Origin of the sequence: Rossellomorea marisflavi, from assembly GCF_001274775.1 — a bacterium.
GTDB classification, from domain to species: Bacteria; Bacillota; Bacilli; order Bacillales; family Bacillaceae_B; genus Rossellomorea; species Rossellomorea marisflavi.
This window is the reverse complement of sequence record NZ_LGUE01000001.1, coordinates 56587-517959: the sequence shown is the minus strand read 5'-3', so window position 1 is coordinate 517959 and position 461373 is coordinate 56587. Positions and strand designations below refer to the sequence as shown.

Annotated in this window: 458 protein-coding genes, 3 tRNA genes, 1 other RNA gene, 3 pseudogenes, 3 riboswitches and 8 other annotated features (2 of these 476 cut by a window edge); of the genes and pseudogenes, 75 read left to right on the top strand and 390 right to left on the bottom strand. The window is 49.5% G+C overall.

Going from position 1 to position 461373, the window contains the following annotated elements:
- A protein-coding gene (gene ahrC / locus AF331_RS02595) for a transcriptional regulator AhrC/ArgR (protein WP_222115393.1) crosses the window boundary here: on the bottom strand, positions 1–159 show its 5' end (the start). The gene continues 294 nt to the left of window position 1, outside the view; 159 of the gene's 453 nt are visible here — the first part of the coding sequence; it begins with the start codon at positions 157–159; the stop codon falls past the left edge of the window.
- 491 nt (positions 160–650) lie between these two features.
- Here ahrC and AF331_RS02590 point away from each other — a divergent pair, with 491 nt between their 5' ends.
- Entirely contained in the window at positions 651–2258 is a 1608-nt protein-coding gene (locus AF331_RS02590; protein ID WP_053426627.1) for an APC family permease, read from the top strand.
- A gap of 69 nt (positions 2259–2327) precedes the next feature.
- Here the strand turns inward: AF331_RS02590 and AF331_RS02585 are convergent, their stop codons facing one another.
- The 23 genes and pseudogenes from AF331_RS02585 to AF331_RS02475 all read right to left on the bottom strand — a co-directional run bounded on the left by AF331_RS02585 (position 2328) and on the right by AF331_RS02475 (position 20813).
- On the bottom strand, positions 2328–3167 hold the full coding sequence (locus tag AF331_RS02585; protein WP_053426626.1) for a TlyA family RNA methyltransferase: 840 nt from the start codon (positions 3165–3167) through the stop codon (positions 2328–2330).
- 2 nt (positions 3168–3169) lie between these two features.
- Entirely contained in the window at positions 3170–5062 is a 1893-nt protein-coding gene (dxs, locus tag AF331_RS02580) for a 1-deoxy-D-xylulose-5-phosphate synthase (RefSeq protein WP_053426625.1), read from the bottom strand.
- A 349-nt stretch (positions 5063–5411) separates the two neighbouring features.
- A complete protein-coding gene (locus AF331_RS02575) occupies positions 5412–6296 on the bottom strand; it encodes a polyprenyl synthetase family protein (protein WP_053426624.1) in 885 nt (294 codons plus the stop codon).
- Positions 6293–6529, bottom strand: a complete 237-nt coding sequence (locus tag AF331_RS02570; protein WP_053426623.1) for an exodeoxyribonuclease VII small subunit — start codon at positions 6527–6529, stop codon at positions 6293–6295. The genes AF331_RS02575 and AF331_RS02570 overlap by 4 nt, the downstream gene beginning before the upstream one ends.
- Positions 6507–7877, bottom strand: coding sequence for an exodeoxyribonuclease VII large subunit (gene xseA / locus AF331_RS02565; protein ID WP_053427750.1), 1371 nt, complete (start codon positions 7875–7877; stop codon positions 6507–6509). Before xseA ends, AF331_RS02570 begins: the two co-directional genes overlap by 23 nt.
- Before the next feature lie 135 nt (positions 7878–8012).
- A complete protein-coding gene (locus tag AF331_RS02560) occupies positions 8013–8858 on the bottom strand; it encodes a bifunctional 5,10-methylenetetrahydrofolate dehydrogenase/5,10-methenyltetrahydrofolate cyclohydrolase (RefSeq protein WP_053426622.1) in 846 nt (281 codons plus the stop codon).
- Positions 8859–8878: 20 nt separating this feature from the next.
- Entirely contained in the window at positions 8879–9262 is a 384-nt protein-coding gene (nusB, locus tag AF331_RS02555; protein ID WP_053426621.1) for a transcription antitermination factor NusB, read from the bottom strand.
- A 204-nt stretch (positions 9263–9466) separates the two neighbouring features.
- Positions 9467–10011: pseudogene (locus tag AF331_RS02550) on the bottom strand (GrpB family protein).
- Positions 10012–10230: 219 nt separating this feature from the next.
- On the bottom strand, positions 10231–10641 hold the full coding sequence (locus AF331_RS02545; RefSeq protein WP_053426620.1) for an Asp23/Gls24 family envelope stress response protein: 411 nt from the start codon (positions 10639–10641) through the stop codon (positions 10231–10233).
- Positions 10642–10664: 23 nt separating this feature from the next.
- Positions 10665–12017, bottom strand: coding sequence for an acetyl-CoA carboxylase biotin carboxylase subunit (gene accC, locus AF331_RS02540; RefSeq protein WP_048014023.1), 1353 nt, complete (start codon positions 12015–12017; stop codon positions 10665–10667).
- A gap of 15 nt (positions 12018–12032) precedes the next feature.
- Positions 12033–12515: an acetyl-CoA carboxylase biotin carboxyl carrier protein gene (accB, locus tag AF331_RS02535; RefSeq protein ID WP_048014022.1), complete on the bottom strand. Its 483-nt coding sequence runs from the start codon at positions 12513–12515 to the stop codon at positions 12033–12035.
- Between the two features lie 224 nt (positions 12516–12739).
- Positions 12740–13276: a SpoIIIAH-like family protein gene (locus tag AF331_RS02530; RefSeq protein WP_048006036.1), complete on the bottom strand. Its 537-nt coding sequence runs from the start codon at positions 13274–13276 to the stop codon at positions 12740–12742.
- A gap of 14 nt (positions 13277–13290) precedes the next feature.
- Positions 13291–13929 (bottom strand): stage III sporulation protein AG, encoded by a 639-nt coding sequence (spoIIIAG, locus tag AF331_RS02525; RefSeq protein ID WP_053426619.1) that lies wholly within the window; start codon positions 13927–13929, stop codon positions 13291–13293.
- A complete protein-coding gene (gene spoIIIAF / locus AF331_RS02520) occupies positions 13919–14533 on the bottom strand; it encodes a stage III sporulation protein AF (RefSeq protein WP_053426618.1) in 615 nt (204 codons plus the stop codon). Before spoIIIAF ends, spoIIIAG begins: the two co-directional genes overlap by 11 nt.
- A 24-nt stretch (positions 14534–14557) precedes the next feature.
- Positions 14558–15748 (bottom strand): stage III sporulation protein AE, encoded by a 1191-nt coding sequence (gene spoIIIAE / locus AF331_RS02515; protein WP_053426617.1) that lies wholly within the window; start codon positions 15746–15748, stop codon positions 14558–14560.
- Between the two features lie 22 nt (positions 15749–15770).
- Entirely contained in the window at positions 15771–16154 is a 384-nt protein-coding gene (gene spoIIIAD / locus AF331_RS02510; RefSeq protein WP_142128645.1) for a stage III sporulation protein AD, read from the bottom strand.
- A 26-nt stretch (positions 16155–16180) separates the two neighbouring features.
- Positions 16181–16387: a stage III sporulation protein AC gene (gene spoIIIAC, locus AF331_RS02505; protein WP_048006041.1), complete on the bottom strand. Its 207-nt coding sequence runs from the start codon at positions 16385–16387 to the stop codon at positions 16181–16183.
- A 19-nt stretch (positions 16388–16406) separates the two neighbouring features.
- Complete coding sequence (gene spoIIIAB / locus AF331_RS02500; protein ID WP_053426616.1) at positions 16407–16922, bottom strand: stage III sporulation protein SpoIIIAB; 516 nt, start codon at positions 16920–16922, stop codon at positions 16407–16409.
- Positions 16919–17845, bottom strand: coding sequence for a stage III sporulation protein AA (gene spoIIIAA, locus AF331_RS02495; RefSeq protein WP_053426615.1), 927 nt, complete (start codon positions 17843–17845; stop codon positions 16919–16921). Before spoIIIAA ends, spoIIIAB begins: the two co-directional genes overlap by 4 nt.
- Before the next feature lie 196 nt (positions 17846–18041).
- Positions 18042–18599 (bottom strand): elongation factor P, encoded by a 558-nt coding sequence (efp, locus tag AF331_RS02490; protein ID WP_048006044.1) that lies wholly within the window; start codon positions 18597–18599, stop codon positions 18042–18044.
- Between the two features lie 37 nt (positions 18600–18636).
- The gene (locus tag AF331_RS02485; protein WP_053426614.1) at positions 18637–19704 is read right to left on the bottom strand and encodes a M24 family metallopeptidase; all 1068 of its coding nucleotides are present in this window, start codon (positions 19702–19704) and stop codon (positions 18637–18639) included.
- A gap of 2 nt (positions 19705–19706) precedes the next feature.
- Positions 19707–20159, bottom strand: coding sequence for a type II 3-dehydroquinate dehydratase (gene aroQ / locus AF331_RS02480; protein WP_053426613.1), 453 nt, complete (start codon positions 20157–20159; stop codon positions 19707–19709).
- 90 nt (positions 20160–20249) lie between these two features.
- Entirely contained in the window at positions 20250–20813 is a 564-nt protein-coding gene (locus AF331_RS02475; protein ID WP_053426612.1) for a YqhR family membrane protein, read from the bottom strand.
- 226 nt (positions 20814–21039) lie between these two features.
- Here AF331_RS02475 and AF331_RS02470 point away from each other — a divergent pair, with 226 nt between their 5' ends.
- On the top strand, positions 21040–21402 hold the full coding sequence (locus AF331_RS02470) for an SA1362 family protein (RefSeq protein ID WP_053426611.1): 363 nt from the start codon (positions 21040–21042) through the stop codon (positions 21400–21402).
- Between the two features lie 22 nt (positions 21403–21424).
- Here the strand turns inward: AF331_RS02470 and AF331_RS02465 are convergent, their stop codons facing one another.
- The 3 genes from AF331_RS02465 to AF331_RS02455 form a co-directional block, all read right to left on the bottom strand.
- Positions 21425–22300: a patatin-like phospholipase family protein gene (locus tag AF331_RS02465; protein WP_053426610.1), complete on the bottom strand. Its 876-nt coding sequence runs from the start codon at positions 22298–22300 to the stop codon at positions 21425–21427.
- Between the two features lie 170 nt (positions 22301–22470).
- Entirely contained in the window at positions 22471–23499 is a 1029-nt protein-coding gene (locus AF331_RS02460; protein ID WP_053426609.1) for a ketopantoate reductase family protein, read from the bottom strand.
- A gap of 13 nt (positions 23500–23512) precedes the next feature.
- A complete protein-coding gene (locus AF331_RS02455; RefSeq protein ID WP_053427749.1) occupies positions 23513–24259 on the bottom strand; it encodes an acetoacetate decarboxylase in 747 nt (248 codons plus the stop codon).
- 144 nt (positions 24260–24403) lie between these two features.
- Between AF331_RS02455 and AF331_RS02450 the strand changes: the two genes are divergently transcribed.
- Positions 24404–25288, top strand: coding sequence for a LysR family transcriptional regulator (locus AF331_RS02450; RefSeq protein WP_053426608.1), 885 nt, complete (start codon positions 24404–24406; stop codon positions 25286–25288).
- 84 nt (positions 25289–25372) lie between these two features.
- Here the strand turns inward: AF331_RS02450 and AF331_RS02445 are convergent, their stop codons facing one another.
- Positions 25373–27934 carry a vitamin B12-dependent ribonucleotide reductase gene (locus AF331_RS02445; protein WP_053426607.1) on the bottom strand — a complete coding sequence of 854 codons (2562 nt, stop codon included), beginning with the start codon at positions 27932–27934 and terminating at the stop codon, positions 25373–25375.
- Between the two features lie 334 nt (positions 27935–28268).
- Positions 28269–29105 carry a lipoate--protein ligase family protein gene (locus AF331_RS02440; protein WP_053426606.1) on the bottom strand — a complete coding sequence of 279 codons (837 nt, stop codon included), beginning with the start codon at positions 29103–29105 and terminating at the stop codon, positions 28269–28271.
- 211 nt (positions 29106–29316) lie between these two features.
- Between AF331_RS02440 and AF331_RS02435 the strand changes: the two genes are divergently transcribed.
- A complete protein-coding gene (locus AF331_RS02435; RefSeq protein WP_053426605.1) occupies positions 29317–29700 on the top strand; it encodes a rhodanese-like domain-containing protein in 384 nt (127 codons plus the stop codon).
- A gap of 357 nt (positions 29701–30057) precedes the next feature.
- Here the strand turns inward: AF331_RS02435 and gcvPB are convergent, their stop codons facing one another.
- The 3 genes from gcvPB to gcvT are packed head-to-tail and all read right to left on the bottom strand — an operon-like array spanning position 30058 to position 33979.
- On the bottom strand, positions 30058–31521 hold the full coding sequence (gene gcvPB, locus AF331_RS02430) for an aminomethyl-transferring glycine dehydrogenase subunit GcvPB (protein WP_053426604.1): 1464 nt from the start codon (positions 31519–31521) through the stop codon (positions 30058–30060).
- Positions 31514–32860 (bottom strand): aminomethyl-transferring glycine dehydrogenase subunit GcvPA, encoded by a 1347-nt coding sequence (gene gcvPA, locus AF331_RS02425; protein ID WP_053426603.1) that lies wholly within the window; start codon positions 32858–32860, stop codon positions 31514–31516. The genes gcvPB and gcvPA overlap by 8 nt, the downstream gene beginning before the upstream one ends.
- Before the next feature lie 15 nt (positions 32861–32875).
- Positions 32876–33979, bottom strand: a complete 1104-nt coding sequence (gene gcvT / locus AF331_RS02420) for a glycine cleavage system aminomethyltransferase GcvT (RefSeq protein ID WP_053426602.1) — start codon at positions 33977–33979, stop codon at positions 32876–32878.
- An 81-nt stretch (positions 33980–34060) separates the two neighbouring features.
- Positions 34061–34139: riboswitch (glycine riboswitch) on the bottom strand.
- A gap of 3 nt (positions 34140–34142) precedes the next feature.
- Positions 34143–34233: riboswitch (glycine riboswitch) on the bottom strand.
- A 172-nt stretch (positions 34234–34405) separates the two neighbouring features.
- Here gcvT and AF331_RS02415 point away from each other — a divergent pair.
- Both AF331_RS02415 and AF331_RS02410 read left to right on the top strand, forming a co-directional pair.
- On the top strand, positions 34406–36106 hold the full coding sequence (locus AF331_RS02415) for a DEAD/DEAH box helicase (protein WP_053426601.1): 1701 nt from the start codon (positions 34406–34408) through the stop codon (positions 36104–36106).
- Entirely contained in the window at positions 36075–36860 is a 786-nt protein-coding gene (locus AF331_RS02410; protein ID WP_053426600.1) for a YqhG family protein, read from the top strand. The genes AF331_RS02415 and AF331_RS02410 overlap by 32 nt, the downstream gene beginning before the upstream one ends.
- Before the next feature lie 307 nt (positions 36861–37167).
- Here AF331_RS02410 and AF331_RS02405 read toward each other — a convergent pair whose 3' ends face one another.
- The 20 genes from AF331_RS02405 to AF331_RS23080 form a co-directional block, all read right to left on the bottom strand.
- Positions 37168–37395 carry a YqzE family protein gene (locus AF331_RS02405; protein WP_317950150.1) on the bottom strand — a complete coding sequence of 76 codons (228 nt, stop codon included), beginning with the start codon at positions 37393–37395 and terminating at the stop codon, positions 37168–37170.
- Positions 37396–37398: 3 nt separating this feature from the next.
- Complete coding sequence (locus AF331_RS02400; RefSeq protein WP_053426599.1) at positions 37399–37899, bottom strand: shikimate kinase; 501 nt, start codon at positions 37897–37899, stop codon at positions 37399–37401.
- Positions 37900–37902: 3 nt separating this feature from the next.
- A complete protein-coding gene (locus AF331_RS02395) occupies positions 37903–38259 on the bottom strand; it encodes a hypothetical protein (RefSeq protein ID WP_053426598.1) in 357 nt (118 codons plus the stop codon).
- A complete protein-coding gene (gene comGF, locus AF331_RS02390) occupies positions 38249–38692 on the bottom strand; it encodes a competence type IV pilus minor pilin ComGF (protein ID WP_160316477.1) in 444 nt (147 codons plus the stop codon). The genes AF331_RS02395 and comGF overlap by 11 nt, the downstream gene beginning before the upstream one ends.
- Positions 38658–38975 carry a hypothetical protein gene (locus tag AF331_RS22290; protein ID WP_053426596.1) on the bottom strand — a complete coding sequence of 106 codons (318 nt, stop codon included), beginning with the start codon at positions 38973–38975 and terminating at the stop codon, positions 38658–38660. Before AF331_RS22290 ends, comGF begins: the two co-directional genes overlap by 35 nt.
- Positions 38959–39390, bottom strand: a complete 432-nt coding sequence (comGD, locus tag AF331_RS02380; RefSeq protein WP_053426595.1) for a competence type IV pilus minor pilin ComGD — start codon at positions 39388–39390, stop codon at positions 38959–38961. Before comGD ends, AF331_RS22290 begins: the two co-directional genes overlap by 17 nt.
- A 1-nt stretch (position 39391) precedes the next feature.
- Positions 39392–39736 (bottom strand): competence type IV pilus major pilin ComGC, encoded by a 345-nt coding sequence (gene comGC / locus AF331_RS02375; RefSeq protein WP_053426594.1) that lies wholly within the window; start codon positions 39734–39736, stop codon positions 39392–39394.
- Positions 39733–40788: a competence type IV pilus assembly protein ComGB gene (gene comGB / locus AF331_RS02370; RefSeq protein WP_053426593.1), complete on the bottom strand. Its 1056-nt coding sequence runs from the start codon at positions 40786–40788 to the stop codon at positions 39733–39735. The genes comGC and comGB overlap by 4 nt, the downstream gene beginning before the upstream one ends.
- Positions 40739–41812, bottom strand: a complete 1074-nt coding sequence (comGA, locus tag AF331_RS02365; protein WP_162838959.1) for a competence type IV pilus ATPase ComGA — start codon at positions 41810–41812, stop codon at positions 40739–40741. Before comGA ends, comGB begins: the two co-directional genes overlap by 50 nt.
- Positions 41813–41950: 138 nt before the next feature.
- On the bottom strand, positions 41951–42946 hold the full coding sequence (locus tag AF331_RS02360) for a branched-chain amino acid ABC transporter permease (RefSeq protein ID WP_053426591.1): 996 nt from the start codon (positions 42944–42946) through the stop codon (positions 41951–41953).
- Complete coding sequence (locus tag AF331_RS02355; protein WP_053426590.1) at positions 42943–43815, bottom strand: branched-chain amino acid ABC transporter permease; 873 nt, start codon at positions 43813–43815, stop codon at positions 42943–42945. Before AF331_RS02355 ends, AF331_RS02360 begins: the two co-directional genes overlap by 4 nt.
- 22 nt (positions 43816–43837) lie before the next feature.
- Positions 43838–44542 carry an ABC transporter ATP-binding protein gene (locus tag AF331_RS02350; protein WP_053426589.1) on the bottom strand — a complete coding sequence of 235 codons (705 nt, stop codon included), beginning with the start codon at positions 44540–44542 and terminating at the stop codon, positions 43838–43840.
- Positions 44520–45293: an ABC transporter ATP-binding protein gene (locus tag AF331_RS02345; RefSeq protein WP_053426588.1), complete on the bottom strand. Its 774-nt coding sequence runs from the start codon at positions 45291–45293 to the stop codon at positions 44520–44522. The genes AF331_RS02350 and AF331_RS02345 overlap by 23 nt, the downstream gene beginning before the upstream one ends.
- A gap of 61 nt (positions 45294–45354) precedes the next feature.
- A complete protein-coding gene (locus AF331_RS02340) occupies positions 45355–46557 on the bottom strand; it encodes a substrate-binding domain-containing protein (RefSeq protein ID WP_053426587.1) in 1203 nt (400 codons plus the stop codon).
- A gap of 19 nt (positions 46558–46576) precedes the next feature.
- Complete coding sequence (locus tag AF331_RS02335; RefSeq protein WP_082346677.1) at positions 46577–48409, bottom strand: 6-bladed beta-propeller; 1833 nt, start codon at positions 48407–48409, stop codon at positions 46577–46579.
- Entirely contained in the window at positions 48402–49415 is a 1014-nt protein-coding gene (locus AF331_RS02330) for a 3-oxoacyl-ACP synthase (protein ID WP_053426585.1), read from the bottom strand. Before AF331_RS02330 ends, AF331_RS02335 begins: the two co-directional genes overlap by 8 nt.
- Positions 49415–49831: a MaoC family dehydratase gene (locus AF331_RS02325; protein ID WP_048012604.1), complete on the bottom strand. Its 417-nt coding sequence runs from the start codon at positions 49829–49831 to the stop codon at positions 49415–49417. The genes AF331_RS02330 and AF331_RS02325 overlap by 1 nt, the downstream gene beginning before the upstream one ends.
- Positions 49832–51310 carry an o-succinylbenzoate--CoA ligase gene (locus AF331_RS02320; RefSeq protein WP_053426584.1) on the bottom strand — a complete coding sequence of 493 codons (1479 nt, stop codon included), beginning with the start codon at positions 51308–51310 and terminating at the stop codon, positions 49832–49834.
- A 13-nt stretch (positions 51311–51323) separates the two neighbouring features.
- Positions 51324–51926 (bottom strand): TetR/AcrR family transcriptional regulator, encoded by a 603-nt coding sequence (locus tag AF331_RS02315; protein WP_053426583.1) that lies wholly within the window; start codon positions 51924–51926, stop codon positions 51324–51326.
- A 382-nt stretch (positions 51927–52308) separates the two neighbouring features.
- Positions 52309–53130: a methyl-accepting chemotaxis protein gene (locus tag AF331_RS23080; RefSeq protein WP_053427747.1), complete on the bottom strand. Its 822-nt coding sequence runs from the start codon at positions 53128–53130 to the stop codon at positions 52309–52311.
- A gap of 123 nt (positions 53131–53253) precedes the next feature.
- Between AF331_RS23080 and AF331_RS02305 the strand changes: the two genes are divergently transcribed.
- The 3 genes from AF331_RS02305 (at position 53254) to AF331_RS02295 (ending at position 54682) form a co-directional block, all read left to right on the top strand.
- Positions 53254–54012 (top strand): SDR family NAD(P)-dependent oxidoreductase, encoded by a 759-nt coding sequence (locus AF331_RS02305; RefSeq protein WP_053426582.1) that lies wholly within the window; start codon positions 53254–53256, stop codon positions 54010–54012.
- 212 nt (positions 54013–54224) lie between these two features.
- Positions 54225–54521 carry a LysM peptidoglycan-binding domain-containing protein gene (locus AF331_RS02300; RefSeq protein ID WP_053426581.1) on the top strand — a complete coding sequence of 99 codons (297 nt, stop codon included), beginning with the start codon at positions 54225–54227 and terminating at the stop codon, positions 54519–54521.
- Positions 54522–54610: 89 nt separating this feature from the next.
- A tRNA-Gln gene (locus tag AF331_RS02295) sits at positions 54611–54682 on the top strand.
- A 340-nt stretch (positions 54683–55022) separates the two neighbouring features.
- On the opposite strand, the gene AF331_RS02290 is transcribed toward AF331_RS02295, so the two are convergent.
- Positions 55023–55403, bottom strand: coding sequence for a Spx/MgsR family RNA polymerase-binding regulatory protein (locus AF331_RS02290; protein WP_053426580.1), 381 nt, complete (start codon positions 55401–55403; stop codon positions 55023–55025).
- 335 nt (positions 55404–55738) lie between these two features.
- Between AF331_RS02290 and AF331_RS02285 the strand changes: the two genes are divergently transcribed.
- Positions 55739–55984, top strand: coding sequence for a DUF2626 domain-containing protein (locus AF331_RS02285; protein ID WP_048006080.1), 246 nt, complete (start codon positions 55739–55741; stop codon positions 55982–55984).
- A 36-nt stretch (positions 55985–56020) separates the two neighbouring features.
- Here the strand turns inward: AF331_RS02285 and AF331_RS02280 are convergent, their stop codons facing one another.
- On the bottom strand, positions 56021–56656 hold the full coding sequence (locus AF331_RS02280) for an MBL fold metallo-hydrolase (protein WP_053426579.1): 636 nt from the start codon (positions 56654–56656) through the stop codon (positions 56021–56023).
- Positions 56657–56856: 200 nt separating this feature from the next.
- On the opposite strand from AF331_RS02280, the gene AF331_RS21690 reads away from it, so the two are divergent.
- Positions 56857–57030 (top strand): DUF2759 domain-containing protein, encoded by a 174-nt coding sequence (locus AF331_RS21690; RefSeq protein WP_048006082.1) that lies wholly within the window; start codon positions 56857–56859, stop codon positions 57028–57030.
- Positions 57031–57073: 43 nt separating this feature from the next.
- Here AF331_RS21690 and AF331_RS02275 read toward each other — a convergent pair whose 3' ends face one another.
- The 6 genes from AF331_RS02275 to AF331_RS02250 all read right to left on the bottom strand — a co-directional run bounded on the left by AF331_RS02275 (position 57074) and on the right by AF331_RS02250 (position 63013).
- The gene (locus AF331_RS02275) at positions 57074–57388 is read right to left on the bottom strand and encodes an MTH1187 family thiamine-binding protein (RefSeq protein ID WP_053426578.1); all 315 of its coding nucleotides are present in this window, start codon (positions 57386–57388) and stop codon (positions 57074–57076) included.
- Positions 57388–58482: a YqgU-like beta propeller domain-containing protein gene (locus tag AF331_RS02270; protein ID WP_053426577.1), complete on the bottom strand. Its 1095-nt coding sequence runs from the start codon at positions 58480–58482 to the stop codon at positions 57388–57390. Before AF331_RS02270 ends, AF331_RS02275 begins: the two co-directional genes overlap by 1 nt.
- A gap of 158 nt (positions 58483–58640) precedes the next feature.
- Complete coding sequence (locus AF331_RS02265; protein WP_053426576.1) at positions 58641–59834, bottom strand: M14 family metallopeptidase; 1194 nt, start codon at positions 59832–59834, stop codon at positions 58641–58643.
- Between the two features lie 200 nt (positions 59835–60034).
- Positions 60035–60991 (bottom strand): ROK family glucokinase, encoded by a 957-nt coding sequence (locus AF331_RS02260; RefSeq protein ID WP_053426575.1) that lies wholly within the window; start codon positions 60989–60991, stop codon positions 60035–60037.
- Between the two features lie 4 nt (positions 60992–60995).
- Complete coding sequence (locus AF331_RS02255) at positions 60996–61202, bottom strand: YqgQ family protein (protein ID WP_053427746.1); 207 nt, start codon at positions 61200–61202, stop codon at positions 60996–60998.
- A gap of 356 nt (positions 61203–61558) precedes the next feature.
- The gene (locus AF331_RS02250) at positions 61559–63013 is read right to left on the bottom strand and encodes a spore germination protein (protein WP_412177703.1); all 1455 of its coding nucleotides are present in this window, start codon (positions 63011–63013) and stop codon (positions 61559–61561) included.
- Positions 63014–63149: 136 nt separating this feature from the next.
- Between AF331_RS02250 and AF331_RS02245 the strand changes: the two genes are divergently transcribed.
- Entirely contained in the window at positions 63150–64019 is an 870-nt protein-coding gene (locus AF331_RS02245; protein ID WP_152915524.1) for a hypothetical protein, read from the top strand.
- Here the strand turns inward: AF331_RS02245 and AF331_RS02240 are convergent.
- The 9 genes from AF331_RS02240 to AF331_RS02210 form a co-directional block, all read right to left on the bottom strand.
- A complete protein-coding gene (locus AF331_RS02240; protein WP_082346674.1) occupies positions 64013–65524 on the bottom strand; it encodes a rhomboid family intramembrane serine protease in 1512 nt (503 codons plus the stop codon). The two genes, AF331_RS02245 and AF331_RS02240, sit on opposite strands and share 7 nt — an antisense overlap.
- A 110-nt stretch (positions 65525–65634) precedes the next feature.
- Positions 65635–65811, bottom strand: a complete 177-nt coding sequence (locus AF331_RS22695) for a hypothetical protein (protein ID WP_162838943.1) — start codon at positions 65809–65811, stop codon at positions 65635–65637.
- A gap of 63 nt (positions 65812–65874) precedes the next feature.
- Entirely contained in the window at positions 65875–66660 is a 786-nt protein-coding gene (locus tag AF331_RS02235) for a DUF92 domain-containing protein (RefSeq protein WP_053426571.1), read from the bottom strand.
- The gene (locus AF331_RS02230; RefSeq protein ID WP_048006092.1) at positions 66650–67213 is read right to left on the bottom strand and encodes a 5-formyltetrahydrofolate cyclo-ligase; all 564 of its coding nucleotides are present in this window, start codon (positions 67211–67213) and stop codon (positions 66650–66652) included. Before AF331_RS02230 ends, AF331_RS02235 begins: the two co-directional genes overlap by 11 nt.
- A gap of 138 nt (positions 67214–67351) precedes the next feature.
- Positions 67352–67501 carry a 50S ribosomal protein L33 gene (rpmG, locus tag AF331_RS21685; RefSeq protein ID WP_064091498.1) on the bottom strand — a complete coding sequence of 50 codons (150 nt, stop codon included), beginning with the start codon at positions 67499–67501 and terminating at the stop codon, positions 67352–67354.
- A 57-nt stretch (positions 67502–67558) separates the two neighbouring features.
- Positions 67559–68134, bottom strand: a complete 576-nt coding sequence (locus AF331_RS02225) for a hypothetical protein (RefSeq protein ID WP_053426570.1) — start codon at positions 68132–68134, stop codon at positions 67559–67561.
- Positions 68127–69137, bottom strand: coding sequence for a nucleotidyltransferase family protein (locus AF331_RS02220; protein ID WP_053426569.1), 1011 nt, complete (start codon positions 69135–69137; stop codon positions 68127–68129). Before AF331_RS02220 ends, AF331_RS02225 begins: the two co-directional genes overlap by 8 nt.
- The gene (locus AF331_RS02215) at positions 69134–71335 is read right to left on the bottom strand and encodes a glycosyltransferase family 4 protein (protein ID WP_053426568.1); all 2202 of its coding nucleotides are present in this window, start codon (positions 71333–71335) and stop codon (positions 69134–69136) included. The genes AF331_RS02220 and AF331_RS02215 overlap by 4 nt, the downstream gene beginning before the upstream one ends.
- The gene (locus AF331_RS02210; protein WP_053426567.1) at positions 71332–72015 is read right to left on the bottom strand and encodes a DUF4912 domain-containing protein; all 684 of its coding nucleotides are present in this window, start codon (positions 72013–72015) and stop codon (positions 71332–71334) included. The genes AF331_RS02215 and AF331_RS02210 overlap by 4 nt, the downstream gene beginning before the upstream one ends.
- A gap of 330 nt (positions 72016–72345) precedes the next feature.
- On the opposite strand from AF331_RS02210, the gene AF331_RS02205 reads away from it, so the two are divergent.
- Entirely contained in the window at positions 72346–72681 is a 336-nt protein-coding gene (locus AF331_RS02205; protein WP_053426566.1) for a hypothetical protein, read from the top strand.
- A gap of 44 nt (positions 72682–72725) precedes the next feature.
- On the opposite strand, the gene AF331_RS02200 is transcribed toward AF331_RS02205, so the two are convergent.
- The 12 genes from AF331_RS02200 to AF331_RS02145 all read right to left on the bottom strand — a co-directional run bounded on the left by AF331_RS02200 (position 72726) and on the right by AF331_RS02145 (position 86581).
- Positions 72726–74420, bottom strand: a complete 1695-nt coding sequence (locus AF331_RS02200; RefSeq protein WP_160316476.1) for a methyl-accepting chemotaxis protein — start codon at positions 74418–74420, stop codon at positions 72726–72728.
- 149 nt (positions 74421–74569) lie between these two features.
- Entirely contained in the window at positions 74570–75229 is a 660-nt protein-coding gene (phoU, locus tag AF331_RS02195) for a phosphate signaling complex protein PhoU (RefSeq protein WP_053426564.1), read from the bottom strand.
- Between the two features lie 36 nt (positions 75230–75265).
- Positions 75266–76039 (bottom strand): phosphate ABC transporter ATP-binding protein PstB, encoded by a 774-nt coding sequence (gene pstB, locus AF331_RS02190; RefSeq protein WP_053426563.1) that lies wholly within the window; start codon positions 76037–76039, stop codon positions 75266–75268.
- Between the two features lie 45 nt (positions 76040–76084).
- Positions 76085–76891, bottom strand: a complete 807-nt coding sequence (gene pstB, locus AF331_RS02185) for a phosphate ABC transporter ATP-binding protein PstB (RefSeq protein WP_053426562.1) — start codon at positions 76889–76891, stop codon at positions 76085–76087.
- A gap of 17 nt (positions 76892–76908) precedes the next feature.
- A complete protein-coding gene (gene pstA / locus AF331_RS02180; protein ID WP_053426561.1) occupies positions 76909–77796 on the bottom strand; it encodes a phosphate ABC transporter permease PstA in 888 nt (295 codons plus the stop codon).
- Positions 77796–78659, bottom strand: a complete 864-nt coding sequence (pstC, locus tag AF331_RS02175; RefSeq protein WP_412177708.1) for a phosphate ABC transporter permease subunit PstC — start codon at positions 78657–78659, stop codon at positions 77796–77798. The genes pstA and pstC overlap by 1 nt, the downstream gene beginning before the upstream one ends.
- A gap of 128 nt (positions 78660–78787) precedes the next feature.
- Positions 78788–79684 (bottom strand): phosphate ABC transporter substrate-binding protein, encoded by an 897-nt coding sequence (locus tag AF331_RS02170; protein WP_053426559.1) that lies wholly within the window; start codon positions 79682–79684, stop codon positions 78788–78790.
- Between the two features lie 334 nt (positions 79685–80018).
- Positions 80019–82148 (bottom strand): peptidoglycan D,D-transpeptidase FtsI family protein, encoded by a 2130-nt coding sequence (locus AF331_RS02165; protein ID WP_053427745.1) that lies wholly within the window; start codon positions 82146–82148, stop codon positions 80019–80021.
- Between the two features lie 163 nt (positions 82149–82311).
- Positions 82312–83526, bottom strand: a complete 1215-nt coding sequence (locus AF331_RS02160; protein WP_053426558.1) for an MFS transporter — start codon at positions 83524–83526, stop codon at positions 82312–82314.
- A 107-nt stretch (positions 83527–83633) separates the two neighbouring features.
- Entirely contained in the window at positions 83634–84242 is a 609-nt protein-coding gene (sodA, locus tag AF331_RS02155; RefSeq protein WP_053426557.1) for a superoxide dismutase SodA, read from the bottom strand.
- 172 nt (positions 84243–84414) lie between these two features.
- Positions 84415–84894 carry a DUF456 domain-containing protein gene (locus tag AF331_RS02150; protein WP_053426556.1) on the bottom strand — a complete coding sequence of 160 codons (480 nt, stop codon included), beginning with the start codon at positions 84892–84894 and terminating at the stop codon, positions 84415–84417.
- 58 nt (positions 84895–84952) lie between these two features.
- Positions 84953–86581 (bottom strand): Na/Pi cotransporter family protein, encoded by a 1629-nt coding sequence (locus tag AF331_RS02145; protein ID WP_053426555.1) that lies wholly within the window; start codon positions 86579–86581, stop codon positions 84953–84955.
- 267 nt (positions 86582–86848) lie between these two features.
- Between AF331_RS02145 and AF331_RS02140 the strand changes: the two genes are divergently transcribed.
- Positions 86849–87610 carry a DUF1189 domain-containing protein gene (locus AF331_RS02140; RefSeq protein ID WP_053426554.1) on the top strand — a complete coding sequence of 254 codons (762 nt, stop codon included), beginning with the start codon at positions 86849–86851 and terminating at the stop codon, positions 87608–87610.
- A 16-nt stretch (positions 87611–87626) separates the two neighbouring features.
- Here the strand turns inward: AF331_RS02140 and AF331_RS02135 are convergent, their stop codons facing one another.
- Positions 87627–88808 carry an MFS transporter gene (locus tag AF331_RS02135; RefSeq protein ID WP_053426553.1) on the bottom strand — a complete coding sequence of 394 codons (1182 nt, stop codon included), beginning with the start codon at positions 88806–88808 and terminating at the stop codon, positions 87627–87629.
- 49 nt (positions 88809–88857) lie between these two features.
- On the opposite strand from AF331_RS02135, the gene AF331_RS02130 reads away from it, so the two are divergent.
- Together AF331_RS02130 and ispG are read left to right on the top strand one after the other, a co-directional pair.
- Positions 88858–89193, top strand: coding sequence for a hypothetical protein (locus AF331_RS02130; RefSeq protein WP_053426552.1), 336 nt, complete (start codon positions 88858–88860; stop codon positions 89191–89193).
- Positions 89194–89297: 104 nt separating this feature from the next.
- On the top strand, positions 89298–90410 hold the full coding sequence (gene ispG, locus AF331_RS02125; protein WP_048006111.1) for a flavodoxin-dependent (E)-4-hydroxy-3-methylbut-2-enyl-diphosphate synthase: 1113 nt from the start codon (positions 89298–89300) through the stop codon (positions 90408–90410).
- A gap of 71 nt (positions 90411–90481) precedes the next feature.
- Here the strand turns inward: ispG and AF331_RS02120 are convergent, their stop codons facing one another.
- Positions 90482–90841 carry a hypothetical protein gene (locus tag AF331_RS02120; RefSeq protein ID WP_053427744.1) on the bottom strand — a complete coding sequence of 120 codons (360 nt, stop codon included), beginning with the start codon at positions 90839–90841 and terminating at the stop codon, positions 90482–90484.
- Positions 90842–91050: 209 nt separating this feature from the next.
- Here AF331_RS02120 and AF331_RS02115 point away from each other — a divergent pair, with 209 nt between their 5' ends.
- A complete protein-coding gene (locus AF331_RS02115) occupies positions 91051–91611 on the top strand; it encodes a nucleotidase (protein WP_053426551.1) in 561 nt (186 codons plus the stop codon).
- A gap of 38 nt (positions 91612–91649) precedes the next feature.
- Here AF331_RS02115 and AF331_RS02110 read toward each other — a convergent pair whose 3' ends face one another.
- The 4 genes from AF331_RS02110 to AF331_RS02095 form a co-directional block, all read right to left on the bottom strand.
- A complete protein-coding gene (locus AF331_RS02110) occupies positions 91650–92012 on the bottom strand; it encodes a DUF1499 domain-containing protein (protein ID WP_082346669.1) in 363 nt (120 codons plus the stop codon).
- A 365-nt stretch (positions 92013–92377) separates the two neighbouring features.
- Positions 92378–92794, bottom strand: coding sequence for a Fur family transcriptional regulator (locus AF331_RS02105; protein ID WP_053426549.1), 417 nt, complete (start codon positions 92792–92794; stop codon positions 92378–92380).
- A 2-nt stretch (positions 92795–92796) separates the two neighbouring features.
- Complete coding sequence (locus AF331_RS02100) at positions 92797–93654, bottom strand: metal ABC transporter permease (RefSeq protein WP_053426548.1); 858 nt, start codon at positions 93652–93654, stop codon at positions 92797–92799.
- Between the two features lie 14 nt (positions 93655–93668).
- Positions 93669–94439 (bottom strand): metal ABC transporter ATP-binding protein, encoded by a 771-nt coding sequence (locus AF331_RS02095; RefSeq protein WP_053426547.1) that lies wholly within the window; start codon positions 94437–94439, stop codon positions 93669–93671.
- Between the two features lie 153 nt (positions 94440–94592).
- On the opposite strand from AF331_RS02095, the gene AF331_RS02090 reads away from it, so the two are divergent.
- The gene (locus AF331_RS02090; protein ID WP_048006116.1) at positions 94593–94847 is read left to right on the top strand and encodes a DUF2624 domain-containing protein; all 255 of its coding nucleotides are present in this window, start codon (positions 94593–94595) and stop codon (positions 94845–94847) included.
- 37 nt (positions 94848–94884) lie between these two features.
- Here AF331_RS02090 and AF331_RS02085 read toward each other — a convergent pair whose 3' ends face one another.
- Positions 94885–95778 carry a deoxyribonuclease IV gene (locus tag AF331_RS02085; protein ID WP_053426546.1) on the bottom strand — a complete coding sequence of 298 codons (894 nt, stop codon included), beginning with the start codon at positions 95776–95778 and terminating at the stop codon, positions 94885–94887.
- A gap of 30 nt (positions 95779–95808) precedes the next feature.
- The gene (locus AF331_RS02080; RefSeq protein WP_053426545.1) at positions 95809–97116 is read right to left on the bottom strand and encodes a DEAD/DEAH box helicase; all 1308 of its coding nucleotides are present in this window, start codon (positions 97114–97116) and stop codon (positions 95809–95811) included.
- A gap of 278 nt (positions 97117–97394) precedes the next feature.
- Here AF331_RS02080 and vrrA point away from each other — a divergent pair, with 278 nt between their 5' ends.
- The 3 genes from vrrA to AF331_RS02065 all read left to right on the top strand — a co-directional run bounded on the left by vrrA (position 97395) and on the right by AF331_RS02065 (position 99773).
- Positions 97395–98081, top strand: coding sequence for a VrrA/YqfQ family protein (vrrA, locus tag AF331_RS02075; RefSeq protein ID WP_053426544.1), 687 nt, complete (start codon positions 97395–97397; stop codon positions 98079–98081).
- 138 nt (positions 98082–98219) lie between these two features.
- Positions 98220–99179, top strand: coding sequence for a 4-hydroxy-3-methylbut-2-enyl diphosphate reductase (locus tag AF331_RS02070; RefSeq protein ID WP_053426543.1), 960 nt, complete (start codon positions 98220–98222; stop codon positions 99177–99179).
- Between the two features lie 123 nt (positions 99180–99302).
- Complete coding sequence (locus tag AF331_RS02065) at positions 99303–99773, top strand: NUDIX hydrolase (protein WP_053426542.1); 471 nt, start codon at positions 99303–99305, stop codon at positions 99771–99773.
- 27 nt (positions 99774–99800) lie between these two features.
- Here AF331_RS02065 and AF331_RS02060 read toward each other — a convergent pair whose 3' ends face one another.
- The 10 genes from AF331_RS02060 to AF331_RS02015 all read right to left on the bottom strand — a co-directional run bounded on the left by AF331_RS02060 (position 99801) and on the right by AF331_RS02015 (position 109565).
- Positions 99801–100919, bottom strand: coding sequence for a Nif3-like dinuclear metal center hexameric protein (locus AF331_RS02060; RefSeq protein ID WP_053426541.1), 1119 nt, complete (start codon positions 100917–100919; stop codon positions 99801–99803).
- Positions 100916–101626, bottom strand: a complete 711-nt coding sequence (locus AF331_RS02055) for a tRNA (adenine(22)-N(1))-methyltransferase (protein ID WP_053426540.1) — start codon at positions 101624–101626, stop codon at positions 100916–100918. Before AF331_RS02055 ends, AF331_RS02060 begins: the two co-directional genes overlap by 4 nt.
- Before the next feature lie 134 nt (positions 101627–101760).
- Positions 101761–102126, bottom strand: a complete 366-nt coding sequence (cccA, locus tag AF331_RS02050; protein WP_053426539.1) for a cytochrome c550 — start codon at positions 102124–102126, stop codon at positions 101761–101763.
- A gap of 300 nt (positions 102127–102426) precedes the next feature.
- Positions 102427–103569 (bottom strand): acyl-CoA dehydrogenase family protein, encoded by a 1143-nt coding sequence (locus tag AF331_RS02045; protein WP_053426538.1) that lies wholly within the window; start codon positions 103567–103569, stop codon positions 102427–102429.
- Positions 103570–103689: 120 nt separating this feature from the next.
- Positions 103690–104214: a hypothetical protein gene (locus AF331_RS02040; protein ID WP_053426537.1), complete on the bottom strand. Its 525-nt coding sequence runs from the start codon at positions 104212–104214 to the stop codon at positions 103690–103692.
- A gap of 103 nt (positions 104215–104317) precedes the next feature.
- Positions 104318–105448, bottom strand: coding sequence for an RNA polymerase sigma factor RpoD (gene rpoD, locus AF331_RS02035; protein WP_048006123.1), 1131 nt, complete (start codon positions 105446–105448; stop codon positions 104318–104320).
- Positions 105449–105479: 31 nt separating this feature from the next.
- Positions 105480–107282 (bottom strand): DNA primase, encoded by a 1803-nt coding sequence (gene dnaG, locus AF331_RS02030; RefSeq protein WP_053426536.1) that lies wholly within the window; start codon positions 107280–107282, stop codon positions 105480–105482.
- A 53-nt stretch (positions 107283–107335) separates the two neighbouring features.
- Positions 107336–107770 carry a YaiI/YqxD family protein gene (locus AF331_RS02025; RefSeq protein WP_082346666.1) on the bottom strand — a complete coding sequence of 145 codons (435 nt, stop codon included), beginning with the start codon at positions 107768–107770 and terminating at the stop codon, positions 107336–107338.
- Positions 107771–108115: 345 nt separating this feature from the next.
- Complete coding sequence (locus AF331_RS02020) at positions 108116–108928, bottom strand: pyruvate, water dikinase regulatory protein (RefSeq protein WP_179125838.1); 813 nt, start codon at positions 108926–108928, stop codon at positions 108116–108118.
- Positions 108929–108938: 10 nt separating this feature from the next.
- Positions 108939–109565 (bottom strand): helix-turn-helix transcriptional regulator, encoded by a 627-nt coding sequence (locus AF331_RS02015; protein WP_048006125.1) that lies wholly within the window; start codon positions 109563–109565, stop codon positions 108939–108941.
- A gap of 468 nt (positions 109566–110033) precedes the next feature.
- Here AF331_RS02015 and AF331_RS02010 point away from each other — a divergent pair, with 468 nt between their 5' ends.
- Positions 110034–111410 (top strand): glycine--tRNA ligase, encoded by a 1377-nt coding sequence (locus AF331_RS02010; protein ID WP_152915522.1) that lies wholly within the window; start codon positions 110034–110036, stop codon positions 111408–111410.
- Between the two features lie 105 nt (positions 111411–111515).
- On the opposite strand, the gene recO is transcribed toward AF331_RS02010, so the two are convergent.
- From recO to yqfC, 10 genes are all read right to left on the bottom strand, one after another.
- Complete coding sequence (gene recO, locus AF331_RS02005) at positions 111516–112268, bottom strand: DNA repair protein RecO (protein ID WP_053426533.1); 753 nt, start codon at positions 112266–112268, stop codon at positions 111516–111518.
- A gap of 46 nt (positions 112269–112314) precedes the next feature.
- On the bottom strand, positions 112315–112458 hold the full coding sequence (locus AF331_RS21680) for a YqzL family protein (protein WP_079516415.1): 144 nt from the start codon (positions 112456–112458) through the stop codon (positions 112315–112317).
- A 103-nt stretch (positions 112459–112561) separates the two neighbouring features.
- The gene (gene era, locus AF331_RS02000; RefSeq protein ID WP_053426532.1) at positions 112562–113467 is read right to left on the bottom strand and encodes a GTPase Era; all 906 of its coding nucleotides are present in this window, start codon (positions 113465–113467) and stop codon (positions 112562–112564) included.
- Complete coding sequence (locus tag AF331_RS01995) at positions 113460–113858, bottom strand: cytidine deaminase (RefSeq protein ID WP_053426531.1); 399 nt, start codon at positions 113856–113858, stop codon at positions 113460–113462. Before AF331_RS01995 ends, era begins: the two co-directional genes overlap by 8 nt.
- Before the next feature lie 194 nt (positions 113859–114052).
- Positions 114053–114436, bottom strand: a complete 384-nt coding sequence (locus AF331_RS01990) for a diacylglycerol kinase family protein (RefSeq protein ID WP_053426530.1) — start codon at positions 114434–114436, stop codon at positions 114053–114055.
- Complete coding sequence (gene ybeY / locus AF331_RS01985) at positions 114417–114890, bottom strand: rRNA maturation RNase YbeY (RefSeq protein ID WP_053426529.1); 474 nt, start codon at positions 114888–114890, stop codon at positions 114417–114419. Before ybeY ends, AF331_RS01990 begins: the two co-directional genes overlap by 20 nt.
- A gap of 2 nt (positions 114891–114892) precedes the next feature.
- Positions 114893–117040 (bottom strand): HD family phosphohydrolase, encoded by a 2148-nt coding sequence (locus AF331_RS01980; RefSeq protein WP_053426528.1) that lies wholly within the window; start codon positions 117038–117040, stop codon positions 114893–114895.
- A 165-nt stretch (positions 117041–117205) separates the two neighbouring features.
- On the bottom strand, positions 117206–118171 hold the full coding sequence (locus AF331_RS01975; RefSeq protein ID WP_053426527.1) for a PhoH family protein: 966 nt from the start codon (positions 118169–118171) through the stop codon (positions 117206–117208).
- Between the two features lie 3 nt (positions 118172–118174).
- A complete protein-coding gene (yqfD, locus tag AF331_RS01970) occupies positions 118175–119362 on the bottom strand; it encodes a sporulation protein YqfD (RefSeq protein WP_053426526.1) in 1188 nt (395 codons plus the stop codon).
- Positions 119363–119374: 12 nt separating this feature from the next.
- Positions 119375–119659, bottom strand: coding sequence for a sporulation protein YqfC (gene yqfC, locus AF331_RS01965; RefSeq protein ID WP_053426525.1), 285 nt, complete (start codon positions 119657–119659; stop codon positions 119375–119377).
- Between the two features lie 452 nt (positions 119660–120111).
- Here yqfC and AF331_RS01960 point away from each other — a divergent pair.
- Positions 120112–120333: pseudogene (locus tag AF331_RS01960) on the top strand (cupin domain-containing protein); the annotation flags it as partial.
- Between the two features lie 467 nt (positions 120334–120800).
- On the opposite strand, the gene AF331_RS01955 reads toward AF331_RS01960, so the two are convergent.
- The 5 genes from AF331_RS01955 to rpsU form a co-directional block, all read right to left on the bottom strand.
- Positions 120801–121226, bottom strand: coding sequence for a hypothetical protein (locus AF331_RS01955; RefSeq protein ID WP_053426524.1), 426 nt, complete (start codon positions 121224–121226; stop codon positions 120801–120803).
- Between the two features lie 26 nt (positions 121227–121252).
- Positions 121253–122248, bottom strand: a complete 996-nt coding sequence (floA, locus tag AF331_RS01950) for a flotillin-like protein FloA (RefSeq protein WP_285813756.1) — start codon at positions 122246–122248, stop codon at positions 121253–121255.
- A 19-nt stretch (positions 122249–122267) separates the two neighbouring features.
- Complete coding sequence (locus tag AF331_RS01945) at positions 122268–123572, bottom strand: NfeD family protein (RefSeq protein WP_412177702.1); 1305 nt, start codon at positions 123570–123572, stop codon at positions 122268–122270.
- Between the two features lie 227 nt (positions 123573–123799).
- Complete coding sequence (locus AF331_RS01940; protein ID WP_053426523.1) at positions 123800–124246, bottom strand: GatB/YqeY domain-containing protein; 447 nt, start codon at positions 124244–124246, stop codon at positions 123800–123802.
- Between the two features lie 14 nt (positions 124247–124260).
- Positions 124261–124434, bottom strand: coding sequence for a 30S ribosomal protein S21 (gene rpsU / locus AF331_RS01935; RefSeq protein ID WP_032087602.1), 174 nt, complete (start codon positions 124432–124434; stop codon positions 124261–124263).
- Positions 124435–124756: 322 nt separating this feature from the next.
- Here rpsU and AF331_RS01930 point away from each other — a divergent pair, with 322 nt between their 5' ends.
- Positions 124757–125683, top strand: coding sequence for a Na/Pi symporter (locus tag AF331_RS01930; RefSeq protein ID WP_053427740.1), 927 nt, complete (start codon positions 124757–124759; stop codon positions 125681–125683).
- Between the two features lie 318 nt (positions 125684–126001).
- Here AF331_RS01930 and deoC read toward each other — a convergent pair whose 3' ends face one another.
- From deoC to gpr, 14 genes are all read right to left on the bottom strand, one after another.
- The gene (deoC, locus tag AF331_RS01925; RefSeq protein ID WP_053426522.1) at positions 126002–126673 is read right to left on the bottom strand and encodes a deoxyribose-phosphate aldolase; all 672 of its coding nucleotides are present in this window, start codon (positions 126671–126673) and stop codon (positions 126002–126004) included.
- Positions 126674–126813: 140 nt separating this feature from the next.
- Positions 126814–128475 carry a glycoside hydrolase family 13 protein gene (locus tag AF331_RS01920; RefSeq protein ID WP_053426521.1) on the bottom strand — a complete coding sequence of 554 codons (1662 nt, stop codon included), beginning with the start codon at positions 128473–128475 and terminating at the stop codon, positions 126814–126816.
- A gap of 224 nt (positions 128476–128699) precedes the next feature.
- Positions 128700–130028, bottom strand: coding sequence for a tRNA (N(6)-L-threonylcarbamoyladenosine(37)-C(2))-methylthiotransferase MtaB (gene mtaB / locus AF331_RS01915; RefSeq protein ID WP_053426520.1), 1329 nt, complete (start codon positions 130026–130028; stop codon positions 128700–128702).
- A gap of 5 nt (positions 130029–130033) precedes the next feature.
- A complete protein-coding gene (locus AF331_RS01910; protein WP_053426519.1) occupies positions 130034–130786 on the bottom strand; it encodes a 16S rRNA (uracil(1498)-N(3))-methyltransferase in 753 nt (250 codons plus the stop codon).
- A 1-nt stretch (position 130787) separates the two neighbouring features.
- A complete protein-coding gene (prmA, locus tag AF331_RS01905; RefSeq protein ID WP_053426518.1) occupies positions 130788–131732 on the bottom strand; it encodes a 50S ribosomal protein L11 methyltransferase in 945 nt (314 codons plus the stop codon).
- 25 nt (positions 131733–131757) lie between these two features.
- On the bottom strand, positions 131758–132891 hold the full coding sequence (gene dnaJ, locus AF331_RS01900; RefSeq protein ID WP_053426517.1) for a molecular chaperone DnaJ: 1134 nt from the start codon (positions 132889–132891) through the stop codon (positions 131758–131760).
- Between the two features lie 144 nt (positions 132892–133035).
- Positions 133036–134865, bottom strand: coding sequence for a molecular chaperone DnaK (dnaK, locus tag AF331_RS01895; protein WP_053426516.1), 1830 nt, complete (start codon positions 134863–134865; stop codon positions 133036–133038).
- A 35-nt stretch (positions 134866–134900) separates the two neighbouring features.
- A complete protein-coding gene (gene grpE / locus AF331_RS01890) occupies positions 134901–135461 on the bottom strand; it encodes a nucleotide exchange factor GrpE (protein ID WP_053426515.1) in 561 nt (186 codons plus the stop codon).
- A gap of 45 nt (positions 135462–135506) precedes the next feature.
- On the bottom strand, positions 135507–136541 hold the full coding sequence (gene hrcA, locus AF331_RS01885; RefSeq protein WP_053427739.1) for a heat-inducible transcriptional repressor HrcA: 1035 nt from the start codon (positions 136539–136541) through the stop codon (positions 135507–135509).
- Between the two features lie 85 nt (positions 136542–136626).
- Entirely contained in the window at positions 136627–137754 is a 1128-nt protein-coding gene (gene hemW, locus AF331_RS01880; protein ID WP_053426514.1) for a radical SAM family heme chaperone HemW, read from the bottom strand.
- A 110-nt stretch (positions 137755–137864) separates the two neighbouring features.
- Complete coding sequence (lepA, locus tag AF331_RS01875) at positions 137865–139697, bottom strand: translation elongation factor 4 (RefSeq protein ID WP_053426513.1); 1833 nt, start codon at positions 139695–139697, stop codon at positions 137865–137867.
- Positions 139698–139791: 94 nt separating this feature from the next.
- Positions 139792–140130, bottom strand: a complete 339-nt coding sequence (locus AF331_RS01870; RefSeq protein WP_053426512.1) for a DUF3679 domain-containing protein — start codon at positions 140128–140130, stop codon at positions 139792–139794.
- Between the two features lie 16 nt (positions 140131–140146).
- On the bottom strand, positions 140147–140854 hold the full coding sequence (gene spoIIP / locus AF331_RS01865) for a stage II sporulation protein P (RefSeq protein WP_053426511.1): 708 nt from the start codon (positions 140852–140854) through the stop codon (positions 140147–140149).
- Between the two features lie 138 nt (positions 140855–140992).
- Positions 140993–142105 carry a GPR endopeptidase gene (gene gpr, locus AF331_RS01860; protein WP_053426510.1) on the bottom strand — a complete coding sequence of 371 codons (1113 nt, stop codon included), beginning with the start codon at positions 142103–142105 and terminating at the stop codon, positions 140993–140995.
- A gap of 190 nt (positions 142106–142295) precedes the next feature.
- Between gpr and rpsT the strand changes: the two genes are divergently transcribed.
- Positions 142296–142547 carry a 30S ribosomal protein S20 gene (rpsT, locus tag AF331_RS01855; RefSeq protein WP_048006153.1) on the top strand — a complete coding sequence of 84 codons (252 nt, stop codon included), beginning with the start codon at positions 142296–142298 and terminating at the stop codon, positions 142545–142547.
- Positions 142548–142837: 290 nt separating this feature from the next.
- On the opposite strand, the gene holA is transcribed toward rpsT, so the two are convergent.
- Positions 142838–143857: a DNA polymerase III subunit delta gene (gene holA, locus AF331_RS01850; RefSeq protein ID WP_048006154.1), complete on the bottom strand. Its 1020-nt coding sequence runs from the start codon at positions 143855–143857 to the stop codon at positions 142838–142840.
- A gap of 295 nt (positions 143858–144152) precedes the next feature.
- On the opposite strand from holA, the gene AF331_RS21675 reads away from it, so the two are divergent.
- Complete coding sequence (locus AF331_RS21675; RefSeq protein WP_048006155.1) at positions 144153–144287, top strand: YqzM family protein; 135 nt, start codon at positions 144153–144155, stop codon at positions 144285–144287.
- A 135-nt stretch (positions 144288–144422) separates the two neighbouring features.
- On the opposite strand, the gene AF331_RS01845 is transcribed toward AF331_RS21675, so the two are convergent.
- From AF331_RS01845 to AF331_RS01795, 11 genes are all read right to left on the bottom strand, one after another.
- The gene (locus AF331_RS01845) at positions 144423–146696 is read right to left on the bottom strand and encodes a DNA internalization-related competence protein ComEC/Rec2 (RefSeq protein ID WP_082346659.1); all 2274 of its coding nucleotides are present in this window, start codon (positions 146694–146696) and stop codon (positions 144423–144425) included.
- On the bottom strand, positions 146689–147252 hold the full coding sequence (locus AF331_RS01840) for a ComE operon protein 2 (RefSeq protein WP_053426508.1): 564 nt from the start codon (positions 147250–147252) through the stop codon (positions 146689–146691). Before AF331_RS01840 ends, AF331_RS01845 begins: the two co-directional genes overlap by 8 nt.
- Before the next feature lie 87 nt (positions 147253–147339).
- Positions 147340–147954 carry a helix-hairpin-helix domain-containing protein gene (locus AF331_RS01835; RefSeq protein ID WP_053426507.1) on the bottom strand — a complete coding sequence of 205 codons (615 nt, stop codon included), beginning with the start codon at positions 147952–147954 and terminating at the stop codon, positions 147340–147342.
- A 141-nt stretch (positions 147955–148095) separates the two neighbouring features.
- The gene (locus AF331_RS01830; protein ID WP_053426506.1) at positions 148096–148851 is read right to left on the bottom strand and encodes a class I SAM-dependent DNA methyltransferase; all 756 of its coding nucleotides are present in this window, start codon (positions 148849–148851) and stop codon (positions 148096–148098) included.
- Positions 148852–148854: 3 nt separating this feature from the next.
- Positions 148855–149199, bottom strand: coding sequence for a ribosome silencing factor (rsfS, locus tag AF331_RS01825; protein ID WP_048006159.1), 345 nt, complete (start codon positions 149197–149199; stop codon positions 148855–148857).
- 1 nt (position 149200) lies between these two features.
- Positions 149201–149767: a bis(5'-nucleosyl)-tetraphosphatase (symmetrical) YqeK gene (gene yqeK, locus AF331_RS01820; RefSeq protein ID WP_053426505.1), complete on the bottom strand. Its 567-nt coding sequence runs from the start codon at positions 149765–149767 to the stop codon at positions 149201–149203.
- Positions 149760–150329: a nicotinate-nucleotide adenylyltransferase gene (locus AF331_RS01815; protein WP_082346657.1), complete on the bottom strand. Its 570-nt coding sequence runs from the start codon at positions 150327–150329 to the stop codon at positions 149760–149762. Before AF331_RS01815 ends, yqeK begins: the two co-directional genes overlap by 8 nt.
- Positions 150330–150336: 7 nt before the next feature.
- The gene (yhbY, locus tag AF331_RS01810) at positions 150337–150630 is read right to left on the bottom strand and encodes a ribosome assembly RNA-binding protein YhbY (RefSeq protein ID WP_053426504.1); all 294 of its coding nucleotides are present in this window, start codon (positions 150628–150630) and stop codon (positions 150337–150339) included.
- Positions 150617–151465 carry a shikimate dehydrogenase gene (aroE, locus tag AF331_RS01805; protein WP_053426503.1) on the bottom strand — a complete coding sequence of 283 codons (849 nt, stop codon included), beginning with the start codon at positions 151463–151465 and terminating at the stop codon, positions 150617–150619. Before aroE ends, yhbY begins: the two co-directional genes overlap by 14 nt.
- 10 nt (positions 151466–151475) lie before the next feature.
- Positions 151476–152576, bottom strand: coding sequence for a ribosome biogenesis GTPase YqeH (gene yqeH / locus AF331_RS01800; protein ID WP_053426502.1), 1101 nt, complete (start codon positions 152574–152576; stop codon positions 151476–151478).
- Positions 152573–153127, bottom strand: a complete 555-nt coding sequence (locus tag AF331_RS01795; protein ID WP_053426501.1) for a YqeG family HAD IIIA-type phosphatase — start codon at positions 153125–153127, stop codon at positions 152573–152575. The genes yqeH and AF331_RS01795 overlap by 4 nt, the downstream gene beginning before the upstream one ends.
- A gap of 332 nt (positions 153128–153459) precedes the next feature.
- Here AF331_RS01795 and sda point away from each other — a divergent pair, with 332 nt between their 5' ends.
- Positions 153460–153600: a sporulation histidine kinase inhibitor Sda gene (sda, locus tag AF331_RS01790; protein ID WP_048006165.1), complete on the top strand. Its 141-nt coding sequence runs from the start codon at positions 153460–153462 to the stop codon at positions 153598–153600.
- A 35-nt stretch (positions 153601–153635) separates the two neighbouring features.
- On the opposite strand, the gene AF331_RS01785 is transcribed toward sda, so the two are convergent.
- Positions 153636–154418, bottom strand: a complete 783-nt coding sequence (locus AF331_RS01785; RefSeq protein WP_053427737.1) for a phosphatidylserine decarboxylase — start codon at positions 154416–154418, stop codon at positions 153636–153638.
- A 179-nt stretch (positions 154419–154597) separates the two neighbouring features.
- Here AF331_RS01785 and pssA point away from each other — a divergent pair, with 179 nt between their 5' ends.
- Positions 154598–155137: a CDP-diacylglycerol--serine O-phosphatidyltransferase gene (pssA, locus tag AF331_RS01780; protein ID WP_053426500.1), complete on the top strand. Its 540-nt coding sequence runs from the start codon at positions 154598–154600 to the stop codon at positions 155135–155137.
- Between the two features lie 116 nt (positions 155138–155253).
- Here the strand turns inward: pssA and AF331_RS22690 are convergent, their stop codons facing one another.
- Both AF331_RS22690 and AF331_RS22835 read right to left on the bottom strand, forming a co-directional pair.
- Entirely contained in the window at positions 155254–155394 is a 141-nt protein-coding gene (locus AF331_RS22690) for a hypothetical protein (RefSeq protein ID WP_162838944.1), read from the bottom strand.
- Between the two features lie 247 nt (positions 155395–155641).
- Positions 155642–156844, bottom strand: a complete 1203-nt coding sequence (locus AF331_RS22835) for a right-handed parallel beta-helix repeat-containing protein (protein WP_268786026.1) — start codon at positions 156842–156844, stop codon at positions 155642–155644.
- Between the two features lie 1051 nt (positions 156845–157895).
- Between AF331_RS22835 and sigK the strand changes: the two genes are divergently transcribed.
- Positions 157896–158609 carry an RNA polymerase sporulation sigma factor SigK gene (sigK, locus tag AF331_RS01760; protein ID WP_048016280.1) on the top strand — a complete coding sequence of 238 codons (714 nt, stop codon included), beginning with the start codon at positions 157896–157898 and terminating at the stop codon, positions 158607–158609.
- Between the two features lie 71 nt (positions 158610–158680).
- On the opposite strand, the gene AF331_RS01755 is transcribed toward sigK, so the two are convergent.
- From AF331_RS01755 to AF331_RS22285, 4 genes are all read right to left on the bottom strand, one after another.
- Positions 158681–159820 (bottom strand): toxic anion resistance protein, encoded by a 1140-nt coding sequence (locus AF331_RS01755; RefSeq protein WP_053426498.1) that lies wholly within the window; start codon positions 159818–159820, stop codon positions 158681–158683.
- 10 nt (positions 159821–159830) lie between these two features.
- Entirely contained in the window at positions 159831–161504 is a 1674-nt protein-coding gene (locus tag AF331_RS01750) for a vWA domain-containing protein (RefSeq protein WP_053426497.1), read from the bottom strand.
- A gap of 16 nt (positions 161505–161520) precedes the next feature.
- Positions 161521–162249, bottom strand: a complete 729-nt coding sequence (locus tag AF331_RS01745) for a hypothetical protein (protein ID WP_053426496.1) — start codon at positions 162247–162249, stop codon at positions 161521–161523.
- Between the two features lie 173 nt (positions 162250–162422).
- Positions 162423–162860: a DUF2269 family protein gene (locus AF331_RS22285; RefSeq protein ID WP_053426495.1), complete on the bottom strand. Its 438-nt coding sequence runs from the start codon at positions 162858–162860 to the stop codon at positions 162423–162425.
- Positions 162861–163283: 423 nt separating this feature from the next.
- On the opposite strand from AF331_RS22285, the gene yunB reads away from it, so the two are divergent.
- Positions 163284–164042 carry a sporulation protein YunB gene (gene yunB, locus AF331_RS01735; protein WP_048006174.1) on the top strand — a complete coding sequence of 253 codons (759 nt, stop codon included), beginning with the start codon at positions 163284–163286 and terminating at the stop codon, positions 164040–164042.
- Between the two features lie 227 nt (positions 164043–164269).
- Here the strand turns inward: yunB and AF331_RS22280 are convergent, their stop codons facing one another.
- The 6 genes from AF331_RS22280 to AF331_RS01710 all read right to left on the bottom strand — a co-directional run bounded on the left by AF331_RS22280 (position 164270) and on the right by AF331_RS01710 (position 168727).
- On the bottom strand, positions 164270–164413 hold the full coding sequence (locus tag AF331_RS22280) for a YrzI family small protein (RefSeq protein WP_159640481.1): 144 nt from the start codon (positions 164411–164413) through the stop codon (positions 164270–164272).
- Between the two features lie 536 nt (positions 164414–164949).
- Positions 164950–165177, bottom strand: coding sequence for a YrhC family protein (locus tag AF331_RS01730; RefSeq protein ID WP_053426494.1), 228 nt, complete (start codon positions 165175–165177; stop codon positions 164950–164952).
- A 94-nt stretch (positions 165178–165271) separates the two neighbouring features.
- Positions 165272–166408: a bifunctional cystathionine gamma-lyase/homocysteine desulfhydrase gene (locus AF331_RS01725; RefSeq protein WP_053426493.1), complete on the bottom strand. Its 1137-nt coding sequence runs from the start codon at positions 166406–166408 to the stop codon at positions 165272–165274.
- Positions 166405–167334, bottom strand: a complete 930-nt coding sequence (locus AF331_RS01720; protein WP_053426492.1) for a PLP-dependent cysteine synthase family protein — start codon at positions 167332–167334, stop codon at positions 166405–166407. The genes AF331_RS01725 and AF331_RS01720 overlap by 4 nt, the downstream gene beginning before the upstream one ends.
- Positions 167335–167379: 45 nt before the next feature.
- Positions 167380–168072 (bottom strand): 5'-methylthioadenosine/S-adenosylhomocysteine nucleosidase, encoded by a 693-nt coding sequence (gene mtnN / locus AF331_RS01715; protein ID WP_053426491.1) that lies wholly within the window; start codon positions 168070–168072, stop codon positions 167380–167382.
- 16 nt (positions 168073–168088) lie between these two features.
- Positions 168089–168727, bottom strand: coding sequence for a class I SAM-dependent methyltransferase (locus AF331_RS01710; protein ID WP_053426490.1), 639 nt, complete (start codon positions 168725–168727; stop codon positions 168089–168091).
- Between the two features lie 169 nt (positions 168728–168896).
- Between AF331_RS01710 and AF331_RS01705 the strand changes: the two genes are divergently transcribed.
- Positions 168897–169103 (top strand): DUF2536 family protein, encoded by a 207-nt coding sequence (locus tag AF331_RS01705; RefSeq protein WP_053426489.1) that lies wholly within the window; start codon positions 168897–168899, stop codon positions 169101–169103.
- Positions 169104–169156: 53 nt separating this feature from the next.
- On the opposite strand, the gene AF331_RS01700 is transcribed toward AF331_RS01705, so the two are convergent.
- The 18 genes from AF331_RS01700 to cymR form a co-directional block, all read right to left on the bottom strand.
- Positions 169157–169849 carry a YrrS family protein gene (locus AF331_RS01700; RefSeq protein WP_053426488.1) on the bottom strand — a complete coding sequence of 231 codons (693 nt, stop codon included), beginning with the start codon at positions 169847–169849 and terminating at the stop codon, positions 169157–169159.
- A gap of 81 nt (positions 169850–169930) precedes the next feature.
- Entirely contained in the window at positions 169931–171742 is a 1812-nt protein-coding gene (locus AF331_RS01695; RefSeq protein ID WP_327205372.1) for a peptidoglycan D,D-transpeptidase FtsI family protein, read from the bottom strand.
- A gap of 35 nt (positions 171743–171777) precedes the next feature.
- Positions 171778–172254 (bottom strand): transcription elongation factor GreA, encoded by a 477-nt coding sequence (gene greA / locus AF331_RS01690; protein ID WP_048006184.1) that lies wholly within the window; start codon positions 172252–172254, stop codon positions 171778–171780.
- A 170-nt stretch (positions 172255–172424) separates the two neighbouring features.
- The gene (gene udk, locus AF331_RS01685; protein WP_053426487.1) at positions 172425–173060 is read right to left on the bottom strand and encodes a uridine kinase; all 636 of its coding nucleotides are present in this window, start codon (positions 173058–173060) and stop codon (positions 172425–172427) included.
- Positions 173061–173288: 228 nt separating this feature from the next.
- Positions 173289–173942, bottom strand: coding sequence for an O-methyltransferase (locus tag AF331_RS01680; RefSeq protein ID WP_053426486.1), 654 nt, complete (start codon positions 173940–173942; stop codon positions 173289–173291).
- Between the two features lie 174 nt (positions 173943–174116).
- Positions 174117–175256 carry an endolytic transglycosylase MltG gene (gene mltG, locus AF331_RS01675; protein WP_053427734.1) on the bottom strand — a complete coding sequence of 380 codons (1140 nt, stop codon included), beginning with the start codon at positions 175254–175256 and terminating at the stop codon, positions 174117–174119.
- 146 nt (positions 175257–175402) lie between these two features.
- Positions 175403–175690, bottom strand: coding sequence for a DUF1292 domain-containing protein (locus AF331_RS01670; RefSeq protein ID WP_048006187.1), 288 nt, complete (start codon positions 175688–175690; stop codon positions 175403–175405).
- Between the two features lie 15 nt (positions 175691–175705).
- Positions 175706–176122, bottom strand: coding sequence for a Holliday junction resolvase RuvX (gene ruvX, locus AF331_RS01665; RefSeq protein ID WP_179125841.1), 417 nt, complete (start codon positions 176120–176122; stop codon positions 175706–175708).
- A 3-nt stretch (positions 176123–176125) separates the two neighbouring features.
- Positions 176126–176392 carry an IreB family regulatory phosphoprotein gene (locus AF331_RS01660; RefSeq protein WP_048006427.1) on the bottom strand — a complete coding sequence of 89 codons (267 nt, stop codon included), beginning with the start codon at positions 176390–176392 and terminating at the stop codon, positions 176126–176128.
- An 83-nt stretch (positions 176393–176475) separates the two neighbouring features.
- The gene (gene alaS / locus AF331_RS01655) at positions 176476–179100 is read right to left on the bottom strand and encodes an alanine--tRNA ligase (protein ID WP_053426485.1); all 2625 of its coding nucleotides are present in this window, start codon (positions 179098–179100) and stop codon (positions 176476–176478) included.
- A 308-nt stretch (positions 179101–179408) separates the two neighbouring features.
- On the bottom strand, positions 179409–180494 hold the full coding sequence (locus AF331_RS01650) for an AI-2E family transporter (protein ID WP_053426484.1): 1086 nt from the start codon (positions 180492–180494) through the stop codon (positions 179409–179411).
- 92 nt (positions 180495–180586) lie between these two features.
- Positions 180587–180718 carry a YrzQ family protein gene (locus tag AF331_RS21665; protein ID WP_079516445.1) on the bottom strand — a complete coding sequence of 44 codons (132 nt, stop codon included), beginning with the start codon at positions 180716–180718 and terminating at the stop codon, positions 180587–180589.
- A 15-nt stretch (positions 180719–180733) separates the two neighbouring features.
- Entirely contained in the window at positions 180734–180919 is a 186-nt protein-coding gene (locus tag AF331_RS01645) for a hypothetical protein (protein ID WP_048006190.1), read from the bottom strand.
- A 147-nt stretch (positions 180920–181066) separates the two neighbouring features.
- Positions 181067–183436 (bottom strand): SF1B family DNA helicase RecD2, encoded by a 2370-nt coding sequence (gene recD2 / locus AF331_RS01640; protein ID WP_053426483.1) that lies wholly within the window; start codon positions 183434–183436, stop codon positions 181067–181069.
- 17 nt (positions 183437–183453) lie between these two features.
- Positions 183454–184125 (bottom strand): tetratricopeptide repeat protein, encoded by a 672-nt coding sequence (locus AF331_RS01635; protein WP_053426482.1) that lies wholly within the window; start codon positions 184123–184125, stop codon positions 183454–183456.
- A gap of 402 nt (positions 184126–184527) precedes the next feature.
- Complete coding sequence (gene mnmA / locus AF331_RS01630; RefSeq protein WP_053426481.1) at positions 184528–185643, bottom strand: tRNA 2-thiouridine(34) synthase MnmA; 1116 nt, start codon at positions 185641–185643, stop codon at positions 184528–184530.
- Positions 185644–185671: 28 nt separating this feature from the next.
- Positions 185672–186814, bottom strand: coding sequence for a cysteine desulfurase family protein (locus AF331_RS01625; RefSeq protein WP_053426480.1), 1143 nt, complete (start codon positions 186812–186814; stop codon positions 185672–185674).
- Positions 186815–186825: 11 nt separating this feature from the next.
- Positions 186826–187245, bottom strand: coding sequence for a cysteine metabolism transcriptional regulator CymR (gene cymR / locus AF331_RS01620; RefSeq protein ID WP_048006195.1), 420 nt, complete (start codon positions 187243–187245; stop codon positions 186826–186828).
- Positions 187246–187423: 178 nt separating this feature from the next.
- Here cymR and AF331_RS01615 point away from each other — a divergent pair, with 178 nt between their 5' ends.
- The gene (locus AF331_RS01615; RefSeq protein WP_053426479.1) at positions 187424–188695 is read left to right on the top strand and encodes a replication-associated recombination protein A; all 1272 of its coding nucleotides are present in this window, start codon (positions 187424–187426) and stop codon (positions 188693–188695) included.
- A gap of 118 nt (positions 188696–188813) precedes the next feature.
- On the top strand, positions 188814–189533 hold the full coding sequence (locus AF331_RS01610) for a protein-glutamine gamma-glutamyltransferase (RefSeq protein WP_235576301.1): 720 nt from the start codon (positions 188814–188816) through the stop codon (positions 189531–189533).
- 387 nt (positions 189534–189920) lie between these two features.
- Here the strand turns inward: AF331_RS01610 and AF331_RS01605 are convergent, their stop codons facing one another.
- The 11 genes from AF331_RS01605 to AF331_RS01560 form a co-directional block, all read right to left on the bottom strand.
- A complete protein-coding gene (locus AF331_RS01605) occupies positions 189921–190868 on the bottom strand; it encodes an ABC transporter permease (RefSeq protein ID WP_053426478.1) in 948 nt (315 codons plus the stop codon).
- The gene (locus AF331_RS01600) at positions 190861–191787 is read right to left on the bottom strand and encodes an ABC transporter ATP-binding protein (protein WP_053426477.1); all 927 of its coding nucleotides are present in this window, start codon (positions 191785–191787) and stop codon (positions 190861–190863) included. Before AF331_RS01600 ends, AF331_RS01605 begins: the two co-directional genes overlap by 8 nt.
- Positions 191784–192500 (bottom strand): ABC transporter ATP-binding protein, encoded by a 717-nt coding sequence (locus AF331_RS01595; RefSeq protein ID WP_152915518.1) that lies wholly within the window; start codon positions 192498–192500, stop codon positions 191784–191786. Before AF331_RS01595 ends, AF331_RS01600 begins: the two co-directional genes overlap by 4 nt.
- A complete protein-coding gene (locus AF331_RS01590) occupies positions 192481–192861 on the bottom strand; it encodes a GntR family transcriptional regulator (RefSeq protein WP_053426476.1) in 381 nt (126 codons plus the stop codon). The genes AF331_RS01595 and AF331_RS01590 overlap by 20 nt, the downstream gene beginning before the upstream one ends.
- A gap of 3 nt (positions 192862–192864) precedes the next feature.
- Positions 192865–193635, bottom strand: coding sequence for a hypothetical protein (locus tag AF331_RS01585; protein WP_053426475.1), 771 nt, complete (start codon positions 193633–193635; stop codon positions 192865–192867).
- A 169-nt stretch (positions 193636–193804) separates the two neighbouring features.
- On the bottom strand, positions 193805–194569 hold the full coding sequence (locus tag AF331_RS01580) for a tRNA threonylcarbamoyladenosine dehydratase (RefSeq protein ID WP_053426474.1): 765 nt from the start codon (positions 194567–194569) through the stop codon (positions 193805–193807).
- A gap of 110 nt (positions 194570–194679) precedes the next feature.
- Entirely contained in the window at positions 194680–196200 is a 1521-nt protein-coding gene (locus AF331_RS01575; RefSeq protein WP_053426473.1) for a Na+/H+ antiporter NhaC family protein, read from the bottom strand.
- A gap of 208 nt (positions 196201–196408) precedes the next feature.
- Positions 196409–196598: non-coding RNA, 6S RNA (ssrS, locus tag AF331_RS21660), on the bottom strand.
- Positions 196599–196670: 72 nt separating this feature from the next.
- The gene (aspS, locus tag AF331_RS01570; protein WP_053426472.1) at positions 196671–198437 is read right to left on the bottom strand and encodes an aspartate--tRNA ligase; all 1767 of its coding nucleotides are present in this window, start codon (positions 198435–198437) and stop codon (positions 196671–196673) included.
- A gap of 24 nt (positions 198438–198461) precedes the next feature.
- Positions 198462–199733: a histidine--tRNA ligase gene (hisS, locus tag AF331_RS01565; RefSeq protein WP_053426471.1), complete on the bottom strand. Its 1272-nt coding sequence runs from the start codon at positions 199731–199733 to the stop codon at positions 198462–198464.
- Between the two features lie 87 nt (positions 199734–199820).
- Positions 199821–200044: a binding site (T-box leader), on the bottom strand.
- Positions 200045–200102: 58 nt separating this feature from the next.
- A complete protein-coding gene (locus AF331_RS01560) occupies positions 200103–200279 on the bottom strand; it encodes a hypothetical protein (protein WP_053426470.1) in 177 nt (58 codons plus the stop codon).
- Between the two features lie 179 nt (positions 200280–200458).
- Between AF331_RS01560 and AF331_RS01555 the strand changes: the two genes are divergently transcribed.
- Positions 200459–202012: an SH3 domain-containing protein gene (locus tag AF331_RS01555; protein WP_160316475.1), complete on the top strand. Its 1554-nt coding sequence runs from the start codon at positions 200459–200461 to the stop codon at positions 202010–202012.
- Between the two features lie 44 nt (positions 202013–202056).
- On the opposite strand, the gene dtd is transcribed toward AF331_RS01555, so the two are convergent.
- The 7 genes from dtd to AF331_RS01520 all read right to left on the bottom strand — a co-directional run bounded on the left by dtd (position 202057) and on the right by AF331_RS01520 (position 211266).
- A complete protein-coding gene (dtd, locus tag AF331_RS01550) occupies positions 202057–202494 on the bottom strand; it encodes a D-aminoacyl-tRNA deacylase (protein WP_053426468.1) in 438 nt (145 codons plus the stop codon).
- 14 nt (positions 202495–202508) lie between these two features.
- Positions 202509–204701 (bottom strand): RelA/SpoT family protein, encoded by a 2193-nt coding sequence (locus AF331_RS01545; RefSeq protein WP_053426467.1) that lies wholly within the window; start codon positions 204699–204701, stop codon positions 202509–202511.
- A 309-nt stretch (positions 204702–205010) separates the two neighbouring features.
- Complete coding sequence (locus AF331_RS01540) at positions 205011–205523, bottom strand: adenine phosphoribosyltransferase (RefSeq protein WP_048006207.1); 513 nt, start codon at positions 205521–205523, stop codon at positions 205011–205013.
- Positions 205514–207874, bottom strand: coding sequence for a single-stranded-DNA-specific exonuclease RecJ (recJ, locus tag AF331_RS01535; protein WP_053426466.1), 2361 nt, complete (start codon positions 207872–207874; stop codon positions 205514–205516). The genes AF331_RS01540 and recJ overlap by 10 nt, the downstream gene beginning before the upstream one ends.
- Positions 207875–207983: 109 nt before the next feature.
- The gene (locus AF331_RS01530) at positions 207984–208328 is read right to left on the bottom strand and encodes a LapA family protein (protein WP_053426465.1); all 345 of its coding nucleotides are present in this window, start codon (positions 208326–208328) and stop codon (positions 207984–207986) included.
- A 184-nt stretch (positions 208329–208512) separates the two neighbouring features.
- A complete protein-coding gene (secDF, locus tag AF331_RS01525; protein ID WP_053426464.1) occupies positions 208513–210774 on the bottom strand; it encodes a protein translocase subunit SecDF in 2262 nt (753 codons plus the stop codon).
- Between the two features lie 171 nt (positions 210775–210945).
- The gene (locus AF331_RS01520) at positions 210946–211266 is read right to left on the bottom strand and encodes a post-transcriptional regulator (RefSeq protein WP_053426463.1); all 321 of its coding nucleotides are present in this window, start codon (positions 211264–211266) and stop codon (positions 210946–210948) included.
- Positions 211267–211400: 134 nt separating this feature from the next.
- Here AF331_RS01520 and spoVB point away from each other — a divergent pair, with 134 nt between their 5' ends.
- Positions 211401–212945, top strand: coding sequence for a stage V sporulation protein B (spoVB, locus tag AF331_RS01515; protein ID WP_053426462.1), 1545 nt, complete (start codon positions 211401–211403; stop codon positions 212943–212945).
- Positions 212946–212977: 32 nt separating this feature from the next.
- Here spoVB and AF331_RS01510 read toward each other — a convergent pair whose 3' ends face one another.
- Positions 212978–213613 carry a DUF421 domain-containing protein gene (locus AF331_RS01510; protein WP_053426461.1) on the bottom strand — a complete coding sequence of 212 codons (636 nt, stop codon included), beginning with the start codon at positions 213611–213613 and terminating at the stop codon, positions 212978–212980.
- A 159-nt stretch (positions 213614–213772) separates the two neighbouring features.
- On the opposite strand from AF331_RS01510, the gene AF331_RS01505 reads away from it, so the two are divergent.
- Positions 213773–214162 carry a TIGR04086 family membrane protein gene (locus AF331_RS01505; RefSeq protein WP_162838958.1) on the top strand — a complete coding sequence of 130 codons (390 nt, stop codon included), beginning with the start codon at positions 213773–213775 and terminating at the stop codon, positions 214160–214162.
- 66 nt (positions 214163–214228) lie between these two features.
- Here the strand turns inward: AF331_RS01505 and yajC are convergent, their stop codons facing one another.
- From yajC to nadB, 13 genes are all read right to left on the bottom strand, one after another.
- Complete coding sequence (gene yajC / locus AF331_RS01500) at positions 214229–214498, bottom strand: preprotein translocase subunit YajC (protein ID WP_053426459.1); 270 nt, start codon at positions 214496–214498, stop codon at positions 214229–214231.
- 20 nt (positions 214499–214518) lie between these two features.
- On the bottom strand, positions 214519–215658 hold the full coding sequence (gene tgt, locus AF331_RS01495; protein WP_053426458.1) for a tRNA guanosine(34) transglycosylase Tgt: 1140 nt from the start codon (positions 215656–215658) through the stop codon (positions 214519–214521).
- A 33-nt stretch (positions 215659–215691) separates the two neighbouring features.
- Positions 215692–216717, bottom strand: a complete 1026-nt coding sequence (gene queA / locus AF331_RS01490) for a tRNA preQ1(34) S-adenosylmethionine ribosyltransferase-isomerase QueA (RefSeq protein ID WP_053426457.1) — start codon at positions 216715–216717, stop codon at positions 215692–215694.
- 21 nt (positions 216718–216738) lie between these two features.
- The gene (locus tag AF331_RS01485) at positions 216739–216945 is read right to left on the bottom strand and encodes a DUF2905 domain-containing protein (protein ID WP_053426456.1); all 207 of its coding nucleotides are present in this window, start codon (positions 216943–216945) and stop codon (positions 216739–216741) included.
- On the bottom strand, positions 216942–217943 hold the full coding sequence (gene ruvB / locus AF331_RS01480; RefSeq protein WP_053426455.1) for a Holliday junction branch migration DNA helicase RuvB: 1002 nt from the start codon (positions 217941–217943) through the stop codon (positions 216942–216944). The genes AF331_RS01485 and ruvB overlap by 4 nt, the downstream gene beginning before the upstream one ends.
- A gap of 18 nt (positions 217944–217961) precedes the next feature.
- Positions 217962–218570, bottom strand: a complete 609-nt coding sequence (gene ruvA / locus AF331_RS01475) for a Holliday junction branch migration protein RuvA (protein ID WP_053426454.1) — start codon at positions 218568–218570, stop codon at positions 217962–217964.
- 199 nt (positions 218571–218769) lie between these two features.
- A complete protein-coding gene (locus AF331_RS01470; protein ID WP_152915517.1) occupies positions 218770–219306 on the bottom strand; it encodes an intercompartmental signaling factor BofC in 537 nt (178 codons plus the stop codon).
- Between the two features lie 121 nt (positions 219307–219427).
- A complete protein-coding gene (locus tag AF331_RS01465; protein WP_152915516.1) occupies positions 219428–220165 on the bottom strand; it encodes a YhcN/YlaJ family sporulation lipoprotein in 738 nt (245 codons plus the stop codon).
- Positions 220166–220253: 88 nt separating this feature from the next.
- Positions 220254–221183 carry a phosphotransferase gene (locus AF331_RS01460; protein ID WP_053426452.1) on the bottom strand — a complete coding sequence of 310 codons (930 nt, stop codon included), beginning with the start codon at positions 221181–221183 and terminating at the stop codon, positions 220254–220256.
- Between the two features lie 46 nt (positions 221184–221229).
- Entirely contained in the window at positions 221230–222798 is a 1569-nt protein-coding gene (safA, locus tag AF331_RS23140) for a SafA/ExsA family spore coat assembly protein (protein WP_053426451.1), read from the bottom strand.
- 164 nt (positions 222799–222962) lie between these two features.
- Positions 222963–224060 (bottom strand): quinolinate synthase NadA, encoded by a 1098-nt coding sequence (nadA, locus tag AF331_RS01450; RefSeq protein ID WP_053426450.1) that lies wholly within the window; start codon positions 224058–224060, stop codon positions 222963–222965.
- Positions 224047–224907 (bottom strand): carboxylating nicotinate-nucleotide diphosphorylase, encoded by an 861-nt coding sequence (gene nadC / locus AF331_RS01445; protein WP_053426449.1) that lies wholly within the window; start codon positions 224905–224907, stop codon positions 224047–224049. The genes nadA and nadC overlap by 14 nt, the downstream gene beginning before the upstream one ends.
- Positions 224876–226429, bottom strand: a complete 1554-nt coding sequence (gene nadB / locus AF331_RS01440) for an L-aspartate oxidase (protein ID WP_053426448.1) — start codon at positions 226427–226429, stop codon at positions 224876–224878. Before nadB ends, nadC begins: the two co-directional genes overlap by 32 nt.
- A 124-nt stretch (positions 226430–226553) precedes the next feature.
- Here nadB and AF331_RS01435 point away from each other — a divergent pair, with 124 nt between their 5' ends.
- Together AF331_RS01435 and AF331_RS01430 are read left to right on the top strand one after the other, a co-directional pair.
- Positions 226554–227669, top strand: a complete 1116-nt coding sequence (locus tag AF331_RS01435) for an IscS subfamily cysteine desulfurase (protein ID WP_053426447.1) — start codon at positions 226554–226556, stop codon at positions 227667–227669.
- Between the two features lie 31 nt (positions 227670–227700).
- Positions 227701–228237: a transcription repressor NadR gene (locus AF331_RS01430; protein WP_053426446.1), complete on the top strand. Its 537-nt coding sequence runs from the start codon at positions 227701–227703 to the stop codon at positions 228235–228237.
- Between the two features lie 58 nt (positions 228238–228295).
- On the opposite strand, the gene pheA is transcribed toward AF331_RS01430, so the two are convergent.
- From pheA to AF331_RS01270, 33 genes and pseudogenes are all read right to left on the bottom strand, one after another.
- A complete protein-coding gene (gene pheA / locus AF331_RS01425) occupies positions 228296–229144 on the bottom strand; it encodes a prephenate dehydratase (protein WP_053426445.1) in 849 nt (282 codons plus the stop codon).
- Positions 229145–229383: 239 nt separating this feature from the next.
- Positions 229384–229839, bottom strand: a complete 456-nt coding sequence (locus AF331_RS01420; RefSeq protein WP_053426444.1) for an ACT domain-containing protein — start codon at positions 229837–229839, stop codon at positions 229384–229386.
- 73 nt (positions 229840–229912) lie between these two features.
- Positions 229913–231202, bottom strand: a complete 1290-nt coding sequence (gene obgE, locus AF331_RS01415; RefSeq protein ID WP_053426443.1) for a GTPase ObgE — start codon at positions 231200–231202, stop codon at positions 229913–229915.
- A gap of 30 nt (positions 231203–231232) precedes the next feature.
- Positions 231233–231763 (bottom strand): Spo0B C-terminal domain-containing protein, encoded by a 531-nt coding sequence (locus AF331_RS01410; protein WP_053426442.1) that lies wholly within the window; start codon positions 231761–231763, stop codon positions 231233–231235.
- 143 nt (positions 231764–231906) lie between these two features.
- Positions 231907–232197, bottom strand: a complete 291-nt coding sequence (gene rpmA, locus AF331_RS01405) for a 50S ribosomal protein L27 (protein ID WP_034757227.1) — start codon at positions 232195–232197, stop codon at positions 231907–231909.
- Between the two features lie 12 nt (positions 232198–232209).
- Entirely contained in the window at positions 232210–232539 is a 330-nt protein-coding gene (locus tag AF331_RS01400) for a ribosomal-processing cysteine protease Prp (protein WP_048014806.1), read from the bottom strand.
- An 11-nt stretch (positions 232540–232550) separates the two neighbouring features.
- Positions 232551–232859 (bottom strand): 50S ribosomal protein L21, encoded by a 309-nt coding sequence (rplU, locus tag AF331_RS01395; RefSeq protein ID WP_048006231.1) that lies wholly within the window; start codon positions 232857–232859, stop codon positions 232551–232553.
- 13 nt (positions 232860–232872) lie between these two features.
- Positions 232873–232949: a sequence feature (ribosomal protein L21 leader region), on the bottom strand.
- A gap of 67 nt (positions 232950–233016) precedes the next feature.
- A complete protein-coding gene (locus AF331_RS01390) occupies positions 233017–234447 on the bottom strand; it encodes an Rne/Rng family ribonuclease (protein WP_053426441.1) in 1431 nt (476 codons plus the stop codon).
- Positions 234448–234535: 88 nt separating this feature from the next.
- Positions 234536–235402: a M50 family metallopeptidase gene (locus AF331_RS01385; RefSeq protein WP_235576300.1), complete on the bottom strand. Its 867-nt coding sequence runs from the start codon at positions 235400–235402 to the stop codon at positions 234536–234538.
- Positions 235395–236156: a M23 family metallopeptidase gene (locus AF331_RS01380; protein ID WP_327205370.1), complete on the bottom strand. Its 762-nt coding sequence runs from the start codon at positions 236154–236156 to the stop codon at positions 235395–235397. The genes AF331_RS01385 and AF331_RS01380 overlap by 8 nt, the downstream gene beginning before the upstream one ends.
- A 138-nt stretch (positions 236157–236294) precedes the next feature.
- The gene (gene minD / locus AF331_RS01375) at positions 236295–237098 is read right to left on the bottom strand and encodes a septum site-determining protein MinD (protein WP_053426439.1); all 804 of its coding nucleotides are present in this window, start codon (positions 237096–237098) and stop codon (positions 236295–236297) included.
- A gap of 1 nt (position 237099) precedes the next feature.
- Positions 237100–237777, bottom strand: coding sequence for a septum site-determining protein MinC (gene minC, locus AF331_RS01370; protein WP_053427729.1), 678 nt, complete (start codon positions 237775–237777; stop codon positions 237100–237102).
- A 159-nt stretch (positions 237778–237936) separates the two neighbouring features.
- Complete coding sequence (gene mreD / locus AF331_RS01365) at positions 237937–238458, bottom strand: rod shape-determining protein MreD (RefSeq protein WP_053426438.1); 522 nt, start codon at positions 238456–238458, stop codon at positions 237937–237939.
- Positions 238455–239333 (bottom strand): rod shape-determining protein MreC, encoded by an 879-nt coding sequence (gene mreC / locus AF331_RS01360; RefSeq protein WP_053426437.1) that lies wholly within the window; start codon positions 239331–239333, stop codon positions 238455–238457. Before mreC ends, mreD begins: the two co-directional genes overlap by 4 nt.
- Before the next feature lie 157 nt (positions 239334–239490).
- The gene (locus AF331_RS01355) at positions 239491–240498 is read right to left on the bottom strand and encodes a rod shape-determining protein (RefSeq protein ID WP_053426436.1); all 1008 of its coding nucleotides are present in this window, start codon (positions 240496–240498) and stop codon (positions 239491–239493) included.
- Between the two features lie 242 nt (positions 240499–240740).
- Positions 240741–241442, bottom strand: coding sequence for a RadC family protein (radC, locus tag AF331_RS01350; protein WP_053426435.1), 702 nt, complete (start codon positions 241440–241442; stop codon positions 240741–240743).
- 29 nt (positions 241443–241471) lie between these two features.
- The gene (locus AF331_RS01345; protein ID WP_053426434.1) at positions 241472–242038 is read right to left on the bottom strand and encodes a Maf family protein; all 567 of its coding nucleotides are present in this window, start codon (positions 242036–242038) and stop codon (positions 241472–241474) included.
- 145 nt (positions 242039–242183) lie between these two features.
- Positions 242184–243146 carry a hypothetical protein gene (locus AF331_RS01340; RefSeq protein WP_152915515.1) on the bottom strand — a complete coding sequence of 321 codons (963 nt, stop codon included), beginning with the start codon at positions 243144–243146 and terminating at the stop codon, positions 242184–242186.
- Positions 243147–243275: 129 nt separating this feature from the next.
- Positions 243276–243953 (bottom strand): LapA family protein, encoded by a 678-nt coding sequence (locus AF331_RS01335; protein WP_053426432.1) that lies wholly within the window; start codon positions 243951–243953, stop codon positions 243276–243278.
- Entirely contained in the window at positions 243950–244546 is a 597-nt protein-coding gene (locus AF331_RS01330; protein ID WP_053426431.1) for a hypothetical protein, read from the bottom strand. Before AF331_RS01330 ends, AF331_RS01335 begins: the two co-directional genes overlap by 4 nt.
- The gene (gene pilM, locus AF331_RS01325; protein ID WP_053426430.1) at positions 244546–245481 is read right to left on the bottom strand and encodes a type IV pilus biogenesis protein PilM; all 936 of its coding nucleotides are present in this window, start codon (positions 245479–245481) and stop codon (positions 244546–244548) included. Before pilM ends, AF331_RS01330 begins: the two co-directional genes overlap by 1 nt.
- A gap of 14 nt (positions 245482–245495) precedes the next feature.
- Positions 245496–246017: a prepilin peptidase gene (locus AF331_RS01320; RefSeq protein WP_327205391.1), complete on the bottom strand. Its 522-nt coding sequence runs from the start codon at positions 246015–246017 to the stop codon at positions 245496–245498.
- An 18-nt stretch (positions 246018–246035) separates the two neighbouring features.
- A pseudogene (locus AF331_RS23075) lies at positions 246036–246239 on the bottom strand (prepilin peptidase); the annotation flags it as partial.
- Between the two features lie 6 nt (positions 246240–246245).
- Complete coding sequence (locus tag AF331_RS01315) at positions 246246–246719, bottom strand: type II secretion system protein (RefSeq protein WP_053426428.1); 474 nt, start codon at positions 246717–246719, stop codon at positions 246246–246248.
- 107 nt (positions 246720–246826) lie between these two features.
- Entirely contained in the window at positions 246827–248038 is a 1212-nt protein-coding gene (locus AF331_RS01310) for a type II secretion system F family protein (RefSeq protein ID WP_053426427.1), read from the bottom strand.
- The gene (locus AF331_RS01305) at positions 248039–249076 is read right to left on the bottom strand and encodes a type IV pilus twitching motility protein PilT (protein WP_053426426.1); all 1038 of its coding nucleotides are present in this window, start codon (positions 249074–249076) and stop codon (positions 248039–248041) included.
- 8 nt (positions 249077–249084) lie between these two features.
- Positions 249085–250740 (bottom strand): GspE/PulE family protein, encoded by a 1656-nt coding sequence (locus AF331_RS01300; protein ID WP_053426425.1) that lies wholly within the window; start codon positions 250738–250740, stop codon positions 249085–249087.
- 13 nt (positions 250741–250753) lie between these two features.
- Positions 250754–252151 (bottom strand): VanW family protein, encoded by a 1398-nt coding sequence (locus AF331_RS01295; RefSeq protein ID WP_053426424.1) that lies wholly within the window; start codon positions 252149–252151, stop codon positions 250754–250756.
- A 13-nt stretch (positions 252152–252164) separates the two neighbouring features.
- Complete coding sequence (locus AF331_RS01290) at positions 252165–252932, bottom strand: PRC-barrel domain-containing protein (protein WP_053426423.1); 768 nt, start codon at positions 252930–252932, stop codon at positions 252165–252167.
- 15 nt (positions 252933–252947) lie between these two features.
- A complete protein-coding gene (locus AF331_RS01285; protein ID WP_053426422.1) occupies positions 252948–254132 on the bottom strand; it encodes a hypothetical protein in 1185 nt (394 codons plus the stop codon).
- 173 nt (positions 254133–254305) lie between these two features.
- Positions 254306–256006 (bottom strand): sensor domain-containing diguanylate cyclase, encoded by a 1701-nt coding sequence (locus tag AF331_RS01280; protein ID WP_327205369.1) that lies wholly within the window; start codon positions 256004–256006, stop codon positions 254306–254308.
- Between the two features lie 100 nt (positions 256007–256106).
- Positions 256107–257414 carry a bifunctional folylpolyglutamate synthase/dihydrofolate synthase gene (locus AF331_RS01275; protein ID WP_053426421.1) on the bottom strand — a complete coding sequence of 436 codons (1308 nt, stop codon included), beginning with the start codon at positions 257412–257414 and terminating at the stop codon, positions 256107–256109.
- 75 nt (positions 257415–257489) lie between these two features.
- Positions 257490–260135 (bottom strand): valine--tRNA ligase, encoded by a 2646-nt coding sequence (locus AF331_RS01270; RefSeq protein ID WP_053426420.1) that lies wholly within the window; start codon positions 260133–260135, stop codon positions 257490–257492.
- Positions 260136–260202: 67 nt separating this feature from the next.
- Positions 260203–260422: a binding site (T-box leader), on the bottom strand.
- A gap of 163 nt (positions 260423–260585) precedes the next feature.
- On the opposite strand from AF331_RS01270, the gene AF331_RS01265 reads away from it, so the two are divergent.
- Positions 260586–260774 (top strand): hypothetical protein, encoded by a 189-nt coding sequence (locus AF331_RS01265; protein WP_048006254.1) that lies wholly within the window; start codon positions 260586–260588, stop codon positions 260772–260774.
- A 34-nt stretch (positions 260775–260808) separates the two neighbouring features.
- On the opposite strand, the gene ysxE is transcribed toward AF331_RS01265, so the two are convergent.
- A complete protein-coding gene (gene ysxE / locus AF331_RS01260; protein WP_053426419.1) occupies positions 260809–261840 on the bottom strand; it encodes a spore coat protein YsxE in 1032 nt (343 codons plus the stop codon).
- Positions 261841–261916: 76 nt separating this feature from the next.
- Positions 261917–263098, bottom strand: a complete 1182-nt coding sequence (spoVID, locus tag AF331_RS01255; protein ID WP_053426418.1) for a stage VI sporulation protein D — start codon at positions 263096–263098, stop codon at positions 261917–261919.
- 65 nt (positions 263099–263163) lie between these two features.
- Between spoVID and AF331_RS22275 the strand changes: the two genes are divergently transcribed.
- A complete protein-coding gene (locus tag AF331_RS22275; protein WP_160316474.1) occupies positions 263164–263439 on the top strand; it encodes a hypothetical protein in 276 nt (91 codons plus the stop codon).
- Complete coding sequence (locus AF331_RS01250) at positions 263418–263741, top strand: DUF4306 domain-containing protein (RefSeq protein ID WP_082346650.1); 324 nt, start codon at positions 263418–263420, stop codon at positions 263739–263741. The genes AF331_RS22275 and AF331_RS01250 overlap by 22 nt, the downstream gene beginning before the upstream one ends.
- Positions 263742–263905: 164 nt before the next feature.
- On the opposite strand, the gene AF331_RS01245 is transcribed toward AF331_RS01250, so the two are convergent.
- The 7 genes from AF331_RS01245 to hemA form a co-directional block, all read right to left on the bottom strand.
- Positions 263906–264565, bottom strand: coding sequence for a peroxiredoxin (locus AF331_RS01245; RefSeq protein WP_053427727.1), 660 nt, complete (start codon positions 264563–264565; stop codon positions 263906–263908).
- Between the two features lie 420 nt (positions 264566–264985).
- Positions 264986–266278 carry a glutamate-1-semialdehyde 2,1-aminomutase gene (gene hemL, locus AF331_RS01240; RefSeq protein ID WP_053426416.1) on the bottom strand — a complete coding sequence of 431 codons (1293 nt, stop codon included), beginning with the start codon at positions 266276–266278 and terminating at the stop codon, positions 264986–264988.
- Between the two features lie 22 nt (positions 266279–266300).
- Positions 266301–267281: a porphobilinogen synthase gene (gene hemB, locus AF331_RS01235; protein ID WP_053426415.1), complete on the bottom strand. Its 981-nt coding sequence runs from the start codon at positions 267279–267281 to the stop codon at positions 266301–266303.
- A 22-nt stretch (positions 267282–267303) separates the two neighbouring features.
- Positions 267304–268089, bottom strand: coding sequence for a uroporphyrinogen-III synthase (locus tag AF331_RS01230; RefSeq protein WP_053426414.1), 786 nt, complete (start codon positions 268087–268089; stop codon positions 267304–267306).
- Positions 268089–269021, bottom strand: coding sequence for a hydroxymethylbilane synthase (gene hemC, locus AF331_RS01225; RefSeq protein ID WP_053426413.1), 933 nt, complete (start codon positions 269019–269021; stop codon positions 268089–268091). The genes AF331_RS01230 and hemC overlap by 1 nt, the downstream gene beginning before the upstream one ends.
- Positions 269022–269039: 18 nt before the next feature.
- The gene (gene ccsA, locus AF331_RS01220; protein ID WP_048006263.1) at positions 269040–269873 is read right to left on the bottom strand and encodes a cytochrome c biogenesis protein CcsA; all 834 of its coding nucleotides are present in this window, start codon (positions 269871–269873) and stop codon (positions 269040–269042) included.
- 15 nt (positions 269874–269888) lie between these two features.
- A complete protein-coding gene (hemA, locus tag AF331_RS01215) occupies positions 269889–271241 on the bottom strand; it encodes a glutamyl-tRNA reductase (RefSeq protein ID WP_048012654.1) in 1353 nt (450 codons plus the stop codon).
- A 303-nt stretch (positions 271242–271544) separates the two neighbouring features.
- Here hemA and AF331_RS01210 point away from each other — a divergent pair, with 303 nt between their 5' ends.
- Complete coding sequence (locus AF331_RS01210) at positions 271545–272030, top strand: LiaI-LiaF-like domain-containing protein (protein WP_053426412.1); 486 nt, start codon at positions 271545–271547, stop codon at positions 272028–272030.
- A 305-nt stretch (positions 272031–272335) separates the two neighbouring features.
- On the opposite strand, the gene AF331_RS01205 is transcribed toward AF331_RS01210, so the two are convergent.
- The 13 genes from AF331_RS01205 to AF331_RS22990 form a co-directional block, all read right to left on the bottom strand.
- Entirely contained in the window at positions 272336–273070 is a 735-nt protein-coding gene (locus AF331_RS01205) for an amino acid ABC transporter ATP-binding protein (RefSeq protein WP_053426411.1), read from the bottom strand.
- A 12-nt stretch (positions 273071–273082) separates the two neighbouring features.
- Positions 273083–273730 carry an amino acid ABC transporter permease gene (locus tag AF331_RS01200; RefSeq protein WP_048006267.1) on the bottom strand — a complete coding sequence of 216 codons (648 nt, stop codon included), beginning with the start codon at positions 273728–273730 and terminating at the stop codon, positions 273083–273085.
- Between the two features lie 72 nt (positions 273731–273802).
- The gene (locus AF331_RS01195) at positions 273803–274537 is read right to left on the bottom strand and encodes a transporter substrate-binding domain-containing protein (protein ID WP_235576342.1); all 735 of its coding nucleotides are present in this window, start codon (positions 274535–274537) and stop codon (positions 273803–273805) included.
- A gap of 463 nt (positions 274538–275000) precedes the next feature.
- Entirely contained in the window at positions 275001–275585 is a 585-nt protein-coding gene (gene yihA / locus AF331_RS01190; RefSeq protein ID WP_053426409.1) for a ribosome biogenesis GTP-binding protein YihA/YsxC, read from the bottom strand.
- Positions 275582–277906 carry an endopeptidase La gene (lon, locus tag AF331_RS01185; RefSeq protein ID WP_053426408.1) on the bottom strand — a complete coding sequence of 775 codons (2325 nt, stop codon included), beginning with the start codon at positions 277904–277906 and terminating at the stop codon, positions 275582–275584. Before lon ends, yihA begins: the two co-directional genes overlap by 4 nt.
- 132 nt (positions 277907–278038) lie before the next feature.
- Positions 278039–279682, bottom strand: coding sequence for an ATP-dependent protease LonB (gene lonB, locus AF331_RS01180; RefSeq protein ID WP_048006272.1), 1644 nt, complete (start codon positions 279680–279682; stop codon positions 278039–278041).
- Between the two features lie 147 nt (positions 279683–279829).
- Positions 279830–281101 (bottom strand): ATP-dependent protease ATP-binding subunit ClpX, encoded by a 1272-nt coding sequence (gene clpX, locus AF331_RS01175; protein ID WP_053426407.1) that lies wholly within the window; start codon positions 281099–281101, stop codon positions 279830–279832.
- Positions 281102–281474: 373 nt separating this feature from the next.
- Entirely contained in the window at positions 281475–282761 is a 1287-nt protein-coding gene (gene tig / locus AF331_RS01170) for a trigger factor (protein WP_053426406.1), read from the bottom strand.
- A gap of 157 nt (positions 282762–282918) precedes the next feature.
- Positions 282919–283908, bottom strand: a complete 990-nt coding sequence (locus AF331_RS01165) for a tetratricopeptide repeat protein (RefSeq protein WP_053426405.1) — start codon at positions 283906–283908, stop codon at positions 282919–282921.
- Positions 283909–284067: 159 nt separating this feature from the next.
- Positions 284068–284144: transfer RNA gene (locus AF331_RS01160), tRNA-Arg, on the bottom strand.
- Between the two features lie 132 nt (positions 284145–284276).
- On the bottom strand, positions 284277–284771 hold the full coding sequence (locus AF331_RS01155) for a hypothetical protein (RefSeq protein ID WP_053426404.1): 495 nt from the start codon (positions 284769–284771) through the stop codon (positions 284277–284279).
- Positions 284759–284896 carry a hypothetical protein gene (locus AF331_RS22270; protein ID WP_160316472.1) on the bottom strand — a complete coding sequence of 46 codons (138 nt, stop codon included), beginning with the start codon at positions 284894–284896 and terminating at the stop codon, positions 284759–284761. Before AF331_RS22270 ends, AF331_RS01155 begins: the two co-directional genes overlap by 13 nt.
- Positions 284897–285003: 107 nt before the next feature.
- Positions 285004–285126 (bottom strand): hypothetical protein, encoded by a 123-nt coding sequence (locus tag AF331_RS22990; protein WP_268785984.1) that lies wholly within the window; start codon positions 285124–285126, stop codon positions 285004–285006.
- Positions 285127–285434: 308 nt separating this feature from the next.
- Between AF331_RS22990 and AF331_RS01150 the strand changes: the two genes are divergently transcribed.
- Positions 285435–285695, top strand: a complete 261-nt coding sequence (locus AF331_RS01150; protein ID WP_053426403.1) for a hypothetical protein — start codon at positions 285435–285437, stop codon at positions 285693–285695.
- A 534-nt stretch (positions 285696–286229) separates the two neighbouring features.
- Here the strand turns inward: AF331_RS01150 and AF331_RS01145 are convergent.
- From AF331_RS01145 to AF331_RS01090, 12 genes are all read right to left on the bottom strand, one after another.
- A tRNA-Arg gene (locus AF331_RS01145) sits at positions 286230–286303 on the bottom strand.
- A gap of 139 nt (positions 286304–286442) precedes the next feature.
- Positions 286443–286946 carry a metallophosphoesterase gene (locus AF331_RS01140; RefSeq protein ID WP_053426402.1) on the bottom strand — a complete coding sequence of 168 codons (504 nt, stop codon included), beginning with the start codon at positions 286944–286946 and terminating at the stop codon, positions 286443–286445.
- Between the two features lie 11 nt (positions 286947–286957).
- Positions 286958–287554, bottom strand: a complete 597-nt coding sequence (locus AF331_RS01135) for an XTP/dITP diphosphatase (RefSeq protein WP_053426401.1) — start codon at positions 287552–287554, stop codon at positions 286958–286960.
- Between the two features lie 15 nt (positions 287555–287569).
- Positions 287570–288307 (bottom strand): ribonuclease PH, encoded by a 738-nt coding sequence (gene rph, locus AF331_RS01130; RefSeq protein WP_048006279.1) that lies wholly within the window; start codon positions 288305–288307, stop codon positions 287570–287572.
- A gap of 135 nt (positions 288308–288442) precedes the next feature.
- Positions 288443–289522, bottom strand: coding sequence for a GerMN domain-containing protein (locus AF331_RS01125; protein ID WP_053426400.1), 1080 nt, complete (start codon positions 289520–289522; stop codon positions 288443–288445).
- 119 nt (positions 289523–289641) lie between these two features.
- A complete protein-coding gene (gene racE / locus AF331_RS01120) occupies positions 289642–290436 on the bottom strand; it encodes a glutamate racemase (RefSeq protein WP_053426399.1) in 795 nt (264 codons plus the stop codon).
- A gap of 9 nt (positions 290437–290445) precedes the next feature.
- Complete coding sequence (locus AF331_RS01115) at positions 290446–290898, bottom strand: MarR family winged helix-turn-helix transcriptional regulator (RefSeq protein ID WP_048006282.1); 453 nt, start codon at positions 290896–290898, stop codon at positions 290446–290448.
- A 206-nt stretch (positions 290899–291104) separates the two neighbouring features.
- Positions 291105–291329, bottom strand: coding sequence for a helix-turn-helix domain-containing protein (locus AF331_RS01110; RefSeq protein ID WP_048006283.1), 225 nt, complete (start codon positions 291327–291329; stop codon positions 291105–291107).
- Positions 291330–291461: 132 nt separating this feature from the next.
- Complete coding sequence (locus tag AF331_RS01105) at positions 291462–291929, bottom strand: acyl-CoA thioesterase (protein WP_053426398.1); 468 nt, start codon at positions 291927–291929, stop codon at positions 291462–291464.
- 115 nt (positions 291930–292044) lie between these two features.
- On the bottom strand, positions 292045–292812 hold the full coding sequence (gene sdhB / locus AF331_RS01100) for a succinate dehydrogenase iron-sulfur subunit (RefSeq protein ID WP_053426397.1): 768 nt from the start codon (positions 292810–292812) through the stop codon (positions 292045–292047).
- The gene (gene sdhA / locus AF331_RS01095; protein WP_048014823.1) at positions 292812–294575 is read right to left on the bottom strand and encodes a succinate dehydrogenase flavoprotein subunit; all 1764 of its coding nucleotides are present in this window, start codon (positions 294573–294575) and stop codon (positions 292812–292814) included. Before sdhA ends, sdhB begins: the two co-directional genes overlap by 1 nt.
- Positions 294576–294637: 62 nt before the next feature.
- Positions 294638–295249, bottom strand: coding sequence for a succinate dehydrogenase cytochrome b558 subunit (locus tag AF331_RS01090; RefSeq protein ID WP_048014824.1), 612 nt, complete (start codon positions 295247–295249; stop codon positions 294638–294640).
- Positions 295250–295579: 330 nt separating this feature from the next.
- On the opposite strand from AF331_RS01090, the gene AF331_RS01085 reads away from it, so the two are divergent.
- Positions 295580–296020 (top strand): YslB family protein, encoded by a 441-nt coding sequence (locus AF331_RS01085; protein ID WP_053426396.1) that lies wholly within the window; start codon positions 295580–295582, stop codon positions 296018–296020.
- Between the two features lie 51 nt (positions 296021–296071).
- Here AF331_RS01085 and AF331_RS01080 read toward each other — a convergent pair whose 3' ends face one another.
- The 14 genes from AF331_RS01080 to zapA form a co-directional block, all read right to left on the bottom strand.
- A complete protein-coding gene (locus AF331_RS01080; RefSeq protein ID WP_053427726.1) occupies positions 296072–297310 on the bottom strand; it encodes an aspartate kinase in 1239 nt (412 codons plus the stop codon).
- A 187-nt stretch (positions 297311–297497) separates the two neighbouring features.
- A riboswitch (Lysine riboswitch) is annotated at positions 297498–297676 on the bottom strand.
- Between the two features lie 43 nt (positions 297677–297719).
- The gene (gene uvrC, locus AF331_RS01075) at positions 297720–299522 is read right to left on the bottom strand and encodes an excinuclease ABC subunit UvrC (protein ID WP_053426395.1); all 1803 of its coding nucleotides are present in this window, start codon (positions 299520–299522) and stop codon (positions 297720–297722) included.
- Between the two features lie 698 nt (positions 299523–300220).
- Positions 300221–300373: a hypothetical protein gene (locus AF331_RS22265; protein ID WP_160316471.1), complete on the bottom strand. Its 153-nt coding sequence runs from the start codon at positions 300371–300373 to the stop codon at positions 300221–300223.
- 294 nt (positions 300374–300667) lie between these two features.
- Positions 300668–300982 (bottom strand): thioredoxin, encoded by a 315-nt coding sequence (trxA, locus tag AF331_RS01070; protein WP_053426394.1) that lies wholly within the window; start codon positions 300980–300982, stop codon positions 300668–300670.
- A 226-nt stretch (positions 300983–301208) separates the two neighbouring features.
- Entirely contained in the window at positions 301209–302189 is a 981-nt protein-coding gene (locus AF331_RS01065; protein ID WP_053426393.1) for an electron transfer flavoprotein subunit alpha/FixB family protein, read from the bottom strand.
- A gap of 37 nt (positions 302190–302226) precedes the next feature.
- The gene (locus AF331_RS01060) at positions 302227–303000 is read right to left on the bottom strand and encodes an electron transfer flavoprotein subunit beta/FixA family protein (protein ID WP_053426392.1); all 774 of its coding nucleotides are present in this window, start codon (positions 302998–303000) and stop codon (positions 302227–302229) included.
- 128 nt (positions 303001–303128) lie between these two features.
- On the bottom strand, positions 303129–303899 hold the full coding sequence (locus AF331_RS01055) for an enoyl-CoA hydratase (protein WP_053426391.1): 771 nt from the start codon (positions 303897–303899) through the stop codon (positions 303129–303131).
- Between the two features lie 2 nt (positions 303900–303901).
- Positions 303902–304507 carry a TetR/AcrR family transcriptional regulator gene (locus AF331_RS01050; protein WP_053427725.1) on the bottom strand — a complete coding sequence of 202 codons (606 nt, stop codon included), beginning with the start codon at positions 304505–304507 and terminating at the stop codon, positions 303902–303904.
- A 133-nt stretch (positions 304508–304640) separates the two neighbouring features.
- A complete protein-coding gene (locus AF331_RS01045) occupies positions 304641–306338 on the bottom strand; it encodes an AMP-binding protein (RefSeq protein ID WP_053426390.1) in 1698 nt (565 codons plus the stop codon).
- A gap of 290 nt (positions 306339–306628) precedes the next feature.
- A complete protein-coding gene (locus AF331_RS01040) occupies positions 306629–307036 on the bottom strand; it encodes a DUF350 domain-containing protein (protein ID WP_053426389.1) in 408 nt (135 codons plus the stop codon).
- A 24-nt stretch (positions 307037–307060) separates the two neighbouring features.
- The gene (locus tag AF331_RS01035; RefSeq protein ID WP_053426388.1) at positions 307061–309415 is read right to left on the bottom strand and encodes an endonuclease MutS2; all 2355 of its coding nucleotides are present in this window, start codon (positions 309413–309415) and stop codon (positions 307061–307063) included.
- A gap of 15 nt (positions 309416–309430) precedes the next feature.
- Positions 309431–311164 (bottom strand): DNA polymerase/3'-5' exonuclease PolX, encoded by a 1734-nt coding sequence (gene polX, locus AF331_RS01030; RefSeq protein WP_412177701.1) that lies wholly within the window; start codon positions 311162–311164, stop codon positions 309431–309433.
- Positions 311165–311269: 105 nt separating this feature from the next.
- Complete coding sequence (locus tag AF331_RS01025) at positions 311270–311809, bottom strand: CvpA family protein (protein WP_053426387.1); 540 nt, start codon at positions 311807–311809, stop codon at positions 311270–311272.
- A 7-nt stretch (positions 311810–311816) separates the two neighbouring features.
- Positions 311817–312077, bottom strand: coding sequence for a cell division protein ZapA (gene zapA, locus AF331_RS01020; RefSeq protein ID WP_053426386.1), 261 nt, complete (start codon positions 312075–312077; stop codon positions 311817–311819).
- A gap of 128 nt (positions 312078–312205) precedes the next feature.
- Between zapA and rnhC the strand changes: the two genes are divergently transcribed.
- Positions 312206–313129: a ribonuclease HIII gene (gene rnhC / locus AF331_RS01015; RefSeq protein WP_053426385.1), complete on the top strand. Its 924-nt coding sequence runs from the start codon at positions 312206–312208 to the stop codon at positions 313127–313129.
- Positions 313130–313333: 204 nt separating this feature from the next.
- Here rnhC and AF331_RS01010 read toward each other — a convergent pair whose 3' ends face one another.
- The 4 genes from AF331_RS01010 to AF331_RS00995 all read right to left on the bottom strand — a co-directional run bounded on the left by AF331_RS01010 (position 313334) and on the right by AF331_RS00995 (position 319421).
- A complete protein-coding gene (locus AF331_RS01010) occupies positions 313334–314209 on the bottom strand; it encodes an alpha/beta fold hydrolase (RefSeq protein WP_053426384.1) in 876 nt (291 codons plus the stop codon).
- Positions 314210–314814: 605 nt separating this feature from the next.
- Complete coding sequence (pheT, locus tag AF331_RS01005; RefSeq protein ID WP_053426383.1) at positions 314815–317226, bottom strand: phenylalanine--tRNA ligase subunit beta; 2412 nt, start codon at positions 317224–317226, stop codon at positions 314815–314817.
- A gap of 45 nt (positions 317227–317271) precedes the next feature.
- Positions 317272–318309, bottom strand: coding sequence for a phenylalanine--tRNA ligase subunit alpha (gene pheS / locus AF331_RS01000; protein ID WP_053426382.1), 1038 nt, complete (start codon positions 318307–318309; stop codon positions 317272–317274).
- A 74-nt stretch (positions 318310–318383) separates the two neighbouring features.
- Positions 318384–318616, bottom strand: a binding site (T-box leader).
- A 37-nt stretch (positions 318617–318653) separates the two neighbouring features.
- Complete coding sequence (locus AF331_RS00995; protein ID WP_053426381.1) at positions 318654–319421, bottom strand: TrmH family RNA methyltransferase; 768 nt, start codon at positions 319419–319421, stop codon at positions 318654–318656.
- 123 nt (positions 319422–319544) lie between these two features.
- On the opposite strand from AF331_RS00995, the gene sspI reads away from it, so the two are divergent.
- Both sspI and AF331_RS00985 read left to right on the top strand, forming a co-directional pair.
- On the top strand, positions 319545–319760 hold the full coding sequence (sspI, locus tag AF331_RS00990) for a small acid-soluble spore protein SspI (protein WP_053426380.1): 216 nt from the start codon (positions 319545–319547) through the stop codon (positions 319758–319760).
- Between the two features lie 129 nt (positions 319761–319889).
- Positions 319890–320438, top strand: a complete 549-nt coding sequence (locus AF331_RS00985; protein ID WP_053426379.1) for a cysteine hydrolase family protein — start codon at positions 319890–319892, stop codon at positions 320436–320438.
- A 44-nt stretch (positions 320439–320482) separates the two neighbouring features.
- On the opposite strand, the gene AF331_RS00980 is transcribed toward AF331_RS00985, so the two are convergent.
- Complete coding sequence (locus AF331_RS00980) at positions 320483–321568, bottom strand: M42 family metallopeptidase (RefSeq protein ID WP_053426378.1); 1086 nt, start codon at positions 321566–321568, stop codon at positions 320483–320485.
- A 68-nt stretch (positions 321569–321636) separates the two neighbouring features.
- Positions 321637–322122 carry a dUTP diphosphatase gene (locus AF331_RS00975; protein ID WP_053426377.1) on the bottom strand — a complete coding sequence of 162 codons (486 nt, stop codon included), beginning with the start codon at positions 322120–322122 and terminating at the stop codon, positions 321637–321639.
- Positions 322123–322251: 129 nt separating this feature from the next.
- Here AF331_RS00975 and AF331_RS00970 point away from each other — a divergent pair, with 129 nt between their 5' ends.
- Positions 322252–322641: a hypothetical protein gene (locus AF331_RS00970; protein ID WP_053426376.1), complete on the top strand. Its 390-nt coding sequence runs from the start codon at positions 322252–322254 to the stop codon at positions 322639–322641.
- Positions 322642–322679: 38 nt separating this feature from the next.
- Here the strand turns inward: AF331_RS00970 and AF331_RS00965 are convergent, their stop codons facing one another.
- The 26 genes from AF331_RS00965 to AF331_RS00840 all read right to left on the bottom strand — a co-directional run bounded on the left by AF331_RS00965 (position 322680) and on the right by AF331_RS00840 (position 349622).
- On the bottom strand, positions 322680–323249 hold the full coding sequence (locus AF331_RS00965) for a TVP38/TMEM64 family protein (protein WP_053426375.1): 570 nt from the start codon (positions 323247–323249) through the stop codon (positions 322680–322682).
- 78 nt (positions 323250–323327) lie between these two features.
- Positions 323328–323600, bottom strand: a complete 273-nt coding sequence (locus AF331_RS00960; RefSeq protein ID WP_053426374.1) for a DUF1294 domain-containing protein — start codon at positions 323598–323600, stop codon at positions 323328–323330.
- Positions 323601–323662: 62 nt separating this feature from the next.
- On the bottom strand, positions 323663–324022 hold the full coding sequence (gene rplT, locus AF331_RS00955; RefSeq protein WP_048006313.1) for a 50S ribosomal protein L20: 360 nt from the start codon (positions 324020–324022) through the stop codon (positions 323663–323665).
- Between the two features lie 30 nt (positions 324023–324052).
- On the bottom strand, positions 324053–324253 hold the full coding sequence (gene rpmI, locus AF331_RS00950) for a 50S ribosomal protein L35 (protein WP_032087387.1): 201 nt from the start codon (positions 324251–324253) through the stop codon (positions 324053–324055).
- Positions 324254–324275: 22 nt separating this feature from the next.
- Entirely contained in the window at positions 324276–324779 is a 504-nt protein-coding gene (gene infC / locus AF331_RS00945; protein WP_053426373.1) for a translation initiation factor IF-3, read from the bottom strand.
- A gap of 81 nt (positions 324780–324860) precedes the next feature.
- Positions 324861–324993: a sequence feature (ribosomal protein L20 leader region), on the bottom strand.
- Between the two features lie 170 nt (positions 324994–325163).
- Positions 325164–327098, bottom strand: coding sequence for a threonine--tRNA ligase (gene thrS, locus AF331_RS00940; RefSeq protein WP_053426372.1), 1935 nt, complete (start codon positions 327096–327098; stop codon positions 325164–325166).
- Positions 327099–327181: 83 nt separating this feature from the next.
- Positions 327182–327414 (bottom strand) — a binding site (T-box leader).
- A 67-nt stretch (positions 327415–327481) separates the two neighbouring features.
- Positions 327482–328330 (bottom strand): sporulation protein YtxC, encoded by an 849-nt coding sequence (ytxC, locus tag AF331_RS00935; RefSeq protein WP_053426371.1) that lies wholly within the window; start codon positions 328328–328330, stop codon positions 327482–327484.
- A gap of 571 nt (positions 328331–328901) precedes the next feature.
- Positions 328902–329828 (bottom strand): primosomal protein DnaI, encoded by a 927-nt coding sequence (dnaI, locus tag AF331_RS00930; RefSeq protein ID WP_048006316.1) that lies wholly within the window; start codon positions 329826–329828, stop codon positions 328902–328904.
- A gap of 9 nt (positions 329829–329837) precedes the next feature.
- Complete coding sequence (locus tag AF331_RS00925) at positions 329838–331220, bottom strand: replication initiation and membrane attachment family protein (RefSeq protein WP_053427723.1); 1383 nt, start codon at positions 331218–331220, stop codon at positions 329838–329840.
- 66 nt (positions 331221–331286) lie between these two features.
- Positions 331287–331742 carry a transcriptional regulator NrdR gene (nrdR, locus tag AF331_RS00920; protein ID WP_048006317.1) on the bottom strand — a complete coding sequence of 152 codons (456 nt, stop codon included), beginning with the start codon at positions 331740–331742 and terminating at the stop codon, positions 331287–331289.
- Between the two features lie 73 nt (positions 331743–331815).
- A complete protein-coding gene (locus AF331_RS00915) occupies positions 331816–332196 on the bottom strand; it encodes a hypothetical protein (RefSeq protein ID WP_048006318.1) in 381 nt (126 codons plus the stop codon).
- Between the two features lie 133 nt (positions 332197–332329).
- Positions 332330–332710, bottom strand: a complete 381-nt coding sequence (speD, locus tag AF331_RS00910) for an adenosylmethionine decarboxylase (protein WP_048006319.1) — start codon at positions 332708–332710, stop codon at positions 332330–332332.
- Between the two features lie 442 nt (positions 332711–333152).
- A complete protein-coding gene (locus AF331_RS00905; RefSeq protein ID WP_053426370.1) occupies positions 333153–334181 on the bottom strand; it encodes a glyceraldehyde-3-phosphate dehydrogenase in 1029 nt (342 codons plus the stop codon).
- A 223-nt stretch (positions 334182–334404) separates the two neighbouring features.
- On the bottom strand, positions 334405–335007 hold the full coding sequence (gene coaE / locus AF331_RS00900; protein ID WP_053427722.1) for a dephospho-CoA kinase: 603 nt from the start codon (positions 335005–335007) through the stop codon (positions 334405–334407).
- Positions 335008–335038: 31 nt separating this feature from the next.
- The gene (gene ytaF / locus AF331_RS00895) at positions 335039–335674 is read right to left on the bottom strand and encodes a sporulation membrane protein YtaF (RefSeq protein WP_053426369.1); all 636 of its coding nucleotides are present in this window, start codon (positions 335672–335674) and stop codon (positions 335039–335041) included.
- 63 nt (positions 335675–335737) lie between these two features.
- Positions 335738–336565, bottom strand: a complete 828-nt coding sequence (gene mutM / locus AF331_RS00890; RefSeq protein ID WP_053426368.1) for a DNA-formamidopyrimidine glycosylase — start codon at positions 336563–336565, stop codon at positions 335738–335740.
- A gap of 15 nt (positions 336566–336580) precedes the next feature.
- Entirely contained in the window at positions 336581–339211 is a 2631-nt protein-coding gene (gene polA, locus AF331_RS00885) for a DNA polymerase I (protein ID WP_053426367.1), read from the bottom strand.
- A gap of 215 nt (positions 339212–339426) precedes the next feature.
- Positions 339427–340362, bottom strand: coding sequence for a protease modulator HflC (hflC, locus tag AF331_RS00880; protein WP_053426366.1), 936 nt, complete (start codon positions 340360–340362; stop codon positions 339427–339429).
- Positions 340355–341326 carry an FtsH protease activity modulator HflK gene (gene hflK / locus AF331_RS00875; RefSeq protein ID WP_053427721.1) on the bottom strand — a complete coding sequence of 324 codons (972 nt, stop codon included), beginning with the start codon at positions 341324–341326 and terminating at the stop codon, positions 340355–340357. Before hflK ends, hflC begins: the two co-directional genes overlap by 8 nt.
- 226 nt (positions 341327–341552) lie before the next feature.
- Positions 341553–343340 (bottom strand): two-component system histidine kinase PnpS, encoded by a 1788-nt coding sequence (gene pnpS, locus AF331_RS00870; RefSeq protein ID WP_053426365.1) that lies wholly within the window; start codon positions 343338–343340, stop codon positions 341553–341555.
- Positions 343337–344056: a response regulator transcription factor gene (locus AF331_RS00865; RefSeq protein ID WP_053426364.1), complete on the bottom strand. Its 720-nt coding sequence runs from the start codon at positions 344054–344056 to the stop codon at positions 343337–343339. Before AF331_RS00865 ends, pnpS begins: the two co-directional genes overlap by 4 nt.
- A gap of 286 nt (positions 344057–344342) precedes the next feature.
- Positions 344343–344819, bottom strand: coding sequence for a MaoC family dehydratase (locus tag AF331_RS00860; protein WP_048006329.1), 477 nt, complete (start codon positions 344817–344819; stop codon positions 344343–344345).
- 445 nt (positions 344820–345264) lie between these two features.
- Positions 345265–346203, bottom strand: a complete 939-nt coding sequence (mdh, locus tag AF331_RS00855) for a malate dehydrogenase (protein ID WP_048006330.1) — start codon at positions 346201–346203, stop codon at positions 345265–345267.
- A 61-nt stretch (positions 346204–346264) separates the two neighbouring features.
- Positions 346265–347533 carry an NADP-dependent isocitrate dehydrogenase gene (icd, locus tag AF331_RS00850; protein ID WP_053426363.1) on the bottom strand — a complete coding sequence of 423 codons (1269 nt, stop codon included), beginning with the start codon at positions 347531–347533 and terminating at the stop codon, positions 346265–346267.
- Positions 347534–347650: 117 nt separating this feature from the next.
- Positions 347651–348769 carry a citrate synthase gene (gene citZ / locus AF331_RS00845; protein ID WP_048006332.1) on the bottom strand — a complete coding sequence of 373 codons (1119 nt, stop codon included), beginning with the start codon at positions 348767–348769 and terminating at the stop codon, positions 347651–347653.
- Between the two features lie 367 nt (positions 348770–349136).
- Positions 349137–349622 carry a DUF441 domain-containing protein gene (locus AF331_RS00840; protein WP_053426362.1) on the bottom strand — a complete coding sequence of 162 codons (486 nt, stop codon included), beginning with the start codon at positions 349620–349622 and terminating at the stop codon, positions 349137–349139.
- Between the two features lie 109 nt (positions 349623–349731).
- On the opposite strand from AF331_RS00840, the gene ytvI reads away from it, so the two are divergent.
- Positions 349732–350844 carry a sporulation integral membrane protein YtvI gene (gene ytvI, locus AF331_RS00835; protein WP_053426361.1) on the top strand — a complete coding sequence of 371 codons (1113 nt, stop codon included), beginning with the start codon at positions 349732–349734 and terminating at the stop codon, positions 350842–350844.
- Between the two features lie 285 nt (positions 350845–351129).
- Here ytvI and AF331_RS00830 read toward each other — a convergent pair whose 3' ends face one another.
- From AF331_RS00830 to dnaE, 8 genes are all read right to left on the bottom strand, one after another.
- On the bottom strand, positions 351130–351516 hold the full coding sequence (locus AF331_RS00830; RefSeq protein WP_053426360.1) for an FxsA family protein: 387 nt from the start codon (positions 351514–351516) through the stop codon (positions 351130–351132).
- Between the two features lie 108 nt (positions 351517–351624).
- The gene (gene pyk / locus AF331_RS00825; RefSeq protein ID WP_053426359.1) at positions 351625–353385 is read right to left on the bottom strand and encodes a pyruvate kinase; all 1761 of its coding nucleotides are present in this window, start codon (positions 353383–353385) and stop codon (positions 351625–351627) included.
- A gap of 30 nt (positions 353386–353415) precedes the next feature.
- Positions 353416–354375, bottom strand: coding sequence for a 6-phosphofructokinase (gene pfkA, locus AF331_RS00820; protein WP_053426358.1), 960 nt, complete (start codon positions 354373–354375; stop codon positions 353416–353418).
- Between the two features lie 306 nt (positions 354376–354681).
- Positions 354682–355662, bottom strand: a complete 981-nt coding sequence (gene accA, locus AF331_RS00815) for an acetyl-CoA carboxylase carboxyl transferase subunit alpha (protein ID WP_053426357.1) — start codon at positions 355660–355662, stop codon at positions 354682–354684.
- Positions 355656–356525 carry an acetyl-CoA carboxylase, carboxyltransferase subunit beta gene (gene accD / locus AF331_RS00810; RefSeq protein ID WP_053426356.1) on the bottom strand — a complete coding sequence of 290 codons (870 nt, stop codon included), beginning with the start codon at positions 356523–356525 and terminating at the stop codon, positions 355656–355658. Before accD ends, accA begins: the two co-directional genes overlap by 7 nt.
- A 129-nt stretch (positions 356526–356654) precedes the next feature.
- The gene (locus tag AF331_RS22985) at positions 356655–357320 is read right to left on the bottom strand and encodes a FadR/GntR family transcriptional regulator (protein WP_152915512.1); all 666 of its coding nucleotides are present in this window, start codon (positions 357318–357320) and stop codon (positions 356655–356657) included.
- Positions 357317–358555, bottom strand: a complete 1239-nt coding sequence (ystJ, locus tag AF331_RS00800) for an NAD(P)-dependent malic enzyme (RefSeq protein WP_053426354.1) — start codon at positions 358553–358555, stop codon at positions 357317–357319. Before ystJ ends, AF331_RS22985 begins: the two co-directional genes overlap by 4 nt.
- A 139-nt stretch (positions 358556–358694) precedes the next feature.
- On the bottom strand, positions 358695–362033 hold the full coding sequence (dnaE, locus tag AF331_RS00795) for a DNA polymerase III subunit alpha (protein WP_053426353.1): 3339 nt from the start codon (positions 362031–362033) through the stop codon (positions 358695–358697).
- A gap of 132 nt (positions 362034–362165) precedes the next feature.
- On the opposite strand from dnaE, the gene ytrH reads away from it, so the two are divergent.
- From ytrH to AF331_RS22260, 3 genes are all read left to right on the top strand, one after another.
- Complete coding sequence (ytrH, locus tag AF331_RS00790; RefSeq protein WP_048006342.1) at positions 362166–362501, top strand: YtrH family sporulation protein; 336 nt, start codon at positions 362166–362168, stop codon at positions 362499–362501.
- Complete coding sequence (gene ytrI, locus AF331_RS00785) at positions 362498–363001, top strand: sporulation membrane protein YtrI (RefSeq protein WP_053426352.1); 504 nt, start codon at positions 362498–362500, stop codon at positions 362999–363001. The genes ytrH and ytrI overlap by 4 nt, the downstream gene beginning before the upstream one ends.
- Before the next feature lie 72 nt (positions 363002–363073).
- A complete protein-coding gene (locus AF331_RS22260; protein ID WP_160316470.1) occupies positions 363074–363241 on the top strand; it encodes a hypothetical protein in 168 nt (55 codons plus the stop codon).
- A 45-nt stretch (positions 363242–363286) separates the two neighbouring features.
- Here AF331_RS22260 and AF331_RS00780 read toward each other — a convergent pair whose 3' ends face one another.
- Positions 363287–364225 (bottom strand): DHH family phosphoesterase, encoded by a 939-nt coding sequence (locus AF331_RS00780; RefSeq protein ID WP_053426351.1) that lies wholly within the window; start codon positions 364223–364225, stop codon positions 363287–363289.
- A gap of 85 nt (positions 364226–364310) precedes the next feature.
- On the opposite strand from AF331_RS00780, the gene AF331_RS00775 reads away from it, so the two are divergent.
- Positions 364311–364613: a YtpI family protein gene (locus AF331_RS00775; RefSeq protein ID WP_048006345.1), complete on the top strand. Its 303-nt coding sequence runs from the start codon at positions 364311–364313 to the stop codon at positions 364611–364613.
- A gap of 44 nt (positions 364614–364657) precedes the next feature.
- On the opposite strand, the gene AF331_RS00770 is transcribed toward AF331_RS00775, so the two are convergent.
- From AF331_RS00770 to ald, 4 genes are all read right to left on the bottom strand, one after another.
- Positions 364658–365977 (bottom strand): DRTGG domain-containing protein, encoded by a 1320-nt coding sequence (locus AF331_RS00770; protein ID WP_053426350.1) that lies wholly within the window; start codon positions 365975–365977, stop codon positions 364658–364660.
- Between the two features lie 98 nt (positions 365978–366075).
- Positions 366076–366306: a hypothetical protein gene (locus AF331_RS00765; protein WP_053426349.1), complete on the bottom strand. Its 231-nt coding sequence runs from the start codon at positions 366304–366306 to the stop codon at positions 366076–366078.
- 119 nt (positions 366307–366425) lie between these two features.
- The gene (locus AF331_RS00760) at positions 366426–367106 is read right to left on the bottom strand and encodes a metal-dependent hydrolase (protein ID WP_053426348.1); all 681 of its coding nucleotides are present in this window, start codon (positions 367104–367106) and stop codon (positions 366426–366428) included.
- 70 nt (positions 367107–367176) lie between these two features.
- On the bottom strand, positions 367177–368295 hold the full coding sequence (gene ald, locus AF331_RS00755; protein ID WP_053426347.1) for an alanine dehydrogenase: 1119 nt from the start codon (positions 368293–368295) through the stop codon (positions 367177–367179).
- Positions 368296–368439: 144 nt separating this feature from the next.
- Here ald and AF331_RS00750 point away from each other — a divergent pair, with 144 nt between their 5' ends.
- Positions 368440–369753 (top strand): purine-cytosine permease family protein, encoded by a 1314-nt coding sequence (locus tag AF331_RS00750; RefSeq protein WP_235576299.1) that lies wholly within the window; start codon positions 368440–368442, stop codon positions 369751–369753.
- Positions 369754–369765: 12 nt separating this feature from the next.
- Here the strand turns inward: AF331_RS00750 and AF331_RS22255 are convergent, their stop codons facing one another.
- A complete protein-coding gene (locus tag AF331_RS22255) occupies positions 369766–369909 on the bottom strand; it encodes a hypothetical protein (RefSeq protein WP_160316469.1) in 144 nt (47 codons plus the stop codon).
- A gap of 105 nt (positions 369910–370014) precedes the next feature.
- On the opposite strand from AF331_RS22255, the gene AF331_RS00745 reads away from it, so the two are divergent.
- Entirely contained in the window at positions 370015–370470 is a 456-nt protein-coding gene (locus AF331_RS00745) for a universal stress protein (RefSeq protein WP_053426345.1), read from the top strand.
- Between the two features lie 40 nt (positions 370471–370510).
- Here the strand turns inward: AF331_RS00745 and argH are convergent, their stop codons facing one another.
- Positions 370511–371890, bottom strand: coding sequence for an argininosuccinate lyase (gene argH, locus AF331_RS00740; RefSeq protein ID WP_053426344.1), 1380 nt, complete (start codon positions 371888–371890; stop codon positions 370511–370513).
- Positions 371887–373101 carry an argininosuccinate synthase gene (locus AF331_RS00735; RefSeq protein WP_053426343.1) on the bottom strand — a complete coding sequence of 405 codons (1215 nt, stop codon included), beginning with the start codon at positions 373099–373101 and terminating at the stop codon, positions 371887–371889. Before AF331_RS00735 ends, argH begins: the two co-directional genes overlap by 4 nt.
- Before the next feature lie 172 nt (positions 373102–373273).
- Here AF331_RS00735 and AF331_RS00730 point away from each other — a divergent pair, with 172 nt between their 5' ends.
- The gene (locus AF331_RS00730; RefSeq protein WP_053426342.1) at positions 373274–373573 is read left to right on the top strand and encodes a hypothetical protein; all 300 of its coding nucleotides are present in this window, start codon (positions 373274–373276) and stop codon (positions 373571–373573) included.
- A gap of 37 nt (positions 373574–373610) precedes the next feature.
- Here the strand turns inward: AF331_RS00730 and AF331_RS00725 are convergent, their stop codons facing one another.
- The 8 genes from AF331_RS00725 to sppA form a co-directional block, all read right to left on the bottom strand.
- Positions 373611–374444, bottom strand: coding sequence for an EcsC family protein (locus AF331_RS00725; protein ID WP_053426341.1), 834 nt, complete (start codon positions 374442–374444; stop codon positions 373611–373613).
- Positions 374445–374662: 218 nt separating this feature from the next.
- Complete coding sequence (locus tag AF331_RS00720) at positions 374663–375856, bottom strand: acetate kinase (protein ID WP_079516619.1); 1194 nt, start codon at positions 375854–375856, stop codon at positions 374663–374665.
- Positions 375857–378400: 2544 nt separating this feature from the next.
- Positions 378401–379387 carry a class I SAM-dependent methyltransferase gene (locus AF331_RS00715; RefSeq protein WP_200908241.1) on the bottom strand — a complete coding sequence of 329 codons (987 nt, stop codon included), beginning with the start codon at positions 379385–379387 and terminating at the stop codon, positions 378401–378403.
- A gap of 123 nt (positions 379388–379510) precedes the next feature.
- On the bottom strand, positions 379511–380011 hold the full coding sequence (gene tpx / locus AF331_RS00710) for a thiol peroxidase (protein ID WP_053426339.1): 501 nt from the start codon (positions 380009–380011) through the stop codon (positions 379511–379513).
- Positions 380012–380140: 129 nt separating this feature from the next.
- Entirely contained in the window at positions 380141–380596 is a 456-nt protein-coding gene (gene ytfJ, locus AF331_RS00705) for a GerW family sporulation protein (RefSeq protein ID WP_048007462.1), read from the bottom strand.
- A gap of 15 nt (positions 380597–380611) precedes the next feature.
- Positions 380612–381322 (bottom strand): DUF2953 domain-containing protein, encoded by a 711-nt coding sequence (locus AF331_RS00700; protein ID WP_053426338.1) that lies wholly within the window; start codon positions 381320–381322, stop codon positions 380612–380614.
- A gap of 430 nt (positions 381323–381752) precedes the next feature.
- Positions 381753–382283, bottom strand: a complete 531-nt coding sequence (locus AF331_RS00695) for an RDD family protein (RefSeq protein ID WP_053426337.1) — start codon at positions 382281–382283, stop codon at positions 381753–381755.
- 14 nt (positions 382284–382297) lie between these two features.
- Entirely contained in the window at positions 382298–383305 is a 1008-nt protein-coding gene (gene sppA, locus AF331_RS00690) for a signal peptide peptidase SppA (protein ID WP_053426336.1), read from the bottom strand.
- Between the two features lie 152 nt (positions 383306–383457).
- Here sppA and AF331_RS00685 point away from each other — a divergent pair, with 152 nt between their 5' ends.
- On the top strand, positions 383458–384255 hold the full coding sequence (locus AF331_RS00685) for an NAD kinase (RefSeq protein WP_053426335.1): 798 nt from the start codon (positions 383458–383460) through the stop codon (positions 384253–384255).
- 66 nt (positions 384256–384321) lie between these two features.
- On the opposite strand, the gene rarD is transcribed toward AF331_RS00685, so the two are convergent.
- The 6 genes from rarD to AF331_RS00655 form a co-directional block, all read right to left on the bottom strand.
- A complete protein-coding gene (rarD, locus tag AF331_RS00680) occupies positions 384322–385236 on the bottom strand; it encodes an EamA family transporter RarD (protein ID WP_053426334.1) in 915 nt (304 codons plus the stop codon).
- A 72-nt stretch (positions 385237–385308) separates the two neighbouring features.
- A complete protein-coding gene (locus AF331_RS00675; RefSeq protein WP_053426333.1) occupies positions 385309–386910 on the bottom strand; it encodes an amidohydrolase in 1602 nt (533 codons plus the stop codon).
- A gap of 125 nt (positions 386911–387035) precedes the next feature.
- On the bottom strand, positions 387036–388619 hold the full coding sequence (gene mbcS, locus AF331_RS00670) for an acyl-CoA synthetase MbcS (protein ID WP_053426332.1): 1584 nt from the start codon (positions 388617–388619) through the stop codon (positions 387036–387038).
- A 133-nt stretch (positions 388620–388752) separates the two neighbouring features.
- Positions 388753–388956, bottom strand: a complete 204-nt coding sequence (locus tag AF331_RS00665) for an alpha/beta-type small acid-soluble spore protein (protein WP_048007455.1) — start codon at positions 388954–388956, stop codon at positions 388753–388755.
- A gap of 90 nt (positions 388957–389046) precedes the next feature.
- Positions 389047–390252: a tRNA uracil 4-sulfurtransferase ThiI gene (gene thiI, locus AF331_RS00660; protein WP_053426331.1), complete on the bottom strand. Its 1206-nt coding sequence runs from the start codon at positions 390250–390252 to the stop codon at positions 389047–389049.
- On the bottom strand, positions 390249–391400 hold the full coding sequence (locus AF331_RS00655) for a cysteine desulfurase family protein (protein WP_053426330.1): 1152 nt from the start codon (positions 391398–391400) through the stop codon (positions 390249–390251). Before AF331_RS00655 ends, thiI begins: the two co-directional genes overlap by 4 nt.
- A gap of 284 nt (positions 391401–391684) precedes the next feature.
- On the opposite strand from AF331_RS00655, the gene brnQ reads away from it, so the two are divergent.
- Positions 391685–393022, top strand: coding sequence for a branched-chain amino acid transport system II carrier protein (brnQ, locus tag AF331_RS00650; RefSeq protein ID WP_053426329.1), 1338 nt, complete (start codon positions 391685–391687; stop codon positions 393020–393022).
- Between the two features lie 192 nt (positions 393023–393214).
- On the opposite strand, the gene ezrA is transcribed toward brnQ, so the two are convergent.
- Complete coding sequence (gene ezrA, locus AF331_RS00645; RefSeq protein ID WP_053426328.1) at positions 393215–394903, bottom strand: septation ring formation regulator EzrA; 1689 nt, start codon at positions 394901–394903, stop codon at positions 393215–393217.
- Positions 394904–395125: 222 nt separating this feature from the next.
- On the opposite strand from ezrA, the gene hisJ reads away from it, so the two are divergent.
- The gene (gene hisJ / locus AF331_RS00640; protein WP_053426327.1) at positions 395126–395923 is read left to right on the top strand and encodes a histidinol-phosphatase HisJ; all 798 of its coding nucleotides are present in this window, start codon (positions 395126–395128) and stop codon (positions 395921–395923) included.
- Positions 395924–395926: 3 nt separating this feature from the next.
- On the opposite strand, the gene refZ is transcribed toward hisJ, so the two are convergent.
- The gene (refZ, locus tag AF331_RS00635; protein ID WP_053426326.1) at positions 395927–396571 is read right to left on the bottom strand and encodes a forespore capture DNA-binding protein RefZ; all 645 of its coding nucleotides are present in this window, start codon (positions 396569–396571) and stop codon (positions 395927–395929) included.
- Positions 396572–396811: 240 nt separating this feature from the next.
- Here refZ and AF331_RS00630 point away from each other — a divergent pair, with 240 nt between their 5' ends.
- Entirely contained in the window at positions 396812–397297 is a 486-nt protein-coding gene (locus tag AF331_RS00630) for a GAF domain-containing protein (protein ID WP_053426325.1), read from the top strand.
- Positions 397298–397343: 46 nt separating this feature from the next.
- Here the strand turns inward: AF331_RS00630 and megL are convergent, their stop codons facing one another.
- Together megL and AF331_RS00620 are read right to left on the bottom strand one after the other, a co-directional pair.
- A complete protein-coding gene (gene megL, locus AF331_RS00625) occupies positions 397344–398528 on the bottom strand; it encodes a methionine gamma-lyase (protein ID WP_053426324.1) in 1185 nt (394 codons plus the stop codon).
- Positions 398529–398724: 196 nt separating this feature from the next.
- The gene (locus tag AF331_RS00620; RefSeq protein WP_053426323.1) at positions 398725–400527 is read right to left on the bottom strand and encodes a sensor domain-containing diguanylate cyclase; all 1803 of its coding nucleotides are present in this window, start codon (positions 400525–400527) and stop codon (positions 398725–398727) included.
- A gap of 529 nt (positions 400528–401056) precedes the next feature.
- Here AF331_RS00620 and rpsD point away from each other — a divergent pair.
- Positions 401057–401659 (top strand): 30S ribosomal protein S4, encoded by a 603-nt coding sequence (rpsD, locus tag AF331_RS00615; protein ID WP_048007445.1) that lies wholly within the window; start codon positions 401057–401059, stop codon positions 401657–401659.
- A 144-nt stretch (positions 401660–401803) separates the two neighbouring features.
- On the opposite strand, the gene AF331_RS00610 is transcribed toward rpsD, so the two are convergent.
- Entirely contained in the window at positions 401804–402019 is a 216-nt protein-coding gene (locus tag AF331_RS00610) for a hypothetical protein (protein WP_053426322.1), read from the bottom strand.
- 411 nt (positions 402020–402430) lie between these two features.
- Here AF331_RS00610 and AF331_RS00605 point away from each other — a divergent pair, with 411 nt between their 5' ends.
- Positions 402431–402619, top strand: a complete 189-nt coding sequence (locus tag AF331_RS00605; protein WP_053426321.1) for a hypothetical protein — start codon at positions 402431–402433, stop codon at positions 402617–402619.
- A 66-nt stretch (positions 402620–402685) separates the two neighbouring features.
- Here the strand turns inward: AF331_RS00605 and tyrS are convergent, their stop codons facing one another.
- Positions 402686–403948, bottom strand: a complete 1263-nt coding sequence (tyrS, locus tag AF331_RS00600; RefSeq protein WP_053426320.1) for a tyrosine--tRNA ligase — start codon at positions 403946–403948, stop codon at positions 402686–402688.
- 52 nt (positions 403949–404000) lie between these two features.
- Positions 404001–404214 (bottom strand) — a binding site (T-box leader).
- Between the two features lie 145 nt (positions 404215–404359).
- On the opposite strand from tyrS, the gene AF331_RS00595 reads away from it, so the two are divergent.
- Positions 404360–407296, top strand: coding sequence for a transglycosylase domain-containing protein (locus tag AF331_RS00595; protein ID WP_053426319.1), 2937 nt, complete (start codon positions 404360–404362; stop codon positions 407294–407296).
- Between the two features lie 42 nt (positions 407297–407338).
- Here the strand turns inward: AF331_RS00595 and acsA are convergent, their stop codons facing one another.
- Complete coding sequence (gene acsA / locus AF331_RS00590) at positions 407339–409057, bottom strand: acetate--CoA ligase (protein ID WP_053426318.1); 1719 nt, start codon at positions 409055–409057, stop codon at positions 407339–407341.
- Between the two features lie 240 nt (positions 409058–409297).
- Here acsA and AF331_RS00585 point away from each other — a divergent pair, with 240 nt between their 5' ends.
- Genes AF331_RS00585 through AF331_RS00575 form a run of 3 tightly spaced genes read left to right on the top strand, consistent with a single transcriptional unit; the run spans position 409298 to position 411771 of the window.
- Positions 409298–409930, top strand: coding sequence for a GNAT family N-acetyltransferase (locus AF331_RS00585; RefSeq protein ID WP_053426317.1), 633 nt, complete (start codon positions 409298–409300; stop codon positions 409928–409930).
- A gap of 18 nt (positions 409931–409948) precedes the next feature.
- Complete coding sequence (locus tag AF331_RS00580; RefSeq protein ID WP_053426316.1) at positions 409949–410596, top strand: acetoin utilization AcuB family protein; 648 nt, start codon at positions 409949–409951, stop codon at positions 410594–410596.
- Entirely contained in the window at positions 410590–411771 is a 1182-nt protein-coding gene (locus AF331_RS00575; protein WP_152915562.1) for an acetoin utilization protein AcuC, read from the top strand. The genes AF331_RS00580 and AF331_RS00575 overlap by 7 nt, the downstream gene beginning before the upstream one ends.
- Positions 411772–411871: 100 nt before the next feature.
- Here the strand turns inward: AF331_RS00575 and helD are convergent, their stop codons facing one another.
- The 5 genes from helD to AF331_RS00550 form a co-directional block, all read right to left on the bottom strand.
- Positions 411872–414193, bottom strand: a complete 2322-nt coding sequence (gene helD, locus AF331_RS00570; protein ID WP_053426315.1) for an RNA polymerase recycling motor HelD — start codon at positions 414191–414193, stop codon at positions 411872–411874.
- Positions 414194–414380: 187 nt separating this feature from the next.
- Positions 414381–414986, bottom strand: coding sequence for an OmpA family protein (locus AF331_RS00565; protein ID WP_053426314.1), 606 nt, complete (start codon positions 414984–414986; stop codon positions 414381–414383).
- Positions 414987–415023: 37 nt separating this feature from the next.
- The gene (gene motP, locus AF331_RS00560; RefSeq protein WP_053426313.1) at positions 415024–415833 is read right to left on the bottom strand and encodes a flagellar motor protein MotP; all 810 of its coding nucleotides are present in this window, start codon (positions 415831–415833) and stop codon (positions 415024–415026) included.
- A 99-nt stretch (positions 415834–415932) separates the two neighbouring features.
- Positions 415933–416931, bottom strand: coding sequence for a catabolite control protein A (gene ccpA / locus AF331_RS00555; RefSeq protein WP_053426312.1), 999 nt, complete (start codon positions 416929–416931; stop codon positions 415933–415935).
- 271 nt (positions 416932–417202) lie between these two features.
- Positions 417203–418279 carry a bifunctional 3-deoxy-7-phosphoheptulonate synthase/chorismate mutase gene (locus tag AF331_RS00550; RefSeq protein ID WP_048012699.1) on the bottom strand — a complete coding sequence of 359 codons (1077 nt, stop codon included), beginning with the start codon at positions 418277–418279 and terminating at the stop codon, positions 417203–417205.
- A 203-nt stretch (positions 418280–418482) separates the two neighbouring features.
- Between AF331_RS00550 and AF331_RS00545 the strand changes: the two genes are divergently transcribed.
- A complete protein-coding gene (locus AF331_RS00545) occupies positions 418483–420633 on the top strand; it encodes a cell division protein FtsA (protein ID WP_053427719.1) in 2151 nt (716 codons plus the stop codon).
- A 76-nt stretch (positions 420634–420709) separates the two neighbouring features.
- On the opposite strand, the gene AF331_RS00540 is transcribed toward AF331_RS00545, so the two are convergent.
- The 4 genes from AF331_RS00540 to AF331_RS00525 all read right to left on the bottom strand — a co-directional run bounded on the left by AF331_RS00540 (position 420710) and on the right by AF331_RS00525 (position 422682).
- Positions 420710–421201, bottom strand: a complete 492-nt coding sequence (locus AF331_RS00540) for a YtxH domain-containing protein (RefSeq protein WP_053426311.1) — start codon at positions 421199–421201, stop codon at positions 420710–420712.
- Positions 421202–421333: 132 nt separating this feature from the next.
- Positions 421334–421648 carry a bacillithiol system redox-active protein YtxJ gene (gene ytxJ, locus AF331_RS00535; protein ID WP_053426310.1) on the bottom strand — a complete coding sequence of 105 codons (315 nt, stop codon included), beginning with the start codon at positions 421646–421648 and terminating at the stop codon, positions 421334–421336.
- An 88-nt stretch (positions 421649–421736) separates the two neighbouring features.
- Entirely contained in the window at positions 421737–422174 is a 438-nt protein-coding gene (locus tag AF331_RS00530) for a YtxH domain-containing protein (protein WP_053426309.1), read from the bottom strand.
- Positions 422175–422190: 16 nt separating this feature from the next.
- Entirely contained in the window at positions 422191–422682 is a 492-nt protein-coding gene (locus AF331_RS00525) for a DUF948 domain-containing protein (RefSeq protein WP_053426308.1), read from the bottom strand.
- Between the two features lie 197 nt (positions 422683–422879).
- On the opposite strand from AF331_RS00525, the gene AF331_RS00520 reads away from it, so the two are divergent.
- Positions 422880–423995, top strand: coding sequence for an aminopeptidase (locus tag AF331_RS00520; protein ID WP_053426307.1), 1116 nt, complete (start codon positions 422880–422882; stop codon positions 423993–423995).
- A 55-nt stretch (positions 423996–424050) separates the two neighbouring features.
- On the opposite strand, the gene murC is transcribed toward AF331_RS00520, so the two are convergent.
- The 8 genes from murC to AF331_RS00480 form a co-directional block, all read right to left on the bottom strand.
- A complete protein-coding gene (gene murC / locus AF331_RS00515) occupies positions 424051–425364 on the bottom strand; it encodes a UDP-N-acetylmuramate--L-alanine ligase (RefSeq protein WP_053426306.1) in 1314 nt (437 codons plus the stop codon).
- Between the two features lie 141 nt (positions 425365–425505).
- On the bottom strand, positions 425506–426135 hold the full coding sequence (locus tag AF331_RS00510; protein WP_053426305.1) for a hypothetical protein: 630 nt from the start codon (positions 426133–426135) through the stop codon (positions 425506–425508).
- 165 nt (positions 426136–426300) lie between these two features.
- On the bottom strand, positions 426301–428955 hold the full coding sequence (locus AF331_RS00505; RefSeq protein ID WP_053427718.1) for a DNA translocase FtsK: 2655 nt from the start codon (positions 428953–428955) through the stop codon (positions 426301–426303).
- Positions 428956–429407: 452 nt separating this feature from the next.
- Complete coding sequence (gene ytpR / locus AF331_RS00500; protein WP_053426304.1) at positions 429408–430013, bottom strand: YtpR family tRNA-binding protein; 606 nt, start codon at positions 430011–430013, stop codon at positions 429408–429410.
- A gap of 5 nt (positions 430014–430018) precedes the next feature.
- Entirely contained in the window at positions 430019–430819 is an 801-nt protein-coding gene (locus AF331_RS00495) for a DUF1444 domain-containing protein (RefSeq protein ID WP_053426303.1), read from the bottom strand.
- 460 nt (positions 430820–431279) lie between these two features.
- On the bottom strand, positions 431280–431594 hold the full coding sequence (locus AF331_RS00490) for a thioredoxin family protein (protein WP_053426302.1): 315 nt from the start codon (positions 431592–431594) through the stop codon (positions 431280–431282).
- 1 nt (position 431595) lies between these two features.
- The gene (locus AF331_RS00485; protein ID WP_053426301.1) at positions 431596–432630 is read right to left on the bottom strand and encodes a PTS transporter subunit IIC; all 1035 of its coding nucleotides are present in this window, start codon (positions 432628–432630) and stop codon (positions 431596–431598) included.
- Between the two features lie 107 nt (positions 432631–432737).
- Positions 432738–433238: a hypothetical protein gene (locus AF331_RS00480; RefSeq protein ID WP_053426300.1), complete on the bottom strand. Its 501-nt coding sequence runs from the start codon at positions 433236–433238 to the stop codon at positions 432738–432740.
- Between the two features lie 171 nt (positions 433239–433409).
- Here AF331_RS00480 and AF331_RS00475 point away from each other — a divergent pair, with 171 nt between their 5' ends.
- Together AF331_RS00475 and AF331_RS00470 are read left to right on the top strand one after the other, a co-directional pair.
- A complete protein-coding gene (locus tag AF331_RS00475; RefSeq protein ID WP_053426299.1) occupies positions 433410–433853 on the top strand; it encodes a YtoQ family protein in 444 nt (147 codons plus the stop codon).
- 206 nt (positions 433854–434059) lie between these two features.
- Positions 434060–435553 (top strand): peptide MFS transporter, encoded by a 1494-nt coding sequence (locus AF331_RS00470; protein ID WP_053426298.1) that lies wholly within the window; start codon positions 434060–434062, stop codon positions 435551–435553.
- Between the two features lie 41 nt (positions 435554–435594).
- Here the strand turns inward: AF331_RS00470 and AF331_RS00465 are convergent, their stop codons facing one another.
- From AF331_RS00465 to AF331_RS00455, 3 genes are all read right to left on the bottom strand, one after another.
- Positions 435595–435855 (bottom strand): hypothetical protein, encoded by a 261-nt coding sequence (locus AF331_RS00465; protein WP_160316468.1) that lies wholly within the window; start codon positions 435853–435855, stop codon positions 435595–435597.
- Between the two features lie 73 nt (positions 435856–435928).
- Complete coding sequence (locus AF331_RS00460; RefSeq protein WP_053426296.1) at positions 435929–436456, bottom strand: DUF84 family protein; 528 nt, start codon at positions 436454–436456, stop codon at positions 435929–435931.
- Positions 436457–436513: 57 nt separating this feature from the next.
- A complete protein-coding gene (locus AF331_RS00455) occupies positions 436514–437587 on the bottom strand; it encodes a M42 family metallopeptidase (protein WP_053426295.1) in 1074 nt (357 codons plus the stop codon).
- Positions 437588–437778: 191 nt separating this feature from the next.
- On the opposite strand from AF331_RS00455, the gene AF331_RS00450 reads away from it, so the two are divergent.
- Entirely contained in the window at positions 437779–438090 is a 312-nt protein-coding gene (locus tag AF331_RS00450; RefSeq protein ID WP_053426294.1) for a peptidase M4, read from the top strand.
- A 48-nt stretch (positions 438091–438138) separates the two neighbouring features.
- On the opposite strand, the gene AF331_RS00445 is transcribed toward AF331_RS00450, so the two are convergent.
- Entirely contained in the window at positions 438139–438981 is an 843-nt protein-coding gene (locus tag AF331_RS00445) for a YtnP family quorum-quenching lactonase (protein WP_053426293.1), read from the bottom strand.
- 115 nt (positions 438982–439096) lie between these two features.
- The gene (gene trmB, locus AF331_RS00440) at positions 439097–439741 is read right to left on the bottom strand and encodes a tRNA (guanosine(46)-N7)-methyltransferase TrmB (RefSeq protein ID WP_053426292.1); all 645 of its coding nucleotides are present in this window, start codon (positions 439739–439741) and stop codon (positions 439097–439099) included.
- 213 nt (positions 439742–439954) lie between these two features.
- On the opposite strand from trmB, the gene AF331_RS00435 reads away from it, so the two are divergent.
- On the top strand, positions 439955–440233 hold the full coding sequence (locus AF331_RS00435) for a YtzH-like family protein (protein ID WP_053427717.1): 279 nt from the start codon (positions 439955–439957) through the stop codon (positions 440231–440233).
- On the opposite strand, the gene AF331_RS00430 is transcribed toward AF331_RS00435, so the two are convergent.
- From AF331_RS00430 to thpR, 5 genes are all read right to left on the bottom strand, one after another.
- On the bottom strand, positions 440234–441007 hold the full coding sequence (locus AF331_RS00430; RefSeq protein ID WP_053426291.1) for a phosphotransferase family protein: 774 nt from the start codon (positions 441005–441007) through the stop codon (positions 440234–440236). It lies immediately after the preceding gene.
- 132 nt (positions 441008–441139) lie between these two features.
- Positions 441140–443296, bottom strand: coding sequence for a type I pullulanase (gene pulA, locus AF331_RS00425; protein WP_160316467.1), 2157 nt, complete (start codon positions 443294–443296; stop codon positions 441140–441142).
- Positions 443297–443300: 4 nt separating this feature from the next.
- Positions 443301–444236 carry a diacylglycerol/lipid kinase family protein gene (locus AF331_RS00420; RefSeq protein ID WP_053426289.1) on the bottom strand — a complete coding sequence of 312 codons (936 nt, stop codon included), beginning with the start codon at positions 444234–444236 and terminating at the stop codon, positions 443301–443303.
- Positions 444233–445186 carry an NERD domain-containing protein gene (locus AF331_RS00415; protein ID WP_053426288.1) on the bottom strand — a complete coding sequence of 318 codons (954 nt, stop codon included), beginning with the start codon at positions 445184–445186 and terminating at the stop codon, positions 444233–444235. Before AF331_RS00415 ends, AF331_RS00420 begins: the two co-directional genes overlap by 4 nt.
- Positions 445170–445754, bottom strand: coding sequence for an RNA 2',3'-cyclic phosphodiesterase (gene thpR, locus AF331_RS00410; RefSeq protein WP_053426287.1), 585 nt, complete (start codon positions 445752–445754; stop codon positions 445170–445172). The genes AF331_RS00415 and thpR overlap by 17 nt, the downstream gene beginning before the upstream one ends.
- A 173-nt stretch (positions 445755–445927) precedes the next feature.
- On the opposite strand from thpR, the gene cysK reads away from it, so the two are divergent.
- On the top strand, positions 445928–446857 hold the full coding sequence (gene cysK, locus AF331_RS00405) for a cysteine synthase A (RefSeq protein ID WP_053426286.1): 930 nt from the start codon (positions 445928–445930) through the stop codon (positions 446855–446857).
- 107 nt (positions 446858–446964) lie between these two features.
- Here cysK and AF331_RS00400 read toward each other — a convergent pair whose 3' ends face one another.
- The 3 genes from AF331_RS00400 to pepV are packed head-to-tail and all read right to left on the bottom strand — an operon-like array spanning position 446965 to position 449572.
- Positions 446965–447243 (bottom strand): hypothetical protein, encoded by a 279-nt coding sequence (locus tag AF331_RS00400; RefSeq protein ID WP_053426285.1) that lies wholly within the window; start codon positions 447241–447243, stop codon positions 446965–446967.
- Positions 447244–447256: 13 nt separating this feature from the next.
- Complete coding sequence (dat, locus tag AF331_RS00395; protein WP_053426284.1) at positions 447257–448114, bottom strand: D-amino-acid transaminase; 858 nt, start codon at positions 448112–448114, stop codon at positions 447257–447259.
- 45 nt (positions 448115–448159) lie between these two features.
- A complete protein-coding gene (pepV, locus tag AF331_RS00390; RefSeq protein ID WP_053426283.1) occupies positions 448160–449572 on the bottom strand; it encodes a dipeptidase PepV in 1413 nt (470 codons plus the stop codon).
- 353 nt (positions 449573–449925) lie between these two features.
- On the opposite strand from pepV, the gene AF331_RS21655 reads away from it, so the two are divergent.
- On the top strand, positions 449926–450147 hold the full coding sequence (locus tag AF331_RS21655) for a DeoR family transcriptional regulator (protein ID WP_056534809.1): 222 nt from the start codon (positions 449926–449928) through the stop codon (positions 450145–450147).
- A 1427-nt stretch (positions 450148–451574) separates the two neighbouring features.
- Here the strand turns inward: AF331_RS21655 and AF331_RS00375 are convergent.
- On the bottom strand, positions 451575–452291 hold the full coding sequence (locus AF331_RS00375) for a pseudouridine synthase (protein ID WP_053426280.1): 717 nt from the start codon (positions 452289–452291) through the stop codon (positions 451575–451577).
- Positions 452292–452347: 56 nt separating this feature from the next.
- On the bottom strand, positions 452348–453967 hold the full coding sequence (locus AF331_RS00370; RefSeq protein WP_053426279.1) for a putative polysaccharide biosynthesis protein: 1620 nt from the start codon (positions 453965–453967) through the stop codon (positions 452348–452350).
- 226 nt (positions 453968–454193) lie between these two features.
- Here AF331_RS00370 and AF331_RS00365 point away from each other — a divergent pair, with 226 nt between their 5' ends.
- Positions 454194–455462 (top strand): BaiN/RdsA family NAD(P)/FAD-dependent oxidoreductase, encoded by a 1269-nt coding sequence (locus AF331_RS00365; protein ID WP_053426278.1) that lies wholly within the window; start codon positions 454194–454196, stop codon positions 455460–455462.
- 318 nt (positions 455463–455780) lie between these two features.
- Here AF331_RS00365 and AF331_RS00360 read toward each other — a convergent pair whose 3' ends face one another.
- From AF331_RS00360 to AF331_RS00340, 5 genes are all read right to left on the bottom strand, one after another.
- On the bottom strand, positions 455781–455963 hold the full coding sequence (locus AF331_RS00360; protein ID WP_048007400.1) for a sporulation protein Cse60: 183 nt from the start codon (positions 455961–455963) through the stop codon (positions 455781–455783).
- Between the two features lie 102 nt (positions 455964–456065).
- Positions 456066–456380, bottom strand: a complete 315-nt coding sequence (locus tag AF331_RS00355; RefSeq protein WP_053426277.1) for a rhodanese-like domain-containing protein — start codon at positions 456378–456380, stop codon at positions 456066–456068.
- A gap of 59 nt (positions 456381–456439) precedes the next feature.
- Complete coding sequence (gene leuS, locus AF331_RS00350) at positions 456440–458854, bottom strand: leucine--tRNA ligase (RefSeq protein ID WP_053426276.1); 2415 nt, start codon at positions 458852–458854, stop codon at positions 456440–456442.
- Between the two features lie 92 nt (positions 458855–458946).
- Positions 458947–459164, bottom strand: a binding site (T-box leader).
- A gap of 132 nt (positions 459165–459296) precedes the next feature.
- Positions 459297–460073, bottom strand: a complete 777-nt coding sequence (locus tag AF331_RS00345) for a 3-hydroxybutyrate dehydrogenase (protein ID WP_053426275.1) — start codon at positions 460071–460073, stop codon at positions 459297–459299.
- Between the two features lie 15 nt (positions 460074–460088).
- Positions 460089–461373: the 3' portion of a GntP family permease gene (locus tag AF331_RS00340; protein ID WP_053426274.1), read on the bottom strand. 38 nt of this gene lie beyond the right edge of the window; only the last 1285 of its 1323 coding nucleotides appear in the window; the start codon falls outside the window, past its right edge — the gene reads right to left on this strand; the stop codon is at positions 460089–460091.

The window sequence follows — 461373 nt, the reverse complement described above, 5'->3', positions numbered from 1 at the left end:
CTTGACCAGATGAAGCTCCTTGATATCCCTCGAAACGGTTGCCTGGGTGACATTGAAGCCTGCATTCTTTAGGCTGTCCACCAGCTCATCCTGGGTTTCCACATCCCGATTTGTGATGATTTCCCTGATCTTTATATGTCTTTGACCCTTATTTAACATCACCATACACCTCTTACTCCATAATGAACCTGTATATTTATACCTCTACGCTTATGTTAGCCTATTTTGTTGTACAAATCCACCAGAAACCGTGCAGATCCATCACTTCTTTATCCACTTCATCAGAAAAGTCAGGACGGTTTTACATTTTTATGTAATATTAATATTTTTTATCATTATTGTAATAATATACAAATATAGTTTTGTTTATGGAAAAAAGAAAGAAATTTAAGACTTTTAAATGCAATCGTTTACCTATTTGAATCCTTCCACTATACAGTTTAGTGTATATAAGCACGGGGTATAAGACTATAGGAATTGCACATATTACTTATTATTCAAGAATACCCATTTTTAAAAATTTCTATTGTGCATCATTTGAAAGCCTGACATGAATCGTTGCTTAGAACGCAAAATATAAAAAAGACAGGGGGATGGAGTAGAAAAAAGAAGTTAGGTTCGGGTTAAACAGAAGGAGGAACATTACACTTATGAGTCAAGGAAAATTTAAAAAGACGATATCACTATTGGACCTCACCTTAATCGGTCTCGGGGCGATCTTCGGATCTGCATGGCTCTTCGCCGTCAGTAACGTCGCATCCCAGGCGGGTCCAGCCGGGAGTTTCTCCTGGATCATCGGAGGCGTCATCATCCTATTAATCGGTCTTGTGTATGCAGAACTGGGTGCGGCACTCCCTCGTACGGGGGGAATCATCAGGTATCCGGTATATTCACACGGACCACTTGTCGGATACATGATCTCATTCATCACGATCGTTGCTTACACCAGTTTGATTTCAATTGAAGTGACAGCTGTACGGCAGTATCTAGCATATTGGATTCCTGGATTGACGAAAGCGGGGTCTGAATCACCAACAATCGGAGGATGGCTGCTCCAACTCGGGTTGCTCATCGCCTTTTTCCTACTCAATTTTTGGAGCGTAAAAGCTTTTGCCAAATCCAATATCATCATTTCCATTTTCAAATACGTTGTACCAATCACAATCATCGTCGTATTGTCGTTCCATTTTAAATCAGCGAACTTCTCTGTTGAAGCTTTCGCACCATTCGGCTTTGATGGGATCCAAGGAGCCATCGCAACGGGCGGGGTCATGTTCGCCTATCTTGGGCTTCATCCCATCGTATCGGTTGCCAGTGAGGTCAAAAACCCTCAACGGAATATTCCGATCGCCCTTGTCCTCTGCATCATCCTTGCAGCCTTGATCTATACGGCACTGCAAGTATTGTTCATCGGAGCTATTCCGACTGATACCATCAGCAATGTAGGTTGGGCCGGAATCCAAGAAGAATTCTCCCTTCCATTCGGAGATATCGCGATTGTCTTGGGTCTTGGTTGGTTATCCGCCCTTGTGGTATTCGATGCCATCCTGTCCCCTGGAGGAAACGGAAACATTTTCATGAATACGACGGCACGCCTAGTGTACGCCTGGTCACGAAACGGTACGCTATTCAAGACATTCTCCAAAGTGGATAAAGTAACGGGAATTCCCCGTTCCTCCCTGTGGCTATCATTGGGACTTTCAATCTTCTGGACACTGCCATTCCCTTCTTGGAATGCACTGGTTAATGTCTGCTCGGTGGCACTGATCCTTTCTTATGCCATTGCACCTATTTCATCGGCCACCTTCTCGGTCAATGCAAAGGACCTGGAGAAGCCATTCAAACTTAAAGGAATGAACATCATCGCACCTATTTCCTTTATCTTTGCTTCGTACATTGTCTATTGGTCTGGTTGGAAGACCATTTCATGGTTGCTGGGCTCTCAGTTGCTTATGTTCGTCGTCTACTTCATATTCAAGAAATATGTACCGACAGACAAAGTGAAGCTTCCGCAGCAGCTCAAATCAGCCTGGTGGCTCGTTGGATATTATATTAGCATGCTCATCATCTCATACTTCGGTTCATTTGGCGGCGGAAAAGGGTACCTGGACAATCCAGCCGATCTGATCCTGATTGCCATCGTCTCACTCGCCATATTCTTCTGGGCCAAGTATACAGGTCTACCGAAAGCCATGATTGACTCTGATGATGAAACGCCTGAAGAAACAACGAAAGAAAAAATAGAAACTTCACATTAACACGTGGATTCTTATAGTCTTTTACCACAAAGAAAGCGTGGGACCAAACGGTCCCACGCTTTCTTATGGTTACTCCTCATTCTTCTGAGCAGATTTGAATTGAGTGTGTGCTTCTTTGATTACATCTTCCGGTGGTACCGTTAAATGAGACACACCTTCTTCCCTTCCCTGCCACTTAAGGTGGATCAGGAATTCGATATTCCCGTCGCCACCTGTGATCGGCGAGTATGAGAGGCCCTCGATATCATAACCCTCATTCAGTGAGAGGTCTATGATTTTTTGGATCACTGCCTTATGGACGGAAGGATCCCGTACGATACCTTTTTTCCCGACCTGATCCCTGCCCGCTTCGAACTGTGGTTTGATGAGGGCGATGCAGTCGCCCCCTTGTACCAAGAGCGTCTTTAAGACAGGGAGGATCAAGGAGAGCGAGATGAAGGAGACGTCGATGGAGGCAAGATCCGGCATTTCACCTTCCAGGTCTTCCGGCTTCACATAGCGGAAATTCGTGCGCTCCATGACGACCACCCGCTCATCCTTCCTTAGCTTCCAGGCAAGCTGATTGTAGCCTACGTCAAGGGCATAGCTCATTTTCGCGCCGTTCTGAAGGGCACAGTCGGTAAATCCACCCGTCGAAGCTCCGATATCGAGAAGAACTTTATTTTCTGTGGTGATATCGAATTCTTTGAGGGCCTTTTCGAGCTTCAAGCCCCCCCTGCTGACGTAAGGCATCACTTTTCCTTTGACCGTCAGGGGTGAATCTTCGCTTATCTTCTCTCCCGGTTTTTCCAGTCTCATTTCGTTTGAGTACACAAGACCGGCCATGACGGCCCTTTTTGCCTTTTCACGTGTTTCGAAAAGACCTTGTTCTACAAGAAGTATATCTAATCGTTGTTTTTTCACTTTCATGTTCAAGCCCTTTTTTGTTTTTTTGGTGTAATCGTCAAGATCCGGTCGATGACGTTTTCCTTTGTCATGCCGATTTCATTGAGCAGTTCTTTGACACTTCCATGCTCCACGAAGTAATCAGGGATTCCGATTCGATCGATAACGGCGTCATGATAGCCTTTTTCCTGAGCAAACTCAAGGACCCCGCTTCCGAAGCCACCCTGAAGGACTGCTTCTTCAATGGTCAATACTGGTATTTCCTCGGAAAGAATGGAAGAAAGCATCGCCTCATCCATCGGCTTGATGAACCGTGCATTCACGACCCGGACTGATACCCCTTGCTTCTCGAGGTCCGCTGCCGCATCCATTGCCATGGGAATCGTTGTACCGAACGTCAGGATGACTGCGTCGGTGCCGTCCTTGAGGATTTCCCACGTGCCGATCGGAATGGTCTTCAATTCTTCGTCCATCTTCACGCCGTAGCCATTTCCACGGGGGAAACGGAGGGCGATGGGACCGTCGTTGTAGGAAAGAGCCGTATTGACCATATGCTGGCCTTCATTTTCGTCTTTTGGCATCATAAGGACCATATTCGGCAGGTGGCGCAGGAAGGCAATATCGAACACCCCTTGATGGGTTTCGCCATCAGCACCGACAAGTCCAGCCCGGTCGATTCCGATGAACACGTTGAGGTTCTGCCTGCAAATATCGTGAACCACCTGGTCATATGCTCGCTGTAGGAATGTCGAATAAATCGCAAGGAACGGTTTCATATCCTGGGTGGCAAGACCTGCCGCAACCGTAGCCGCATGTTGTTCGGCAATCCCGACGTCGAACATCCTGTCTGGGAATTCCTCCGCAAATCCGAGAAGGCTTGAGCCGACAGGCATGGCAGGAGTGATGGCCACGATACGCTCATCTTCACGTGCCAGCCTCCTGACCGTTTCACTGACAAGGCTGCTCCATGATGGAGGAGCGCCCACCGGTTTGATCAGGTCACCTGTATCAATTTTATACGGGCCGGTTCCATGCCATGTACCGAGTGTGTCTTTTTCGGCAGGCTGGAATCCTTTCCCTTTCTTCGTGAGAACGTGGAGAAGGACCGGACCCTTTGTTTTTTTCGCATACTGGATGTTTTCCTGTAAGTTTTCATAATCGTGTCCATCGATGGGACCAAGATAGGTGAAGCCCAGCTCTTCAAAGAACATCCCGGAGACGAACAGATATTTCAAGCTGTCCTTCACCCGTTCAGCCGTGCTGGCAAGCTTCCCTCCGACTGCAGGTATGCGCTTCAGGATATACTCCAACTCATCTTTCACCCAGTTATACTTATTCGCCGTACGAAGACGGCCAAGGATATTATGCAGGGCACCGACATTGGGTGCGATGGACATTTCATTATCATTCAATACGACGATCATGTCTTTCTTTTCATGGCCGATATGGTTGAGTGCTTCAAGGGCCATCCCTCCGGTCAGCGCACCGTCCCCGATGACGGGAATGATATAGGAATCTTCCTTTTTCACATCCCTTGCGATGGCCATCCCCATGGCAGCGGAGAGGGATGTGGAGCTGTGTCCTGTCTCCCATACGTCATGCTCGCTTTCATTCCGTTTAGGGAATCCGCATAGTCCCTTATATTGTCTAAGGGTATCAAACTGACCTGCGCGCCCCGTCAGGATCTTGTGTACATAAGACTGATGGCCCACATCCCATAATATCTTGTCCTTGGGACTGTCAAAATGCTTATGAAGGGCTACAGTCAATTCGACCACCCCGAGATTCGGTCCGATATGACCGCCGCTTTTGGAGAGGTTCCCGATCAGGAAATCACGGATATCCTGGCTCAGTCCCTCCAGTTGTTCATTGGACATATTCTTTAAGAAAGAGGGATCTTTAATCGATAATAAATCCATATGGTCCACTCACTTTCATCACTAGTTAGTTTATTTCATTGACGTTTTTGCTTTTTGTATGGTTTTCATTGAGATATGACCCTCGCCGGTTTCGACAAAATGATTGTATATTCCCTAGAATACGCAATCACAGGCCATTTTCCAAGTGCTTTGACTTTTCTAAGGGAAAGTACTTGTCCCCGCGTGTAAAAATAGCCGCTAACACGAATGTGATAACGGCCATGCTGATCATTCAATGGATTGTATTGTTCACTATGAACCGGACTTTACGCTGCTTCTCAACGTCCGATGTAATGGCTTTCCTGAGTGGATTATACCATAAAAGGGTAATGTCCTCAAACAGCAGCTGTCAGTGGTTGCGCACAGCGATGAGGTTGGCGATTTCTTCAAGAAGGTCTGTATCCCTGTTCACCCTTTTCAAGGAGTCGAGTGCCCCGTTCAAATGATAGGCCAGTTTTTCCTTGGCCCCCGACATGGTCAATAACTTCGGATACGTACTCTTATGTTTGGATTCATCGCTTCCCACAGGCTTTCCGATCAATTCTTCCGAACCCTCGATATCCAGGATATCGTCCTGGATCTGGAAGGCAAGGCCGACATGATAGGCAAACTCCTCTAAGGAAGCGAGCTCCCCTGGGGAGGCATCAGACATGATGGCCCCTGCCATGACGGAAAACATCAATAGTTTCCCCGTTTTACGCACATGGATCGACTGCAGTTCTTCAACGGTCAACTCCCCATTTTCCCCTTCTATATCAGCCACTTGACCTCCGACCATTCCCTCTGGCCCTGCACAGCGGGCAAGCAAGGCGATGAGTTCAACCTTTTTCTCGTCCGGGAGATGCTCATCTTCTGCAAGCAGTTGGAAGCTGAATGTGAGGAGTCCGTCCCCTGCAAGGATGGCCATTGCTTCGCCGAACACTTTATGATTGGTTGGGTTGCCTCTCCTTAAATCATCATCATCCATGGCGGGTAGATCATCATGGATGAGGGAATATGTATGGATCATTTCAAGGGCGGAAGCCGCTGCCATCCCTTCTTTCGGATCCCGTCCGAAGGATTGCATGGTGGCCAGCACCATGAGGGGGCGAAGTCTCTTCCCACCCGCCTGCAAGGAATAGATCATCGATTCCTTGAGGTGATCGGGCAGGTCCAAAGCTTTCACCTTCCCGATCATATGGTTGGTTACTTCGGAAAGATAGGTGGTTTGAAAATCATTGAACGACATGATCATTCCTCCTCCGGGAGGTCGATGGTTTGCTCCCCTTCATCCGTCATCATCTTCGTCAGCTTATTCTCCGCTTGCTGAAGTGTATCATGGCAATACTTAGAGAGGTTCATCCCCTTCTGGTAGTATTCGATGGCCTGCTCCAAAGGGACCTCCCCTTCTTCAAGCTTTTCTACGATTTCTTCAAGCTGTGCAATCGCCTCTTCAAACGTCGGTTCATTCTTCTTTGCTTTCGGCATGTGTCTCACGCTCCTCAATAGAATCTGCCTTACAATGGATCTGACCATCCTTTACCCGGACGGTTAGGGACTGCCCTTTTTGCACCTGTGCAACCGAGGTGATCAAACTGTCATCTTCATTGTAGGACAAGCTGTATCCACGCTCCATGACCTTCAACGGACTAAGTGCCTCCATCGTCGAAAGGATCGATAAGAATTGCTGGCGCTTTTCCTTGAGTCCAGAGGCATATTGCTTTTCTAGCCGGTTCTGCATCGATTGAAGTCGTTCCCCCTGAAGTTTGATCATGCGATCAGGGTGCAGACGCCGCATCCTTTTAGTTAATTGAGCAGTATGATCCTGCTGCTCTTTCAGACGGGAGGTTGCTGCCCTGTCCATTTTTTCATTCAGCCGATCGAGTTGCTCCATCTTCTGTTGGTAAACAAGATGCGGATTACGTAACGAATAGGACCTTCTTAGGGTTTCCAACCGTTGACGATCGTGGTTGAGCCTGTTTTTGAATGCTTTGATTAGCCGGAGTTTACGATTCATGACCCGTTCTAGAAGGTCATCAATGTGGGGGACGGCAAGCTCTCCGGCAGCAGTCGGGGTCGGTGCCCTGAGATCGGCAACGAAGTCTGCAATGGTAAAGTCTGTTTCATGCCCGACTGCTGAAATGATGGGGATCACCGAGCCTGCTATGGCATCTGCAACGATCTCTTCATTGAACGCCCATAGCTCTTCAATGGATCCGCCACCCCTGCCGATGATCAACACATCAATCGTTGGGTCTTCATTGACTTTATGAATGGCCTCCGCAACGGAAGCCGGCGCTTTTTCCCCCTGCACCAGTGCAGGGTAGACAAGGACTTCCCCGATGGGGTACCTCCTTTTGATGGTGGTGATGATATCCCTGATGGCCGCTCCTGTCGGTGAAGTGACGACAGCGATCTTAGTAGGGAAGGAAGGGATTTTCTTTTTCCTGGACTCGTCGAAATATCCGGCCCCCTTCAGCTTTTCCTTGAGCTGTTCATACGCAAGATACAGGGCACCGATACCGTCGGGCTGCATATCCTTCACATAAATTTGATACTGTCCGCCTGCTTCGTAGACGGAAAGATCTCCGCGGATCAGGACATTCATCCCGTTTTCCGGCCTGAACTTCAGTGATTGATTCTGGCTTGAAAACATCACGGCCAGGATACGGGCTTTCTCATCTTTCAATGTAAAGTACATATGACCACTGGAATGCCTTTTGAAGTTCGAGATTTCCCCTTTGACGTACACACCGTTCAAGTGGGGATCACGGTCGAATTTACGTTTTATGTATTTTGTCAGAGCTTGTACGGTTAAGTAGGTAGCTTGTTCCATCTCCATGTGAGTCCTGACTCCTTTTTTGCATGTACTGGGCGTCTGAATGAGCAGGTGCTCAATCAAAAGAAAGGGACGCATCCGCTGTCCCTTCCATTGGTATCCATTGTACTATGTTTCACTCATTTTTACGATTCAAAACATGCGCATGGCAGACTTCACTGTATTGTGAAGCATCATGGTAATGGTCATGGGGCCGATTCCACCGGGTACCGGTGTAATCAGGCCAGCCCGGCCCATCACGTCATCGGCAATGACGTCGCCGCATACCCCGCCATCTTCTCCCCTGTTCATACCGGCATCGATGACCAAAGCTCCAGATTTGATGGCTTCTCTACCGATAAACCCGGCCTTTCCTGCGGCAGAAATGAGGATATCGGCCTGCCTGGTGAGGGAAAAGAGATCCTCGGTGTCCGAATGGCATTGTGTTACGGTTGCATTACGGTTCAAAAGCATCGTTCCCAACGGTTTCCCGATCAAGTTGCTCTTACCGATGATCACCACATGACGACCTGCGATGGGGATGTTCTCATGCTGAAGCATATTGGCGATGGCGAGGGGGGCACAAGGGTGGAAGGTTTCCTGGGCAGTTGCCAATCTTCCGATGGAGAGGGGATGAAGTCCATCAATATCCTTCGTCGGGGATACCGCTCCCAAGACATTGGCGGGATCGATATGGCCTGGAAGGGGTAGCTGAACAAGGATACCGTGAATATGGGCGGAATCATTCAGCTGATCGATGAGTGTCACTAGTTGTTCTTCATCGGCCGACTGATAGTGATGGAGTTCGGAATGGATACCCACATCGGCACATGCCTTCTCCTTCAGCCTGACATAAGATCTGGATGCAGGGTTGTCACCGACGAGGATGATGGCAAGTCCTGGTATGATCCCGGATTGTTTCAGGTTCCCGACCCGGGTCTTCAATTCCGAACGCCACTCATTGGAGATCTTCGTACCATCTATGATCCTGGTCGACATCCGCCCAACCCCCTTTTAAATCAATCTTGCTTTACTTTTGATAGCACTCCATTGACGAATTTACTGGACTGCTCGTCCCCAAAAATCTTGGCAATCTCGACGGCCTCGTTGATGGCGACTTTTCCAGGTACGTCTTCTACATGAAGAAGTTCGTAGGTACCGATACGCAAGATATTACGATCAACCTTTGCCAATCGATCGAACGACCATTTTTCAAGATTCCCTTTTATGATTGCGTCGATGGAATCCTGGTGTTCAATGAACCCAAGCACAAGCTGCTGTAGGTAAGCATCCATCTTCTCTTCTTCCAGCACATTCGAAAGAGCCTCCTCCGGCTCGATACCGCTCATATCTATTTGAAATAACGCCTGCAATGCCTTTTCACGGGCAACTCTTCTTTTCATGATAATGACTCCTTTTAATCCAAACTCAATTTACATACCTTTGATAATAGCACAAACCAGCACCAATACGCACGCGTAACTAAAAAAATCAATATTCTAAAAACAAGACTGAGCTAAACCATATTGCTGATTTTTCTATGAAAATGAATGGAACCCCTGCATTAGTGCATTCCTTTTATGTTTCCCTTTAAAACACTGTTTCGGTTATTGACGCAGTACCTTATTGATGAATGCGGTTTTTGCTTCTGTATATTTTTCGCGGTCATGATTAAACTTCTGTGCAATTCTTCTTTTAAGTGCAGCATATTGATCCGCAAGATGTCCATCCGCCCGCGTTCGAAATTCAAGTTGTTCCCCCCACCGTTCTTCTCCTTCTTGCATGAGATGTAAATGAGCTACCCGTTTATCATTCTCCACTTTCACAAAAAATCTTCTCCAATGGTGTTTGTCTAATTCCGGTGGCACATAATGCCAATCGTATAAAGACAAGTTACCCACTACGCCGTCAATCTCTTCGAATGATGAAATGGATGCATGAAATCAATAATGGGCTTAGCAGGCAGATCAGGAATTGCGGTGCTTCCAATATGTTCTACTTCCCTGACTCCCCATGCAGAGAGTATTTGGAGTAGTTCCTTTCTCTCTCGAATGCCTTGATCCATCCAATCGGGGTCTGGATCCTCAATTTCTATTGTTTCATATGCCCACACCGGGATATTTCGCTCATCATCATTGCTCAAATCGTCCATTCTCCTGCAAGAAAACGTGTATTAAGCTCGGAATTTTCCGTCAATTTTAGTTGCACAGAATTCGATCCTTGCCGAAACCTTGCTCTCATTCTTTTCTACATTACGAGTATTCGTTTCATGGGCCAGCGTTCTTTACCATAAAAGCAGGGCGGGTCTCCTAAACTCGAATTTGCCATACGAAAAGAAAAAGGGCAGCCCAAGACAGGCTGCCCTTCCCTATTACATTTCTTCTTCAATCTCAGGTTCGATCCTTTGGTTTTCAAACTGTACGCCGACGATATGAACGTTGACTTCTTCCGCCTCGAGGGCGGTCATGTTCAAGAGTGCCTGACGGATGTTGTCCTGAATCTTTTGAGCGACAGTCGGGATGGATACACCGAACTGCATGATGCAGTATACATCGATCAGGATACCATCTTCAGCAAGTTCCACTTTGACACCTTTACCATGATTTTTCTTACCTAGGCGTTCAACGACACCTGATGCAAAGTTTCCGCGCATCTGTGAGACGCCTTCCACTTCAGAGGCTGCGATGCCTGCAATGACCTCGATCACTTCCGGAGCGATTTCGATCTTCCCAAGTCCGTCTTTACCGTGAGACATCTGTAAAAGATTTTGATTTTCCGCCATTCGTGGTCCCTCCTTGGATTTCTCTAGGATTTCATAATTTCATATTTCTCTAGGAATTTCGTATTGAAATCTCCACCTACAAAGGTTTCATGTTCCAACAGTTTCAAGTGGAATCCGATGGTTGTGTGAACTCCTTCGACAACGAACTCATTCAGTGCACGCTTCATCCTTGAAATGGCTTCTTCTCTCGTAGCCCCGAATGAAATGACCTTCGCGATCATGCTGTCGTAGTAAGGCGGGATCATATAACCAGGATATGCAGCAGAATCGACCCTTACACCTACACCGCCTGGAGGCAGATACATTTCGATCCTTCCCGCAGATGGCATGAAGTTCTTTTCAGGATTCTCCGCATTGATGCGGCACTCGATCGCCCACCCGTTAAAGGTCACATCTTCTTGTGTAAGGGAAAGTTTCTCCCCTGAAGCCACACGGATCTGTTCCTTGATGAGGTCGACACCAGTGACTTGCTCCGTCACAGGATGTTCGACTTGGATACGGGTATTCATCTCCATGAAATAGAAGGATTGCTGATTGTAATCATAGATAAATTCTACCGTGCCGGCACCTGTATAATCAACCGCTTCTGCTGCTTTTACAGCAGCATCCCCCATTCTTTCCCGAACTTCTTCGTTCAAGGCAGGTGACGGGCTTTCTTCAAGGAGCTTTTGCAGACGACGTTGGATCGTGCAGTCACGCTCCCCGAGGTGGATGACGTTCCCGAAATTGTCTGCCATGACCTGGATCTCGACGTGACGGAAATCCTCGATGAATTTCTCGATATAGACACCCGGGTTCCCGAATGCCGTCATTGCTTCCTGCTGGGTGATGTTGACACCCTTCACAAGCTCTTCTTCGGTCTTCGCAACACGGATCCCTTTACCCCCACCACCGGCAGTCGCCTTGATGATGACAGGATACCCCATGGATTCAGCAAGTGCTACTGCTTCTTCTGCATCCTTGACGATCCCTTTGGAGCCGGGAACGACAGGTACACCTGCTTCGCGCATCGTTTCACGCGCCACATCCTTCGTACCCATTTTCGAAATGGCTTCAGGTGATGGGCCGATGAATGTGATGTGGCATTCGCGGCATAGTTCCGCGAAATCAGAGTTTTCCGCAAGGAAGCCATAGCCTGGATGGATCGCATCACAGCCTGTGAGCTTTGCAACAGAGATGATGTTCGTGAAATTCAGGTAGCTGTCTTTCGACGTCTTCGGACCGATACAATATGCTTCATCGGCCAGCTGTACGTGTAGTGCTTCTTTATCTGCTTCGGAGTAGACGGCTACGCTTTCGATGTCCATATCCCGGCAAGCCCGGATGATACGGACGGCGATCTCTCCCCGATTGGCAACTAATACTTTCTTAATCATGAGTCCATTCGCTCCTTATTCAGGTTTCACCAAGAACAATGGCTGACCGTATTCGACCAGTTGACCATCCTTCACTAGGATCTCGGCGATTTCCCCTTTTACTTCGGCTTCGATTTCGTTGAATAGCTTCATGGCTTCAACGATGCAGACAACGGAATTCTCATCCACTTTGGAGCCCAATTTCACATAGGCACCTGATTCTGGTGAAGAGGATTGATAGAATGTCCCCACCATCGGTGATGTGATGGTATGAAGATTCGATTGATCTGCCGGTGCTTCCGCTGCCGGTGCTTCCTGCTTTGGTGCAGGTGCTGCTGCAGCCGGAGCCTGCTGGATTGCCTGAACGGCCGGTTCGCGTACCTCTTGTACGGCTTGTACTTGTTGCACAGCGTTCTTTTTCAACTTGATTTTGGAACCTTCGTGCTCGTATGTAAATTCATCCACACTTGATTGGTCTACCAATTTGATTATTTCCCGGATTTCTTGGATTTTTAACACTACTTTACACCCCTCTTAATGGTTAACTAATTATGACTAGCTACTAATATCATACGATAATATCTAGTCTAAATTCAACATATGATTCTTGACGTGGTGGGACTTACCTATCCCTTACCCTTATTCTAGACCTTTTCAACAAAAAAATAAAATGGTTACCCGAAAAAATGGAGAACAAAAAAAGCCTGACCCCCTTTTCCGGGAAATCAGGCTGTGGACCGGTCTCAATTATTCGGCTGGAACTCTACTGCAACCGGCTTCAATTGACCAACTTCACTTTTGACGAGGCGGATGATTTCATTGGCCTCAGTGGCGCTGTGCTCTTTATCAGACTTGACTGTGATACGGATATTCTCTGCTGATGCCCTCACGAGTGCATCCTTATAGCCCATCGTTTTGATCAGCGTTTCAAGGACTTCTTCTGTCATGGCCGAGTCCTTCAGGTTTTCCATCTCTTCATAGGCAGCACTCTTATCTTCTGCTGAAACTTCCGGATCTCCCACCTTCGCTTCAAGTTCCTCCCTCATCTGATCCCGCTTCTCATTCACTTCGATGCGGAGTGCTTCGAACATTTCATTGCCGGCAGCATCTGTCACCACTTCCACATCACCCGATGTTTCTTTGTCCTTTGCCCCTTTTTTCGCATCTTCTGCAGCGAAATCCGTAGCCTGCTGCGTAGGTGAAGTGATGTAGTATACAGATAGGACAATCACAAGGCTCAGCATTGTCAACAACCATACCGTTTGCTTTTTCAATAACATGTATCGTTTCCCCCTTATTTTTTCGGTAGGACCGAAACCCGATGGCTTGGTACATCCAGCGTGCGGGTCACTGCCTCGATGATCCATTTTTTCAGCTGTATATTATCGGCTCCCTTAGCTACCACCAGGACTCCGCTTACTTTTGGTTTTTTGGTTTCTTTGATGATGGGAACTTCTTTCTCTCCATCACGGATGATCACGATCTGCTCTTCCTTGTTGCTTTCCTGGATGGACCGTTCCCCGCCTTGCTTGTCTACCTCATCGGTCTTCTGGTTGGATTGGGTCGCGTTTTTCTCGAACACCTTGCTCTCGGTTGCTTCGACGTTGACGATGACATGGGCTTCGCTCACCCCGACAATCTGATCGAGCGCTTCCTTGAGCTGATTCTTATAATGTTCTTCATATTCTTTCATCAGCTGCTCCGTATCGGATTCTTTTGACCCAAATGCCGGTACCTCCTCAGGACTACTGGAAACTTCGACGGCATCGTTCTTTGGTACCCATAGATCACTCATCAGCATAAAGGCAACCCCGAGGAGCAAAACGATCAGGACGTATTGATATTTCTTCCCTTTCTTACCTGGCGGAGGGTTTGGCCTTTCTTTTGAAAACCATTCCTTCAATGCTTGAATCGGTCCTTTATCAAGATTCACGGGATGAATTCCCCCCTTCGACTGAAATGATTAGTTGATCTTGGGCTAGATTCCATTTTTCTGCTAAAAATGAGGCGATCCCTGAGTTGTCCTCTGTTCCTTTCCGGCTTACCTTCTGATCTTGTGAATCGATTTCCACCATCTGTACCGCTTCTACCGAATCATTTTTTTCCTCCGTCAGATGAACCGTGACGCTCGTGATGCTCTCGGGCAACCGGTCCAGATCTTCGGCCTGTATGTCCACACTGTCAATGACTTTGTTATGCCGGTCCATCATCTCCTTTTCAGCATCGTTTTTCATTTGGACAGCCATTTGTTCTAAAATATATGCACGCTGTGAAGCTTGTATTTCTTTTTTCTTCGATTCAATCGAATTTTCTACAGATTGACTGGTTGATTGCTTCCAATCCATGGACGCAAGGGCTGCGTCAAAATCGGTTGTGAACAATTTAAGGAGTGGCGTCAAGATGATTGTGATCAGGATGAGGCCAGTGACGATTTTGGCATACTTCTTCATGTTCGAGCTTGGCAGGAGCATGTCGATGACCGTCGCCAAGAGGATGAACACGATGATGTTCGTGATCCATTCGGTTAAAAATGACATCGGGGATCCTCCTTTTGAAAGCTGTTACCGGACCATCATGGTAATGTTCCCTGCAGCCACGATGATGGTGATGCTAAGGAAAAACATGAACGATACGATGGCCAGGGCAGCAAAGACGTAAATAATGCTTTTCGAGATGGTATCGAGGCACTCGATCACCGGTCCTCCCCCAAGAGGCTGGAGAAGGGCGGCAGCCAGTTTGTAGATGAACGCAATCATCAGGATCTTGATGGCCGGGAAGGCAGCGATCAGCAAGATGATGGCCACCCCTGCGATCCCCACGGTGTTCTTAAGGAGGACCGAAGCGCTGATGACCGTGTCGGTTGCATCGGTGAACATCCGACCGATCACGGGTACGAAATTCCCTGTGACGAATTTGGCCGTCCTGATCGACACACCATCCGAGACGGCGGCAGTGGTCCCCTGGACTGAGATCACGCCCAGAAAGATGGTCATGAAAGCGCCCAATAGCCCGATGCTCCACGTTCTGAGGAGCTGTGCGAGCTGCGTGACCTTATAGTGGGTCGATAAGGTGCTCACGATGCTCAGAAGCGTGGACAGGAATAAGAGGGGCAGGACGACATTCTTGATCAATAGACCGCTTGTATTCATGAGGAAGATGATGACCGGATGAAAGAAGGCGGCAGATATGAGGCCGCCTGATGCAGCGATCAATGCGAGCAGGAGCGGGATGAGGGCAATGATGAAATTGACCATGGTGGTGATGGCCTCATACGTATAATCGATGGCCACATGGAAGCTGTTCAGGGCGATGATGATCAGGACCATGAAGACGATTCCATAGGCGACCTTGCTGACATTCCCACCCTCAAACGCATTCTGTAGCGACTGAAGGAACATGCTGAAGATCGTGAGGAGGATCAACGTCCCTAGAAGCTTGCCGTTCATCATCAATTCCTGGAATGCAAAGTGCAGGAGCCCAGTGAACCAGGCTTTGAACGAAAACTCCTTCTCTCCTTTGATGAAGTCGATGAGGCTGCCCTTCTGACTTTCAGGCAGGAATCCCCCGTAATCATCCACAATGCTTGTCCAATATCCTTTCAACTCGTCGATACCGAGATGATCGATCTGCTCATTGATCATTTCATCCTGGAGGCTTGCATCCTCCTCCGCGTTTCCTTCGGCCTGTCCGGTTATAGGGAATAAGAAGATGAGTAATAGGATGAGCACTAGCGTGCGTTGGATGGTTTTCATGATTTCCCCCCTCGGGAACGGTTCAAGTGGACGGGATCATATTGATGATTGTCTCGATGATGACCGTCAATATCGGGATGGCCATGGCAAGGATGAGGATCTTCCCGGCAAGCTCCACCTTGGCAGCGATGGCACCCTCCCCTGCATCCCTCGTGATATGTGCTGCAAATTCAGCTATATAGGCGATTCCGATGATCTTCAGGATCGTCTGGACATACACAAGGTTCACATTTGCATTCGCTGCCAGTTTCTCAAGCATGTGAATGATGGCATAGATCTGATCAATGAGGAACAGAAAGATCGAGCAGCCGACAAAAACGATGAGGAGGAAGGCAAAGTTCGGCTTCTGTTCCTTGATGAGCAAGGCCAGGAAGGTCGAGACAAGTGCGATTCCGACTATCTGGATGATCTCAATCGTCGTTCCCCCCTTTCCTATCCCTGATACAAGAAGACCGATTTGATCTTTTGGAATAATTCATCCACGATGGAGGCCACCATGAACAGAATATAGATGAAGCCGAATAACGTCACCCACTGGGCATATTCCTTCTTTCCCATCTGATCAAGGATCGTGTGCAGGAAAGCCACGACGATCCCCACCCCTGCAATTTTAAAAATGATATCCACGTCTATTCCCATCTTGCGTTCCTCCTTCGCGTCACAGCAGAAGGATGATGAGAAGCAGCCCCGTCAAGAAACCGAGGCTCTTAGTCATCCGTTCATACTTCTTCTGCTTCTCGGCCGCTTCTACTTCTTCTCGTTCCAAGTGCAGCATGGCAAGCCTGATATGCTTTTGTTCCGTGACAATGTCATGACGGCCGAGCGTCTGTCCAAACTGTTTGAGGATTTCGTAATCCTCCTTCTTGAGGGCGGTCATTTTCCATATTACATCCAGGCTTTCCTCCCAAGCCCTCCGCACGGATATTTCCTCCTTGGTCAACTTCCTTGAGAAAGAATCAAAGATCAGGGATACGGGGGATGTAAGCTGCGATGATATCTTCCTGGCCGCTTCATGAAGCGGGGTATGACTATAGGTGATCTCAGCCTCAAGATACTGGAGTGCCGACTTCAATGAGCGTAATTGTTTCGGACGCTCCGTCAGGACTTTTGATAGCTCAAATCCTGCCCACGAAGTGGAGAGGAGAATGAAGATCGCACCGATGATTTTGATCATGTAGCTCTGAGCCTTGATGGTGAAAGCAGCTTGCCATCTGCATCGAGCACACGATGAATCACACCAGGCTCTCCCCCCTTTTTCAGCTCCACGAATCGATCAAATGTACGGAGGGCCATGACATCCCTGATGACCGGGCGCTTTTTCACCTCTTCAAGGGAATCACCGTGGACCGTAGTGATCAAGGTGATCCCTGCATTGACGGCCTCCTGAATGGCGATACCGTCTTCTTGACGGCCGAGTTCATCCACGATAAGCACATCGGGGCTCATGGAACGGATGAGCATCATCATGCCTTCTGCTTTCGGACAGGCATCCAGTACATCGATACGCTGGCCGAATGACAACTGAGGTACACCTTCCACGCACCCTGCAATTTCCGATCGTTCATCCACGATGCCCACTTTCGCCGGTGGGATCCGTTCACCGGGCACCCCGCTTGAAATCATGCGTGCTATATCCCTCAGCAGCGTGGTTTTCCCAGTCTGAGGAGGACCGATGATCATTGTATGTTTCCACCCTCTTCCAGAAAGGTAGGGGATGAGGGGCTCGGCGATCCCGATCTTTTGACGGGCGACCCGGATGTTGAAGGAGGACAGATTCCGTATGCCTTTCACGACTCCTCCTTCGAGGATGACTTTACCGGCAAGACCGACCCGGTGTCCTCCTTCAATGGTGATATATCCTCGCCTCAGCTCCTCTTCCAATGCATAAAACGAGTGCTTCGACAGTTTGTTGATCAGGTTTTCGCTATCTTCTGCGGTGACTGTGTACGGGAGGAAATGGGGCTTCCCTCTCGACGTCACTTCCAGTTCTCTATGGGTTCTTACCCTTATCTCTTCAATGGATTCTAGCAATGGTTGCGGAAGGAGCTGAATATGGCTGGATATAGTGGTGGGAAGCATGGCCAGGATCTCTTGCATGAACGTTACCTCCTAACGAAATTCCATCACGGGATATGTACAAGCTCCCTGATAATACAATGTATTTCGCCAAGGGTCGGTTTATGACAGATTGTTCGGTGAGGTTCGGGAATGGGATTATCAGGGCGGAGAAAGGGAGAGATTCGGGCAAATAAAAAAAAGCCAAGCGGAATTTCCGCTTGGCTTTCTGTTTGGATTATGCGCGTGATACGTATGAACCATCCGTTGTGTTTACAACCAATTTATCCCCTTCATTGACGAAGAAAGGAACGTTCACCACAAGTCCGGTTTCCGTTTTGGCAGGTTTTGATCCGCCGGAAGCCGTATCGCCTTTGATTCCAGGCTCTGTTTCGGTTACTTCGAGTTCAACCGTGTTCGGAAGCTCTACGCCCAACGTTTCACCTTGATACATCATGATGGAAACTTCCATGTTTTCTTTAAGATATTTCAATTCATATTCAATGGAAGGAGCCGGAAGTTCGATTTGCTCGTAGCTCTCGTTGTCCATGAATACGTGCATATCTCCATTCGCATAAAGATATTGCATGCGGCGGTTATCAATTTGGGCTTTGCCCACTTTTTCACCTGCACGGAATGTTTTCTCTTGGATCGCACCTGTACGCAGGTTACGAAGCTTGGATCGTACGAAAGCCGCTCCCTTACCAGGCTTAACGTGTTGGAAATCCATCACGCGCCAGATCCCGTTGTCTACTTCGATTGTTAGTCCTGTACGAAAATCATTAACTGAAATCATGTATGTTCCTCCTACTATATAATAATCCTGTCTGCCATCAGAATGGCAAGATGATCAATTCTTTCGACGAATGCATGAGGTTGTCATTACCATCCTCAGTGATCACCAGATCATCCTCGATCCGCACGCCCCCGACTCCCGGTACGTAAATACCAGGTTCTACTGTGACGATCATACCCGGCTCAAGGGTCGTTTCCGATCTGAATGAAAGCCCAGGACCCTCATGGACCTCAAGTCCGATCCCGTGTCCTAGTGAATGGCCGAAACAGTCCCCATACCCTTTTTCGGTTATGTAGTCTCGACTGATGGCGTCAGCTTCCTTACCGGTCATGCCGGGTTTGATCTGTTCGACAGCCATCAATTGGGATTGCAGGACGATGCCGTAGATTTCCTTCAGCTTCTCGCTGGGCTCACCGACAGAAATGGTCCTTGTCATATCTGAAGCATATCCATTATAGTATGCACCAAAGTCAAGGGTTACAAAATCCCCTTTTTCAATGACTTTCTCGCTTGCCACCCCGTGAGGCATGGCAGAACGGAGTCCCGATGCGACGATGGTATCGAATGAAGAACTGGTCGCGCCTTGCTTCCGCATGAAGAACTCCATTTCATTGGAAACGTCCAGCTCGGTCAAACCAGGTCTGATGTAATCCAGGATATGCTTGAATGTAGCTTCGGCGATGTCCGCAGCATACTTAATTATCTTAATCTCTTCAGGAGTCTTAATCAAGCGTAATTTTTCCACTACACCCGACACCGGGACGAATTCGGCACTCAGGGCAGCCTGATAGGTGGTGAATGCATCATAGGTCATATAGTCCTTTTCGAAGCCGACCGTCTTCAGTCCAAGTTCCTGGACCTGTTTGGCCACCTCGTCGTGAATCGGACCTTTATGCTGGATGATATCATATCCGATGGCCTGCTCCGCAGCCTGCTCGGTATAGCGGAAGTCCGTGATGAATAGCGCCTTATCCGCTGAAATGAGCACCACACCTGCGGACCCCGTGAAGTTGGTCATATAGCGGCGATGGAATTCACTTGTAATCAAGAGTGCATCAATGTTTCGTTCATTCAAAGATTCGCGTAAACGGTCAATTTTTGTCATGTTTATTTCCCTCTCCCCATTCGATAATTGTCCAGTGCATCCATGGCCATTTCGTACCCCAGGAAACCAAAACCTGCAATCTGACCCAACGCTTCAGGAGCGATGACGGACGTATGCCGGAAGGATTCCCGTGCATGGATGTTAGAAATATGCACTTCAATGAAAGGTATGTCCACCGCTGCCACGGCATCACGGATGGCGTAGCTGTAATGGGTGAATGCACCCGGGTTCATGATGATTCCGGCTGCCCCTTCGTCTTCAGCGCGATGGATCCAGTCGATCAGTTCCCCTTCATGATTGGACTGGTATGCTTGAATTGCATATCCCATGGCGCTTGCCTTCCGGCTCAATCGTTCCTCCAGGTCGGCAAGGGTCTCGCTACCATAGATACCGGGCTCCCTTTTTCCGAGCCTGTTTAAATTCGGTCCGTTCAATATCAGGATCGTTTTCTGCATATGTATTCCCCTAAAAAAATAGAATGTTCATCATGAACATTCTATCATAAAGCTATGCTGATACCTACAAAATTGTCTGATAACGGTCCCTCACTGGGAAACCTGGTCTGTACTCCCGTGTTTCGCCCTCAGCTCGTTTTCCTCATACGATATGGAATAACCAATGAAGACGCCGTACAGGATATAGAGACACAAACTGGTCACGAATGTATCCACACCGATCTTCATCAATGAGCCGATGCTCGGGAACAAGGGGTACAGGACGAGGAAGAATAACAGGAACAGAGCCACCCCGTATGCCGCACCTACCCACATGGATTTGAACCTCCTCAGTATGGCATAGTAAACGAAAGCCACTCCGATGGAAATGATTCCGTATGCGAGGATGGCCAAGACCATCCCGATCCACTTGTCGACCCAGTCCCCCGCCGCCCACGGTTCAAAGATGACGGTCGGTTCGATTTTCGTAAAAGAGAAATAATAGCACAGATATGCGATGGCGCTCCAGAATATGCCCCCCATGAATCCCGTGATGACGACAAGTGCCGCAAAAGACAGGGGTTTTTCGCTCTGATTTTGCTCGAGTCCAGGATCCTTTTTGCTCTCTGCACTTCCCTCTTGAACCTTTTCATGCTGTCCTTTTTCTTCTGCCATTAGTATCACCTCCGTCGTAGTATGTCCGAAACGAAAAGGCTCATGCGAGAAAATCGGTGCTCTTTCTAGTGCTTTCTTTCATTTTTTAGTAAAATGGGTATACGCCCGAATAATCGGGAACATCGTGCCTTTGATTTTTTAAAAATAGTAGGTTAAAAAATGTGAAATCGGTCTAAACTATACGTATAGAATGAAAGTCTGCATATATGGTAAGGAGGTGGCTTTGTTGAACGCTCGTAACCTATTCGTCTTTTCCCTTATGATACTCGCCGCAGTGGGACTTGGTTCCCTTCTCATCGGCAATCCCCTGGGTCTTTTGCGACAGATCTTAGTAACCGCCGCCGTGATCGGTATCATCTACTTCATTTACCGCAAGTGGTTCAGCGGTCGCCGTACAGGCAGTAACAACGAGCAAAGAGCGTTTGTTAAAGCGGCCAAAATGTCCAAAAAGAGGCATAAGCGTAAGCCTGCCAGTAAGCCCCAAGTCTCAAACGTGTCAAAGAAACGTCCGGTGCGGAAGAAATCCAGCGCCAATCTGACGGTTATAGAAGGCAAAAAAAGCAAAAAGAACAACCGCGCCTCTTTTTAAAGGAGGAATGGTTGTTCTTTTTTTAATGCCAGTGCTTCAGGAATTCAGCCGTCCTCATCCTCCCATACTCAATGAGCTCCGACTTCCTTGCTCCATCCAGTTCGAAATCGGTGGTCATGACCCCTTCTGTCGGAATGAACACAATATTCCGCTCGTGTTTACGGGAAATGTACCGGGCATCATGGGCATCCCTCATGGTTGTGAATAGCGCCTCATACAACTCAATGGCATTTTTGATCACTTTCTTAGGCTGATCAGTCAGATCGTGACTCAGTTTCACACCAAGAACAGGTCTCTCTGATTTGTTTGTTTCTTTGTCGAACAGCCACATGGGAAAGTTGCTCAGGACTCCACCATCCACGGTTATGCTTGTTCCCTCGAGGGATTTCAACTTCACCGGCTCAAAGAAAAAGGGGAGGTTTGCGCTCATCCGGATCGCCCTTGCAACAGGGAATGTCTCCTTCGGGATTCCGTAGCCATCCAGATCATCAGGAAGGACGATCATCCTTCCGTTGGAAAGATCCGATGCAATGACTCGTAGGGAATGTGGCGGCAGATCCGCAAACGTCTCTACCCCCTTCGCCTTAAGCTTCTCCCCGATCCACGCCTCTAAGGCCTTGCCTTTATACAACCCCAGACGAAAATAGACCATGAACCACTTGATGATCGGCAAGGAAAACGGTGATGCATCCATGAACGTCTTTACGTCGACTTCATCCATCAGCTGCGCGATTTCTTTACTCGTATAACCGGCTGCGATGAAGGCCGATATGATCGCACCTGCACTTGTACCTGCCAACCGCTTGAACGTATATCCCTTTTCCTCCACCGCCTGATAGGCTCCTATGAGGGCAAACCCCTTTATGCCTCCTCCTGAAAATACGCCGTCAATTTCCATCCTTCTCCCCCTTCCATAGGGTGTTATTACATACCTAATGAAGAAAGATGGATTTTAGACGTCATTCATCGAAAGAATTCATTGAGACCGAAAAGGGGAGCGGCACCCGTGTGCTTCTCCCCTTTTGCATGATTTTATTTCACGTAGATCGTTAATGAAAAAAGCACGGATCAGTGTACCAACAACTCTTTAAATGCCTGAACATTCACATCAAATTCCGGAACCGTTTGGCTCTCTTCGGCAAACTTCACCTGTTTCACGACCATTTCATTGAAAGGAGTCGAAATGCCCTTGCTCTCCCCCAGTTTCGGTACAACCCCATTGATGTAGTCAATTTCGGTTTTTCTATTTTTCTCCAGATCCTGCAGCATGCTTGCGCGCAGCAATCTTGATGGCTCCATCACGGCCCTCAGTGTTTGAATGCGGGCTTCGATCTCATGTTCACTTTGCAACTCAAGGGATTCCACGTCAAATCCGCCCATTTTGGCAAAGTGGACACCATTGGCATGTCCAACCTTGATGGTTTCATCTGCGATATGGACGGCACTGGTGATACCCGTTTCATCGTCAAGGATGTCTCCGTATTCACCGTTCAACGCAGCAGATAAACCACTGAAAGCATTATTAATCAATAGCTTCGACCATTTGGTCCCCACCAGATTATCGGAAATATGTGTGCCTCCTACAAGGTCCAGGATGGATTTGATCTCCTGGATCCTGTCAGTTGATTCCCCGTTCAACTCGCCGATCTGAAACGCATACTGTTTGAATTGGCTAAATTCAGTTGTAAGATTCGATACACCCGGTTCTATGAATGTGGCGCCGAATTCAACAGAACCAGCAATCACACGCTCTTTTCCGATAATGGAACCGACCACTTCTTCCGGTATTCCATTTTGAAGGGAACATACGACACTCACCTCATGTAAGAAAGGAAGAAGCTCTTGCAAAACCGCTTTGTTATACAATTGTTTGGTGAGAAGCAGAACCAAATCATAGGTCCCTGCTTTCTCTTCAGGGGTGATGGCTTTGACCCTGGCGTGAAAATCCGTCGTACCGATGACTTTCGCCCCTTCCTGATTCAAGCGTTCGACATGTTCTTTATATGAATCAATCAATTCTACATCCATCCCCCCGTCGGCAAGATATGCTCCGACGATGGTTCCGAGTGAACCTGCTCCCAATACTGCGATTCTCATGAAAATGTCCTCCTTATTTTTCCTCCAGATAGTTATAAACCGGCTGTGCTGCATTCAATGTCAGGTCTGTCAGGATATGGGATGCCGATACTACTTCCAATACGGGAAGGTCGGCAAGCGGCGCCAGTGCGTGTTCGAATAATTGCAGTCTTGCAGGGCCGCTCCATGCCCCCTTCACGTTGATATCGGTTATCTGAGTGCGCACGAGATCGCAGATTCTGAGATTCCCTTCATAATCTGTTGCCATCTTGACCATGAAATTCGGCCGGCAAATCTCTTCAAGCGCTTCTTCCTTCGCCATTTCAGCATGCTTATATCCCATGGTGGCCGTTGCGACACGGAGTGAACCATAATCAAGGGTTCCAACCAGGGTGTCGGAATCGACATAAAGCTTTGGAGCACCCAATTTTTTCGGATAGGCCGTCAGCTCCCTGCCGCTTGCAATAGCAGGGAAATTATCCACGTACATCGAGTGCACATAATCACCCTCTTCGCCGTTGAAGCGGACAGGGATGACCTGGCCTGATTCTGTATATGCACCCAGACCAGTTACATCCGGCATCCACATGACCTCGAATTTCACGAGGGGTTCATGGATTTCCAGTGGTTCCGGGACGGCTTCACGCAATGCCTGTTCATCCGTCCGATAGAGGATCGTCAGGTATTCCCGGTTGATGAATTTGTATGCCGGATATGGATAAGCCGGTGCTGTTAATGGAGTTGTTAAATTTTTCGAAATGGTATTCACATCAATTTTCATCGTGATCGCACCTTCCATCATAGTGAGTGAGGTTCACTGAACTGAACCTCTACCATGAGCTTACTCCTTCATTTACATTTAATCTAATACATAATAATATATAGATATATTTATCCCAGTAAATGTTTTGAAGGAGCATGATGGATGGAACTTCTACAACTCAAATATTTTCAGACTGTGGCCTATACCGAGCATATTTCGAATGCCGCCAAACAGCTTAAGATTGCCCAGCCTTCCCTGAGTCTGACCATAAAACGACTGGAAGATGAACTGGGGACGTCGCTATTCGATCGAAAAGGGAGGAATATCCAACTGAGTTCTTCCGGTAAGATCCTCTTAAAACATGTGAACCGTATCTTTATTGAACTGGAGAATGCACAGGCTGAAATTGAACGTGAAGAGCATCACCTTGCCCACATGATCAAGATCGCCATATCCAACCCCCGGTTCCTCTCCGGCCTGATCAGTGAGTTCATCAATCGCGCTCCTGAGACAACGATCATTCAATCCATCAGGGGGAAAACCGATATCCTATCAAGTTTGAAACGAGGGGATATCGAACTGGGCATAGCAGGTGATACGGTACAGGATGAAGAGTTGGAAAGCTGTTTGCTTGTGAATGAAGATATTGTTCTGGCACTTCCCTCCAATCACAGATTGACTGGGGAAGCCGAACTCTCGCTTCATCACGTGGCCGATGACCCCTTCATCACCCTGGCAAATAACGAAGAATACCGCACATTTACGTCCATGCTATGTGAACGTGCTGGTTTCATCCCCAAATCAGCATTCGAAGTAGATTCGAATCTGTTGGTTGAAATCATCAAACTGGATCAAGGAGTGGCACTCCTTCCTGTTTCTAGTTGCAGGACGCTTGGATTGAATTATCGTCCATTGGCGGATCATTCAGCTACTTACCCGGTCAGATTATATTGGAGAAAGAACAAGGTAATGACCTCTTCGACGGATGATCTTCGTAATTTTATCGTTTCATATTATAAAGAGCACCATGACTTATTCAGGATCTGATCCGTCCCTACGGATGGCACTTCTAAAACAAAAAAACACCTCTCTGGATGAAATACATCCAAAGAGGTGTTTCTCTCTATCAGTTTATAGTCCGCATTTGAGCTGTGCGCCACAGTTTGTGCATGTGTTGCATCCACCCATGTCTTTGACTGTCCCTTTACGGCAGACCGGGCATGTGTTGCCGACTTCCGATCCGATGGTCACATCAGTCGAGCGCACATCCTGGATCGTGTCTACAAGGACAACGGGTTTTTTCGCTGTTTCTACAATGGTTTCCTCTTCATCGTCAAAGCTGTTTTCTTCCGCTTTGAGGGTGAGGACCTGTGAATCACGGCTTCCGTCTACATAAACGGTACCGCCTTTAGCGCCACCTTTATAGAGGCGTTCGTACACTTTTTGCACCTGCTCCACTGTGTAACCGCGCGGGGCGTTGACCGTTTTGGAGATGGAGCTGTCAATCCAGTTCTGGATCACACATTGAACGTCCGCATGTGCTTCCGGTGCCAGGCTCATGGATGAAACGAACCACTCAGGCAGTTCATCTGCACTGGCTCCTGGATTTCTTGATAGATAATCTTCCACAATATCCGCTTTGACTTCGATGAATTTACCGAGTCTTCCGCTTCTATAATACGTGAAGGAGAAGTATGGCTCAAGACCTGTGGATACTCCTACCATCGTTCCGGTTGATCCTGTCGGTGCAACCGTCAACAGATGGGAGTTACGGATTCCGTGCTCCAGGATCCCTTCCTTCACATCTTCAGGCATTTTCTCCATGAAGCCCGTCTGTGTGAAGCGTTCACGGATGGCTTGTGTTTCAGCATCTGTGCTTCCGATCAGGAACGGGAAGCTTCCTTTTTCTTTGGATAGCTCGATGGATGCACGATAGGCTGTCGTCGCGATGACCTCGAATACTTCATCAACGAGCTTATTTCCTTCTTCTGAGCCGTATTCTTTCTCACAGTAGATCAGAAGATCGGCAAGTCCCATGACACCGAGACCGACACGGCGTTCACCGAGTGCCTGTGTTTTATTCTCATCAAGGAAGTATGGAGTCGCATCAATGACATTGTCCTGCATGCGCACCCCGACTTCGACTGTTTGCTTAAGCTTCTCAAAATCAACGGTTTTCGCATCCTTATCTGCGAATTCAGCGAGATTGACAGCTGCAAGATTACATACGGAATACGGAGCCAAAGGCTGTTCTCCACAAGGGTTGGTTGCCACGACTTTTTGACCGTATGCTTTTGCATTCGTCATATCATTGGCATTGTCGATGAAGAAGATTCCAGGTTCTGCAGAGTATGTGGCACATACGTTGATCAGATTCCAGAGTTCCTTCGCCTTGATCTTGCGGTAGGTTCTGACTTTATAGCCCATCTGTTCCCATTCGCGAACGTCCCCGACATTATGCCACTCTTCATTATAGTATGCCATCGTGTCGGCGTCATAGCTTTCCACATCCGGGAAGCGAAGCTCATACTCTTCGTCATTCTCGACTGCATCCATGAAGTCGCTTGTGAGGCAGACTGAGATGTTGGCGCCGGTGAGGAACTCCGGATTGTGAACGCTGTAGGTTCCACCGGTGTTCAGCTTCTCTTCTGCACCCCTCAGGATCTTCTCATCAAAGCCTCCATAGCCTGGGATGTGTCTGTAGTTCAGGATCCCTTGATACATCGCTTCTTCCTGCTCGGTGAGCGGTGTGAATTTCAACTTATCCTGGGCCGCTTTCTTGATGGTCTCATCTTCCGTATTCTCAAGCAAATAGCGGAGGATGCGTGGATTTTGCATCTTGGAGATGATAAATTCCACGATATCCGGGTGCCAGTCTGATAGCATGATCATCTGGGCACCACGACGTGAGCCGCCCTGCTCGACAAGGTGAGTAAGCTTGGCAATATCATCAAGCCACGATACAGATCCTGAAGATTTACCGTTCACGCCTTTCGCCAGCGTATTGCGTGGGCGCAGTGTAGAACCATTGGTACCCACCCCGCCTCCACGGCTCATGATTTCCATTACCTGTTTCCGGTGTTCGGATATACCTTCACGTGAATCCTGCACAAACGGCATGACGTAGCAGTTGAAGTATGTAACATCCGTTCCTGCCCCTGCCCCATAAAGGACGCGTCCTGCCGGTACAAAGTGCAGGTTCACCAATTCATGATAGAATTTCTCGAACCAGACTTGCTTCAGTTCAGGAGTTTCTTCCACTTCCGCCAGACCTGTTGCGTTACGCTTGGCAATCTGCTCGTAGAATACTTCAAGGGGCTTTTCAATGACGTCCAGATTACGCAGGACGATGCCCGTTTCCATTTCCTCCGGCTTTTCGATTGCACTCCGGTATTCTTCTTCGATCCAGACGTGGGCCTTTTTGTTCTCAAAATCGATCTCTTTGATATATCCAAGGCCGCGTGCCGGGAACTTCGGATCTTCCTTGATGGTCAGAACAACGAAGTCACCTGCTGAGAGGGTGATTTTTTCGGTATCCTTGAATGAGTATCGGTCGATCATCACCAGGCGGGATACACCTTTATGGGTAGTCTTCATGTCCGGGGTGATCTCGTGCACCTGTGGGAACAAACGGATATCTTCATTCAATCTCTCAATGTTTAAACTCATATTTTCTTTCGACGCAACAGTCATATCGACAACTCCTTCTAGCTCTATGTTTCTCTGCGATACATGATGGTTTGATTTCCTTAACTAACGTTATCACAGCGACTTTAGAAAAGCAACAATAAAACACAACATATAGTGGTCAGAATTTTAAGTCCCACACCATATGTTGTGCCGAGGTTCATTTCGCCCTTCATTTGTCAAGTGGACAATCCTTCAAGAACATTAGAAAAAAGGAGATTAACCGGAATAAACCATCGGAAATCGACCCATTTCTATGATTTTCAATGTTGATATTATCCAATACCCGACAAACTTTGAAATAGCGGGCATTTATTCTATTTCCTGCAAAAAATAAAAATTATCTTTTGTAATTCCACTCGTCGGACTCGTAGCGTTCCTTCGCGAGCTTTTCTACATATTGTGTCTCTTCGGGTGAAAGCTCATATGGTTCCAATCCGATTCCGAGACCGTCTTCGAACCCTTTCTTGAAGGCGTCCTTGGCCATCTCCATGGTGATCGGTTCCGCACTGATCTCATTCATGGCGACGGCCTTGCTCTTGAATGCGCGCTGCATGCGTTCTTTCACACGATCATTCGGATAGTTGAAGAGGCTGAAGAGCTTGTCTTCGTCCAGGTCAAGGAGGATGGATCCGTGTTGAAGGATGACCCCCTTCTGTCGTGTCTGGGCACTGCCGGCCACTTTCCGGCCTTCCACCACGAGCTCATACCAGCTTGGCGCATCGAAGCAGACGGCTGAGCGTGGATTCTTCAATCCTTCACGCTCCTCAGCCGTTTTCGGCACGGCAAAATATGCTTCCAGACCGAGCGCCCGGAACCCTTGTAAAATCCCCTCGGAAATGACGCGGTACGCTTCCGTTACCGTCTTTGGCATATCTGGGTGATCTTCAGAGACGATGACGCTGTAGGTAAGTTCGTGCTCATGAAGGACGCCCCTGCCTCCTGTCGGTCTTCTCACAAAGCCCAGATTATGCTTTTTCACATTTTCCATGTTGATCTCTTTCTCTACCTTTTGGAAGTATCCGATTGAGAGGGTCGCCGGGTCCCAGCCATAGAATCGGATCGTGGGAGGGATCTTCCCTTCGCTGTGCCAGTCAAGGAGCGCTTCATCCAATGCCATATTGAAAGAAGGGGAGCAGTGACCGGAATCGATGAATCTCCATATTTCCTTTTCCATTATGCATACCTCATTCTTAAATTTGCAGTATTATGTATCGGTCACAAATGCAGACCGTTCTAATCCGTTACTTAGTCTATCAAATACCCGGTAAAAAACAAAGAGAAACCGATTGGAAAGTGTTTGAACTTTATTTCAAAAATCTTTTGATTATGTTTGCCATCATGAATATAATAGTAGATAGCGCATTTGTAGAAAGGAGCATGAATGGATGGAAGCTTTATATATCCTATTGATTGTAATCGGTGCAATCGCAGCGTATTCACTCATTACATATTTCAATCAAAAAAGAATCGTCAACACACTCTCAGAGGAAGAGTTTCGCGCAGGCTACCGTAAAGCCCAGCTGATCGATGTCCGCGAAACCAATGAATATAACAACGGTCATATTCTTGGCGCCAGAAACATTCCACTTTCTCAACTGAAAATGAGACAAAAAGAAATCCGTAAAGACCAGCCCGTCTATCTCTACTGCCAGAGCGGCATGAGAAGCGGCAGGGCGGCTCAAATGCTCCGTCGTCTCGGATACCGTGATCTCCATCAATTAAAAGGTGGATTCAAAAAATGGACCGGGAAAATCAAGCACAAAAAATAAAGCCTTCCGGGTGCCCATCAGGGTACCGGAGGCTTTTTTCGTTTGTAATAAGAGGTTGAGACAAAACGTAAGAGCGTCATGTAGTGACCAACACAATCCGCATAGGCTCTTGACACCGCTCATGATTTCCGTGCAAGACTTCGCCGCGGGTAGCGCGTGAGCCTCCTCGGCAGGCCTTCTCACATCAGCTACTATTCCCGCTCGAGTCTCCGTCTTGCACTCCAATCAACCGCTGGATCCGTCATGCTCATGAAATAAATGAAAAGCCCGGATTCATTTGCCTTACCTCCAGCAAATGAATCCGGGCTTATTATGACTGGAGCATGGTTGTCCCAGCCTCTTCCTTCTTTTTACATATTAAACTTCTTTCTGATATCGAAGTACAGGCTTTCGTGCCGCCAAGGTTTCATCCATGCGTTTCACAACAGTCGTGTGAGGAGCTTCCTGGACGATTTCGGGATTTTCTTCCGCTTCCTTCGCAATCTGGATCATGGCATCGATGAAGGAATCCAAGGTTTCCTTCGACTCGGTTTCCGTCGGTTCGATCATCATGCACTCTTCTACATTCAATGGGAAGTAGATGGTAGGCGGATGATAGCCGAAGTCGAGGAGGCGCTTCGCGATATCAAGGGTACGCACCCCGAGTTTCTTCTGACGTTTTCCGGAAATCACAAACTCATGCTTGCAATGGCGGTCATATGGAAGGTCGAAGTGAGGAGCAAGCCTTCTCATCATATAGTTGGCGTTCAGTACGGCATTCTCCGTCACGGCGCGCAGACCATCCGGCCCCATCGTCCTGATATACGTGTAGGCACGGACATTGATCCCGAAGTTCCCGTAATATGGTTTCACTCTTCCGATACTTTCAGGACGGTCATAATCGAATACAAAGTCTTCTCCCTGTTTGACAAGGATCGGCTTTGGAAGATAAGGAATCAAATCTTCCTTCACTCCGACCGGACCACTCCCAGGTCCGCCTCCCCCGTGGGGACCTGTGAACGTTTTATGGAGGTTAAGATGGACAACGTCAAAGCCCATATCCCCCGGTCTTGCTTTAGAGAGGACCGCATTGAGGTTCGCACCATCGTAATAGAGCTTGCCGCCGGCACCGTGGATGATGGAAGCCATCTCCAGGATATTCTCTTCAAAGAGCCCGAGGGTGTTCGGGTTCGTAAGCATCAACGCAGCCGTATCGTCACCCACCACCCGCTTCAGATCTTCGAGGTCAACGAGGCCGTCTTCATTGGACTTGACCGTAACGGTCTCGAAACCTGCAACCGTCGCGCTCGCCGGGTTGGTGCCGTGGGCAGAGTCGGGAACGATGACCTTTGTACGCTGGGTATCGCCATTCGCTTCGTGGAAGGCGCGGATCATCATAAGCCCGGTCCATTCCCCATGAGCTCCCGCAGCCGGCTGGAGGGTCACTTCATCCATCCCGGTGATTTCTTTCAGATGTTCCTGGAGGTCATACATGAGACCAAGTGCCCCTTGCACGCTTTCAGGCTCCTGAAGTGGATTGATATGGGCAAATCCATTGAGGCGAGCCACATATTCATTCACCTTCGGATTGTATTTCATCGTACATGACCCAAGCGGGTAGAAGCCGGAATCGACTCCGTGGTTGCGCTTTGAAAGAGCCGTATAGTGACGCATGATATCAAGCTCGGACACTTCAGGAAGATCGGCTTCCTCTGTGCGGATGAATTCTGCCGGAATCAGATCTGATAGATCTGCCGCCGGAACATCCAATTCAGGAAGGCTGTATCCTACGCGTCCTTCTTTAGTGAGTTCGAAAATAAGAGGCTGATCCTTCTTATGCATGATAATCCCCCAATTCTTTAGCAAATGCATCGATTTCTTCTTTGCTGCGAAGTTCCGTGACGGCAACGAGCATATGGTTGGCGAGCGTTTCGTCCGTAAGACCGAGATCATATCCCCCGATCATCCCTTTTTGGATAAGATGAAGATTGAGATCCCTGACCGGCGCCTTCAATTTGACGACGAATTCATTGAAGGAAGGTCCTTCGAATGCCAATTCGAGTCCGACTGACTTCATGGCATTTTTGGCATAGTGGGCTTTTTGGATGTTCTGGATCGCCATCTCTTTAACCCCCTGCTTCCCGAGTGCCGTCATGGCAACGGAAGCCGCCAGGGCGTTCAGCGCCTGATTCGAACAAATATTGGACGTCGCTTTATCGCGACGGATATGCTGTTCCCTTGCCTGAAGGGTCAGAACGAACCCACGGACACCATCTTCATCCACCGTTTGACCGACAAGGCGACCCGGTACCTTCCGCATAAGCTTCTTGCTGACGGCAAAATAGCCGCAGTGCGGTCCGCCGAATGCGCTAGGAATCCCGAACGGCTGCGCATCCCCGATGACGATATCGGCACCGAATTTGCCCGGTGGTGTGAGTGCGCCGAGTGCAAGAGGGTTGGAAGAGACGACAAACATCGCTTTCGAACCATGAGTGATGGCTTCAATCGCCTGAAGATCCTCGATACTTCCGAAGAAGTTCGGATATTGAACAATCACAGCTGCCACGTCGTCACCGATGAGGTTCTCGAGCCCTTCAAGATCTGTCACTCCATCTTTATGGGGAATTTCTACTACATCGATATACTGACCTTTCGCATAAGAGCGCAGGACATCTTTGGATTCAGGATGAACCGCCGCTGATACAAGCACCTTCTTGCGACGGGTCTGACCGGCTGAAAGCATGGCGGCTTCAGCAAGGGATGTACCTCCGTCATACATGGAAGAGTTGGCTACGTCCATTCCTGTCAGCTCACAGATCATGGTCTGAAACTCGAAAATCGCCTGGAGTTCCCCCTGTGAAATCTCCGGTTGATACGGCGTATAGGCCGTATAGAATTCAGAACGTGACAAAACATGATCCACGATGATCGGCATGTAATGGTCATACACACCCGCCCCAAGGAAGCTTGCATGACTCCTGAGATCGGCATTTTTAGCTGCCAGGGCTGTCAGCTCCTTGACGAGTTCCGTCTCGGATTTCGCTTTTTTAATATTATAATCGCCTTTGAAGCGGACTTCTTCTGGAATATCTTCGAAAAGGGCATCGACGGTGTCGACTCCAATGCTGTCCAACATTTCTTTTTGATCCTGATCTGTCATCGGTAAATAACGATGCTTCATGAACGTCAGTCCTCCCTATTTGCCAGTTCTCTTATAGAATGGTGTCTTCACTACAACGGCTTTCAATTGTTTATTCCGGATCTCCACGATCACTTCAGTGCCGGGCTCGGCAAATTCCTTACTGATAAGTGCAAGACCGATATTCTTCTTCAGTGTCGGCGACTGGGTACCGGTTGTGACCTCCCCGATCAGCTCTTCCCCTGAAAATACACTGTATCCATGACGAGGGATACCGCGGTCGATCATTTCGATCCCGACCAGTTTACGAGGTGCCCCTTCTTCCTTTTGTTTGCGAAGGACTTCCTGGCCGATGAACGGGATGTCTTTATTCACCTTCACCGCAAAACCGATTCCCGCTTCGATGGGCGTGATTGTCTTCGACAACTCCTGTCCATAGAGTGCGAGATTCGCTTCGAATCGCAAAGTGTCTCGGGCACCAAGGCCGCAAGGTACGATTCTTTCCTCTTCACCCGCCTGAAGGATTTCCTTCCACAGAGCCGGGGCGGAATCCGATGCACAATAAATTTCAAACCCGTCTTCCCCTGTGTAACCTGTTCTTGATACGAGCGCTTCGTGACCGTTGATCATGACCTCATCCTGGAACTTGAAGAACCCGATGCTGCCGAGATCTGTATCGGTTAGCTTCTGGAGGATCTTCTCCGCCAGCGGACCCTGAATGGCAAGCTGGGCGATTTCGCCTGAACGATTCGTCAGCTCGACCCCTTCGGTTGCATGATGGATGAGCCATTCGTAATCTTTCTCGATATTGGATGCGTTGACCACAAGGAGATAATCGTGATCTTTCCGTTTATAGACGAGAAGGTCATCGACCGTCCCTCCGTCTTCGTAGCACATGGCGGTGTACTGAGCGCCTCCGTCCTTCAATTTGGACAGATCATTGGTCATCATCCGTTGAAGGTACTCAAGGGCACCCTCTCCTTTCACCGTGATCTCGCCCATATGGGAGACATCGAAAAGACCTGCACGGCTCCTTACGGCTTCATGCTCGTCTTTGATCCCGGAGAATTGTACGGGCAAGGCCCATCCTCCAAAATCGATCGTCTTTCCTCCATACTCGCGGTAAAGATCGTGTAAAGGCGTTTGCTTCAGTTCTGACATGGCGATTCCCCCTTTAGTGGTTACACTGCATTCTTTTGCATGAAAAAAGGACAGAGAAGCCCCTTTTCAATAAGTGGGCTTCTCTGTCCTGGCACCTGAAAGTTTACCGATTCATACGGCTTTCCCCTTTGGTGGTCCCCATCCGGGACGCTCTCCAGAGTTGCGTCCGACAAGAGTCTTTTTGCCTGAGAGATTCACATCTTGATGCTTGCTCCTTCGGCGCTGCAGACTGCAGTCTCTCCCCTTGTCATCATTCGCCAATATTCCTTGCAATAATTGGTCATACTAAAGATATAAAAGAAATGCAGCAGATGCTAATGTTCGGATTTAGATCATTTTTGTAAGATTGTAAATCTATTTTCATCCTACCATTAATCAATTGTTCCGGGCAATCAATTTTTGCAGAAAAAAAGGAGTTGTTTTTATATGAATGTAGATATCATATTCGATGAGGGATGGGGAGAAAATCTTGAAAGCCTTATCACAAATGACGGGCCATGGGGAAGTTTCGACCTCTACAAACTCGCCGTCGAATTCGAGCACCATCTCGCAATTCCGAACTTTGAGGGGCTGCAGGCACCGAAACATTTGGCAAATGTCACTCCCCTCCCCCATCAGCTCGAAGCTGCGAGGCAGGTGGTGGAGACCATGAACGGAAAAGCGATCCTTGCAGATGAGGTCGGACTAGGGAAAACGATTGAAGCAGGACTTGTCCTCAAGGAATACATGATCCGTGGACTGGTGAAGAAGGTGCTCATCCTCGTGCCGGCGTCCCTGGTATCCCAGTGGTGCTATGAGTTGAACACAAAATTCTTCATCCCTGCCGTCCCCCAGCGGAAAAGTTACGTCTGGGACCAGTGTGATATTGTCGTATCTTCCATGGATACGGCCAAGAGAAGCCCTCACCGTGAAAAGGTCTACGAACAGGATTATGATCTCGTCATCATCGATGAAGCTCATAAACTGAAGAATCACAAAACGAAAAACTATGAATTTGTTCAGAACCTGAAGAAAAAATTCTGCCTTCTTCTGACAGCAACTCCCATCCAGAATCGGATCGAGGAAATCTTTCATCTTGTTTCCCTCCTGAAGCCTGGACACCTCGGAAGCGAATCAGGTTTTACAGACCGGTACAAAAATGGAGACCGTTCCCTTGAGGATGACGACCATCTGAAGAACTTGATCAACAAGGTGATGATAAGGAACCGAAGGAATGATACGGGTATCGAATGGACGAAGCGCCATGTAAAAACAGTCCTGATCGACTTTTCACATGGCGAGAGGGACCTGTACGACAGCTTTGATCTTCTGCGTGGCCGCTACGATGACTGGGCGGCGTCGAGCTCATTCTCCCTCCTCACCCTGCAGCGGGAAGCATGCTCCAGCCGGGAAGCCGTATACTTCACGTTAAAGAATATGCTCGCCAAAAAGGACGATCCTTCAGAGGGATTCAAGCAAGTCATCGGAACGCTCATGCAAAAGGTCGAGAACGTCTCCGTCAACTCCAAGGCAAAGAAAGCCCTGGAGCTGATCCAATCCATCGACGATAAAGTGATCATCTTCACTGAATACCGGGCAACCCAGATGTATCTTCAATGGTTCCTGAAGCAGCATGGTATCACATCGGTTCCTTTCCGGGGCGGGTTCAAGCGCGGGAAAAAGGACTGGATGAGACAATTGTTCCAAAATCACGCCCAGGTTCTCATCGCCACGGAAGCCGGCGGGGAAGGAATCAACCTTCAATTCTGTCATCACGTCATCAATTTCGACCTGCCGTGGAATCCCATGAGACTTGAGCAGCGGATCGGACGGGTCCACCGTCTCGGACAGACCGAGGATGTTCATATCTATAATTTCGCCACAAAAGGAACCGTCGAAGAGCATATCCTCACCCTGCTTTATGAAAAAATCAACCTGTTCGAGCGGGTGATCGGCGAACTTGATGACATCCTGACCCGACTCGATTTCAAAGAGTTTGAAGATCATATGACGGATATCTTCGCCTCCTCAAGAACCGAGGGTGAAATGAAGATCAAAATGGAAAATTTGACGAGCATGATTCAATTTGCAGAACAGATGAAGGAGGAGAAGGCCGATGCAGCAGCACGAAATACATCGATTTCTTGAACGGTATTTTCATGCGAACGGATGTGAACTGAAGGCAAGCGGTGATGGCTATATGACCGTCCAGCTCACGATCGAGATGGATAAAGAGCTCATGAATCGCCCATTCTACTGGCATTATCTCGAAAAGACCGGCGGGGAACCGAATCCCATGGCACTAAATCTGATCACCGATCAGGAAAAGGCGCCGGAAGGACTACAGGGGGAAGTCATCCATTTCGGTTCACCCCGACTGCACCAGATTTTCCGCTCCACCCGGAGTCTCGCAGGGTATACCCGGCTCTATGAGGACAGGGCGGGGTTCGGCCAGCAACAAATCCCGCTTCATCCGTGGCTCGGTATGAACGTCAAGATCTCCTATCAATCGAATCGTAAGAAGGATACGTTCCGGAGCATCGGCCTCAATCTGATCAATGGCATGATGAAGGAAGGATTTCACGATGAACTCCTCACCCTCAAGCTGACGCCGAAGATACCGGATCTCTGCTTCACCCTGACCCCGATCATCCGCCCCAAAAGTGGGATCGGACGCATCCAACAGCAACTGCGGGATGAAATCAGCTGGGAGTCGACGGAATGGGCAGAATCAGCCCTTGCCTCATGGAAGGAAGACCGGGAGCTGTTGGACCACTTTTATAAAGAGGTCGAAGAAAAGCCCGAATCCTACTTCCTTGAACAAGCTGCCCTAAAGGATCAATACGAACCGAAGATCGAAATCGAAATCATCAATGGGGGGATCTTTTACCTTCAGCAGTGACACATAAAGAGATTAGGTCAAAACGAAAAAAGGACCATGTAATGACAAACAATAGTAGGACTGATTCCTAGTAACCCTTATGATTTCCGTGCAAGACTTTGCTTTCCGCGGCTAGCTCGTGAGCCTCGCAAGCCTGCCCGGCGCCACTTTTCCCGCCGGATCCATCGTCTTGCACTCCAATCAACCGCTGGAAACAGTATAAGCGTAATGGCCATGAAACAAAGTAAAAACCCGAATTATTTTGCCTGATCATCAGCAAATGAATTCGGGTTTTACTATGACTAGAACATGTTGTCTCAGCCACTTTTTATTGATTCCTATTTTTTTTGAAAAACAGCCCGACCGCATAAGGAATGATGCCGAACCACCGATACAGGAATGGTTCCTTCCGGGTCTTGCGCTGCTTCCTGATTGTTTTCCGCTCCTGGGGTGATTTGTTATAATGCTGAACCACGGTCTGGGTCAAGAATTTGACGTAGTCATTTACAGACATCCTGCCACCACCTTCACCCATCCAGTATGCCCAGGTTTCCATGCTTTAATTCCTGCCGAGGAGGGAGAGGATCTCGCGTGTGACCGCCTCTTCATCTTTTCCGCCGGTGTCCACCTCATGGGTCCTCGCTTCCTCATATAGGGGAATGCGACGACTGAACAGACTCTCCACTTCATGACGGGGATTCTGTGCAAGGGGTCTGTCGGGATCTCCTTCAAGCCGCTCCCACAGGCTTTCGAACGGAGCGGACAGATGGATCACACACCCGCTTTCTCCAAGCAGTTTGCGGTTCTCCTTCCTCTCGACGATCCCTCCTCCCGTCGTGATGATGCACGCTTCTTTCAGGAGCTTTGACAGGACACCCGTTTCGAGATCACGGAAATGCCCTTCGCCGAAACGCTCAAAAATCTCGCGGACAGGCATCCCCTCCTGCTCGACAATGTATTCGTCCATGTCCACAACATGAAGGCCGACCTTTTCGGAGAGTATATGCCCGATTGTCGTTTTTCCTACTCCCATAAATCCGATAAGCACAATTGATTCCATAATCTACTTCCAATCCACTATCTTTTTTGTGTCCTTATTATACACGACTACGACCGGAAGAAAAACCTCACCGGGCTGATTCAATCTCACTTCCATTTGCTTGAGGTCACCAGAATCCTCCAGATAGTCCACGCTCATCGTGCCGAAGCTTCCCTTCCGCAGTCCATCGACACCACCTCCTGCTTCCATTTCATAAAGGACGGTCTGGTACAAGCTGATTTTTCGTTCGTACACGTTCTGCATATTGGTCAAGTACCGGTATTTACTCACATAAAGATCTTTCGAAGCGACGGCCACGGTCAAGATGACAGACAAGAACAACAGCGTGAACGGCAAGATGAATCCTTTCTCATTCCCCATAATAAAAGAACTCTCCTTCAAGCTTCTTCCCATCAAGGAATACTCCTTCTATCCTGACACCGCCGTCTATCGCATTGAAACTGAGTCCGGAAAGCTTCTGAAGGACCACTTCATGGCCTTTATCATTCACCCGTCTCCTGATGGAATCCTGATATTTTTCATACGTGACCTTCTCTCCATTCAGAATGAAAGAAAACCCTGAATTCGTTACAGTCATCCCTCGGGATTTCCACGTCTCTTGCCTTACACTCTCGTTGAATAATGTCCATTGGTAATACGGAGGCGGGAGCATTTCCTCCCGGACGAGGGAGAAGCCCTTGATCACCAACGGGATGGAAAACGAAATCAGACATACGATAAAGAAGGAAAACAAGGCTTCAAGCAGGGTGAATCCACGCTCATTCCACAGAGCTGCATACTTTCTTGACGTCACCACCCCTCTGCATTTCCACGCAGATCGATGATGCTCCTCCTTCCCAATACCTCGTATAGTCGACACCTCCATAGGATTTCGAGCTCCTTTCATACTTTTTCGTGACCATGGCACGTTCAACCCCCTCCTCCATCCACTTCAGCGCTTCCACCTCGGACTGCTTCTCCCTGAGCAGGACGGCCTGGTTCATCAATAGGGGAAGGAAGATGCCGGTGATCAGCAGCAGACAGCTGAATGCCACGAGCATTTCGGGGAAGGAGAATCCATCATTTCTTCTGAACATAATAACGCCCCTGTCCGATTTGAAAGGTCAATTGATACTTGGTCCCGCCACGCGCAAAATTGACGCTGCCGAATCGATTGGTATTTCCGTTCGGATAGAACGTGATGTCGTACAACGTGCTGGATTTGATTTCGAAACCTTCCTGGAGTTTTCGATTGAATAACGTTTCATTCAGAACATTTTTCGCGATATAGGACCCATTCTCGGAATAAAAGGTAAGACGGACGGGAATCTGGTAGCGGAACGCATAGCTTTGAACGTAGGCGAGGTCGGATTGAAGCTGGGAGACGAAGACCTCTTCATCCGTTGAAGCCTTCGTCGGACTCACGGAAAACACAACCCATGTCAGCAGGACGCCCGTCATGAATAGGACGAGGAGCATCTCCACAAGGGTGTACCCCTTTTCCTCCCGCATCCTACGAATCGCTTACCTCTACATCACCATTCTGACTGATCGTGATGGCCCTCCCATCGGGACATGCCTTGTACTCATCCTTCAAGTACCCTTCTGTCACAAGATTCTGGATCGTGACTTGCCCCGTATTTCCGTCCATTTTATACGCTTCTACCTGTCCTTCCACCATATTCACAAAGGCCTCACAGCCTTTCGCATTGATGGAACCGCTCTGTTTCGTCACATTCGGGATTGCGATGAACAACAGGACCGAGATGACCAGGAGTACGATCATCATCTCAATGAGGGTGAACCCTCTTTCATCTTCTAATAGGTGTTTCACGTTTATTCCCCTTTCTGAACTCATACTCCCTGCATCATTTGGAACAGGGGCATCATGATTGAAAAGTAAATGGCCATGATGAATAAGCCGACAAAACTGAAGATGACTGGCTGGATATATTTAAGGAGGGCACCGCTCCTTTCTTCGAGTTCCACAAAGCACATATCCCCGTAGAGCTGCAATTCTTCCGGCAGCCGTCCGTTCGATTGACCGTGGTGGATGATATAGGCGACCTCCGACTGAAAAAAAGGGATGGCACCTGCACACTCATGGAGGGACATACCCGACTTCAAGCCCTGTATGAGCTCGCCGGATACATATTGAAGGGTCGGTCGGAAGGTTTGTTGTTCAATGATCCTGAGGGATTCGGTGATGGACACACCATTGCTCAGTAGAAACCCGAGTTCCCTTGCAAAGAAGTGGGTGTGGGCAAGTTTGAAGAAGCGGGATAGGAAAGGAATCCTGCTCGTGTGGATGGAAATGGTGACCGGGGAGATCCGGTGACGGAAAAAGAAAAGAATGACCCCCGCTGATAGAAGGACAGCAAGGATTCCCGCGAGCAGGAGGGGGACGGCTTTTACGAACGAGAGTAAAAGCTGCACGCCAGTGGAAGGTTCATAACCCATGGAGCTGTAGAGGGTTTCAAATTTCGGAAAAAGCACATTCCGGAGGAGGACCATCATCATTCCGGCGATGATGATGAGCATCAAGGGATACTGGATGACCCGCTTGAGCCTCTCTTGATTTTTCTGCTTCTGCAGGAGGTAATCCCCTGCACCCATGAGGGTTGCTCCCATCTGCCCGTGGAACTCAGCAAAATAGATCTGGGCGCTCACATGGGTGGGGAGTGAGAGTTCTTTCGTGATGACCTTGGAAACCTGCACGCCTTCCTGCAGGGCATGGAGGATTCGGGTCTTCAAGACGGTGGCAGCAGGATGATCGGGTATGAGAAGGAAGTCCACGGCCTCACTGAATGTATATCCCTTCTCTAGGAGGGAACCCATACGCTTCAGGAACTTTCCCTGCTCATCCCTTTTCTTCATGTATCCATTTCCGATACTCAGATTCCGGAACATATCCGAGGGCCACCCCCTTCCGGATGAGCTGCTTCAGCGTCAGGTATCGATGGTCGACCTTTTCACCCTTTGCTTCCATCAGTACATTCTTCAGTTCTTTGCCCGTCAGGATCTCGAAAACCGTAGCCCGGTTGGTCCTCTTCCCTTCAGCCAGGCATTCCCCGAAGCAATCATTTCCGCATACCGGGCATTTCAATCGAAGCAGCCTTTGGGCAGAAACCGCCAAAAGGGTCTGTTCGATGTCATGCCATTTGATTCCGAGCTCCATGAGCCGGTAGATGGCACCCTTCGCATCCCGCGTATGGACAGATGAGAGGACGAGATGTCCGGTGAGGGCTGCCCTGACGGCAATTTCTGCGGTTTCTTTATCCCGTATCTCCCCGACCATGATGATATCGGGATCATGGCGGAGAATCGCTTTAAGACCGGTTGAATACGTGATACCCGCCTTTTCATTCACTTGAATCTGGACCATCTCATCGTGCGCCTTCTCAACAGGATCTTCTAAGGTGATGACGTTGCGGTTGAGGGAAACGGCACAATGGTGGACAAGGGAGTAAAGGGTGGTCGTCTTCCCGCTTCCCGTCGGTCCGGTAAATAGAATAAGACCGTGGGAGTGCATGAGCAGGGCGACGAGTTTTTTGGCTGATGACGGATAGAGGGACATATGCTCGATGGGGATTTGATAGCGTTCAGGGAGGATACGGATGACGAGGCTTTCTTTGAGATGGGTGGTCGGAAGGGTGGATACCCGCAGTGCCAGGGGGACCCGTGAGATGAAATGGGTGTAGGAGCCGCTTTGGGGCTTTCGCTTCTCTGCGATATCCATGGAGGACATGAACTTCAGATGGGCGATGAGGCGCTCGGCCTGGTCTTCGTCGATCGTCTTGAAGGGGACGAGTGTTCCGAGCTTTCTGAATTGAATGAGGTAATCATTCTTTCGGGGAACAAGATGGACATCTGTTGCATGACTGCGAAATGCTTCCGAAATCATCCGTTCGGAGAAGGTTTCGACAGAGTGGATGATGAATCACACCACCTTTCAGTAGTCTTGAAGATATATATACGACAAAAAATCCGAAAATCCTGCAACGCTCTCCCATTTTTTTCGTTTGCTCTGATCAATTCGAAAGGCCCCGTCCAATTGGACGGGGCCCATGGGTCAGGCTGCTTTCTTCACTTCGTCGTTCTTTCTGTCTTTCTTCTTTTTCCCCTTCAGGGACTTCACCACACCTGCCAATCCTTTCGGGAAGCCCAAGAGGACGACGATATAGAGGAAGCCGAGGAAGATCGTCCAGCGCTCGAAAATCGGGTAGACCGATGCCAGCTCCGAGAGATAGTGGCGCATGAACTCTATGATGCCGGCCCCGATGATGGGACCGATCAGCGTCCCGAGACCGCCGATCATGGTCATGAGCAGGGCATCGAGGGTCACTTCGATGGAGAAGACGCTCACATTGATGAATCGTAGCGAGACCGCATACAGGGCCCCGCTCAATGCGGCCACCATGCCGGACGTGACACTCGCCATAAGCTTGTAATGAAGCGTCTTGAACCCAAGCGCTTCCGTCCTGTACTCATTCTGGGAAATGGCCTTCAGGACCTTCCCCGTCGACGAGGAGGTGAATAACTTCAACAGAATGAAGATGGACGCCATGACCATCAAGGTTACATAATAGAAGCTCATGCGATCTTTGAACACATCCGGCACAGAGAATGTAAAGCCGTCCCCTCCCATGGTCAGCCCCCTCCACTTCTCGGCAAGAACCAAGAACAGCTGAGAAACGGCCAGGGTGAGCATGGCGTAGAAATGGCTCTTTAGACGAAGGGACAGGAGACCGATCACATAGCTCACCGCGGCTGAAAGGACGATTCCGATCAGGAGTCCAATGATGAAGTTCCCCAGTGTGGCCTCATGATTATTGAACATGAGGGCCACGCTGTAGGCACCCAGGCCGAAGAACATGCAGTGACCGAAGGAAACGATCCCTGTATACCCAAGAAGGATATCGAAACTCATGGCGAATATGGCGAAAATGAAAATCTGCGTGAACATGATGAGCATGCTCCTCGAATCATTGACAAAAGGAAACAGCATCAAGGCCACCAAGCCTGCCATCCCCCCGTAAAGAGGGATGCGATTCGTCTTGCTTTTCATACGGCTCCCCCCTTTTCCCCCATGAGTCCGGTCGGCTTCACCAGTAAGACGAAGGCAAGGAGCAGCATGTTAAGGGCAAGGGAAAGGTCTGGAATGTAATAGGCCATAAACGCGCCCAGGACCCCGACGATCAAGGAGGCGAGGGCAGACCCCTGGAGGCTTCCCATTCCGCCGATGATCACCACGATGAAAGCAAGGACCGCATACTGCATCCCCATCTCGGCAAATACGACACCTGAATACGGGGCTAGGAGGGCACCGCCCATTGCCGCCATGGCAGATCCGAGAAGGAACACAAATGTAAAGATGGCTTTGACGTTGATCCCCATGGCCTGCACCATTTCCTTATCGATGACCCCGGCCCGGATCATGAGGCCGATCCGTGTCTTACTTAATAAAAGCCAAAGTGCGGCGTACATGATGACTCCCACTACGATCACAAACAACCTGTATTTGATGAGGATCACTCCCCCGTCAAATTGAAAACTTCCCTGCAGCCACTCCGGAAGATTCACTCTTATGGGATTCGGTCCCCATAAGATCTTGATGCTCTCTGTCAGGACAAGCATCCCTCCAAGGGTGATGAGGAGCTGCCTGACATGGTTTCCATAGACCGGCCGGATCAAAAATCGTTCCAATACGAGGCCGAGAACCATTCCGATCAAAATCGCCGCCGCTACCGACAAGAAAAAATTCCCTGTTTCATTGAAAACCCAAGCCCCCATGAATGCTCCCCATACGAAGAGCCCCCCATGGGCAAAATTCAAAACGTCCATCAAGCCGAAGATCAGCGTCAGACCCGCTGCGAGGAGGAAAATCAGCAGTCCCGTCGAGATGCCGTTCACCAATAGATTAATGATTACGTCCATACTTGATCCACTCCCTAAACACCTATGCTATCCCAAGATACTTCCGGCACATCTCACGGTCTTCCACCAGTTCGTTCATCCGGCCGTCATGGACGATCTTCCCGTCATCCATGATATAAAAATAATCCCCGATCCTGCTTGCCATCATGAAGTTCTGTTCCACAAGGAGAATCGTCGTCCTTTCTTTCATCTTCAGGATCGATTCCATCAGCTTTTCCACCATGATCGGGGAAAGCCCCTTACTCGGTTCATCGATCAGGAGGAGACCGTCCCCATTGATGTATGCCCTGGAGATGGCGAGCATCTGCTTCTGCCCTCCTGATAGTAGACCGCTCTTTTTGTGCCAGTATGTCTTCAGGTCCGGAAACAGGTCCAGCATCCATTCTGCCTTTTCCTCAGCCCCTTGGTCCCCTTTCACTTTTGCAAGACTCAAGGTCTCTTCCACCGTCAAGCTGCCGAATATCCCCTGATTCTCAGGAACATAACCGATCCCTTTCTTCGAAATCTGATGGGTCGGGGCGCCTCTCAAGGATTCGTCTTTATAGTGGATCGACCCCGTGCTCTTCGGATTGAATCCCATGATCGAGCGGAGCGTGGTTGTTTTCCCTGCCCCGTTCCGTCCGAACAGGACCGTGATGCTCCCTTCCTTGACTCCGAGGGACACACCCTGCAGGATATGGTACTGACCGAGATAGGTTTGAAGATCATCCACTTTTAATAGATTCATTATGCATCCCTCCAAGATACGCCGTCTGTACGCGCTCATCCTTGATGATCGTCCGTGGGTCCCCGCTTGCGAGCAGCTCTCCGTTGAAAAGGACGACCAGCCGATCAGACAGGTGCATCACCATGTCCATCTTGTGTTCGATGAGGACGATGGTATGGTGACCTCCTGCCTTGATCCTGTTGATCACTTCGAGGATTGCCGGGATGTCTTCGATGGAGATCCCGGCAGTCGGCTCATCAAGGAGAAGCAGCTCCGTTTTGAGAGCTAGAAGCATGGCAAGCTCAAGCTTCCGTTTCTCACCGTGTGCCAGGTCGATGGCAAAGGCATCACCCTTTTCCTTCAGCATGCAAGTCTCCATCAGCTCTCTTGCTTCCTCTTCCTGCCGTCTTTTCAACCCCGGTTTCGGGAAGATGGAATAGTAATCCTTCCCTGCCGATTGAACACTGAGGCGGATATTTTCAAGTACGGTCAATTCAGGGAAGATGTTGGTGAGCTGAAAGGACCTGCCGATGCCGGCACGCGCTCTCATGGGGATTGATAATCCCGTGACATTCCGGTCTTTGAAGAAGATTTCCCCTCTCGTCGGGCTGATCTGCCCGCTGATCAGATTGAACAGGGTCGTCTTGCCGGCACCATTTGGGCCGATGATCGATACAAGCTTCCCCCTTTCAATCTCCAAGTCTACTTCTTTGATCACATCATGTTCCCCGAATGAAACGGATAGACGGGCCGTGCGTAATATCGTGTCCATTCCGGTACCTCCTTTATGGATAGCATCCAGGGAGCGTAACTCCCTGAATATTCTGATTTCGTTACTTATTACGTACCGGTGGCTCCGTTTCGTTCATATCCAATTCCCTGATGAGGACCGGTACCGGGTGGTCGACCCCTTCTTCCTCTTCAAGCGTGATGGCATAGAGGGATTGAAGTGCCTGATGGTCGTCCGGACGGAACTTCATCGTCCCCTTAGGCGTTTCGAACTCCATTCCTTCCATGGCTTCGATCAATGTCTCTGCTTCGGTATCACCATCGGTTTTTTTGATGGCTTCCACAATGGAAATGGCCGCGCTCATGCCGCCTGCAGTGAACAGATCCGGCACCTCGCCATCATATTTTTCCTTGTGCTTCTCAACGAGCCAGTCATTGACTTCATTATCAGGCAGCGTGTAATAATAGATGGAATATCCGCTCATCCCCATGAGGGAGTCCATCGTTTTCAGGGAATTGATATCCTGAGCGGCCGTGGAGATCTTGATGCCCTGCTCTTCGACTTTCATATCCTTGAGCTGTTTCCACGGTGCATTGGATCCTGCCCAGACAATGAAGAGGTAGTCGGGCTTATCCTTGATGATGTTTTGGATATTAGCGGTGAAGTCAGTGGAATTCGGATCTGCATATTGTTCGTTGATAATGTCTGCACCAAGCTTCTCTGCACCTTCCTTAAAGGCTTCAATCCCTTCCCGCCCATAGGCATTATCCTGTGCGAGCGTAGCGATCTTCACGTCCTTTTCGGCGATGGATGCAGCACCTGCGACCGCATCCTGGGAGGAATTCCGCCCGGTCCGGAAGATGTATTTATTCCAGTTTTCGCCTGTGATGCTATCTGCCACGGCAGGTTCCACCACCATGATTTTCTCGTATTCTTCAGCTAGTGGAAGGACAGCGAGGGTATCTCCCGAACTCGAAGACCCCACCAGGAAATCGACCTCATCTTCTTCAAGGAGCTTCGTCGCTTTTTTCACCGCAACGTCAGGCTTTGTTTCTGTATCTTCCACGATGAATTCAATTTTCTTCCCATCCACTTCATTCGTACCGTCCGTTGCATATTCAAGGCCGAGTTCAAAGCCTTGGATCGTTTGTTTTCCGTACGTTTCAAGCGCTCCGGTCTGGGAGGCGAGTACACCCACTTTGATTGTATCGTCACTGGAACCTGAACTTTTCCCGGAACAACCCGCCATCAACATGACCGAACACGCCGCCAGGAAGCTTGCTTTGACCCACTTAGATTTCTTCATCTTCTTATTCCCCCATTATTCATCTTTTTTTAAAGAACTGAAGCTTGTGAAGAAGACCGTCTGCAATGGTGATTTTTCCTGTTGAATCGATATCGAGTCCTTGAGGCGAGAAAAAGTTCCCATCTTCTCCCCCGAATGAGCCGAACTGCTCGAGGAACGCACCCTTATCACTGTACACATTCATTCGATTGTTGGAGGTATCCGTCACATAGACCTTATCATTCTGGTCGATGGCGATACCCGTCGGCAGGAAAAGGTCACCGGGTTCCTCTCCCCAGTTTTCAAGAGGATCCAGATTCCCCGATCCTCCTGCCGTCCCCCATTTGGCCAGGAAGGTTCCATTATTATCGAACTTCTGGACGCGGTTATTGATGCGATCGACCACATACACGTTATCCTTTGAGTCTATGGCAAGCTGCATGGGCTGTGAAAATTCTCCGTTCCCCGTCCCTTTTCTCCCCCATTCCTTTTGGTATACAAAGAAGGAGTTGAACTTCTGGATCCGGTTATTCTCTGAATCTGAGACGAAGATATTCCCTTTGCTGTCAACGGCAATGCCACTCGGAAGTCTGAAGAATCCGCTCAGTGTGCCCAATGACCCGTATGCCGCCAGGAAGGTTCCATTGTTGGAGAACTTCTGGATGCGATTGTTGACGGAATCGGCGACGTATACGTTATCGTATTTGTCGACGGCCATCTGCCTCGGCACGAAGAATTGGCCAGCCAGGCTTCCGTATGCAATCGGACCGCCCGTTCCCAGTAGACTCCCCCACTTACCTGTTACCTTACCGGTGGAGTCATACTTTAAGATTCGGTGATTGAAAGAATCGGAGACGAAGGTGTTGCCTTTTGAATCACTTTCGACATCGAACGGCCCTGCATACGTCTTATCCCCATAGCGGCCGTCACCGATCGCCATCTTGAATGAGACCGTCAGCCCGACTTCCTTGAAGACCATCAACCGGTTGTTTCCCGTATCGGTGACGTATAGATCCCCTGTCCCATCTGAAATGATCTGGTTCGGGAAGGCAAGCGTTGGAAACGCACCCGTCGTATAGAGGAAACGGTCACTGGAATCGAACTTCATGATGCGGTTATTGTACGTATCAGCCACATAGAGGGCACCGGACCTCGCATCGAAATTCAACCCCCTCGGGTGATAAAATTGGTAGGGTCCCACACCCTGTGTTCCACCGATCTTACGCTTGAAGGCCCCATCTTTAGAAAATACCTGGATTCGATTGTTATAGGTGTCGGCTACGTAAACTTCGTTTTGGTCATTGATGGCAATTCCCTGTGGAAGGGCGAGCTTGCCGTCCGTTCGCCCGTAGGAGCCGATCGTCTTTTCATACGTTCCTTCACTGCTGAATCTTTGGATGCGGTGGTTGAATTCATCGGTGACATAGTAACGATTATCCTTGTCGACGGCGATTTCCCTCGGGAAACCGAATTCTTCAGGACCGTCTCCTTTTGTTCCCCAGCTCTTCAGGAAGTTGAAGTTCCGGTCGAATTTTTGGATCCGGTAGTTCCCGGTGTCAGCTACAAGGAAATTTCCTTCACGGTCGACTGCAATTCCGAAGGGCATATTGAATTTCCCAGGGGAGCTGCCAAGGGAGCCGATCGTCTTCACGACCTTCCCTCCTGCATCCATCTTGACGATGCGGCTGTTACCCATATCCACCATATAAATGAATCCGTTTTCATCTTTTGCCATGGCAACCGGGGTCCGGAATAGGTTACCGGGGTCCACCCCGCTGCCGAACGCTCCCTTGAAGGAATAGGCAGCCCCCGCTTGTGTTGGTGCCAGAAGGGTCAAGAGCAGCACAACCACCACGGCGGCTCTTTTAAGCATGAGATGGACCGTTCCAGCGAATGACGGTTGCCGCCCATGTATATCCGGTTCCTGCACTGACCGCAACAGCGATATCACCCTGCTCAAGGAGACCTCTTTCCTGGGCGAAATGGAGTCCGATGCAAGGATCAAGGGACGACATGTGACCATGATGATCTAGGTATACCGCATTTTCTTCCTTGATCTCCAGCGTATCGAGGAGCTCCCGAAACATGGAGCGCTTCGTATGAAGGGGAAGCAGGGCCTTGACGTTTTCCGTTTTATAGCCGCTTTTTGCAAGGGCATCCTTCACCACTTTGGCAAAGTTCGGAATCGAAACCGGATCCAATCGTTCTTTCATCGACATGGGATCCTTGACGTCGATATAGTGTTGATTGGCATCGACCGATTCATGGCTTGCATACTGCTTGGAGCCTCCCGCTGGGATCCTTACGTCATCATGGAAGGATCCGTCGGTGATGATGGCACTTTCGAGGATCTCACTCTGGGTGGCCTCACGGGAAACCAGGGCGGCCGCCCCACCGTCAGCGAAGTTGAACATGAAGCGTGCCCTCGGGTTGCCATGATCAAGGATCTGTGATTCCTTACATCCTCCGACAAGCAGGATATGGTTGATCGATTCATCCGATCTGATCATATCCCTCGCCACTTTGAGGGCGATGGGAAAACATGAGCTCACATTCATGATTTCGAATGCATACGCATTTTTTGCCCCGAGCTCATGCTGGATCTTCGGTGCACTGGACCAGACATGATAATCCTTATGGGGACTGCCGAAGTAGATGACCACGTCGAGGTCGGCAGGATCCATCGCTCCCAGCGCCTCTTTCCCGGCGGCAATCGCCAGGTCCGATGCATGCATGGTGTCATCCGACACATGCTTCTCATACAATCCGAATTTTTCGATGATGATGTTTTCCGGAATACCTGTCTTGATCGCCAGGTCTGCAGCAGTCTCTACCGCAGGGGAAAAGAAGGTTCCCGTCGATTGAATGCCGATTGCCATCACACCGTTCCTCCTTCACTTGGGACCATCATCTTGGCGGTCCCGGTCAACACCACTTTTTCATTTTGATTGAAGCACTCGGTCAGGAGGGTCAGGACATGTTTCTCTTCATTGAACTCCTGTACCGTTGCCTTTGCTGTGATGGTATCCCCGATATAGACCGGTGACTTGAACCGGATTGATTGCTCCATATAGATGGACCCTTTCCCAGGGAGATGGACACCGAGAAGCTGTGATAAGAGACTGCTCGTCAGCATGCCATGGGCGATCCTCTCCTTGAACCTTGTTGTCTGGGCATACTCCTTATCAATATGGACGGGGTTGAAATCACCGCTCAATCCGGCAAACATGACTATATCCGATTCTGTGATGGTTTTACTGCATGCGGCTTGCTGTCCGACTGTATACGTACTCATTTACGATCCGCTCCTTACCAGCTGAGTTTTTTGAATTTTTCCCGTTGCATTTTTCGGCAGTTCCTCGAGGAATGTGATCACCTTCGGCAGCTTGTATCGTGCAAGCTGACTGGTGCAGTGACCTAGGACCCCTTCTTCACCGAGGGAGCTTCCCTTCTTCTTCACGATGAAGGCAACAGGCACTTCCCCCCACCGTGGGTCGGCTGCACCGACGACGGCCACTTCCTCTACATCCTCGATCTGATTGATCACCTGCTCCACCTCGAGAGGATAAATGTTCTCCCCCCCGGAAATGATCATTTCCTTCTTGCGCCCGACGATATACACAAAGCCTTCTTCGTCCACACGGGCAAGGTCACCTGTATGAAGCCACCCATCCACGATCGTTTCCTTCGTGGCGTCCGGCCGGTTCCAATACTCTTTCATGACGTTTGCCCCGCGCACGGTGAGCTCACCCACTTCACCCGGACGGCACGTCTGCCCATCCGCTCCCATCAATTTAAAATCATTGAACATGACGGGTTTTCCGATCGAACCGATTTTCCTTCGTGCATCTTCCTTCATGAGCATGAAGACGGTCGGCGAGGTTTCCGTCATACCGAATCCCTGACCGAACAGGAATCCCCGCTCAAGAAATGCTGTGATCAGCTCATGTGGACACGGAGCTCCTCCGTTGTAAAACCAACGCACGGATGATAGGTCCGTCCCATCAAAGGATGGTGAATGGAGGAGCGCCTGGTGGATTGTCGGTACCCCCATGACGATGGTGACCCTGTGTTCCTCGATCATCTCAAGCGTCTTTTCCGGATCGAATTTCCCCGGAATCACAATCGTTCCACCCGCAAAGAGAGTCGGGAGGGCAAACAACCCGATGCCCCCTATATGGAACAGGGGCAGTAGCACAATCGAACGGTCATCAGACGTGAGCTCTACGGCAAGTGTATTATTCACTGCATTCCAAAACATATTTTCCTGGGTGAGGACCGCTCCTTTCGGCTTCCCAGTCGTACCCGATGTATAGCAGATAATAAAGGGAGCGCTTACATTTTTCTCTTCATGTAAAGATAATAGGGGGCCATCCAGCAACTCATCCAAAGCTAGGACCGTTTCTGCTTTCGTATCCCTCAGTAGTCCTTTGGCAAGCGGGACATGCTCTTCATCCGCTGCAATGACCTTCGTGCCACTATCCATGAGCTGAAACACCAGCTCACTTGCACTCAACCGGATATTAAGTGGAACAGCAACCGCCCCTATTTTCGCTGTGGCGAATAACAGGATGATATATTCCATCCGGTTCTGAGACAGGATGGCGACCCGTTCCCCTGTGCTGACCTTCAACTCCTGTTGCAGCTTACCGGCGGCGCGATTGATCCTCTCATTCAATTCTTTGTAGGTGATGGACTCCTGATCGGTTATGATGGCGGTCTTCTCTCCACGCAGATACGCCCATTTCCCGATCCAATATGATATTCCTTCCATGATTCCTCCCCCTTTAATTTTTCAACCCGTCGAATATCAGGCTCATGGCTGATTCGAATGCTTCATCCGGTACGTCCGATCGTTCCCAGTACACCCACCTCATTCCGAGGAACTGACCGATGGACATCAGGCAATAAGCGACCGTTTCCTGGTCCAGCACCTTGAACTCACCGGACTCCATCCCTTCGGACAAACTTTTCAAGAACCCATTGGCAAGCTTCCCGTAATACCATTTGTATAAGTCGCGGTCCACCACGACCGCCTGCTGGACGATGCTGTACAAATTCGGATGATTCTTGACCCAGGTGAAAAAGGAATAGAATCCCTTCCGCTGCGCTTCTTCATATGTTGAAGCATCGGTCATGCCCTCCTTGATGGCCAGCCTCAGATCACGGCTATAATTCCGGATCAGCTCGTCATAGATATCCTTTTTAGAAGGGAAGTAGTTATAGAAGGTCCCCTGTGCCACTTTGGCTTCCTGAGAAATATTCACGATGGATGTTTCATAAAAGCCTTTCGTCCCGAATATTTCTTCTGCTGCCTTCAGCAGTTTTTCCCTTGTTTCAATTCCTTTCGGTGTCAGTTGTTTCTCTTCGATCATGATTTTTTCTGACATATGAATCACCTCTCAGTTTTTATTATATTTAATATTCTAAAAATTACAATACAAAATTAGGATTTTTTTACTTTCCTGGGAAACAGTAAAAAGAGAGTGGGATAAAACAATAAAGGTCATGACGAACAATATCAATATGGCTTCTTTATACCGCTCATGATTTCCGTGCAAGACTGCGCGCGGGTAGCCCGTGAGCCTCCTCGGCAAGCCTGCGGGGAGCCACTCTTCCCGCTGGAGTCTTCGTCTTGCACTCCAATCAACCGCTAGGAACAAGTAAATCGTAATGGTCATGAAACAAATCAAAAAACCGAACGATCTCAGGCAAGATCGTTCGGGTTTTACTATGACTAAAACACTCTTGTCCCAGCCTCCTGTTGAATCCTCATCTTGAAAAGGAGTCCATCAATTCTTTCAGTTTATTCGACGTGGCGGTGAGACTCTCGATTTCTGTCATGAACTCCGTTACAAGTTTGGCTTCTTCACTGGTGGACTGCGCAATTTCCTTAAAGTCTTCCTGCATCCTGCTCATGGACATTTTGATGGAAGACAAGGTCTCTTCGATGGACAGAGTGGCATTCTTGGCATCCAGCGCGAGTTTCCTTACTTCTGTCGCCACGACTCCGAACCCTGCCCCTGCACTTCCCACCCTGGCTGCTTCGATGGCGGCATTCAGTCCGAGTAAGTTTGTTTGATCACTGATTCCTTTTATCGTAGTGGCCACATCGGTTATTTTCGTTGACTGCTCCACTGTACTTTTCGTATTCTCTGAAATCTGTTCCGTAGTGGCAGACAGTTCTTCTGAATGGGCAGCGATATGTTGCACCTTCCCAAGAATCGATTCAGAGATCATGTCAATATTCTCGACAATCTGGTGGAACATTTCTTGTCTCTTCCTTGAAACAGCTGCATTGACTGCTCCCACCACTTGGCCCGATCCGTCCTTGATTGGAAATGAGATACTGTCAAACGGGATCCCGAATTCTTCCTGGGGAACCTTCACGACTGTCGTTCCGGTCTGATTGACCATTTTATAGTTCAGATAGGCTTCAGGTAAAGGATCACCCGGTTCATGTCCGAAATTCAACTCTGAACTCGGGGAATAATAGAGGTATTTTTCATGATCGAAGACGGTGATCATCGTTTCTTCCCTCAGTATTTCTTTTATGTATGGTACGGAATGTATGAATGCTTGAACTGAATCCATGGCCATGACTCCTTTATATTCTTTTTCAAGAAAATATATCGACATAATTTCACCAATTTGAAGCATTATAATTTCTTTTACCTAGGATAAAGATCATAATAGAACGGAAAGGAGAGATTTACCATGACAAATATTGAAAATAAAGTAGCAATCGTAACCGGTGCCGGAAGCGGCATTGGCCGGGAGACAAGCATTCAGCTTGCAGAAAAAGGTGTTCGTGTGGCAGTGGTGGACCTTTCCGTGGAAGGCGGGAACGAAACCGTGAGCCTGATCAAAGAAGCAGGCTTTGAAGCATTCTTCATCCAGGCGGATGTAGGGTCAAGAGAAGACGTGAAACATTATGTTGAAAAAACAGTAGATACATACGGAACAATTGATATGTTCTTCAACAATGCAGGGATCGAAGGGGCCGTTTCCCCATTGGCTGAATATCCAGAGGATATCTTCGAGAAAGTGATCGATATCAATCTGAAGGGGGCTTTCTACGGGATGAAATATGTCCTGCAGGTGATGCTCGAGAATGGTGGCGGCTCCATCGTGAATACAGCATCCAACGCGGGGCTCGTCGGTTCTCCGGGAGTCAGCCCTTATGCAGCTACAAAGCATGGTGTCATCGGTTTGACCAAAACAGCAACCGGTGAGTATGCGTCCCAAGGCATCCGTGTGAATGCCATTGCCCCAGGTCCTACAGCGACCGGAATGATGGATCGCTTCACTCAAGGATCAGAAGAAGCGAAAAAAGCCGTAGAATCTGGCATCCCTGCCGGAAGATACGGTACCGCCAAGGAAGTGGCAAGCCTGGTCGTCTTCCTATTAGGCGACGAAGCAAACATCATTAACGGTGCCGTGTATCCGATCGATGGTGGCCTTACTTCGTTATAAGTGTTGCAGTACCGACCCGTTTCAACACACGAAGCGGGTTTTTTGTCATTTATGCCCATAAGAATGAAACTTGTCAAAAAACTATTAAACCCCCATATATTTACACCTCCCGCTTCATTCACCCTTGATTACCCATTTATTCTAAACTTTTACATAATTTGATTTTCATTTACACTAAACAAGCAAATATCACGAATTGAGGAGAGATGTATATGAAAAAAATAGGTAAAGTCGTCGTTGCTTCCGCTCTTTCTCTCGGTCTGTTAACAGGTGTAGGAGGATTCCATGCTCCATCAGCAGAAGCTGCAAGCAATGGGACGTCCAAATGTGAGTATGCCAAAATCTATCACTATGTAAAATCAGGTGACACCCTCTCCGGCATCGCAGCCAAGCACGGCGTGTCCGTGAACACCATCATGAAGAACAACAATATTTCGAACCCTGACAAAATTTATGTAGGTCAAAAGCTTTTCATTAAGTACAGCAACGTCCAAATATGTGACTCTTAATCAAAAGGAGCAGATCTTTTCAGATTTGCTCCTTTTTCATGTATAAATTCTCTCATACCTCCCATACTAACCTTTGTACAAGCAAACCTTGGGCTATAGCCAAGCGGTAAGGCATCGCACTTTGACTGCGACATGCGTTGGTTCGAATCCAGCTAGCCCAGTTAGAAAAGCGGAGGCGGGTCGCTCTGAGGCGACAAGCATAAGACAAAGACCCCGGAAAGGCGTTCTGTGCCTTTTTGGGGTCTTTGGCTTATAACCTCGAGCCTCACCCCGCCGGAGCTGGACATCAAGAAAAGCGGAGGGGGCTCGCCCTGAAGCGACAATACCCTTGAGCTTCAAGCCCCCGGAGCTTAACCTCAAGAAAAGCTTCGGCGGGGCCCATGCCCTCCTCCCTCTTCATTCTCATCTATTTTTCATAGCCAAACACAACATAAAAAAGCAGGCACTCCCTCGGGTGTCTGCTTGGCTATTCATATTGAATTCTCTTCATGCCATTTACCTCTAGCTGCTCTTTTTCAGTGCTCTCTTCTTTGACGCAAGTCCCTGGAGCCCCTCTGGATTGTAGCCGACAACCAATTTCTTACCATCTGTGAGAAGGGGTCTTCTAAGAAGTTTTGGCTCTTTGACAATCAGTTGGATGACTTCTGAAAGTGGAAGGTCGTTGACGTCCTTGCCGAGATCCTTGAAAGTCTGGCTTCTGGTTGCAAGGATTTCATCCAGTCCTTCTGTCGTGAGGGCAAGAAGATGCATGAGTTCTTCCGGGCTTGGGGTTTCCCTGAATAGATGTCTTTCATTGAAATCAACAGCATTGGCCGTTAACCATTTCTTCGCTTTCCTGCATGATGTACAGCTTGGATACGTATAAAATGTTAAATGATTCATTGGTTCATCCTCCTTGAGATCGTTTGTTCAATCTTTGTTAAACATATTGTATATCACTTGTACAACATATGTACAGTATTATCCCTCGAAAGTTGTGAACATTTTTTTAACAGTCTCCCGACCTTTCTTAAAAAGAAAATGAAAGGGCTTGCGCATTTCCAAATCCAATACGTTTGAAATCCCTTTCAAAGTGGAACGATATGTACTATACTTCTTGTTGAGAGGCATGAATATCACTTTTCCGTCACAAAGTCCCAATAAACTGATATTTACTTTTATGGTAGATTTCATTTATAATTACTTACGACGGACAGAGGGTAAAGGAGGGTTTACATATGGATCGAATGTTCAGAGTTTTAGGATTTTGGACGGGTATCTTTGCGGTATTTTTCTACCTTGGCGACATGCCAAAGACATCATTGCTATTCTTAGGGCAGACAGGTTTTTTCATTATGCTTAGTTATTTAAAGCTATCCGAACGTATGTATATCTATGTTTTCGGTGCCTACCTTACCGTGTTTTTCGCCGGCTTCACATATTGGACCACCTTTATGATGACTCCAGGCGCAGGAGGCCACTAAAAAAAAGCCTTTAGCTCAAATGCTAAAGGCTTTTTTTTAATATCCATTGAGAAAGGGATTCCCGTCCATTTCGTGACCGATACTCGTTTCCGGTCCATGGCCCGGCAGGACGATTGTCTCTTCGGGCAATGTCAGTAGATGGTCGTGAATGCTCGCTAGGAGCTGCTGAGAGTTTCCTCCAGGCAGATCTGACCTTCCGATGCTCCCCATGAAGAGCGTATCGCCAGCCACCACGACGTGTTCATCCCCCAGGTAGTAGGAGATGCTTCCCGGAGAATGGCCCGGGGTGTGGAACAGGGTCAAATGAAAGGAGCCGATCACCAACTTCTGCTCATCCGTCAATATGTAGTCGGCTGCTCTCGCGCTTATCTTCTCTTCCATCATGAATAGGACTGAACCATTCAATGAAGGGTCGATCAACCACTGCGCTTCCTTTTCATGTACATAGACCGGTATGCCGAAGCGATCCCGTACATCATCCACTGCCCCGATATGATCAAAGTGGGCATGAGTCAATAAGATGGCCACCGGATTGAGGTCTTCTTTTTCCAACCAGCGGATCAGGGCATCGCCGCTCCCTCCCGGATCGAAAATCAGGCAGTCTTTATTATCGTTCCAAAAAACATAGCAATTCGTTTGAAGCGGGCCGAGCGGAATTTGTTTCCATTCCATATGATATCACCTCCTTCGACTTCGTATGCTTCATTGTATCAGATGCACTTCCGTCATAGAAAGATTCTGTCGAATCAAAAAAGTCAATTTTTTGACCTCGACAAACGAAGCAAAAAAATATAAAATGTAAATGCGTGCATATTTGTACATATTTTGTGGTATTATGAAAGCGTTAAACCGAACGGAAAGGGGTAGGATTAATGGGTCTTGTCATCATCACAGCATTGGTTACACTTTTGGCATTATTCGCCGTCGTCAGTACGTTTAAGAATAAAAATGCCCTTGGGATCTTCTTTTCCCTCGCCACATTAGGGGTATTTGGGTGGTTCACGGTCATGACCGTCCTTCACTCCGGTTATCCCGGAGGACATTAATTCAAGGAAAAAGCCTCGTTCAGCTGAACGAGGCTTTTTTTGATCATGAGTCCATCTTTTTCTGGACGGCAGAGAGCTTGCCTTCCATGGTCGAGACCTTATCGCGCCGGTCGTCGATTCGAATATTTGTAGCAACACGTTGAATCCCCTGTTGAAACGGTGATTCATGGATATCCTGGATCACTTGGAACAGGACGGGAAGCTCTCCTTCAATGATGGTATTCATCGGAGTGAGCTGATAACGGATTTTCCCCTCCGCTTCATACTGCTTCAAGATCTTTTGGAGATCAGCCACATAGGAACTTACGCTTGGGGATTCCGTTCCGATGGGAATGACCGTGACGTCTACGATAGCCATTATAGTTGTGCTCCTTTCACACTGAGTAAGTGGATGATGTTGCGATTGACCAGGGAGATGACCTTCTCCAGCTGGTTCCCGTACAAACAGGCATTCCCCTTTGGAGCACATGTCAATGGCTCTAGAGGGAGATCGGTGAACAACACCTTCTCCTTGCCGCTGAAAATATCCCACTCCTTCAATGAGAAGCCGTCTGTATCTGTATCTGCGGCCCCCTTCCCGTTCGCAGCGAACGTAAGAAAGCGACCTTTCCCTTCTATCATATCATAGTATGGGACCAGCCAGTCGGAATAGCGGCTCAGCAGCGATTGGGTAAAGGTCGATTGCTCGTCCCCTTCTGGAGATAGGAAGCGGTATTCAAAGATTCCTTTTTCATCTGTTCCCTTGATCGTCATGAGGGAATCGGAAAATTGATTGAAGTGGATCAGGTTCTCTGCAATCATCGTCCGCTTTCCATCGAGCAAGGATTCCTCCATCAGGGGAGCGTTGAGGGCGATATCTTCTTTTGGCCAATCCTGGAAGATGACGGCATCATCCGATTTCCACTGCACGAATGGTTGATCAATATCAAGGTTGCTCACATTCTTATTGTTGATATCCACCAGTGAGACCTCGAAGCTCCAGTCCTCGGCAAAGCTTGTGAGGAGCATTTCCCCGGGAGAGAATTCATTCCAAGCAAAAGAGATATCATAGGATGGGATATCCTGCTCGAATATAGAGCGTCCATCAGGATCGATATAGGTGACCGTTGCTAGATAAGAACCAGGGGAGGTCTGGACATAAATGCTTTTTTTATCAGGAGAGATACTGGAAGTGACATACGATGAGCCGGTCTCGAAAATCGTCTTTTGAGAACCGGTATAGATGTTATATTTATATAAGCGGGTGGTTTCATCCTTCGTGGCAACCGTCAGGATTTCCGAATCCGTGAGCCATCCGACGTTTTCCACAAATCCTTCTTCTTCAAGGCTTTCTGCTATGATGCTTTTTTCAGGCTCCTTATGAGGGGCTTTCACCCCATCCGAAGAAGTGCATGCCGACAAAATCGCCATCATCCCGATGATACCACCTGCAATTGCGGCTTTATTCCACACTGACCCCTCTCCCTTCGACTGCATTCTCTATTAGTACGTCCCACATCGGGAAACGTTTCAAAAAGATAAAAAAAAGACGGCTCAGGAGGCCATCTATAAAACGCCGATAAACGTTCCTATTCTTATCATACTCCATTTTTCTCCTGTAGCGAAGGGGGTCACCACCATTTATATAACATAATGAGATAGATCCCAAGTGTATCCCTGTATATGGTATCGAATTGAGAGAGAGGGAGTGGATTGATTCCCTTGCCAAGCTCCAATGTGATGCCCGTTTGCTGGAATTCTTGGATGAACCAATCTTTGAAACCTGCGTAGCTGTCTACGTAGCGGATCGAGGCATATCCACTTGCCCTCTTTATTTCTCCAGCGAGCCGCTCTGATTCTTTTGATTCGAGCCCTTCGTAGCCCCAGTAGAACTCCTTCCCTTGGGTATGGACCGCGACCAGCCGGTGGAAGCGTTCCTTTCTTGCGAGCTGTTCCATGGCCTTCGATTCCGGCTCGGATATGGGCAGATTTCCGGTAAAATCACGGGGGCCAGGTGTGCTCACCTCCATGCGCCTCTTCTCGAATTCCCAGCGAGCAGGAAACTGTTTATTCAAGTCGATCCCACGGATGTTCGCCTTCCAGCCGGTAAATTCCACCCGGCCACCATTCAGACGGACCAATTCCTCAGCCATCCCGTCAGGCGGACCATTCAAGACAAGATCAACACCATCCGGATTGACCATGGGAACAAGGGAAAGGGACACCGTCCGATACAAGGGCAGGATCGGAATGCCCCTCAAATCCTTGGAATTCGTCAAGGAAAGGAGATAGTCATTCAGGAAGGTCATCAAGACCGCACTCGTGATCCATTCGTTTCCGTGGAATGCACCGTTCATGTGGACCTTCTTGGCACCCCGCCCGATCTTGCATTCCATCAGGTCTTTACCAAGTACACTTTTACCGATTGCATTCACCCTGATAAATGGATAAAGCTCCTGCAAAAGGATCAAATCTTTCTGAAATCTCACAGAATCGTAAGGCTGCTTCCCATTCACAACGGGCGTGACCACACGCCTGGGGAGGAACAACTCAACACCTGTCTCTACTTCATTTGGATCACTGTTCTCATTGATCAGCAACAAGGCATCTACACCGATATTACGCTCACCCGAAAGCCCCCAAAGGGTGTCTCCCTCCCGGACCACACAGGTCTCTTTGATGAAACCCGGCACCTCCACCATCTCGTCCGCTTCAAGATGATCGGGGTCGAGCTGGGGGTTTGAATCAACGAGCAGTTCTACAGGAATGTGAAACAGGCTTGCATAGTACGACAGGGAATCACCTTTCCTCGCCTTCACCTTCATGAGACTCCTCCCACTTCATGCCTTTCTATACTCATATGATGTAGAGGGAAGTTCTATTCGCCGGGTTCAAGGTCCAACGGCATATAATGTAGAGGAATTAAGATGGATTAATCGTCAGTCATGCACTTTGAAACAGAATGATACCAAGCTTTAGCCACAAAAAAACACCCGACCGAGAAGGCCGGATGTTCCAGTACATACTAAAGGGCGTTTTTGACCAGCCAGGCAGCCCCGATCACCCCTGCATCATTTTCAAGTGTTGCAATATCGATGGTAGTAGACGTTCGCACCTTCGGGAAAGCAAACCGTTTGAAATAGTTCATTACGGGCTCCAGAAGGGTTTTTCCGGCTTTTGAAACGCCACCACCGATGACAATCTTCTCCGGATTGACGACGTTTCCGAGATTCGCCAAGCTCAAACCTAAATAATAGGCAAGCTGATCTACGATTGTAAGAGCAAGGCTGTCTCCTGCCCTTGCCGCATCGAATACCTGCTTTGCTCCGATGGCCTTAAGGTCGCGTAGTACTGAGTCCTCTGTGGATGACTTGAGTTTCTCATGGGCGACCCTGACGACTCCTGTGGCAGATGCGACGGTTTCAAGGCAACCGGTCTTGCCGCAGTTACATGAATAACCGCCTTCCGGAACCACGGTGATATGGCCGAGTTCACCGCCGGCACCCCTGATACCATGAACAATCTCCCCTTTGGTGATGACACCTCCACCAACACCGGTACCGAGAGTGACACACACAAGATCCTTGGCCCCGTTTCCGGCACCTTTCCACATTTCACCGAGTGCCGCGCAGTTGGCATCATTATCGATGACAGCAGGCAGACCGGTTTCCTTTTCAATAAGATCCTTGAGAGGCGTATTTTCACTCCACCCGAGATTGATGGCTTCATAGATGATTCCCCGTCTCATCTCGACGGGTCCCGGTGCACCCATGCCGATCCCAATGAGCTGTTCCTTTTCAACATCGAGTTGTTCCAGCTTGGCATCGATGCTTTTTGCAATATGGACGATAATATGTTTACCGCTATCCGATTTATCCGTTGGTATTTCCCATTTATGTAGGATTTCACCGTATGTACTTAGAAATGCGATCTTCGTCGTGGTTCCCCCCAGGTCCACTCCCACGAGCCATTTATCTGTCATAACATCACCTGTCCTGTTTATGTTTTTCCCGTTCCATCTCACTGCGCAGCAGCAGCAGGGCCGAATGGAATTCCTTCTGTTCGATTAGTTTGGAAACATAGAGCTCCCTTAGCTCGCCCTCCATCAACTCGAGGTCCGAAAGACGATCCCCCACATAGATGATGGTACCGAACCGTTTCAATAATTGCTGAATGTCATAGATTGTTTTCATATCCACACCCCGATTCAAACGTTCACTTTTAGAAGTATAAATGAAAATCTGCCTCTTCTCAATAAAATAGAAGGGGCTGGGACAAAACTGTCTTACCCACAGTAAAACCCGAATGAATATGCCTACATTCAGACAATTCCATTCGGGTTTTAATTTGTTCCATGACCAACTGGTTTTCAGCAGTTGATTGGAGTGCAGGACGGCGACTCTGTGGGTTGCAGCTGAAGGCCAACCGAGGAGAGGCTTGCGGGCTACCCGCGGAAAGCGTAGTCTTGCACGGAAATCATTAGCGGTCTAGAGAACCTACACTGATCGTGTTCGTCATGAAATGGTCCTTTTTTCATTTTGTCCCAACCTCATCGATCCGGATCCTTAGGGTGAAGGAAACGCGGCCTCCGATTCTTAAGGGGCATGGGAGAGCGGAGGAACACATCCCTGAAGGCCCTGAAGTTAAAGGGGATGAACGGCCACATGTATGGAATGTCGAAGGACTTCATCCTCGACAGCATCATGAGCCATAGGAAGACCCCGATAACAAAGCCGTAAACTCCCCACAGGGAGGTCATGATCAGCAGGAAGATCCTCACCAGGCGATTGGCAAGACTCATCTCATAACTCGGCGTCGAGAACGTGCCGATGGCTGCAATGGCAAGATATAGGATGACTTCATTCACCAACAGGCCGACTTCCACGGCTACTTGACCGATCATCAGTGCAGCAACGAGACCAAGTGCCGTCGCAAGGGAAGAAGGCGTATGGATCGCTGCCATCCTGAGGATGTCGATTCCCACCTCGATCATGAGGAACTGCAGGAATAGAGGGACTTCCCCGGACTCATTCACCCCTATATACGAGAGAGAATCAGGCAGGAGAGCAGGATGGATCGTGAACAGATAATAAAGCGGCAATAAAAATATGGAACACCAGACCGCAATGAACCGGACAAATCGTAAATACGCCCCCACGGACGGTTTGTTGCGATATTCCTCCGCATGCTGGAGATGATGCCAAAACGTCGTGGGAGTGATCATGACACTCGGCGATCCATCCACCATGATGATGATATGGCCTTCATATAAATGAGCGGCCGCCGTATCGGGACGCTCTGTATAGCGCACCATGGGATACGGATTCCAGTGACGACCGGAGATGAATTCTTCCAGGGTCTTCTCACCCATGGGAAGCCCGTCAGTATCGATCTTGGACAGGGCATCCTTGATGCGGTGGACAAGATCAGGATCCGCTATGTCTTCGATATAACTTACCACGATGTCGGTTTTGCTCCTTCTTCCTACTTGCATATACTCCATCCTCAGGGAAGGATCCCTTACCCTTCTCCTTGTCAATGCCGTATTGAATACGATCGTTTCGACATATCCGTCACGTGAACCACGAACTACCCGCTCGATATCAGGCTCCTGTGGTCCCCTGACAGGGTACGTCCTGGCATCGATCATGATGACTTTATCGACCCCGTCCACCACGAGTGCCGTCGGTCCGGCCAGGACAAGGTCCACCACTTGATTCAAATCATCAACCTGCTCGATTTCAATATAAGGGATATACGTTTTCAAAAGCTTTTGGAGGGTATCTTCCTGAAGCTGTTCCGGATCAAGGCCCGAAAGGATTTTCATCAGATAGTGCATGATGTCATCTTTTACAAAGCCGTCCACCATGAACAGACCCATCTTCCTTTCGGCGTATTCCACATCGAGCTGAATGACATCAAAACTCTTATCGACAGCAAGGACTTCCCTTAAATATCTCGTATTTTCTTCAATCACAGTTGAAACAGGTTTCTTTTCCTGCATGGCCATAGCGTTCACTTCCCATTTTTCACAGTATCCTCACCATCTTTGACACATTCCCCTTTAGTCATACCTCTCATAATCCACTCTACAGCTTCATAGATTGGATGAAAGGGACAAACTTATGGAGTGGATGATCATGAAAAACCGGATAAAAGACGTTTGGCCGTTCCTCATCATCTTGGCATCTGCCATTCTATTGATTCAACTGCTATACAAGCCCGAAACAAGGGAAAGCATCATTTTCTTCCCTATTGATCAGAATGCCTCTTTCCTCTCAGCTTCGACCGCCCTGAGCCTCTCTCAGCAAAAGGAACAAGTGGTGGATTGGACCGTAGCCTCGGAACTCGACTCCCCGTCTTATCTCAGACAGGATGTAGGGCTTCTGTTCAGCAATGGGAAGTTGAAAGGCGTATTGAACAAATGGAAGCCGAACACCTCCAGCCTGTATCAGAAAATGAAGGTAGAGGGCGATGAGAGCAATCTCCTTCAGGCAGTGGCCTATCACTATGCCGAAATCCATGAAGGGGAAGATACGTTCAAGAGTGCACAAACCATGTCCAGTGACCGGCTTTATATCATCGATTCCGCCTTCAGTCCATTGGGCTCATTCAAAACGCCGACGACGGATGTGCAGGCCGAATGGAAGAAAAGCCTCGACGGATTGGTCACAAAGACCGTTGAAACTTCATGGGCCAAGGGAATGAGAGAGCTGCAGATCAACGGGGGGGATTACAACGCCCTTCCCCTGACAGAACTCCCGGCTTATTCAAGCCGCCCCTATCCCGGATTCACCCCTGCCCAGTGGGCAAAAGTAACGGGGAATCTATGGGAAGGACTTTATAAGAATTATGCGATCGGCATAAAAAAAGAGGATGGAGCCATCCAGAATCCAGTGGACAGCACCATCCCCCTCATCCTCCTGAAAAAAGACCGGAAGGAAGTCCTCGTGTTGATCATCGACAAGAAAGGTGAGGCCACCCTCCTTCGTCAATCGATTTCCTATTGATCTTCACTTTTCAGGTAATCGTATAGATCTTTGTATTTCTCATTGGAATCCGATAGTTCGTAAGCCCTCTCGGCATGCTTGAGGGCTTCTTCCCTTTTCCCGTCTTCACCTTGTAAGAGGTAGGCTAGATTATAATGGGCTTCCGGAAGGGATTCGTCCTCCTGAATGGCCTTTTTGAGGTGTTCCTCTGCCTGATCCAGCTTATTCAGTTGGATTTCGGCATAGGAAAGTTGAAAATAAATAATGGCATCGGGATCACCTTTTTCTGCCACCTTCTTCAAAAGCGTTTCCGCCTCTTCCCATTTTTCCATTGCGAGCTTATCTTCAGCAAGGGCATTCACATGGTCCACACTCATCTTCAATGGATCGTCACTCCACTCCCTATTGATGGCCAGGGAAAGGATGATGATCATGATGACCAGAAACAGCAGCTGCCTGATCCTCTTACCAGACTTCGGCACACCTGCAATACCCGCCATGATGAAGCCCCCCACCACACCACCAAGATGCCCGGCGTTATCGATTCCGGGGAGAATGAATCCGATGACAAGATTGAGCGCGAATACGACGATGATGTTATTCCCCATCGTACGGAAAAAGATCTTTGGATGAATGGTGCCGAAGTACAACAAGGCGCCGAAACATCCGAAGATCGCCCCGCTGGCACCCGCCGAAACCGTATCGGTGAACAGGAAGCTCCCTAGTGACCCCATGACCCCTGCAACGAGGTAAATCAGGATAAACCTGAACCTCCCGTAAATGCGCTCAACTGCTCCCCCCAGATAGAACAGGGCGACGCTGTTCAAAAGCAGATGAATCATGCCGATATGCAAAAAGACCGGGGTGATCAGACGCCACCACTCCCCATCAAGCATGAGCGGTTTGTACTTGGCACCGAAACGGATGAGGGTTTCAGTATTGTGACTTCCCCCATTCAGTTCCAAAATCGCAAACATGATCACCTGGATAGCGATGAAAAGATATGTAAAAAAGGGTTTTCCCTTTTGGAAAAGACTTTGTTCAGCCTGAATCCGCCTCTGTGCAGAGGTGAGGGCAAGGCCTCTCATCCACTCTACATCGCGATCCTCGATCTCCTCGGGCAGCTCCCAGTCCCCTTCGCAGAGCACAGGATCGTTACTCAGCGTTTCCTTGTAGCGGGCGGACTCGACAACCAAGGGTGTGACCGTCACATTCCCCCTGCTAACAGTGTCCATTCCATCATCCACAGGAGGATAGGTGGATACATAAATCGTTTTGATGTTGAGCTTGCTCTTACGGAGTGATTTACGCAGATTCTCTCCGTTCTGAAGGACAAGCTCCATATCCCGCTCCATCCAACGGAAGAAATCCAGATCCTTCAACCGGACACGGACGATGCCGGCTTCCTTCACCGCCGTATTTTCAAGCCACACTTCCCCGTGTTCGTCGGATTGATGGATGAGTCTGTACTGTTTACCTTCCACCAGATGATGGACGATTTTCCAAAACAGATAGTGATTCGTCAACTCCACTCGCCTTCACTACTTTCATTAAGTATAGATGTTACCCATACTATACCGGACAGAGGAATATAAAGAAATAGAAAAGCCCGTATCCACTGGATACGGGCCATGCATTACCGGAATGTACTCTGTATGAACTTTGAGCGAATTGCCGGTATCCCCATCGTCCACCTGACCGCCCATTTCCTCAGGAAGCTGCTTCCGAGGATGAGGTTAAGCAATCTGTAACGATTGGGAACAAGCATGAATAAGACAAGTCCTGCTATCAACCATTTCATCCATCCGTTCATCTTGATCCCTCCTGATGATAGTTTGGATGAATACGGTTGAACTTATGCCAGAACTTTTCATTTTCACCAGAAAAATAACACCGGTAGCATGCCGGCAAGGAGACAGGAAAGGAAATTCACCATTTCATTGGTCATCCAGGGTATTCCCCCTGTATGTACCGTAGCGCTGCCGCAATGTGCCCGAGCTTCCGTTTCCAGGCCGCATTCAGGGCACACCGAGCGGGATTGGATCGTCCCTCCGATCACCGTGTCAAAAACACTACCCAAAAAGCCTGCGGCTACAATCACTGCCGCTTCCCCAATGGAGATGCCAGGAAAGAGGAGGAGAGAAGCTCCACCGATCAACAAGGCACCCCCGGCTGATGCACCGGTACCGATGATGGAAACACCGCCTGAGGTTCCCCTCTCCACCTTCGATAAGGTGAGGAAGTGACGGGGCGTCTCTTTCGACAGGGGTCCGATTTCAGAAGCCCACGTATCGGAATTGGCAGCGGCGATGGATGCAGCAAATCCCAAGATCCACATAGCATCACCCGTCCAGAGGGCCAGGATGGCAAATAGTGCCGGGACCCCACCGTTTGCCGCAACCTGCTCCCAATCCCGGGTTGACGACTTGGCCAGTTTTTCTTCTACACCCGCCTTTTCTTCTTTTCTAAAAGCAGAAAACAAAGAAGAAGTGATGAAGAAGAGGAATAAGAGCATCAGGCCTTGAATGTTGCTACCGAGTACAATCAAGGAACCAACCAAGAAGGCCATCCCGGCACCTGAGGCGGTCAGGAATTTCAACTTCCAGCCTGCCGCTGCTCCAGCCACGATCCCTATGAATGATAGGATGAATTCAATCCCCACAGTGGATGATCCCGGATTCTGTGACGATCTTTTGGACAGGGAGATCAAATGACTCAACCGGGACTTCCGCAACCAGCTGTTCGTCTGCTGCCAGTGAGATGGTCGTCCCTTTGTATCCCGTCAGGATCCGGTCGTAATAGCCCCCGCCAAAACCGAGGCGATATCCATCGGTAGTGAAGGCAAGTCCCGGAACGATCATCAGGTCGATCTCATCCAAAGCAATCGGTTCAGCCTCTTTCGTCCTCGGTTCGTAGAGTCCGTAATAGACTTGTTCAAGTTCTCCGAAGTCGTTCAGGGCATAGAAATCCATCCCCCTCGTCTTAGGCAGGCACCTTGGCACGACCATGATCTTTCCTTCTTCCCATCCCCGTTTCACGATCCCCCATGTATCGATCTCCGGTGGTTTGGATACGGTGACGGCAATCACCCTGCTGCCGGTCCAATCGCCGGAAGTAAACAGGTTCTGTTCGATCCTATACCCTTTTTGTTTCCCCGTGGCGAATGGGATGTTCGCAAGCTTCTCAAGCTGCCTTTCCCTCATGATTTGCTTCATGGTCCCACTCCTTCCTGTATGTTGTACCTTCATTATATAGAATCTTGTTGTGAAGAACACCCGTCTCATGCAAGGTACCCATTGGTTCAGGTAAAAAAAGAGACCGCATCCTTTTGGGATCCGGTCTCTTTCCTTACATTATTTTGTTTCACGGTGCAATGTAACACGCTTCAATTTCGGGCAGTATTTTTTTAGCTCAAGACGGTCTGGATTGTTACGCTTGTTCTTCGTTGTAATATAGTTACGCTCACCAGTTTCTGTGCAAGCTAAAGTAATGTTTACACGCATTATAATTTCCCTCCAAACATTAACATGTTCTTCTCATCATACGACTTTTCTATAATATCACTTTTCTGAGGGAAATGCTAGTCTGTTTTTCATTCTCTCATCCAAATTTATTACCTCTTCCTTCAAGGCTCCTTCGATTCCATAAACACTCCCATTCTTCCGTTCGAATGGGTCCATGGAAAAGTCCAGCATGTAGACCATCATATTCTGGCCGTTGGTGATGGGGTAGTAGTACAAACTGCCTTCCTTCAGGGATTTCCTCCATAATTGCAGACCCTTCAAATTCAAGGGATAGATGGTCTTTTTCACGGAATCCGCTGATGATACGATATTCGTCGCAGCGAGATTCCTCCCGCCATAATTCCAAAAGATGTCCTTTCCGAAGGATACGATACCAATAGTATCTTCTTTGCAGGAGAGCCATTCCACCAAGAAAAACACCTTCAGCTTCCTGGACTTATCCGTTGTATTCTGGAGGCGGAACGAAAGGGATTCTCCCCATTCCTCGCCATTCCCTTCCACCGACACACCGATCCCATTCACGACACATTCCTTTCCCCTGTCAAGGGTACGGTTCTTTCCGGAGTCCCATGCGATCCCCTGTATATGAAATGTCCGATTATACTCATTCATATGCTTCGACACCTTTAGCCATATTTTTTATTTTCTCTCCATAGTATTCGGCCAGTTTCTTCGATTGTTGTTTTCGCTGGGCTTTTGAGTAAATGATGAATCCTCGTTCCGGGTCATTAATGATTTTGGTCCTGCCCCCGCCCTGATCCCTGAATACCACTTCCCCACTGCTCCAAAAAGAAGGGACCGTTTCCATCAATTTTGCGAACACGATCGGTTTTTTCTTTTTGGGACAGGAAACGCGTATTTTGGTCATGAACGGCTCTCCTTTCATGGACAGGTCACTGAGAAAAGGGGCGGCGATCGTCCCTGCCATAACATCTTCCCTGGCATGCTTATATTGATCGGGACTTCCGATATCCCGCCAGTATGCGTTCGTTCTGTAAGCAAACACCCTCTCATCGGAAGCAAGGAGCTCCGGAATCAAATCCTTGCTGAAGTCCACCTGTCCTTCCCGGTGATACTCATCCAGGAGGATCGGATCCAAGACATAGATGCCGGTATTGACTTCATCACCGATCCAGTTTTCAGGTTTTTCCCTGAATTCAATCAGTCTTCCCATGCTGTCCGTGTGGCACACCCCGTAACCGGCTGGATTGCTGACCTCCTTGGTGACCAGGGTCATGCGGGCCTTTTTCCGGAAATGATACGAGATGACATCCTGAAGCTTGAGGTCAGTGAAAGCATCACCGCTCATGACCAGGATGGGTTCCTTGAACCGCACCCGGGCACGGAAGAGACCTCCCGCAGTCCCAAGGGGGAACGGTTCCTCCAGGTACGATATGCTTACACCGTGTCTGCGCCCATCTTTGAAGTGGGAGCGGATCGTATCCGCTTTGTAGCAGGTGGTGATCACGATATCCCTTATTCCTTGAGACTTCAAGAGATCGATTGTGTACTCCAGTAGCGGCTTATTCAGGATCGGCACCATCGGTTTTGGTACCGTAAGGGTATATGGGCGCAGTCTTCGCCCTTCCCCACCTGCAAGAATGACCGCCTTCATTGCGCACCACCTGCCACTTTCGCTTCCAATCTCACATCCTCATAAATCTGCCAGGTCAATTCAGCAATTCGTTCCCAGCTGAACATGCTTTCTGCCAGCTTATGACCGTTTCGCCCCCACTCCTCGGCCTGTTGACGGTTTTCCATGACCCGCAGGACCTGACCATACAGATCATCAGCATCCTCCGGCTGGAATAAAAGCCCGGTCTGTTCATGCTTCACAATTGTTTTCAATCCTCCTGTGTTCGAGGCAATGACCATTTTCTTATGCGCCATGGCCTCAAGGGCTACGATCCCAAAAGGCTCATAGAGACTAGGGAAAAGCACGGCCCGGCACCCTCTCAAGTAGCGGTTTCGTTCTTCATCCGATATGAAACCGACGAAGTTGATCATTCCCGACAGTCCGGCTTCCCCTACGCGAATCCTGTAATCATCGAGAAGTGGGCCCTTGCCTGCAATCACCACGGAGAAATCTCGCTCTTCCTCCTTCATCCTGGCAGCTGTATGGATGATCGTTTCAAACCCCTTCTCGCTGACCATCCTGCCAATTGCAAAGAAGTAGCCATCGTCGTTGGATGTTTCCGGTTCAGACCCATGATCGAGATCGACTCCATTCGGTATGACCGCGCACGCCTCCGCCGCCGGAAAGAGATTTTTCACTTCCTCCTTCATGTGATCACTGCATACGATCACATGATCGGAATCCCTGGTCAGCCTCTCTTCTTCTTCATGGATTTTCCGCTGAAGATCAGTATGGATTCCGTGATTTCTCCCGTGTTCCGTCGCATGGATGGTTGTGATCAGCGGGAGGTCCCTGGTCGATTTGAGATGGCGTGCAGCCGTTCCGACGATCCAATCGTGAGCGTGGAGGAGGGTGATATGTTCGTGCGTCATCAATTCCCCGGCATAGCGGATGAAAGCATGATTCAAATCGATGACCCACTTGAAGAAATCATCTTCATAAGGATGGAGAGGATGGACCCGGTGGATCTCCACTCCGTCGACTTTTTCATATGGAAGCATTCCCGGAGTGCGGGCTGTCAATACGTGGACGCCCCTCCCCTTTTTGGCAAAAGTGGTGGCAAGATCATGCACATGTCTTGAAAGCCCGCCTACCACATTGGGCGGGTACTCCCAGGAAAGGATCAGGACAGAGCCCTGTTTCTCCTCCTTGCCTCCTTCCACAAGCAGTGTACCTGAAATATCTTCTACGCGTGGATACGGGATGAGGATCTCTCGTTGCTTGAAGAATGAGTGCTTTTCCACTTGGGTTTCAATGAAACGTCGGCACATCTCAAACTGATCAGGTTCGGCATCCCTCCCCTGCATCACTCTGTCGATGGCAGCCATCCACTCTCTCACAAGATGGATAAGATTAAGATCTTCACCATACCCACGCAAGTGAGCTTCGATGGTGGCTTCCATTCGATGCAGGAGCGGCAGCTGCCTGATGGCCTCGTCGGATAGAATCTGCTCATTCCGCTCCGACCCATTGTAACCGAACTCCACCCTCGCAAGGACAGATTCCGATGATTCATAATAGGACGGTATCTGTCTCATTTCCAGGGAACCATCCCCTTCATCCACAGGAATGAGATGCAATCCACGCGGGGTCCGGAGCATATCCCCCGATCCTTCTTTTTCACTATGATCAAATGAACGGCCTGAGATGAGGGAGGTGTGGATATGGTTTTTGATCAGGTACGTATCTATACCGGGAATATATGCAGCCTGAGGCATCCAGAACCAGGTGGCTTGATGGTCGAGGTATCGCTTCATCAAGCTGACACTCAATCGAATCTGGAGATCGATTGCCATGGATGTCCTGTAATGTGTAAGGGGCAGGGGATTGACCGTAGTCGGGACCACAGTCAGTCCGTCCTCCATTACAAGTTCCCGCCATACGTTGATAAGATTTCCATCATACATGCTCCACATCGTGAAGATCTGCTGCCATTTCCCGCTTTCTCCTTGTTCAAGAAGCTTTTTTTGGATCAGGCTGTCGGCTTCTGCCTGGAAGTCATCACTTGAACAGATCGGGAAGACCAAGGGGTTCACGACGACGAGATTGCGATGTTTTGATGACAGAAGAGCTCCCGTTTCCATCAGGATCGAGGTGATGCATCCCTCCCTCCCTTGAGGGGTGTTCCAGCCCGATAGGATGGACTCATTGAATGCTGGATAGGTGATCTGGTTCATGACTTGACCTCCTTCACGTAGTATGAATAGGTGCTCACGTGTTCAACCCAGTTCGGCGTGCGGATCCTGCCGGCTTCAAAATCGTGCAGGTCCTGCAGGCGATGATGTTCCTGGGTTTCTTCTGTCCTTGGCGTATGGATCACATTGGATCGTGTGAATGCAAGGAATGTTCCGTCTTCAAGCTTCCAGCCGATATCCATACAGTAGCTCCTGTTCTCCCTGAGGCCCGACACAAACCACCCATTTTCTTTGGCCGGTACATATGTATCCATGTGAGAGTGCTGGTTATGACCGTCAAATGCAATGGACGTCACATCATATAACCTTAGTACGAAAGGATGATCCTCCCCTGACACTGATAATTGTTCACTTGTATGCCTGAGCCAGTTTTCCGGTATCATCCAGTAACAATAAATCCGGGTAAAGCTTGAGAACGTCATGATCAATTCTGTGGAAGGATGGGATTTCAATACAGGGCGCTGTTTCTTCGCCCTCACCCTGCCTACCCTTTTGGGAGTGGCGCTGCTCTTGTCCAAACCTGCTTCTGGCTGTCCAACCGTGACGGTCTTTTGATATTTCACCCATTGATACTGTACTTTTCCTACGGTCATATCAAGTTCCTTGGCTATTTTCCTGAATGAAACTCCCTGCTCCCTCAATCTGATGATTTCTTCCAGCATATATTTCCCTCCTCAAGAAAGACGATTCACTTCTGTATGAACGTATCGAAATATTATGACAATTGTATAGAAATATCGTACCACTCAACTCAAATTCCTACAATAAACGCATTTTGTCGTATCCTAGCCGTTTCAGTCACAGTAGCATCTCCCCCACGAAAATTTATTGAAAAATCATTAAATCGGTTGGTTTCTGTACTGGTTCTCTTTCCCTCGAATCGTTTTCTTGACATAATATTGGGGATTTCTACAAATAGAACCAAATGATGATAGAGTTAGGAAGAAAACTATGCTATAAATAGAGAGAGTTACGCATAAGAGGTGATGAAAATGTTGTATGTTCTGCTGGGAATATGGGGTGTATCCATTCTTCTCTTCCTCTCTTCCTTCCTTCAAAAAGATCCTTTGATCGCTGTCGAAAAGAGTGTCGAAGAACTTTCCATCAATATGTATCAAGAGCAATTAAAATTGAAAAAAAGAATCAAAGTGCTGGAAGAAGAGCTCATGATGGGAAGCCCATTACCGAGTCCTAAAAAAGCCATTAATGAAATCATTCGGAACCAGGTCATATCCCTTCATAAGCAGGGCGTGCCTCCCGAGAAAATCGGGTCTCTATCCGATCTGTCCAAAGAAGATGTCCGTTCCATCATTCAAGGGATTTCCTGATTATTAAGGGGAGGCCGGACCAACGTCCGGTCTCCCCTTTCGGATTACATCTGAAATCGATCCACTAACCGCTGGAGGATCAGCACCTCTTCGTTCACCCGATCCGATTGATCATACATGGTGTCAATCAGATTATGCTGCACCTGTATGGACGAATGAGTGTCTCTTGCCCCTTCATCGAATGTATGGCAGAGTTCTGAAAGCATGGAAACGGAAAGGGACATTTCATCCTTGTATTCATTCAACCGTGTCATTCCCGCAGAAATTCCCCCTATCCCCTCTCCCATACCCGTCACAAGGGCCGTTACCTTCTCAGCATCTCGGCCAACCTGCTCTGTCAGTGTCTTTGCGATGCTCACTTCTTCAAACCCTGCATCAAGACTTGCCGACACATGTTGTGTGATGTGTCGGACGCCTTTAATATCTCTATCCATTTCTGCCAATGATTCATGTATGTGATGGGAGAGCTGACGTATTTCCCCGGCAACGACCTGGAACCCCCGTCCTGACTCTCCCACCCTCGCCGCTTCTATGGATGCATTTAAGGAGAGAATGTCCGTACGGGCGGCTACTTCCTTTATAAATTGGGTGAGACGGCTGATTGAATCCATCCGTACCTGTAGTTCCTCCATCAGGTTTGTTGTCTCTCCTATTTTTACATATACTTTCTCCATCTGTTCCGCATTTTTTATCATGGAGAGACCCGACTGACCGGTTATCGTTTGAATCGATCGAGATAGAGTCTTCAGTGCATTGAATTCTTCTGCCACCAGTCCCATTCTGTTGCTGAATGTTCGGTAATGACCGGAAAGGTCGGTTGTGGAAGCCGCTTGTTGGGTTGATCCAGCCGTTAGCCCTTGCATGGAGGTCGATACCCCCATGCTTGATTCCTTGATGCTATCGGCCAGATCTACCATCTTTTTGCTATTCCCCTGGACATTCCCCGCTCCCCGCTCGATTCCCTGTACAAGTCCTTTCAGTTCCTGTACCATCTTGCTGATTGATTCACCGAGAAGATGAATTTCATCTTTGCCATTAGTAGAAGGGACATTTTTCGTAAGATTGCCTGCTGCCACCGATTGGGTGATATCCAATAATTCGTCTATGTCACGTTTCATTCTCGTACCAGTCCTATGTATAATCCAATAGCTCAATATGGTTGTGAAGATGATCATCCCCACTGTCAGTGTCTGACTAAGTGTAATGAAGCGCTCAGCCTTTTTTACGATCACTGCTTGTTCACTGGAGGTTTGCTTTCTCAATGTTTCAAGAATCCGATTGTTTTCTTGCCTCAGCCCTGATATCTTTTCTCTAGCGGCAGTATAAATGTCCTCATCCAGCCTGACGACGGCCGGGGCGATTTCTTTTGAAAACATCTCATCGATCGCCTTATTATTCTTGATGAACGTTTCCATGGTTTTTTTGGTCTCTTCGTTAGATGATAACAGTGTCCACTCCGCAGTTTGCGTTTGGAGTTGATTCCGTAACCTGCGATATTCCTTGAGGTCTTCTTCCTTCATAAAGGTAATATAATCCGCAATCCGTATATCTTTCTCGTTCACCATCCTGGAAAGATCCGTCACTCCGACAGAACGTTGCCCTTTCTCTTTTACAACAAGAAGGTCTGAATGGATTTTATAAATGGTCACAAGGCAGACCCCCACACACAGCAGAAATAACAGTGAGTTGGTCAACATGGTGAAGAGAAGTTTGTGCATGATTGAGTGTTTGGCTTTCATTACGGTCATTTGTCCTCCTTCTTTTCTGGTTCCTCCTTCCACTATGGGTCAAATATCCCACAAACGCTATAGACTTGAAGCAAACTTAACGGCATCTTAACGCTTGCTTTACAAATAAAAAATCCAGACCTTTCAGTCCGGATGTCCAATCAATTATTGAGATCAAAACGCTCCCCGGTCACGAGGAAAATGACATTTTCACAAATATTCGTTACGTGGTCTCCCACCCTTTCGATATACCGGCAGGTGAAGGCAAGCTGCGTGATCTGGCTGATTTCATTTGGGTAGTTCGGAATATAGGTCATGAGCTCGGTTACAAGCTTGCCATACATCTCATCTACCTCATCATCGCGATCAGCTACTTTCTTTGCCAATGCTGCATCTTCTTCCCTGAACGCTTCAAGCGCCCCTTCCAGCATTTCTTCGGCGATTCCGAGCATCTTCGGAATTTCCTCTATCGGTTTGATCAATTTTTGATCACCGATATGGAGCGTCGATTTGGCAATATTCGTGGCCAAATCACCGATACGTTCAATCTCAGAAGAAATCCTCAGTGCAGAGATGATCTTCCTCAAATCAGTTGCCACCGGAGATTCTTTTGCAATCAACAGGATGGCTTGCTGATTGATGTTGTTATCCATGCGGTTGATTTCTTTATCGTGCGCGATGATTTCCTTGGCCTTCTCGATATCCTGCGTTTTCAATGCCTCGATTGACGCATGGAGGGACTGGCTTGCCTCAGCAGCCATGGCGAATAATTTATCCTTCAATTCCTTGAGGTTCAAATCAAAATTACTTCTGCTTACCATCTATGGAACACCCCTTTAGTCAGATTGATGTCACGCTTACCCAAATCGTCCTGAAACATAATCCTCTGTTCGCTTGTCTTCAGGATTGGAGAATATCTTATCCGTCTCATCTAGTTCAATAAGATCTCCAAGAAGGAAGAAAGCCGTTTTATCAGACACCCTGGCAGCCTGCTGCATGTTGTGGGTGACAATGACAATGGTGTATTTCTTCTTGAGTTCGGATATGAGCTCCTCGATCTTGACCGTTGAAATCGGATCAAGGGCCGACGTCGGTTCATCCATGAGCAGGATTTCTGGTTTTGTCGCAAGCGCCCTTGCGATGCAGAGCCTTTGCTGTTGCCCCCCCGATAGCCCCATGGCCGGAGCATCCAACCGGTCCTTTACTTCATCCCAGAGTGCAACATTTTTCAACGTCGTTTCCACAATTTCATCAAGCTCCGCCTTCTTTTTCACACCGTGGACCTTAGGGCCGAAAGTGATGTTATTATAAATGCTTTGAGGAAATGGATTCCCTTTCTGGAAGACCATCCCCACCTTTTTGCGAAGGTCGACAAGGTCGACTTTGTCTGACAGGATGTTCACACCGTCATAATTGATCTCCCCTGACATCTTGATGCCCGGGACCGACTGATTCATCAGATTCAACGTTTTGATGAACGTCGATTTTCCGCACCCCGACGGTCCGATGATCGCTGTTACATCTTGATCATAAATAGGGAAGGTGATATTTTTCAGTGCGTGATTCTTCCCGTACCACAGGTTGAGATCGTTGATGTCAAATGCCGTCTTGGCAGCTGTTGCTAAAGCCATATGAAACCCCTCCATCCAGTTTAATTCTTTTGAATCTCTCGTCCCTTAACTGAAACGACCGGAAATGTATTCTTCCGTCCTTTTCTCTGAAGGATTGGTGAAAATCTTCTCGGTTTGATCGAATTCGATCAGGTCTCCATTGTAGAAGAAAGCTGTTTTGTCCGACACACGTGACGCCTGCCCCATGTTATGGGTGACGATTACGATGGAATAATCCTTCTTCAAGTCGGCAATCAATTCTTCGATCTTGGCGTTTGAGATTGGATCAAGGGCAGAGCATGGTTCATCTAAAAGCATGACCGTCGGCTTCATGGCGATGGTCCTCGCGATACAGAGACGTTGCTGCTGTCCTCCCGAAAGAGCGTGTGCCGATGTATGAAGTCGGTCCTTTACTTCATCCCAGAGAGCGGCCTTTGTCAGGCTTTCCTCTACAATTTCCTCCAGTACAGCCTTCTTCTTGATGCCAGAGAAAGTCAGGCCGTGGGTAATGTTTTCATAGATTGATTTGTTGAATGGGTTCGGCTTCTGGAATACCATACCGATTTCTTTGCGAAGGGCTACGACGTCAATATTCTTATCAAGCAGGTTGACATCTTCATACATGATTTTACCTTCCGCCCTTGCAATCGGGACAAGATCGTTCATTCTGTTGATGGTGCGCAGAAAAGTCGATTTCCCGCATCCAGAAGGTCCAATCAGTGCCGTGACAGCATTCTTCTCGATTTTCATGTTGATGTCCTTGACGGCATGGTTGTCACCGTAGAAAAAGTCAAGATTTTGAACGTCCAAAATCGTATCATTTCCAGGATTGAAGGTTTTTTCAACGGGTCTAGCTTGCATTTCAATCGTCATATCATTCCCACCTTCACTTATTTAGTCGCCGTAATTTTTTTATGAATATAGCTTCCAAGGATCCTTGCGCCGAGATTGAAGATCAGAACGACAATGATCAGGACTGCCGATGCGCCTGCTGCTTTCTCTGCTACGTCAGGAATGATTCCCTGTGTATTGATGGACCAGATATGGACGGCGAGTGTTTCAGCCGGCCTGAAAACATTCAGGGGCGAAGTCGGCGACAGTGGATTCAAGTCTCCATAATTCAGTCGCGGAGTCGACAATCCGGCTGTAAATAACAGGGCTGCCGCTTCACCGAATACGCGTCCCGATGCCAGGATGGCACCCGTCAGGATCGATGGGAACGCACCCGGTATCATGACGGTCTTGATCGTATGCCAGTTCGTGATACCGAGTGCCAGGCTTGCTTCTTTCAGTTCACGCGGAACGCCACGGATGGCATCTTCACTCACCCTAACCATTACAGGCAGGTTGAAAACGGTGAGGGCCAGGGCACCTCCGATGATGGTGTACCCCCATCCGGTGATGTTTACGAATACCAATAGACCGAACATCCCGATGACGATGGATGGGAGCGATGCAAGTACTTCTATACATGAACGGATGGTATTGGTGATTTTACCCGGTTTTGCATATTCAGCCATGTAGATCCCGCCGCCTACTCCGAGGGGGACGGTGATCAACATCGTGATGAACAGGATGTAAACGGAATTGAATAGCTGGTCGCGGATCCCGCTCCCTTCACGTACTGTGCTTGATGGCGTCGTGAGGAAGTCCCATGTGATATACGGGACACCCTTGGCAAGGATATAGGCGAATAGGGCAACCAGCAGGGCAATGATGAGTGCTGCAATTCCGACGAATACGCCGGTTGCCAGTTTATCTGCTTGTTTGCTGTTCATTAGATTTTCCTCCTTGAAGAGAGATAACGGATCAATAGGATAAATAGGAAGGACATGATCAGTAGGATTAATCCCATGGACCATAGCGTATTGTTCTCTACGCTTCCGTAAGTGGTATGTCCCATATTCAGCGTAATGATCGTCGTCAATGTCGCAGAGGCATCCAGAAGGCTGGATGGCAGATCACGTGTATTACCGATGACCATCTGCACGGCAAGAGCTTCACCGAACGCCCTGGCCATACCGAGTACCACCGCCGTTAAAAGCGTCGGCAGCGCAGCAGGGATCAAGACCTTCCTAATCGTCTGCCAGCGCGTCGCACCGAGGGCATATGAACCTTCACGAAGGTTTTTAGGCAGTGAACTCATGGCATCTGTTGCGATGGTCGTAATGGTCGGCAGGATCATGACGGCAAGAACGATGGTCCCTGCCAATAATGAGAATCCCATGCCGGAGAAGGTCCCCCTGATGAATGGGACCAATACTGTAAGCCCTATAAATCCATAAACGACGGAAGGAATCCCGACGAGAAGTTCCACGATCGGCTGCATGATCTTGCGCCCCCATGATGGGGCAATATCCGTCATGAAGATGGCGGCACCTATTCCGAGTGGAGCAGCCACAATGGCGGCCAAGATCGTGACAGCGAATGATCCAAATATGAACGGAAAAGCACCGTATAAGGGGTTTTCCCCTGTGGGATTCCATTTTGTACTGGTTAAGAACTCAATGGGGCTTACACCATTTTTTATGAATGATTGCAACCCTTTTGTGGTTAAGAAAATCGTGATGGAGATGGTCGCCACAATCATGATGACGGCACTGAGTGTGACAAGAAATTTTCCTTTGAATTCCCCGTTCATCCAAGATCGGTTATTCTTCAGTAGCCTTTTGGAGGCCGGCAGTTGCTTTTCTGACATCATCGTTAAACACCCCTAGTTACGAGATAATAGGGTAAATGCCTATGCATTTACCCTATCAGTTTCATGCATTACTTCTTGGTGACTTTCCCTTCTGCATCGCGCTCAATCTTCATGTCGGCAGAGGAGATGTACCCTTGATCTTTGACGAGACCGCCTTGGACATCATCGCTCATCATATAATCAAGGAAAGTCTTTGCCAGACCATCAGGCTCTCCCTTTGTATACGAATGCTCGTAAGCCCAGATCGGGAAGTCGCCTTTTTGTACGTTTTCATCAGTCGGTTCTACACCATCTACTGAAAGTGCTTGTACCTTGTCATCCGTGAAGTAAGAGAATGCCATGTAACCGATGGCTCCGTCCGTCTCACTGATGATTTTCTTGACAGTATTTGTGGAGTCCTCTGTGATTCCTTCAGCAGGGTTTTCTCCATCAAGTGCATATTTTACAAAAGTGGCACGGGTACCTGAAGAATCAGGACGGTTGACGAGGGTGATCTTCTGATCTTTACCGCCAAGCTCTTTCCAGTTCTTGATTTCTCCCGTGAATACTTTCTTCAAGTCTTCTTTGGAAATGTCTTTGACTCCAACGTTCGGATTCACCGCAGCCGTCATTCCAACTACAGCGACTTTATGATCAACTAGCTCGTCGGCTGGAATTCCTTCTTTTTCTTCGGCGAACACATCGGAGTTACCGATTTGGACTGAACCTTCTGCTACCTGGGATAGTCCTGTTCCAGATCCACCGGCATTCACTTGGATATCGGCTTCTGGATTTTCAGCCATGAATTCTTCAGCTGCTGCTGCAACTAGTGGTTGCATGGCAGAAGAACCTGAAATGACGATGGAACCTGATGCTTTTTCATCACTTTTTCCTTCGTCGGTGCTGCTTCCATTTCCGCACGCCGCCGAGAATGTGACAGCTGCTGCCAGTACTGTAAGCAGTCCTACTTTCTTGAAGTTCTTCATTCGTTGATTCCCCCTAGAATATTGGTTGTTTTGTCCTACATGAATTAGATTAAGGGATAAGTGTTAATGGGGTTTTAATCGATTGTAAAGCTTTTGTAAATCGTGTATGTTCCTGATGTTATAAGCATCCGAGCTTGACTTGCTCGGAGAGAGAGTGCTCTCCTACATTCCCGCTGGAGGATATTTTTTCCTAGGAATATCACCTCATTCCTCCCCATAGCATAGTCCCTATTACCTTGTAGGGTCTCCCATCCTTCTGCTTGCATTCGCTTCTTTTCTGTCCGACCAGAAGCATAGAAAAAAGGGGGTGGATTTCTCCACCCCCCTTTTGGGATCAGTTGCTCTCTTCCCTTATTTTTTCCTGCTGCTTTTCCGCATCTTTTGCGTTTTCAACTTTTTTATCCACGGTGTTTGTATCACCCGAAGTCTTCGCTCGTTCCTTCTTCAACTCGAAATATTTATCCATGACCCGTTTGGCGATCTTTTTATTTGTATAGGGATCGCTCACCCCACTAGCTTGGATGTGGGAGGATGGGACGACGGTTGCATAGGCCACTTCAGGGTTGTCAAACGGCGCGTAGCCGATGATCGTCGTATTGTAATTCAACTTGCCGTCCACGTACGTCTCGGCGGTCCCTGATTTACCTGCCGCATTGTACGGGGCGTCCTTGAATTCATTATAGGCCGTACCATCAGGGTTATGATAAACGCGGTAGAACCCTTTTTGTACGTGTTCGATCTGATCTTGTGTGGCGTCGATTCTGTTCAATACCTTCGTCTCGTCTTCAAACAGGACGGAACCGAGACTCTTCTTATCATTGGTCGGCTCCCGGATTTCCTTCATCATATGGGGCTGAATCCTGTACCCGTCATTGGCGATCGTCGATACATACTGAGCGAGCTGCATGGTCGTGTATGTATCGAACTGCCCGATGGCGTAGTCAAGCAGGAACCCGGGATCGGTAGCCGTTCCTTTCAGACCTGGAGACTCACCGGGAAGGTCGATCCCAGTCGGCACACCTAGACCGAATTGGGCGAAATGCGTGCGGAAGGTATCGAATGCTTCAGGATTATTCACGATCGGCTGATTCGGTACGTAACGTCCCCCTGCAATCCGCAGGGCCACTTTCCACATATAGGAGTTTGATGACTTTTCCAATGCGAACAAATCGGTGATCGGCATCTGCCCATATTTGTTGAACCATGATGATTTCGGAGGCGTACCTTTAATCTTAAGCGGTTCGTCGATCAAGGTTTCACCCGGTGTCAGGTTCCCAGTCATATAACCCGTCAGGACCGTGGCCCCTTTCACAACGGAACCGACCTCGTAGGAGGAGGTGAAGGTACCGAGTGCCGCATCCCTCATCTCATACTTGCCCGTCTCTTCATTCTTCATATATTGCTTTCCTGCCATGGAGAGGATCTCACCTGTATTCGGATTGATCATCACCACATAGGCACGGTCGAGGTTCGGGGATGCACCCCGATCCTGTATTTGTTTCGAAAGCTCATCTTCAATGATTTTTTCCACTTCTCGCTGAAGCTCCATGTCGATGGTAAGGACGACATCCTTTCCACGCTGTCCTTCCTGGACGAGTAGGGATTCAATGATGCTTCCGTTTTTCGTAATGTTCTTCATCTGCTCTTTTTGACCTTGGAGCAGGTCCTCATATTGAAGTTCCAGATAGCTTTTCCCTACCCGGTCGTTCCGATTGTATCCTTCTGCAAGGTACGCATCGACGAGATTTTTCGGAAGACCTTCCCTCGCAGAGGATACGTTCCCAAGGATGGTCCTTAGAGTATCATCGAATACATAGGACCGTTTCCAATCCGTGGTCGTATTCACTCCGGGCAGTTCGTTCAGGTGCTCACTCACCTTGGCAAACTCATCCGGTGTCACGTCTTCATTTTTCACGATCTGTGGATTCAAGGCGTAGCCACCGGCAAACTCTCGGTAGATGGCAATGACCTCAAGATCCTTTTTGGATAGGGATTCAAGTTTGTCTTCGGTGATGCGGTCCAGCCTCATCTTGTATACCTTGGCATTCACATCATCTTCAGAGAGTTCTTCATCCGCCTGAAGCTTCTTGATTTCAGAAGCGGATACCAATTTCTCTGCTTCGTCGCTATTCTTGATGATCCAATAATCCTTTTTATCCCGGACCGTCACACTTTCCGGGTCTTTGTCAATAAACTTTGAAAGCTTGGTGGCGACGTCGATCATCTCTTCCGTCGTTGTTGTATTCGTCCTGGTATATGTGATGGCATTCAACGGGACATTATCCACGATGACGTTGCCATATCGATCATAAATCTTCCCACGAGGAACACCGGTATTCACTACCACATCCTCGGTCCGTTCCACTTCACTCTTGTAGCTTTCCCCATTCACGATCTGGACTACGCCCAACCGGAGCACCAGCATGGAGAACAACAGAAAAACAGCAAAAAACAGCATATTCATCCGAATGGGGACGTGCGTTTTCTTTTTCCTTTTACTCCTTTTCAATCCTTCCAACCCTTCCTCTATGTAGAAATTCTATCTATGTATAGTGTATAAAAAAAGTGGCTGAGTTTCTAGCTGTAACTATAGGGAGGGATATTTTCCCTCCCTTTGAGGAAATTGGCTAGGACTGCTGGAATTGAATCTTCCGGATGAAAAAGTAAATCACACTGTGCCCGGCACCAAGCAGCAATAGGAGTATCGGGATACTCACGTCGTGGTCGAATAGGGTCACAGCTGCGATGAAAGCAAGGACTGAAACGATCCTTCCTCCATTCAAGAACAGCTCACGGACGACGATGTACTCAATTCGCATTTCAGCCGCCTTCCAGCCGGTACCGATGACGTCATAAGTCATGGAGATATAGGGGACGAGCAGGATCGGGTAAGCAATAGCGATCAACCCAGCATAAATCAGGAGGCGTGTGTACGTCACGTCAAAGACGATCAAGAAAACAGCGAGATAGAGAAGGATACCGCCGAGCAATATCGCTTTTTTCCTGAATTCCTTTTTAATGACCCTCGAGGCGATATAATAGCTGATGAAGGCGATGCCGGAGTTGACCAAGCCGAATGTCCCCAGTGCGAATTCACTTCCTGTACTGATGTAAACAAAGACGGAAATGGCAAATATGAACGTCCCTTCCCGGATCCCCTGAAAGAAATGGGCATTCGTGATCCGCCGCCAGTTCGGATTATTGCCCCTTTCCTGAAAAATCCTCCAGAACAGATACTGTCCGTCTGCCGGTCTCCTTTTTAAGAAAAAGCTCAGCACGACGGCCACGGCGAATAGGAACAGGGAAATCCCGAAGACGATGGTATAACCCTGGAACGATTCGAAACGGGAAATGATAAATCCTGCCAACATCGGTCCAATGATCCCGCCTGCAGAAGTCAGGATTCCGAGGAATCCATTGAAAAAGTCCCTGGTCTCAGGTTCCGTGATCTCGAATGTGAGCACGTTGAAGGCCAGCCAGTAAAAACCATATCCGATTCCGAGCAGTGCCCCCAGGACAACAAGGTAATGTTCTGCCAAAGACCCGAACGATAGGACCGAGATGTAGAAAAGCGCAAGAAAAATGACACCAATCCGGAGAACGATTACCCGATCGACCTTTTTGGCCCATCTTCCTGCCAGGATGAATGTCAAAGGCTGCAGGATGACGACGGTCAGATTGTAGATCCCGAGGTCGACGAATCGACCGGATTGCTTCCACAGATAAATATTGACGAACGTGTTCGACAAGGCGATGCTCAATGAGTACATGCCGCCGATCAATAAGAGCAGCGCCAATTCTTTCGTTAAATCAATATCACCTAAAAATCGTTTATAGCTCATAGCAAAACTCCCCTTTGATGTACACCTATTCTTTGAATAAGGAAGGGAAGTTATGCAGGAAAAAAGGGGGTTCCCGGTAATGGGAACCCCCTTTTAGACATCTAAAATTATTTAGCAGCGCTGTAAAGCTTAGCCACTTCATCCCAATTGACTACGTTCCAGAAAGCTGAGATGTAGTCAGGACGACGGTTTTGGTAGTTGAGGTAGTAAGCATGCTCCCAAACATCAAGACCAAGGATTGGCGTTTTACCTTCCATTAGAGGAGAGTCCTGATTCGGTGTGCTGGTTACTTCCAATTCACCGTTGTTCACAACAAGCCAAGCCCATCCTGAACCGAAGCGACCTGCACCTGCAGCTGCGAATTCTTCTTTGAATTTGTCGAAGCTACCGAATTTAGACGTGATGGCATCAGCCAATTCGCCTGATGGAGTGCCTCCGCCATTCGGTGAAAGAAGCGTCCAGAATAGAGAGTGGTTGGCATGACCGCCACCGTTGTTGCGCACAGCAGTACGTGCACCTTCAGGAACGGCATCAAGATTCGCTACAAGCTCCTCGACAGATTTGCTGAGAAGGTCGTCGTGACCTTGAAGGGCATCATTCAATTTTGTTACATATGTGTTATGGTGCTTCGTATGGTGGATGTTCATTGTTTCCTTGTCGATATGAGGTTCCAATGCGTCATACGCGTAAGGCAGTTGTGGTAATTCGTAAGCCATGATTAAATTCCTCCCTATGTAAGTTTGTCCGGACTTCTAGTTCCGGCCTGTTTCAGTTTAAGATTACCAAATCTCCACAGCAGGTTCAACTGATTTGCTTGGACCTCCGTGACCGATACTTCTATAAAATACCCGTTCTTCCTTATCTTAATCCCCCGCTTCCGTGGAAAGTTCAGATCACCCAGAAGAAATAGACAAGCATGGCGGCCTGGATCAGACCTTTTGTGATCACGCTTGAGATGAAACCGATCACAGAACCGACCCCCACCTTCACGGCCTGTGTGAATGACGTCCGCTTGAAGAGCCACTCACCGAGGATCGCCCCGATGAACGGGCCGATGATGATCCCTAGGACCGGGATGACGAATGGTCCGGCAAGGAGCCCGATCGTACTCCCCCATACACCTGCCTTCGAACCACCAAACTTCTTGACGCCGATGAGATTCGTGACATAGTCGGCACCGAACAGAAGGATTACGAACAGGATCTGGATGGTCCAGAACAACCAGTTCATTGGTTCAAATGAGAAGAAGACCCCATAAAGAATGTAACCGATGAGCAAAATCAACACTCCGGGTATGATCGGATAAATCAATCCGGCAAACGCGACAACAAAGGCCACAATGATCAAGCTCCAATACAACACGTCCATATATCCATCTCCATTCGTTAGAAAGGGGACCTTCAAACGAGGTCCCCTTAGTTCTTCATTATTTTAATTCTAGCACAGCTTCAGCGATATTGACGGCATGATCACCAATCCGCTCAAGATTGCTGATGATATCAACGAAGACGATACCGGACTGACCCGTACATTTGCCTTCGTTCATGCGAAGGATATGTTGCTTCCTGAGTTTGCGCTCCATCTTGTCGATGCGGTCCTCTTTCTCGATGACCTCACGTGCCATGTCCAACGAATTTACATCCAACGCTTCCATGGACTGGCTCACAGTGGAAATCGTAAGGGCAAACATTTCCTCAAGGTCATTCATCGCTTCCTCTGAGATCTTCACTTTATTGGCTTGCTGATATTCCACAAGTTCCACGATGTTTTCGAAATGGTCCCCGATCCTCTCGATATCCCTGACGGTATCCATGAGAATCGAATGACGCTCTGATTCCACTTCTGATAAAGATGCGGAAGAAAGGTCGACGAGATAATCCGTGATTTTCTTATCCAGATTATTGATGGCTCCCTCGATCTGATACGCAGTCTCAGCATTTTTGGAGTTCGTCGTTTTCAGAAATTCGTTCGTTTCTTCAAGACCCTTCACGGCAAATTGGCCCATCCGCAAAACTTCCTCTTTGGCCTGCCCGATGGCGATGGCCGGTGACTGCTGAATGAAGACAGGGTCGAGATGCTGTGCGTTATAATCAATGATTGCATCTTTACCAGGGATCAGCTTCGTCACGATATAGGCAAGAGCCGCAATGAACGGGAACTGAATGATGGTATTGGTAATATTGAAAGTACCATGGGCGAATGCAATTGTCATCGGTTCGTTCAGATTCAATGTGGATTGCATGAACAAGATCACCTTGTTGAATAACGGTAGAATGATCAAAAAGATTGTCGTCCCTATCAGGTTGAAAAGCACATGCACGGCTGCTGTCCTTCTCGCCGCGACGCTGGCTCCAAGGGCTGCAAGGACCGCCGTGATGGTCGTACCGATATTGTCCCCGAACAGGACAGGAAGGGCAGCCTTGAGATCCAGTAGATCAGAGCTGTATAGTTCCTGAAGAATCCCGATCGTTGCAGAAGAACTTTGAACAACCAAGGTGAATACCGTTCCGACGACTACACCGAGGATCGGGTTATCACTCAGGCTGACCGTGAGATCATGGAATGATTGAAGTTCACGAAGCGGCTTCATTCCTCCACTCATCAATTCGAGACCGTAGAATAGGCCTCCGAATCCGAATACCATCTGACCGATGTTCTGGATTTTCTTGTTTTTAAAGAAGAACAGAAGGATGGCTCCCAGGGCAATGATCGGTAAAGCATACTCACCGATGTCAATTCCGATGATGAAGGCTGTGACCGTGGTTCCGATATTGGCCCCCATGACAACACCAATGGCCTGTCTGAGGGTCATGAAGCCTGCGCTTACCAGCCCGACGACAATGACGGTCGTCCCACTGCTCGATTGAATCAGGACGGTGACAAAGATCCCTGCCAATACGCCCATGAATGGGTTCGTCGTGAACTTATCAAGGATTTCCCTCAATCGGTCCCCAGCGGACTTTTGAAGTCCGTCCCCCATGTATTTTATTCCGAATAGGAAGATCCCAAGTCCTCCTATAAACTGAAACAACATTTCTTGCCAATTCAATTCCATTCCTTCAACCCCTAAGCGTTAATTTCGACACTGATTTACAAAAACCCCATCACCTTTATAAATTATTTTAAAGAACAGGTAAATAGTTTACGGTCCGAATTTACAATAGATTAATAATATGACCCTTTTGTTACATTTTGATTACAAAAAGACCTTTTGTTCTTCTCCCATCAAGGGAATGTTCATAAAGTTGTCCGATTCCAACTTGTAACGCAGTGATGGATACGATTAAAATAGAAGAGATATGCCGAGAAAGGAGTTGAGGTTTTGAATATTTTCAAACAGCTGATAAAAAGTATTCATTCCCCAAAACATATAGCCGCATTCCGCTTTCAGGGAATCGGGAAAACCATTTTATACATATTCCTACTGACTTTCTTGTCGGTCATTCCTCAGGTGATCGAGCTGACTTCATTTTCTACGGATGCCATCCATGACGTGGAGGATGCCCTGGAGCATAACATTCCATCATTCACCATCAAGGATGGAGAACTCATATCCGATTCCAAGGAGCCCATCATCGTAGAAAAATCAGACATGACCATCGTATTCGATAGTACCGGCGATACGGAGGCTGCCGATGTGGATGAAGATAAATCCATCGCGTTTCTGAAAGATTCCATCGTGGTCAATATGTCGGGTAGCGTTGAATGGAGCTACTCCACAATCGGTGCAGAAGACACCACCAAGGAGAAGGCGCTATCCACTGTAAGGATGATGGATAACCTGAAATGGATCTTCCTCCCAGTGGCCATGGTCAGCGTCTACCTGTTCAGTTCTGCTGTGATGTTCCTGAAGATCTTGATTTTTTCTCTCATCGCAACGGCATTTGCAACAGCCATGCAAAAACGGGTCAATTATCGCCAAGGCTTCCGCGTCACAGCGTATGCCGCTACGCTCTCGACCTTGTTCTTCGCAATCATGGAGCTCTTGAAGACCCCGGTTCCGGCTGCGCCGTTCGTCGATTGGTTCGTCATCACCGTCATCATCTACCTTTCGGTAAAAGAAATCCCTCAGCGGAAGGCTTGACCATCTGGAGCGCCCATCAATGGGCGTTCCTTTTTTTATAGTGGATCACATACATATGCGTCAGTGTCAAAAGGGCGATGAAGGCGAACGTCCACCCGTACATACTCAGAACGTCCTCCTTCCACCTCCCATATGCAATCGGCCCAAGGGCGACGCCTGCAAATCGGCTCGTTCCGTACAAACTGACCACGAGTCCCCTCTCTTCCTCCCCCACTGCCCCGGTCACTTCGGAGTTGATGACAGGCAGTATGAGCCCTAGACCACCAAAACAGACTGTCAGAAGAAACATGAGGCCGCTCAAGGAATGCCATAAGAACAATCCGCCGGAGGCCGCCAGCATGAGCACCGTCCCCGTACCCATGAACAGGATTCCATTTCCTTCCTTCAGTCGCTTCCCGCACCAATAGGACGTCACTACCATGGCACCCAAGGGAAAAAGAAAGGCAAACCCTTTGAAGAAGCCATCGATATGAAAGATATTTTCAATATGGTAGGAAAGGAAGTAAAGGATGCCGAATAATACAAAAAGGCCCGTTCCGCCCATCGCATAAAGAGGAATCAACAGCCTCCAGTTCCGCTTCAATGTTGACTGAACATCCTGCATGTAACAGCGGAAACCTCGGAAGGAACCGGAGCTTCTCTTCTCTACTGAAAGCTCTTTTCGCATACCTGCAAGGATGATGAAGCTTACCAGGATATAGACCCAGAAGATATGGTTCCAAGGGAGTAGAAATGCCAATGAGGCACCGAGTATGGGGGCAAGCACCTTGCCGGCCCCGTTGGATACCTCAAGAGAAGCCAGAACACCCGTCCGCTTCTCCCCGCTGAACAGGTCCCCTGTGAGGGCCATGGCAAGAGGAGTGGTCCCCGCGGCACCCAGCCCCTGGATCATACGCCCAGTCATGAATAGAAGTCCTGAGCCCCCACCACTCATCACACAAATCAGACTCCCCAGCATCATCAGATAAAGGGACCACTTCACCATGAAGCTTCTGCCGAAACGGTCGGAAAGGACTCCGACCGCCGGAATGACAAGGGCTGCAGGAATCGTGAAGGCGCTTAAGATGAATCCACTCCACGCTCCCTCCAAGCCCAGTGATTGTTCAATATCAGGCAATAGGGGAATGAGCATGGAGTTTCCAAGCACCATCAATAGTGGAAGTAGTAGGATGACAAACTCCAGACGTGTCATTTTCATCATAAGAAACTCCTTTTCCAAACGAACAAAACCAGGAGGAATGTTGATCATGAAGAGGCTCGCGGTTTTTGTAGGTGTGATCATTCTGTTATACAGTGTGTATTATGACTTGAATAAAGGAACATTAACCTTACTACATGAAGAATCAGTAGAGACTGCCGCCCCAATGAAGGAGCCCATCACCCCGGACGTCAGGGAGGTGCCTTATGTCGAGACAAAGGTTTCCACAGGGGATACCGTGCTGAGTTTAGTGAAGGATGAGGTTGGCGGTCCCCTGCCCGTGTCTGTCGATCAAGTGATCCGAGACTTTGAAGAACTGAACGGGATCGGGGCTTCCGAGATTCAAGCGGGAAAAACCTACAAGTTTCCGAAATACCCCTCATGAATATGCTTTTTGACACCTATTTCTTGTCAATACCGTGCAAACACTGTTACAATAATTGCGTATTATGAATAGCTGAATAAGCTTTTTAAAGGAGCGAATCACACGTGAGTGAAATCATACATCGCACAAAAACACGCCCCGTCAAAGTCGGGAATCTGACAATCGGCGGAAATAATGAAGTGGTCATCCAAAGTATGACGACCACCAAAACCCATGATGTAGAAGCAACAGTAGCAGAAATCCACCGCCTGGAAGAAGCAGGATGCCAGATCGTCCGCGTCGCATGTCCTGACGAACGCGCAGCAGAAGCCATTGCGGATATCAAAAAACAAATCAACATCCCTCTTGTCGTCGATATCCACTTTGATTACAAGCTTGCACTTAAAGCAATCGAAGGTGGAGCTGATAAAATCAGGATCAATCCAGGGAACATCGGTCGCCGTGAAAAAGTGGAAGCTGTCGTCAAGGCGGCCAAAGCAAAAGGCATTCCAATCCGTATCGGTGTCAATGCCGGAAGCCTTGAGCGGAAAATCCTTGATAAATACGGCTATCCTACAGCGGACGGTATGGTGGAAAGCGCCCTGCATCACATCAAGATCCTTGAAGACCTTGACTTCCACGATATCATCGTCTCCATGAAGGCATCAGATGTGAACCTGGCCATCGAGGCCTATACGAAAGCGGCCAAAGCGTTCGATTATCCGCTTCACCTCGGGATCACCGAGTCCGGCACGCTATTCGCCGGAACTGTAAAAAGTGCCGCAGGTCTGGGTGCCATCCTCAGCCTCGGTATCGGAAATACCGTAAGGATCTCCCTGAGTGCGGATCCGGTAGAAGAAGTAAAAGTCGCACGCGAATTGTTGAAATCATTCGGTCTCGCAGCCAACGCCGCGACTTTGATCTCATGCCCTACATGCGGTCGTATCGAAATCGACCTGATTTCGATTGCCAACGAAGTGGAAGAGTATATCTCGACCATCAAGGCCCCGATCAAGGTTGCGGTACTCGGTTGTGCCGTGAACGGTCCCGGAGAAGCAAGGGAAGCCGATATCGGTATCGCCGGAGCCCGTGGTGAAGGACTCCTATTCCGTAAAGGAAAAACGGTCCGTAAAGTACCTGAGGAAACCATGGTCGAAGAGTTGAAAAAGGAAATCGACAAAATTGCCGAGGAGTACTTTGCCAAACAGGAAGAAGAGAAGAAACAGCTGGAAGTATAAATGCGAAAGAGGACTGATTTTCATCAGTCCTCTTTTTTGTATCTTGAAATGCTCCCACTTCCAAGATCATGTTAAAAGAACGGCAGTACGAATATCCCAATGATCAGGGAAACGGCTCCGACTCCGATCGCCCACGCTCCCAGCGTTTCTGCGCCTCGTCGCCTTGCCACGAATCCCAATACGATGCCCACCGCTCCAAGGATGACCGGGAGGATGAACAACGACAAGATGGAAAGGGCAAGTGCCGAATACCCCATTACACTTCCAGAAGTGGATCGCTCCTCTACTTCATCCCGTTCATAAGCATCTACATCACGGATGGAAAGCGGAGCAGCGATTTCAGTCGCTGTTTCTTCACGATAGTCTTCTGTCACAAGATTTGTCGCCTGAGTGTCGTGAAAGCCGATTTCTTCTTCACGATCAATCTTCATTAGCTCATGCTTCTCTTCTTCATTCATACTGCAATCCCTCACTTTCTGAGTATGGGAGCCTTCTTAGTGTTCGTTACGACCGTTTTTTTACTATGCTAATGTTTGCTATTTATGTGCGAGTGGTGGAAGGAAAATGAAAATCCGCTTACGGGCAAGCGCGGAGTATGATAAACTTGAAGGAGTTTTGATACAGAGGAGCTTGATAAAAAATGAAACGCTTTGGAATTGATATAGACGGTACGGTTACGTCCCCTGCCTCCCTTCTGCCTCATATAAATGATCATTTTGATTTGTCATTGACGCTTGATGATATCACCCAATATGAACTAACGGAGGTCCTCAATATTTCCCCTGCTGAATTCGGGGCGTGGTTCACGGACGCGGAGCCGATCATTTACAAGGATTCTCCCCTTGCAGATGGGGCCAAACACGTACTGGATCAATGGAAGGAATCACATGAATTATTCTTCATCAGCGCAAGGAGATCAGATCTTTTACAGGTCACCAAGGACTGGTTCTCGGAAAGCGACCTGACCTACCATCACATCGAACTGATCGGGTCCCACGATAAAGTGTCGACGGCCAAAAAATACGATGTCGATCTCTTCTTCGAAGATAAACATGACAATGCCGTCGCAATCCATGAAGCACTGAAGATTCCTGTCCTTCTCTTCAATACCCCATACAATCAGGATCCGATACCTGACGGTGTCATCCGTGTAAACGATTGGGAAGAAGCTGAAGCATGGGTGAAGAATTGGTTGTCATGATATAAAAAAAGCGGCCCGGGGGCCGCTTTTTTATATTTTTATAACGAGTGAAATAAATGCTTGAAGCGATCGATTCTCTTCCTGTTCGCCTTGAAATCATAGTAGCCCAGCCGGGAAGCCGATCTGATGTGAAGAAGATGATTGTATTCATCTATATAGAACTCCACATCATCCTTGAATTTTAAAAACTTTGTACTGAATACGGCATGGATGTATTTCGGGGTCTCCTCCTTCACCTCCGTTTGATCAAAGTGGGCAAGGGCCACATGGATTTTTTCCTTCACCCTTTCAGAACTCTCTTCAATGGGAATGGGTGAAATCCGATGGTAGGAAGTAAGGTCTATGGTGCTTACACAATTCTTCTTGTTAGATGGGCAATGTTTGAACGGTACTTTATCCACAGCAGATCGCTCCCTGTTTTTTGAATTCGCTCATTATTTTCCCCATTCTCCCTTTTTTAAACGAAGCCTCCTATGTTTAACTTGCCGCAGCCACCCGTAAGAGGATAAAGAAGAAGCAGGACAACTGTTTTTCAGTCATAATAAAACCCGCATTCATTTACCTGGGACAAGGCAAATGAATGCGGGTTTCTCATTTGTTTACTGTTGTTGTTTGGGGTGCAAGACGCAGGCTCATGTGATAAGGATAGCGATGATGAGAGCCCGCAGGCTACTCGCTTGAAAGAAAAGGCTTGCACGGAAGTCATGAACGGTATGAAGAACCTACACGTGACCGTTATGACTTGATCCCTTTTATTGTCCCGTCCTCATTGACACTGAGGACATTTTCCGTAAATCTCAAACTTATGTCCTGAAATATCATAACCGGTTTCCGATAGATCTTCCTTCAGAGCTTCCATCGGGCAGCTGTGGATTTCTTTCGTCTTCCCGCAGTCCATACAGATAAAATGATGATGGTGGTGGTTGGCCGCACAGGTGAAACGGAAATGACGTTCACCGGACAGGTCCGTCTCTTCAAGGATACCGAGGTCTACGAACAAACTGAGATTCCGGTAGATCGTATCAAAACTCAACCCAGGATAATCGCCTTTCATATGTTCCAACACATCACGTGCCGTCAAGTATTTATTGGAAGACGAGAAAAGTTCCAAAAGCTGTTCCCTTTTCCCCGTATGTTTATATCCTTCTTCCTTCAATAACTCCAATGCTTGTGATACATTCATGCTCAATGCACCTCTACTTTCGAAGGTTTATTCGAACGTACCTTCTTGATGAGGATCGTCATCATCAGGATGATGATGGCGGTCACCACGATGGTCCCACCTGGCGCAAGATTTAAATAGAAGGCACTTACTAATCCTACAATAACAGATATCTCACCGAACAGCACTGCAAAACCAATGGTTTGCTTGAATCCCTTCGCGACCCGGATACTTGCGGCGACGGGCAGGGTCATCAAGGAAGACACGAGGAGGATCCCCACGATCCTCATGGAGGCGGCAATCACTAGCGCGACCATGATCATGAAGATGAAATGGATCGCCTTGGCAGGGATGCCTGACGCCTTCGCATGCTCTTCATCAAACGACAGGAGGAAAAGCTCCTTATATAGGAGGAAGATGACCGAGATCACCACTACGCTGATGATGCCGATCAGATACAGGTCCCCCCTGCTCACTGCACTGACGCTTCCGAATAGATAGCTGAATAGATCCGTATTAAAGCCATCGGCAAGGGAAATGAAGATTGCACCGATCCCCACACCACCCGAGAGGATGATGGGGATGGCCAATTCCTGATAGTGCTTGTAAAGCGTCCTTAGCCTCTCGATGAATACGGAGCCCAATACCGAGAACACCATTCCGAAGTACAACGGATTAAGGGTCGCAAGAGAAGGGACCGTCTGACTCACATACAGGCTCGCTGCGATCCCCGAAAGGGTAACGTGACTAAGGGCATCCGCAATGAGGGAAAGCCTCCTCACGACGATGAAGGCCCCTAGGAGCGGTGCGATGATTCCGATCAGAATCCCCGTCAAAAATGCATTTTGTAAAAATTCATAATGAAATATTGCTTCTATCATCGTTCCCTCTCCCCTTATGCATGCTGATGATCATGGTTCAAAACGTGGACGTCATGACCGTAAAAAGAGGAAAGCTCATCGTCTTTTTGCTTTTCAAACTCTTCTGTATCACCATGAAAGTGCAGTTGTTTATTTAGACAGGCGACGTGGGTCACCTTGCTTGTGATCGTCCCGATATCGTGGGTGACCAGAACCAGGGTGATGCCAAGATCTTTATTGAGGCGCTCCAACATTTCATAAAATGTCTGGACATTTTGTGAATCGACCCCGACGGTCGGCTCATCCAGTATCATGATGTCAGGCTTTGATACAAGTGCCCTGGCAATGAAAACCCTTTGTTGCTGACCACCTGAAAGCTCCCCGATGTTCCGGCGGGCAAAAGCTTCCATTCCAACTGATTCTATGGCTTCAAGTACATCTTGTTTATGCTGATGGGATATCCGCCGGAATAAGCCGGCTTTCTTTGTAAGCCCGCTCGCAACAACCTCGAAAACCGTTGCCGGGAACCCTGTATTGAAGCTGTTTGCCTTCTGGGAAACAAACCCGATCCTGCTCCAATCCTTGAATTTCTGAAGTGGTGTCCCGAAAAGCTCGATTTTCCCCTGCCGTAGCCTGAGTAGCCCAAGCATCAGTTTCAACAAGGTTGATTTACCGGACCCATTCGGTCCCACGATACCCAGGAATGCCCCTTGTGGAACGCTCAGATTGATTTCCTCAAGGACACGCTCCCTTTCATATCGAAAGCTTACATCTTCTATTTTAATGACTGGTGTCTCTCCATTCATGGCTATCAACTCTCTTTTTAAGAATCGTTACGATTTATGTCCATAGGGTAGTATACAACATGGGAATTTGATTGTAAACCATGGGGTATCGGGAAAAATCGTTGTCACTTTCTCTGCAATCACATCATATGTATCTTGTGAGGAGTGATTAGGATGAAACTGCTGCAAAATGTGATCAACCATAAGATCAACACGATCTCACAGGGGGAGCTCATGAAGTATGCCGGTCAGTACCAGGTCTCCCTCACCCCTGCACAGGCCGACAGCATCGTGAAGAGCGTCAAAGGGAAGAACATCGACATCTTCAATGATGCAAAGCGAAGTCAACTGGTGAAAGAGCTGGCGAGGGTGATCGGACCTTCCAAGGCAAAAGAGATCAACGGTCTCTTCCTGAAGCTGATGAAATGAAAGAAGGAGGCGCCCCTCAAAGGGTGCCTCCTTTCCTTTATGCTTCCATGATTCTTTTCAGCACATCTTCGTCGAACTCTCCGTTCCGGAGCATTTCGATTTCAAATTTATAAGGTGCCTTTTTGTTTTTCTTGTCTTCTCCCACATATGGGGTCTCGAGTATTTTCGGAATGTCTGCAAGCTGCGGATGATGGACGATCCGGTTGATCGCATCAAATCCGATATGTCCGAATCCGATGTTTTCATGGCGGTCCTTGCGGGCACCAGTAGGATTTTTACTATCATTCACATGCAGTACCTTTAGGCGCTCGATGCCGATGATGCGGTCGAATTCGTCCAGTACCCCGTCGAAGTCCTCCACGATGTTATAGCCCGCGTCATGGGTGTGACACGTATCGAAGCAGATCGACAAACGGTCATTCAGATCGACGCCTTCGATGATCGCAGCGAGCTCTTCGAATGAACGTCCACATTCCGAGCCCTTCCCTGCCATTGTTTCAAGGGCAATCTGAACTTTGTGCTCCTTCGTAAGGACTTCATTCAATCCTTCGATGATCTTTTCAATCCCTTTATCCGCTCCGGCACCGACATGCGCTCCCGGGTGAAGGACGATCTGTCCTGCACCAAGGGCTTCTGTCCGTTCGATCTCCGAGCGGAGGAAGTTGACGCCAAGCTCGAATGTCGCAGGGTTGGTGGTGTTTCCGATATTGATGATATATGGAGCATGGACAACGATATCCTCGATGCCATGCTCTTTCATATGGGCCCTTCCCGCTTCGATATTCAAGTCTTCGATCTTCTTCCTTCTTGTGTTCTGGGGTGCACCCGTATAGATCATGAACGTATTCGCTCCATATGAAACGGCCTCCTCACTCGAAGCCAGCAGCATATTTTTTCCACTCATTGATACATGAGATCCGATCTTCAACACATGTCTCAGCTCCTTTACGACGCTAGCAGATTATTTATTCCTGCTTTTGATTCTTCTTTCGCGTTTCTTGATCTGCTCCATTTTGTATTTCATTTTCTTTTTGTATCCTGGTTTCACCTTTTTCGGCTTCCGAACCATGGACTTGGCTTTTACATCCGCCTCATCTGCACTGGTTTTCTGGCGGTTCTTCCGCTTATTCAGCGCAGGGAGCTCTACCCATTCGCCTTTTTTAATATCTTTATGGGCAAACTGAATGCCCTTTTTCTCCAGTCGGTTGATGGCATCTTCATCGGACGCCTCATAGATGGTGAAAGCAATCCCACTGTTGCCGGCGCGAGCCGTACGGCCTGTCCTGTGGATGTAGAAATCAAGGTCCTGCGGCAATTCAAAGTTGATGATATGACTGATTCCCTCGATGTCGATCCCCCTGGCAGCAAGGTCCGTCGCAACGATGTATTGGAATTCAAGCCCTCTTGTTTGTTTCATTACCTTTTTCCGTTCACGCGGAGACAGGCCACCGTGGATCCTCCCGACTTTCAATCCTTTGGCAATCAGGGCATCCGCCACTTCATCCGCTTTCGATTTCGTGTTTGTGAACACGATCCCGAGGTACGGGTTGATGTCAGTTAGGATATTGTAAAGCAGGTTGATTTTGTCACGGCTTTTCACCGGGACGATGACGTGCTCGATGTTCTTCGCCGATAGACGCTCTGGCTCTACATGGGCGAATTGAGGGTTTTCCATGTACTTCTTCAAGAATGGCTTCAACTTCTCTGGAATGGTTGCAGAGAATACGAGCATCTGGAGGTTTTCAGGCATTTTGCCGGCGATTTGATCCACATCCTCAATGAACCCCATATCAAGCATCAAGTCGGCTTCATCGATCACTAGCATGGTTGCCGTGTACACCAACAGGGCCTGTTCTTTTACAAGATCGTTGATCCTTCCCGGTGTACCTACGACGATATGTGGCTGGCTCTTCAGTTTCTCGATTGTCCTCTGCTTGTCCGTTCCCCCGATGAAACAGCGCGATGTGATGTCGGTATCTTTTGTAATCTTCAAGATTTCCTGATAGATCTGCTGGGCAAGTTCCCTCGTAGGCGCAGTGATCACCGCCTGGACCGTTTCAGAAGCTTCATGGATCTTTTCAATGATCGGAAGCAGATAGGAATGGGTCTTTCCTGTACCGGTCTGGGATTGACCGATGGCACTTTGGCCCTTCAAGATCATCGGTATCATCTTTTTCTGGATTTCCGTCGGCTCATGAAACCCCCGTTCTTCAATAGCATGCTGAATGAACGTTTTGAATTCATACTGTGTGAAGGCGTTCTTTGTCATGTCTCTTCATCTCCTTTATATCGACATCTCATTATACCTATTTCATGGTGATGCATGGACACCCCATACTGAAGGGTCCACCCGGTGTTCAGCGGGTGAAGATCTATATAAAACGTCAGTTGTCATTTAAAATAAGAACATCTAACCATTATAATCAATTTTCGGGGAAACATCTAGCCTATCAGGACAAAATCATTTCTCCCTTTACACAATACCCTTTTCAATCTGCTTGCATACGTTATAAAGATGGCGATTCCATTTGAAAGGAGGCGATCATCATGCCGCCACGCGGAATGATGAGAATGCGCGGAGGAAATCCATTCGGCATGCAGCAGCGGAATCCGTTCGGGATGCAACAGGGCAACTTCCGCATGCAGCAGGGGAATCCATTCATGATGCAACAAAACCGAAGGAATCAACCTACTATGGGCCGCACTTCACCTTCTCCGTTCCAGATGTCAGGAGGAGAGCCCGGCAAAAAGAAAGGTCTGCTCTCCAAACTATTGAAAAAAGGCGAAAATCGAAGGGGTGGCACCCCTGAAGGTGGAGCTGGCCTTCTCGAACAGTTCACACGGTCCGTATCCGACTCAGGGATGGACCGGTCTCCGCAAGCAGCCGGAGGCATCCTACAAGGGCTGATGAATCCAGGGAATATCGGCTCTTTCCTCACGAATACCCAACAGGTCCTGCAAACCGCTCAACAGCTCGGACCGATGGTTTCCCAATATGGTCCCATGGTCAAGAATATCCCAGCATTATGGAAGCTGTACCGGGGACTGAAAGATGTAACAGGGGATGAAGAAACGAATGCAGATGCAGAAGATGCTACTCCCCCACCAAAGGATCAGGACTCCGAGGAAACCGTGGAAACACCCGCACCCGATGAAGAATCAGTGCCTGCCTCTCCTGTCAGACCGAAAGCCCCCAGGAAAACGGGGCAATCTTCACCAAAGCTTTATATTTAAACCTGTAATGCCCTGCAGAATGCCTATCTGGAGGGCTATTCCCAATGGTTAAACCCTTTCCACACCCATACTCTTTGTCATAAAGGACGTTCTCCTTTATAATGGGGGTACAACCTTTCCCATGTAGGAGGATTATCAGTGGATATTATTAAAATCACCCCGAGGGGGTACTGCTACGGAGTCGTCGATGCCATGGTCATCGCCAGGAATGCGGCGCTCGACAAGTCACTCCCCCGTCCGATATATATATTGGGCATGATTGTCCATAACAAACATGTGACCGATGCATTTGAAGAAGAAGGCATCATCACCCTGGATGGTCACAACCGGAAGGAAATCATCGACCAGGTCAATGAAGGGACCGTCATCTTCACAGCACACGGGGTATCCCCGGAAGTGAAGGAAATTGCCAAGAATAAAGGACTAGTCACACTGGATGCAACATGCCCCGATGTCACGAAGACACATGACCTCATCCGCGAAAAGGAAGCCGAAGGATATGACGTCATCTACATCGGTAAAAAAGGCCACCCCGAACCAGAAGGGGCCGTCGGTGTCGCACCTGATATCGTACACCTCGTGGAAACCGCCGCGGATGTGGAAAAGCTCACCATCGACAATGAAAAGATCATCGTGACGAATCAGACGACGATGAGTCAATGGGATGTTCTCGATACGATGGAGAAAGTCAGGGAAATGTACCCACATGTGGAACTTCATAAAGAAATCTGCCTGGCGACGCAGGTGCGTCAGGAAGCCGTTGCAGAACAGGCTGGGGCGGCAGACGTCCTGATTGTTGTCGGTGACCCGAAGAGCAATAACTCCAACCGGCTGGCACAGGTGTCGAAAGAAATCGCCGGAACACCTGCCTACCGGATCTCTGACATAAGTGAGTTGGAGCTGGAGTGGTTGAAGGGTGCTAAAGTAGCCGCCGTCACTGCAGGTGCTTCCACCCCTACTCCCATCGTCAAAGAAGTCATCCGTTTCCTGGAAGCATATGACCCGGCTGATGAAGAGACGTGGACAAGGGAACGCAATGTCCCACTGAATAAAATTCTTCCAAAAGTACGCAAAGCAAAACTTGGTTCTTCTAAATAAATGTAAACGCCTATGCAGGGATTCTCATGCATGGGCGTTTTCTTTGTCCTGCCTGTTCCCGCTCCCTATGGATCACTTGACTCGTGAATGCTATAATGTAGGAAAACATTTACAGGAGGCTGTATGGGCTATATATTGAATTTGCGTAAACATGTCGGGACCCTCCCCCTCATCATGGTTGGATCATGCGTCCTCGTCATCAATGATTCAGAGGAACTCTTATTGATGAAGCGCACGGACAATCAACGTTGGGGCCTGCCGGGAGGTTCCATGGAACCCGGGGAAACCCTGCAGGAAGTAGCCGAAAGGGAGCTTTATGAAGAAACCGGCATTAAAGCTGAAATTTTATCTTTATGGGGGATCTATTCAGGGCAGGAATTCTACTACCAGTACCCACACGGCGACGAGGTCTACAATGTCGTGACCGCCTATCTATGCAGATCTTACAGAGGAGAATGCCGTCTGAATGAAGCGGAAGGATCAGAACTGCGCTTCTTCCCATTGGATTCCCTCCCCCTCGAACTGAGCCCGCCAGATGAACCGATCATTACGGAGTTTCTGGGGCAAAAAGAAAAGCCCTGTTCGCACCCCTAATAATAAGGAGTGCAAACAAGGCTTTTTTTACATGAAAGTAAACGGATTCGTGTTAGAGGTAGAAGGGAAGATATTCACGACATATCCTTTTTCCGCGCACGTCTTGGCCAAGTGCCGGGCCACGCCGTCCTTCATGATTTTTTCGATATGATGTCCAGCATCAATGACGTTCAAGCCAAGCATCATGGCATCGTGGGCTGTATGATAGTAGATGTCACCCGAAATGAAAACGTCTGCTCCTTGTCGCTTGGCAGCATGGATGAATTTATTTCCGTCTCCACCGAGGATCGCCACTTTGTTCACAGGCGCCTCAAGATCACCGGTCACTTTGATACCATCCATCCCGAATACCTCTTTGACCCGCGGGGCAAATTCTTTCAGAGTCGTACCCTCAGGTAACGTTCCGATCCTGCCGAGACCCATAGCGGGCGCTTTGTTCTTCAGTGTATAGATGTCATAGGCCACTTCTTCATAAGGATGATTGGCGAGCATGGATTTCAGTACCCTGCCCTCCAAAGAAGCAGGAAAAACGGTCTCAATTCTTTCTTCCTCTGCTACTTCCAGGCTACCCTGTTCCCCGAGGTAAGGGTCGGTTCCTTCCCCCGGCATGAATCTGCCTTCACCTCTTGTAGTGAAGCTGCAATCGGAGTAAGCGCCGATATTCCCCGCTCCCGCTTTGGCCAGGGCTCCGCGGAGGCGTTCACCGTGCTCTTGCGGTACAAAGACCACCAGTTTCCTGAGCTCTTCGGAGTACGTCGGTACAAGGACGGATGGCTCAACCAGTCCAAGGGCATCAGCGAGCAGATCGTTCACTCCACCTTCCGCCACATCAAGGTTGGTATGGGCGGCATAAACGGCAATATCATGTTTGATGAGTTTTTCAATCATTCTCCCCTGATAGGTATCGGTATGGATTGATTTAAGGGCCCTGAACAGCGGAGGGTGATGGGCGATGATCAGCTTCACATTATTCTTGATCGCTTCATCCACCACATTTTCAAGAACGTCCAGGGTCACCATGACATTTTCCACCTTTTCATTCAGCTTGCCGATCTGAAGTCCGATCGGATCACCCTCCTCTGCAAGATGCTTCGGTGAAAATTGTTCAAATAGCTGGATGATCTCATGTCCATTTGGTGTTTTCATCGATTCAGAACCTCCTCTACCAGTTTGATTTTTACAAGCAGGTCATTCCTGCGCTCCTCGAGTGCTGGAGTTTCTTCAGCCTGTTCCATGTTTTTCAGGATCACCTTCCACTGGGTCATTTCCTGTGTCCATTTTTTTCTGAACGGCGCACTGCGTTCAGTACTTAGTAACGGACCCATGAGGATCTCTGCTTCAAGATTTCCGCTTGAATATCCTGCCTTCGGATCTCCTTTTTCCGCTACGAGAACTTCATAGATCTTACCGTCCTCCTCCAAGATCTCCTCTCTCAGAAGGGACCAGCCATTATCCATCAGCCATTCCCGGATGGACACGGCGCTGATATTCGGCTGTAGGATGAGTCGTGCATTTTCCACTTTAGCCTTACCCTTCTCGAGTATGGAGGCAATCAGGGGCCCGCCCATGCCAGCAATGGTGATGCAATCCACTTCTCCTGGACGGAGCACATCAAGGCCATCTCCCAGTCTGACGTCCACCCTGTTTTCGAGGGCATTCAGTTTGACCTGCTTCACAGCTGATTCGAATGGTCCCTTCACGACTTCACCGGCGATGGCCGATGCTGCAATTCCTCTCTGGATCGCGTAACATGGGAGATAGGCATGATCCGATCCGATATCTGCAATGGTACTGTCTTTTGGTATGTAGGATACGACTGTCTCCAGTCGTTTGGATAATTTTTCGCTATTCATCATTTCACCTTATCAATCTGGATTCATTCTTCCCTTCCCTGTACCGGGAAGGATTTTTCCGCTTCGATACCATTCTACCCAATTTCAAGGCATAAAAAAAGCCCCCTGCCCATCAGGCAAAGAAGCTTTCCCTATTATTTGAGTGACAAGATCCAGTCTGCCATGGCATCAAGATTCTCATCTTCCACAAGTCCTGCCGGCATGATGCCTTTACCGTTCTTGATCGTCTCCTTGATTTGATCTTTGGAAAGATCCGTTCCTTTCAATGCAGGTCCAGCTCCGCCTTCATAGTCGCCACCGTGACAGCTCATACAGTTTTCCTTGTAGTGTGCTTCAGGATCGAATTCACCGCTTGAAGCCTGCTCTCCACCTTTTTCTTCTTCCTTTGCCTTGTCAGCCTTCTCTTCAGCATTATTCAATCCTTCAAGAGATAAGAAGAAAACAAGTCCGATACCAAGTGCCATAATGAGAATGAACGGAATGATTGGATTGCGATTCATGGCTTAACCCTCCTTCGTATGTATACCATCCAAATAGTACCCTATTTAACAATTTATATTTTACTGTAAAAACAGGGAAAGTAAAAGTCCTACGAATTAACTTTTCCATCTTTCTCACAATTTAGACACATTATGTTCGATTTTACGTCGAATTCTCTTAACCGTTTTCATTATTGACACAAAAGCAATTCGTTTCACAGGACTATCATCCTGTTCTGATTTGGTATCGCTAACACGAATCTCTCGCATTTCCAGTTGTTTTACCAAAATAAGGGACCCATTAACCAGGGTCCCCGGGCATCAGTGACATCCAATCAGCCTTGAGATCACCATGCGCTGGACTTCAGACGTTCCTTCGCCGATTTCGAGGAGCTTCGCATCTCGAAGGTACCTCTCCACATGATACTCCCTCATATACCCATATCCTCCGTGGATCTGGATCGCTTCATCGGCCACTTCCATACTGATTTCGGATGCATAGAGCTTGCACATGGACGCTTCCTTGGAAAATGGTCTGCCCTGATCCTTCAGCCACGCTGCCTTGTGCACCATGTTCCGAGCCAATTCGATCTTCATTGCCATGTCGGCCAGCTTGAATTGGGTCACTTGGAACTGGGAGAGCGTCTTTCCGAACTGCTTTCGCTCCTTGGCATATTGTAGGGCCTTATCAAAGGCTGCCTGAGCCACCCCCACGGCCATGGCACCGATCCCAATCCTTCCGCCGTCAAGAGTGACCAGGAACTGCTTGAAGCCCTCTCCTCGCTTACCAAGGAGGTTCTCCGCAGGAACCTCTACATCTTCCAGCACGAGTTCGGTGGTGTTCGAGGCGTGCAGCCCCATCTTTTCATAATTATCAATCACCTTGAAGCCTTTGGCATCCGTCGGTACGATGATCGCGCTGATTTCCTTGTTGCCGTCCTTTTTACCGGTGATAGCAGTCAGAGCCAGATGGTTCGCATAGCTGGCATTTGTGATGTAACACTTATTCCCATTGATTACCCAGCGGTCCCCTTGCTCCACTGCCGTCGTCTGGGTTCCACCAGCGTCTGATCCCGCATTCGGTTCGGTCAGCCCGAAAGCTCCGAAGCTCTCGCCAGTACAGATCGGCGTCAGATACTTCTCCTTCTGCTCTTCCGTACCGAACATGGAAATTGGTGCTCCACCCAGGGAAATGTGGGCAGAGTACGTGATTCCTGTCGATGCGCATGCCCGGCTCAATTCTTCTGTCACGATGGCAAAGCTGACCGTATCCGCCCCGGCTCCGCCGTATTCTTCTGAAAACGGAAGACCCATCAGTCCAAGGTCCGCCAATTTTTTAAAAACGTCAGCAGGGAATTCCTTGGCCCGGTCCCTGTCAAGGGCACCCGGCGCCACCTCTTCATCTGCGAACTCTTTAATGGTTTTTTTAATCATGGCCTGTTCCTGTGTCAAATCAAAATTCATTTCCATCCCCCTTATCTGTCTCGCTTCCTGCCAAAAGCAGAAATGTATGCGCTATCATTTCCATTATAAAAGGATTAAATGAATTTTCTCAACTTTAAAAAACTTTATAATTTTCTGTAGTTATATTACAATATAAATAGTCAGCAGGATCGCTCCCAGAGTCCCTCCGATGGAAAATGGAAGGATTTTGCGCCCGAAACCCGTAACCGACCATACAAAACAATGCAAATATAGGAGCGGCATCAGGACTCCTCTCTTCCCTTCAAAAAATGCATCCACGATGTGAACCGTCATAAAAAGAAGGATGAGGGCTGCAACCACATACACAAAAAGGGTAGAGATTCCTTTTTTGCTATAATGAATTGCCATGACCACAAGGAAAACGACAAATACTGCCAAAATCGCTGTTTGCAAAAGCGGTGACATTTCAGTAAAATAAATGACAAATACGGTGAGGCCGAGAGTCAGGGCCGCTGCTGCAAGATGTGTGTACCCCCGAGAGGAAACGCTTTCACTTCCCCCTTTGGTGTAAAGGTTGAGAAGGTAGTCACAGTAGTGCTCCGGAAGCATGCTGCTTTCTTTCCACCGTTTGATTTCTTTTATGATGATCGTTGTTTCTTTATCTTGTTGTTTGATCCCAATCACTGCCTAACCTATAAAGTATATGTATAAACTTCGTCACAGCCTGTCGAAATTCCTTTTTTGCCGAAAAAAAACCGCCTCGGCATACGCGAGACGGTTCTGGTTCCTATTCGAGGAAATCTTTCAAACGTTTGCTTCTGCTTGGATGGCGTAGTTTACGGAGAGCTTTCGCTTCGATCTGACGAATCCGTTCCCTGGTGACACCGAAAACTTTTCCGACTTCTTCCAAGGTACGGGTCCTTCCGTCATCAAGTCCAAAGCGAAGACGCAGAACGTTTTCTTCACGGTCTGTCAAGGTATCGAGTACATCCTCGAGCTGTTCCTTCAAAAGTTCGTAAGCAGCATGCTCTGATGGTGACTGTGCTTCTGCATCCTCAATGAAGTCGCCGAGATGTGAATCATCCTCTTCCCCGATCGGTGTTTCCAATGAAACAGGTTCTTGGGCAATTTTCAGGATTTCCCTTACTTTTTCCGGTGTAAGGTCCATTTCTTCTGCTATTTCTTCAGGCGCAGGCTCACGACCGAGATCTTGAAGAAGCTGGCGTTGGACACGGATCAGTTTATTTATGGTCTCCACCATATGGACAGGGATACGGATCGTCCTGGCCTGGTCAGCGATGGCACGGGTGATGGCCTGACGGATCCACCAAGTGGCGTACGTACTGAATTTGAACCCCTTGCGGTAATCAAATTTCTCAACCGCTTTAATAAGGCCCATATTCCCTTCCTGGATCAAATCAAGGAATAACATACCCCGACCGACATAACGCTTCGCAATACTGACCACAAGTCGAAGGTTGGCTTCTGCAAGGCGGCGCTTCGCCTCTTCGTCCCCTTCTTCGATTCTTTCGGCAAGATTGATTTCTTCTTCTGCTGATAGCAGGTCGACCCTTCCGATTTCCTTGAGGTACATACGGACCGGATCATTTATTTTGACGCCGGGAGGGACACTGAGGTCATTCAGGTTGAATTCCTCTTCCTCTTCCTTTGCCAATTCAGGGGCACTTGGATCGTCATCTTCATCACTTTCTTTGATGATTTCGATGCTTTGTTCACCTAAGTGCTCGTAAAATTCATCCATTTGATCAGAGTCCAATTCGAAGCCCGATAGTTTATCGGCGATATCCTCATACGTGAGGACACCTCTCTTCTTACCCTGATTAACTAAAAATTCTTTCACCTGATCAACGGTCAATTCAGACGCTATTTGTTTGGAACGCGCGGACTTTTCAGCCATGTGTTCCCCTCCTTCCAACTTCCTGGCAAAACTATAAAGACTTACGCAGCTGTAAGATCTCCATCGCAATCTCTACTTCCTTGCGATAATCATTTCTTCTCTCAGCTTCTTTTCTTTCCTGTTCTTTTTCCTTTATCTTCAACATCTTTTGATGTTTTAAGACCTGTTTCACATAATCCATCAGTTCATCATCGGTGCACTCTTCGCTGATGGACATCATTTCGATCTCCGTCACCACCCGCCTCAAACGTTCATCGCTCAGATATCCAATGAATCCGCGGGCGCCTGGTGGCAGACCTTCTTCATAATACCCGAGAAGATAGGTGATGATCGCCTGGTGCTCATCTACGTTGAGACTGACACCTGCAAGCCAATCCTGAACCTTATACGCAATGTTGGGGTCCCTCATCATATGGGCGATCAAGCGCCTTTCGGCATTTTGATACGCAGGGAGGAGCTGTGACTTCCGGTTGAAGGGAGCAGCCACGGGTGCGGGGCTTTGTTGTACCTTCTTTGACCGGGGTGCTCCTGTCTGCCCCATCTGTTGCTGCAAGGCATCAAGCGATAGATCAAACTCATCGGCGAGGTTTCTCAGATAGAAGTCTTTTTCAACGGCACTGCTCAAGCCGACGATTTCCTTGAGTACCTCTTCGATATAGGCGAGCCGATCTCCTTCATCATTCAGGTTTTTATTCAGCTTGTAATAGCGGAGTTTAAACGCCATGAATGTCAGAGCCGCCCCTATTACATCCTGCTGAAACTTTTCGGATCCATAGGTGGAGATGTAGTCATCGGGGTCGAGCTGCTCCGGTATGGCGGCGATGCGGATATTCATGCCGTGGTTCGTCAGGAGATTCCCTGCCCTGAACGCGGCTTCGATCCCCGCAGAGTCGCCGTCATAACAAATCACGACGGTATCCGTGAGTCGTTTGATCAGTCCGATCTGTTGCTCGGTCAAGGAGGTCCCCATTGTGGCGATCCCATTCTCGACTTCCGCCTCGTTTGCGGAAATGACATCTGCAAACCCTTCAAAGAGGATCGCCTGCTGTTTCCGCCTGATTGAGGCCCGAGCACCATGGTAATGATAGAGGATTTTACTCTTATTGAAGATTTTCGTCTCCGGACTGTTCAAGTATTTCGGTTCATCACCTTTTTGAAGGCTCCGTCCCGAAAAGGCGACCGTGTCTCCTTTGGGGTTCTGGATGGGAAACATGATCCGGCCCCTGAACCGGTCGAGGAAGGATTGGTCCCTTTCCCTTCTGACCAGGAGCCCGGCCTCTTCCATGAGTTCGAGGGGGTATCCCCTCTTTTCCAGAAACTTGACCGTGAAATCCCAATTGGGAAGCGACCAGCCGATTTTGAACTTCCGGATGCTTTCGGTTGTGAACCCCCTGGCAAGCAAATATTCCAGTGCATCCTGACCCTCTTTTGTATTAAGGAGCAAATGATGGTAAAATTTACTCAAAAGTTCATGGGCCTCGATCATCCTCTTCTCGTCTTCAAGTTGAGCATGATCTACATTCGGGGTGGAAGGCGTGACGTCAATTTCCTCGCCAACCTTCTCACCAAGCTTTTGAGCTGCTTCCTGGAAGGACATACCGTCTACATCCATAAGGAATGTAAAGGCGTTACCTCCCGCACCGCAGCCGAAGCAATGGAAGATTTGTTTATCAGGTGAAACAGAAAAAGATGGAGTGTTCTCTCCATGAAATGGGCAGAGCCCAAAATAGTTACGACCCTGTTTCTTCAGTTGCACATAGTCGCTTACAACATCCACGATGTCCGTGGATGATAAAATTTTATTGAGCTTCTCTTCAGGGATTCTTTCTGACACTATTCATCACCTGTTTTATAAATGTCCCTCATAAGTTGATTCGATAAATTTTATCAATCTCCTGCAATTTGCGACAATAAATTCTCGAAGTTTGCGGAAAAAGTTTCCCGGTCTGATTGGGTAAATGCCTTGGGACCTTTTCCATACTTCCCTTTTCTACGTTCCTTAGCGGCAAGATACCTGTAATCGAGGGCCGTGGCAATCGTTTCTTCCTTGTATGCTTTTCCCCTGGGGGACAGGGCATAAACGTGCTTTGGCAGGACAAGACTGGCCAGCCCTATATCCTGGGTGACGAGCACATCGGAAGATCGGACGTGATTCATGATGTACAGATCGGCTGATTCCTTGGAACTATCAACATAGATCCATTCACCTGCTTCAGGCTCACTTTTCCGGTGGGCATGGGAAGCGACGAATACAACCCCGAATCCGTATCTTCTTGAAATCCGGCTGATCTCCTCCTTGACAGGACAAGCATCAGCATCCACGAATACACAAGGATGATATGGGTCATACCTAACTATTCTACATCACTCCATGTAATCCTTCTCTCCCGGATAACTTTCCTTGGGAGCAAGGAAGAATTTGTCGAAAAAAACCCTCTTCAGGACTTGACATATCACAATAATTAGTTTATTCCTTAAGAGTTTAGTCTAAACCTATTTTAAATATTTTTATCACAATTTTTTATTATAGTATATCCCCGGCTATTTGACCACCCATAAAACTCATTCTCTTCACGATTCCACTTTCTTGCTTCTGCACTTTAGGTTGAAGTCCCCATGCACAGAAAAACCGGACCACCACGATCATGATGGTCCGGGTAAAAACACTCAGGATTTCTGATAGATATTCGTGATGACATTGGCGGTCTCTTCAACGGCTTTATTCGTCACGTCGATGACATGACAACCGATGCGTCCCGTGATCGCTTCGAAGTATGTAAGTTCTTCTTCGATCCTCTTGATGTTTGCGTAGCTTGCCTGGTCGTTCAGTCCGAGGGATTTCAACCGTTCCCTCCGGATCGTATTTAGTTTGTCCGGACTGATCTTCAGACCGAAGCATTTTTCGGGAGGAACCTTGAAAAGCTCCTCGGGGGGATCGACTTCAGGCACAAGGGGGACATTTGCCACCTTATAACGTTTGAGTGCCAGATATTGTGATAATGGCGTCTTGGAGGTCCTTGATACGCCCACCAAAACGATATCCGCCCTGAGAAGGCCCCTTGGGTCCCTTCCGTCATCATACTTCACGGCAAATTCAATGGCCTCGACTTTTTTGAAATAATCGTCGTCCAGTTTCCGGACAGTACCCGGTTCAAACAGCGGCTCCTTTTGATATGACGATTGATATGTATCCATGAGGGGTCCGATGATATCGAACGCATGGAGGTCTTCCACCTTCGCCTTCGCCTTGATATAGGCGCGCATCTCAGGTTTCACAAGGGTATAGACGATCAGCCCTTTCGTCAGTTTAGCAAGGGAGATCACTTCATCGATATTTTCCAATTCTTCGATATACGGGAAGCGTTTAATGACCGTATTCTTAGAACCATCGAACTGGCTGATGGCTGCCTTGGTCACTAGTTCGGCCGTTTCCCCCACGGAGTCTGATACCACATAGATAATCGGTTCTTTCACGATCATTCACCACCTGTTAATATTCATCTGCCAGTGCAACGAATGCCTTTGTGACATTCGTCTTCGTAATCCGTCCTGTAACCTCAAGATCTCCATTATCCGTTTTCCTGACAACAGGGACGGAGTCGATCTGCTTATGGATCAAATCCTTCGCGACACCGATCAACGGATCATCCTTCTCGCATGTCGTGATATTCGGCATCCTCGTCATGATGATATTCACCGGGAGCGTACTCAATTCCTGCTTTCCGATGCTCGCTCTCAGAAGATCTTTCCGGGAGAGGACCCCGACCAGATAAGAATTTGCATCGACTACGAACAGCGTCCCCACATCTTCAAGGAACATCGTCACGATGGCATCATAGACCGAGACATTTTCATTCACGACCACAGGAATGGATTGATAATCCTTCACGTAGATTTTCTTCAGGTTTTCTGTCAGCAGTTGGGTTCCCGTCTTACCGGTATAGAAATAACCCACCCGGGGCCTTGCATCAAGGTAACCCGCCATGGTCAGAATGGCCAGATCCGGTCTCAGGGTGGCACGGGTCAAGTTGAGTCGGTCGGCAATCTGTTCTCCCGTGATGGGCCCATTATCTTTCACGATCTGCAAGATAGTTTCTTGACGTTTATTCAGTTCCATTTTCCTTCACCACCTAACGACCCTTTTTCAAAATGTTATACTGTATACTAAATATTATATACTAATGAGTCAAAATGAAAAGAGTATTATCTTTTCCCTTTATGTGTAAACTATATTGGAATATTAGACCTGTAAAAGAGTATCCTGTTTCCAGGGAAACATCAACTCTTTTTCACTTTGAGCGAACAATGGTTGTCAAGAAGAAAATCCCATGATAAAATAGCTAACACATTCATAACGTAAGCAATGACGGATAGATAAGTAACCGCAGCCTTAAGCGACCGGGGATGGTGGAAGCCCGGAACAGCGGAGAAACGGCGATCCCGAGCTCATACAATCGAAAGTGGATATGCCTTTTGCATATCAACTAGGGTGGAACCGCGAGCCAAAGCTCGTCCCTAGGCCAATAGTGCCTGGAGACGAGCTTTTTTTATTGCCCGGCACCCTTATCCAAAAAAGGAGTGACAGATTATGTCGATGGAACAAGTAGTGAACCTTGCAAAGCACCGCGGATTCGTCTTCCCAGGATCCGAAATCTACGGTGGCCTTGCCAACACATGGGATTACGGTCCCCTTGGCGTGGAGCTGAAGAACAACATCAAGAAAGCATGGTGGAAAAAATTCGTTCAGGAATCCCCTTATAATGTCGGTCTTGATGCCAGCATCCTCATGAACCCCAAAACATGGGAAGCTTCCGGCCACGTCGGGAACTTCAATGATCCGATGATCGATTGTAAAAAATGCAAAACCCGTCATCGTGCCGATAAACTGATCGAGAATGCCCTTGAAGCAAAGGGGATGGAGATGATTGTCGACGGCCTCCCGTTCGAGAAGATGGAAGAGATCATGAAGGAACATGAAATCGTCTGCCCTGACTGTGGAGCGCAGGATTTCACAGAAATCCGTCAGTTCAACTTGATGTTCAAAACGCATCAGGGTGTAACGGAATCCTCAACGAATGAAATCTTCCTTCGTCCGGAAACGGCCCAGGGAATCTTCGTCAACTTCAAGAACGTACAGCGTTCCATGCGTAAAAAAATGCCTTTCGGTATTGCACAGATCGGAAAGAGCTTCCGAAATGAAATCACGCCTGGTAACTTCACGTTCAGAACACGCGAATTCGAACAGATGGAGCTTGAATTCTTCTGTAAGCCCGGTGAAGATCTTGAATGGTTCTCTTACTGGCGCGAATTCTGTAAGAACTGGTTGCTGAACCTTGGTCTAAACGAAGACAATATGCGCCTTCGCGATCACGACGAAGACGAACTGTCCCACTACAGTAACGCGACAACCGATATCGAGTACAAATTCCCGTTCGGATGGGGCGAACTATGGGGTGTTGCCGACCGTACAGATTTCGATTTGAAGCGCCATATGGAGCATTCGAATGAAGACTTCCATTACATGGACCCGCAAACCAATGAAAAATATGTACCTTATTGCATCGAGCCTTCCCTCGGGGCTGACCGTGTGACACTTGCCTTCCTATGTGATGCATTCGAAGAAGAGGAGCTTGAAAATGATTCCCGTACGGTCCTCCGCTTCCACCCTGCACTTGCACCATACAAGGCAGCCGTACTTCCGCTTTCGAAGAAGCTATCGGATGATGCGTTCAAGGTGTATGAAGAGCTTTCCAAAGAACTGATGATCGACTTCGATGAGACGGCTTCCATCGGGAAACGCTATCGCCGTCAAGATGAGATCGGTACGCCGTTCTGCATTACGTATGACTTTGATTCTGCTGAAGACGGACAAGTGACGGTCCGCGATCGTGATACGATGGAGCAGGTTCGCATGCCGATCAGCGAAGTAAAAAGCTTCCTGGATGGTAAAATTAACTTCTAATCAAACAAGACCTCCACGCTTGGCGTGGAGGTCTTTTCCATTCAATCCAACAAAAGGACCGCTCCCGGCAAAAGGGGCGGTCCTTCTCACTCTATTCACATCACACTAGAATAAATCCTTCAGGTTGTCCATCTGGTCAAGGAATCTTCTTGATTTCAAGTGCAGACCGGAGTATTCATCGTAATAGGTCCGGATGACCTTTTTTAATTCAGCCTTTGTTTCATCCTTCACCGATACATTCCCCAACCGATTGATATCAAAGTAATAAAAGACCCTTAGTAACTTGACCGTCCCCTGCTTCAAAGGAAGAGCGTGGGGATCCTTGTGGACGCACCGGTGGCAGATGAATCCATTTTCCCGGAATGAGAAGGAGAAGGTCCCTTCCTTCTCACCGCACACAGAGCACCCATCGAGGTTCGGATAAAGCCCCAAGACCGGCAGCATCTTCATTTCAAAGATATGGACGAGGATCTCTGGATCCACTTCATCATCAAGATAATGCAGGGATTGGTGGAGAAGCTCGAACAGGAAGGGATTCGGCTTCCGGTCCTCCGTTGCCTTATCCAGCAGCTCCACCATGTAGGTGGCGTAGGAGGTTTTGAATAAATCTTCCCTGATATGACGGAGTGACTCCACCATCTCCCCCTGTTGAAGGGTACCGAGACCGTTTCCTTTGATGTACATGAAATAGCCATATGTAAATAACTGTGATATGGCGGAAAGACGGCTGTTGGGCTTCTTAGCACCGCGAGCCATCAGTCCCACCTTACCAAATTCTCTTGAAAAGACGGTAACGATTTTATTCGTTTCGCCGTAGTCATTCGTCCTGATGACGATTCCTTCACATTTCTGTAGCATAAGGCCACCTCCCGACGTCCATTTGTCCGGGTGATGACAAACTCGTTTACGTTATGGGAAAATCCGCTTCTGAATTCTCCTCATCAAATCCTGTTATTTCATCACTTGAATCTTTTTCGAGTTCTTTAAAAAGCAGATACGTGTCGATACTTCCTGTTTGCGAAAAGAACTTCCAGGTTAAGTCTAACATATAAAACCCACCTTTCTGGATTTAAGCTAGTAAGACCTTTCATGTGATTAGAGTGAGCATTTCCAGCAGATTTGATGTGTTCTAAATATTGTTAATCCAGAGATCAATATTCATCATCATTGAAGCCGTAGTCTTTCAGGTTCGAAGCACGGTTGCGCCAATCTTTCTGGACCTTCACCCAAAGCTCCAGATAAACCTTCGATCCCAGGAGATTTTCGATATCGATCCTGGCTCTCTTGCCGACTTCTTTCAGCATGGCTCCACGTTTACCGATGACGATCCCTTTCTGTGAATCACGTTCGACGATGATCGTGGCAAGGACGTCGATGAGGTTATTGGAGTCTTTCCTCTCCATCTTGTCGATGACGACTGCAATGCTGTGCGGAATCTCTTCACGGGTCAGATGCAGCACCTTTTCCCTGATGAGCTCGGATACGATGAAACGCTCCGGATGGTCCGTGACCTGATCGGCTGGATAAAATTGAGGCCCTTCCGGCAGGCGGTCCTTCAATAATCCAAGGAGCTGGTCGACATTATTCCCCTCAAGGGCTGAAATCGGCACGGTGGCCGCGAATGGATACAGTTCGTTATATTTCTGGATGATCGGTAAAAGCTCATCTGGATGAACCTGATCGATCTTATTCAAAATGAGGAAGACGGGTGTCTTGACTCCTTTGAGCTTCTCGATGATATAGTGATCACCTTTGCCTAGGCCTTCTTCGACATTGATCATGAAAAGGATCACATCGACTTCCTTCAGGGTATTCTGTGCGATCTTGACCATGAAATCCCCAAGTTTATGCTTTGGTTTATGGATTCCCGGTGTATCGATGAAGATCATCTGCGCTTCATCGGTCGTATAGACTCCCTGTACTTTATTACGGGTCGTTTGTGGCTTATCGCTCATAATGGCAATTTTCTGGCCGATGACACGGTTCAAGAATGTCGATTTCCCGACGTTCGGTCTTCCGATGATGGAAATAAAACCTGATTTGTACTGATTACTCATGTAAATCCTCCGGTGAAAAAGCTCCCGGCAACAACTCTGCAACTGTCAGTTCCTGAACATCTCCGTTCAGATTGGTAAGAACGACCCGCATGTCTTTCGGACAAAGCTCCGAAATGACCTGACGGCACGCTCCACATGGAGGGACCGGTCTCTTCGTATCCGCTACGACGGTAAGCATGGAGAAATCTTTATCTCCTTCTGAGTACGCCTTGAATAAGGCGGTGCGCTCAGCGCAATTGCACATGCTGTATGCCGCGTTCTCGATGTTGCATCCACGATAGATCTTTCCGTCCTTTGTGAGGAGGGCTGCCCCTACCTGAAACCGACTATAAGGGACGTATGCTAGTTCTCTTGCTGCCTTTGCTTCTATTATCATTTGTTCTACATTCATTCGTTTGATTCTCTCCTTTTTCCCTTACCCCTTCATTTTACTACACTTTTTCTGAAATGACATGGGATGTTATCAAATTGTTAATAAATAGTTAGATAATTCAAACAACTTATCCTTCCTGTTCTCTTTTCCCTTCCTCCATTAAAACGCTTTCAGACCGGAAAATCAAATGTCCCCAAAAAGGGGACATGGATTTAAAAAATCGCCACTATTTTCGGTATGAAAATGATCAAGCCGATAATAGCCGAACAGATGGCAAAAAGCAGCACGGCCCCCGAACCCAGGTCCTTGGCCAACTTGGCTAGGGGATGATAATCCGGGGTAGAAAGGTCAACCGCCTTTTCGATGGCCGTATTCACCATTTCGAGGGAATGCATCAGGAAGATCAGGATGAGGATGACCATCCATTCCACTTTTGACACGTGGAGCAACGCCGCCATGACGAGGACAATCATGCCCATGCATGTATGGATTCTGAAGTTCTGCTCGGACTTCCAAGCGCTCACCACCCCTTCCGATGCATAGCCGAATGACCTCATCAGCTTCTTGAAGCCGCCCTTAGCCCCTTTGGAGTCCATAGGCGTCCAGGATATCCCTTTGTCTCTGGAACATCCTCTCTTCGTCTTCTTTCTCCATATGGTCGTATCCAAGCAGATGGAGGAACCCATGAAGGGCGAGGAAGCCCAGTTCCCTTTCGAAAGAATGCCCGTATTCCTCCGCCTGCTCTCGCGTGCGTTCGATGGAAATCACGATGTCTCCGAGGATCCGCGGCATGCCTTCCCCGATGATTTCCACTTCGTCCTCTCCAAGTTCTTCGAGTGCGAAGGAAATGACATCCGTCGCCTGATCCTTCTCACGGTAATCCCGATTGATTTCACGGATCCGTTCATTGGACACGAAGGTGACGGACACTTCACTTCCTTCTTCGATCCCCTCTTTGCCTGCGGCAAAATCCAGGATGGACAAGACGAGCTCCGAATCCTTATCCGATATCTCTTCCGTTTCATCTATCATATCAATATTCAAGATCATGTTCATTCTCCTTTTGCTTGTTCTTCCGGGTATTCTATCCTTGGATGGAAGATCCCGTTCAATGTCTCGCACAGGGCCCTTTTCACTTGCTCCAGTTGTTTCAGTGTAATATCACATTCATTGAACTGGCCATCCTGGAGCCTGTCCTGGACGATGGAATGAATCAGGTTCTTGATCTCCTCCTGTGTGGGAGACGACTTTGAGCGTACGGCAGCTTCCACGCTATCCGAGATCGAGATGATCGCAGCCTCGATGGTTTGCGGCTTCGGACCAGGATAACGATACTCCTCTTCCTTCACATCTTTCCCCTGTTCTTTCGCCTTATAATAAAAGAATTTCAAAAGCGTGGTCCCATGGTGCTGCTCGGCGATATCGATGATCTCTTTAGGAAGCTTGTGCTTCCTCAGCATGTCTGCTCCGTCCGTCGTATGACTAATGATAACATCCCGGCTCGTTTCAGGCGATACCCGGTCATGTGGATTTTTTCTATTCATCTGATTTTCGATGAAGAACTGGGGCCGCTTCGATTTACCGACATCGTGATAATAACATCCGACGCGTGCAAGAAGGCCGTTGGCTCCGATGGCTTCACACGCAGATTCGGCGAGATTGGCCACCATGACGCTGTGGTGATACGTACCAGGAGCCTCGGTCAGCAGCTTCTTCAGAAGTGGCTGGGTCGGTCTCGAGAGCTCCATGAGTCGCATGGAAGACAAGATCCCGAAGCCTGCTTCGAAAAAGGGAAGGAATCCGATTGTGAAAATGGATGAACCCACTCCTGAGATCAATGCAAATATGAAGTAGTAGAGATACTCCGTATTCGTATAGGATGTCCCACTAAGCAGGATCAAGAACGCAAGGACCAATACGTTAACCAGGGCAACAAAAAGACCGGCACGGAGAATATTGGACCGTTGATTCTTGCTCACAAGGAATAACACCCCTGCAACCCCGCTGAACAGGGTATAAATGGCGATTTCAAAATCGATCGCACCCGTGAACGGATGGTGGAAGATCACACTCGAGCAGGCAGACAGGATGAAGACCATCATCATGGCGATCCGCTCGTTCAACAGGATCCTGAGGATCATCCCGCTGAACGCTGCAGGGAGTATGTAGGCAATATCATTGAACTGAAGCTGCTCAAGAAGACCGACAATCTTCATGATCAGCAGGGAAATGACGAAAATGATGCTTGTGAGCAGCAGATAGTTCTGCTTTCTTTCTTCCGTGATCTGAAGGGTGTAGAAGAAGTAATACAATGATCCGATGATGACGATTACAAAGATCGCGAGACCGAGGAATGGTTTAACAGAGAAACTGTTGTCGACCATCCCGAGCGCCTTCAGGATTTCGTATTTTTTCGGCGTCACGAGTTCTCCGTCTTCTACGATGACACCGCCTTCAATGATTTCCACGGAACTGACATTTGCAACCGCCTGTTTCTTCAGTTCTTCCGTCTTTTCTTTATCATAATATTCCGTTGGCTCGAGGGCCAGGTTCCCGAGATCGATGGCCACCTGAAGGAGATTGCCGTTGAATGAAAATTTGGAAATCCGCTGTTCGAGTTCCAAGCGTGCTTCCTTCAGGTCCTCTTCCTTGACGTGGTCCTCCATGATCACCTGCATCTGGGTGGATACCACCGTTTCGACGCGGTCAAGGTCTTCGCCTGATGCTTCGAGCATGGTCAACAAGCGATCATCCTTCAGCGTATCAGCTGCATCGTTTTCCTTCGGCAGCTTCTCTTTCAGCTGATTGAGCTGATCGTTCAGATCTTTTTTGGAAGGAGGCTTCAGATCATCCCGGTTCTTTTCCTCGTATTGTTTCTTCACGTCCTTGACGCTCTCGATCATGGAATGGACCAGGGTATTGGAATTGTCGATGGCCCCTTCCTTCGGGGTATACACCTTCCCGACCTCCATTTCCGCTTCTTGTTTCTTTTTCTCCGTCGCTTCGGCATCGACGAATTTCTTCGGCGCCCTGATGGTCGTCTGTGCTTCTTCGTACAAATGGATATCCAGGGTTTTCGGTTTAACATTTCCATATAGGACCCCGAAGACGATGAGCCCGAGGAGGATGAATAGCAGGTTTGTGAATAGTCTGTAGCTTAGGATGCTTCTTATCTTATTCAATAACGGGTGTGTGCGCATAGTGACCCCCCTGTTGTAACGGTTACCGGCAACATACAGCCGGTCCAAGAAATACATATGTAAAATGATAGCAGTTTTTTACTTATTTATCTATGTATAAAAGGGTACAAAAAAGATTGATCCTCGCCGCGCATGGCGACATGACGCGCGAGATCAATCCTGGTATTATCCTTGTTGTTCGTTTTTTTCGTATGCATCGATGATTTTCGCCACGAGAGGGTGACGGACCACATCCGCCTGCTCAAGGTAGATGAATTCCACTCCCCTGACGTCCTTAAGGATCTTTTCCGATGAAATCAAACCCGATTCACTCCCACGGGGAAGGTCTACCTGGGAACGGTCACCGGTGATGACCATCTTGGAATCAAACCCTAATCGGGTCAGGAACATCTTCATCTGTGCCTTGGTCGTATTCTGGGCTTCGTCCAGGATGACAAAGGCATCATCCAGGGTCCGTCCCCTCATATAGGCAAGGGGGGCAATCTCGATGGTGCCTCTCTCGATGAGGCGGGCAGTATGCTCCGCTCCCAGCACATCGTGAAGGGCATCATAGAGCGGCCTTAGATAGGGATCCACCTTCTCCTTCAGGTCACCAGGCAAGAAGCCGAGGCTTTCTCCGGCTTCCACCGCTGGCCGTGTGAGGATGATCTTCTTCACCTGACCGTTTTTCATGGCATGCACGGCCATGACCACTGCGAGATAGGTCTTCCCTGTACCGGCTGGGCCGATGCCGAAGACAAGATCTTTCTTCCTGATTGCCTGGATATATTGTCGTTGACCAAGGGTCTTGACCCTGATTGATTTCCCCTTGGCATTCTTTGTGATTTCTTCTTGATAAAGGTCCGCAAAATACTCAAGCGTCCCTTGTTTCCCCATTTCAATGGCATACAGCACATCCCTTGAACTGATGTTGATGCCTTTTCGGATAACGGCCACAAGCTGATCGGCAATTTCGACCGTCAGGCGCACCTCTTCGTCCTTACCGGATACGAGAAGCTCCTCTCCCCGGGTGACGATTGAAACGCTGAGTTCCGTTTCCAACAATTTTAAATGTGAATCCGATACCCCAAAGAGCGCGACGGCTTCATTCGGGTTCTCAAGCTGCAATTTCATTAAGATTTCGTCTGACATTCGCTAGTCTCCTTGAATGAGTGGTTGTCCTACTGCAATGTTTTCTATTACCTTAAAGTGAATGGTTACCCTAACTTTACCATTCTCGAACTTCTCATGCAAAATTTTTTCTCCCTTTATTTCCGCATCGTCCGGAAGTTGGGATAGAAGGTTGTTCCGTGCAAGCTTCCTTGCTTCTGCAAGAGCTTGTTTTTTTGTATATGTGCGGTCCACCACTTCTTTCTCTTTGATGGAGGTGTCGGTTATGGCAATCGGCGTTTCCCACTTCAGAAAGCGGAGCCGTTTTGTATTCTCTTCTTTCACGGAATCCTTATATTCCGGATCCCCGAATCCCCATACAGGAAGCTTCCACCCGAAAATCCCCACGTGGAAACGTCTCTTTTCGTTTCCTGTAAAGACGGAAAATGTTGAATGGAGGGGCAGATCGACACTCGTCTTATACCAGGTTTCCCCGAAGACTTCGCCTTTAGCAGGTACGCCCTTGGGTTTATCCTCGGTACCGATCAAGCCGGATACAAGCAGCTGTCCCTTTTCCACATAATCGGTGACTGCCACCTTCGGATCACCCTCTTCGACGAACATACGGACGATGACCGCTTTCTTGCTAGCCACAAGGTGCTGTGCACCCGTTACTTCCCCTGGCTCTGGAGCGTTTTTCTCCACTACTTGGAAGTGGAAGGTTGTCCCCTTAAGGTCCACACCGACCCATGTGATATTATCCATGCGATACGATAATTCCCTCTGGATGGTTTCCACATCAGGCACCGTAAACTGCGTTTTACCGGTGGACAGTCCCAGCGACTTCAATTCTTTCCTCATCTGATGCTCAACTTCCGGGGACGCCCCCTTGATCTCGATTCCCCAGATCATATTCGAGAGGATGAAAATGATGGCGAAGAAAGCGAGGGCTCCCGCAAGGAAACCCGAGTTCTTCCATATCCGTTTCAAAAGGAACGGCCCCCCTTCCCCTTTCAGGAAGGAAACCCTGCAGTCGAACGGTCGCACAGCATGCCTCAGCTTATGTACATCACTGAATGCGATCTGGAATGTGATGGCTCCCGTTGCCTTCCGTTTTACATCCCATACCGGGATCCCTGCCTTCAATAAGGCGTTCAGTGCAGGTTCCATCACCCTACCCTCGATCTTAACCATGACCTTGCCATTGATAAAGGTGACCCATTGATTCTTCAAAGTCCGTTCCCCCTACTCATCTAAATAGATTACTTCGACGACTTTCCCCTGTAAGAGGATTTCCTCAGGAAGGATGATTTTGATCACAAACTGTTCCCCCTTGATCAGAAGCTGCCCCTGCTTAAGGAGCAATCTCACTTCATCATCCGCAAAAGTCAGGAGCCCCCTGTGGTTTTCTATATAAATATGGATTTGTCCAATCATTGTGATGCGGGGTAGGTCCATCATGACATCTTCCGGTAGATCCATCTTCTCCGTCATCCATTTGCGCATCTCCTGGAGCCAGTTTTTTGCCATAAAAAAAGAACCCCCTTTCATCTCATACGTATGAATGAATCGGGAGATATATGTATGGCCATTGTATAAAAACCGGGTTTCCTAAAAGCGTTCAACCACCAACGCAGCCAAGATCACCCCGCCTTTCGGAATGAAGTACGTTCACCCATTGAACAGCATAGGATATTCCGAAAACGTTGAAGGGATTGAGAAACATGTATTATCCAAATAGGAGCTACCATTCACACGTCTACTCCTGGCATACCGGGTCCATTCCCTCTTATGTGAACGGTCCTGTTGAAAGACACACATATCATCCACCCTACTATCATCATGGTGATCCCGCCTATCCGCTTCACCACTATGGCCCTGGACGGTTCGTGAGTTCCTCCACCACTTACCACCAACCTGTTCCTGTGCCGGAAAGGGACATGGCTATAGAAGACAGGAATGAAAAAAATGCCATGTATTTCGGCAGAACACCTGATGAGTGGATTACTCACACGGACTTTCTGGTCAATGAAGGGCTGGAAGATGTCAAAAGGGGAATAAATGCCACCCACATTCTTCAGGAATTTATATTGATGGGCGTCCTAGTGGGAAAAGGGTACTCGCCAGAAAAAGCATATAAAACGGTGGAAGAATGGGAACGTACAGGTGCATCAAAGCTTCTTCAGCAAAGCAAAAACATGTAGAGGTATGGCGATTCCCGAAGTAATCGTCCGCCTGTTATCCTTCCTCAATTCTAGAAGAGGATGGGACAAAACTTAAAAAGGCCCCTTTAATGCTGAACACGACCAGTATAGGATCTTACTACCGTTCATGATCTCCGTGCAAGACTTCGCTTTCCGCGGGTAGCCCGTGAGCCTCCTCGGCAGCTGGGTCTGNCACGCCTGCTGGGTCTCACATCAGCTACTCTTCCCGCAGGAGTCTTCGTCTTGCACTCCGATCAACCGCTGGAAACGATGAAATTTGAATGTTCATTAAACGAATGTAAAACATATTTGTCTCAGCCTCTTCCTCATTATAGACCCTCTAGGTTTCCGGAAACTTCCAAGGTCATTTCACCAAAAGAAAAAGGGTGAGGTTAAAATTGCACCTCACCCTTTCTAGATTCCTCTGAAAAGTGGACCACTTTTTGTGGCGCTCTGTTCACAGTTTATTATTTTCGTTGATGCCTTCTTCTCGACCTTGGCGCTCCGAAAACTTCGGAGTAAATGAACCCTTTCACTACATCATCCTGATTGTGAAAATCAAGGTCGATGTGCTTCTTCCGAATGGTTTCAGCCTTTGCCAATGTTTTCTCCATCTGCTTCGATAACTGTTTCTCCTCTTCTTTCCAGGTCTCGGTAATCGTATTCGCAGCGGTGGCCTTCTTCTCTTCAAAACGCGTCTGAAGGTTTGCGGCACTCTTTTTGACTTGTTTTTCGACTCTGGCTTTTGTTTGTTCGATTTCAGGTGACCGGGAAGGATTGCTGCCCGGGTTCGGCGTACGGGGTCTGTTCGTCTGATCCTTTCCCTTTTCTTTATTACGGCCGAAAAAGGCGGAGATCAGACCGATGACGATCGCAAATATCAGCCCTTCCATGAAGGCATCTCCTTTCCTTCAGGGACTTACTTATCCGTATCGTGTTTGTCCCCGGTCATTTTACCGATGGAATCTCTCATGTCCGTATCGGCATCGATGTTCTTAAGGTTCATATAATCCATGACGCCCATATTGCCTGAACGTAAAGCTTCCGCCATGGCAAGCGGTACCTCTGCTTCTGCTTCCACAACTTTCGCTCTCATTTCTTCGACTTTCGCTTTCATTTCCTGTTCGTTCGCTACGGCCATCGCCCGTCTTTCTTCCGCTTTTGCCTGGGCAATGTTTTTGTCCGCTTCTGCCTGCTCTGTTTGAAGCTCGGCACCGATGTTTTTACCGATATCCACGTCCGCGATATCAATGGACAGGATTTCAAAAGCCGTTCCTGCATCCAATCCTTTGGATAGGACTGTCTGCGAAATCAAATCAGGGTTTTCCAGTACCTTTTTATGATTGTCGGAAGAACCGATCGTGGAAACGATCCCTTCCCCTACACGGGCAACGATGGTTTCCTCACCGGCACCACCGACGAGTCGGTCGATATTGGCACGGACGGTGATACGTGCTTTCGCTTTCACTTCAATCCCGTCCATCGCCACACCTGCGATGAATGGTGTTTCGATGACCTTCGGATTAACACTCATCTGAACAGCTTCTAGTACGTCCCTTCCGGCAAGGTCGATCGCGGCTCCACGTTCGAATGTCAATTCGATATTGGCACGGTGGGCAGCGATCAGGGCATTGACGACCCTGTCGACATTACCACCTGCAAGATAGTGACTTTCAAGCTGGTTGATGGATACTTGCAGACCGGCTTTGTGAGCTTTGATCAACGGATTGATGACCCTGCTCGGGATAACCCTTCTCAGTCTCATACCGATCAGCGTGAAGATACTGATCTTGACACCTGCTGCAAGTGCTGAAATCCACAGCATGACAGGGACGAACGTGAATAGGATGGATAGGATGATGATTCCCACCACGATGGCGGCAATCAAGAGAATCGAACTTGTATCAATGACCATTTACACAACCTCCAATAATTTAGGTGATTTCCCTTACAACGATACGGGAACCTTCCACTTTTACAATCTTAATCTTTTCATTTGCTTTGATGAAGCTTCCCTCGGTGACGGCATCGATCCGCTCGTCGTCGACGAGGATGGTGCCCGATGGTCGGAGCGGCGTTTTGGTGATACCTTCGCGTCCGATGAGTTCCAATCTGTTGGCGTTTGAAACGTAACCGCTTTCCGTGGATGTTGAATCTCGCAAAATCATCTTATTGAATAGTCTCATCTTTTTACCAAACACCTTTACATACAGAATGATGGCGGCGATCGCTACAGCGATGGCTATCAGAATCGAGTAACCCATTTGCACAAAATCGCCTCCTGCCATAAAAATGCTGCCGATGACGGCTGCGGCCCCGAGCGTGCCGGCAATTCCTCCCGGAAGGAAAAACTCTGCTATCAACAGTGCGATCCCTATGATGAAGAGGATGAGGGTTTCATACCCTGCGAGACCCGCCACCATATGACCATAGAAGAATAAAAGGAGCGAGCTGATACCGACTGTCCCTGCTACCCCGAACCCCGGAGAATAAAGTTCTACGATAAGCCCCAGGCTGGCAAGCGACAGGAGGATCGGAACGACGACCGGATTCGTCAAGAAGCGGGCAAGCTTTTCTGCGAATGTTTCTTCCACCTTCACAACAGAATCCTCTTCAGCGCCTATCTTTTGAAGCAGTTCATCCATATTGTTTACCGTACCGTCGGAATATCCGACTTTCTCGGCGTCACTGGACCCCAGGGTCAACAGCTCACCCTTCTCTAGGTCGACTTCGGGGATGGACATAGAGTCATCCGCCATCGCCATGGCGTACTTCGGATCACGTTCCTTGGATTCTGCAGCGCTTTTCATGGAAGACAGCCAGTAGCTCTGAGCTTTTTTATCCGCTGCGTTGCCCTCCTGGTCGATGACGGCTGCAGAACCGAATTGCCCATTCGGCACCATATAGATTTCATCGGAGTGAAGGGCCAAGAACGCTCCAGCAGACAATGCCTTATGATTAACGAAGGCGACTGTCTTTGTATCGATTCCATCCATGAGCTGACCGATATCACCCGCGGCATCCACAAGACCACCCGGTGTGTTGAGATCGAAAATGATCACATCGGCCCCGGCATCTTCCGCTTCCTTGACGGCACGTTCAAGGAAGGCATGCAGACCGCGTTCCACTTCTTTGTGGACCGGGATCACATAGGCCTCTTTGGCGGCGGCACCCGTCAACGGCTGGATCAGCGAATAACTCAAAAGGAACAGGAACAAAACCAATAATCCTTTTTTCAAACAGACCCCCTCGTTTCATTAGAATGATTCCCTGACTTATGTACGTTTGAGTTGAGGCTTAGGTTTCATCTTTTTTGACTTTTTCTCAGGCGGCAGATTCTGATTGAAAGAGTGGAACGAGATCCAGGCGACGTGATGGGCCCACATCTGCAGGAGAGGATCCGCGGGGCTGTTGATGCATGCTACTTACTAAAAAAGCCGGCAAGCAACTGCTTCCCGGCTTTTTCCTATGATAGATGGTGAAGAACAAGTTTATTGACGAGAGCCCCATCAGCTTTCCCTTTTACTTTGGGCATGATCGCTCCCATCACTCTGCCCATATCAGCTTTAGATGAAGCGCCCACTTCTGCTACCGTCTCTTGGACGATGGCTGAAACTTCTTCTTCCGAAAGCTGCTCAGGCATATATATTTCGACGTAAGTCAGTTCTGCTTGGAGTTTCTCCACGAGATCGTCACGACCTGCGTTTTGAAACTCCTGGAGGGAGTCTTTCCGTTGTTTGACTTCTCGAGAAAGGACTGTCAACTCTTCGTCTTCAGAGAGCTGCTGTTTTCCGTGCTTGATGGCTTCATTTTGAAGTGAGGCCTTCAGCATGCGGATGACGGACAGCTTCTCCTTTTCTTTGTTTTTCATCGCTTGTTTCATATCATCATTTAAACGATCGAGAAGACTCATGGTTACACCCTCTCTTAGAACTTACGTTTTCTTGCTGCTTCTGATTTCTTTTTGCGTTTTACGCTTGGTTTTTCATAGAATTCGCGCTTTCTAAACTCTTGTAAAGTTCCTGTTTTAGAAACTGAGCGTTTGAAGCGACGAAGAGCATCTTCAAGCGATTCGTTTTTACGAACAACTGTTTTTGACATCTCTCTTTCCCTCCCTCCGAACACACTACACTTACATGTTCAAGTCAGAAATGGTTTGTACCAAATCCAAGGACATTGGATGTCCCTTTACTTAAGATCTTCCCTTGCTGCATTGTCACAAGGGGACAGAAAGTGTATGTCTTTCTTGGATGAATCCCATAAAGTACTAAAAGGAATCCATGTACTTTGCCATTATAATATATCCTATGTGATAGGTCAACAATTTATCCCGAATCAGGACATAAATAGGCATGTCCTCCGCGGTTTCCCCATAGATTTGAGTATGCTCTTCTATTCAAGGCGGAAGGGGGACGATCCTATCATGGGATATATGTTGGCTTTCATTCTTTTCATCGCTTGCTTCCTATTCGGGATGACCTGGCTGAGGACGGGCCTGTTCAACCTCGCCAGTGATAATATCCGGAGATGGCTCCACTACCTGACCCATACACCGTTCAGGGGGGTCTTGACCGGGACGGTCCTGACAGCATTGATTCACAGCAGCTCTGCGGTCATGGTGTTGACAGTCGGACTCGCTTCCTCGGGCATGATTCCCTTCAGACAGACAATCGGGATCATGCTGGGTTCAAATATCGGAACCACCTTCACGTTGGAGATGTTCACACTCAACCTGAATATGCTCATTATCCCTGCCGCCGTCGTGGGGACCATCCTCCTCTTGTTCGGATCTACGAATGGCAGGAGCCTCGGGATGACCTTGGTGGGCTTCAGCTTGATCTTCACCGCCATCATGGGCATCCAGCGCCTGGCTGAACCCCTTACCCATCATCCTGCGGTGAAAGGGTATATGGAGAACATGGATCGCCATCTTTTCCTCGCCCTCTTGGTCGGCTGTTTTCTCACAGCCATCATCCAGTCCAGCACGGTGGTGACAGGCGTGGCCATGGGGTTTCTTGCAGCAGGATCGATCGGGATCGATACGGGCATAGCGGTGATGCTTGGGTCAAACGTCGGGACATGCATCACGGCCATCATGGCAAGCTTCGGAGGAGGGCGGGAGGCGAAGCTCACGGCTTATGCACATGTATGGCTGAACGTCATAGGTGTCGGACTTTTCATTCCCTTTATCCCCCTTTTAACGAGAGGCGTCCAAGCTTTGGCTTCTTCAGGGGATATGCAGCTTGCCCATGCCAGTGTCATCTTCAACCTGGTCTGCTCGCTCATGGTCCTTCCGTTCGCTTCAGGATTTGCCCGGTTTGTTGAAAGAATTCACGGTCCAAAAGGATGAGGATAAAAAAGGTGAAAACGATTAGATACCATTAAAGGACGATCGAATATTAGTATAGGTTCTTTATACCTCTCATGATTTCTGTGCAAGACTACGCTTCCCTCGGGTAGCCCGAGAGCCTCCCCGGCAAGCCAGCGGGACCTCACGTCAGCTACTCATCCCGCAGTAGTCTTCGTCTTGCACTCCAACCGCTGGAAACAGTCGCATCTGAATGGTCATGAAACAAAGTAAAAACCCGAACGGATCCGCCTTATCATAGGCAAAACCTTTCGGGTTTTACTGTACTTTTTTATTCAAGCCTCGTTCCTACATTTTAACTCAGTAGTCCGATTCTGCTGCCAGTCCCTGCATGATTTTCACGCCGGAGCTCGCGCCAAGTCTTGTGGCTCCTGCTTCAATCATGTTTTGGGCATCTTCAAGGGAGCGGACTCCACCAGATGCTTTGACGCCGATATCAGGTCCGACCGTTTCCCTCATGAGGGTGATGTCGGCTACCGTTGCCCCACCAGTGGAGAATCCAGTAGACGTCTTCACATAATCGGCACCTGCCTCAACAGCAAGCTTGCAGGCTTTAACCTTTTCTTCGTCGGTCAGAAGGCATGTCTCGATGATGACCTTTGACAGGGCTTTTCCTTTAGAAGCTGCCACGACCGCTTCCATATCCCGTTTCACCAATGCATCATCCCCACTCTTAAGCGCGCCGATGTTGATGACCATGTCCACTTCCGTCGCTCCATTGGCGATGGCATCCTTCGTTTCGAATGCCTTCACTTCTGGGGTGGAAGCCCCAAGGGGGAATCCAATCACTGTGCAGACCTTCACTTGAGTGCCTTCAAGCAGTTCATGTGCGTATGACACCCAGGTAGGATTCACACATACAGATGCAAATGTATATTCTTTTGCCTCTTGACAGAGGATTTCGACTTGTTCTTTTGTTGCTTCCGGTTTCAGTAATGTATGGTCGATCATATTAGCAATTTGTTGAGCCATTCCAATCTCTCCTTTAAGCAGTTGTCCGTACCTCCATCATCATACCAAAATCCTCTGAAAAAAACGAGTATTTCTTGTTGGAAGATCGCGCACCGCTCCACCTATCATAGGGATGAGACCGTTTTCTCCGACATTGCATTCTAGATCTTGTATACCCTTGCTTCATATGGTTTGAGCGTGATCGTGCTCGATTCTTCATGCGCTTCCACTTCATGATTGGCCAAGAGCAGCTGGGAAGACATCACTTGGATGTCTCCAAGATCCACTTCCGCACCTTCCGTCGATAAATTCGTTAGCACCACGACACGAGTGTCTTCAACGCTTCGGGTATACGCATAGACCTGCGGATGGTCCTTAAGAAGCAGCTCGTAGACACCATATGTGAACACAGGCTCTGATTTCTTAAGTGCAATCATTTTCTTATAGAAAGCAAGGATTGATTCTGGATCTTTTTCCTGTGCGGATACATTGATCTTCTTGTAGTTCGGATTGACTTTCATCCACGGCTCCGCCGAGGAGAAGCCTGCTTGTTCAGCAGCAGACCACTGCATCGGCGTACGGCTGTTATCACGTGATGAAGCCCAGATGATCTCCATGATGGCGTCATGCTCCAATCCTTCCTCACGCTTGGCGCGGTACAGATTCTTCACAGCCACATCATCATAATCCTCGAGGTTAGGGAACTGGACGTTGGTCATGCCGATTTCCTGTCCCTGATAGATGAAAGGGGTCCCCTGCATAAGGAAGTACATCGCTCCCATGGCAGTAGCGCTCTCCCTCCATAGATCGGTATCATTTCCCCAGGTCGACACCACCCGCGGCTTATCATGGTTTTCGATGAACAGGGCATTCCAGCCGTCGCCCTCGAGCCCTTTCTGCCAACGGCTGAGGACCTTCTTCAATTCCACGATATCGAGATCGGCATCAGACTCGGCATCCCACAGTCCAAGATGTTCGAACTGGAAGATCATGTCCATCTTCCCTTCCTTCTCCCCGACCCAAAGGCCTGCCTCATCTGCGCTTACACCATTGGCTTCGCCGACCGTCAACACATCATAGTTCGCATAGGTCTTTTCTTTGAATTCCTTGAGGAAGGTGTGGATCCCCTCCTGGTTCATATGCATATCGAATGAGGAAACATATTTCTTCCCATCAGGATTCGGCATATCCGGAAGACCTGGTCGCTTCTTGATATGGCTGATGGCATCGATCCGGAAACCGTCGATTCCTTTATCAAGCCACCAGTTCACCGTATCATACAGCGCTTCACGGACATCAGGATTCTCCCAGTTCAAGTCGGGTTGCTTTGTCGAGAACACATGAAGATAGTATTGCCCTGATACTTCATCAAATTGCCATGCCGAACCATTGAAGATACTTTCCCAGTTGTTTGGTTCCTTCCCGTCCTTAGCGTCCCTCCAGATATACCAGTCCCTTTTCGGGCTATCGACAGCGCTCCTGGATTCAATGAACCATGGGTGTTCATCGCTCGTGTGATTCAACACGAGGTCCATGATCAGCTTCATATCACGCTTGTGAACCTCAGACAGGAGCTGATCGAAGTCCTCCATCGTACCGAAATCCTTCATGATGTCTTGATAGTCGGATATATCATACCCATTATCATCATTCGGAGATTCATATACCGGGCAGATCCAGATCACATCGACGCCAAGATCCTTGATATAGTCAAGCCGTTGAATGACACCTTGAATATCACCGATTCCGTCCCCGTTGGAATCTTGAAAACTCCGGGGGTAAATCTGATATCCCACTGCTTCTTTACGCCATGATCGTTCCATCTCATCACACCTTATCTATGTTTTTTAGATTAAACGCTTTCAATTAAACATGCAATCGTTTGCACAATCAGAGAAAAAAAGTACTGGAAGAGATTATTCCAGCTACGTTTAGTTTACCTTCTTCCATGGACCATATCAATATCTATTTTATAAATATGCTTACACCTGCCAAAATGCCCACACCTCACCCATGAAAAAAGGCCGCCTAAGGGCAGCCTTTTTTATCAGATAGCAGCTTTTTGATCCTCGAGGACCCTAACGAATTCACCTTGGTTGGTCGGATAACCGGCCTTGGTGATTTTCACCTTCACGAGTTTCCCGATCATCTCTTCGCTTGCAGGGAAGATGACTTTGAGGTAGTTATCCGTATATCCGACATACAGATCCCCATCCACCTGTTCTTCAGGAATCACTTCCAGCACTTCGTTTTCAAAGCAGGAAGCGTACTCCTTCGCCAGTTGATCAGATAGATTGATGAGGCGATGAACGCGTTCATTCTTTACCTCTTCATTGATTTGATCATCCATTCTGGCAGCAGGTGTACCGGTCCTCTGAGAGTATGGGAACACATGAAGCTCAGAGAATTTTTGATCTTTGATGAAATTATACGTTTCCATGAACTCTTCTTCTGTTTCACCCGGGAATCCGACGATCACATCAGAAGTCACGGCCAAGCCCGGCAGAGCTTTCTTGAGCTTTTCAAGCCTTTCAGCGAAGAATTCCATCGTATATTTCCTGCGCATCCGCTTCAGGACGGTATTGGAACCCGATTGAAGGGGAATATGCAAATGTCTTACCACCATTTTGGACCTATCGATCACATCGATGACTTCATCCGTAAGCTGACTCGCTTCGATGGACGAAATCCTGATCCGCTTCAGCCCCTTCACCTTCTTCTCGAGGTCGGTGAGAAGCATGGCAAGATTGTAGTCTTTCATGTCTTCTCCGTATCCTCCAGTATGGATCCCGGTCAAGACGATTTCTTTGTATCCTGCATCCACCAGCTGCTGCGCCTGGTGGATGACTTCCTCTGGGTCACGGGAGCGCATGAGTCCGCGGGCCCATGGAATGATGCAGAATGTGCAGAAGTTGTTGCACCCTTCCTGGATCTTGAGCGAAGCCCTGGTACGGTCCGTGAATGCCGGTACATCGAGCTCCTCGTATACGCGGTTTTTCATGATATTCGTCACGCCGTTGATCGGCTGGCGTTCTTTTTTATACTCGTCAATGTATGTGAGCATCTTCCTGCGGTCCTGAGTTCCGACTACAATATCCACTCCAGGGATGGCCATGATCTCTGCAGGGGACGTCTGTGCATAGCATCCCGTCACGCAGATGACCGCATCTGGATTCTTACGGATCGCCCTCCTGATCACCTGACGGCTCTTTTTATCCCCCGTATTCGTCACCGTACACGTATTGATCACGTACACGTCTGAAATGGAGTCATACTCTACCCGGTCGTATCCTTCTTCTTTAAACAGCTGCCAGATCGCTTCTGTTTCATAATGATTCACTTTGCATCCTAACGTATGGAACGCTACTGATGGCATTGCCTTCACCTCATTAATTCTAATTGATAGCTGATGGCGGAAAGAGCATAAAGAGGGGCGGTTTCGGTCCGTAGGATCCTCGGTCCGAGGCCGCATGGGATGAACCCGTTCTCCTTGCATATTTCCACTTCACTATCGGTCAAACCGCCTTCGGGTCCGAATAGGATCAGGACCCTTTGTGAAGGCTTCACCTCAGAGAGTACGTTTGAAAGATTGCTTGTTTCTCCCGCTCTCGATTCTTCTTCATACGCCACTAGCTTGTAATCATACCCGTCGGCTTTCACAAGCAGTTCTTTTAATGTAAGGGGGGAAGAGAGGTCGGGAATCAGTGTCCGGTGCGACTGCTCCGCCGCTTCTTTGACAATCTTCTCCCAGCGCTCGACTTTCTTCTTCCCCTTCTTTTCATCCCATTTCACAATGGAGCGTTCTGCTTTAAAAGGGATAAATCCCGAGGCGCCAAGCTCGGTTCCCTTCTGAAGGATCCATTCCAACTTATCCCCTTTCGGCAAACCGCTCGCAATGGTGACTGAAATTGGCATTTCCTTCTTGTCCGACTCCCATTCTACTATCGATACATCGACAGCGTCACTGGAAATCCTTTCAATTTTCCCGATGGCAGAGGATTGGTCAGGGAAAACAACGAAGATCTCGCTGCCTTCCTGCATCCTCATCACACGGACGATATGATGATGATCCTCTCCAGAAATGGAGATCCATTCCCCATCCTGATAGGGTTGCCCTACAAAATAGCGCTGCATATCAATTCACCGGCCGCTTCGCGATGATGGCCACCCAATCTTCCATCACCATGACTTCTTCCACATGGAATCCAGCCTCTTCAAGAGCGTCACGTACCTGCTGTTTCTTCGGCTGGATGATCCCTGACGTGATGAACGTTCCGCCAGGCTTCGTGAGGCGATAGGCATCCTCTGTGAATCGAAGGATGATTTCAGCCAGGATATTGGCTACGATCACATCGGCTTCCTCCGTGATGCCTTCAAGGAGATTGTTCTCATCTACGGTCACGATGTTCTGGACCTTATTCAGCTTGACATTCAAGCGTGCCGAGCGTACGGCCACCTCATCCAGGTCATAGGCGTTCACACGCTGTGCCTTCATGAGGGCAGAAGCGATGGATAACACACCGGATCCGGTCCCGACGTCGAGTACGTAGTCGTTTTCCTTCACTGTCCGCTCAAGGGCCTGGATGCACATGACCGTGGTGGGATGCGTTCCCGTACCGAATGCCATACCCGGGTCAAGCTCGATGATGAGCTCGTCACTGTTGACCGGCGTATACTCTTCCCACGTCGGCACGATCGTCACCTTATCAGAAATCTTCACCGGATGATAATATTTCTTCCATGCTGTGGCCCACTCTTCCTCGTTCACTTCGGAAATCTCCACTTTGTTCTCACCGATATCGATGTCATATGTGACGAGATTGGTGATGCCCTGCTTGATTTCCTCAACGGTTTCACCAAGGAAGCTGTTGACCGGCAGATAGGCTTTGACCAATACACCTTCATTCGGATAATCCTCAGGGTCGAGTTGGTAGATCTCCCCGAATACGTCTTCCCGTTCTTTGATCAGCTCCATCGGATCTTCAATCACGACACCGCTGGCGCCTGATTCATGAAGGATATTGGAAACTGGTTCGATTGCTTCGTTCGTTGTAAGGATACTGATTTCTGACCATTTCATGTTTCTCTACCAACTCCGTTCTGAGTTATTCACCTTTGAAGGCTTTTTTTACTTTATCGAAGAAACTTTCGTGCTGTTCATCCGGTACCTGCCCGCTGATATCGGCAAATTCCCTTAACAGCTGTTTTTGTTTTTCCGTAAGCTTCGACGGGGTGACGACCTTGATCAGGACGTGCTGATCCCCTGTACCGTAGCCTCTTACATTCGGAACACCTTTTCCTTTAACACGGAAGCGGGTTCCCGTCTGCGTGCCTCCAGGAACTTTGAGCTTCACCTTGCCATGCAATGTCGGTACCTCGATTTCGTCCCCGAGTGCGGCCTGTGCGAATGTAATCGGCATTTCACAGTAAACGTCATCTCCATTACGTTCGAAGAAATCATGGTTCCGTACATGGAACACAACATAGAGATCTCCAGCCGGTCCACCGTTTATGCCAGGTTCACCTTGACCGCTCACACGCAGCTGCTGTCCATCGTCGATTCCTGCAGGGATCTTGACGGAGATTTTACGGCGTTTTTGCACTTTGCCGTCTCCTCCACATGTCCTGCACTTATCTTTGATCTGTTTACCCGTTCCATTACAGTGATGACAAACGCGTCGGTTGACGATCCGTCCGAATGGGGTGTTCTGCTCCACATTCAGCTGGCCGGAACCTTGACAATGGGAACAAGTCTCCACTTTCGTCCCGGGTTTCGCCCCCGAACCATGACATGTATCACATTCTTCTTCCCTTGGAATCTCGATTTCCGTATCTTTTCCGAAAACCGCTTCCTCAAAGGAAAGTGTCATGGTGTACTGCAGATCGGCTCCTGCCCTAGGGGCGTTCGGATCGCGTCTTCTGCCGCCACCTCCGCCGCCGAAGAACGTATTGAAGATATCTTCGAAGCCACCGAAGCCGCCTCCGAAGTCTCCTGCTCCGCCGCCTCCGAATCCCTGGTTCGGATCTGTATGTCCGAATCGGTCATACTGAGCCCGTTTCTGATCATCGCTCAATACTTCGTACGCTTCTTTTACTTCTTTGAACTTATCTGCAGCATCCGCTTCTTTATTAATATCAGGATGATATTTTTTGGAGAGTTTGCGGTATGCTTTCTTCATTTCTTCTTTCGAGGCGCCTTTATCGACACCGAGAACTTCATAATAGTCCCGTTTACTCATTCAAACACCACTCCCGAATCCTTTGCATAAAGGTTATTTTAACATTGGGGGAGATCCATTATCAATAGAAACCCTCGGATCCCTCCCCATAGAAAAAGCCAAAGCCAAGAACCGTCCTGACTTTGACTTTTTTCAATGGTTGATTTATTTCTTTTCGTCGTCTACTTCTTCGTACTCAGCGTCTACGACGTCATCGCTCTTTGCGTCTCCGCCTTCTGCTCCCTGTGCAGCCTGTGCTTCCGCCTGGGCTTGCTCATAAAGCTTCATGGAAAGGTTCTGAACAATTTCTTGAAGTGCGTCTTTCTTCTCACGGATCAGGTCAAGATCGTTCTTTTCGATCGCTTCCTTCAGTTCGGCTTTCGCATCTTCCGCTTTTTTCACTTCTTCTTCGTTTACTTTACCTTCAAGGTCTTTCAGCGTTTTTTCCGTTTGGAAAACGAGTTGGTCTGCTTCGTTGCGAAGTTCAACTTCCTCTTTACGCTTCTTGTCCGCATCGGCATTTTCTTCTGCTTCCTTCACCATGCGTTCAACCTCATCGTCTGAAAGGCCGGTTGATGACTTGATTGTGATATTTTGCTCTTTACCTGTTCCAAGGTCTTTCGCGCTTACGTTCACAATTCCGTTTTTATCGATGTCGAATTTAACTTCGATTTGTGGAACACCACGTGGTGCAGGTGGGATATCCGCAAGTTGGAAACGACCAAGCGTTTTGTTATCCGCAGCCATCGGGCGTTCACCTTGAAGGACATGGATATCAACGGCTGTCTGATTGTCAGCGGCTGTTGAGAACACTTGTGATTTAGATGTTGGGATCGTGGTGTTACGATCGATGAGCTTTGTTGATACGCCACCCATTGTTTCGATACCGAGTGAAAGTGGGGTTACGTCGAGAAGAACAACGTCTTTGACGTCACCAGTCAGGACTCCACCTTGGATTGCAGCACCCATTGCCACTACTTCATCAGGGTTAACGCCTTTTGAAGGCTCTTTTCCAGTTTCTTTGCGAATCGCTTCCTGAACGGCAGGAATACGAGTTGATCCACCAACAAGGATGATCTTGTCGATTTCACTTGCAGATAGACCGGCATCTTTCATCGCTTGGCGAGTTGGGCCCATTGTACGCTCTACAAGATCAGAAGAGATTTCTTCGAACTTCGCACGGGATAGAGTCACTTCAAGGTGAAGCGGTCCAGCTTCCCCAGCCGTGATGAACGGAAGGGAGATTTGTGTAGACGTGACACCAGAAAGGTCTTTTTTCGCTTTTTCAGCAGCATCTTTCAAACGTTGAAGAGCCATTTTGTCTTTTGAAAGATCAATGCCGTTTTCTTTTTTGAACTCAGCTACAAGATAATCGATGATGACTTGGTCGAAGTCATCCCCACCCAGACGGTTGTCACCCGCAGTTGAACGGACTTCAAATACACCGTCACCAAGTTCAAGGATGGATACGTCGAACGTACCGCCACCAAGGTCATACACAAGGATCGTCTGATCTTCATCCATTTTGTCGAGACCGTAAGCAAGCGCTGCTGCCGTCGGCTCGTTGATGATGCGTTCCACTTCAAGTCCGGCGATTTTACCCGCATCCTTCGTTGCTTGACGCTCGGCATCGTTGAAGTAAGCAGGTACAGTGATGACCGCTTTATCAACCGTTTCACCAAGATAGTCTTCAGCGTATGATTTCAAGTGTTGAAGGATCATGGCTGAGATTTCTTGAGGCGTATAGTCTTTTCCTTCTGCTTCCACTTTGTGGGCAGTACCCATGTGACGCTTAACGGAAATGATGGTGTTAGGGTTTGTGATTGCTTGACGTTTCGCTACTTCCCCAACTTGTTTTTCTCCATTTTTGAATGCGACAACAGAAGGTGTCGTACGGTTACCTTCAGCGTTGGCGATAACTTTCGGTTCTCCGCCTTCAAGTACGGATACGCAAGAGTTTGTTGTACCTAAGTCGATTCCGATAATTTTACTCATCGTAGAAAAACCTCCCTGTATTCATATGTAGTGTATTATTGGTTTACTTTTACCATAGATGGACGGATGACGCGGTCCTTCAGCTTGTAGCCTTTTTGGAACTCTTCGACAACCACGTTGCTTCCGTATGCTTCGTCTTCAGTCTGCATGACGGCTTGATGCATATGCGGATCAAACTCCTGTCCCACAGCATCGATCGCTTCTACGCCTTCTTTTTTGAGGGCTTCGATCAGGCTTCTGTGGACCATTTCCATCCCTTGAAGGAGGGTTTTGGTTTGATCATTATCCGCTTCTATATTCAAAGCGCGTTCAAAGTTATCGAGTGCCGGCAATAATTCAGTGATCAATGCCTGCGAGCGATACTTTTCCTTCGCTTCATTCTCAGCATTTATACGGCGACGGAAGTTATCGAAATCCGCTCTGAGGCGAAGATAGCGATTTTCGGATTCGTCAAGCTTCGCCTGGAGCTCGGACAGTTCATCAGTTGCTTGCTCTTCCTGAGGTTCTTCAGCGAATACCTCTTCAACTGTTTCTTCATTGTCCACTTTCGGCTGTTCTTCGTTCAATTCTTGATCATTCTTCGTTTCTTCAGACAATTCGTTCACCTCCTTAAAATAAATGTGACTTCTACAATATAGCCACTAGCTTTTGCTTTGATACAGCTTGGTCAGCACCTTGGACATATCCGTCGAAAAGAAGTCAAGGAGGCTGATCACCCTGGAATAATCCATCCGTGTCGGACCGATGATGGCGATCGACCCCAGCTGCTCCATCCCGATCGAGTAGGTCGCGGTGATGAGGCTGCAGTTTTCCATGGCAAGATTGTTATTCTCTTTTCCGATCTTGATGCTGAGCCCGGACCCGGAAGGACGGATCAGATCGTAAATGCTGTCTTCCTGATCAATCATCTCAAGAAGGAGCCTGACTTTTTGTATATCGTTGAATTCAGGCTGGTTCAGCATATTCGTCTTCCCGCCGAAGAACAGTTTATCTGTTCCCGATAGATGGAAGTCATCAAGCATGGAATGCAGGATGCTGTCATAGCTTTCGATATGCCGTTTCAGCAGGATGGCGACTTCCTTGAAGATGCGGTCGTTCAGCTCACTGAGGGGAACGCCTGTCAGGCGGTCATTCAGGATATTGACGAGCTTTTCAAGGTCACTTGCATCCATGCCCGGCGGCAGGGCCACCGTTTTATTCTCCACATGACCATTTTCGGTCACGATGATGGCGATCGCCGTTTCGCGGTTAAGCGGAATGAGCTCGATTTTACGGAGTTTGTTCTCCTTCACATCAGGCCCGAGGACGATCGTAGTATAATTGGTTAAATCGGAAAGGATCTTGGCTGATTTCTGGACCACTTTCTCCAGCTCATAAATCCTCTCGGAAAAGATCGAACGCAGTGCATTCACTTCATTCTTCTCCAGCTTTTGCGGAGATAGAAGATGATCGACATAGTACCGGTACCCTTTCTCGGAAGGGACGCGGCCTGAAGACGTGTGGGTCTTTTCAATGAACCCGAGTTCTTCTAGATCAGCCATCTCGTTCCGGATTGTTGCCGAGCTGAAGGAGATTTCATCCTTCTTCGACAGGCTCCGGGAGCCGACCGGCTGAGCCGACATGATAAAGTCGTCGATAATGACTTGTAGAATAAGAAGTTGTCGATCTGTTAACAACATTCATCACCCCTGTTAGCACTCTTAGATACTGAGTGCTAAATCTAATAATAAATTATCAAATCATGATAGGGATGTCAATATTTTAGATTACACCGAGGAAAGATTGAAACACTTCATTCCCTAGGAAACGTCCCTGCTTCGTTAGACGGATCCGATCGCCTGCAATCTCGAGGAGACCCTTACCCGTCATCTCCTCCAGTGCATCGGGGAAGATGCTTTCGACGGACGCACCGAATTTCTCTTCGAATCTCTTCCTGCTGACGCCTGCAGTCTTCCTTAAACCGAGGAACATCTCTTCTTCCATCATTTCTCCTTTGGTCACATCATGGGATTGGATCGTCGGTACCTCACCCAGGCTCACAGGCTCCATGTATTTCTTCAAAGGACCGTGGTTGGAATAGCGCACTCCGTTTATATAACCGTGTGCACCGGCTCCTAAACCAACATATTCTTCATTATCCCAATAAACAAGGTTATGAAGGCTTTCAAAGCCCTCCTTGGCAAAGTTGCTTATCTCGTATTGGTGGATGCCATAGCGTTCCATCGTCTGGATGAGAACATCGTACATGGCGGCCTCCTGCTCCTGTGAAGGCAGTGACAGCTTTCCTTTTCTCATGAGGTTGTAAAACACCGTCTTCGGTTCCACGATCAAGGAGTATGCCGAGTAGTGAGGCAAGTCAAGATCGAGGGCCTTCGTCAGGGTGTCCTTAAAATCTTCTTCCGTCTGCTTCGGCAGGCTGTAGATCAGGTCGATGCTGATATTTTCAAAGCCCACTTTTTCAGCGGCTTTTACGGAAGTGTACACGTCTTCACTCTTATGCGTCCGCCCGATCGACTTCAGCAGGTCATCATTGAACGACTGTACACCGAAGCTCAATCGGTTTACACCATGGTCCTTCAGCACCTTCAGCTTCTCTTCCCCCAGATCTCCGGGGTTCGCTTCGAACGTGAACTCCCCTCCTGAGAACGGGAGATGCTCATTGATTTTTTCGCATAGATATGCAAGCTGGCGTGCATCCAGGGATGTCGGGGTACCCCCGCCGACGAAGATCGTATCGAGCTGTCCTTCCTGCCTGCGCAGTTTCATTTCTTCTCCGAGCCGCATCAAATACTCATCGACCGGCTGGCCTTCAAGGAACACCTTATTAAAATCACAGTAGTGACAGATATGTTCGCAGAAAGGGATGTGGATATAGGCTGATTTGGCCATTGATATCCCTCCTATTTCAACTCATAGAGAAAGGGGGCAAGCGCCGAATCATCCGACGCTTTCCCCCTTCCCCCTGTATGTGTGCGCCCCCATCCGTTGGGGGTCGGTCATTATTTCGAATCTGTGTCGTCCATTTTCAGGACGGCCATGAATGCTTCCTGAGGTACCTCGACGGAACCGACGGACTTCATTCGCTTTTTACCTTCTTTTTGTTTCTCGAGAAGCTTACGCTTACGGGAGATGTCCCCGCCGTAACATTTAGCCAATACGTTCTTCCGGATGGCCTTGATGGTTGAGCGGGCAACGATTTTTTGTCCGATCGCCGCTTGGATCGGCACTTCGAACTGCTGTCTCGGGATGAGCTGCTTGAGCTTTTCCACGATGAGCTTCCCGCGTTCGTAGGCGAAATCCCTGTGGACGATGAAACTGAGGGCATCGACGTTCTCTCCATTCAGGAGGATGTCCATCTTCACAAGCTTCGATTCTTTGTAGCCGATAAGCTCATAATCGAAGGAAGCATACCCTTTCGTATTGGACTTCAATTGATCGAAGAAGTCATAGACGATTTCCGCCAGGGGAATTTCGTAAACGATGTTGACGCGCGTATCATCCATGTACTGCATGTCGATAAAGTTCCCGCGCTTATTCTGACAAAGCTCCATGACCGCTCCTACGTAATCATTCGGCACCATGATGGTTGCCTTTACGTACGGCTCCTGGACATGATCGACCTTCTGAGGGTCCGGCATCATGGAAGGATTATCAACGCTGAGGCTCTCTCCGTCGGTCAGCTCTACGTGATAGATAACGCTCGGTGCCGTCGTGATCAGATCGATCTTGAATTCGCGCTCGATCCGTTCCTGGATGATCTCCATATGAAGGAGTCCAAGGAAACCACAGCGGAAACCGAACCCGAGTGCCTGGGAAGTTTCAGGTTCATATTGAAGGGCTGAATCATTCAGCTCCAGTTTTTCAAGGGCTTCACGAAGATCATTGTATCGATTGGAATCGATCGGGTACAGACCGCAGTAAACCATCGGATTCATGCGGCGGTAACCTGGAAGTGCTTCTTCAGCCGGATTGTTTGCAAGGGTGATGGTGTCCCCTACTCGGGTATCCCCTACATTTTTGATGGAAGCAGTCAGGAAACCAACATCCCCGACGGTAAGCTCCTTGAGGCCAGTCGGCTTCGGTGTGAAAACGCCGACCTCGGTCACTTCAAACTCTTTGCCAGTCGCCATCATAAGGACCTTGTCCCCGACTTTGACGGTCCCTTCCATCACACGGATGTAAGCGACGACGCCCCTGTATGCATCATAGAGGGAGTCAAAGATCAAGGCTTTCAATGGCGCATCGGGATCACCTTGTGGAGCAGGTACTTTCTCCACAATCTGCTCGAGGATATCCTCGATTCCGATTCCCGCCTTGGCAGAAGCGAGGACCGCATCCGATGCATCCAGTCCGATGACATCTTCCACTTCCTGTCTGACCCTTTCAGGATCTGCCGCAGGGAGGTCGATCTTATTGATGACCGGCAGGATTTCAAGATCATTATCCAAAGCCAAGTACACATTGGCAAGGGTCTGCGCTTCGATCCCCTGTGCTGCATCAACCACGAGCACGGCCCCTTCGCACGCCGCAAGGCTTCGGGATACTTCATATGTAAAATCGACGTGTCCCGGAGTATCAATCAAATGGAAAATATACTCCTCGCCGTCTTTCGCTGCATATTTCAACTGAACTGAATTCAGTTTGATTGTAATACCGCGCTCTCTCTCAAGATCCATGGAATCGAGCAGCTGCTCTTTCATTTCACGGGCGGTCAGCGCTTTTGTCTTTTCAAGGATTCGGTCAGCCAAGGTCGATTTCCCATGATCGATATGCGCGATGATGGAAAAGTTCCTGATCCTGGACTGTCTGTTCAATTTTTCTTCACGATTCATTCTATGTTCAACTCCTGTAAATTCCACACATATACACTAGTTTGAATTATAGCAGTACCATCTGCAATATTCAATGTAAACTGAAGCCGCCAGATTATATGAGTGAACTGAGGAAGTCGAGGAGCTTATTGGTGATGCCCTCCACCAGTCCCGCGATGGTCTTACCGATGGACGAAAAGAAATTATAGGCTTTCATTTCCTCCAGCTTTTCCTTCTTTTCTTTTAATGTCTTCCCCTCGACATCTTTTCCCAATACGGTTGCTTCAATATTCCCTTCATCATCCTCCGAAACCTTTACCGGTGCGGAGAAGGCATCCTTATGCTGGGCACCTTTCGTTTCAACGATCCCGTCATTGGCATATTGCATTCCGATCAGCACGCCGAGGAATAACGCAACCGCCAAAACGAGACATTTCAGTGTGAACATCTTCATGAACATCCTTCTCCTTTCATTTTTTCTTACCACCGTTCAGGTAATCTGCGTATGCTCTAGAAAAAGCGCGGGCAGACCGTCCGATCTCTTCGGTCGTATTTTCGACCCCTCCGAACTCCAGAAGAAGGGAGTGACCCGATAAGTCCTGATTGAATACTCCGTTTGTATCCGCACCGCTTTTGAGGATGATCCCACGGGTGATACCGGGGGAGGCAGACTCAAGTTCTGAGACCATTAACTTGGCAAATTCAAGGTTCTTCTTATACCCCGGTTGATCCTGGCCAATGACAAAAGCAATCCTCGCATAGGGTTTATCATGGATGGTGACCGTGGAGACGGAAGGATCTACAGCGTCACGATGGATATCCAGGAGTGTGACCGGCTGTCGATGACTGAGGATCACAGGAATCAGAAGCTCCCTCGACTTTTCATAGGCCCTGCCGTACGGAATATTTTGTTCAAGAAGCCTGTGAATCACATCCGTACGGTCGATTTCCGCTTGGACACCCTCTTTTTCGAGCTCTTTCTTGATCATGACCCCTGCGTCCATGACCGTACTTCCGTCCACATAGGCTTCCTCGGAATGGGTGAAATACAAGAACACTTTTCCTTCAGGCGGATGACTGTAGAAATGTCCGGCCGGGATGAGGGTCAGGGTGAACAAGAGAAGGGCAGGCTTTTTGAAAAGCCCCGTCAGAGAGCGATTCCGATTACTTTCTACCATAATCAGGCACCTTCTTTCATGCCTCTCACTAGTATTTCTATTCATCTGATAGAGATGATAGAACGGCAATTAATAGCATTATCGGGATTTCCCCCCGGATTTAAACCCCCATGCAAAAAACCCCCTCCAGGCAGGGGGCTATCTCGTTTTGAATCCTGTATCGTCCTGGTCGACCGCTTCATGAAGTGCAGCATTCAGCCCGTTGGCGATCAGGTTTGCCATATCTTCGATGAACACATCCACTTCCTTCGGCGTGACCATGAGATTATGGCCGATCGGGGCCAGGACTTCATGGATCAGCTTCCTTTTCTCATCATCACCGAGGTTTCCGACGACTCCCAAAAACGTTTGCCGGTGAGCTTCCTCCGGCAGGTCATCATCGGTAAGCTTGCGTCTTTCACCAAAGCTGAGTCCGGCCGGGGCAAGGGACCGGGACGGCCGGTCTCCTTCCCTCATCTCTTTGCCGAAATGCTTCAATAGAAAATCCACTGTATCGCTGACAATCGTGACGGCGTCGAGTACAGTCGGTACACCGATGGCAAAGACGGGTACACCGAGCGTCTCTTCATCCAACCCTTTTCTTTTGTTCCCCACACCTGAACCCGGGTGTATTCCCGTATCAGAGATCTGAATGGTGGCATTCACACGCTCAATGGACCTTGAGGCAAGGGCATCAATGGCGATGATGAAGTCCGGTTTTGACTTTTCCACTACACCGAAGATAATATCGCTCGTCTCGATTCCTGTAAGCCCCATGACGCCTGGAACGATGGCACTCACGGAGCGATACCCTTCCTCGACAGATTCAGGCTGAAGCCTGAACAGATGCCTGGTCACGATGACATCTTCGCATACCCTTGGTCCAAGAGAATCTGGCGTCACATTCCAGTTCCCCAGTCCTACGATCAGACAGCTGGCGTCTTTCGTGATGTTTTTGTTCTCAATGAATCGTGAAAATTCCCTTGCAAATATTTTCTCGACCCGTTGCTGGAGCTCCGTGTCCTCTTCACGAATACCAAAGGCTTCAATGGTCAGATAGTTCCCGGCCTTTTTTCCGATCTTCTCTTCGCCTTCCTTAGAAACGGACACTAGGGACACTTTTACCTCGTCCTCTTCCTTTTCTTTGATAATGACCCCGGGTATTTCAGATTGATCCTCCCCCTGGTCGGCGAGTGCCATCTCCCTTGCTTCAACGGCGAGATCAGTTCGGACTTCATAAACACTTAAATCGAGGTTTTCTTCCTTTTTCATGCGCGCATACCCCCACGTCTGGATTCTTGCTATTATATTTTCCTTAAGCACCCGGCTTCATTCACCCGTTTAAATTCATCCTGAGTATTGCATTCTGCCGGTGCGTTTGATAAAATATCACTTGTTCTTATTAGTTAGGAATATACACGAGTCAAATAGAATCTCGAACCTTTTGTAGGAGGTGACAGAAATGCCAAACATTAAATCAGCTATTAAACGCGTGAGAACAAACAACGAACGCAACGTTAAAAATGCAGCTGTGAAATCTTCAATGCGTACTGCGATCAAGAAAGCAGAAGCGGCAGCTACTAATAACGAAGATAACGCTCAAGAACTAGTGAAAGTAGCCGTGAGCCAGCTTGACAAAGCAGCTCAAAAAGGTTTGATCCACAAAAACACTGCGGATCGCCAAAAAGCTCGCCTAATGAAAAAAGCGAACTAATGAAAAAACCATTCCGTTTTACGATCGGAATGGTTTTTTTGTGTTTATAGGTGCTTTTTTGAAGATGGGGAGTGAGGTGGAAGGTAGTCCGTTCCTTTTCGCTACAGGCGCTTGCTTTCCGCGGGGAGGAAGTCGAGCCTCCTCGGCTGCGCTTCCGGGGTCTCGAGCTTTCCTCTCTTCCCGTCGGAGTCAAGCCCCTTCCGCTTCAATCCACTCTGTGATTGTTAATGGGGTTTCCCATAATGGATCGTATTAAGTATTCATATTGTGCATGTCATGCTTTTTCCTCTTCATAGGGCATGCAGCTTTAAGAGGAAGAGCTCGATCATGAGTTCTTTTTTGATTTTTCCGGATTTGATTTCGTAATCTCCCTGTGAGAGGAGGTCGATGATGCGGGATAGCTGCGCGTCGTCGAAGTGTTTTGCCTGGCCTGCGGCGAGCTTCACCCTGAATGGGTGGACTTTTAGGTTGGTGGCTATTTTTTGTTGGCCGTAGCCTCTTCTCGAAAGCTCCTTGACTCCATAGATCAAGCGGAACTGACCGGCAAGGATGGCCAGGATCTTTAGGGGCTCTTCGTTCTGCTTCAAGAGGTCATAATAGATCCTGAGTGCCTCATCGGTACGCCTTTGGACGACCTTGTCGACGAGGGCGAAGATATTTTGTTCAAGAGAACGGGCCGTGAGCTTTTCTACGACGGCGGCATCGACGAGGTTCGTATCACTTGCATAGAGGGACAGCTTGTCCAATTCCTGAGTGAGCATCATCAAATTGGTCCCGGCAAGGTTGATGAGGAGTTCCACTGCTTCTTCATCGATCTGGACCCCGTGCGTCGTGGCACGCTCGCGGATCCACGATTTCAGCTCCTGTTCCGACAGTTTTTTTGCCTCGACCACCTCTCCCGCTTTTTTCAAGGCTTTCGTGATCTTTTTGCGCTCATCCAGCTTTTCATAGTGAGCTGTGATGACAAGGATCGTGTATGGGGCTGGTGACTGTATGTAATCTTCCAGGCGCTTTACGTTATGCTCCACTTTCCCCTTTGATTTCTCCGATGTCAGGAAGATGGGGTTCTGAAGGATCACGACTCTCCTCTCTCCCATGAATGGAAAGGTTTCGGCATCTTCAATCGCCACTTCCACCGGTGTTTCTTCCAAATCATAGGTTGAAAAGTTGAAGTCCATTTCTTCTTCCGTGATGGCATGGGATATGATCCTTTGCCGGGTTTCGTTAATAATAAATGATTCATTTCCGTAAACTAAGTAAATCGGGGAGAATCGGGCATTCTCTATTTTCTTCCAGATATCGATAACCAAGACAGCACTCTCCAATATTTCTTTCTATCCCTCTATGGTAGAAAAGCTTTACCCATTTGGCAAGTGGAAAAGGGGACGCCCGCCGTAAAGGACACCCCCTATATCTATATTAACGCGACAGCAAAAGACCTAGGAACCTTGAGCTGCAGCGGTATTTCCCTCTTGTAGATTAGTGTCACCCCACGCCTCGGTCTTATGGGTGACAACTCTTGTCAGTAAAGGAAAATGTAAAGTGAAAGTATAGATTTTTACCGGGTGATGCTCTATACTAAAATAGAAATAGGAGGGGTAAAAGTTGAATCAATTCGAAAAGAACGTACAATCGAAACGTAATGATGCAGTAGATTCAGGCGTCGGCTTTGTTGTCTCTTTTGGCTTCTTCGCTGTCATGTTCGTAATTGCAACCGTTATCAAACTCATCGGTTCATAAAAGAACAGGAAGGAGGCAGACCAAAAAGGGTCACGGTTCTTCAATTCCCGTATATGGTACTCACCGAAGTATCCTACACATGACTTGAAGCTCCATGACGCTTTTACCGGTCTGCCTTTTTTTCATACTCCCATCCTATGGCCGGTGGGCAGAAAACGTTCCGCTTCCCCTCCAAAAACGATAGGTCACCGCCCCATCATCCGCTGTGTTGTAGATTATAATGCCGCCCTTATCCAGGCGAGCCACCACATCGGGGTGCGGATGTCCGAATCGATTATCCTTGCCGGCTGAAATAATGGCCACTTTTGGGTCCACCGTTTCCAAAAATTCAGCCGACGTACTTGATGCACTTCCGTGGTGACCGACCTTCAGGACGTCCGCTTCAACGTTATACCGGCGGATCATCTTCCGTTCCCCGCTTTCTTCCAGATCTCCGGTGAAGAGCCATTTCATCCCGCCGATATGGGCATAAATCACAAGGGAGTCATCATTCCCCTCATATACATCGTCATCGGGTGAAAGGATCGAAAACGAGCTGTCACCCGCCTGCCACGCGTCCCCCATCTTTGCCTCACTGACTTCACTTCCTTTTGCAGCCAACATGACTTCCGCCATCACTTCCTTTTGAGCGCTTCCCGGCGAAATCCACACTTCCTTTACTTTCATCCCTTCGAGTACATCCACCGCCCCGCCTACATGATCAAGGTCGCCGTGGGTAAGAATCAGTTTGTCGATCGACCCGATGCCCTTGCTTTTCAAATAAGGCACTACGATATCCTTCCCCGTCGAGAAGGCCTTCTTCCTCTCCTCCCATTCTTCATGGGGGAAGATCAGATTCCCACCTGTATCGATCAGATATGTTCCTTGGTTAAAGGGAAGATCGATAAGGATTGCATCCCCCTGCCCGACATCAATGAACGAGATTTCACCGTACGGACGAAAGGTATTCCACATGAGATGGAGACTGATAAATAAAACAAGGATCACAGCGGTTTTGATTTGTCTCCCCTTTTCCATGAGCATAAAACCAACCCAGATGATGCCGAAATAACCGGCCGTCACGATTGCGTGGGGCCTGCCAAGAATGAGCGTACTGAACGGGAAGGATGCAAGGAACACAGAGAATCGATCCGTCCATCCAAGCAAGGATTGATAAAGATCCATGGCAAAAGGAAGATGAATGCCCATGATGGTGGCAGCATACAGGATGAAAGCCGCAGGGAGGATGATGAGGGAATAGAGTGGAACGTAAAATAGATTCGTTACAAATCCGATCACGGAAAACTCAAAGAAATGATGGAGGATGAAAGGTAAGGATGCCACCTGGGAAACGTAGGTCACCTTAAAGGCCTGCAGAAGTGTTGAAGAGCTCGAGAGGATCCGATCGGAGGAGAGGACGAGTGAAAAACTGACAAAGAAGGACAGCTGGAATCCGGCATGAAACAAGAGGAAGGGGTCATAAAAGACCATTACGCTAAAGATGATACTGAGACTATCGAGAGTTTTAATCCCAAGGAAGGCTTTTTGCCCTAGGAGGATGACGATGAGCATGGACGAAGCCCTCACGACGGATGGTGCGGCACCCGTTAGGACCATATAACCAAGAAGGAACACGATCACGACCCACCCTGCACGTTCTTTCCGCACTCCCGCACGGAGAAGCAGGAAGAATACACAGGCCGAGATGAGCCCAACATGAAGACCCGAGATCGCAAGTAGATGAACGACTCCAAGGGCCCTGTATGCTTCCAGTGTCTCTTCTGCTATCTCCCCCGTTTCCCCGAATAGCAGGGCCTGGGTGATGCCGACCGCTTCAGGGGGAAAGGACCTCTCGATCATCTTCAATCCCTCAGCCCTGATCTGTACAAGTTGATCGCTCCAACTGTTGGATGGGGCACAGGTGCCAAAAGAGTCGACTTTAAGGGTCCAATAGGTCTTCTGGTGATACAAATACTCCTTATAATCGAATAAACCCGGGTTTCCGCTTCCCCTTGGGGTCTTGAGCTCCCCTGATACTGTACAGGAAGTCCCTGGGGTTATCGATGAGAATCGCTCTTTTTCGGATGGGGTGGAAAGGTAGTAGGTGAGGGCTGTGGCTTCCCCTCCTATGTCAACGGGGGAAGAAAAGCGGTTTCCGTCGATGGATGGGTTGCTCGTGAAGGTGATCCGGAAAGTGGTTTGATCTGGAGAAAGGATGCTGAATCGGCTGTTCTGTTGGTAGAGTCCGTTCAGATATGAGAGGAAGATAAGGAAGCAGCAAAAGAAGATCCGGGGGGATTTCCGCAAGAGTAAGGAGAGAAACAGAAGGGAAAGAACGAAAGCACCCCAAACCCATTGAAGTGCCAGAAGCGTCCCTGCCAACACGGAGATCCCTCCGTACAGAAAGAACTCCCTATCGACTCTATTCATTGAATAGTTTCATATATTCCTGTTCATAGTGGCTGACTTTTTCTTCATCAGCTCCGCATGCTCTGAGGTCTGCAATCATCCCGGTGATCATGTCTGCTTTTTCACGGTGGTGCACATCGATGCTGTTTTCATCGAATTGAACCTTTTCGACCTTGACCCCTGCCTGTTCAAACAGCTGGATTGCATAAGGATGGTTCTTGTAATCTTTCGCATAATAAACCGTTGTGATGCCCGCTTGTATAATGGCTTTGCAGCATTGCAGGCAAGGAAAATGTGTCACATATATATCGGACTGTCCTGAACCGACGCCAAATTTCGCACATTGGAGAAGGGCATTCATCTCTGCGTGGATCGTGCGCACACAATGGTTATCGATCACATAGCAGCCTTCGTCGATACAATGATCCCCTCCTGCGATGGAGCCGTTATATCCTCCTGCAATGATCCTTTTATCCCTTACAATGGTTGCACCGACGGCAAGCCTTGTACAGGTGCTCCTAAGTGCCAGCAAATGGCTTTGCGCCATGAAATATTGATGCCACGCAATTCGTTCCATTGTTACTCCCCTTTTCTACTAAGATTCGTCTATCGCCGGCTCAACCGACCTTGTACTAGTGTAGTCATAGATGCGTCCAACGTCAATTCATTGAACGGTAATCAATTCTTTCAGTCGTTCAAACGTCTTCTCTCCGATGCCTGATATGTTCTTGATATCTTCCACAGACCTATAGGGGCCATTCTCTTCGCGGTATTGAATGAAAGCGGCCGCCTTTGAAGGACCGATACCAGGGAGTGTCTGGATCTCTTCTGAGGTGGCTTGATTGATGTTCACAAGTTCGCCTTCTCCACCGTTCGTGCCAGAAGGAGAGCCCGGCGGAAGGGGAGTCTCCACTTCTCCTTTCTTCGGTACATAGACCATCATTTCGTCGCTCACCTTCAAAGCTAAGTTGATGGCATTGCGGTCAGCGTCTTTCGTGAATCCACCTGCCATCTCCACGGCACCATCGACTCTTTCATGGGGAGACATCTCATAGAGACCAGGGCGCTCTACCTGCCCTTTGATGTCAACGAAGATCTTGTCATCGGTCGTGACCGTATCAGCGGGTTGAGGAGCTTCGATTGCAGATTCTTTTGCTTCGATGGCCATGGGAGTTCCCTGTTGGGGTGGTGAAGGTTTGAAGAGAAGGAAGAGGAACAGGGCCGCAGCGCCTGCCAGGATGAAAAGGAGAGTCCGGTATTTCTCAAATAAGTGTACCAAGAGATCACCTCTAATGGGGAATATTGATCGTGGTCTTACTAGAGGAGGAGGAAGAATTGCCGTGGTATATGTTCCATTCGACACCATGTGAGAAAATCCTGCTTTTTTCTTAAAATAAAAAACCTGATGATGCGATGATCATCAGGCTTCCGTATTCTTCACGCATGTAAAGAAAATGCGTTCACTGTCTTCTGTTGGAGAACCATCCCTGTAATCGGCCGTGATTTCCTTCACGATGAATCCTGCTTCCTTGAGCCACGCGCAATAGCGCTCGACAGGATACGTCCTTTGTTTGTGAAGCTCTTCCACCCTCTCATAGAGACCGGTCGCTTCCTGACGCACAAAGAAGGTCAGTTCATGCTCGACGCTATGGGGATATTCACCTTTGAAGCTTTCCCAGATATATGAAACCTCTTCATCGGTCAAGGTGAAGCTTGATTCCATGAAGATCTCATCCATCTTGAAGAGGGAGTGGACATCAAACAAGAAGACACCATCCTGCTCTAGATGAGCATGGACGCTCTTGAACGTATCCTTCACGTTCTCCTCGGTTTCCAGGTAGTTCAAGGAGTCACAAAAGATGGTCACGACATCATAGGACCCGAGCCCATCAAGGGCGGCCATATCCTGATTGAAGAGCGGAAGGGCGACGCCCCTGCGTTCCGCCTTCTCCCTGGCGACCATGAGCATGTCTGAGGATAAATCCACACCGGTGACGTCATAACCGGATTCTATGAGTTTCAATGAAATCTCGCCCGTCCCACAGGCGATGTCAAGGACCCTGTTGCCGCCATTTCCATACCTTTCACCATGTGTCCGTAGGAAATCAACCCATCCATCATACGGAACATCTTCCATGAGGTGATCATATATGTAGGCAAATCCTTCATAGCTCATGGGTCAGCTTTGTTCTACTTCTACCAATGAAGCATCTCCCCACAGGCGCTCAAGGTTGTAGTAGCCCCTCTCATCTTTGTGGAACACGTGGGCAACGACATCCCCAAGGTCGACAAGGATCCAGCGGGCCTGGTCGAACCCTTCCAGACGGCGTACTGTGTGGCCGTTTTCTTCAGCTGTATCCTTCAGTTCCCGGGCAATGGCCTGTACCTGTTTATCAGAGTTCCCGTGGCAGATAAGGAAGTAATCCGCAATGAGGGAAACACCCTTCATATCAAGGACCACGATGTCTTCTGCACGTTTATCATCTGCGGCTTTGTAAGCCAATTCTACTAATGTCTGTTCCATATTAACTCCTCCTATCGAAGATCAATCCGTTATAAAATCTGAATGTATCCGGATGGATCGCCTGGTTCTTCTTCATTAAAAATGTCATGGTATTACGCAGCGAAGCAATCAATGCTTCGTCAAGGGAGGTTTCTGCCATCTCCCTTACTTCCTCTACACCAGGGAACTGCCGGTTCGGCTCAATGTAATCGGCAAGGTAAACGACCTTATCAAGGACGGTCATTTTCCTCTTACCGGATGTATGATTCCGTATCGCTTCCAGCACTTCCTCATCATCGATGCCTACTTCTTTTTCAACAAGATAGGCGCCGACGGGTGCATGCCACAGTTCCGCGTTATACTCCAGGAGCTCATCACCGAGGTGATGTGAGAGGATGATTTCCTTCATCTCGTCTTTATCCCTGAACTTGGCATAGTCGTGGAAGATGGCCGCAATCTCTGCCTTTTTTAAATCGGCCCCGTATTTTGCTGCAAGGTGGATGGCGGTTTCCATCACACCACATGTGTGAATGTAACGATGTTCCGTTAAATGCTCTTTTACGATCAAAAGGGCTTCTTCCCTATTCATACAGTTTCTCCCCCTTTATCAATCGATAGACGTCATCGGGAACAAGATAGCGGAATGACCGCTTCTCTTTCGCAAGGTTCCTGATCCTTGATGAAGAAATGTCGATGGCGGGAATCTCCAAAGAAGTAATCTCATAGGAACTGTCATTGGAATACAGCGGACGGTTGACACCGATGAACGTGATGGTTGACAACAGTTCATCAATCTCCTTCCACTTTGGAAGGTATTCGACCATATCCCCACCGATGATGAATGAAAAGTCATGATGAGGATGCTTTCCCCTCAGAAGCCGCATTGTTTCATAGGTGTAGGAAGGACCTTCCCTCTCCAGTTCGATCGTCTCGACCCTGAAATGGCGATGTCCCCTGATGGCTTCTTTGATCATGGCGACGCGCTGGGGAGCCGTCACATTGCTTTCCATCACCTTATGGGGCGGGACCGCGTTCGGCATGAACCAGATTTCGTCCAGACCAGCTTGGTCCCTTACCTGTTCGGCCACTATGAGATGACCTATATGGGGCGGGTTGAATGTACCGCCCAGAATCCCGATCTTCATGTTCATCACGACCTTATCTTGGAAGGATTAACGTCTTGTTTTCTTTTGACTCTTTATACAGGACGACCGTATGACCGATAAGCTGCACAAGCTCTGCCCTGGCTCCTTTGGAAAGGGCCTCGGCAACTTCATGCTTGTCCATTTCACAGTTCTGTAGGATGCTGACTTTCAGCAGTTCCCTCGCTTCAAGTGCTTCACCGATTTGGTTGATCATATTTTCATTCACTCCGCCCTTGCCGACCTGGAAGATCGGGTTCAAATGATGGGCTTGTGACCGTAGATATCTTTTCTGTTTACCTGTTAACATGTTGACCTCCTAGTTGCTTTAAAACGATTTTTTTCATAGTTTCTGTGTCAGGGGTGATCCCCGTCCACTTCTCAAACGCCAGTGCTCCCTGGTGAACAAACATTTCGAGTCCATTCTGCGTTTGAGCCCCAAGCTCCCGAGCCCGTTTCATGATGGCCGTTTCAAGGGGGTTATAGATGATGTCACTGAATAGGCTGCCTTCCTTCACCGAATCGAAGGCGAGCGGTGAGTGGCCGACGTCCGGGCTCATCCCGATCGAAGTCGTCTGGATGATGATGTCATACCTGCTGACCGCTGCTCCCGCTTCATCCATGGGGATGAATGAAGAAGAGATGGCGAACGGACAGGCTGCAATCATGTCGGCTGCCCTTGTTTCGGTGCGATTGGCGATGTCGATATGCGTCACGCCAATAGAGGCGAGGCTGTAGAAGATGGCCTTGGCGGCACCTCCTGCTCCGAGCATCAAGACGGACTTGTCTGTCACATCGCCGACCAGTGCCTTCTGCAATCCTTCGACATATCCCGGTCCATCCGTATTATACCCTGTCAGCACCCCGTTATCGTTCACGATCGTGTTGACCGCACCGATGGATTCCGCAAGGGGATCGATGCGATCAAGGAGCTCCATCACGGCGACTTTATGGGGCACGGTGATATTCACACCGCGGATACCGAGCGCCCTTATGCCTCCGATGGCCTGCGGAAGGGCATCTGGGGTGACGTGGAATTTCATATACGTGCCTTCGAGCCCGGAATCCTCAAGTGCTGCTTGATGCATGACCGGGGACATGGAATGGGCGATGGGGTCACCGATGACCCCGTATAAGTGATTCATGATAATCCCCCTAGATCAATGATTTTCTCAGGAAGACGCTGACCCCTTTCGGTACATGGGCAGCGATGTAAGCTCCCGGTTCGTTCACCGTGATCCAACCAAGTCCGGAAAACACGATATCGGTCTTCCCTTCCTTGATCTTGAATTCATGCTTCACAAGCTCTGGGAACGTATCCATATCCTCGATGCGGGGCGGCTGAAGCAGCTCACTTGCATGATTTTTATAGAGCTCGTCTGCTTTTTCCACCTTCGTCCGGTGGATATTCAGCTCATTGGAGAAATAGCAGGTGAATGCCTGACGGTCTCCCTTCAGGAAATCGAAACGGGAAAGCCCGCCAAAGAATAGCGTTTGCTCCGGATTCAACTGGAACGTCCTCGGCTTGATTTCCTTCTTCGGTGTGATGATCTTCAAATCACCCTTGTTCACATAGTGGGCCATCTGGTGATGATTGATGATTCCCGGTGTATCGATCAGGTACTCATCATCCCCGAGTGGAATTTGGATCATATCCAGGGTCGTTCCCGGGAAATGCGATGTAGTGATGACGTCCTGTTCCCCTGAAACCTGCTTGATGATGCGGTTGATGAACGTGGACTTCCCTACGTTGGTACATCCGACCACATACACATCACGGCCTTCACGGTACTCTTCGATGGCCTGGATCGTTTCTTCGATTCCCTGGCCGCGTGAAGCACTTACCAATTTGACATCGACGGGCTTCAGACCGAGCTGTTTCGCTTCATGCTTCATCCACTGAGTCAGCTTTGAATGCTTGACCGATTTGGGAAGAAGATCGGCTTTATTCCCCACAAGGAGGATCGGATTCGAACCGACGAAGCGGTGAAGCCCCGGAAGCCAGCTGCCGTTGAAATCAAAAATATCAACGACTTTGACGATCAACCCTTCTGAATCCCCTATTTCATTGAGGATTTTCAGGAAGTCGTCATCCGTAAGGGGAACGTCCTGCACCTCATTATAATGCTTCAGCTTGAAACAGCGCTGACAGATGACTTCATCCTTCTTAAAGGAAGATGGGGGTGCATACCCCAACCCTTCCTTGTCTTCCGTCTGAATCTCGACTCCGCAGCCTATACATACAACTTGACTCACTTTTTATCCTCCCAACCGATCATGCCTTTTCGTTTGAAGAAGTTCATGATCCTTCTCTCGACTTTGCGATTAAATTTCGTCATAAATCCGTCCGACTGAGCCACTGGAACGACCAGGATGGTATGAAAGCCGCTCCGGTTTCCCCCCAGCACGTCAGTGAGCAGCTGATCGCCGATCACGACCGTCTCCTCTTTCTTGACATCCATCTGCCTGATCGCCCGTTTGAATGCTCGTCCCATGGGCTTGCGTGCCTGGAATATGAACGGGACACCCAGGGGATCGGCAAAAGACCCGACGCGCATCCTGTTATTATTAGAAACAATTGTCACAAGAATTCCATGTTCCTGCATCTCCTTGAACCATTGGATCAGCTTCGGGGTCGCATTTGGGCGATCCCACTCGACCAGCGTATTGTCAAGGTCCGTGATGATTGCCTTGATTCCTTTTTCTTTCAGATCCTCCGGTCGGATCGCAAATATATCCTGTACCTGTTCATCAGGCAAAAATTGTTTTAACAAAGCAAACACCTCATATTTATAGTCATTTGACATCTCGGTCTTCCGCACGCTTACTGTATAACAGATTAATGATAACCAATTTCCCCATGACTTTCAAAGTAAACCCGCATGTATTCGATGGAAAGGGAAAATATGTGAGGAAAATCAAATATTTTTCGACAAAATTCAACTTTGCTCTCGACTGTGGATAACGTTATACACATTATTCACTTACGAATCACCCAATATTTTACCAGTTGTATACAGGTTAACCACAAGATATCCACGGAGACATGTGGATAAAGGAACAGTTGTTCTGTCTATTTAAATTTGGTAAAGTTTAGTTACAGCAAGAGCACGGTAGTAAAAGTATGGGAGGTGGAGTCATGAGGAAATTATCCGATGAATTGTTGATCGATTCCTATTATAAGGCCAGAGAATTAAATCTCAGCAAAGAATTCATTCGCCTCATCGAAATGGAAATTCACCGACGTTCCCTTACGAATAAAATCAAGGCTTCATCTTAATACGGATAAACGGGACGGATGCTCATCCGTCCCGTTTATTTTGACATGAAGCTTCCCAGCTTCTCCCCGACCTGTACTTCGCGAGGGGCGGTATCCCCGGCGAAAGAGAATCGTCCTTTTTCAAACAGAAGGATCACGGTGGACCCGAAGCTGAAGTAGGCGACTTCCTCGCCCTGTATCCATTCGTTCCGATCCACAACGTAATCGACACTGTTAACGAACATGGCCCCAACTTTGACGACTGCCATCCTTCCTCCGGGATGACGCAGCTCCGTGATGGACCGATAATTCTTTGATAAGGTTTCCTTTCCATACCGGAGACCGAGTTCGTTGACGGGATAGGAGTGCTTTCCAAGCTCCCACCTGCCGATGACCTCTCCGTTTGCCGGACTGTGGATGCGATGGTAATTCGCAGGGCTCAGATAAAATACGGCGAAGGATCCCCCCATGTACGGTGCTGCTTTCTCGTCAGAACCCAACATATCCAGGATGGAGTATAGCTTGCCTTTCACCGTTACTTCGAGCTGATCCGTGATCACACCCGTTTCTGCCATGACACCGTCCACGGGACTGACAACAGCGGCCTCCCCTGCCTGGATCGTCCGTGCGCCCGGTTTCAGCCTGCGGATGAAGAATTCATGAAGACTCGGATAGAGTTCGATGGACTTCTCCATTTCTTCCGTATTGATCCCGTAGGTTTTGGCAAACGAAGGAATCAGCTTCCTGCTTGCTTTTGATTGGACAAACCGACGGAGCAAAAAAGAGGACCACTTTTTATTCGTCAGTTCGATGCACAACCGGTAAAGAGATTGCTTCAACAACTTCCAACTCCTTTATCGTCAACAGGGATGGGCACAGCCCAAAAGTCCCAGACATTTGAAAAAAAGTACGTTTTTTGAAAAACCCTTAACGTTCACAGTTTAATAAGTATATAATAAAACAATGTCATATACTATATCTTATATTATCTTTTTCTTTGAATAAGGAGTGAGGTTCATTGTTTCTCTCCGAAGCACTTGATCAAACCGTAAAAAAACTGAAAGCCCATGCAGCCAATTTCGTGACGCTGCTCAACCTGTCCCTTGGCGGATTCGCCATCGTCTCCGTCCTGCATAATCAGCCTCATCAGGCCTTATTATTCATTTTCATCGCTGCTCTCACCGACCGTTTCGACGGGATGGTGGCCAGGAAGCTGAACGTAGAGTCCGATCTTGGTAAGCAGCTCGATTCCATGAGCGACATCGTTTCATTCGGGATGGCACCGGCTGTACTCATGTATTATGCCGCGCTCCAGTCTTTGGGAGTGGTAGGAGCATTCTTCATGATTTTCTATATCGGCTGCGGCGCCTATCGACTTGCCCGCTTCAACATCACCGATAATGCCGGTTACTTTATAGGGCTTCCCATCACGGCAGCTGGCTGCCTTGTGACCCTTTCCTATCTTGCCATTCCCCATGTACCGGTTGGGATCATCCTGACGACCATGATTCTTATGTCCCTTTTGATGGTCAGCCCGTTCACCATCAAAAAAGTATGAAAACCATTATATAAAAAAAGGATCCCCGGTTCGCGTAAGAACCGGGGATCCTTTTTTTATACGTATCATACCGGGGTGCATCCCCGCCTAAGGAGCACCGCGGCAACCCCTATTGATCAGCAGCAGCAGGTCGTATAGTACCACCAACCTCCGAAAAGGAAAAGCAAGATCAACAGGATGACACCGAGGGCGAACAGATAGCCGCCTCCACCGTAGTAACCTGGATAGCCCGGTCCATAGCATGGATATCCGTACATGGGTTTCCCCCCTCCCGTTCTTCCTGTAGGTAGTATATGTAGGGTGGGACGCACGGGTATAGGCGTTTGAAGGAATTTCCCCATACGGTCCAGACACCTTTTCTTAACAAAAACATCACCCATTGGCTGGTGAACATATCGAATCCACTGGAACCCGATGAATGGTCAGGAGAACAGTATTTCTTACTGGACCCGCTCTCCACGATAATTAAGGTAGAGCGATAACCCTCCTCGCTCTACCCATCCATTATATAAATTCACTCAACAATAACCAGTAACAAGGATTCAGCGGAAGATTAGGCGGGACGGGAATAACGGCTGCATGATAACCGACGACAACACTGGTTGGGTCGGTCGTTGCAGAAGCCCACCCAACAGCGAACGTTGGATTGGTAATGCTATTACCCATCGCAAAAATATCCGTACTTCCCAGATAATTCAGATCGATACCGACAATCCCTTTCCCTGCAGTATTTTGAACGGTATTGCCATAGACGGCGATGAATTTAAAGATATTCAGGTTAGGACCATTCAATAAGACAGGGACATTCCCTTCGCTAAAGGTTCTATTATTTATGATGTACAGACCGAAATTATTTCCTATCGTTTCTTCCATGTTGAGAAGATGCCTTAATTGAAAAGCGACCACTTGTTCATTATTCCTTACCACTAAATCCCCTTTCAGTGTACCCGAACTGACTGCTACATTTGTGATAATTATAAAGCTGCAATTGGAATTTCCCGAACCGGATACAAACGTGTTGGTGTCAATGATACTCTGTCCAGAAGTAGACGCAATACTGATATACCGATAATTATTGTTAAGGGCAGCAGCCGGGGCATATGTGAAATCGCAATTTGTAATCTGAAATTCGGTAGCAATCAAGGTAATTCCGAATTCACATACGGAGATTTCACAATTATCGACATAAATTCCTGTAGCGAAGTTCCCCACCCGTATAATGGTTTCTGTAGACGCAATGGATGGGAAGTTTTGAACAAGGGTCATTTCCCGGAATATCACATTCGAAACCGTAACATTAAACATGGTGGTTACAGCATTACTCGTCGTAATGACGGTCGTTAATCCTTTTCCCTGTCCCTCAATGGTGACCGACTTGTTAACAGGCAGGCTTGCAGTGATAATGAAAGTTTCTGCGTCAAGTAATAATCGATCCCCATTGACCGCCGCAGTTAAAGCCGCTTGAATCGTAGTATACAGACGGGTTGACCCTACATTGAGGGTGTTCCCTGTAAAAGAAGGGACCGTCCTGTTTGCTGGTGGAACAGGCTCCTGCTCTTTATAGTACAGATTCCCTGTAGATAGATCGATATATAGGTCACCATTATTACCAATCGCACAGCTTGGTGCGCCCACACCTGTCAATACAGGAGTGCCGGACGGACCTTGTGTTCCTTGTGGCCCCTGCGTTCCCTGTGGTCCAGTCAATCCTTGAGGCCCCTGTGCCCCCGTCAACCCTTGTGGTCCCTGTGACCCCGTCAATCCTTGGGGCCCCTGTGCCCCCGTCAACCCTTGTGGTCCCTGTGACCCCGTCAACCCTTGGGGCCCCTGTGATCCCGACAACCCTTGTGGTCCCTGTGTCCCTGCCGGCCCTTGTGGACCCTCCGATCCTTGCGGCCCCTGTGGCCCCTGTGGCCCCTGTGGCCCCTGTGGTCCCGGTGGTCCCGGTGGTCCCGGTGGTCCCTGAGGAGGAGGGTAAAAGTCACATCCGTTTGGAGGAAGTACTTTGCTCAAATCACACTGGTTTCGTTTGTTATTAAACACTCCATCACCTCTAAATACGATCTTTATGGTCATTGTATGTTTAGAACAATGGAATGTATGGACTAATAGACCAAGAGTTGACCGGGAAAGTACTCCCCCTTTCCCTATAGACGTGGCGACAGATTTGGAGATAATACATTTGGAATATAACAGGTAGATCGTAAACCCATATCCCACTGAATGAACTTCTTTATTATTAGTAGTAAAATAGTTTTTATTGAGTTCCCTGTATACTGATAGTAGAAGAGTGAAATATAATGAAGAAGATAGTAAGTTGCGCCTTAGGTTCATTAATCGTTGCAGGGAGCCCGTTATTTATTTCCTGCAGATCATGATGTTTTGTATTCGTTCCTTCTGGCAAGAGCCACCTCTTTCATTATCAACTTCATGATCATGCTGTATCTTTCACTATTGTCTTTTTACAAATCTCCTTGTTTATAACGATTCCCTATAACTTTTCCTTCACAGGACTAATCGGCATAAACCTTTCGGGTAAACCAAATGTGGTCGATGCGATTGATATCCTCTCCCCATTCATTGCCCCTCTATTCGAGATTACTTGTGTTTTTAATACTGCATATCAGCCTATTCAAAAGAGCGTCTCTACCTGGCTTTCACACAATTCCCTCCCCCTTACTTCCAGAGGACATGCAAGAGACCCCAATCGCTAACATAGGTATGGGTTATAGGCAAAAGTCCTTTTGGAGGTGGAACCATGTCTGGAGTTCTGACAGCGCTCGGCTATTTCGTGAAAGAATTGTTCTTCCTTGTTTCCTATGTAAAGAATAACGCCTTTCCACAACCGCTATCGGCAGCAGAGGAACGGAAATACTTACGGCTCATGGCAGAAGGGGATGAGCACGCGAGGAATATGCTGATCGAGCATAATCTTAGGCTCGTGGCACATATCGTGAAGAAATTCGAAAACACCGGAGAAGACCCCGAAGACCTCATCTCCATCGGCACGATCGGGCTGATCAAGGCGATCGAGAGCTATTCCGAGGGTAAGGGAACGAAGCTTGCCACCTATGCTGCCCGTTGCATCGAGAATGAGATCCTCATGCATCTCAGGGCCCTCAAAAAGACGAAAAAGGATATCTCCCTTCACGATCCGATCGGCCAGGATAAAGAAGGGAATGAGATCAGCCTCATCGATATCCTCAAATCGGAAGCCGATGATGTGATCGATACGATCCAGCTCAGCATGGAACTGGAGAAGGTCCGGAAATACATCTGTGTCCTAGATGACCGGGAGAAAGAGGTCATCGTCGGCCGTTTCGGACTCGACTTGAAAGAAGAGAAGACCCAGCGGGAGATCGCGAAGGAATTGAACATCTCGAGGAGCTATGTGTCCCGGATCGAAAAGCGGGCCTTGATGAAGATGTTCCATGAATTTTACCGTGAGGAGAAAGAGAAACGCGGAAAATGATCATTCTATAAGAAAAAGCCCGCCGGGATCGTCTATATGACGGTCTTGGCGGGCTTTTCTTTAGTGTTGATTCAGAACTGGATTTTCGATCCCTTCTCCAACCGCTGGATCTGCTCTTCCCCCGTTGCGGCGAGCTCCTTGAACTGGGAGATTGTTTCCCGCATCTGCGGAAGGGCCTCCCGTTTGTAGGTGGAGATCGAGTCCATTGCTTCGATGACATCGCTGAAGGCGGTCTTGAGGGTGTCGACGGAGATATTCGCTTCCATCGCCTGCTTCTGGATGGCGGTCCCTTGATCTTTCAGCATTTTCGAAGTCCCGGCGATGATCGTATTCGTCGTCGCATTCAAGGCCTCGATCTTTTTGAGGACGATCTTTTGATTGTACAGGGCACTTGCGACGGTCACGCCGATCCTGAGGGCGGAGATGGTGACCGTTTTCGCCCTGTCGACGCCGCGGATGAGCTCCCGGTTGTTTCTCACGACCATTTCATAAGCGATGATGCCCTGCTGATTGACGACGAGCATCGTATTGAGGTCCATGACCCGCTGACGTAAGGGGAACAGGATTTCTTCTTCGATGAACCGGACCCGATCGGGATCTCCCCCCTTTTCCCGTGCCACTTCCACCTGTGCGGCGATGGAGGCATCCATGAGGGAGCCGAGTTCGATTTCCTTCTGAAGCACCTTGGTCAGCTCCCTGAGGGTGTGCTGCTCGATTTCAAGGGTCGTATTGTCATTTTTCAGGACATTCCTGCCCTTCTCCAGTGACTCGACGATATCGGATATGACGGTGTCGGCTTTTTGATACTTGGCGAAGTAGGCCCGCATGGGATTGAACAGCTTCCCGAGGAGCCCCGTCTTGGCAAAATCGATCATGCTCGGGTCGAGGTCCTTGATTTCGATTTGAAGGTCGCTCAGCCCTTTGGCCACCTGTCCGCCTTCATCACCCGTCTTCGATAGATTGCCCACTGATACCTGCAGGAGGGCATTTTTGCTCGAAGACGATCGCAGGGTGTCCATCCCGAAGGAATCGATGGAAGCAAGGATTTCCTTTTTCTTCTCAAGGGAATCGAGATCAAGGTTCAGGACCGCCTGGACGTTCGCTTCCGCCGCTTCTTGAAGCTTCCTTACCTCCTCAGGTACGGGTTTGACCTCTTGTTCGATCACCTTTTTCACTTCTTCTTGTGTGGTCACACTCATGGAAAAGCTCATACAATCCCTCCTATAATTGGACGTTGAACAGATTTCGGATCTTATAGACGACGTCGTCGGTATCTGCATTGATGCTGGCGGCCTCATTGATGGATGAAATGGTTTCGAGCGCCTTGAGGTCCGCGTTATACCCGATTGTATACACCGGGATTTTGTACGCTTCGATCAGGGGCCGGACGGCTTTCAATGAATTCCCCTGATTCGTATCCCCGTCGCTCAACACGAAGATGAGGGGCCGTGTATCCGGATTTTTCCCGAGCTCATCCTGAAGCATCTTCATGGCCACCACGATTCCGTCATAGGTGGCCGTCCCGCCATTGGCCTGCAGGCTTTCCACCGCCCCGACGAATTCGGATTGCTGATTCACATCGAATTTTTTGATCGGCATATTGATGGACACATCATCCGAATAACTGACCAGACCGATCGAATTGTCTTTCCCGAGATACTTTTGTCCTTTGAGGAGGGACTCTTTCAGCTTATTAAGCGATTCCCCGTCCATGCTTCCCGATACGTCCGCTACGAAAACGGCGGCAATCGACTGGGTGCCATTCTTTTTTTCCTTCCAGATCTTCTGGGCGGAGGTGATGGTGCTTCCGTCAAGGGGCTTCATTTCTGACTGATACTCTTCCAAACCGTTGAAGCCGTCTTTTTTGGCAAGCTCCTTGTAACGGTCCTGCTTGGCGAATTGAGCGAACTCCTCAAGCACCTTGACCTTTTCTGCAGGGAGCTCCCCAAGTGCGTACAGTGGGTTATCATGGCGGACACCGAACGGTACGAATTCGTAGGAATCCTTGAGATCGGAGGCGTTCGTATAGGTCTGATATTCAAGTACGAATCCATCCAGCATCCCTGACTTGGCGGCCTCCCTCATCTGCAGGGTCGTAGAGGCTGTGAACGGGACATTTGCCTGGAATGATTCAAATCCCTTCACGGCATCGTCACTCAGGACGTTTTTGTTGTCAAAGGCATTGAGGCCGGTGATGAGGAAGTTCAATCCCGTGGAGCTTGCGAAAGGATCGGTATACCCCATGGCGAATTCATCCTCGGTCATGGCTTCCAATATGGTCTTCGCATTCACGGCCCCATACTTCTCGATGAGCTGATCATGTTTTTTCTTTGAGATCACGATGCCTGGCACATTCCCGACAAGGCGCTTTTCGATCAGGTTGGACTCCACTCCGGCGGCTTTGACCATTTCCCCCCACAATTCATTGGAAGGAGCGAAGGCGTCAGGAATGCTTTTCCCTGATGTGATGTACTCTGTCGCCGTCCCGGATGCGATACTGCGGATGGTCACCTGGCCCGATGCGCCCGAGGCATTGAAGTCTTCCGCTACTTTATTCAGCCATCCTTCCTTCCCCTTCCCGGATTTTTCTGTAGAGGAAAAGATTTCGACCGTCGTATTCCCCGTCCCCTCTACGGTAAGTGGGAATTTCGAGATATCCGGAAGCTCGGAAGCTGCATCCGCCGGGTCGAGATCGATCTGGCCCTTGATCGGTTTTTCTTTCGTCACGTCAATCTTACTGTAAAGTTCATCCAGCTGTTTATCTGCATTTTCTGCCGTAATCTGCTTATCGGTTTTCCCGAGGTTGGAGGTGAGTTTGATCCCGAAGAAGACACCACCGAAGACCAACAGGACGATTAGACCGGAAACGAGCAGGAATTTTCCTTTTTTCATCATGCGTTTCCCCTTTTCTTTATGTTTTATAGAGCTTTGTCTGATTGATGAGGGAATGGATTTCCTTCATGCAGGCCATGTTGTCGATATCTTCGATGGTGACAGTATTGAGACGGGTGATTTCAAGCAGCAGCTTATCGAGATCGAGGATGATTTCTTCATTGATCTCGATTGCCTGTTTGATGAAGAACAGATACTCCCTGTACAGGGATGTCTTCTCGGCTAGGAGGGTTTGACTGAGGCGCGGATCCTTGGACCGGACGGATTTGTATTCCCGCTCATCGAAGGCACCCGCTTTGTTCAAGAGATTCCTTACGTTCTGGAAAAAGAGCTGTTCCACCTCAAGGACCGTGTGGCTGAATTTACGGTGGCTCATTTCACCTTGCTGGAACCGGTCATTGATCGCCTGCTGGAGGGAGGCTTTTTTCTGTTCCAGGCGATCCACCTGCTCGATGGCATAGTGAAGATCTTCACGAAGCGACTTTTTCCCGAAGAATCTGGAGAGGGCTTCCTTGTAGTCTTCATCTGAGGCAAGAGAGAGGATCTGGAGCGGTTCTTCTTCCTTGAAACGAAGCGCATACACTCCGTAAAGGACACCTATGGCGCTTGCCGTGAGGATCGATGCACCGAGCGCCGCTTCAAGGGCACCCCCCGTCAGGGCCAAGCCGATAAAGCCGGGGGAAAATATCACGATGTTTGCAATCGTCACTCCAAGAATGAGGGCGCCGAGCTGAATCATTTTCTTCATCTTTCTCCCCTCCTTCGGTTAACTTTTCGGAAAAATGAAAAAATAGTCCCTACTTACTATACTACTATTGGAAAATCCTTTCAATCACTTCATGCAAAGTCCCTTTACGAGATGACAACAGATAGGACTTCTCAGGAAGGGTCTCCCTTCTCTGTCATACGTATGGAGGAGGCTTATGGTTTCAAAATCATGAGCAGGATGATCGCGGTGTTGATGGCCTGTGTGAACCACACTTTCGGAATGAATAGGGCCATGCGCTTCCGGTATTCTTCCATAAAATATGGACCACTTTCCTGATTGAGCATTTCCCACAATGATAGGGCAGCCTTTCTTGACAGGACAGCAGACGAGAAGCAAATGATGAAGAAAAGGAGCAGGGAAGCGATGATCCAAGGCTCGAAAGGATAGCCGAGGATCACCATGCCCATACCGCTACCCAACAGGATGAAATCACTGCATTTCGCTAGTGTCCCCATTCCCCCAATGAGCCCGAGGACCGTCCTTGCTCCCTCTTCTGAACGGGGGAATTGTAGCAGAAAGGGGAATAAGAACGTCTGTCCGAAACCGATGAGAGCCGTTGATACATGGATGATCACAACGATTGAATACATACGTGCCCCCTTCCCACTTATGAATATAGACCTACTATATGCGGAGCTCCCTGTCCTTTTCACCACATAAAAAAGGCGGCCCTTTCCCAAGGGGACCGCCTGCCATGTTTCATTATTAATTTGTGGTATCTGCCACTTTTCCCCCATAAAAAAAGAGGGCATCTGCCCCCTTACTCTGCACCGACTTCTGCCGTGATGATCAACCCGATCGCCACGGTCACCACCAGACCCATGATCATGGAAAACATGACGCAAAACTCCTTCCATTGCTACGTCCTTACGGTCAGTATATCACCGCAATTGCCTCATAAACCCTTCCATTCATGAACACCCTGTTGCGATTCTTTGACAGATATGTGTCCTCTCCACCAGTCATAATCAATAGCTCCTGACAATATAGTGAGAGTGAAGAGAGGTGACGGTATGTTCAAGAAGCGACGACCGAAACGATCTCCCCTGCCTGCACGGCATGTCTTCATCATATCGTTCATCGTGTTCGTGCTGATGACGGTACAGAGCCTGTACATGATCAATAGGGGCATCGAGCCCGCACTCATGGAAATCGCTGAAACAACGACCCGGCAGTTCGCGGCCCAGGCCATCAACGATTCCATTTCCAAAAACATCTCTGAAGAGGTGGATATCAATCAGTTGATCGTCAAACATGAAACCGGCGGAGAGCCCAGCTATAGCTTCGATCCGGGTATATACAACAAGCTGATCGCAGAATCGACCGAAAGGGTCCAGCAGTACCTTGATTATGTGGAGAAAGGCGACCTGGAAAAGCTCGAGGCCTTTACCTCAGAGACGGAAATCGATTTTGAGAAAAGCAAAGATGCAAAAGGCATTGTGTATTATGTGCCCCTCGGTCTTGCAGCGAATAATACCCTCCTGGCCAATATGGGTCCGCAGATCCCCATCCAGTTCATGATCATCGGGGACGTGCAATCCAATGTAGAAACACAAACGAATGTGGTCGGGATCAACAACACCTATCTCGAAGTGTACATCAACATTTCGGTTGAAATGAATGTGATCATTCCGAGGCGTACCAAAACAATCAAGGTGGCCAATAAAGTCAAAATCGGCGATCTGTTCATACCAGGAAAAGTCCCGGATTTTTATAGCGGGAACGGCAGCGGCAGTTCTCCTGCCATCCAGCTTCCGAAAAAAAGTGAATGAAGAAAGCGGGTCCGATACCGGACCCGCTTTCTTCATTATTCCGGCATCCGCTTCTTCTTGAAGAATCTGCCGATCATCACTGTCCAAATCGAGATGTTCAAAAACATCCTGTCACCAACCCTTCACGTTCGTTAGGCTGTGTCCTTCTCCACCCAGAGCGCATTCAGCCTTTTCACTTGTATAAAAATCATGTTCATTCTCCTCCCTATGGTTTGATCGTACAGGTATTACAGCGTATGTGATGTGAAGTGTTGCTGCCTTGTCTTGGTTTCTTCGAAATGCTTCGAGACCGATTCATTATGTGCAGCTTCTTCGAATGACGTACGCTTCTTTTTCAACGTAAGCGTCACGAATAGTAAGTTCAGAGTCATGGCGATCCCCCCTTTCCAGTGTTGTTTTTTGCATGAAAAAACCGCAGGGACTCCCTTCCCGGCGGCACACAAAAAAGCCGCAGGAAGATGCATTCTCCCCGCGGCATTCATTCACATATTGGTCAGAATGAAAGATATCCCACTGTCGGTCGAATGGTAATATGAAGTTGTACGGCGTTGATTCCTTTGATCATCATCATGTTACTCGACCTCCGTTTCCGTGTGATATTTTTCTTACATTGGTTAGTATATCCAATTATAATGGAAAAGTAAACCACTTTTTTTAAAATATTTTTATAATATAATCAGCTTAATCCTTTGTACCGCTCATGATTTTCGTGCAAGACTTCCCTTTCCGCGGGTAGTGCGTGAGCCTCCACTGCTGGCCTGCGGGGTCACTATTCCCCCAGGAGTCTCCGTCTTGCGCTCCAATCAACCGCTCAAAGCAATGAATAAATATCTAAAAAACCCGAATTCATTTGCCTGATCCTTGGCGAATGAATTCGGGTTTGCTATAAAACGCTTATATCTCAGCCTTATTCGTCTTCCATTATTCGTTTTTGATAAGCGATTGCTTTTTTGAAAAAAGTAAAGGAAGCAATCAGCAGAACCATGGTCATGCCCATGAGGCTGTACAATTTCACCGCGGTATCCGAAATGCCGGGGATCAAAACGCCCAGATATAAGAATACGCTCAAATAGAGAAGGGTGAATCCGAACCGTCTATAGTCGGATCGCTTCTGTTCAAAGATGTTCTTATCCATCGTCGACACCTACTTTCGGACTAGTTGACTCACAATCTATGGTAACATATCCGGAAGTGTAGCCACTCATGTAATTGATGCCATTCCTGCCAGCTTATTTAGAGAGCGCTTGATCGATATCCTCGATCAGATCTTCCACGTCTTCAAGGCCGACGGAGATCCTGACAAGGCCATCCGTGATGCCGAGTTCGTCACGGCGATCCTTCGGAATCGATGCATGCGTCATGCGGGCTGGTACCGAGATCAGGCTTTCCACGGCACCAAGGCTTTCTGCAAGAGTGAAGTATTTCGTGTTGGTGAGGAGACGATCCGCATTCTCTTCGCTGCCCACATCGAACGACACCATACCGCCGAAGCCGGATGCCTGCGCTTTTGCAATCTCATGGTTCGGATGTGATTCAAGTCCAGGATAATAGACCTTGGATACTTTTGGATGCTGCAGGAGAAAGTCGACGATTTTCTTCGTATTGATTTCGTGCTCTTCCATACGGAGTCCAAGCGTCTTGATCCCACGGATTAGCAGCCATGAATCCTGTGGACCCAGGACTCCACCCGTAGAGTTTTGAACGAAGAAGAGATCTTCCGCAAGCTGATCGGAATTCACGACCACGAGTCCCGCCACCACATCACTGTGACCTCCAAGGTACTTGGTGGCACTGTGAAGGACGATGTCTGCACCGAGGGCTAGAGGATTCTGCCAGTATGGCGTACTGAACGTATTATCAACGATCGTGAGCAAACCGTGCTTCTTTGCAAGGGATGCTGCTTCTTTGATATCGGTGATCTTCAACAGCGGGTTGGTAGGGGTCTCGATATAGACCGCTTTTGTGTTATCACGAATTGCTTCTTCGATGGACGCCGGATTGCTGGAATCGACGAATGTCGATTCGATGCCGAGGCGGTTCAATACTTTGGTCATCACACGGTAGGTGCCTCCGTAGACATCATCCGTGAGGACGACGTGGTCACCGCTGTTGAACAACATCATTACGGCTGTGATGGCGGCCATACCGGAACCGAATGCAAATCCGCGTTCTCCACCTTCCAAGTCTTTGATCAATTCTTCCAGGGCATGCCTGGTGGGATTTCCGGAGCGGGAATATTCAAACCCTTTATGCTTCCCGACTTCATCCTGCTTATATGTGCTTACCTGATAGATCGGCGTTGACACCGCACCCGTCTGGGGGTCGGTTGGAATGCCGCCGTGGATCAGTTTCGTTTTCTTTTTCATTCTGAACTTCCTCCTTCATAGATATCCTGACTTAAGTATCGTTCGCTGGAATCCGGGAAGATCGTCAAAAGATGCGTCCCTGGTTCAGCATGCTCTGCTTCGAGGAGTGCCGCATACATGGCCGCACCGGAAGAGCTTCCGACGAGAAGGCCTTCTTTTCCTGCAAGCTCCTTGACCATGGTGAAAGCATCCTTATCACTCACCGTGTGGATCCCTTCGAAATAAGATGGATCCATATAATCCGGCAGGAACTCCATGCCGATGCCTTCGGTGCGATGGGGCCCGGATGGACCTCCGTTCAGGATGGAACCTTCAGGCTCGACGATGACGGTCCTGAGCGACGGCTTCTGCTCTTTCAGGAAGCGGGCAGTACCCATGAACGTACCGCCTGTGCCCGCGCCTGCAATAAACGTATCGATCCGTCCGTCCATCTGCTTCCAGACTTCCGGACCGAGTGTCTTGTAATAGGTCATGGGATTGGCAGCATTCGAGAACTGGGCAGGTGAATACGAGCCTGGGATCTCCTTCAGCAGCTGTTCGGCCTTTGCGATGGCCCCCTTCATCCCGTCGGCTGTCGGGGTGTTCACCACAGTGGCACCGAGGGCCCTCATGAGGGTCTGCTTTTCGACCGAGAATTTTTCAGGGACGCAGAACATCACCTTGTAGCCTGAGCTCACCGCTGCCAATGCAAGTCCGATGCCCGTATTGCCTGCCGTGGGCTCTATGAGCGTACCGCCTTTTTGAATCTTGCCGGTACGGATTGCATCTTCCAATAGCTCTTTTCCAAGACGGTCCTTGACACTGCCACCCGGATTCATGAATTCCAGCTTCGCGAAAAGCCGGACCCCTTCCTTCAGCGGGAAATTCGTCAGTTCCACGATGGGTGTGTTCCCGATGAGTTCCTGTACACTGCTATATACTTCCAAAGGTTGCTCCCCCTTACAGAGCTGCCACCGGGACAGCTTCTCTCTTTATACGGACTCTACGATATTCATGACCATATTGGCAGAATGCAGGGCCGCTTTTTCCAGGTATTGATCGAATGACAGATCGGATTCCTTCCCGGCAATATCAGAAAGGGAACGGATGATGACGAACGGGGTGCCGAATTGATGGGCAACCTGTGCAATCGCCGCCGCTTCCATCTCCACTGCCTGCAGGGAATCGAACTTGTCACGGATCGCTTCGACCCGGGCAGGATCGCTCATGAATGAATCCCCTGTTGCAATCAAGCCGGAAACGACTTGTACGTCGCCCATCTTCTTCACCGACTGCACGGCGATTTCTTTCAATTTATCATCCGCCGTGAAGGCAGCCGGGAGCTGTGGCACCTGACCGTACTCATAGCCGAATGCCGTCACGTCCACATCATGATGACGGACCTCTGTGGAAATGACCACGTCCCCGACGTTCAGTGCAGGATCGAATCCACCTGCTGATCCGGTATTGATGATGCAATCCGGCTTGAAATGCTGAAGGAGGACCGCTGTCGACATGGCGGCATTTACCTTCCCGATTCCGGAACGCAGAAGGACGACTTCCTTCCCTTTCATTGTGCCGCTTGTATATTCACACCCTGCGATGGTTTCGACCACAGGGTTCGAAATGTTTTCCCTTAATAAAGTGACTTCTTCTTCCATTGCTCCGATGATGGCGATTTTCATAGTGTATGACCTCTTTCTACTGTTTAGTCGCCTCCATGATCCATACAAATGCGTTTACCTGATCGAATGTGACGGTAAATCCTCTCGGTTCAAGGAGGGATCTGAACACATCCAATGTGGTATAGTATTCGCGTTTCAGGTCATCTGCAAGATTATGATATCCTTTTTCGATGGCTGCGGATATGGCGGCTTGATAGTGCCGGTCACTCTCGAACATGGTGTCGGCCCATACTATTTTACCACCACGGGGCAGGTACTTGCCATAAATCTCAAAGGCTTTTCCTTTTTCCTCATCGGTGAGGTGGTGAAAAGCGTATGAACTGACGAAAGAGTCCACTGCCCCAACCAGATCGAAATCAAGGAAGTCTCCATCCCTGAAGGTGACCTGGTCACCGAGTTTCTGCATGCCGATCTCCCTCATCTCAGGGGATGGCTCGAACGGCAGAACCTCCAGCTTGTTCTCCAAGAGCTTCTTCGTCAAATTGCCCGTTCCAGGACCGAATTCGACGACCCTCCCTTTTGCACGGGCAGCCACTGCGTCTAGTATGGCATCATAATGTTCAAACACCGCCTGGTATTCGACATCATGACCCGTTACGGTATCATCGTATGAATCCGCCCAATCCTGGAATAAATCCAAAAACTCTCTACCCATCGATCCCACTCCTGTTGGAAAGTTTATAATTCCTATCCATATACTATGATTTAATTTTAAAACTGTTATTAAATTATCATATCCACCCCCATTATTCAACTGTTATCCATTGCCAAGGGTGCACACAAGCCCTAAAATAAGGAGGCGAACCGATAAGAGGGGGAGAAACATGAGTATTTCATTTGAATTGATCAAGGATAAGGTCGAGTTCTTCGAGGCCGCAGATCTTTCCACGCTAGAAAAGAAAATTTCCGAGCAGATTGAATTGAATCAGTCGATCATGCTCAGGGTCCACCATGTACAGCATCATGTGACGGTAGATGAAAACAGTCGCCGCCTCTATACGGCTGTGGTCCATTTCAAGCTGAATCAATGAATGCAGAAACAAAAAAATCCGCCGGGGTCCACATGACCCTGGCGGATTTTTCTTTAGTTCTTATCGTTTTCGATCAGTTCCTGAACTTTAGTCGGCTGCCAGCCCTCTCCATCAATCCACTGAAGATAGACCCTGTATGCCTGGGAGTCATTCTTTGCGGATACTGTACCGATGGATTTCTGCGGACTACCGTTTCCTTCGATATACCATACCGTCATATTGTTTTCTGGTATTCCGGTAGCGTAGGATAGAGCTTTCACCTTTTCGTTCCAGTCAGGTGTCCCCAGATCATAAGAAGATACGTGCTCTCCTGATTGTGAAGTGCCCACCGGCTTCCAGTCTGGATGCACAACGGTTTTATCCACATTCGGTTCGTCGCCATCCTGGACTTTCAGCTTGCTGTCGTCTTCCGACTTCAGATCTTTCTCTGTATCATCGTCGGATTTTTTTTCATCTTTGTCTTTTTTGTCCTTGTCCTCTTTGTCGTCAGCAGCTTTTTTATCGTTTGAATCCTCATCATCTTTTTTGGCAGTATCGCTTTTATTTTCTTCAGCAGAGGCTTTCTTGTTCCCTCCATTACCCGTAGAGGAAGAAGCCGTATCGGAGCTTTTGTCGTTCCCGCCTCCAATAAGGATCGAGCCGCCCACTACGAGGATCAATAGGACGACGACTGCAATCATGATATTCAGGATTTTATTGGTGTTCTTTTTTGATCGTTTATCTAATCGAGATTGGTACTTCGCCATGTCTTTCCCTCCCTATTATCCTCAATAGTTTAACAGACAGGGGGAAAAGAAGAAAGCGAAACATTATCCATTTCCTTCGACTCATTCCTGATCCAGACGGTAGAGGGCATCGACGCTGTCCTTGAAGATCGGATAGATGCCACCTTCGTCCACTAGAACGTCCATATTCACCGCGACGAGGGCATATTTCGGGTCGTGGAAGGGGAAGTAGCCGGCGAACCACTTGTTATAAAGCTCATTTGCCTTGATTTTCTCTCCCCTGTAGCTTCCCGTCTGGGCCGTGCCCGTCTTGCCGGCGACTTCGTATGCCGCTTCCTGCAGATACGGGGCCGTCCCGAGGGGAGAATTCACGACGCCTCGCAAATATTGTTGCATTTTCATCGCTGTGAACGGGCTGATTCCTTCGCCGCCTTCCTGCTTCGGGAAATTCACCATATCCGCCCCGTTCTGATATTCAACCGTCGAAACCGCACTCACCTCGTACGCCTTCCCTCCCCTTGCAATCGTCGCCATCATGTTGGCCATGCCGATGGGGGTCACCCTCACTTCATTCTGTCCGATCCCGGTCATGGCGATCTCATTGCGATCCCCTTTTGCTGTTTCTGACGCAAAGATCCTGGATTGTTCCAGCTTCAACTGGGAGAAATCCTCGTAATGGAATACGTCCCCTTTCCAAGCGACATTTCCCGTTAGGCCGAGTTTATCTGCGTACTCCTCAATGAGATCCGGATCTTTTTCTGTCAGTTCATTCGCGAGGTCTGCAAATGTACGATTGCAGCTTGCTGCCAGACTGTCCCTGATATTGATCGAGCCGTGTGGCTTCTGTGCTTCCCCTCCCCTGATATTCTGGTCACAGTCGAACATCCTTGTTTCATCCACCATGCCTTCCTCAAGGCTCGCCGCTGCAATGACCGTCTTGAAGACGGAACCGGGTATGAGGGCCTTTCTCATATAATCCGTCGCTCCTTCTCCGAACGGATCCCCCTGTTTCATCTTCGGTCGAGAGACGCTGGCCACGATCTCACTGCTTGCGATATCGAGTAGGAGGAGCCCCCCTTTTTTCATCTCGTATGTGTCAGCAACCTCTTCAAGGGCTTCCTGCGCCCTTGAATCGATCGTCGTCTTCACGTTTAATGGATAGAATGGATTGGCCGAGGCGACATATTTCACGTCTGCTCCGAACAGCGGTCCTCCCGTTGCATCCACATGATACACAAGCTTCGCCTGCTCCTCGGCTATGAGCCATTCGTCAAATATACCCTGAAGCCCAGAGACACCGACAGGCTGATTGGCCCCCTTGACCCTATCGGGATACCGCTCATGGAACAGGGTCGTGTTTTCACCCGTCACCCCGATCAGCTGCGCGGCAGGGACCACGGATTTTTTCACTTTTTTCTTCACGGCGAAGACCCCTTGGACCTCCAGAGCGTTCACGCGGTCCATTTGAGACTGCGTAAGATCCACGCTGCCTTTCAGGACCACGGGTTCCTTTGCCCCGAGGAGATCCCGCTTGATGTCTGCTTCGTCCATCCCCAGGATGGATGCTACTGTGGCGCTCGGCCACTCGATCTTATTCAGGAACGGGAAGAGCACCACGACATTTTCTTCATCGAATGTCAGGGGATTGCCTGCACGATCAAGGAAAGCCCCCCTCCCTTCGTCTATGACGATCTGCTGCGTCCGCTGTTCCACGCTGCTCTCAATCAGGTTGATTTTGTGCTTGGAAAATGACTCGGTCTGGACTAGTTGCACCTGCATCAGCCTTCCGATCAGACCAAACAGGATGGATAATAGGATGATACTTAAGAATAAGACCCGCTTCTTCTTCATGCTTTCACCTCTCCCATCATTGTTGACGGTTCCGAGATGAATTAGTCCCTTGATTTTCCCCATAAAAAAAAGAGGCCCGGAGGCCCCCTTCTTTTTTATCAGCTTACTTCTACGATCTTGACGCTCATTTCCCCGCCTGGAGTCTGAACCGTCACTTGTTCGCCTACTTTATGTCCAAGAAGACTTTTGGCGATCGGTGAGTCATTTGAGATTTTCCCTTCAAATGGATCGGCTTCAGCGCTTCCCACGATGGAATATGTTTCTTTATCGCCATCAGGAAGTTCGATGAAGGTCACCTTCTTACCAAGCTGGACCGTATCGGAATTATGATCATCTTCCTGGATGATCTTGGCGTTACGGATCATATTTTCAAGCGTCGAGATGCGTCCTTCTACGAATGCCTGCTCATCTTTGGCTGCATCGTACTCAGAGTTCTCGGATAGATCCCCGAAGCTCCTTGCGACTTTGATGCGCTCGACGACTTCTTTACGTTTAACCGTTTTCAGGTTCTCTAGTTCTTTTTCTAACTTTTCTTTCCCTTCGATCGTCATCGGGTATACTTTTTCTGTACTCATGACCCTCTTCACTCCTTCTCTATTTAGAGCATCCCCGTGCTCTTTATGTACCATATTGCTTCAGCATGTAAAGCGAGGGAATGGAGAAGATGAAACCCTTCTCCATTCCCTGATGATGTTCAATTGTGGGGATTTGTAAATTTTGGACTTTATTTATCTATGCTATCGTATTACAAAAATGACTTTTGTTCAAGAATTGTTTGAATTTTTGTGACCATGAGGTCGATGGCCACATGATTATGGCCGCCTTCTGGGATGATCACATCGGCATACCGCTTCGTCGGTTCGATGAATTGATTATGCATCGGACGGACGACCGTGATGTATTGATCAATGACGGAATCAATGGAACGCCCGCGCTCCTTGATATCACGAAGCATCCTTCTGATGATACGGAGATCGGCATCGGTATCCACGTATAGTTTAATATCCATTAAGTTGCGCAATCTCTCATCTTCTAATACAAGGATTCCTTCTAAGATGATCACATCTTTCGGCTCAACAGGGATTGTTTCATCCGAACGGGTGTGCATTTTGTAATCGTAAACCGGTTTCTCCACGTGCTGATGATTCAGCAGGCCTTGGAGATGTTCAATCAAGAGGTCATTATCGAATGCCAGTGGATGGTCATAGTTCGTTTTCAGACGCTCCTCGAATGGTAGGTGGGATTGATCTTTATAATAATAATCCTGCTGCAGCATGAGGATGGAATGGCCCTGGAATTGTTCGTAGATCGCTTTCGTTACGCTAGTCTTCCCTGACCCTGAACCTCCTGCTACACCAATGACGACGGGTTTCTGCTTCATAAGGTTACGATGTTCTCCTTTCGAATCATGCAGTGCTCCTGCTCTGCATGATCTTTCACAATTTATAATGGGTGGCGGACAACATCCTGCTCATTCCCTTTTTCATCCCACTTGGGTGTATGATGGACTGAATGACCGGATCTGAACGATCCCTCTTTGGCACTCAGCATTCTCCTCCACCCCCGCTCGTTTTTTCATGCATGATGAACGGTCGGCTTCACCGGAGTATCAGGCTTCTACACGGGTGCCCCGCTTCTTGCTGATTGCGACCCCGTCCCCGACCGGGAGGATCGACGTATCATATTCAGGATGATCCATCAGCCATTTGTTGTAGTCCTGCAGTTTTTTCACCATGTTACGGATCCGCTTCTGCTCAACCACTTCCTCTGCCACCAGTCCTTTGAACAGAACGTTGTCAGAGTATACGACACCTTCAGGGGTCAGCATCTCGGAATAACTGTCGAAGAATTTGCGATACTGACCTTTGGCGGCATCGATGAAGACCGCATCATACGGTCCATGTTGCTTTACATCTTCCTGCAGCTCCAGGGCATCACCTAACAAGGTGATGACCCTGTCACGTGCAGATGAACGGCCAAGGAACTCCTGCGCCTTCTCATACCTTTCTTCGTCCCTTTCAAGTGTGACGATGGTGGTATCGGGAAGCGCTTCGGCCATCCTGAGTGCAGAGTATCCGATTGCCGTCCCCACTTCAAGGATCCGCTTCGGCTGTTGGATCCTGAGCATTCCGAGGAGCGCCTCGATGCCGACAAGCTCCATGATCGGCACCCCGTTCTCCTCAGCATATGCTTCCATTTCCTGAAGCAGATCGGAACGGTCCAGAACAATGGATTCTATATAATTGATTATTTTTTCGTCCACGGAATCAACCTTCTATCGTTTATTTCCCGGCCCTTTGAGCGTAATGAACATGAAAAGAAGAAAGCTACCTTGAGCTTTCTACTTAAAACGCCGGGCATCGGTATATGAAAATAACTTGTATCATTTTATCATATGAAGAGGAGGAAAGCGAATATTTCTTTCCTCCTCCAAGGGTCAGTCCTTCTTATTCGTGATGTATTTTTCTTTCTTCTCATTATGTTCATCCAAGGTTTCCGAATAGTATACGGTCCCGTTCGATGAAGCAAGGAAGTAGTAAAAATCCGTTTCTTCCGGTTCCAATGCCGCTTCGATGGACGATACTCCAGCGTTTGAGATCGGTCCCGGCGGCAGCCCTTTATTCTTGTACGTATTGTAAGGAGAATCCACTTCAAGATCTTTATAGGTGGTCCTAGCCTTATGTTTACCTAGTGAATACAGCACGGTTGGATCCGTTTGGAGAGGCATGTCCTCTTCGATGCGGTTATAGAAGACGCTTGAGATCTTCCCCCTGTCCGCCTTCTCCGTCGCTTCTTTCTCCACGAGGGAGGCAAAGGTCAGAAGTTCATGAGGGGACATCTTCTTCTCTTTCATGGCCGGCTCATATTGGGCCAGCACTTCGTTCGTCTGATTGATCATCTCTTTCAGGATGCTTTCAAGCGATGGCTTCTTTTCATAGAACGAATAGGTTGCCGGATACAGATAGCCTTCAAGCGGTCGTTTGATCTTTTTGTTTGAGACATCTTTCGTAATGAGATTCGGATATTCCTTCTTTAATTGCTCGATCCATTTCTTATCTTCCAGCTTCTTTTCCACTTCCTGCTTCGAATACGGTGACTTCTCACCAATCAGCCCGGCAATCTCATCAAGTTGCAGGCCTTCAGGAACGGTGATGGTGAACTCCGCGTCGCGGATCACCCTGCCGGTCTTCAGGCTTTTGATGATTTCATCCATGGTCATGGAAGGGGTGAGACCGTAGCTCCCTGCCTGGAAGCCTGATTCATTGTTGAACTTCACATAATACTTGAATACCGTCGCATTCTTCACGATCCCCTTGTCTGCAAGAAGATCAGCGATGGTGGAGACCCCGGAGCCGATCGGCACCTCTACATTGACGGGTTTGGAGTCATCGGGGTCAACGGGCTTCAGGGCGGATTTGACATAGAAATAGCCGCCTACCGCCGTTCCTCCTATAAGGATGACCACGCATAGAAGAATGAGGCCGACGATCTTCCTGATGGACCTTGCTTCGGATTGTCGTTCGAGTAATTTTTTCATCAGCGTTTCCTTTATCTCTTTTTTATCTGTCATAACCATTCCCCCTTTCGAGCAAAAAGCGGGATATCCGACATTGATTTCGACATCATCTCCACCATTATACAATATTTTGCACAAAGAAAAACAGGGACCGGTAAAAAGGAGAGAGTTTTCTCCCTTCACCGGCCCCTGCATGTGAGAAATCCTTATTCCATTTCTTCATCTTCGAGGAATGTGTTGAGCATTTCCTCGATCATGTCCCACTCATCTTCTGTTTCGATCGGCTGCAATTCGCCTTCTTCGCCTTCGTTTCCAGGCAGGAATGCAGAAGCGTGGATTTCGATTTCTTCTTCATCATCTTCGTCTGCTCCAAGTGGATAATACAGGACGTATGATTTGTTGAATTTATCTGATTCGAATGTGAAGAGGACTTCACAAAGCTGTTCGTTTCCTTGTTCGTCTACTACTGTGATTTGTTTTTCGCCATGTTCCATTTTAAATACACCTCATTATTTTTGACTGTCCAAGAATCCCTGAAGGATCATGGAGGCAGCCATTTTGTCGATTACCTTCTTACGCTTCTTCCTGCTCACATCTGCCTCAAGCAGAACCCTTTCGGCAGCCATCGTACTGAGCCGTTCATCCCAAAAGACGACGGGTACACCGAGCTCTGTACGCACAAGCTCTCCATATGCCTGGGAAGCTTCCCCGCGGGGACCGATGGTATTGTTCATATTCTTCGGCAGGCCGACGACGACCTTGCTCACTTCATATTCTTCTGCGAGCTCCTTGATCCTGTCGAGCCGGAACGTATTCTTCTCTTCGTCTATCTTGATGGTTTCGATTCCCTGGGCCGTCCAGCCGAAGGCATCGCTGATGGCGACACCCACGGTCTTCGAGCCGACATCCAATCCCATAGTGCGCATGTGTTATCCCTCTTTATGCTGTTTCAAATACGATTTGACTAATTCTTCGATGATTTCATCGCGCTCAAGGCGTCGGATGATATTCCTGGCATCTTGATGCCTTGGAATGTACGCGGGATCTCCGGAAAGTAAATACCCTACGATTTGATTGATCGGATTGTACCCTTTTTCCTGAAGTGCATTATGGACTTGAAGGAGGACTTCCTTCACATCATGTTCAAACGGCTCCTCGGAAAAATCAAATCGCATCGTTTTGTCAAAAGAACTCATCATTGGCACCTCTCTTCAGGCTTGTCTTTTTGACAACCGAATTGTTAATCGCTACAACCATTGTACACCACTTTGACAGGGAGTTAAACGGATTTAACCCATTCTTCTACAAATTGAAGGGCATCATCAAGTTTTGATGCATCTTTTCCGCCTGCCTGGGCCATATCCGGACGTCCGCCGCCGCCTCCGCCGCAGCGTGTAGCGACTTCCTTCACGAGCTTGCCTGCGTGATAGCCTTCTTTGACGAGATCATTCGTCACACCTGCGATGATGTTGACTTTGTCGCCATTGGCAGAAGCAAGGACGATCACACCGGAGGACAGCTTTTGCTTCAGGTCATCCATCATGTTGCGCAGGTCGCCGCCTCCGACTTTTGCCGTCAGGACATTGACTCCATCCACGACTTTCACTTGATCGGTCAGGTTTCCTGCTTCTATGTTGGACAATTTTGCCGCCAATGATTCATTCGCTTTCTGAAGTTCTTTCATTTCCTGCAGAAGGGATTCGACGCGGACCGTCACTTCTTTCGGATTGGTCTTCAGCTTGGAAGCCGCTTCCTTCAAAAGGGAAACCTGGTCATTCAGGACACGGTATGCCCCTTCGCCTGTCACAGCTTCGATCCTTCTCGTGCCTGCTCCGATACCGCCTTCTGACTGGATCTTGAAGAGGCCGATCTCAGAGGTATTGCCTACATGACAGCCACCGCATAGTTCCAGGGAATAGTCGCCGATGGAAACGACGCGCACTTCATCCCCGTATTTCTCACCGAATAGTGCCATGGCACCCATCGCTTTTGCTTCCTGCAGGGTCTTTTGTTCGATGTTGACTTGAAGGGCCTGCCATACTTTTTCGTTGACGATCTGTTCGATCTTTTCCATTTCTTCTTCCGTGATGGAACCGAAGTGGGAGAAGTCAAATCGCAGCCTGTCCGGTTCAACGAGCGACCCTGCCTGATTGACATGTTCCCCGAGTACATCCTTCAATGCTTGATGGAGAAGATGGGTGGCCGTGTGATTCTTTTCGACTTTCTTGCGGGATTCCCTCGAAACGATGGCTTTCACTTCCGTACCCTTGAGAAGGGATCCTTCTTCTACGATACCCGAGTGAAGGTTTTGCCCGTTTGGAGCCTTTTTGACGTCTCTTACAAACACCTTTACCCCATCGGCAAAGAGATAACCCTTATCACCGATCTGCCCGCCGCTTTCAGCATAAAACGGGGTTTCATCCAGGATGAACTGCACTTCTTGCCCCTTGTCGGCCTTTGGCTGACGCTCATCTCCCACGATGACTTCGAGGACGGTAGCCGTTGCTTCAAGATTCGAATAGCCCACAAATTCACTCTTCACCGTCACATCACTGAGAACGCCGCCTTGGACCTGCATGCTGCCCACGTCCTGACGGGCGGAGCGTGCACGTTCGCGCTGCGCTTCCATTTCCGACTCGAAGCCTGCTTGATCAAGGCTCAATCCTTCTTCCTCTGCATACTCTTCTGTGAGCTCAACAGGGAAACCGTACGTGTCATACAATCTGAAAACATCTTTACCTGGGATGACGGTGCTGCCAGCTGCTTTTTGTTCTTTCATCACGTTGGAAAGGATGTGCAATCCTTCGTTCAGCGTTTCATGGAAGCGATCTTCCTCGTTCTTCACCACTTTTTGGATGAACTCGGTCTTTTCCTTCACTTCCGGATAGAAGTCGACCATCACTTCCGCTACGACCGGAACGAGCTCGAACATGAACGGACGATTGATGCCGATCTGCTTCGCGAAGCGCACAGCCCTTCTGAGCAAACGTCTCAGTACATAACCGCGTCCTTCATTGGAAGGAAGGGCCCCGTCCCCGATGGCAAATGCCACTGTCCGGATATGATCGGCAATGACTTTGAATGCTTTGTCGTCTTCTTTGCGCACGCCGTATTTACTGTCCGACATACCTTCTGTAGCCGAAATGATCGGCATGAAGAGGTCGGTATCGAAGTTCGTCGGCACGCCTTGGACCACGCACGCCATACGCTCTAGGCCCATACCGGTATCGATGTTTTTCTTCGGAAGCGGGGTGTACGTCCCGTCAGGATTATGGTTGAACTGCGAGAACACAAGATTCCACACCTCAAGATAACGGTCATTCTCCCCGCCTGGATACAGTTCAGGATCATTTGGGTCCTCCCCGTATTCCGGGCCGCGGTCATAGAAGATCTCCGTGTTCGGTCCGCTTGGTCCTTCCCCGATATCCCAGAAGTTCCCCTCGATTCGGATGATGCGTTCTGCCGGTACTCCGACTTTGGTATGCCAGATATCGAATGCTTCATGATCTTCAGGATGAATCGTTACGGAAAGCTTTTCAGGATCGAATCCGATCCATTCCTCTTTCGTCAGGAATTCCCATGCCCATTCGATGGCTTCCACCTTGAAGTAATCGCCGATGGAGAAGTTCCCGAGCATTTCGAAGAATGTGTGGTGACGGGCCGTTTCCCCCACGTTTTCGATATCATTAGTCCTGATCGATTTTTGTGCGTTCACGATCCTTGGGTTTTCAGGGATCACACGTCCATCAAAATATTTTTTGAGCGTTGCGACTCCACTATTGATCCATAGAAGTGATGGATCCTCATGCGGGACCAGCGAAGCACTCGGCTCCACACCATGGTTCTTTTCCTGGAAGAAATCCAGGAACTTTTGCCGAATTTCGGCTCCTGTCAATGTTTTCATCAATAGTTCCTCCTTTGAATATGTACATAAAAAAGAATACAAAAAAGCCCTCATCCCTGATCAGGGACGAGAGCTAACTCGCGGTACCACCCTGGTTATGGATAAACGTTCTTATCCATCCCTCAATACGCCTTAACGCGGCCATACGGCAGGGTTCTCCTGCACTCCGGATCAGCCTTCCGTCATCCTTCATCCGGGTATCCTTTCAGCCTGGGGGATGCCCTCTCTTCTCAATGGACTATGACGTACTCGTTCCTTCATCATTTTTGAATGTATATGTTGGATTATAAAAATAATCGAAGGGTTTGTCAATGTCCCTTCTTTTCTTTTTGACGGGAATGGATGAAATGCGTCCGGCCGTGCAATATGGCGACCTTGATGATGGCAAGGGCCGGTACTGCCACGATCATGCCGATCACACCTTGGACCTCACCGCCGATGATCAAAGCGCCCATGATGAAGAGGGGGTGCATATGCAGCGTCTTCCCGACGATCAGGGGAGACAGGATATTCCCTTCGAGGAACTGCAGGATCAAGACGATGATCACCACGTAAATCACCATGTGAAGGGATATCGTGCTTGCCACAAGCACTGCCGGAATGGCCCCGATGATCGGTCCGAAATAGGGGATGACATTGGTCACCCCGATGATCAGGCCAAGGATAAGGGGATATTTCATTCCGATGAGCCAAAGTGCCGACGTCGATACACCGAAAATGATCAAACAGACCAGGAGCTGCCCACGGATATAACCGCCTAGGGAAGCATCCACGTCCCTTAGGAAACTTGCGCTGCTTTCTCTCCACTTGCGGGGAGTGAGCCGGATAAAGAACCTTTTGACCTTCACCACATCCTTCAGCAGATAAAAGGATACGAACGGGATGATGGCAATGATTAGAAGGGAATTCATGAACTTCATCAGGATGGCCAGGACGACGGTTGCAAGGCCCGTCACCCATGCTTCCAGCCCATTGATCCGCTTATCGAGCATGGATTGGATGCCTTCCGGCCACGCGGCGGTCTTATATTGGATATAGGTGAGCCCGCGGTTGTATTGATCGGTCAGTACTGGAGCATTTTTAGATAAATCGTCGATTTGGTGGATGATGGCCGGCGTCCCCTTATAAATCCCCCACCCGATGCTTCCAAAAAAGAGCAGGTAAATAAGAAGGATGGCGATCCCACGGTGAATCCCAAGTTCATGAAGTTTCTCCACCACGGGATGGAGCAGATACGCAATGAACGCTCCGATGATAAACGGCAATGCCGCAAAAAAGAATACGTCAAGGACGGGGTGCCATACCGGCTTCAACAGAAAAAGTATATATAAGAGCAATGAAGCGACAAAGGCAATGGTTAATCGGTAAAGCCATTTCGCATAATTGGTAGCCATGAAAGGTCCCTCCCTTTTATGTAGTGTGCCGAAGCAGGGAGGTTTTAGTCATGAGAAAAGGTCCGGCAATTGCCGGACCTTTGAGGTATTTTCTAGAAGAGCTTCTTCACTTGTTTGCGGAATCTCTTCATTTGCTTACGATTCAACATATTGGACCTTTGGGAATAGATGGACGCGGCGATGCCTGCCCCGAACCCAACGATCGATGAAAACGTCCTGTTCATGAAAAACACCTCTCCCTAGCTAAGTTGGCGTTCTTCCTCGTCAAACAGATCATCAAGCGAACTCAGTGAGCCATCTTCCTCCACCTGATGGGTGTGGATGACTCCCTTGGACAGGGATAATTCGATATAGCATCCCCAGCAATAAAACTGATTGATGCCGATTTTCCCTATATCTTTGCTTTGGCAGTTCGGACATTTCACGGCAGGATTCACCTCGTTCTACGGTTTTATCCTTACCATCATGGCCCTGCGAGCAAAAAGTTATACTTGAAAGGCGAAGAATGTTCGAACGCTCCTTCCTAGTTTGAACCGAATGAGACGAATCATGAGCTGAAACCATTTCCAGTCTCACGTCATGAAGTCATACGGTGTGATGCCCTCCATCCCGATCATGGGGTCCACCTTCATCAAGTCGATCGGTGCATCGTCTTCCGGCACACTGTCTTCCATTGTTTGAAGTCTTTCCTTCAGGGTCGTCTTCCTTATGATATCCTCTTCCCGTTCGACGCCCATACGGAACGCATCCTCTTCCCCGCACAGGATGAGGAACTGTTTGCTCCTGGTGATGGCCGTGTATAAAAGGTTTCTCCTCAGCATACGGTAATAGCTTTTCACCACCGGAAGGATGACGATGGGAAACTCACTTCCCTGGGATTTATGGATGGAGCAACAGTAAGCATGGGTGATCTGTCCGAGATCCTGACGGGTATAGGTGACCTCCGTTCCTTCATAAGAAACAATGACCATATCCTGCTTTTCCGTGTTTTCCTTTGCGTAAAAGATGGAAACCACTTCACCGATGTCCCCGTTGAAGACATTGTTCTCGGGCTGGTTGACAAGTTGAAGTACTTTGTCCCCGATCCGGTATTTCACATCCCCGAAGGCGATTTCCTTCCTCGTTCCATCATTCTTATTGAAGATTTCCTGGAGAAGGACGTTCAACCGGTCGATGCCTGCTGGCCCTCTGTACATCGGGGCAAGAACCTGAATATCCTTCGGTGTGAAGCCTTTCTTCTTTGCGTTTTCCACCACTTTCTGAACCACTTCGGTGATCTGATGGGTCCGGCAAGGGAAGAAAGAACGGTCCTTCTGCTGCTTCACAAGGTCATGCGGCAAACGTCCTGCCTTCATTTGATGGGCAAGGTCGATGATGGAAGAGCCTTCTTCCTGGCGGTAGATATCCGTCAATCTCACTGTCGGCACCCGTCCCGATTCCAATAGATCCTTCAGCACCTGTCCCGGTCCGACGGATGGAAGCTGATCTTCATCGCCCACGAAGATCACCTGAATATTTTCAGGCAGGGCCTTGAGGAGCTGATGGGCAAGCCATGTATCCACCATCGATACTTCATCGACAATCAGCAGCTTTCCTTCGATGGCCCTCTCTTCGTCTGTCTGAAAACCTTCTTTTCCATTCCAGCCCAACAAGCGGTGGATGGTCATGGCAGGCAGTCCCGTCGACTCCGTCATCCGTTTGGCGGCCCTTCCCGTCGGGGCAGCAAGAAGCACCGGGAACGGCTCATCTTTGTATTCCTTCGGATCGAGTGAACAGCCATGAAGGTCGGCATACAGTTCGACAATCCCATTGATGACGGTGGTCTTCCCCGTACCAGGCCCTCCCGTCAAGAGGAGCATCGGGCTCATGAGTGCCGTTTCGATGGCTTCACGCTGCGAGGGGGCATACTGCACGCCCAGGCGGTCCTCCAATGCCCCTAAGGAAAGGAGGAATTCCGATTGGGGGAACTGATCCTCATAATCGGTCTGGGCAAGGATCCTCTCGATATTCGTGACAATGCCTTTTTCGGAGAAATAAAGGGAAGGGGTGTAAATCTTCGTCCCCTCACCGGCGACTTTTCCTTCCTCTTCCAGCGCCACGACCTGGGCAGAGATCTCCTCGAATTCGATGCGTGCGGACTGACTCTTTTCCAGCAGGTCCTTCACGCTCACAATGAGTTCTTCCGCCTCAAGGTACACATGACCCTGTTTCACGCACGTCTGCTCCAACGTATACAAACAGCCTGCTTTGATCCTGTCGGGATGACTGCCTGTGATCCCGATCTTCGAACCTAGTTCGTCTGCACGGGTGAAACCGATCCCTTCGATATCTTCCACCAGCTTATAGGGATTGTTGTGGATGATCTCCAGTGCCTGTTCTTTATAGGCCTGGTAGATCTTCATGGAAATCTGCGGTCCGAAACCGAAATCGTTGAGCATGATCATGACGCGCTCAAGTCCCTGATGCTCGGATAATGTATCAAAGATGGTCTTTGCCTTTTCCTTCGGAAGCTTCGGCACCTCGTCGAGGACCGATGGATTCTCAAGGATTTTGGTGATGGCATTTTCACCTACGTGTTCCACGATCTTTTCAGCCGTCTTCGTCCCGATCCCACTGAACAAATCACTTGATAAATAGTGGACGATCCCTTGTTTGGACTGGGGGATCTCCTTCTTGAAATGATCGGCATGAAACTGGGTGCCGAACTTCGGATGATCCTGAAAGCGACCGAAAAAAGAGTAGGTTTCTTCTTCATGAAGCTTCGGGAAATGTCCCGTTACAACGGCTTCTTTATCACTGTAGCCCTCATCATTGGTCTCTTCCACCCTGATGCGCACGACACTGTACATATTGTCTTCATTGTGGAAGATCGTGACAAGATGGCGCCCTTTGACGTACAGTTCTTCATCTCCAAATAATTGTAAAGAGTCTTGCTGGCTCAATTCAGCGAACCCCCCGGTTATTCACTCTCTTCTTTCTTGATCATTTCCACCGTCGCCACACCCATCTGGGCAAGCTCATGGTCTGGTTGAAGCTCGATGGCCTTATGGAAGAAGACAAGCGCTTGATCTGTATTGCTTTCATGGACCAGATTGGCGACGCCGAGGTTGTAATAGGCATCCGCATGTTCCGGATCAAGTGATAGCACATTGTTAAAAACCTCAATCGCCTCCGTATAAGCTTCCACTTTTGCAAGGGAAAGGCCCAATTGGAAGAAGGCTTCAACATCCTGATCATTCAGTTCGACGCTACGCTGGAAATATGGCAGGGCAAGCTTCGGCTGATCGAGCTGTGAGAGGCTCATGCCCAGCATGAAGTGGACGTCCGCATTCTCCATCCCTTTTTTGATGGCACGCTCGAACTGGTCTTTCGCATGATCATACTCCCCTTGATTGAAGTGAAGCGTACCGAGTGAATAGTAAGCTGCCCCAGCTTCAGGGTCGACTTCCATCGCACGCTCGAAAAAGCGCTTCGCTTTTTCCGGATCGCCAACAGACATAAGGACATTCCCGAAGTTGATGTAGCCTACCGGGTCCGTCGGGTTCTCCTCGATAGCTTCAGTGAAGATCTGAACGGCATCTTCCACCTTCCCCTGTTGAAGAAGTTCAATTCCTTTTGCATTTTTATCCATATGAAAACACCTCTTAAAATTCGTCTAGTATGTAACCGATGATGGTAGTAGTATACCACATCGGCCGGGTCATTCTCTTCCCCAACAAAAAATGGACTGATAGAAGAATGGCCTTCTTTTCAGTCCATTATTGTGGTGGGCAAGTCCTTTGTTCTTGGCCAGCTCCGGGGGCTTGGGGCTCGAGGTCATAAGCTGTGAAAGCCATAAAGGCACAGAACTCCTTTCCGGCTTTCCCCTCTTATGCTTGTCGCCCCAGGGCGAGCCCCCTCCGCTTTTCTTTGTCCAGCTCCGGAGGCTTGGGGCTCGAGGTCATAAGCTGTGAAAGCCATAAAGGCACAGAACTCCTTTCCGGCTTTCCCCTCTTATGCTTGTCGCCCCAGATCCAGCCCCCTCCGCTTTTCTTTATCCCACGTATGTGAGTTTTTCCTGGTTGCGGTAGATCGTGTCGATGGTTCCGCCTCCGAGGCATTCATCTCCGTTGTAGAAAACGACGGCCTGTCCCGGTGTGACGGCGCGGATCGGTTCGTCGAACACGACGGATACGGTGCCGTCTTCCTGAGGGATGACCGTCACCGCGTTGTCGTCCTGACGGTAGCGGAATTTCGCTGTGCATGTGAAGGATTCCCGTTTAGGGTCATTCGATGTCCAGTGAACGTCCGTTGCCAGGATCGAATCGGAGTACAGGGCCGGATGCTCGAAGCTTTGTCCCACGTAGAGGACATTGCGCTCAAGGTCTTTACCGATGGCAAACCAAGGGTCGCCGGCGCCACCGATTCCAAGTCCATGCCGCTGTCCGATAGTGTAATACATGAGTCCATCATGTTTACCCATGACTTTTCCGTCCAACGTTTCCATATTACCAGGCTGTGCTGGAAGGTAGTTCCCGAGGAAGTCCTTGAAATTCCGTTCACCGATAAAGCAGATGCCCGTGCTGTCTTTCTTTGTTGCCGTGGCAAGTCCTGCTTCCTTCGCGATTTCGCGAACCTTCTTCTTGTCGATGTTTCCAAGGGGGAACATGACTTTCTCAAGCTGATCCTGCCCGAGCTGATTGAGGAAGTAGGTTTGATCCTTATTGTTGTCTACCCCACGGAGCATCTTGTATTCTCCGTCGCGGTATTCCACCTGTGCGTAATGCCCTGTGGCAAGATAGTCCGCCCCTAGCTTCAGTGCATGATCAAGGAATGCCTTGAACTTGATTTCCTTATTGCACATCACATCCGGGTTCGGTGTACGTCCCGCTTTGTATTCATCAAGGAAATAGGTAAAAACCTTATCCCAGTATTGCTTCTCGAAGTTGACCGCATAATACGGAATTCCGATCTGATTGCAGACGCGGATGACGTCATCATAATCTTCCGTTGCAGTGCAGACGCCATTCTCATCGGTGTCATCCCAGTTTTTCATGAACACGCCGATGACTTCATAGCCCTGCTCTTTCAGTAGGAGCGCCGCGACAGATGAGTCCACCCCACCTGACATTCCGACGACCACCCTTGTGTCTTTCGGTTCTTTTTTCATCTATGCCACCTCCCTTATCTTTCCTTCTTCATGTCGTGAGGCGATGGATGATCTTCACCGCTTCATCTGCGGCCCGCACGATGTCTTCTTCCGTGTTCCCGAGTCCGAAGCTGAAGCGGATGGAGTTACGGATCTTCTCCGAGTCTCCTCCAAACATCGCCACCAAGACATGAGATGGTTCTATTGATCCAGCCGTACAAGCAGATCCGCTTGATACGGCGATTCCTGACATATCGAAATTCACCAGCATGGATTCGACATCCGTGCCGGCAAAGCTCAAGTTTAGCACATGAGGAAGCCCGTGCTCAAGCGATCCGTTTTCCTCATAAGAAATACCGGATTCATCGAGGTTCCCCTTGAGGATCTCTTTAAATCCTGCGTATCGATTGCGCTTCTCTTCCATGGATGAAGAGGCTATTTCAATGGCCTTGGCAAGTCCGGCGATTCCAGGGACATTTTCCGTTCCTGCGCGGCGCTTCCTCTCTTGTTCACCGCCGTGTGCGAGGGGGAGGATGTCCACATCCTTCCTGCAATAGAGGAACCCCACCCCTTTGGGTCCGTTGATCTTATGTCCTGAAACGGAAAGAAGATCGACACCCAGTTCGCCTACATGCAGCTCATGGAGTCCATAGGCTTGCACCGCATCCGTATGGAAGAGGGCCTGGTGGTCCTTCAGGAGATGTCCGATCTCGGAGATGGGCTGGATCGTCCCCACTTCGTTATTCCCGAACATGATGGTGACTAGGATCGTGTCTTCACGCAGGACGGCCTTCACGGCATCCACACTGATCCTTCCTGTCTCATCAACGGGTAGATAGGTCACCTCAAACCCCTGTTGTTCAAGATGCTGACATGTATGGAGAACGGCGTGATGCTCGATTTCAGTGGTGATGATATGGTTCCCGAGCTCCCGATTCTTCATGGCAGCGCCGATGATGGCCATATTGTCGGCCTCCGTACCGCCACTAGTGAAGATGATCTCATTATGGTCTGCGTGAATCGATGCTGCAGCAATGGAACGGGAGCGGTCCACGATGGAGCGTGCTTCCCTGCCGAATGAATGGATGCTCGACGGATTACCGAACGTTCCCTGCATGACCGTCATCATCTCCTCGATCACCTCAGGGTGAACGGGGGATGTTGCCGCATGATCCAAGTAGATTCTATTCATTCACTTACCTCCTAGATGTAAAACATGTATGCATCGGATTCTCCGTCATCTGTATGACTGGCGAGATCCTCGATCGTTGTATTATCAAGCACGTCCTTCACGGCATCACGGATGCGGATCCATAGCTCGCGCTTAGCAGGCTCCTCATCCTCGATCCCTTCCACTGGGCTGATCGGCCCCTCGAGGATCCGGATGATATCACCAGCGGTAATATCCTTAGGTTCGTGGCCGAGGACATATCCCCCATAAGCCCCCCTGATGCTCCTGACCAACCCGCCGTTCCTAAGCGGGGCAACCAGTTGTTCAAGATAGTGTTCTGATAAATCATGCTGTTGCGCGATTGTCTTGAGGGATGTCGGTCCCTCACCGTGGCGTTTGGCCAGTTCGATCATGATCGTCAAGCCGTACCGGCCCTTCGTGGATATCTTCATTTCAAGCACCTCTGCTATATAGGGTAATTACATGAACTGTATGGTTTCATTCGCTCCTGCCATTATAGCATATTCCATGTCCCACTGTGAAAGGTGGCACATGCGCAGGTTATTTCCATAAAGGGTACCCCTGTGATAAAGTAAAAGGTATCAGAACGCCAGTTTGGAGAGATATACCATGTCGATAAAACCACTCGCTTTCAAAATGAGGCCGCGGACCATCGATGAGATCCTCGGTCAGCAGCATCTTGTCGGAGAAGGAAAGATCATCGATCGGATGGTCAAGGCGAAACAGCTATCATCGATGATTCTGTATGGACCGCCCGGAATCGGGAAAACGTCGATCGCCAGTGCCATTGCAGGGAGTACCCAGTACCGGTTCAAAACGTTGAATGCAGTCACCAATAATAAGAAGGACATCCAGATCGTAGTGGAGGAAGCCAAAATGTCAGGCAAGGTCATCCTCCTCCTCGATGAGGTCCATCGCCTTGATAAAGGAAAACAAGACTTTCTCCTTCCTTATCTAGAAAATGGGATGATCACCATGATCGGCGCCACCACGAGCAACCCTTATCACGCCATCAACCCTGCCATCAGGAGCCGGTGTCAGATATTCGAGCTGAAGCCACTATCCCCTGATGAAATGAAGCAGGCCATCCACCGGGCCATCAAAGATGAAGAGCGCGGTCTCGGTACGTACAAGCTCGATGTCAGCGAGGAAGCGGTCGAGCATTTTGCCAGCAGCAGTTTCGGTGATGTCAGGAGCTCCCTGAACGCATTGGAGCTTGCCGTGCTCTCCACCTCCCCTGATGCAGAGGGAGTCATTCATATCACCCTTTCCATCGCAGAGGAGTGCTTGCAGAAGAAAAGTTTCTCCCATGATAAGGACGGGGACGCCCATTATGATGTGATCAGCGCCTTTCAGAAATCGATCAGGGGAAGCGATGCCAATGCCGCCCTCCACTATCTCGGAAGACTGGTGGAAGCAGGAGACCTGCCGAGCATCGCCAGAAGACTGTTGGTCATCGCCTATGAAGATATCGGTCTTGCCAGTCCCCAGGCAGGGCCTCGCACCCTTGCCGCCGTGGAGACGGCTGAGAAGATCGGATTCCCGGAAGCGCGGATCCCCCTGGCTAATGCCGTCATCGAGCTTTGCTTGTCCCCAAAATCCAACTCTGCGATCTCGGCCATCGATTCGGCCCTGTCCGATATCAGGAAGGGGAAAAGCGGTGAAGTACCACCTCATCTCAAGGACGCCCACTACCAGGGCGCTGCAGAACTTGGCAGAGGGATCGAGTACAAGTACCCCCACGATCATGAATCGGGCTGGGTCAAACAGGACTATCTGCCTGACAGGATCAAGAACGCCAAATACTATCAACCAAAGAAAACGGGCAAATTCGAGCAGGCCATCGGCCAGGTTTATGAAAATATCAATAAGCACAAGTAGTGACAGGTTAAGCCCGGGGCAAAGCGCCCCGGGCTTTTTTCATGCTGTCTCTTCCCTTTCCGCTCTCACCCATGACCCAAAACTACATACCCTGATACTAACCAGGAGGTGATCTACCTTGATACATCTGAATGAAGGAATGCCCATGGACCCGAAAAGCCTCCCAGACGAACAGCGCGCCATCTATGAAGCATTGAACAACTCCCCCATGGATTATGATTTCCCGTCAAAAGACCAATTGAAATTTGAAATCACTATGAGAACCCACATACTCCAGAACGCCAGAAAAATCGATGAAGGCGATTCGGAATTCTCCGCTTTCGCCGACTCCCGCTTCAATCCGGCGTTTTGGATAAAGACCCCATATGGATATGAGCTCAGACGCGGCCGACTTCCCTCCGATGCCATCCGGGACGTCTTCACCAACAGCGCCCTCTACAGCTTCGAGTGCGTGACCACGATCGTTCTGATCTACTATAAGAGCATCCTTGACTCCATCGAACCATCCATATTCAATGACCTCTATTCCCATTTGTTCATCTGGGGCTCCAATTACAATGAAAACCTATGGATGGAAACATACCGCGGCGTCGATCGCATTCCAGGAGACGTGTATTACTTCTACAACCCAGACTACGCCGACCCCATCTGGATGGGAGAAAACTCCGTTTATATGGCAGACGATCTTTACTTCGGTCACGGAATCGGCATGGTTTCGCACAAAAAGATGATCGAAGCATTGGACACCCTGAGAATCGAAGGAGCAAAAAAATCCGCCTACCTCCTCAACCAGGTGACCCGGTTGAACTCGGCAAGGTTCTACCCCTACAGGCGATAAAAAAAAGCAAAGGGATAGACAATCCCTTTGCCAAACTCCCAACAGCCGTCATAAATCGTGCCACTAATCCACCTACCCTACGATTGTAGCCAGGATACGAGCACCAACTAAATTTCCACTGGGTACGCAATCAAAGGGAACGCTCATTTCAAAAAGCAACCAATCTACGGCCACTCACCACTCACCAAGCACAGAGTGCATTGAAGCGGAGGGCGCTCGACTCCAGTGGAATAAGAGGCTGGGCAAGACCCCGCAGGCACGAGGAGGCTTGACCACCTCCCCGCAGGAAAGCAAGCGCCTGCAGCGGAAAGGAACGAACCATTCAAAAAGCAGAAAGACGCTACAAAAAAAAAGGATACCGAAACCGGCATCCTTTTTTGAATCTGCTTATGAAGCCACATCACGCTTCGTAAAGAAGACGAAGGCGAGCACTTGGAAAATCACAAAGTATACGAGGATCATCGTGATGGAGAAGCCCATCGTCATCCCTTTCACTACCGGCTGTTGGAACCCTGTGTACTGAGTGAGATCCGTATTGGCGAACAAACTGAATTTCGCCCAGTCGAATTTCATAGCAATCAACGTAGTAAGATTCGATCCCATAAATAACAGGAACACAGAGATCCCAATTGCAAGAGAGCTGCTTCTGAACACAGCCGATATCATGAAGGCCATTGTTGCCATCATGGCGACATCGATCGTTTTCAATAGATAGGTCTTGATGAGGTACCATACCATGTTTTGTTCCACGACGGCTCCATCAACGTACGCAAGATGCGCCGATTCCCCGATCCCACCGAAGAGGATGAGACCCAGGAGGAATGAAACCACAAACAGGACGACAAGCTGGCTCAATCCATACAATAAGACCGTGATATATTTCGAGATCAGTATTTTACTTCTTGAAATCGGACGGATCAATAGGAGTTTGATGGTACCCCATGTAAACTCACTCGCCACGATCCCGGCAGAGACGATGATGGTGAACAATCCGACAAACATCACCAGGTAGGCATTGTCTTGTACATATGACCACACGTTTGACTTTTCATAAGGTTTCAGATCATTTTCAAGACGGTACTCATTGATAGCGATATTCTTTTCCGTTTCTTCTTTTATATAGCCGGGCATGTTGCTCTCTTTGAGGGATTCCTTATCAGCAGCGATCTGAGTCTGGACCTCTTTCTTCCACTCATCCGATACCTTCGTTTGGCTATCCAGATATTTGCTTGTTGCTCCCGTGATCCCGATGATGGCCACGAGGAGGCCCAGCATGACGTAAGTACCGACACGCTTGAAAATCTTCATCCATTCATTTCTGATCAAATTAAACATTGACTGTCTCTCCTTTATCGTTGGTGATTTCCAGGAATCGGTCTTCGAGGGTTTTCGAAATCGGCATGACTCCGAAAATGTCCAGTCCATCTTCCACCAGTGTTTTAATCAGTGCTGGAATCCGTTCTTTTTCAATAGCCAGCTGTACCTGATTGTCTTTCACTTCGAATTGGATTGCAGGATCGAACGTCTTGATCGAGGCTTTGATCAGGGATGCATCAGCGACATCGATCTGGTAGATTTGTTCGGTTCCACCGACGAAGGCGCGAATATCCTGGACGTCTACCAGTTTTCCAGATTGCAGGATGGCGATGCGATCACACATCATTTCCATTTCAGAAAGAAGATGGGATGAAACGATGACGGCCATTCCCTCCTCAGCCGCTAGCTTGCGGATATACGCACGGATTTCACGGATTCCTGCAGGATCGAGTCCGTTGGTTGGCTCATCCAAGATAAGGAGCTTCGGCTTATGGAGCAGACATTGAGCGATGCCGAGGCGCTGGCGCATCCCGAGTGAATAGGTTTTGACTTTGTCCTTGATCCGGCTCGTCAAGCCGACGAGTTCCACTACTTCCTTGATCCGCTCCTCTGTGATGCCTTTATGCATGCGGGCAAAGTGCTTCAGATTTTGATAGCCTGAGAGGAACTTATAGAGCTCGGGATTTTCCACGATGGCTCCGACATCACTGATGGCATCAGCGAAGTCCTTCTGGATGCTCTTACCTGAGATAAGGACATCCCCTTCTGTGATTTTCATCAGTCCGACGATCATCCGGATCGTCGTGGTCTTTCCGGCACCGTTCGGCCCGAGGAATCCGAAGACCTCCCCTTCATTCACCTCGAATGATAGTGAATCGATGATTTTCTTGCCTTTGATGACTTTCGTGACATTTTGCAATTGAGCAATCGTCTTCATTCCAGTTCCATCCCTTCTATTTGAGTCGTGCGTTTCAACCATTGTAGGACCGACAGTCCTTGTTCTTCCCTTAATTGTTCAACGTTGCAGTGACCTTTCACTTCTCCATTATGGATGATGTAGGCTTCATCGAGTATGGCCTCGATTTCATCGATTTCGTGAGTGGCGATGAGGACCGTCTGCTCTCCCCAGTCGATATAGGAGAGAAGTCCTTTAACAATGGTGTCCCTCACCATCGGATCTAGACCTGAGAAAGGCTCGTCGAGTAGGATGACTCTAGCCTGCCTTGATAGTGTGAGGACAAGCTTCAGCCTTCCACGCGTCCCTTTGGAAAGGTGCTTGATCTTTTTCGACCCATCCAGCTGCATGAACGAGACAAGCTCTTCAGCCCGTTCCATATCGAAGTCGCTGAACTGTGAGTTGTAAAATTTGAGCATCCCTTTCACGGTAAATGTCTCATAGAACATATCAAGCTCCGTCAGGTAGGCCACTTCTTCTGCCACCTTCCGATTGATCGGTTCATCATCGAGCATCACCTTGCCTGCACTGGGGAGTACAAGGCCGGCGATCATTTTCAGCGTCGTGGATTTCCCGCTCCCATTCGGTCCGAGGAGTCCGTAGATCTTCCCTTTCTCAAATTGGAAGGAGGTGTTCCGAAGAGCAAGTCCGCTGCCATATTTCTTCGTGACATTCTCAAATCGGATCACGATCATTCTCCTCCCCGTACCGTTTGATGCTTTCAATCATTTCTTCTTTACTGAGGCCGAGCTCCTTCATATTTTTAATGAAGATTTCGATTACTTCCCGCTGCACTCTTTGATTTAATACAGATAGCACGTCATCTTCCTCCGTCACAAACGTTCCCTGTCCTCGTTTCGTTTCCACAATGGTCATCCTTTCCAACTCACTGTATGTCCGCTGTATGGTGTTCGGGTTCACCCCGGCTTGTAAAGCCATCTCTCTGACTGAGGGAAGCTTATCGCCAGGGTGTCGTTCCCTCCTGACGATTTCACGGATGATCCGATCGGCGATTTGCAGGTATATGGGTTTGGACGCTGAGTATTCTTCTACCATGATCTACACCTCAATCCTGCGATCTAATAGTCTGCATGAAATGATGAATAATATGAGCCACATGACCCCTTCCCAGATGAATGGGAGAAGCGGCAGGGGAATGATATCGATATTGAATCCACTGTCTTCCCCTCCTGAGCCGATGGTGAAAAAGAAACTCGCGGGAAGGTCGACTACCCATGTGTTGTTAACGAAGTTTTCCACAGGTTTCAGACTGGTAACGAATGTTGTCACCGACGTGTACAAGATCCATAATCCGGCGAGGATGAGCCAGCGAATGTTCTTGATCGCCGGGAATTTCCCCATGGAGTGGTAGACCGTCCAGAAAAAGATCAGCCATCCCGACATGTTTAGGCCGAGCAAGAGAACACCGATATTGAAATACACACCTTCCTTGACCGGCCAGTATCCGATTTCAGGTAGCCTGCTGAAGCTGATGAATCCAAGAAGGTCTACGAGTAGCAAGGAAATGATCAAGTAAACAAGTGCGACGAGTAGTTTTGAAGACAGCAGTGTAAATCCGCTGAGCGGGGTATGCAACCAAAGCTGTGTCTTCCCTTCCAGCCGGAGCATGGAGTAGACGATGACCGGCAGAAAAGCAAAGTGGAAGACGCCGAGCATGATGGCGAATCCGACAGGGATCCCTTTCTCATCGAAGTATCCCCCTGCGCCGAGCCCAAGGGAATAAACGACGATGATAATCGCCAACCACCCTATGAACCACACCTTGGATGTATGGAAATCCTTCCAAAGAAGGCCTCTGAATGCGTTCATTTTTTCACTCCTTTCTGTTTGTGTTCCAGTGTACTAGTTAGATAATACACTAAGACACAAATAGCAGTCAATAGGGTTTTTGCCTAATTTTTGTATGTACTCCAAAGGAATGTTAAAACTGCACGCAAAAAGGCCCGTGCCTCAAGGGAGGCACGGGCCTTTCTCATTCTTATTTATCTTTGACACGTCTGATTTCAATTTCTTTTAAGAGCTGATTGATGACATGGCTGGCAGCGATGAGACCGGCAACTGATGGAACGAATGCATTCGATGAAGGCGGAAGCTGTGCCTTTCGGATTTTGGCATCATCCTTCCCGACTTCCTTCCGTACTTCTTCTCGGATGACGATCGGACTCTCGTCGGAGAAGACGACCGTGACCCCTTTTTTGATCCCTTCTTTTTTCAGACGGGTGCGGATGACCTTGGCGATGGGATCCGTATGGGTTTTGGAGATATCCGCAATCTGGAAGCGGGTCGGGTCATTCTTGTTCGCGGCACCCATGGATGCGATAAGCGGAATGTCACGATTCAGGCACTCTTTCATCAGATGGATCTTGTAGGAAATCGTATCGGATGCATCCACTACGAAGTCCAGCCCGTAATGGAAGAACTCTTCATACGTTTCTTCGGTGTAGAACATCTTAAGGGCGATGACTTCACAGTCTGGATTGATGTCCTTGATCCTGTCCCGCATCAAGTCTACCTTCGGCTGACCGACGGTGGAAAGCAGGGCATGCACCTGACGATTCACATTTGTGATATCCACGTCATCCTTATCAACAAGGACAAGGCGGCCTACTCCGGAACGGGCGAGGGCTTCGGCTGCGAACGAACCGACGCCGCCGATCCCGAGAACGGCCACTGTACTATTCTTGAGGGTCTGAAGACCTTCCTTCCCGATCGCTAACTCATTACGTGAGAACTGGTGAAGCAATATGATCAACTCCATTGTAAGTATTCAACTAGGTTTATTCTGAATTAGAATAAAGGATTGAGCACTGAAAATCAATATATTGCGTTCATTCTCCATGGAGTTTTACCTTTTCAAGAGTTCAATTCCTGCGAGTGCTGAAGCTTGGAAGCTTTTCGCTTCCCAAGGATCAGCATCAATGCGATCAAGCTTGCCAGGAGGATGATGATGGTATACGGGTTCCCGGTCAGTCCGGCAATGACAAAACCGATGAGTGCGATGCTTGCATTCAATGCTACGTAAGGGAATTGAGTTTTCACGTGATCGATATGATCCGCCCCGGCACCTGTTGACGACAATAGCGTCGTGTCTGAGATCGGAGAACTATGATCTCCGAAGATCCCCCCGGAAAGAACCGCTCCGATGCACACAAGAAGCTCGGCATCAAGTAAGATTGCCATGGGGATGGCGATCGGCAGCATGATGGCATATGTACCCCAGGAAGAACCGGAAGCAAGGGACATCCCTGCCCCTACAAGGAAGAGGATCGCCGGGATGATGAAGGCGGGGATATTCCCCTTCACCAGTTCAACGATGTAAGACGCTGTCCCCATTTCGCTGATCACCTTGCTGAGCGACCAGGCAAGCACAAGCGTCACGGCGACATACACCATCTTTTGCATGCCACCTGTATAGATTTCGAAGATTTCATTGAATGTCTTCAATTTGTACGTAATCATCAGGATGATCAGAGAGATGGCCGCAAATAGATAGGCGGTACTGAGCGCCACCCTGAAAGCACTGCCTTCCACGGGTTTGAACGGGAAACCCTTTGACGCCAGGATGCCGAAGAGCGTAATGAATAGGATCAAAAGTGGAAGCCAGATCAAGACCGGTTTACTCGGCTTCAATCCGCCATCCTCCGGTTTCCTCAGAGGCTTTGATGTTTTCCAGTAGAGCTCACCCTTGTTTGCCCTTTCCTCAGCCGACTTCATCGGTCCGAAGTCAAGCTTCAAGATGGCGACCAATGGCACCATGGAGACGGCAAGGAGAGCATAAAATTGAAACGGTATCACATGGATCAGCGTGCTGAATTCAGACGTGGTGATATCGAGATGATCAAACTCCTTCTTGATCAGTCCCATGATGTAGACACCCCATCCGATAAAAGGAATCAGGACCGCCACCGGCGAGGAGGTGGAGTCAATGATCCATGCTAGCTTCTCACGGGAGACTTTCACTTTATCAAATATCTTCTCAAAAACAGGGCCTACGATCAAAGGGGTGCCGAGATCGGAGAAGAAGATGATGATGCCGCCGATCCAGGCTGATACTTGGGCTTTCGCCTTTGAGTTGATCAAGTTGGTGGCACTATTGGCCAGGGCCGCTCCTCCTCCAGATTTCTCCATGAGGGCGACGAATCCCCCGATGAAAAAGAGCAGTACCAGCACAGCGGCATTATAGCTGTCTGCCACCTGCGGGAACATGAATTCCCCGATGGTTTGCATTGTGGCCTCAAGGGGCCTTCCGCCCACAAGCATGAGGACACCGACATATACGCCGGAGAATAAAGAAATAATGACATTTTTCGTGATGACCGCCAGCAGCACGGCGATGATCGGCGGCAGTAGGGATAACCAGCCCATATGTTCCATGTTGACCACTCCTAAGATGTAAAGTTAGCAAAGATTACCTTTTAAAAGTATAGGGCTTGTCGACAGTTTCCGCAATGGTTTTTCTGATATTTATTCATTTTCATGTATTTTTAGTCAAATAAATCTTTACGAAGCAACTCTTGTAAATATAAAAAAGAGCCGAATCTCGAAAGATTCGGCTCTTGTGCATTACGTATCCATTTGTTTAACGAGTCCCAATCGTGCCGTCGCTGCGTTTCCTTTGTTTTGAACCCGCTCTCGGCAGGTGGGTGCTTTATTCCACTACTTGTTAGTCCTCTTGAAGCGAGGCATGAACGCCTAGCGAAAAGTCAAGCTCCCAAGGTTTGAAGTGTTCGGTCAAAACTGATAGGTTAAAACGTCGGACACATCAGGACTCGTCTGTTATTGACATCATCATAGCATAGGAGCGGCCGTTTTTGCAATTCACAACCGCTGGAGAATTTCCGACATCATTCAACATCCAGTGATAGGGACAGTTCTTTCAGTTGGGCTTCGCTTACGCCTCCAGGTGCATCGGTGAGGACACAGCTTGCACTGGCCGTTTTCGGGAATGCAATGGTATCGCGCAGGTTCGAGCGACCTGCAAGGAGCATCACCAAACGGTCAAGACCAAGGGCGATCCCGCCGTGTGGAGGGGTACCGTACTCGAATGCTTCCAGAAGGAATCCGAACTGCTCATTCGCCTCTTCTTTAGAGAAGCCAAGGACGCTGAACATTTTTTCCTGGATGTCACGCTCATAGATCCTGAGTGATCCACCGCCAAGCTCATATCCGTTCAATACCAGGTCATAGGCCTGTGCCCTTACTTCACCCGGGTTGGTCTCAAGAAGCTCTAGATCTTCCCTCACCGGCATGGTGAAAGGATGGTGTGCTGCATAGTAGCGATTATCTCCTTCATCGAACTCAAGAAGCGGCCAGTCCGTCACCCATAGGAAGTTGAACACGGACTCATCAATCAGGCCGAGCTCTTTACCGAGCTTGAGGCGAAGGGCCCCAAGGGCATCGGCCACGACGGATTTTTTGTCGGCGACGAATAGGAGAAGGTCCCCTGTTTCTGCTTCTGAAGCAGCAGACAGGCTGGATGCATCCTCATCCGATACGAACTTGGAAATCGGGCCTTTAAGACCTTCTTCCTCTACCTTCAGCCATGCAAGCCCTTTTGCTCCATAGCGGGATACGAATTCTGTGAGGCCATCGATATCTTTCCTTGAGTAGTTGGAAGCGGCCCCTTTCACATTGATCAATTTCACTTGACCACCGCCAGCTACAGCACCCGAGAACACCTTGAATCCAGAATCCTTCACGATTTCGGATACATCGATCAGTTCCATGGCAAAGCGGGTATCAGGCTTATCCGATCCATAGCGGCTCATGGCTTCATCATACGTCATGCGCGGGAACACCGATTCGATATCCAGGCCTTTCACGTCCTTCATGAGCTTCGCCATCATTTCTTCGACCAACAGGATGATTTCTTCCTGTTCCATGAAGCTCATTTCCATATCGATCTGTGTGAATTCAGGCTGACGGTCTGCACGCAGATCCTCATCACGGAAGCAGCGGGCAATTTGGTAATAACGGTCGAATCCGGACACCATCAGAAGCTGTTTGAAAATCTGCGGCGATTGAGGAAGGGCGTAGAATTCTCCAGGATGAACCCGGCTCGGTACAAGATAGTCACGTGCTCCTTCAGGCGTGCTCTTCGTCAGGATCGGAGTTTCGACATCAAGGAATCCATTCTCATTCAGGAAGCTGCGGAATGACGTGGTGACATTATGGCGCATCCTGAACGTGTCGGCCATGGCCGGGCGGCGGAGATCCACATAGCGGTATTTCAAGCGCACGTCTTCTGATACTTCCATTTGATCGTCGATCATGAATGGTGGGGTCTTCGCTTCATTGATGATCTGTACATCTTCTGCATGAATTTCAATTTTTCCGGTTTTCAGGTTCGGGTTGACCGTTCCTTCTCCCCTTGCAACGACCGATCCCGTTACGGAAATGACATACTCGTTGCGGATTCTTTCCGCCAGTTCGAGTGCTTCCTGTGAAAGATCGGGATTGAATACGACCTGAACGATCCCTTCACGGTCGCGGAGGTCGATGAAGATCAGACCCCCAAGGTCACGTCGTTTTTGCACCCATCCTTTGATGGTAATCGTTTCACCGATGAATGATTCCGTTACGTTTCCACAATAGGTTGTTCGTTTTGGCATTTTTTTCTCCTCCTGGCGATTATGTTAGACAAGCTTGCTCTTGATGTGGTCAACGAATGAGTCAATGGCGACTTCCTCTTGCTCCCCTGTTGCCATATCCTTCACGTTCACTTTGTTTTCCTGAAGTTCATTTTCACCGATCACAGCTACGTATTTGGCCTGATGACGGTCAGCGCTCTTGAACTGGGCCTTCACTTTGCGGTCAAGATAATCTTTCTCGGATGAGATCCCGGCTTCCCTCAGCTGATGAAGGAGTTTTACGCCATATGCTTTGGCCTCTTCCCCCATGGCAACGATATAGCAATCGACGCCTTGATGGATCGGGAGCGCCACTTTCTCGGCTTCAAGGGCCGCGATGAGCCTTTCGATGCTGAATGCAAATCCGATACCCGGTGTTTCGGGTCCGCCGATTTCCTGGACGAGTCCGTTGTAGCGACCGCCTCCGCAGAGGGTGGTGATGGCACCGAAGCCTTCTGCCTCACTCATGATTTCAAATGCTGTATGGTTATAGTAGTCCAGGCCGCGAACAAGGGTCGGGTCTACGACGAACTCTACGTCCATGCTGGTGAGATACGATTGCACCTTTTCAAAATAGGCGTTGGATTCTTCATTCAGGTAGTCGAGGATGGACGGAGCCGTAGCCATCAATTCGTGGTCGCGGTCCTTCTTACAGTCCAGGATCCTCAGTGGATTCTTCTCTAGTCGATTCTGACAATCGGAGCAAAACTCGCCGATCCTAGGCTTGAAGTGATTGATAAGCGCTTCACGATGCGCTTGCCGGCTGCCTCCATCACCGAGGCTGTTGATGACAAGTTTCAACTTGCGGAGTCCAAGCTTTTTGTAAATGCCCATGGCGAGCGAGAGGACCTCTGCGTCGATGGCCGGGTCTTCACTCCCAAGTGCTTCCACGCCGAACTGCACGAACTGGCGGTAGCGGCCAGCCTGTGGACGCTCGTAGCGGAACATCGGTCCGGTATAGAACAGTTTGGTCGGCTGATTCGCATTTCCGAACAGCTTGTTTCCTACGAATGAACGTACGACGGATGCCGTACCTTCAGGGCGGAGTGCAAGGCTCCTTCCTCCGCGGTCTTCAAACATGTACATTTCCTTTTGTACAATATCGGTCGTGTCACCGACACCGCGCGTGAAAAGTTCACTCGATTCGAAGATCGGTGTACGGATTTCATTGTATTGATAAGCGCGACAAAGGTCGGTCGCCACCTTTTCGATATATTGCCACTTCTCTACTTCTCCGGGCAGAATGTCCTGTGTTCCTCTTGGTATTTGAATAGACAAGGGGATTCCTCCTTTTCATAAAGCCTTGATATGTATGGCCCCGTAAATCGAGGCAATAAAAAAAGCCCTCGATCCCTTGTAATAAATACAAGGGACGAGAGCTGTTATTCCCGTGGTGCCACCCTAATTGGAGTCCATTAGACTCCCACTTCACCAGTTAACGCCTGGTACGTCCGTCCCCTACTCTGGTTTCAGGGCGGAGCCTCCCGAGTGTTCATTCACTGATGTACCTTGCAGAAATGCTTGCAGCCCAGGGCATTTCCTCTCTTGGCAGGTGGAGACCAGCTACTATTCTCGATCGTCGGTTTTTGAAAGCTATATTATTTCTATAATAATACGGATGAGGCAGGTTCATGTCAAGGGGTTTCGTCAGGACCTCTCCATTTTCTTTTTCAATAGGCGGACATCCTTCAGCGTCAGACCGAACTCAGATGCAAGCTCCATGTTCAACGCACCTTTTTCCATTTCCATGAATTGGTGAAAATCCGTCTGAAATAGTGCTTTTTCACTAGTCGTATTCAGAAAAGCTTTATCGCTTGATCGCATAGTACCCTCCCTTTCACTATTCCTACCATCTATCCTTTCCAAATGACTAAATTTCTATCGTAATAAAGGAATTTTATTTTTTATCTCGTATTTATGTGGGTATGGGTCATTTTTGAAGGTGTTTTCTTCAAAATGAGTTCAGAAATACGTGTGACAGTCCGATACTACTAATGATGTCCATGAAGAGAGAGGAGGTTGTCAACATCAAGAAAATCTACATATCCTTCCTGATCGTCTGCCTCTTGGTCCCCCTTCTCACATCTGTGAAGGCAAGTGCAGCCGGGGAACAGGTGAGCATCGGGGTTCCTACACTCAATGTGAGGACGGGGCCAGGACTCAGCTATCCAGTCCTCATGCAAGCAGCCAAAGGGGAAGAGTATACGGTCACCGGGAATGATGGGGACTGGTACAAAATCGATACGCCCCAAGGAGAAGGCTGGGTAGCCGAGTGGCTCGTTACCCAAGCTGATTCTGCAGGGACAGGGCAGGCTTCTGCATCCTCCGGTCTTACAGGGACGACGACAGAAGATTCGATCAATATAAGGAAGGCACCGTCCACGGATAGTGAGCGCCTCGGCACCCTATCAAGCGGGGAAGAAGTATCAATCACCGGAAGTGTACAGGGCTGGTATGAAATCTCTTATGATGGGGGCACTGCCTGGATCAATCAAGATTATCTGTCCCTTTCCGGTATAGAATCCGGTGCAGAAGAAGAACCCGGTTCTCCTTCTGCTACAGCCACCGTCAATGTGGAATCGTTGCTAGTGCGCGATGAGGCCTCCCTGAACGGCAGTATCGTCGGGAAAGTCACCCGAGGAGAATCCTATTCCATCCTTGAAGAATCAAATGAATGGTATCGGATCCAGCTATCGAACGGCGGCGATGGATGGGTGGCAGGATGGTTCATGAAAGTGGCCGGTGAAGACAAAGAGGAACAAACGGAAGGAACCGCCATGTCAGAAGGCGCTCCTGATTCCATCACGATCCTGTATGATGGCACCAACCTCAGAAGCAGTCCAAACAGCCAAGCAAGCGTCGTGGAAAGGGCCGGCAGCGGTTCGACCTTCGATGTGGTGGGAACATCGGGTGACTGGTACGAAATCAGGCTATCCGACGGTGCCAGCGCGTTTGTGGCCAACTGGATCGTATCGAGTAAAAAAGGCGGTACGTCCCCGGCTCCTGAAACGTCCGGGGGACTTGAAGGCAAGACCATCGTCCTCGATCCGGGGCACGGCGGACGCGACGGAGGGACGACAGGTGTCAACGGTACACATGAAAAAAACCTGACCCTGAAGACCGCCCAGCTCGTGGCAGACAAATTAAGGAGTGCAGGTGCGGAAGTGATTCTGACGAGAAGGAACGATGAATTCATCTCCCTTCCATCCAGGGTATCATTATCTCATTATTATATGGCCGATGCGTTTGTCAGTCTTCACTTCGACAGCATCTACGATTCGTCCATCACAGGACATACCACTTATTATAACGGGGCACAGCAAAAGGATTTAGCGGAATCGGTCCATTCTGCCCTTTCCGGAAGAATGCCTAATGCCGATCGCGGCGTACGGAACGGCGACTACCATGTGATCCGTGAAAACATGAGGCCGGCCGTCCTTGTGGAGCTTGGATTCCTCAGCAATGCATCCGAGGAGGCAAATGTGAATACTGCTTACTTCCAGGATACTGCGGCCACCAGCATCTATTACGGATTGAGCGAGTACTTTACAGATTGACAAAAAGCCAGGGAGGCGTGCCTCCCTGGCTTTTCTCATAGCATTCATTTCTCAACAATCAAGGTCACAGGTCCATCATTGATGAGTTGTACATCCATCATGGCACCGAAAACCCCGGTTTCCACCTGGACGCCCTTCTCCCTTAGGAGTGCATTGAAACGGTCATAGATCACTTCTGCCTCTTCAGGCTTGGCAGCATCCATGAAGTTGGGTCTCCTGCCCTTACGGGTGTCCCCGTAGAGGGTGAACTGTGATATGGAGAGGATCTCCCCTCCCCGGTCCAGAAGGGAATCATTCATCTTTCCATCCCCGTCTTCGAAGATCCTGAGGTTTACGACCTTATCGGCAATATAGGCCGCTTCCGCCTCCGTATCCCCGTGAGTGATCCCGACAAGAAGGACCAGTCCGGACTGAATACGGCCCTTCACTTCGCCGTCCACCATCACGGATGCTTGTTTGCTCCGTTGCAGTACTACTTTCATTACCTAAAACCCCTTTAGTTCATAATCCTTCGCACGGCATAAATATCAGAAATCTGCTTGATCCGCTCCACGACTTTATGGAGATGGGAAATATTATGAATGGAAATCGACATATTGATGGTCGCCACTTTATTCCGATCAGACTTACCACTGACAGCCGATATATTCGTTTTGGTTTCGTTGACCGCTTGAAGCACTTCGTTCAGAAGACCGCGACGGTCATAACCTGAGATCTCGATATCTACGTTGTACTCTTTCTGATCATAGCGATCGCTTTCCCACGAAACAGGAATGAGGCGTTGTTCCACCCCTTCCGCCAAGACATTCGTACAGTCGGAGCGGTGGACGGACACACCACGTCCCTTCGTAATGAAACCGACGATCTCATCGCCGGGTACGGGTGAACAGCATCTGGACAAACGGATCAGAAGGTTATCAATCCCTTCCACATGGACACCTGCATCCTTCTTCTTCCGCTTCTGAGGCTGTGAGTTCAGCTCTTTGACGGTTTCTTCCAGAATATCTTCCTGTTCCCGTTTCCTTCGTTCCTTCTCCGTCAGACGGTTGGCGATTTGCGCTGCGGTGATGCCGTTATAGCCGACAGCGGCATACATATCATCTTCAATGGAGAAATTGAACTTCTCGAACACCCGCTTGATGTTTTCAGACGTGAGAATTTCCTTCACATCGAAATCCTGGGCCTTGATCTCTTTCTCGACCATTTCCCGGCCCTTCTCGATGTTTTCTTCTCTTCTCTGCTTTTTGAAGAACTGTCGGATCTTATTTTTCGCCTGAGAGGTCTGGGCAAGCTTCAGCCAGTCCTGACTCGGCCCATAGGAGTGCTTGGACGTAAGGATTTCAATGATATCCCCGGTTTTCAATTTATAATCGAGGGTGACCATCTTCCCGTTGACCTTTGCTCCGATCGTTTTATTCCCGATTTCCGAGTGGATCCGGTACGAGAAATCGATCGGTACGGATCCCGACGGAAGCTCCAGGACATCCCCCTTCGGCGTGAAGACGAAGACCATATCGGAAAACAGGTCAATCTTAAGGGACTCCATGAACTCCTCGGCATTGGCCGATTCATTCTGGAACTCGAGGATCTCCCTGAACCATGAAAGCTTCTTATCGAAGGAAACCGGTTCATTGGCTTCCTTGCCTTCTTTGTATGCCCAGTGGGCTGCGACACCGTACTCCGCGATCTCATGCATTTCAAGGGTCCTGATCTGCACTTCAAGGGGATCCCCTTTCGGTCCGATCACGGTCGTATGGAGGGATTGATACATATTCGGTTTTGGCATGGCGATGTAATCTTTGAAACGGCCCGGCATCGGTTTCCATCTCGTATGGATGATCCCGAGGACGGCATAGCAATCCTTGATGCTGTCCACGACGATCCTCACGGCCAGAAGGTCATAAATTTCATTGAATTGTTTATTTTGCAGGGCCATCTTCCGGTAGATGCTGTAAATATGCTTCGGACGGCCGGAAATATCGGCGATGATCTTCACATCACTTAGGTGATCCTTCACATCATCGACGACTTCCTCCAAATACTCTTCCCGCTCTGCCCGCTTTTTCTTCATCAAGTTGACGATGCGGTAATACTGCTGTGGATTCAAGTACCGGAGACTGGTGTCCTCTAGCTCCCATTTGATCTTGGATATACCAAGGCGATGGGCAAGAGGGGCGAAGATTTCCAATGTCTCGTTCGCGATCCTGCGCTGTTTTTCCTGAGGAAGATGCTTGAGCGTCCTCATATTATGGAGGCGGTCGGCGAGCTTGATCAAGATGACACGGATATCCCTTGCCATGGCCACGAACATCTTCCGGTGGTTTTCAGCCTGTTGCTCTTCCTGGGACTTGTACTTGATCTTCCCGAGCTTTGTCACCCCGTCGACTAGCATGGCCACTTCAGAGTTGAAGTCCTTTTCGATCTGCTGCAGGGATATCCCTGTATCCTCTACGACATCATGAAGAAAACCGGCAGCCACAGTTGCCGGATCCATCTCGAGATCTGCCAGGATCCCGGCCACCTGAATCGGATGGATGATGTAGGGTTCACCCGACTTTCGGTACTGTTCGCTATGGGCTTCCCGCGCATACTCGTAAGCCTTTTCCACCAATCCTACATGCTCATCATTCAAATATTCTCTTGTTTTATCTATAACCTGTTCAGGGGTTAATACTTGATCCTTCGCCATGATCAAAATCACCTTTATATATAAATTTGGTTCAGCGCCCGATTTAAGGCACCGACATACTCTATCTATTCGAACGCGCTGACGCGTTTTGAAAATAAAACGATTGTTACCATTATCAAAAAAAAAAGCGATTATGTAAAGGGTTTGGGCTAAAATTCTCAGATTTCATCTGGTTTTGTCGAATGGTGACGATTACATATGAAGGTATCTTCCCAGTCATGGACAGAACTTCTGGCGCCCATTCCAGAAACTGCTGTATAAAAAAATAAGGGCCGGCATCTTCCTGTGATGTCGGTCCCTTATGTATGATCAGTATTGCATCAATGTCATGATATCGTAGCCTTCAAGCTTATCACGACCGTCAAGATAGGTCAGTTCGATCAAGAAGGCTGTACCGGCAACGATCCCGCCGAGCTCTTCTACAAGCTTGATTGTCGCATCGATCGTACCACCTGTAGCGAGTAGATCGTCCGTAATCAATACGCGCTGTCCCGGTTTGATGGCATCCTTATGGATGGTCAAGGCATCTTTGCCGTACTCAAGCCCATATTGCTGTTGGATTGTCTCACGTGGGAGCTTGCCAGGTTTCCTTACAGGAGCGAATCCTACCCCAAGAGCATACGCCACCGGGCAGCCGATGATGAAGCCCCTTGCTTCCGGTCCGACAACCAGATCGATTTGTTTTTCTTTTGCGTATTCCACGATCTGATCCGTTGCGTATCTATATGCATCACCGTTGTCCATTAGAGTGGTGATGTCTTTAAACTTAATGCCTTCTTTAGGCCAGTTATCAACGATCGTGACATATTGTTTCAAGTCCATGCTTCTACTTCCTCCTCAACTATAGCGGACTCTTTCATCCTTTCGCTGAACCATGTCTTCAGTTCCTGATATGACGAATACAGGAGCTCATTTTCAAGCTCGTACTGATGCTGCTTCCTCATGTAGGCAGGAGATTCGGACAGGTCTTTCTTCACTTTGACAGGATGAAGAGAAATCAAACCATCTTCTATTGTAACAAACTTCAATTCAAAAAACACCTGTGACATGAAATCGATTGTTTCCATGGACCATCCCTTGTACTTGGCAAGGTCATTTCCGTGTTTTTTCAGATCGAATGAACCCCTCTTATGAAGGAAGGCATAATACCATTTGAAATGATCACGGGTGGGCATCGTACTGAAGAAATGATCTTCATGCTGGTGGAAATGGGCGTAGATGCGGTGCGGCCTGCCGAGCTCCAGGAGCTGCTCCATCAGGCGGCGGTCCCCGGGGAGATCGAGGAGTACAAGATTGCATCCATCCACCACGATTCCTTCAAGATCGGATTCACTCTGGATATATCGGACTTCCCCTTTGAATAGCGTTGTATCAGCCGTCTTCGGATGGAAGCATACGATCACCCTGTCACCATCAGGGATGAGAGGGGCCCATTTCGTCACCTGCTTGATCCCCCTCATGTCGAAAAGCTGCCAGGAAGAAATCTGGATATCCTGCAGGAAGATCTGAGGCTTCTTGCGATTATTCCATTCATTGATCGACAGTTCCCCGATGACGGAAGCTTTCACATAAGGCGTCATGTGATCGGCAAGTTCACCGAGACCGAACCCCACCCCATCCACTTGTACGCCGTTTTCGGCCAGAACAAGCTTAAGGTGATTCTGAGCGGAACCGATCTTTTTATAATGATCGATGGATACATCCCGGATGACCCACTTCGGCTTCGGATTGTTCATCCCGAAAGGCGCAAGGAGGTGCATTTTCTCGATGGATTCAACGGTGATCTCGTCCACGGCGACTTCGGCATCGAGCTCTGTAACCGGGATGAAATCGTCTTCGCTCAGGACTTCTTTTGCCTGTTCATTCAATCTTGAACGGAGCTCATCGACATCGGATAGGGCAAGGGTCATTCCCGCAGCCATCGGATGCCCCCCGAAATGGGGAAGGAGTTCACGATTCATGGACAGGTTCTTGAACAGATCGAACCCGGCAATGCTTCTTGCCGAACCTTTCGCTTTATCCGAATCAGGATCGAAACTAAGGACAATGGTCGGACGGTAAAACCTGTCGACAAGACGGGAGGCAACGATCCCCACTACCCCAGGGTTCCAGCCTTCCTTCCCGATGACAAGGACACCGTTTTCGGAAGGAGGGAATTCCTTCTCCACCATCTCGACGGCTTCTTCCGTCATCTTCGCTACGATGGATTGGCGCTCTTTATTCAACCCGTCGATCTCTTCTGCAAGCGCCTTCGCTTCTTCAGGATCGCGGGAGAGCATGAGATCCACTGCGGGATCGGCATCGCCAAGCCTACCCACGGCATTGATGCGCGGTGCTATCATGAAGCCAACGGTCTCTTCATTCATTTCATTTTGCTGGGCATTCGCCACACGGCAAAGGGCCTTGATCCCAAGGCGGTCCGTTACCTTCAGCCTGGCGATCCCCTTCTTGGCGATCAGCCGGTTTTCCCCGTGGAGGGGAACCAGATCGGCGATCGTACCGATTGCGGCCAAATCCAGCAGATGGTCTGGAAACTCCCCGTAGAGAGCGTGGGCGAGCTTCAAAGCCACACCGACCCCTGCCAGTTCCTTGAATGGATAGGAGCACCCTTCCACTTTCGGATGGATCATGGCGAAGACCGGCGGCAATTCCGGACCCGGTTCATGGTGATCCGTCAAGATCAAGTCGATGCCAAGTTCTTCGGCAAGCTTGGCCTCTCCCACTGCGGATATACCGGTATCCACCGTGATGATAACGGCGAACCCTTCATCAGCAGCCCATCTGAAGGCTTCTTCATTCGGTCCGTATCCTTCGGTGAACCGGTTGGGGATATAAAATTCCGCCTGTGCTCCGAGATCAGTCAGTACCGTCATCAGGACAGAGGTGGAACTTACGCCGTCGGCATCATAGTCACCATACACAAGGATGCGCTCCTCTTGCTCGATTGCCAGCATGATGCGGTCTTTCGCTTTTTGCATATCATCAAAAAGAAATGGATCATGAAACGATCCGCCTGTATCAAATAAAAAGTTCCGGGCATCGTCGGCATCTGCCAAATCCCGATTTATCAATAATTTCGCAACAAGCGGGGGAACATTCAACTCTTCTGCCAATTCTGCTATCTTGTGCTGGTCAGAATCTTTCATTTTCCAGCGTGTTTTTGCATTTAACATATTTTCACCCCTCAGCCTTTCCCATTATACAAAAACGGTAAGGGGGTTTCAATCCACATCAGAGTCGATCAAAGGAAAAAGACACCCTGTATGGGTGCCTTCATTCCGGTCATTCTGATGTTTCCTGTATGGAATCGGGTGCCTGCTTCTTCAGCGAGGTATCCTGTGAATCGAGTCGCTTTTGATCCCGGGTCTTCTCGATTTGTTCCCTCAAGGTCATGTTTTCCTTTTCAAGGGCCTTCACCCTCCGCTGGACGACGAAAAGCCTGAAAAGCCCAACTGATCCGATGATGATTCCCCCCATGAAAACAGATCCAAGAATAACTAATATAAGAGGCCAGTCTGCTTCACCAAAAAGGTAGTTCACTGTTACCGGGTCGACATTGATGACAGCGAAGATTGATACGATCAGGGCAAATACGATCCCCAAAAGCAACGTCCATTGAAATTTCATTGTATTCCCTCCTCACAACTGCATTGTCTCTCTCCATCAGGAATGATGGATGATATCCATTTACCCTTTTCATGGGCTCAATGAAACCAACCGGATTCATTTAGTACCTTATCCCTATAGTATACCCGGTTGGACACCGTCCCATTAAAAAATGGGACAGGGGGCTTCCCCTGTCCCATCATTCTTATACTTGTGGTTCGTCGCTCCATTTCTTCTTCTCTTTGACGGTTTTGATCGGTCCGTGTTTCTTCAGCTGTCTGATCTTCAGTGACAGATAGATCTGAGCAGCGATGTAAATGGAAGAGAACACTCCTGATATCAACCCGACTAGAAGGGCGATGGAGAAGTTCCGGATCGATTCACTACCAAAGATCAGGATGGCGATGACCGTGATGACCACTGTCAAGACGGTATTCACGGAACGGCCCAAAGTCTGACGAAGACTCTTATTGACCGCTTCTTCCAGTTCTTCCGCATGCTTGATGCGCTTCATTTTGTGAAGGTTTTCCCTCAGACGGTCGAAGGTGACGATCGTATCATTGATGGAATACCCGACGATGGTCAGGACGGCCGCAATGAACGTGATATCCACTTCGAGGCGCGTCACGCTGAAGAAGAAAATGATCAGCAGGGCATCGAATAGAAGTGAAAGGATGGCTCCGAGGGCCATGCGCCATTCAAATCGGATCGTCACATACAGGATGATGAAAATCGATGCGATGGCCACTGCATATAGGGCGCTCTTCGCCAGTTCTTTTCCGACCACCGGAGAAACGGTACTGATGCTAGGATCATTACCATATAGATCCTGGAAGTGATCTTTCAGCTTCGCGATATCATCTTTGGAAAGATCGTCTGAATAACGGACGACCGCAGTGTTGTTATTTTCACCTGAAATGACGATGTTATCACTTGGAAGCTTGATGTCATCAAGCTCCTTCTTCAACGTTTCAGTCTGTATCGGCTTATCCGATGAAAGGTCTACACGGGAACCACTGACAAAATCTATCCCGAGGTTCAGTCTGAAAACGGAGAGGATGATGACACCCGCGATCATGATTGCACCTGTAATGGCAAAGAACTTCCTGCGGTTTTTAGCGAACTCGACGCGATCGAATTTCGTCGGCAAGTCCAATGTATCCAAGTTCTCCGAAAGGGAATGGACATCTTTTTTGTTGACGCCGAACCAGCCTGGCCTTTTGTTGAAAAGCTTGCTGTTGACCCAAAGACCGAGAAGGACCCTGGATCCCCATACCGCCGTGATGAAGCTGACAAGGATGGAGATGATGAGCATCGTCGCAAACCCTTTAACCGAGCTTGTACCGAAATAGAACAGGACGGCTGCTGCGATGAGGGTCGTCAAGTTGGCATCAAGGATGGTAAGGAATGAGGTTTTGTTTCCTGCCTGGAAGGCCGATTTGATCGGCTTCCCGACCCGGATTTCCTCTTTGATCCTCTCATACGTGATGATATTCGCGTCGACGGCCATCCCGACACCGAGTATGATCGCTGCGATACCAGGCAGTGTCAGGACCCCGTTCATCAGCTCGAATAGGAGCAGGACGAGATAGAGATACACGGAAAGGGTAACCGAAGCGATGAAGCCCGGCAGGCGGTAATATACAATCATGAACAGGAAGATGAGGGCGATCCCGATGATCCCTGCCGTAACGGTTTTATCAAGTGCCTGCTGTCCGAATTGAGCGCCGACAGATGTGGAATATTTTTCTTCCAGTTTGACGGGAAGAGCACCTGCATCAAGAAGCTTCGCCAGATTCTGGGCTTCTTCCACGGTGAAGTTCCCTTCGATGATGACTTCGTCCGAATTGATCGGCTTGTTTACATTCGGCGCAGAAAGGAATTTAGGGTCTTCCTTTCCTGCTTCCTTCTCGTAGGAATCTTTCCCTTCCTCGAAATCAAGCCAGATGACCAATTGGTTTTGAGGAGCCATTTGGTAGATATTTTGAGTCAGTTCATAAAACTTTTTGCGATCCTTCAGTTTCAAAGAGACGATCGGCTGATTCTGATCGTTGAATGTCTGTTTTGCCGATCCCGAAACCAGGTCCGATCCGTCCAGTCGAACCTTATCGTTCACATCGCGGAAGGACAGATTCGCCTGTGTGGATAGGATCTCCCGTGCCTGGTTCTGGTCCTCGACACCTGCAAGCTGAACGCGGATCCGGTTGTTGTCCTCGATCTGGATGCTTGGTTCGCTTACACCCAGGACGTTGATCCGCTCATCGAGAGCTTCTGCCGTATTGGCGACTGTCTGTTTCGTGATCTTTTCTCCATTCACTGGCTGAACTTCATACAGCACTTCGAATCCACCTTGGAGGTCAAGACCGAGTTTAATATCATTGATGATCGATTTTGCCGTTCCCCCGACCGTTCCTGCCAGCAGGACGAGCAGGACGAAAAAGGCAACGATGCGGCCACGCTTTACCATTATGTACAGTTCCTCCTTGAAAACCATCCCAAATATGATCTTTTCGTATTGACTGATCCCAGGGGTGTCTGAAATATCCCCATGGATCGCCTGTGATATTCAATCCATTCCTTTATCTTTCAACATTCCCATTATGGCGGAGAACGAATTCCATGTCAATTTGTTCCCGTGCTATTTCTCTTCCCTGGAAGGATGCAGAAGTTCCTTCAATTCATCCTCATTCACATCGGCGAACCAATTCGGCGAGCGATAAGCCTGGACCGTCTCGAAGGTCATATATTCCCCTGCTTTTGCCGAGAGGATATCGCTGACCAGCTCGTACACTTTCACATCCACTTCGGGCTTTTTCCATTTCTTCTTTGTCAGGTATAACCATAGTCTTTCCAGAGTTGCTTCCTCGTACCCGAATAGTTGGAATTCCTCCACCTTGCTTAACAGTGCAGGTTCCAGTGAATCATAAAATCGATCGTAAGGATGCTGATTAGGTTTCATTCCATTCCCCACTCCATTTTGGAAGATCGGCAATATAAGGCCGTATTTATTCCCAACTTGTCATGCTTGGACCATTGGGATGCATATATATCATTGTATACGATTATACCAATTTTGAGAAGGCAGGGAAGTATATGTCAAAATTTCTGAAAGGCACCGTCATCCTCATGCTCGCTTCCTTGATCACGAGGGTCCTGGGGTTCGTCAACCGCATCGTGGTGGCACGATTCATCGGGGCAGAGGGTGTCGGTCTCTTCATGATGGCCTTCCCTACACTGCTCCTTGTCATCACCATCACCCAATTCGGGCTTCCTATCGCCATTTCCAAAACGGTATCGGAAGCAGAGAGCAACGGGGACCGGCAGAAGGTGAAAAAGATCCTGGTCGTCTCCCTCTCCATCACCCTGGGGCTGTCCCTGATCTTCACACCTGCCCTCATCCTCCTGGCCCCCTATCTATCCCAGACGCTATTCACGGATCCGCGTACATACTATCCGTTGGTCGCCATCGCACCGATCATCCCGGTTGTCGCCATTTCCTCCGTGCTGCGGGGCTATTTCCAAGGGCGGCAGCAGATGAAGCCCCCTGCCTATTCCCAAGTCATCGAGCAGGTGGTAAGGATCACGCTCATCGCTGTCCTGACCAAAACCTTCCTCCCATACGGCATCGAGTATGCAGCAGCGGCGGCCATGGTGGCTTCCGTCCTCGGAGAGCTTGCATCTTTGGCTTTCCTTTTCACCTACTTTAAACGAAAAAAGACATTCCGGGTGCGGAAGCAATTCTTTTCATCCATCCAAAAAGGGAAAGAAACCCTGCGGGAACTCATGGAAGTGGCACTGCCGTCAACAGGGAGCAGGATGATCGGATCGGTTTCATTATTCTTCGAACCGATCGTCGTCGCCCACAGCCTGGCCCTCGCCGGAGTGACAGCTTCCATGGCCACGGCCCAATACGGTTCACTGACCGGCTATGCCATGCCGCTCCTGTTTCTCCCTTCCTTCATCACCGTATCACTATCTCAATCCCTTGTGCCGGCAATCAGCGAAGCGAACGCCGGGAAAAATTACAAGTTGATTGAGCATCGGCTTCAACAGGCTCTGAGGATCTGCCTCATCACGGGTGGTTTATCCATCGTGATCCTTTATATCTATGCTAAGCCCCTTATGCAGTTGATGTATGGCAGTGAAAGTGGGGCAATGTTCATCATGATCATGGCGCCTTTCCTTCTGTTTTATTACTACCAAGGCCCGTTGCAGGCAGTCCTTCAGGCATTGAACCTCGCAAGGGCAGCCATGATCAACAGCCTGATCGGGGCCGTGGTTAAGACCGGGGTGATCTTCGTCCTTGCGTCACAGGCGGGCTTCGGTATCAACGGTGCAGCCCTCGGCATGGTAGTCGGTTTCGTCCTTGTGACCATCCTGCACTTCATGACCATTATAAAAGCCGTCCCCATCATGATCTATATCAGGGACTATGCAGTGGTGGCAGCCGTCATCGTCATCTCGGGACTGTGGGGGCATTACTCCTGGCTCACTTTCCTTCCATCTGAGCCCGTTTCCATCCGCCTTGTCATCGGGATTATCACGACGTGCATCGTCTATATCTTCTGTTCAGTCCTTCTACGCTTGATTACAAAGGAAGACATGAAGAAAATCCCCGTAATCAAACGGTTTGTCTGAGCATAGAAAAATGATCCGGACCTCGGCACGGATCATTTTTCATCTATATAGAATTCTCCGTTGTCATAGCTGCAGAACGCAATATCCCTGATCGCAGGATAGCCCCTCTTTTTCATCTCGCCCCGCAGCCAGAATGGGGATTTACCGAGCTGCTGGAGATGTTCGGTCTGGATCTCGCCGTCGAGGATGATGGGAAGAGCATAAGTGTCGGCGCTCCCCTGCTTCTTCAGTACCGACAGCTTTCCCGATGTTTCAAGGATTGCAAATTCGACATCCGCCACGTTGAATACATCCTTTTCCCTCAGCTGGAGAAGGAGATCGTCGAAGTTGTATCGCTGTTTCTTCATGACCGATTCGTCAATCTTCCCATTATGAATGACGACAGCCGGTTTCCCGTCGATCATCTCCCGGAAGGATTTTGAACGGAGGGATATCATGGCGAACAGCAGCTGCAGAACGACCATCACAACCATGGGGATCAAGGAATGGGCCAATGGATCTTTCGGCTTTTCGATCGCCATGACCGCGATTTCGGCGAGCATGATGAACACCACAAGATCCAGGATGCTCAGTTCGCCTATCTCACGTTTCCCCATGATCCGGAAGATCAATACGATCAAAAAGTAAAGAATAAGCGTCCGGGCCACGATGACGATATATTCCTCCATACACTTCACCACCTACATGAGCTCATCCTTCATAGTATCGACTCGAGAGAATCATTCATGAGAGGGATATTTGCCCAAAAGCCAGTCTTTTTTCCGCTGGTACTGAATATGCTTGTACTAGAGCTCATCAAATGAAGAAATGGAAGGGAGAGATCGATCATAGAAGCCAAAAAATTAGGGGGCGCAGTACTCTTCGGCACGGTCACCATCTTTGTGATTGCCATCGCTGCAAGCTTGATCTTTTCATTGCTGTTGCGGTTCACCAGTCTGACGGAGAGTTCCATTTCCTTATTCATCACCATCGTTTCATTCCTGGCCCTGTTCATCGGGGGATTCATGTCAGGGGGAAAAGGCAAGACCAAGGGATGGATGCTCGGAGGTTCCACGGGAATACTTTATACCCTTTTCGTCTTCCTTTTTCAATATCTCGGGCTGGACTCATCTCCATCTTCAGAGCAGCTCATCTATCATGGTTGCTATATCCTGACGGCGATGATGGGCGGCGTACTCGGGGTCAACCTGAGCGGAGGCAACCCTCAGGAAAACTGAATCACAAAAAAAGGCCTGCACCCGTCCACGCTTGACAGCATGGAAGAGCACAGGCTTTTTTTATACTTATACTTCTGTCTTAACAATCTCCCTGATCGCATTCCGATCATATGTAAGACGGCTTCCATCACCGCATTTGATGATGACTTTTCCTTCTTCGATGGCATCGATGAAGCCGTGAAGTCCGCCGATTGTTATTACCTTATCGCCTTTAGCCAGCTCGCTTTGCATTTGTGAAACGGCTTTTTGACGTTTCTGCTGCGGGCGGATAAGCAGGAAATAAAACAATACGAACATCAAGACGAGCATGATGATTGAACCTAGTCCTCCTTGCATGTGTTTCCCCTCCTTTCAAATTAGAAGTTCTTCGCATCCGGACGGTTGAAACCGTACTGTTCGAAGAATTCTTCCCTAAAGTCCCCCAGTCGATCTTCTCGAATCGCTTGTCTGACTTGTTCCATTAAGTTTAACAGAAAATGCAGGTTATGATAAGTCGTAAGCCTAATTCCGAACGTTTCGTCACATTTGATCAGATGACGGATATAAGCCCTGCTGTAGTTCTTACATGTGTAGCAGTCGCACTTCTCATCGATGGGCCTGAAGTCCCTCGCATACTTGGCATTTTTCACCACAAGACGGCCTTCACTCGTCATCAGGGTACCGTTACGGGCGATCCTCGTCGGCAAGACACAATCGAACATATCGATCCCTCTGATGGCTCCGTCGATCAATGAATCCGGGGAGCCTACGCCCATTAGGTACCTCGGCTTGTCGAACGGCAGATGAGGAGTGGTGAATTCAAGGACCCTGTTCATGACATCCTTCGGTTCTCCTACAGACAATCCACCGACTGCATATCCAGGGAAGTCGAGTGAAGTGAGGTCTCGGGCACTCTGCTTCCTGAGTTCCTCATACTCCCCTCCCTGTACGATTCCGAACAATCCTTGATCCTGTGGACGCTGATGGGCCTCGAGGCAGCGTTCGGCCCAGCGCGATGTACGCTCGACTGAACTCTTCATATAATCATATTCTGCAGGGTAAGGCGGGCATTCATCAAAGGCCATCATGATATCGGATCCGAGGGCATTTTGGATCTCCATTGCCTTCTCGGGGCTGAGGAAAAGCTTGTCCCCGTTCAGATGGTGACGGAAATGGACCCCTTCTTCTTCAATTTTACGCAGCTTGCTCAGGCTGAATACCTGGAAACCGCCGGAATCAGTCAGGATGGCCCGGTCCCAGTTCATGAACTTGTGGAGACCGCCTGCTTCCCGGATGATCTCATGACCCGGGCGTAGCCAAAGGTGATAGGTGTTGCTCAGGATGATCCCTGCATCCATCGCCTTCAGATCTTCCGGTGACATCGTCTTGACCGTGGCAAGAGTCCCGACAGGCATGAATACCGGTGTTTCGAATGTGCCGTGTGGGGTATGGACCTTCCCGAGCCGCGCACCTGTTTGCTTACATGTTTTAATGTGCTCATATCTGATTGCAGTCAACGTGTGATTCTCCTTTTTCAGTGTTGCAGCTGATTATTTTAAGAACATGGCGTCGCCGAAGCTGAAGAAGCGATACTTCTCTTGAACGGCTGTTTCATAGGCTTTGAGGACATGCTCCTGACCTGCAAAGGCACTTACGAGCATGATGAGGGTCGATTTAGGCAGATGGAAGTTTGTGATCAAGCCATCGATGCCTTTGAACTCATATCCCGGGTAGATGAAGATATTCGTCCATCCGTTCTCTTCCACAAAACGATCATGCTTGGAGGCGATCGTCTCCAGCGTCCGTGTCGATGTGGTACCGACGGTGATGATGCGCCCGCCCTTATCCCTTACATCATTCAAGAGGCGTGCGGTGCCTTCTGAAATTTGATAGAATTCCGAGTGCATATCATGGTCCTCGATGGAATCCACCGACACCGGGCGGAATGTTCCGAGCCCGACATGAAGCGTGATGAAGGCAATATGAACACCCTTCTGCTTCAGCTCTTCAAGTAGCTCCTCGGTGAAGTGGAGTCCGGCAGTAGGGGCAGCCGCAGATCCGCGCTCCTTGGCATAGACGGTCTGATAGCGGTCCTGCTCTTCTAGTCGCTCCCGGATGTACGGAGGCAGCGGCATTTCACCAAGCTCCTCAAGTACCTCATAGAAAATGCCATCGTACGCAAATTCCATGATCCTCCCGCCATGGTCCTTCGTCCCGACACAGGTAGCTTTCAGCTTCCCGTCCCCGAATACGATCTCCGTTCCCACCTTCACGCGCTTGGCTGGTTTGACGAGGGTCTCCCATTGATCCCCTTCTTCCTGTTTGAGAAGAAGGACTTCGATGTTGGCCCCCGTCTCTTCTTTTTGCCCAAAAAGCCGGGCCGGTAGTACACGTGTATCATTCAGTACAAGGCAGTCGCCTTCATCCAATAGGTCTACAATATTTTTAAATCGAAGATGATCTATGGATCCATCTTCTTTATCCAGTACCATCAGTCTGCTTTCAGAACGATTCTCAAGCGGGGTCTGAGCGATCAGTTCCTCCGGCAGATGGAAATCAAAATCTTCAACTTTCACTTTAGGTCACCTGACTTATCATTATTTGAATCGGCCTATAAAATAAAAGACCAACGACAGTATAACACTTAACAGGACAGAAGTCATAAGCGGGAAATAAAAAGTTGCATTCTCCTTCTTCACGACGATATCACCCGGTAATTTCCCAAGTTTCGTGAATTGAAGGAGCAAGCCGGCAACGAGGAGTACGGCTCCCGCGATCATCAGTACTTTCGGAAGGCCGCTCAATTGGCAGGCACCTCCAGTTGAAAATGCTCATACACAAGATGCGTGACGATCCTGCCCCTGGGGGTCCGCTGCAGGAAGCCGATCTGCAGGAGATACGGTTCATACACGTCTTCGATCGTATGGGATTCCTCCCCTATGCTCGCTGCAATGGTATCAAGCCCCACGGGGCCTCCCCTGAAGCGCTCGATGATGCCCCTTAGAAGTTTATGATCGATGTGGTCGAGTCCGAGCTGGTCCACTTGTAGGAGATCCAGCGCTTCCTTCGATAGCGTCGATGAAATGTTCCCGTCCGATTTAACCTGGGCAAAATCCCTTACGCGCCTCAGGAGCCGGTTGGCGATACGCGGTGTACCCCTGGATCTCCTGGCGAGCTCCCTTGCGGCCACAGGGTCGATCTCGGTCCTGAGGATCGCGGCGGTCCGCTTGACGATTTCGTTGAGCTGATCTTCATTGTAGTATTCCAGCCTGCAGAGGACGCCGAAGCGGTCCCTGAGCGGAGCGGAGAGTGCGCCGGCGCGCGTCGTGGCCCCCACGAGGGTGAACGGAGGGAGATCCAGCCTGACTGAACGTGCACTCGGACCGGTGCCGATGACAATATCCAGGCAGAAGTCTTCCATGGCAGGATAAAGGACCTCCTCGATCGCCCGCGGCAAACGGTGGATCTCATCAATGAACAGCACGTCACCCGGCTCCAGGGCTGTCAGCACGGCAGCAAGGTCACCGGGTCTTTCAATGGCAGGGCCCGATGTGGTTTTCATATTGACCCCCATCTCATTGGCAATCACCGCCGCAAGGGTCGTCTTTCCGAGACCAGGCGGCCCGTACAGCAGCACGTGATCAAGGGTTTCCTCCCGCATCTTCGCCGCTTCGATGAACACTTCAAGATTGTGCTTAACCTTGTCCTGCCCGATATATTGCTTGATGGTCTGTGGCCTTAAGGAGAACTCGAAACGATCCTCATTCTGTTCCGATTCGCCTGATACCAATCGATCATCCATCTCATTTGCTCCTTTCCATTATGATTTCAGAAGAAGCTGAAGGCCCTTCCTGATATATTCATCCGAAGAGAGCTCCTGCCCTTTGAGCTTCGGTTTGATCTTCTTGACCTCCCGATCGGAATAACCGAGCGCCTTCAGGGCAAGGATGGCTTCCTCAAATGCTTCATCCCCTGAATCCAGGACCGTCTCTTCAGGATTGAATAGACTAGGGAAGTAATCCGGCACGACATCCTGCAGTTTCCCTTTCAAGTCGAGGATCATTTGCCTCGCCGTCTTTTTCCCCACACCCGGGAATTTTGTCAGGAATGTATCGTTCTCCTCCTCGATGGCGGTAATCACCTGCTGAGGCGCACCCGATGCAAGGATGGCAAGGGCCCCTTTCGGCCCGATCCCTGATACATTAAGGAGCTTCATGAACAATAGCTTCTCTTCCAACGCAAGGAACCCATAGAGGGCAATGATATCTTCCCTCACATGCTGATATGTAAAAATCTGAATTTCCTGACCCTGATATTTCGAATATGCAAACGGATTGGCTGCAAATAACTGATACCCAATCCCTCCATTTTCAACCACCACATACTCGGGACTCACCATCTGTACAGTACCTCGAATATATTCATACATAGTAATCACTTCACTTTCTGACAAGAAATGCGGGCCATCGTCGCCTCGCATATTAAATCTATTGTATCATATCACTTATTGATTTTATGGAAAAGCACCGATAAAAAGAAACGTTTGTTCTTGTTTTTCGGTTTTTGTCCGACACAAGCTTCCTCTGAAATGCGCGTATGAAAAAACAGCCGGTCAAATGACCGGCTGTTCACTGTGGCAGGGAGTAAGGTTTTAATTGTTCGAGAACGTCTACATACGCTTCCTTGGATGTAATGGGGATCCCGTTTACCAGATCATCATGCCGATTGCTTTCCAGCTTATCAAGATCAATTTGGAAAAAGGATTGGATGATTTCCGCTTGACCTGGCTTGCCGTTGAAAATGGATAATACCCCTTTTTCGGTCAAGCCGAAGTAACCATTCGTTTTGAGCAGAGGTGAAATATCATCCATCTGCTTCTGGAAGACGATTTGTTCCTCGCTCATATCAATCAGCTGCCATTCTTCGTAGGCTGCCCAGAAATCTTCCATGCTCCAGATGGTTTCCTGTACGATTTCTTCACTTACTTCACCATCCAGATAAACCCTTTCCAGAATCAGCGTGACGGTATGCGCAGATGTCTCCTCTACGGGTACCTCTTGAACCGGCCCGTCCGCCGCCTGCTTTTCATCTGAATAAAAGAAGGTAAAATATGTGGCTCCAGCCAACAACATCACCATAAACACGATTCGAACATTCATCGTCATCGTGATCACCTCGGGATTCATTATGTATTGCTATCCCTAGTCTTACCATCCCGGGAACGATTTATCCCGATAGTTGAAAAAAGACTGTACAAAGGAGCATCCCCTTCGTACAGTCAAGCTTCTACGGATTGCGGATCGTATTGAACATATCATGAAGGTCCAGATTGATTCCATCCAGCGGCCCGCCGCCCCTCAAGTCATTATCGATATTCCGGACCCGGCTGAACGTACCTTCATCCGTCACGACTGAAACCGTCCTGCCTTCGAGGTACGGCTGTACCGCTTTTTCTACGCGTCGCTTTGTTTCTTCTTCTTTCGAATGGTCCCTGACCTCGATGGCGATCAATACGTCGGTTCCATACGATACGGCGCGGACGTCACTGACGTTCTTCACATGGCCCGTGACATCGCCGATCTTTTCGGCAAGATCTCCCTCATAGGCGGTATAGTACGAATTCCGAGCTTTGCGTGTATTATCATCCAAATGGCCATGATAATTGGCATCGCCGTGACTTCCACGGTTATCCTGGGCAAAGAAGCCAGCGTCATATGGCGCAAGGGGGGTGGTGGGATTCTGGGGATTGCCATCAGCATCCCTCACCTGCAGGAATTTCTGTTTCTGATTGCGGATATCCTGACCTTCCTTGCCTACGGAATGATCAAACATTTCGGTCAAAGGACCATCATGGCGGTCATTTTTATCTCCACCGTGACCTTCATTCGAGTAGTAGCCCAGTGGTTCATAGGAATTGCTGTATTGCTGACCGGATTCCTTCTCCCCACTGCTGCAGGCAGCAAGGTTAAGCGACATGAATGCTGTCATACCAAGAAATGCATAGCGCCTCTTCAACGTAGTCATTCCCCCTCACCGCTATTTGAGCATAGTGCTCGTTTATAGGGTGCGGAGGAACGGACCCAATCATTCCATCAATAGTTGGGACAACCTCCTACAAATGGGTGATGATCCTCCTTAATTCACTGTGCAGCTCTTGAACGAAACGCATCCGCTGGTGAAACTGTCCCAATGTGATCTGTACCAGATATGGCCACACATGCTCCCTGTATGACTGTCCCTCCCGGATGAACCGGTTCCATTCCCTGAAAATATCACTCGGATACATCAGTCCAAGAAAGAATGCGGCATCATGTCTATACTTCCTTATAGAAGGTATGGCCATTGCATCCGCCAAAGACCAATCCAAATACGGAAGGACCCGGTTCGCCATCTGGATATCATCTGTGACGGCGGGTGACCTTGATAGCAAATCAAAGTCGATCAGGTATACACGGCCGTCTGTTCCTCTCAAAAAATTGTGATGGGCCACATCCCCGTGGACCATGCATCTCTTCCCTTTATAAGGGCCAAGAGCATCAAGCTCCTCCAAAGCCCACCTTCCCCATTCATGATAGGTGGACAGATAATACGGGGCGATAAAGTGTTGAAGATAAGGCAGGTGATAATCAAATAACGCCATCCGCTTCTTCCACTTGTCAATCCACCTGAATTCAGGCACATCTTCGACCCATGGGCTCTGAATCGTCCTTGAGGCACGGTGGAATCCTTTTAATACACGCCACGCTTCCTGCCTGTCTGAAGCATCTGCATAATTGATGGCAGAAGCTGTCTCAAGCCAGTATGAAATCCCGATCACACTACCCTCGAACGAGATGACTCCGGTCTGATGCAGTGGATGCATCGGGATGACATGGTTAAACCCTCCTTGCAGAAGCTCTTTGATCAGCAATTCTTGGATGATAAACCGTTTCTCCGAAGAGTAGCGTTTGACAAACCACTTCCTGCCTCCGGACCGCAATACCCATTTCCCGTCTTTCAGGGTTTCAATCGACGCTCCGACTTCACCCAACTTCCATTGCAAAAAAGAAAGGAGACGAACTGTGTAGTCGTCTCCTCCATGCTCCCATCTATCCTTCATTGTCTTCGTCATAAAAGTTCGGCATGGAGAATGCTCTTGGGGCACCCATTTGCATACCTTGAGGCAAACCCTGCCCCATCATTCCCGGCCCGAAACCTTGTGGCTGAGGCATTCCATATGGCATCGGCTGATTCCACTGGGGAGCCTGCTGCTGCCATTGTGGCTGACCTTGTGGTTGAGGACCCCCGCATCCACAATCTTCCTGATCACTCGCTCCCATCACACCAGGTTGACCCATCGGCATTTGTTGGTTCATCTGTGCTCCCATCACACCCGGCTGACCCATCGGCATCTGATGATGCATCTCTGCTCCCATCACACCCGGCTGACCCATCGGCATCTGATGATGCATCTCTGCTCCCATCACACCCGGCTGACCTATCGGCATCTGATGATGCATCTCTGCTCCCATCACACCTGGCTGACCCATCGGCATCTGTCCATCCATCATGGCGCCTTGCACTTGGTTTTGCCCCCATGGGCCAGGCATCCCGAATCCTCCAGGTCCGCAGAAACCTGGTCCAGGCATCATTGGTGATACCGGATGGCACGGTTGTGGCATGCCTTGGTGCATCATTTGATTCTCATCCTCTGCACCCATTACCCCAGGCTGGCCCATTGGCATCTGCATCGGCATTTGCATCGGTGACTGCATTGGCATTTGCATTGGCATCTGCATTGGCATCTGCATCGGCGACTGGGCATTCGGCATGAACGGCATGAATGAAGAAGAGTCTTCATCATATCCATGCTGCATCATCGGCATATTCATCTGTGGATATTGGGCGCCCTGGACCTGATTCCACGGTGCTTGAGCTCCCTGGACTTGGTTCCAGTGACCCATTCCGCCCCCTTGCCACGGCTGCATGTTTCCACCTTGACCGAATCCCGGCATGACCGGTGAAACAGGAACTGATTGATTTGGATTATAATACATAGGCTGAGTGAATCCCCCTTGTTGTGGTTGAGGCATTTCCAGGCTTTCTTCCTGTTGTACCCCTTGTACGCTGTGCTTTGCTTTTGGCGCTTCTTTTTTTGGTTCTGTTGCTTTTGGAAGGATATTGGTAGGTTTAGGCGGAGTCTGTGGCTGGGGCTTTGCTTGCGGTTTTACTTGTTGCATCGGCTGTTGTTTCGGCTGTTGGACTGGTTGCTGCATCGGTTGTTGCTTTGGCTGGACCTGCATATTCATCATGTAATAGTTATTGATGTCGATCTCCGGAATGACCGGCTGTGGCATCTTTGGCGTGAATGGCTTTTGTGCTTCTTTCGGCTTTTCAGCCTTGGGCTGTTCTGCCGGCATCGTCATCGGTTTCTGCTCTTTAAAAGGATGCTCTGCTTTCGGCATTTCCTTTTTGGGAGCCTCCTTGGAACCGTACTTGATCTGTGTCTCTTTTTTTACGGTACCGCCGGATGTAGGGACTTTGATCTTCATTCCGGGCATGATCATATCCGGGTTGGACAGCTGGGCGTTCATGTGCTTCAACTCTTCAAAATTGACGCCATATTTTTTGGCGATTTTCCAGAGCGTATCACCTTTTTGTACGATATGAATCTTCACGCGTCATTCCCCTCCTCAGGCATAAGTCTATATATCCTATGATAAGATGGGCAAATTGCTAATCATCTACATAAAAACTTATGTTTATGCGGATTCTTTTATGCCGGAGCCCCTGATTTGAACAGCACGAAAAAAAACGCCGGAGAGAATCCCCCGGCGTAAGGTCAGGCCCGAATCAACATGCGCTCCAGTGCCCGAACGGCTTCTGTTGTTACGGAAGGTTCCACTCTGATTACATTGACAGGATCATCTGCCATCACATGCTCAAGGGCCCATAGGAGATGCGGCAGGTCGATCCGGTTCATGGTGAGGCAAGGGCACATATACGGGTTCAACGATATGATGTGTTTGTCTGGATGATTCGCAATGAGACGTTTCACCAGGTTCATTTCCGTCCCGATGGCCCACGATGTTCCGGATGGTGCACGCTCGATCATGTCGATGATATATTTGGTGCTGCCGTTGTAATCGGATTGCTCAACCACATCCCTCCTGCATTCAGGATGGACGATGACCTGCATGTCCGGGTGATTCTTGCGCACGCTCTCTATATTCTTCACGGTAAAATTCTCATGCACGGAACAATGGCCCTTCCAAAGGATGACTTTGATGTTTTCCGAATCCCCATCATAGACGAGGTCATTTGTGGCAGGATCGAATACGGCCATGTCATCCAGGGAAATCCCGAGGTCTGCAGCCGTGTTCCTGCCGAGGTGCTGATCAGGGAGGAACAGGATCCTTTCTTTTTCCCCCAGTGCCCATTCCACCATCTTATGGGCATTGGACGAGGTGACCGTTGCCCCCCCGTACTTTCCTACAAAGCTTTTAATCGCTGCGGTGGAATTCACATAGGTCAACGGCAGGATCCTATCACCAAACGTCTCCGTCAATTTTCTCCAGGCTTTCTCTGTCTGGAAGATATCGGCCATGTCGGCCATGGAACATCCCGCCCGCATGTCAGGGAGGATGACCGTCTGTTCGGGTGACGTCAACATATCGGCTGTCTCTGCCATGAAATGGACCCCGCAGAAGACGATGTACTCCGCTTCCTTATTCTCGGCTGAAACCTGTGCGAGCTGGAGTGAATCCCCAACGGCATCGGCAAACTGGATCACTTCATCCTTTTGATAATGATGACCAGGGATAAAGAGCCTGCTTCCCATCAGTTGTTTGATCTCCCTTACCCTTTCCTCCATTTCAGCCGTCGTCATGGAGGTGATGGACGGTGGGAGGGAAACATGCAGTGTATCAAGAATTCCCATGTGTTTGTTCATCCTTTCTGATGTCTACTCGTGCGCTGATGTCGAGTGCCGCGACCGAGTGGGTCAAGTATCCGAGTGAAATGTAGTCGATCCCTGTCCACGCATAGTCTTTGAGCATTTCACGGGAAATGCCTCCCGACGCTTCCGTGATGATCCCGGCGGGAACGTGGCGCATCCAGTCCTTGATTTCTTCCGGGGTGCGATTATCGAACATAATCACATCCACACGGCTTGCGACAGCTTCAATGAGTTGTTCTTCCGTCTCGATCTCCACTTCGATCTTCACCATATGCCCCGTAGCCGACCGAATCGTTTCCACAGCCTTGGTGATGGAACCGGCAAAAGCGATATGATTATCCTTCAGCATCACGGCATCGTAAAGTCCAAATCGGTGATTATACCCTCCCCCGATCCTGACAGCATACTTCTCGAGCATGCGGAGGCCGGGTGTCGTCTTCCTGGTGTCACAGATCCTCGCACCGCTTCCCTCGACTGCCTTGACCGCTTCTGCCGTTTCTTTCGCGATCCCGCTCATGCGTTGAATGAGATTGAGAATAACCCTTTCTCCCTGCAGAAGATCCTTCATCCTGCCCTTCACGGTTCCAAGGTGCTGCCCCTCACCAACGGTCTCCCCATCCTTTACGAAGAGATCCACTTCTATGGATGCATCGAACATGGCGTAAGCGGTCCGGACGATGTCTTCTCCGCAAAAAACACCAGGCTGTTTGGCCATCAGCGTGATCATCCCTTCCTGTGAATGAAAGAGCGTCTCTGATGAAAGGTCCCCCTCCCCCAGGTCCTCCCGGTAAAACTCCTCAAGCATGGATCTTAGTTTCAACAGATTCATAGACAGACACCTTCAACCTTCCCGTTTGTATTTTCATGTGAATGCTTTTTTTATCCCATTCCGGACGCTTTTCGGGATGATCCCTCCTGATGTGGCCACCCCTGCTTTCTTCCCGCAGGAGGGAAGCCGTCCCGATGAGGCGTGAAACGACCCAGATTAAGTAATCTTCCATGTCCTCGACGTCCAGATCGTCCATCTTGCTTTCATAGGTGAGACCGAATCCATCAAGCCATTGCATTAACCGCTGCAGGCCCTCCTCCGAGCGGATGATGCCTGCTTCTTCCATCATCCTCTTCTTCAACATGGTGCGATCGGGAAGTTGTCCCGGTGTGCCCGTAATCGGTGCATGGGCGAGTGGTGCGGTCTTGGGGGGAAGCGCCTCCTTTAAATGATCCGCAAGCCTCTGTCCATATACAATCCCTTCTAGTAAGGAATTGCTGGCTAAACGATTCGCCCCATGAACCCCAGTGCATGCAGCTTCCCCGATTGCATACAGGCCATCAAGATTTGTCCTCCCAACGTCATCCACCACGACCCCACCCATGATGAAATGGCATCCCGGAGCCACGGGGATCCTCCCTCCTTCAATCGGGATTCCTTCTTTTTCACAGCGGACCGTGATCGACGGGAACCGGGTTGAGAAATTCTGGATCCCTGTAATGTCGAGATACACGTTTCCTCCCCCGAGCCTCTCCCTGTAGATCGCTTCTGCCACCACATGCCGCGGCGCAAGATCCTTCAATGGATGGATCGATTCCATGAGGGCTCTTCCGTCTTCCCTTACGAGCACTCCCCCTTCCCCTCTCACGGCTTCCGAGATCAGTCCCTTTGTTCTCCCGGTCGATAGCAAGAGGGTCGGATGGAACTGGATGAACTCCATATCGCCCACTACAGCTCCAGCCAAACATGCCATGGCGATCCCAGTTCCGGTGACCGAAGGATGATTGGATGTGGACGCATAAATCCCCCCTACCCCGCCGCTTGCGAGGACGATGTGATCCCCGGTGTACGTATGTATCACACCCGCTTCATCCTTTGTCCTCACTCCGCCAATCCGTCCATTACGATCTTTCAGAAGATGATAGGCCATCTCTCCTTCGATGATCTTTACGTTTTCGGAAAGGGATGAAATCAGGAAATCGATCAAGAACCTCCCCGTCTGATCTCCGCCGCTGTGCACGATCCTCTTGGTGCTGTGCGCCCCTTCCATTCCGAGTTCGGGATCGAAGGGCATGCCATCTGAGAGCAATGCTTCCACTGCACGTTTCCCGTCCTCGACGAAAGACATGACCCTTCCCTCTTCCTGAAGATCTTCCCCGGCTATGAGCGTATCCTTCATGTGAAGTCCGGGAGAGTCATCGGGGGAAAGGGCAGCCGCGATCCCGCCTTGTGCCATATAGGAGTTGGACGATTTCACCCGCGATTTTGTGATAATCATCACATTCATGCGATCTTGAATATTTTTTGCAAGCTGTAATGCGGCTACCCCGCTTCCGATGATCAATACGTCCGCTTTTCTCATAGAGAATCCTCCCGTTTGCCTTACAGGTGTCTTGACACATATATTTACACATTATTAAACTAATAACAAGAGTTTTTTCTTCCGAACTCATTTGTCAGATTATTCGATAAAGGATGATATCATCATGGACTATTTCGACTACGCCTCTACCACCCCCATGGACGCCAGAGTCCTGGACATCTATCGCGAGGTCGCCGAGCACTACTGGGGAAATCCGAACAGCCTTCACGATATAGGCGGATCAGCCAAGGAGATTCTCGATCGGTGTACAGACTCCCTTGCAAGCCTTTTTGGGGTGCCATCTGCAGGCTTGACCTTCACCTCAGGGGGGAGTGCGGGAAATGCCGCCGCCCTGATCGGCCTTTCTCACGGCAGGAAGCATGTGGGCTCCCATATCATCATCGGTGGAGCAGAACATGCCTCCATTCATACGGCTGCTGGACAACTGGAGTCAGCAGGATTCGAGATCACGGTCATCCCCAGTAGGGAAAACGGACTCATCGATCTCCGGCAGCTGAAATCGTCTGTCAGGAAGGATACGATCCTCGTCAGCATCGCCCACTGCAATGGAGAAATCGGTGTGATCCAGCCGATGGGGGAAATCAAGGAGATCCTCCGCGACTGCGCGGCCCTGCTCCACTCGGACCTTGTCCAATCGTTCGGAAAGTGGCCCATCGAAGAGGTCATCCGTCATACAGACAGCTTTACGGTCTCTTCCCATAAAATCCATGGTCCGAAAGGGATGGGTGCCCTTTACATCGATCCGTCGATCGACCTCCTTCCTGTCCAGAAAAACTCGGGAACCCCTGACCTGCCGGGCATCACCGCTTTTACGGCTGCTGCAGAAAGAGCTGTCCCGATGCCGGATCATTATCAGATGCTAAGGGATTCCTTTTTCTCCTCCCTTGATCGGAAGCTGGGGAACGGATATCGCGTCTTTGAAGGGCCACCCGGTCAACAGCTACCCCAGGTTATCGGACTCGCCATCGAAGGCATCGAGGGGCAGTGGCTCATGCTTGAATGCAATCGACGGGGCATCGCCATATCCACGGGAAGTGCCTGTCAGTCTGGGATGCAGGGGATCCCCATCACGTTGAAGAGCATGGGGGCGACGGAGAGGGATGGAAAGGAGTTCATCCGGATATCGTTCGGTCCTTCCACGACACTGGAGAAAATCGACCGGCTCACCGACACCCTCGCCGAAGTCAGGCTGTCCATTTTAAGCGGGGGTGTGATATGATTTTCTTATCAATTACTCGGGGGAGATAACGTTGTCAGAGAAAAAATTATTAGGGGACGAGCGGCGGGATTGGATCCTCCACACGCTCAAAAGCAGGGGGATCCCCATCACGGGTGGGGATCTTGCAAAGGAGAGCAGGGTCAGCCGCCAGGTGATCGTCAGCGACATCACGCTCCTTAAGGCAAAGGGTGAACCGATCATCGCCACGAGCCAGGGATATCTTTACCTGAACCCAAAAGAAGGAGCGCACCATGAAAAGACGGTCGCCTGCCAGCATGCACCCGACCGGGCTGAAGAGGAGCTGAACCTCCTGGTCGATCATGGCGTCACTGTAAAGGACGTGAAGATCGAGCACGGGGTATACGGTGACCTTACGGCCTCCATCATGGTATCCAACCGTAAGGAAGTGAAGCAATTCCTCACGAAGATCAGGTCGACCAATGCCGCATTCCTGTCTGAACTGACAGATGGCGTCCACCTTCATACCCTGTCGGCCACCACCAGTGAAGCACTGTCAGAAGCTGAAAACGCTCTGGAAAGGGCCGGCTTCCTGATCCGTTCTTTATAGCCAACCAGAAAAAGCCCCTGATGCATGTGCACCAGGGGCTTTTGGTGATCCTTTTCTATCAGGAGAGCATGAAGGACGGATAATGCCCGACCAGTTTTACGCTACAGCCAAGGGCCTCCATCTCATTGATGGCGCCAGGGAGGAGGACGTCATCCAGCTCATGATCCACATCGATGAGGAAGAAGTAGTCTCCTAGACCCGTTTTCAAAGGACGCGATTCAATTTTACTCAAATTAAGCTGCCTCCAAGCAAATGCAGAAAGCACTTGGTGGAGTGCACCAGAACGGTCTTTTGGCAGGGTCACCATCAGTGTCGTCTTATGCAGGCTGGTTTCATGGGGAATCGAAACCTCCCTGTGCTTCTTATGAAGGACGATGAAACGGGTGTGGTTATAGGTCACATCATGGATATGATCATGAAGGATTGCCAGGCCATAGTGCTCGGCCGCAAGCTCGTTCCCGATCGCTCCCAAGAAGGACTCAGGGTGTTCACTGACAAACTTTGCCCCGGCTGAAGTCGAGGTCGACTGCTCAAGGGGCACGCCCTTATAGGTTCCGCGCAGGAACTTGTGACACTGTGCAAGGGCATGGGGATGGGACATGATTTTCTCGGGTTGTCCCGGTTGATCCTTCCAATCGGGATGAACCATGAGGTGCTGTTGGATTGCCGAGGTCAACTCTGCGACGATGGCAAGGTCGGCTTCATGGAAAAGATAGTCTACGGTAATATGTACGGATCCTTCCAATGCATTCTCCAAAGGAACGACTGCATAGTCCACTTCCCCATCCATGACCGCTTCAATGCAGTCCGGGATCGTGGTGAACGGGAGTGTTTCTTCTTCTGGGAATGCTTTCTTCACAGCAAGATCTGTGAATGATGATTGAGGGCCTAAATATGCGATTTTCACTGAACTCTTCCTCTCACCGGTAGATGGCTCATAGCTGAGCCTTAAATTTATTGAACATTCTATCACGTTGCTGGGGAAAGCGGAAGGGGAATCCCGACCGACAAAAGAAATGAAATCGCTTTCTTCCCAGTCCCTCTGCCCCTTCCTCTCTCCTTCTGATTCTTTTTTGTAGAATAGGGTGCTCCCCCAAATAGATCCACTCTGTTTGTCCTTCCCATCATGCTAAAAAAAAAGAAGTGTCAGGCACCCGAGCCCAACACTTCTACTTTTTCGACAAATTCAAGCCGGCGCAGCTTTCCGAGGAAATCCTCGAGGCCGACGGAGAGATCCGTCACATTCAGGGAAAGGGTCACATTGGCCCTGCCCTGAAGCGGGATCGTCTGGTGGATCGTCAGGATGTTACAGCCATGCTTGGCCGTTTCACCGAGAAGATGCGAAAGCGTCCCGGAGCGATCCTCCAGCTGAAAGAATAAGGTGATGATCCGTTCCTTCACGATCGTATGGAACGGAAAAACCGTATCCCTGTACTTATAAAAGGCACTTCTGCTGAGATCCACACGCTGGACTGCCTCCCAGACCGATTCAGCTTTTCCCCGTTCGATCAGTTCCTTGGCATCAAGCGTTTTCTTCATCGCTTCAGGAAGGACATCCTCCCTGACCAGATAAAATTTGCCTTCTTGAAATTTTTTCCCCAATGACAATTCCTCCTATTATCCGGCTGAAGGGAAGCCCGAGGTCCAGCCGTCCCCTGCAGGGACGTCTGCTGGATCAGTCAACGAATTCAAATTCATATTTCATCAGTCGGATCGTATCACCGTTCTCTGCACCGCGCTCACGAAGGGCCTCATCCACACCGTATGAACGGAGCTGACGGGCGAAACGCCTTGTCGAGTCTTCCCTTGTGAAGTCGGTCATCTTGAAGAGGCGTTCGATCTTCGCACCGCTCACGACGAATACACCATCCGGATCGCGTGTGATTTCGAACTCTTTCTCTTCTTCTTCGTGCTTGTACATGACGCGGTGGATGCCTGTTTCCTCTTCTTCCACCTGAAGCGGGAATTCCGCTGTTGTCTCAAGTTTATCCGCTACAGCGAATAGAAGTTCCTTCAGACCCTGTTGCGTGAAGGCAGAAATCGGGAATACCGGATACTCATCGTCCAAACGTTCCTTGAACGTCTTCAGATTCTCTTCGGCTTCAGGCATATCCATTTTGTTGGCTACGATGATCTGAGGGCGTTCAGTCAATCTGAGATTGTACTGCTTCAACTCCTCATTGATCGTCACGTAATCGTCGTATGGGTCTCTTCCTTCCATCCCGCTCATATCGATGACATGAACGATGACACGCGTCCGCTCGATATGGCGGAGGAACTGATGTCCGAGTCCCACTCCTTCATGGGCTCCTTCGATCAGTCCAGGAAGATCGGCCATGACGAAGGTTCTTCCGTCTCCCGTCTCAACCATTCCGAGATTCGGTACTATCGTTGTGAAATGATAGGAAGCAATCTTCGGTTTCGCTGCCGATACAACGGAAAGCAACGTCGACTTTCCGACGCTCGGGAATCCGACAAGCCCTACATCGGCAAGAAGTTTGAGCTCCATGACGATATAGCGCTCCTGACCGGGTTCCCCTTTCTCAGACAGCTCCGGAGCCGGGTTGGCAGGTGTCGCGAATCGTGTATTCCCCCTGCCGCCACGGCCGCCTTTTGTAATCACGGCGCGCTGACCGTGTTCGAGCAGGTCGGCGATCGTTTCACCGGTGTCATCATCCTTGACGACGGTACCGGGTGGAACCTTTACGATCATATCCTCTGCGTTCCGGCCATGCTGGTTCTTGCTCATGCCGTGCTCGCCCCTCGGTGCTTTGAAGTGGCGTTGGTAGCGGAAGTCCATCAACGTGCGCAGACCTTCATCCACTTCGAACACGACGTTTGCACCGTGTCCTCCGTCTCCACCAGCCGGTCCACCTTTTGGTACATATTTCTCACGGCGGAAGGCAACCATTCCGTTACCTCCATCTCCGCCTTTTGTGTAAATCTTGACCTGATCGACAAACATTTTTTCTTCACTCCTTACGCTCTCATGCCCTTATAATGAAACATGAAAAACGAGAACTTCTTCTTCGATTTGTTCAATGCTGATGTTCGTGCCATTTCGGCGCTCATTCTCCAGCCATTCCTTCATGGCGCCTGCATGACTTAGTATACCTGTGAAATCGAATATAAAACGGGGGGCGTCCTTGGTGATGTGCAGCAGGATTGACAATTGGTTTTCCCCATTGCCGCTGACACACTGTACCAGCTCGTCCACAAAGCGAGTGCACCAGGAAACCAATCCTTGATCGTCAAGTCCATGATCAGCGGTGCAATCGAGTATTTCGAAATCCAGCTTGATCATCGACCCGGACCAATTATATGTTAAGATCCATTCTGTCAGTAATGGAAGTTTCAAATTCGATAGCTTAGATTCGTTTTGTGCTGCGAGGACCATTTCTTCGATGACTTGTTTTGCCCGGTCGATCCGATTGAGATCGAGATTCCCCTTTATCAGTTGCAAATCATTCATCCAGTCGTGGCGTGCATGCCGCAGTACCTCGACGACATCCCATTTTCGGCTCATAATCTAACTCCTATACTAAGTGCTTATCTGTTAGTATAACAAAGATAAGACCCCTCCGTATATCGTTTATGAAATTTCACTTCCCCGCACATAAATAAAACTCTAACCGAAAGTCGGTTAGAGTTTTCGTTAAAGATATGCGATTAAGCTTCATTCGCAACAGGGTATACGCTCACTTTTTTCTTGTCACGTCCCATGCGTTCGAAACGAACAACACCGTCAGTTTTAGCGAAAAGTGTATCGTCACCACCACGGCCTACGTTTAGTCCTGGATAAATCTTAGTACCGCGTTGACGGTATAGGATTGATCCACCACTTACCATTTGACCGTCTGCACGCTTAGCACCAAGACGCTTTGAGATAGAGTCACGACCGTTTTTAGTCGAACCTACCCCTTTCTTAGACGCGAAAAATTGAAGATCTAATCTTAACATCTGTTCCACCTCCTACTTTTTGAAGGTTATTTTAATAAAATCACTGTAAGTAGTTTCAATCGTCTGCAGGCTTACCACCATGCCATCTAATAGCAGCTGGACGTTCCTGTCAGTCTCTTCCGGCAGGTCATCAGGGATGACACAGACGAAATGTCCCCCATCGTTTTGCTCGATGTGAGGTTCAATCCCCGTCAACGCCATGATGGCATTGACGCTTCCGAATGAAACGGCAGAAGCTCCGGCACAAACAATATCCTGACCATACTCATCGAAATTTGCATGACCATCCATGGAGAAAGAACGAATCTTCCCCTTGGTTTTTTCTACCCGAATGTTGATCATAGGATCACGCCTTACGCGTTGATTGTGTCGATGACAACTTTAGTGTAAGGTTGACGGTGACCTTGCTTACGACGGTAGTTCTTTTTCGCTTTGTATTTGAATACTACAAGCTTCTTCGCGCGGCCTTGTTTTTCAACCTTCGCTGTTACAGTAGCACCAGCCACCAATGGGCTTCCTACTTTCACATCGTCGCCACCAACGAAAAGAACTTTGTCAAACGTTACCGTATCACCTTGCTCAGCGCTTAGCTTTTCGATGAAGATCTCTTGACCTTCCGTTACACGGATTTGCTTACCACCTGTTTCGATAATTGCGTACATAATCGCACCTCCTTAATAGACTCAGACTCGCCAATCACAGGTGACGGTCGCCCGTACTTCAAGACCTGTTATGAGCGGTTGTAGCACGGGTGCTACAATCAATAACAGTAGAATCCTATCATATTTTCGTGATGGATGTCAACACAATGAGTGAAAATCACTGGATCTTTGTGATTCGGTAGAATGGATTCACTGCCGGCGTCTCCAACCAGTCCACCTTCACCCCGAGACGGGCCTCGAGCCGGTCGATATGACGACCACCGGGTCCGGAAAACGCCGATCGCACGTCAGGGGTCCCTTCAACCGACACGCGGGCGGGATGATCCATGTCCCAAATCTCACGTTCAAGTTTGAAGGCGAGGCTATTGGGACTTTCGGTGCGTCCGGTTCCCCCGCATGCATGACACGACTCTGTCAGGTACTCCTCCAGCGCCTGACGCACGCGTTTCCTCGTCACCTCCAGGATCCCGAGATTCGTGAAGCCCTCCACCGTCGTCCGCTGACGGTCGGCACCGAGGGCCGTCCGGAATGCCTCCTCTACCTGCTGACGGTCGCTCTCCGTCTTCATACCGATGAAGTCGATGAGGATCATGCCGCCGATATTCCTCAAGGCGAGCTGATGGGCCGTTTCTTCCGCTGCAAGGAGATTGGTTTCGAGGGTTGTCTGTTCCAGGGTTGCGCGCCCCGTGAACTTCCCGGAGTTCACATCCACCACTGTCATCGCCTCGGTCGTTTCAATCACGAGATAGGCTCCATTCTTCAACCAGACCACCTTCTTCAATGCCCGGTCCCACGCACCGTCGACTCCGTGCCTGCTGAAAATATCGTCACGTCCCTGATCAAATTCCACACTCCATCCTTCATGATGGGCGGCCAGGCTCTGAAGCTCATTGGAGAAGTCATAATCATCCACGAGGATCCGACCTTCTCCTTTTTTCATCTGTTCCTTGAGATCGTCCTTCAAAGCATCCTGATTCTCAAGGAGGAACGGGGCTTTCCCTTTAAGCGCACGCCTCTGAAGGTCCTCTGCCTTTCCCCTCAGGCGGACAATCTCTTCCTTGATGGCCTCTCCGGGAATACCCGCACTGCTTGTCCTGAGCACGATCCCTTCTTCTGGGAGCTTCCAGCGGTGCGCCACGGCTTTGACATGACTGCGTTCTTTCTCATCCAGCTTCTTTGAGGCCGCCACGTAGACCCCGTGCGGCATATAGACGAGGTATTCCCCCTTCAGCTCGATGACAGCACTGAGCTTGGCTCCTTTTGTCCCCGTGGGATCTTTCGTGACCTGCACCAGGAGCTTTTCTCCTTCATGCACGGCTTGGTTGATGGACAGCGCGTCATCCCCTCCATGAAAGGCTCTGACATTATCAGGACAGTCCTTTGCATGCAGATAGCCGTTCTTGCCTTCACCGATATCGACAAACGCGGCATCCAGCCCTTTGTGAATCCGGACGACCCTGCCGATATAGATATTCCCGGTCAGGCTGTCGCCTACGGGTCGATACACACGCAGCCCACTGACGGTTCCGCCTGATCTGGATACCCAGCGCTTTTCCCTCGTTTTCGCCTGGATGATGATTTCGTCCAACACCGATCCCCCCTTATCATAAAGAATCGGGAAGGGGCAGCCCCTTCCCGGCATATGTCCTTACTTTACCCTTCTCCACCGTACACAGTCAATAAAGATAGAGAAGATCCTTTGTTTTGGCCGATGTCATCTTGTCGGCAAAGAATGCGTGGAGGAGTTCGTTCTCATCCAGCTTCCCCACCTCCTGGCCATCCTTCATGACGACAAGGGGGTGCTTGACTCCCCTGTGGAAGCGTTCCACGACCTCTAGGACCGAAGATTCGCTATCGACGGGAAGGGGCTTCAGCTCCAAGAACTGACGATGATCACCATAGTACCGCTCCATCAGGAATTTCATGAACACGTACCGCCTTTGCTTCCAATCTTTCCATAAGGAGAAGTAGAGGAAGGTGAGGATCACCCAAAGATTCAGGTTCGCCGGTGAAGTCAGCAGGACGAAGGCATGAAAGCACAGGAGCAGCCCGAACGACAGGAGGAGCGTGTATTCGTACGCCTTCAGATAGTTCCATTTCATGGCCATGAGGAGGGAGACGAGCTTCCCCCCGTCAAGGGGCCAGATCGGCAGGAGATTGAAGAGGAGGACGGCAAGATTCAGATGCAGGAATAACAGGAATGTACCGGGAGCGATGATGTCAAGGTTTGCGAGCACCCACCCGGCACCGATCATCCACACATGCTGGAGGGGACCTGCTGCCACGACCCAGAATTCCTCATCGAGTGACCGGTTCCCATGTTCATCTACTTCTGCCACGCCACCAAAGGGCAAAAGGGCGATCCTTCTGACCCTCCACGAAAAATAGTGGGCCGTACAGGCATGACCGAGCTCGTGGATGATGATGATGCCAAGGAGCATGACCATCTCCGTAAAATGGGCCGTCATGACGGCCACGGCGATGACGACCCAAAGGAGGGGGTGGATATAAAATTTCCGAAGCATGGCTAAAAGATTAGTCAAAGGAGATCACCTGGACCGGATCGACGAATTCCTCCCCCATCTTGATGGCGAAATAAAATTCTCCCGTTGCTTCGTCCTCCGCTGCCGATACCTTTCCGACCGCTCCGCCTTTTTCCACTTTTTCATACTGCTTCACGTCGATGGCCTCAAGATGCCCGTACCATGACTCCGATTTGTCTGCATGCTGGATGACGACCGTGTTGCCGAGGTCATCCTTTTTCCCTGCGAAGATGACGAGTCCCCCCTTCATGGCCCCCACCTCTTCTCCGAGACCTGTTTCAAGCATGATCCCTTGACCGTTCGTTTTGAAATTCTCCACCACCTTGCCCGTGGCAGGCATGGAGATCGCCGTCTCTTCCTTCGCCTCCTGTTTCCCCGTATCCGGAAGCAGGGCCAGGGGTTTTCCGAACTGGTCCTCGTACCACGTCGAGACCGCGGCGAATTGAAAGTCGTTTTCCATCGTCTTATGCACCACTGCCCTCGCCTCTTCAAAGGCAGGGCTCGGGCTTTTGAACATGATCGCTGTCAGGAGGACCAAGATCCCGGAAGCAAGCACCTTCAATAAAAAGGTTTCCTTTTTGAAGAGGGGATGTCCATCGGATGGTGGTCCCCCTTCGAATGAGGACTGACCGATCCCGTATTTTTCTTCATCCCCCACCAGCGGGACGACCGGGTACTCCCGGGATGCCCCGTCATTCATTTTTTTACGTCTGGCGATGCGCTTCCTGATTTCATCGGCTCGATTGCCCATCATCATCCATCCTTTTCTTTGGCTGCACGGGGATTCCCCTGCACCTTGTCTTGCTTTCAATGTATGACTTGTCCGAAATGATTATGACCCGGGAGGCACAAAAGCACATAGAAAAACCCGTGCACTCATGCACGGGTTTAGTCAGGCTTTTACGCCGAATAATCGTTTGATTTTCGTAAAGACACCCGGTTTTTCCTCTTCAAGGGATTGAAGGGGCACGGACTCACCAAGGATCCTCCTTGCGATATTCCGATAGGAGATGGATGCTTTGCTCGTCGAATCAAGGGCGATCGGCTCTCCTTTATTCGAAGACCGGATCACGTTCTCGTCGTCGGCTACGATTCCGATCAAATCGATGGAAAGATGGGTCGTGATCTCATTCACGTCGAGCATCTCCCCGCTTTTCATCATATGGTTCCGGATCCGGTTGATCACAAGCTTCGGAGGCTCGATTTCCTCCTGTTCAAGAAGCCCGATGATACGGTCGGCATCCCGGACCGCAGAGATTTCAGGCGTTGTGACGACGATGGCACGATCGGCACCGGCCACGGCGTTTTTGTACCCCTGTTCGATTCCGGCAGGGCAGTCGATGATGATATAATCATAGTCCTGCTTCAGATCCTGGATGAGCTTCTTCATTTGATCCGGATTGACAGCTGATTTATCGCTCGTTTGGGCAGCAGGGAGAAGATACAGCTTATCTTCGAAGCGCTTGTCCTTCACAAGTGCCTGATGGACTTTACAGCGGCCTTCCACCACGTCCACCAGATCATAGATGATCCGATTTTCAAGGCCCATGACCACATCAAGATTCCTGAGGCCGATATCGGTATCGATCAAACATACTTTTTTGCCTTGTAGAGCTAATGCTGTACCAACATTGGCAGAAGTAGTCGTCTTGCCCACTCCGCCTTTTCCTGAAGTAACAACTATGGCTTCACCCACATTAGCGTCCTCCTTTGAAACTCGTAATATTTGGTCGAAGATGCCTCAATACCTGCAGTCGATCGACGACGATCTGACCTTCGGCATCCACGAATGCACACTCCATGTCATGCTCTTCATCTTCCTCCATCCGGTCAGGCGCCCGGTTCAGGGCATCTGCGATCCGGAGCTGGGAAGGAAGCATCCTCGATGCGACGATCACGGCATCTTTCCTGCCATTGATGCCGGCATGGGCAATGCCTTTAAGTGTGCCCAATATGTATATATTCCCGCCGGCGTGGATCTTACCGCCAGGATTGACATCACCGACGACAAGGATATCCCCGGATACTTCAATCACCTGACCCGATCGCACAACACCGGTCATGGTCTCGATATTCCGTTCATCCACGAGTCTCTCCGCTTCATCCTTGGTCATGACATTGCTGGAGAGTCCGTTGACCACAAGGTTGCGCTTTTGCCTGACGATGTCCTTAAGTTCTTCGGATTGCTCATCGGTCACGTAGCGGTTCCCCGTCTGAATATGTACGGCCAGCGTATGGCCTTCGGTTTCACGATGATGGGCAGACAGCTTTTCGGCAAGCTCGGCCTTCAGCTCGTGAAATGAGCATTGATCGTTCAAATGGAGGGTCAGCCCCTCTTTTGTTCCTTTAATCACAACATTGGGCCTTTTATTCATGTTCATGGCGTCATTTTTCACCTCAGTCGTCATATAATTCGACATAAGCAGTGCTGATTCCTTTTTGGAAGGTACAGATTTGAAACAATTTCGCCCCTGCCGGCCGTTGAAGGATGGCAGGAGGAACAGACCCCTATGGAAGAGAAAGCCTGGCAGACTTTATTCGCCCAACCAAGCTTTTCTTCTGGATAATAAATAATGTTTGAATGGGATCGATACGATCAGATAGAAGACAATGTTCAGAACCAGGGTCGGCCACAATCTCCAGTCGACAAACTCCATGAACGTCAGGTTCGTCCGTTTAAGTATCACATAGATATAGTAGACGATGACTTCCAAGATCGACAGATTCACCATGGCAATGATCCCAAGAACGATGACGTTGTTGTGTAGCACCTTCATCATCTGCTGGGTCAGGACAACCATGAACGGGAACAGGATCAAATAGATTCCGTTGATCTCCGTGTAATAGATATCAAAAAAGAATCCGAAGATGAACCCGAACAATAAGGCCGTTCGGTACCGGTAAAAGGCACAGATCAAGATCAAGGTGATGACGAGGAAATGGGGAACCATTACCTTGTCCCCGAACCATGATTCCGTCTGGAAGAGATGAACGAAAAGGCTCTCACCATAAAACACCAACAGGGTGATGAGAGGAAGGATGAAACGCCCGATCATTGCGCGTCACCCTCGGCTTCGTCATCTTCTTCAGGAGGCGGCATATCACGGTCGATGACCATGACGTGCTCGAGATGATAGAAGTCCGCCGACGGCTTCACGTACGCCGTCTGGGTCAATCCATACTGATCCGGCTGCACGTCTGTCACCTCGCCGACGACAAGCCCTTTCGGGAAAACGCCTCCGAGACCGGATGTAATGACCTTGGAACCTTTCTCAACCTTTACATCATTGACGATCTTTTTAATGAGGATCTGCTTCTTCTCCACATCATAGCCTTCGATCCATCCGTTCACATCCTGCTTCTCCCCTTGAATGATGGTGGAGATGCGGTTTTTCGTGTTATTTGTGGAAATCAACTCGATCGTGGATGAAAACTTATTGACGCTTTTCACTTTTCCGATGAGTCCCTTCGAGGAGATAACGGCCATATCGGATTTAATTCCGTTCACTTCCCCTTTGTCGATGGTCAGGAGTTCCTGCCAGCGATCAGGGTTCCGGGCGATGACTGTCGCCTGAATTGGATTATAATCTGTCAGACTCTCTTTCTTATCAAGGACGTCCCTCAGCTCATCGTTATCCTGCTTCAGGTCCCTCACCTGCGTTTCGAGCTTCACGAGCTCATCCAGGCGCGTTTTCAGTTTTTCGTTTTCTTTGTATGTATTTTGCAGATCCTTCAGGTTTTCGAATACTCCGCCGACATAGTTCACAGGTTTTGAAACCAGCGACTGTCCGAATCCTACCATATCTTTACCAAACTGCTCCGGCCAGCTGATGTTGTCCCGCTCACGGAGGGAAAACCCGATCAGCCCGACTAAAACGATGACGCTCACCAATAAGATGATCAATCGTTTATTCAGGAAGAATTGTGGCATGACGTACACCTCAATCATTATCAAATTCTATTTAACTATACCAAATTTCGCTAGGGATTGATATTATTCACCAAAATATTCGCTGTTCGAAATAAAAAAGATGGGGCCGGTCCAATGGCAGCAACCCATTGGAGAACGTCCCCTCTTCAAGACAAACTTATTTATTGTTCCCTTTGAACAAATGGATGTGATCAAGGGCTTTACCCGTTCCGATTGCCACGCAGTCGAGTGGTTCTTCGGCGATCAATACAGGCATTTTCGTTTCTTCGCTGATGACCTTGTCCAGGTTGCGGAGAAGGGCTCCCCCTCCGGTAAGGACGATCCCGCGGTCCATGATGTCGGCCGCAAGCTCAGGAGGCGTTTTTTCCAACGTGCTCTTCACGGCATCGACGATCGTATAGACCGTATCACGCAGGGCGGCACCGATTTCTTCAGCAGAGATTTCAAGCGTTTTCGGCAATCCCGTCAACAGGTCACGACCGCGGATTTCCATGGTTTCGACACCGTCCGTCGCGCCGGCTGATCCCACTTCCACTTTGATCGTTTCAGCTGTACGGTCCCCGATCATGAGGTTGTACGTTTTGCGGATATAGTTGATGATCGCATCATCCATTTCATCCCCGGCCACGCGGATCGACTGGCTCGTCACGATACCACCGAGGGAAATGATGGCCACTTCCGTCGTACCTCCACCGATATCGACGACCATGCTTCCGGTCGGTTCCCATACAGGCAGGTTGGCACCGATTGCTGCAGCGAAAGGTTCTTCGATCGTGTAGGCATCCCTTGCTCCTGCTTGACGCGTCGCATCGATGACCGCACGTTCTTCAACGCCGGTGATGCCAGAAGGGACACAAACCATCACATAAGGCTTACGGGAGAACGCACTCTTATTCTTGTTCGCTTGTTTGATGTAATATTTCATCATGGTGGCAGTCGTTTCATAATCGGCGATGACACCGTCTTTCATCGGGCGGAGTGCTACGACGTTACCAGGTGTACGTCCGATCATGTTCTTCGCGTCATTCCCGACGGCAACGATCTGTTTTGAATCGGTTTGAAGGGCCACTACCGACGGCTCCCTCACAACAATTCCTTTTCCTTTTACATAGACGAGTGTGTTGGCGGTTCCTAAATCGATTCCTAAATCCTTTGTTCCAAACATTTCTGGTATCTCCCTTTCTACTGCTGATTCCAATTGGCATGTATGTGTTTTTTATAAAGAGAGCTGTCCGACTCTCTACACGTTGAATTTTCACAAGGTTCATTCGTTCATGCATAACGAAAAGACTCATTCTGGTGTGAATGACTCTTGATTCCTCATCCGTTACGTTTAAGAAACATGCTTACATTGTTTGCAAAAATCATAAGCTTTATTATACCGCAACTGGAGGAAAAATCCTAGTGTCATAAATACCCTTTTTCCTTTAAACTGATGAATTTTTTCTCGCCGATGATGAGGTGGTCGAGGACGTCTATACCGATGATGCGGCCGCATTCCACCAGTCGCTTGGTGACCTCGATATCCTCCCTGCTGGGGGTGGGATCGCCAGAAGGGTGGTTGTGGACGCATATGATGGAGGCAGCCGAGCGGCGGAAGGCTTCCTTGAAGACTTCCCGGGGGTGTACGATGGAGGCATTCAGGCTTCCGATGAAGATGGTCTGCTTGTGGAGGACCTGATTCTTCGTATTGAGGTAGAGGCAAACGAAGTGTTCCTGAGAGAGGAATCGCATGTCGTTCATCACATAGTTTGCACCGTCCTCCGGGGATCGGATGCTGTAGCGATCATCGAATCCAAGGTTGCTGATGCGCCGCCCGAGTTCGACTGCGGCCATGAGCTGGACGGCTTTGGCGAGGCCGATTCCATTGATGGAGGTGATTTCTTCAAGGGAGGCATCTTTCAATAGGTTGAGGCCTTCGAATGAAGTGAGGAGGCGGTTCGATACCTGGAGGACGGATTCAGATTTCGTCCCCGTCCTAAGGAGGATCGCAATGATTTCCTGATTGGAGAGGCTTGCGGGTCCGCTTTGGATGAGCCGCTCCCTCGGGCGCTCATCCTGCGGGTAGTCACGGATCATGAGTGATGGGGTTGATTCTACTTTGACCATGGTTTCCTCCTTCTAGTAAGGAGACGGCCTCAAGCTCGGTAGCCCATTTCCGCGAGGGTCCTGTTCACCCTCGAGACGGGAAGGCCGACGACGGCATAATAGTCCCCTTCGATCCCTTTGACAAACTTGGCGCCGATCCCCTGGATCCCGTAGGCCCCGGCTTTGTCGAAGGGCTCACCGGAAGCAATGTATCCGTCGATCTCACTTGGGGACAGCTCCCAGAATGTGACGGTGGTTCTTTCATAAAAACGGTTTACTTCACGGCCGTGGTGGATGGATACACCCGTATAGACGTCATGCGTGGAGCCGGACAGCTCCGTCAGCATGGCACGCGCATCGTCTTCGTCCTTCGGTTTCCCGAGGATCTTTCCGTCTTTGGTGACGACGGTATCCGAGCCGATCACATAGGAATCCGGATGCTCGCCCGATACGGCTGCCGCCTTGATATCAGCGAGGTACATGACCACTTCACCGGGCAACATGCCTTCTTCAAACGTTTCTTCTACTTGCGGGCTAAGGGTGGTGAATGAGAGTTGGATTTGTTTGAGGAGTTCTTTTCGTCGGGGAGATTGAGAAGCAAGAATGAGGCTTGACACACATACCAATTCCTTTCAGTGACAGTTTGGGAGATACAAGATTTATACTACCAAAACGACTCCCCCTTCACAAGCACGAAAAAGGGCATCTCCAAGGGGAAATGCCCGATTATTTCCTAGAAAATAGTCTCAACGCGTCGAACGGTCAGAGACCACCATATTGTTCAACATATTTCAGCAGTTCCCCTTGGACCTCCCGGGCATCCTCCACCGAAGAAATCGCCGTTGCTTTGGCAGAAGCATCCTGCAGCGACTTCTTCATGCTAACAAAGCCCTCCTGCTCCACCTTGATCCCTTCCACTTCCTTGGCAGCCGTCTCGATCGCCTTCACAGAACCGGCCTCCATCTTACCTGAAACGACAGCAGCGCTGCTTGCCTTGGTTAGCTCTTGGAACAGACTCCCTCCTTTTTCAAGGAAAGACTGCTCTCCCTTTGTTGCATTGATGCCTTTTGCCGACAGTTCAAAATCTTTTGCGTATACATCGACCCCGAGTTTTTTCACCTCTTCACCGAGGGCACGCGCGCTCGTAAGATCATCAGACACCCCGAGGATGAGGATCCACTGCCCGTCCTTCTCGATCTGAGCACCCGGAATCCCTTTTGTCGCCAGGGTTTCCTTCATGGAAACCAAAGCCTCCTCTTTGGAGAATACTCCTCCTTGGAGAATGGACGTTTTGAGCCCGTCCACTTCGACTGCCGCCACTTTGGAAGCGGTGGTTTCCTCCTGGGCGACGGGTTTTTCCTGAAGGGCGGCCGGGGCCGCGTCGCTTTCCGTTGCCGTGATCACCTTCAGCGTACCGAACCCCAGGACGGCCCCGACGACGATCGCCCCTACAAGGGACATGAGGAGATTGATCGAATCCTGGAAAGGGTTGCGGAAGGATTTTCTTTTTTTATTCTTACCAGACACATAGTTGATCTTTTTATACTCCTTCGGCGGCTGGAAATCACCTTCAGGAAGCACCCATTCAAAGTCCTTGTCGTCCACTTTTTCCTCTGCGGAGGCGATTTCCTCTTCAGCCCCCTTCCAGTCATGCACAGGAAGATCTTCGTCGAACGTCTTTTTCTCACCATTGATCTTAATCGAAACCTTGGACTTTTTCGCCATCATCACCGCCCTCCCTCATCTAGTTTTTTCCATGCTATCATATCCAAATAAAAAAAGAACAAGACTTTTGTCGTCTTGTTCTAAGAGGTTTTCGCCAATTTACGGAGGGTTTCCCCCGTTTCTGCCAACTTACTCTCCTACAGTCGAATCCGGGAACTGCTGGAACGGATCATTCTTATGGGCGGAAGGAGGGGAATCTGTCGCTTTCGCATCCCCTTCTGTCGTTTCAGCCTCAGGGAGGAAAAATGTCGAGAAGGTGACTCCATATTCAATTTTTTCCGTCTCATCATTCATATTTTTCAATTCCTCAGGACCTTCCAGCGAGATTTCCTCGATTTCAACAATCCTCTGTGTACGCTCCAATTCTTCGATGAAGCCTTCGATCATGAAGTAATCATCGGCCTCGAGGGTGAGGACGGCGGTGAGCTTCTGAAGCCCCGCCGGTGTTTCCACCGCCTCTCCTTCCGCTGCAGCCGCCATGGGTGATTCCGTGAAGTCCATTTTGGTGATCAAGCCTCCAGAGACGACCTCGGCTTTCTCGAGATCGATGAGGAGCTGATCCGTCATAGGTTTGACCGGAACCACCCTCTGCAGGGCAGCGGTCGTTTCCAATGAACCGCCTTTCATGGCTGTCAGCCGTTCATCCAGTACGCCGGTAAGCTTTTCTTCATTGGAGATCTCGGTGGTGAGTCTCTCTTTTTCCTCGCGCACGGGAAGATAGAAGAACCAATAAACCACCCAGACGAGGAGGGCGAAAAATACAAATGCGAGGGTGATGATGCTCCAATCCTTACGTGTCAGCTTCATTCTCCTGCCTCCTCTTCATCCGCTGTCCCTTTGACGGCTTCACGGTCCAAGGTCAGGGCGTACCGTGCCAGATACCGGGGAAGAACCCCGGCATCAGCGTCCTCCCCCTCTTCGAGTGCCTCCGTCTCCACTCCAAGGAGCTTCACATCGCTCACGAGCTTGGTTGAGGAAATGCGTTCAAGATAATAGGCCGCCTCCCGGCTCGAATCGAACTGGATGCCAAGCTCCAGTGCCCCTGCCCCGGTATAGGTGAATTCCTCGAGAAAGCCCCTTTCAGGAAGGGCATCGACCACTTCGCCAAGGACCGGAAGCATGGGCATGGGGTATCCCTCCGCCCATTTGACGGCCGCATCGAGATTGGCCCACGTGTCCAACGATTCCAGCTCTGCGATCTTTTCTTCCTTCTGGGCACGGAGCTTCTGTTCCTGTGACAGCTGGGACGCCAAAGTATCCACTGCTTTCCCCTGATAGATTCCGAGGATTACAAACGTGAGGATGAGGATCAGCCCCAGGGCGGCGATGGCGATGGCCGCCTTTAGCCAGGAACTCTGTTTTCGTTCATCATGGGGTAATAGATTGATATCTACAAGCATCATCGCACCTCTTTCAGGCCCAAACCGACCGGAAGCAGGAACCGCGCAGGCACGGGCTCACCCGTATGGGCAGATTTCGCTTCACTCGCGATGTACCTTGATGGGACTTCCAATCGGTCGGCAAGCATCCCATGATAGGATTCAGAGAGGATATGCTCTCCTCCTACGAACAGCTTCGTGATCATCGTCCCGTCATCGTGGAGGGTGTATCGGTAGAAGCTGATCACCTTTTCCACTTCCTTCAATATTTCATCCGACTGGATGGGATCCATCACGTCACTGTCCCCGCTTAGGGAAATATTCCTGAAAAACACGGGCTGATGGCGATGGAACACGGAAACCGCGATGGACCCTTCATGGAAGAAAAGGACCATCTCATGGTCGTTCCCATCGGTCAGCTGAAGCAAATGAAGATAGCGGTACAGGGCAAGGGGGGAAATATCCGCTGCCACAGGCTTCAGGGAAGAGAGCTCAAGAAGATCCTGATAGTCGAGGACCGTCTTCTCCTCCGCTGCAATGAGGATCACTTCCTTCTTCCCGTCCTTCATCCCTGCGACAACGGCGTCATAAAGGGGATGTTCGAATGGAAGGTGGATACTTGTCCCGAGCTCCATGAACAAATGACTTTCCACCTCATCATCCTGTACATCGGCCGGGATCAGCACACGCCTGACGATCATCTGGGTGTTCGGAACGAGGAACTGGACGTGCTGCCTTGCAATTCCCCACTCCTCCACGCACTGCTCCATGAACGAGCGGAGGGTTGCCGGCTCAAGGATCTTCCCGTTTGAAATGGTTCCCTCGGGAAGGCGCTTCTCCCCGTGCCGTTGGATATAGAGGGGGGAGGTGCTTTTAACCTCTGCAAAGCGGACCCAGTCGTCGCTGATGACAAGGGAGATTCGATTTTTCTTCTTCACGAACAGATTGGATAGCATAGCGATGACCCCTTTTAGATGAATAAAGACGAATACCAAAGCAGGACCTGGCGGCCATAAAACACGCTCACCAGTGTGCCGACGACGATGTATGGACCGAACGCGATGGGTTTGCCCCTTTTATAGAAACCTGCGGCAAGGCCGATGATCCCGAATACCGCCCCGAACAAGGTGGCCAGGAAAAAGGCGAGGAGCATCCCTTTGGCGCCGAGGACAAATCCGATGACGGCAAAGAGCTTGATATCTCCACCGCCCATCCCTCCCCTGCTGATGACGGCGATGACCAGCAGGAGGACAAAACCTGAAGCCGCACCAAGAAGGCTGTCCCACCACAAATCGAGGGGAATGAACGAACGTTCCAGTATGAACATGAGGGCAAAAAATACGAGGATTCTGTCGGGGATGAGCATATACGCGAGATCACTGACCGTAATGATCATGAATAGGGAAACAAGGGTGAGGGTGACAAGCAGCTCCGGCTGCCAGCCGTACAGGTAATAAGCGAAGGCAAAGAGCGCGCCCGTAGTAAATTCCATCAACGGATAAAGCGGAGAAATGCCCTCTTTGCACTGAGAGCACTTTCCCCTTTGAATGAGATACGATAGAACGGGAATCAATTCCCTGGCCGTCAGCCGGTGGCCGCAGGAGGGGCATGATGACCCTGGAGTGACGATGGACGTTTTCAACGGTACCCTGAGACCGACCACGTTGTAGAAGGAACCTAGGATGAGGCCGTATAGGAATAGAAGGAATATCATGGATTTTTACTCTACAGCACTACGCTTTACTTCATCTAGTGATTTATCATTAATTGATCTCTTTGATCCTTTTAAAGTAACTTTGTAAGTGAATTTTTCAGTACTTCCTGAATTTGCTGCGGGAGCAGTAATTTCAACTAGTGAAGTTGCCCTTTTATAGCCTTTAGCATCTGTGCTGTCCCCATCAGGATCTTTTAATGTATCAATATATCCACCATCTTCTAAATCTTTGAGTGTTACTGTTTTTGGCGTCCCTGATACCGGTCTCATTGATTCATCCGCAGCAACAGCCAACTTCGCTGAGCTCACCATCTGCTTCGCATTCGCCACATGGGCATCTTTCTTCGAGTTGTCGATGAGGCCGCCGATGCTCGGGATCGCGATGGCTGCGATGATGCCGAGGATGACGACGACGGCTAGAAGCTCGATAAGGGTGAGGCCGCGCTCATTTTTCAAACGTTGACGCAATTTCTTTAACATGGGAATTCCTCCTGATATTTTCTGGATTGCCATTACGGCAATCTAGGACTATTATACAACATTTATTGTCATAAAATTATATATTTTTACATTTTACTAGGTATTTTTTAATAGTTTTGCACACTGTTAAAGATTTCAAACATCGGAACCATAATTGCTATGACAATAGTCCCTACCACTCCGGCCAGTACGACGATCATGAGGGGTTCAATCAAGGATTTCAGGCGGTCCGTGGCACTTTCGACTTCTTTTTCATAAAAGTCGGCGACTTTATCAAGCATCGTATCGAGGGCCCCGGTTTCTTCGCCGATGGCAATCATCTGCGTGACGAGGGGAGGGAATGCCCAGTGGGCCTTCATGGGCTCTGTAAGGGATGCCCCTTCTTCCAATGCCCTTCTTGATTGCGAGATGACCTTCGCCACCACTTCATTCTCGACGACCCGCTCAACGATCGACAGCGCCTGGAGTATGGGGACAGAACTCGAGAATAGGGAGCTCAGGGTCCGTGTCATCCTGGCAAGGACGGCTTTTTGGAGCATCTTCCCGAATATGGGCAGCCTGAGGATCACGTAGTCGAGATGGTATTTCGTTTCCTTATTCTTCCTCAACAGGGCAAACCCCAGGATAAGAAGGAATATTAGACCGATCAGGATGTACCAGAACCGCTGCATGAATTCGCTGGCGGAAATGACAAATTTCGTGATGGCCGGCAGCTCTCCACCGAAGTCGATGAACATGTCGACAAATGTCGGGACGACGGAGGTCAGGAGATAGATGACGACCCCGAGGGCAAGGACGGCGACGACTGCCGGATAGGTAAGGGCCGATACGATCTTCTGTCTCGTGGCATGCTGTTTCTCGTAGTGCGTGGCCAGTCCGTCAAGAGTTTCATCTAGGCTCCCCGACGCCTCCCCCGCCCTCACCATATTGATGAGGAGGGGCTCAAAGATCCTTCCATGCTTCCCGAGGGCTTCCGAGAGGGGATGCCCTCCCCTGAGGTTCTCTTCCACCTCGCCCAACGCCCTTGACAGGGGCTTGCTCTCCGTCTGACGCGAAAGGATGTGGGTGGCATCCACGACGGTCACTCCCGCCTGGAGCAAGGTGGCGAACTGCCGCAGGAAGATGAGGAGGTGCCGGAGCTTCACGGGATTCCCGATGGCCAGATCCTTGGTCAGGAGGGTCTCCGGAAGCTCATCGATCCCGATCACCCTCACCTCGAGCTTTTTCAGCTGCAGGAGGGCCTCCCTCTTGTTCGACGCCGTGACTACGCCGTTCTTAGGACCCGAGCGGTCGCGGCCCGTATATTTGAACCTCGCCATCTACGCCCCCTCCCTGATATAAGGCAGTGCCATTTCCTTGGAGACGATCCCCGCCTCGTATAGTCCCTGGACGCTGTCGCTCATAAGATGCATGCCCGAAGCCCTCGACGTCTGTATGACGTTTTGGATCTGATGCACTTTCTCTGAACGGATGAGATTGGCCACTGCCGCATTATTCAATAGAAGCTCCGTCGCAGCACGGCGGCCTTTCCGGTCCACGGTCGGGAACAGGCGCTGCGAAAGGATGCCCGTCAGGACGGACGCAAGCTGGACGCGGATCTGGGCCTGTTGCTCAGGCGGGAACACGTCCACGATGCGCTCGATGGTTGCCGGCGCACTGGAGGTATGAAGGGTCGCCAGCACGAGGTGACCCGTCTCAGCAGCCGTGATGGCCGTATGGATCGTTTCAAGATCCCTCATTTCCCCTACGAGGATGATATCTGGATCCTGCCTCAGAGCACTCCTCAACCCCCTTGAGAAAGAGCCCGTGTCAAACCCGACCTCCCGCTGATCGATGATGGAACTGCCGTGGCGGTGAAGATACTCGATGGGGTCCTCGAGGGTGATGATGTGCTTCCTCATCGACCGGTTCATATGATCGATGATGGAAGCCAGGGTCGTGGATTTCCCACTGCCCGTCGGTCCCGTCACGAGGAAGAGGCCCTGGGGCCTTCCGGCGATCCCTTTCAGCGCATGGGGAAGGAACAGATCCTCCATTGTCGGAATCGATGTCGGGATCACCCGGATGGCCAGGGATACACAGGAGCGCTGCCGGAAAGCATTGATCCTGAACCGGGATACACCCGGGATGCCATAGGAGAAATCAAGTTCGCCTGCGTCTTCAAAACTCGTATACATGGGCGGGGCAATCAAGGCTTTGGCCATCCCCTCGGTCGTTTCCGGGGAGAGGGCATCTTTCCCGTACCGTTTCAGGTCACCGTGGATGCGGAATACCGGCGGTGCCCCGACGGTCAGGTGGATGTCCGAGGCCCCGAGTTCATATGCACTTCTGAGGAGCGCATCTATTTTATCTTTCATGTTTTCACCTACTCTGCTATGGAAACTCGTAACACTTCTTCCGTTGTCGTCAATCCCTGTTTCACCTTCAAAAGTCCATCATCCACAAGGAATATGGTTTTGTTGCGTACGGCGAGCTCCCGCAGTTTCGAAATCGGCTCGTCGTTCAGGATGACTTTCTTCATTTCTTCATTCATCACGAGGATTTCATGGATTGCGATCCGCCCCTTGTACCCCGTCATATTACAGGATGAGCATCCGGTTCCGCGGGTGATGTTTTCTATCTTCATGCCCCTTTTGGCAAAGATCCCGATTTCCCGGGCCGTGGCCGGTACGACCTGCTTGCAGTCGCGGCAGACCCTGCGGATCAACCGCTGTGCGACGACTCCGCTCAGGGAAGACGCGACAAGGAACGGCTCCACACCCATGTCGAGAAGACGGGTGATCGTGGAGATCGAATCATTCGTATGAAGGGTACTCAGGACGAGATGCCCCGTCAGGGATGCGCGGATCGATACCTCGACCGTTTCTTTGTCACGGATTTCCCCGACCATGATCACATTGGGATCCTGGCGCAGGATCGCCCTGAGTCCCTTCGCGAACGTCAGGCCGACCTGTTGGTTCACAGAAATCTGATTGATGCCTTCAAGCTGGTACTCAACGGGATCTTCGACGGTGATGATATTCACTTCTTCACTGTTAAGATGATTGAGTGCGGCATAGAGGGTCGATGATTTCCCCGACCCCGTCGGCCCCGTGATGAGGACGATGCCCGTCGGCTGTTTGATCAGATTCATGAATCGCTGGTGGTTCACTTTATTGAAGCCGAGCTTTTGTAGGTCATTGAGCTGCGAGCCGAGATCAAGAAGGCGCAGGACGATCTTTTCTCCGTATACGGTCGGGAGGGTGGAAACCCTGAGATCGATTGGGTGGACATCGACATTCGCCTTCATCCTGCCATCTTGTGGAACCCTGAACTCCGTGATATCCAGGTTGGCCATGATCTTCAAGCGGGCAAGGAGCATGCTCTGCATATGCTTCGGGAGATTCCGCTCTGTCCGGAGGATGCCGTCGACCCTGAAGCGGATCGCCACCTTGGTCTCCTGTGGATCGATATGGATATCACTCGCCTTTTGCGTCACTGCATTGGAGAGGATCTGGTTCACAAGGCGGACGATGGGCGACTCCGCATCGGTCACGGACGGCTCGTCGACCTGCACCTGTTCCTCACGGAAAAGCTCTTCAAACCCTTCTTCAAGGTCATAATATTTATTGATGACCTTCAAGATATCATCCTTCGTCGCGATCGCCGGATCGATTTTGAAACCCGTGGCCAATCGCAAATCTTCAATGGCGTAGAAATCAAGGGGGTCATTCATGGCCACAAACAGGCGGTCCCCCTCGGTCTTAAGCGGGATCATCAGCGTCCTTTTGGCCGTCTCCTTCGGAATCAGGTGAAACAGATTCGCCTCGAACGGATAGCGATACAGGCTGACGTGTGGAATACCGAGCTGAAACTCCAGCACTTCGATGAGCTGCTGCTCCGTGATGAAGCCCTTCTGGAGGAGGGCATCTCCCGTCTTCTGACCCTTCACTTTGTCGGCAAGCGTTTCCTGAAGCTGCTCTTCAGAGATGATCCCCGCTTCGACCAGGAGATCCCCAAGCCTTTTCCGGGTTGTCGTCATGGATGACCCTCCTTCACTTTTCTTCCTTTTTCTTTTTTGTGGCGGTTTTCACATCGGATGAATCCTTCTTATCCGCTGTTCCATTTTTGTTGCCGTCCGGTGATTGCTGCTCATCCATTGCGCCTTCTTCCTCATCGGCAGGGGCGGCGTCATCCCCTTCGATCTCGGGGGAATCTTCCCGGATGCCTTCCGTGCTTCCTTCACTGTCCGACTCACTGCTTCCATCTTCATCTTCCTGATCCTGGACGGATACGTCGTCCGATTGGGTTGCATCGGTTTCGGCGGCGTTGAGCGGCCAGATTTCCACGCGATTTGCCGGGGCGTAAAAATCTTCACTGATCCGCTCTTCATCGATCACATCTCCGTCGGAAGAATACTTATCCCGGTAGACGGTGATCAGCCTTCCCTTTTTGCCTTCTTGTGTGGTCGCTAGGACTCCCTGGGGGATGAAGGCGCTGAACTGCTTCACGACGCGCGGCGGGTATTCCTTCTTCCCGGTCGTCCTCACCTTGTATTCATACGGGCTCGCCATGCCGGAAATCTGTGCCTTCAGCGTATTGTCATGGAGGGAGAAGGTCACCGTATAAGCTGAATCCCGTGCATTCATGAATACGAGATCCTGTCCTGTGACAGGATTCACCCTCGCTTCAAGACCGAGGGTTGCATACGGCGGGAGACCCGTGGAGATATTGCGCTCGGCAATCGCAAGGTCTGTGTGCAAAATCAGCTCGTACAGCAAGGAAGCGACCGGACCGAGATCGTCGGGAGAACTTACTGAAGAACCATTTGAATCAAGAAACTCCAGGAACGAAAATCGTGCATTCGCAGGGATATCGATCACAGGATTGGCGTCGATGAACGATGAAAGCCCTGGAGTGACTTCGATCTTATCAAGCTCCCCTGCATAGAAGACATTTTCTTCCCCTTCGAAGTACTCATCCAGGTTGATCGTTTCCTCCACCTTCAGCATGGACGTGGCATCCTCAATCCTTTTTTGGAGTCCCGGGAACTGATCCAGGTGATAACCCGGGAATCGTTCTTCGATGAAGCCGTTCAATCCGGCTTCATCGATCGAAACGATCAATGGGGAATTCCCCTGTTCCTTCAACGCCCCGACAGATTCTTTGAAATGGAATGCGATGGCATCGGACTCCAGAAGGACGTCGCGGCCATCGAATGAGAGCATGATTTCCTGCTCCCCCTTCCACGACTCGACCTTCGTTTCAAGAAGCTTTATCGCCTGCTTCTTTGTTTTCCCCGACAGGTCCACTGATGCCGCCTCTGCGTTTTGTATGAATGAAACCGACGTTATTTTTTCATAAAGGAAAACACCCAGCTGCGATACACCGACGTATAAAACGGTCATGATGAACATAGGGGCCAATAATTGGATCAGGTGCCGATTTTTCATCTGATGCGCCCCCTTATCTGATGTTCATGGTCAATTCAACAAAGACGGATGGACCCGCTTCCTTGACCGATTGGATGTCCGTCCGGGTCAGCTCCGCACCCTTCGGTATGAGCAGTTCACCCTCTAGACTGAAGATATCTTCTGCCGTCTGCCTTCCGACGAGAAGTTCCATTTGCCTGTTTTCGATGTCCTTCAGCCCGTCAGCCTGCGTGGCAGCTGCTTCCTGAATGACAACCGGTTCCTCCATGACAACGACTTCCCGCGGCGTCGAAATGTCTTCCACTTCCACTTCTACGAGGGTTTCCCGGAAGTACTCGGCAGCATCTTCTTTAACGATGACGATATCCTTTCCCCACGTCAGCACATGAGGGGAATCAAGATAGTACGAGTCACTTTTGCTTTTCACTTCAAGGGTCCGGATCGCTCCGCTTTCATCGTCCACATGGAACTCGACGATTTCGCCGATCATCTGCCCCTTCCTCGTCATGAGGCGGGCATCTGTTACACGGATCTTTTTGTTCACAAGGGAGTTGGCGATGGGGATTTCATTCAGGTCGATGACAGCATTCTCATGTTCCACCGTGACGGCGTATTCACCGATCCCCACGACCTTTTTGAACGGGATGGCCCTTACGCTGATCTGCCAGTCTTCATGCTCCACTGTCAGGAAGTCGACTGATCCTTTCTCAGGGTTGACAACAAGGGAGCGGACCTTCCCGATTTCACTGCCGTCCGAAATGTTGATGATGGGTAGGGATTGGATTTCAGTACTCTTTTTCATTGATATTCTCCTATTCTAGTTCATTTGATGTTGGGCATATTGCTTTATATGGCTAAGTTCTTCCGACAAATATCCATAGGAATGGAACCGCTTTTCGATCCCGGTGATGAAGGTCGAACACTTCTCAAACTGAGCATGCGCAAGGTGATGATCAATCAACATTTTGGCAAACGTGTAGTAATCTCTGTCATGGAGGTCCGGGTGCAGGTAGGAATTCACCAGCTCCTGAAATGCTTCTTCCGGAAGGGACGTTTCTGATAAGGCGATGATCTCGAGCATCGTCTTCATGATTGGTCCGTCAATGCGCGACCGGGACACCGGCTCCTCCTGCAGATCCTCCCATTCTTCATGAGAGGGGTTGTCTTCGAGAAGGAGGTGGTCTTCCTCTTCCGGACTGGCATCAACTCTATCTTCTTCAAGAATATCGTCCTTCTCCTCTTCTGTTACCAGGGGCCCTTCTTCGATTATCTCGTTTGAAAGATCCTCGAGCCCAGGGACGGATACAGGCAGCTGACCGTCTTCCTGTTCATCCGTACTGTTTCCTTCTTCAAAGAGCTCCTCCATATACGTAGTGATCGTATCGTCTTCCTGAACGTCTTGAAGGGGAGGCTCAGCGGGCTGGATGAACATCAGTTCAGGATCTTCTTCCGATCCCTCAGCCGGTTCGGCATTTTCAAACCATGAACCCAGCATGAGCTCATCCTCTTCCAGTTCAAGTTCATCATCCGACACGGAAGTTTCCGGCTCCATTCCTTCATTCACGGATTCCACAAACCATTCGCTTTCGTCATCTTCCACTTCCAAAGGCGGCTGAACCTCGACTGTTGCAGCCATCTCTGATACCGCTTCTGTTTCCTCACGCGTATCTTCCTTCACACTATGTATGATAGGTTCTGTTTTATCCGGCTCTTTCACATCGTTCAATATCCCTGCCATGGCGCCATCTCCTGCCGGCACTAAGCTGCTGAACAAGCCTGAGACCCGCTGATCCATGAGATAGGCCATCAGGCACACGGTCACTGCCACCATAAGCAGGATCATCCAAAGGGGATAGGTGGCAGAAGCCGCCGCACCGACCATGGAAAGGAGAAAGGTACTCGAAGCTACAAGATGCTTCCCTTTCAGTGATAATCCCATGGGAACCACATACAGGATGGGGATCAGTATGATGGCGGTGATGCAGATAAATAGATAAGCCACGTTGCTCACAACTCCTCTATAAGTAAGTAAAAAGATTCATCCGATTCCAATATAATCCTAGTCTATCTCATCTATGGGTATTTTGGAATATGATAATAGGCTTATACGAAAAAAATCAAAAAAACTCATTTCTTGCAAAAAAAAGAAACGCGGCCCGTCAGCCGCGTTTCTTTTCACTTCACATATTGAGCAACCCGGTTCCGTCCAAGCTGCTTTGCACCTGTATAGAGAGCACGGTCTGCGTGCCTGATCAGAGCCAGGGGATCATCTGCATCAACCGGTGCTGTCGCAACCCCTATGCTTGCCGTGATCCTCACCATCTTCCGCCTGTCCTGACCATTCAGGGAATCATGAAGAAGGAATGGAGTATCTGCAATGTGCCGACGGACTTTTTCCGCTATCTGGAACGCCGGCTGATTTTCAATATCAGGCAGGAGGATCACGAACTCTTCACCGCCGTAACGGGCGACGGTCCCGGCAACGCCGATCAATTCCACGAGATGGTTCGAAAGTCCCTTCAGAATTTCATTCCCTCCCTGATGCCCATACGTATCATTGATGGCCTTGAAATGATCCAGGTCAAGCATGATAAGGGAAAGGCATCGGCGCTGGCCGCTCTCCAGATAATTGAATTCCAGTGCGAGAAGATCTTCGAAGTAACGGTAATTGTAAAGGTCTGTGAGGGCACATCGTTCGCTATTGTGTTTGGTCATTTCGTGATGACGCGCATTTTCCATGGCCACGCCGAAATAAGAGCATAGTATATCCACGATCATCAGCTGCATTTTTTCATATGCCTTTTTCTTCGACGTCGCAAGAAGCAGGATCCCCCTCACTTTCTGATTCCTCACGATGGGGACGCACAGGACGCTCTCCACGTCTTCCGGCATGTAGCCCTCGGCAATATCCTGCCATTCTTTCTTGGACGTGAAGAGCATGGATTCGCCGCTGTCCCACACCCTACCGCTGAGGCCCTCCCCTTTCTTCAAAGGGGGCAGATCATTCGGCATGCGCCGGCCATTTTCCACCCTTCGGATCAAAACGAGATCCGGGTCATAGCAATCGAGGATGTACGCATACTCGACAGGGAGTGTAGAAGTGATTTTCTCGATGAAGATATCCAATACTTCGGTCACCTTCAACCTCTCTGTGAGCTGGTGTCCGATCTCTCCTGCTTTTTGCAGGTAAAGGTTGATCTTCTCAGATGAATTATATAGTTTCATGATGATCGTCAAGCTGATGAACGGGACCCCGATGAGGATCGACGCAAATACCCCCAGCTGGAAGGTGAGATAGTAAAGAGAGAGGGCCAACGGAAGCATGATCATATTATAGATAAGGTCCCAGATGAAATCCTTACTGAAAAACCCAATCGGTTCCCCGACCATGAATCGCAAATAGGCATACAGAAGGATCTGATTGATGAGGACCGAAGCCACCTGATAAAACAGGATCGGCAGGATAAGGGTCTCGATTCCCTTCGATCCAACGATTCCTCCGAGTCCGAAGAATAGCAGTCCGCTGAAGAGGGAGACAAGGAAGAACATCATGGAATTGAGGGGCAGGCGATGCCAATCCTGCTTTGCCACCCTCAATCTGAATACAAATGGGATGATGGACAGCTGCATGAGTAAGATCTCGACAAACAGGCCGTATTTGATGAAGGCTGCCAGGGTCACCCACTGAATGAGGAAGATGGCCGTTCCGTTGATGACGATGGGCATGAACAGGATGATGGCTGCGAATATGATGAGGCTGATCAGCGTCCCTCCATTGCCGCTCACGTTTTCAGGAGGATACTGAAGATAGGTAAAATAGAGGCCTGCCGGTACAACAGCAAGCCACGCAATTAGAATCGATACTTTTTTACTCAACGAAAGCGGCATGGCCATCCCTCACAATATTCTGATCTCTTGCTCATCTAGTTAAATAGTCACAAGTTTACGAATATTTTATCAGAGTACCCCATTAAAGTCACTTATTAATTCTATTATTTTCTAATTTTTTCAATAAATATGGTTTTACTTCCGATAGGAAGTAGAGTGAACCCGTAATAAGAAGGACTTCCCCTTCCCTTGCAGTGGCCACATACTCTTCCACAAACTGCTTCCAATCGACTTCAACCGTTCCCCCACCTGCAAGTTCGCGCAGTTCACTGCCGGAAGCAGCCCTCGGGAAATCAAATTGCGTGAGGACCAGGTGATCGACGGCGGTTTTCAGCGGTTCGATCATCGGCTTCAGATCTTTATCTTTGAGGGCGGCGAATAAACTCGATACACGCATTCCTTGGAAGCGCTCCTGAATAGTGGAGACGAGGGCCGCCACGCCTTCAGGATTATGGGCGCCATCGAGGAAGATCAATGGGGTATCCGAGACCTTTTCCATCCTTCCAGGCCAGTACGCCTTCAGGAGTCCCCGTTTCATATGCACCGGATCGATCCGGAACCCATGTTCACCGAGAAGCCCCGCTACTTTTATGGATACGGCGGCATTTTGCACCTGATGCATCCCGAACATGGTCATATCGAACGATTCTGTAGTGCCACCCTCTTCATAGCGGAAACGTTCCCCGTCAGGTAAATGTTCCATGGAGACGGCCGAAAATCCTTCTCCCAATACGTGGAGTTGGCTATGTTTCTGTTCAGCTTGCTCAGAAATGACTGCAGCAGCTTCGGGTTGTGATACCCCCGATACGACCGGGACGCCGGCTTTGATGATCCCCGCTTTTTCAAAAGCGATGTCCTCCAGGGAGTTCCCCAAGAACTGCATATGGTCCATCCCGATGCTCGTGATGACGGAAACGAGCGGGGTGATGACGTTGGTAGAATCGAGCCTTCCTCCGAGTCCGACTTCCTCAAGTACGATGTCCGGGGTTTCATATTCGGCAAAATACAAAAAATTCATGGCCGTGATCACTTCGAATTCCGATGGTCCCCCCCATTCGGAATCCTCCATTTCCTCAGCGATCGGTTTCACGCGTTCGACGAGAGAAGTCAGGGCTTCATCGGATATCGGAACCCCATTCATGCTGATCCGCTCATTGAATCTCTCGAAATACGGAGAAGTGAACGTTCCCACTGTGTAGCCCGCTTCCTGGAGGATATTCCGCAGGAAGGTGACCGTGGATCCCTTCCCATTCGTCCCTCCGATATGGACGGCCCTGATTGATCGATGGGGGTTCCCAAGCTTCCCAAGCAGTTCTTCCATGCGCTGCAGCCCCGGTTTGATCCCCAGGCGCAAGCGTGAATGGATCCAAGTTACCGCGTCTTCGTAATGCATCATGCTGGTTGTCCTCCTTGACTTCGTAAAGAAAAAGAGGGCTGATCGGTCATCAGCCCTCTTGTCTTTGCGGTGTGATTATACCGTCTTCAACTCTTCGATCCGGGCCTTAACCGTGGCCTGTTTCTCCAAGTAGTCCTGCTCTTTTGCTTTTTCTTCATCCACGACTTTCTGAGGCGCCTTGCTTACGAATCGTTCGTTGCTCAGCTTCCCTTGTACGCGTGATACTTCCTTCGTCCATTTGTCGAGCTCTTTCTCCAGGCGTGCGATTTCTTCATCGATGTTGATGAGGCCTGCAAGTGGAAGGAATAGCTCAACTCCCGTCACGACCGCTGTCATCGCTTTTTCAGGTGCAGATGCATCAGTGGATAGCTCAAGGGATTCCGGATTACAGAAGCGCTCGATGTAGGCCGCATTCTTCTTAAGAACCGCTAGCGTTTCTTCATCTTTCGCCTTCAGCATGAGTTTGATCTGCTTGCTCATCGGCGTATTCACTTCGGCACGGATATTCCGTACCGCACGGATGATGTCCACAAGAAGCTTCATTTCTTCAGCAGCTGCATCATCTGTAAGGGCTGAATCGACTTCCGGCCAGGCAGCCACAGTGATGGATTCGCCTTCATGCGGCAGGTTCTGCCATATTTCCTCGGTAATAAACGGCATGAACGGGTGAAGAAGTCTCATCGTGTTGTCGAGAACATAGGCAAGGATCGAACGCGTCGTCTTCTTCGCGGCTTCGTCTTCCCCGTAAAGAGGCAGCTTCGCCATTTCGATATACCAGTCACAGAAATCATCCCAGATGAAGTTATAAAGGATGCGCCCCACTTCGCCGAATTCATACTTGTCGGCAAGGCGTGTAACGGTTTCGATCGTCTCATTGAGACGGGTGAGGATCCATTTGTCTGCAACCGACTTTTCACCGGAAAGGTCGATTTCGTCATGGGTCATGCCGTCCATATTCATTAAGGCGAATCGGGAAGCATTCCAGATCTTGTTGGCAAAGTTCCATACGGATTCAACCTTTTCGAAGGAGAACCTCAGATCCTGACCAGGCGAGCTTCCTGTGGAAAGGAAATAGCGCAGAGCATCTGCTCCGTACTTCTCGATGACATCCATGGGATCGACGCCGTTTCCGAGGGATTTACTCATCTTGCGGCCATCGGCATCGCGAACGAGACCGTGGATCAACACGTCTTTGAATGGGCGTTCATTTGTGAATTCAAGTCCCTGGAAGATCATGCGGGATACCCAGAATCCGATGATGTCATAGCCCGTCACGAGGGTATTGGTTGGATAGTAGCGTTTGAAGTCCTCTGCTTCAAGATCCGGCCAGCCCATTGTGGAGAACGGCCATAGCGCCGAGCTGAACCATGTATCCAGGACATCTTCCTCCTGCACCCAGTTTTCAAGATCTTCCGGAGCTTCATGGGCAACGTGGATCTCACCTGTTTCCTTATGGTACCAAGCCGGGATGCGGTGACCCCACCATAGTTGACGGGAAATACACCAATCACGCGTATTCTCCATCCAGCGAAGGTAGCTCGTTTCGAAGCGGTCCGGAACGAAATTCACCTTCTCTTCCCCGTCCTGAAGCGTCACGGCTTTCTGGGCAAGGGGATCCATTTTAACGAACCATTGCGTGGAAAGGTATGGTTCAACAACGGCTCCGCTTCGCTCTGAATGACCGACAGAGTGAAGATGCTCTTCGATTTTGAAGAGGACACCGTCTTCCTGGAGATCTTTCACGATCTGCTTGCGGCAGTCGAAACGGTCCATACCGGAGTACTTGCCGGCTTTTTCGTTCATGGACCCGTCTTCATGCATCACGAGGATGCGCTGCAGGTCATGACGGTTGCCGATCTCGAAGTCATTCGGGTCATGGGCAGGCGTGATCTTCACTGCACCTGAACCGAATTCCATGTCCACATAGTCATCTCCGACGATCGGGATCTCACGCCCTGTAATCGGAAGGATCACGGTTTTCCCGATAAGATGCTTGTAGCGGTCATCTTCCGGGTGAACGGCAACGGCTGTGTCACCGAGCATCGTCTCAGGACGCGTCGTGGCGATTTCGATATGACCGGAGCCGTCGCTCAATGGGTAGCGCATGTGGTAAAAGGCGCCTTGAACGTCCTGGTGGATAACCTCGATATCTGACAGGGCCGTTTTCGTTGCCGGGTCCCAGTTGATGATGTATTCACCGCGGTAAATGAGCCCTTTGTTGTAAAGGTCGACGAATACTTTGCGTACAGCATCGGATAATCCTTCATCAAGGGTGAAACGCTCACGGCTGTAATCAAGTCCGAGACCGACTTTCGCCCACTGCTCTCGGATGTGGGAAGCATATTCTTCCTTCCAGTTCCATGTTTCTTCCACGAACTTTTCACGGCCAAGATCATAGCGTGAGATGCCTTGATTGCGCAGCTTCTCATCTACTTTTGCCTGTGTCGCGATCCCCGCGTGGTCCATCCCCGGAAGCCAGAGGACGTCGTAGCCCTGCATGCGCTTCATGCGAGTCAGGATGTCTTGAAGGGTCGTATCCCACGCGTGGCCGAGGTGAAGCTTTCCGGTTACGTTCGGAGGCGGGATGACGATGCTGTACGGTTCCTTTCCTTCATCGGGTGTCGCTTCGAAGAACTTCCCATCGATCCACCACTTGTAGCGGCCATCCTCGATCGCCTTCGGATCATATTTTGTCGGCATTGATAATTCTTGATTTTCCATTGGTTTTCCTCCATTTCGTGCATGCATGCGGGCCCTGGGTACACATAAAAAGATCCCCCGTCCTATAAAAAAGGACGAAGGATCTCTCATTCGCGGTACCACCTTAATTCCCGGGTTTCCCCAGGCTCTCAAAGACCCATAACGGCTTTTCACCGGTTCCCACTACTTAAAGTTCACGGGAACTGCTCTCAGGCGACATTCCATTGTCTTGGCATGGAAGACTCTCAGCTTATGCCTCCCTCTCTGAATGCCAGGTTCAACGTACTCTTCCTGTTCATTGCATTTACATGTTATATAGTTATTTATTATAGTATAAGATTTGATTCAGGTTCGTCAATCATTATCGCCCATTTCGCCGTAAAATATTCATGAGAAGGCCCGTCTGACACCATTTCCCTCCCCCTTCATAGGATACAGTAGTGAAATCACCCAGGAAAGAGAGTGACCGGTATGAAGAAATTCAGCTCCCATACCCAGCCCCCCTGGCTGAGGAACACCCGTGCCATATGTAAGCAATTCATTGTCCCCTTCACCATATTCCAAGGGATACGGACGATCCTGATCCCATCCACGTTCGACGTCCTTTTACTGACCCTCTTCCTTGCGATAGCCGCTGCCATCTATTTCGACTGGATATAAAAAACAAAGCCCCGGATCCTGTCCGGGGCATTTCTTATGACGAGGATGCTTCCTCTGCTTCTTTTTTCTGCCGTTCCATTTCATCCAGCCGCATGACCACGTACTCCGTATTTTTCAAGAGCCAATAGTGACGCTGAAGCTTCTTCAGTGATTTTCGCTCATTGCGTTTATGCTTCGGGGTATGAAAATATTTCTCCACCACGGCGATCACGGAGCTCGGATAGGCAAGATAGCTCATGAACAGCTGTCGCTCCTCATTCCGGACGGCAAAATGATGAAAATAGGTCGTCAGCCATTCCACGCATTCTTCATAATACTTCGGATACGTCTTCAGCGTCCTGGACAGGAACGGGAGGAGGTCATGGAAGGGGGAGGCGACCTTGGACTGCTCGAAGTTGTGAAAATACCCCATCCCCCTGTCATCATACAGGAAGTGCTCGGAAGAAACCTTCCCGTGGGTGATGACGGTCCGGACTTTCTCGAGATCCTTCGTTTCCTCATACCATTCATCAAGCATCTTCCTCGAAAACTTCAACGCCTGTGACGCATCTTTATAATACATACAGTAATGGTACTGGAACGGCGACATATATGTGACCCGCTCACATGTATCGATATACTCATCGAGGAACTGCTGTTCTTTCTCCCATCGTGTGGTAAGCAACTCGTAGTGGGATTCCCTCTCTTCTTTATCGATCTTCACGTCTTGGGAGGAGAGGGTATGAAGGCGGGCAAGCTCCCTGAACAGCTTCTGGTGCTTCTCGAAGCGGTCTTCCCTGTCCTGATTGATGAGCCAGGGCATCACGTAGAACAGGCTGCCTTCATTCCACACCGCATAGCGGCCGTCAAGCGTAGGATAGATCGGCACGATGCGGTTATAGCCCCTTTGGAAAAGGGTCTGGATGTTGCGGACAAAATCCACCCCGTTTTGAGGAGAGAGCTTTTTGACGGCAAGGGTCCCTTTATTCGAAAACACCTTGGAGATCTTGCCGAAGCTCTCGACGAAGTAAGGTTCGACGCCATATGGCTGGAGTACGGGCCTCAATGCTTCCAGGGGTTGTTCCATGATTATCACCTTCTGCCTGTATACTCTAAAAAAGCCGGACCAACCCTAACGCGTCAGTCCGGCTTCCCTTGCACCCTTACCTAAAAGCGGGCTCCTCAGGCGGGATATACAGCACTTGACCGCCGTACACGTCCTGGTTGGCCTCGAGCTGATTCACCCTCAGCAGCTGCGGGATCGTCAGTTCATATTTCTCTGCGATGGAATCAAGGGTATCCCCGTCCTGGACGATGCATACCCGGAGCGTGGCACCCCGCTCCTCTTCCTTCCGGGCAAAGAAATCCGTCAGGGAGATCGATTCATATTTCTTCTTCTTGCCTTTGGATGTCTTCGCCGCTTCGACCTCTGAGCTTGAAGAGGATTCTTCCTCTTCCTCTTCTTCTACCTCCATGACCTCTTGGACTGGAAGCTGCACAGGCGGTTGGACCGGCTCCTGGGCGTGGTGCTGATAGGACTGGTCCTCTGACGATTCACTGAGCTCGTGCTCTGGGAGTTCAAACATCTTCTCACTTCTCATCGCTTCTGGTTCAGGGAACGATTCATACTGGATCTGGACCGGGATTTCTTCCTCTTCAGGCGTCACCCTTCCTTCAAGGACAAAAGGCTCCGTTTCCTCCGGCTCCTTCTCCTCTTCCACTTCCTCATAGGCAGGTGAGAGGGAAAAGACATCATATTCTTCCTCCCGAGGAGGCTGCTCAACGTAATCGGGTACGACCGTCTCAAGCGTCACTTCCGCCTCTTCAGCCTCCACGTCTTCCATCGTGTCGACGGCGCGGTACATCGGTTCATACAGCTCTTCTTCGACAGGCGTCTGCACCTGCTGTTCACCGAAGATCCCTGTGATGGTCAGGTCGGCATTCAGCCTGATGCAGGCATTTTCAGGCACGGCATAATCAAATGCCTCCACATACACATCGATGTCTTCCAGATTCTCGATCCGGTTCTTCGGGATCGTTACATCCACCGGGAAGCAATGAATGAACTCGAGCTCCCCCTTCTCACGGCTTTCCACCATCTGGACGTACTTTCCGCTTGCCTCCAGGATCTCATCCACCTCATAGGCTTCATCATCATCCCTCACGGAGGACGGAAGGTATTCACCGGACAGATCCAGGCTGCCTCTGATGAGGATATACTGCTCTTGTTCTTGTATCGTTATATGTGGATCTAAGGAGATGGATAATAACTCTTCAACTTCCTGTCCTTTTTTAAACCAAATTGATTCTTCCAGGGAAAATCGTAGACTCGATTGCTGCGACAAAGAAATTCCTCCTTTCATTAAGCAAAGAAATAACAAACAATGCCATTATCACTATATGGGCTCTCATGAAAGAATATGATACTGTTTGTGAACTTCCGGCATTCCCGAAAGTTCCTCCTCCTAAACATCGCCTGCACGATAGAGGGCTCAAGAGGGAATGGCGTATGCGTTTTTTCTTGGAGACGCCAAGTGAAGAAGTCATTCATCCCTATTCACTCGGCGAGACACTCCATGCTGATAGCTGCGTGAGATCCATTCAGAAAAAAGCAGATTGCATCTTCCATCAACGAATGGTAAATTTAAACAAAAAGAATGAAAGTTGGAGCGGAGGATCTTTTTGAATAAACCATTCCTATTTTTTCAGTTGATATTGTCATTGGGGATTTTCTCATACACCTTTTTCACCTTCGGATGGGCAGCGAGTTACTTGATGCTGGAGGACAAGTGGAGTGAAATGCTCATATTCAGCAAAGACGCCATGACCCCACGCGATATTTCCGATCTTGATAAACTGATCTTCGGGTTCCAGCATGCCCCACTCGTAATCACCATTCTGATTATGGTAAGTCTCCTGTATGCACTCTTCCTGATCGTCTTGATCCTCAAGCGAATCCTTCTCACTAACTATCAACCCACAAATTAAACATCATGGCGGCCACGCATCGAATGTGACTCACCATCGCATATCCCATGGAACCAAACCGTTCAAGGATTGCCGGGACGCTCAAGCTCTCCCTTCCTGTGCGGCGTGAGGAATGAATTTCACATAAAAAAGAACCGTTCGCGCCATGCGGACGGTTCTTTTCACTACAGCGATTTTTTGGAAATATACCAATCTATATACTCGATTCCCTCTTCATTCGCACGTTCTGCGGCCTCTTCCTGTGTCTCGGGTGGTGAGACCACGACTTTGTCACCCGGCTCCCAGTCGGCAGGGGTTGATACACCATGTTTATCCGTCGCCTGCAGGGCTTGGACAAGACGCACGATTTCCTTCATATTGCGCCCTGTAGTGAGAGGGTAGTAGATGATGGAGCGGATCGTCTGACGGCTGTCGATCACAAAGACTGCCCGGCTCGTCTCGACCTGGCTCTCCCCAGGCATGATCATGCCATATTTCATCGCTACCTCCTTGTCCAGATCGGCAATAACCGGAAATTCAATGGTTGTATCGAAGTTTTCCTCGATGCTTCTGATCCAAGCGATGTGGGACGATACACTATCCACGCTCAGCCCCAACAGGTCGGTATCCAGCTTTTGCAGTTCAGGGTAAATCTCCTGGAATGCGACGAACTCTGTCGTGCATACAGGGGTAAAGTCCGAGGGATGAGAAAACAATACCACCCACCTGCCCCTGTAATCAGACAAGCTTACGTTCCCCCTGCTCGTGGCGGCCGTGAATCCAGGTGCATCATCACCGATGCGCGGCATGGTATTTTCCTTTGTTTCTGTCGAGCTCCCTTCCATTGTATCTGCCTCCCTTTCTTCTGAATACAAGTACTGTACCACGTCCCACATGGCATCAATCGTCATCGCCAGAAAATGGAACGAAAGTAGGATGAAACCTGATTCAATCGAAAAAGAGGTGGGGCCCATTCTAAAAGGTACCATCTCAATACGAATACAATACGTATAGGTTCTTCATGCCGTTCATGATTTACGTGCAAGACTCCGCTTTTCACGGGTAGCCCGTGAGCCTCCTCGGCAAGCCTGCAGGGAGCCACTCTTCCCGCAGAAGTCTTCATCTTGCACTCCAATCAACCGCTGAAAACATTGAAATGGCAATGTGCATTATCCAAATGAAAAAACCGAACGACTTTGCCTGATCGCAAAATCGTTCGGGTTACTCTATGGCTGAAACACGTTTGTCCCAGACTCTTTTATGACTTATTTTTGTTTGATCTTCTTGAATGCCGCTTCTGCCGCTTCAAGGGTCTTGTCGATATCCTCGTCACTGTGTGCAGTAGACAGGAATAATCCTTCGAACTGAGAAGGCGGGAGGAAGACACCGTTATGGGCCATCTCACGATAATAGTTCGAGAACATCTCAAGATCGGATGACTTGGCTCCTTCATAATTGGACACTTCTTCATCGGTGAAGAACAATCCGATCATGGAACCGGCGCGATTGATCGTATGAGGGATCCCATATTTCTCGGCAAGCGTGTTCAAGCCATCTTGGAGGCGATCGGCGATGCGTCCGAATTCTTCATAGCTCTCCGGTGTGAGCTGCTTCAATGTCTCGAGTCCGGCCGTCATGGCAAGGGGGTTCCCGGAAAGCGTACCCGCCTGATAGATCGGGCCACTCGGAGCGATCTGCTCCATGATTTCCGCTTTCCCGCCGTACGCACCGACTGGAAGACCACCACCGATGACTTTACCAAGGCAGGTCAGGTCAGGTGTGACGCCAAAATACCCTTGTGCACAATTGTATCCGACACGGAAACCGGTCATGACCTCATCAAAGATCAAGAGGGAGCCGTACTGCTCTGTTACTTCCCTGAGTCCTTCAAGGAAACCAGGTTTCGGAGGGACAACCCCCATATTACCGGCAACAGGTTCCACGATCACGCCGGCGATGTCATCACCGAACTGTTCGAACGCATAGCGGATGCTGTCAAGGTCGTTATATGGCACGGTGATGGTATTCTTCGCGATCCCTTCCGGAACACCGGGGCTGTCGGGAAGACCGAGTGTGGCGACACCGGATCCCGCTTTGATAAGGAGGGAATCCCCATGGCCATGATAGCAGCCTTCAAACTTCAGGATCTTATTGCGTCCAGTGTATCCGCGGGCAAGACGAAGGGCGCTCATGGTCGCTTCCGTACCAGAAGAAACCATCCGGACGACTTCGATACTCGGCACGCGCTCGATGACGAGGTTCGCCAGTTCATTTTCGATCTCGGTCGGTGCACCGAAGCTTGTTCCATTTTCGGCTACCTTCTTGATTGCTTCCACTACGCGGTCGTTGGCGTGTCCAAGGATCAGTGGTCCCCAGGAAAGGACATAATCGATGTAGTCATTGCCATCGATATCGTAGATTTTGGAGCCCTTACCACGTTCCATGAAAATGGGATCCATATCAACGGATTTAAATGCACGTACCGGACTGTTCACTCCGCCCGGCATCAATGTTAATGCCTCCTGAAAGGCTTGCTTTGATTTTTCATACGATCGCATCGTTCCATTCCTCCCGTTCCAATTAAGATTCAGATAACCATCTAGCTGCGTCTTTGGCATGATAGGTGACGATCAAGTCGGCTCCTGCACGTTTCATGCTCACCAATTTCTCCATGACGATGCCTTTCTCGTCGATCCAGCCGTTTTGTGCGGCCGCTTTGACCATGCTGTATTCACCGCTCACGTTATAGGCGACAACAGGGGCATTGAAGCGATCCTTCACATCACGCATGATATCAAGATATGACAGGGCCGGTTTGACGATTAGGAAATCGGCACCTTCCTCAATATCCGACTGCGCTTCCCGTAATGCTTCCAGGCGATTCGCCGGATCCATCTGGTACGTCCTGCGGTCTCCGAATTGAGGAGTCGAATGGGCCGCATCACGGAACGGACCGTAGAAGCTGGATGAATATTTCACGGCATAGGACATGATGGGAACATCGGTGAAGCCCGCTTCATCGAGACCGTGACGGATGGCCGCTACGAATCCGTCCATCATATTGGACGGTGCGATGATGTCGGCACCCGCTTCTGCCTGGCTGACAGCCGTTTTCGCAAGCAGGTCAAGGGTCGGATCATTCAGGATCTTCCCGCCTTCGACGATGCCGCAGTGACCGTGGCTCGTGTATTGGCATAGGCATGTATCTGCAACCACCACGATTTCCGGGTAGCGCTCCTTCACGAACCGGGTCGCCTGCTGGACGATGCCGTGATCATGGTAGGCCTGTGAGCCCATTTCATCTTTTTCGGCAGGGACGCCGAAGAGGATGATGGATTTGATTCCAAGGGACACGATCTCGTCCATTTCGGCTTGGAGATTGTCCATGGATATATGATAGACATCCGGCATGGAAGGGACAAGACGGCGGATGTTCTCCCCTTCTACAACGAATAGTGGGTAGATAAGATCTTCTTTCCGCAAATGCGTCTCCCTCACAAGCGCACGCATGTTTTCGGTTTGACGCAGGCGGCGGTGACGATTGAATTGTAATTCAGACATAGTGTAACCCTCCTAAAGGAAATCAGTCGTGCTGTTGGATATAGGTTTTAATGGCTTCTACCATTTCATTTACAGTATAAACCTTTGGGCTGATTTTTACATGTAATCCGTACTGTTCGGCCGTTTCTTTTGTGATCGGACCGATACAGGCCATGGGGACGCCCTCGATGAAATGCCCGAGGGAATGGGATTTGACCACCTTCATGAAGTGATGGACAGTGGACGAGCTTGTGAATGTGATGATATCCGCTTCCTTCCGTTCAAGGACATGTTTGAGGATATCACCGCTCTCCTCGGGAAGCACCGTCTCATAGACGATCCATTCGTGACACGTCATTCCGGAACGATTCAACTCCTCGCTGATCACGTTGCGGGCGAGGTTGCCTTTTGGCACAAGGACCTTGGCATTCCCGTTTATCGCTTGAATGAACTCACTGGCGAAGGCATCACCCGTGTATTCTGTTGGAATGAAATCAATGGGGATTCCCCGTTTTTCACAATAATTGGCGGTCTTCTCCCCGACAGCCGCACATCTCACTCCCAAAGTCGACAGGGAGACCCCCATGCGGTCCATGGCCTCCAGGAAAAAATGAACCCCGTTCTTACTTGTGAAGAGAATCCAATCGTATGTATGTAGGGAGCCCCCCCATTCTTTCTCCGAGGGATCGATCCGGGCTTCGAACTTCAAGAGGGGCACCACAACCGGGATGCCCCCTTCCGCTTGAATTCTTGAAGCCGTTTCACTGGCCCCGGATTGACCGCGGGTGATGAGGACCTTTACACCATCTAAAGGCTTACCCCCGCTCATTACTGGTCAAGCTCCTCTTTCACCTGGTCGATCAGCGCCTTGGCTCCTTGATTCGTCAGACTTTCTGCCACGGCCTCACCAAGCTCCTCCGGGTCATGACCGACGATGTACTCCTTGTAGATCGTCTGTCCATCAGGGGAAGCTACAAGACCGGTGAGAGCGATGGATCCGTCGGGCTTTTCTTCCGCGAAGCCGGCGATCGGAACCTGGCACCCGCCTTCCATCTTATGAAGGAACGCGCGCTCTGCCGTGACCGTCCTGGTCGTTTCTCCACAGGCAAACTGCTCGAGGAGCGCCAAGAGCTCTGAATCACTCTCGCGGCACTCGATGGATAGCGCGCCTTGACCTACAGCCGGCAAGCAGAGATCAGGATCCAGGAACTCCGTTACCACGTCCCTGGTCCACCCCATGCGTGAGAGTCCAGCCGCTGCCAGGATGATGGCATCATATCCATCTGTTTCGAGCTTCGAGAGACGTGTGTCGATATTCCCACGGATCCATTTGATTTCGAGGTCCGGTCTGACGGAAAGAAGCTGGGCTCCGCGGCGAAGGCTGCTTGTTCCGATGATGGATCCGGCCGGCATATCCTTCAGGCGAACATGATTTTTGCTGATGAAGGCATCCCTGAAATCCTCACGCTCCGGGATGCACCCGATGGTCAGTCCTTCCGGCAGGACCGCAGGCATATCTTTCATGCTGTGAACGGCCATGTCGATTTCACCGTCGAGCATCGCCTGTTCGATTTCTTTGACGAAAAGACCTTTTCCCCCGACTTTTGATAGGGTCACATCAAGGATGCGGTCTCCCTTTGTGACGATTTCCTTCAGTTCGAAATCGAATGAAGGATTCAGCGCCTTCAGCTGATCGATCACCCAATTGGACTGGGTGAGTGCTAGTTTACTACGTCTAGAGCCTACAATGATTTTTCTCATAATGACCTCCCCAAAAACTTAAGAATACCAGAAATGGAATGATGACAGCCTGCTTCCGAGGAAGAAATTGATCAGGATGATCAGGAATGCTGCCACATTCAGGAGTGCTAGGTTCTTGCCGAATACATTTTTCTTCAGTCGCAGATAGAGGAAGATCCCGTATAGAATGAGGAGGATGAATGAGCCGATGATCTTCGGATCATACCAGACAAAATCCGGAAGCCGTATATATGCCCACTGCAGTCCCAGGATGAGACTGAGGAGGAGCATGGCCACCCCGATGGCATTCAGTATGTACGAAAACATCTCAAGCCTCGACAGATCCGTGATCCTCCAAAGCCGTTGCCCCCACTTCTTCTCCTTCAGCAGTTTGAACTGCAGAAGGTAGAGGAGGGAAAAGACGAATGACAGGGAAAACGCTCCATAAGAGAGGATCGCCATCGTGATATGGATGAGGAGCAGTTCCGATACAAGCTGCTCCGCCATGGCCTGGGATTCGATCTGAACCGGTGCGAACGTATGGATCGCCATGATGATGAAACCCAGGATATTGGTGAAGAATACGATGAAATCGACACGGAGGAAGCGGTTGATCACCAGCGACAGGGTGATCAGGATCCATGCGTAGAAATATAACCCTTCAAATATCGTAAGGACAGGGAATCTTCCTGTGTCCATCATATAGAGAAATAAAAAAATTGTTTGAAGGACCCAAACAATCGCAAGGAGCCAGAAGGCCACTGTGTTGGCCTTCCGGTTTTTGTTTAAAAAATCGATGAAGTAAAAAAGAATGCTAATGGCATAAAGGACGATCATCAGTTCATGCAGTCTGGTCATCGTTTGTTCAAACATAGACTCCAACCCTCCTTAAAATTGAAAAGAAGGTTGCGGTGATAGCGAGTGACTGCTCTCATTCTTTTCTTCCGACTCTTTGGCCTGTTTCTGTTGGAGCACCTGCTCTTCGATGTTGAAGATATCGATGAACAGATCCAGTTTTTCTGATGCGTCAGATTTCCCGGCGAATTCCTTCGCCTGGAGGATCGGATCCTTCAGCAGCTGGTTGATGATGCTCTTTGTATGCTTATTGAGCACCTTGCGCTCACGGTCGGTAAGATTCGGCATCTTGCGCTCGATGCTGACCATCGTTTCGGCCTGGATCGACAGGGCTTTCTGACGAAGAGCGGAAATGACTGGAACGACGCCCAGCATATTGAGCCACTCTTTGAAGGCGAGGATCTCCCCTTCAATCATGATTTCAATCTCCTCGGCGGCTTTTTGACGCTCGGCCAGATTGGCTTCGACGATGTCTTCAAGGTCATCGATATCATAGAGGAAGACGCTTTCGAGTTCCGCGATGGAAGGATCGAGGTCCCGCGGCACGGCGATGTCCACCATGAAGAGGGGACGGCCTTTCCTCATGCGCTCCACATGGGCCATCGTTTCTTTCGAAAGGACAAAATCCTTCGATCCGGTAGAACTGATCAGGATATCGGCTTCGACGAGGGAGCATTGGAGCTCCTGCAGCGTCTTCGCCTGTCCATCAATCTTACCGGCAAGTGCTTCGGCTTTTTCGAACGTGCGGTTGATGATGGTGATCTGTGTTGCACCGCTTCCCTGAAGGTTCTTGATGGCCAGTTCCCCCATCTTTCCTGCACCCAGGACAAGGACGTTCTTTTTGTTGAGGCTGCCGAATACTTTCTTGGCAAGCTCGACAGCCGCATAGCTGACGGATACGGCGTTGGACCCGATCTCGGTTTCGGCATGACCTTTTTTCCCGAGTGTGACGGCCTGCTTGAATAGATGATTGAAGACCGTACCGGTCGCTCCCGCCTCTTGTGCAAGAAGGAAGCTTGAGCGGACCTGTCCAAGGATCTGAGTTTCCCCAAGGACCATGGAGTTGAGGCCGGTAGCCACCTTGAAGAGATGTTCCACCGCTCCCTCCTGTTCATAAATGAACAAATAAGGGGAGAATTCCTCTTTATCTATATCAAACCATTGGGATAAGAAATCTTTAATATAATAGCGGCCTGTATGAAGCTGATCGACCACCGCATACACTTCCGTGCGGTTGCATGTGGAAACAATCACATTTTCCAGGATGCTTTTTTTCTCCTTCAGCGCCTTCATGGCCGAAGCAAGATCAGTTTCATTAAAAGATAGACGTTCACGAATCTCTACAGGGGCCGTTTTATAATTTAAACCAACTACGATTGTATGCATAAGTGCGTGACACCCCCAAATTAAAATCATTCTTATTATAACATGTCCTACTGCATCACTCAGGATAAAATGTGAACAGAAAATGAAACCTATGTTTGCCATGGAAAGCGGATTGCTTGAAACTTACCCATGGTTTGTTTTACTGTATAATTGGGTTCTTCTTTCAATCTGTAAGCATTTACATTCCGCTGCAAAAAAGACGGACTTTCGACAAGTCCCACCTATGTAGAGTATCAAATCACACTATAAGAATCAAGTGAGTGAATCACGAAAAACAGTCATTCCATAAGACGGAGGAACCATATGAAGCAACAACGGATCTTCCCCGGAGTCATCCTCCTGGGATTCGGTGCCTACTTCTATCTTCAACAGGCGCATATCATCTTATTCAGCGAATTTTTCACCTGGCCGACCCTGCTCATGATTGTAGGCATCGCCTTTCTGGCTCAAGGGTATGTCGGGAAGGACCATGAAGCGATCCTTCCCGGTACCATCCTCGTTGGATTCGGCCTGCACTTCCACCTTGTCAACCGGATGCCCGTCTGGCCGGATCATATGGGCGTATTCGTCCTGATCCTCGCCCTCGGCTTCCTTCTGCGCTATCAGAAGACGGGAACGGGGATGTTCCAGGGAGGGCTGTTCCTTGTCCTGTCGATCCTCATGCTGTTCTCAGATCGAACGGCAGGCTGGTTCGGCTTCCTTGGAGGTCAGGTCGGTTCCATCGTCAGCCTGTGGCCGTTCGTCCTCATCCTCATCGGGGCGTTCCTTCTTTTTTTCAAGAGGAAGTAAGCGTACATAAACACGATCCGTGTAGATTCTTTATGCCGCTCATGATTCCCGTGCAAGACTTCGCTTTCCGCGGGTAGCCCGTGAGCCTCCCCGGCACGCCACACCAGCTACTCTTCCCGCAGGAGTCTTCATCTTGCACTCCGATCAACCGCTGGAAACGATGAAATTTGAATGTTCATTAAACGAATTTAAAACCCGATTCATTTGCTTTATCGTAGGCAAATGATTCGGGTTTTACTATGACTAAAACATATTTGACTCAGTTTCTTTACTATGACTAACGTTCTTCTCCCAGTCTTCTTCTCTTATAATACTGCATCAAGGAACGCCTTGGTCCTCTCCTCTTTAGGCGAACCGAACATTTCCCCGGGATGCCCGACTTCCACGATCCGTCCGTCGTGCATGTAGACGACCCAGTCGGCCACCTCCCTTGCGAATCCCATCTCATGCGTGACGACGATCATCGTCATCCCCTCGTGGGCAAGCTGCTTCATCGTGGCCAGAACCTCGCCGACCAATTCGGGATCGAGGGCAGAGGTCGGTTCATCGAACAGCATGATATCAGGCTTCATTGCGAGGGCCCTCGCAATGGCCACACGCTGTTTCTGCCCGCCGGAGAGCTTCGATGGATAAACCCCTTCCTTATCGGCAAGTCCGACTTTTTTCAAAAGCTCCTTTGCTGACTTCCTGGCTTTGTCGCGGTCCATTTTTTTCACATGGACCGGTGCTTCCATGACATTCTCAAGGACCGTTTTATGGGGGAAGAGATGGAAGTGCTGAAACACCATCCCCACTTTCTCACGGATCTTGTTCAAATCATGCGTCTTCTGATCGATGTCGTCACCCTCGATGACGACTCTCCCCCCGTCCTTCAGTTCAAGGAAGTTGAGGCAGCGCAGCAGTGTACTCTTACCTGATCCGCTTGCTCCGATGAGACAGACGACGTCGCTTTCATTCACGCTCATATCAATATCTTTCAAAACATGGAGATCTCCGAACGATTTATTCAATTTCTCCACCTTGATCATTTCTTTACTCATGAGTATCCCCCCTTAATCACTTACCGATAGTCGTTTCTCTATGATGTTGACGATGATTGTAAACACGAATACGAGTACAAGGTAGTAAATCGCAACAACAAGCAGGTACGTCATATAATCGAAATTATTGGAGCCGAGTGTCGTCGCTACGCTGAATAGCTCGTACATGCCGATGAAAGAGGCAAGGGACGAGTCCTTCACGGCGATGATGAACTGATTCCCGAGTGGCGGGAGGGCCCGCTTGAAAGCCTGCGGGAGGATGATCCTCCTCATGGTCAGGCTCATGGACATTCCGAGGGATCGCCCTGCCTCCATCTGGCCGCGATCCACCGACTGGATCGAGCCCCTGAAGATCTCTGCAATATATGCCCCGTTGTGGAACGCGAGCCCCAGGGCAACCGCCCAGAAGCTAGGCAGATTGATTGAGGTGAGGCCATAGTAGAAGATGAAGATCTGGACGATCAACGGTGTCCCCCGGACGACGAAAATATATAAGTCCGCGATATACTGGAGGATCTTCACCGGTGAAATCTTTAAAAAGGCGAAAAACAACCCGATGACGATGGCAATGAGTACCGCGATGGCGGTGAGCTGAAATGTGAGCAGCATCCCCTTCAGGAAGATGGGGTATGTGTCGATTACAATCTTCAAAAAATCCATATGCTTTCCTCCCGGCTGTTTCATTTAAAAGACGGATGCGCATGAACTGCGCATCCGTCCCACGCTTACGCTTTACTCACTTGGATCTGTCGTAATATCTGAGTCGAAATATTTTTCACTGATTTTTTTCAGCGTCCCATCTTCCCTCAGTTTTTCGAGGGCGGCATCGATCTCTTTCAAGAGCTTGGGATTATCCTTGCTGACGGCGATGGCCTGCTCACTCCGTCCGAGGAGCTCCTTCGCGTCCAGCTTCATCCCAGACGAAATCGCTTCCTTACCGGTGACAAAGTCCGTTATGACAGCATCATGCTTACCCTTGCTCAATGCTTCCAGAGCCACGACATCACTATCGTACTGCGGGATATTATCCGTGACGGCTTCCGCTTCCTTGGCGTAAGATGAGCCTTTGGAAACCGCGATTTCTTTTCCTTTCAAATCGTCGAGGGTTTCGACGTCGCTATCAGGCCTCACGAAGATCTGCGGCCCGGAATAATAATACGGTGTCGAGAAGTCTACTTCTTTCGCACGATCCTCGGTGATGGTATGTGAAGCGACCGCTGCATCGAATCGTCCCGATTTCACGCCTTCCACGATCCCCGCGAATTTAAATTTCTTCTGATCAGGTTTAAGACCCAGCTCCTTGGCGACGGCTTCCGCCACGTCGATGTCGAAACCTTCCATCTTCCCTTCGCTATTCGTATAGCTGAAAGGCTTGAATTCACCAGATGCAGAGAAGGTGAAGGTATCCGCTTTTACGAGGTCAGCCCCGCCTTCGGTTGTTGCCTTTGATCCACATGCCGTGAGCATCACGGCGAGTGCGACGAAAAGCGTCAGTCTTGTCCAAATTTTCACGTGTATAACTCCCCCTCTTTTTTTCACTACTCTGAATAATTGTATCAACAATAAATAATATTCACAAAATTCAAATATCATGATATCATTCCATTTTTTACCCTATGCTAACTTGAGATAAACCCACCTCCTGTAAAGACAAGTATCCGCCCGGATCCTTATGGATGCTTTATATCCCTCGCCTTCATTAGTGCTTATTGCCTCTCCCAGGATAGAAAATGGAGCTATTATACTAGGATATTTAGATGGATGAGTCAGGCATGGAGGCGGAGCGTGCCATCCATCGTAATCCTTTCATTTAGTTGTACACATAAGTTAAAAACGCTTGGCGATCTGGCTATTCACCTTCCACTCAAGCGCTTCACATAAACTCCAAAGAAAAAAAGCGGTCCGGAATCAAATCCGGACCGCTTTCCATTTACTTATATCGTGCTCTGATGGCATCCCATGCCTTATCTTTCCCGAGTCCTGTTTCAGAAGAGAAGAGGACGCATTCGTCGCCTTCTTCCATCTTCAACGTATCACGGGTGATTTTGAGATGCTTCTGCCACTTGCCCTTAGGGATCTTATCGGCCTTGGTGGCGACGATGATGCAAGGGATTTCGTAGTGCTTGAGGAATCCGTACATCATGACGTCATCATTGGTCGGCGGATGCCTGAGGTCGACGATGAGGAGGACGGCCTTGAGTTGATCTCGGGACGTGATATACGTTTCGATCATCTTGCCCCAGGCTTCCCTCTCCTTCTTCGATACCTTCGCGAAACCATATCCGGGAACATCCACATAGTAGAGGGTCTCTTCGATTTTATAGAAATTCAACGTTTGGGTTTTACCCGGCTTCGATGAGATCCTCGCCATGCTTTTGCGGCCGATCATCTTGTTGATGAAAGAGGACTTCCCGACGTTGGAACGCCCCGCCAGGGCAAACTCCGGAAGATCACCTTCCGGGTACTGCTCCGGTCTGACGGCACTGATCACTAGCTCAACTTGATTTACTTTCACTTCTTTTCACCTACTAATGCTTTCTCTAACACTTGATCGATATGGGATACGAGGATGAAGGTCAATTCTTCACGGACGCTTTCCGGTATATCGTCGATATCTTTTTCATTGTCTTTCGGGAGGATCACGGTCTTGATCCCGGCACGGTGGGCGCTGAGGGTCTTTTCTTTAAGTCCTCCGATCGGGAGCACCCTTCCCCTCAGGGTCATTTCCCCGGTCATGCCGACTTCTCGGTCCACATACTTACCGGTGAGGGCCGATACCAATGCCGTCGTGATCGTGATGCCGGCAGACGGTCCATCCTTCGGCACGGCGCCTTCAGGAACATGGATGTGAATATCGTATTTCTCATGGAATTTTTCATCGATTCCAAGGGTTTTCGTATTCGAACGGACGAAGCTGAAGGCCGTCTGGGCCGACTCTTTCATCACGTCTCCAAGCTTCCCTGTGAGGACAAGCTTGCCTTTACCTGGTGCAAGGGAGACTTCGATCTGCAGCGTGTCTCCTCCCACAGAGGTGTACGCAAGTCCGGTGGATACACCGACCTGATTCTCAAGCTCGGCCTGACCGTAGCGGAATTTTTTCTTGCCGAGGAATTCCTCGATGTTCCTGGACGTGATCGTCACGCGCTTCTTGCTGCCGGAGACGATGATCTTCGCCGCTTTACGACAGATGGCCGCCAGCTGACGCTCAAGGCTCCTGACACCCGCTTCTCGCGTGTAGTAACGCACGATATCAACGAACGCCTCATCTTTCAGCTGCAGCTTGGATTTTGTCAATCCATGGTCACTGAGCTGTTTAGGCAAGAGATGATGTTTGGCGATATTCACTTTCTCTATCTCAGTATACCCTGCAATCGTGATGATTTCCATACGATCGCGAAGCGGTCCCGGAATCGTGGAAAGATCATTGGCGGTTGCAATGAACATGACCTTGGATAGATCATACGTTTCTTCTATATAATGATCGCTGAAATTGGAATTCTGTTCAGGGTCGAGCACCTCAAGCATGGCACTGGATGGATCCCCGCGGAAATCACTGCTCATCTTGTCGATTTCATCGAGAAGGAAGACGGGATTCACCGTTCCGGCTTTCTTCATGCCGCGGATGATCCGCCCCGGCATGGCACCGACATACGTACGGCGATGACCGCGGATCTCTGATTCATCACGCACGCCGCCAAGGGATACACGGACGAAATTGCGCCCGAGGGATTCGGCCACAGACCTGGCGAGACTGGTCTTCCCGACGCCTGGAGGGCCCGCCAGACAAAGGATCGGTCCTTTCAGGGAGCGTGTGAGCTGCTGGACGGCAAGGTACTCAAGGACGCGCTCCTTCACTTTTTCAAGTCCGTAATGATCCCGGTCGAGGATCATTTCAGAACGGTTGATATCGAGCTGGTCTTCTGTCTCCTTCGTCCACGGAAGGGAAACGAGCCATTCGATGTAGTTGCGGATGACGGAGCTTTCAGCAGAGCTTGAAGGCACCTTTTCATAGCGCGCAAGCTCCTTCAAAGCCGTTGCCTCAATGTCTTCCGGCATGCCTGCTTCTTCAATCTTCATCGTAAGGTCTTCCACTTCGCCCGTCTTGCCTTCCTTATCGCCGAGCTCTTTCTGGATCGCCTTCATCTGCTCACGCAGATAGTATTCCTTCTGGGTCCGTTCCATGGAGCGTTTGACGCGCTGACCGATCTTTTTCTCCAATGAAAGGACTTCCTTCTCATTGTTGATGATCTCGATCACCATCTGCAGGCGCTCTTTGATATCCTGTGTTTCGAGGATATGCTGCTTTTCTTTGATCTTCAAAGGCAGATGGGATGCAATGATATCCGCAAGCCTGCCCGGCTCCTCGATATCCGCCACAGTGGAATAGGTTTCAGCGGATACTTTTTTTGAAAGCTTTATGTATTGTTCGAAATAGTTCAGCAACGTCCTCATCAGGGCATCGAGTTCAGAATCCTTTTGCTCGGAATCACTGTATTCATCCACTTCCACTTCATAGAAGCCCTGGTCATTGGAATAGGAAGAGATCGTCCCACGGTTGAGTCCTTCCACAAGGACGCGGATCGTTCCGTTCGGAAGCTTCAGCATCTGCTTCACCTTCGTAAGGGTCCCCATCTCATAAAAATCATCCTGGGTCGGTTCGTCTATATCAGAATCCTTTTGAGTCGTCAAAAAGATCATATGATCATCCATCATGGCTTTTTCCAAAGCCTGCACCGAGCGCTCACGCCCGACATCCAAATGCAGGACCATCGTCGGGTAAACCAACAGGCCTCTTAATGGGAGGAGGGGAACTGTTCGTTTTGTTTGATTTGCCATATCTTACACCTCCGGATTTATGCTCTAAGCCTTTGTACAATTCTATCTTATTTACTAGGTAGTGTCTATTAAATTGGACTTGCCGGATGTACTGAGGAAAAGCCGATCGGGAATCACCCGAGTCGGCCATGATTACATGCTTTTCTTGTTTTTTGCATCGTCCATGACGTCTTTGACAAGGGCCAGCTCCATCACTTCTTTGAACTCTTTGACGGGAATCACTTCGATGCCGCCCACTTCATGAAGGAGGGACTGCTCATTCTCGTGCGGAATGATGACGAGATCCGCCCCTGCAGCCTTGGCCCCTTTGATCTTCGGATAGACCCCTCCGACGGGTTTCACCTTCCCGTGAATGCTGATTTCACCCGTAAGTGCGATGTTGTGCCTGACGGGAAGCCTGTAGATCGCGGAGTAGATGCCGAGTGCCATGGCGATACCCGCCGAAGGTCCGTCCACCGGGACTCCACCTGGGAAATTCACGTGGATATCGTATTGGTCTGCCGGGACCCCCATGGAGCGGAGGACGGTGATGACGTTCTCGATCGATCCTTTGGCCATGCTTTTCCGGCGGATCGATTTGCCTTTATCCCCGATGCTCTCTTCTTCCACGATCCCCGTTACATTGACTCCGCCCTTATCCGCTGCCGGAATGACGGTGACTTCGATTTCTAGCAGGGATCCGGAATTCGGTCCTGTCACAGCGAGGCCGTTGACGAGACCGACTGTCGCCTCCCTGTTGATTTTCTTCTCATGCCTCGGGGACATCTGGGTCGATTGAATGATCCATTCCAATTCATGATCGGCAATATGATCGCGATTTTCCGTGATGGCAAGACCGGCCGCGATCTGGACCAGATTCACCGCTTCACGGCCATTCCTCGCGTAGGACGCAAGAATCTCCAAACCTTCCTTGCTCACGGATATATTCACCTTTTTGGCTGCCCTTGCGCAGATTTCTTTCACTTCTTCCCTCTCAAGCTCACGGAAAAATACTTCCATGCAGCGGGAACGGATCGCCGGCGGAATTTCATTCGGCGTCCTCGTCGTGGCCCCGACCAAACGGAAATCTGCCGGGAGGCCGTTTTTGAAAATATCGTGGATATGACTAGGGATCTGATGATTTTCCTCATTATAATATGCACTCTCAAGATAAACCCTGCGGTCTTCCAGTACCTTTAATAATTTATTCATTTGGATCGGGTGTAATTCCCCGATTTCATCAATGAACAGCACGCCCCCGTGGGCATTGGTGACAGCACCTTGCTTCGGCTGTGGTATTCCGGCCTGTCCCATGGCTCCTGCTCCCTGATAGATGGGATCATGCACCGATCCGATGAGGGGATCCGCAATGCCCCGCTCATCGAATCGCGCAGTCGTCGCATCAAGCTCCACAAAAACGGCCGAGGTCATGAACGGGGATTTCATATTCTTTTTCGCTTCTTCCAATACAAGTCGCGCAGCTGCCGTCTTCCCGACCCCTGGAGGACCATAGATAATCACATGCTGTGGATTGGGACTGCACAGCGCTGCCTTCAGGGACTTGATACCATCCTCCTGGCCGACGATATCGTCAAAGCTTGCCGGGCGGACCCTTTCAGAAAGGGGTTCGGATAGGGAGATCGAGCGCATCTTCCTAAGCTCCTCCATTTCCTTCTTCGATTCACGGTCGATGGATACTTTTTGTGTCCGTTGGTTCTTCAGGAGATTCCAGAAATACAGTCCGATGATGATGCCGAAAAAAAGCTGGATAAACAGCGCGATACTTGTAAAGCTCATATAGTCATCCTCCAGTTGGTTCAAGTTGTTACGGGTTAGTATCTCCCCGTCCGTTTGGGAATAACCATAAAATTTGGTGGCGACAGCGGTGCAAAATCACGAAAAAAGCCGGTAATCCCATGGGGGATTACCGGCTTTTGATTAGGATCATGCTGAAGTTTTTTCTTCATTCGGATCGATGATCGTACCATCTTCGAGCATCAGATGAGGAGTTGCATCCTCAAGGATGGTTTCCTTCGTGATGATGCATTTTTTGATGTCATCACGGGACGGAAGGTCGAACATGACGTCGAGCATCATGGTTTCAATGATGGAGCGCAGTCCACGGGCACCCGTTTTGCGTTCGATCGCTTTTTTCGCGATTTCGAATAGGGCCTCTTCAGTGAAATCAAGCTCTACATCGTCCAGCTCAAGCATTTTTTGGTACTGCTTCACAAGAGCATTCTTCGGCTTGGTCAGGATCTCAACCAACGCTTCCTCATCAAGAGGAGTGAGGCTTGAGATGACCGGAAGACGACCGATGAACTCTGGGATCAGTCCAAAACGGAGAAGATCTTCCGGAACGACTTTCGCAAGGAGGGATTTATCCTCTTTCACTTCAGCGTTCTTCGGATCAGAGCCGAACCCGATGACTTTTTGGCCAAGTCGGCGTTTGATGATCTGTTCGATTCCATCGAATGCCCCACCACAGATGAAGAGGACATTGGATGTATCGATCTGGATGAATTCCTGATGAGGATGCTTACGGCCACCTTGTGGCGGAACGCTCGCAACGGTTCCTTCAAGGATCTTCAAGAGAGCCTGCTGCACACCTTCACCTGATACATCACGCGTGATCGACGGGTTTTCGGATTTACGGGCCACTTTATCGATTTCATCGATATAGATAATTCCTTTTTCCGCTTTCTCCACATCATAATCCGCAGCTTGGATCAGCTTCAATAGGATGTTTTCAACATCTTCCCCTACATAACCGGCTTCGGTGAGGGACGTTGCATCCGCGATGGCAAATGGAACGTTCAAGATGCGTGCAAGAGTCTGAGCAAGAAGCGTCTTACCGCTACCTGTCGGACCGATCATGGCAATATTACTTTTGGATAGTTCCACGTCATCCACTTTGCTGTTTGAATTGATCCGTTTGTAGTGATTATAAACGGCTACAGCAAGGGATTTCTTCGCTTGATCCTGTCCGATGACATATTCGTCAAGGATTTCACGGATCTCACGTGGTTTCGGAACATCCTTGAATTCCACTTCTTCTTCTGTACCGAGCTCTTCTTCCACGATTTCCGTGCAAAGCTCGATGCATTCGTCACAAATATATACGCCCGGTCCAGCTACCAGCTTACGGACCTGGTCTTGTGTTTTACCGCAAAAAGAACATTTCAACTGCCCTTTTTCATCGTTAAATTTAAACAATGACGTTCACCCCTTCGTTTGAGCTTAGTAAAAATCGTAATGTTTCATCACACGAACGATTTCCTGCTTTCCAATTACCATGAGTTATGTATTGCATTCTATCACATTATATGTCCGTAACGAAATTGATACGATTCTTATCAATCATCTTATTATGTATTGAGGATTTTAGCAAATTATTTACATAGCCGGAAGCGGGAAGATCGAAACGGGATGAAGGATTTTTTTACCCCTGCTTCTTAAGGTTTATCCAAAACCGGGGGTTCTTATTCTTCATAGAGATATTTCCCCTAAGAGCCGCTCGTCTAAACTTCCTAAAAGAGGGTAGAAAACAAGGCGCACTGAGCGCCTTGTCCCTACTATCATATATTGATTATGCTACTGTTTTGCTGTTATCTACAAGGAATTCCAATGCTTTGCGCACTTTAAGGTCTGCTTTCAACGTATCAAGTCCGCCTAGGGCTTGCTTGATGTTGTCAGCTGACATGTTGTACTGCTCAGCCATTTTATTCACTTCTTCTTCCGCTTCTTCGTCTGTCACTTCAAGATTTTCCGCTGCTGCGATCGCTTCAAGCGTTAGGTTTGTGCGAACACGTTTGCCAGCATCTTCTTTCATTTGACCGCGAAGATCTTCTTCTGATTGACCAGAGAATTGGAAGTAAAGCTCAAGGGTCATGCCTTGCATTTGAAGACGTTGACCGAATTCTTGCATCATGCGGTCCACTTCAGCGTCAACCATGACGTCCGGGATTTCCACTTCAGCATTTTCAGAAGCTTTTTCTACTAGTGCTTCACGTACTGCTGTTTCCGCTTCAGTCTTTTTAGACTCTTTCAGGCGGTTTTCGATTTTTTCTTTCAGTTCAGCAAGTGTTTCCACTTCTTCATCTGCGTCTTTAGCGAACTCATCATCAAGTGCTGGAAGTTCTTTCGCTTTGATTTCGTGGATTTTCACTTTGAATGTAGCTGCTTTACCAGCAAGCTCTGCCGCATGGTATTCTTCAGGGAAGCTTACCTCAACGTCTTTTTCTTCGCCTGCTGCAACGCCTACAAGCTGCTCTTCGAATCCTGGGATGAACTGACCTGAACCAAGTTCAAGTGAGTAGTTATCCGCTTGGCCGCCTTCGAATGCTTCACCGTCAACGAATCCTTCGAAATCCATTGTCACTGTGTCGCCTTCTTCAGCTTTGCCTTCTTCTTTCACAACAAGCTCAGCTTGTTTTTCTTGAAGGGAAGTAAGTTCAGCTTCTACATCTTCAGCTGTTACTTCATCGTCCACTTTTTCTACTTCAAGACCTTTGTAATCGCCAAGCTTCACTTCAGGTTTCACTTGAACTTTTGCTGTGAAGACAAGGTCTTTTCCTTTTTCCATTTGCTCTACGTCGATTTCCGGACGATCGATCGGCTCGATTCCAGTTTCTTCGATCGCATTAGCATATGCTTCAGGAAGGATGATATCCAAAGCATCTTGATAAAGAGATTCTACGCCGAAACGTTTTTCGAACATGCCACGTGGCATTTTACCTTTACGGAATCCTGGTACGTTTACTTGTTTCACAACTTTTTTGAACGCTGCGTCAAGACCTTCGTTCACTTTAGCTGCTTCTACTTCAATTGTAAGAACACCTTGGTTCCCTTCTTGCTTTTCCCATTTTGCAGACATACAGTTCCCTCCAACAATCTATAATTGATTTTTATTTTACGCATAGTAGTAGATAGTCCCGATTGAATCTAGCACTATCATCGTAATTATATGAAAGACTTTTACATTACAACCACTACATTATAACATACAGCTTCTGTCTTTCAAGAAGTAGCACTTAAATATTCGGTGAAGAAATTTCTTCAAGTTCGTGAATGAAAGCAAGGATCGTTTTGCTCTCTCCTTCATCCATCTTTTCCTGCAGATCCTTCTCCAAGTCTTCGTCCCCGAGGATGCCTGCCGCATAGTGACCATAGGCAAGGGCGATGTCATCGGGATCCCATTCCATATCGAAGGGATAGAGGAGGAAGGCATGGCGCTTCAGCACTTCTTCTGCATGGCGGATCAGGGACGGGCTGTCCTGAAGGAGGAGCTCCTCCAGGGAAAGGACCGCTTCACGGAATGCATCCGACGTGAAAACCTCCGGAAGATTCTCCGGCTGAACGAATCCTTCCCTTCCAAGCTTTTTCACGAGGATCTCACTTGCCACCCCATGCTCCCTCAAGACATTCACGATCATCGTCTGGACGAAGGGATGCATGTCTTCATCCTGCAGGCTGTTTTCGAGTTCCTGCCTGTACGGCCTGATATTCCGCTGAACCAATCCGGCTGTGATGATGATCTGTTCTTCAAGGCTTTTTCCTTCGAGAAGGGGAGACCCATGGGCTTCTTCACCTGCTTCGTCTACCGGTGCATTCAACATCTTCTCGCTGAACTGAAGGAGCTTCCTGAAATGCTCTTCCTTCTCAAACGGGACTTCCTTTTCATCGAAGAGGGCATGGAGTGTATCCACCACATCCTGATGCTCATGCAGCTGGATGAGGATCATCAAGTACATGTCGACCGTTTCGAAGTAATCACCGACCCCTTCAAGGAGCATCTCCCGGCAGATTCCCTGCGCCTCCTCATACTCCTTGCACTCATAGAGGGCAAGGACGAGGGCCGTGCTGATTTCGGGATTCAACGATTCAAGCTCGTAGGCCTGTGAAAGAAGATCGCATGCTGCATGCGCATCCCCCTCCTCCAGGGCTTCCACCCCTTTTTCGAATAATCGGTCCTTCAGACCGGGAAAGGCGATCACCTTCCCGAACTCATCTTGATTTGTCATAATTCGTACCTGCCTAACACTAGAATTGCTTTAAGTGTAGCATGATTGCTGTTGGAGCACAAAATGGCGGCTGAATCCTCTTATAATGCAAAAAAATACCCCGCCGATGGGCGAGGTATTGTACGAATGCAGTCATCCGACTGCAGTATGTATGATAGATGGCGTCCCAGGCGAGATTCGAACTCACGACCTACAGCTTAGGAGGCTGTCGCTCTATCCTGCTGAGCTACTGGGACAACTTTCGTTTCAAGCAGTGCAAGTAATAGAATACCCCAGAACCGAGTGGAATTCAAGGTTTTTTTCTTCTTTCAATCTATTTTTTTATGAGATGGCCAGAATAGAAAAAAAAAGCCCCATTAAAATGGGGTTCACTCGACCGGCGTCAGGACCGTGGGCATGGTCGATTCAATGATGTCACCTTCATCGGCAAAGAAGATATGCTCGGAAACCCCGTAATCCGATCCGAGGATCTGATTGACCTTAAGATCACCAAAGCTACTGTATACAACGAAGTTGCCACTTTGACCGGCTGAACTGGCGGAATACCTCAAAGCCTTTACATCCTTGCCGACGATGAAGGTACCGGAAGGCAGGCTGACGGGAGCGGCATCGAGCTTCTTGATGTCGCCTTTCCTGGACTTGATGTCTTCATCCAGACCGGCGATTTTAGTTTTCTTCTCTTTGATCTTGTCATCCAGGGCCTGCGCTTCCTTCTTAAGCGAATCGATTTCTCCCGCTCTTTCATGTGCTTCATCGATAATGGAGGCGGCCTCCGCTGCTTCTTCTTCCTTATCACTCAGAGACGAAATCGCGCGTTCAAGCTCATCCGTTTTAGAGGAAAGCTCTTTTTCTAACCCTTCCAATTCCCCCGTTTCCCTTCAAGGGAAGAAAGATTCTCATCGTACGATTTCTTCACTCCGTCCACTTCCGCACGTGCGCTGCTGTACCCAAACCACGTACATAGCGAGATGAGAACAAGGACGCTCACGACTCACACCCAGACCTGCCACTTCTTGATCCACCCGAAACCCTTCACCCTCACTTCTCCCCTCATTCCGGCTATACAAGACGGGACGAAAGGCACAGTTTATGGAACTAGTATATCGGGACGGCTTGGGCCATATTCACGAATTCTTCAAGGGGGACGGCAGATTGATAAGCGAACCCTCTTCCTGTTTCAGATGTCTTGCCTGCATCCACAGAAAACCAGATAGACAATAGACAACAAAAAAACATCCTGTGTTGAAAAATTCAACACAGGATGTTTGTCGTAAGTCTCAGGAGAGATTCGAACTCCCGACCGTATTAACATTGTTTATCTTGAAATTACTTTCCGGTACCAAAAAAACTGATACTCCCTCTCAACAAGGTATTCTAACTTCGAGCCTATATTCCACTCAGAACAGGAATAATTAGGAGTATCAATGTAATAAGGAAAACGCATTTAAAAAAATTTCATTTTTTTATTACTTTGCAGGAAAATTTATCCTTAATGTCGAAATATTATGTCGAAGGGGGTGAGCAAAATGTCATTTTCACAGGAAAAGAAAGAACAAATTGTCGCGGGGCTAAATCACAAAGGTGCAAATAAACCATGTGAACGGTGTGGCAACGAATCTTTTGAACTGCTGGATGGATATTTCAGACAAGATGTTCAAAATGACCTGCATAATGTTAATTTAGGTGGTCCGAATGTGCCAACCATTGCAACAGCGTGTTCTAATTGTGGAAACTTAAGTTTTTTTGCAGTTGGGGCTATATTGCCAGCAGATATGACCAACGAATAATGAATTAGAAAACATTCCCTCCGGAATGTTTTTCTTATTTTAACAAGGGTTTATCCTATATTTAATAATTGGAGAATTGGTGAACTATGAAATTTCAAAAAACTATTCAATCCGCTAAGGTATTTCTGGATGGTATTTTATCTTTGGTTATCTTACATTTATGGATGGTAATACATTCACGCCTTCCAACCTTTGGTGATTATCAATAGTGACTTCTTCTAGATACTTTGTGTTAGTCAATTTTCAAGATTGATTAAATATAAAAAGGAAATCGTTTAATTATTGTTCACGATACCCATTTAGTTGCATTTGTCGGTGAATCAATTCTAATAATTTTTAGCCCCCTCCATTTTGCAATTTGTTCTGACTTTGCTTCCAATCTCTTCGCCTTATTAAACCTTCGAAAATACTTTTTTAGCCATAAAAAAACTTCCAAATATTCTATTTGGAAGTTTTTTCTCAGTTCGATATTTTTTTGTTGAAATGCGTTAAAGTTTGTATCGCATTAATGTTTATATCGTCAAAGTGTTGGTACGTCCCAGGAGAGATTCGAACTCCCGACCGACGCCTTAGAAGGGCGTTGCTCTATCCAGCTGAGCTACTGGGACATGTGCATTATGTAAGCGTCCGTGTTTCTTAAGGACATTTATTATTATATTCGTATATCAAAGGAAAGTCAACGGTTTTTCAAAAAAACTTCCGGTATTCATTTGGAGTAAAAAAGAGCCTGCATGGCAGGCCCTCCCTTTACATGTCGAATTCGATTTCCTCGACGAGTTCGTGTTTTTCCGTCAGGAATTTCACGTGGATCTTGTGCTTCGTTGTTTCGATGAGGGCGTAGGTTTTCTCGTGCCTTCCCCTTGGCAGGAGGATGCTGCCTGGATTCAGGAATAGGATCCCGTCCATCAGCTCCGCCCCCAGTTCATGGGAATGACCGAAGAAGACCATATCGGCTCCCAGTTCTTCCGCTTTGTACTTCAGCTTCATCAATGACATCTTAATTCCGTATAAATGCCCGTGGGTCACGAGGAGGCGCCTGCCGTCCCCTTCCTCGAGATGCGTCTCGGGGAATCGTTGATCCATGTCGCAGTTACCGCGGACCACTTTGAAATGGTCCAGGACTTCATCATCCGCCCGCAGTTCGGAATCCCCGCAGTGGATCATGACGTCCATCTTTCCCGCATACATCCTGGACAGGTCGGCCAGCTCTTCCTTGGACCCGTGGCTGTCGCTTACAACTAAAATGTTCATCTACTCACCCTTTACACGAAGTCGGATAGTCTCTCTCTCAATTGATCCAGTGCGTGTCCGCGATGGCTGATGCCCCGCTTTTCTTCCGGCGTAAGCTCTGCCATGGCCTTGCCGAGTGACGGGACGAAGAAGATCGGATCATACCCGAACCCATTGCTTCCCCGCTTTTCTTCAAGAATGACACCTTCACACGTTCCATTCACGGTCTCCGTCTTCCGTCCAGGGCCGGCGATGGCCAGTACACAATGGAAACGGGCCGTGCGGTTTGCTTCGTCGACTCCTTCGAGCTCCGAAAGGACCTTCTCCATATTCGCTTCATCGCTTTTCGCTTCCCCGGCGTAGCGTGCGGAATATACACCTGGACGGCCGTCGAGTGCGTCGATGCTCAATCCCGAATCATCGGATATGACGAGGCAGTCGAGCTCTTTTGCCACTGTCTCGGCTTTCAGGACGGCATTCTCTTCGAACGTGACACCAGTCTCTTCCACGTCTTCAATATGTGGTAAATCTAGTAATGTTTGTACCTCATAACCATATGGCTTAAACATGAGTTCGAATTCTTTCGCTTTTCCCCTGTTCTTGGTTGCGATGATGACGTTCTTTGCCATAGTTTTCTCCATCCCTTACTGTATTCTGTCTGCGAGTTCACCCAGTACGTCCTTTTGAATGTCAAATAGTTCACGGATCCCGGTCTGGCCGAGTTCAAGGAGTTCCTGAAGCTGATTCATCGTGAATGTCGCTTCCTCTCCTGTCCCCTGCAGCTCGACGAATTCTCCTTCGCCCGTCATGATGATATTCATATCCACCATGGCCTGGCTGTCTTCTACATAGTTCAGATCGAGCACTGCCCCATGCTCTTCCACGATCCCGACGCTGGTAGCGGCGAGGAAGCTCTTGAGCGGGAAGCTGCTGATCTTGTTCTGATCCTGAAGTTTTCCGAGAGCAAGGGCCATGGCGACGAACGCTCCGGTGATGGACGCGGTCCTTGTCCCACCGTCCGCCTGGATGACATCACAGTCGATCCAGATCGTACGTTCTCCCAGCGCTTCCAGATCCACGACGGCACGCAGGGCCCGTCCGATCAGACGCTGGATTTCCATTGTTCGCCCTGAGATCTTTCCTTTGGACGATTCCCTGATATTCCGCGTGTCGGTCGCTCGCGGCAGCATGGAGTATTCGGCAGTGATCCAGCCCTTTCCGCTATTTCGCATGAACGGGGGTACGCGGTCCTCGATGCTTGCGTTGCAAATGACCTTCGTCTCACCTACCGTGATCAGCACCGAACCTTCCGGATGCTTGATATACCCCGTCTCGATTTCAACCGGTCTAAGCTCCATCTTCTGTCTTCCATCGTATCTCATTGAAGTCCCTCCTGTTTCGTGCTTCCTCCCAATGGGAGTATATGTACTGCTGTTCTTTTCTAAAAAAAAGAGAAGAGGCGGCTAATGCCCACCTCTACATGTTAGCTTCTTCTATAGTATATCAAAAATGCACGGTCAGAAACCAATCGCATTGACATTTTCCGGCCGGGTGACCGGTTCTGTCACAGCTTCTCCATCCTTCGCGACAGACGCCGCTTCCCCGTTCACTTCAACGGATACTCCCTTGATATCCTTTTGCTCCGTCAATGAGAGGACGAGGGCGTTCAGCATATGCTCGGAAACGAGTTTTTCCTCCACGCTGCCGTATACGCCTTCATTGAAGTTCAACGTTACATTCCCATCCTTGATCTTCGGATCATCAAGTAGTTCCGCCCCGGTGAAATCGCTGACGAGGGAGGATGCATACCCCGGTCCTTCGATGAGCTCATTCACCACCGCTTTCACGTCATCGGTTTCATTTGAACTCACCCGCTTCGTGACTGGAACATAATATGTTTCCTTATCGGTCTGGGACACGTAATACACCGTCAAAGGCTTGGTGCTTGTCGGATCGGCAACCCCGCTCGTATCGACGTTGATACCGGTCTTCCGGGTCAGACCGTCTTCACTGATCGGCGTTCCGGCCACCGGCATTTCCGTCAGCGGATATCCGTTTACGCGGAGCTCCACTTTCTCAACGGAATCAAACTGGGTCAGGGTCCAGGTGATGGACTCGAGGATCCGCTGCTCGTCTTCAGGCTGATACTCCTTGAATTCAGGAGAGAAGTCGGCTACCGCCACCCCGTCCTTGATGTCGACGGATACCTGCGTATCAGCCGGGATCACCGCCCTGAATCCGTTCGGCAGCACTTCCTGCACCGGACCGTTCACGACGAGATGTTCAAGGGCCTGTTTGGCCACGCTTTCTTTCCCCGGCAGCGGGATGGACTGGGAAACGACGTACCCGTTTTTGTCGATAAGATAAAGTTCCGTCATGACACTGTTTTCAGTCGCTTCTTCTTTTTTGGCAGAGGTTTCCTTGCCTTCTTCTTTTTTGGCTGTATCTACTTTCTCACCTTCTTTTAAGTACGAGGTATCCTGAGGGGGGTCGATCTTTTCCTTCTTATCCCCAAAACTGAACAACCCACACCCCGACAGATACACAGAAGATGCTAATACCGTTACTGCAATGGACACTTTCGCTTTTTTCGCCATCGGTAAACCTCCTAGAAAGACAGTTTGTACTACTATGTATACGAGCCCTTCGGGAAAATAGACCGAAACTTTCTTAAAAACTTCCGTTCTTTGAAAATGGCCATAAAAAAACACCCGCATTAGTCAATGCGGATGGTTTCGGCCCTGATCTCCCCGTCGAGCCAGTCGGAGGCGATCCCGGAGAAGATCGTAGAGGAGCCCGTCGTGAAGAAACGGTGCTCAGGGGGATGGACCCCTCTATATAGTAGATTGTAGTAATCCAGGATCGTACTCACTTCACTCGCCGTCTCGTCTCCCGAGCTGATGACGCTCACAGAAGGACCCATGAATGCCTGGATCTTCGACTGCAAAAGCGGGTAATGGGTGCAGCCCAGGATCAAGGTATCAAGATCAAGCCCCTTGAGTTCTTCAAGGGTTTCACTGATAATGCGATCGGCCACGTCACTTCCATATTCCCCGCTCTCCACGAGAGGTACGAACTTCGGACAGGCGAGGGATGACACCTCGAGCCCCCCATGAAGGGAGTGCAGGGCATCGGGATAGGCTTTGCTGTTCACGGTCCCGATCGTACCGAGTACGCCTACCCGTTTGTTGCGCGTCCGTTTGATCGCCGCCCTTGCTCCCGGATGGATGACCCCGATCACGGGAATATCCAGATGCGTCTGGATTTCATCCAGGGCGGCGGCCGTTGCCGTGTTGCAGGCAATGATGAGCATTTTCATATCATATTGCAGGAGGTACCGGGTCATGTCCCAGGTGAACTGCCTGACTTCTTCCACGGTCCTTGGACCATATGGGCATCTCGCTGTATCCCCTAGATAATAGATGGTTTCTTTCGGTAGCTGGCGCATGATTTCCTTGGCCACCGTCAGGCCACCTACGCCAGAGTCGATCACGCCTATAGGTTGAATCACATTATTCCCTCATTCTGGTTTGATTTCTAGATGTAATTTCGAGAGGTTTTGCTGAAGCTGAAGCACTTCATCGTATGAGAAATCCGACAGCACGCTCTCCAAATAATTCTGCCTTTTATTGATCACTTCTTCAATGATCCTTTCGCCCTCTTTCAGCATATGGATCCTGACGACACGCCGGTCCTTCTCATCCCTCACCCGTTCCACTAGCTGATTCTTTTCCATCCTGTCCACGAGGTCGGTCGTCGTACTGCAGGCAAGATACATCCGGTTCGACAGATCACCGATCGTCATATCGCCGAATTCAAACAGCCACTGAAGGGCGATGAACTGAGGAGGTGTGATTGTATACTGACTGAGGATTTCACGCCCTTTTTGTTTGATGATGGACGAGATATACCTTAGATCTTTTTCAATATCCGCTACCACTCCGGCCGCGGCCGCATCCTTCACATTTTCCATTCCAATTCCCCTTTATCGTTAACGTCTCGTATGTACATCCGATTTCAGCGTACACATCCTTATAAGCATTTTCACCTTTTTTTGCGAAAATTTCAAGGAGTAGCTTTTAAGAAGCCGGATGTCTTACCTGTGACCATATGAAAAGAGACTGACTCCCCTCCAAACAATCCCACGAATCGTTTGCCGTCCGAATCAGTCTCTTATGGTTAAAGCTTTAGTTCCCCCATGCGAAGAAGCTCTACAACAGCTTGAGATCGCCCCTTCACTCCAAGCTTTTGCATGGCGTTGGAAATATGATTCCGAACTGTTTTCTCACTGATGAATAAATCACCAGCAATTTCCTTGGTGGTTTTGTCCTGTACCAACAGTTCGAATACTTCTTTCTCTCTTTTGGTGAGCAACGGTTTGTGTGTAAAATCATTGTCCTTCAATTATGGTAACCCTCCTTGCCTTCGCCAGCTTTAAACCGCGGGGATGGGTATTGTCGGTCGTCAAAATATCATATGTGAAGAGCTGGGTCAGAGTGACATGGAGGAACGACTCTCAGAAAAAATAGGCAGCCGTTATGAAATCGATCCAGAAGGGCTCTCATTGAACCTGTTCTTCATTTCAACCGTCCATGAAGCACCTTTCCCGGTCCTTTTTGATATTTGGACCATAGTTCCTCTTCCGACGAAGCAGATGTCATCCTTGGCGTTCAGGCCCATATAATGCAGGTCGACAGATGAATTCCCGATCTCCCCTGCCTTCACAAAGAGCCTGATATGCTCATCGAAATAAACCTGCTTCGCAAAATCACACTGAAGATCAGCTACGACGATCATCGTTTCATGATCGGGCTTCACCCAGTCCTGCATGAATCCAAGGCTCTTGAAATAATCGATCCTTGCCTGTTCAAAGTAAACAAATGGAACGGTATTGTTCATATGGCCGAACATATCCACCTCTGAAAACCGCACCTTGACATCGATGAAAAATGAAAACCCTTCCTTCCACGTATTTACATCCTCAATATATGTAACGTTCTTCATTTTGGCTCCTCCATTCACGTATTTATGTGGCGCATATTCCCCAAAAGGGATGCTTTCTTCGATTTGAATGGTTAAAAAAAGCACTTTCCATCCGGAAAGTGCTTTTCAATGTTGTTTATGAATCCACCATGTGGTCGCTTCCGAAGAAGTTTTTGAACATCTGGAATGTGGTCTCCCTGTTCAACGCTGCGATGGACGTTGTCAAAGGGATGCCCTTCGGACAAGACTGCACGCAGTTTTGAGAGTTCCCACAGTTCGCCAGTCCGCCGTCGCCCATGATGGCTTCAAGACGCTCATCCTTATTCATGGCACCCGTCGGATGCGCATTGAAGAGGCGTACTTGTGATAGCGGAGCAGGACCGATGAAGTCAGATTTGCTGTTAACATTCGGGCAAGCCTCAAGGCAAACACCACATGTCATGCATTTTGAAAGTTCGTATGCCCACTGGCGCTTTTTCTCGGGCATACGCGGACCAGGTCCAAGATCGTACGTACCGTCGATCGGGATCCAGGCTTTCACTTTCTTCAGGCTGTCGAACATCCTGCTGCGGTCCACCTGCAGGTCGCGGACGACCGGGAAGGTGCGCATAGGCTCAAGACGGATCGGCTGCTCAAGCTGATCAATCAGGGCCGTACAGGATTGTCTCGGTTTCCCGTTGATGACCATGGAGCAGGCTCCACATACTTCCTCAAGGCAGTTCATATCCCAGTTGATCGGCGTCGTGCCTTCCCCTTTCGCATTGACCGGGTTACGACGGATCTCCATCAAAGCGGAGATCACGTTCATATTCGGGCGATAATCAAGGGAGAATTCTTCTTGATAAGGGGCGGCATCCGGGCCTTCCTGACGGGTGATGACAAAACGGATCTTTTTCTCAGCCATTAGTTAGAACCCCCTTTTTTCTTAGAATAGTCACGTTTACGCGGTTTGATCAATGATGTATCCACTTCTTCGTAATGGAACTCCGGTGCATTGGCGGAAGCATTGAACTTCGCCATGGTCGTTTTGAGGAAATCCTCATCATTACGTTCAGGGAATTCCGGCTTGTAGTGGGCACCGCGGCTTTCATTCCGGTTCAATGCCCCGATGGTGATGACGCGGGCTAGCTGCAACATGTTCCAAAGCTGACGCGTGAACATGGCACCCTGATTGCTCCACTTCGCCGTATCATTGATGTTGATCTTTTTATAACGCTCCATGAGCTCTACGATTTTCTTATCGGTTTCCACAAGTTTGTCATTGTGACGGACCACGGTCACGTTATCTGTCATCCACTCGCCAAGCTCTTTGTGGATCACGTACGCGTTTTCGGTTCCGTCCATGCTCATGATCTCGTTCCATTTCTCTTGCTCCTGTTTCACATGGCGCTCGAATACGGATGCAGGTACGGTTTCGACTGAGCTTTCAAGCCCCTCGATGTACTTGATTGCATTCGGGCCGGCCACCATACCGCCATAGATCGCGGAAAGGAGGGAGTTGGCTCCAAGTCGGTTCCCACCATGCTGGGAGTAATCACACTCACCGGCAGCGAACAGTCCAGGGATATTCGTCATCTGATCGTAATCGACCCAAAGGCCGCCCATTGAATAGTGGACCGCAGGGAAGATCTTCATCGGCACTTTGCGTGGATCATCACCCATGAACTTCTCATAGATTTCGATGATGCCGCCGAGCTTGATGTCGAGTTCCTTGGAATCCTTATGGGACAGATCAAGATACACCATGTTCTCTCCGTTGATGCCGAGCTTCTGATTCACGCACACGTCAAAGATTTCACGCGTCGCGATATCACGCGGTACGAGGTTTCCGTAAGCCGGGTATTTCTCTTCGAGGAAGTACCAAGGCTTTCCGTCTTTGTACGTCCAGACGCGTCCGCCTTCCCCACGTGCCGATTCACTCATGAGGCGCAGTTTGTCGTCCCCTGGAATCGCGGTCGGATGGATCTGGATGAACTCACCGTTCGCATAATACGCACCCTGCTGATACACGATGGAAGCAGCGGATCCTGTATTGATGACGGAGTTCGTTGATTTTCCGAAGATGATGCCGGGTCCTCCCGTTGCCATGATGACGGCATCGGCCGGGAATGACTGGATCTCCATCGTTTGAAGATTCTGGGCGACGATCCCGCGTGCCTTCCCTTCGTCATCGATGATGACACCGAGGAATTCCCATCCTTCATATTTATTCACGAGCCCTGCCACTTCATGGCGGCGAACCTGCTCGTCCAATGCGTACAATAACTGCTGACCGGTTGTTGCACCGGCAAACGCAGTACGGTGATGCTGTGTTCCACCAAAGCGGCGGAAGTCAAGCAGGCCTTCCGGTGTCCGGTTGAACATGACGCCCATACGGTCCAAAAGGTGGATGATGCCAGGTGCTGCTTCTGTCATGGCCTTGACCGGCGGCTGATTCGCCAGGAAGTCGCCTCCATATACCGTATCATCGAAATGTTCCCAAGGAGAATCTCCTTCTCCTTTTGTATTGACCGCTCCGTTTATGCCACCCTGTGCGCAAACGGAGTGGGAGCGTTTAACTGGCACCAATGAAAATAGATCGACCGGTGCGCCTTTTTCTGCTGCTTTGATGGTGGCCATCAGACCGGCTAAGCCACCACCGACTACGATGATTTTCCCTTTACTCATCGTCCTTCACTCCTTTTCCTACCAAACTTCAGAGCACTTGCATGATCTATTGAATGTGTTCCTTATACGATAAAAGCAAAGATGGCGCGCATACCCACGATGGAAAGCGCAAGGAAGATCCCGATCGTCACGTATGTAGCGATGCGCTGCGAACGCGGTGTGACCGTGATTCCCCAGCTGACGCAGAATGACCATAGGCCATTGGCGAAGTGGAAGATCGTAGACAGGACACCCAGCACGTAGAATGCGACCATGAACGGGTTGGAGAATATCTCCTCCATCATTTGGAAGTTCACTTCTGCGCCAAAGAATACGGCGACACGTGTCTGCCAAACATGCCATGTGACGAAGATGAACGTGATGACGCCGGATACACGTTGAAGAAGGAACATCCAGTTACGGAAGAATCCGAATCTGCTGGCGTTATTCTTGGACGTGAACGCAATGTAGATTCCATAGATCGCATGGAAATACAATGGAAGGAAAATGATGAAGATCTCCAGGAAATAGCGGAAAGGTAGACTTTCCATGAAATGTGCTGCCTGGTTGAACGATTCTTCCCCGCCAGTGGCAAAGTGATTCACCACTAAATGTTGCGTTAAGAATAATCCAACCGGAATCACACCTAGTAATGAATGAAGCCTGCGAAAATTAAACTCTCGATTTCCAGCCATGATTTACCCCCCTTAATCATAAAATATGAATCTTCCAACTAATCTCCGCATAAAAATTAGATTTTTATTCATATTTTATATTGTAACAATTATGTGACACATCCATTTTACTCCCATGGAGTGACAGCGTCAAGAAAACGTATACATAAATTCGACAATATCGGAAAAATAATTTAGCCTGGCATTTGTCACAAAATCGTAAGAAAATTCAATCAAAACAAACAGGATTTGTTATAGCGGCAAAATATCCCATGCATACTTTTTTTCGAGTATGGGATGATTAATTCCCCACTCATGTATATAATAGTTTTATAGAAAGAGGGGATATATTTGGAACAGAAAAAAGAAGAAGTCGTAGAGTCCCAGTCCGTTCCCGTCTTCGGATATGAACTGATACGCGATCTGCTGCTACCCGATATCCTCGGGAAACACACACCCGATATTCTGTACTGGGGCGGTAAACAGCTTGCCAGGAAATTCCCCCTTCCATCCAACGATGAACTGATTTCATTCTTCCGTGAAGCCGGATGGGGAGACCTCGCCATCGTCGAGCAGAAGAAGAACGAAATCACGTTCGAACTCAGCGGGGAATTCGTCAAGCGCCGCAATTCTTTGAAATCGGATGCCTCCTTCAAACTGGAAACGGGCTTCCTTGCCGAATTTGTCCAAATGCAGAATAAATTCGTCACCGAAGCGACTGATGAACTACATAAGCGAAACCGGACCGTCAAGATCACGGCAGTCTGGGATGACAAAGACAGGGTCGAATGACCACAGAAGGCCGGGCCGCTCCCACGAGGAGCGGCCCGGCCTTTTTTGTGATCACAGGGTGATCTCTTCCACCTTCACTTCGTCCAGGTGGAAGGAGGAATGGAGCACCTGTGCCGCTTTATTCATGAGATCCTCGTCCACGACGACGGATACTTTGATTTCAGATGTGCTCACCATCTTGATCGTGATCCCGTTATCTGCGAGCACTTCGAACATTTCTGCCGCAACACCCGGATTCGAGATCATGCCCGATCCGACGATGGATACCTTCGAAAGTCCCCCCTCATATTCCACATGGGTGAATCCGAGGGATTCTTTATGCTGTTCAAGGACCTCGAGGGTCTCATCGAGATCATGGCCTTTAATGGAAAACGACAGATTGGTCGTATTCTGTTCCGTTTGACTCTGGATGATGATATCGACATTCAGATGATGCTCCGCCAATGTTGTGAAGATCGAAGATAGCCCCTTCAACGCATTATTCAGACCGAAGACCGTCACCCTTGTGATTTCATTCTCAAACGCTACGCCGCGTACAACTAGATTTTGTTCCATGCTTGCTTCCTCCTCAATATAAGTACCTTCGATCCTCTCGATGCTTGAACGGACTTCCAATGGAATCTGATAGTTTTTGGCAAATTCCACGGCCCTCGGATGGAGGACGCCCGCCCCAAGATTGGCAAGCTCCAGCATTTCGTCATAGGAGATGCTGGAAAGCTTCCTTGCTCCTGTTATATAACGGGGGTCGGATGTGTAGACCCCGTCTACGTCTGTATAAATGTCGCAGCGTTCCGCCTTCAGGGCTGCTGCGATGGCGACAGCCGTCGTATCGGATCCGCCACGCCCAAGGGTGGTGATCTCACCTGATGCAGTCATCCCTTGGAATCCGGCCACGATGACGACCTTCCCTTCATTCAGATGGGATGCCAATTTTTCCGTATGGATATTGGTGATCCTGGCATTGCTGTGGATGGACTCCGTTTCGATCCCGGCCTGCCAGCCCGTAAACGAAATCGCGTCCTGGCCGACCTGGATGAGGGCCATCGTCAAGAGTGAGATGGTCACCTGCTCTCCCGTTGAGAGAAGCATATCCATTTCACGCTTGCTCGGCTGCGAGCAGATTTCCTTTGCCATGCCTACAAGGGCATCCGTCGTTTTTCCCATTGCGGAAACGACGACGACGACGTCATTCCCCTTTTCCTTCTCTTCCACCACACGTGATGCCACATGCTGAATTCGTTCCACTGATCCCACCGAAGTTCCGCCAAATTTCTGAACGATTATACCCAATGCTTCTCCCTCTTTCTTCTTGATTGGATGCGGAGCACCCTGATGGATTAGAGCTACTATCTGATTCCGGCCTTCAGCATCCACTTTGAAGGACACCGTCGTGCAGCAGGTATAAAAAAAAGCAATGAGACGAAGCATCTCATTGCTTTTTGAACACTGCATACGAACAAAAAAGGTTCAGTCGGCATTGTGAGATAGCTCTCCAAGATGAATCATCTTGACAATCCTGCATCTATTAAATGCAGAACCAGCGCAGCCGATATGAGTGCGGCTTCACTTCGGCGGTCCTCCCCTTTCCGGTCACATCTCCAGAGCTCATACTCTTCCGTGAACCGTACTATTGAAGTCCGCACCTCTATCACCACTTAAAAAGTGATAATGTTTTTAATTTTTGTTCATTATAGCACAATCATTTTTGGGTATCAACATCCTTTTCCCCATTATCATGAAGTTTTTCATGAAGTTGCATGGCGACTCGCTCGGGGATCCCAAGCTCTCTGAACTCTTCCAAGGTTGCCTCCCGCATTCGTTTCATCGATCCGAAATGTTTCAACAGCTGTTTTTTACGCTTAGGACCGATTCCGTCGATATCATCCAGCATGGATTGGAACGCACTCTTCCCCCTGAGCTGGCGATGGAAGGTGATGGCGAACCGGTGGACTTCATCCTGTATGCGCTGGAGCAGATAAAATTCCTGGCTCCGTTTCTCTAAAGGAATGATCTGGAGGGGATTTCCGTATAGCAGTTCAGATGTCTGATGCTTGTCGTCTTTCGCCAGGCCGCCCAAAGGCACATCGAGACCCAGTTCGTTCTCCAACACTTCCCGGGCCGCTTCGATCTGTCCCTTTCCTCCATCGATGACAATGAGGTCGGGAAGGGGCAGCCCTTCTTTCAGCACCCTCGCATACCTTCTCCGGATCACTTCCCTCATGGATTCATAATCATCCGGTCCGGTGACGGTCTTGATCTTGTACTTCCGGTATTCCTTCTTTGCGGGCTTCCCGTCGAGGAACACGATCATGGCCGAGACGGGGTCCGAGCCCTGGATATTGGAGTTATCGAATGCCTCGATGCGGAATGGCGTATAAATGCCCATCTGTTCACCGAGTCTTTCCACCGCTTTGATCGTACGGTCTTCATCCCGTTCGATCAGGGCGAACTTCTCATTCAGTGCCTGCTTGGCATTTTTCTCGGCAAGGCGCACCAGTTCTTTCTTCTTCCCGCGCTTCGGCTGAACGGTCCTTACTTCAAGGAGTTTTTCCACGAGTTCCACATCGATTCCTTCCGGGAGGAAAATCTCCTTCGGTTTGAAGTGATTGGACTTGGAATAAAACTGTCCGATGAAGGTCAGGAATTCATCCTCCGGTTCATTATAGATGGGGAACAGGGAAACATCCCGTTCGATGAGCTTCCCTTGCCGTACGAAGAATACCTGGACGCACATCCAGCCTTTGTCGATGCCGTACCCGAACACATCGCGATCGGTGAAATCCGTCATGGTCATCTTTTGTTTTTCCATGGTTGCCTCGATATGCTGGATCTGATCCCTAAATTCCATGGCGCGCTCGAATTCCATCTTTTCAGATGCTTCCTGCATCTTCACGGAAAGCTGTTCCTTGATTTCCTTATAGCCGCCATTCAGGAAACGGGCGATTTCATCGGTCATCTCGCGGTAGGTTTCATTATTCACTTCCTTGATGCACGGCGCCAGGCATTGTCCCATATGGTAGTAAAGGCATGCCCTGTCCGGCAGTGTTGTACATTTTCGCAGTGGATACAGGCGATCGAGCAATTTTTTCGTTTCGTTCGCGGCTCCTGCATTCGGATACGGACCGAAGTACCGTCCCTTGCCGCGCTGCACCTTGCGGGTGGTGATGAGCCTTGGATGACGCTCATTGGTCAGCTTGATGAACGGGTAGCTTTTATCGTCTTTGAGCATGACGTTGTATTTCGGGTCATACTTTTTGATGAGGTTCATTTCGAGCACGAGTGCTTCGAGGTCAGATGAAGTCATGATGTATTCAAAGTCCTCGATTTCACCGACGAGGCGCTGGGTTTTCGCATCATGGGACCCGGTGAAGTAGGACCGTACCCGATTTTTCAGCACTTTGGCCTTTCCTACGTAGATGATCGTCCCTTGACGATCTTTCATGAGGTAGCAGCCGGGCTGATCGGGCAAGAGGGCCAATTTATTTGAAATCATTGTATTCACGGTCGCTCTCCCTTTCTTACGATCGTTCATGGTTGTCGATCAGTTGTTTCCTTTTACTTGAAGTATACACGAATTGGCGGAGCACTTCTATGATTGGGGCTTTGGTGAGGGAGGATGTTCTATTTTCGTAATGAGCGTACTTTCTTATTGGATTGCTGGTCCTTGCTGGTCCTTGCTGGTCCTATTCGGGATATGGTGAGCGGTTGGGATTAGACCGTTTCATTGCGCTTCGGGCACTTGCTTTCCATGGGGAGGGTGTCGAGCCTCCTCGGCAAGCCTCCGGGGTCTCGATCATCCCTCTTTTCCCATTGGAGTCAAGTGCCCTTCGCTTCATTCCACTCTTTGGTTGTTGATCAGTATGTGTTTTTGATCCTTTTGGGTGTGCAGGTACTACTCTTTCTTAGAGGATGGAATCTTCTTCTGCTGAATCATTTTCGGTTCCCTTAAAGGATTGGGATAGCAGTGAAAAATTAGACCGTTCCTTTGCGCTTCAGGCGCTTGCTTTCCATGGGGAGGGTGTCGAGCCTCCTCGGCAGGCCTCCGGGGTCTCGATCATCCCTCTTTTCCCGTTGGAGTCAAGCGTCCTTCGCTTCATTTCACTCTTTGGTGGTTGATCAGTATGTGTTTTTGATCCTTTTGGGTGTGCAGGTACTACTCTTTCTGAAAGGATGAAATCTGATGAATCATTTTTGGCTCCCTTAAAGGATTGGGATAGCAGTGAAAATTTGGACCGTTCCTTTGCGCTTCGGGCACTTGCTTTCCACGGGGAGGAAGTCGAGCTTCCTCGGCTGCGCCTGCGGGATCTCGATCTTTCCTCTATTCCCGTTGGAGTCAAGTGCCCTTCGCTCCATTCCACTCTTTGGTGGTGCAATATTGTGTGCTGTTTCTTCATTGGGGTGGGCGGTATTTATCTTACTGAGGGACTATCTAATGAATCGCTTTAGGTTTCTTTAATCCTTTTTTTGATTATCAGAAGGAATGTGGACCGCTTTTTTCACTCTGAATATTTCTTGTATTTAGAGGACGAATCGCCTGTCTAAATCAAACGGGTATGGATCATCTTTCACATAATGTTCCCCATCCCCATTGGTTTAAATAAAACAAAAAAGCATCCGGCTTTGGGCCGGATGCTTTTTGTGGCGTGCTTACGCGTGTTTGTTGACTAGTTCAGCTAGTGCTTCTTTCGGTTGGAAACCGATGACTTTATCTACGACTTCGCCGTCTTTTAGGATGACGAGAGTCGGGATGCTCATTACGCCGTATTTTCCTGCTGTTTCTTGGTTTTCATCTACATCGACTTTGACGATTTTAACTTTTTCGCCCATTTCGCTGTCCAATTCTTCCAATACAGGAGCGATCATTTTACAAGGTCCACACCATGGAGCCCAGAAGTCCGCAAGTACGAGACCAGAGTTTGTTTCAGCTGTGAAGCTTTGATCAGTTGCATGTGTAATAGCCATTTAAATGTGCCTCCCAAATCTTAAAATGTATCGTAAGTATATCACCGTAACCGGTAGGATGCTATAAATCTGCTCGTAGCTACTTTCCCCCTGCCGGTAGAGGTTTATACCCCATTCCATGAAAATAAGGAGCAAGCATCCGCCACTCCTTATTCTTCTTTTCTTATCCTATGTGTTCATCGAGAGAAATTCCACCCCGACACCCAGTCCTTTTTACAGGGAGTGATCAGGAAGAAGACACTTTCAGCTTTTTGAACTCTTCCGTGAGGAGTGGTACCACTTCAAAGAGGTCCCCTACGATCCCATAGTCGGCTACATTGAAGATGTTCGCTTCCGGGTCTTTGTTGATGGCAACAATGACCTTGGAGTTGGACATTCCGGCGAGATGCTGGATCGCTCCGGAAATTCCGCAGGCGATGTAAAGATCCGGTGTGACGACTTTACCGGTTTGACCGATCTGGAGGGAATAATCGCAGTAGTCGGCATCACATGCACCCCTTGAGGCCCCGACTGCACCGCCAAGGACATCGGCGAGTTCTTTGAGAGGATTGAACCCATCCTCGCTCTTCACGCCGCGTCCTCCAGCGATGATGACTTTTGCCTCGGACAGGTCGACCCCTTCGCTCGCCTTGCGGACAACATCCTTGATGATGGTTCGCAGATCCTTGATCTCCACGGATAGGGAGGCCACATCACCTGTGCGGGCTTCGTCCTTAGCCAGTGGCTCGATATTATTCGGTCGGATGGTCGCAAAGATGACTCCGTCCGTTACGATCTTCTTCTCGAAGGCTTTCCCGGAATAGATCGGTCTTGTGAAAACAAGATTCCCTCCTGCGAGTTCCAAATCTGTCGCATCGGATACGAGGCCGGTCTTCAGCTTGCCTGCGAGCTTCGGTGAAAGATCCTTCCCGAGTGCCGTATGACCGAAGATGATCCCCTCTGGGGATTCCTGTCCGATCACAGCCATCAGTGCCTGTGAATAACCATCCGGCGTATATTGAGCCAATTTTTCATCTTCGACGGTGATGACACGGTCCGCTCCGTAGTGGATCAATTCTTGACCGAGGCTGCTCACCGATTGCCCGACGAGGACTCCGACGACTTCTCCGCCTTCCGCTACCGTCTTCGCTGCCGCAATGGCCTCGAAAGATACATTACGCAATGATCCGTCCCGAACTTCACCAAGTACTACTACTTTTCTTGCCATGCTTATAACCCCCTGATTGTATTGGTATGCTGGTCGATTAGATAACTTTCGCTTCCGTGCGGAGAAGCTGTACCAGTTCGCTCACCTGTACGGCTACATCTCCTTCGAGCACCCTGCCGGCCTCTTTTTTCGGCGGAAGATACATTTCGATTGTTTTCGTTTTCGCTTCCACGTCCTCTTCTTCCAGATCAAGATCGTCCAATTCAAGCTCTTCAAGAGGCTTTTTCTTGGCTTTCATGATTCCCGGAAGTGAAGGATAGCGCGGCTCGTTCAACCCTTGCTGAGCTGTTACAAGTAGGGGAAGGGACGTTTCGATCACTTCCGAATCCCCTTCGACGTCACGCGTTACGGTTACGGTTTCACCAGCGATTTCAAGCTTGGTGATGGTGGTGACGAACGGGATATCAAGTTGCTCTGCCACCCTTGGACCCACCTGTCCGGATCCGCCGTCGATGGCCACATTGCCCGCCAGGATCAGATCGACTTCCTGATCTTTCAGGTACTGAGCCAGAATCGTCGCCGTCGTGAACTGGTCACCATGGTCGAGGTCGTCTTCTGTATTGATGAGGACGGCTTTATCGGCACCCATGGCCAAAGCTGTCCTGAGCTGCTTCTCGCTTTCTTCCCCACCGACCGTGATAACGGTTACATCTCCGCCGTGATTGTCACGGACCTGGATCGCTTCTTCCACGGCATATTCATCATACGGATTGATGATGAATTCGGCGCCGTCTTCCGCTATGCGCCCATTCTGGATCGAGATCTTCTCTTCCGTGTCAAACGTTCTTTTCAACAGTACATAGATGTTCATTCTGCAGTCCCTCCTGGTATTTGACTATGGTAATCGAAACAATGTTTTAAATACAGCATCTCTTAGGAAGATTCGGACAATTGTGTTCCGAAGAATGGATAGCGGACGTACACCCGCTATCCTGGAACCTACCCTTTGAAATGGGGTTCGCGCTTTTCAATGAAGGCTGATATCCCTTCCTTGGCATCCTCAGAGACGAAGATTTCACCGAACATATCGGCTTCACGTTTCACGCCTGCATAGAATCGGTCATCTTTTGTGTAGCTGAGCAATTCGATGGCAGCCTTCATGGCCACGGGACTCTTTTTGGCGATCTTTGCTGCAAGCTCCGAAGCCTTTTCAAAAAGCTCCTCTTCAGGATACGCTTTATTGGCAAGGCCCCATTGTACCGCTTCGACACCAGAGATCGGCTCACTTGTCAGGAGCATCTCCGCTGCCTTGGCGCGTCCGACGAGTTTCGGAAGACGCTGTGAACCGGCGAAACCTGGCACAAGGCCCAGCTGGAGCTCGGGAAGGCCGAGCTTTGCGTTTTCACTCACGAGACGGATGTGACATCCCATGGCGAGCTCGAGTCCGCCTCCCAGTGCAGCACCGTGAATGGCGGCAATGATCGGTTTCGGGAAGTTTTCCATGCGCTCGAATACTTCCTGCCCCCGTCCGGCGAGCTTCGAGAACTCCTCTCCGGTCTCGATGGTGGTGAATTCCTTGATATCGGCTCCTGCGGAGAAGAATCGGCCTTCTCCCTTCAAGAGGATGACCCGGACGTCCCGGTTCCCCTCAAGCTCATTCAATAGAGCATCTATTTCAGAAATGAGCCCGCTTGCCAACGCATTGGCAGGGGGTCTCTGAATGAGCACGGATGCTACATTCCCTTCCAGTGTCCACGAAAGATTCTCCATTTTCATCCCCCTAAACTGATTGTGTTCCTGCCGCCGCATCCTTGAAGCAGCAGCTTGTGGATGGTTGGTACCTGGGCCGTCAGATCATATTTCTGTTCATTCATCACCCAGGTGGTGACCATTTCATCCAGCGTTCCGAAGATCATCTGCCGTGCCAGCCTTACATCGAGATTTGCTGAAAATTCGCCTGACTCCACTCCGCTGACCAGGATGGTATCGATCAGCTTCAGGTATCCTTTCAAGACATCATTGATCTTGAGACGGATCTCCTTATTGGATTGTCGAAGCTCCAGCTGCGTCACGATGGCGAGGTGGTGATCATCCGACAGGATCTTACAATGATTTTCGATCATTACTAATAATTTCTCTGAAACTGTCTGTTTTCCTGCAATAACTTCCTCGATTTTATCCACGAACAGGCTCATCTTTTCTTTGAAGAGGGAAATCAGGATGTCTTCTTTGTTTTTGAAATAAAGATAGATCGTCCCGTCCGCCACTCCTGCCTGCTTGGCAATCTTGGAAACCTGCGCCTGATGGTAGCCGTTTTCGGCAATCACAATGACCGCGGCATCGATGATCTGTTTATATTTTGGTTTATTTCGCTTCATAGGTTTTTGACCTGCCTTATAGAATAATGAATGACCATTCATTCATATTTCTATATTATAAGGTTCTCCTGTGATTGTCAACAGCCTGTACCATCCGCCAACAAAAAAGAAGGAAGGATTCTCCTTCAACAGTTTAACTTAATTTCTCCTCTTCTTCCAGCTTGACGCGTTCTTCTTCCACCAGCGCCCTGCGGAGGATCTTTCCGACAGCTGTTTTCGGCAGCTCTTTCCTGAATTCATAAATCCTCGGGACCTTATAGGCGGCAAGATATTTCCTCGCATAAACGTTGAGCTCTTCTTCTGTCAGGGACGCGCCTTCCTTGAGGACCACATATGCTTTTACGGTTTCGCCCCGATAGGCATCTGGCACTCCGGCTGCGACGACCTCCTGGATGGCAGGGTGTTCGTACAGGACTTCTTCGATTTCCCGCGGGTAAATATTGAAGCCTCCTGCAATGATCATATCCTTCTTGCGATCCACTACGAAAAAGTATCCGCGTTCATCCATGTAGCCGACGTCCCCCGTAAGGAGCCAGCCGTCCTTCAGCGTCTGTTCGGTTTCTTCAGGACGATTCCAGTATCCCTTCATCACCTGCGGACCCTTCACGGCGATCTCACCGATTTCATTCGGCGGCAGCGGTTCCCCCGTTTCCATGGACAGGATGACGCTGTCGGTATTCGGCCAAGGGACGCCGATGCTCCCCTTCACCCTCTCTTTATCCCACAGGAAGTTGGAGTGCGTGACCGGCGATGACTCCGTCAAGCCATATCCTTCGACCAGCTTTCCTCCTGTTATCGCTTCGAATTGCTGCTGCACCTCGACGGGGAGCGATGCACTTCCGCTGATGCATGAATCGATGGATGAGAGATCGTACTTCTTGAGATCCGGATGATTCAACAATCCGATATAGATTGTCGGAGCTCCGGGAAACAGGGTCGGCTTCTGCTTTTGGATCGTCTTGAGGGTCGTGGTGGCATCGAATTTCGGAAGGAGGATGAGGGTATACCCCTGCATGATGGATAGCACCATGACGGCTGTCATCCCATAGACATGGAAGAATGGGAGGATGCCCAGGACCCGTTCTTCACCCTTCCGGCACTTATAAAGCCAGATATCGCACATGGACGCATTGGCCACCAGATTTTGATGGGTGAGCATGACCCCTTTCGGGAACCCCGTTGTCCCTCCCGTATACTGAAGGAGGGCAAGGTCTTCCGCAAAATCAAACCCCTCCGGTTCCGCAAGTCCTCCTGCACTTCTCTTCATGATGTCCGTATAGAGATGGATGGTTTCAGACGGCTCCACCTTCACGACGATGCCGTACTGCTTCTTTTGGATGAAGGGATAAATCAGGTTTTTGGGGAAGGGGAGACAATCCTTGATAGCGGTTACAATTATGTGTTCAAGCTCGGTTTCCTTCATCACCTTCGTGACCCGTGGATAAAGGATATCCAGGGTGAGCATCACCTTGGCACCCGAATCCTTCATCTGATACTCGATCTCCCGCTCCATATAAAGTGGATTCGTCTGCACAACGACTCCTCCGGCATAGAGGATGCCGTAGTAGGCAACGACCGACTGCGGCGTGTTGGGGAGCATGATGGCCACACGGTCTCCTTTTTCGATCCCGAGCCCCTGCAGGTAAGAGCCGAATTTGAGTGCCGCTTCGTGCACCTCACTATAGCTCAATTCCTTGCCCATGAAATGGATCGCCGTTTTCCCACCATATTTCTCCGCCGCATCAGTCAGATAGCTCTGAAGCGGTTTTTCCACCAGCGAAAACTCCCTTGGAATCTGCTCGGGGTATTCAGCGAGCCAGGGTTTGTTCATACCGATCCCTCCCGTCTAATTGTTTGAAAATTTATTCTATTCCCATTATAAAACATCAGGACTTCAGATACAATTTGTATTCGATTCCCAGTCCTTCTTTTAGCCTATGGTCATCCTCCCTTGTCAGGAGTCATCCCATATAAAAAAGACTGTCACCACTACTGTATGACAGTCTTCCTTTCAATATTAAGGCGGTCAAGCAAAGAAAACCATATAAATGATACCCACCACGATGAATCCTCCGCAAAGGGCCAATAATACTTTCGCCAGTTTCTCCATATTCCCTCTCCTTATGAAATTCCTGCGCCGATGACATAGGATAGTCCGACGGAAATGACGAGGGAAATGAATCCTACAGCGCGGTTATCATTGGCTATCTCTTCGTCGATCTTGAATCTAGGTGTCAGGAACTCAAAGATGAAGTACCCGATCAGCAGGAGGGAAAAGCCGTAGACACCCCATCCGATCGTCGTGATGATCGTATCATTATGATCGATGGAATGACTGAAAATATTGGCGATCCCGAAGATCTTCCCTCCGGTAGCCATGCCCACGGCAAGATTCCCCTTCTTGATTTCTTCCCAGTTCTTATACTTCGTGACAAGTTCAAAGATTGCCAGGAAAAGAACAAGGCAGAGAATGACGACGCTGTAGTTCGCAGCGGTCTTCACCAACACATTCTCCCAGATTTTCTCCACTAGGAATCCCCCTTCTCTCCTCTACTACTTGAATTCGATGACCGTTACCCCGGTGCCGCCTTCACTGGCATCACCGAAACGGGCCTTCTTGACGGCACGATGATTCTTCAGGTATTCCTGGACGCCCTGCCGCAGGGCACCGGTGCCCTTCCCATGGATGATGGAAACCCTCGGATAGCCCGCAAGGAGAGCATCATCGATGTATTTATCGACACGGGCCAAAGCATTTTCATAGCGTTCCCCCCTGAGATCGAGTTCAAGATTCACATGGAAGTCCTTGCCCTTCACCGTGGAAAGCGGCTTGGTTTCCACTTTCTGCTGGGATTGGATGAATTCCAGATCGGATTCCTTTACTTTCATCTTCATGATCCCCATCTGAACCTGCCATTCTTTGTTGGATACCTTCTCGACGAGATGGCCTTTTTGATCGAAGCTTAGGACTTTCACTTCATCTCCCGGTTGCAACGTGCGTTCCGTCGATTGTTTTTTAGGTTTCGACGATTGAGGCAGGTTCGGCGCTGCTTCCTCTAGATGTTTTTTCGCCTGGATGAGCTGGTGCTCCTTGATCCCGGACGAGCTTTCCTTCTGCATCCTTCTCAGGTCGCGGATCACTTCCTCCGCTTCCGCTTTCGCTTTGTCGACGACTTCGGATGCTTTTTTCTGGGCTTTCTCATAGAGGGAGTCCTTCTTCTCGTAGTACTCCATCATCTGTTTCTGCATGTCTTTGTGCATCTTCTCCGCTTGTCTCAAGAGCTCATGCGCTTCTTCCAGTTCGCGCTCACCCTGCCTGCGATTGTCCTCGAGGGAAGCAATCATGTTCTCGACTTCCTTGCTGTCGGTCCCGATATGGGATTTCGCACGCGTGATGACCCGTTGGGATAACCCCAGGCGCTCGGAGATCTCGAATGCATTACTCCGTCCCGGTACCCCGATCAAGAGTCGGTAGGTCGGACTCAGTGTTTCCACATCGAACTCGACGCTTGCATTCACGACGCCTTCACGGTTATAGCCATATGCCTTCAGTTCCGGATAATGGGTCGTTGCGACCACTCTCGCTCCGGTGGCATGGACTTCATCAAGGATCGAGATGGCCAGCGCCGCCCCTTCCTGGGGATCGGTCCCAGCCCCAAGCTCATCAAAGAGGACAAGGCTGTCGAAATCGACTTTATCGAGGATCCCGACGATGTTCACCATATGGGAGGAGAACGTACTCAAGCTCTGTTCGATGGACTGCTCATCCCCGATATCGGCATACACGGTCTTGAAAACCCCTACCTCGGAACCATCCAGCGCCGGGATCGGAAGGCCTGCCTGTGCCATGAGGGTCGTCAAACCGAGTGTTTTCAAGGTGACAGTTTTCCCCCCTGTATTCGGACCGGTGATGACAATCGCCGAGAAATCATCCCCGAGCTCGATGTCGTTGGCCACAGCGTCATCCATTGGCAACAGTGGGTGGCGGGCTTTATTCAGCCTGACCCGCTTATCCTGATTGACGATCGGTTTCGTCCCCTTGATGGAACGGCCGAACTTCGCTTTAGTGAACATGAAGTCCACATCCGTGAGGACCGAAACGATGTAGAAGAGCTCACTTGAGAATTCATGCACCTTCTCTGTCATGGCCAGGAGGATTTTTTCGATTTCGGTCTGCTCTTTCAATTTCAATTCCCTGAGCTGGTTATTGAGCTGCACGATGGCTTCGGGCTCGATGAAAAGGGTCTGACCAGAGGAACTCTGATCATGGATGATGCCGCCATAATGGCCGCGATATTCCTGTTTCACCGGGATGACGTAGCGATCGTTCCGGATGGTGATGATGGCATCCGATAGCATCTTCTGGGCATTGGAGGAGCGGATCATCCGTTCAAGCTTCTCCCTGATCCTTCCTTCATTCGCCCTGAGCTGGGTGCGTATGTTCCGCAGGGAATCACTGGCAGAATCGAGTATGCTCCCGTTTTCGTCCACCACCTGACGGATTTCCTGCTCAAGGTGTGGAAGCGGCATGACGGATTCCATCTTCTCCTGCAGGAGCGGGATTTCCACTTCCTCTTCCTTCAGTTCTTCAACGAAGCGCGTCAGCTTACGGCTTGCACGGATTGTGCTCGCCACCTGCACAAGTTCGGCGGGAGAGAGCATGCCACCGATCTGGGCACGCTTCACATGGGGCCTGATATCGAAGATCCCTCCAAGGGGTGCATGCCCCTTGAGGCGGAGGATCGTCATGGCTTCATCCGTTTCTTCATGGAGGGCCAGGATTTCGTCATAGTCCACGGATGGTGTCAGGGCGGTCACCTTGGCAAGGCCCAGTGCGGATGCCGCATATTCTTTCAGTAGTTCTTTGATCTTATCAAACTCTAATGTTTTCAGTACTTTGGAATTCACGATACTCCACCTTTATCATTTGTTTCGTTTCAGGAACTTCATGAGTTCGTCTGTATCTTTCGTATTGAGGACCGAATCGGTTTTGATCCATCCTTTTCGTGCAGTCGAGACGCCGATTCCCATGAACTCAAGGTGATCATGGCTGTGTGCGTCCGTATTGATGACCAGGGGAACACCGCGTTCCTGGGCTTTTCGCACATGTTCTGCCGACAGATCGAGCCTGTTCGGGTTCGCATTGAGCTCCAGTGCGGTTCCGGTTTCTGCCGCAAGATCGATCAGGGCATCCATGTCGACGGCATATCCTTCCCTTCGGCCGATGATCCTGCCCGTAGGATGGGCGATGAAGTCCACATGAGGATTCTCCAGTGCCGTTTTCAAACGGTCCATGATTTTGTCTTGTGACTGTGAGAAGCTCGAATGGATCGATGCGATGACCACGTCAAGCTGACTGAGGACGTCGTCGTCATAATCGAGCGTCCCGTCAGGCAGGATGTCCATCTCGATTCCCGCAAGCACCTCGATATCATCATAGCGCTTATTGATTTCTTTAATTTCTTGAATCTGTTTCAGCAATCGTTCTTTACTGAGGCCATTGGCTACCCGCAGGTATTGGGAATGGTCCGTGATGGCCATATAGGCATACCCTTTTGCCCGGCAGGCTTCCACCATCTCTTCAATGGAGTAAGCTCCGTCGGACCAGGTGGTATGCATATGAAGGTCTCCTTTGATGGCTTCAAGGGAAATCAATGGGTAGTCTTTCGTGAACCCTTCCACCTCGCGGCCGTCTTCCCTGAGTTCAGGCGGGATGAAAGGGAGACCGAAGTGATCGTAGAACTCTTCTTCCGTTTCAAACGTCGTCACTTCACCCGTTTCAGCGTTCTCCACCCCGTATTCGCTGATCTTCTCTCCACGCTCTTTCGCAAGCTGTCGCATCCGGACATTGTGATCTTTCGACCCCGTGAAATGATGGAGGGCCGTAGCGAATTCCTGCGGTTCGACAATCCTGAAATCGACGCTCACATCCCAGCTGTACCGGAGCGTCAATGATACTTTTGTGTCTCCCGCTGCAATGGTCTCCACGATACCGGGGAACTTCAGAAGGGCTTCCTTCACCTGTGACGGCTCATCAGTGGAGAGGATAAAATCAAGATCCTTGATGGTTTCGCGTCCCCTCCGCAGGCTGCCGGCACGGGAGTAGGTCCTGATGTTGTCCATATTGCCTAGGAAGGCTTCGATCTCGACTGCCACTCCTTCCATGAAGCCGATGGGAAGGCGGTCCGGCCGCTTGCCAACCTGCTCGATGGCGGCGAGGATCTTCTCTTCCGTCTTTTTCCCGAAACCGGCTAGGGCCTGGACTTTTTCGTTCCGGCACGCTTCTTCCAGATCTTTGATTCCTTTCACGCCAAGCTCGCTGTACAGCTTCGCAATCTTCTTTCCACCTAGTCCGGGAAGTTGAAGAAGGGGAACGAGTCCGGGAGGAACCTGTTCCTCCAACTCTTCCAATACCGATGAATAGCCCTCTTCCACGTATTCTTGGATGACCCCTGCCGTCCCTTTTCCTATTCCACTGATTTTTGTAAAATCATCTATTTCACTTAAGCTGCGATCATCATTTTCAAGAGCTGCAGCTGCTTTGCGATAAGCCGAGATTTTGAATGAGTTCTCGCCTTTGAGCTCCATATAGATCGCAATCTCTTCTAATAGTTTAATGATATCTTTTTTATTCACGTCAATCACCTTCTCCATCATGAAAATGGTTTCTCCACTCTCTATAGTAGCAAACTCCGCATCAAAAGAAAAAGACTGAATCCGGAACGGCATCGAATGCTTCGGTTCCTGGACCCAGTCCTGTTATCAAGCTGATTTCCCCATCCACCATGATTGAATCATATCGGAGAAGATCGGGGTGTTTTTGACCATACCCTGTCCAAGGAAGGATCCTTGAATGGCCGACTGCACGGAATCCATTGGCAGGAGGGCCCCGATGAACAGCAGGATGAGCAGGATCAAATACGTTTCCGCAAATCCCAGCACTCCCCCGCCCAGTTTGTTCACCTGCTTCAAGATTGGAAGGTGGGCGACAAAATCAAGCATGGAGCCGATGATTTGAAGGATGATCCTCACTGCGATGAAAATGATGGTGAATGCGATCACCCGGTAGTAGGCGTCTTCCATATTCCCCGCCTGGAAGATCATCTTCAATGCCATCTGGTCGTCAAGATTCGGGTAAGGAATCCACAAAGTCAGCTTGGGAGCAAGCTGATCATAATACAAATATGCTACAATGAATGAAGCGATGAAACCGAATATATGTATCACCTGCAGGATGAATCCCCGTTTCAATCCGATGAGGAATCCAAAAAGCAGGAGTACGAGCAGTATGATATCCAACATAGTTACTTCAATCCTTTAGTTGTTTGATTTGCCGTTCGAGGTCTTCGTACTTCTCTTGAAGTTTGATATAATCGTTCACGGCGTTCACGGCTGTCAGTACAGCAAGTCTTCCCGTGTCGATATACGGGTTCGCAGAGTTGATTTCTCTCATTTTGTCATCCACTTTGGAGCAGACGAAGCGGATCGTATCAGGCGCCTCTGTTCCGACGATCGTATAATGCTGACCATATATATCCACGGTAATGCGATTTTTTTCTGCTTCAGACAATCCGAAAGACCCCCGTTCACTTAAAAATTCTACACACTATCATACCATGTACCTGTTGAGAATGGTAGAACATTGTCATATGAACTCATTTCCATCGTACCATACTTGTAAAGAAGGAGAGATCCGTTTTGGCCAATACCGTCATTCAAACGACATCTGATCAGATACATAAAATGAAAGAACACTATTCTTCCGTCCTCACAGGCAAGGTGCCACCCGGGGCAGTATTCTCTGCCAAGCCTGCAGGATGCACCGTCACGGCCTATAAATCGGGAAAAGTCCTCTTCCAGGGGGCCCGGGGTGAAGAGGAAGCCTCCCGCTGGGGATCGAAGGTTGCTCCTAAAGTAAAGAAGATCGATAAAAAGACCACTACCCTCCCCGAAGACTTTGCTTCGTGGTCGGTGATCGGATCGGATGAAGTCGGGACCGGTGACTTCTTCGGACCGATCACCGTCGTCAGCGCCTATGTGAAACGGGAACATCTCGAACTTGTGAAGGAACTCGGTGTCCAGGACTCCAAAAACCTGACGGACGAGACAATCAAGCGCATCGCCAAAGACCTGATCCAGACGATTCCTTACAGTCTCCTCATCCTTCATAACCCGAAGTACAATGAGCTACAGGAAAGCGGCATGTCCCAAGGGAAGATCAAAGCCCTGCTTCACAATAAAGCGATCCTGAATCTGATGGACAAAATCGCCCCCGAACAGCCGGAAGGGATCCTGATCGATCAGTTTGTGGAAAAGAATACGTACTACAGGCATATCGCATCACAGAAAAAGATCCAGCGGGATCGGGTTTACTTCAGTACGAAGGGTGAAGGCATGCATCTGTCCGTCGCGGCGGCATCGATCATAGCCCGCTATGCGTTCCTGAAGGAGATGGACAAGTTGAGTGAGAAGGCCGGCGTGACGATCCCTAAAGGTGCCGGAAGCGCCGTTGATATCGCTGCGGCCAAGATCATCAAGCGCAGGGGCGTGGACTCACTGAAGAATATGACGAAGTGGCATTTTGCCAATAGTGATAAAGCGATCAAGATTTCGAGGAAGTAGAGGGAGGTGTCATCCTTTTTGGATGGCATCATTTTTTGATTTTGAATAGGTTCCGTTCCCCTCCGCTCCAGGCAGCCGCTTTCCACGGGGCGTGCGGTGAGCCGCTTCGGCAGGAGGCCTGCAGGGTCTCACCCTGCCCGCTTTTCCCGTTGGAGTCGGCTGCCTTCCGCTCCGAGGAACTCTGTGATTATGGGATTTAAAAAGTTAGTAATATTTATGTAAAAACTCTTCTATATCCTGATTTATTTTCACAAGATGCTCTTCCGATGGAAAGTGGCCCATAACATATGACTTACATTCAATGAGATTCGGAATGATCTCTTGAGCTCTTATCCTTAATCGATCTTCAGGAAAAAAGATGTCTTTTTCCCCGGCTATGATGAGCACAGGAGCGTTAAAGTGCTTCAGTTCTTCCTTCGTTGTCAGTTTGGGCATATCCTGTTCAAGCCGTAAGTAAGTAAAAACATCCCCAATCACGTTTTTATCCACTTCCTTCATACTGGACTGGGACATGGTATCCGCGATTCTATCGAGATGCCTTGGAGAAGAAGTCATTTGATACATGACAAGTGGAAGCAGGATTTCTCCCATCATCCTGACCTTCGATCCCAATGTGATTCCTGCAGGTGAAACCAATACAGCGCAATCAATTTTGTCAGGCATGAATGCGGCCAATCGCAGGATGATGCCCCCACCATAAGACGGGCCTACGAATGCACTGCGCTCCACATGGAAGTGCTCCATCAGTTCCTTTGTCCATCGGGCAAAACTATCGTCCTTTGCTGAAATCCTGTTTTCGTCGCTGAATCCTGGATGACCGATTGTATCCGGCGCATACACTCTATAGTGGCCCATAAGAGGTAAAAACCATGATAAGGTCATGGGGTTGATGCAGTTGCCCCCCTGAAAAATAAAAACCGGCTTCCCTTCCGGTGGTCCCGCTACTAACACATGTGTTTTCCCATAGCTTGTTTCCACAAATATCCGCTCGACCCCAAAATCAAATGAATTCACATACCGATCGTAGTGTTGCATGATCCTCTTTTTCCCATCCCGCTTATAAATGGTCCTATCTTTCATAAACCCCACCCCTGAACAACCCAAAATTTAACACATTTCATAAAAACAGATTACCACATGTCTAATCTCCTGAGAATATAGAAACTTTATACCACGGGATCATACTCATCTTTCATACACTCCTTCCCCCCACTCAAGAAATAAAGAAGGGTAGACGGCGGTATCTATCATACTGAGATCTCTCAACTACTTTTCAACACGTTGGAACTCCGTATCGGAGATCCTATCGATGACCTGGGATCAACCAAGAATTCATTCGTGAGCATGATGCGTGTACAGATTACCTGAAAATATTGTAACGCACCAGGACCTGCATAAAAGAAAAAAAAAGATGCCGGAATCATTCACGGTATCTTTTTGGATTTTGAATAGGGACCGTTCCCCTCCTCTCAGGCAGCCGCTTTCCACGGGGCGTGCGGTGAGCCGCTTCGGCAGGCCTGCAGGGTCTCACCCTGCCCGCTTTTCCCGTTGGAGTCGGCTGCCTTCCGCTCCGAGGAACTCTATGATTTTCGAATGGAAACCCCTAGCCTTTCTTCACCCCACCTGGTGTGTGAAAGGCACACAAAAAAGATGCCGGAATCACTTCCGGCATCTTTTCTATATGGTTATCCCCTGAGTTCCGCTCCGGCTTTCGCTTTGACGGCTTCAAGGACTTTGTTATGGACTTTCACGACTTCTTCATCGGTCAGGGTTTTGGCCGGGTCGAAGTATTTGAGGGAGAAGGCCAGGGATTTCTTGCCTGGTTCCATATGCTCTCCTTCGTAAAGGTCGAAGACGGAGACTTCTTTGAGGAGTTTGCCTCCTGCTTCTTTGATGATGGCTTGAACGTCTCCTGCTTTCACATCCTGCGTGACGACGAGGGCGATATCCCTTGTGATCGATGGGTGACGCGGGATCGGTGAGTAGCCGAGAGGTGCTTTATCATATCCGAATACCGGTGCAGCCTTCAGTTCGAATACGTAGGTTGCATCGAGATCAAGGTCTTTTTCCACTTCCGGATGGGTGGCACCGACGAAACCGATGACTTCATCGTTCAAGAGGATTTCTGCTGTCCGTCCTGGGTGCAATCCGTCGATGACGGCTTGACGGTAGCTGATGGCATCGGATACGCCAAGGTTCTCGAACATGCCTTCGAGGATCCCTTTCGCCACGTAGAAGTCAACAGCCTTCTTCTCTCCCTGCCAAAGATGCGAATGCCACAGACCGGCAAGGGCCCCTGCGATATGCTCTTCTTCGCGTGGAAGTTCTTCTCCTTCATTCAGGAACACGGCTCCGACTTCATAGAACGCGAGGCTGTCGTTTTGACGGGCCTTATTGTACGAAATGACTTCAAGAAGCTGCGGGACGATGCTCAGGCGAAGGTTGCTCCGTTCTTCACTCATCGGCATGAGGAGGCGGACCGGCTCTTTCACATCGAGTGCGTATTGAGTCGCTTTCTTGTCGTTCGTCAGGGAGTATGTGATCGCCTGAAGGAGACCCGCTCCTTCCAGGTAGCGGCGGACAGCGCGACGCTTCGCCTGATATGGGCTTAAGCCTCCGGCTGTTGACGCCCCTTGAGGAAGGGTCATCGGGATGTGGTCATAGCCGTAGAGGCGTGCCACTTCTTCCAATAGATCTTCCTGGATCGTGATGTCGCCTCTTCTTGTCGGAGCCGTCACGTTGAAGGTTTCTCCGCTTACTTCAACAGGGAAACCGAGACGGCGGAAGATGCCTTCCACTTCCTCAGCGGTGATGGCTGTTCCGAGTGAAGAGTTGATCTTCTCAAGGGTGATCGATACGCGTGCAGGCTGGACGGTCATTTCATCAAAGAGGACCGTGCCTTCAAGGACTTCCCCTCCCGCATACTCAGCCATGAGCTGGGCGGCACGTTCTCCCGCTTTCAGGACGCGCTCGGGATCGACGCCTTTTTCATACCTTGTGCTCGCTTCACTGCGGAGCCCGTGATGCTTGGAAGCCCCTCTCACGATGGCACCTGTGAAATACGCTGCTTCCAATAGGACGGTGGTGGTGTCCTGCTGGACTTCAGAGTCTGCTCCACCCATGACGCCGGCGAGGGCGACTGGTGCCTTGCCATTTGTGATGACAAGCTGATCGTCAGACAGTGTGCGCTCCGTATCATCGAGTGTCACGATCTTCTCGCCATTATGCGCACGGCGTACGACGACCTCTTTTGATCCGAATCGGTCGTAGTCGAAGGCATGAAGCGGCTGACCGTACTCAAGGAGCACGTAGTTCGTGATATCGACGACATTATTATGCGGTCGGATGCCCGCTGCCATGAGGGCGTGCTGCATCCATGCAGGTGAAGGACCGATCTTCACGTTCTTGATGATCTTCGCCCCGTACAATGGATTGTCTTCTTTCGCTTCCACGCGGACGGAAACGTAGTCTGACGCTTTCTCGCCGGATCCACTCACGGATGGTTCCGGAAGCTTCACATCACGGTCAAGAATCGCTGCCACTTCGTAGGCAACACCCAGCATGCTCAAGCAGTCCGAGCGGTTCGGAGTGAGTCCGAGCTCAAGGATGGAATCATCCAGGCTCAAGCGCTCCACTGCATCGGCTCCGACTTCTTCGTTTTCAGGGAACACGTAGATCCCGTCTGCATGCTCTTTCGGCACTAGCTTGCTTTCGACGCCGAGCTCTTGAAGGGAACAGATCATCCCTTGGGAGACCTCTCCGCGGAGCTTCGCTTTCTTGATTTTGAAATTGCCGGGAAGGACTGCCCCTACCTTGGCAACGGCCACTTTCTGGCCTTTGGCGACATTCGGTGCCCCACAGATGATCTGAACAGGTTCTTCTTCTCCGACATCCACGGTGCAGATATTCAGTTTATCCGCGTCGGGATGCTGTTCGCATGTAAGGACATGGCCGACGACGACACCCTTGATGCCATCCCCGATCCGTTCCACTCCTTCTACCTCGATCCCGCTGCGGGTGATCTTTTCGGCAAGTTCGTCAGGTGTGACACCTGACAGGTCCACGTAGTTTTCCAGCCATTTATATGAAACGTACATTCTTGTACCTCCTATCGATTTGTCCGGTGCGCCATGCGCCTCCGATTATTCCTTCTCGCTGAACTGTTTGAGGAAACGCGTATCGTTCGTATAATAGTGACGGATATCATCGATTCCATACTTCAGCATGGCAATCCGTTCAGGTCCCATCCCGAAGGCGAATCCTGAGTACTTGCTTGAATCGAATCCGGCCATCTCCAGCACATTCGGATGGACCATACCGGCACCGAGGATCTCGATCCAGCCGGTCCCTTTGCATACGCGGCAGCCTTCACCGCCGCAGATCTTACAGCTGATATCCATTTCGACGGAAGGCTCCGTGAATGGGAAGAAGCTTGGACGGAGTCGGATTTCCCGGTCTTCCCCGAACATCTTCTTGGCGAATACATTCAACGTTCCTTTAAGGTCACTCATGCGGATGTGTTCATCGACGACAAGTCCTTCGATCTGTGTGAACTGATGGGAATGGGTCGCATCATCGGTGTCACGGCGATACACTTTCCCAGGGCAGATGATCTTGATCGGCCCTTTGCCATCTGCCAGTTCCATCGTCCTTGCCTGTACAGGGGACGTATGGGTGCGCAGGAGCGTTTCTTCCGAAATATAGAATGAATCCTGCATATCCCGGGCCGGGTGTCCTTTCGGCAGGTTGAGCGCCTCGAAGTTGTAGTAGTCCTTCTCCACTTCCGGGCCTTCGGCAATCGTATAGCCCATGCCGATGAAAAGATCTTCGATTTCCTCGACGATCATGGTGAGGGGATGATGATTCCCGCTCTTCACAGGGCGCCCTGGAAGGGTCACATCGATCGTTTCCGATTGGAGCTTCTTCTCCACTGCTTCCTTCTCAAGAATCGCCTGCTTCGCTTCGATGGTCTCGGTGATGGCTCCGCGTACCTCATTGGCGAGCGCACCCATTTTCGGACGCTCTTCTGCAGAGAGTTTCCCCATGCCTTTAAGCGCTTCTGTCACGGGGCCTTTTTTGCCAAGATAGGCGACGCGCACATCATTCAGCGCTTTTAAATCCTGTGCTTCATTTACTTTTTCGATTGCTTCCTGTTGAAGGGATCGTAATGTTTCCTCCATGGAACATCCTCCTTTTTATCTTGCGGTCTCAGTGGACCGGTCCTTTTTTGACCAAATAAAAAAACCCCATCCCGGAAAGGGACGAGGTTTGATCGCGGTACCACCCTTATAAGCAGGCAGCGTTCGCCCACTCACTTCATTCGGATAACGGCATATGCCGGTACATCATTACATTGCCTGGGCAATGGTCCCGATGCCAACTCGAGAGGTGAAATTTCACAGCTGTCCTTCATAAGAGTGCTTTCAGTCGAGGCACTCTCTCCCTGGAGGAATTCCAGATGCTACTTTCCTCTTTCAACGTTTTTCATATATGAGAACTATTATAGTGAATTATCGGGGAGAATTCAAACCCTTTTCGGTGTGTTCTGATTAAAATGATACATCAGGATGCCTGCAGCGATGGCAACATTCAATGATTCACTCTGCCCGTAAATCGGGATGTAGAGATTTTGATCCGTCATCTCGAGTGTATGGGGGGACATACCGTTTCCCTCGTTCCCCATGATGAGGGCGTAGGATTCAGCAGGCTCCACTCCTGTGTATTCAACCCCATTTTCAAGGGCTGTGCCATAAACAGGGATCCCCCGTTCCTGCAGCTCGGGGATCAGTTCTTCAAGATCCATCCGCACGATCGGCAGATGGAAATGACTGCCCTGGGCAGAGCGAAGGACTTTTTGGTTATAAGGGTCCACCGTCCCCTTCCCGAGGACGACCATGTCGATCCCTGCCGCATCAGCCGTCCGGATGATGGTCCCGATATTGCCGGGATCCTGGAGCCCGTCCAGGAGAAGGAACGTACTTGATTCGACTATGTCTTCCTCCCGTTCCTGCTGCCGGCAGATGGCAAAGATCCCCTGGGTGGTCTCCGTATCGGCGAGAAGGCTTCCGACCTCAGCTGATACGGTGGTGATGAACTCGGCCTCAAAGGTCCTAGGCACCTCCACTCCTTCCACGACGATCAGTTCCTGCACGACACCATCCTGCTTCAACGCTTCCTCTACAAGATGGAATCCTTCGATGATATAGGTACGGGTGAGATCCCGTTCTTTTTTGGTCAACAGCTTCTTCCATTGTTTCACGATGGGGTTTTTTGAGGATTGAATATACTTCAATCGTATCCGCTCCTTCAACGTTCTATTCAAATGTCCATTATACCTCAACTTCCATACATAATATACGGGATTTGAGAGACGATAACAATGAATTCCTCATCAACCATAAAGGAGCTGGGCATAATGAGCTTGAATCTACGCAAAGCGATCATACACAACGTGCAGGGCAATTCACAGGATGAACTCCGCGATACCATCGTAGACGCCATTCAGGGAGGCGAAGAGAAGACGCTCCCGGGACTGGGTGTACTCCTCGAAGTTTTCTGGCAGAACGCTGATCCGAACGAACAGAAGATGGTCCTTGAAAAGCTTGAGAATTCCCTTCAACAGCCTCATTAAAAAGAATGGCGCGCCTTCATGCAGAAGGCGCGTTTTTCATTTCACTCCAAAAGCCCCATCCCCTGGACGTTTGAGTGAAATCGTGAGTGGTAAAGAAAGGCTAAAAGCTTGGAAAGGAGAAGGAACCAAATGGGTAAAGATAACAGAGCACTCCTCGTGATCGATATGATCAATACGTTCGACTTCGACGGAGGGGAAAACCTGCTTGACCATACCCTTGACGTCGTCGATCCGATCCGGGATCTGAAGAAAACGGCGAAAGATGCGGGGATCCCCATCATCTATGTCAACGATAACTACGGACTGTGGCAGGACAATATGAATGATATCATCGAGCACTGCCAAAAAGGCAAGGGCCGGAAAGTCATCGAACGGCTTCATCCCGACACCGATGACTACTTCATCATCAAGCCGAAGCATTCCTGTTTCTTCGGAACACAGCTTGAGATCCTCCTTCACCAGCTGGATATCCACCACTTGATCCTGACGGGGATTGCAGGGGATATCTGCGTCCTTTATACGGCGAATGATGCCTATATGAGGGAATATGAGCTGTCCATCCCGACCGACTGTGTCGCTTCCGAGACGACCGAAGACAATGACAACGCCTTCCGGATCATCACAAAGACGATCGGGGCAGATCTGACTGATTCCCGTCAGATCGATTTTGACGACTGATCATCAGCATGCAAAAAGAGGCGCCCTCGTGCGCCTCTTCAAGGTCAATCATACGTGATTTTATCGACGGTTTCGCGGTCGAGCTTCTTGATGACCTCCGTGATGAGTTTCACCGCATTTTCGTAGTCATCGCGATGCAGCATGGCCGCATGACTGTGGATGTAGCGGGTGGCGATGGTGATGGACAGGGCCGGTACACCGTTCGCCGTGAGATGGATCGAACCTGAATCGGTCCCTCCACCAGCGATGCTATCGTACTGATACGGGATGCCCAGTTCGTCCGCCGTGCTGGTAACGGCATCACGCAGTCCTTTATGGGATACCATGGACGCATCATACAGGATGATCTGAGGCCCGTCTCCCATTTTGCTTGATGCTTCTTTATCGGAGATTCCCGGGGTATCCCCGGCGATCCCCACATCCACACCAAAGGCGATGTCCGGCTGGATCTTCGCTGCCGATGTACGGGCACCGCGGAGCCCCACTTCCTCCTGGACCGTTCCGACACCATACACGATATTCGGATGATCGGCATCCTTCAGGTTTTTCAATACATCGATGGCAATCGCACATCCGATGCGGTTATCCCATGCTTTGGCAAGGAGCATCTTTTCGTTGTTCATCACCGTGAACTCGAAGTATGGAACCACCATATCACCCGGTTTGACTCCCCATTCCGCTGCTTCTTCGCGGCTGGAAGCACCGATATCGATGAACATATCCTTGATGTCAACCGGCTTCTTACGCGCTTCAGGAGGAAGGATATGAGGTGGCTTTGAACCGATCACACCCGTGATTTCCCCGCTATCGGTCACGATGGTCACCCGCTGGGCAAGCATTACCTGGGACCACCAGCCTCCGACGGTTTGAAAACGCAGGAAGCCCCTGCCGTCGATCTGGGTCACCATGAAGCCTACTTCATCCAGATGACCGGCCACCATGATCTTCGGACCGTTCTCCAAACCGGTCTTCTTCGCAATCAGGCTTCCCAGGTTATCCGTAGTGATTTCATCGGCAAATGGCTCTATGTATGTTTTCATCACGTTCCGCACTTCGCGTTCATTTCCCGGTACTCCCTTGGCATCGGTCAAATCCTTGAGCATCGTCAACGTTTCGTCAAGTTTCGTCATTGTTTCGCCCCCCTAAATAATAGTCACCTTTATTATACTTGAAAGCTTCAGATTCATCAAAATATTCATTAATACCCTTCTTGCTGACGCTGATAATTCACTTCATTCTTCTTCAGGTAGGATTTAAAGATGTCTTCCGACTTGAACCCGAGAACCCGTCCAAGCTGAAGAAACTGTTGGAAGAGGGTGAGAAGGTTCTCAATGGAGCGCTCCTCCGAGAATCGGTTCACTTCACTGTACACCTTGAGGAATTCCTCTGTCGGATCCCCCTCTTCCAGTACCTCGGGCTCATCGATGGAACGGATCCCGATGTCGATTCCAAGGGAGAGGATGAAGTGGATGCCGTCTACATACTCTTCAAGGATGACCTCTTGCTCGGAAGGGGCCTTCTTGCTCCAAAACTTGAAGCACCTCGTTTCATTCGCCAATTCCCCGAGTTCGACGAGGAGGGCCAGGATTTTTTTATCGACCAGGTCGGCGTCTTGAAGTCCGTGCTCGCTTTCAATGTGCCGATCCAGTTCATTCTGCATATTCAATAGTTGATTCCAATCCATTATGCTCACCTTTCCTTTCTACACTATCTAGTATGACAAATTTTCAGAGGAATTTTAAATAAAACGAAACCTTTTTTTCATCCATCCGTATGTACATGAAGAATCCATATGCCTACGGAGGTAATCTTCATGTTTTTACTGATCCGACTGGTCCTTTTATTGCTCATTATCTATCTTCTGTACCGCTGTGTGAAATATATCCTCAATCCAAAAAGAAAGCTTGAACTAGCAAAGGAACAGCGCAGGTTTTATTTCCTGGATGATCAGGAAAACGTGCACAAGAACTTTCATGTCACCTACAAAGGGGTCCTGTTCGAAGGTGAAAAGTATATGGGGTCCACCGATCATTCCTTCGAGGTGGTCTCGATCTTCGTATGGGCGGAGAACATCTCAACCCTGAAAGGGCTGAACACGGAAGACTTCCACTATGTCCAGAATGAAATCAAGGAGCGGTATCCTGCCGCCAAGATCGACTGGAAGAGTCCCATACATGAACTCCTGAAGAAAAAAGAACGGTAGCACAGCAAAGGGGGCGTCCACCAGGACGGCCCCCTTTCTTATTTGCTCGGAAAGAATTCATTCCATGAAATGACCCTCACCTTTTCCCTGAGAAGATAAAACAGGACAGCCAGGGACAGGATGATCATGACGATGATCGGCGGGGAGAACGTGGTGATGTATTGACCGAATACCGTATAAAAGAATGCCAGGGGGATGTTCGAGAGGAAAGCCGCCCTGAGGAACGGTTTGAATTCCCTATGACGCTCAAGGAGACACAGGTTGAGGAGCTGATAGTGGACGAACGGAATCAGCTTCAACACCGCGATCTGACCGGTCGTCAACACGGCATTCCGGCCGAACCACTTTTCCTTCAGCTTCAGGAGCCTTTCGGCAAACGTCGGAACCCCTTTGATGACAAAGAAGAAAAGAACGGATAAGAGCGTCAACCCGATCAGGGAATAAATCGACCCGAACACACTTCCGAACAATAGACCTCCCGCCATGCAGACCAGTGCGACAGGGATGAAGAGGAACTGCCTTAAGATGTGGAACAGAATGAACAGGAAAGGGGCGATAAATCCACTCGCTTCCATGACGGCAAATGCAGCGACTAAACGATCATCCATGATGCAAAACCCCCTACTATGCCTCTGATGATGTTCACGTGCTATTCTATCCTATGAGACGCCCCCTCCTGTCAGAACTCACAAGACAAACCAGATATAAAGTCCCCCGTGCAGGATGACCAGCAAGGGGAAACCAAGCCTGAACGCCACATGCTTCGTCTTATGGCGATGGATGCGCATGCCGAAGTAACTGCCGACGCTCCCCCCTAAGATCGCCACCTGCCACAGCGTCCGTTCGCTTATCCGGTACTCCCCCCGCCTCGCTTTTTCTTTGTCCCTGCCCATGAGGATGAAGCCGGCGATATTGATCACGATGAGATACAAATTCAATGCGATGATCCACGTTTCCATGCAATCTCCCTTTCTCTCTATGCAAAAAGGACCGGCCACCGTGGGCCGATCCCTCAATAAGATTACTTGTTCAATTGTGCTTTTGCTGCGTCAGCCAATTGGTTGAACGCATTGATATCAGAAACCGCTAGCTCAGCAAGCATTTTACGGTTCACTTCGATACCAGCAAGCTTAAGTCCGTGCATCAAACGGCTGTAAGAAAGACCGTTCATACGTGCAGCTGCATTGATACGAGTGATCCAAAGCTTACGGAAGTCACGTTTTTTCTGGCGACGGTCACGATAAGCATACATGTATGATTTCATGACTTGTTGGTTTGCTACTTTATAAAGAGTATGTTTTGAACCGAAATAACCTTTGGCTAATTTAAGAACTTTTTTACGACGTCTGCGAGTTACTGTTCCGCCTTTTACGCGTGGCATAATAATTCCCTCCTATTTCTTACTTGCTTTTTATTTAAGGTTGTCAAGCATATGACGAATGCGTTTGAAATCTCCTTTAGAGACAACAGCAGCTTTACGTAGCTTACGTTTTGCTTTAGTAGATTTATTAGCGAATAAATGGCTTGTGTAAGCGTGAGAACGTTTAAGTTTACCAGAACCTGTTTTCTTGAAACGCTTAGCTGAGCCGCGGTGAGTTTTCATTTTTGGCATGTGCTTTTCCTCCTCGGGTCGATTATTTTTCGTTGACTGGTGCGAGCACCAAGAACATGCTGCGACCATCCATTTTAGGCTTTGATTCAACGGTTGCAACGTCTTTGCACTCATCGGAGAAACGATCGAGTACACGTTGGCCGATCTCTTTGTGCGTGATTGCACGGCCTTTAAATCGGATAGACGCTTTAACTTTGTCTCCTTTTTCAAGGAACTTACGAGCATTGCGAAGTTTCGTATTGAAATCATGGTCATCGATCGTCGGGCTCAGGCGAACCTCTTTCAGATTGATGATCTTTTGATTTTTACGGGCTTCTTTTTCTTTCTTCTGTTGTTCGAACTTAAACTTTCCGTAGTCCATGATACGGGCAACGGGTGGTTTTGCAGTTGGAGCAACGAGAACAAGATCAAGATTGACGCGTTCTGCGATTTCAAGGGCTTCGTTCTTGGTTTTGATTCCAAGCTGTTCACCATTCTGATCGATCAGACGCACTTCACGGGCACGAATCGTTTCGTTTAAGATCATGTCTTTGCTAATAACTAGCCACCTCCAAGGTAATTTAAAAGAATACGCGGTATCGGTTTGCAGCACCCGACCTTCATTTCAGAAACAAAAAAGATGCGAGTGTCGAAACACCCGCATCTGATTATAAAGCACATCGCTTAATTATCATGAAAGTTACCTGGTAACTGCAAAACGCGTCATTCAGGTGAGAAGCGGGATGCCTCTACTTGTACCAAACTGTATTCAATTCACCTTAGATACTATACCATAAGACAATACCAAAGTCAAACCGGTTTGTCACAACGTATTTCATGATAGCATTCATCACGGTAGAGTGCAACCTTTTTTTGAGGTTTTCCCGAAAGATGCATGCTCTAGCGTAGATGATCGGCTAAAAGAAAGACGTTATCCGCGTTTCGCTTCGGATTTCACCATATCGGCAAAAGCATCAAAGGCAAGTGTTTCTGACTTCTGTTCACCGTATTTGCGGACATTGACGGCTTTTTCTTTGATTTCATTATCCCCCACGACGAGCATGTATGGCACCTTGCTCATCTGGGCTTCACGGATCTTATAGCCGATTTTTTCGTTCCGGTCATCAATATCGACACGGAGGCCTTCAGCCTGTAATTTTTCCTGTACTTCTTTGGCATAGTCGAAATGCACATCTGGCGATACCGGGATGACCTGTACCTGAGTCGGTGCGAGCCATGTCGGGAATGCCCCTTTGTACTCTTCGATGAGGAAGGCCACGAAGCGTTCCATTGTCGATACGACACCGCGGTGGATAACGACCGGACGATGTTGCTTCCCGTCTTCCCCTACATAAGTGAGATCGAAACGTTCCGGAAGAAGGAAATCCAGCTGGACAGTCGAGAGCGTCTCCTCTTTGCCGAGGGCAGTCTTCACTTGAACGTCAAGCTTCGGTCCGTAGAAAGCCGCTTCCCCTTCTGCTTCGAAATAATCGATTTCCAGTTCATCCATGGCTTCCTTCAGCATGCCTTGAGCTTTGTTCCACATCTCGTCGTCATCGAAGTATTTCTCTTTGTCTTCCGGATCGCGGTAAGACAGGCGGAAGGAATACTCGTTGATATCGAAGTCTTTATATACTTCCTGTACAAGATGGACCACACGCTTGAATTCATCCTTGATCTGATCCGGGCGGACGAAGATATGGGCATCATTCAACGTCATGCCGCGTACGCGCTGGAGGCCGGAGAGGGCACCGGACATTTCATAGCGGTGCATGAGACCCAATTCCGCAATGCGGATCGGCAGCTCTCGGTAGCTGTGGATGCTGTTTTTATAAATCATCATATGATGCGGGCAGTTCATCGGACGGAGAACAAGGTCTTCGTTGTCCATCTCCATGATCGGGAACATATCTTCCTGGTAGTGATCCCAGTGACCGCTTGTTTTGTAAAGCTCGACGCTTGCGAGTGCCGGAGTATACACGTGGTTGTAGCCCAGGCGCTCCTCTTTATCTACGATATAGCGCTCGACGATGCGGCGGACGGTTGCCCCTTTCGGAAGCCACATCGGCAGACCCTGACCGACCTTTTGGGACGTCATGAACAGATCCAGTTCCTTCCCGATTTTACGGTGATCGCGTTCCTTCGCTTCTTCAAGTAGACGGAGATGCTCATCCAGGTCTTCTTTCTTGAAGAAAGCTGTACCATAGATCCGCTGCAGCATTTTGTTGTCGCTGTTTCCGCGCCAGTAGGCACCTGCGATACTGAGGAGTTTGAACTCCTTGATCTTGTTGGTGGACGGGATGTGGATCCCGCGGCAAAGGTCGAAGAATTCGCCTTGTTCGTAGATGGATACCTGCTCCCCTTCAGGGATGGCTTCAAGAAGCTCGAGCTTATATTCATCACCGACTTCCTCATAAATGCGCTGGGCTTCATCACGGCTTACCTCTTTACGGATGACCTCGAGGTTTTCACCGGTGATCTTTTTCATTTCCTTTTCAATTAAAGGAAGATCTTCAGGTGTGAAGGTATGCTCGGAATCGACGTCATAGTAGAATCCACCTTCGATGACCGGTCCGATGCCGAGTTTCGTTTCAGGATACAGGCGTTTGATCGCCTGTGCCATCAAGTGGGCTGTACTGTGGCGCAGGATTTCCAGGGCATCTTCACCTGGTGGAGTGATGATCTCGATGCTTCCATCGCTTTCAATCCCTGTACGGAGATCGATCAGATTCCCATTCACTTTTCCCGCCAGTGCCTTTTTCTTGAGGCCCGGGGAGATCGATGCTGCGATTTCCTCTGTTGTTGTCCCTTTCGGAAACTCCTTCACGTTCCCATCGGGGAACTGCATTTTCACTACTTCTGACATAGCGTATCACTCCTTTTATGATTCATCATTGGCCAAGAATCGGCCGAATAAAAAACAAAAAACCCCGTCTCTCCGTAAATATACGAAGGGACGAGGTTGCACTCGCGGTTCCACCCAACTTTTCATCCCCATCACGGGAATGACTTCATTGTTTTGATAACGACGTTTAGCCGTCGATGACTACTTGGGACATCCCCGTTCGCAATCGAAGTTCAGAGGTGGTCAATTCATCCTTGCTGATAGGAAGCTTGCAGCCATTCGGCTTCCCTCTCTGTAATCCCGTCCGGAAGATTGTTGTCCTCATCATAACCTGTTTGTATGCACTTAGTATGTAGGTATTATAATCGGTTATGTCCGGAAAAGCAAGAGGGCGCCATCCTATCTTATTCGTTGGCAAGATCCAGGGGGATGCACGGATCCGGGAAGTAGCTGACCGGAAGGATATCCAGCCTGTCTTCAAAAATATTCCTCAGGGTGGTGACGATCTTCTCCTCTTCCGACCCGTATACAAAAATGCTTCTCGGTGCCAGCGACAGCAAAGGAGCGATGGTGGAGGAATCTACATACAGGGGGTGCTGGAAGAACAATCGTTTATCGATGGCGTTCATCAGCTCTTCCTTCGTCACTTCTGTATAGTGACCATCGAAAAAACGGAAGCCTGTCCTCGAAGGATACAAGTGGATGGTATCAGTCCGCTCTCCCCTGATGGCGAGATACTCCCTCAGCATCTGGATGAACACTTGATATTCCTGCTCCATCTTGTACTCATCTATGGCAAGTCCGAGCATCTCCCTCCATTTATCATGGAGTTTCTTCAGCCTGAATGTCGCAAAGGAATCGAACGTGACAGGTGCCGGATGGCAGAGGAGGTTCTGAACTTCTCCCAATACGAGCCCACTCTCATCCCAGTCGGTCAAGAGTTCAGTCAGTTCCGGCCGTTCCCCGCTCCTCATTTCTGAAATGATGGCGCAGATCTGATCTACTTCCTCCGGATCATTGTAATAATAATCCGCTTTAAGGGTCTCTTCCGTCCACCCCTTCCACATCTCGTTGATGATGAAGGTCGTCAGGCTTGTTCCAAGACCGATCCTATCACGGTCGGTCTTCACTTCTATCGAAATTGCATAGTGGCTGCATCGTTGAATCTGCGTTTCCTTTATCCAGGATGGTGCGCACAGATGCTTCTGACATCGCAGTGCATCAGCCTTTCGTCTGAAAATCAATTCTACCAATCGATCCCGCCTCCTTAAAGCCATTTCCCTGCTTTATGTATATGGAGGGCCTGGCCAATTTAGAAGTGGGGTGTGAATAAATTTACAGGACGCGTCCGGGTCGGGCACGCTTTCTGGACCCTGCAAAGGAGGTCTGGACAACACGAAAAGAGATCATTTCTTACGAAGACAATCCATGTGGGTCTTCCCATCGTTCCCTTGCGAGACGGGGTATGCGTGATCGTAGTCGGCTGGCATGCTCCTCTTTCCTCTGGAGTCTTCCGAACAAACGCAGGCACTTCTGGAATCATTGGACAATTGAAAAAGAGGATGGGACAAAACTAAAAGANAGACTTCCCGCGGGTAGCCCGTGAGCCTCCTCGGCACGCCTGCGGGGTCTCACATCAGCTACTCTTCCCGCTGGAGTCTTCGTCTTACACTCCGATCAACCGCTGGAAACGATGAAATTTAAATGTTCATTAAACGAATTTAAAACCCGAATCATTTGCTTTATCGTAGGCACGATTCGGGTTTTACTATGACTAAAACATATTTGTCTCAGCCTCTTCGCTACACGGTTGCACCAGCCACTCTATTCCCGTCTGTTGCGTCCATCGATCAGAACGGGTGCGGCCAGGTATTTGATCCTTTCCATGATCCTCGCGGCTTTCAGTTTTTCCTCTTCCCCGCGCTGTGAATAGGTAAGGTGATGGGTCAACTCGCTATGATTGAAGTTGGAGGTGAAGAATGTCGGCAGATTTTCAAGCATCCTGTACTGCAGGATCGTACCGAGGATTTCATCCCGCCCCCAACTCGACATCGTTTCCGCCCCGATATCATCGAGCATGAGGATCGGAGCCGTTTTGACGGCATCCAGTTTTTCATTGGTTGTATGATCCCCGAGGGACTGTTTGATTTCACGGAAGAACTCCGGAACATAGACAATCATGGACGAGATCTTCTTCTCGGCGAGCTCATTGGCGATCGCACCGAGGAGATACGACTTTCCGACACCGAATTTCCCGTAAAAATAAAGGCCCTTCATCTTCTTGCCTTCTTCGTAATCGCGTACGAAGGCCATGGCCTGACGGATTGCTTCCACCCTTCCCTTGGAATCGGGCTCGAGGTCCGTGAAGGAGGCATGCAGGATATCTTTCGGCACGTACAGACTCTTGATCAAACGCTGGGAACTTGTCCGTTCGTCGTGCACGACCTTCCTGGGACAACGATGATACTCGATATCGATGACACGGCCCCTCACGACTAGATGGGGCTCATATCCCTCCATCATATTCTTGCACTCAGCCAGGGACGGACATCCGCTGCATTCCTTGCTCTGGGAAATGTATTCATATAATTTCATCAGATTCGCATCGATCACATCCGCAGGGACATCCTCCTTCCTGACGAAATCCTTCACATCGGGATTCGCCAGGATCTCTTTTCTCATTGCGTCGTACCGCTCTTGAAAAGAACCGGATGCAGCAAGCCTCTTGAGTGTATGGTTGATTCTTTCCATCTTTTTCACCTACTTCCGAAAATTCTTCAATTCTTCTTCGAGTTTTCTTTTTTCGGCTTCCAGGTCATAGGTTTCCCCGTTCTGACTTTTCGCCTCGCCTTTCTCATCTTCCTGGAACCAATCAGGCAGTTTCTCCGTCCTGATCGGCTTCCTTCGGGTGGTCCGCTTTTCATTTTTCCCTGACGCCCACTCCATGTATTGCTTGTGTTCATTCTTGGCAAGCTCCATCGCTTCCCCGGCCGTGCTCACTTTCTTCCGGGCCCAATGGGAAGCGATCTTCTCCATATACCCTTTCGTCAGCTTCATATCCGTCTTCAGCAGCACATACTGGATCAGGACATTAATGACGGGAAGCGGCAGTTTCTGTGTCATGATGATCTCTTCGACAACTTGAAGATCCGAATTCGATGCGGCACTCCCATTGGAAATGTCAGCAAGGACATCCTTTGGCGATGTACTTTCGAGATACTCCAGAAGCTCCTCTTCCCTCGACAACGGTTTGGATGCTTCCTTCTTCACCGGTCTAGCTTTCGGTGTCAGGTCGGGCAGTTCATCGCCGGTTTGCAGCTGATACCAATCCCTGGCCGATTTCCGTAATTGCTCCACATCAATCGCCTCATCCGAATCAAGGGAGCCAAGAAGGATGTTTTTCATCTGTAGGGGACCGATCCCGTAGAGATAGCTTAGCTTTAAGATCGTTTCCTTCACGACAGGAGTGAAGGCCCTCCTCGGCACCATGGATTCTGAAAGTCCGTTGAGCAGCAGGCTGAAATCAAAGTCGATATCATCCATGGGAGGTCCTTCGTTCTTCCCATAGCCGATATATGCCTTCTCCTCATTCGTCAACGAGCCGTCATTGGCCTCATGGCGAAGGAAGTCGATGCTGTTCTCCGAAGAGAAAACATCCTGAAACGAGCGGGTGACATTTGTAAAGCTGTCTGATTCCATCCCGCGATCAGTGAACGATTCTTTCAGGCGCAGGTAGTGGGAGCGGCCAATTTTCCTGAACAGATACACATTCAGCATGCCATCAGTGAAAAAATCATTCGGAAGCAGCGGGGGCTGCAGTTCATAAATGAAGCTCCGCTCACCTTCCCCTTTCTTCGCGTACGTCTTAAGGAGGCCGATCCCCTCGAGCTTCATACGTGCTTCGTGGATTTCCTGAAGATTCATGGACAGGATATTCATCAAATGATAATGGTTCGAAGGCGCAGACCACAGCCTGCTTTCTTCCACCTCTCCCCACAGGCTCATATACAGGCTGTAGGAGACCGGACCGATAAGGGGCTGATATAAGAATGTGATGATCTTTCTCTCAAATTCCTGCAGGAGCCCGTTGGTGCAGACCGTATAATGATCCACAGGCTGAATTTCATTCCAGTGATTCTTCATCATTGACCTCTACCTTTCGACACATAAGAGAAAAAGAGCCAAAGATGGACTCTTCAGCTCGGCCTTTCACTCTTTTTTGATCAGTTCTTTAAGTTCATCTATGAACACATTGATATCCTTGAATTGTCTGTATACCGAAGCAAACCGGACGTAAGCGACTTCGTCGACCTGCGCCAGGCGATCCATGACCATCTCACCCACTTTAACGGACTCGACCTCGGACACCCCTTGGTTCCGGAGGTCCTTTTCAATGTCCAGGGAGAGCTTCTCGAGCGTCTCCAATGGAACCGGACGTTTCTCGCATGCCTTAATAAGACCGCGGAGGATCTTTTCTCTGCTGAACTCTTCCCGCAGGCCTTCCTTCTTCACCACAATCAAAGGCAGTTCTTCCACCTTTTCGAACGTGGTGAACCGGAACGCGCACACTTCACATTCTCTTCTTCTCCTGATGGAACGCCCTTCATCAGCCGGACGCGAATCCACCACCCGGGTGCCGTTATTTTGGCAGGACGGACATTTCATACTATCAGCTCCGTTATGCTAAACTCATTTACACTTATGATATAGAAAAGTGGTGCTCACCACAAGTTCTTCGCTATCTCACCCTCGTCAATTTCCCGTCCAGGACATCGTAATAATTCTTGATCTGCGCCTTCAGGACGGAATACGTGCCGAGGATCTTTCCTTTATCCGTACTCAGTTTGAAATCGACCGCCGTCTCGAGCGGCCTCACCCCGATGACCGTCGCCACGATGAACAGCTGCGGGGTCCCGTTCTTCCGGATTGTGATCTCTCCCCTGTCCTTCGATTCGGATAGGATATCGTACTGGGAAGATGAGAACAATTCGAGGACGGCATTGAATGTCCCATTTTGCATGGATTTATAATAATGGGTCTGCAGGACTTCTTCTTCCTGCTTATCCGATGTTTCACATTCCGATTGAAAACGTTTCAACAAGGTCTTGATTCCGCTCATGATCATTTTCCTCCCTTTGTATACCCTCATTTTACACGAAAACATGAGGATTGAAAATGGAGACATTGAAAGCGGGAACAACCTCAATAAAAAAAGAGATGCATGAGTCATGCACCTCTTGAAGATTCAACTATTAGAGCGCCTGAGCCTGTGATTTCTTCACCTGTACAGGTCCCATGCCGCGCGGAAGTTCGATTGTTTCACGGGTATCAGCACCCAGTGCTTCAGCTATATATTCTGCAGCGATGTTCGGATCTAGATCTCCGCATGTATACACATCGATGCTGGCATATCCATGTTCAGGAAAGCTGTGGATGGTCAGGTGGGATTCAGAGATGATCACCACTCCGCTCACGCCTTGTGGAGCAAATTTGTGAAAGGCCACTTCACGGATTTCAGCACCTGATTTAAGAGCTGCATCCACAAACGTTTTTTCAATTCCTACTACATCATTCAACTTTTCAAAATCGCAACCCCATAGTTCAGAGATTACATGACGACCCATTGTTTCCATTGATCGTTTCCCCCTTTGACATAATTTTTTTCGTCAAAATGAACAAGTCCCTTGGCAAAATCTTAACCACCACGGGGGAAAGTTAGTCCGAAGAGGTCCTAACCCTTTAAGTAGTTAACTCAGTAATCATTTGCTGTTAAGAAGTTCACGAAAAATAGTATACTTTGTTTAAACTCCATTTGCAATAAATTTTCAAAAGTTTTTTAATGGTGCCGATCTGGTATCCGGTATGCATGGAAATCGATTTTCATCGTGTGAATGCCTGCAAACGGACCAGTACTTCTTGTGTGGAGGGCCAAGGCGGTGCCTATGGGTTTTGATGTGGTCAGCAGGCTGGTGGCCACCGGCAGATTTCCGGTTCCTGGCAGGCCATTTGAGCACGAAAAAAGAACGCATCCACGATGCGTCCCTATGTTCGTTCGTTCTTTTTATATTGGTTCTTTCAAACATTCACCCCGGCTGCCGCCTCCATCTTGGATGCCGTGAACCTCACTAGGTCGACGACACGGCAAGAGTAGCCCCATTCATTATCGTACCATGCAAGCACCTTGACTTTGCGATCGTCCATCACCATGGTGGAAAGACCATCTATGATGGCAGAGTGGGGATTGGTGTTGAAATCGATGGACACGAGTGGCTCCGTCGTGAATTCAACGATTCCGTGCATGGAGCCCATTGAGGCAGACATGAATGCATCATTGATTTCCTCGACCGTCACATCCCTTTTCACATCTACCACAAGATCCACAAGGGATACATTCGGAGTCGGGACACGAAGTGCCATCCCGTGAAGCTTGCCTTTCAATTCCGGCATGACGAGAGCCAACGCCTTCGCTGCCCCGGTCGTCGTCGGAATGATGGATTGGCCGCACGCTCTCGCCCTCCGAAGGTCTTTATGGGGGTTATCGATATTCTTTTGATCATTCGTATAGGCATGCACCGTGGTCATCAGACCGTTTTCAATCCCGAACTGCTCATGAAGCACTTTTGCCACAGGTGCCAGGCAATTGGTGGTGCATGATGCATTGGAAATCACATGATGTTCGTCGATTTTGAGAGCGTCTTCGTTGACCCCCATCACGATGGTAACGTCTTCATTTTTACCCGGGGCCGTCAAGATCACTTTTCTTGCACCAGCATCCAGATGCAGGGCCGCTTTCTCCCTGGAATTGAACTTGCCTGTGGCTTCGATGACGATATCCACATTCAATTCATTCCATGGAAGGGCAGCCGGATCGCGGTTGCTCAGTAGCTTTACCGTCTTCCCATTGACAATCAGTGAATCCTCCCCGATGGCCACATCTGCCTTGAATGTACCGTGGTTGGTATCATACTTGATCAGATGAGCCAGTGTTTCTGCCGGATAGCTGGCATTGATGGCCACGACTTCCAAGTCATCCTCCATAATCGCCTTCCTGAATACCATTCTCCCAATTCGACCAAATCCATTGATTGCCACTCTCGCCATCATATATCCTGCTCCCTTCTATATTAATGTTATACTCATATGTTTGTTTTCTAAAAATAGTATAACATATTGAACAGAATTGACCACCAAGTTTTGCATATAGTCGAAATGTTGTAACATTCTGATAACGCTTTCTTTTATTCATATTTCTTACAGCTTGGTTAAAGTCCACTAAGCTCCCCGGAAAAATAGAAAAGCCGCCGGACAAGTTCCGGCGGCTTTTCATTCACGGCTTCAATCCCCATGCAGCCAGGAGTTCTTCCACCTGCTTCAAGGTATCTTCCACCGAACCATTATTATCAATGACTGCGTCTGCCTTCTCTGCTTTTTCCCTCAAGGGGAGCTGAGAGGAAATGCGGGACGCTGCCTCTTCTTCGGTCAGTTCGTTCCGCTTCATCAATCGACTGAGCTGAACGTCTTCTTCCACGGTGACGACGATCGTCCGATCCACCATCCATGTCAGATCACTTTCAAATAGAAGGGGAACATCCATGATGACGGTCTGTTTTCCGTTTTCAATGGCCTCATCTTTATGGGACAGCATCATGCTCCGTACGGCCGGATGCACGATTCCATTGAGGAGATTCCGTTTCGACTGGTCATTGAAGATGATGGCCCCGAGACCTGCACGGTCAATCTGGCCGTTTTCCTGTAGGATGCCCTTGCCGAATGCTTCGACGATGGCGAGGTACGCGGGCTGCCCCACTTCCACCACCATGCGTGCTGCAAGATCTGCATCGATGATGGTATACCCCTTATCTTGTAGAAATGCCGATACTGTACTTTTACCGCTTGCAATGCCGCCCGTCAGTCCAATGATGTTTGCCACTTTCATCGATCCTTTCGTTCAGCACCATTCCCTAAAACCGCATAATCCCCAGGCAGATCAATAGGACGCCAGGCAGGAAGGCGACCCGCTGGATCCATCTGATATGAGAGAAGTAGACGCCCAACTGCAATCCGCAGGTGAGGAAGATGAAACTCATGGAGAAGATGGCGATGGCAAGTGGAAAAGGAGAATAATTCAAAAGCGCGGCCCCCAGCCCTGCACCGAACGAATCAAGGGAAAGGGCTATGCCGAGCATGAATGCTTCGACGCCGGTAATGGTTCCGGAGCGGTCGAAATCGGCCGTCAACGGACGCCTCATGATCTGGATTACGAGGCCGATCGATTTGATTTCCACATTGATCAAGGTCTTTTCTTTCTCTTCCACGGGTGTTTCCTTCTCCGGTCTGAAGAACTGGTAGAGCACCGCGAGTCCGATGGCCACCAGGATAAATCCTCCGACCCTACCAGCCCATTCGGGTGAAAGGATGACAGAGATCGCTTGCCCCATGAACATGGCGATCAATAAGCACAATGCAGAGCATAAGGAAATGATGGTGATTGATTTTATAGGTATTTTGACTTTTCGTAATCCATATGTCAGTCCCGTACTGAAATTATCAAGGCTTACAGCAAATGCCAGCAGGAGTAAGGAGAAAAGTGTGTTCATTCTGATAGCCCTCCCAATCATCAATACAATACTATATGGTATGGGCTTATCAGATGTTAAATGTTAAAGGCGCTGGCAGTGGGGGCAATAATGCGTCCCTCTTCCTGCGGATACCTTCTTCTCGATCGGCGTACCGCATTGTCTGCAAGCTTCGCCATTCCTGCTGTACACATACAGGTTTTGCTGGAACATCCCCATCTGTCCCTGGGAGTTCACGTAGGAGCGGATCGTGCTCCCACCCATATCCACCGCTTCCCTGAGGGTGGCGATGATGCTTTTATGAAGATTGCCGACTTCATCACCTGTCAGGGACGATGCTTTCCGGTCGGGATGGATACTCGAACGGAATAGCGCTTCGTCGACGTAAATATTCCCGAGTCCCACCATGACGGTTTGGTCGAGGAGAACGGCCTTGACGATCCTTGAGGTTCCGGCGAACCTGCCGTGAAGATAGTCCGGCGTGAACGCTTCTTCAAACGGTTCGGGTCCAAGCTGCAGGAGGGGCAGATGAAGAAGTTCTTCCCCTTTTTTGAACAAGTGCATCGTCCCGAATTTCCGTACATCGCGGTATCTCAATTCCGTCCCATCCGTGAACGTGAATACCACATGGGTATGCTTCTCGACGGGCTCATCCTTTTGATGGAGGGCATACTTCCCCTCCATCCTCAAGTGGGAGACAAGGGAGACATCATTCAGGTAAAAGATCAAAAACTTCCCCCGCCGTCCCATCCCGAGGATTTCCTGACCTTTCAGGGAGTCGGTGAATTGAACCGTCTCGGATGGTTGCTTGATCATCTTCGGCCAGCTCACGGCCACCTCTTTGATCGTCTTTCCTACGACAAGGACCTCCAATGTCCTTCTGACTGTTTCTACTTCTGGAAGTTCAGGCACCGGTCCTACTCCTCTCTATTTGGCATCGTACCATGTGTCGCCATAGGAATAGTCCACTTTCAGGGGCACTTCAAGCTCCATTGTCTGTTCCATGACTTCCGGTACGATTTTTTCCAGGATCTCGATTTCATCCTTCGGCGCTTCGAAGATCAGTTCATCATGCACCTGAAGGAGAAGGCGGGATTTCAGATTTTCCTTTTCAAGGCGGGCTGCCATATCGATCATCGCTTTTTTGATGATATCGGCTGCACTTCCCTGAATCGGTGTGTTCATCGCTGTACGCTCCGCGAAGCTCCGCAGATTGAAGTTCCGGCTCGTGATTTCAGGAAGGTATCTCCTGCGTTTGAGCAGGGTCGTGACATAGCCTTTCTGTTTGGCATCCTGCACGATGTCTTCCATGTAATCCTTTACCCCCGGGAAGCTTTCAAGGTATTTGTTAATGAACTCACCGGCCTCTTTCCGTGAGATGTCCAGGCTCTGTGACAGACCGTAGTCGCTGATCCCGTAGACGATCCCGAAGTTGACGGCTTTGGCATGACGCCTCATATTCGATGTAACGTCTTCTTTTGCCACCCCGAAGACGTCCATTGCCGTCTTTGTATGGATATCCATATCGTTCCGGAATGCTTCGATCAGCTTTTCATCTTTGGCGATATGGGCAAGGACGCGAAGCTCGATCTGCGAGTAATCCGCTGCGAACATCACCCATCCCTCTTCTGATGGGATGAATGCCTGTCTGATTTTACGGCCTTCTTCCAGCCTGATCGGGATATTCTGAAGGTTCGGATCCGTCGAGCTGAGGCGTCCGGTCTGAGTGAGGGCCTGATTGAAACGCGTATGGATCTTCCCGGTTTCCTCATGGACCACCTTCAACAACCCTTCAAGGTATGTGGACTGCAGCTTTCCAAGCTGCCGGTAGTGAAGGATGTAGTCGATGATCTCATGCTTCGACTGCAGCTTCTCCAATACATCGGCAGACGTGGAGTAGCCGGTCTTCGTCTTCTTGATGACAGGAAGACCGAGCTTATCGAACAGGACCACGCCGAGCTGCTTGGGAGAATTGATATTGAAGCTTTCCCCTGCAAGCTCATGGATTTTCTTCTCCAGTTCAACAAGACGTTCGGCGAGTTCATCCTTCATTTCATTCAGACGATCACAGTCCACCTTCACACCGGTGTGTTCCATTTCGGCCAGGATCAGGGCGAGGGGAAGCTCAAGGTCGGTAAACAATTCTTGTTGATTGTTCTCCTCGAGCTCATCCATGCATGTCCCTTTCAAGGTCCAGAGAACGAACGCCTTCCTTGCGATGTGTTCAGACAGTACCTCAAGATCCGGTACCTTCTGTTTCGCCCCCTTGCCGAAGACCGCTTCATCCGACTTCATGCCGGCCTGTCCGTGTCCTTTGGCAATCGTGGCGAAATCCTCACTCGATTCAGAAGGATTGATGATATAAGACGCGAGCAAGAGATCGAAGTCGATTCCCTCGATTTCGATGCCTTCCCTCAGGAAGGATACGATCGTTTCTTTAGCGTTGTAGACATGCTTGACGGATTCCCCGTCCTCGGCCCACGCTTTGAAAGCTGGGGACGCTGCTGCTGTTTCCATGGAAAAGAAATAGGTTCCCTTTTCGTTGTGGAGACCGATCCCGATGACCTTGCCTGTATGATAATTATCCTCGAGCATCTCAATATAGAGGGAGCTTTCCCGCGCAAGATGATCCGCTTTGATTTCGTCCAATACCTCGAATGAAATCTCCTCTTGTTCCACCGTTTCTTCCTCGACGGTTTCACCCATTTTCTCGAGAAGGGAATTGAAGCCGAGATCCTTGAAGACGGCTTTCAGTTCCTGGGTTTCCTCCCCTTCATAGTGAAGGTCGTCGAGTCCCACATCCACCGGTGCTTCACGGAGGATCGTTGCCAGTTCTTTACTCATGATGGCCTGTTCCTTATTCTCTTCAAGCTTCTCCTTCAGCTTCTTCCCGCTCACCTGATCGATGGAAGACAGAAGCTCTTCAAGCGTTCCGAACTGCTTCAACAGTTTGATCGCCGTCTTCTCACCGACACCCGGTACGCCAGGGATATTATCCGAGCTGTCTCCCATGAGACCCTTCATATCGATGACGCGGTCGGGCGTGATTTCCCACTTTTCCTTCACGTGTTCCGGCGTATAGATTTCAAGATCCGTGATCCCTTTACGCGTGATGCACACCGTCGTTTTATCCGAGCTGAGCTGCGTCAGATCCTTGTCTCCCGAAAACACCTTCACGTCAAAGCCTTCCGCTTCGGCCCTCAGTGACAGGGTCCCGATGATATCATCCGCCTCGTAGTTTTCCTTCTCGTATCGTTTGATCCCATATGCATCCAAGAGCTCCCGGATGTAGGGGAACTGCTCCGATAGCTCAGGCGGGGTCTTTTGCCTGCCCCCTTTATATTCCTTGAATGTTTCATGCCTGAAGGTGGTCTTCCCGGCATCGAATGCAACCAGGATATGCGAGGGTTTCTCATCCTCGAGGATCCTTTGAAGCATCGTGGTGAAGCCGTAGACGGCGTTCGTATGTACACCTTTATCGTTGTTCAACAGCGGCAGGGCAAAAAATGCGCGATATGCGATACTGTTCCCATCGATCAAGACTAGTTTTTTTGACATGGCGGTACCTCCTGTACGTTCATCACATAAGGATGAACCTTCTCTATACCCATTCTACCATGACCGGGATTGAAAGGAAAAATCCCCACCCCTGACCGCCATGAGGGACACGGTGTCTAGAGCTGCCCATCGTGCTGAAAACGGGTGAGGGCCCTGGCTAACGGCTGAATTATCCCGCCTCACTAAAAAAAGCCCCCGGACAGGAGGCTCTGCGATCATTCAGTATAGCCCATCAGCAGGCGGGCATAAGGTGAATCCGATGGAAGGACGATCACCGTTTCATCGTCGATCGTCTTTTTGTAGGTTTCGAGCGTACGGTACAGATCATAGAACTCAGGGTCTTTCGAGAATGATTTATTATAAATCACCGCCGCTTCGGATTCCCCCTCAGCCCTGATCACATTGGCCTCGGTTTCCGCCTTCGCGATGAGCTCCTTCACTTCACGGTCCGTTTCGGCCGTGATGCTCTGTTTCTCCGCATCCCCCTGGGAAAGGTACTCCTGAGCCTTGGATTCCCGCTCCGAAATCATCCTCGTATAGACGGACTTCTCATTGGCCTCCGGCAGGTCGGTACGTTTGATCCGTACATCTTTGACCACCACCCCGTACTGCTGATTTTCGAGGAGTTCATTGACCTTATCGGTGATCTGGTCGTTCAGGCTCCCTCTCGAGGACTTCTCATCATTGATCACCTCTTCATATTCCAGTTTGCCAAGCTCTGCCCTGACTACGGAATAGATGAAGTCCTCCATCTTCGCTTCTGCGTTGATGACATTCCGTGCATTGGAGATCATCTTCAAAGGATCTGTGATCTGCCATACGGCATAGTTATCGATGAGCATACGCTTTTTGTCCTTTGTATTGATCTCAGCCTCGGTCACATCGGACGTCATCTGCCGCTTCGTCAACGTCGTCACCGATTGAATGAAGGGAACCTTCACCTTCAGGCCCGGTTCTTCGTCGATCCGTACCACTTCACCGAACTGTCGGACAACCTTGTATTCTCCCTCTTTCACAATATAGACGGAAGTGAAGGCAACCAAGAGAAGTGCAAGGAGTACCACCAGGAATATTCCTGTCCTGACGTAAGGCTTCCAGTCTGTCGGGGGCCGCTCTTTCTTCTCGAATTGATAGACGTTCGGATTACTCATCGGCCTTCGCCTCCTTTTCTTCCGCCTTTTCATCCGCCTTCGCTTTCCCTTCCATCGGTCGGATCGGGAAGTGCTTCAGGGTTTCCCCGTCATCCTTCATAATGTAGATCTCGGCATTCGGCAGAACGGTTTCAAGGCTTTCAAGAACGAGACGCTTCCGCGTGATATCCGGGTTGGTTTTGTATTGATCATAGAGTTTATCGAAGACGGCCACATCCCCCCGTGCCTGTTCGATCCTTGCAATCTTATCGCCCTTTGCCTTGGACATGATCGCCTTCTTCTCTCCCTGCGCTTCATTCATGCGCTGATTCTGATACTTTTTGGCTTCATTGGTTTTTGTATTCTTCATTTCACGCGCATCGGTGACGGCCGTGAAGGAGGAACGCACATCTTCGTTCGGCAGTTCCACGTCCTGCAGCTTTACACCGATGATGGAAATCCCTATATCATAGTCTTCTATCAGATTAGTCAACAGGTCTCTGACATCCCCTTCGATCTTGGCCTTTCCCGAGGTCAGTGCATCATCGATCAGCGAACTCCCGATGATGCTCCTGATGGATGAGGATGTGGCATCATAGAGAATTTCCTTCGGGTTTTCTGCATTGAAGAGATAGCCTTCCGGATCCGTGATTTTCCACTGCACAACTAGATCGGCCAGGACGATATATTCATCACCCGTGATCATTTTGGTTTCTTTCGGGAAATTTTTGATTTCCCCTTCGCTTTCTTCATATCCGAATTGAAGTGTGAACGTTTCTTTTGATAACGTTTCCACTTTTTGGATCGGCCAAGGCATCTTAAAGTGCAGGCCCGGTTCCACTACGGGATCCCCTGCCTTCCCGAATGTAAGGACAAGCGCCTGTTCCGACTCATCCACCGTGTACCATGACGTCACCAGTACCGCTATGAGGATCAGTGCTCCCACCACCATCCCCGTCACCTTATACGTTTGCTTCAAGCTCATGAAATCCCCCCATTTTGTCTGACCCATTCTACTAATCTATACGGTCCTTCCCCTGAAAAGTTTCAGGAATATTACAATGGTGGGAAAAATTCCATGCGAAAAGACGAGAACGGGGTCGGTTCTCGCCTTTTCATCAACACCTTGGATGAAGGGGTTTCACTTAGTATCGTATCACCGGTATGTTAACCGGAATTTAACACTTTGTAAATTGATTGTAAAAAAACCATCATTCCCCTTCATGGATGCCCTCATGAAATTGTTTGTTCAATAGGACCTTAAATGTCGTCCCCTGATTCAGTTCACTTTCGACTTCGATCTTCGCCTCGTGGGCCTCCAGGATGTGCTTGACGATGGCAAGGCCCAGACCGGTTCCTCCGGAGTTCCGGCTCCTTGCTTTATCAACCCGATAGAAGCGTTCGAATATACGCGGAATCTCCTCTTGTGCGATTCCGATGCCGTTATCTTTTATAGATACGAGCACATGGTTTCCTGCATCCTCCACTCCGACTTCCACGATCCCGCCTTGGGGAGTGTAGGATATCGCATTGCTGATCAGGTTGATGAACACCTGCTTTAACCGGTAGCTGTCCACCTCTGCGAGCACCGGGGATTCATTGTTCACATCCAGGGTGATGCCCTTTTCCCTGGCACGCTCGTTCAGTATGGGCAGGATCTCTTCGATGAGACCGGATATGGACTCCTTTTGAAGGGAGAGCTCGAACCCGCTCTTTTCCACTTTTGATAGCTCAAGGAGATCCTGGATCAGTGATTGAAGACGGTCGCTTTCCTTCAGGATGATGTCAAGGAAATTCCTCAAGGTGTCTTCATCCTTCATCGCCCCATCGAGGAGCGTTTCAGAGAAACCTTTGATTGATGTAATCGGCGTCTTCAGTTCATGTGACACATTGGCGACAAAATCTTTTCTCATCTGCTCGAGCTTTTTCAGTTCCGTGATATCATGGAAGACCACGACGATCCCTTTCCACACATTGTTATGCCCGATGATCGGAGCCCCGTATACCTCGTAGTGCCTCCGCTCGATCTGGTAAGGGAGAAGGATCTGCTTCCGGACCCGCTTCTCTGTCATGAAGATCTCCTCCACCAATCGATTCACCTCTTGGAAATGGATCACTTCATGATAGCGGACCTTCCGCAGCTCTTTTTCCTCTAAATCGAAAAATTCCCGGAAGGTGCGGTTGGTCAATACGATGAACCCGCGATGATCGATGAGGAGAAGGGCACTCCCCATATTTTCGATCAGGGTGGTGAGTCGGTCCTGCTGCATTTCCTGGGCATTGACCATTTCCTGGAGGTTACGGGCCAGGATATTGATCGATGAGCTCAGCATGCTGGTCTCATCGAGTCGGTCCTCGAAGGTCCTGGCACGATAATTCCCTTTCGCAAGCTCCATGGCTACATTGGTGGCCGATTCAATCGGTTTTGTATACCGTACGGTGATCCTTGATCCCAGGATGATGATCAGGACAAGGGCGAGTACGAGGGAAATCGTCAGGACCAACCAGATCTGCTGGTTCCCTTCCTCGAATTCATCCACCTCGGTACTCATGATGAGGAGTCCGTCGGATTGATTCCCTTTCTGATTGAGGGGATACCAATAGTAACGGAACTCCCTGCCTTCATCGACCACCTTCTTGTGACGGTCCTTCACATCCCAGTCATCCTTGATGGATGCGATGATCTCCTTCTGCTTCTGATTCCCCAGGGAATTCGGTCTTTTCGTATCGTCAATGACCTTCCCGTCCTCATCCAGCAGGGTGATTCGAACATCGAGAATATCGCTGAGCTCATTGATGATGGAAGGATTCGTTCCCTGGAGCGGTCCGTTTTCTTCTATTGAATTGGCAAGAAGCCTTGCTTCTTTCTGGATCCTGGAGTTCAGCGTCTCCAGATAAAAATTCTTGAAAATTTGTCCAAGTAGAAGGCCCAGCCCGATCAACACGCCGATGATAAGGGTGATGAGCGCCAGAAGAAGCTTCGTCCTATACTTGGTCATGAGGATTTCGGGCCCTCTAATTTATAGCCAAGACCCCTGATGGTCTTGATGTAAATCGGTTTCTTCGTATTGGTCTCGATTTTCTCCCGGAGATGGCTGATATGCACATCCACGATCCTTGTGTCGCCTGCAAAATCATAATTCCACACGGCGCTCAAGAGCTGGTCTCTCGTCAACACCCTTCCCCGGTTGTCTGTCAGGTAGAGAAGAAGTTCAAACTCCTTCGGGGTCAGTTCAAGGAGCTCACCTTGGAAATACGCTTCATATTGTTCAGGGTATACTTTCAGTTCTCCGACTTCCTTGTAGTCCACTTCATTACTTTCGGATTGTTCTTTCACGGCTGCGGCTGCCTGGCTTCTCCTCAGGATCGCTTTCACCCTTGCCACCACTTCACGTGGACTGAAAGGCTTCGTCATATAATCATCGGCACCGAGTTCTAGTCCCAGTACCTTATCGAACTCATCGTCCTTTGCCGTCAGCATGAGGATCGGCGTACTGATCTTGCGCTGGCGCAGTTCTTTGCACACTTCGATCCCATCCATGGATGGAAGCATCAGATCAAGGATGATCAAATCGGGTGATTCCGAGACGGCCTTATTCAAGCCTTCCTCTCCATCATGTGCCGTCATGACAGCATAACCCGATTGTTCCAGGTTGTATTTTAACAATGTTGCGATCGATTGTTCATCATCCACTACCAGAATGTTTTTGCTCATTGATTATAGGCCTCCAAGAGAATGAATTTACCCCTTCATCCATTAGCATTATGTAATTGTACTTTTATTATAATATAATTTTGCAGTGTTACCACTACTATTCGGCGTTTTGAGAATAGTCGGGCTAAATGTCCCCCTCTCCATCCGGCATTTCGGATGGGATCCATGGTGGATGCATCATCAGGAAATGTCAGGTACCATATTCATCCCACTCCCCTCTCGCCTCATATGACTGCCGGTAGTAGTTGCTACACAGCATAAAAAAACTCCCTCTAAAGGGAGCTGTTCAAAAATTTTCCAACGCGTGACTATTCATCTTTTCCAACCGATGTGGCGGGCACACGTTGATTCTTCCGGTCACGACCCTTTCATCGTCTTCATTATCTGCGGTTACTTCGATGATGACGGAATGGGCCTTCAAATCGATCTCCTTCACTTCGAACAGGAAGCGGACGGTGGCGTAGTGATAGACCGGCTTATGGAACTGAATGGATTGTTCGACGATATGCGAACCGGGTCCAGGCAGGTATTTCGAGACGGCTGATGTGATGATTCCCGTCAGCATGATGGATGGGACGATCGGCTTCTTGAAAGGCGTTTGCGATGCATAGTCGTGCTGAATATATAAAGGATTGGCATCATTCGTCAAACCAAGATAGAGAAGGAGTTCATTATCCTCGATCTTCTCTGTAAGCGTCAGCTTCTCACCAATGGTCATATCTTCGATTTTTCTTCCCGGTTTTCTTTTTTTACCCAGTAACATGGACGCACCTCCTGAATGTAAACACTTACATTTTTAAATAGTCTGTCTATTAATATAGTATCATTTCTATTGTGCCCAAACAAAGGTCTTTTTAGTAGAATTTCAAAAGCGATTCAGTGCATGAAAAAAAGGTTCGAACAAAACGAAAAAGATGCCATGAAATGACGAACACAATCGTATAGTTTCTTTATACCGCTCATGATTTCCGTGCAAGACTTCGCTTTCCGCGGGTAGCCCGTGAGCCTCCTCGGCAGGCCTGCGGGGTCTCACATCAGCTACACTTCCCGCTGGAGTCTTCGTCTTGCACTCCAATCAACCGCTAGAAACGATAGAAAAATGTTTGTGAAATAAATGAAAAACCCGAATTCATTTGCTTTATTGCAGACAAATGAATTCGGGTTTTACTGTGACTGAACCATGTTTGTTCCAGCCTAAGGTGCTAGGTTTACACCAATGCTTCCATGACGTTTTTGACGGCACTTGCCGATTGGCCGAGTGCTGTTTTCTCTTCTTCCGTCAGTTCAAGCTCGATGATCTTCTCAAGGCCGTTTCCACCAAGGATTGTCGGTACACCGAGGTAGATGCCGTCATATCCGTATTCGCCTTCGAGATAGGCGATGGCAGGGATGACGCGGCGTTGATCTTTGAGGATCGCTTCAACCATCTGAACGAGTGAGGCTGCAGGGGCATAGTAGGCACTTCCGTTTCCAAGAAGACCGACGATTTCCCCACCACCTTTGCGTGTGCGCTCAACGATGGCATCAAGGCGATCTTTCGGGATCAATGTTTCAAGCGGGATTCCGCCTGCATAGGAATAGCGGATGAGCGGTACCATGTCGTCTCCATGTCCACCAAGAACGAAACCAGTAACGTCTTTCACTGATAGATTCAGTTCTTGGGCAACGAATGTACGGAAGCGGGCAGTATCAAGCACACCAGATTGACCGATCACGCGCTCTTTAGGGAATCCGGACTCTTTGAACACCGTATAGGTCATGGCATCCACAGGGTTCGTCAATACGATGATGTAACAGTTTGGCGAGTACTTCACGATTTCCTGCGTCACGGACTTCATGACTTTTTGGTTCGTCTGAACAAGATCATCACGGCTCATTCCAGGCTTGCGGGCGATACCGGCTGTGATGACGACGATGTCAGAGTCCTTCGTATCTTCATAGTTCGACGTACCGATGATGTTCGAATCGAATCCTTGTACCGGACTTGCTTCGAGCATATCCAAAGCCTTTCCTTTGGTCGGATCTTCATTTTGCGGGATATCAACAAGTACCACATCAGAAAGTTCTTTTTGCGCAAGCATCAATGCTGTCGTGGCACCAGTGAATCCTCCACCGATTACTGAAACTTTTCTACGTTTGATTGTCATCATTGCTTCCCCCTGTTCTTATGTAAGACAGGAGCAGAACCTGCCCCTGTCAGTCAATGTATTACATATTGTCGATCAAGGCTGTACCGAACTCTGAACATTTCACTTCTGTTGCTCCATCCATGAGACGGGCAAAGTCATAGGTCACGACTTTGGAAGCGATTGTTTTTTCCATTGATTTCGTGATCAGATCTGCTGCTTCATTCCAACCGAGGTGCTCAAGAAGAAGAACGCCGGATAGGATGACAGAAGATGGATTCACTTTATCAAGACCTGCATATTTAGGTGCAGTTCCGTGTGTTGCTTCAAATATGGCATGGCCGGATTCATAGTTGATGTTTGCTCCAGGAGCAATTCCGATTCCGCCGACTTGTGCAGCCAGGGCATCCGAAATGTAGTCACCGTTCAGGTTCATGGTCGCTACAACATCGAATTCAGCAGGACGTGTAAGGATCTGTTGAAGGAAGATATCCGCGATGGAATCTTTTACGATAATTTTGCCTGCAGCTTCAGCATCGGATTGTGCTTTGTTTGCCGCATCAAGACCATCAGCATCCTTGATCTTATCGTATTGAGCCCAAGTAAATACTTTATCGCCGAATTCTTTCTCAGCAAGCTCGTAGCCCCAGTTTTTGAAGGCTCCTTCAGTGAACTTCATGATGTTCCCTTTATGGACAAGGGTCACAGACTTGCGGCCTTCCGTGATTGCATAGTTGATGGCAGCGCGCACAAGACGGCTTGTCCCTTCTTCTGATACAGGTTTGATCCCGATACCGGATGTTTCAGGGAAGCGGATCTTGTTGACGCCCATTTCATCTTGAAGGAAGCTGATCAGTTTTTTCACTTCATCAGAACCCTTTGCATACTCGATACCGGCATAGATATCTTCTGTGTTTTCACGGAAGATGACCATATCCGTATCTTCAGGACGCTTCACCGGTGAAGGTACACCTTCGAAGTAGCGTACAGGGCGAAGACATGTGAACAGATCAAGCTCTTGACGGAGTGCTACGTTCAATGAACGGATTCCGCCTCCTACTGGAGTGGTCAGTGGTCCTTTGATGGCGATGAAGTATTCGCGGATCGCTTCAAGCGTCTCTGCAGGCAACCATTCACCCGTTTTGTTGAATGCTTTTTCACCTGCATATACTTCTTTCCATTCGATCTTGCGCTCACCGTTGTACGCTTTTTCAACGGCTGCATCAAGGACGCGCTGGGAGGAAGCCCAGATGTCGGGACCTGTTCCGTCTCCTTCGATAAATGGTACGATCGGATGATTCGGGACGTTCAGTTGGCCATTCTCATTCGTGATTTTTTCAGCTTGTGTCATGTATGTACCCTCCATTTACTCATTATCAAAGGGAACAACGCCCATCGCAGTGAGCATGTCATTCCCTTTATCTATTACTATTACACCAATATTTTGAGTGTTTGTAAATATCGGAGATTAACCTCTTTCGCTTACCGGTACGTATTCTTGCTTTCCAGGCCCGATATAATCGGCACGAGGACGGATCAGACGATTGTCGGAATATTGCTCAAGGATATGTGCAAGCCAGCCCGATACCCTGCTGACCGCAAAGATCGGCGTGAACAGATCATGATCGATCCCTAGGCTGTGATAGACGGAAGCAGAATAGAAATCGACGTTCGGTGGAAGATCCTTCTTCGACGTGAATGTTGCATCCACCTTCTCGGAGATTTCGTAGTATTTGCCTTGGCCCGTCAACTCGGTGAGGCGCTTCGACATTTCCTTGAGATGCTTGGCACGAGGGTCACCTTGACGATAGACACGGTGTCCGAAGCCCATGATTTTTTCTTTCTTCTCCAGCTTATCAAGGACGTACTCTTCAGCTTTGTCGACGCTTCCGATTTCAGTAAGCATCTTCATGACCTGTTCATTCGCACCACCGTGAAGCGGGCCTTTCAACGCGCCGATGGCCGCCGTGACACCAGAATAGACATCTGATAGAGTGGCAACGCATACACGGGCCGTGAAGGTGGACGCATTCAATTCGTGGTCGGCGTGAAGGACGAGGGCTTTGTTGAACGCTTCGATTTCAACAGGCTCAGGCGTTTTGCCGTTCAGCATATACAGGAAGTTCGCCGCAAAGTTCAAGTCCTTGCGAGGGGCAATCGGTTCCTGCCCGTTACGGATGCGGGCGAATGACGTGACGATCGTCGGGATCTTCGCCTGCAGGCGCACAGCTTTCATGTAGTTTTCCTGTGGATCCATCACGTCAGCCTTGTCATCATACAGGCCAAGCATGGATACCGCTGTCCTGAGTGCTGCCATCGGGTGGACTTCCTTCGTGTTGTACATCTTGAAATGCTCGATTACCTCAGGTGGTAGAGCTGCATTCTCTGCAAGCAGGTTGGATAGCTCTTCCAACTCTCCTGCAGTAGGAAGCTTAAGATGCCACAATAAGTAGATAACCTCTTCGAAACTAGCATTATTTGCTAGATCGTCGATATTGTAGCCTACATATGTAAGAGTGTCATCAATGATGGAACTGATGGATGACGTAGTAGCTACAATTCCTTCTAATCCGCGAGTCGCTGTCATAATAATCTCTCCTTTGTTTAATTACTTCTACCCATTTCCCTATGAGCTTAAAACCCTAGCCTTCGCCGTGCGAAAGGCTTCAGGATCTTTAAAAGAACGATTGACCGTGAAATGAGCGATTGCTCACCCAGCCAGCAAAAAATGATTCCCCGCCACATCTTTGTCATATTATGACGATCCGTGAGCTTGGGATACGCTTACATTTCCTATTATAAACAATACTCAGACTTTTGTGAATGAAAACGCATTAATTTGTACAAAATATTTTTCTAGTAAAATAAACCACTCCGATTTTCCCACGTGTGGCACGCCTCATCACCATAGGAAAAAGCCCCGTCCCTGATGGGATGGGGCTTTCACACCTTCTCTATACAATCATTTCATACAGCTTCATGGCAAGGTAGGCAATCCCCGCTCCGATAAGGGGACCTACAGCGACTCCCTTGAATACGGCAACGGCAATGACGGTACCAAGCACAAGTGCCGTCGTGATGTGGGGATCGTTCTCGAGGAGGGTCAAACCATTCTTGGCAATGATGGCCACAGCCATCCCGGATATCAACGCAATCCAGGCATACGGGGACTTCATGGATGAAATAAGATCCTTGAAGCCGATCTCACCCGTGGCGATGGGGGCAAGTACGGCAATCGTGATGATCGTCACACCCCAGTTGATCCCTTTTCCTGATATGGTGCTGAAAATCTTCTCGTCCGCTCCCACGACCCTGAGGATGATCAATACGGCCGATGCAATGATGATGGATTGGTTCTTGGCAACGAACCCGATCCCTAATAATAGCAGTAAAAATAATAAAGGCTGGGACAAGCCATCCTTCCTCCCCTCTATCTCCATTCAAACGTTATCCTACCATACCAACAGCTGTTAACAAACCGCGTTGAAAACTATCTTTCCGTTCTTACCTGGATTAAAATAGAATAGAATAGCTTTAGGAGGGATGCCGTTGAACCTGGAGTATTTATATCGTTTTATTCGCTTTCTCATTGTCATAGCAATTGTGAGCCTTGCGTTCATTGCCCTGTTCTACATATGGAAACTCGCTTACCCTTTTGTCATTGCCATTGCGATCGCCTTCTTGATGAACCCCCTGGTCAATGTTCTTGAAAAAAAGGCAAGGTTTCCGCGCATTTGGGCCGTGACCCTTTCCCTGCTCATGATTGTATCAGCTTTTGTCGGATTAATCACCCTGCTTATTGCGGAAATTGTCTCTGGAGCCAATTATCTGGCAGAAGTTTTGCCTAAACATGTCGAAACCCTCGTGGATTACGGAGAGGATGTCATAGCCGGCAAAGTCATGCCGTTCTATGAGCAGGTGTCCGGTTTATTCAAGAACCTCGACGAAGGACAACAGGATACGGTCTTGGAAAATATACAGGCGGCAGGGACGAGGATCGCCACTTCTGCAGGGGACTTTCTGCAAAACTTCTTCACGAGGCTCCCACAGCTCGTTTCGTGGATCCCGAATGCTGCCACTGTCCTGATTTTCTCTGCACTGGCCACCTTCTTCATCAGTAAGGACTGGTATACATTATCCTCGAGAGCGGAACGGTTCATTCCCGGGAAAGCCATGACGAGCGGCAGGAAGGTCATTGTCGACTTGAAGAAGGCATTGTTTGGATTTATCAGGGCACAGTTCACCCTGATTTCCATCACGGCCATCATGGTGCTCATAGGGCTCCTGATCCTGAAAGTCGATTACGCCATCACCATTGCACTGGTGACGGGGCTTGTGGATCTGATGCCCTATCTTGGTACAGGAGTCGTATTCGTCCCATGGATCGCCTATGAATTCATCACGGGGAATGTGGGGCTCGGGATCGGATTATCCGTCCTCTATGTGGTCGTGATTGTCCAAAGGCAGATCATGGAGCCGAAAATCCTTTCTTCAAGCATCGGACTCGACCCGCTTGCGACACTTGTGGCTTTGTTTGTCGGCTTCAAGCTCATCGGTTTCCTCGGACTCATTGTCGGCCCCATTGTCCTTGTCATCGGCCAGACGCTGCACCGGGCGGGCGTGTTCAAGGACACTTGGCGATTCATCATCGGGGAAAAATGATAAGAGGCCGGGACCATACTCAAAAGGTACGATCTACTGACGGACACGATCAGTATCGGTTCCTTATATCGCCATAATCCGCTTTCCGCGGGTAACCCGTGAGCCCCCCGGCAAGTCTGCGGGGTCCCAACATCTGCTTGGCCTCGTCTTGCACTCCAATCAACCGCTGGAAACGATGATGGTCATGAAACAAAGTAAAAACCCGAATTCATTTGCCTGCGATAAGCAATTGGATTCGGGTTTTACTATGGCTAAAACACGTTTGTCCCAGCCTCTTTTACACGATTAGCGATAGATGATGACATTCCGGTTCCTTCCCCATCTCCTGAACAGCTTGAAGAGGACAGGCTTGACCATGCTGCGCGTCGGCGGCAGCAACAGGATGATACCGAGTAAGTCCGAAACGAATCCCGGGAGGATAAGGAGGAGGCCGCCTGCTGCAATGCAGAGGCCATCCGTTACGTGTCCACCGGGCATTTGCCCGCTTTGGATATCCTGCTGGACTTTCCGGATCGCATCGAGACCCTGCTTCTTAGCAAGGAACGCCCCCAGGACTCCCGTCAGGATCATAAGGGAGATGGTAGGGAAAGCTCCGATCAGATGACCCGACCAGATCAACAGGCTGATTTCAACAAACGGAAAGATGATGAGGGAAGCGAGAATGTATTTCATGAATGGATTCCTCCAGACGATTTATCGTTTCACCCAGTATAGCACAGGTTTGGCCGGAACCCATACAAAAAGGCCGGAACCAACATTTGGTTCCGGCCGTTCGATGGATTAAAGGATGCTTGCCTGACCGTTGTAAACAACGCCGCGAGTCGCATCAACCGTGATTTCCTGTCCATCCTGGAACAATGAAGTAGCGTTTTCCACTCCAACGATCACTGGGATGCCGAGGTTGATTCCCACTACGGCTGCATGGCTAGTCAATCCGCCTTCTTCCACAATCAATGCTGAGCATTTCTCGAGGGCAGGCATCATTTCTTTATCCGTTCCGATTGTAACGAGGACTGAGCCTTCTTTTGTCTTACTTACCGCTTCTTCAGCAGATGAAGCAACGACCGCTTTACCGAATGCAGATTTGCGTCCGATTCCTTGACCTTTTGCTACGATGTCACCGACAACGTGAATCTTCATAAGGTTTGTTGTACCGGATTCTCCGATTGGAACACCAGCCGTGATGACAATCAGGTCGCCATGTTTAGTCATACCGGAATTCATGCTCTCATCGACTGCCATTTGAAGCATTTCATCCGTTGTGGAAGCCTTTTGACCCATGGTAGGGAATACACCCCATACAAGTGCCAATCTCCTTGTAACGGAATCATCGCTTGTGACGGCAACAATCGGCGCCTTCGGACGGTATTTCGAGATCATACGTGCTGTATGTCCGCTTTCCGTAGGAGCAACGATCGCATTCACGTCAAGGTTGATGGCTGTATGAGCAACGGATTGTCCGATGGCATCGGTCATGTTGTGCTCACAATCTTTGATGCGTGCAGACAGGATGGCGCTTGAATCAAGGGCCTGCTCCGCTCTTGAAGCGATGTTGTGCATAGTCTGAACGGCTTCGACTGGATAGCTTCCTGCTGCCGTTTCCCCTGAAAGCATGATGGCATCCGTGCCATCGAAGATCGCATTGGCTACGTCACTTGCTTCCGCACGTGTCGGACGTGGGTTGCGTTGCATGGAATCAAGCATTTGAGTAGCTGTGATGACCGGTTTACCTTGTGCGTTACATTTCTTGATGAGCATTTTCTGTACAAGTGGTACTTCTTCAGCAGGGATCTCAACACCAAGATCTCCACGTGCAACCATCAAACCGTCGGATACTTCAAGGATCTCATCGATATTATCGACGCCCTCTTGGTTTTCGATTTTAGGAATGATGTGGATATGGCTTGCATTATGCTCTTCAAGGAGCTGACGGATCTCGAGGACGTCAGACGCACGGCGAACGAATGAAGCCGCGATGAAATCAATCCCCTGTTCAATACCGAAGATGATGTCGTTGGCATCTTTTTCAGTGATTCCAGGAAGATTCACTGAAACGCCCGGTACGTTGACACCTTTTTTGTTTTTAAGGGCACCGCTGTTGTTGATGACCGTATGAATTTCACCGTTTGCTTTATCGATCTTAGTGACTTCAAGTCCGATCAAACCATCATCAAGAAGGATTTTGGAGCCTTCATGTACATCATCGATCAAGCCTTCATACGAAACGGAGAACTTGTCTAGTGTACCGACGACTTCTTTCATGGAAACGATGATGTTCTTGCCTTTTTCAAGTTCAAGGCCGCCGTTTTCCATTGTGTGCGTACGGATTTCAGGTCCTTTTGTATCAAGGAGGATCCCGATATTCTTGCCGGCTTTTGCAGCAGCTTCACGGATGTTGATGATCCGTTGTCCATGCTCTTCAAAGTCACCGTGAGAGAAATTCAGGCGTGTTACATTCATTCCAGCGTCGATAAGCTGTGACAGTTTCTCTACGCTTTCACTGGCAGGTCCGATCGTACATACAATTTTTGTTTTTCTCATTTTGTTACCTCCTGGGTTTGTACTTCTTTATTAGATAGAAAGTTCTTTGGAAAGATTATACATCTCAAGGTCGATATGGTGTGGTTTGGCCAATGCTTCAATGATATCATAATCAACAAGCTGGTTCTTTTCGATCCCGACAGCACGCCCGCCATTCCCACTCACAAGCAGCTCCACTGCTTTGGCACCGAGCCTGCTTGCAAGCACACGGTCAGATGCAGTCGGGGTTCCACCGCGCTGGATGTGGCCGAGGACAGAAACGCGTGTATCCATGCCGGTTGCTTCCTTGAAACGGTCGGCAAATTCGTTACCTGACATGACGCCTTCGGCCACGACGATGATGCTGTGTTTCTTTCCGCGCTCCTGGCCTTTATTCAGACGCGTGATCACATCGTCCATATCGAATTTCTCTTCAGGGATGAGGACGGTTTCCGCACCACCTGCAAGACCAGACCAAAGGGCGATATCGCCTGCATTGCGTCCCATGACTTCAATGATGAATGTACGCTCATGTGACGTCGCCGTATCACGGATTTTATCGATGGCATCGATGACCGTATTCAGCGCCGTATCAAAGCCGATCGTATATTCCGTACCCGGGATATCGTTGTCGATCGTACCCGGAACGCCCACGCATGGATACCCCCACTCAGTCAGGGCCTTGGCTCCTTGATAGGATCCATCTCCACCGATGACGACAAGCCCTTCGATCCCGAACTTCTCGAGCTGTTCGATCCCTTTTTTCTGGCCTTCCTTCGTCTTGAACTCCTCACAGCGTGCCGTGTAGAGCATCGTGCCCCCACGGTGGATGATATCACCGACGGAACCAAGCTCAAGCTTTTGAATATTCCCGTTGATCAAGCCGTTATATCCTTGATAAATCCCGTAAACTTCAACATCCATGAAAATTGCTTTACGGACGACGGCGCGCACTGCGGCGTTCATCCCTGGCGAATCTCCGCCACTTGTTAGTACACCAATCTTTTTCACTTCAATCACCTCTTGAGTTATATGCATATCTATGTAAAAAGAACATACGCATTTGTTAATGCTTTCACATATTTCAGGAAAATGGTAAATGTGCCAATCTCCCTACTTATTATGGTCCAATGATACAAGGTTTATTTCTAAAATACCATGAAGAATAGCGGTTCTCAACTAGTTCCGCCCCCTCGGTGCAAAAGACGAAATGTTCACTTAAATGAAACCGATTAAAATCCCTTTTTATGTCATATTTCATCCTGAAAGAGAAAAGGACCGACAAAAGTCTTTATCCACTTTGTCAGTCCGCATTCTTTATGATTTTACCCCGATACGATCATTTAAAACAGTATACTCACCAATTGCCTTAAATTTATCATAACGATGCTGGACGAGCTCCTCTTTAGACATAGAGATCAGCTCTTTGAGGGATTGTTTCAATACGGCTTCGATCTTCTCGGATTGGGTTTTGACATCTTTATGTGCCCCGCCTTTGACTTCTTCGATGATTTCATCGACGATGCCCAGTTCCTTCAGATCCGGTGCCGTGATCTTCATAGATTCTGCTGCTTTTTTGGCTTGGGTGGCATCCTTCCAAAGGATGGCTGCCGCGCCTTCCGGGGAGATGACAGAGTAGGTGGAATTCTCCAGCATGTGGATATGATTCCCGACCCCGAGTGCAAGGGCACCACCGCTTCCCCCTTCGCCGATGACGATGCAGATGACAGGGACGGTCAGACCGGCCATTTCAACCAGATTCCTGGCAATGGCTTCGCTTTGACCCCTCTCCTCAGCTGCTTTACCGGGGTATGCGCCCTTTGTATCAATGAAGCAGATGATCGGACGATTGAACTTATCGGCCTGCTTCATGAGGCGAAGCGCTTTGCGGTACCCTTCAGGATGAGGCATCCCGAAATTGCGCCTGATGTTTTCCTTCGTATCTTTCCCCCGCTGGTGGCCGATGATGGTCACGGGCACACCGTGGAAACGACCGACTCCGGAAACGATGGCTTCATCATCACCATATGTCCGGTCACCGTGCATCTCCATGAAATCAGAGAAAAGATTCTCGATATAATCGAGGGTGGTGGGACGATTCGGGTGGCGGGCGACTTGAACCCTTTCCCACGGTTTCATATTCTCATAAATATCCTGCTCAAGCTTTTGAAGCCTGTTTTCAAGTTTTTCGATTTCGTTGGAAAGATCCACGTCTGAGTCTTTCGTGAACTCCTTCAGCTCGGAAATCTTCTTCTTCAGCTCGAATACGGGCTTTTCAAATTCCATTTCATTTACCATGAGAGGTCACCGTCCCACTGATGTAGATCAACTAAAGTACCGATTTTATCTTTCAGGTCCAGCCTGTTCAACACGTCATCAAGCTGGCCATGTTTCAAGAGGAATTCAGCCGTCTGGAAGTCTTCAGGAAGATCTTCGCGGATCGTCTGCTCGATGATCCGGCGACCGGCGAATCCGATGAGTGCACCCGGCTCTGCAAAGTTATAGTCACCGACGGATGCGAAGCTCGCCGACACCCCACCGGTGGTAGGATGGGTCATGATGGAGATGAAGAGTCCTCCATTATCACTGAACCGCTTCAGGGCGACACTTGTTTTGGCCATCTGCATGAGGGAAAGGACCCCTTCCTGCATCCTAGCCCCACCTGAAGCCGTGAAAATGATGAATGGGACCTTTCTCTTATCTGCTTCTTCGACCGCCCGCGTGATTTTTTCCCCGACGACAGATCCCATGCTTCCCATGCGGAAGCGCGAATCCATGATGGCAAGGACGATCTCATTGCCATTCACCTTCCCGCTTCCTGTCAGCACGGCTTCGTTCAAATCTGTCTTTTGACGGTCTTTATCAAGTTTCTCCAGATAATCAGGGAACCCGAGTGGATTGACGGATGCAAGCTCACGATCGAGTTCGGTGAATGTCCCTTCATCGATGAAGCTGTCCACCCGTTCATGGGAGCTCATGCCATGGTGATACCCACAATGGAGACAGACCTTGAGGTTTTTCTGGAGCTCTTTCGTGTACATGATCTTCTTGCATTCCGGGCATTTTGTCATGATTCCTTCCGGTACATCATGTTTTGCCCCTTCGGAAGGGATTGTTGCGTATTTCCGTTTTTTCGGTTTATTAAATAGTTCCTTCAGCAAGGCTAAAACCTCCTTAACCAATTACAGACATCCCCTGGCCACCACTCAGTGACGGGCAGGAGATGACTGCCTTATCTCTCTATTCGTGCATTCGAAAAAACTGCTTGTCTATCAGTTTACTGGATTGGATCAGAAAAAGATGTTGGAAACTGTCAGCTCTTCGTCGACATTATTCCGCACTTTTTTATAAGCTTCCTGCACAGCCTCTTTGTCCTGATTCCCGATACCCTCTAGCATGCTCAGGATGTCTTTTTTCAAATCGCTACAAAGAGGGGTTTTCCCGCATATGAGTGTTTCGTAATCATTCAATATATTCCATATCCGATGAGCCAGATGATTCGGGGCATGACGTACGATCTCGCTGAGCACATCACCCAGGGAGAGATCTTCCGCGCCCTGGACTTCCTCTGCCATCCCCTTCAAGGATTCCTTCTCAATGAAAAGGGCCCGTAAGGCCTCTTTTTCAATCATGATCTTCATATGCAGAATATCATTTTGAGTTTTATGATCTTCGAGGATGAACATTCCGAGAAGATCGATCAAATGATGTTCGCGGAAATCCCGGAGGAAGGTCCCTTCTCCTCTCCTGGTCTCGATGAGTCCCAACAGCTCGAGTGCCCGGAGCGCTTCTCTCACAGAGGAGCGCCCTACATTCAAGCGTTCGGAAAGCTCCCTTTCCGATGGCAGCTTATCGCCCGGGGTGAGCCCATCATTCGAGATGATTTCCTTCAGCTGGTGAACGATCCCGATATAGACTTTCGGATGGGACTTCAGGGGGTTCACGTCGGACATCATTCTCCCTTCCCGATGACCGCTAACTCTTCCGTTTTTTTACGGATCTCTTCAGGGTCCACCTTCAACCGTGCAACACCTGTTTCCATGGCGGCTTTCGCTACTGCTGCAGCCACGGCCGGAGCGACGCGTTTATCGAATGGAGCCGGGATGACATAATCGGCATTGAGCTCGTCTTCACTGATGAGTTCAGCAATGGCCTCGACGGCCGCCTGTTTCATTTTCTCGTTGATATGGGTCGCACGGACGTCAAGGGCCCCGCGGAAGATCCCAGGGAAAGCAAGGACATTATTCACCTGATTCGGGAAATCGGAACGGCCTGTCCCGATGACTTTGGCACCTGCTGCTTTCGCAAGATCCGGCATGATCTCAGGAATTGGATTGGCCATGGCAAAGATGATCGGATCCTGCTTCATGGATGACACCATTTCCTCTGTCAATGCACCTGCAACGGATACACCGATGAAGACATCGGCATCCTGAAGGACTTCTTTCAAGCCGCCTTCGATCCGGTCACGATTCGTGAATTTCGCTACTTCGTCCTTGATGCTGTTCATCCCTTCAGGGCGGCCTTCGTAAATCGCACCCTTGGAATCACACATGATGATATCCCTTACCCCATAGCGATAAAGGAGTTTGATGATGGCGATCCCTGCAGCTCCCGCCCCGTTGGCGACAACCTTGATCTCACTCATTTTCTTGCCGACGATCTTAAGGGCATTGACAAGACCTGCTACGGTGACGATGGCAGTACCATGCTGATCGTCATGGAAAATCGGGATATTCGTTTCTTTCTTCAAACGCTCTTCGATTTCAAAACAGTTCGGCGCAGCGATATCCTCAAGATTGACCCCTCCGAATGTCGGCTCGAGCAGTTTGACTGTTTCGATGATCTTCTCGACATCGGTCGTGTTCAAACAGATCGGGAAGGCGTCGACGCCTGCAAAACTTTTGAACAGGACGGCTTTCCCTTCCATGACAGGCAGGGCTGCTTCGGGTCCGATGTTTCCGAGACCGAGTACGGCGGTCCCATCTGAAACGACGGCCACCATATTGCCTTTCATTGTATAATCATAGACCGTTTCCGGTTTATCATAGATATCTTTGCAAGGCTCTGCTACCCCTGGAGAATACGCAAGGCTAAGGTCCTCCGCATTCCGGACTTCCACTTTAGACTTTGATTCCAATTTCCCCTTGTTGACACGATGCATATGAAGGGCTTCTTCTCTTAATGACAAATCGCTTCATCTCCTTTAGAAATTGAATAACGTTTGAATGATAAAGAATAAGTGCTGGACAGAAAGTGGTCTTGACCCTAGTGGTCAGACCACCTTTTTCTATTAAACAATAATATAAATAAAGATGTAAGTAAAGACGTTATTGCAACACGACGTTTCGATTCCCTAATAATTTTCTCAGGGAATCCATCGCTTCATCCGCGGAACGGCGATTGAAGCCTTTGGGAAGCTTGACCGTCTTTTTCTCTTCCTCGAAGTAAATCAGGACTTCTGTATCACCCGCATGTTCCGCCACGATCCCTTTGATGTGTGTCAGCATGCTCTCCTGATCTTCCCCTTTGCCGATTTTAAGGAAAAGACGCTTTCCGTCCGGCTCGTTCAGTTCTGATGCATCACCGATCGTATTCACAATGAGCTGCAGGCGGTCGTTCCGCTCCTCCATATTCCCTTCGAGGATCAGGACCTTCCCGTCCTTCAGGAGATTCATATTCCTCTTATATATATTGGGGAATATCACACCTTCGAGATCCCCCGTTTCATCCCCCATTTCAATAAAGGCCATGACTTCTCCCTTTTTCGTCCGTATGGTCTTCACAGCCGTCAGATATGCACCGATCTTCACCCTGGCTCCTGCTTTCGCATCGGCAATGGGAAGGACCCCATGCCTTTCGAGTCGTCCCCGGTGGGAGGAAACGGGATGATCGGATAAGTAGAGTCCCAGGACCTGCTTTTCGAACTGCAGCTTGGTGTCCAGGGACATCGCCTCCACTTCGACCGTCTTCGGCTTGGGGAAGAAATCTTCTTCGTCTGCAAATAGATCATCATCGGGTCCGATGAGTTCTGCATGTTCGATGGCCACATCGAGACTCGCAAGAAGGACGGCCCGGTCTTCGCCGAATTCATCGAAGGCCCCCGCGAGGATCAAATTCTCAAGGATGCCGCGATTCATCACTTTCAGGGATACCCTGATGACAAAATCGAACAGATCCGCGTATGGGCGGTCCTGCCTCGCCCTTGTGATCTCCTTCAGGGCAGCGGCCCCGATCCCCTTGATGGCCCCGAGGCTGTAGCGTATCCTGTTTTCCCCTTCGACCTGGAACATGAAATGACCGGAATTGATCGACGGCGGCAGGATTTCGATCCCGGTCTGCCTCGCCTCGCGGATATAGTGGGCGATCTTCGCATCATTCCCGACGGAAGCAGTCAACAGGGAGGAGAGGAAGTAAGCAGGATAATGCGCTTTAAGATAGGCAAGCTGATAGGCAATCTTACTGTAGGCAACAGCATGGGACCGGTTGAATCCATAGTCTGCGAACCGGACGATAAGGTCATACACATCATGGGCAGCGGACTCACTGTATCCATTCTTCAATGCGCCTGAAACGAAATGCTCCCTCTCCCGGTCCAACACTTCCTTCTTCTTCTTCGATACGGCCCTTCTCAGTAGGTCTGCCTCCCCGAGGGAAAAGCCAGCCATCTTCGAAGCGATCTGCATGATCTGCTCCTGGTAGACAATGACCCCATAGGTGGCTTCCAAGATCGGCTTGATCTCGGGAATAGGATAATGCGGGGCCTCTTCCCCGTGCTTGCGCCTGATGAACATCGGGATATTCTCCATCGGGCCCGGCCTGAAGAGGGCATTGACCGCCACGATATCTTCAAACGCGCTCGGCTTCAGTCTCGTGAGCACGCTTCTCATCCCGTCCGATTCGAGCTGGAATACCCCGCTCGTCTTTCCTGCCGAGAGTAATTCGAAGGTCTTCTCATCCTGATCGGGAATGGACGCCAGGCTGAATGTCCGGTTGCCCCTTCGCTGGATGCTCTTGACGATCCGCTCCAGTATGCTTAAATTCCTGAGGCCGAGGAAATCCATCTTGAGCAGCCCGATTTCCTCCAGTGTATCCATGGGGAACTGGGTGAGGTGGATACCCGTCGGACTGCCCTGTATGGGAACCCATTTCACCAGGGGCTCGTCACTGATCACGACCCCTGCAGCATGGGTGGATGTATGCCTCGGAAGCCCCTCGATCTGCCTGGCCACCGTGAAGATCCTGCGGTGTAGCTCTGAGCCTCCGATGAGGTCGCGAAGGGCCTTTGAATCCTGGTACGCTCCCTCAAGCGTCAATCCCGGTTTGGATGGAAGCAGTTTCGACAGCTGCTCCTGTTCCTTCATATTCAATCCGAACACCCTACCCGTATCACGCAGGGCTGCCTTGGCGGCGAATGTACCGAATGTGATGATCTGGGCCACGTGCATGCTACCGTACTTCGCTTCCACATAGTCAATCACCTCATCACGGCGGTGATCGGGAAAGTCGATGTCGATATCCGGCATCGTCACACGTTCCGGGTTCAGGAACCGCTCGAACAGAAGATCGTGACGGATGGGATCGACATCGGTGATATCAAGGGCGTAGGAAACGAGTGATCCTGCAGCAGAACCCCTTCCCGGTCCCGTCAGGATCCCGTTTTCCCGGGAGAATTTCATGAAATCCCACACAATGAGGAAGTAATCGCTGAAGCCCATATTCCCGATGATGTTGAGTTCATAATCCAGGCGGTTCAGATATAGATCCGTTACATCATCGACCTTTTTATGCAGTCCGCTTTCACACTGTCTGGTCAGCTCCGATAGGGCATCGTGGCCATCGGGGAGGGGATATTTCGGGAGGAGCTGCTGATGGAAGGGAATGTCCACCCTGCATCTTTCCGCGATTTTCAACGTGTTTTCGAGGGCATCCGGAGCATCACTGAACAGGTCGACCATGGCTTCCCTCGGCTTCAAATAGTAATCGCTGCTCTTCAGAACAACCCGTTCCTCATCATCCAATTTCACTCCGTCACGGATGGCATTCAAGCATTCCAGTGCAAAATGCTCGCCTTCCTCCAGACAGCGCACGTCATTCAGGGCCACCACTTCCGCCCCGGTCTCGTTGGCAACGGCCAGGATCATGGAGAGCAGTTTTTCTTCTTCAGGCAGTCCATGATTCTGGAGACCGAGATAAAAGGATGACGATCCGAAGAGATCTTGATAGAAACGGATCTTCTCCACGGCCTGTTCTTTGTCATCCGCCAGAAGCAGGCTCTCTACTTCCCCCTTCAAGCCAGGTGAGATGGCAATGAGCCCTTCGTGATAGGAGTGGAGCCATTTCAATGGGATTCCTTCGGGGGTCTTCGCCCCAATGCTGCTGGAGATTTTCATGAGGTTCTGATAGCCTTGCATGTTTTCACAGAGGAGGACCATCGGATAGGATTCCGTATCGCTCACGGCCACATCCGCGGTCAGGCCGATGATCGGCTTGATGCCTTCTTTCAGGCATTGTTTATAAAATGGCACGACGCCATACATCATATTTTGATCGGTAAGGGCCAGGGCCTTGAACCCGAGTTCCTTCGCTTTATGTACGAGTCCATTTATGGAAATCGTGCTTGAAAGCAAGCTGAAGGAGCTTGCCACCTGTAAATGAACGAACGACATGATTGCACACCCTTTATTCCTTAGTAATTCCATTATAGGGATGTTCACATAAAAAAGAAAATATGTTCTCCCTCATATCCTGTCCCCTCATCCCATATAGATATCATAAAGACAAGCACGGGAGATGATGTTATGACAGAAGCTTTCTTCCCAGAACTGTTCAAAAGCTTCTTTATCGCCATGGGGGTCCTTCTCGGAGGATCGCTCCTTGGCGGACTCGCTTCATTCGCCATGGGACAGCCCCTTTTCATCGAAATGTGGAGGCTGTCCAACTTCCTCCGGATCTGGGCCATCATCGCGGCCATCGGAGGCACCTTTGACACGGTGTACAGTTTTGAAAAAGGATTCCTGAACGGAGAGACAAAGGAACTCTTCAAGCAATTCCTTCTGATTCTTGCAGCACTCGGCGGTGCCAACACGGGAGCCATGATCATCAGCTGGCTCACGCAGGAGCATGTCTCCTCATGAGGATCCCGCCTTTTTACAGGCTCCCTTCCTTTCAGCGATTCTTTGCCGGTGCCGTCATAGGCGGCATCGTCAGTTGGATGATCTTCATCTTCATGTATGGCTCCATGCATGAAAAGCAGACTCAAAAAATACTAGATCAGCAAACACAGCTCGATAAACTGACAAGCACCTTATCTTATCTTCAGGAAGAAAATAAAGAATTGAATGAAGAGAATGAGGACGAGTTGACGATCCAGGAAGTGAGGGTGAAGATCCTCAATCCGACCAAAACCAAGGTGGAATTATTAAGCCTCCACCGGGCAGAGGAAACCTTGAGCCAGGATTTAAGGAGTCTTCTAAATCAAAATCTGGAGACAGCCCATGATAATAAAGAACTCATCAAAAAGATCATCGAGAACAAAACCATCAAGCTGAACGACAAGCCTTTCAGACTTGAAGTGAAGGAAATCTACTTTTACACCACCACCGACCTTACCCTGGCGCTCAAATACGAAGAATAGGAAATAGGCTGGGACAAGAGTGTTTAAGTCATAGTAAAACCCGAACGATCTTGCCTGAGATCGTTCGGGTTTTTGATTTGGTTCATGACCATTACGATTTACTTGTTCCTAGCGGTTGATTGGAGTGCAAGACGAAGACTCCAGGGGGAAGAGTGGCTCCCCGCAGGCTTGCCGAGGAGGCTCACGGGCTACCCGCAGGCTTGCACGGAAATCATGAGCGGTATAAAGAAGCCATACTGATCGTGTTCGTCATGACCTTTTTTGTTTTGTCCCAATCTCTTTGCATCAAGATTCCCTGCACACGTTCCGAAGGTCCTCCATGACATGGTCCTTTTGTTCCCACGAATGAATGGACGCCCCTGCCGCCAGCGGATGACCGCCTCCGTTGTATTTCTTCGCCACCGTATTGATGACCGGGCCCTTGGAGCGGAGCCTGACCCTGATCTGGTCATCCTCTTCTATGAAGAATACCCACGCCTTCATTCCTTTAATGTTCCCTAGCACGCTGACAAGGAGTGATGCCTCGGATGGCACGACATCGAATTCCTCGAGGATTTCCTTCGTCATGATCATGTTCCCGCATCCCAGCTCGTCCATTTCGAAGTTCTGGAGCACATATCCATGCAATTTCACCACGTTGGCATCGACTTCGTACATTTTATTGAACAGGTCATTCCGGTCGAAATCCTTGCGTATGAGTTCACCTGCGATATCAAATGTCTTTTGGGTCGTACTCGGATAGAGGAAGCGTCCCGTATCCCCGACGATCCCTGCAAATAATAAACGGGCTGCCGTATCCGGGAGGGTCAGTCCTTTGTCCTTCCCGAATTCATAAAAATCATAGATCATCTCACTGACCGAGCTCGCACTCGTGTCAACCCAAAGGAGATCTCCATATGGGTCCTCGTTCGGGTGATGGTCGATCTTGACGAGCTGATCACCGAGACTGTAACGGAGGTCGCAGATCCGTTCGGCGTTGGCCGTGTCACAGACGATGACTAGGGCTCCTTCATACACATGATCCTCGATCACATCGAGGCGGTTCAGATAATGAAGCGTCGGCTCTTCTTCACCGACGGCAAAGATCTTTTTATCCGGAAAAGAAGCTTTGAGGATTTCCACCAGGCCTCCCTGTGATCCGTAGGCATCCGGGTCTGGCCTCACATGGCGGTGGACGATGATGGTTTCATATTGCTTGATAAGATTCAGGATTTGATCTTTCATGGAAATCTCCTTTGTGATTTATATTGGCAATGGCGGGAATTATCTGTAAAATAAGAGCGAGAAACTTGAACGGGGGTTGTCCATCATGTATTTCTTCGCATTTTTTGTTGTGTTAGCGTTTTCCTTCTATCTCTTCTATAAGGTGAAACAGGTAAGGACAAAGCGGCCCATGGAGAAAAAATGGCTGTCCGCTAAGTCCAGTATGGCACTCGGCTTGTTCGTGGCCCTTTTCGGCATCAATCAGCTCATCCTGTTCTCCGGCACGGTCACGTATGTAGTGGGGATCTTTTTCATCCTCATCGGAACCGGCAGTTTATGGATGGGATTCCGCTACTATAAACATGTCCTACCCTATGCTCAGCGCGAAGCGGAAGAATTGAATCAGTGAATCCTTTGGGCCTGCCGGCATCCGGTGGGCCCTTTTCGTGCAAATCAGTGGCGATCGATGAGCTGACAGATCATCAGGGACTTACCGACAAGCACTCCGTCGTGGTAGACCTCCACATCCACTTTCCCGAATTTCCTCCCTACATCGAGTACCTTCGGATGGATATCAAGGATGCTTTCCATCTGAACGGGCTTGATGAAGTAGATCGTCATATTCTCGATGACGATATCCCCTTTTTTATACGGTTTGAGGGCACGATTGGCCGCCTCTGTCATCAGGGTGGTGAAGACTCCGTACGAAATCGTTCCGATCCCCGTCGTCATCTGGGGCGTGACGGCGAACTGGTAGGTTTCTTTTTCCCCTTTGCGCTCCGATGCAGCTTGTACCCCGTTGGTGATGATATCTTCGATGGTCTCCCCGACTTGAGGCTGACGCTGGATCATTTGAAGGGCCTTCAGTACATCCTGACGGCTGACGATGCCCATGAGCTTGTGGTGTTCATTCACCACAGGCAGCACTTCGATCCCTTCCCAGATCATGATATGGGCGGCCGAAGCCACGCTCGTATTGCCATTGACCGTGATGGGGTGGCGGGTCATGATCTTGTCGATCCCCATATGCTTTTCCTGCCCCATCACGTCTTTTGACGTAACCATCCCGATGACCTTCCGGTTCCCGTCGACGACGGGGAAGCGGCTGTGGAAGGTGTACTGGTTCTTTTCATACCATTCTTCCAGCGTATCATCGATATGGAGATGGACCGTGTCCTCTATGGGGGTCAGGATATCCTCCACAAAGATGATTTCCTTCTTGATGAGCTGATCAAAGATGGCCCGGTTGATCATCGTGGCGACAGTGAAAGTATCATAGGACGTCGAAATGATCGGAAGTTCCAACTCATCAGCCAGTCGCTTCACATGATCTTCTGCGTCGAATCCTCCCGTGATCAATACGGCCGCCCCTGCCCTGAGCGCATGCTCCTGCGCCTGTGAACGGTTCCCGATGATCAAGAGGTTCCCGGCTTCGGTATAGCGCATCATGGCTTCCAGTTTCATGGCCCCGATGACGAATTTGTTCAGCATTTTATGTAAGCCGGTCTTCCCGCCCAGCACTTGGCCGTCAATGATATTGACCACCTCTGCATAGGTCAGCTTCTCGATGTTCTCTTTCTTCTTCTGTTCGATCCTGATGGTCCCTACACGTTCAATCGTACTCACATAGCCTTTTGTTTCCGCATCCTTGATGGCGCGGTATGCCGTTCCTTCACTGACATTGAGGGCTTTGGCGATCTGACGGACGGAAATCTTTTCCCCGACCGGGAGGGTATCGATATACTCTAGTATCTGTTCATGTTTAGTAGCCAACTCGTTCACCCTTCTTTATATCGTCCTATTCATATTATAAGGTGAAGACCCCTCCGTTTCAATCTCAGGGGGAATCGAATACCCGACTCCCCCTTCCGTCATCGACCGAGTACGCGCTTCCTCTCCGGTTGCTTCGTGCCCTTCTTTCCTTTCTTCGGCGTATAAAGCACGGCTGCGAAGTTCCCCGCAAGGACGAACATGGCAAGGATCAGCCACGAAAGGGAGAACCACCCTTCCAGTCCCTCTGCAAAAATCGACAGCCTCGGTACTGCATAATAGAGTAAAACCCCCGTCATCAATAGACAAAGGACGTATCGCTGCTTTTTCATTCATCCCACTCCTTCCTGCTTACCCCATCTATATGCAAGGATCTCGGGAAAGTTGTCCCAGGATGAAGAAGTCTTATGATATAAAAAATGATGATGCCGGTTCCGGCACCATCATTTTCTTACAGTTCTAACGTATCGCCCGCGGTCATGACACGACCTTTGGCTCCCTCAAGCATGTCCACGAATTTTTGAGGATCCTGCTTGATCGGCGGGAAGGTATCGTAATGGACCGGGACGACTTCCTTCGCCTTCAGGAAGGTTGCGGCAAGGGCGGCATCCTCCGGTCCCATCGTGAAGTTATCACCGATCGGAAGGAAGGCAAGATCGATCGGGTGCTGTTCACCGATGAGTTTCATATCAGAGAATAATCCCGTATCCCCTGCGTGATAAATCGTCTTTCCTTCTGCCATGAGTAAGAATCCTGCCGGCATGCCGGTGTAGATGATCTGATTATCTTCCGTTGTATAGCTCGAGCTGTGGAAGGCCTGGGTGAACTTCACTGTCCCGAAATCGAATTCACGGGCTCCACCGATCGCCATCGGGTGCGTATTGAGTCCCTGCCACCCGAGATAGTTTGCGAGCTCATTCGGTGCGATGACGAGGGCGTCATTCCGTTTGGCGATTTCCACCGTATCCCCTACGTGGTCATTATGACCGTGCGTCAGAATGATTACATCCGTTTGGACGTCCTCCGCTTTCAAATCGGTCAATTCGTTCCCGGTGATAAAGGGATCGACAAGGATCGTCTTGCCATTCGTTTCGATTTTCACCACAGAGTGGCCGTGATACGATATATTCATTTTTTCTCCTCACTTTCGGTAGTCTATCTATAAGAATATACCCTTTTTGTCGGTAGGGAAAACGGGGTGCTCACATTTGTTTCAGCTGGGTGAGGGTATCGGAATAGTCGAGATCATGTGCCTCCGCAACCGCTTTGTAGGTCACATAGCCGTTCAATGTATTGATTCCTTTCAACAGAGGCTCATGATCCATGCAGGCTTTCTTATAGCCCTTATTGGCAATGAGCAGGGCATAGGGTACGGTCACATTGGTCAGGGCGATCGTAGATGTACGGGGTACTGCACCCGGCATATTGGCTACCGCATAATGGACGACTCCGTGCTTCACATAGGTCGGTTGATCATGGGTCGTGATCCTATCCGTCGTCTCGAAGATCCCACCTTGATCGATGGCGATATCCACAACGACCGAGCCGGGGTTCATGGACCGGATCATCTCTTCGGTCACGAGCTTCGGGGCTTTTGCCCCCGGTATGAGCACCGCTCCGATCACCAGATCCGATTCCTTCACGGCATGCTCGATATTCAAAGGGTTGCTCATGAGGGTGGTGACATCACGGCCAAAAATATCATCAAGCTGCCTCAACCGCTCCGGGCTGAGATCGAGTATGGTGACGTCGGCACCGAGACCGACAGCCATCTTGGCAGCGTTCGTACCGGCCACTCCACCCCCGATGATCGTCACCTTGCTTCGACTCACTCCCGGGACCCCGGAAAGAAGGACCCCTTTCCCGCCGTGGATCTTCTCAAGGAACTGGGCACCGATCTGGGTCGCCATCCTTCCAGCCACTTCACTCATCGGAGTGAGAAGGGGCAGGGAACGGTTCACCTCGACGGTCTCATAGGCAATCCCCACCACCTTGTTATCAATCAAGGCTTTCGTCAACGCTGGCTCGGGTGCAAGATGGAGGTATGTAAACAGGATCAGCCCCTCACGGAAAAACCCGTATTCTTCTGGCAGTGGTTCCTTCACCTTCATCACCATCTCTTTTGCCCACGCTTCTTCTGCACCGCCCACGATCTTCCCACCGGCCTTAACATAATCTTCATCGGAAAATCCCGACCCGTTGCCTGCGCCCGATTCGATGAACACCTCATGACCATTCACCACCAGGTTCACGACACCGGCAGGAGTCATGGCCACCCTGTTTTCATTATTTTTGATCTCTTTCGGTATGCCGATCTGCATAATCCTTCCTCCTTCTTTCCTGATGAACACGGAAGCGTCGATCCATACTCCAAGGTATTCAACGAAAACGCTTCTGTTTCCTCTCAGAAATCATTACAATAAGATATGTTCAGTGTCGCCAAAGATAAAGGAGTTTATGTGAAAATGAAAACGTCCATGATCGAACGATTCGGCCTTGAATCCATCCCTCAAGATAAAAAGACTACCTCTTGGAAAGAGTACTTCATCATCCAGCTCGCGTTCTCCGTCAATTCTGGGAACTTCCTTGTCCCGGCACTTGCCGTCGTCCAAGGCGGCCTGCCCTTTTATGCAGCATTCCTTTCGACGGTATCAGGTGCCTTCCTGGCCTTCTTTTGCGTATCCATGCTGTCCCTTCCCGGTTCTCGATACGGGCTGCCTGCTCAGTATGTCCTCCGTTCCGTCCTGGGTAAAAAGCTTTCCATGAGGGTCGCTTCACCGGTCCGTACCCTTACATCCCTCTATTGGTTCAGCGTACAGACAATCGGCGGGACGTTGGTCGTCACCTCCATGATCAAGAAATTGACCGGTGCCTCCATCCCGTTCATCCCTGTGGCACTCGGCCTCGCCCTCTTGATGACCGCTTTGGCCCTTGTAGGCTTCGAAGCAGTCAAACGTGCCTCCAAATGGTTCATCCCTATCCTGATTGCCGGCCAATTCATCTTGTTGGCCCTGTTCCTTACAGGAGACCAAGGTGGTATCGTTCAACATGGTACATTCTCGACAGGTGCCTTCTTCTTTTACGGAAGCCTTGCCTTCGTCCAGTATATTTCCGGTGTGAGCGCGGCATCCGATATGACCCGATATAGCGTGAGTCCACATCAGGGATTCTGGGGCGTCCTAGGAGGAAACATGACCGGGTTCATCATGACAGCCTTGCTTGGTGGGATATGTGCCAGCCTTTACAAGGGATTGAATCCCTTCGTGACAGCCGGTGAACTCACCTCATCCGCGTTCCTTCTATCGATCATCACCATCTCGGCCCTGGTCTCCATGATTTCCATCAATCTGAGCAATGCATATACAGGAGGCTACAGTCTGCTCAATGCCCTTCCTCATCTGAGCAGGATCCAGAGCGCCCTCCTCTTCTCCATCGCCGGTGTCATCCTCAGCTTGTTCCCCCAGCTCGTCTATGGGGCAGAAGGGTTCATTTCCCTTCTCGGCATGCTGGTGGTACCCTTATCGGCCATCATTGTCAGCGACTTCCTTCTTCTCAGGAAGGGACGCCTTCACGAGCATGACCTCGCCCACCTCGCTGCAGGTACGACGGGAACGAACAAGACAGCCATTTACGTGATGGTCGTAGGCATCGCCCTGTATGCACTCCTTCCCGATTACCTGTCACCGGGCTTCCTGTCGTTCTTTTTCACTGGGGCTCTCTACTTTTTCGTGAATCGGATCCAAAAAGAAAAAGCCTCGATCACCCATCAAGCAGGGTGATCGAGACTACTGTCAATCCTCTTTCTTTTCCTCGGCATCATAGCGTCCGTCCTCAGTACCGACAACGCCGCTCGTGTACGAATCCATGATCTGCTGGCTTACCTGTTCGCTCGCTCCTTCATCATACGTGAGCTGCTTGCTTTCATCCTTTTTCAAGATGGTCCCTCCTCCATTCGTAGGATATTCCACCTTATTGTTTGAAAATTCGCTACAGAAATACGTGGGAAAATATAGTATGATAAAGAAAAGGAGGGGTTGAAGATGGGTTTAAAATATCGTGATATTCTAGTGGCTGTAGATGGATCAAAAGAAGCGGAATGGGCCTTCAAAAAAGGAATTGCCATTGCCAAGAGGAATGATGCTGTCCTTTCACTGCTCCACGTCATCGACACTCGGTCTTATGCCGCCATCGACTCCTATGATCATACCATCGGGGAACGGGCCATCAAATATGCAGAAGAGTTGCTTGGAGAATATAAAGCCAATGCGGAACGATGCGGCCTTACCAAGATCCACACGTATGTAGAATACGGATCCCCGAAAGTTGTCATACCGAAAAAAGCCTCCGAAAAAGGAAAAGATCTTATTATCTGCGGGGCGACCGGCCTTAACGCTGTGGAACGTTTCCTGATCGGCAGCGTTTCCGAACACGTCACGAGGGCCGCGAAGTGCGACGTCCTGGTGGTCCGGACCGAAGAGCCCGATGAAGAAGAGTAACACATACAAAATCCCCCTGAATCGTCTCAGGGGGATTTCTTTATTTCGTCACCAACGCACCCTTGGCTTTTTCAATCTGGATCTTCACCTGCTCAAAGCCGGTACCGCCATATGAATTTCTGCGCTTCACGGCTGCAGAAGGGGCGATGATGTCATAAATGTCGCTTTCGATCAGTTCGGAATGCTGTTGATACGTGGCAAGCGTCACATCCTTCAGGTAATAGCCCTGTTCGATACAATGAAGCACAAGCTTCCCTACGACTTCGTGGGCCTTACGGAACGGCATGCCTTTGGCTGCGAGGTAATCGGCCAGTTCGGTCGCGTTGGAGAAATCGGTCCCAACCGCTTCTTCCATCACGTCTTTATTCACCTTCATCGTGTCCATCATGCCCGTAAAGATCTTCAAGGAGCCGATCACCGTCTTGACCGTATCGAACATCCCCTCCTTATCTTCCTGCATGTCTTTATTGTAGGCAAGAGGCAACCCTTTCAACACGGTAAGGAGCGATACTAGGTTTCCGTTCACCCTTCCCGTCTTTCCGCGGACAAGCTCAGCCATATCCGGATTTTTCTTTTGAGGCATGATGCTGCTTCCCGTCGTGAAGCTGTCATCAAGCTCGATGAAGTGGAACTCCTCCGTAGACCACAGGATGAACTCTTCTGCCAGGCGTGAAAGATGTGTCATGAGGATTGCACTGTTGCTTAGGAACTCCAAGATGAAATCCCGATCACTCACAGCATCCAGGCTGTTTTCGTATACTCCGCTGAACCCAAGGAGTTCGGCCGAGTAAGCCCGGTCGATAGGGAAGGTTGTCCCGGCCAGCGCCCCTGCTCCAAGAGGGGACAGATCAATGCGTTTCATTGAATCCTTCAGGCGATCCTTATCACGATCAAGCATCCAATAGTACGTCATCAGATGGTGGGCGAATGAAATCGGCTGGGCACGCTGCAGATGGGTGTACCCCGGAATCATCGTCTCGATATGATCCTCAGCCTGCTTCACGATGGCTCCCTGGAATTCTTCGATCAGCCCGATAACCTCCTCCACCCTTTTCTTAAGGAAGAGATGCATATCGGTTGCGATCTGGTCGTTCCGGCTTCTCCCGGTGTGGAGCTTCCCTCCCACCTCGCCGACCGTATCGATCAGGAGTTTCTCCAGATTCAGGTGGATGTCCTCATACTGCGTGGAGAACGAAAGGCTGCCTTCTGCAGCCTTATCCTCCAGTTCATTCAATCCCCCAAGGATCTGGTCGGCTTCTTCAGCCGACAGGATCCCGCATTTTTTCAGCATGGTGACATGGGCCTTGCTTCCCTCGATGTCCTCCATGACCAGTTCCTGGTCGAATGAAATGGATGCATTGAATTCATCCACCCACTCTTCAGGTTTCTTTGTAAAACGTCCTCCCCATAATTTCATCATAGAGAGACCTTTTCCTTAGCCGGTTTATTCACCATGGATGATACCTTCGTCGGAAGACCCCAGAGCTTGATGAATCCGACAGCGGCATCGTGGTCGAATTGATCGGCTTTCGTATATGTTGCAAGGTTTTCGTCATATAGGGAATTCGGAGACATTCTTCCTTCTACGATGGCATGGCCTTTGAACAATTTCACACGGACCGTCCCGTTCACGAACTGCTGGGATTCATCGAGGAAGGCCTTCAAGGCTTTATTCAATGGTGAGAACCATAGTCCTTCATAGATCAATTCGGTCATTTTCTTCTCGATGACCGGCTTATAATGAGCAAGTTCCTTCACAAGGGTCAGATCTTCCAGCTCTTTATGTGCTTTCAGCAACGTGATCGCAGCCGGGCATTCATAGACCTCGCGGGACTTGATTCCGATCAGGCGATTTTCCACATGGTCGATTCGTCCGACACCGTGCTTGCCTCCAAGGACATTCAGCTTGGCAATAAGCTCGTGAAGCGGATAAGGAACAGAATCCAATGCGACCGGAACCCCTTTATCGAACGTGATTTCAACCGTATCGGCTGTATCCGGCGCTTCTTCGATGCTCACGGTCAGATCATAGGCATCTTCAGGCGGTGCTGCCCAAGGATCTTCAAGGACTCCGCACTCATTGCTTCTTCCCCACAGGTTCTGGTCGATGGAATACGGGGAGTCAAGATTGATTGGAACCGGAATCCCTTTCTCTTTCGCGTACTCAATCTCCTCTTCCCTTGACCATTTCCAGTCACGCACCGGTGCAAGAACCTCAAGTGAAGGATTCAATGCTGCAATGGAGACTTCAAAACGAACCTGGTCGTTCCCTTTACCCGTACAGCCGTGGGCGACTGCCGTTGCATTCTCCTGCTCCGCGATTTCTACGAGTTTTTTGGCGATAAGCGGTCTCGACAGAGCCGACACCAACGGATATTTCCCTTCATAAAGAGCATGGCTTTGCAGGGCCAACAGGGCAAATTCATCCGCGAATTCTTGTTTCGCATCGATCACATAGCTTTTGGATGCTCCGACTTTCAGTGCTTTCGATTGAACAAAATCAAGATCTTTCCCTTCCCCGACATCCAGGCAACATGCAATGACTTCGTATCCTTTTTCCTTCAACCACTGAACTGCAACTGACGTATCTAAACCACCTGAGTAGGCTAAAACCACTTTTTGATTCAACATAATTCCCTCCAATAAAACTACTCGATTGAATAAATATTCTTTAAGTTGAATTAATATTAGCACCTTTTGCGTATTTATTCAACACTTATTCATGAATTTGTATAAATTCTTATTAGAATCCGTCAGTGTATTCGTGTAGGATGGAAATGAATCAACGAAATGAGGGATCATCATGTTCAACTTTTCAACAGATGAGCGATTGAAGATCCGACTGCCTGATCTGAGCCGGGACTGGAACGGGTACACTCCCCACCAGCAAGAAAAGATCCTGATGGAGTGGGAAAAGATCCGTGGCACCATCCCCGATCGCATAAAGGAGCTGGAAGTGGAAATCGAAACCCTCCTGACCGAACTATCGGAGGAAGACGATTTCGAACGCTCGTGCATGATCAATGAACGGATCAGCGACCGTGCTTCAGCCATCAACGATCTGTGGATCTGGTATCGGACCAATCCAGAAATCCACGCATGAAAAAACGGCGGAGATCCCATTCTCCGCCGTTTTCATTTTAGCTTTTCTTTTCCCTTAAATACCGATACTGATAATACTTCTCTGCAAATGCCGTGATCCTTCGGGACAGCTGATAATTGGATCCCGCCCCGATTGCCATGGAGATCAGGGGCAGCCCCGACCATTTCTTGCCTTTGAACATGGAAATCGCAAGTGCCTTCATGGATTGCTTCAGTGTCCCCTCAAGCCACGTATAATCCGTCAGCTGTTCCGAACCATCAAAGAAATACGTTGATCCCCTGCTCTCCAGGTCTTGAAGAAGCTCTTCCCACGCTTCGGCCTGCAGCCTTGCAGGCAAAGTGGCCGCGTGGAACACTTTCAGGGAAGTCATGGTTTCAAATGGCGTCTGCACGTCACAGCCATAAGACGCAGCGATCAGCTGGATGGAACGAAGATTGATGACGGCCATCGCAGGTAGATCAGATCCTAGTGCCACCAAGCCCCCTGTGCCGGTGATCCCCCCTTGGACAAGGGAATAGAGGCGATGACGTCCCGCATGCTGTTCAGCGATATAATGCAGCTGATCAATGGACAGCGCTGCAAGATCATCCACCACTTGGATTTCAGGGTTAAAGGTCCTGGCCGTGGACAAAATCCGTTCTTTGGCATCGTTTTGCATCTGCGACCCTTGAATCAGGGAGTGCAGCTGAAACAACCATCCGTCCAAGCGTTGAAAAAATGATTCCTGGACCTCTTCTGGGACCGCCGCAAAAGCCGTATCCAGCCATTTCACATATGTAAACTCCAGATCATTTGCTTCATAATCATACAAATCACGTTTCCAAGCCTTGATCGAATCCCATACCTGTTGATCTCTTTCAGACCAGCTCACACCATCCACTCCTCGCACAAACTAGATTTGTTCTAAGTATATCACACTCATTTTGGAAATCAGCCTGAAAATACCGGTGGAAAATAAGCCGGCAACTCCACCACTCACACATTCCGGCGTTCCTCCGTCCCGTCTTCCTGCTTTTTCTCCAATCCGTTTTTGTCCCCCTGAACAATAAAGAGCCTCCACCCGGTTGGGGTGAAGGCTCTGGTGAGCGATCAGATATCGCCTTTTTCAAGAACGTCACGGGCGATCATGACTTCTTCGTTGGTCGGGATGACCATGACTTTGACCGGTGAGTGAGGGTAGCTTAGGAATGTTTCTTCCCCACGCGTCGTGTTGCGAGCAGGATCCCAATAAACACCCATGAACTCAAGGCCTTTAAGCACTCTTTCACGGACGATCAAGCTGTTTTCACCGATTCCGGCAGTGAAGACGATGGCATCGACACCGTTCATGCGTGAAGCATATGAACCGATGTATTTGTGGATGCGGTTGGCGAATACGTCAAGAGCAAGCTCAGCACGCTCGTTACCTGCTTCCACTCCATCCTGGATGTCGCGAAGATCGCTTGAGAACCCGGATACACCAAGGATCCCTGATTTTTTATTCAAGACGTTCAACACTTCATCAGCCGTTGAATCGGTTTTTTCCATAATGAAGGGAATCAACGCAGGGTCGATATTACCTGAACGTGTACCCATTGCCACACCCGCAAGTGGAGTGAAGCCCATGGATGTATCGATGGATTTTCCGCCTTCGATCGCAGCGATGCTTGCTCCGTTACCCAAGTGACAAGAAATCAGGCGAAGCTGCTCTTTCGGGCGACCGAGCATTTCAGCTGCACGCTCAGAAATATATTTATGGGATGTACCGTGGAAGCCGTATTTGCGGATTCCGTATTTTTCATAGTACTCATATGGCAGGCTGTACAGGAATGAACTTTCAGGCATCGTCTGATGGAAAGCTGTATCGAACACAGCAACAGCCGGTACGTTCGGAAGGATGTTCCTGAACGCTTGGATCCCTGTCAGGTTCGCCGGGTTGTGAAGGGGTGCAAGCTCTGATAGCTCGTCGATTTTCTCCAATACTTCATCGGTGATGAGGACGGATTCATTGAATACTTCCCCGCCGTGTACAACGCGGTGGCCGATTCCTTCGATTTCATCAAGAGAAGAAATGATGCCGAAACCAGTGAGCTTGTCCAAAAGCATTTTAACAGCCACTTCGTGATTCGGGATATCGGTGATTTCTTCGTTTTTCTCGCCGTTTACAGAAATGGTGAAGACGGAATCCTTCAGTCCGATACGCTCAACGAGTCCTTTTGTGATGACGGTTTCTTCCGGCATATCAAAAAGCTGAAATTTCAAGGAAGAACTTCCAGCGTTAATTGCAATGACTTTTTTTGCCACGGTATATCGCTCCCTTTATGTTTGAATCTCTTCTTTTATTTTGTTCCATGAACGAATTTTTATCTCTCAATTCCTCATTTAATCACTAGCACACCCCCATTTCAAGAAAAAGCTTGAAATGACATCGGTTACATGTTAAATTAATTATTTTCCCAAAATTTAAATAATGAGTGGAAGCAACCGAAATCGTTCTTGATGGGGGTGAAATGGATAAGGGACCGTTTCTTTTCGCTGCGGGCGCTTGCTTTCCTGCGGGGAGGGCGGCAAGTCTCCTCGTGCCTGCGGGGTCTCGCCACTCCTCCTTTTCCGCTGGAGTCAAGCACCCTCCGCTTCAATTCACTCTTTGGTTTTTGATGAGGGATTTACTGGTGGTGGGCTAGTGTCCTATCATCTCCCTACGCAGATAACTTTTTATTCACGTTAACAGGGGAGATAACATGAGTGCTTCGTTAAGATTTGAGGGTGTAGCGGGGATTTCGTTCTCGATGGATGTGTGATGGAGGCAGGGACCGTTCCTTTTCGCTGCGGGTGCTTGCTTTCCTGCGGGGAGGGCGTCAAGTCTCCTCGTGCCTGCGGGGTCTCGCCACTCCTCCTTCTCCGCTGGAGTCAAGCACCCTCCGCTTCAATTCACTCTTTGGTTTTGATGAGGGATCGTTGATGGTAAACTAGTCCGAATATCTTGCTATGCAGGATTTTGGTAATTCCTATTCATTCCAGAAAAGGCAAGGCTGATTCGTAAGATAAGAGGGTGTAGTGGGGATTTTGTTCTGAATGATTGTGTGATGGGGACAGGGACCGTTCCTTTTCGCTCCGGATGCTTGCTTTCCTGCGGGGAGGGCGTCGAGTCTCCTCGTGCCTGCGGGGTCTCGCCACTCCTCCTTTTCCGCTGGAGTCAAGCACCCTCCGCTTCAATTCACTCTGTAGCTATATAAAGGTAAGTGGGCAGACAGTGCCAATCTAGCAGAATGATTCAGGTTGCAATCCGTGAGTAGAGTAGTACACTGAAGCCATGGTAAGGGAATCCAGAACAATTTCAAGCTTCAAGCAGCTTTTGCACCACCCAAATTCACATGAAGTAAGAAACATCCGAATTGGGCTTCCTCTTCATGACAGGATGATGAACCCTCTATCCTCTCAAACCGAAAACCAGCACCTCCCCCTCTTCCCCACACAGCGCCTCGCAGCGGAGGACAGCCGACTCCTACGGGAATAGTGAGCAGGTGAGACCCTGCAAGCGCAGCCGAAGCGGCTCACCGTCCACCCCGCAGGAAAGCGGCCGGCCGCAGCGAAACGGAACGATCCCTTCCCCACTTACAACCAAAACAGAAAATTGGATGGCTTTCGAATACATCTATGATGGCACTCGCCTATCCCAAATCAAATAGTGCAGTGTAGCGGAGGTCGACCGACTCCAGCGGGAATAGTAGGCAGGTGAGACCCTGCAAGTATGAGGAGGCTCACCGCACACCCCGTGGAAAGCGGCTGACCGCAGCGGAGAGGCACGGACCCCTCCCCATCAAATACTATTATCAAAAAGAAACAGGACGCGATCGGTGCATGCAGGGACGCTCTTCTCACAACGTAAAAATTAGCACATCCTCCTCTCCCCCACAAAGTGCCTCGCAGCGGAGGACAGCCGACTCCTACGGGAAAAGTGGGCAGGGTGAGACCCCGCAAGCATGAGGAGGCTCACCGCACACCCCGTGGAAAGCGGCTGACCGCAGCGAAGAGGCACGGACTCATCACCACCAAACACCCTTCTCAAAAAGAGTGTTCTGTGAATCGACCAGAGATTCTGTTAAAACTACCAAGGCTCTCTTCCTCTCACTCAATAAGGAAGTCCTGAATGATACCCAACTTTTCATACCAGAGTGCCTCGCAGCGGAGGACAGCCGACTCCTACGGGAAAAGTGGGCAGGGTGAGACCCCGCAAGCATGAGGAGGCTCACCGCACACCCCGTGGAAAGCGGCTGACCGCAGCGAAGAGGCACGGACTCATCACCACCAAACACCCTTCTCAAAAAGAGAGTGTTCTGTGAATCGACCAGTGATTCTGTTGAAACTAGAAAGGCTCTCTTCCTCTCACTCAATAAAGAAGTCCTGAATGATACCCAACTTTTCATACCAGAGTGCCTCGTAGCGGAGAGGCACGGGCCCCTCCCCATCAAATACCATTATCAAAAGAAACAGGACATGCTCGGTGCATGCAGGGACGATCTTCTCACAACGTAAAAATCAGCACAGCCTCCTCTCCCCCACAAAGTGCCTCGCAGCGGAGGACAGCCGACTCCTACGGGAAAAGTGGGCAGGGTGAGACCCCGCAAGCATGAGGAGGCTCACCGCACACCCCGTGGAAAGCGGCTGTCCGCAGCGAAGAGGCACGGGCTCATCCTCATCAAACACCCTTCTCAAAAAGAGAGTGTTTTGTGAATCGACCATAGATTCTATTAAAACTACCTCCTCTCACTTGATATAGAAGTTCACTGACCCATTCCCAAAAAGAGCAACAAAAAAAGGCCGCTAAAAAAGCAGCCTTTCAATCAATCATCGTTTATTATCAGTCAGCCATCCATCAATCTTACCGAGGATGTCCTGCAGCGCCCTTTGATTGGACAGGCTAGGAAGCTGTGCCAACAAGATTTCTTTCGGCGCCTCGACTCCATCACCCTTCTTCTGAAGGATCAAGATGCTCTTGGCAGCCTGCTTATTCTTGAACAGGGATAGGGGCAGTTGTAAGAAGCCCTGGATATTCGCCGTTTCATTCAAGAAGTTTTGAAGCTGTGAAGCAAACGGGGACTCAAACAAATTGTTCGGGACGATGAAGAACAGATATCCCCCCTCTTTTGTATGCTTGAGGCTTTGCTCGATAAAGAGATGATGGGCATACGAATGCCCCTCTTCCGCCTGCAGCTCATAGTCCTTCGCCCTCACATCGTTCGGATAGTACCCGATCGGCAGATCACTTAGGACAAGATCCACGGGATCGATCATGAGGGGTTCAAGGGAATCCTGGTTGAAGAGCTGAAGCGGATGCTTTTGCAGGTTGGCTCCTACATAGGCGAGCTTGATCAGCACCTCATCGATTTCCACGCCGACGGACTCCGTCTCTTTCCCCGTCAGGTGGTTCAGCACCGTGGTCAGGAGATTACCCGTTCCGATCGCTGGGTCCAAGACCTTGAACGTGTCCATTCCTTCGGTAAAACGGTTCACCAGATAGCTGATGAACATGCCTAGGGAATCCGGCGTCATCTGGTGATTCGGCTGGACATTTTCTTTCATCCCTTTCAAGATGGCAAATTGGAATGCTTTCCGGATATCCTCATCTGCCGTCTCGTCAAGGTTCAGTTCCGCGTATTTTTTGGATAATCGCTTCTTCGTGAGCTCGCTGAGTTCATCTTGAAGGATTTCTTCCTGAAAGAGATTCTCTCCTGTTTCAGCGACTGCCTCCAGATAGGTACAGTTCAGTTCCTCCTGAAGCAGGGTGGAGGTTTCATCGAGTATGCCGAATAGTGTTTCGACTGGTGAATTCATCATGTACGTTCATTCCTTTTCACGGTTTGGTGCTTTTATTGTAACGTGGGCATCGCCTTTTGTAAAAACCAGACCCTTTTTGCGGCAAAAAAGGATGCTGGCCGTGGCCAGCATCTGGTGAGATTATTTTGCGTTTTTAACCGCTTCGATTGCTGCTTCATAGTTCGGGTGATCAGTTCCTTCGCTTACATACTCTGCATACGTCACTTCGTCGTTGCTGTTCACGACGAATACGGAACGTGCCAACAGACGGAGTTCTTTCATGTAGACGCCGTATGCTTCACCGAAGCTCATATCACGGTGGTCAGATAGGGTTTGGACATTCTCGATGCCATTTGATCCGCACCAGCGTTTTTGTGCGAAAGGCAGATCAGCAGAAATGGTCAGGACTTCCACATTTCCGAACTTGACTGCTTCTTCATTGAATTTTCTTGTTTGGGCGTCGCAGACGCCTGTGTCGATGGAAGGAACGACAGAGATCAAACGCACCTTGCCTTTTGAATCCTGAAGTGTCACTTCTGAAAGATCGTTGGCCAGTACGGTAAAGTCAGGTGCTTGATCCCCTGCTTTTACTTCGCTGCCCACGAGTGTGACAGGATTGTTTTTGAATGTGATTGATGCCATTATGTATTCCTCCTTTAAAATAGGTTGTACTTCTTCATAGTACAGAAAAGGGGTGAGGGTGCGCAACTGTTAGGGCTTACCCTCTCCAGAAAGAAAATGGGGCATGCAGGAATCTGCACGCCCCAAGGCTTAAAAGTCTACATTTTGTTTATGGTGATCCGGTCCGTGTCCATCATGGTCTTTCTTCAGCATGCTCTGAATCTTTTCGATGGCACCTGGTGCAAGATCGAGAAGTCGGTCAAGGAGATGGGTATTTTCATCAAGATGAAGCATTTTGATGCCCCTTGAACTGACGATCAGAAACGCGATCGGGGTGATGGATACACCTCCACCGCTTCCTCCACCGAAAGGTTGCTGCTTTGGTCCGGACTGTGGCTTGTCTCCATTATCTCCACCTTTACCCTTGCCGTCGATGATGAATTCACTGCCGCCTGCAGCAAATCCGAACCCGACTTTCGATACCGTCAAGATCACGCTTCCGTCTGGTGTTTCGACTGGATCACCGATGATCGTATTCACATCGATCATTTGTTTCAGATTTTCCATGGCGGTGGTCATTAACCCTTCAATAGGATGTTCGCTCATGTCAGTTCCTCCTTATTATACTGAATGTTTTTCACCTGAGAGGGTGGACAATGGCTTTGTCTTGAACGTGGCCTTGCCGCCCCTCCAAAAACGAAGTATCTTGAAACCTACGAGGATAGCATTCCCAATTCTAAATTGGATGATACATGAAAATCTGGTCTGGATGATCGCTTGTTGAAAGTCGGGGACCACCTGTAGATCCGGCATGGACTGAAGCCTGATGTATCCGCTCATGAGACTGATGATGCTTCCTTTCAATCCCCATATCGCCCCTGTGAAGGAACCCGTTGTGGCGGCATCACCCGTGCCGATCTTCGTATGCCAGATGACATCATCCATCTTCACTTTCTTCATGAAATGCCGGATGATCCGGTGCAGGGACCGTACATGGACGAGGAGGGTCTTCGTATCTTTAAGGCTATTCATGAATTCCGAAGGGGTCACCTTCTTCTTATCTTCTTTTTCCTTGCCGGAAGAGCCGGCATCCCCTGCCTTCTTCTTTTCTTCCAGAACGATATTCGGACCATCATCATCGACCTTCACCATGGGGATGTCGATTGTATATTTAAGGATTCCATACCATGCCCTGAGCATCACCTTGAAATGATCATTATCATTTCCGTGATAGAGGGATATGGTAATGGTCAGTTTGGTTATAAAAATGATTACGAATAATAGCAGCAGCAATGCAGCGAGGATCAGGAGGGTCCATACCCACCAGCTCATATCCATCACACCCCTTCAACTTCCCATTATCGCCTCGACGATCATGATTTAAACCTTTCTTTTCCTTTCGGACCCACCTCTTCCCATAAGGGTGACGAACAAGCATGGAGTCGATCCCACTCCCAAATACAAAGAAAGAGGCTGGGGCAAGAGAGTTTTAGTCATAGTAAAACCCGAACTATTTGAGATAGTTCGGGTTTTTGATTTGTTTCATGTCCATTACGATTTACTTGTTCCTAGCGGTTGATTGGAGTGCAAGACGAAGACTCCAGCGGGAAGCGTAGCTGATGTGAGACCCCGCAGGCTTGCCGAGGAAGCTCACGGGCTACCCGCGGAAAGCGTAGTCTTGCACGGAAATCATGAGCGGTATAAAGAAGCCATACTGATAGTGTTCGTCATGACCTTTTTGTTTTTCCCAGTCTTTCTTGATTCATATTTGTGCCGGTGTGAATTCCATCTTTCTTTTCTCGTGTACGACCGTGGTGTCAGCGAAGAGATCATGGATCCCCTGCTTTTTCGTGGTGAAGGCGACAACCGCGTAGAGGAGGAAGAAAGTGCCTGAGATGAAACGTCCGATCAGCTCCCTGAATAGGACGGTTCCCCAGTCGAGCTTCTGTCCTTTGATGCCGACCACTTTGACGCCGAATAGCATCTTCCCGAGAGTCTGGTGGAAGAACTTCGTCATGAGAACGAAGTAAGCATAAAAGACGATGGTGGTCAGGATGGTGTATGGAGCGAACATGGAGCTCCCCATCGGGATATCCAGCAGCTTGAATACCGGTGTCACGAGGAGCCGCGTTACACTTCCGATCACAATCAGATCGATGATGTAGGCCCAGAATCTGATCCAAAACCCTGCCAGGAAAAACCCTTTGGTGGGTATGAATGGTTCTAGTCTTTTTTCTTCCGGCTGCTCCCTTTCAGGAAAGGGCACGCCGTCTTGTTCATATACGTCACTCATCGGTCAAGCCCTCCTTACTCAGAATATAGATACATCAATCGTGGTGCGTTCGGTTGGGATAGGATCTTGGCAAGGGCCGTCGCTTCCATATCTCCACCGATCATTTTCTTCGCTCCCATATTGAAGAGCCCTGCGAAAGAATCACCAGAGGAATAACGGAAGACTTCTGCATCTTTCAGCTTGTAATCCTTCTTCATGGCCTCGACGGTGTCTTCGTAATAACCGAATTCATCGATAAGGTTGACTTCCTTCGCCTGCTGTCCGTCATAGATCCGGCCGTCGGCGATTTTCTTCACCTGATCCTCCGACATATCACGGCCGCTTGCGATGACGTCCACGAATCCTTCATAGGAATTATCGATCATGGACTGCAGGATATCCCGCTCTTCATCGGTCATCTCCCTTGTCGGGCTCATGATATCTTTGTATGGACCACTTTTGATTGTCACGAAGTCGACTCCGTATTTTTCAGCAAGCTCTGAATAATTGATTCCCTGCATGATTACCCCAAGGGAACCGGTGAGGGTTTCCTTGCTGGCGAAGATCTTGGTGGCAGGGGCAGATATGTAGTAACCACCTGAAGCGGCCGTGCCCCCCATGGACACATAGATCGGTTTCTTCGTATCTTTTTTGATTTCTTCAAGCTTTTTATGGATCTGGGCGCTTTCCACCACTCCTCCACCAGGTGAGTTCACCTTCAGGATGACCCCTTTGACCGTGTCGTCCTTTTCAACAGCGTCGAGCTGTTCAAGGAAAGACTGGTGGTTATAGCCCGCACTCTCGAACAGCGAGCCCGCGCCTCCTGTATCCTGTATGACTCCGTTCACTTCGAGTACGGCGATCCGGTCCCCGGACGATCCTGCATCCAATACTTCTTCATTCAGGGTCGAGTCCATGCTCAGCACTTCTTCCCAGGCACTTGTGAAATCACCCTTCAATGCCGATGTGGCGAAATTGACGATGACCGAGACAAAGAACAGTCCGGCTGCGATTCCAAGTGCAATCCATCTTTTTGCATTCATGTTGTATAATCCTCCCTTTCTCATCCTATCTTATGTAAGGATATCTTTATCATTCTACATATAAAACATGGTAGAATATTCACTAAGTAAGATTCTAGCAAATTTTTAATCAAATGGGAAAACTTAACCTACATCGACAGGGGGCATTTCACATGAATCGTCGCAATATTTATTTTTATCACCTGAAAGATGCTGCACTCGGGGCGAAGCTGGATTCACTCTATGAACTCGCGCGCCGCTATGATTTCACCATCGTCAACCGTCACGAAGATGCGAGTATCATCGTGAGCGTAGGGGGCGACGGCACCTTCCTTCAGGCCGTCAGGAAGACCGGTTTCCGGCAGGACTGCCTCTATGCCGGCATTTCCACCGGTGGTACCCTAAGCATGTACTGTGACTTCCATATCGATGATACGTCCAAGATGATCGAGGCAATGACCAAGGAGCAGATCGAAGTCCGGAAATACCCGACGATCGAAGTGACCGTGGATCATCAAACCTCATTCCTATGTCTGAATGAGTTCAGCATCCGCTCCGGGATCATCAAGACGTTCGTGATGGATGTCTTCATCGACGACAACCATTTTGAAACGTTCAGGGGAGACGGCATGGTCATCGCCACACCGACGGGCAGTACGGCCTATAACAAATCCGTCAACGGAGCGGTCGTGGATCCGATGATCCCCTGCCTTCAGGTGAGTGAGATGGCTTCCCTCAATAATAACCGGTACCGGACATTGGGCTCTTCCTTCATCCTCAGCCAGGAACGCCGACTTGTCCTGAAGATCGTCCAGGACGGGAATGATTATCCTGCCATGGGCATGGACAATGAAGCCCTCGGCATCCAGCACGTCGAAACCATCGAGGCGAAGCTGAGCGGAAACATCATCAAGACCGTCAAGCTGAAGGATAATTCTTTCTGGGAAAAGGTGAAACGTTCATTCCTTTGAGAAAAAAAGAAAACCCGGATATGCCGAAAGGGAGGGCCACTCCTTTTCAGGCATTCCGGGTTTTTTCTATGCGCTCAGCCGGGCATCTTTCCGCCTTTTCCTTGCAAGCTGAAGCCGTGATGCCGTCAACACCGCCAATGCGAGCCAGATGAAGCAAAAGGCGATGGCATGGACGGTAGAAAACGGCTCATGATACATCCACACGCCGAGGATCAAGGTGATGGTCGGGGCGATATACTGCAGGAATCCCACCATGTAAAGGGGGATCTGCTGGGCCCCGCGCGAGAAGAACAAGAGTGGGATCGCCGTCGCTGCACCTGCTCCGATCAGAAGCAGATCCGTTCCTGTTCCCGTATGGAAGAGTGCCAGTGAATCATCCTGATACAAGAACAGGAGGTACACGATTGAAACGGGCGCTATCGTCATGGTTTCCAGGGTCAGGCCGATGGATGATTCAACCTGGATCAGCTTTTTGGCCAGCCCGTATAAACCGAACGAAAACGCCAGCCCGAACGCGATCCACGGGAAATCACCGTAGGACAACGTGAGGACGAGCACGCCCGCCGCGGCCAAACCGAATGACAGGATCTGGGCTCTGGTGAGCTTCTCCTTGAGGATGAAGACACCCAATAGAATGCTCACCAAGGGATTGATATAGTATCCGAGGCTCGCTTCCACCATCTGATCTGTATTGACGGCCCATATGTAGATGAACCAGTTCGCGCTGATCAACAAAGAAGCGACGAGGAGCGCGAGCACCTGCTTTTTCTTCGTCAACGACGTTTTCAGATAGGATGTGAATCCTCTGAACCTTCTTGTGACCAAGAGGAACAGCAGCATGAACCAGAAGGACCAGAAGATGCGGTTTGCCAGGATTTCATCGGCCGGGACATCTCCGAGAAACTTCCAATAGATCGGGAGGATCCCCCATAATAGATACGACAACGCGGTATACGCAATTCCCGTCTGACTTGACTTCATTTTGTTACCCCCAAACTATTTCAATGACCGAAATAACTCCATTATAGCCATGGGGGTGACCAGGGGCAATCATTATTTTTTCCTATCTCTGCTATATACGATATCTTCATCGACGACGGTCATCGCCACCACTTGTTTCAGGAGCACATCAGGACCTCCTGCGAAGGGATCTTCATTGAGGATCGTGAAGTCTGCATCATACCCTTCCTTGATGAGACCGCGGTCGGCTTCGTGGTGACACGCGAAGGCACTGCCTTTTGTAAACAGGGAGATGCCTTCATACATGCTCAATACCTGGTCGGGTCCAAAAACCGTATGATCGGGATCATTCGGGTTGGTCCGGGTTACGGCCGCATGGATACCAAGCAGGGGATTGACCGGCTCGATCGGGGCATCGGAACCGCCTGCGCAGTGGATCCCTTCTTCAAGGAGGGTCTTCCATGCATAGTTATACTTCATCCTGTCTTTCCCGATCCGGTCGATCACCCACGGGAAATCTGATGCGACAAACCGGGGCTGGATATCAAGGATCAGATCCAGTCCCTTGATTCTCTCGATCAATTCATGTCGGAGGATCTGGGCATGGATCAATCGATCGCGCCGCCCCTTCACCGTAGGCTCTTTCGTGATGGCATCCACCACCTGTTCAAACGCCAGGTCTCCGATTGTATGGACAGCGATGGGTAAGTCATAGGATCTTGCCTTCGCTACGAGGGCCTGCAAGTTTTCCTCCGTATGGATACTCACCCCGCTGGTGCTTTCATCATCGGCATATGGATGGCTGAGGAGGGCCGTCCTCCCACCAAGGGCCCCGTCGGCAAAGATTTTCATGGCGCCGAATTCCACATAGGGGCTTCCCTCGAGGAATTGATGCCCTTCATCGTGCCAGTCTTCGATGACGGCATGATGGACAAGGAGGTGTGCCCTGAATTTTTTACCGTCTTTTCCGAGGGTATTCCTGAACGCCTGATACGTTTTGTTAAAGTCCCCGTAATAGCTCAAATCTTCTGTATGACCGCCTGTAAGGCCGTTTTCCCAGCAGCTTTGAACCCCTTTTGAAAGGGCTTCTTCGAGGTATTCCAACGAAATCGAAGGCAGGATCCCCGTCAAGATATCCTGTGCCGTATCCTTCAGCACCCCGTTGACACGTCCGTCATCGTATCGGTCGATCAGTCCCCCTTCGGGATCTTCCGATGCGTCGGTGATGCCTGCTTTTTCAAGGGCCAACGTATTGACGACGATGGCATGGCGGCATATCCGTTTCAGGAGGACAGGGTGTCCCCCCGCTACGTGATCGATTTCATCTTTGGTGATGACCTCAGGATCTTCCCAAAGATTTTCATTCCACCCTTCCCCGATGATCCAGTCTCCTTCCGGGGTACGGTCTGCCTTCTCCTTGACCGCCAGCAGCACCTGCTCCTTGCTGGTCATCTCGGAAAGGTCCAGCCTCATCAATGTCTCTCCATGTCCAATGAGGTGCATATGGCTGTCCACAAACCCCGGGAACATGATCTTGCCTTCAAGGTCCATTTTCCGGTCGACTGCAAACCGTTCTGTAAGGGCCGCTTCGCTGCCGAGCGCCTTCACTTTGCCATCTTCCGTCCATACAGCTTCTACAGTATGACCTTCTGCCTGCATCGTGTAGATTGTTCCATTCGTCCATAATGTTCCCATCGTGGTTGTTCCCTTCTTTCCAAAAAATTCTGTATCTACTGTACCATAAAAGTGCAAAAATCAGAAAGAACTGAATTTATGCGATAACGAAAAAAAGGAAGCCCCTGCGGACTCCCCTTTTTTGGCTATAAGTTTTGTGCTGTCAGTTCTTTTTGTCGGAGTTCGATTCTCCTGATCTTGCCTGAAGTCGTCTTCGGCAATTCGTCGACGAATTGAATCTTCCGTGGATATTTGTAAGGAGCCGTCAGTTCCTTGACATGTTCCTGTAGGGAAGGGATAAGAGCCGGATCGGCTTGGTCTACATCGTCTTTCAGGACGATGAACGCCTTGACGACCAGCCCCCTGATCTCGTCAGGGCTCCCGACCACGGCGCATTCCTTCACGGAAGGATGTTTGACCAGGGCGTCTTCTACTTCAAATGGCCCGATTGTATATCCCGAAGAAATGATGATGTCATCGCTCCTTCCCTCGAACCAGAAGTATCCATCTTCATCCCGTTTCGCTATATCACCGGTGATATAGTAATCTCCGCGGAATTGCATGGCCGTCCTCTCGGGATCTTTATAGTAGTTTTTGAAAAGGGCCGGGGTTTCAAGGTGAACGGCAATGTCCCCCACCTCACCGTTTTCACAAGGCTTCCCGAGTTCATCGATGATTTCTACCCTGTTCCCAGGAGTCGGTTTCCCCATTGACCCGGGACGCAGTTCCATTCCTTTGGTCACCCCGACAAGAAGGGTATTTTCCGTCTGCCCGTATCCATCCCTCACAAGGACGTCAAAATGCTTTTGGAACGCGTCGATGACTTCGCGGTTCAATGGCTCGCCGGCTGAAACCGCGCTGTGAAGGGAATCAAGATTATAGGAACCGAGATCATCCACCTTTGCCATTAACCTGTACTCAGTCGGTGTGCAGCACAGGACGTTCACCCTATGATCTTGAAGGATCTTCAAATAGGCATGCGGCTCGAATTTCCCTTGGTAAACAAGACCTGTCGCTCCTGAACCAAGGACGGATAGGAACGGGCTCCAGATCCATTTTTGCCAGCCTGGACCTGCCGTGGCCCACACGACATCCCCTTCCTCGATGCCCAACCATTCCTTTGCAGCAGTCTTCAGATGGGCGTAGGCCCAGCCGTGCGTATGTACAACCCCTTTGGGATTCCCCGTCGTACCGGACGTATAGGAGAGGAACGCCATGTCATCACGGTGTGTATCAGCGAAACCAAGCTCGTCCGAAGCGTTTTTCGCTTCACCTTCGAGATCGGTCCATCCATCTTGTCCCCCGCCGACAACAAATCTCTTTACATTTTCTATACCCGCAACCCCTTCAAACTGACCGATAAACGGAGAATATGCGACAATCCCCTTAACATCCCCATGATCAATGCGGTATCCGAGGTCCTTGGCCCTTAACATTTCCGAGCTCGGGATCACCACAAGACCGGCTTTTAAGGCAGCAAGGTAAACAGCGTACGCCTCAATCAGCCTTGGCATCATCACCAGGAGCACATCGCCTTTTGTAAATCCAGCCTCAATGAAAACGTTTCCATATTTATTCGCCAATTTAATCAGATCATCATAGCTGATCTGCTTTTCGTTACCTTGTTCATCCATCCATAGGAGGGCTTTTGCTCCATCATTTGCAGCAAAGCGTTCGACTTCCTCCACCAGATTATATGTTTCCGGTGCTATAAGTTCTTCCCTTTTCATCGTGGTTCCTCCTTTTTTTTACATAGCCCACTCTATTATACAAAATGTTTAAACTTTTTTAAATATTCTTTTTACTGATAGCAAAAAGAAAGGAGCGGGGCAATGCCCGCTCCTTTGTAGCCATTGTATTCAATTATTTTTGGTAACCGCCGATTTGTTGTTCAGCCATTTGAACCAAACGCTTAGTGATTTCACCACCTACAGAACCGTTAGCGCGGGCAGTTGCATCTCCACCAAGTTGAACTCCGAATTCAGAAGCGATTTCGTATTTCATTTGGTCGATAGCTTGTTGAGCTCCAGGAGCTACTAGTTGGTTAGAACTTCTGTTGTTTGCCATGTGTTTTCACCTCCTCGTTGCTTGTTGAGTATAGAATGTGCGAAAACACATGGCTTCATGCAAGGGATTTCTTTGGTAAATGTTCCTAAATCAGAGGAGCTCGTCGAAGTTTTCTTCCTTATGGGAAGAACCGTCGATCTGCATGATTTCCGTTTTTTCGACAGCTTCTAGGATGAGCTCATCGAAGTTGACAAAGCTTTCGTAGTACTGGACCTTTTCACGCTTCGGCCTGGTTTTGGGAGCAGGCGGCGTAAAGATCGTGCAGCAGTCTTCATATGGAAGGATCGAGATATCATGCGTATCGATCTTCTGGGCAATGTCGATGATTTCAAGTTTATCCATGGCGATCAACGGTCGAAGGACAGGGGTATTCGTGACATCATTGATGGCCTGCATGCTCTCCAGTGTCTGGCTCGCCACCTGGCCGAGACTTTCACCCGTCACGATGGCAAGCCCTTCGTGTTTTTCCCGTATCATGTCTGTGATCCTGAGCATCATTCTCCGCGTGGAAGTCATGGTGTAATTTTCAGGCACTTGATCATGAATCAGCTGCTGGATTGCCGTAAACGGGACAATATGAAGATTCACTTTTCCGCTGAACGCCGACAGCTTTTTCGAAAGATCGATGACCTTCTGCTTTGCCCTTTCACTGGTGAAAGGAGGGCTGTGGAAATGGACGGCATCGACCTCCACGCCCCGTTTCATCGTCAGGTAACCGGCAACGGGGCTATCGATCCCCCCAGAGAGCATGAGCATAGCCTTTCCGCTCGCTCCCACCGGCATGCCTGTTGCACCCGGGTAGATTTCGGATGAAAGGTAAACCCCTTCCTTCCGAACCTCCACATTCAGTTTAATATCGGGATTGCGGACATCGACGGTCAAATCCTCCATATTCTTCAGGATGTATGACCCGATCTGGTAGTTCAATTCGTTCGTATCAAGGTGGAAGGTCTTATCTCCCCGTCTTGCCGATACCTTGAACGTTTTTCCGGGTTCAAAGCTTTTTTGCACAAGGGCAAGGCCCGCTTCCATCATTTCATCCACATCCCTGCCCGTCATGACAACCGGGCTGAATGACTGGATGCCGAAGATCGAAGATAACCTTGTGATCACTTCTTCCCCGTCCGCTTCCCCCAGCAGGATGTGAAGGCGATCCCTGCTTGCATTGACCGATATGGAAGGAAGGTCCTTCAGGGCCTCCAGGATGTTTTCCCTCAGTTGGGACGTAAATTTCTTGCGGTTTCTTCCTTTGGTGGAAATTTCACCGTATCTGACTAGAATTCGATTATATTTCATCGTGATCTCCTCATCGTTTTCATTAATGATCGGATTTCCCTCTCCAATGTTTCCAGGAACATCCGTGCTTCCTGCATCGTCGTATGGTAGGACAGGCTCACCCTGAGTGAGCTGTTCGCCCGCATGTCCGACACGCCCATGGCAAGAAGCGTTTCACTTGGTTTATGCTGTCTGGATGAACAGGCACTCGTGGTGGAAAGATAAATCCCATGCTGGTCGAGTGAATGGACCATCACTTCCCCCTTGAACCCTTCGATGGAAAAGTTCAGGATATGGGGGGCTGCGTTGATTTCCGGTGTATGGACCGTCACATAAGGGAGCTTGGATAATCCGTCCCTTATGAAGCCTTGGATTTCCTGCATTACTGGAAGGGATTCTTCCCTTTCCTTCAAATGCATGCGAAGGGCCTTGGCAAAGGCCGCGATCCCCCCTGTGTTTTCGGTCCCGCTCCTGAGGCTGCCTTCTTGTTCGCCACCGGATAGCAACGGTGAAAGGCGCACCCCACTCCTGACATAGAGGGCCCCCGTTCCTTTTATTCCGTGAATCTTGTGGGAGGAAAGACTGCACAGGTCCACCCCCGCGCCATGAAGATCAAGCGGTATTTTCCCGCATGCCTGCACGGCATCCACATGGAAAAGGGTTTTCGGGCGATCCTTGAGCAGTTCGCCGATTTCCCGGATCGGCTGGATGGTTCCGACCTCATTATTGACGTGCATGACGCTGACGAGGATGGTATCATCCCTGAGCGCATCTTCAATCTCCTTCAGGTCAATTCGTCCATCCTCATCCACGCCTACATAGGTGATGCTGAACCCGAACGGTTCAAGATCTTCTACAGCCTTTTTTACTGAAGGATGCTCGATGCGGGAGGTGATGATATGCCTCCCCCTGTTCTTGTACTGCATGGCCGTACCCTTGACGGCCAGATTATTCGACTCGGTCCCTCCCGATGTGAAGAAGACTTCCGATCCTTCCACGCCAAGGAGGTCCGCTACCTGCTCCCGTGAACGTTTGATAAGGTCATCTGCCTTCCCACCGAACGAATGGATCGAAGATGGATTTGCATACAGTGTTTCGTTCACCTTCATGAACGTATGGAGTGCTTCTTTATAAGGTTTCGTTGTGGCACTATTATCTAAATAGATCATACATCTCACCTGCTTATGGTTTGGCTCACATTTCAATTTTTAATCTTACCATACCTGCAGGGATTCCCAAATAAGAAGCGCACTTTTTTATTGTTCATGAAATTTTAATATACTTTCCAAATTTATTCATTGAAATATAACTGAATTTTTGCGAGAATCATGTAAGTAAGTGACAGGTCATACTATTTGAATATACTAAATTGTTTGATTATTTCGTTATTGAACGCACTTATCCCTTCTTACCAACATAAGAAATCAAGCACGAATGAAACGGAGGAAAGTATATGAATAAGAAAGCGCTTCCATTTAGTGGCGTAATGGCAATAGGCTTGATGCTGTTCGCCCTCTTCTTCGGAGCCGGGAATATGATATTCCCTCCATTTTTAGGCCAGCAGGCTGGAGATCATGTTTGGACAGCCATCCTGGGATTCTTGATTACCGGTGTGGGACTTCCCCTTTTGGGCGTCATCGCGATTGCCAAGTCAGGAGGAGACCTGCAGTCCCTTGCCAGCAGGGTGCATCCCGTTTTCGGCATCGTCTTCACCGTCATCCTTTATCTCGCCATCGGTCCCTTCTTCGGAATACCGCGTACCGGTACGGTCACCTATGAAATCAGCGTTCTGCCTTTCTTGCCGGAAGGATTGACCGACAGCCGGATGCCGATGATGATCTTCTCGCTCATCTTCTTCTCCTTGACCGCTTGGCTCAGTTTGAATCCGTCCAAGCTGGTCGACCGGATCGGGAAGATTTTGACTCCTTCACTACTGATCATCCTTGCCGTACTAGTCGTAAAAAGTATCGTCACGCCCATGGGCAGCCTTGGTACACCAATTGAAGCCTATCAAAATGGGCCCCTTTTCAAAGGATTCATCGAAGGGTACCTGACAATGGACACGATTGCGGCACTCGTCTTCGGAATCGTGGTCATCAATTCCATTAAGAATCACGGCATCACCTCGAAGGCAAGTATTTCAGCCATCACCATGAAAGCCGGTGTGATTGCGGCTACAGGTCTTGCCCTCGTCTACCTGTCCCTCAGCTATATCGGGGCCAGCGGGACCGATGCCATCGGAGAACAAGCTAACGGCGGCGCACTCCTTGCCGCAGCCTCCGAAGAACTGCTGGGATCGTTCGGGATCATCGTCCTTGGCCTGGCCATTCTGTTTGCCTGCCTGACGACATCAATCGGACTGGTATCGGCGAGCGCTCAGTACTTTTCAAAGCTGCTTCCGATCCCTTACAAAGCCTTGGTGTTCATTATTTCATTGTTCAGTATGATCATTTCCAATATCGGATTGACACAGCTGATTTCCATCTCACTGCCGGTGCTGATCTTCATTTATCCAATGGCCATCGTATTGATCATTCTTTCGTTCTTCCACAATCTGTTCAGAGGCTACCGCCCCGTGTATATCACGGCGCTTGCCCTGACCGCTTTCATCAGTCTATTCGACGGACTGAAGGAAGCCGGTATCGAAGTGACTGCCGTCAGGGACTGGCTTTCATTCCTTCCCCTCTATGCAGAAGGGATCGGCTGGATCGTCCCGGCAATTTTCGGCGCCTTGATCGGCTTCGTCATTTCACTGGTTCTCGGAACGAGCAAAAGAGTGATACAAGCGTAATCGGCACACCATCCGTCCCGGCCACATCGGGGCGGATTTTTTTGTGGGCGGGGAAACTCCGGGGATGATCGTTGATATCCACTACTATCCCGTGCCCCGAACGTTGGGAATCCCCCGTTTGGTATGATCTATATATGGACCACAAAAAAAGCAGCACCCTCGCCCGTTTTCACGGTAAAGGGGACTGCTTTTTTATTTATTCTCAATCATTTTCTCGATTTTCTTCAGTGCGCCCGGCTCTATCTTTTCCAAGGTGGTGGCCGCTTCTTCCAGCGCCCTCCGGTATTCATACTGCCTGAAAGCTTCCTCGGCATTCCTGAGGCCGTCATGGACGGATGAATAGCGGCTTCTATAGCGATTCCCGTACTGGATCACCCGTTCCGAGAGGACGACGTCTTCGATGAGTTCATCGGTCTTCTTATAGAAATGATCCACGGTGTCTTCTGCAGCAAGCAATGTTTCCTGAACAAATTTCATATTCAGCGGTTTCTCGGTGAGACTCACATTCACCTGCTCGATTTTATTATGGACTTCGTCAAGAAGATCTTTGTATCCTTGCGGGAGGCCAGGTGCGTTGCTTTTGGAAATCATGCGGCTCGCTTCGGCCACCTTTTTCTTCAGCTCATGGATTTTTTCCCTGGTGGCAAGCTCATCTTTCCTCATCGTTTGAAGATAAAGATTGAACTCTTCCTGCTCCCTGTTCAGTTCGTCCAGACTGCTCCGGATATCCTTCAGTTCATCACTCAGATTGGAGTAAGGGGCACCCTGTTCTTCTTCCTTCTTCATAATCAGTTCATGTCGTTTGGAAAGCTGGATGATCTTATGTTCCAGATCCTTGGGGATCGTGAGTGCTTCGTCCCGGAGATGGTACGCCTGCTGGACAATCCGGAGCTCCGCCTGTATGTCTTCGTTCTCTTCCTTGGCCTTGATGAGGCTCTCCGTCGTGGCATCTTTATACTGCCCGATGAAATGCTTGGCGTGTACTTCCTTTTCCAGGATATCGTAGAACGATTCAATCGTTTCCTTCATTTCCTTCAGGCCTTCTTCCACGCCTTCCACCTTCAGTTCCCCGAGGTCGGTGACGTGGGATGCAAGGGATGCCTTCAGTGCGGCGGCCTTTTCTTCCACCTCCACATGATCCAGGATGTACCCTTCTTCCTTCATCCCCTCATATCCGGCCTCGAGCTCTGAAATCTGGACCGGCAGGACGTTTTCACACTCTGTGAGCAGGTTCGGGATGGCCTCCATCTTATAGGCGGTCTCCCTCATTTTCTCAGACAGCCCTAGGACCATCTCACGTGCTTCGATATAGTTCCCCTGTTCGGTCAATTCCTCGAATCGTTCGATTTGTTTGCCCATCTCATCAAGGATGGTTTCGATCGGTTTAGCCGTGGAACCATATGTATGACGATAAGCGAGAAGTTGCTTCTTGCTTTTGCGGTATTCTTCCTGAAGCGTCTGGATCTCTTCCCTGTTCTTTTCCTCACTGCCGATCAGTTCATCGAGTTCCTTCAGGATCGTCTCGATCTTCGTCTCGGTACCGGTGAGGATCTCATGGATACGGGAAAGGGTGGCTTTTGTTTTGTTGAACCGGAACTTATCCGTATGCTCCTCTGCATCGAATAGAAGTTCTTCCACTTCAGGGAGCTGCACGGCTACGATCTCATCCCAACCCTGTCTCCAGCGTTCGAATAATTCCTCGGTCTGCCCGGTCATGTTCAATTGTTTGACTTTGGAAAGTTCATCCGAGACAGGACGATTCATGATATCGATCTTCCAGGATTCGTAGCGATCGACCTCTGCATAATATTTCTTCCTGACAAAGAATCCAGTCAGGAAGACAATCAATACTAGTAGTATTCCACCGATGATGTACTGCATCATAAGCCCCCTGTTCAACTATTCAGTAACATTTATCTAAAGTTAAGTTTCTTAAAATTTATCTCATTGCTATAATGATACCATGTTAACGACATTTTTTGACTATTAAATTCGAATTTTACTCGATAAAAAGTCATAATCGGCAGTTTTTCCGTTCAATGGACGATTTTTCGCCATTTGACGGGCAAAATCTTAGCCGATTAAGGAATAGGAGGCTTCTCCATGATCAAACGGGACGGTCATATCCATACCCCATTCTGTCCGCACGGAAGCAAGGACACCATGGAAGAATATGTCGAAAGACTCATCGCACTCGGATACACCCATATCACGTTCACAGAGCACGCTCCCCTTCCCAGGGACTTCATCGATCCTGTGCCGGAAAGGGACAGCGCTATGCAGTTCGGGCAAATGGACGACTATTTGAAAGAAATCGACCGTCTAAAAAGGAAATATGATGGCCGCATTGTGATTTTAGCAGGCCTGGAGGTGGACTATATCGAGGGATATGAAGCAGGTACAAAAGAGTTGCTGACGAAATACGGTCCATCCCTCGACGACAGCATCCTCTCGGTTCATTTCTTGAAGAAAGACGGGGCTTGGTATTGCCTGGACTATAGTGATGAAACCTTCGGCAGGATGACGGAAGCCTATGGCGGAGTCGATCCGGTCCATGAGGATTATTACAGAGCCGTCCTTTCTTCCATCCATTCGGACCTCGGTCCCTATAAACCGAAGAGGATCGGTCATATGACACTGGCGAACAAATTCCAGAAGCTCTACCCGACAACCCGATCTTTTTCCCGGGATATTTCAACCATCCTCGACGCGATCCTCGCCAACGGTCTGGAAGTCGATTATAACGGGGCAGGTGTCATCAAACCTCACTGCGGCGAGTCCTATCCACCCGAACCGGTCATCCGGAAGGCTTATGGGATGGGGATCCCCGTCGTATATGGTTCCGATGCCCATACGGTCAGCGGCCTTGATCAAGGAAGGACACGGATGACGTTCCTCTGAATCTCAGACGAGCATCTCTTTTTCGAATGGTTCATTCCTCTGTTCAACAAGCATGAGCCGGATCCACTGATCGATCTGCTGATAGTAATGGTCAACAAAATAGAATTCCTGCGGGAAAAGCTGCCATACTTCCCTCAGCTGCTGGCTGTTCAAAAACGGGAAGGTCAGCATGGACTTCAGCTGAATGATGAGGAAATTCACCGGCTGCTTCTTGAATGAGTGATCCATCATCCCCTTTTCAAACAGGCACTTCAAGTAGAATCGCTCCTTCATCAGATAGGAAGCGATGATCTCCCTTACGACCTGGGAATCGATGGACACCTCCCTCCAGATGAACCGGGTGAGCTGATGGTTCTCGCTTTGGAACTTGAGGAGCTTGTAGACGGCACGTTTCAGGCACACTTCTGCATCGATGTATGGAAGGGCAGCGGTCTCCTCCTCCAAAAAACGGAGATAGGGTTCAAAGAAATGCGTGAAGCATGCTTCGAGAAGCCCCTGCTTCCCTTTAAAATAATAGGAGATCGTCGCCGGGTTGACATCGGCCTTGCCGGCGATATCCCTGACGGACGTCCCATCGAATCCATGGTCATTGAATAATGAAACAGCAGCAGCAAAAATCGCATCTTTTGTACTTATAAGCTTCTTCATTCGAATCCCTCGTTTCGTTTGATTGGCCGGTAGAGAACGGAATGGATTGAAGATTTCTTGGAAATATGCTAAAACTGATTCAATACGTTCGTGAGGATCCCGTATAGGGACCTTCAGCGTTACAACATGTATTCGTCCATCGCGGCCGATTCCCTCCTTTTACTTATCGACATAATCCATCGAGTGAAGGGGAAATGGGGTGCGGACGGATCAATTCGTGTAGAATAGGGGGAGTTTGTGTTGTTTAAAGTAGAAAAATATGAGGAATCAAAAGATAAAGGGTACACACTCGTCACAAAACAGCTGAGCGCACTGCTTGAAGGAGAGCCGAATGTCATTGCGAACCTCAGCAATGCTTCTGCGCTGTTGAATCAATTTCTCGACCGCACCAATTGGGTAGGCTTCTATCTCTACGAAGAAGAAAGCAATGAACTCGTCCTCGGTCCATTCCAGGGACTGCCTGCATGTGTACGCATCCCGCTTGGCAAAGGCGTTTGCGGCACGGCCGCATCGGAACGGAAAACGAGGCTCGTCGAAGATGTCCATGCCTTTCCCGGTCATATTGCCTGTGATGCTGCTTCACAATCAGAGATTGTCGTACCGATCGTGAAGGATGACAAGCTGATCGGCGTCCTTGATATCGACAGCCCTGAAAAAGGCAGATTCGACGAAGAAGATCAACATCATCTTGAACGCTTTGTGGAAGAACTTGTGCGCCACGTTTAATAGGATGCGAAAAGGAGGGGAGCCGATCCGGCTTCCCTCCTTTTTCTTATCCTATCCGATTCAGTGCGTTCTCAATGTCCTCCCAGATATCTTCATAGGCTTCCAGCCCTACGGAAAGTCGGAGGAGCGTATCGGTGATCCCCATCTTCATGCGCATTTCTTCCGGTACCACCGCATGCGTCATCGTTGCCGGATGCTGGATGAGGGATTCGGCATCACCGAGGCTGACGGCGATCTTGATCATCTTCAGCTCATCCATGAGCCTCTGCGCGTCTTCCTTCCCTCCCTTGATGGTAAATGAAATCATCCCGCCCGGCTTTTTCATCTGCTTGGTCATGATGTGATGCTGTGGATGCTCCACCTGCCCCGGGAAGATGACCGTCTCCACCAGTGGATGATGCTTAAGCTGCTCCGCCACTTTTGACGCACTCTCACAGTGGCGGTCCATCCTCACGGCCAAGGTCTTCAATCCCCGCAGCAAAAGCCACGCATCAAAGGGCGAGATGATGCCGCCGATATCCTTTTGGGTGGTCATGCGGATCGTTGACATCCGTTCCTGATCGCCTACGACGATCCCCGCTATCACATCTCCATGCCCGCCGATATACTTGGTGGCACTGTGGATGACCAGATCGCAGCCAAATTCAAGGGGACGTTGAAGGTAAGGCGAGCAAAAGGTATTGTCCACTACCACAGGGATTCCTTTTTCCTTTGCAATCGAAGAAACAAGCTCCAGATCGATCAGCTGCATCGTCGGGTTGATCGGCGTCTCTACATAGATGCAAGTCGTCCGGTCCGTAAGCTTCGAGCGGATTTCCTCCTCCGTGTCCATGGGAGAAAAATCATGGCTTATCCCAAATTTCTCTTCCATCAGCTCCAACAGTCCGAACGTGCATCCGTACACCCCTTGCGAGCATACGATATGGTCGCCTGCCTTCGTCAATGAAAATAGCACAGCTGAAACCGCCGCCATCCCCGAGCCGAATGCAAGCGCCGCTTCACCGCCCTCCAAAGAAGCCATCCGCTCCTCAAGGATCGACACCGTCGGATTCCCGAGTCTTGAATATATATATCCATCCTCTTCCCCTGCAAAGCGCCTTTCCCCCTGCTTTGCCGTTTGAAATGTATAGGTGGATGTCTGATAAAGCGGCGGAGCAAGACTGTCCGAATGCCCCACCGAAGAATAGCCTTCATGAATGACCCTGGTCTCAAATCGTTTACGTTCTTTCATTTCTCCCTATCCCTCCTCTGTCTATACTTCTAGAATATGCGAAATGACGTTAAAAAGAAAGCGTTTACACTAATGTGCTAAAGTAAGAATAGTAAGCTTCTTTCCCCTCATTCGTTAGTCACCACCTCCACGTGTACGCTCAGTCAGGGAGATGCACCCATCATACGAAAAAGCCCGCCGGAATTCCGGCGGGCTTTCATGCATATGTGGTTCGATCCTCAAGGACCACTTGATTCTTCCCATTATTCTTGGCGATATAGAGTGCTTCATCCGCCCGCTTCACAAGCTTCTCCACCGTGACCGCAGAACGTTTCCGGTGCCAGGAGGCCACTCCGCAAGAAAGGGTCACCCTCGGAGAAGTCTTCTCCGAGATCCCTTCCACAAGGGCCCTTCCGATCAAAGCGCCGATGGATTGCTCGACAGAAGGGAGATAGACGGCCAGTTCTTCGCCGCCCCACCGGGCAACATAGCCGCTTTCACCCACCACTTCCTTCATCAGATCCGCCACCTGGACGAGCACTTCATCACCGACCTGGTGACCGAACCGGTCATTGACCGATTTGAAATCATCGATATCGACAAGAAGCAGGGTGCCGTGATCATCCTGTTCCATGGAAGCATCCATCTTTTCTCCGAGATAGGCCCTTGCGTATAGATTGGTCATCTGATCAGTGATGACCAGCTCCTCCAATTTCTCCCGAAGCCTTGCATTCGTGATGGCAAGGGTGGAATGATGGATGAAGGATTGAAACAGCCTATACATGTCGAACGAGAAACGATACGTATCACGGTGAAGGACAAGGCAGAACCCCAGGAGGTTTCCATCATGCAACATGGGAACGGCCATCAGGGAAGAAAAGGCTTCTCCATCACCCACTTGTTCGCTCATCTCACCGATGAAGATGGCTTCCCTGTTCTCTTGCATTCTCTCGTGGACAAAATCCACATACCGCTTCCCAGATGGAAGACCGAACAGATCCGAGCTCTCCTCCGCGATCATAACAGCTCCGCCTTCAAACAAGACAAAGCCGATATCTTCCGTCTGGAATGATTTCTCCACCTGCTTCCTTAAAAACTGGAGGGTGTCCGTCATTCTCAGGTTCAAGTTCAACTGATGGGAGGTTTCATTGATCAGCTGAAGATCTGAAATGACTTTTCTTGATTGTTCGTAAAGTTTTGCATTTTCAAGGGCACTTCCAGCCGTATAGGCCAGGAGCCTTACAAATTCCATCTTATGATCGGTCAGCGGCGACGTAGGATTGAGCTTCACTTCCAGGACTCCGTAAATCCCTTGTGTCCCTTTGAGGGGGGCATAGAGGACATGCTCTCCCCAGCATTTCATTTCCCCGCTGACAAACACATGCATCGAGGCTTCATTTGCTTTATCCAAATCAAAGTGACGGATCGAATGGGCTTCATTCCCAACGGGGTCATTCGCCAGGAGCAGCGTGAACACGTCCTGGGGGAAAACGCGCTTCAGGGTATCCATCGTCACAACAAGGAGCTTCCTCACATCCCTGGTGGAATGGAAAATCTCCGTCACGTTGAACAACTCCCTGTACCTGCGTTCATCTTCATGCACGGTCTGAATCGCACTCGTATGCAATAGGAAGCGATTGCTCACCTCCCATATCTGCTTCAGATGCGCGGGTCCCACTTTTATGCCACCGCTCCAAAAAAGCAACAGGGAGCCGCCCCCCTGATGATCAGCGAAAGCAAACCCATGGCAGATTCCTTCATTGGCCCCTTCATAGCTGATCGAAAAAGGATTCCGATACCGGATTTCCTCTTCCCGGATCGAGAGGGGGATATCCTGCTCCTCCCCGGAACCATACAATAGATAGGTATCATCCGAATGGATATACAGATGTACCCGCTCTGCGTTCCAAGACTCTCTCATGATCCCGAGCCATCTTTCAATATAAGTGGATGGTTCCCCATCATAGATCAAGTCGAAAAGATTCGATTTATACGTTAATAGTACTTCGTTGTCAGTCATTTTTTCCCTCACCCACACCAAAGGTTTGTCTTGTAACGCTACAGCAACAGCCGGGAGCTGCAATGGCGGCTTATGGACCGACAATCCGCCGCCTTACTCACTTCCCGACATCAGATAACTAAAAAATCAGAAAACAATACCCATTGACCCCTCCGAAACGAAGGGGCCCGATCGGGAGATGCTTTACCATCTCCCCCTTTGTGGACGACGTTCGTACTTTTCTATAAACGTCATTATAGCATAGTAAGTGACTTATGGACTAGATTGATCTTCAGGTATGATGGGTTTTTGGATAGGTCCAAATCCCTCCTTGACTTCTGACACTCCGCATCATATAATATTCTTTGTGTAAAATAATGCAGCTTCAGTGAAGTCCCTTATGACCGTATTTTGTTCCTCTTACCACGAGGTGTATCTCGTAACCCGCTGCTGCTAGGGCGAAGGTACATGAAAACAAAATGCACATATTGGCTGTTCACAGGTGTTTTTATTTTACAACAAAATAAAAACAATAAAGGAGGAGTCATTCATGGCTCGATATACTGGCCCAAGCTGGAAACTATCCCGTCGTCTTGGAATCTCTCTAAGCGGAACGGGTAAAGAACTAGAAAAGCGTCCTTACGCTCCAGGACAACATGGTCCTAACCAACGTAAAAAAATCTCTGAGTATGGTCTTCAACTTCAAGAGAAACAAAAACTTCGTCACATGTACGGAGTAACTGAGCGTCAATTCCGCAACTTGTTCGATCAAGCTGGCAAACTACAAGGTAAGCACGGTGAAAACTTCATGGCGCTACTTGAGTGCCGTCTTGATAACGTTGTATACCGTCTTGGTCTTGCCCGTACTCGTCGTCAAGCTCGTCAGCTTGTCAACCACGGTCACGTAACAGTGAATGGTTCACGCGTAGATATCCCATCTTTCCGCGTACTACCAGGACAAGTCATCTCAGTTCGTGAAAAATCACGCAACCTTGACATCATCAAAGAAGCGATGGAAGTGAACAGCTTTGTTCCTGAATTCCTTACTTTCGATGCTGACAAGCTTGAAGGTACATTCACACGCGTTCCTGAGCGTTCTGAACTACCAGCTGAAATCAATGAAGCTCTTATCGTTGAGTTCTACTCTCGTTAATGAGCAAAAGGATCCCTTGGAATGTTGTTCTCAACGTTTCAGGGGATTTTTTCTGTTTGGAAAACGTCATCGGCCGAGACTCCCCATCGTCCCCCAGTGTAATGCTATGCAAATAATCACCTCTTTCAGCACGCTTCCGTTATCCTATGCATCCCCACTACCGGATCCCCTCATCTCTTCCACCATGGCTAACAGCTTATGATCAACTTCCGGTTCTTCAGCGCCTCCACTTCCGCCGTCCCCTGCAGCCCTGAGCCTCGCGCACATATCATCAATCTTCTTCTCCTTCTTCACAATCTTTAAGATCTTTAAGTTCTTCTTTATGTTTCCATCTTCATTCCACTTCTCTTTCACATCCATTTCATAAGTCTTTCACATCCATTTCACAAGGTGTTTCAATAAGATACAGCGTTGAGATCTGTAAGGAAGAAAACAAAACCTGCTCCGCCATCTTTTCCGTGCAACGCCATCGATCGTCATGACTTCATTTTTGAATACGCCCATGCCCCATCCACCTGATCTCCTATCTTATATATAGGTTCTGCCTGCAAGAAAGGGTACCTTCTAAGAAATTTTTCAACTGGAGGAAACATATCATCGAAGTGTGGCGATACGGTCCCATGCTTCGGATTCACAGCAGAACAATCGATGCGTTCACTCCTTTTCCCCTTCCCTCGATTGGCTTGTGTGCTAAAATAATATGAGATGATTCCAGTTTAAACCACCATTTCCTCTTGATGGTTATGACTCGTCCCTATTGGAGGTGATGCAATGACTCTATGGATTTGTGTAGCGTTGATTTTGCTTTCAACGGTGTTGGGCTCTGTCATGAACGACAAAAAACTCAACGCACGCCAGAAAAAACGCACGGCAATCTGGATGATCGGCTCGTCCGTCTCATTGGCCGCCGCACTGGCAATCGTTGAATATAGTGATACGATCGCGGCATGGCTGTCGTAACGTCCGATGACGCAAAAAGGACTTCCCATCCCGGGAAGTCCTTCTTCATATTAACTTTTCGTTCATTCACACATATTGGATACGGAAGTATTTCTTCTTCCCTCTCCGGATGATGGTGAATTTGTTTTCGATTTTATCCTCTGCCCCCATGACATGCTGAAGATCCGTCGTGCGTTCACCGTTGATGTAGATCGCACCATTGCCGACATCTTCGCGCGCCTGGCGTTTCGATGGGGAGATCTTCGCATCGACGAGGAGGTCGACAAGACCGAGCTCCTCAGAAGCTGAGGCTTCGACCGTCGGGACGTCCTTGAAGCCTTCAAGGATTTCAGCCGCAGATAGGGATTTGATGTCTCCGCTGAACAATGCCGCTGAGATCCGGATCGCCTGGTCCAGGGCCTCTTCACCGTGGATCATCCTGGTCATTTCTTCACCGAGGGCTTTTTGAGCTTTACGCAGATGAGGCTCTGTTTCAACGGATTGAGCAAGTGAATCGATCTCCTCATGAGAGAGGAAGGTGAAGTACTTCAGATATTTCACCACATCGGCATCCGCCGTGTTGATCCAGAACTGGTAGAACTCGTATGGTGATGTCTTTTTCGGATCGAGCCAGATCGCACCGCTTTCGGTTTTTCCGAATTTCGTTCCGTCCGCTTTCGTTACAAGGGGGATGGTGAATCCGAACGCCTTCGTTTCCTCATCATGCGTTTTGCGGATCATTTCAAGACCGGTCGTGATATTCCCCCACTGGTCGCTTCCTCCGATTTGAAGCTTGCAGTTGTAGTGATCATACAGGTGATTGAAGTCCATCGCCTGAAGAATCGTGTAGGTGAATTCCGTGAATGAAATCCCGGACTCAAGACGGGATGAGATCGTGTCTTTGGCAAGCATGTAGTTGACGCCGACATTCTTCCCGAAGTCCCGAAGGAAGGTCACCACATCCATGGATCCGATCCAATCATAGTTATTCACCATCACGGCTCCGTTTTCACCCTGGAAGTCGAAGATGCTTTCAAGCTGAACCTTGATGCATGCAACATTTTCCTGGATCGCTTCAACGGTCTGCAGCTTGCGTTCTTCGCTTTTCCCGCTCGGATCCCCGATGAGACCCGTAGCTCCACCAACAAGCACGAGGGGGCGATGACCCGCATTCTGGAAGCGGCGCAGGGTCAGAAACGGCAGAAGATGACCGATATGCATGCTGTCTGCCGTCGGATCGATCCCGCAGTAGATCGAGATGCTTTCCTTCTCCAATTGTTTCTCCAGTCCTTCTGCATCCGTCTGTTGGTACGTGATGCCCCTCCAGTCCAAATCCTTCAATAATTCCATTTTTTCATTCCTCCTTATCGTTTAGCGCATAAAAAAAGCCCCTGCACAAATATGCAGGGACGCTGTTCGCGCGGTACCACCCAAATTAAGGACAAAGCTGTCCTTCACTCTTTTGAAATAACGGCTCTTACCGTTTGCTGCTACTTGGGTTCACAGCAAAAGCTCCGGGAGGTAATTCGTCTGCGTGCCGTGCCGATTTTCACCACCCATCGGCTCTCTGGACGTTACGGGGTACACAAGCTACTTATTCCCATCATTGCGTATCACATTTAAATCACTCTATATGGTTTTTATCATATTCCGCGAGAATAGTCAACGACTGCCCCTCCAGCCGTCAGACTTTTTTCCACTTTTTCCGACCGGATTCACCCTATTATGCTATAATGGGAATGTTCTGGAGGGGATGAATAAATGAACGAAAAATGGAAATTATTTCTCGATAAAATAGATCCTGTACTGAAGCCTTTCCGAAGTCCGACAGTGCAAAAACGGACTCGGATTACATATGGAGTGCTATGGAACCTGCTGCTGATCATCATGGTCACGGCCGTCCTCGGCTTTGCCTTCGCCGGGGGAGTCGGGGCAGGCTACTTTGCCTCCCTGGTCAAAGACGAGCCTCTGCGCCCTTATGACGAAATGAAAGATGATATCTATAACTATGAAGAAACGTCCCAGCTCTACTTTGCCGATGATGTGTATCTAGGAAAGCTCCGCACCGACCTCGAGCGTGAAGAAGTGAAGCTGAAGGATGTATCGGTTGACCTGCAGCATGCCGTCATCGCAACGGAGGATGAGTACTTCGAAGAGCATGACGGAGTGGTACCGAAAGCCATCGTGCGGGCCGTGATGCAGGAATTCACCAATTCCTCCACTCAATCAGGCGGAAGTACACTCACCCAGCAGCTCATCAAAAACCAGATCCTCACCAATGAAGTGTCCTTCGAACGGAAGGCAAAAGAAATCCTCCTCGCCATGAGGCTGGAGCGATTCTTCGATAAAGAAGAGATCCTGGAGGCCTACCTCAATATGGCCACCCTTGGCCGGAACTCATCCGGTCAGAATATTGCCGGCGTCGAGACTGCCGCCGAGGGGATCTTCGGTGTGAAAGCAAAAGATCTTTCCCTTCCGCAAGCCGCCTTCATCGCAGGGCTCCCACAAGCGCCCTTCACCTACACGCCTTATACGAATCAGGGTGAGCTGAAGGAAGACCTGGAAGCTGGTTTGAAACGGAAAAACACCGTGCTGTTCCGTATGCATCGCGAAGGATATATTACGAAGAAACAATATGATGAAGCGGTCGCCTACGACTTGAAGAAGGATTTCATCAAGAAGAAAAAATCGCCACAGGAAAAGTATCCTTGGCTCATGGCCGAACTGGAAGAGCGCTCCATCGAGGTCTTGACAGAGGTCCTTGCCGAAAAGGACGGCTATTCAAAAGAAGACCTGGAAAATAACGATAAGCTGACGAAGGAATACGAAATCCAGGCTGACCGCAAGATCCGCTCCGGTGGATACAAGATCCACTCGACGATCGACAAAAAGATTTACGATCAGATGCAAAAAACGAAAGACGAATACAATATGTACGGCGTCACCAAAACGAAAACCGTCACCAACGAAGAAACAGGAAAAGAAGAAAAAGTCGAAGAACCCGTCCAGGTCGGTGCCATCATGATCGAGAATAAGAGCGGACGGATCATCAGTTTCGTGGGCGGAAGGGACTTCAAACTGGAGCAGACCAACCACGCCACCCATTCCAATCGGTCCAACGGTTCGACGATGAAACCACTTCTGTCTTATGCTCCGGCACTCGAGTACGGGACAATCTCACCGGGCACACCAATCCCCGATGTAGAGTTCTCTATTTCCGATGGAAGCAGTTCGTCATGGTCGCCTAAAAACTACTCTTTCAACGAACGCGGTCTATATCCTGCTCGTTACGACCTTGCAGAATCATTGAATATCCCGGCGGCACGGAATTACATCAATATCTATGACCGCGACCCCTTCAATGAGTTCCTGATGAAGATGGGCTTCGACTCCCTTACCAAACAGGATAATAACTACGCCCTCACACTGGGAGCCGCTTCACAGGGTGTGACGGTTGAAGAAAATGTCAATGCCTACACGACTTTCGCCAACGGTGGGAAATTCGTGGATGCGTATATGATCGAGAAAATCGAGGATTCTGACGGCAACACGGTATTTGAGCACAAGTCAGAACCGGTGGACGTCTTCAGTCCACAAACGGCGTATCTCACAATCGATATGATGCGAGATACATTGAATCATAGTCTTGGGACAGGACGCTATGCCAAACAGTTCCTGAATTTCTCTTCCGACTGGGCAGGGAAATCCGGAACGAGTCAGTTCTACCATGATTCATGGTTCGTGGCCTCCAATCCGAGCATCACATTCGGGACCTGGTTCGGATATGATCAGCCTTCTCCACTGAAGACACCTGATTCCGATGCCCTTTATGGCCATTATGGCCAGCGTACGATCCGACTATGGGCACATCTCCTTAATGACACAAGGGATATCGATCCAGAACTGATCGACCCCGATGAATCATTCAAGGAACCGGATGGCATCGTGAAACGCTCGTTCTGCTCGATCTCAGGCATGCTTCCTTCCGAGGCATGCAGCAAAGCCGGCCTGGTGAAGACCGACCTGTTCAATGCCAAATATGTGCCGACGAAGACCGATGACAGCCTCGTGATGAGCAAGTACGTCGTCGCAGGTGGCAAGAAGTATATGGCCTTACCGGAAACACCTGACGAGTTCGCCGAACAGGGAGTCATCCTGAATCCGGACTTCGTCAAGAGGATCTTCGGCAAGGTACCGGGAGATGCCAGCAAGCTCATCCCGGACGGAGACGCCCGCTTTAAGAACGTCCTCGTCGCCGAGAATAAACTGTCGGATGATGGTCAGGCCCCTGGAGGAGTGAAAGCATCCGCAGGAGGCAGCTCCGTTTCCTGGACATCATCAGGAAGCAGTGATGTGGTCGGTTACAGGGTTTACAGTTCTTCAGGCAAGAAGGTGGCAAGCGTCAAGTCCGGCGGCTCTCAATCAGCAAGCGTCGGAAATGGTTCTTACTACGTCGTGGCCGTCGATGTGGCCGGAAAAGAATCCAAGCCATCCAACACGGTCCAGATTGGCAGTTCAAAGCCGAAGGCAAAACCGACGAATGCAAAACCGGAAGAGAAAAAGCCGGACAAACCGGATGAACCAAAAAAGCCGGAAGAGTCAGAGACGGATGATGGTCAATCAGATGACTCCACTGATCCGCCGGCTGAAGAAAAACCAGATCCCCCTGCCGAACCCGATAAGCCGGCAGACGAATAAGGAAAGGCCCCCTCATCCAGGATGAGGGGGCCTTTCTTCGGTTCAATCTTCCATCGTACTGAGGTCGCCAGTCGGGAGATCGAGCTCCCATGCTTTCAGGACACGCCTCATGATCTTACCGCTCCTGGTCTTCGGTAGCTTATCGCGGAACTCGATTTCACGGGGTGCTGCGTGGGCTGCGAGTCCCTTTTTGACGAAGGTGCGGATTTCTTCCTTCAGCTCATCACTGATCTCATACCCGTCGCGGAGGGCGATGAACGCCTTGATGATTTCCCCGCGGACCGGATCGGGCTTGCCGATCACCCCGGCTTCCGCCACTGCCGGATGCTCTACGAGTTTGCTCTCCACTTCGAACGGACCGACGCGCTCACCCGACGTCATGATCACATCATCAACACGGCCCTGGAACCAGAAGTATCCTTCTTCATCCATGTAGGCGGAGTCTCCCGATACGTACCAGTCACCCGGCATGAAGTAGGAATCATATTTCTGCGGGTTATTCCAGATCTGACGCATCATGGACGGCCAGCCTTTTTTGATGGCAAGATTCCCCATCCGGTTCGGAGGCAGTTCGTTCCCCTGATCATCGACGATCGCAGCTTTCACACCAGGGAACGGCTTGCCCATGGAACCCGGCTTGACTTCGATGCTCGGGTAGTTGCAGATGAGTTGACCGCCCGTTTCCGTCATCCACCACGTATCATGGATACGAAGGTTGAATACCTTCATCCCCCACCGGACCACTTCCGGATTCAGGGGTTCCCCTACGCTCAGGATGTGCCGGAGGGAGCCGAGATCGAATTGCTTCACGATCTCATCCCCCGCCCCCATGAGCATGCGGAATGCAGTCGGTGCGCTGTACCATACGGTGACACCGTAATCTTCTATCGTTTTATACCAGTGCTCGGGTTTGAAGCGGCCACCGACGATGACATTCGAGGCACCGGCGAGCCATGGACCGAAGATTCCGTACGATGTCCCTGTCACCCAGCCTGGATCTGCCGTGCACCAGTACACATCTTCTTCCTGAAGGTCGAGGACCCATTTCGTTGTCTGATAGTGCTGGAGCATGGCATTATGGACATGAAGCACGCCTTTCGGTTTCCCCGTGGAGCCCGACGTATAGTGAAGGATCAATCCGTCTTCCCTGTCCACCCACTCGACAGAGAGCTTCTTGGAGGCTTCCTTGAACTTCGCCATGAAGTCGATGTGCACATCATCTTCCTTGACCCCATCCCCGATGAGGAATACGTGCTTCAGTTCAGGAAGCTCATCCACCGGTACCCGCTCGAGGAGTTCCGGGGTGGTGACGAGCACCTTGGCTCCGCTGTCCTCGAGACGATCCCTGACCGCTCCTTCCATGAAGGCTTCGAATAATGGACCGACAATGGCACCAAGCTTGATGGCGCCAAGGATGCTGAAGTATAGTTCTGGTGACCGTGGCATGAAGATGAACACCCGGTCCCCCTTTTCTACATCCCCGAAGTTCTTCAGTACATTCGCTGCCTGGTTGGACAGCTTTTTCATATCGGCAAACGTATATTTTTCATTCCGCTCAGGGTCCCGGTAGTACAGGGCCACCTTATTTTTACGGTGGGTCTCCGCATGACGGTCGATGGCTTCATGAGCCAAATTGACCCGACCGGTTTCTGACCATGAAAATTCCTTCTCTACCTCTTTCCAATCAAATGATTCATATGCTTGATCATAATCTGCGAGATTATAATCCCCCTTCGTTACTGGTAGCGCTTCCACTTTCATCGACATATCCCCCTTGTGAATGAAATGACATTTCCATTATAGTATAAATATAATATATTCTCAATTTTTTAAAAAATTAGACTAGAGAAGAATGAAGGAAGGATGATGGCAAACGTTGATCTGGCGAGCTTCTTAAAATATTCCAGAATAACGATTGAAGATAGAATGATAGAAAAGTCATGAAAGCGCTATCTCTTTCATGTATACTGATACTGAGGAAAATCAATAGGTGGTGGCCACATGGAATTTAAAATGACCTATAATGCAACAGAACTTAAGACAACCAAAGGCAGGATCGTCGTCGAGGGACCCATCTCGTCCGAAGAGCTAGCCAAACTCGATTTCCATGAAGACCTGACCGCATTCAGGCCTGCTCCGCAGCAGCATAAAGCCTTGATCGAAATCGCCCAGCTCCCGGAAGGAAGGATCATCATCGCACGGGATGAGAATCAGGTGGTGGGCTATGTTACATATCTCTACCCGGATCCCCTCGAGCGCTGGTCACAGGGGAAAATGAAAAATCTCATCGAGCTCGGTGCCATTGAAGTGATCCCGAAGTTCCGGGGGGCATCCGTCGGCAAGACCCTCCTGAACGTATCCATGATGGATGACCATATGGAGGATTTCATCATCATCACAACTGAATATTATTGGCATTGGGATCTGAAGGGGACGGGTCTTAATGTGTGGGAATACCGGAAAGTGATGGAGAAGATGATGAACGCCGGAGGATTGGAATACTTCGCAACGGATGACCCGGAGATCAGCTCCCATCCTGCGAACTGCCTCATGGCGCGTATCGGGGAGCGCGTGGACCCCGACTCCATCCAACAGTTCGATCAGCTCCGATTCATGAATCGTTTTATGTACTAGCCAAAGGGGGAAGCGAGCATGATCATTGAAGAAATCATGAAATCAAACGTAGAAACGCTCAGACCGGATGACTCAATCGAAACCGCCATCAGACTCATGAGGGAAAAGAAAATCAAGCATATCCCGATTGTGGATGATGAGATGAAAGTACTGGGGATCATCAGCGACAGGGACGTCAAAGACGCAGCACCGTCGATCCTCAATGAACAATCCGCTGATTTCACATTGAAGAACCCTGTCAGGCAAATCATGCAGCAGCAGGTCATCACCGGACATCCCCTGGATTTCGTCGAAGAAGTGGCCGCGCTCTTTTATGAGCATCGCATCAGCTGCCTGCCGATCCTGAAGGCCGATAAGCTGGTGGGGATCATCACGGAAACCGATCTGCTGTATACCCTCACTCAATTGACCGGTGCCAATCAGCCGGGATCACAGATCGAAGTGAAGGTACCTCACCGGGCAGGCATCCTTTATGAAGTGGCCGGGATCATCCGGAAGCATAATGCGAACATCCTGAGTGTCCTTGTGTATCCCGATAAACAGGATGAACAGCAGAAGGTCCTTGTCTTCCGCGTCCAGACGATGAATCCCACCCGCGTCATCGAGGAGATCAAATCGGAAGGATATAGCGTGTTATGGCCGAACATGCCGGGTATGCCATCATGAAGGATTCCGTCTTCATTTACTCCGATGACCTCCTCGGCTACCGCTTCTCCGATAACCATCCGTTCAATCAGATGCGCTTGACCCTCACCTTGGATCTACTCAGGGAATCCGGCGCGATCGAAGAGGATGAAATCGTCAAGCCACGGGCAGCCACGGAGGAAGAGCTCCAATTGAACCATGATGCGGCTTATATCCAGGCCATCAAGAAAGCCGGAAAAGGGGAGCTTCCCCCAGAGCAGGCAGAAAGCTACGGAATCGGCACCGAGGATACGCCGATCTTCCCGGGCATGCACGAGGCCAGCTCCTTCCTGGTGGGCGGTGCCCTGGAAGCGGTCGATCAGGTGATGAGCGGCAAGGCCAAGCACGCCCTCCACCTTGGCGGAGGCCTTCACCACGGGTTCAAAGGAAAGGCATCGGGCTTCTGCATTTACAATGACAGCTCCGTCGCCATACGATACCTTCAAGAAAAGCACAAAGCTAGGGTCCTCTATGTGGATACGGATGCCCACCACGGAGACGGGGTTCAGTGGTCCTTTTATGATGATCCCGATGTCTGCACCCTCTCCCTGCATGAAACGGGACGCTATCTGTTCCCGGGTACGGGAAATGTGAATGAGCGGGGACACGGGAAGGGCTATGGATACTCCTTCAACATCCCCCTTGATGCATTCACCGAGGATGAGTCATTCCTGGATGCCTATGAAACGTCGATCCGGGAGGTAGCCGAGTTCTTCAAACCGGATGTGATACTGACCCAGAACGGTGCGGATGCCCATTACTATGATCCCCTCACCCATCTTTCCACCACCATGAAGACGTACCGTGAAATCCCCAGGATCGCACACGAACTGGCCCACACGTACTGTGACGGGAAATGGATTGCCGTAGGCGGCGGCGGTTACGACATATGGCGGGTGGTGCCCAGGGCATGGTCGTTCATCTGGCTGGAAATGACGGGCAGGACCGTTGGTGGCTCCCTTCCTTCCACCTGGTACGATCGGTGGAAGACGAAATCCGGTATCACGCTGCCTAAGGACTGGATGGATCCGCCGGGAATCTACACCCCCATTCCCAGGAAGGCAGAGATCACAGAGAAGAATAAGCAGAATGTGGATAAGGCCCTCTACCCGATCCGTCAACAGCTCGGAAAAGGCGCGGGGCATGAAACTGGCTGAAGACATGTACGCAGCAGATTGACTGCTGCGTTTGTTCGATTGGAAGGAAACAAGGAACAACAAAAAATCCGATCCCCCTAAAAGGAATCGGATTTTACCATTATCCTACACTATCCCCGGTCATGATCAGACCCTCTATCATGGCCTTTTTCATAAAGGGGCTCGGTTCTCCCATTGTGTAGACCTGAAGTTCATGCATGGCCCGTGTACAGGCCGTGTAAAAGAGCCTGCGCACATCCTCTGTCCCGTAACAGTCCTCTGATGCATCATAGATGATGACAGCGTCGAACTCGATGCCTTTGGAAAGGTACGCTGGTACGATCACGACACCCTTATCATGTTCCAGCGTCCCTTTCGTGAGGAGGGTGACATCACCAAACTGGGAAAGGGCACTGAATGCTTCCGCGCTCTCCTTCGCCGTTTTGCAGATGATGGCGATGCTCTCATGGCCCGCCTCCCGGTAATGTTCAATTTTCGAGCGGACGGCGAGATGCAGTCCTGCCAGGTCTGACACCCGGTCAAGTGATGGTGTTTCTCCGCTTCGATCAAATGGGATGATATCTTCACCATCAGGAATGAGCGTGCGGGTGAATTCTATGATGGGCTTCGTCGACCGATAGCTCCTCTTGAGGCTTATGGTATCTGTCTCCCCTTCACCATACAACCCTGTCAGCGTTCGGAAATCCGCTTGCCCGCTGGCGTGGGAGAAGATGGCCTGATTGAAGTCGCCAAGGACCGTCATCCTGGCAGCCGGGAACATGCGCTTCAAGAACTCGAACTGGAACGGTGAATAATCCTGGGCCTCATCAATGACAAGATGCCTGACCGAGCTATTGATCTGGAAGCCCAGGATCAATTCTTTCAGGAAGAGGAATGGGGTCGCGTCTTCATGGTACAGGTACCCGTCATCGATGGCTTTTGCCGTCAATGCGCCGATGCCTTTCCAATGGGTCTGATCGAGGGCGTCAAAAAGGCCTTTGTAAATGGCCACAAAATCAATGAATCCGAATTCCCTGACAACGTTGCGCACCGGCTTCATTTTTTGTTGAACGATCAAACGAGCCAGCTGATCAGGCTCTACTTCGTAGTCCCCCACCGCTTCACGTTCATATCCCTTCTTCAGCGCCAGATGTGTCCGCGCATTGTGATAGGCGTGTTCACTCAGCATTTCCATGGCATCCTGCACCCATGGCTTCCTTCTTTCCCGGCGCATTACCTCCTTCAGCTTCTTCAAGATCCATTCCTGCAAGGCTTCCAGTCGATTCGAAAACTTGAGATCCAGGGCTGTTTGATAAAACCGGTCGCGGATTTCCCCTGCCGTCACCACCGGTTCACCCCTGAAGATGATATCCTTGAACGTCATACCGTCTGTATCCAATGTACGTCGATAAGCGAGGACCGACTGGATAAAGGCTACAGAAGCTTTAGAACGGATGGCGGAAAGCCGCTCGGCATAAAAGGGTTCACCTTGACCGCCAAGGACGAACTCAAGCTGATTATACGCATCCTCCACAGCAAAAGAATCACCGAGCCGGTGATCCAGGTACTCCTGGAAAGTGACCTGCTGCATGTTTTCCTCCCCTAGCTCCGGCAGTACATTGGAAACATACCGGCTGAACAGGGAGTTCGGGGAGAAGAGGACGATCTGGTCAGCATCGATGCGGTCCCTGTATTTATAGAGAAGATAAGCAATCCGCTGAAGGGCCGCCGACGTCTTCCCGCTCCCCGCTGCTCCATGGACGATGAGGAGCTTTCCTTGATCATGGCGGATGATCCGATTTTGATCCTGCTGGATGGTCGCCACGATGCTATGCATCTTTTGATCCTTTCCTCTTCCCAAGACCTGCTGGAGGATCTCATCCCCGATGGTGAGACTGGTGTCGAAAAGGGATTCAAGTACTCCCTCACGGATGAGATACTGCCACTTCCCGTTCAATTCTCCCTTGATGACCCCACCGGGAGTTTCATAAGCAGCAGGGCCTGGCTGATCATCATAATAGACGCTTGAAATCGGTGCCCTCCAATCATAGATCAGAAAATGTTCACCGGATTCATCCGTGAGGGACGAGACGCCGATATAGACTTTTTCCTTTGATTCATTTCCGTCTTCTGTGAAATCGATCCGGCCGAAGTATGGAATCCTCTTCATTCTTTCAAGAGTGGCCAGACGCTTGGAAGCGTGCCTGTGGCTGCTCTGACTGGAGGACAGGGCCAGAGCCTCCTGGCGAAGACCGATGATCGTCTCCAGGTAGTCATCGAAGCTGTCCGTATTCACCTTGACTTCATCCCAGAAATGTTTACGCGTGTGAATCACTTCCTGTTTGCGCCTGGAGGTTTCTTCTTTCAATTTTTCAATTTCACCGTTAATCTCCTCCAGCACATGATCGACACGACGTTGCTCTTTTCTGTACTCGGCATTCATAGCATTCACTCCTCGGAATCGTTTAGATAAGGGTTGACACGGATCGTGTTTGCACTGTATAATTATAATAAGGATAACTAATACCTAAATTAAACAACAGCGCATATCTATCTAACTTTATCACATAATCCGTTTGGTGACAATAATAAAAAAGAGTGGCGTTCAGGAAAATGAACGCCACTCTTTTTTATTTTTCTTTGTACGCCGGGTCGGTCACGATGATCTCCACCCTGCGGTTCTTCTGCATATGGGCATCGGAATCATTCGGTTCCACAGGCATGGTATCTCCGTAGCCGATGGCGATGAACCGTTCAGGATCCAGTCCATTTTCATTCACCAGGTACCGGATGACACTGCTGGCCCTGGCGGTTGAAAGTTCCCAGTTCGATGGATAGCGATAGGTGGAGATGGGGCGATTATCGGTATGTCCTTCCACGTCCACCTTGTTCGGCAGTTCTTCAAGGAGCCCTGCGACCATATCGAGGAACGGAAAGGCAGAGTCAAGAACTTCGGCATCCCCGGTTTCAAAAAGGGCCTGCTCTTGAAGAACGAGGACGACACCCCTGTCCGTCCGCTCAGCCTTGATGGCATCCTCCATATCATGTTCCTTCAGATAGGCCTTCACATCTTTCAGCACCACATCAAGATCACTTGTACTCCCATCCGGAATGATGGACGCACCCTGAAATGAATCGACGATGGATTCGAACTTCCCCTTATCGATCTGCGACATGGAGAAAAGCAGGATGAAAAATACGAGGATCAGGGTGACCATATCCGAAAATGTGACCATCCAGGCAGGAGTCCGGGGAGATTCTTCTTCCTTACTCCTACGCCTCATCAACGGAATCACGATCCTTCAATCGATATGTAGTCATTTCTTCCCCTGATAGGAAGACCGTAAGCTTCTCTTCGAGGACCCTCGGGTTCTGCCCTGATTGAAGGCCCATCACGGCCTCGATGACGATCTGCTTCATGAACACTTCCTTTTCAGTCTTCATGGCAAGCTTCGATGCCATGGGGATGAAGACCAGGTTTGCAAGGAGCGTCCCATACAGGGTCGTCAGCAGGGCAACGGCCATATTGGGTCCGAGGGAGGACGGGTCGCTGAGGTTCTGGAGCATGAGGACGAGTCCGATCAGAGTTCCGATCATCCCCCATGCAGGAGCGTATTCCCCTGCTTTATCTAGCAGTCTCTTATTCTTGCGATGACGCTCTTCAAGGGCAATGATTTCGGTATTCAGGATATCCGTGATGACATCCGATTCGATTCCGTCCACGGCAAGAAGGACTCCCTTCCTGATGAACGGATCCTTGATTTCTTCGACCTCGGTTTCCAAGGAAAGAAGCCCTTCCCTCCTCGCTTTGTCCGAAAGGGATACAAAGGTGGAAATCAATTCTTGTGTATCATGTTCCTGTACCCTGAATGACTCTGCCATCACTTTTCCCAGCTGCTTCAGTTCACTGAAGGAAAAGCTGACCAGCATGGCTCCGATCAAGCCGCCGATGACCACCAGGATGGACGGAATGTTGATAAAAGATGCAAAACTATCGGGACCTGCATTGGTAAGGATGGCAACACCGACGAATACAATCCCCAAGACGACGCCTAAAGGTGTAAGCATATCAAGCTTCTTCATCATGACTCTCCCTGCAAAAAAAATAAAATCCTGCCTTCCGGTCAAAAGAGGACGGAAGGCAGGATCAGCCTTCCAGACCTATCTAACCAGTTTACAGCATTATTTGGTTGAATTACGGTATTCGATGCGATGAGGAAGCACAACGGCTGCTTCATCGACCGTTTCCTTGTTCATGTACTTCGTCAAGAGTCTCATGGCCACGGCACCGATATCATAAAGCGGCTGCACGACGGACGTGAGCTGCGGACGCACCATGAGGGCAAGCCTTGTATTATCGAACGAGATGATTTCCACTTCATCCGGAATGGAAACACCGGCATCCTGCGCTCCGTGCACGACACCGAGGGCCGTTTCATCATTGCCTACGAAGACTGCAGTCGGCTTGTCCGATAGCTCAGAGAACTTCTGCCACGCTTCAAGTCCTGAATCATACGTGTATTCCCCTTCGATGACCAGTTCATCAGCGTATTCGACGCCCGCTTGTGCAAGGGCTTCACGGTATCCTTCAAGCTTGAATTTCATATTGATGGTGTCATGGAACGGACCGCTTACGAATCCGATCCGTTCATGCCCCTTATCGAGGAGATCCTTCACGGCATCGTAAGTCGCAGCTTTGTAGTCGATGTTGACGGAAGGGACTTTATTCGTTTCTTCAACCGCTCCAGCAAGGACGATCGGCACTGGTGAACGCTCGAACTCCTGCACATGTTCTTCGGAAATATGTCCACCGAGGAACAGGATGCCGTCCACTTGTTTCCCGAGCATCGTATTGAGGAGATGAAGCTCCTTCTCTGCATTCTGATCAGAGTTGCTCAAGATGATGTTGTATTTGTACATGGTGGCGATGTCTTCAATCCCCCGGGCAAGCTCTGCATAGAAGATATTGGAGATATCAGGGATGATGACTCCGACAGTCGTCGTCTTCTTGCTCGCAAGACCACGTGCAACCGCATTCGGACGGTAGCCGAGTCGATCGATGACCTCAAGTACCTTCTTCCTTGTTGCAGGCTTAACGTTGGGATTTCCGTTGACCACACGTGAAACCGTGGCCATTGATACATTGGCTTCTCTTGCTACGTCATATATTGTCACGTTCATTGCAAACACGCTCCTTTACTCATAACCATTTACCTTATTTTACACCAAATAAACCTGGAGAGCGATTACAGGACTTTGTTACATTATGCACAAGTTAGCATCCACTCATAAGTTCGATTAGTGTATACAGTATATTTATCTGCAATCACGTACATAATCATACGATAGTATATTTATTCCTGCAATGACTCTGCATCAATTCGTGAAAAAAATTCCATGAAAACGGAAGAAACGGACCCTCAAAAGGAGGATCCGTCCATTTCTTCCTTGATTATACTGTGATTGTTCTTCCTTTGAATACTTCATTGTAGAAGGTATCGAATTGATCGAGATCCATCTGCTGGGCAGAATCGGACAGGGCGACCGCCGGGTCAGGATGCACTTCTGCCATGACGCCGTCTGCACCGATGGCAAGGGCTGCCTTGGCTGTCGGGAGAAGGAGATCCCTGCGTCCTGTAGAGTGGGTCACGTCTACGAATACCGGAAGATGCGTTTCCTGCTTCAGGATCGGCACCGCGGAGATATCAAGGGTGTTACGGGTTGCTTTCTCGTACGTCCTGATTCCGCGCTCACATAGGATGATGTCTCCATTCCCTTGTGAAATGATGTACTCAGCCGCATTGATGAATTCCTCGATCGTTGCCGAAAGTCCGCGCTTCAACAGTACAGGCTTCTTAACGGCACCGGCTGCTTTCAATAGTTCGAAGTTTTGCATATTGCGGGCACCGATCTGGATGACGTCGATGTATTCGACAGCCTGTTCGATATCAGCCGGATTGACGATTTCACTGATGACCGCCAAGCCGTACTCATCGGCGACCTTCTTCAAAATCTTCAAGCCTTCCATTCCAAGTCCCTGGAAGTCATAAGGGGACGTACGCGGTTTGAATGCTCCCCCGCGGAGTAGCTTCAGGCCTTTTGCTTTGACGGCTTTCGCCACCTCTGCCACCTGCTCGTAAGATTCCACGGCACATGGCCCGAATACGAAATGAGGATTTCCATCCCCGATGGCTTCCCCGTTGATATTCACGATGGTATCTTCCGGTTTCTTTTTACGGGAAACAAGAAGGGCCTTCGAATGGTCATCCTTTTGCAGTTCTAATCCTGCTTTGAATATTTCCTTGAAAATATGTTCAACAGTCGAGTCTTTCAACGGACCGTCATTGTTTTCTTTGATCAGGTTCAACATTCCCCGTTCACGAACAGGATCATAGCGGTATACTCCTTGAGTCTCCTTGACACGCCCGATTTCTTGAACGAGCTTGGCCCGCTCATTGATGATGTCCAGTAGTTTCAGATTCAGTTCGTCGACTTGATTCCTTAATTGATCGAGCTCTTGATTACTCACAATACAGCACCCTTTCTTTTTTTCCTGTTCATACGTAAAACCTGTTATAGTTTTAAGGAAGTATGATACATTTTTGATGTTGAAACTTATTATAATAGAACATATCTCAAATGTCACGAAGAAATTTTTTTTTGATTAAACGCTTTTAAGCGTTAAAGTATTTAAGTATACTATGAGACTGGGCTGAAGCAGGTGAATGAATGGTGAAAAAAAATCAAAAAATCTTTGCACTGGACATCGGTACACGCTCAGTGGTGGGCATCATCATGGAAGAAATGGATGACCATTTTCAGGTGAGTGATATTTTAATAGAGGAGCACCGGGAACGGGCCATGCTGGACGGACAGATCCACGATGTACCTGCAGTAGCTGCCGTCATTACATCGATCAAGAGCCGTCTCGAAGATGCACACGGTCCTCTGAGGAAAGTATGCGTCGCGGCTGCCGGAAGGGCCCTGAGAACCGAAACGGCCTCCATCACCTCATCCATCAAAGGCAAGCCGCTCCTCAAGAAAGACGATGTGCTCCATCTTGAATTCGGCGCTGTCCAGGAGGCACAGGCGAAAGCTGCCGGCGATGATGCAGGTCATCACTATTATTGCGTGGGATATTCCGTGCTCTACTACCGCCTCGACGGCGAAGAGATCGGGAGCCTCATCGACCAGCAGGGCGATGAAGCGAGCGTGGAGATCATCGCCACCTTCCTTCCGCGGGTCGTCGTGGATTCACTGCTTGCCGCTCTCCAGAGGGCTGGACTCGAATTGGAAGCCCTCACCCTTGAACCGATCGCTGCCATCAACGTTTTGATCCCCCAGTCCATGCGAAGGTTGAATGTCGCCCTCGTCGATGTAGGGGCCGGTACGTCGGATGTCGCCCTGACGAACCACGGAACGGTCACAGCTTATGGGATGGTGCCGACAGCCGGGGATGAAATCACGGAAGCACTCAGCAGGGAACTGCTCCTCGACTTCCCCCTTGCGGAAAAAGCGAAGCGGCAGCTCCATGATTCTCCTTCCATCGAAGTGACGGATATCCTCGGGTTCGAAACCGTCATCCCGTCCGATGAGGTACTCCGTCGCATCGGAGCATCCATTGAGCGCCTGGCAAAAGAAATCTCGGACGAAATCCTCCGTTTGAACAACATGAAGGCACCGCAGGCCGTGATGCTCGTCGGAGGTGGCAGTCTGACACCGGGTCTACCCACCAAGCTTGCCTCTGTCCTCGGCCTGCCTGAGAACCGTGCAGCGGTCAGGGGAGTGGAAGCGATCCAGCGTGTGAAGCTACAAGGTCATATGTTGAAAGGTCCAGAACTGGTCACACCGATCGGCATTGCCATCGCCGCAAGGGAGACCCCTGTTCAATATGTGACGGTGGATGTGAACGGGCATGCCGTTAGGATGTTCGAAGTGAAGAATCTGACGGTGGGAGACTGCATCCTCTCTGCCGGCGTCAAAGTGCAGGATCTGCACGGCAAGCCCGGGAAGGCCATTTCCGTCACGGTCAACGGGCAGACACTCTCCCTACCGGGAAGTCCCGGGGAACCCCCTTCCCTGTACAAAAACGATCAGGCCTGTTCGTTTGACGATGGGGTCGGGAATCAGGACCGCCTCCTAGTGGAAAAAGGAAGGGATGGTGACGAACCCGTCGTGACCATAGGAGAACTCATGGATGAGGGTTCTGGAAAGAAGGTCTATCTACAGGAACGGGAACTCCTCCTGGAACCCGGTATCATGCTAAACGGAGTTCCTTCCGGGAAGGAGACCGTGCTGAAAGATGGGGACATCGTCGACATCACCTTTATTGAAACGATCGCAGACGCCCTGTCACAGCTCGGCTACCATGATTGGATTTCCTCCTTGAGGCCTTTCCACCTCTCCTTGAACGGAAAAGAAACGTACTTCCCTGCTTTCAACGGGAAGCTGTTACGCAACGGACAGGAAGTGAGACCGACAGCCATGGTCCACCATCTCGATCGCCTCACTTTCGAAGCTCCGTCACAACCGACCCTCGGACTCCTCCTGAACAAAAAGAAGATGCTACTGACCAAGTCGATTACCATCTCCTTTAACGGGGAGGATGTAACACTTGAAAAAGTCTTCACCACCGTCAAAAGGAACGGGGATGAGTTATCCGGGGAAGACCTTGTATTCTCCGGGGATGAGCTTATGATCCAAGAGTCGGCAGATTCACCATTCATCTTCCAGGACGTGTTTAATTTCGTGGAAATCGACATGCCGACCAACACAAGGGGGAGCTTCCTCCTCTTGAGAAACAAACTGGAAACAACCTTCTTCGACGAAATCCGGGACGGCGACCTATTGGAGATCGTCTGGCCTGAGATTAAAGTCAGATAGGAAATACGGCCACATAAAACGCCGCGAACCCTGTAACGGGGTTCGCGGCGTTTTGGTCTTCATGTGATAGGTTCGGTCATGAACCGATTTTCCCAGGAACAGGGCTTGGACGATCAACCGGATGAATCGATTCTTGATCAGATGAGGCCGTTGGAGCCCCTTCATCTTCCTTGATTTCTTCCCCTGCTTCCTTCACCTTCATGCCGATTTCCTGGAGGTCCTCAGCGGCGTCCTTGGTCGATGCGATGAGCTCTGAAGACTGCTCCTTAACCGGTTCAATAATGTCATCACTGACTCTTTCATACAGGGATTGTGCATCATTGATGGCATCCTTCAGGACAGCAGAAGCCGATTTCAAACGTCCCTGCCAATCATTCATCACCCCGGATGGATCCTCCCGGACACGATCCACCATGCCCATGGTGGAATCCTTCCATGACGTCGTCTTCGTCGCCACCCTCCGTCGGGTGCCAGAGTCAAGCATGGCAATGGCTCCGCCTACTGCCGCGCCCAGCATGATGCCTTTCATCAACTTTCCACTTCTCGAACGGGTTCTCGTTGAATTCATTGGATTGTGTTCCTCCTTGAATTATCGTTATATAAACCCTTTCCCTTTCGACAAGAAAGTAAACCCTGGCACAGGCGCGTCAGCCAGGGGGAAAAACAAAAAAGCCCTCTCAGGCTTTTTTGTGGATGCAGATTATAGTTTATCAAGTTCTGTTTCTGTAATGTTCCAGTGGGAAGCATTCCATCCCGGTTTCCCGTCGATAAAAAGGAAGGCCTGAGGAGACTCATGCTTGATACCGAACTTCTCCGCGATATGATTGGATAGTTCCTTTGCTTCCTGAACAGCGAGGTAGTAGCCCTCTTCTTCCCCGTGTTTGTTTAAAAACGACTGGTACTCATTGAACGCATTGCCGCTGATCGGACATGTCAGGCTATGCTTCATGAAGAAAAAGCGGGGCTGACTCTCTGCGAGGTTTTCGAATTCTTGTACGGTTTCAATTTTTTTCATTATCCAACTTCCTTTCAGCATAATAAAAACGGTGAAGTCATCATATCACTTCACCGTTCCTTCAATCAATGACCACGCGTTGGCGAAATCAGTTGTTGTATGTTTTTTCTGTTTCATCAAAGGCTTTTTTCGTTTCTTCAAGCTTTTGATTCACATCGCCCGTTTCTGCAGGTACTTCTTCCTCACCTTCAGCACTTCCGGAACGGTATGATTTGATTTTACCGACTACCTGGTTGGACTGCTCTTGAACCGTCTTTGTCAAAGAAGAAGATTTCTCTTTGGCAGCTGCAGCCAATTCATTGCTTTTTTCAACGGCCGTGTCCTTCCACTGGCTCGTCTTTTCTTTCCAGTTGCCTGCCTGTTCGTTGATATCGTTGCGAAGATCTTTACCGGATTTTGGAGCGAGCAGAAGAGCGGTTGCAGCCCCGACGATACCGCCGATCAACGTGCCGATGATGAAATCTTTCGAATTGATGTTGCTGTCATTGGTTTGATTTGGATTTTGCTGATTGTACTGCTGTGTCATAATGTTCATTCCCCTCTCAATTATAAGATCTGGCTCTTTTTATCATTTTTTCCCTTGCGCCGATGTCATCGGATGCTGGTACGGGAGGTTGTTCAACAGCCTTCCGTTCTTTCCACTTGCCCCGAAGTTCCATCAGCGTATTGCCCCACTGAACCACCTGGGAAATCCTGCCTTGATTACGTTCGAGTTCAGACGAGATGTTCGTGCTGACCTTCTTCACAGACGTATTCAGGTTCTGGATCGAATGTCCGACATCCCTCACTGCATAAACGACCGTATTCAAGTCTTCGGATTTCTTTTGGATGTCCTCTGCAAGAAGATTCGTTTTATGTAGCAATTCAGTAGACTCTTTCGTGATTCCCTGCAGCTGACCTTCAAGGCCGTTCAGGGTCGTCGACACGCTGTCGAGCGTCGTCCCGAGGGACTTCAATGTCTTCATGAGGCTGATCACGAGGACGAAGAATGCCACCGCGATGACTGCGACACTAAGATAAAGAATGATTTCCATCTGCTACACCTCCATGTATAGAAATCCTTTACCCTCATATGAATTCATTAAACATTATACTAGTATTTCTTCCTTTTCTCTCATAATTCCTCTTTTTACTTTCAAAAAAAATATCTGTATATTCAAAACGGCAGATGGCGCATGGTTGAAGCATTTAGGGTAAAATAGAAGGGAATACATAACTAGGGGGAAACACAATGAAAGATCCAAGGATCCAGAAACTAGCAAAGAACCTGATCAATTACTCCGTCCAGCTCCAGCCGGGCGAAAAAGTCCTGATCGAGAACTTCGGGCTGCAGCGCGAACTCGTCACCGCCCTTGTAAAGGAAGCCTATGAAGCAGGCGGGTACCCGTTCGTCACCATCAAGGACGCAGCTGTCGACCGCTCCCTCCTCATGGGTGCACAAGAAGAACAATATGAGATGATGGCCGACTTCGAAGCACGGAAGATGGAGCAGATGGACGCCTACATCGGGTTGCGCTCGGGAGATAACATCAACGAACAATCGGATGTTCCTGACGAAAAGATGAGGATCCATGGCAACACGATCGGCAAAAAGGTCCATAGGGAGATCCGTGTACCGAAGAAAAAATGGGTCGTGCTCCGCTACCCGACTTCATCCATGGCACAGCTAGCAAAAATGAGCACCGAGGCATTCGAAGACTTCTACTTTGATGTATGCAACCTCGATTACAGTAAGATGGATGCGGCCATGGACAGCCTTGCCGATCTCATGAACAGGACGGATCGTGTGCGCCTGACAGGGGAAGGCACGGACCTGACGTTTTCCATCAAGGATATACCAGCGGTCAAATGCGCCGGCCGGTTGAATATTCCCGACGGGGAAGTATACAGTGCCCCGGTGAAGGACTCGGTCAACGGTGTGATTTCCTACAACACGCCGTCGCCTTATAACGGCTTTACTTTCGAAAACGTCAAGCTTACGTTCAAGGATGGGAAGATCGTAGAAGCGGAAGCGAATGATTCGGACCGGATCAACAAGATCTTCGATACGGATGAAGGAGCAAGGTATGTGGGAGAATTCGCCATCGGCGTCAATCCGTTCATCCAGCACCCGATGCAAGACATCCTTTTTGACGAGAAGATCGATGGCAGCTTCCATTTCACCCCTGGTGAATGTTATGAAGATGCTTATAATGGCAACCATTCCAATATTCATTGGGATATGGTCATGATCCAGCGCCCTGAATATGGCGGCGGGGAGATCTACTTCGATGATGTCCTTATCAGGAAAGATGGACGGTTCGTCATCCCCGAACTTGAAGGATTGAATCCCGAAAACCTGAAATGAGCATAGGAAAAGCCATCCGCGATCATTCGCGGATGGCTTTTTATTGTATGCAGAATTACTCTGCCACCTGTTCGTTCAGAACGGATTCATAGGACTGCTGGAATTTCTGGATGTCCCCTGCCCCCATGAAGATCAGCACGCTGTCTTCATGATGAAGAAGAGCGGTTGTATCACGCTCATCGATGATTTCGCACCCATCGATTTTGGTTTCAAGATCATGGATGGAAAGCTTTCCGTGATTTTCCCTGGCAGAGCCGAAGATTTCGCACAGATACACTTTATCAGCGAGCTGAAGGCTTTCAGCAAACTCTGAAAGGAATGTCTGTGTCCTTGTGAACGTGTGCGGCTGGAAGACAGCGACGATATCCTTATTCGGATACTTTTGACGGGCCGAATCAAGTGTGGCTGTGATCTCCGTCGGATGGTGGGCATAATCATCCACAAGGATCTGACCGCCTACCTTCTTCTCAGAGAAGCGGCGCTTGACGCCTTCGAATGTCTGCAGTCTTTCCTGTACGATCGCCGTATCAAGCTCTTCATAATGACAAAGGGCAATGACAGAGAGGGCGTTCAGGATGTTATGATCTCCGTAAGTCGGGATCTTGAAAGACGCGTAGAATTCGTTGCGTACGAACACATCGAATGATGTTCCGTTTTCATCATGGGCTACATTTCGTGCCTGGAAGTCATTCTCCTCGGCAAAGCCGTAAAATACGACGGGAACCCTTGCCTGGATCTTTTGAAGCTGTTCATCATCCCCACACGCAATGATCCCTTTCTTCACCTGCATGGCCATTTCCTGGAATGCAGAGAATACATCGTCGATATTGGCGAAGTAATCAGGATGATCGAAGTCGATATTCGTCATGATCGCATAGTCAGGATAGTATGAAAGGAAATGACGTCGGTATTCACACGCTTCGAATACGAAGTAGTTCGCATCCACTTCCCCTTTACCCGTTCCATCACCGATCAGGTAGGAAGTCGGCTTCGCTCCTCTGATCACGTGTGCGAGGAGACCTGTCGTGGATGTCTTCCCGTGCGCTCCAGTGACGGCTACGCTTGTGAATTCCTGCATGAAGTCACCGAGGAATTTATGGTAACGCGTCACAGGCAGGCCAAGTTCTTTGGCTGCCACGATTTCCTCATGTGTGTCGGGGAATGCATTTCCGGCGATCACATGCATATCTCCGCCGATGTTTTCCTTTTGGAAAGGAAGGATTTTGATGTTTGCATCATCCAACGCTTTTTGGGTGAAAAAGTATTTTTCTACATCGGAACCCTGGACCTGATAATCCATATCATGAAGGATCTGGGCTAATGCGCTCATGCCCGAACCTTTGATTCCTACGAAATGATATATCGTCATAATAGAACCTCCAACAATCGTCTATCTTAAAAACATTATATGAAATCATGATTTTTTTGCCATTAAGGACCAATGGTGAACACTGTCAACTTGAAACATTATACCACCTTTTAAAAACTGTGACCATGAAGAAGGAAATTTTCAGTCAGTTAGAATGAATTCCGGTGCTTCTTCTTTCAGGAACGCCCTCCATAAACCACCATTTTCTTGATACCTTTGACCGTATCGCATCTTCATCGTGTCCACAATGTCAGGTGATCCCGCTTCAAAGACGGGACCTAGTATCCACTCATGGGTGACCAGAGGGACTTTCCTCACAAAATAGATCCTGTCCTTCTTTAAATAAGTGTTACCCCTCAATCGGGACCACTCACGGTGATCGCCCAATAACGGCATGCAGAGGGTGTCATCGCTCTCATGTTCAACCGATACAGGCTCCCACGGCAAGGTCATCATCACAGCCCCCAAGGTCTTCTGTGAAGGCGAAAGGGCCTGGGTCTGGAGAAACTGGAAGAACAGTGTGGTCCCCTTGATTGTCTTGTAATCAAATAAAAGCCATTCTGAAAATACGTCTTCAGTAAGGCTGTCTGATTCCACCGGGGCAAATCGCTTGGTAAAGATCATCTTCGCCCTTACGATTTCCCGGATATTTGGTTCGTGCCGACAGAACTCCTTGGCGGACTCATACACCGCACGGGTCTGTTCCTCTGCTATCATTTGTTTACGGTGACGGTACTCCGTCAAATCCAGTAAACCTCTCTCTGCGTCCATTCTGCTCACCTATCCACTCGTTGTTCTCCCCGTCTGGTGAAACCCTTTGGTATAGTACCCCCGCGGGGATCATCTGAAACTGCCAGGAAAATAAAGAGGATCCTGTCAGTGACACATTCCAATCAAGTCACCAACAGGATACCACATATTACCTTATGCTTCCACTCAGACGAGTGTCTCCAGCTCTGTCTCGGAGATCAGCACATCCCTCGGCTTGCTTCCCCTTGCTTCAGAGATGATACCATTATTCTCCATCATTTCCATCAATCTCGCTGCACGGTTATAGCCGATTCGGAAACGCCTCTGAAGAGAGGATGCCGAGGCTCCCCCCTGATCGACGACAAATTCACATGCTTCAAGGAATAGTTCATCCTCTTCTTCCGTGACCTGTGCCTTCTTCAGGAGTTCATCCTGTTCAAAAAGATAATGGGGTGCACGCTGGTCCCTGACGTGGGAGATGATGTCATCGATTTCGTCATCAGAGACGAACGTGCCTTGAAGCCGGACCGGCTTGGATGACCCATTTTCGAGGAACAGCATATCCCCGCGCCCCAGCAGTCGTTCTGCTCCGCTTCCATCAATGATGGTTCGTGAATCCACGGCAGATGAGACGGAGAAGGCGACCCTGGTCGGTACGTTGGCTTTGATCAGACCGGTAATGACATCGACTGAAGGCCGCTGTGTGGCAATGATGAGATGGATCCCGCATGCCCTTGCTTTTTGGGCGATGCGACAGATGGCCTCTTCCACATCGGCAGGCGACATCATCATCAAGTCGGCAAGCTCGTCGATGACGATCACAAGGTAAGGAAGCTTATCACTATACTGCTTGTTCTTTGTGGCAAGCTCATTGAATCGCTTGATGTCCCTTACTCCGGTATGGGCGAAGAGCTCGTAGCGGCGCTCCATCTCTTCGACGGCCCACTTCAAGGCGGCGGTTGCAGCCTTCACATCGGTGATGACGGGGCTGACAAGATGGGGAATGCGGTTGTAAGGAGCGAGTTCCACCATCTTCGGATCGATCAGCATCATCTTCAACTCATCAGGCGATGATTTGTACAAAAGACTGACGAGGATCGAGTTGATGCACACGCTCTTACCGGAACCGGTGGCCCCGGCAATCAGTCCATGAGGCATCTTGCTGAGATCCGTCACGATGGGCTGACCGGAAATATCAAGACCGAGTGCAGCTGTAAGCGGGGAGTCCGCTTCTTGGAAAGCAGGGCTCGCAATGACTTCGCTGATGCATACCGGACGGCTGTCCCGATTCGGCACCTCGATGCCGATCGTATGCTTACCAGGGATGGGCGCTTCGATCCTGATATCCTTGGCGGCGAGGCTCAGCTTGATATCATCAGAAAGGTTAGTGATTTTATTCACCTTCACTCCTGGTTCAGGTTGCACTTCAAAGCGGGTGACCGACGGACCCTGAGTCACATTCACGACTCTCGCCCTTACATTGAAGTTCAGAAGGGTCTCATCGAGGAGTGCACTCTGGGTGTCCAGCCACTCTTCACTCATCGTTTTGGATACGGGGGGATTCAGGTATTCCAGACTCGGAAACTCATACTCATTTAACGTCTTGGTGGAAGAGCTGAGCTCACTATAGCTTTTTACGGCTTCCTCCCCTTGAACGACAGTCTGTTCCATTTCATGTTGACGTTCAGGTTGCTCCTCCACAGGTTCTTCCACCTGTGGACGTTGAACCCTCACGTTGGGAGAAGGAGCCGGCTGTTGCCGGCGCTCGGACATGCTCCGCTTATCCTGATTCAGCATGAGGACATTGAACGGCAGATGCGTCCGTTTCTTCTGCTTCCGTTCTTCCTGGAACTCGTCTACAGGCATGGCGCTTTCTGCTTCTGCATCATGTTCTGAAACAGCTTCAGCCCTATCCTCCCGGGATTCTGCATGCAAAGGGGCGATAGGTTCTTCCGTGTTCACAACCGGCGTAACGTGTTCCACATACTCATCGGAAGGAGCTGATTCCCCTTGATCTTCAAACCGGACATCTTCCCTTTCCTCCACAGCCCCGATAGATGCAGGGGCATCCGTTATGTCCAGTGTTCCTGTTGCATCGAAAACCTCTTCGTCAGCGGCTGGGGATGAAAGAACTTCTGACCTTTCTTCTGTCACTGTTTCGGTAATCGGCGCCACATCATGTTCGTCTGAAGGGCTCTTGGATTCATGTAATTCAAAATCCACCGCTTCTTCCGTTCGGGCTTCGACCTCCGGTACATCATGATGGGCAGGCGGAGCGGGCAGGGGCTCCTCCCTCACATCCGGTACATTGACCGAAGCCGGTGGATGACTATGTAAAAAATTGCCCAGTTCGTACTCGACTTCCTGCTTTTTGATCGGCCGCTCCCTGAATCCATAGATAGGTGAAGGGATTTCCGTTGGTTTGAACGGTCTGGTCCCCTTCCCTTTCTGTACTTTTGAAGTGACCGTTTTAGACGGTGCGGACGTTGATTGGTGTACAGGTTTGGGTTGGGCCTCCTTGCGGGGACGCTCCACCCGTTCTTTCTCACGCTTAGGGCGTTCGGGCTGCTTTTCCGTGACTTCTTTCTTATCACGATCCCGGGTCCGTCTTTCCCGGGTCCGTCTTTCCCGGCTCCCCCCTTCCCCATCACCGATCAAAGGAAAACGGAAATTCCCCTTCGGATATTGATAGGTCATCCGTGCTTCGACATCGCGCTGATAAGGGGCCGCCGGATTCCCAGCCTGCTTCCCGACAGGGCGCTGCACCTCATCTTCCACATACTCTTCATAACTATCATCAACATCAGAAAATTTCCCGATAATCTTCTTAATCCAACTCACGTCAATCACTCTTTCCTTCATACTTACTATCATTCTATCAGTTCATCGGAAAAATTCGAGACATTTCACCACAAAATGAACATTGTTAGAAAAATGTGTCGAAACCAACATCCATGTAAATAGAATGTAACAAGAAAAGCGCAGGCGGGTTGGGCTGACCCGACAAGCATAAGATGGGGTGGGCAGAAAGGCGCTTTTGGCCTTTTTGACCTCCACAGCTTATGACCTCGAGGGGCAACCCGCCGGAGCTAGACAGATAGAAAAGCGGAGGGGGCTTGCCCTGAGGCGACAAGCATAAGGCGAGTCACCCGGAAAGGCGCTCTTTGCCTTTTTGAGTGGCTTGACTTATGACCTCGAGCCTCAAGACCCCGGAGCTGGACATGCAGAAGATCGAAAAGATTCATCGATCAAACAAAAAAACCGGACCATAAAAGGCCCGGGTCAACATTCCATTATCCTTTGAACGCTTGTCCTACTTCGTACTGATCGTTAAGGACGAGGATTCCTTTTTCTTGGGGAGCATCCGGCAGGTCGAGTTCTTTGGCAGAGCAGATCATGCCGGAAGAAGGCACGCCGCGAAGCTCTGCATCTTTGATGACCATCCCGCTCGGCATGACGGCGCCGACTTTTGCCACAACCACTTTTTGTCCTTGATCGACATTCGGTGCACCGCAGACGATTTGAAGCGTTTCGTCTCCGACCTCAACCTTGCAGATATTGAGCTTGTCGGCGTTTGGATGCTTTTCTTTTTCCGCTACGTAACCGACAACGAACTTAGGTGTGAAGTCCCCTTCAAGCACATCTTCAAAGCCGTTTTTGGCGATGGCTTCGTTGATGCTTTTCAGCTTCTCATCATCCATCTCCACTTGTCCTTTGGCTTCGAGGCTTAAGTAAGTGGAAGCGTTGAACAGATTGTAGCCGACTGTTTCATGTGATTCTTCATTGAACAGGCGGGCTGCATCGCCTTTTCTTTCATGGCCAACGCTTCCTTCGAATGTCGGATCCATTGTGATGATGAGGGTATCGCCGATGCCCTCCAGATTATAAAATACGTTCATGTATGTTACTCCCTTTCTTTTTTACGATTTTTAGCTAGTATGAAGATCGGCTCAAGCTCTCCTTCATCGTATACGAAGGACAGCGCAGTGATGGGAACATTCCCGTTGGTGAAGAAGCTCATGGTCATTTGCGCGAGGACGTCATAGCCGGTCTCATTGCGCATATCCCCGATGATCAACACATCCTGGTGGGGAACCGATACCGTCATCTCCCCTGATACTGTTTCCTTCATGTCCCGTAAAAAGGATTCGTTCAGGATCCTGCTCGCGTCATAGCCATCATTTTGATTCAGGAAATAGAATGTATTCCCTGCCACTTCATCTTTTTTCATGGCGGTCGGGAGACGCCTCACATTGAAGAGGGCGATTTCCTTGAGCTGTTCACGTGTCCACCCTTCCGATTTCATCATCCGTTCGTCGATCAAGCGATAGGTACTTCCGGAATCGAGTGCGTAATAGATCCTCGTCTCGGCTGTATGTTCATCGGTAATGAGCGGGATGTCATCAGGTGATTCCGTTGCAAAAGAAGTGGACCGGATGACAGGGAAGATGTTTTGTTCATGTTTGTTTGCCTTTTCTTCGCCCATGGCATTCAATGCTTCCTCTACATAGTAGACCACTTCTTCGATGATGGTCTTGTTATTTTCCTTCCACTTGGAAACAATGGGGGGAAGTGCAACCGTCATCCCCTTCTTTGTGTCTTTCCGCTCGATGCGGAGAGTTTCTTTTTCACGGTCATATGTAATCAGGCGGTCAGGTGACTGCAGACGTTCCTGAAGTTGTTTTTTCAATTTTTTTGTATCCATAGTGCAACCTCCTTCCACATGCGGTCTCGCTTCTGTTATTTTACATGAAAAGCGCCGAATTTCAAAAGAAAATCACGAAATGTCCAAGCCGTCCATCCTTACGCCAAGGAACTGTCGGATTCTTTCAGTGTAACCGGACAGAAAAAAGAGGATGCGACAAAACTAAAAATGGCCCCTTTAGTGCCGAACACGATTAGTATAGGATCTTAATACCGCTCATGATCTCCGTGCAAGACTTCGCTTTCCGCGGGTAGCCCGTGAGCCTCCTCGGCACGCCTGTGGGGTCTCACATCAGCTACTCTTCCCGCCGGAGTCTTCGTCTTGCACTCCGATCAACCCCTGGAAACGATGAAATTCGAATGTAAACAAATTTAAAACCCGAATCATTTGCTTTATCGTAGGCAAATGATTCGGGTTTTACTATGACTAAAACATATTTTTCTCAGCCTCTTCGATCCTCTTAGCCAAGCTGATTCATGAAATCCTCGATCTCTTCTTTGGTTTTACGGTCCTTGCTGACGAAACGTCCCAGCTCCTTACCGTCACCGAAAGCGAGGAAGCTCGGGATACCAAAGATATCATGTTCGATGCAGATATCGATGAACTGGTCGCGGTCCACATAAATGAACGTGAATTCGCTGTACTCACTCTCGATTTCAGGCAGGATCGGCTCGATGATCCGGCAGTCCGGACACCAATCTGCCGAGAACATGAATACATGCTTCCCGTTCGCCTTCAACTCATGAAATTCTTCTTCTGATGCCAGTTTTCGCATGTTACTTACCTCCAATATCAAGCGTTAATTGATCGGGTTTGATCCACCCTAGTTTACGCATATATTCAGATAGTAACAGGCTGATGATGGCAGGTCCAATGATATGCAATACGAGGACCTGGATCAGGACACCCGAGCTGAAGCCCATGGTCTGGAACGTCATGATCTGACCGACCAATCCGCTTGTCCCCATACCGGCTCCTGCTGCATTATTCTCCATCACCCAGATCGTCGTCCCGATGGGGGCAAGGATCATGCCCGCCAGTGTCGGAGGCAGGAGGATGAGGGGATTGCGTATGATATTCGGCACCTGTAGCATCGAGGTCCCGATCCCTTGAGCAAGCAGACCACCAAACCGGTTCTCCCGATAGCTTATGACCGCGAACCCGACCATCTGAGCGGCACAGCCGATCGTTGCTGCACCTGCAGCCACTCCATTCAGATCGAGCATGAGGGCGATGGCGGCACTTGAGATCGGTGCCGTCAGGGCGAGACCCATGAGCATGGCCACGAGGATCCCCATCAGGATCGGCCGCTGCTCTGTTGCCCAGCTGATCCATCCGCCGAACATGGTCATGAATGTGGAAATACCCGGTCCGATGAAGGAAGCGGCGGCAAACCCTGTGAGAATGGTCGTGAACGGAGTGACAATGATATCAAGCTTCGTGGTTTTACTGATCAGTTTCCCGACTTCCACAGACAGGACCGCCGCCACATACGCACCGGCCGGTCCACCGAGTGCCGCACCGGCTGCCCCCGTGACGACTGCCGAGAAAAGCACGAGCGGCGGGGCCCCGAGCCCGTAGGCGATGGCTGCACCGATAGCTGGCCCCATCATGGAAGAGGCCACGCCTCCCATCTCGATCAAAAATTGCTGCAATCCTTCAGGCAGAAACCCTGCCTGTTCCCCGATCGTCTTCATGATCAGTCCGATGATGAGGGAGCTGAATAATCCAAGAGCCATGAAGCTCAAAGCATCTATTAAATAAACCCTCGCTGAGGGCTTAACCCCTTTCCGAGCAAGCCATTCCTTCATACTGGTTCCCCTTTCAACCCTTAGTCTTTTACTAGTGTAAAGACACATGTATCATTTGTCCAGATAAATCTCCACACAAAAAAAGATCCGATCATAATGATCAGACCTCAGGAACTCTTGACGGAAGTGGCCATCTTCATCATCATTTTTGCATGATCAGACAGATCGCCTTCATCTGACTGAGTGGAAACCTTCGTGCCCCCTACCCCGACGATGAGTTCATATTTTTCAGAATCGGGGATGCTCTTGATGATGTAGTACCCCAACCCATCCTTGCCTTGGAACGTTCCTTTTTTCACCACGTCCGATTCGTCTTCAAGAGACGTTTTATATAGAAGATCACTGTCCTTGTCTTCCTGGGGGTTGTTAAAGAGGATAAACGTATCCGACCCCTTTTTGATGATCACATTGTGAGAGGTTTCTTTTTCCACCTCGGCACCGAAGGGCAGGTAAAATTCCATGTCCCCGGCGTTCTCTTTCGGTTCTACCTTATGATCAACCATATCTTCTACGACTTTCGCCGTTTTATCCTTCTCTTCGTCAATTGAGGTGCTGCACCCTGCTAATGTAAGGGCAAGAATGAATAAAACCGGTAAATAACGCTTCATTCCCCGTCATCCTCCTTTATTCTGCTAAACCTACGCTTATGATACCCTCACAAAGTCCTAATGACAACCCGTTTTCTTACAGGTATGCTGTTTTTGCTGGGAAGAAAGGTTAATTTTGACTCGGATGGGGTAAATCGTGTAGGAAACAGTAACAGATAGGGGATGATCACAATGAAATTAACGGTATATCTGGCAGGGGAGATACATAGTACCTGGAGGGACGATGTCAAAAACGAAGCAGAGAAAAGGGGACTGAACATCCAGTTCTCAGGACCGATGGAAAACCATGACCGATCCGATTCCATCGGGGAAGAAATCCTGGGCACTCAGCCGAACGCCATCCTGAAAGACGAGGCAGCCTCTGCCTTCAATAATTTGCGCACCAAGATCCTGATGGAAAAAGCGGATCTTGTCATCGCATACTTCGGAGAAGAATACAAACAGTGGAATTCGGCCATGGATGCGGGCATTGCACTCGCCAAAGACAAGCCGTTGATCCTGATCCGTCCGGAAAAGCTTCACCATCCGCTGAAAGAAATTTCCCGGCGTGCAGATGTGACGGTTTCCACCATTGAACAGGCTCTTCAAGCCATCACCTATATTTTTGAAGAATAATAATTCCATCGCCTGCCCTCTAACCCCGGGCGGGCGAATTTATTCTTTTTTGCGTGTAAAGCGCTTACAAAATAGTTTGATAATTCAAAAATGCATTAATATTAGCAACATATAGAAATATATGGTATAATTAAAATTTTATTAATTTCTTTTTGACTTTATAAAAATCTTAAAATATTATAGTAAAAGAATAAGGAGGTTGTAATATGTCATCATCGAATAAACAGAAAATTGTGGAAAGTGTACCTCAGACCGGTTTCTTCGGTCACCCTAAAGGGTTGTTCACGCTATTCTTCACAGAGTTCTGGGAGCGTTTTTCATACTACGGTATGAAAGCCATCCTTGTATATTATATGTACTACGAGGTATCAAAAGGCGGACTCGGTATCGAGGAAGGCACTGCTCTTGCCATCGTTTCCATCTACGGTTCCTTGGTATACATGTCAGGAGTCATCGGGGGTTGGCTGGCAGACCGGGTATTCGGTACGTCCAAGGCCGTCTTCTATGGTGGGATCTTCATCATGTTCGGTCATATCGCCCTTGCATTCCCGGGGAACTTCTCCATGTTCATCGTTTCCATGGTACTGATCGTCATCGGTACTGGGCTACTTAAACCGAACGTATCAACCGTCGTCGGAGAAATGTACAGTCAGGAAGATACACGCCGCGACTCGGCTTTCAGCATCTTCTATATGGGGATCAACCTTGGTGGATTCCTTTCACCACTTGTTGTAGGTAGTCTCCAAAAAAACTACGGCTTCCACTGGGGATTTGCGGCAGCCGCCATCGGGATGTTCCTCGGGCTTGTCGTCTTCATGGTAAGCAAACGTTCTACATTGGGACTTGCCGGTACGTATGTGCCGAACCCGCTGACAGCAGCCGAGAAAAAGAAATATGGTTGGATGACAGCAGTGGTCGTGATCGTCCTGGCCATCATCCTTGGTTGGACCATTCCAGCTGGAATCTTCACGCTGAATGTATTCATCAATATTGTCGGAATCTTCGGTGTGGTGGTACCTCTAGCGTACTTCCTGATCATGTACTACAGCCCTAAAACATCTGTACAGGAACGCTCACAGGTAATCGCCTATATCCCGCTATTTATTGCTGCGGTCATGTTCTGGTCCATCCAGGAACAGGGTGCAACCATCCTTGCGACCTATGCTGACAAAAAGACACAGCTTGATCTTTTCGGATTTGAGATATCACCTGCGTGGTTCCAATCCCTTAACCCGTTGTTCATCCTTCTCCTTGCACCGGTATTTGCATGGTTATGGGTGAAGCTCGGCAACCGCCAACCGATCATCCCGCGTAAATTCTCATGGGGTCTGATCTTTGCAGGTCTTTCATTCCTTGTCATCCTCATTCCGGGATACTTCACTCCTGATGGTGGACTCGTGAATCCGATTTGGCTCGTACTCAGTTATTTCATCGTTGTCATCGGGGAACTGCTCCTTTCGCCTGTCGGCCTTTCTGCGACAACGAAGCTTGCTCCTCAAGCCTTCTCAGCACAAACCATGAGCCTTTGGTTCCTGGCACCTGCTGCGGCACAGGCCTTGAATGCACAGCTAGTCAGATTCTACTCACCGGCAACGGAAAATGTATATTTCGGTACCATCGGTGGCGTATCCATCGTATTGGGCCTCATCCTCTTCCTGATCGGTCCTAAGATCCAGACCTACATGAAGGGAATTAAATAAGTCAAAAAAGCAGCCTCTTCCATGAGGCTGCTTTTATTTATTCAGTTCTTACCAATCCTTATTACATCCGTGGTTCCGGTTTCCTTCATTGCGTCTGCATCCGCCGTAGTTCCTGTTTCCTTCATTGCGTCTGCATCCTCCGCGATCACCTTCACAGCGATTGCGCCTGCAACAGCAGCGGTTACCGAATAGGAATTTGTCCCAATCACAGCAGAAGTTGAAGCCCCAACAACAGTTACGGCGACACCCGCCTTCATTGTGTCCTTTATAGCATCCCATGTGTTTTTGCCCCCCTTGTACAAGAGATTTACCGAATGCCTTCGCATCCGATCTACTCTATCCTATGAGGATGGGCTCTAATTGGTATGGGCCGAGTCATATATTCCCGCGCTTATCTCTGTTTCTTCCATCATATTCCCACTGCCCGATCAAGAGTTTAACGACATGGATGAACATCGCTTCCCTCGTCACCAGACCGTTCGTGAATACCCCTACCGCCCCTTCTCGATGGCGCACACCTTCACGTTTCGTATATGCATCCATCAGCGGCCCAAGCTCTCCTCCTCCGCGAAGGTTATAGGCAATCTCTTCAGGTAGTAGAATCCGTGCCCCTCCTGCTACAAATTCGCGGCCATCGGCGTCCACTAATGCTCCCCAGTTACAGAGGTAAAGGCCTGATGTCGTATCGACCACCCCGCCTTCGAGGCCGATGCCCGCATGAAAGGTTCCGATACTGCTCCTCGCCCGGTTCACCGCTCCCCTGATCGTTTCTTCATCAGAAAACGGTTGTGCACTGACCCCCGACTCCGCTTCAACCGGATGTATGACGGCTTCTGGACCGATTGCCTTCTGAATCGCCGACACTTTTGCGGGGTTGGTTGTCCCCACTCCGAAATCCTTCATTTCCTTACCCCCTTTTTCATAAAAGAAGACCGCCTGGGTTACCGGGCGGTCTCTCCATCATCCGTTATTGCGGATGGTTTCCACTGTGGAACGGTCACACTGTTTCACTAGCTTTACGATCAATTCTTTCGCGGCGGCATAATCATCGATATGGATCATGGATGCATGGGTGTGGATGTAGCGAGAACAAATCCCTACGACCGCACTCGGCACCCCTTCATTGGACATGTGGACACGGCCCGCATCCGTCCCTCCCTGGGAGACGAAGTATTGATATGGGATCGAATTGGTTTCAGCCGTATCAAGGACGAACTCCCTCATGCCCCTGTGGGTGACCATGGAACGGTCGAGGATCCGGAGGAGGGCACCCTTCCCGAGCTGGCCAAATTCATTTTTATCCCCTGACATATCATTTGCCGGGCTGGCATCAAGGGCAAAGAATAGATCCGGATTGATCATGTTGGCCGCCGTCTGGGCCCCACGCAACCCTACTTCCTCCTGAACGGTGGCACCCGAGTACAGGGTGTTCGGCAGCTGCTCTCCATGGAGTTCCTTCAGAAGCTCGATGGACAGTCCGCACCCGTATCGGTTATCCCACGCTTTCGCCAGGATCTTCTTCTCATTGGCCATCGGCGTGAACGGACAGATCGGTACGATCTGCTGGCCAGGTTTGATCCCGATCCGGAGGGCATCCTCTTTGTCATCTGCACCGATATCGATGAGCATGTTCTTGATATCCATCGGCTTCGATCGCTGAGCCTCTCCCAGAAGATGAGGCGGGATGCTTCCGATCACACCGATGATCGGTCCGTTGTCTGTGATGATCTGAACGCGCTGGGCGAGGAGCACCTGGCTCCACCAGCCTCCGAGGGTCTGGAAGCGCAGCATACCGTTTTCAGTGATGGAGGTCACCATGAAGCCCACTTCATCCATATGTCCGGCCACCATGACAACGGGAGCATCACTGTCCCCTTTCCTGACACCGAATACGCCTCCAAGGCGATCCTGTACAAGCTCATCCGAGTAGGCGGAGAGCTGCTCTTTCATGAAAGCCCTCACGGCATGTTCGTTACCGGGAGCACCAGGCAGTTCTGTCAACGTTTTGAATAATTCCAATGTATCCTGTTTCATATCATTTACCCCATTTCGTTTTCACATCTTTATGTATACGTCCATTTTACAGAACTTTCTCACCTCTTACCACCGATTGGATTCAAATAAGATTCTCTTTTTTCCGTGTTCTTTGTTAGAATGGTCTTATCATGTAGAAAATATCGGGGAGGCATTCCATGTCTCGGCCGTGCTTTTGGAGGGAATAATGGATGAACTGGAAATCATTTGCAGTCGGAGCGGCTGTCGGAGCTGTCGGGGGCATTGTCCTCAGCGGTGCCGCAAAGGATCATAAGACCGCTTCTCCGGAAAAAGTACTGAAAAGCGTAAAAGAACGCTTCAAAGAAGACGGGAAGATCGATGGCTCATGGATCAGCATGAAGCCCGAGTCCTTCAAGCAGCATACATTTGAAACACAGGTATTCAAAGGCGGCATTTCACGCAGGGTCGACGGGGAACTCGAACAGTTCGAATTCATCGCTGATGTGAATAGCGGCACCATCCTTGATGTTTACCCCTTGTAACCAAAAAGAAGATCCAAAGCCATCCGGCTTTGGATCTTTCCCATTTCATCACCTACTGCGTTCAACCGAGTCCAATACTTTTCCAGCTTCATCCCATTTCAGGGCACGATATACGGCATCATGATAAAAGAGGAACCAGTATCCCCCTTCGATTGCCTGAGAGATCCATTTTTCCTTGGCTCCGATCGACGTCATCGGATAGTCGTCATACGCGAGCACCCATAATGGATTTTTATGGGCGTGCGTCGGCATGAGGTCGGCCATGTGAATCAGCGTTTCGCCACCTGTTTCCAATAGGATGATGGAATGGCCGTCACTGTGACCACCGGTATGGATCATCGTAATGCCGGGCAGGATTTCCTTCTGCCCATCAAACGGCACCACCTGATGCTCAACAGCCTCCCAGTTTTCTTTCCAATATGTATTCTTTGAACGGATATTGGGATTCCTCATCTCATCCCATTCCACCTGTGATGTATGGATGACAGCGTTCGGGAATGTCGGACGATAATCTTCTCCCTCTCGTTTCGTCAAGCCGCACGCATGGTCAAAATGCATATGCGTCATCAGGATCACATCGATCTCTTCCGGCGATACCCCAAGCGCCTGAAGATCGGACTCCAGTGCAGATTCTTCTTCCACCCCATAATTCCGCTTTTGTTTGTCTGTCAACTTGCCTTTTCCGATGCCCGACTCGATCAATACGTTCTTGCCGTTCCAACGGAAAAAGATCGGATCCGTCCTCAGCTCGATCTGATTCCGTTCATTCACATCATACTTCTTGGACCAAAGCGGTTTCGGCACGACCCCGAACATGGCTCCCCCATCCATGAAGGTCACTCCGCCGTTCAGCCAGTGAAACGTTGTATCACCAATCATCCGTTTTTCCATCTCTCATTCCTCCCTTATTGTTCCCCATAAGTGTAGCATAAGTAGGCCGCGCGAATCCGGCAGACAGTAAAAAAAGACTGCAGAAGCCGGTAAACGGCAGACTGCAGCCTTCTGATCACGAATGTTGGAATTGAGCTTCCACCCGGTAGATCCGGTCCCCTTTAGAAGAGAACTTTTCTTCGTATTCCGTCATGATATTGCCTTCCATCCCGCTGTTATGGAGATCGAGGCTCAAGTAATTCAGACGGAGTCCGTACCAGGAAAAGCTCTTCAACGAGTACTCGAACAACCCTTGATTATCGGTCTTGAAATGAATTTCGCCGTTTTCCACCAGGATATCCTCATAAAGCTTGAGGAAATGTTCATACGTAAGTCGGCGCTTCTCGTGGCGGGCTTTCGGCCAAGGATCCGAGAAGTTCAGATACACCCGTCCTACCTCACCATCATCGAAGAATTCCTTCAAATCCCTTGCATCGACATTCAATAGCTTCACATTGCTCACGTTTTCCTCAAGGATCCGGTCGAGGGCCGTGACGAGGACACTCTCGTAGAGTTCGATCCCGATATAGTTGATCTCAGGGTTCTGTTTCCCCATACCGGTGACGAATTGACCTTTGCCTGTTCCTACCTCTATATGGATGGGGTTGTCGTTCCCAAAGAACTCATTCCATTTCCCTTTCAGTTGATCGGGCTCCGCCACTACTATGCCGGAATGTTCACTGAGCTTTTCAGCTGCCCATGGTTTGTAACGCACACGCATGTAGACACCTCTTTTTTCCATTTTTCACGCACCCGATCCCGCAAGCTTCCTGCTTGTCCACGGGCACGTCATTCGAACAAAAACATACCACGACCACCATGGTTGTGCAAGATGAAATCCATTGAAGCCACGCATAATAAAAAAAGGAATCCACACACTATCAGTGAATTCCTTCTCTATCTGAATTCAATCCCAAAAGAAAGGGTGGCTTTCATGCCTCTCAACGCTCAAAATCAAATGCAATTATTATCCGATATCCTCAGTAATCATCAAACGGACTGCTGCGGCTCCGTATCCGAATGCGAACAGCTCGAGAGACTGGTCAAGTCCCTCATGGTCAACGCAGACATCCACGAGAACGTCAAACCCGTACTCGAAGAGATCTATCGGTACAGTCAAAGCGGCATCTCCTCTTCGGATCTATCCGATCACATCACCACAAACAAAGATAACCTGTCCCAGTGGGTGTCGGACATGAACAACTATTCATGATCAGATGATTTTGTGCAGATACTCGATCCAGTGGTTCATTTCATGAAAGCGGCCTTTGGCTTTATGCCACTGCATGAAGAGGATCGTCTGGGCGACCACATACCATTTCATGCGGAGCTTCAGACTATCTGTCAGTTCCGTTCCGTATTGAAGGAGCCAGTCCTCCCATTGATCTTCAGGGATATACCAATAGAGGAGCAGGCCGACATCAAAGGCGGGATCCGCGATCATGGCGCCGTCCCAATCAATGAGGTATAGCTGATTCTGTTCGGAAAGGAGCCAGTTATTATGATTGACATCTCCGTGACAGACGACATATTCGCTCTGACGTACCTCATCCAGGCCATCCTGAAGGAAACGCATCGCTTTCTTGACATCGGGCAATGTTAGAAGGTCGAATTCAAGACTGGTCTCAAGTTCCGTCAACATATGATCAGGCTGAAAAGGCTCTGTGCCGAGGCGCTCAAGCATCGTCAAGAGTGGTTTCGATGTATGGATTTTTTTCAGCAGACGGGCAACCCTGTCTTCCTTCATTTCTGCGGGTTTCAGTTCTCTGCCATTCAACCAGTGCTGAGCCGTGATGACATCCCCGTTTTCCAGACGTTTCGTCCAGACAAGCTTCGGCGTGATGCCTTCTGCGGATAATACCGCCAAAAACGGCGATGAATTCCGCTTGAGGAATAGCCTCTGTTCCTGGTATTGGGCAAAGAAGGCTTCCCCCGTGGCACCGCCCGCAGGGACGATTTCCCAATCTTGGTCAAATAAGTGTTCCAATCTATTCACCTTCTATTGGTCCTTTGTCATGTTTATATGATTGTTCACATTTCATCTCAAGTAAAATAAAAAAGATAGCTATTGGGCAATAAGATCAATAGCCATCTATGTTCAATTTTATCGTCATATTCCTTATTCGTCAAGCACACCTGAAATCGACTGCATCGCTGCGACGGAGACAGTCATTGGGGCGACCTCCAATCGACCACCTTCTATTGTGTATAGACCCTTGGCATCCGCACGGTCCCCCTCTGCCAGGCAGAGCCATTCCCCACCATCTCCAAGTGCAAAAGCGGCTGATTCCGTCCCGCCGTTGAAGGCAAGGATCATGTCACTCCAGGGACCGTAATCCCCTACTTCCGAGTAGCGGATGACCACAGATTGGCTTTCAGCGGTGACGACGCTCACATGCTGCCTGATCAGTTGTGCTTCCTGAAACCTGAAGGCACCGTGGGCTTTCCGTATAGCGATCAAACCACGTACATACCCAATGGATTTGTCATGGTCTTCCCTTCTCGTCCAGTCAAGCTGATTGATCCGGACCGGGGCATTGTAGCTGTTTTCGTGCCCCCCTTTTGTCCGGTAAAACTCCTGACCGGCGTGAATGAACGGGATTCCCTGCGATAGAAGGACCATCGCGGTGCCGAGAGACTGCCGCTTGAACAGCTGCTCCTCGCTCTCATGCATGCAGGCCTTCATCTTATCCCAGAGGGTGTGATTATCATGGGATTCGATATAGTTGACGGATTGGATGGGGCCATCGAAGATTCCCTGGTCCCGGCTCTGGATGCCGACGCTTCCTGAAAGGACCTGAGCCACCTGTTTTTCAAGTCCGCTATGTCCAAGGATGAACCCTTTATCGTGAAGATTGAAGGTGCTCCCCTTGACGGTATCCCTGAACCAATCATTGAACTGTCCCACGTTCGGGAGCAACCGTGCATTGCGTAGGTTCGCCTTTTCTTCCTGTGGAATGGGGGTGTTCAAGTCCCACCCTTCCCCGATGACGATGAGACCCGATTCCCGCGTGATATCCGACACCTCATTCATCGTCGTCACGTCAAGGATTCCCATAAGATCGAACCGGAAGCCATCGAACCCGTATTCCTTGATCCAGAACCGAATCGAGTCCTTAATGAACTTCCTCGCCATGAGCCGCTCCGAGGCAAAATCATTCCCTACACCGGTCCCGTTGGAAGGCAACCCGTTTTCACCATGTCGGAAAAAGTAACCCGGCACGATTTTTTCAAACGGTGACTCCTCCCTTATGAACACATGGTTGTAGACGACATCCATGATGACCCTGATCCCTTCATCATGAAGACTGTTCACCACGTCTTTCAATTCCCTTATCCTGACGAGGGGCTCACCGGGATCCGAGCTGTAGCTGCCCTCCGGGACGTTGAAAAATAATGGGTTGTAACCCCAATTGTATTCTTCCTCGGATGGATCATCCGGCACGCCCCCGAAGTCATTGACAGGCAGAAGCTCCACATGCGTGATCCCGAGCTCCTTGAGATAGTCGACTCCGCTTGAGTATCCAGCCGGCGTCTTCGTCCCGCGCTCGGAAAAGGCACCATAGCGCCCCCTAGCGTTCATGCCGCCTTCTTTCCCTGCGGAAAAGTCCCGTACATGGAGCTCATAAATGATGGCATCGACGGGTGAGGAAACAGGCGGAAGGGATGTACAAGGAGGTCCGAGTTCTGTCGCGACCACACCCCAGAGGCTATTGAACGAAACCGCTACGGCATAGGGATCGAGGGCTTCATTCCAGACGAGATTGATGCAGGTGAGATAGGAATAACAGAACCCTTCCACTTCTTCCTGGATGTCCAGGGTCCATACCCCTTTTTCTCCTCGCGTCATGTCGCGTTCCGTTTCCTCACCGTTTGTCGACATCAGCTTGAGTCTGACCGCCGACGAAGTAGGTGCCCACAGTTTGAACCGGAAGCCCCCTTCCACTTTCCGTACGCCGAGGTCTTCGCCATCATAGTAGTAGCGCTCATCGAAGGCATCCGTCCTGATGACGGCCCCGACTTGGAGGTCGGTCTTGATCCCGTTCGCATCGACCACTTCGCAGGCCTCTTCAAGATCGAGCTCTTCCGGAAGTGAGGTCACGATTTTCCTTGCGTGCTCAAGCTGGATTTCTTCCTTTATCTCCAGGGGGATCATTATGTCTCCCTTCACGATATGAAAATCCTCCTCACCCCCGACTCGATCATGGGGAATAATGATCGTGACGGTCGTGAATGTATCCATAAATGCTTCATAATGACGACTGATATTGAACACCTGCTCACCCTCTTCCATTCATCATTTTCCAACTGGACGGAAGCACCCTGATGCTCATGCGTCCATTCATAGCAAGCGTCCCGCACGATTCTCCATCAGCATGGATTTCGGGATCCCCATCCGCCTCCACGATCATTTCCCGCGTGCGGAATGTATGAACTTCTTTAAATATCGTATGTTTTCCCACAAATACAGAAAGAAAGACCGCAATGAGCTTAAGGCGGCCGAGTCCGGCCACGACGGTCACATCCAACATGCCATCATCCGGATGGGCATCGGGGGCGATCTTCATGCCGCCTCCGAAATACGGATGGTTGGATACTGTCATGAACCAGACCTTATCGTACATACTTTCTTCTCCATCTCTCCGGACCTGCAGGGAGAAGGGCTGGAACGTAAGGGCTTCCCTCACCAGAATGATGGGATAGATGAGCTTCCCGAGGGAAATCCGGTTAAGCCGTTTCTTCCATGGGGAATGATTGGCACGTCCCGCTACCCGGGCATCGAATCCTATTCCTATATTATTCACAAAGTGCCCATTCGGCTCCGCAGGGAGTTGAAATTCACCTGCATCCATCAAGGAGGCGTGACCCGATCCGGATTTTATCCGGTTTTCAGCCTCACGTGGCTTCCGCGGCCAATTGTACCCCCTTGCAAAATCATTCCCGCTTCCTGAAGGAATATACCCGATGAGCACCTGGGGGAAACCAATCGACGCGCTGATGATGGATTTCATCGTCCCGTCACCTCCCACCCCGACAAGGAGCAGGGTCTCACCGGGATGCCTCTCCACTAGATCCCGGACCACCCTCTTCACTTCAGACGGATGCCGGGTGACGAAGGACTCATGGATGATCCCTTCCTCCACGCGGAATCGTTCCCAGGCTTCTGTACTCCCTCGATTTTTGGCTGCGGGATTGACAAGGTAGAAGGTCTTCACGGCTCTTCCCCGACGAACCGGTCTTCATCCATGCCGATCCGTTTGAAGGAAGTGGTATGTCCATAGTCCAGAATGGCCTGGGCAGCCTTGAGCTGGACGCCCTTGATAGGGGACGATATAGACCGGAGGGACTCGAACCAACCTTCATGCTTCCGTTTGTCCAAAAGATGCACATGGTGGGGAGCCTGGGGATAATCGATGTACCCGTTTCTGCAGATGACACCTTTATGTATAGGAAGGTCCACACCGGCAAAGCGCAGGATCTGATCGATGATCGTTTCCATTCGTTGCAGGGTGATCAGGGGATTCAGCACTTTCTCTTCTTCCCGTCCCCACTTCTTCAGCCAAAAATGTTCCTTCCCTCCGATATACGCGGTGCCCTCCTCGAACTCCAGGAAGGTCAGGCACCAGACGGCCGTCGGGGTGATGAGGATCGTTTCAAATTCGACAGGGGCTTTTTTGATCTTGAGAATCGGATGATAGAGCACCAATATATTATCCGGAAACCGCTGAAGAAGATACTTCAACCGTTCATCATAGTAATAGCTGTTATCCACATACGAACGTTGTGAAATGGTCGAACTCGCCCATTTCAGCTGAAAATCCATGATATTCTCGAGAAACACCTGCTTCAACTCATCCTCGGTTGAAGCCTCCACCCTTTCAGCATCGATGGCGAACTCCTCTTCATCATCACTTTCTGCATACATGGTCAAATCCTCGATCTCTTCTTGATCCCCCCTTCTCTTAAAAAAGGAGAACAATCGATCTTTTACGGTTTCCTTCTCCTCCATCGCACTAAGGGCTTCCTCATGGGTGTCGCCATTTTCCCAGTGATCCTTCATTTTTTCCCACTGCTGTTTTTTCAGCCTGACAAATTGGGTAGGATAGCGGTAAAGATCCATTTCATATCTGGAAATGTAGTCCTGCAGTTTAATGAGCTGTGCCATGAGGTTCTCCTCTTTCTTCCGATGTCATCCCTTTCAATGGGAACGTCGCCACCGGCTCGTATTTTGGGATGTGTTCCAGTCGTGTCCGGTACAGGACAACGTGTTCTACGGGGAATTCGATAGGAAGTGGTTCGATTTCTGGAGAACGCTCATTGAACGCATACTCTCCCCCCCATTTGCGCGCCACGGTGATGTGGGGAGCAAACGGGCGTGGATCCAACTCGAATCCTGCATCCAGGCAGGCATCATAAATCGCCGCCCTCAGTCGGTTGAGCCCTTCAGAGGGTTCAACCCCCATCCAGAAGATCCGCGGTGCTTCCGGGCGACCGAAGAAGTCAAATCCACTGAAGGTCAATGTGAAGGGGTCATGCTCCATTGCCACTTCCCGCACCTTGGACTTGGCGAGGTCGAGGGCATCGGCTCCGGAACCCCCCAGGAACGCCAGTGTCAAATGGAAGTCCTGATGGTGGACCGGCTTTTTGAATGGAAACGCGTCTGCCTGATCCGCCAAACGGAGCTTTTCTTCTTCCGGGATGGAGAGGGCAAAGAAATAATGGGGCTGTCGCATATCATCCGTCCTTTCTTGATGTATATCCATCATAGCAAAATGTGAGAACCTAGAGAACCAGTACAGAGGGAAATACTTGGGAAATGACCCGCAAAGCTGATTTATTTGATAGAATTTATAGGATTGAGTAGGATAGAAAGTAACGATAAGACAAGACAGAAAGGATGTTCATCATGAAAGTTGTGCAAAACATCGCTGATTTGATCGGGGATACCCCCCTTGTGAAACTAAATCGATTGGCTCCGTCAGAAGGAGCGGACGTGTACGTGAAACTGGAATTCTATAATCCGAGCAAGAGCGTGAAGGACCGGGCCGCCTACCATATGATCACAGAGGCGGAAAAAGCAGGCCTATTGAAAGAAGGGGCCACCATCATTGAGCCGACGAGCGGTAACACAGGCATCGGCCTCGCCATGAATGCAGCCGCAAGAGGGTACCGGGCAATCCTCGTGATGCCTGACACGATGACGCAGGAACGGATCAACCTTCTCAAGGCGTACGGAGCCGAAGTGGTTCTCACCCCGGGTGATGAGAAGATGCCTGGCGCAATCGCGAAGGCAAAGGAACTGACGGAGTCCATCGAGAACGGCTTCATGCCGATGCAATTCGAGAATCACGCCAACCCCGATGCCCACAGGCAATCGACCGCCATCGAGATCGCAGAAGCCATGAAACAAATCGGCAAGCCTCTGGCCGCATTTGTAGCTACTGCCGGAACGGGCGGTACCATCACGGGAACAGGGGAAGGTTTGAGGACCTATTATCCCGACCTCGACATCCACGTGGTGGAACCGGCCGGATCCCCCGTACTCTCTGGAGGGAAGCCGGGGAAACATAAACTAGTCGGCACGAGCCCGGGCTTCGTTCCGGAAATCCTGAATACGGATATTTATAATGAAATCCACAAGATCGAGGATGAACAAGCTTATGATATCGCCAGGAGGATGGCCAGCGAAGAAGGGATCCTTGTCGGCCCATCATCAGGCGCTGCCTGCTACGCTGCCATCGAAGTGGCGAAGAAGCTATCCCCGGATCAGGTTGTTGTCTGCATAGCATGCGATACGGGAGAACGCTACCTTTCAAGCGATCTATTCCGTTTTTGATTCTCTGAGACCATTTAAAACCATTGGCAGTATGAGCAGTCAGTCTCAACTTTGGGATAAAGGAAAGGACCCTCCGTTTGCAAACGGAGGGTCCTTTTTGCCTGCGCTCATTTCAATGAACGGTAGTGAAAGATGAAGCGGTCTGGTGAAGATTTGATGACGAAGGTCCGCACACCGATGATGGTGTGGAGATACAAGAAACAATAGCCTGCCGATAGCGACCTGCTGGTCACGTCGAACACATCGCCTATGACGAATACATTGGAAGGGGTCTCGATTCGATCATTGTACAAGTGGATGTATCCGACCGTCTCGATCGTTTTCTGCGTCTCTTCCTCTATGCGGCGCTCTGTCTGCATGAAAGGCTGTGAATAAATGGCTTTCAAAGGATTCTCCCGATCAATGGGCCACCGGAGCCTCTTGCTCGATCCGCTTCCTGAAAGCCCCCTGGAGTTTTCTCGTGACAGCCCCCGGATGCCCCTCCCCTACAAGCCGTTCACCTATCTTCACAACAGGCATCACCTCGGACGTGGTGCTTGCGATGAAGACTTCATCTGCAGACAGCAGCTCGTCAAGGGTAAATGCGTCCTCTTGGAACGGGATCCCTTCTGAACCGGCCACGTCCCGGATCACCCTTCTCGTGATCCCGTTCAGGATCAGGTTTGTGGCAGGATGGGTTCTCACCACTCCGTCTTTCACCATGAATGCATTGGAAGAAGATCCTTCCGTCACAAGATCGCCCCTGTGAAGGATCGCCTCGAAATGCCCCTCAGATGCAGCTTCCTCCTTGGCAAGAAGGTTGCCGAGGAGATTCAGGCTCTTGATGTCACATCGCAGCCAGCGAACATCTTCGATAAGCTTCACCGTGACACCCTGATCCATCTGAGACTGTGGTACGGGCACTTCTTTCGTGTAGGCGACAACACTGCCTTTCACGTCAGATGCCGGGAAGTGATGCTGACGGGAGGCGACCCCGCGAGTAGCCTGAAGGTAAACAATTCCGTCATGGATCGAATTGGCTTCGATCAAGCGGTTGATCAATCCGGTGAGCTCATCCATCTCGTGAGGGATATGGAGCTTGATCTTCTCAGCACTCTGATAGAAACGTTCCATATGCTCTTTCATGGTGAAGGTCTTTCCACCATAAACCCTGACGACTTCATAGATTCCATCGCCAAACTGATATCCGCGGTCTTCGATATCGACTTTCGCTTCTTTCCGATCCATCAATTCACCATTCACAAATACTGTTTCCATCCTGCACTCCCCTTTATATATAGTCTGTCGCTAGATTACTCTCCATCAGGAGGATTGTTCACACGTCAATTCGTAGATGGCCTGGGCATAGATGGCCGTCGCTTTCAGCAAATCTTCGATATACATATATTCATCTTTTTGGTGAGCAATGTCTTCACGTCCCGGGAACAGGGCACCGAATGCCACGCCGGTTTCCAGGCTCCTTGCATAGGTACCTCCACCGATACTGAGGAGTTCCGCTTCCTCACCCGTCTGATCTTCATAAACCTTTTGAAGGGTACGGACGAAATCATCATCGGCCGATACATGGTGAGGTTCACTGTCATCGAAGTTTTCGATGGTGTACCCTTCGATTGCGTCGAGGATCTTGCGCCCTTTTTCCATATCGAATGTAACAGGATAACGCATGTTCAATCCGATGCGGCCCCCATCTTCCTCAGAGAAGCGGAGTTTCCCGACATTGATGGTCAAGTCGCCGGTGATATCATCCGTGAAGCTCACCCCAAGCTGGACACCACGGGAATCCTTGAAGAAATGATCGGCCGTGAATCCGAAGTATTCAGCCTCATAAGGAGCGAGGGGCAGCTTGCTGAGGAATGCCGCGAGATAAAGGCCTGCATTCTTCCCATTATCAGGCTCCATCCCGTGGGACGATACCCCTTCCATCGTGATGACAAGTTCACCATTTTCCATGAAGCAGTCACCCTTGATGCCTTCTTCCTTCGTGAAGGTGTCAAAGTATTGCACCCATTTCGTATGATCTTCCTCCATGCGAAGGACAGCTTTCGCATGATCCGGCACCATATTGTAGCGTCGACCTGATTCAAAGTGCTTCACGCGGATTCCTTCAGCTTCCGCATCCCGTGTACCTTCCTGGACGAGATCATAGTCCGCGATCCCTTTTTCGGCATAGATGATCGGGAAGTCGGCATCAGGCGCAAAGCCCATTGTCGGCATTTCTTCATTCTCGAAGTAGTGATCGACGCATCTCCAATCACTCTCTTCATCCGTCCCGATGATCATGCGGATCCTCTTGTTGAACGGGACGCCGAGTTCCTTCACGATCTTCATGGCATAATACGCCGCCATGGTCGGACCCTTATCATCAATGGCTCCACGCGCAAAGATTTTCCCGTCTTTGATTTCGCCGCCGAACGGATCGACACTCCATCCATCCCCTTCAGGGACCACATCGACGTGGCAGAGGATCCCAAGAAGGTCTTCTCCCTCACCGAATTCAAGATGCCCGGCAAGATTGCCGGCATTCTTCGGTGTGAACCCATCCTTTTCCCCAAGAGAAAGCATATAGTCCAATGCTTCCTTCACTCCTTTACCAAGGGGAGCTTCCTCCGTAGCATCTTCTTCATCCATGACGCTTTTAATTTGCAAGAATTTCTGAAGATCCTTCAGTAAATCGTCCTTTCGGTTTTCCACTTCATTCATCCAGTTAATCGTCATTCTAACACCTGCTCTATATGTAATAGTTTTCTCCCTCCCATTTTATACTGTTTGCCTTGTAAAACCAAACAGGAACAACAAGAAAATTCACTGCATCCTACATGTTTTTTCATATACAAACATATTCTAGAACCAATCCCATCCATTTAAATGGATGAAATCGAACAATTTCCTAGATATTTTTCTGGAATAGCGTTACAATGTAGTTGTCTGACATTTCAAATTTATAAAATGACCCGGAACGGCGGTCAACAAAAGGGGTTGTCTAAAGCGCTTAGTACTTAGGTAGCACGTGTGGTGCACAGTAGACACTGTAGTCTTTGCCTTTGGAATAATGATGAGGGAGTGGTTTCTTGAAACCTTCAACCAATCGTATGCTGAATAGAATCAAGGCTGTATACATGTACATCAATAAGAAAGGTACAGTAACAACTCAAGATCTTGTAGACGAATTTGGCATTACTCCACGCACCATACAAAGAGATCTCAACGTATTGGCCTACAACGACCTGGTCGAAAGCCCAACAAGAGGGCACTGGACCACAACCACAAAAAAAGTAAAAATGACAAGTTGATCATAGAAATGCGGAGGGGCTTTGCCCTGAGGCGACAAGCATAAGACAGGAATCCCGGGAAGGCGCCCTTTGCCTTTTCGGGATTTTTGGCTTATGACCTCGAGCCTCAAAGCCCCGGAGCTGGACATATAGAAAAGCGGAGGCGGGTCGGTCTGACCCGACAAGCATAAGACGAAACCCCCGGAAAGGCGTTCCTTGCCTTTTTGGGGGTTTTGGCTTATGACCTCGAGGGGCAACCCGCCGGAGCTGGACATGTAGAAAAGCGGAGGGTGCTTGCCCTGAGGCGACAAGCATAAGGCGAAGATTTCGGAAAGGCGCTCTTGGCCTTTTTGAGATCTTTGACTTATGACCTCGAGCCTCAAGCACCCGGAGCTGGACAATAGAAAAGCGGAGGGGCTTCGCCCTGAGGCGACAAGCATAAGACAGAACCCCGGGAAGGCGCCCTTTGCCTTTTCGGGGTTCTGTCTTATGACCTCGAGCCTCAAAGCCCCGGAGCTGGACATATAGAAAAGCGGAGGCGGGTGGGTCTGACCCGACAAGCATAAGACGAAACCCCCGGAAAGGCGTTCCTTGCCTTTTTGGGGGTTTTGACTTATGACCTCGAGGGGCAACCCGCCGGAGCTGGACATGTAGAAAAGCGGAGGGGCTTTGCCCTGAGGCGACAAGCATAAGGCGAAGATTTCGGAAAGGCGCTCTTGGCCTTTACGTGATCTTTGACTTATGACCTCGAGCCTCAAAGCCCCGGAGCTGGACATATAGAAAAGCGGAGGAGGGTCGATCTGACCCGACAAGCATAAGCCGAAACCCCCGGAAAGGCGCTCCTTGTCTTTTTGGGGGTTTTGGCTTATATCGAAAAATACAATCCGATCCGTTATTTGCGACTTTTGTTTGATACGGGCGATAATGGTGGATTGTTTGTAAACCTCCCCGTTATTAAAGCAATATGTAAGGCAGAATAGTATTAAATTCCCCAATCGACATATAACGACTTTCTTCGCACTCACTTTATGAGAATTTTCTCTTCCTCCCCACCAAACTCAGAGCCTGAGAACAACCTTATTTGCGAATTCCAAAGATTTATTTTCGATTTTTTTGAATGTATTTGCGACATTTCAAAATTTATTTGCGAATGACATTTTCCGGGCACTTCCTATTTGCGATTAACCACCCTTACGTGCGAAACCGCTCTTCAATCTACCATACAGCTGCACGAACGTACGATAATCCCAACTCCCCTGCCCTCTCCACGCTTCGTATTCGTGCACGACCAGCATACACATTCCTCCACCGCCACTAACCAGCCGGGCATACTCGTTTCTTACTTCACGTTTAGCAACTTCTGCGCCCTTATGTATTCCAGCTGTATTCCAGCAAGCACCCACCCCCGCACGAACAAAAAAAGCGACCCCCTCAGGAGCCGCCTTCATTCATTCCGGTTTATATTCCTTCAGCATCGTCACTTCTTCTTCCGTCAGCTCCCGGTACTCACCGAGCTCGAGGTCCCCGAGTCCAAGCGGTCCCATGGAGATCCGCTTCAAGTAGGTCACTTTCTTCCCGACAGCTTCGAACATCCTTTTCACCTGATGGAATTTGCCTTCGGTGATCACAAGTTCGATTTCTGATTGAGGTGCAGATTCTAGGATTGTCAGTTTGCCGGGCTTGGTTTCATACCCATCATCTAGGGTCACTCCGGCGGCGAATGCCTTCACGTCGGATTCCGTGACCTCGCCCTCGATGCGGGCAAAGTAGGTTTTCGGAACGTGCCGTTTCGGTGATAGAAGCTGGTGGGACAGCTGTCCATCGTTTGTAAGGAGCAGCAAGCCCTCCGTGTCTTTATCGAGCCTGCCGACTGGAAATGGTTCAAAGATCTGGTCTTCCATCTGAAGGAGATCGATGACCGTTTCGTCGTTCTGATCTTCTGTGGCAGAAATGACGCCTGGCGGTTTGTGCATGAGGAGATAGATGAACTCCCTATACTGCACTTCCTCCCCGTGTAGGACGACGGTGTCGGTTTCGGGATTCACATGGCTCTTCCCGTCCTTGACGACTTCTCCGTTCACTTGAAGTCCGCCTTCCTTCAGCAGCTTCTTGACTTCTTTCCTGCTTCCATAGCCCATATTGGCCAGCATTTTATCAATACGCATGATGCGTCACTCTCCTTCTAATTGAAAAGGGGATGAGTGATCATCCCCTTTGTGGTTTATCCGATTCGTAATTTGCTTCTCAAGCGGGTAATGCGATCTCCGAATAGCTTGTCCGCGAGCCTGCTCCTCATGCTGATGTAGAAGTACACGAGTCCGCCGATGCCGCCGCAGATGGCGACGATGAAGATCGACTGGAAGCCGGAAGCCGGGTTCAGGAATTTCACAAGCAGCCAGTAGATGGCCAGTACGACGACGGCCATGACGATATTGATTGCGGCGATGAATGCCGTCCTCCTGATGATGAGCCTGAACTGATACCGGGCGTATTTCTTGATCACATAGAGGTTGATCAGGATCGCCACGGCATAGCCGATGGAGGTGGCGAGGACCGCCCCTTCCGTTTCAAACAGTTTGATGAGGGGGATATTGAGGCTTAGCTTCAATAGTAATCCCACAAGCAAGCTGAAGATCGTGAACTTCTGCTCATCGATTCCCTGCAGGATCGCCGCCGTGACGGCAAACAGGGAGAATAGGATGGCAACCGGTGCGTATGCCCGCAGTACGGATGTACCAAGTGCATCGCTGTGATAGAACATCGTATACGTCGGTTCGGCAAGAAGCGCGATGCCAAGTGCTGCCGGCACGGTGAGGAACAAGAGGATCTGGAAGGTCTGATCGATATTCCGCCTCATCGTCTTCCGGTCACCGCTCGTATAGGACGTGGTGATCAATGGGATCAGCGTCATGGAAAAGGCCGTCGCGAGCGACACCGGTATGATGACCAATTTATGCGTGTAGAAATTCAAAACGGCGAATGCATGGTCTGAAACCCTGGCATTTCCGATATCCGCCATGGCGGTGTTGAACGTGATCTGATCCACGAGCTGGAAGAGCGGGTTCGCCAGTCCGACGAAGATGAACGGGACGGAGTACGCGATGATCTCCTTGTACATGGAGCGCAGGGAAACCTGCACCTGACCTTTGTCTTCTAGCATGAGCTCGTCCAGCTGCGGCTTCCGTTTGAACCAGTACCAGATGAGGACGACCAGGCTTGCGATTCCTCCGATGAAGGCCGCGAATGTCGCAACGCTGATGGCCGTCGTCACGGTGCCGTTCATGACATTCAAGACCACATAGATCCCTCCGAGGAGGAAGATGATCCGGACAATCTGTTCGACAACCTGGGAGAGCGCCGTCGGTCCCATGGATTGATACCCCTGGAAGAACCCCCGGATCAAACTCATGAACGGGATGATGATCAGGGCGAAGCTCACGGCCCTGATGACCGTCGTCACCTGAGCGACCGTGATGACCTGGTCATCGCTCTTGATGGTCATCTCGGCGAAAATCGGTGCGAAGGCATACATGATGAGGAAGGAGACGAGCCCCGTGATGGTCATGAGGAAAAGGCCCGACTTGAACAGCCGCCTTCCAACCGCATACTCTTCTATGGCATTATATTTTGATACGAACTTCGACACGGCAAGCGGCACTCCTGCCGTCGCCACCGTCAAGAATATCGTGTAGGGAACATAACCGTACTGATAAAGGGAGGCCCCTTCTTCATGTCCCCTCAATAAACGATCGAACGGTATAACATAAAAAAGACCCAAAAACTTGGAAATAAAGGTCCCGAGCGTCAAAATAAACGTTCCGCGAATTAGTTTTGATGACATAGTATCCCTCTCAATTTACCTTGTTGCACTTATTCTCAAAAAAGAGACTTGGAATAAACACTCTGAAATTTACACACTATGAGTAGTTTACTACTGTATGAAACGAATGACAATTTATTTCCGATGGTTGTTTTTCAAAACAAGCCCATTTAAAATAAAGAGAACCTTAATGGGTCTTTTTCCATTTAAACAAACAATCTTATCAGAATAGAAGTTGGTGTAATCAATGAAAAAAACATATGATGTCATCGTCATCGGAGGGGGTCCCTCCGGTCTCATGGCAAGCATCGCCGCTGCAGAAAAGGGCTCCCGTGTCCTCCTGATCGATAAGGGGACGAAGCTCGGCCGGAAGCTCGCCATTTCAGGCGGCGGGCGGTGCAACGTAACGAACCGGCTCCCCGTGGACGAAATCATCAAGCATATCCCGGGGAACGGCCGCTTCCTCTACAGTGCGTTCTCTGAATTCAGCAACGAAGATATCATTTCCTTTTTCGAGAATCTCGGGATCGCCCTGAAGGAGGAGGATCACGGCCGGATGTTCCCGGTGTCCAACCGGGCCATGGATGTCGTCGAAGCCCTCCTGAATCAGATGAAAAGGCTCGACGTCCAGATCCGTACAAGTACGACCGTGGATGAGATCCTGTATGAAGACGGCGCGACCGTCGGCGTAAGACTGAAGGACGGGGATGAACTCGGCGCTGCTGCCGTCGTCGTGGCCGTAGGCGGGAAATCCGTTCCCCATACCGGATCGACAGGTGACGGGTACCCGTGGGCAGAGAAGGCAGGCCATACCGTCACCGACCTCTTCCCGACGGAAGTCCCACTCACATCCGACGAACCCTTCGTCAAGCGCAAAGAGCTTCAGGGACTCTCCCTCCGCTCCGTGGCGCTCAGCGTGATGAATCCCAAGGGTAAAAAGATCATCACCCACCGCATGGATATGATCTTCACCCATCTCGGGATCTCGGGACCTGCCGTCCTCCGGTGCAGCCAGTATGTGGTCAAGGCCATGAAGAAATGGAATCTCACCCATGTCACCATGGAGGTGGATTCCTTCCCTGATGAGCACGAAGAGCAGCTGTTCCAGCGCCTCCATAAGCAGGTGAAGACCGATGGGAAAAAGTCGGCCAAAAACCTGTTCAAGGGCCTCGTGCCTGAGCGCTACCTTCATTTTCTATTGGAGAAGTCCGGGATCGACCTCGATGAGAAGGGTGATCACCTCGCAGTCGATCACCTCCGCCAATTCGCCCGGTTGCTGAAGCACTTCACATTCACCGTGAACGGGACGCTGTCCATCGATAAGGCCTTCGTCACAGGCGGTGGCGTGTCCATCAAAGAGATCGAACCGAAGACGATGGCGTCCAAAAAGATGGACGGACTGTTCTTCTGCGGAGAGGTGCTTGATATTCACGGCTACACCGGCGGATATAATATCACCTCCGCACTCGTCACCGGCCGTCTAGCAGGGTCCAATGCAGCCCTTGCTCAGTCCTGAATGAGCTGCAAAGTGGTGGGGACAAATCTAGCAAGGTGACATGTCATGATGAACACGATCAGTCTAGATTCTGTATGCCGCTCATGATGTCCGTGCAAGACTTCGCTTTCCCCGGGTAGCCCGCGAGCCTCCTCGGCAAGCCATTAGGGAGCCACTCTTCCCGCAGGAGTCTTCGTCTCGCACTCCAATCAACCGCTGGAAACAATGAAGTATTGATGAGCATGAATGAATACAATAACCCGAATGTATTTGCCTTCCCACAAGCAAATACATTCGGGTTTTATTAAGATTGAAGCACGTTTGTCTCAGCTTCTATTTTTATTTCTTGTAGATCACCATGGCAGAAAAGCAGTAGATCTGTTCTTCGTCATCTTCCGGCAGGGCCGCAACATGGTATTTGATATCCACGATCTTCTTCTCATCCAGTTCCTTTAAAAATCCGTTCATATCCTGCTCCAGATCCTTTTCATGCTCATAATCGAACACTTTCACCTGTATCACGTTCACCACTCCCGTTTTTGCTACCAGTATGGACATTTTTCTTACTATTCAAACAACATGACACAAAAAAGAGGACGCCCATATGGACGTCCTCTCATCAGCTTATTTTTTTGGTTCTGTCTTCCCTGACCAGTCCAGCATGCCGCCTTCCATGTTGACGACCTTATAACCCTGGTCTTGAAGGTAGTGAGCTACATTTCCGCTTCGGTTACCGGAACGGCAGATCAGGAAATACTCCTTGTCTGTATTGAACTGATCAAGTGAATCGGGAATATCGCCCATCTTGATGTGTCGCGCGCCTGGGATCATGCCCTCGGCCACTTCTTCATCTTCCCGCACGTCGACGAGTTCAAGCGTTTCTCCGTTTTCGAGTTTCTTTTGAAGTTCATCTGTTGTAATGGTTTTGATTTCCTGCATCATCATCTTCCTTTCACGGTTCGTACCATGATTATAGCAAAGGTGCTGCCGGAAACAAACTAGTTCGCCACGATGTTGACGAGCTTGCCTGGTACGGCGATGACCTTACGTACCGTTTTCCCTTCGATCTGGGCTTTTATTTCTTCATGGTCCTTCGCCAGCTGTTCAAGGTCTTCCTTGTTCATGTCTGTCGGGATCATCACTTTTGCACGGACCTTTCCGTTCACTTGAAGGACGATTTCCACTTCGTTGTCGATGAGTTTCGACTCATCGAATGTCGGCCACGCTTCATACGAAATGGTTCCTTCGTGTCCGAGCTTGCTCCAAAGCTCTTCTGCCATATGAGGGGCGATCGGAGACAGGAGTTTAATGAAGCCTTCGACATATTCCCTTGGAAGTTCATCCGCTTTGTACGCATCGTTGATGAAGACCATGAGCTGGGAGATACCCGTGTTGAAGCGGAGTCCTTCGTAATCCTCGGTCACCTTTTTGACGGTTTGATGATAGGTTTTGTCGAGTTTTTCATTCGGACGGTCCACGACCTTTCCGCTGAGCTTCCCGTCTTCTTCCACAAGGAGGCGCCATACGCGGTCGAGGAATCGGCGAGCCCCGTCAAGACCGTTTGTGCTCCATGCGACAGACGCTTCGAGAGGTCCCATGAACATTTCGTACAATCGGAGCGTATCTGCGCCGTGTGACTCGACGATTTGATCCGGGTTGACGACGTTGCCTTTGGATTTACTCATTTTCTCGTTGTTTTCACCTAGGATCATTCCCTGGTTGAAGAGCTTCTGGAACGGCTCCTTCGTCGGTACCACACCGATATCATAAAGGAATTTATGCCAGAACCGGGCGTATAGAAGGTGAAGGACGGCATGCTCGGCGCCTCCGATATACGTATCGACCGGTAGCCATTCCTTCATCTTTTCTGCATCTGCAAGGGCTTCCTTGTTGTGTGGATCGATGTAGCGGAGGAAGTACCAGCAGCTTCCCGCCCATTGCGGCATCGTGTTCGTTTCACGACGGCCCTTCTTACCTGTTTCAGGATCTGTGACGTTCACCCAGTCGCTGATGTTGGCAAGCGGGGACTCACCCGTGCCTGATGGCTTGATTTCCGTCGTCTTCGGAAGGATCAACGGCAACTCGCTTTCAGGTACTCCAGTGGCCGTGCCATCTTCCCAGTGGATGATCGGAATCGGCTCTCCCCAATAACGTTGACGGCTGAACAGCCAGTCACGGAGGCGATAGGTCACTTTTTTCGTACCGATACTTTTCTCTTCAAGCCACGCAATCGCCTTTGTGATGGCCTCTTCTTTCCCCAATCCATCAAGGAAGTCGGAGTTGACGTGATCTCCATCTCCTGTATAGGCCTCCTTGTCGATATCTCCACCTGAAACCACTTCGATGATCGGAAGACCGAATTCTTTTGCGAACTCATAATCCCGTTCATCATGTGCAGGTACCGCCATGATGGCTCCTGAACCGTAGCTCATGAGAACATAATCGGCAATCCAGATCGGCATTTGTTTGCCATTCGCCGGATTGATGGCGTAGGCACCGGTGAATACACCTGTTTTTTCTTTGGCAAGATCCGTACGCTCAAGATCGCTCTTCGCTTTCACTTTGTCGAGATACGCTTCCACCTTCTCTTTTTGCTCCCCTGTCGTGATCTTTTCCACAAGGGGATGCTCCGGTGCAAGGACCGCGTAGGTTGCGCCGAAGATCGTATCGGGACGGGTGGTGAATACGTCGAATGATTCATCGTGGCCATCGATGTTGAAGACAACCTCCGCGCCTTCGGAACGTCCGATCCAGTTGCGCTGCATATCCTTGATGCTCTCCGGCCAGTCCACATCGTCCAGGTCTTCAAGAAGACGATCGGCATAGGCTGTGATCTTAAGGATCCACTGCCTCATCGGACGGCGCTCGACCGGGTGGCCGCCGCGTTCACTCTTCCCGTCGATGACCTCTTCATTGGCAAGGACCGTGCCAAGGGCAGGACACCAGTTGACTGCCACTTCATCCACGTAAGCCAAACCTTTTTCATACAGCTTAAGGAAGATCCACTGCGTCCATTTATAATAATCCGGATCCGTTGTATTCACTTCCCGGTCCCAGTCATAAGAGAACCCGAGGGATTTGATCTGTCTGCGGAAATTGTTGATGTTCTGCTCCGTGAAGACAGCAGGATCATTCCCCGTATCCAGTGCATACTGTTCAGCCGGCAGGCCGAATGCGTCCCAGCCCATCGGATGGAGGACATTGTAGCCCTGCATGCGTTTCATCCTTGAGAGGATATCCGTGGCCGTGAAGCCTTCCGGATGCCCTACATGCAGCCCCGCTCCTGACGGATATGGGAACATATCAAGGGCATAGAACTTTTTCTTCCCAGGGTCTTCCGTCGTTTTGAATGTCTTGTTTTCTTCCCAGTGTTTCTGCCATTTCGTCTCGACTTGCTTATGATTAAAACTCATCGTGAGACCTCCTTAGTGGTTTTACTTTCTTCGATAGCTGGAGATCGGGGCCATTGCCTTGAAATACAAAAAACTCCCGCCCCAAATAAGATATTTGGGACGAGAGTTTGGTTTATACTCCCGCGGTACCACCCACATTAGTGTACGCGCACTCAGCTTCATTCAACCATAACGCGGCAAACGGCAGATCCTACTCCATTCAGATCTGCGACTCAACAGGCGAGTTCATGAGGTCTTCCGATTGACTTTCACCAGCCGTCAACTCTCTGCTCCGGGACTCATCATTACTACTCCTGATCAACGTCTCATATAGTACTATCATATATATGGTCTATTTTAGTCAATTGTATACCTTCACGCAAGCCCTTTTTATTCTTGGGGTCCAAATGACGGAAAAAGCGGCGTTCACCCGGTGTGACAGGTGAACGCCGCTTTCAATCTTCTATTGGACGGTGTAGCCCCCATCGAGTACGACAGATTGACCGGTCACGCCCTTCGCCGCATCACTGCAGAGGAATAGGGTGTAATCCGCAATTTCCTTCACATCGAGAAGCCGCTTTTGAGGAACAAGGGGATAAATCACTTCTTCTACGACCTTATCGAGCTCCACTCCCCTAGTGGAGGCAAGGTCTGCGAGCTGATTCCGGACGAGGGGGGTATCGACATACCCCGGGCATACGGAGTTGACCGTGATCCCCTGATCGGCCGTTTCAAGTGCGGCAACCTTCGTCAAACCGATGACGCCGTGCTTTGCTGAATTATACGCAGCCTTACCGGAGAAGCCGATGAGGCCATTGATGGAAGCCATATTGATGATCCGTCCCCACTGCTGGTCCCTCATATGGGGCAATACCGCCTTGATGGCCATGAATGGTGCGGTAAGCATCACTTTGATGAGCAGCTCAAACTTTTCGGTGGGGAACTCGTCGATATGGGCAACATGCTGGAGCCCTGCATTATTGATCAGCACATCGACCCGGCCGTATGCCTCCACCGTCCTGTCTACTGCTCCGCGGATGTCCTCTTCGGACGTCACGTCGCATTTGATGCCTTTGGCCTTGAAGCCCTCTTTCATGAGGGAGCTTGCAGCTTCTTCCACTTTCTTTTCATCAAGATCGGTCAGGACGACCTTCGCTCCCTTGATCGCGAACTCCCTGCCGATCTCATACCCGATGCCTTGCGCAGCTCCTGTGATGAATACGACTTTATTTTCTACCATGATGGAACTCCTTTCTTAGATACCGAAACCTAGAGAGAATAGGACAATGGCGATGATGACACCGATGAGGGGAACGATGACCGTGAGTGCCCCTACGGCCCCATAAGCGGCCTCATGTGTTTCATTACAGATGGAACGGATGGTCGTGACGACATATCCATTGTGGGGGAGGGAATCCAAAGCCCCGGACGATATCGATACGACCCTGTGCAATGCTTCCGGATTCACACCCATATCCATGTAGTGAGGCGCGAGCAGTGGCAGCGCGATTGCCTGACCTCCGGAAGATGATCCGGTCATACCGGCAATGACACTGACGGCGATGGCTCCGCCGATCAACGGAGATCCCGGGATGCTCGTCATGGCCGTCACCGCTGTTTCAAATGCAGGAACCGCTTTGGCGACTCCGCCGAAACCGACGACGGCTGCCGTATTTCCGATGGCGATCAACGCACCGACGGTTCCTTCAGATACCGCACCCCAGAAGCCTTTGAAGTACTTCCTGTTCAGAAGATACGTGGTGATGACCCCACCAAGGAGGGCGATGATGAGTGCCGATTGCTTCAATGAATCATGGAAGGCAAAGGACAATCCAAGGACGACGAGGAGCGGGATCAGACCCATGATCGGATTCGGAAGTGGACGCCCTTCATCGATGATCGGATCTTCTTTTCTCGCTTCAAAGCGCTCCCCTTTGGCCAGTGCTTTCTTGATCATGCGCTTCAGCCACCAATAGCCGAAAGAAGCCATGAAGACCGCGACGATGATGCTTACTTCCCAGCCGGCATAAGGAGTGGTTCCAAGATATTCGATCGGGATCCAGTTCTGGATCTCCGGTGATCCGGCAGACGTCATCGTGAAGGTGACGGACCCTAGGGCCAGGGCAGCCGGGATGAAGCGTCTAGGAAGATCTGCCTGTTTGAACAGGCTCAGGGCCATTGGATAGACAGAAAAGGCGACGACGAACAGGCTGACTCCGCCATACGTCAAGATCGCACAGGATGCCACAACGGCAAGCACTGCATATTTCATCCCCATCTTGTCGACGACGAAACGGGATACGCTGTCGGCCGCCCCGCTGTCTTCCATTACCTTCCCGAATACCGAGCCCAATAGGAACATCAGGTACCAGGCAGCTACAAACCCAGTGAATCCTGTCATATAGTTCGTGACGAGATCTGCTTCCCCTTCTGCAGCCAGCTGCGGGAAAAGAGGCATGCCGCTGAGGATTGCCACAAACAGTGCCGCTACCGGGCCGACAACCAGGATATTCATGCCTTTCATCGTTAAATAGATTAAT

Excerpts from the sequence above, each read along its gene's own strand:
- AF331_RS02590 (WP_053426627.1), top strand. The coding sequence starts at position 651 with ATGAGTCAAGGAAAATTTAAAAAGACGATATCACTATTGGACCTCACC.
- AF331_RS02585 (WP_053426626.1), bottom strand. The coding sequence starts at position 3,167 with ATGAAAGTGAAAAAACAACGATTAGATATACTTCTTGTAGAACAAGGT.
- dxs (WP_053426625.1), bottom strand. The coding sequence starts at position 5,062 with ATGGATTTATTATCGATTAAAGATCCCTCTTTCTTAAAGAATATGTCC.
- AF331_RS02575 (WP_053426624.1), bottom strand. The coding sequence starts at position 6,296 with ATGATCATGTCGTTCAATGATTTTCAAACCACCTATCTTTCCGAAGTA.
- AF331_RS02570 (WP_053426623.1), bottom strand. The coding sequence starts at position 6,529 with ATGCCGAAAGCAAAGAAGAATGAACCGACGTTTGAAGAGGCGATTGCA.
- xseA (WP_053427750.1), bottom strand. The coding sequence starts at position 7,877 with ATGGAACAAGCTACCTACTTAACCGTACAAGCTCTGACAAAATACATA.
- AF331_RS02560 (WP_053426622.1), bottom strand. The coding sequence starts at position 8,858 with ATGTCGACCAGGATCATAGATGGTACGAAGATCTCCAATGAGTGGCGT.
- nusB (WP_053426621.1), bottom strand. The coding sequence starts at position 9,262 with ATGAAAAGAAGAGTTGCCCGTGAAAAGGCATTGCAGGCGTTATTTCAA.
- AF331_RS02545 (WP_053426620.1), bottom strand. The coding sequence starts at position 10,641 with ATGGCGGAAAATCAAAATCTTTTACAGATGTCTCACGGTAAAGACGGA.
- accC (WP_048014023.1), bottom strand. The coding sequence starts at position 12,017 with ATGATTAAGAAAGTATTAGTTGCCAATCGGGGAGAGATCGCCGTCCGT.
- AF331_RS02530 (WP_048006036.1), bottom strand. The coding sequence starts at position 13,276 with ATGTTATTGAAAAAGCAAACGGTATGGTTGTTGACAATGCTGAGCCTT.
- spoIIIAF (WP_053426618.1), bottom strand. The coding sequence starts at position 14,533 with ATGTCATTTTTAACCGAATGGATCACGAACATCATCGTGTTCATCCTC.
- spoIIIAE (WP_053426617.1), bottom strand. The coding sequence starts at position 15,748 with ATGAAAACCATCCAACGCACGCTAGTGCTCATCCTATTACTCATCTTC.
- spoIIIAC (WP_048006041.1), bottom strand. The coding sequence starts at position 16,387 with ATGGGAATAGACGTGGATATCATTTTTAAAATTGCAGGGGTGGGGATC.
- spoIIIAB (WP_053426616.1), bottom strand. The coding sequence starts at position 16,922 with ATGATCAAAATCATCGGTGCGATCTTCATTCTCCTCTCCACTTCGTGG.
- spoIIIAA (WP_053426615.1), bottom strand. The coding sequence starts at position 17,845 with ATGCAAGAGATCCTGGCCATGCTTCCCACCACTATATCCAGCCATATT.
- efp (WP_048006044.1), bottom strand. The coding sequence starts at position 18,599 with ATGATTTCAGTTAATGATTTTCGTACAGGACTAACAATCGAAGTAGAC.
- AF331_RS02485 (WP_053426614.1), bottom strand. The coding sequence starts at position 19,704 with ATGACAAAAATTGACCGTTTACGCGAATCTTTGAATGAACGAAACATT.
- aroQ (WP_053426613.1), bottom strand. The coding sequence starts at position 20,159 with ATGCAGAAAACGATCCTGATATTGAACGGACCGAATTTAAACAGGCTC.
- AF331_RS02475 (WP_053426612.1), bottom strand. The coding sequence starts at position 20,813 with ATGGCAGAAGAAAAAGGACAGCATGAAAAGGTTCAAGAGGGAAGTGCA.
- AF331_RS02465 (WP_053426610.1), bottom strand. The coding sequence starts at position 22,300 with ATGGAAATTGACGGCGTATTTTCAGGAGGAGGCATAAAGGGGTTTGCC.
- AF331_RS02460 (WP_053426609.1), bottom strand. The coding sequence starts at position 23,499 with ATGAGAATCGCAGTATTGGGAGCAGGTTCACTCGGAACCATCGTCGGA.
- AF331_RS02455 (WP_053427749.1), bottom strand. The coding sequence starts at position 24,259 with ATGAAAATTGATGTGAATACCATTTCGAAAAATTTAACAACTCCATTA.
- AF331_RS02450 (WP_053426608.1), top strand. The coding sequence starts at position 24,404 with ATGGAACTTCTACAACTCAAATATTTTCAGACTGTGGCCTATACCGAG.
- AF331_RS02445 (WP_053426607.1), bottom strand. The coding sequence starts at position 27,934 with ATGACTGTTGCGTCGAAAGAAAATATGAGTTTAAACATTGAGAGATTG.
- AF331_RS02440 (WP_053426606.1), bottom strand. The coding sequence starts at position 29,105 with ATGGAAAAGGAAATATGGAGATTCATCGATTCCGGTCACTGCTCCCCT.
- AF331_RS02435 (WP_053426605.1), top strand. The coding sequence starts at position 29,317 with ATGGAAGCTTTATATATCCTATTGATTGTAATCGGTGCAATCGCAGCG.
- gcvPB (WP_053426604.1), bottom strand. The coding sequence starts at position 31,521 with ATGCATAAGAAGGATCAGCCTCTTATTTTCGAACTCACTAAAGAAGGA.
- gcvPA (WP_053426603.1), bottom strand. The coding sequence starts at position 32,860 with ATGAAGCATCGTTATTTACCGATGACAGATCAGGATCAAAAAGAAATG.
- gcvT (WP_053426602.1), bottom strand. The coding sequence starts at position 33,979 with ATGTCAGAACTGAAGCAAACGCCTTTACACGATCTTTACCGCGAGTAT.
- AF331_RS02415 (WP_053426601.1), top strand. The coding sequence starts at position 34,406 with ATGAATGTAGATATCATATTCGATGAGGGATGGGGAGAAAATCTTGAA.
- AF331_RS02410 (WP_053426600.1), top strand. The coding sequence starts at position 36,075 with ATGCAGCAGCACGAAATACATCGATTTCTTGAACGGTATTTTCATGCG.
- AF331_RS02405 (WP_317950150.1), bottom strand. The coding sequence starts at position 37,395 with ATGGAAACCTGGGCATACTGGATGGGTGAAGGTGGTGGCAGGATGTCT.
- AF331_RS02400 (WP_053426599.1), bottom strand. The coding sequence starts at position 37,899 with ATGGAATCAATTGTGCTTATCGGATTTATGGGAGTAGGAAAAACGACA.
- AF331_RS02395 (WP_053426598.1), bottom strand. The coding sequence starts at position 38,259 with ATGGGGAATGAGAAAGGATTCATCTTGCCGTTCACGCTGTTGTTCTTG.
- AF331_RS22290 (WP_053426596.1), bottom strand. The coding sequence starts at position 38,975 with ATGTTCAGAAGAAATGATGGATTCTCCTTCCCCGAAATGCTCGTGGCA.
- comGD (WP_053426595.1), bottom strand. The coding sequence starts at position 39,390 with ATGCGGGAGGAAAAGGGGTACACCCTTGTGGAGATGCTCCTCGTCCTA.
- comGC (WP_053426594.1), bottom strand. The coding sequence starts at position 39,736 with ATGAGTTCAGAAAGGGGAATAAACGTGAAACACCTATTAGAAGATGAA.
- comGB (WP_053426593.1), bottom strand. The coding sequence starts at position 40,788 with ATGTTCCGGAATCTGAGTATCGGAAATGGATACATGAAGAAAAGGGAT.
- AF331_RS02360 (WP_053426591.1), bottom strand. The coding sequence starts at position 42,946 with ATGAAAAGCAAGACGAATCGCATCCCTCTTTACGGGGGGATGGCAGGC.
- AF331_RS02355 (WP_053426590.1), bottom strand. The coding sequence starts at position 43,815 with ATGGACGTAATCATTAATCTATTGGTGAACGGCATCTCGACGGGACTG.
- AF331_RS02350 (WP_053426589.1), bottom strand. The coding sequence starts at position 44,542 with ATGAATCTATTAAAAGTGGATGATCTTCAAACCTATCTCGGTCAGTAC.
- AF331_RS02345 (WP_053426588.1), bottom strand. The coding sequence starts at position 45,293 with ATGGACACGATATTACGCACGGCCCGTCTATCCGTTTCATTCGGGGAA.
- AF331_RS02340 (WP_053426587.1), bottom strand. The coding sequence starts at position 46,557 with ATGAAGAAATCTAAGTGGGTCAAAGCAAGCTTCCTGGCGGCGTGTTCG.
- AF331_RS02335 (WP_082346677.1), bottom strand. The coding sequence starts at position 48,409 with ATGCTTAAAAGAGCCGCCGTGGTGGTTGTGCTGCTCTTGACCCTTCTG.
- AF331_RS02330 (WP_053426585.1), bottom strand. The coding sequence starts at position 49,415 with ATGGCAATCGGCATTCAATCGACGGGAACCTTCTTTTCCCCTGCGGTA.
- AF331_RS02325 (WP_048012604.1), bottom strand. The coding sequence starts at position 49,831 with ATGAGTACGTATACAGTCGGACAGCAAGCCGCATGCAGTAAAACCATC.
- AF331_RS02320 (WP_053426584.1), bottom strand. The coding sequence starts at position 51,310 with ATGGAAGGAATATCATATTGGATCGGGAAATGGGCGTATCTGCGTGGA.
- AF331_RS02315 (WP_053426583.1), bottom strand. The coding sequence starts at position 51,926 with ATGTCAGAAAAAATCATGATCGAAGAGAAACAACTGACACCGAAAGGA.
- AF331_RS23080 (WP_053427747.1), bottom strand. The coding sequence starts at position 53,130 with ATGGATTCAGTTCAAGCATTCATACATTCCGTACCATACATAAAAGAA.
- AF331_RS02305 (WP_053426582.1), top strand. The coding sequence starts at position 53,254 with ATGACAAATATTGAAAATAAAGTAGCAATCGTAACCGGTGCCGGAAGC.
- AF331_RS02300 (WP_053426581.1), top strand. The coding sequence starts at position 54,225 with ATGAAAAAAATAGGTAAAGTCGTCGTTGCTTCCGCTCTTTCTCTCGGT.
- AF331_RS02290 (WP_053426580.1), bottom strand. The coding sequence starts at position 55,403 with ATGAATCATTTAACATTTTATACGTATCCAAGCTGTACATCATGCAGG.
- AF331_RS02285 (WP_048006080.1), top strand. The coding sequence starts at position 55,739 with ATGGATCGAATGTTCAGAGTTTTAGGATTTTGGACGGGTATCTTTGCG.
- AF331_RS02280 (WP_053426579.1), bottom strand. The coding sequence starts at position 56,656 with ATGGAATGGAAACAAATTCCGCTCGGCCCGCTTCAAACGAATTGCTAT.
- AF331_RS21690 (WP_048006082.1), top strand. The coding sequence starts at position 56,857 with ATGGGTCTTGTCATCATCACAGCATTGGTTACACTTTTGGCATTATTC.
- AF331_RS02275 (WP_053426578.1), bottom strand. The coding sequence starts at position 57,388 with ATGGCTATCGTAGACGTCACGGTCATTCCCATCGGAACGGAATCCCCA.
- AF331_RS02265 (WP_053426576.1), bottom strand. The coding sequence starts at position 59,834 with ATGAAGGTGAAGGCGAGGAAAGGTGATTCCCTGTCGTACTATGCAAGC.
- AF331_RS02260 (WP_053426575.1), bottom strand. The coding sequence starts at position 60,991 with ATGACAGATAAATGGCTCGTGGGAGTGGACCTGGGGGGAACCACGACG.
- AF331_RS02255 (WP_053427746.1), bottom strand. The coding sequence starts at position 61,202 with ATGAAAACAATCTATGACATTCAGCAATTATTGAAACGGTTCGGTACC.
- AF331_RS02250 (WP_412177703.1), bottom strand. The coding sequence starts at position 63,013 with ATGCAGGAAAAGAAACCTGTTTCAACTGTGATTGAAGAAAATACGAGA.
- AF331_RS02245 (WP_152915524.1), top strand. The coding sequence starts at position 63,150 with ATGAAAAACCGGATAAAAGACGTTTGGCCGTTCCTCATCATCTTGGCA.
- AF331_RS22695 (WP_162838943.1), bottom strand. The coding sequence starts at position 65,811 with ATGAACGGATGGATGAAATGGTTGATAGCAGGACTTGTCTTATTCATG.
- AF331_RS02230 (WP_048006092.1), bottom strand. The coding sequence starts at position 67,213 with ATGAAGCAAATCATGAGGGAAAGGCAGCTTGAGAAGCTTGCGAACATC.
- rpmG (WP_064091498.1), bottom strand. The coding sequence starts at position 67,501 with ATGCGTGTAAACATTACTTTAGCTTGCACAGAAACTGGTGAGCGTAAC.
- AF331_RS02225 (WP_053426570.1), bottom strand. The coding sequence starts at position 68,134 with ATGAATGAGTATAATCGGACATTTCATATACAGGGGATCGCATGGGAC.
- AF331_RS02220 (WP_053426569.1), bottom strand. The coding sequence starts at position 69,137 with ATGAAGGCGGTCATTCTTGCAGGTGGGGAAGGGCGAAGACTGCGCCCA.
- AF331_RS02215 (WP_053426568.1), bottom strand. The coding sequence starts at position 71,335 with ATGAACCAGATCACCTATCCAGCATTCAATGAGTCCATCCTATCGGGC.
- AF331_RS02210 (WP_053426567.1), bottom strand. The coding sequence starts at position 72,015 with ATGCTGGAAGAAATCATCAGATTGAGGGAGCAGGGAGTTTCATTCAGG.
- AF331_RS02205 (WP_053426566.1), top strand. The coding sequence starts at position 72,346 with ATGTTGTATGTTCTGCTGGGAATATGGGGTGTATCCATTCTTCTCTTC.
- AF331_RS02200 (WP_160316476.1), bottom strand. The coding sequence starts at position 74,420 with ATGAAAGCCAAACACTCAATCATGCACAAACTTCTCTTCACCATGTTG.
- phoU (WP_053426564.1), bottom strand. The coding sequence starts at position 75,229 with ATGGTAAGCAGAAGTAATTTTGATTTGAACCTCAAGGAATTGAAGGAT.
- pstB (WP_053426563.1), bottom strand. The coding sequence starts at position 76,039 with ATGGCTTTAGCAACAGCTGCCAAGACGGCATTTGACATCAACGATCTC.
- pstB (WP_053426562.1), bottom strand. The coding sequence starts at position 76,891 with ATGACGATTGAAATGCAAGCTAGACCCGTTGAAAAAACCTTCAATCCT.
- pstA (WP_053426561.1), bottom strand. The coding sequence starts at position 77,796 with ATGAACAGCAAACAAGCAGATAAACTGGCAACCGGCGTATTCGTCGGA.
- pstC (WP_412177708.1), bottom strand. The coding sequence starts at position 78,659 with ATGAACGGGGAATTCAAAGGAAAATTTCTTGTCACACTCAGTGCCGTC.
- AF331_RS02170 (WP_053426559.1), bottom strand. The coding sequence starts at position 79,684 with ATGAAGAACTTCAAGAAAGTAGGACTGCTTACAGTACTGGCAGCAGCT.
- AF331_RS02165 (WP_053427745.1), bottom strand. The coding sequence starts at position 82,148 with ATGAATATGCTGTTTTTTGCTGTTTTTCTGTTGTTCTCCATGCTGGTG.
- AF331_RS02160 (WP_053426558.1), bottom strand. The coding sequence starts at position 83,526 with ATGAGCTATAAACGATTTTTAGGTGATATTGATTTAACGAAAGAATTG.
- sodA (WP_053426557.1), bottom strand. The coding sequence starts at position 84,242 with ATGGCTTACGAATTACCACAACTGCCTTACGCGTATGACGCATTGGAA.
- AF331_RS02150 (WP_053426556.1), bottom strand. The coding sequence starts at position 84,894 with ATGGACGTGTTGTATTGGAGCTTGATCATTGTGGCCTTTGTTGTCGCG.
- AF331_RS02145 (WP_053426555.1), bottom strand. The coding sequence starts at position 86,581 with ATGGAATTGAATTGGCAAGAAATGTTGTTTCAGTTTATAGGAGGACTT.
- AF331_RS02135 (WP_053426553.1), bottom strand. The coding sequence starts at position 88,808 with ATGAAAATGACACGTCTGGAGTTTGTCATCCTACTACTTCCACTATTG.
- AF331_RS02130 (WP_053426552.1), top strand. The coding sequence starts at position 88,858 with ATGAAGAGGCTCGCGGTTTTTGTAGGTGTGATCATTCTGTTATACAGT.
- AF331_RS02120 (WP_053427744.1), bottom strand. The coding sequence starts at position 90,841 with ATGAAGATTGATCGTGAAGAAGAAATCGGCTTTCACGACACTCAGGCG.
- AF331_RS02115 (WP_053426551.1), top strand. The coding sequence starts at position 91,051 with ATGAAACGCTTTGGAATTGATATAGACGGTACGGTTACGTCCCCTGCC.
- AF331_RS02105 (WP_053426549.1), bottom strand. The coding sequence starts at position 92,794 with ATGAATGTATCACAAGCATTGGAGTTATTGAAGGAAGAAGGATATAAA.
- AF331_RS02100 (WP_053426548.1), bottom strand. The coding sequence starts at position 93,654 with ATGATAGAAGCAATATTTCATTATGAATTTTTACAAAATGCATTTTTG.
- AF331_RS02095 (WP_053426547.1), bottom strand. The coding sequence starts at position 94,439 with ATGAATGGAGAGACACCAGTCATTAAAATAGAAGATGTAAGCTTTCGA.
- AF331_RS02090 (WP_048006116.1), top strand. The coding sequence starts at position 94,593 with ATGAAACTGCTGCAAAATGTGATCAACCATAAGATCAACACGATCTCA.
- AF331_RS02080 (WP_053426545.1), bottom strand. The coding sequence starts at position 97,116 with ATGACAAAGAACGCCTTCACACAGTATGAATTCAAAACGTTCATTCAG.
- vrrA (WP_053426544.1), top strand. The coding sequence starts at position 97,395 with ATGCCGCCACGCGGAATGATGAGAATGCGCGGAGGAAATCCATTCGGC.
- AF331_RS02065 (WP_053426542.1), top strand. The coding sequence starts at position 99,303 with ATGGGCTATATATTGAATTTGCGTAAACATGTCGGGACCCTCCCCCTC.
- AF331_RS02060 (WP_053426541.1), bottom strand. The coding sequence starts at position 100,919 with ATGAAAACACCAAATGGACATGAGATCATCCAGCTATTTGAACAATTT.
- AF331_RS02055 (WP_053426540.1), bottom strand. The coding sequence starts at position 101,626 with ATGAATAGCGAAAAATTATCCAAACGACTGGAGACAGTCGTATCCTAC.
- cccA (WP_053426539.1), bottom strand. The coding sequence starts at position 102,126 with ATGAATCGCAATCCAATCATTCCGTTCATTCTCATTATGGCACTTGGT.
- AF331_RS02045 (WP_053426538.1), bottom strand. The coding sequence starts at position 103,569 with ATGAATTTTGATTTGACACAGGAACAGGCCATGATTAAAAAAACCATT.
- rpoD (WP_048006123.1), bottom strand. The coding sequence starts at position 105,448 with ATGGCTGAAAAGTCCGCGCGTTCCAAACAAATAGCGTCTGAATTGACC.
- AF331_RS02020 (WP_179125838.1), bottom strand. The coding sequence starts at position 108,928 with ATGATCGTGAAAGAACCGATTATCTATGTGGTATCAGACTCCGTGGGG.
- AF331_RS02015 (WP_048006125.1), bottom strand. The coding sequence starts at position 109,565 with ATGGAACTGAATAAACGTCAAGAAACTATCTTGCAGATCGTGAAAGAT.
- recO (WP_053426533.1), bottom strand. The coding sequence starts at position 112,268 with ATGCTACAGAAATGTGAAGGAATCGTCATCAGGACGAATGACTACGGC.
- AF331_RS21680 (WP_079516415.1), bottom strand. The coding sequence starts at position 112,458 with ATGTTAGACTTAACCTGGAAGTTCTTTTCGCAAACAGGAAGTATCGAC.
- era (WP_053426532.1), bottom strand. The coding sequence starts at position 113,467 with ATGAGTAATCAGTACAAATCAGGTTTTATTTCCATCATCGGAAGACCG.
- AF331_RS01995 (WP_053426531.1), bottom strand. The coding sequence starts at position 113,858 with ATGAATGTAGAACAAATGATAATAGAAGCAAAGGCAGCAAGAGAACTA.
- AF331_RS01990 (WP_053426530.1), bottom strand. The coding sequence starts at position 114,436 with ATGGACTCCAAAGGGGCTAAGGGCGGCTTCAAGAAGCTGATGAGGTCA.
- ybeY (WP_053426529.1), bottom strand. The coding sequence starts at position 114,890 with ATGATCTTGAATATTGATATGATAGATGAAACGGAAGAGATATCGGAT.
- AF331_RS01980 (WP_053426528.1), bottom strand. The coding sequence starts at position 117,040 with ATGCGCACACACCCGTTATTGAATAAGATAAGAAGCATCCTAAGCTAC.
- AF331_RS01975 (WP_053426527.1), bottom strand. The coding sequence starts at position 118,171 with ATGTCAGACGAAATCTTAATGAAATTGCAGCTTGAGAACCCGAATGAA.
- yqfC (WP_053426525.1), bottom strand. The coding sequence starts at position 119,659 with ATGGCAAAAAACTGGCTCCAGGAGATGCGCAAATGGATGACGGAGAAG.
- AF331_RS01955 (WP_053426524.1), bottom strand. The coding sequence starts at position 121,226 with ATGGAAGGGCTGATATTTGCGATCGTCATCGGTCTGATCTCCGCCTTT.
- floA (WP_285813756.1), bottom strand. The coding sequence starts at position 122,248 with ATGGTCATTGATACAAGTTCGATTCTCTTGATTGCCGCCATCGTGGTG.
- AF331_RS01940 (WP_053426523.1), bottom strand. The coding sequence starts at position 124,246 with ATGAGTCTTCTCGATCGTTTAAATGATGATATGAAACAAGCGATGAAA.
- rpsU (WP_032087602.1), bottom strand. The coding sequence starts at position 124,434 with ATGTCAAAAACAGTTGTTCGTAAAAACGAATCGCTTGAAGATGCTCTT.
- AF331_RS01930 (WP_053427740.1), top strand. The coding sequence starts at position 124,757 with ATGGGATATATGTTGGCTTTCATTCTTTTCATCGCTTGCTTCCTATTC.
- deoC (WP_053426522.1), bottom strand. The coding sequence starts at position 126,673 with ATGGCTCAACAAATTGCTAATATGATCGACCATACATTACTGAAACCG.
- AF331_RS01920 (WP_053426521.1), bottom strand. The coding sequence starts at position 128,475 with ATGGAACGATCATGGCGTAAAGAAGCAGTGGGATATCAGATTTACCCC.
- mtaB (WP_053426520.1), bottom strand. The coding sequence starts at position 130,028 with ATGCCATCAGTAGCGTTCCATACGTTAGGATGCAAAGTGAATCATTAT.
- AF331_RS01910 (WP_053426519.1), bottom strand. The coding sequence starts at position 130,786 with ATGCAGCGCTATTTTGTAGGGCAACCCTATCAGGATGGGGAATGGATC.
- prmA (WP_053426518.1), bottom strand. The coding sequence starts at position 131,732 with ATGAAATGGTCAGAAATCAGTATCCTTACAACGAACGAAGCAATCGAA.
- dnaJ (WP_053426517.1), bottom strand. The coding sequence starts at position 132,891 with ATGAGTAAACGGGACTATTATGAAGTTCTCGGTGTCGATAAAGGCGCC.
- dnaK (WP_053426516.1), bottom strand. The coding sequence starts at position 134,865 with ATGAGTAAAATTATCGGAATCGACTTAGGTACAACAAACTCTTGCGTA.
- hemW (WP_053426514.1), bottom strand. The coding sequence starts at position 137,754 with ATGGCCAAATCAGCCTATATCCACATCCCTTTCTGCGAACATATCTGT.
- lepA (WP_053426513.1), bottom strand. The coding sequence starts at position 139,697 with ATGAATCGTGAAGAAAAATTGAACAGACAGTCCAGGATCAGGAACTTT.
- AF331_RS01870 (WP_053426512.1), bottom strand. The coding sequence starts at position 140,130 with ATGAAGATGTTCACACTGAAATGTCTCGTTTTGGCGGTTGCGTTATTC.
- spoIIP (WP_053426511.1), bottom strand. The coding sequence starts at position 140,854 with ATGGTAGAAAGTAATCGGAATCGCTCTCTGACGGGGCTTTTCAAAAAG.
- gpr (WP_053426510.1), bottom strand. The coding sequence starts at position 142,105 with ATGAAAAAGGAAGAAAACCTCGATTTAAGTGTTTATGAAGTCCGAACT.
- rpsT (WP_048006153.1), top strand. The coding sequence starts at position 142,296 with ATGCCAAACATTAAATCAGCTATTAAACGCGTGAGAACAAACAACGAA.
- AF331_RS01845 (WP_082346659.1), bottom strand. The coding sequence starts at position 146,696 with ATGAATAGAGTCGATAGGGAGTTCTTTCTGTACGGAGGGATCTCCGTG.
- AF331_RS01840 (WP_053426508.1), bottom strand. The coding sequence starts at position 147,252 with ATGGAACGAATTGCGTGGCATCAATATTTCATGGCGCAAAGCCATTTG.
- AF331_RS01830 (WP_053426506.1), bottom strand. The coding sequence starts at position 148,851 with ATGAGCTATGAAGGATTTGCCTACATATATGATCACCTCATGGAAGAT.
- rsfS (WP_048006159.1), bottom strand. The coding sequence starts at position 149,199 with ATGGAACAGACATTAGTAGAATTGGCTTACAAAGCCGCAGATGATAAA.
- yqeK (WP_053426505.1), bottom strand. The coding sequence starts at position 149,767 with ATGAATAGGGAAGAAGCCCTTTTGATCGTAAAAGAGCATTTAACGGAA.
- AF331_RS01815 (WP_082346657.1), bottom strand. The coding sequence starts at position 150,329 with ATGAACATGAAGATCGGGATTCTGGGCGGTACATTCAACCCGCCCCAT.
- yhbY (WP_053426504.1), bottom strand. The coding sequence starts at position 150,630 with ATGTTAACAGGTAAACAGAAAAGATATCTACGGTCACAAGCCCATCAT.
- aroE (WP_053426503.1), bottom strand. The coding sequence starts at position 151,465 with ATGAATCACTTATACGGGGTCATCGGTGACCCCATCGCCCATTCCATG.
- AF331_RS01795 (WP_053426501.1), bottom strand. The coding sequence starts at position 153,127 with ATGTCAAATGACTATAAATATGAGGTGTTTGCTTTGTTAAAACAATTT.
- sda (WP_048006165.1), top strand. The coding sequence starts at position 153,460 with ATGAGGAAATTATCCGATGAATTGTTGATCGATTCCTATTATAAGGCC.
- AF331_RS22690 (WP_162838944.1), bottom strand. The coding sequence starts at position 155,394 with ATGTACGGATATCCATGCTATGGACCGGGCTATCCAGGTTACTACGGT.
- sigK (WP_048016280.1), top strand. The coding sequence starts at position 157,896 with ATGTCTGGAGTTCTGACAGCGCTCGGCTATTTCGTGAAAGAATTGTTC.
- AF331_RS01755 (WP_053426498.1), bottom strand. The coding sequence starts at position 159,820 with ATGAGCTTTTCCATGAGTGTGACCACACAAGAAGAAGTGAAAAAGGTG.
- AF331_RS01750 (WP_053426497.1), bottom strand. The coding sequence starts at position 161,504 with ATGATGAAAAAAGGAAAATTCCTGCTCGTTTCCGGTCTAATCGTCCTG.
- AF331_RS01745 (WP_053426496.1), bottom strand. The coding sequence starts at position 162,249 with ATGAAGAAAATGATTCAGCTCGGCGCCCTCATTCTTGGAGTGACGATT.
- AF331_RS22285 (WP_053426495.1), bottom strand. The coding sequence starts at position 162,860 with ATGTATTCAATCGTTGTGATCATCCATGTATCAACGGCTCTCATCGGT.
- yunB (WP_048006174.1), top strand. The coding sequence starts at position 163,284 with ATGTTCAAGAAGCGACGACCGAAACGATCTCCCCTGCCTGCACGGCAT.
- AF331_RS22280 (WP_159640481.1), bottom strand. The coding sequence starts at position 164,413 with ATGACTCTGAACTTACTATTCGTGACGCTTACGTTGAAAAAGAAGCGT.
- AF331_RS01730 (WP_053426494.1), bottom strand. The coding sequence starts at position 165,177 with ATGGATAAGAACATCTTTGAACAGAAGCGATCCGACTATAGACGGTTC.
- AF331_RS01725 (WP_053426493.1), bottom strand. The coding sequence starts at position 166,408 with ATGAAAAAGAAAACGAAACTGATCCACGGCGGCATTCCAACCGACCCC.
- mtnN (WP_053426491.1), bottom strand. The coding sequence starts at position 168,072 with ATGAAAATCGCCATCATCGGAGCAATGGAAGAAGAAGTCACTTTATTA.
- AF331_RS01710 (WP_053426490.1), bottom strand. The coding sequence starts at position 168,727 with ATGGGTAGAGAGTTTTTGGATTTATTCCAGGATTGGGCGGATTCATAC.
- AF331_RS01705 (WP_053426489.1), top strand. The coding sequence starts at position 168,897 with ATGAGTATTTCATTTGAATTGATCAAGGATAAGGTCGAGTTCTTCGAG.
- AF331_RS01700 (WP_053426488.1), bottom strand. The coding sequence starts at position 169,849 with ATGGCGAAGTACCAATCTCGATTAGATAAACGATCAAAAAAGAACACC.
- AF331_RS01695 (WP_327205372.1), bottom strand. The coding sequence starts at position 171,742 with ATGGGGAAAATCAAGGGACTAATTCATCTCGGAACCGTCAACAATGAT.
- greA (WP_048006184.1), bottom strand. The coding sequence starts at position 172,254 with ATGAGTACAGAAAAAGTATACCCGATGACGATCGAAGGGAAAGAAAAG.
- udk (WP_053426487.1), bottom strand. The coding sequence starts at position 173,060 with ATGAAGCAGAAACCCGTCGTCATTGGTGTAGCAGGAGGTTCAGGGTCA.
- mltG (WP_053427734.1), bottom strand. The coding sequence starts at position 175,256 with ATGGTTATGACAGATAAAAAAGAGATAAAGGAAACGCTGATGAAAAAA.
- AF331_RS01670 (WP_048006187.1), bottom strand. The coding sequence starts at position 175,690 with ATGGAACATGGCGAAAAACAAATCACAGTAGTAGACGAACAAGGAAAC.
- ruvX (WP_179125841.1), bottom strand. The coding sequence starts at position 176,122 with ATGCGCACTATGGGATTGGATGTCGGCTCGAAGACCGTGGGTGTCGCC.
- AF331_RS01660 (WP_048006427.1), bottom strand. The coding sequence starts at position 176,392 with ATGAGTTCTTTTGACAAAACGATGCGATTTGATTTTTCCGAGGAGCCG.
- alaS (WP_053426485.1), bottom strand. The coding sequence starts at position 179,100 with ATGAAAACATTGACAGGAGCCGAAATTCGGCAAAAGTTCCTGGATTTC.
- AF331_RS01650 (WP_053426484.1), bottom strand. The coding sequence starts at position 180,494 with ATGGCTACCAATTATGCGAAATGGCTTTACCGATTAACCATTGCCTTT.
- AF331_RS21665 (WP_079516445.1), bottom strand. The coding sequence starts at position 180,718 with ATGAACAGGACGTTTTCATCGATCGTTGGGTTCGGGGCAGGCATCGCC.
- AF331_RS01635 (WP_053426482.1), bottom strand. The coding sequence starts at position 184,125 with ATGGATAAAAATGCAAAAGGAATTGAACTTCTTCAACAGGGGAAGGTG.
- mnmA (WP_053426481.1), bottom strand. The coding sequence starts at position 185,643 with ATGAAAAAAGAACCGAAAGACACAAGGGTGGTCGTCGGAATGTCAGGT.
- AF331_RS01625 (WP_053426480.1), bottom strand. The coding sequence starts at position 186,814 with ATGAATAGAATCTACTTGGATCATGCGGCAACATCCCCCGTTCACCCT.
- cymR (WP_048006195.1), bottom strand. The coding sequence starts at position 187,245 with ATGAAGATATCCACGAAGGGCCGGTACGGCTTGACGATCATGATCGAA.
- AF331_RS01615 (WP_053426479.1), top strand. The coding sequence starts at position 187,424 with ATGTCGATAAAACCACTCGCTTTCAAAATGAGGCCGCGGACCATCGAT.
- AF331_RS01605 (WP_053426478.1), bottom strand. The coding sequence starts at position 190,868 with ATGTTTAATTTGATCAGAAATGAATGGATGAAGATTTTCAAGCGTGTC.
- AF331_RS01600 (WP_053426477.1), bottom strand. The coding sequence starts at position 191,787 with ATGAAGACGATTGCTCAATTGCAAAATGTCACGAAAGTCATCAAAGGC.
- AF331_RS01595 (WP_152915518.1), bottom strand. The coding sequence starts at position 192,500 with ATGATCGTGATCCGATTTGAGAATGTCACGAAGAAATATGGCAGCGGA.
- AF331_RS01590 (WP_053426476.1), bottom strand. The coding sequence starts at position 192,861 with ATGGTAGAAGAATACTCAGCGTCCAAACCCATATACCTGCAAATCGCC.
- AF331_RS01585 (WP_053426475.1), bottom strand. The coding sequence starts at position 193,635 with ATGAACGCATTCAGAGGCCTTCTTTGGAAGGATTTCCATACATCCAAG.
- AF331_RS01575 (WP_053426473.1), bottom strand. The coding sequence starts at position 196,200 with ATGGAACATATGGGCTGGTTATCCCTACTGCCGCCGATCATCGCCGTG.
- aspS (WP_053426472.1), bottom strand. The coding sequence starts at position 198,437 with ATGCCAAAACGAACAACCTATTGTGGAAACGTAACGGAATCATTCATC.
- AF331_RS01560 (WP_053426470.1), bottom strand. The coding sequence starts at position 200,279 with ATGCGATCAAGCGATAAAGCTTTTCTGAATACGACTAGTGAAAAAGCA.
- AF331_RS01555 (WP_160316475.1), top strand. The coding sequence starts at position 200,459 with ATGAAGAGAGAGGAGGTTGTCAACATCAAGAAAATCTACATATCCTTC.
- dtd (WP_053426468.1), bottom strand. The coding sequence starts at position 202,494 with ATGAAAGTAGTACTGCAACGGAGCAAACAAGCATCCGTGATGGTGGAC.
- AF331_RS01545 (WP_053426467.1), bottom strand. The coding sequence starts at position 204,701 with ATGGCGAAGGATCAAGTATTAACCCCTGAACAGGTTATAGATAAAACA.
- AF331_RS01540 (WP_048006207.1), bottom strand. The coding sequence starts at position 205,523 with ATGGACTTGAAACAATATGTCACGATCGTTGATAACTGGCCTAAAGAA.
- recJ (WP_053426466.1), bottom strand. The coding sequence starts at position 207,874 with ATGTTAAATGCAAAAACACGCTGGAAAATGAAAGATTCTGACCAGCAC.
- AF331_RS01530 (WP_053426465.1), bottom strand. The coding sequence starts at position 208,328 with ATGAAATTTCAATGGACGTTGCTTTTGGGGATCGTATTTGCCCTGATC.
- secDF (WP_053426464.1), bottom strand. The coding sequence starts at position 210,774 with ATGGTAAAGCGTGGCCGCATCGTTGCCTTTTTCGTCCTGCTCGTCCTG.
- AF331_RS01520 (WP_053426463.1), bottom strand. The coding sequence starts at position 211,266 with ATGAAACCTAATCAGCATCCTTACGATCGATTTTATGATTCACTGGAA.
- spoVB (WP_053426462.1), top strand. The coding sequence starts at position 211,401 with ATGTCAAAATTTCTGAAAGGCACCGTCATCCTCATGCTCGCTTCCTTG.
- AF331_RS01510 (WP_053426461.1), bottom strand. The coding sequence starts at position 213,613 with ATGGAGGAATATATCGTCATCGTGGCCCGGACGCTTATTCTTTACTTT.
- yajC (WP_053426459.1), bottom strand. The coding sequence starts at position 214,498 with ATGCAAGGAGGACTAGGTTCAATCATCATGCTCGTCTTGATGTTCGTA.
- ruvB (WP_053426455.1), bottom strand. The coding sequence starts at position 217,943 with ATGGATGATCGATTGGTATCAGGCGAATCGGAACAGAATGAGGATCGT.
- ruvA (WP_053426454.1), bottom strand. The coding sequence starts at position 218,570 with ATGTATGAATATATTCGAGGTACTGTACAGATGGTGAGTCCCGAGTAT.
- AF331_RS01470 (WP_152915517.1), bottom strand. The coding sequence starts at position 219,306 with ATGACGATGAATGTTCGAATCGTGTTTATGGTGATGTTGTTGGCTGGA.
- AF331_RS01465 (WP_152915516.1), bottom strand. The coding sequence starts at position 220,165 with ATGACTACGTTGAAGAGGCGCTATGCATTTCTTGGTATGACAGCATTC.
- nadA (WP_053426450.1), bottom strand. The coding sequence starts at position 224,060 with ATGGGAATTCTTGATACACTGCATGTTTCCCTCCCACCGTCCATCACC.
- nadC (WP_053426449.1), bottom strand. The coding sequence starts at position 224,907 with ATGAATCTGTTGAAACTAAGATCCATGCTTGAGGAGTTTTACCGGGAG.
- nadB (WP_053426448.1), bottom strand. The coding sequence starts at position 226,429 with ATGAGAAAAGCGGACGTATTGATCATCGGAAGCGGGGTAGCCGCATTA.
- AF331_RS01435 (WP_053426447.1), top strand. The coding sequence starts at position 226,554 with ATGGACTATTTCGACTACGCCTCTACCACCCCCATGGACGCCAGAGTC.
- obgE (WP_053426443.1), bottom strand. The coding sequence starts at position 231,202 with ATGTTTGTCGATCAGGTCAAGATTTACACAAAAGGCGGAGATGGAGGT.
- AF331_RS01410 (WP_053426442.1), bottom strand. The coding sequence starts at position 231,763 with ATGAGCCGAAAATGGGATGTCGTCGAGGTACTGCGGCATGCACGCCAC.
- rpmA (WP_034757227.1), bottom strand. The coding sequence starts at position 232,197 with ATGTTAAGATTAGATCTTCAATTTTTCGCGTCTAAGAAAGGGGTAGGT.
- AF331_RS01400 (WP_048014806.1), bottom strand. The coding sequence starts at position 232,539 with ATGATCAACATTCGGGTAGAAAAAACCAAGGGGAAGATTCGTTCTTTC.
- rplU (WP_048006231.1), bottom strand. The coding sequence starts at position 232,859 with ATGTACGCAATTATCGAAACAGGTGGTAAGCAAATCCGTGTAACGGAA.
- AF331_RS01380 (WP_327205370.1), bottom strand. The coding sequence starts at position 236,156 with ATGATGGGCAATCGAGCCGATGAAATCAGGAAGCGCATCGCCAGACGT.
- minC (WP_053427729.1), bottom strand. The coding sequence starts at position 237,777 with ATGAATAAAAGGCCCAATGTTGTGATTAAAGGAACAAAAGAGGGGCTG.
- mreD (WP_053426438.1), bottom strand. The coding sequence starts at position 238,458 with ATGATCGGGCGTTTCATCCTTCCTCTCATCACCCTGTTGGTGTTTTAT.
- mreC (WP_053426437.1), bottom strand. The coding sequence starts at position 239,333 with ATGCCACAATTCTTCCTGAATAAACGATTGATCATCTTATTGGTGAGC.
- AF331_RS01355 (WP_053426436.1), bottom strand. The coding sequence starts at position 240,498 with ATGTTTGGAACAAAGGATTTAGGAATCGATTTAGGAACCGCCAACACA.
- radC (WP_053426435.1), bottom strand. The coding sequence starts at position 241,442 with ATGGTCAAAGTAGAATCAACCCCATCACTCATGATCCGTGACTACCCG.
- AF331_RS01340 (WP_152915515.1), bottom strand. The coding sequence starts at position 243,146 with ATGGCGAAAAAGTCCAAGGTTTCGATTAAGATCAATGGTGAGAAAAAG.
- AF331_RS01335 (WP_053426432.1), bottom strand. The coding sequence starts at position 243,953 with ATGAAGCTGACACGTAAGGATTGGAGCATCATCACCCTCGCATTTGTA.
- AF331_RS01330 (WP_053426431.1), bottom strand. The coding sequence starts at position 244,546 with ATGCTTGTAGATATCAATCTATTACCCCATGATGAACGAAAACAGAGT.
- pilM (WP_053426430.1), bottom strand. The coding sequence starts at position 245,481 with ATGCTATCCAATCTGTTCGTGAAGAAGAAAAATCGAATCTCCCTTGTC.
- AF331_RS01320 (WP_327205391.1), bottom strand. The coding sequence starts at position 246,017 with ATGGAATTTACTACGGGCGCGCTCTTTGCCTTCGCTTATTACCTGTAC.
- AF331_RS01315 (WP_053426428.1), bottom strand. The coding sequence starts at position 246,719 with ATGTTAAAGAAATTGCGTCAACGTTTGAAAAATGAGCGCGGCCTCACC.
- AF331_RS01310 (WP_053426427.1), bottom strand. The coding sequence starts at position 248,038 with ATGGCGAGGTTCAAATATACGGGCCGCGACCGCTCGGGTCCTAAGAAC.
- AF331_RS01305 (WP_053426426.1), bottom strand. The coding sequence starts at position 249,076 with ATGAAAGATAAAATAGATGCGCTCCTCAGAAGTGCATATGAACTCGGG.
- AF331_RS01300 (WP_053426425.1), bottom strand. The coding sequence starts at position 250,740 with ATGACGACAACCCGGAAAAGGCTTGGGGATCTCCTGGTCGAAGCGGGG.
- AF331_RS01295 (WP_053426424.1), bottom strand. The coding sequence starts at position 252,151 with ATGAAAAATCGGCACCTGATCCAATTATTGGCCCCTATGTTCATCATG.
- AF331_RS01290 (WP_053426423.1), bottom strand. The coding sequence starts at position 252,932 with ATGAAAAAGAGTACTGAAATCCAATCCCTACCCATCATCAACATTTCG.
- AF331_RS01275 (WP_053426421.1), bottom strand. The coding sequence starts at position 257,414 with ATGATGCATTACGAAGACGCGGTAACTTGGATCCATTCACGCTTGCGC.
- AF331_RS01270 (WP_053426420.1), bottom strand. The coding sequence starts at position 260,135 with ATGGAAAATCAAGAATTATCAATGCCGACAAAATATGATCCGAAGGCG.
- AF331_RS01265 (WP_048006254.1), top strand. The coding sequence starts at position 260,586 with ATGAAGAAATTCAGCTCCCATACCCAGCCCCCCTGGCTGAGGAACACC.
- ysxE (WP_053426419.1), bottom strand. The coding sequence starts at position 261,840 with ATGGAACAACCCCTGGAAGCATTGAGGCCCGTACTCCAGCCATATGGC.
- AF331_RS22275 (WP_160316474.1), top strand. The coding sequence starts at position 263,164 with ATGAAAGAATATGATACTGTTTGTGAACTTCCGGCATTCCCGAAAGTT.
- AF331_RS01245 (WP_053427727.1), bottom strand. The coding sequence starts at position 264,565 with ATGGAAGGGAGCTCGACAGAAACAAAGGAAAATACCATGCCGCGCATC.
- hemL (WP_053426416.1), bottom strand. The coding sequence starts at position 266,278 with ATGCGATCGTATGAAAAATCAAAGCAAGCCTTTCAGGAGGCATTAACA.
- hemB (WP_053426415.1), bottom strand. The coding sequence starts at position 267,281 with ATGTCTGAATTACAATTCAATCGTCACCGCCGCCTGCGTCAAACCGAA.
- AF331_RS01230 (WP_053426414.1), bottom strand. The coding sequence starts at position 268,089 with ATGAGCGGGGGTAAGCCTTTAGATGGTGTAAAGGTCCTCATCACCCGC.
- hemC (WP_053426413.1), bottom strand. The coding sequence starts at position 269,021 with ATGAGAAAAATCATTGTAGGCTCTAGACGTAGTAAACTAGCACTCACC.
- ccsA (WP_048006263.1), bottom strand. The coding sequence starts at position 269,873 with ATGTTTGAACAAACGATGACCAGACTGCATGAACTGATGATCGTCCTT.
- hemA (WP_048012654.1), bottom strand. The coding sequence starts at position 271,241 with ATGCATACAATCGTAGTTGGTTTAAATTATAAAACGGCCCCTGTAGAG.
- AF331_RS01210 (WP_053426412.1), top strand. The coding sequence starts at position 271,545 with ATGAAGCAACAACGGATCTTCCCCGGAGTCATCCTCCTGGGATTCGGT.
- AF331_RS01205 (WP_053426411.1), bottom strand. The coding sequence starts at position 273,070 with ATGAGTAAAGAAATGATCAAGGTGGAGAAATTGAATAAATCGTTCGGA.
- AF331_RS01200 (WP_048006267.1), bottom strand. The coding sequence starts at position 273,730 with ATGGATTTTTTGAAGATTGTAATCGACACATACCCCATCTTCCTGAAG.
- AF331_RS01195 (WP_235576342.1), bottom strand. The coding sequence starts at position 274,537 with ATGCTCACGGCATGTGGATCAAAGGCAACAACCGAAGGCGGGGCTGAC.
- lon (WP_053426408.1), bottom strand. The coding sequence starts at position 277,906 with ATGGCAAATCAAACAAAACGAACAGTTCCCCTCCTCCCATTAAGAGGC.
- lonB (WP_048006272.1), bottom strand. The coding sequence starts at position 279,682 with ATGAGCTTTACAAGTATCGCGCTGTTTATCCAGCTTTTTTTCGGCATC.
- tig (WP_053426406.1), bottom strand. The coding sequence starts at position 282,761 with ATGTCTGCAAAATGGGAAAAGCAAGAAGGGAACCAAGGTGTTCTTACA.
- AF331_RS01165 (WP_053426405.1), bottom strand. The coding sequence starts at position 283,908 with ATGACAAATCAAGATGAGTTCGGGAAGGTGATCGCCTTTCCCGGTCTG.
- AF331_RS01150 (WP_053426403.1), top strand. The coding sequence starts at position 285,435 with ATGTCATTTTCACAGGAAAAGAAAGAACAAATTGTCGCGGGGCTAAAT.
- AF331_RS01140 (WP_053426402.1), bottom strand. The coding sequence starts at position 286,946 with ATGAACATTTTAGTTGTAAGCGACAGCCACGGGTCCAAGGAAGAGCTG.
- AF331_RS01135 (WP_053426401.1), bottom strand. The coding sequence starts at position 287,554 with ATGGCAAAGAACGTCATCATCGCAACCAAGAACAGGGGAAAAGCGAAA.
- rph (WP_048006279.1), bottom strand. The coding sequence starts at position 288,307 with ATGAGATACGATGGAAGACAGAAGATGGAGCTTAGACCGGTTGAAATC.
- AF331_RS01125 (WP_053426400.1), bottom strand. The coding sequence starts at position 289,522 with ATGGCGAAAAAAGCGAAAGTGTCCATTGCAGTAACGGTATTAGCATCT.
- AF331_RS01115 (WP_048006282.1), bottom strand. The coding sequence starts at position 290,898 with ATGGAAAATGTGAAGGATGCGGCCGCGGCCGGAGTGGTAGCGGATATT.
- AF331_RS01105 (WP_053426398.1), bottom strand. The coding sequence starts at position 291,929 with ATGAAGAACGTTACATATATTGAGGATGTAAATACGTGGAAGGAAGGG.
- sdhB (WP_053426397.1), bottom strand. The coding sequence starts at position 292,812 with ATGGCTGAGAAAAAGATCCGTTTTGTCATCACCCGTCAGGAAGGCCCG.
- sdhA (WP_048014823.1), bottom strand. The coding sequence starts at position 294,575 with ATGAGTAAAGGGAAAATCATCGTAGTCGGTGGTGGCTTAGCCGGTCTG.
- AF331_RS01090 (WP_048014824.1), bottom strand. The coding sequence starts at position 295,249 with ATGGCTGGAAATCGAGAGTTTAATTTTCGCAGGCTTCATTCATTACTA.
- AF331_RS22265 (WP_160316471.1), bottom strand. The coding sequence starts at position 300,373 with ATGGAGCGAAGGGCACTTGACTCCAACGGGAATAGAGGAAAGATCGAG.
- trxA (WP_053426394.1), bottom strand. The coding sequence starts at position 300,982 with ATGGCTATTACACATGCAACTGATCAAAGCTTCACAGCTGAAACAAAC.
- AF331_RS01065 (WP_053426393.1), bottom strand. The coding sequence starts at position 302,189 with ATGGCAAGAAAAGTAGTAGTACTTGGTGAAGTTCGGGACGGATCATTG.
- AF331_RS01060 (WP_053426392.1), bottom strand. The coding sequence starts at position 303,000 with ATGAACATCTATGTACTGTTGAAAAGAACGTTTGACACGGAAGAGAAG.
- AF331_RS01055 (WP_053426391.1), bottom strand. The coding sequence starts at position 303,899 with ATGGAGAATCTTTCGTGGACACTGGAAGGGAATGTAGCATCCGTGCTC.
- AF331_RS01050 (WP_053427725.1), bottom strand. The coding sequence starts at position 304,507 with ATGAAGCGAAATAAACCAAAATATAAACAGATCATCGATGCCGCGGTC.
- AF331_RS01045 (WP_053426390.1), bottom strand. The coding sequence starts at position 306,338 with ATGAACAAACCCTGGCTCGCTGAATACCCCGAGCAGATTCCAAGGGAG.
- polX (WP_412177701.1), bottom strand. The coding sequence starts at position 311,164 with ATGATGGAGAAGGTGATTGACGTGAATAAAAAAGATATCATTAAACTA.
- AF331_RS01025 (WP_053426387.1), bottom strand. The coding sequence starts at position 311,809 with ATGTTGGATATCATACTGCTCGTACTCCTGCTTTTTGGATTCCTCATC.
- AF331_RS01010 (WP_053426384.1), bottom strand. The coding sequence starts at position 314,209 with ATGAAAGATAGGACCATTTATAAGCGGGATGGGAAAAAGAGGATCATG.
- pheT (WP_053426383.1), bottom strand. The coding sequence starts at position 317,226 with ATGTACGTTTCATATAAATGGCTGGAAAACTACGTGGACCTGTCAGGT.
- pheS (WP_053426382.1), bottom strand. The coding sequence starts at position 318,309 with ATGGAGGAAACATTACGATCCCTTCAACAGGAAGCAATCGAAAAAGTA.
- sspI (WP_053426380.1), top strand. The coding sequence starts at position 319,545 with ATGAGCTTGAATCTACGCAAAGCGATCATACACAACGTGCAGGGCAAT.
- AF331_RS00985 (WP_053426379.1), top strand. The coding sequence starts at position 319,890 with ATGGGTAAAGATAACAGAGCACTCCTCGTGATCGATATGATCAATACG.
- AF331_RS00980 (WP_053426378.1), bottom strand. The coding sequence starts at position 321,568 with ATGACGAAACTTGACGAAACGTTGACGATGCTCAAGGATTTGACCGAT.
- AF331_RS00975 (WP_053426377.1), bottom strand. The coding sequence starts at position 322,122 with ATGGATTGGAATCAACTATTGAATATGCAGAATGAACTGGATCGGCAC.
- AF331_RS00970 (WP_053426376.1), top strand. The coding sequence starts at position 322,252 with ATGTTTTTACTGATCCGACTGGTCCTTTTATTGCTCATTATCTATCTT.
- AF331_RS00965 (WP_053426375.1), bottom strand. The coding sequence starts at position 323,249 with ATGGATGATCGTTTAGTCGCTGCATTTGCCGTCATGGAAGCGAGTGGA.
- AF331_RS00960 (WP_053426374.1), bottom strand. The coding sequence starts at position 323,600 with ATGGAAACGTGGATCATCGCATTGAATTTGTATCTCATCGTGATCAAT.
- rplT (WP_048006313.1), bottom strand. The coding sequence starts at position 324,022 with ATGCCACGCGTAAAAGGCGGAACAGTAACTCGCAGACGTCGTAAAAAA.
- rpmI (WP_032087387.1), bottom strand. The coding sequence starts at position 324,253 with ATGCCAAAAATGAAAACTCACCGCGGCTCAGCTAAGCGTTTCAAGAAA.
- infC (WP_053426373.1), bottom strand. The coding sequence starts at position 324,779 with ATGATCTTAAACGAAACGATTCGTGCCCGTGAAGTGCGTCTGATCGAT.
- thrS (WP_053426372.1), bottom strand. The coding sequence starts at position 327,098 with ATGTCAGAAGTAGTGAAAATGCAGTTCCCCGATGGGAACGTGAAGGAG.
- dnaI (WP_048006316.1), bottom strand. The coding sequence starts at position 329,828 with ATGGAAAGAATCAACCATACACTCAAGAGGCTTGCTGCATCCGGTTCT.
- AF331_RS00925 (WP_053427723.1), bottom strand. The coding sequence starts at position 331,220 with ATGAAGAATCACTGGAATGAAATTCAGCCTGTGGATCATTATACGGTC.
- nrdR (WP_048006317.1), bottom strand. The coding sequence starts at position 331,742 with ATGAAATGTCCGTCCTGCCAAAATAACGGCACCCGGGTGGTGGATTCG.
- AF331_RS00915 (WP_048006318.1), bottom strand. The coding sequence starts at position 332,196 with ATGAGCGGAATCAAGACCTTGTTGAAACGTTTTCAATCGGAATGTGAA.
- speD (WP_048006319.1), bottom strand. The coding sequence starts at position 332,710 with ATGGAAACAATGGGTCGTCATGTAATCTCTGAACTATGGGGTTGCGAT.
- AF331_RS00905 (WP_053426370.1), bottom strand. The coding sequence starts at position 334,181 with ATGATGGCGAGAGTGGCAATCAATGGATTTGGTCGAATTGGGAGAATG.
- ytaF (WP_053426369.1), bottom strand. The coding sequence starts at position 335,674 with ATGAACACACTTTTCTCCTTACTCCTGCTGGCATTTGCTGTAAGCCTT.
- polA (WP_053426367.1), bottom strand. The coding sequence starts at position 339,211 with ATGTCAAAAAAACTAGTCTTGATCGATGGGAACAGTATCGCATATCGC.
- hflC (WP_053426366.1), bottom strand. The coding sequence starts at position 340,362 with ATGAGTAATCCGAACGTCTATCAATTCGAGAAGAAAGAGCGGCCCCCG.
- hflK (WP_053427721.1), bottom strand. The coding sequence starts at position 341,326 with ATGAGCTTGAAGCAAACGTATAAGGTGACGGGGATGGTGGTGGGAGCA.
- pnpS (WP_053426365.1), bottom strand. The coding sequence starts at position 343,340 with ATGACCAAGTATAGGACGAAGCTTCTTCTGGCGCTCATCACCCTTATC.
- AF331_RS00865 (WP_053426364.1), bottom strand. The coding sequence starts at position 344,056 with ATGAGCAAAAACATTCTGGTAGTGGATGATGAACAATCGATCGCAACA.
- AF331_RS00860 (WP_048006329.1), bottom strand. The coding sequence starts at position 344,819 with ATGTTACTGGGTAAAAAAAGAAAACCGGGAAGAAAAATCGAAGATATG.
- mdh (WP_048006330.1), bottom strand. The coding sequence starts at position 346,203 with ATGACAATCAAACGTAGAAAAGTTTCAGTAATCGGTGGAGGATTCACT.
- icd (WP_053426363.1), bottom strand. The coding sequence starts at position 347,533 with ATGACACAAGCTGAAAAAATCACGAATGAGAATGGCCAACTGAACGTC.
- citZ (WP_048006332.1), bottom strand. The coding sequence starts at position 348,769 with ATGACAGCGACTCGCGGATTAGAAGGAATTGTAGCTACTACGTCATCC.
- AF331_RS00840 (WP_053426362.1), bottom strand. The coding sequence starts at position 349,622 with ATGGAGATAGAGGGGAGGAAGGATGGCTTGTCCCAGCCTTTATTATTT.
- AF331_RS00830 (WP_053426360.1), bottom strand. The coding sequence starts at position 351,516 with ATGAAATACATTCTCGCTTCCCTCATCATCTTTCCGTTTGTTGAAATC.
- pyk (WP_053426359.1), bottom strand. The coding sequence starts at position 353,385 with ATGAGAAAAACAAAAATTGTATGTACGATCGGACCTGCCAGTGAAAGC.
- accA (WP_053426357.1), bottom strand. The coding sequence starts at position 355,662 with ATGGTAAATGAAATGGAATTTGAAAAGCCCGTATTCGAGCTGAAGAAG.
- AF331_RS22985 (WP_152915512.1), bottom strand. The coding sequence starts at position 357,320 with ATGATGTCCGACGTGAACCCCCTGAAGTCCCATCCGAAAGTCTATATC.
- dnaE (WP_053426353.1), bottom strand. The coding sequence starts at position 362,033 with ATGTCGTTCGTTCATTTACAGGTGGCAAGCTCCTTCAGCTTGCTTTCA.
- ytrH (WP_048006342.1), top strand. The coding sequence starts at position 362,166 with ATGACAGAAGCTTTCTTCCCAGAACTGTTCAAAAGCTTCTTTATCGCC.
- ytrI (WP_053426352.1), top strand. The coding sequence starts at position 362,498 with ATGAGGATCCCGCCTTTTTACAGGCTCCCTTCCTTTCAGCGATTCTTT.
- AF331_RS00780 (WP_053426351.1), bottom strand. The coding sequence starts at position 364,225 with ATGAAAGATCAAATCCTGAATCTTATCAAGCAATATGAAACCATCATC.
- AF331_RS00775 (WP_048006345.1), top strand. The coding sequence starts at position 364,311 with ATGTATTTCTTCGCATTTTTTGTTGTGTTAGCGTTTTCCTTCTATCTC.
- AF331_RS00765 (WP_053426349.1), bottom strand. The coding sequence starts at position 366,306 with ATGAAAAAGCAGCGATACGTCCTTTGTCTATTGATGACGGGGGTTTTA.
- AF331_RS00760 (WP_053426348.1), bottom strand. The coding sequence starts at position 367,106 with ATGAATATATCGTATCACGGCCACTCTGTGGTGAAAATCGAAACGAAT.
- ald (WP_053426347.1), bottom strand. The coding sequence starts at position 368,295 with ATGCAGATCGGCATACCGAAAGAGATCAAAAATAATGAAAACAGGGTG.
- AF331_RS00750 (WP_235576299.1), top strand. The coding sequence starts at position 368,440 with ATGAAAACGTCCATGATCGAACGATTCGGCCTTGAATCCATCCCTCAA.
- AF331_RS00745 (WP_053426345.1), top strand. The coding sequence starts at position 370,015 with ATGGGTTTAAAATATCGTGATATTCTAGTGGCTGTAGATGGATCAAAA.
- argH (WP_053426344.1), bottom strand. The coding sequence starts at position 371,890 with ATGATGAAATTATGGGGAGGACGTTTTACAAAGAAACCTGAAGAGTGG.
- AF331_RS00735 (WP_053426343.1), bottom strand. The coding sequence starts at position 373,101 with ATGTTGAATCAAAAAGTGGTTTTAGCCTACTCAGGTGGTTTAGATACG.
- AF331_RS00730 (WP_053426342.1), top strand. The coding sequence starts at position 373,274 with ATGTTCAACTTTTCAACAGATGAGCGATTGAAGATCCGACTGCCTGAT.
- AF331_RS00715 (WP_200908241.1), bottom strand. The coding sequence starts at position 379,387 with ATGAATTCACCAGTCGAAACACTATTCGGCATACTCGATGAAACCTCC.
- tpx (WP_053426339.1), bottom strand. The coding sequence starts at position 380,011 with ATGGCATCAATCACATTCAAAAACAATCCTGTCACACTCGTGGGCAGC.
- ytfJ (WP_048007462.1), bottom strand. The coding sequence starts at position 380,596 with ATGAGCGAACATCCTATTGAAGGGTTAATGACCACCGCCATGGAAAAT.
- AF331_RS00700 (WP_053426338.1), bottom strand. The coding sequence starts at position 381,322 with ATGAGCTGGTGGGTATGGACCCTCCTGATCCTCGCTGCATTGCTGCTG.
- AF331_RS00695 (WP_053426337.1), bottom strand. The coding sequence starts at position 382,283 with ATGAGTGACGTATATGAACAAGACGGCGTGCCCTTTCCTGAAAGGGAG.
- sppA (WP_053426336.1), bottom strand. The coding sequence starts at position 383,305 with ATGAATGCAAAAAGATGGATTGCACTTGGAATCGCAGCCGGACTGTTC.
- AF331_RS00685 (WP_053426335.1), top strand. The coding sequence starts at position 383,458 with ATGAATCGTCGCAATATTTATTTTTATCACCTGAAAGATGCTGCACTC.
- rarD (WP_053426334.1), bottom strand. The coding sequence starts at position 385,236 with ATGAAGTCAAGTCAGACGGGAATTGCGTATACCGCGTTGTCGTATCTA.
- AF331_RS00675 (WP_053426333.1), bottom strand. The coding sequence starts at position 386,910 with ATGGGAACATTATGGACGAATGGAACAATCTACACGATGCAGGCAGAA.
- mbcS (WP_053426332.1), bottom strand. The coding sequence starts at position 388,619 with ATGAAAAGGGAAGAACTTATAGCACCGGAAACATATAATCTGGTGGAG.
- AF331_RS00665 (WP_048007455.1), bottom strand. The coding sequence starts at position 388,956 with ATGGCAAACAACAGAAGTTCTAACCAACTAGTAGCTCCTGGAGCTCAA.
- thiI (WP_053426331.1), bottom strand. The coding sequence starts at position 390,252 with ATGAAATATAATCGAATTCTAGTCAGATACGGTGAAATTTCCACCAAA.
- AF331_RS00655 (WP_053426330.1), bottom strand. The coding sequence starts at position 391,400 with ATGATCTATTTAGATAATAGTGCCACAACGAAACCTTATAAAGAAGCA.
- brnQ (WP_053426329.1), top strand. The coding sequence starts at position 391,685 with ATGAATAAGAAAGCGCTTCCATTTAGTGGCGTAATGGCAATAGGCTTG.
- ezrA (WP_053426328.1), bottom strand. The coding sequence starts at position 394,903 with ATGCAGTACATCATCGGTGGAATACTACTAGTATTGATTGTCTTCCTG.
- hisJ (WP_053426327.1), top strand. The coding sequence starts at position 395,126 with ATGATCAAACGGGACGGTCATATCCATACCCCATTCTGTCCGCACGGA.
- refZ (WP_053426326.1), bottom strand. The coding sequence starts at position 396,571 with ATGAAGAAGCTTATAAGTACAAAAGATGCGATTTTTGCTGCTGCTGTT.
- megL (WP_053426324.1), bottom strand. The coding sequence starts at position 398,528 with ATGAAAGAACGTAAACGATTTGAGACCAGGGTCATTCATGAAGGCTAT.
- AF331_RS00620 (WP_053426323.1), bottom strand. The coding sequence starts at position 400,527 with ATGACTGACAACGAAGTACTATTAACGTATAAATCGAATCTTTTCGAC.
- rpsD (WP_048007445.1), top strand. The coding sequence starts at position 401,057 with ATGGCTCGATATACTGGCCCAAGCTGGAAACTATCCCGTCGTCTTGGA.
- AF331_RS00610 (WP_053426322.1), bottom strand. The coding sequence starts at position 402,019 with ATGGATGTGAAAGAGAAGTGGAATGAAGATGGAAACATAAAGAAGAAC.
- AF331_RS00605 (WP_053426321.1), top strand. The coding sequence starts at position 402,431 with ATGACTCTATGGATTTGTGTAGCGTTGATTTTGCTTTCAACGGTGTTG.
- tyrS (WP_053426320.1), bottom strand. The coding sequence starts at position 403,948 with ATGGAATTATTGAAGGATTTGGACTGGAGGGGCATCACGTACCAACAG.
- AF331_RS00595 (WP_053426319.1), top strand. The coding sequence starts at position 404,360 with ATGAACGAAAAATGGAAATTATTTCTCGATAAAATAGATCCTGTACTG.
- acsA (WP_053426318.1), bottom strand. The coding sequence starts at position 409,057 with ATGAAAGTGGAAGCGCTACCAGTAACGAAGGGGGATTATAATCTCGCA.
- AF331_RS00585 (WP_053426317.1), top strand. The coding sequence starts at position 409,298 with ATGGAATTTAAAATGACCTATAATGCAACAGAACTTAAGACAACCAAA.
- AF331_RS00580 (WP_053426316.1), top strand. The coding sequence starts at position 409,949 with ATGATCATTGAAGAAATCATGAAATCAAACGTAGAAACGCTCAGACCG.
- helD (WP_053426315.1), bottom strand. The coding sequence starts at position 414,193 with ATGAATGCCGAGTACAGAAAAGAGCAACGTCGTGTCGATCATGTGCTG.
- AF331_RS00565 (WP_053426314.1), bottom strand. The coding sequence starts at position 414,986 with ATGGTCACATTTTCGGATATGGTCACCCTGATCCTCGTATTTTTCATC.
- motP (WP_053426313.1), bottom strand. The coding sequence starts at position 415,833 with ATGAAGAAGCTTGATATGCTTACACCTTTAGGCGTCGTCTTGGGGATT.
- ccpA (WP_053426312.1), bottom strand. The coding sequence starts at position 416,931 with ATGAACGTGACAATATATGACGTAGCAAGAGAAGCCAATGTATCAATG.
- AF331_RS00540 (WP_053426311.1), bottom strand. The coding sequence starts at position 421,201 with ATGAATTCAACGAGAACCCGTTCGAGAAGTGGAAAGTTGATGAAAGGC.
- ytxJ (WP_053426310.1), bottom strand. The coding sequence starts at position 421,648 with ATGAAAAAAATTGAAACCGTACAAGAATTCGAAAACCTCGCAGAGAGT.
- AF331_RS00530 (WP_053426309.1), bottom strand. The coding sequence starts at position 422,174 with ATGACACAGCAGTACAATCAGCAAAATCCAAATCAAACCAATGACAGC.
- AF331_RS00525 (WP_053426308.1), bottom strand. The coding sequence starts at position 422,682 with ATGGAAATCATTCTTTATCTTAGTGTCGCAGTCATCGCGGTGGCATTC.
- AF331_RS00520 (WP_053426307.1), top strand. The coding sequence starts at position 422,880 with ATGAAAGATCCAAGGATCCAGAAACTAGCAAAGAACCTGATCAATTAC.
- murC (WP_053426306.1), bottom strand. The coding sequence starts at position 425,364 with ATGACGATATATCATTTCGTAGGAATCAAAGGTTCGGGCATGAGCGCA.
- AF331_RS00510 (WP_053426305.1), bottom strand. The coding sequence starts at position 426,135 with ATGGACGCAGAGAGAGGTTTACTGGATTTGACGGAGTACCGTCACCGT.
- ytpR (WP_053426304.1), bottom strand. The coding sequence starts at position 430,013 with ATGAACGTATTTTATAATCTGGAGGGCATCGGCGATACCCTCATCATC.
- AF331_RS00495 (WP_053426303.1), bottom strand. The coding sequence starts at position 430,819 with ATGGATACAAAAAAATTGAAAAAACAACTTCAGGAACGTCTGCAGTCA.
- AF331_RS00490 (WP_053426302.1), bottom strand. The coding sequence starts at position 431,594 with ATGCGAAAACTGGCATCAGAAGAAGAATTTCATGAGTTGAAGGCGAAC.
- AF331_RS00485 (WP_053426301.1), bottom strand. The coding sequence starts at position 432,630 with ATGAAGGAATGGCTTGCTCGGAAAGGGGTTAAGCCCTCAGCGAGGGTT.
- AF331_RS00480 (WP_053426300.1), bottom strand. The coding sequence starts at position 433,238 with ATGAAGCGTTATTTACCGGTTTTATTCATTCTTGCCCTTACATTAGCA.
- AF331_RS00475 (WP_053426299.1), top strand. The coding sequence starts at position 433,410 with ATGAAATTAACGGTATATCTGGCAGGGGAGATACATAGTACCTGGAGG.
- AF331_RS00470 (WP_053426298.1), top strand. The coding sequence starts at position 434,060 with ATGTCATCATCGAATAAACAGAAAATTGTGGAAAGTGTACCTCAGACC.
- AF331_RS00460 (WP_053426296.1), bottom strand. The coding sequence starts at position 436,456 with ATGAAGGATTTCGGAGTGGGGACAACCAACCCCGCAAAAGTGTCGGCG.
- AF331_RS00455 (WP_053426295.1), bottom strand. The coding sequence starts at position 437,587 with ATGAAACAGGATACATTGGAATTATTCAAAACGTTGACAGAACTGCCT.
- AF331_RS00450 (WP_053426294.1), top strand. The coding sequence starts at position 437,779 with ATGAACTGGAAATCATTTGCAGTCGGAGCGGCTGTCGGAGCTGTCGGG.
- AF331_RS00445 (WP_053426293.1), bottom strand. The coding sequence starts at position 438,981 with ATGGAAAAACGGATGATTGGTGATACAACGTTTCACTGGCTGAACGGC.
- trmB (WP_053426292.1), bottom strand. The coding sequence starts at position 439,741 with ATGCGTGTGCGTTACAAACCATGGGCAGCTGAAAAGCTCAGTGAACAT.
- AF331_RS00435 (WP_053427717.1), top strand. The coding sequence starts at position 439,955 with ATGCCTCTCAACGCTCAAAATCAAATGCAATTATTATCCGATATCCTC.
- AF331_RS00415 (WP_053426288.1), bottom strand. The coding sequence starts at position 445,186 with ATGGCACAGCTCATTAAACTGCAGGACTACATTTCCAGATATGAAATG.
- thpR (WP_053426287.1), bottom strand. The coding sequence starts at position 445,754 with ATGCGACAGCCCCATTATTTCTTTGCCCTCTCCATCCCGGAAGAAGAA.
- cysK (WP_053426286.1), top strand. The coding sequence starts at position 445,928 with ATGAAAGTTGTGCAAAACATCGCTGATTTGATCGGGGATACCCCCCTT.
- dat (WP_053426284.1), bottom strand. The coding sequence starts at position 448,114 with ATGGAAACAGTATTTGTGAATGGTGAATTGATGGATCGGAAAGAAGCG.
- pepV (WP_053426283.1), bottom strand. The coding sequence starts at position 449,572 with ATGACGATTAACTGGATGAATGAAGTGGAAAACCGAAAGGACGATTTA.
- AF331_RS00375 (WP_053426280.1), bottom strand. The coding sequence starts at position 452,291 with ATGCGTATTGATAAAATGCTGGCCAATATGGGCTATGGAAGCAGGAAA.
- AF331_RS00370 (WP_053426279.1), bottom strand. The coding sequence starts at position 453,967 with ATGTCATCAAAACTAATTCGCGGAACGTTTATTTTGACGCTCGGGACC.
- AF331_RS00365 (WP_053426278.1), top strand. The coding sequence starts at position 454,194 with ATGAAAAAAACATATGATGTCATCGTCATCGGAGGGGGTCCCTCCGGT.
- AF331_RS00355 (WP_053426277.1), bottom strand. The coding sequence starts at position 456,380 with ATGCAGGAAATCAAAACCATTACAACAGATGAACTTCAAAAGAAACTC.
- leuS (WP_053426276.1), bottom strand. The coding sequence starts at position 458,854 with ATGAGTTTTAATCATAAGCAAGTCGAGACGAAATGGCAGAAACACTGG.
- AF331_RS00345 (WP_053426275.1), bottom strand. The coding sequence starts at position 460,073 with ATGGTAGAAAATAAAGTCGTATTCATCACAGGAGCTGCGCAAGGCATC.